This window comes from Achromobacter sp. SLBN-14 (assembly GCF_006715415.1).
Taxonomy (GTDB): Bacteria; Pseudomonadota; Gammaproteobacteria; order Burkholderiales; family Burkholderiaceae_B; genus Achromobacter; species Achromobacter mucicolens.
Map to the genome: position 1 here is coordinate 5,344,514 of NZ_VFNE01000001.1, position 451,487 is coordinate 5,796,000.

The 451,487-nt window shown below is 66.4% G+C and carries 422 protein-coding genes, 3 pseudogenes and 1 other annotated feature (2 of these 426 running past the window's edge); of the genes and pseudogenes, 216 read left to right on the top strand and 209 right to left on the bottom strand.

The genetic code is table 11. The annotated features are described in order from the left end of the window. The 3 genes from FBY20_RS24470 to FBY20_RS24480 all read right to left on the bottom strand — a co-directional run. Window positions 1-203: the 5' portion of a response regulator transcription factor gene (locus tag FBY20_RS24470; protein ID WP_056318537.1), read on the bottom strand. 181 nt of this gene lie to the left of the window's left edge; 203 of the gene's 384 nt are visible here — the first part of the coding sequence; it begins with the start codon at window positions 201-203; its stop codon lies off the left edge, out of view. A gap of 116 nt (window positions 204-319) precedes the next feature. Then, window positions 320-970, bottom strand: coding sequence for a response regulator transcription factor (locus FBY20_RS24475; RefSeq protein WP_056318538.1), 651 nt, complete (start codon window positions 968-970; stop codon window positions 320-322). Continuing rightward, complete coding sequence (locus FBY20_RS24480) at window positions 967-2,931, bottom strand: ATP-binding protein (RefSeq protein WP_217484607.1); 1,965 nt, start codon at window positions 2,929-2,931, stop codon at window positions 967-969. The genes FBY20_RS24475 and FBY20_RS24480 overlap by 4 nt, the downstream gene beginning before the upstream one ends. Before the next feature lie 225 nt (window positions 2,932-3,156). Between FBY20_RS24480 and FBY20_RS24485 the strand changes: the two genes are divergently transcribed. The 4 genes from FBY20_RS24485 (at window position 3,157) to FBY20_RS24500 (ending at window position 6,484) form a co-directional block, all read left to right on the top strand. Then, window positions 3,157-3,675, top strand: coding sequence for a Dps family protein (locus tag FBY20_RS24485; RefSeq protein ID WP_142055095.1), 519 nt, complete (start codon window positions 3,157-3,159; stop codon window positions 3,673-3,675). Between the two features lie 65 nt (window positions 3,676-3,740). After that, window positions 3,741-4,244 (top strand): redoxin domain-containing protein, encoded by a 504-nt coding sequence (locus FBY20_RS24490; protein WP_056318540.1) that lies wholly within the window; start codon window positions 3,741-3,743, stop codon window positions 4,242-4,244. Continuing rightward, the gene (locus FBY20_RS24495; RefSeq protein WP_142055097.1) at window positions 4,241-4,780 is read left to right on the top strand and encodes a thioredoxin domain-containing protein; all 540 of its coding nucleotides are present in this window, start codon (window positions 4,241-4,243) and stop codon (window positions 4,778-4,780) included. Before FBY20_RS24490 ends, FBY20_RS24495 begins: the two co-directional genes overlap by 4 nt. A 138-nt stretch (window positions 4,781-4,918) precedes the next feature. Continuing rightward, entirely contained in the window at window positions 4,919-6,484 is a 1,566-nt protein-coding gene (locus tag FBY20_RS24500; protein ID WP_142055099.1) for a hypothetical protein, read from the top strand. Between the two features lie 20 nt (window positions 6,485-6,504). Here FBY20_RS24500 and FBY20_RS24505 read toward each other — a convergent pair whose 3' ends face one another. The 5 genes from FBY20_RS24505 to FBY20_RS24525 all read right to left on the bottom strand — a co-directional run bounded on the left by FBY20_RS24505 (window position 6,505) and on the right by FBY20_RS24525 (window position 10,930). Continuing rightward, window positions 6,505-6,993 (bottom strand): heme-binding protein, encoded by a 489-nt coding sequence (locus tag FBY20_RS24505; protein WP_056318547.1) that lies wholly within the window; start codon window positions 6,991-6,993, stop codon window positions 6,505-6,507. A gap of 112 nt (window positions 6,994-7,105) precedes the next feature. Further along, window positions 7,106-7,720, bottom strand: a complete 615-nt coding sequence (locus FBY20_RS24510; protein WP_062840131.1) for a response regulator transcription factor — start codon at window positions 7,718-7,720, stop codon at window positions 7,106-7,108. Continuing rightward, window positions 7,717-9,156, bottom strand: coding sequence for a sensor histidine kinase (locus FBY20_RS24515; protein WP_142055101.1), 1,440 nt, complete (start codon window positions 9,154-9,156; stop codon window positions 7,717-7,719). Before FBY20_RS24515 ends, FBY20_RS24510 begins: the two co-directional genes overlap by 4 nt. Window positions 9,157-9,212: 56 nt before the next feature. Further along, the gene (locus tag FBY20_RS24520; RefSeq protein WP_142055103.1) at window positions 9,213-10,367 is read right to left on the bottom strand and encodes an HPP family protein; all 1,155 of its coding nucleotides are present in this window, start codon (window positions 10,365-10,367) and stop codon (window positions 9,213-9,215) included. 110 nt (window positions 10,368-10,477) lie between these two features. Further along, window positions 10,478-10,930, bottom strand: a complete 453-nt coding sequence (locus FBY20_RS24525) for a MarR family winged helix-turn-helix transcriptional regulator (protein WP_142055105.1) — start codon at window positions 10,928-10,930, stop codon at window positions 10,478-10,480. An 83-nt stretch (window positions 10,931-11,013) separates the two neighbouring features. Between FBY20_RS24525 and FBY20_RS24530 the strand changes: the two genes are divergently transcribed. Continuing rightward, window positions 11,014-12,819 (top strand): chloride channel protein, encoded by a 1,806-nt coding sequence (locus FBY20_RS24530; RefSeq protein ID WP_056318550.1) that lies wholly within the window; start codon window positions 11,014-11,016, stop codon window positions 12,817-12,819. A 10-nt stretch (window positions 12,820-12,829) separates the two neighbouring features. Here FBY20_RS24530 and FBY20_RS24535 read toward each other — a convergent pair whose 3' ends face one another. After that, complete coding sequence (locus FBY20_RS24535; RefSeq protein WP_142055107.1) at window positions 12,830-13,735, bottom strand: LysR family transcriptional regulator; 906 nt, start codon at window positions 13,733-13,735, stop codon at window positions 12,830-12,832. Between the two features lie 166 nt (window positions 13,736-13,901). On the opposite strand from FBY20_RS24535, the gene argC reads away from it, so the two are divergent. Further along, window positions 13,902-14,834 carry an N-acetyl-gamma-glutamyl-phosphate reductase gene (gene argC / locus FBY20_RS24540; protein WP_142055108.1) on the top strand — a complete coding sequence of 311 codons (933 nt, stop codon included), beginning with the start codon at window positions 13,902-13,904 and terminating at the stop codon, window positions 14,832-14,834. 49 nt (window positions 14,835-14,883) lie between these two features. Here the strand turns inward: argC and FBY20_RS24545 are convergent, their stop codons facing one another. The 3 genes from FBY20_RS24545 to FBY20_RS24555 form a co-directional block, all read right to left on the bottom strand. After that, window positions 14,884-15,873 carry a tripartite tricarboxylate transporter substrate binding protein gene (locus tag FBY20_RS24545; protein WP_142055110.1) on the bottom strand — a complete coding sequence of 330 codons (990 nt, stop codon included), beginning with the start codon at window positions 15,871-15,873 and terminating at the stop codon, window positions 14,884-14,886. Window positions 15,874-15,951: 78 nt separating this feature from the next. Continuing rightward, window positions 15,952-17,004 (bottom strand): hydroxyacid dehydrogenase, encoded by a 1,053-nt coding sequence (locus FBY20_RS24550; RefSeq protein ID WP_142055112.1) that lies wholly within the window; start codon window positions 17,002-17,004, stop codon window positions 15,952-15,954. A 129-nt stretch (window positions 17,005-17,133) separates the two neighbouring features. Beyond that, window positions 17,134-18,033 carry a LysR family transcriptional regulator gene (locus tag FBY20_RS24555; protein WP_056318559.1) on the bottom strand — a complete coding sequence of 300 codons (900 nt, stop codon included), beginning with the start codon at window positions 18,031-18,033 and terminating at the stop codon, window positions 17,134-17,136. 164 nt (window positions 18,034-18,197) lie between these two features. Here FBY20_RS24555 and FBY20_RS24560 point away from each other — a divergent pair, with 164 nt between their 5' ends. Beyond that, window positions 18,198-19,379 (top strand): alpha-hydroxy acid oxidase, encoded by a 1,182-nt coding sequence (locus tag FBY20_RS24560; RefSeq protein WP_142055114.1) that lies wholly within the window; start codon window positions 18,198-18,200, stop codon window positions 19,377-19,379. Here FBY20_RS24560 and FBY20_RS24565 read toward each other — a convergent pair. Continuing rightward, window positions 19,353-20,189: a TlpA disulfide reductase family protein gene (locus tag FBY20_RS24565; RefSeq protein WP_142055116.1), complete on the bottom strand. Its 837-nt coding sequence runs from the start codon at window positions 20,187-20,189 to the stop codon at window positions 19,353-19,355. The genes FBY20_RS24560 and FBY20_RS24565 overlap by 27 nt on opposite strands. A 181-nt stretch (window positions 20,190-20,370) precedes the next feature. Between FBY20_RS24565 and FBY20_RS24570 the strand changes: the two genes are divergently transcribed. The 9 genes from FBY20_RS24570 to fetB all read left to right on the top strand — a co-directional run bounded on the left by FBY20_RS24570 (window position 20,371) and on the right by fetB (window position 30,688). Beyond that, a complete protein-coding gene (locus tag FBY20_RS24570; RefSeq protein ID WP_142055119.1) occupies window positions 20,371-21,162 on the top strand; it encodes an amino acid ABC transporter substrate-binding protein in 792 nt (263 codons plus the stop codon). Window positions 21,163-21,293: 131 nt separating this feature from the next. Continuing rightward, entirely contained in the window at window positions 21,294-21,947 is a 654-nt protein-coding gene (locus tag FBY20_RS24575; protein WP_056318568.1) for an amino acid ABC transporter permease, read from the top strand. A 31-nt stretch (window positions 21,948-21,978) separates the two neighbouring features. Next, window positions 21,979-22,731, top strand: a complete 753-nt coding sequence (locus FBY20_RS24580; RefSeq protein ID WP_056318838.1) for an amino acid ABC transporter ATP-binding protein — start codon at window positions 21,979-21,981, stop codon at window positions 22,729-22,731. A gap of 375 nt (window positions 22,732-23,106) precedes the next feature. After that, the gene (locus FBY20_RS24585) at window positions 23,107-25,767 is read left to right on the top strand and encodes a T6SS effector BTH_I2691 family protein (RefSeq protein ID WP_142055121.1); all 2,661 of its coding nucleotides are present in this window, start codon (window positions 23,107-23,109) and stop codon (window positions 25,765-25,767) included. After that, entirely contained in the window at window positions 25,767-26,888 is a 1,122-nt protein-coding gene (locus FBY20_RS24590) for a hypothetical protein (RefSeq protein ID WP_142055123.1), read from the top strand. The genes FBY20_RS24585 and FBY20_RS24590 overlap by 1 nt, the downstream gene beginning before the upstream one ends. Window positions 26,889-26,973: 85 nt before the next feature. Continuing rightward, on the top strand, window positions 26,974-28,038 hold the full coding sequence (locus FBY20_RS24595; protein ID WP_142055125.1) for a hypothetical protein: 1,065 nt from the start codon (window positions 26,974-26,976) through the stop codon (window positions 28,036-28,038). 221 nt (window positions 28,039-28,259) lie between these two features. Continuing rightward, complete coding sequence (locus tag FBY20_RS24600; RefSeq protein WP_142055127.1) at window positions 28,260-29,153, top strand: hypothetical protein; 894 nt, start codon at window positions 28,260-28,262, stop codon at window positions 29,151-29,153. A 96-nt stretch (window positions 29,154-29,249) separates the two neighbouring features. Beyond that, entirely contained in the window at window positions 29,250-29,894 is a 645-nt protein-coding gene (locus FBY20_RS24605) for an ATP-binding cassette domain-containing protein (protein ID WP_369818497.1), read from the top strand. Beyond that, complete coding sequence (fetB, locus tag FBY20_RS24610) at window positions 29,885-30,688, top strand: iron export ABC transporter permease subunit FetB (protein ID WP_142055129.1); 804 nt, start codon at window positions 29,885-29,887, stop codon at window positions 30,686-30,688. The genes FBY20_RS24605 and fetB overlap by 10 nt, the downstream gene beginning before the upstream one ends. Before the next feature lie 14 nt (window positions 30,689-30,702). Here the strand turns inward: fetB and FBY20_RS24615 are convergent, their stop codons facing one another. Then, window positions 30,703-31,005 carry a DNA-binding transcriptional regulator gene (locus tag FBY20_RS24615; RefSeq protein WP_142055131.1) on the bottom strand — a complete coding sequence of 101 codons (303 nt, stop codon included), beginning with the start codon at window positions 31,003-31,005 and terminating at the stop codon, window positions 30,703-30,705. Between the two features lie 305 nt (window positions 31,006-31,310). After that, window positions 31,311-33,539, bottom strand: a complete 2,229-nt coding sequence (locus FBY20_RS24620; RefSeq protein ID WP_056318083.1) for an NADP-dependent isocitrate dehydrogenase — start codon at window positions 33,537-33,539, stop codon at window positions 31,311-31,313. Between the two features lie 555 nt (window positions 33,540-34,094). Between FBY20_RS24620 and ilvA the strand changes: the two genes are divergently transcribed. Next, on the top strand, window positions 34,095-35,666 hold the full coding sequence (gene ilvA, locus FBY20_RS24625; RefSeq protein WP_142055133.1) for a threonine ammonia-lyase, biosynthetic: 1,572 nt from the start codon (window positions 34,095-34,097) through the stop codon (window positions 35,664-35,666). Window positions 35,667-35,682: 16 nt separating this feature from the next. Here the strand turns inward: ilvA and FBY20_RS24630 are convergent, their stop codons facing one another. The 5 genes from FBY20_RS24630 to FBY20_RS24650 all read right to left on the bottom strand — a co-directional run bounded on the left by FBY20_RS24630 (window position 35,683) and on the right by FBY20_RS24650 (window position 40,165). Continuing rightward, on the bottom strand, window positions 35,683-36,615 hold the full coding sequence (locus tag FBY20_RS24630; RefSeq protein ID WP_142055135.1) for a hypothetical protein: 933 nt from the start codon (window positions 36,613-36,615) through the stop codon (window positions 35,683-35,685). A gap of 62 nt (window positions 36,616-36,677) precedes the next feature. Then, window positions 36,678-37,460 (bottom strand): ABC transporter ATP-binding protein, encoded by a 783-nt coding sequence (locus FBY20_RS24635; protein ID WP_142055137.1) that lies wholly within the window; start codon window positions 37,458-37,460, stop codon window positions 36,678-36,680. Between the two features lie 2 nt (window positions 37,461-37,462). Further along, on the bottom strand, window positions 37,463-37,918 hold the full coding sequence (gene azu, locus FBY20_RS24640) for an azurin (protein ID WP_142055139.1): 456 nt from the start codon (window positions 37,916-37,918) through the stop codon (window positions 37,463-37,465). Window positions 37,919-37,948: 30 nt separating this feature from the next. Beyond that, a complete protein-coding gene (locus tag FBY20_RS24645; RefSeq protein WP_142055141.1) occupies window positions 37,949-39,031 on the bottom strand; it encodes an iron ABC transporter permease in 1,083 nt (360 codons plus the stop codon). A gap of 6 nt (window positions 39,032-39,037) precedes the next feature. After that, window positions 39,038-40,165 (bottom strand): ABC transporter substrate-binding protein, encoded by a 1,128-nt coding sequence (locus FBY20_RS24650; protein WP_142055143.1) that lies wholly within the window; start codon window positions 40,163-40,165, stop codon window positions 39,038-39,040. Between the two features lie 209 nt (window positions 40,166-40,374). On the opposite strand from FBY20_RS24650, the gene FBY20_RS24655 reads away from it, so the two are divergent. The 4 genes from FBY20_RS24655 (at window position 40,375) to FBY20_RS24670 (ending at window position 44,756) form a co-directional block, all read left to right on the top strand. Continuing rightward, window positions 40,375-41,058, top strand: coding sequence for a response regulator transcription factor (locus FBY20_RS24655; RefSeq protein WP_142055145.1), 684 nt, complete (start codon window positions 40,375-40,377; stop codon window positions 41,056-41,058). Beyond that, complete coding sequence (locus FBY20_RS24660; RefSeq protein WP_142055148.1) at window positions 41,051-42,352, top strand: HAMP domain-containing sensor histidine kinase; 1,302 nt, start codon at window positions 41,051-41,053, stop codon at window positions 42,350-42,352. The genes FBY20_RS24655 and FBY20_RS24660 overlap by 8 nt, the downstream gene beginning before the upstream one ends. A 143-nt stretch (window positions 42,353-42,495) precedes the next feature. Next, the gene (locus tag FBY20_RS24665) at window positions 42,496-43,659 is read left to right on the top strand and encodes a DUF1624 domain-containing protein (RefSeq protein ID WP_142055150.1); all 1,164 of its coding nucleotides are present in this window, start codon (window positions 42,496-42,498) and stop codon (window positions 43,657-43,659) included. A gap of 8 nt (window positions 43,660-43,667) precedes the next feature. Continuing rightward, window positions 43,668-44,756, top strand: coding sequence for a porin (locus tag FBY20_RS24670; RefSeq protein ID WP_142055152.1), 1,089 nt, complete (start codon window positions 43,668-43,670; stop codon window positions 44,754-44,756). Between the two features lie 78 nt (window positions 44,757-44,834). On the opposite strand, the gene FBY20_RS24675 is transcribed toward FBY20_RS24670, so the two are convergent. The 7 genes from FBY20_RS24675 to kdgD (FBY20_RS24705) all read right to left on the bottom strand — a co-directional run bounded on the left by FBY20_RS24675 (window position 44,835) and on the right by kdgD (FBY20_RS24705) (window position 52,494). Continuing rightward, on the bottom strand, window positions 44,835-45,575 hold the full coding sequence (locus tag FBY20_RS24675; protein WP_056318048.1) for an amino acid ABC transporter ATP-binding protein: 741 nt from the start codon (window positions 45,573-45,575) through the stop codon (window positions 44,835-44,837). 18 nt (window positions 45,576-45,593) lie between these two features. Continuing rightward, window positions 45,594-46,694: an amino acid ABC transporter permease gene (locus FBY20_RS24680; protein ID WP_056318045.1), complete on the bottom strand. Its 1,101-nt coding sequence runs from the start codon at window positions 46,692-46,694 to the stop codon at window positions 45,594-45,596. A 1-nt stretch (window position 46,695) separates the two neighbouring features. Continuing rightward, the gene (locus FBY20_RS24685) at window positions 46,696-47,886 is read right to left on the bottom strand and encodes an amino acid ABC transporter permease (protein WP_142055154.1); all 1,191 of its coding nucleotides are present in this window, start codon (window positions 47,884-47,886) and stop codon (window positions 46,696-46,698) included. A gap of 3 nt (window positions 47,887-47,889) precedes the next feature. Further along, entirely contained in the window at window positions 47,890-49,098 is a 1,209-nt protein-coding gene (locus FBY20_RS24690) for an aminotransferase class I/II-fold pyridoxal phosphate-dependent enzyme (protein WP_142055156.1), read from the bottom strand. Window positions 49,099-49,196: 98 nt separating this feature from the next. Next, window positions 49,197-50,213: an amino acid ABC transporter substrate-binding protein gene (locus tag FBY20_RS24695; protein ID WP_056318040.1), complete on the bottom strand. Its 1,017-nt coding sequence runs from the start codon at window positions 50,211-50,213 to the stop codon at window positions 49,197-49,199. A gap of 393 nt (window positions 50,214-50,606) precedes the next feature. Continuing rightward, a complete protein-coding gene (locus tag FBY20_RS24700) occupies window positions 50,607-51,332 on the bottom strand; it encodes a FadR/GntR family transcriptional regulator (RefSeq protein WP_056318037.1) in 726 nt (241 codons plus the stop codon). Window positions 51,333-51,579: 247 nt separating this feature from the next. Beyond that, the gene (gene kdgD, locus FBY20_RS24705) at window positions 51,580-52,494 is read right to left on the bottom strand and encodes a 5-dehydro-4-deoxyglucarate dehydratase (RefSeq protein ID WP_062839416.1); all 915 of its coding nucleotides are present in this window, start codon (window positions 52,492-52,494) and stop codon (window positions 51,580-51,582) included. A gap of 275 nt (window positions 52,495-52,769) precedes the next feature. Here kdgD (FBY20_RS24705) and FBY20_RS24710 point away from each other — a divergent pair, with 275 nt between their 5' ends. Beyond that, window positions 52,770-53,756, top strand: a complete 987-nt coding sequence (locus FBY20_RS24710) for a tripartite tricarboxylate transporter substrate binding protein (protein ID WP_056322782.1) — start codon at window positions 52,770-52,772, stop codon at window positions 53,754-53,756. Window positions 53,757-53,862: 106 nt separating this feature from the next. Here FBY20_RS24710 and FBY20_RS24715 read toward each other — a convergent pair whose 3' ends face one another. Beyond that, window positions 53,863-54,480, bottom strand: a complete 618-nt coding sequence (locus FBY20_RS24715; protein WP_142055158.1) for a LysE family translocator — start codon at window positions 54,478-54,480, stop codon at window positions 53,863-53,865. A 65-nt stretch (window positions 54,481-54,545) separates the two neighbouring features. Here FBY20_RS24715 and FBY20_RS24720 point away from each other — a divergent pair, with 65 nt between their 5' ends. Continuing rightward, window positions 54,546-55,469, top strand: a complete 924-nt coding sequence (locus tag FBY20_RS24720; protein ID WP_142055160.1) for a LysR family transcriptional regulator — start codon at window positions 54,546-54,548, stop codon at window positions 55,467-55,469. 121 nt (window positions 55,470-55,590) lie between these two features. Here the strand turns inward: FBY20_RS24720 and FBY20_RS24725 are convergent, their stop codons facing one another. Together FBY20_RS24725 and kdgD (FBY20_RS24730) are read right to left on the bottom strand one after the other, a co-directional pair. Beyond that, entirely contained in the window at window positions 55,591-57,174 is a 1,584-nt protein-coding gene (locus tag FBY20_RS24725; protein ID WP_142055162.1) for an aldehyde dehydrogenase (NADP(+)), read from the bottom strand. A 118-nt stretch (window positions 57,175-57,292) separates the two neighbouring features. After that, window positions 57,293-58,207 carry a 5-dehydro-4-deoxyglucarate dehydratase gene (gene kdgD / locus FBY20_RS24730; protein ID WP_142055164.1) on the bottom strand — a complete coding sequence of 305 codons (915 nt, stop codon included), beginning with the start codon at window positions 58,205-58,207 and terminating at the stop codon, window positions 57,293-57,295. A 242-nt stretch (window positions 58,208-58,449) separates the two neighbouring features. On the opposite strand from kdgD (FBY20_RS24730), the gene garD reads away from it, so the two are divergent. The 4 genes from garD (at window position 58,450) to FBY20_RS24755 (ending at window position 63,338) form a co-directional block, all read left to right on the top strand. Continuing rightward, complete coding sequence (garD, locus tag FBY20_RS24735; RefSeq protein WP_142055167.1) at window positions 58,450-60,018, top strand: galactarate dehydratase; 1,569 nt, start codon at window positions 58,450-58,452, stop codon at window positions 60,016-60,018. A gap of 61 nt (window positions 60,019-60,079) precedes the next feature. Further along, the gene (locus FBY20_RS24740; RefSeq protein WP_056318032.1) at window positions 60,080-61,129 is read left to right on the top strand and encodes an SMP-30/gluconolactonase/LRE family protein; all 1,050 of its coding nucleotides are present in this window, start codon (window positions 60,080-60,082) and stop codon (window positions 61,127-61,129) included. A gap of 71 nt (window positions 61,130-61,200) precedes the next feature. Then, window positions 61,201-62,178, top strand: coding sequence for a tripartite tricarboxylate transporter substrate binding protein (locus FBY20_RS24745; protein ID WP_142055169.1), 978 nt, complete (start codon window positions 61,201-61,203; stop codon window positions 62,176-62,178). 563 nt (window positions 62,179-62,741) lie between these two features. Further along, a complete protein-coding gene (locus FBY20_RS24755) occupies window positions 62,742-63,338 on the top strand; it encodes a DUF4202 domain-containing protein (RefSeq protein ID WP_142055171.1) in 597 nt (198 codons plus the stop codon). An 87-nt stretch (window positions 63,339-63,425) separates the two neighbouring features. Here FBY20_RS24755 and FBY20_RS24760 read toward each other — a convergent pair whose 3' ends face one another. From FBY20_RS24760 to FBY20_RS24790, 7 genes are all read right to left on the bottom strand, one after another. Continuing rightward, a complete protein-coding gene (locus tag FBY20_RS24760; RefSeq protein ID WP_255452481.1) occupies window positions 63,426-64,187 on the bottom strand; it encodes a ProQ/FinO family protein in 762 nt (253 codons plus the stop codon). Window positions 64,188-64,243: 56 nt separating this feature from the next. After that, entirely contained in the window at window positions 64,244-65,740 is a 1,497-nt protein-coding gene (locus tag FBY20_RS24765) for a hypothetical protein (RefSeq protein ID WP_142055173.1), read from the bottom strand. A 196-nt stretch (window positions 65,741-65,936) separates the two neighbouring features. Next, window positions 65,937-66,158, bottom strand: a complete 222-nt coding sequence (locus FBY20_RS24770; RefSeq protein WP_056318016.1) for a hypothetical protein — start codon at window positions 66,156-66,158, stop codon at window positions 65,937-65,939. An 8-nt stretch (window positions 66,159-66,166) separates the two neighbouring features. After that, entirely contained in the window at window positions 66,167-66,556 is a 390-nt protein-coding gene (locus FBY20_RS24775; protein WP_056318013.1) for a hypothetical protein, read from the bottom strand. Window positions 66,557-66,717: 161 nt separating this feature from the next. After that, window positions 66,718-67,524 (bottom strand): 4-hydroxy-2-oxoheptanedioate aldolase, encoded by an 807-nt coding sequence (gene hpaI, locus FBY20_RS24780; RefSeq protein WP_142055175.1) that lies wholly within the window; start codon window positions 67,522-67,524, stop codon window positions 66,718-66,720. Window positions 67,525-67,551: 27 nt separating this feature from the next. Beyond that, the gene (locus FBY20_RS24785; protein WP_142055178.1) at window positions 67,552-69,075 is read right to left on the bottom strand and encodes a UxaA family hydrolase; all 1,524 of its coding nucleotides are present in this window, start codon (window positions 69,073-69,075) and stop codon (window positions 67,552-67,554) included. 6 nt (window positions 69,076-69,081) lie between these two features. Continuing rightward, the gene (locus FBY20_RS24790) at window positions 69,082-70,104 is read right to left on the bottom strand and encodes a tripartite tricarboxylate transporter substrate binding protein (RefSeq protein WP_142055180.1); all 1,023 of its coding nucleotides are present in this window, start codon (window positions 70,102-70,104) and stop codon (window positions 69,082-69,084) included. A 174-nt stretch (window positions 70,105-70,278) separates the two neighbouring features. Between FBY20_RS24790 and FBY20_RS24795 the strand changes: the two genes are divergently transcribed. Next, on the top strand, window positions 70,279-71,238 hold the full coding sequence (locus tag FBY20_RS24795) for a LysR substrate-binding domain-containing protein (RefSeq protein ID WP_142055182.1): 960 nt from the start codon (window positions 70,279-70,281) through the stop codon (window positions 71,236-71,238). Between the two features lie 37 nt (window positions 71,239-71,275). On the opposite strand, the gene FBY20_RS24800 is transcribed toward FBY20_RS24795, so the two are convergent. Genes FBY20_RS24800 through FBY20_RS24835 form a run of 8 tightly spaced genes read right to left on the bottom strand, consistent with a single transcriptional unit; the run spans window position 71,276 to window position 77,598 of the window. Next, complete coding sequence (locus FBY20_RS24800; protein WP_142055184.1) at window positions 71,276-72,277, bottom strand: metal ABC transporter solute-binding protein, Zn/Mn family; 1,002 nt, start codon at window positions 72,275-72,277, stop codon at window positions 71,276-71,278. Beyond that, window positions 72,274-73,179 (bottom strand): metal ABC transporter permease, encoded by a 906-nt coding sequence (locus FBY20_RS24805; protein ID WP_128829301.1) that lies wholly within the window; start codon window positions 73,177-73,179, stop codon window positions 72,274-72,276. Before FBY20_RS24805 ends, FBY20_RS24800 begins: the two co-directional genes overlap by 4 nt. Beyond that, window positions 73,176-73,946, bottom strand: coding sequence for a metal ABC transporter ATP-binding protein (locus FBY20_RS24810; RefSeq protein WP_200952134.1), 771 nt, complete (start codon window positions 73,944-73,946; stop codon window positions 73,176-73,178). The genes FBY20_RS24805 and FBY20_RS24810 overlap by 4 nt, the downstream gene beginning before the upstream one ends. Next, window positions 73,943-74,896 carry a metal ABC transporter solute-binding protein, Zn/Mn family gene (locus tag FBY20_RS24815; protein WP_142055186.1) on the bottom strand — a complete coding sequence of 318 codons (954 nt, stop codon included), beginning with the start codon at window positions 74,894-74,896 and terminating at the stop codon, window positions 73,943-73,945. Before FBY20_RS24815 ends, FBY20_RS24810 begins: the two co-directional genes overlap by 4 nt. A gap of 43 nt (window positions 74,897-74,939) precedes the next feature. Next, window positions 74,940-75,548 carry a DUF6162 family protein gene (locus FBY20_RS24820; RefSeq protein ID WP_142055188.1) on the bottom strand — a complete coding sequence of 203 codons (609 nt, stop codon included), beginning with the start codon at window positions 75,546-75,548 and terminating at the stop codon, window positions 74,940-74,942. Between the two features lie 18 nt (window positions 75,549-75,566). Beyond that, a complete protein-coding gene (locus tag FBY20_RS24825) occupies window positions 75,567-75,893 on the bottom strand; it encodes a hypothetical protein (RefSeq protein ID WP_056317990.1) in 327 nt (108 codons plus the stop codon). Beyond that, complete coding sequence (locus FBY20_RS24830) at window positions 75,890-76,426, bottom strand: thiamine pyrophosphate-binding protein (protein WP_142055190.1); 537 nt, start codon at window positions 76,424-76,426, stop codon at window positions 75,890-75,892. Before FBY20_RS24830 ends, FBY20_RS24825 begins: the two co-directional genes overlap by 4 nt. Continuing rightward, window positions 76,423-77,598: a PepSY domain-containing protein gene (locus FBY20_RS24835; protein ID WP_056317985.1), complete on the bottom strand. Its 1,176-nt coding sequence runs from the start codon at window positions 77,596-77,598 to the stop codon at window positions 76,423-76,425. The genes FBY20_RS24830 and FBY20_RS24835 overlap by 4 nt, the downstream gene beginning before the upstream one ends. A gap of 209 nt (window positions 77,599-77,807) precedes the next feature. On the opposite strand from FBY20_RS24835, the gene FBY20_RS24840 reads away from it, so the two are divergent. The 5 genes from FBY20_RS24840 to FBY20_RS24860 all read left to right on the top strand — a co-directional run bounded on the left by FBY20_RS24840 (window position 77,808) and on the right by FBY20_RS24860 (window position 82,876). Next, window positions 77,808-78,269: a DUF2946 family protein gene (locus tag FBY20_RS24840; RefSeq protein ID WP_142055192.1), complete on the top strand. Its 462-nt coding sequence runs from the start codon at window positions 77,808-77,810 to the stop codon at window positions 78,267-78,269. 73 nt (window positions 78,270-78,342) lie between these two features. Further along, entirely contained in the window at window positions 78,343-79,791 is a 1,449-nt protein-coding gene (locus FBY20_RS24845) for a PepSY domain-containing protein (RefSeq protein WP_142055194.1), read from the top strand. Window position 79,792: 1 nt separating this feature from the next. Next, window positions 79,793-80,338 carry a DUF2946 family protein gene (locus tag FBY20_RS24850; protein WP_255452484.1) on the top strand — a complete coding sequence of 182 codons (546 nt, stop codon included), beginning with the start codon at window positions 79,793-79,795 and terminating at the stop codon, window positions 80,336-80,338. 204 nt (window positions 80,339-80,542) lie between these two features. Continuing rightward, window positions 80,543-82,603 carry a TonB-dependent copper receptor gene (locus FBY20_RS24855; RefSeq protein WP_142055196.1) on the top strand — a complete coding sequence of 687 codons (2,061 nt, stop codon included), beginning with the start codon at window positions 80,543-80,545 and terminating at the stop codon, window positions 82,601-82,603. 75 nt (window positions 82,604-82,678) lie between these two features. Beyond that, a complete protein-coding gene (locus FBY20_RS24860) occupies window positions 82,679-82,876 on the top strand; it encodes a hypothetical protein (protein ID WP_142055198.1) in 198 nt (65 codons plus the stop codon). A 37-nt stretch (window positions 82,877-82,913) separates the two neighbouring features. Here FBY20_RS24860 and FBY20_RS24865 read toward each other — a convergent pair whose 3' ends face one another. Both FBY20_RS24865 and ppk2 read right to left on the bottom strand, forming a co-directional pair. Continuing rightward, window positions 82,914-83,168 (bottom strand): hypothetical protein, encoded by a 255-nt coding sequence (locus tag FBY20_RS24865; RefSeq protein WP_062839443.1) that lies wholly within the window; start codon window positions 83,166-83,168, stop codon window positions 82,914-82,916. 48 nt (window positions 83,169-83,216) lie between these two features. Further along, the gene (ppk2, locus tag FBY20_RS24870; protein WP_056317970.1) at window positions 83,217-84,038 is read right to left on the bottom strand and encodes a polyphosphate kinase 2; all 822 of its coding nucleotides are present in this window, start codon (window positions 84,036-84,038) and stop codon (window positions 83,217-83,219) included. A gap of 233 nt (window positions 84,039-84,271) precedes the next feature. On the opposite strand from ppk2, the gene FBY20_RS24875 reads away from it, so the two are divergent. From FBY20_RS24875 to FBY20_RS24910, 8 genes are all read left to right on the top strand, one after another. Further along, window positions 84,272-84,508 carry a hypothetical protein gene (locus FBY20_RS24875; protein WP_142055200.1) on the top strand — a complete coding sequence of 79 codons (237 nt, stop codon included), beginning with the start codon at window positions 84,272-84,274 and terminating at the stop codon, window positions 84,506-84,508. Between the two features lie 18 nt (window positions 84,509-84,526). After that, the gene (locus FBY20_RS24880; protein WP_056317965.1) at window positions 84,527-84,919 is read left to right on the top strand and encodes a PRC-barrel domain-containing protein; all 393 of its coding nucleotides are present in this window, start codon (window positions 84,527-84,529) and stop codon (window positions 84,917-84,919) included. A 57-nt stretch (window positions 84,920-84,976) separates the two neighbouring features. After that, a complete protein-coding gene (locus FBY20_RS24885; protein WP_062839446.1) occupies window positions 84,977-85,252 on the top strand; it encodes a hypothetical protein in 276 nt (91 codons plus the stop codon). A 21-nt stretch (window positions 85,253-85,273) separates the two neighbouring features. Next, complete coding sequence (locus FBY20_RS24890) at window positions 85,274-86,254, top strand: Ku protein (protein WP_142055202.1); 981 nt, start codon at window positions 85,274-85,276, stop codon at window positions 86,252-86,254. A gap of 2 nt (window positions 86,255-86,256) precedes the next feature. Then, window positions 86,257-88,779 (top strand): DNA ligase D, encoded by a 2,523-nt coding sequence (ligD, locus tag FBY20_RS24895; RefSeq protein ID WP_142055204.1) that lies wholly within the window; start codon window positions 86,257-86,259, stop codon window positions 88,777-88,779. Between the two features lie 45 nt (window positions 88,780-88,824). Then, complete coding sequence (locus FBY20_RS24900) at window positions 88,825-89,373, top strand: cytochrome b (protein ID WP_255452485.1); 549 nt, start codon at window positions 88,825-88,827, stop codon at window positions 89,371-89,373. Window positions 89,374-89,406: 33 nt separating this feature from the next. After that, entirely contained in the window at window positions 89,407-89,646 is a 240-nt protein-coding gene (locus tag FBY20_RS24905; protein ID WP_056317950.1) for a hypothetical protein, read from the top strand. Window positions 89,647-89,874: 228 nt separating this feature from the next. Further along, window positions 89,875-90,726, top strand: a complete 852-nt coding sequence (locus FBY20_RS24910) for a symmetrical bis(5'-nucleosyl)-tetraphosphatase (protein ID WP_254595285.1) — start codon at window positions 89,875-89,877, stop codon at window positions 90,724-90,726. A gap of 4 nt (window positions 90,727-90,730) precedes the next feature. Here the strand turns inward: FBY20_RS24910 and FBY20_RS24915 are convergent, their stop codons facing one another. Beyond that, entirely contained in the window at window positions 90,731-91,006 is a 276-nt protein-coding gene (locus FBY20_RS24915) for a hypothetical protein (RefSeq protein WP_142055208.1), read from the bottom strand. 225 nt (window positions 91,007-91,231) lie between these two features. Between FBY20_RS24915 and FBY20_RS24920 the strand changes: the two genes are divergently transcribed. Together FBY20_RS24920 and FBY20_RS24925 are read left to right on the top strand one after the other, a co-directional pair. Further along, a complete protein-coding gene (locus tag FBY20_RS24920; RefSeq protein ID WP_056317945.1) occupies window positions 91,232-92,671 on the top strand; it encodes an NAD-dependent succinate-semialdehyde dehydrogenase in 1,440 nt (479 codons plus the stop codon). Window positions 92,672-92,854: 183 nt separating this feature from the next. Next, on the top strand, window positions 92,855-93,484 hold the full coding sequence (locus FBY20_RS24925; RefSeq protein ID WP_056317943.1) for a class I SAM-dependent methyltransferase: 630 nt from the start codon (window positions 92,855-92,857) through the stop codon (window positions 93,482-93,484). Between the two features lie 71 nt (window positions 93,485-93,555). On the opposite strand, the gene FBY20_RS24930 is transcribed toward FBY20_RS24925, so the two are convergent. Then, window positions 93,556-94,287, bottom strand: coding sequence for a carbonic anhydrase family protein (locus FBY20_RS24930; RefSeq protein ID WP_235512601.1), 732 nt, complete (start codon window positions 94,285-94,287; stop codon window positions 93,556-93,558). A gap of 248 nt (window positions 94,288-94,535) precedes the next feature. Here FBY20_RS24930 and FBY20_RS24935 point away from each other — a divergent pair, with 248 nt between their 5' ends. From FBY20_RS24935 to ribA, 7 genes are all read left to right on the top strand, one after another. After that, window positions 94,536-94,772 (top strand): lipopolysaccharide assembly protein LapA domain-containing protein, encoded by a 237-nt coding sequence (locus tag FBY20_RS24935; RefSeq protein WP_056317937.1) that lies wholly within the window; start codon window positions 94,536-94,538, stop codon window positions 94,770-94,772. Window positions 94,773-94,849: 77 nt separating this feature from the next. Then, window positions 94,850-95,323: a hypothetical protein gene (locus FBY20_RS27850; protein ID WP_056317935.1), complete on the top strand. Its 474-nt coding sequence runs from the start codon at window positions 94,850-94,852 to the stop codon at window positions 95,321-95,323. 39 nt (window positions 95,324-95,362) lie between these two features. Beyond that, complete coding sequence (locus FBY20_RS24945) at window positions 95,363-95,860, top strand: glycine zipper 2TM domain-containing protein (protein WP_056317932.1); 498 nt, start codon at window positions 95,363-95,365, stop codon at window positions 95,858-95,860. Window positions 95,861-96,017: 157 nt separating this feature from the next. Next, window positions 96,018-96,674, top strand: coding sequence for a response regulator transcription factor (locus FBY20_RS24950; RefSeq protein ID WP_056317929.1), 657 nt, complete (start codon window positions 96,018-96,020; stop codon window positions 96,672-96,674). 1 nt (window position 96,675) lies between these two features. Further along, window positions 96,676-98,067 carry an ATP-binding protein gene (locus FBY20_RS24955; RefSeq protein ID WP_056317927.1) on the top strand — a complete coding sequence of 464 codons (1,392 nt, stop codon included), beginning with the start codon at window positions 96,676-96,678 and terminating at the stop codon, window positions 98,065-98,067. 106 nt (window positions 98,068-98,173) lie between these two features. Next, entirely contained in the window at window positions 98,174-98,593 is a 420-nt protein-coding gene (locus FBY20_RS24960; protein ID WP_056317924.1) for a YgiW/YdeI family stress tolerance OB fold protein, read from the top strand. Window positions 98,594-98,658: 65 nt separating this feature from the next. Beyond that, window positions 98,659-99,306, top strand: a complete 648-nt coding sequence (gene ribA, locus FBY20_RS24965) for a GTP cyclohydrolase II (RefSeq protein ID WP_142055210.1) — start codon at window positions 98,659-98,661, stop codon at window positions 99,304-99,306. 203 nt (window positions 99,307-99,509) lie between these two features. On the opposite strand, the gene FBY20_RS24970 is transcribed toward ribA, so the two are convergent. Further along, the gene (locus FBY20_RS24970; protein ID WP_142055212.1) at window positions 99,510-99,725 is read right to left on the bottom strand and encodes a hypothetical protein; all 216 of its coding nucleotides are present in this window, start codon (window positions 99,723-99,725) and stop codon (window positions 99,510-99,512) included. Between the two features lie 556 nt (window positions 99,726-100,281). Here FBY20_RS24970 and FBY20_RS24980 point away from each other — a divergent pair. The 6 genes from FBY20_RS24980 to arsH all read left to right on the top strand — a co-directional run bounded on the left by FBY20_RS24980 (window position 100,282) and on the right by arsH (window position 104,647). Continuing rightward, window positions 100,282-101,247, top strand: a complete 966-nt coding sequence (locus FBY20_RS24980) for a tripartite tricarboxylate transporter substrate binding protein (RefSeq protein WP_142055214.1) — start codon at window positions 100,282-100,284, stop codon at window positions 101,245-101,247. A gap of 189 nt (window positions 101,248-101,436) precedes the next feature. Beyond that, a complete protein-coding gene (locus FBY20_RS24985) occupies window positions 101,437-101,763 on the top strand; it encodes a helix-turn-helix transcriptional regulator (protein WP_081100912.1) in 327 nt (108 codons plus the stop codon). A gap of 122 nt (window positions 101,764-101,885) precedes the next feature. Next, window positions 101,886-102,386, top strand: a complete 501-nt coding sequence (locus FBY20_RS24990) for an arsenate reductase ArsC (protein WP_142055216.1) — start codon at window positions 101,886-101,888, stop codon at window positions 102,384-102,386. 4 nt (window positions 102,387-102,390) lie between these two features. Beyond that, window positions 102,391-103,473, top strand: coding sequence for an ACR3 family arsenite efflux transporter (gene arsB / locus FBY20_RS24995; RefSeq protein ID WP_062839464.1), 1,083 nt, complete (start codon window positions 102,391-102,393; stop codon window positions 103,471-103,473). Window positions 103,474-103,518: 45 nt separating this feature from the next. After that, window positions 103,519-103,941: an arsenate reductase (glutaredoxin) gene (arsC, locus tag FBY20_RS25000; protein WP_142055218.1), complete on the top strand. Its 423-nt coding sequence runs from the start codon at window positions 103,519-103,521 to the stop codon at window positions 103,939-103,941. Beyond that, entirely contained in the window at window positions 103,934-104,647 is a 714-nt protein-coding gene (gene arsH / locus FBY20_RS25005) for an arsenical resistance protein ArsH (RefSeq protein WP_142055220.1), read from the top strand. Before arsC ends, arsH begins: the two co-directional genes overlap by 8 nt. Window positions 104,648-104,663: 16 nt before the next feature. Here the strand turns inward: arsH and FBY20_RS25010 are convergent, their stop codons facing one another. Both FBY20_RS25010 and FBY20_RS25015 read right to left on the bottom strand, forming a co-directional pair. After that, window positions 104,664-105,368 carry a ribonuclease activity regulator RraA gene (locus tag FBY20_RS25010; protein ID WP_142055222.1) on the bottom strand — a complete coding sequence of 235 codons (705 nt, stop codon included), beginning with the start codon at window positions 105,366-105,368 and terminating at the stop codon, window positions 104,664-104,666. A gap of 84 nt (window positions 105,369-105,452) precedes the next feature. Beyond that, window positions 105,453-106,649, bottom strand: a complete 1,197-nt coding sequence (locus tag FBY20_RS25015; protein ID WP_142055224.1) for a pyridoxal phosphate-dependent aminotransferase — start codon at window positions 106,647-106,649, stop codon at window positions 105,453-105,455. Window positions 106,650-106,965: 316 nt separating this feature from the next. Here FBY20_RS25015 and FBY20_RS25020 point away from each other — a divergent pair, with 316 nt between their 5' ends. Both FBY20_RS25020 and FBY20_RS25025 read left to right on the top strand, forming a co-directional pair. Further along, window positions 106,966-107,424 carry a universal stress protein gene (locus tag FBY20_RS25020; protein ID WP_056317900.1) on the top strand — a complete coding sequence of 153 codons (459 nt, stop codon included), beginning with the start codon at window positions 106,966-106,968 and terminating at the stop codon, window positions 107,422-107,424. A 13-nt stretch (window positions 107,425-107,437) separates the two neighbouring features. Next, complete coding sequence (locus FBY20_RS25025; protein ID WP_142055226.1) at window positions 107,438-109,228, top strand: adenosylcobalamin-dependent ribonucleoside-diphosphate reductase; 1,791 nt, start codon at window positions 107,438-107,440, stop codon at window positions 109,226-109,228. A gap of 33 nt (window positions 109,229-109,261) precedes the next feature. On the opposite strand, the gene FBY20_RS25030 is transcribed toward FBY20_RS25025, so the two are convergent. Genes FBY20_RS25030 through FBY20_RS25040 form a run of 3 tightly spaced genes read right to left on the bottom strand, consistent with a single transcriptional unit; the run spans window position 109,262 to window position 111,562 of the window. Continuing rightward, complete coding sequence (locus FBY20_RS25030) at window positions 109,262-110,245, bottom strand: zinc-binding alcohol dehydrogenase family protein (RefSeq protein ID WP_142055228.1); 984 nt, start codon at window positions 110,243-110,245, stop codon at window positions 109,262-109,264. Beyond that, the gene (locus tag FBY20_RS25035) at window positions 110,242-110,691 is read right to left on the bottom strand and encodes a universal stress protein (RefSeq protein WP_056317892.1); all 450 of its coding nucleotides are present in this window, start codon (window positions 110,689-110,691) and stop codon (window positions 110,242-110,244) included. The genes FBY20_RS25030 and FBY20_RS25035 overlap by 4 nt, the downstream gene beginning before the upstream one ends. A gap of 31 nt (window positions 110,692-110,722) precedes the next feature. Beyond that, entirely contained in the window at window positions 110,723-111,562 is an 840-nt protein-coding gene (locus tag FBY20_RS25040) for a universal stress protein (RefSeq protein WP_056317890.1), read from the bottom strand. 283 nt (window positions 111,563-111,845) lie between these two features. On the opposite strand from FBY20_RS25040, the gene FBY20_RS25045 reads away from it, so the two are divergent. Beyond that, window positions 111,846-112,271 carry a universal stress protein gene (locus FBY20_RS25045; protein ID WP_082586192.1) on the top strand — a complete coding sequence of 142 codons (426 nt, stop codon included), beginning with the start codon at window positions 111,846-111,848 and terminating at the stop codon, window positions 112,269-112,271. Window positions 112,272-112,352: 81 nt separating this feature from the next. Here the strand turns inward: FBY20_RS25045 and FBY20_RS25050 are convergent, their stop codons facing one another. Then, entirely contained in the window at window positions 112,353-113,726 is a 1,374-nt protein-coding gene (locus FBY20_RS25050) for an MBL fold metallo-hydrolase RNA specificity domain-containing protein (protein WP_142055230.1), read from the bottom strand. A gap of 166 nt (window positions 113,727-113,892) precedes the next feature. Here FBY20_RS25050 and FBY20_RS25055 point away from each other — a divergent pair, with 166 nt between their 5' ends. The 7 genes from FBY20_RS25055 (at window position 113,893) to FBY20_RS25085 (ending at window position 120,084) form a co-directional block, all read left to right on the top strand. Then, window positions 113,893-114,348 carry a CBS domain-containing protein gene (locus tag FBY20_RS25055; RefSeq protein ID WP_056317885.1) on the top strand — a complete coding sequence of 152 codons (456 nt, stop codon included), beginning with the start codon at window positions 113,893-113,895 and terminating at the stop codon, window positions 114,346-114,348. 29 nt (window positions 114,349-114,377) lie between these two features. After that, window positions 114,378-114,893 (top strand): flavodoxin family protein, encoded by a 516-nt coding sequence (locus FBY20_RS25060; protein ID WP_142055232.1) that lies wholly within the window; start codon window positions 114,378-114,380, stop codon window positions 114,891-114,893. 161 nt (window positions 114,894-115,054) lie between these two features. Then, window positions 115,055-116,143, top strand: a complete 1,089-nt coding sequence (locus FBY20_RS25065) for a PAS domain-containing sensor histidine kinase (protein WP_142055234.1) — start codon at window positions 115,055-115,057, stop codon at window positions 116,141-116,143. Beyond that, window positions 116,140-116,793: a response regulator transcription factor gene (locus FBY20_RS25070; RefSeq protein WP_056318770.1), complete on the top strand. Its 654-nt coding sequence runs from the start codon at window positions 116,140-116,142 to the stop codon at window positions 116,791-116,793. The genes FBY20_RS25065 and FBY20_RS25070 overlap by 4 nt, the downstream gene beginning before the upstream one ends. A 198-nt stretch (window positions 116,794-116,991) precedes the next feature. Beyond that, a complete protein-coding gene (locus tag FBY20_RS25075) occupies window positions 116,992-117,726 on the top strand; it encodes a helix-turn-helix domain-containing protein (RefSeq protein WP_142055236.1) in 735 nt (244 codons plus the stop codon). A gap of 40 nt (window positions 117,727-117,766) precedes the next feature. Continuing rightward, entirely contained in the window at window positions 117,767-118,285 is a 519-nt protein-coding gene (locus tag FBY20_RS25080; RefSeq protein ID WP_142055238.1) for a hypothetical protein, read from the top strand. Continuing rightward, window positions 118,282-120,084, top strand: coding sequence for an alpha/beta hydrolase (locus FBY20_RS25085; RefSeq protein ID WP_142055240.1), 1,803 nt, complete (start codon window positions 118,282-118,284; stop codon window positions 120,082-120,084). Before FBY20_RS25080 ends, FBY20_RS25085 begins: the two co-directional genes overlap by 4 nt. A gap of 6 nt (window positions 120,085-120,090) precedes the next feature. Here the strand turns inward: FBY20_RS25085 and FBY20_RS25090 are convergent, their stop codons facing one another. The 4 genes from FBY20_RS25090 to FBY20_RS25105 all read right to left on the bottom strand — a co-directional run bounded on the left by FBY20_RS25090 (window position 120,091) and on the right by FBY20_RS25105 (window position 124,644). Then, window positions 120,091-121,116 (bottom strand): HAD family phosphatase, encoded by a 1,026-nt coding sequence (locus FBY20_RS25090; RefSeq protein WP_142055242.1) that lies wholly within the window; start codon window positions 121,114-121,116, stop codon window positions 120,091-120,093. A 90-nt stretch (window positions 121,117-121,206) separates the two neighbouring features. Then, window positions 121,207-122,349 (bottom strand): formylglycine-generating enzyme family protein, encoded by a 1,143-nt coding sequence (locus tag FBY20_RS25095; RefSeq protein ID WP_142055244.1) that lies wholly within the window; start codon window positions 122,347-122,349, stop codon window positions 121,207-121,209. A gap of 56 nt (window positions 122,350-122,405) precedes the next feature. Beyond that, window positions 122,406-123,728, bottom strand: coding sequence for a tetratricopeptide repeat protein (locus FBY20_RS25100; protein WP_056318767.1), 1,323 nt, complete (start codon window positions 123,726-123,728; stop codon window positions 122,406-122,408). Window positions 123,729-123,861: 133 nt separating this feature from the next. Next, a complete protein-coding gene (locus tag FBY20_RS25105) occupies window positions 123,862-124,644 on the bottom strand; it encodes a hypothetical protein (RefSeq protein ID WP_142055246.1) in 783 nt (260 codons plus the stop codon). Window positions 124,645-125,015: 371 nt separating this feature from the next. Here FBY20_RS25105 and FBY20_RS25110 point away from each other — a divergent pair, with 371 nt between their 5' ends. Continuing rightward, window positions 125,016-126,677: an arylsulfatase gene (locus FBY20_RS25110; protein ID WP_056317863.1), complete on the top strand. Its 1,662-nt coding sequence runs from the start codon at window positions 125,016-125,018 to the stop codon at window positions 126,675-126,677. A 119-nt stretch (window positions 126,678-126,796) separates the two neighbouring features. Further along, the gene (locus FBY20_RS25115) at window positions 126,797-127,732 is read left to right on the top strand and encodes an SMP-30/gluconolactonase/LRE family protein (protein ID WP_142055248.1); all 936 of its coding nucleotides are present in this window, start codon (window positions 126,797-126,799) and stop codon (window positions 127,730-127,732) included. A gap of 7 nt (window positions 127,733-127,739) precedes the next feature. Here FBY20_RS25115 and FBY20_RS25120 read toward each other — a convergent pair whose 3' ends face one another. Continuing rightward, entirely contained in the window at window positions 127,740-128,225 is a 486-nt protein-coding gene (locus FBY20_RS25120; protein ID WP_142055250.1) for a DUF6644 family protein, read from the bottom strand. 13 nt (window positions 128,226-128,238) lie between these two features. Further along, complete coding sequence (locus tag FBY20_RS25125) at window positions 128,239-128,625, bottom strand: DUF6152 family protein (RefSeq protein ID WP_128830281.1); 387 nt, start codon at window positions 128,623-128,625, stop codon at window positions 128,239-128,241. Window positions 128,626-129,162: 537 nt separating this feature from the next. Here FBY20_RS25125 and FBY20_RS25130 point away from each other — a divergent pair. The 3 genes from FBY20_RS25130 (at window position 129,163) to FBY20_RS25140 (ending at window position 131,975) form a co-directional block, all read left to right on the top strand. Continuing rightward, window positions 129,163-130,512, top strand: a complete 1,350-nt coding sequence (locus tag FBY20_RS25130; RefSeq protein ID WP_142055252.1) for an APC family permease — start codon at window positions 129,163-129,165, stop codon at window positions 130,510-130,512. A 108-nt stretch (window positions 130,513-130,620) separates the two neighbouring features. Beyond that, window positions 130,621-131,427: a methyltransferase domain-containing protein gene (locus tag FBY20_RS25135; RefSeq protein WP_056318766.1), complete on the top strand. Its 807-nt coding sequence runs from the start codon at window positions 130,621-130,623 to the stop codon at window positions 131,425-131,427. Window positions 131,428-131,510: 83 nt separating this feature from the next. After that, a complete protein-coding gene (locus tag FBY20_RS25140; protein ID WP_056317851.1) occupies window positions 131,511-131,975 on the top strand; it encodes an Rrf2 family transcriptional regulator in 465 nt (154 codons plus the stop codon). A 6-nt stretch (window positions 131,976-131,981) separates the two neighbouring features. Here FBY20_RS25140 and FBY20_RS25145 read toward each other — a convergent pair whose 3' ends face one another. From FBY20_RS25145 to FBY20_RS25175, 7 genes are all read right to left on the bottom strand, one after another. After that, window positions 131,982-133,289 (bottom strand): type II toxin-antitoxin system HipA family toxin, encoded by a 1,308-nt coding sequence (locus tag FBY20_RS25145; protein ID WP_254595288.1) that lies wholly within the window; start codon window positions 133,287-133,289, stop codon window positions 131,982-131,984. A 16-nt stretch (window positions 133,290-133,305) separates the two neighbouring features. Further along, window positions 133,306-133,650, bottom strand: a complete 345-nt coding sequence (locus FBY20_RS25150; RefSeq protein ID WP_062839481.1) for a helix-turn-helix transcriptional regulator — start codon at window positions 133,648-133,650, stop codon at window positions 133,306-133,308. A gap of 123 nt (window positions 133,651-133,773) precedes the next feature. Next, on the bottom strand, window positions 133,774-134,973 hold the full coding sequence (locus FBY20_RS25155; RefSeq protein WP_370458355.1) for an LD-carboxypeptidase: 1,200 nt from the start codon (window positions 134,971-134,973) through the stop codon (window positions 133,774-133,776). Continuing rightward, complete coding sequence (locus tag FBY20_RS25160) at window positions 134,973-135,680, bottom strand: RNA pseudouridine synthase (protein ID WP_142056222.1); 708 nt, start codon at window positions 135,678-135,680, stop codon at window positions 134,973-134,975. The genes FBY20_RS25155 and FBY20_RS25160 overlap by 1 nt, the downstream gene beginning before the upstream one ends. Window positions 135,681-136,390: 710 nt before the next feature. Further along, window positions 136,391-137,518, bottom strand: a complete 1,128-nt coding sequence (gene ydiK / locus FBY20_RS25165; RefSeq protein WP_255452490.1) for an AI-2E family transporter YdiK — start codon at window positions 137,516-137,518, stop codon at window positions 136,391-136,393. 132 nt (window positions 137,519-137,650) lie between these two features. Continuing rightward, window positions 137,651-138,007, bottom strand: a complete 357-nt coding sequence (locus tag FBY20_RS25170) for a hypothetical protein (RefSeq protein ID WP_142055254.1) — start codon at window positions 138,005-138,007, stop codon at window positions 137,651-137,653. A gap of 113 nt (window positions 138,008-138,120) precedes the next feature. Next, window positions 138,121-138,888 (bottom strand): hypothetical protein, encoded by a 768-nt coding sequence (locus FBY20_RS25175; protein ID WP_056317846.1) that lies wholly within the window; start codon window positions 138,886-138,888, stop codon window positions 138,121-138,123. 137 nt (window positions 138,889-139,025) lie between these two features. Here FBY20_RS25175 and FBY20_RS25180 point away from each other — a divergent pair, with 137 nt between their 5' ends. The 4 genes from FBY20_RS25180 (at window position 139,026) to FBY20_RS25195 (ending at window position 147,356) form a co-directional block, all read left to right on the top strand. Then, window positions 139,026-141,866, top strand: a complete 2,841-nt coding sequence (locus FBY20_RS25180; protein ID WP_222119280.1) for an ATP-binding protein — start codon at window positions 139,026-139,028, stop codon at window positions 141,864-141,866. Next, entirely contained in the window at window positions 141,863-143,080 is a 1,218-nt protein-coding gene (locus FBY20_RS25185) for an EAL domain-containing protein (RefSeq protein WP_142055256.1), read from the top strand. The genes FBY20_RS25180 and FBY20_RS25185 overlap by 4 nt, the downstream gene beginning before the upstream one ends. 8 nt (window positions 143,081-143,088) lie before the next feature. Then, window positions 143,089-146,364, top strand: coding sequence for a hybrid sensor histidine kinase/response regulator (locus tag FBY20_RS25190; RefSeq protein ID WP_142055258.1), 3,276 nt, complete (start codon window positions 143,089-143,091; stop codon window positions 146,362-146,364). Between the two features lie 323 nt (window positions 146,365-146,687). After that, window positions 146,688-147,356: a response regulator transcription factor gene (locus FBY20_RS25195; RefSeq protein ID WP_056317838.1), complete on the top strand. Its 669-nt coding sequence runs from the start codon at window positions 146,688-146,690 to the stop codon at window positions 147,354-147,356. Between the two features lie 29 nt (window positions 147,357-147,385). Here the strand turns inward: FBY20_RS25195 and FBY20_RS25200 are convergent, their stop codons facing one another. Further along, window positions 147,386-148,429: a DNA-binding protein gene (locus FBY20_RS25200; RefSeq protein WP_142055260.1), complete on the bottom strand. Its 1,044-nt coding sequence runs from the start codon at window positions 148,427-148,429 to the stop codon at window positions 147,386-147,388. Between the two features lie 139 nt (window positions 148,430-148,568). Further along, window positions 148,569-150,296: a ubiquinone-dependent pyruvate dehydrogenase gene (gene poxB / locus FBY20_RS25205; RefSeq protein ID WP_142055262.1), complete on the bottom strand. Its 1,728-nt coding sequence runs from the start codon at window positions 150,294-150,296 to the stop codon at window positions 148,569-148,571. Window positions 150,297-150,501: 205 nt separating this feature from the next. Here poxB and FBY20_RS25210 point away from each other — a divergent pair, with 205 nt between their 5' ends. The 3 genes from FBY20_RS25210 (at window position 150,502) to FBY20_RS25220 (ending at window position 155,276) form a co-directional block, all read left to right on the top strand. Beyond that, window positions 150,502-151,620 carry a site-specific integrase gene (locus tag FBY20_RS25210; protein ID WP_142055264.1) on the top strand — a complete coding sequence of 373 codons (1,119 nt, stop codon included), beginning with the start codon at window positions 150,502-150,504 and terminating at the stop codon, window positions 151,618-151,620. Between the two features lie 114 nt (window positions 151,621-151,734). Beyond that, window positions 151,735-153,285, top strand: coding sequence for a sensor domain-containing diguanylate cyclase (locus tag FBY20_RS25215; RefSeq protein WP_056317825.1), 1,551 nt, complete (start codon window positions 151,735-151,737; stop codon window positions 153,283-153,285). 236 nt (window positions 153,286-153,521) lie between these two features. Beyond that, window positions 153,522-155,276, top strand: coding sequence for a diguanylate cyclase (locus tag FBY20_RS25220; protein ID WP_142055266.1), 1,755 nt, complete (start codon window positions 153,522-153,524; stop codon window positions 155,274-155,276). Between the two features lie 23 nt (window positions 155,277-155,299). Here FBY20_RS25220 and FBY20_RS27815 read toward each other — a convergent pair whose 3' ends face one another. Further along, a complete protein-coding gene (locus FBY20_RS27815) occupies window positions 155,300-155,452 on the bottom strand; it encodes a hypothetical protein (RefSeq protein ID WP_174245449.1) in 153 nt (50 codons plus the stop codon). A 315-nt stretch (window positions 155,453-155,767) separates the two neighbouring features. Here FBY20_RS27815 and FBY20_RS25225 point away from each other — a divergent pair, with 315 nt between their 5' ends. The 4 genes from FBY20_RS25225 to FBY20_RS25240 all read left to right on the top strand — a co-directional run bounded on the left by FBY20_RS25225 (window position 155,768) and on the right by FBY20_RS25240 (window position 159,152). Further along, entirely contained in the window at window positions 155,768-156,358 is a 591-nt protein-coding gene (locus FBY20_RS25225) for a TetR/AcrR family transcriptional regulator (RefSeq protein ID WP_142055268.1), read from the top strand. A gap of 54 nt (window positions 156,359-156,412) precedes the next feature. Then, window positions 156,413-156,892 (top strand): nuclear transport factor 2 family protein, encoded by a 480-nt coding sequence (locus FBY20_RS25230; RefSeq protein ID WP_056317820.1) that lies wholly within the window; start codon window positions 156,413-156,415, stop codon window positions 156,890-156,892. Window positions 156,893-157,151: 259 nt separating this feature from the next. Then, complete coding sequence (locus FBY20_RS25235) at window positions 157,152-157,622, top strand: tripartite tricarboxylate transporter TctB family protein (protein ID WP_056317818.1); 471 nt, start codon at window positions 157,152-157,154, stop codon at window positions 157,620-157,622. Window positions 157,623-157,625: 3 nt separating this feature from the next. Continuing rightward, the gene (locus FBY20_RS25240; protein WP_056317816.1) at window positions 157,626-159,152 is read left to right on the top strand and encodes a tripartite tricarboxylate transporter permease; all 1,527 of its coding nucleotides are present in this window, start codon (window positions 157,626-157,628) and stop codon (window positions 159,150-159,152) included. A gap of 115 nt (window positions 159,153-159,267) precedes the next feature. Here the strand turns inward: FBY20_RS25240 and FBY20_RS25245 are convergent, their stop codons facing one another. Beyond that, entirely contained in the window at window positions 159,268-159,576 is a 309-nt protein-coding gene (locus FBY20_RS25245) for a SelT/SelW/SelH family protein (RefSeq protein ID WP_142055270.1), read from the bottom strand. A gap of 87 nt (window positions 159,577-159,663) precedes the next feature. Between FBY20_RS25245 and FBY20_RS25250 the strand changes: the two genes are divergently transcribed. Continuing rightward, window positions 159,664-160,866: a multidrug effflux MFS transporter gene (locus FBY20_RS25250; RefSeq protein WP_142055272.1), complete on the top strand. Its 1,203-nt coding sequence runs from the start codon at window positions 159,664-159,666 to the stop codon at window positions 160,864-160,866. Window positions 160,867-160,920: 54 nt separating this feature from the next. After that, the gene (locus FBY20_RS25255) at window positions 160,921-161,715 is read left to right on the top strand and encodes an enoyl-CoA hydratase (protein WP_142055274.1); all 795 of its coding nucleotides are present in this window, start codon (window positions 160,921-160,923) and stop codon (window positions 161,713-161,715) included. Window positions 161,716-161,743: 28 nt separating this feature from the next. On the opposite strand, the gene chrA is transcribed toward FBY20_RS25255, so the two are convergent. After that, on the bottom strand, window positions 161,744-163,000 hold the full coding sequence (gene chrA, locus FBY20_RS25260) for a chromate efflux transporter (protein ID WP_142055276.1): 1,257 nt from the start codon (window positions 162,998-163,000) through the stop codon (window positions 161,744-161,746). 242 nt (window positions 163,001-163,242) lie between these two features. Here chrA and FBY20_RS25265 point away from each other — a divergent pair, with 242 nt between their 5' ends. After that, entirely contained in the window at window positions 163,243-163,722 is a 480-nt protein-coding gene (locus FBY20_RS25265) for a carboxymuconolactone decarboxylase family protein (protein ID WP_142055278.1), read from the top strand. 21 nt (window positions 163,723-163,743) lie between these two features. Here the strand turns inward: FBY20_RS25265 and FBY20_RS25270 are convergent, their stop codons facing one another. Beyond that, on the bottom strand, window positions 163,744-165,168 hold the full coding sequence (locus FBY20_RS25270) for a PLP-dependent aminotransferase family protein (RefSeq protein WP_142055280.1): 1,425 nt from the start codon (window positions 165,166-165,168) through the stop codon (window positions 163,744-163,746). A 112-nt stretch (window positions 165,169-165,280) separates the two neighbouring features. Here FBY20_RS25270 and FBY20_RS25275 point away from each other — a divergent pair, with 112 nt between their 5' ends. The 3 genes from FBY20_RS25275 to FBY20_RS25285 all read left to right on the top strand — a co-directional run bounded on the left by FBY20_RS25275 (window position 165,281) and on the right by FBY20_RS25285 (window position 167,124). Next, a complete protein-coding gene (locus FBY20_RS25275) occupies window positions 165,281-165,736 on the top strand; it encodes a GNAT family N-acetyltransferase (RefSeq protein ID WP_142055282.1) in 456 nt (151 codons plus the stop codon). Then, the gene (locus FBY20_RS25280; RefSeq protein ID WP_142055284.1) at window positions 165,733-166,383 is read left to right on the top strand and encodes an FMN-dependent NADH-azoreductase; all 651 of its coding nucleotides are present in this window, start codon (window positions 165,733-165,735) and stop codon (window positions 166,381-166,383) included. Before FBY20_RS25275 ends, FBY20_RS25280 begins: the two co-directional genes overlap by 4 nt. Window positions 166,384-166,641: 258 nt before the next feature. Further along, entirely contained in the window at window positions 166,642-167,124 is a 483-nt protein-coding gene (locus FBY20_RS25285) for an AsnC family protein (protein ID WP_142055287.1), read from the top strand. 24 nt (window positions 167,125-167,148) lie between these two features. Here FBY20_RS25285 and FBY20_RS25290 read toward each other — a convergent pair whose 3' ends face one another. Both FBY20_RS25290 and FBY20_RS25295 read right to left on the bottom strand, forming a co-directional pair. Then, window positions 167,149-168,726: a TerC family protein gene (locus tag FBY20_RS25290; protein ID WP_056317786.1), complete on the bottom strand. Its 1,578-nt coding sequence runs from the start codon at window positions 168,724-168,726 to the stop codon at window positions 167,149-167,151. A gap of 395 nt (window positions 168,727-169,121) precedes the next feature. Beyond that, complete coding sequence (locus tag FBY20_RS25295; RefSeq protein WP_142055289.1) at window positions 169,122-169,544, bottom strand: hypothetical protein; 423 nt, start codon at window positions 169,542-169,544, stop codon at window positions 169,122-169,124. A gap of 114 nt (window positions 169,545-169,658) precedes the next feature. On the opposite strand from FBY20_RS25295, the gene FBY20_RS25300 reads away from it, so the two are divergent. From FBY20_RS25300 to FBY20_RS25340, 9 genes are all read left to right on the top strand, one after another. After that, a complete protein-coding gene (locus FBY20_RS25300; RefSeq protein WP_056317780.1) occupies window positions 169,659-170,417 on the top strand; it encodes a gluconate 2-dehydrogenase subunit 3 family protein in 759 nt (252 codons plus the stop codon). Beyond that, entirely contained in the window at window positions 170,410-172,182 is a 1,773-nt protein-coding gene (locus tag FBY20_RS25305) for a GMC family oxidoreductase (RefSeq protein WP_142055291.1), read from the top strand. The genes FBY20_RS25300 and FBY20_RS25305 overlap by 8 nt, the downstream gene beginning before the upstream one ends. Beyond that, window positions 172,179-173,159: a c-type cytochrome gene (locus FBY20_RS25310; RefSeq protein ID WP_142055293.1), complete on the top strand. Its 981-nt coding sequence runs from the start codon at window positions 172,179-172,181 to the stop codon at window positions 173,157-173,159. Before FBY20_RS25305 ends, FBY20_RS25310 begins: the two co-directional genes overlap by 4 nt. Before the next feature lie 74 nt (window positions 173,160-173,233). After that, window positions 173,234-173,286, top strand: a sequence feature (sul1 is cis-regulatory element that is thought to sense ions involved in sulfur or methionine metabolism; They are found in Alphaproteobacteria). 91 nt (window positions 173,287-173,377) lie between these two features. Continuing rightward, window positions 173,378-174,844: a SulP family inorganic anion transporter gene (locus tag FBY20_RS25315; RefSeq protein ID WP_142055295.1), complete on the top strand. Its 1,467-nt coding sequence runs from the start codon at window positions 173,378-173,380 to the stop codon at window positions 174,842-174,844. Between the two features lie 111 nt (window positions 174,845-174,955). Continuing rightward, complete coding sequence (locus FBY20_RS25320) at window positions 174,956-175,723, top strand: endonuclease/exonuclease/phosphatase family protein (protein ID WP_056317766.1); 768 nt, start codon at window positions 174,956-174,958, stop codon at window positions 175,721-175,723. Continuing rightward, the gene (gene clsB, locus FBY20_RS25325) at window positions 175,720-176,910 is read left to right on the top strand and encodes a cardiolipin synthase ClsB (protein ID WP_142055297.1); all 1,191 of its coding nucleotides are present in this window, start codon (window positions 175,720-175,722) and stop codon (window positions 176,908-176,910) included. The genes FBY20_RS25320 and clsB overlap by 4 nt, the downstream gene beginning before the upstream one ends. Next, the gene (locus FBY20_RS25330; RefSeq protein ID WP_142055299.1) at window positions 176,907-177,908 is read left to right on the top strand and encodes a lysylphosphatidylglycerol synthase domain-containing protein; all 1,002 of its coding nucleotides are present in this window, start codon (window positions 176,907-176,909) and stop codon (window positions 177,906-177,908) included. Before clsB ends, FBY20_RS25330 begins: the two co-directional genes overlap by 4 nt. Window positions 177,909-177,916: 8 nt before the next feature. Further along, window positions 177,917-179,047 carry a DUF3182 family protein gene (locus FBY20_RS25335; RefSeq protein ID WP_142055301.1) on the top strand — a complete coding sequence of 377 codons (1,131 nt, stop codon included), beginning with the start codon at window positions 177,917-177,919 and terminating at the stop codon, window positions 179,045-179,047. Beyond that, on the top strand, window positions 179,034-179,792 hold the full coding sequence (locus FBY20_RS25340) for a S9 family peptidase (RefSeq protein ID WP_056317755.1): 759 nt from the start codon (window positions 179,034-179,036) through the stop codon (window positions 179,790-179,792). Before FBY20_RS25335 ends, FBY20_RS25340 begins: the two co-directional genes overlap by 14 nt. A 19-nt stretch (window positions 179,793-179,811) precedes the next feature. Here the strand turns inward: FBY20_RS25340 and FBY20_RS25345 are convergent, their stop codons facing one another. The 6 genes from FBY20_RS25345 to FBY20_RS25370 form a co-directional block, all read right to left on the bottom strand. Then, on the bottom strand, window positions 179,812-180,921 hold the full coding sequence (locus FBY20_RS25345) for a DUF748 domain-containing protein (RefSeq protein ID WP_056317753.1): 1,110 nt from the start codon (window positions 180,919-180,921) through the stop codon (window positions 179,812-179,814). 168 nt (window positions 180,922-181,089) lie between these two features. After that, window positions 181,090-181,776, bottom strand: coding sequence for a hypothetical protein (locus FBY20_RS25350; protein ID WP_056317749.1), 687 nt, complete (start codon window positions 181,774-181,776; stop codon window positions 181,090-181,092). Window positions 181,777-181,797: 21 nt separating this feature from the next. After that, window positions 181,798-182,226 (bottom strand): PRC-barrel domain-containing protein, encoded by a 429-nt coding sequence (locus FBY20_RS25355; protein ID WP_056317745.1) that lies wholly within the window; start codon window positions 182,224-182,226, stop codon window positions 181,798-181,800. Between the two features lie 232 nt (window positions 182,227-182,458). Continuing rightward, window positions 182,459-182,800, bottom strand: coding sequence for a YqjD family protein (locus tag FBY20_RS25360; protein WP_056317742.1), 342 nt, complete (start codon window positions 182,798-182,800; stop codon window positions 182,459-182,461). 89 nt (window positions 182,801-182,889) lie between these two features. After that, window positions 182,890-183,090 (bottom strand): hypothetical protein, encoded by a 201-nt coding sequence (locus FBY20_RS25365; RefSeq protein ID WP_142055303.1) that lies wholly within the window; start codon window positions 183,088-183,090, stop codon window positions 182,890-182,892. A gap of 39 nt (window positions 183,091-183,129) precedes the next feature. Further along, window positions 183,130-184,902 (bottom strand): thiamine pyrophosphate-requiring protein, encoded by a 1,773-nt coding sequence (locus FBY20_RS25370; protein ID WP_056318750.1) that lies wholly within the window; start codon window positions 184,900-184,902, stop codon window positions 183,130-183,132. Window positions 184,903-185,153: 251 nt separating this feature from the next. Here FBY20_RS25370 and glgA point away from each other — a divergent pair, with 251 nt between their 5' ends. The 8 genes from glgA to treY are packed head-to-tail and all read left to right on the top strand — an operon-like array spanning window position 185,154 to window position 204,142. Beyond that, the gene (gene glgA, locus FBY20_RS25375) at window positions 185,154-186,722 is read left to right on the top strand and encodes a glycogen synthase GlgA (RefSeq protein WP_142055305.1); all 1,569 of its coding nucleotides are present in this window, start codon (window positions 185,154-185,156) and stop codon (window positions 186,720-186,722) included. A gap of 12 nt (window positions 186,723-186,734) precedes the next feature. Continuing rightward, complete coding sequence (locus FBY20_RS25380; protein ID WP_142055307.1) at window positions 186,735-189,932, top strand: alpha-1,4-glucan--maltose-1-phosphate maltosyltransferase; 3,198 nt, start codon at window positions 186,735-186,737, stop codon at window positions 189,930-189,932. Next, window positions 189,929-193,306, top strand: a complete 3,378-nt coding sequence (gene treS, locus FBY20_RS25385) for a maltose alpha-D-glucosyltransferase (protein ID WP_370458356.1) — start codon at window positions 189,929-189,931, stop codon at window positions 193,304-193,306. The genes FBY20_RS25380 and treS overlap by 4 nt, the downstream gene beginning before the upstream one ends. Further along, window positions 193,303-195,501, top strand: coding sequence for a 1,4-alpha-glucan branching protein GlgB (gene glgB, locus FBY20_RS25390; RefSeq protein WP_142055309.1), 2,199 nt, complete (start codon window positions 193,303-193,305; stop codon window positions 195,499-195,501). Before treS ends, glgB begins: the two co-directional genes overlap by 4 nt. Window positions 195,502-195,505: 4 nt before the next feature. Then, a complete protein-coding gene (gene glgX, locus FBY20_RS25395; protein WP_056317724.1) occupies window positions 195,506-197,617 on the top strand; it encodes a glycogen debranching protein GlgX in 2,112 nt (703 codons plus the stop codon). Continuing rightward, a complete protein-coding gene (gene treZ, locus FBY20_RS25400; RefSeq protein ID WP_056317721.1) occupies window positions 197,614-199,401 on the top strand; it encodes a malto-oligosyltrehalose trehalohydrolase in 1,788 nt (595 codons plus the stop codon). The genes glgX and treZ overlap by 4 nt, the downstream gene beginning before the upstream one ends. Next, entirely contained in the window at window positions 199,398-201,518 is a 2,121-nt protein-coding gene (malQ, locus tag FBY20_RS25405) for a 4-alpha-glucanotransferase (protein WP_142055311.1), read from the top strand. Before treZ ends, malQ begins: the two co-directional genes overlap by 4 nt. Continuing rightward, complete coding sequence (treY, locus tag FBY20_RS25410; RefSeq protein ID WP_142055313.1) at window positions 201,515-204,142, top strand: malto-oligosyltrehalose synthase; 2,628 nt, start codon at window positions 201,515-201,517, stop codon at window positions 204,140-204,142. The genes malQ and treY overlap by 4 nt, the downstream gene beginning before the upstream one ends. 123 nt (window positions 204,143-204,265) lie before the next feature. Here the strand turns inward: treY and FBY20_RS25415 are convergent, their stop codons facing one another. Continuing rightward, complete coding sequence (locus tag FBY20_RS25415) at window positions 204,266-204,445, bottom strand: hypothetical protein (protein WP_056317712.1); 180 nt, start codon at window positions 204,443-204,445, stop codon at window positions 204,266-204,268. A gap of 177 nt (window positions 204,446-204,622) precedes the next feature. After that, window positions 204,623-205,534, bottom strand: a complete 912-nt coding sequence (locus FBY20_RS25420; protein ID WP_142055315.1) for an EAL domain-containing protein — start codon at window positions 205,532-205,534, stop codon at window positions 204,623-204,625. A gap of 257 nt (window positions 205,535-205,791) precedes the next feature. On the opposite strand from FBY20_RS25420, the gene FBY20_RS25425 reads away from it, so the two are divergent. Both FBY20_RS25425 and FBY20_RS25430 read left to right on the top strand, forming a co-directional pair. Then, window positions 205,792-207,915: an FUSC family protein gene (locus FBY20_RS25425; protein ID WP_142055317.1), complete on the top strand. Its 2,124-nt coding sequence runs from the start codon at window positions 205,792-205,794 to the stop codon at window positions 207,913-207,915. Window positions 207,916-208,030: 115 nt separating this feature from the next. Then, on the top strand, window positions 208,031-208,867 hold the full coding sequence (locus tag FBY20_RS25430) for a universal stress protein (protein ID WP_142055319.1): 837 nt from the start codon (window positions 208,031-208,033) through the stop codon (window positions 208,865-208,867). Between the two features lie 78 nt (window positions 208,868-208,945). On the opposite strand, the gene FBY20_RS25435 is transcribed toward FBY20_RS25430, so the two are convergent. From FBY20_RS25435 to FBY20_RS27820, 3 genes are all read right to left on the bottom strand, one after another. After that, window positions 208,946-209,902 carry a 2-hydroxyacid dehydrogenase gene (locus FBY20_RS25435; RefSeq protein WP_142055321.1) on the bottom strand — a complete coding sequence of 319 codons (957 nt, stop codon included), beginning with the start codon at window positions 209,900-209,902 and terminating at the stop codon, window positions 208,946-208,948. 149 nt (window positions 209,903-210,051) lie between these two features. Further along, window positions 210,052-210,204 carry a DUF3309 family protein gene (locus FBY20_RS25440; protein ID WP_076520934.1) on the bottom strand — a complete coding sequence of 51 codons (153 nt, stop codon included), beginning with the start codon at window positions 210,202-210,204 and terminating at the stop codon, window positions 210,052-210,054. Between the two features lie 47 nt (window positions 210,205-210,251). Then, a complete protein-coding gene (locus tag FBY20_RS27820; protein WP_167427925.1) occupies window positions 210,252-210,416 on the bottom strand; it encodes a hypothetical protein in 165 nt (54 codons plus the stop codon). Window positions 210,417-210,598: 182 nt separating this feature from the next. Between FBY20_RS27820 and FBY20_RS25445 the strand changes: the two genes are divergently transcribed. Further along, window positions 210,599-211,651: a DNA topoisomerase IB gene (locus tag FBY20_RS25445; protein ID WP_142055326.1), complete on the top strand. Its 1,053-nt coding sequence runs from the start codon at window positions 210,599-210,601 to the stop codon at window positions 211,649-211,651. Here FBY20_RS25445 and FBY20_RS25450 read toward each other — a convergent pair whose 3' ends face one another. Then, window positions 211,652-211,933 (bottom strand): hypothetical protein, encoded by a 282-nt coding sequence (locus FBY20_RS25450; RefSeq protein ID WP_255452492.1) that lies wholly within the window; start codon window positions 211,931-211,933, stop codon window positions 211,652-211,654. It abuts the gene before it with no gap. 118 nt (window positions 211,934-212,051) lie between these two features. Here FBY20_RS25450 and FBY20_RS25455 point away from each other — a divergent pair, with 118 nt between their 5' ends. The 3 genes from FBY20_RS25455 to FBY20_RS25465 all read left to right on the top strand — a co-directional run bounded on the left by FBY20_RS25455 (window position 212,052) and on the right by FBY20_RS25465 (window position 213,771). Beyond that, window positions 212,052-212,381, top strand: a complete 330-nt coding sequence (locus tag FBY20_RS25455) for a four-helix bundle copper-binding protein (RefSeq protein WP_056317697.1) — start codon at window positions 212,052-212,054, stop codon at window positions 212,379-212,381. Window positions 212,382-212,455: 74 nt separating this feature from the next. Further along, entirely contained in the window at window positions 212,456-212,797 is a 342-nt protein-coding gene (locus FBY20_RS25460; protein ID WP_056317694.1) for a YqjD family protein, read from the top strand. Between the two features lie 83 nt (window positions 212,798-212,880). Next, window positions 212,881-213,771, top strand: a complete 891-nt coding sequence (locus FBY20_RS25465) for an SDR family oxidoreductase (RefSeq protein ID WP_142055327.1) — start codon at window positions 212,881-212,883, stop codon at window positions 213,769-213,771. Window positions 213,772-213,778: 7 nt separating this feature from the next. On the opposite strand, the gene FBY20_RS25470 is transcribed toward FBY20_RS25465, so the two are convergent. After that, complete coding sequence (locus FBY20_RS25470) at window positions 213,779-214,399, bottom strand: DUF4142 domain-containing protein (RefSeq protein ID WP_056317688.1); 621 nt, start codon at window positions 214,397-214,399, stop codon at window positions 213,779-213,781. 31 nt (window positions 214,400-214,430) lie between these two features. Then, window positions 214,431-215,021, bottom strand: a complete 591-nt coding sequence (locus FBY20_RS25475; RefSeq protein WP_142055329.1) for a phage holin family protein — start codon at window positions 215,019-215,021, stop codon at window positions 214,431-214,433. Window positions 215,022-215,191: 170 nt separating this feature from the next. On the opposite strand from FBY20_RS25475, the gene FBY20_RS25480 reads away from it, so the two are divergent. Further along, window positions 215,192-215,458 carry a hypothetical protein gene (locus tag FBY20_RS25480; RefSeq protein WP_062839533.1) on the top strand — a complete coding sequence of 89 codons (267 nt, stop codon included), beginning with the start codon at window positions 215,192-215,194 and terminating at the stop codon, window positions 215,456-215,458. A gap of 46 nt (window positions 215,459-215,504) precedes the next feature. Continuing rightward, window positions 215,505-215,813, top strand: a complete 309-nt coding sequence (locus FBY20_RS25485) for a DUF378 domain-containing protein (RefSeq protein WP_142055331.1) — start codon at window positions 215,505-215,507, stop codon at window positions 215,811-215,813. A 28-nt stretch (window positions 215,814-215,841) separates the two neighbouring features. On the opposite strand, the gene FBY20_RS25490 is transcribed toward FBY20_RS25485, so the two are convergent. After that, window positions 215,842-216,057 (bottom strand): hypothetical protein, encoded by a 216-nt coding sequence (locus FBY20_RS25490; protein ID WP_056317672.1) that lies wholly within the window; start codon window positions 216,055-216,057, stop codon window positions 215,842-215,844. Window positions 216,058-216,207: 150 nt separating this feature from the next. Here FBY20_RS25490 and FBY20_RS25495 point away from each other — a divergent pair, with 150 nt between their 5' ends. Next, window positions 216,208-216,582, top strand: coding sequence for a hypothetical protein (locus FBY20_RS25495; RefSeq protein WP_056317667.1), 375 nt, complete (start codon window positions 216,208-216,210; stop codon window positions 216,580-216,582). A 6-nt stretch (window positions 216,583-216,588) separates the two neighbouring features. On the opposite strand, the gene FBY20_RS25500 is transcribed toward FBY20_RS25495, so the two are convergent. Beyond that, on the bottom strand, window positions 216,589-217,974 hold the full coding sequence (locus tag FBY20_RS25500) for a sigma-54 dependent transcriptional regulator (protein ID WP_142055333.1): 1,386 nt from the start codon (window positions 217,972-217,974) through the stop codon (window positions 216,589-216,591). A 175-nt stretch (window positions 217,975-218,149) separates the two neighbouring features. Here FBY20_RS25500 and FBY20_RS25505 point away from each other — a divergent pair, with 175 nt between their 5' ends. Then, window positions 218,150-219,154 carry a sigma-54-dependent Fis family transcriptional regulator gene (locus FBY20_RS25505; RefSeq protein ID WP_082586186.1) on the top strand — a complete coding sequence of 335 codons (1,005 nt, stop codon included), beginning with the start codon at window positions 218,150-218,152 and terminating at the stop codon, window positions 219,152-219,154. Between the two features lie 157 nt (window positions 219,155-219,311). Next, entirely contained in the window at window positions 219,312-220,757 is a 1,446-nt protein-coding gene (locus FBY20_RS25510; protein ID WP_142055334.1) for an RNA polymerase factor sigma-54, read from the top strand. Window positions 220,758-220,812: 55 nt separating this feature from the next. Here FBY20_RS25510 and FBY20_RS25515 read toward each other — a convergent pair whose 3' ends face one another. The 3 genes from FBY20_RS25515 to FBY20_RS25525 form a co-directional block, all read right to left on the bottom strand. Then, entirely contained in the window at window positions 220,813-221,178 is a 366-nt protein-coding gene (locus FBY20_RS25515) for a hypothetical protein (protein WP_056317659.1), read from the bottom strand. Between the two features lie 133 nt (window positions 221,179-221,311). Then, window positions 221,312-224,308 carry a GAF domain-containing protein gene (locus FBY20_RS25520; protein ID WP_142055336.1) on the bottom strand — a complete coding sequence of 999 codons (2,997 nt, stop codon included), beginning with the start codon at window positions 224,306-224,308 and terminating at the stop codon, window positions 221,312-221,314. 97 nt (window positions 224,309-224,405) lie between these two features. After that, window positions 224,406-225,686, bottom strand: coding sequence for an MFS transporter (locus FBY20_RS25525; RefSeq protein WP_142055338.1), 1,281 nt, complete (start codon window positions 225,684-225,686; stop codon window positions 224,406-224,408). A gap of 106 nt (window positions 225,687-225,792) precedes the next feature. Here FBY20_RS25525 and FBY20_RS25530 point away from each other — a divergent pair. Next, window positions 225,793-226,691: pseudogene (locus FBY20_RS25530) on the top strand (LysR substrate-binding domain-containing protein). Window positions 226,692-226,879: 188 nt separating this feature from the next. Then, complete coding sequence (locus FBY20_RS25535; RefSeq protein ID WP_142056232.1) at window positions 226,880-228,499, top strand: mucoidy inhibitor MuiA family protein; 1,620 nt, start codon at window positions 226,880-226,882, stop codon at window positions 228,497-228,499. A gap of 4 nt (window positions 228,500-228,503) precedes the next feature. Here the strand turns inward: FBY20_RS25535 and FBY20_RS25540 are convergent, their stop codons facing one another. Then, window positions 228,504-229,814 carry a ferric reductase-like transmembrane domain-containing protein gene (locus FBY20_RS25540; RefSeq protein WP_142055340.1) on the bottom strand — a complete coding sequence of 437 codons (1,311 nt, stop codon included), beginning with the start codon at window positions 229,812-229,814 and terminating at the stop codon, window positions 228,504-228,506. Between the two features lie 153 nt (window positions 229,815-229,967). Continuing rightward, complete coding sequence (locus FBY20_RS25545; RefSeq protein WP_142055342.1) at window positions 229,968-231,194, bottom strand: EAL domain-containing protein; 1,227 nt, start codon at window positions 231,192-231,194, stop codon at window positions 229,968-229,970. Between the two features lie 313 nt (window positions 231,195-231,507). On the opposite strand from FBY20_RS25545, the gene FBY20_RS25550 reads away from it, so the two are divergent. The 8 genes from FBY20_RS25550 (at window position 231,508) to FBY20_RS25585 (ending at window position 240,723) form a co-directional block, all read left to right on the top strand. Further along, a complete protein-coding gene (locus FBY20_RS25550; RefSeq protein WP_056317640.1) occupies window positions 231,508-232,641 on the top strand; it encodes a 3-deoxy-7-phosphoheptulonate synthase in 1,134 nt (377 codons plus the stop codon). A gap of 113 nt (window positions 232,642-232,754) precedes the next feature. Then, window positions 232,755-233,246 (top strand): hypothetical protein, encoded by a 492-nt coding sequence (locus FBY20_RS25555; protein WP_056317637.1) that lies wholly within the window; start codon window positions 232,755-232,757, stop codon window positions 233,244-233,246. 321 nt (window positions 233,247-233,567) lie between these two features. Then, window positions 233,568-234,290 (top strand): response regulator transcription factor, encoded by a 723-nt coding sequence (locus FBY20_RS25560; protein ID WP_056317634.1) that lies wholly within the window; start codon window positions 233,568-233,570, stop codon window positions 234,288-234,290. Between the two features lie 7 nt (window positions 234,291-234,297). Continuing rightward, window positions 234,298-235,167 carry a CoA ester lyase gene (locus FBY20_RS25565; protein WP_142055344.1) on the top strand — a complete coding sequence of 290 codons (870 nt, stop codon included), beginning with the start codon at window positions 234,298-234,300 and terminating at the stop codon, window positions 235,165-235,167. Between the two features lie 321 nt (window positions 235,168-235,488). Next, window positions 235,489-237,120, top strand: a complete 1,632-nt coding sequence (locus tag FBY20_RS25570; RefSeq protein WP_142055346.1) for an ATP-binding cassette domain-containing protein — start codon at window positions 235,489-235,491, stop codon at window positions 237,118-237,120. 134 nt (window positions 237,121-237,254) lie between these two features. Next, the gene (asd, locus tag FBY20_RS25575; RefSeq protein ID WP_142055348.1) at window positions 237,255-238,124 is read left to right on the top strand and encodes an archaetidylserine decarboxylase; all 870 of its coding nucleotides are present in this window, start codon (window positions 237,255-237,257) and stop codon (window positions 238,122-238,124) included. Window positions 238,125-238,231: 107 nt separating this feature from the next. Next, on the top strand, window positions 238,232-239,452 hold the full coding sequence (locus FBY20_RS25580) for an alpha-hydroxy acid oxidase (protein ID WP_142055350.1): 1,221 nt from the start codon (window positions 238,232-238,234) through the stop codon (window positions 239,450-239,452). 101 nt (window positions 239,453-239,553) lie between these two features. Beyond that, window positions 239,554-240,723 carry a metallophosphoesterase gene (locus tag FBY20_RS25585; protein ID WP_142055352.1) on the top strand — a complete coding sequence of 390 codons (1,170 nt, stop codon included), beginning with the start codon at window positions 239,554-239,556 and terminating at the stop codon, window positions 240,721-240,723. Between the two features lie 15 nt (window positions 240,724-240,738). Here the strand turns inward: FBY20_RS25585 and FBY20_RS25590 are convergent, their stop codons facing one another. After that, the gene (locus FBY20_RS25590; RefSeq protein ID WP_056317626.1) at window positions 240,739-241,194 is read right to left on the bottom strand and encodes an Lrp/AsnC family transcriptional regulator; all 456 of its coding nucleotides are present in this window, start codon (window positions 241,192-241,194) and stop codon (window positions 240,739-240,741) included. A gap of 12 nt (window positions 241,195-241,206) precedes the next feature. Then, window positions 241,207-242,028 carry a MetQ/NlpA family ABC transporter substrate-binding protein gene (locus tag FBY20_RS25595; RefSeq protein ID WP_142056234.1) on the bottom strand — a complete coding sequence of 274 codons (822 nt, stop codon included), beginning with the start codon at window positions 242,026-242,028 and terminating at the stop codon, window positions 241,207-241,209. 163 nt (window positions 242,029-242,191) lie between these two features. Between FBY20_RS25595 and rocD the strand changes: the two genes are divergently transcribed. Beyond that, window positions 242,192-243,427, top strand: coding sequence for an ornithine--oxo-acid transaminase (gene rocD / locus FBY20_RS25600; protein WP_217472106.1), 1,236 nt, complete (start codon window positions 242,192-242,194; stop codon window positions 243,425-243,427). A 51-nt stretch (window positions 243,428-243,478) separates the two neighbouring features. Continuing rightward, window positions 243,479-244,417: an arginase gene (rocF, locus tag FBY20_RS25605; protein ID WP_142055354.1), complete on the top strand. Its 939-nt coding sequence runs from the start codon at window positions 243,479-243,481 to the stop codon at window positions 244,415-244,417. A 28-nt stretch (window positions 244,418-244,445) separates the two neighbouring features. On the opposite strand, the gene FBY20_RS25610 is transcribed toward rocF, so the two are convergent. Then, complete coding sequence (locus tag FBY20_RS25610; protein WP_062841114.1) at window positions 244,446-245,186, bottom strand: IclR family transcriptional regulator; 741 nt, start codon at window positions 245,184-245,186, stop codon at window positions 244,446-244,448. Window positions 245,187-245,408: 222 nt separating this feature from the next. Here FBY20_RS25610 and FBY20_RS25615 point away from each other — a divergent pair, with 222 nt between their 5' ends. Then, a complete protein-coding gene (locus tag FBY20_RS25615) occupies window positions 245,409-246,617 on the top strand; it encodes an ABC transporter substrate-binding protein (RefSeq protein WP_142055357.1) in 1,209 nt (402 codons plus the stop codon). Between the two features lie 13 nt (window positions 246,618-246,630). Continuing rightward, window positions 246,631-247,692: an alcohol dehydrogenase gene (locus FBY20_RS25620; RefSeq protein ID WP_062841116.1), complete on the top strand. Its 1,062-nt coding sequence runs from the start codon at window positions 246,631-246,633 to the stop codon at window positions 247,690-247,692. 59 nt (window positions 247,693-247,751) lie between these two features. Here the strand turns inward: FBY20_RS25620 and FBY20_RS25625 are convergent, their stop codons facing one another. Then, complete coding sequence (locus tag FBY20_RS25625; protein WP_142055359.1) at window positions 247,752-248,264, bottom strand: RES family NAD+ phosphorylase; 513 nt, start codon at window positions 248,262-248,264, stop codon at window positions 247,752-247,754. After that, complete coding sequence (locus FBY20_RS25630; RefSeq protein WP_056318733.1) at window positions 248,261-248,731, bottom strand: antitoxin Xre/MbcA/ParS toxin-binding domain-containing protein; 471 nt, start codon at window positions 248,729-248,731, stop codon at window positions 248,261-248,263. Before FBY20_RS25630 ends, FBY20_RS25625 begins: the two co-directional genes overlap by 4 nt. Window positions 248,732-248,998: 267 nt before the next feature. On the opposite strand from FBY20_RS25630, the gene FBY20_RS25635 reads away from it, so the two are divergent. After that, on the top strand, window positions 248,999-249,376 hold the full coding sequence (locus FBY20_RS25635; protein WP_062841117.1) for a DUF423 domain-containing protein: 378 nt from the start codon (window positions 248,999-249,001) through the stop codon (window positions 249,374-249,376). A gap of 59 nt (window positions 249,377-249,435) precedes the next feature. Further along, the gene (locus tag FBY20_RS25640; RefSeq protein WP_142055362.1) at window positions 249,436-250,344 is read left to right on the top strand and encodes a DMT family transporter; all 909 of its coding nucleotides are present in this window, start codon (window positions 249,436-249,438) and stop codon (window positions 250,342-250,344) included. 21 nt (window positions 250,345-250,365) lie between these two features. On the opposite strand, the gene FBY20_RS25645 is transcribed toward FBY20_RS25640, so the two are convergent. Beyond that, the gene (locus FBY20_RS25645; protein WP_056318730.1) at window positions 250,366-251,004 is read right to left on the bottom strand and encodes a glutathione S-transferase family protein; all 639 of its coding nucleotides are present in this window, start codon (window positions 251,002-251,004) and stop codon (window positions 250,366-250,368) included. Window positions 251,005-251,009: 5 nt separating this feature from the next. Next, the gene (locus tag FBY20_RS25650) at window positions 251,010-252,173 is read right to left on the bottom strand and encodes a PQQ-dependent sugar dehydrogenase (RefSeq protein WP_142055364.1); all 1,164 of its coding nucleotides are present in this window, start codon (window positions 252,171-252,173) and stop codon (window positions 251,010-251,012) included. 151 nt (window positions 252,174-252,324) lie between these two features. On the opposite strand from FBY20_RS25650, the gene FBY20_RS25655 reads away from it, so the two are divergent. Then, window positions 252,325-252,936 carry a glutathione S-transferase family protein gene (locus tag FBY20_RS25655; protein WP_142055366.1) on the top strand — a complete coding sequence of 204 codons (612 nt, stop codon included), beginning with the start codon at window positions 252,325-252,327 and terminating at the stop codon, window positions 252,934-252,936. 22 nt (window positions 252,937-252,958) lie between these two features. Here the strand turns inward: FBY20_RS25655 and FBY20_RS25660 are convergent, their stop codons facing one another. Next, window positions 252,959-253,915 carry a LysR family transcriptional regulator gene (locus tag FBY20_RS25660; RefSeq protein WP_142055368.1) on the bottom strand — a complete coding sequence of 319 codons (957 nt, stop codon included), beginning with the start codon at window positions 253,913-253,915 and terminating at the stop codon, window positions 252,959-252,961. A 118-nt stretch (window positions 253,916-254,033) separates the two neighbouring features. Here FBY20_RS25660 and FBY20_RS25665 point away from each other — a divergent pair, with 118 nt between their 5' ends. Genes FBY20_RS25665 through FBY20_RS25675 form a run of 3 tightly spaced genes read left to right on the top strand, consistent with a single transcriptional unit; the run spans window position 254,034 to window position 257,232 of the window. Beyond that, entirely contained in the window at window positions 254,034-255,011 is a 978-nt protein-coding gene (locus tag FBY20_RS25665) for a tripartite tricarboxylate transporter substrate binding protein (protein WP_056317597.1), read from the top strand. 9 nt (window positions 255,012-255,020) lie between these two features. Further along, window positions 255,021-256,472, top strand: a complete 1,452-nt coding sequence (locus FBY20_RS25670) for an amidohydrolase family protein (RefSeq protein WP_142055370.1) — start codon at window positions 255,021-255,023, stop codon at window positions 256,470-256,472. Window positions 256,473-256,488: 16 nt separating this feature from the next. Next, window positions 256,489-257,232, top strand: a complete 744-nt coding sequence (locus FBY20_RS25675) for an aspartate/glutamate racemase family protein (RefSeq protein WP_056317591.1) — start codon at window positions 256,489-256,491, stop codon at window positions 257,230-257,232. A 57-nt stretch (window positions 257,233-257,289) separates the two neighbouring features. On the opposite strand, the gene FBY20_RS25680 is transcribed toward FBY20_RS25675, so the two are convergent. The 6 genes from FBY20_RS25680 to FBY20_RS25705 form a co-directional block, all read right to left on the bottom strand. Next, window positions 257,290-257,991: an ABC transporter ATP-binding protein gene (locus FBY20_RS25680; protein WP_142056238.1), complete on the bottom strand. Its 702-nt coding sequence runs from the start codon at window positions 257,989-257,991 to the stop codon at window positions 257,290-257,292. Next, complete coding sequence (gene livG, locus FBY20_RS25685; protein WP_142055372.1) at window positions 257,991-258,758, bottom strand: high-affinity branched-chain amino acid ABC transporter ATP-binding protein LivG; 768 nt, start codon at window positions 258,756-258,758, stop codon at window positions 257,991-257,993. The genes FBY20_RS25680 and livG overlap by 1 nt, the downstream gene beginning before the upstream one ends. After that, entirely contained in the window at window positions 258,755-259,990 is a 1,236-nt protein-coding gene (locus FBY20_RS25690; protein ID WP_174245450.1) for a high-affinity branched-chain amino acid ABC transporter permease LivM, read from the bottom strand. The genes livG and FBY20_RS25690 overlap by 4 nt, the downstream gene beginning before the upstream one ends. Continuing rightward, window positions 259,990-260,916, bottom strand: coding sequence for a high-affinity branched-chain amino acid ABC transporter permease LivH (gene livH, locus FBY20_RS25695; protein WP_056317577.1), 927 nt, complete (start codon window positions 260,914-260,916; stop codon window positions 259,990-259,992). Before livH ends, FBY20_RS25690 begins: the two co-directional genes overlap by 1 nt. A 191-nt stretch (window positions 260,917-261,107) precedes the next feature. After that, the gene (locus FBY20_RS25700) at window positions 261,108-262,223 is read right to left on the bottom strand and encodes a high-affinity branched-chain amino acid ABC transporter substrate-binding protein (protein WP_056317574.1); all 1,116 of its coding nucleotides are present in this window, start codon (window positions 262,221-262,223) and stop codon (window positions 261,108-261,110) included. Between the two features lie 453 nt (window positions 262,224-262,676). Next, window positions 262,677-263,231, bottom strand: coding sequence for a queuosine precursor transporter (locus tag FBY20_RS25705; protein WP_056317572.1), 555 nt, complete (start codon window positions 263,229-263,231; stop codon window positions 262,677-262,679). Between the two features lie 520 nt (window positions 263,232-263,751). Between FBY20_RS25705 and ugpB the strand changes: the two genes are divergently transcribed. The 4 genes from ugpB (at window position 263,752) to FBY20_RS25725 (ending at window position 268,200) form a co-directional block, all read left to right on the top strand. Continuing rightward, window positions 263,752-265,065, top strand: coding sequence for a sn-glycerol-3-phosphate ABC transporter substrate-binding protein UgpB (ugpB, locus tag FBY20_RS25710; RefSeq protein ID WP_056317569.1), 1,314 nt, complete (start codon window positions 263,752-263,754; stop codon window positions 265,063-265,065). 241 nt (window positions 265,066-265,306) lie between these two features. Next, window positions 265,307-266,188 (top strand): sn-glycerol-3-phosphate ABC transporter permease UgpA, encoded by an 882-nt coding sequence (gene ugpA, locus FBY20_RS25715; protein ID WP_056317567.1) that lies wholly within the window; start codon window positions 265,307-265,309, stop codon window positions 266,186-266,188. Window positions 266,189-266,209: 21 nt separating this feature from the next. Continuing rightward, a complete protein-coding gene (gene ugpE / locus FBY20_RS25720; RefSeq protein WP_056317563.1) occupies window positions 266,210-267,061 on the top strand; it encodes a sn-glycerol-3-phosphate ABC transporter permease UgpE in 852 nt (283 codons plus the stop codon). 50 nt (window positions 267,062-267,111) lie between these two features. Further along, window positions 267,112-268,200 carry a sn-glycerol-3-phosphate import ATP-binding protein UgpC gene (locus FBY20_RS25725; protein ID WP_062841130.1) on the top strand — a complete coding sequence of 363 codons (1,089 nt, stop codon included), beginning with the start codon at window positions 267,112-267,114 and terminating at the stop codon, window positions 268,198-268,200. A 171-nt stretch (window positions 268,201-268,371) separates the two neighbouring features. Here FBY20_RS25725 and FBY20_RS25730 read toward each other — a convergent pair whose 3' ends face one another. Further along, window positions 268,372-269,499 carry a branched-chain amino acid ABC transporter substrate-binding protein gene (locus FBY20_RS25730; RefSeq protein ID WP_056317555.1) on the bottom strand — a complete coding sequence of 376 codons (1,128 nt, stop codon included), beginning with the start codon at window positions 269,497-269,499 and terminating at the stop codon, window positions 268,372-268,374. A gap of 269 nt (window positions 269,500-269,768) precedes the next feature. Here FBY20_RS25730 and FBY20_RS25735 point away from each other — a divergent pair, with 269 nt between their 5' ends. Next, window positions 269,769-270,362 carry an alpha/beta hydrolase gene (locus tag FBY20_RS25735; protein WP_056317550.1) on the top strand — a complete coding sequence of 198 codons (594 nt, stop codon included), beginning with the start codon at window positions 269,769-269,771 and terminating at the stop codon, window positions 270,360-270,362. A 103-nt stretch (window positions 270,363-270,465) separates the two neighbouring features. On the opposite strand, the gene FBY20_RS25740 is transcribed toward FBY20_RS25735, so the two are convergent. The 5 genes from FBY20_RS25740 to FBY20_RS25760 form a co-directional block, all read right to left on the bottom strand. Beyond that, window positions 270,466-270,966 carry a Dps family protein gene (locus FBY20_RS25740; RefSeq protein WP_056317547.1) on the bottom strand — a complete coding sequence of 167 codons (501 nt, stop codon included), beginning with the start codon at window positions 270,964-270,966 and terminating at the stop codon, window positions 270,466-270,468. Between the two features lie 144 nt (window positions 270,967-271,110). Then, window positions 271,111-272,061, bottom strand: a complete 951-nt coding sequence (locus FBY20_RS25745; RefSeq protein ID WP_056317544.1) for a LysR substrate-binding domain-containing protein — start codon at window positions 272,059-272,061, stop codon at window positions 271,111-271,113. Window positions 272,062-272,139: 78 nt separating this feature from the next. Next, window positions 272,140-274,230 (bottom strand): ATP-dependent DNA helicase RecG, encoded by a 2,091-nt coding sequence (gene recG / locus FBY20_RS25750; protein WP_056317541.1) that lies wholly within the window; start codon window positions 274,228-274,230, stop codon window positions 272,140-272,142. A 39-nt stretch (window positions 274,231-274,269) separates the two neighbouring features. Then, window positions 274,270-274,656 (bottom strand): Rid family detoxifying hydrolase, encoded by a 387-nt coding sequence (locus tag FBY20_RS25755; RefSeq protein WP_056317538.1) that lies wholly within the window; start codon window positions 274,654-274,656, stop codon window positions 274,270-274,272. A 96-nt stretch (window positions 274,657-274,752) separates the two neighbouring features. Beyond that, window positions 274,753-275,679, bottom strand: a complete 927-nt coding sequence (locus FBY20_RS25760) for a LysR family transcriptional regulator (protein ID WP_056317535.1) — start codon at window positions 275,677-275,679, stop codon at window positions 274,753-274,755. Window positions 275,680-275,773: 94 nt separating this feature from the next. On the opposite strand from FBY20_RS25760, the gene FBY20_RS25765 reads away from it, so the two are divergent. From FBY20_RS25765 to FBY20_RS25785, 5 genes and pseudogenes are all read left to right on the top strand, one after another. Further along, window positions 275,774-277,132 carry an acyclic terpene utilization AtuA family protein gene (locus FBY20_RS25765; protein WP_142055376.1) on the top strand — a complete coding sequence of 453 codons (1,359 nt, stop codon included), beginning with the start codon at window positions 275,774-275,776 and terminating at the stop codon, window positions 277,130-277,132. Beyond that, window positions 277,129-277,512: a hypothetical protein gene (locus FBY20_RS25770; RefSeq protein WP_056317531.1), complete on the top strand. Its 384-nt coding sequence runs from the start codon at window positions 277,129-277,131 to the stop codon at window positions 277,510-277,512. Before FBY20_RS25765 ends, FBY20_RS25770 begins: the two co-directional genes overlap by 4 nt. A gap of 37 nt (window positions 277,513-277,549) precedes the next feature. After that, window positions 277,550-278,512: a tripartite tricarboxylate transporter substrate binding protein gene (locus tag FBY20_RS25775; protein ID WP_142055378.1), complete on the top strand. Its 963-nt coding sequence runs from the start codon at window positions 277,550-277,552 to the stop codon at window positions 278,510-278,512. A gap of 106 nt (window positions 278,513-278,618) precedes the next feature. After that, window positions 278,619-279,907: pseudogene (locus tag FBY20_RS25780) on the top strand (IS3 family transposase); the annotation flags it as partial. 85 nt (window positions 279,908-279,992) lie between these two features. Beyond that, a protein-coding gene (locus FBY20_RS25785) for an IS3 family transposase (RefSeq protein WP_255452355.1) occupies window positions 279,993-281,110 on the top strand; the annotation gives its coding sequence in 2 pieces (ribosomal slippage) (window positions 279,993-280,254 and window positions 280,254-281,110; 1,119 coding nt in all). A gap of 166 nt (window positions 281,111-281,276) precedes the next feature. Here the strand turns inward: FBY20_RS25785 and FBY20_RS25790 are convergent. Then, window positions 281,277-282,053: a ferredoxin--NADP reductase gene (locus tag FBY20_RS25790; protein ID WP_056317527.1), complete on the bottom strand. Its 777-nt coding sequence runs from the start codon at window positions 282,051-282,053 to the stop codon at window positions 281,277-281,279. A 349-nt stretch (window positions 282,054-282,402) separates the two neighbouring features. Here FBY20_RS25790 and FBY20_RS25795 point away from each other — a divergent pair, with 349 nt between their 5' ends. The 3 genes from FBY20_RS25795 (at window position 282,403) to FBY20_RS25805 (ending at window position 286,043) form a co-directional block, all read left to right on the top strand. Then, the gene (locus FBY20_RS25795; RefSeq protein ID WP_062841138.1) at window positions 282,403-283,446 is read left to right on the top strand and encodes a Fe(3+) ABC transporter substrate-binding protein; all 1,044 of its coding nucleotides are present in this window, start codon (window positions 282,403-282,405) and stop codon (window positions 283,444-283,446) included. A 144-nt stretch (window positions 283,447-283,590) separates the two neighbouring features. After that, the gene (locus FBY20_RS25800; protein ID WP_142055380.1) at window positions 283,591-285,261 is read left to right on the top strand and encodes an iron ABC transporter permease; all 1,671 of its coding nucleotides are present in this window, start codon (window positions 283,591-283,593) and stop codon (window positions 285,259-285,261) included. A gap of 5 nt (window positions 285,262-285,266) precedes the next feature. Then, window positions 285,267-286,043 carry an ABC transporter ATP-binding protein gene (locus tag FBY20_RS25805; protein WP_056317520.1) on the top strand — a complete coding sequence of 259 codons (777 nt, stop codon included), beginning with the start codon at window positions 285,267-285,269 and terminating at the stop codon, window positions 286,041-286,043. A gap of 52 nt (window positions 286,044-286,095) precedes the next feature. On the opposite strand, the gene FBY20_RS25810 is transcribed toward FBY20_RS25805, so the two are convergent. Continuing rightward, window positions 286,096-287,073 (bottom strand): tripartite tricarboxylate transporter substrate binding protein, encoded by a 978-nt coding sequence (locus FBY20_RS25810; RefSeq protein WP_062841199.1) that lies wholly within the window; start codon window positions 287,071-287,073, stop codon window positions 286,096-286,098. Between the two features lie 207 nt (window positions 287,074-287,280). Between FBY20_RS25810 and FBY20_RS25815 the strand changes: the two genes are divergently transcribed. Together FBY20_RS25815 and FBY20_RS25820 are read left to right on the top strand one after the other, a co-directional pair. Then, window positions 287,281-288,027, top strand: a complete 747-nt coding sequence (locus FBY20_RS25815; protein WP_056317518.1) for an SDR family NAD(P)-dependent oxidoreductase — start codon at window positions 287,281-287,283, stop codon at window positions 288,025-288,027. A 55-nt stretch (window positions 288,028-288,082) separates the two neighbouring features. Then, a complete protein-coding gene (locus tag FBY20_RS25820; RefSeq protein WP_142055382.1) occupies window positions 288,083-288,547 on the top strand; it encodes a RidA family protein in 465 nt (154 codons plus the stop codon). 6 nt (window positions 288,548-288,553) lie between these two features. Here FBY20_RS25820 and FBY20_RS25825 read toward each other — a convergent pair whose 3' ends face one another. The 5 genes from FBY20_RS25825 to FBY20_RS25845 all read right to left on the bottom strand — a co-directional run bounded on the left by FBY20_RS25825 (window position 288,554) and on the right by FBY20_RS25845 (window position 292,968). After that, complete coding sequence (locus FBY20_RS25825; RefSeq protein WP_142055384.1) at window positions 288,554-289,459, bottom strand: LysR family transcriptional regulator; 906 nt, start codon at window positions 289,457-289,459, stop codon at window positions 288,554-288,556. 54 nt (window positions 289,460-289,513) lie between these two features. Further along, window positions 289,514-290,386 carry an alpha/beta fold hydrolase gene (locus tag FBY20_RS25830; protein WP_142055386.1) on the bottom strand — a complete coding sequence of 291 codons (873 nt, stop codon included), beginning with the start codon at window positions 290,384-290,386 and terminating at the stop codon, window positions 289,514-289,516. 171 nt (window positions 290,387-290,557) lie between these two features. Next, complete coding sequence (locus tag FBY20_RS25835; RefSeq protein ID WP_056317508.1) at window positions 290,558-291,148, bottom strand: ABATE domain-containing protein; 591 nt, start codon at window positions 291,146-291,148, stop codon at window positions 290,558-290,560. A gap of 102 nt (window positions 291,149-291,250) precedes the next feature. Beyond that, window positions 291,251-292,156 carry a pirin family protein gene (locus tag FBY20_RS25840; RefSeq protein WP_056317505.1) on the bottom strand — a complete coding sequence of 302 codons (906 nt, stop codon included), beginning with the start codon at window positions 292,154-292,156 and terminating at the stop codon, window positions 291,251-291,253. Window positions 292,157-292,269: 113 nt separating this feature from the next. Continuing rightward, entirely contained in the window at window positions 292,270-292,968 is a 699-nt protein-coding gene (locus FBY20_RS25845) for a pirin family protein (protein ID WP_142055388.1), read from the bottom strand. Between the two features lie 181 nt (window positions 292,969-293,149). Here FBY20_RS25845 and FBY20_RS25850 point away from each other — a divergent pair, with 181 nt between their 5' ends. After that, the gene (locus FBY20_RS25850) at window positions 293,150-294,061 is read left to right on the top strand and encodes a LysR family transcriptional regulator (RefSeq protein WP_056317499.1); all 912 of its coding nucleotides are present in this window, start codon (window positions 293,150-293,152) and stop codon (window positions 294,059-294,061) included. A gap of 30 nt (window positions 294,062-294,091) precedes the next feature. Here FBY20_RS25850 and ntrC read toward each other — a convergent pair whose 3' ends face one another. The 5 genes from ntrC to rdgB form a co-directional block, all read right to left on the bottom strand. After that, the gene (gene ntrC / locus FBY20_RS25855; RefSeq protein ID WP_142055390.1) at window positions 294,092-295,597 is read right to left on the bottom strand and encodes a nitrogen regulation protein NR(I); all 1,506 of its coding nucleotides are present in this window, start codon (window positions 295,595-295,597) and stop codon (window positions 294,092-294,094) included. After that, window positions 295,597-296,661 (bottom strand): nitrogen regulation protein NR(II), encoded by a 1,065-nt coding sequence (gene glnL, locus FBY20_RS25860; RefSeq protein ID WP_056317491.1) that lies wholly within the window; start codon window positions 296,659-296,661, stop codon window positions 295,597-295,599. The genes ntrC and glnL overlap by 1 nt, the downstream gene beginning before the upstream one ends. A gap of 187 nt (window positions 296,662-296,848) precedes the next feature. Further along, window positions 296,849-298,261 (bottom strand): type I glutamate--ammonia ligase, encoded by a 1,413-nt coding sequence (gene glnA, locus FBY20_RS25865; protein WP_056317488.1) that lies wholly within the window; start codon window positions 298,259-298,261, stop codon window positions 296,849-296,851. A gap of 183 nt (window positions 298,262-298,444) precedes the next feature. Then, window positions 298,445-299,665, bottom strand: a complete 1,221-nt coding sequence (gene hemW / locus FBY20_RS25870; RefSeq protein ID WP_142055392.1) for a radical SAM family heme chaperone HemW — start codon at window positions 299,663-299,665, stop codon at window positions 298,445-298,447. Between the two features lie 34 nt (window positions 299,666-299,699). Continuing rightward, window positions 299,700-300,323, bottom strand: a complete 624-nt coding sequence (gene rdgB, locus FBY20_RS25875) for an RdgB/HAM1 family non-canonical purine NTP pyrophosphatase (protein WP_174245451.1) — start codon at window positions 300,321-300,323, stop codon at window positions 299,700-299,702. 203 nt (window positions 300,324-300,526) lie between these two features. Between rdgB and FBY20_RS25880 the strand changes: the two genes are divergently transcribed. After that, complete coding sequence (locus FBY20_RS25880) at window positions 300,527-302,380, top strand: EAL domain-containing protein (protein WP_223575590.1); 1,854 nt, start codon at window positions 300,527-300,529, stop codon at window positions 302,378-302,380. A gap of 150 nt (window positions 302,381-302,530) precedes the next feature. Here the strand turns inward: FBY20_RS25880 and FBY20_RS25885 are convergent. Next, window positions 302,531-303,970 (bottom strand): annotated as a pseudogene (locus FBY20_RS25885) (methyl-accepting chemotaxis protein); the annotation flags it as partial. 225 nt (window positions 303,971-304,195) lie between these two features. On the opposite strand from FBY20_RS25885, the gene FBY20_RS25890 reads away from it, so the two are divergent. Next, window positions 304,196-305,356, top strand: coding sequence for an acyl-CoA dehydrogenase family protein (locus FBY20_RS25890; protein ID WP_056317477.1), 1,161 nt, complete (start codon window positions 304,196-304,198; stop codon window positions 305,354-305,356). A 16-nt stretch (window positions 305,357-305,372) separates the two neighbouring features. Further along, window positions 305,373-306,746, top strand: coding sequence for an MmgE/PrpD family protein (locus FBY20_RS25895; protein ID WP_142055394.1), 1,374 nt, complete (start codon window positions 305,373-305,375; stop codon window positions 306,744-306,746). A 183-nt stretch (window positions 306,747-306,929) separates the two neighbouring features. On the opposite strand, the gene rph is transcribed toward FBY20_RS25895, so the two are convergent. Beyond that, window positions 306,930-307,664, bottom strand: a complete 735-nt coding sequence (rph, locus tag FBY20_RS25900) for a ribonuclease PH (protein WP_142055396.1) — start codon at window positions 307,662-307,664, stop codon at window positions 306,930-306,932. Window positions 307,665-307,848: 184 nt separating this feature from the next. Between rph and FBY20_RS25905 the strand changes: the two genes are divergently transcribed. Then, window positions 307,849-308,781: a YicC/YloC family endoribonuclease gene (locus tag FBY20_RS25905; protein ID WP_056317471.1), complete on the top strand. Its 933-nt coding sequence runs from the start codon at window positions 307,849-307,851 to the stop codon at window positions 308,779-308,781. Window positions 308,782-308,802: 21 nt separating this feature from the next. Here the strand turns inward: FBY20_RS25905 and FBY20_RS25910 are convergent, their stop codons facing one another. Next, entirely contained in the window at window positions 308,803-310,362 is a 1,560-nt protein-coding gene (locus FBY20_RS25910; RefSeq protein ID WP_082586184.1) for an amino acid permease, read from the bottom strand. Between the two features lie 157 nt (window positions 310,363-310,519). After that, window positions 310,520-312,019, bottom strand: a complete 1,500-nt coding sequence (locus FBY20_RS25915) for an AMP nucleosidase (protein ID WP_369818494.1) — start codon at window positions 312,017-312,019, stop codon at window positions 310,520-310,522. On the opposite strand from FBY20_RS25915, the gene FBY20_RS27825 reads away from it, so the two are divergent. After that, window positions 311,988-312,191: a hypothetical protein gene (locus FBY20_RS27825; protein WP_056317467.1), complete on the top strand. Its 204-nt coding sequence runs from the start codon at window positions 311,988-311,990 to the stop codon at window positions 312,189-312,191. The two genes, FBY20_RS25915 and FBY20_RS27825, sit on opposite strands and share 32 nt — an antisense overlap. A 202-nt stretch (window positions 312,192-312,393) precedes the next feature. Further along, on the top strand, window positions 312,394-312,990 hold the full coding sequence (locus tag FBY20_RS25920) for a C40 family peptidase (RefSeq protein WP_056317465.1): 597 nt from the start codon (window positions 312,394-312,396) through the stop codon (window positions 312,988-312,990). Between the two features lie 118 nt (window positions 312,991-313,108). Here FBY20_RS25920 and FBY20_RS25925 read toward each other — a convergent pair whose 3' ends face one another. Then, complete coding sequence (locus FBY20_RS25925; RefSeq protein ID WP_056317463.1) at window positions 313,109-313,879, bottom strand: SDR family oxidoreductase; 771 nt, start codon at window positions 313,877-313,879, stop codon at window positions 313,109-313,111. Between the two features lie 166 nt (window positions 313,880-314,045). Between FBY20_RS25925 and gmk the strand changes: the two genes are divergently transcribed. The 3 genes from gmk to FBY20_RS25940 are packed head-to-tail and all read left to right on the top strand — an operon-like array spanning window position 314,046 to window position 317,243. Beyond that, window positions 314,046-314,678: a guanylate kinase gene (gmk, locus tag FBY20_RS25930; RefSeq protein ID WP_081101052.1), complete on the top strand. Its 633-nt coding sequence runs from the start codon at window positions 314,046-314,048 to the stop codon at window positions 314,676-314,678. A gap of 44 nt (window positions 314,679-314,722) precedes the next feature. After that, complete coding sequence (gene rpoZ, locus FBY20_RS25935; protein ID WP_006219679.1) at window positions 314,723-314,926, top strand: DNA-directed RNA polymerase subunit omega; 204 nt, start codon at window positions 314,723-314,725, stop codon at window positions 314,924-314,926. Between the two features lie 22 nt (window positions 314,927-314,948). Beyond that, window positions 314,949-317,243 (top strand): bifunctional (p)ppGpp synthetase/guanosine-3',5'-bis(diphosphate) 3'-pyrophosphohydrolase, encoded by a 2,295-nt coding sequence (locus FBY20_RS25940; protein ID WP_056317456.1) that lies wholly within the window; start codon window positions 314,949-314,951, stop codon window positions 317,241-317,243. Between the two features lie 54 nt (window positions 317,244-317,297). Here the strand turns inward: FBY20_RS25940 and glnQ are convergent, their stop codons facing one another. The 3 genes from glnQ to glnH form a co-directional block, all read right to left on the bottom strand. Beyond that, on the bottom strand, window positions 317,298-318,026 hold the full coding sequence (gene glnQ / locus FBY20_RS25945) for a glutamine ABC transporter ATP-binding protein GlnQ (protein WP_142055398.1): 729 nt from the start codon (window positions 318,024-318,026) through the stop codon (window positions 317,298-317,300). Next, on the bottom strand, window positions 318,023-318,679 hold the full coding sequence (gene glnP / locus FBY20_RS25950) for a glutamine ABC transporter permease GlnP (RefSeq protein ID WP_142055400.1): 657 nt from the start codon (window positions 318,677-318,679) through the stop codon (window positions 318,023-318,025). The genes glnQ and glnP overlap by 4 nt, the downstream gene beginning before the upstream one ends. Before the next feature lie 135 nt (window positions 318,680-318,814). Then, entirely contained in the window at window positions 318,815-319,567 is a 753-nt protein-coding gene (gene glnH, locus FBY20_RS25955) for a glutamine ABC transporter substrate-binding protein GlnH (RefSeq protein ID WP_056317448.1), read from the bottom strand. A gap of 168 nt (window positions 319,568-319,735) precedes the next feature. On the opposite strand from glnH, the gene FBY20_RS25960 reads away from it, so the two are divergent. Next, a complete protein-coding gene (locus FBY20_RS25960) occupies window positions 319,736-320,770 on the top strand; it encodes a C45 family peptidase (RefSeq protein ID WP_142055402.1) in 1,035 nt (344 codons plus the stop codon). A 25-nt stretch (window positions 320,771-320,795) separates the two neighbouring features. On the opposite strand, the gene FBY20_RS25965 is transcribed toward FBY20_RS25960, so the two are convergent. From FBY20_RS25965 to nudC, 3 genes are all read right to left on the bottom strand, one after another. Beyond that, on the bottom strand, window positions 320,796-324,419 hold the full coding sequence (locus tag FBY20_RS25965; RefSeq protein ID WP_142055404.1) for a hydantoinase B/oxoprolinase family protein: 3,624 nt from the start codon (window positions 324,417-324,419) through the stop codon (window positions 320,796-320,798). 88 nt (window positions 324,420-324,507) lie between these two features. Then, window positions 324,508-325,017 (bottom strand): winged helix DNA-binding protein, encoded by a 510-nt coding sequence (locus tag FBY20_RS25970; RefSeq protein WP_142055406.1) that lies wholly within the window; start codon window positions 325,015-325,017, stop codon window positions 324,508-324,510. A gap of 137 nt (window positions 325,018-325,154) precedes the next feature. Next, window positions 325,155-325,925: an NAD(+) diphosphatase gene (gene nudC / locus FBY20_RS25975; protein ID WP_142055408.1), complete on the bottom strand. Its 771-nt coding sequence runs from the start codon at window positions 325,923-325,925 to the stop codon at window positions 325,155-325,157. Window positions 325,926-326,218: 293 nt separating this feature from the next. Here nudC and FBY20_RS25980 point away from each other — a divergent pair, with 293 nt between their 5' ends. From FBY20_RS25980 to FBY20_RS26000, 5 genes are all read left to right on the top strand, one after another. After that, entirely contained in the window at window positions 326,219-327,193 is a 975-nt protein-coding gene (locus FBY20_RS25980) for a TRAP transporter substrate-binding protein (RefSeq protein WP_056317437.1), read from the top strand. Between the two features lie 7 nt (window positions 327,194-327,200). After that, complete coding sequence (locus tag FBY20_RS25985; RefSeq protein WP_056317434.1) at window positions 327,201-327,701, top strand: TRAP transporter small permease; 501 nt, start codon at window positions 327,201-327,203, stop codon at window positions 327,699-327,701. After that, on the top strand, window positions 327,694-328,995 hold the full coding sequence (locus tag FBY20_RS25990; RefSeq protein WP_142055410.1) for a TRAP transporter large permease: 1,302 nt from the start codon (window positions 327,694-327,696) through the stop codon (window positions 328,993-328,995). Before FBY20_RS25985 ends, FBY20_RS25990 begins: the two co-directional genes overlap by 8 nt. A 332-nt stretch (window positions 328,996-329,327) precedes the next feature. Further along, a complete protein-coding gene (locus tag FBY20_RS25995) occupies window positions 329,328-330,398 on the top strand; it encodes a porin (RefSeq protein WP_142055412.1) in 1,071 nt (356 codons plus the stop codon). A 204-nt stretch (window positions 330,399-330,602) separates the two neighbouring features. After that, on the top strand, window positions 330,603-331,904 hold the full coding sequence (locus FBY20_RS26000) for an alpha/beta hydrolase (protein ID WP_160144435.1): 1,302 nt from the start codon (window positions 330,603-330,605) through the stop codon (window positions 331,902-331,904). A gap of 54 nt (window positions 331,905-331,958) precedes the next feature. On the opposite strand, the gene FBY20_RS26005 is transcribed toward FBY20_RS26000, so the two are convergent. From FBY20_RS26005 to FBY20_RS26035, 7 genes are all read right to left on the bottom strand, one after another. Continuing rightward, entirely contained in the window at window positions 331,959-332,765 is an 807-nt protein-coding gene (locus FBY20_RS26005; protein WP_142055416.1) for a putative hydro-lyase, read from the bottom strand. 29 nt (window positions 332,766-332,794) lie between these two features. After that, window positions 332,795-334,144: an amidase gene (locus tag FBY20_RS26010; RefSeq protein ID WP_142056243.1), complete on the bottom strand. Its 1,350-nt coding sequence runs from the start codon at window positions 334,142-334,144 to the stop codon at window positions 332,795-332,797. 90 nt (window positions 334,145-334,234) lie between these two features. Then, window positions 334,235-334,918, bottom strand: coding sequence for a DUF2848 domain-containing protein (locus FBY20_RS26015; RefSeq protein WP_056317422.1), 684 nt, complete (start codon window positions 334,916-334,918; stop codon window positions 334,235-334,237). Window positions 334,919-334,985: 67 nt separating this feature from the next. Continuing rightward, on the bottom strand, window positions 334,986-336,269 hold the full coding sequence (locus FBY20_RS26020; RefSeq protein WP_142055419.1) for a TRAP transporter large permease: 1,284 nt from the start codon (window positions 336,267-336,269) through the stop codon (window positions 334,986-334,988). After that, window positions 336,266-336,886 carry a TRAP transporter small permease subunit gene (locus FBY20_RS26025; protein ID WP_056317417.1) on the bottom strand — a complete coding sequence of 207 codons (621 nt, stop codon included), beginning with the start codon at window positions 336,884-336,886 and terminating at the stop codon, window positions 336,266-336,268. The genes FBY20_RS26020 and FBY20_RS26025 overlap by 4 nt, the downstream gene beginning before the upstream one ends. 130 nt (window positions 336,887-337,016) lie before the next feature. Next, window positions 337,017-338,063, bottom strand: a complete 1,047-nt coding sequence (locus FBY20_RS26030) for a TRAP transporter substrate-binding protein (RefSeq protein ID WP_056317414.1) — start codon at window positions 338,061-338,063, stop codon at window positions 337,017-337,019. Between the two features lie 344 nt (window positions 338,064-338,407). Next, a complete protein-coding gene (locus tag FBY20_RS26035; RefSeq protein WP_056317412.1) occupies window positions 338,408-339,295 on the bottom strand; it encodes a LysR family transcriptional regulator in 888 nt (295 codons plus the stop codon). Between the two features lie 93 nt (window positions 339,296-339,388). On the opposite strand from FBY20_RS26035, the gene FBY20_RS26040 reads away from it, so the two are divergent. Further along, a complete protein-coding gene (locus tag FBY20_RS26040) occupies window positions 339,389-340,363 on the top strand; it encodes a DMT family transporter (RefSeq protein ID WP_056317409.1) in 975 nt (324 codons plus the stop codon). Window positions 340,364-340,470: 107 nt separating this feature from the next. Then, the gene (gene fabV, locus FBY20_RS26045) at window positions 340,471-341,661 is read left to right on the top strand and encodes an enoyl-ACP reductase FabV (RefSeq protein ID WP_142055421.1); all 1,191 of its coding nucleotides are present in this window, start codon (window positions 340,471-340,473) and stop codon (window positions 341,659-341,661) included. Window positions 341,662-341,665: 4 nt separating this feature from the next. Here fabV and FBY20_RS26050 read toward each other — a convergent pair whose 3' ends face one another. Next, entirely contained in the window at window positions 341,666-342,343 is a 678-nt protein-coding gene (locus FBY20_RS26050; RefSeq protein ID WP_142055423.1) for an ABC transporter ATP-binding protein, read from the bottom strand. On the opposite strand from FBY20_RS26050, the gene FBY20_RS26055 reads away from it, so the two are divergent. Beyond that, window positions 342,342-342,989: an arylesterase gene (locus FBY20_RS26055; protein WP_174245452.1), complete on the top strand. Its 648-nt coding sequence runs from the start codon at window positions 342,342-342,344 to the stop codon at window positions 342,987-342,989. The genes FBY20_RS26050 and FBY20_RS26055 overlap by 2 nt on opposite strands. Before the next feature lie 16 nt (window positions 342,990-343,005). Here the strand turns inward: FBY20_RS26055 and FBY20_RS26060 are convergent, their stop codons facing one another. Beyond that, the gene (locus FBY20_RS26060) at window positions 343,006-344,970 is read right to left on the bottom strand and encodes a SurA N-terminal domain-containing protein (RefSeq protein WP_056317398.1); all 1,965 of its coding nucleotides are present in this window, start codon (window positions 344,968-344,970) and stop codon (window positions 343,006-343,008) included. Window positions 344,971-345,320: 350 nt separating this feature from the next. Between FBY20_RS26060 and FBY20_RS26065 the strand changes: the two genes are divergently transcribed. From FBY20_RS26065 to FBY20_RS26075, 3 genes are all read left to right on the top strand, one after another. After that, window positions 345,321-346,613, top strand: a complete 1,293-nt coding sequence (locus tag FBY20_RS26065; protein WP_142055425.1) for a M20/M25/M40 family metallo-hydrolase — start codon at window positions 345,321-345,323, stop codon at window positions 346,611-346,613. Between the two features lie 62 nt (window positions 346,614-346,675). Next, window positions 346,676-347,425 carry a glycerophosphodiester phosphodiesterase gene (gene ugpQ, locus FBY20_RS26070; RefSeq protein ID WP_056317392.1) on the top strand — a complete coding sequence of 250 codons (750 nt, stop codon included), beginning with the start codon at window positions 346,676-346,678 and terminating at the stop codon, window positions 347,423-347,425. A gap of 13 nt (window positions 347,426-347,438) precedes the next feature. Further along, entirely contained in the window at window positions 347,439-348,329 is an 891-nt protein-coding gene (locus tag FBY20_RS26075; protein ID WP_063954896.1) for a 23S rRNA (adenine(2030)-N(6))-methyltransferase RlmJ, read from the top strand. Between the two features lie 93 nt (window positions 348,330-348,422). Here the strand turns inward: FBY20_RS26075 and FBY20_RS26080 are convergent, their stop codons facing one another. The 3 genes from FBY20_RS26080 to FBY20_RS26090 all read right to left on the bottom strand — a co-directional run bounded on the left by FBY20_RS26080 (window position 348,423) and on the right by FBY20_RS26090 (window position 351,074). Next, entirely contained in the window at window positions 348,423-349,853 is a 1,431-nt protein-coding gene (locus tag FBY20_RS26080; protein ID WP_142055427.1) for a dihydrolipoyl dehydrogenase, read from the bottom strand. A 116-nt stretch (window positions 349,854-349,969) separates the two neighbouring features. Continuing rightward, window positions 349,970-350,698 (bottom strand): glutathione peroxidase, encoded by a 729-nt coding sequence (locus tag FBY20_RS26085; RefSeq protein ID WP_056317387.1) that lies wholly within the window; start codon window positions 350,696-350,698, stop codon window positions 349,970-349,972. Between the two features lie 175 nt (window positions 350,699-350,873). After that, on the bottom strand, window positions 350,874-351,074 hold the full coding sequence (locus FBY20_RS26090; RefSeq protein ID WP_056317385.1) for a heavy-metal-associated domain-containing protein: 201 nt from the start codon (window positions 351,072-351,074) through the stop codon (window positions 350,874-350,876). A gap of 153 nt (window positions 351,075-351,227) precedes the next feature. On the opposite strand from FBY20_RS26090, the gene FBY20_RS26095 reads away from it, so the two are divergent. Both FBY20_RS26095 and cueR read left to right on the top strand, forming a co-directional pair. Beyond that, window positions 351,228-353,510, top strand: coding sequence for a heavy metal translocating P-type ATPase (locus FBY20_RS26095; protein WP_142055429.1), 2,283 nt, complete (start codon window positions 351,228-351,230; stop codon window positions 353,508-353,510). Continuing rightward, window positions 353,507-353,899 carry a Cu(I)-responsive transcriptional regulator gene (gene cueR, locus FBY20_RS26100; protein ID WP_056317380.1) on the top strand — a complete coding sequence of 131 codons (393 nt, stop codon included), beginning with the start codon at window positions 353,507-353,509 and terminating at the stop codon, window positions 353,897-353,899. Before FBY20_RS26095 ends, cueR begins: the two co-directional genes overlap by 4 nt. A gap of 34 nt (window positions 353,900-353,933) precedes the next feature. Here cueR and rlmD read toward each other — a convergent pair whose 3' ends face one another. The 7 genes from rlmD to surE all read right to left on the bottom strand — a co-directional run bounded on the left by rlmD (window position 353,934) and on the right by surE (window position 360,839). Continuing rightward, window positions 353,934-355,427 carry a 23S rRNA (uracil(1939)-C(5))-methyltransferase RlmD gene (gene rlmD, locus FBY20_RS26105; RefSeq protein ID WP_142055431.1) on the bottom strand — a complete coding sequence of 498 codons (1,494 nt, stop codon included), beginning with the start codon at window positions 355,425-355,427 and terminating at the stop codon, window positions 353,934-353,936. Between the two features lie 228 nt (window positions 355,428-355,655). Continuing rightward, window positions 355,656-356,408: a TorF family putative porin gene (locus tag FBY20_RS26110; RefSeq protein ID WP_056317376.1), complete on the bottom strand. Its 753-nt coding sequence runs from the start codon at window positions 356,406-356,408 to the stop codon at window positions 355,656-355,658. 352 nt (window positions 356,409-356,760) lie between these two features. Continuing rightward, on the bottom strand, window positions 356,761-357,429 hold the full coding sequence (locus tag FBY20_RS26115; RefSeq protein WP_142055433.1) for a hypothetical protein: 669 nt from the start codon (window positions 357,427-357,429) through the stop codon (window positions 356,761-356,763). Window positions 357,430-357,621: 192 nt separating this feature from the next. Then, on the bottom strand, window positions 357,622-358,401 hold the full coding sequence (locus FBY20_RS26120; RefSeq protein WP_056317371.1) for a 3'-5' exonuclease: 780 nt from the start codon (window positions 358,399-358,401) through the stop codon (window positions 357,622-357,624). Continuing rightward, window positions 358,398-359,255 carry a peptidoglycan DD-metalloendopeptidase family protein gene (locus FBY20_RS26125; RefSeq protein WP_142055435.1) on the bottom strand — a complete coding sequence of 286 codons (858 nt, stop codon included), beginning with the start codon at window positions 359,253-359,255 and terminating at the stop codon, window positions 358,398-358,400. Before FBY20_RS26125 ends, FBY20_RS26120 begins: the two co-directional genes overlap by 4 nt. A gap of 16 nt (window positions 359,256-359,271) precedes the next feature. After that, on the bottom strand, window positions 359,272-360,096 hold the full coding sequence (locus FBY20_RS26130) for a protein-L-isoaspartate(D-aspartate) O-methyltransferase (protein WP_174245453.1): 825 nt from the start codon (window positions 360,094-360,096) through the stop codon (window positions 359,272-359,274). Further along, on the bottom strand, window positions 360,081-360,839 hold the full coding sequence (gene surE / locus FBY20_RS26135) for a 5'/3'-nucleotidase SurE (protein WP_142055437.1): 759 nt from the start codon (window positions 360,837-360,839) through the stop codon (window positions 360,081-360,083). Before surE ends, FBY20_RS26130 begins: the two co-directional genes overlap by 16 nt. Before the next feature lie 94 nt (window positions 360,840-360,933). Here surE and plsY point away from each other — a divergent pair, with 94 nt between their 5' ends. Continuing rightward, complete coding sequence (gene plsY / locus FBY20_RS26140; RefSeq protein WP_142055439.1) at window positions 360,934-361,572, top strand: glycerol-3-phosphate 1-O-acyltransferase PlsY; 639 nt, start codon at window positions 360,934-360,936, stop codon at window positions 361,570-361,572. A gap of 51 nt (window positions 361,573-361,623) precedes the next feature. Here the strand turns inward: plsY and tsaD are convergent, their stop codons facing one another. Then, a complete protein-coding gene (tsaD, locus tag FBY20_RS26145) occupies window positions 361,624-362,655 on the bottom strand; it encodes a tRNA (adenosine(37)-N6)-threonylcarbamoyltransferase complex transferase subunit TsaD (RefSeq protein WP_056317357.1) in 1,032 nt (343 codons plus the stop codon). Window positions 362,656-362,765: 110 nt separating this feature from the next. On the opposite strand from tsaD, the gene FBY20_RS26150 reads away from it, so the two are divergent. Next, the gene (locus tag FBY20_RS26150; protein ID WP_056317354.1) at window positions 362,766-364,058 is read left to right on the top strand and encodes an NCS2 family permease; all 1,293 of its coding nucleotides are present in this window, start codon (window positions 362,766-362,768) and stop codon (window positions 364,056-364,058) included. Between the two features lie 155 nt (window positions 364,059-364,213). Here the strand turns inward: FBY20_RS26150 and FBY20_RS26155 are convergent, their stop codons facing one another. After that, window positions 364,214-364,567 carry a VOC family protein gene (locus tag FBY20_RS26155; protein ID WP_056317352.1) on the bottom strand — a complete coding sequence of 118 codons (354 nt, stop codon included), beginning with the start codon at window positions 364,565-364,567 and terminating at the stop codon, window positions 364,214-364,216. Window positions 364,568-364,804: 237 nt separating this feature from the next. On the opposite strand from FBY20_RS26155, the gene FBY20_RS26160 reads away from it, so the two are divergent. Further along, window positions 364,805-365,827 (top strand): LLM class flavin-dependent oxidoreductase, encoded by a 1,023-nt coding sequence (locus FBY20_RS26160; RefSeq protein ID WP_142055441.1) that lies wholly within the window; start codon window positions 364,805-364,807, stop codon window positions 365,825-365,827. A gap of 166 nt (window positions 365,828-365,993) precedes the next feature. Then, a complete protein-coding gene (locus tag FBY20_RS26165; protein ID WP_006388150.1) occupies window positions 365,994-366,368 on the top strand; it encodes a co-chaperone YbbN in 375 nt (124 codons plus the stop codon). Between the two features lie 108 nt (window positions 366,369-366,476). On the opposite strand, the gene FBY20_RS26170 is transcribed toward FBY20_RS26165, so the two are convergent. The 17 genes from FBY20_RS26170 to FBY20_RS26250 form a co-directional block, all read right to left on the bottom strand. Continuing rightward, window positions 366,477-367,064 (bottom strand): YigZ family protein, encoded by a 588-nt coding sequence (locus FBY20_RS26170; RefSeq protein WP_056318721.1) that lies wholly within the window; start codon window positions 367,062-367,064, stop codon window positions 366,477-366,479. A gap of 78 nt (window positions 367,065-367,142) precedes the next feature. Next, window positions 367,143-367,961, bottom strand: coding sequence for a transporter substrate-binding domain-containing protein (locus FBY20_RS26175; RefSeq protein ID WP_142055443.1), 819 nt, complete (start codon window positions 367,959-367,961; stop codon window positions 367,143-367,145). A gap of 16 nt (window positions 367,962-367,977) precedes the next feature. Continuing rightward, entirely contained in the window at window positions 367,978-368,751 is a 774-nt protein-coding gene (locus tag FBY20_RS26180; protein WP_056317341.1) for an ABC transporter permease, read from the bottom strand. Further along, the gene (locus FBY20_RS26185) at window positions 368,748-369,746 is read right to left on the bottom strand and encodes an ABC transporter substrate-binding protein (protein WP_056317339.1); all 999 of its coding nucleotides are present in this window, start codon (window positions 369,744-369,746) and stop codon (window positions 368,748-368,750) included. Before FBY20_RS26185 ends, FBY20_RS26180 begins: the two co-directional genes overlap by 4 nt. 67 nt (window positions 369,747-369,813) lie before the next feature. Further along, a complete protein-coding gene (locus tag FBY20_RS26190) occupies window positions 369,814-370,584 on the bottom strand; it encodes an ABC transporter ATP-binding protein (protein ID WP_062841186.1) in 771 nt (256 codons plus the stop codon). Window positions 370,585-370,689: 105 nt separating this feature from the next. Further along, on the bottom strand, window positions 370,690-371,916 hold the full coding sequence (locus FBY20_RS26195; RefSeq protein WP_056317333.1) for an MFS transporter: 1,227 nt from the start codon (window positions 371,914-371,916) through the stop codon (window positions 370,690-370,692). Between the two features lie 182 nt (window positions 371,917-372,098). Continuing rightward, window positions 372,099-373,703, bottom strand: a complete 1,605-nt coding sequence (locus FBY20_RS26200; RefSeq protein WP_056318719.1) for an ABC-F family ATPase — start codon at window positions 373,701-373,703, stop codon at window positions 372,099-372,101. A 151-nt stretch (window positions 373,704-373,854) separates the two neighbouring features. Further along, entirely contained in the window at window positions 373,855-374,916 is a 1,062-nt protein-coding gene (locus FBY20_RS26205; RefSeq protein ID WP_142055445.1) for an LD-carboxypeptidase, read from the bottom strand. After that, window positions 374,913-375,416 (bottom strand): tRNA adenosine(34) deaminase TadA, encoded by a 504-nt coding sequence (gene tadA, locus FBY20_RS26210; protein WP_128829497.1) that lies wholly within the window; start codon window positions 375,414-375,416, stop codon window positions 374,913-374,915. The genes FBY20_RS26205 and tadA overlap by 4 nt, the downstream gene beginning before the upstream one ends. 7 nt (window positions 375,417-375,423) lie before the next feature. Next, window positions 375,424-376,272, bottom strand: a complete 849-nt coding sequence (locus FBY20_RS26215) for an HAD family hydrolase (RefSeq protein ID WP_142055447.1) — start codon at window positions 376,270-376,272, stop codon at window positions 375,424-375,426. 91 nt (window positions 376,273-376,363) lie between these two features. Further along, window positions 376,364-376,897, bottom strand: a complete 534-nt coding sequence (locus tag FBY20_RS27740) for a hypothetical protein (protein ID WP_152384333.1) — start codon at window positions 376,895-376,897, stop codon at window positions 376,364-376,366. 157 nt (window positions 376,898-377,054) lie between these two features. Continuing rightward, entirely contained in the window at window positions 377,055-377,396 is a 342-nt protein-coding gene (gene mnhG / locus FBY20_RS26225) for a monovalent cation/H(+) antiporter subunit G (protein WP_056317327.1), read from the bottom strand. Further along, entirely contained in the window at window positions 377,393-377,674 is a 282-nt protein-coding gene (locus FBY20_RS26230) for a K+/H+ antiporter subunit F (protein WP_142055451.1), read from the bottom strand. The genes mnhG and FBY20_RS26230 overlap by 4 nt, the downstream gene beginning before the upstream one ends. Next, the gene (locus FBY20_RS26235; RefSeq protein ID WP_056317320.1) at window positions 377,671-378,153 is read right to left on the bottom strand and encodes a Na+/H+ antiporter subunit E; all 483 of its coding nucleotides are present in this window, start codon (window positions 378,151-378,153) and stop codon (window positions 377,671-377,673) included. The genes FBY20_RS26230 and FBY20_RS26235 overlap by 4 nt, the downstream gene beginning before the upstream one ends. Further along, complete coding sequence (locus FBY20_RS26240) at window positions 378,153-379,784, bottom strand: monovalent cation/H+ antiporter subunit D (protein WP_142055453.1); 1,632 nt, start codon at window positions 379,782-379,784, stop codon at window positions 378,153-378,155. Before FBY20_RS26240 ends, FBY20_RS26235 begins: the two co-directional genes overlap by 1 nt. Further along, entirely contained in the window at window positions 379,781-380,125 is a 345-nt protein-coding gene (locus FBY20_RS26245) for a Na+/H+ antiporter subunit C (RefSeq protein ID WP_056317316.1), read from the bottom strand. Before FBY20_RS26245 ends, FBY20_RS26240 begins: the two co-directional genes overlap by 4 nt. Then, entirely contained in the window at window positions 380,125-383,040 is a 2,916-nt protein-coding gene (locus FBY20_RS26250; protein ID WP_056317313.1) for a monovalent cation/H+ antiporter subunit A, read from the bottom strand. The genes FBY20_RS26245 and FBY20_RS26250 overlap by 1 nt, the downstream gene beginning before the upstream one ends. A 557-nt stretch (window positions 383,041-383,597) precedes the next feature. Here FBY20_RS26250 and FBY20_RS26255 point away from each other — a divergent pair. Then, a complete protein-coding gene (locus tag FBY20_RS26255; protein ID WP_056317310.1) occupies window positions 383,598-384,584 on the top strand; it encodes a tripartite tricarboxylate transporter substrate binding protein in 987 nt (328 codons plus the stop codon). Between the two features lie 413 nt (window positions 384,585-384,997). Continuing rightward, entirely contained in the window at window positions 384,998-385,966 is a 969-nt protein-coding gene (locus FBY20_RS26260) for a DUF342 domain-containing protein (protein WP_142055455.1), read from the top strand. A 27-nt stretch (window positions 385,967-385,993) separates the two neighbouring features. Here the strand turns inward: FBY20_RS26260 and FBY20_RS26265 are convergent, their stop codons facing one another. The 4 genes from FBY20_RS26265 to FBY20_RS26280 form a co-directional block, all read right to left on the bottom strand. Next, the gene (locus FBY20_RS26265; protein ID WP_142055457.1) at window positions 385,994-386,881 is read right to left on the bottom strand and encodes a DMT family transporter; all 888 of its coding nucleotides are present in this window, start codon (window positions 386,879-386,881) and stop codon (window positions 385,994-385,996) included. Between the two features lie 457 nt (window positions 386,882-387,338). Further along, window positions 387,339-389,996: an AAA family ATPase gene (locus tag FBY20_RS26270; protein ID WP_142055459.1), complete on the bottom strand. Its 2,658-nt coding sequence runs from the start codon at window positions 389,994-389,996 to the stop codon at window positions 387,339-387,341. Then, a complete protein-coding gene (locus FBY20_RS26275) occupies window positions 389,993-391,138 on the bottom strand; it encodes a DNA repair exonuclease (RefSeq protein ID WP_142055461.1) in 1,146 nt (381 codons plus the stop codon). Before FBY20_RS26275 ends, FBY20_RS26270 begins: the two co-directional genes overlap by 4 nt. 130 nt (window positions 391,139-391,268) lie before the next feature. After that, on the bottom strand, window positions 391,269-392,570 hold the full coding sequence (locus FBY20_RS26280) for a D-amino acid dehydrogenase (protein ID WP_142055463.1): 1,302 nt from the start codon (window positions 392,568-392,570) through the stop codon (window positions 391,269-391,271). Between the two features lie 135 nt (window positions 392,571-392,705). Between FBY20_RS26280 and FBY20_RS26285 the strand changes: the two genes are divergently transcribed. The 4 genes from FBY20_RS26285 (at window position 392,706) to FBY20_RS26300 (ending at window position 394,939) form a co-directional block, all read left to right on the top strand. Beyond that, complete coding sequence (locus tag FBY20_RS26285; RefSeq protein ID WP_056317296.1) at window positions 392,706-393,173, top strand: winged helix-turn-helix transcriptional regulator; 468 nt, start codon at window positions 392,706-392,708, stop codon at window positions 393,171-393,173. A 147-nt stretch (window positions 393,174-393,320) separates the two neighbouring features. Then, on the top strand, window positions 393,321-394,049 hold the full coding sequence (locus FBY20_RS26290) for a DUF502 domain-containing protein (RefSeq protein WP_142055465.1): 729 nt from the start codon (window positions 393,321-393,323) through the stop codon (window positions 394,047-394,049). Window positions 394,050-394,072: 23 nt separating this feature from the next. After that, window positions 394,073-394,330: an RNA-binding S4 domain-containing protein gene (locus FBY20_RS26295; protein ID WP_142055467.1), complete on the top strand. Its 258-nt coding sequence runs from the start codon at window positions 394,073-394,075 to the stop codon at window positions 394,328-394,330. A 33-nt stretch (window positions 394,331-394,363) separates the two neighbouring features. After that, complete coding sequence (locus FBY20_RS26300) at window positions 394,364-394,939, top strand: restriction endonuclease (RefSeq protein ID WP_056317289.1); 576 nt, start codon at window positions 394,364-394,366, stop codon at window positions 394,937-394,939. A 33-nt stretch (window positions 394,940-394,972) separates the two neighbouring features. Here the strand turns inward: FBY20_RS26300 and FBY20_RS26305 are convergent, their stop codons facing one another. Beyond that, on the bottom strand, window positions 394,973-395,353 hold the full coding sequence (locus FBY20_RS26305) for a nuclear transport factor 2 family protein (protein ID WP_056317286.1): 381 nt from the start codon (window positions 395,351-395,353) through the stop codon (window positions 394,973-394,975). A 161-nt stretch (window positions 395,354-395,514) separates the two neighbouring features. Between FBY20_RS26305 and FBY20_RS26310 the strand changes: the two genes are divergently transcribed. Further along, entirely contained in the window at window positions 395,515-395,907 is a 393-nt protein-coding gene (locus FBY20_RS26310) for a DUF2784 domain-containing protein (RefSeq protein WP_056318707.1), read from the top strand. A gap of 26 nt (window positions 395,908-395,933) precedes the next feature. On the opposite strand, the gene FBY20_RS26315 is transcribed toward FBY20_RS26310, so the two are convergent. The 3 genes from FBY20_RS26315 to FBY20_RS26325 all read right to left on the bottom strand — a co-directional run bounded on the left by FBY20_RS26315 (window position 395,934) and on the right by FBY20_RS26325 (window position 399,826). Continuing rightward, window positions 395,934-397,061 (bottom strand): acyl-CoA dehydrogenase family protein, encoded by a 1,128-nt coding sequence (locus FBY20_RS26315; protein WP_142055469.1) that lies wholly within the window; start codon window positions 397,059-397,061, stop codon window positions 395,934-395,936. A gap of 114 nt (window positions 397,062-397,175) precedes the next feature. After that, window positions 397,176-398,996, bottom strand: a complete 1,821-nt coding sequence (locus tag FBY20_RS26320) for a glycoside hydrolase family 15 protein (protein WP_142055471.1) — start codon at window positions 398,994-398,996, stop codon at window positions 397,176-397,178. Window positions 398,997-399,004: 8 nt separating this feature from the next. Further along, the gene (locus FBY20_RS26325) at window positions 399,005-399,826 is read right to left on the bottom strand and encodes a glucose 1-dehydrogenase (protein ID WP_142055473.1); all 822 of its coding nucleotides are present in this window, start codon (window positions 399,824-399,826) and stop codon (window positions 399,005-399,007) included. A 251-nt stretch (window positions 399,827-400,077) separates the two neighbouring features. Here FBY20_RS26325 and FBY20_RS26330 point away from each other — a divergent pair, with 251 nt between their 5' ends. Then, window positions 400,078-400,974 (top strand): NAD(P)/FAD-dependent oxidoreductase, encoded by an 897-nt coding sequence (locus FBY20_RS26330; protein ID WP_142055475.1) that lies wholly within the window; start codon window positions 400,078-400,080, stop codon window positions 400,972-400,974. Window positions 400,975-401,085: 111 nt separating this feature from the next. After that, window positions 401,086-402,141 (top strand): sensor domain-containing diguanylate cyclase, encoded by a 1,056-nt coding sequence (locus FBY20_RS26335; RefSeq protein WP_255452539.1) that lies wholly within the window; start codon window positions 401,086-401,088, stop codon window positions 402,139-402,141. A 68-nt stretch (window positions 402,142-402,209) separates the two neighbouring features. On the opposite strand, the gene FBY20_RS26340 is transcribed toward FBY20_RS26335, so the two are convergent. The 7 genes from FBY20_RS26340 to FBY20_RS26370 form a co-directional block, all read right to left on the bottom strand. After that, window positions 402,210-403,181 carry an alpha/beta fold hydrolase gene (locus tag FBY20_RS26340; protein WP_142055479.1) on the bottom strand — a complete coding sequence of 324 codons (972 nt, stop codon included), beginning with the start codon at window positions 403,179-403,181 and terminating at the stop codon, window positions 402,210-402,212. A 175-nt stretch (window positions 403,182-403,356) separates the two neighbouring features. Then, a complete protein-coding gene (locus FBY20_RS26345; RefSeq protein ID WP_142055481.1) occupies window positions 403,357-405,087 on the bottom strand; it encodes an ABC transporter substrate-binding protein in 1,731 nt (576 codons plus the stop codon). 119 nt (window positions 405,088-405,206) lie between these two features. Beyond that, a complete protein-coding gene (locus FBY20_RS26350; protein WP_056317261.1) occupies window positions 405,207-405,515 on the bottom strand; it encodes a DUF2160 domain-containing protein in 309 nt (102 codons plus the stop codon). A gap of 27 nt (window positions 405,516-405,542) precedes the next feature. Further along, window positions 405,543-406,355: a carbohydrate ABC transporter permease gene (locus FBY20_RS26355; RefSeq protein ID WP_056317259.1), complete on the bottom strand. Its 813-nt coding sequence runs from the start codon at window positions 406,353-406,355 to the stop codon at window positions 405,543-405,545. Then, window positions 406,348-407,238 carry a carbohydrate ABC transporter permease gene (locus tag FBY20_RS26360; protein ID WP_056317256.1) on the bottom strand — a complete coding sequence of 297 codons (891 nt, stop codon included), beginning with the start codon at window positions 407,236-407,238 and terminating at the stop codon, window positions 406,348-406,350. The genes FBY20_RS26355 and FBY20_RS26360 overlap by 8 nt, the downstream gene beginning before the upstream one ends. Continuing rightward, on the bottom strand, window positions 407,235-408,323 hold the full coding sequence (locus tag FBY20_RS26365) for an ABC transporter ATP-binding protein (protein ID WP_142055483.1): 1,089 nt from the start codon (window positions 408,321-408,323) through the stop codon (window positions 407,235-407,237). Before FBY20_RS26365 ends, FBY20_RS26360 begins: the two co-directional genes overlap by 4 nt. Then, window positions 408,323-409,408 (bottom strand): ABC transporter ATP-binding protein, encoded by a 1,086-nt coding sequence (locus FBY20_RS26370; protein WP_142055485.1) that lies wholly within the window; start codon window positions 409,406-409,408, stop codon window positions 408,323-408,325. Before FBY20_RS26370 ends, FBY20_RS26365 begins: the two co-directional genes overlap by 1 nt. Before the next feature lie 221 nt (window positions 409,409-409,629). Here FBY20_RS26370 and FBY20_RS26375 point away from each other — a divergent pair, with 221 nt between their 5' ends. Both FBY20_RS26375 and FBY20_RS26380 read left to right on the top strand, forming a co-directional pair. Further along, window positions 409,630-410,421: a DeoR/GlpR family DNA-binding transcription regulator gene (locus FBY20_RS26375; protein ID WP_056317250.1), complete on the top strand. Its 792-nt coding sequence runs from the start codon at window positions 409,630-409,632 to the stop codon at window positions 410,419-410,421. A 92-nt stretch (window positions 410,422-410,513) separates the two neighbouring features. After that, window positions 410,514-412,112, top strand: a complete 1,599-nt coding sequence (locus FBY20_RS26380; RefSeq protein WP_142055487.1) for a glycerol-3-phosphate dehydrogenase/oxidase — start codon at window positions 410,514-410,516, stop codon at window positions 412,110-412,112. A gap of 4 nt (window positions 412,113-412,116) precedes the next feature. Here the strand turns inward: FBY20_RS26380 and FBY20_RS26385 are convergent, their stop codons facing one another. From FBY20_RS26385 to FBY20_RS26395, 3 genes are all read right to left on the bottom strand, one after another. After that, a complete protein-coding gene (locus tag FBY20_RS26385; protein WP_142055489.1) occupies window positions 412,117-412,716 on the bottom strand; it encodes an HD-GYP domain-containing protein in 600 nt (199 codons plus the stop codon). A gap of 142 nt (window positions 412,717-412,858) precedes the next feature. Continuing rightward, window positions 412,859-413,539, bottom strand: coding sequence for a type 1 glutamine amidotransferase domain-containing protein (locus tag FBY20_RS26390; RefSeq protein ID WP_056317241.1), 681 nt, complete (start codon window positions 413,537-413,539; stop codon window positions 412,859-412,861). Beyond that, window positions 413,536-414,585: an NADP-dependent oxidoreductase gene (locus tag FBY20_RS26395; RefSeq protein WP_056317238.1), complete on the bottom strand. Its 1,050-nt coding sequence runs from the start codon at window positions 414,583-414,585 to the stop codon at window positions 413,536-413,538. The genes FBY20_RS26390 and FBY20_RS26395 overlap by 4 nt, the downstream gene beginning before the upstream one ends. A gap of 162 nt (window positions 414,586-414,747) precedes the next feature. Between FBY20_RS26395 and FBY20_RS26400 the strand changes: the two genes are divergently transcribed. The 10 genes from FBY20_RS26400 (at window position 414,748) to FBY20_RS26445 (ending at window position 424,822) form a co-directional block, all read left to right on the top strand. Beyond that, window positions 414,748-415,542 (top strand): TetR/AcrR family transcriptional regulator, encoded by a 795-nt coding sequence (locus tag FBY20_RS26400; RefSeq protein ID WP_142055491.1) that lies wholly within the window; start codon window positions 414,748-414,750, stop codon window positions 415,540-415,542. Between the two features lie 2 nt (window positions 415,543-415,544). Beyond that, window positions 415,545-416,498, top strand: coding sequence for an HlyD family secretion protein (locus tag FBY20_RS26405; RefSeq protein WP_142055493.1), 954 nt, complete (start codon window positions 415,545-415,547; stop codon window positions 416,496-416,498). Then, window positions 416,495-417,442 carry an ABC transporter ATP-binding protein gene (locus FBY20_RS26410; protein ID WP_142055495.1) on the top strand — a complete coding sequence of 316 codons (948 nt, stop codon included), beginning with the start codon at window positions 416,495-416,497 and terminating at the stop codon, window positions 417,440-417,442. Before FBY20_RS26405 ends, FBY20_RS26410 begins: the two co-directional genes overlap by 4 nt. Beyond that, window positions 417,439-418,584, top strand: a complete 1,146-nt coding sequence (locus FBY20_RS26415; protein ID WP_056317228.1) for an ABC transporter permease — start codon at window positions 417,439-417,441, stop codon at window positions 418,582-418,584. The genes FBY20_RS26410 and FBY20_RS26415 overlap by 4 nt, the downstream gene beginning before the upstream one ends. A gap of 4 nt (window positions 418,585-418,588) precedes the next feature. Next, entirely contained in the window at window positions 418,589-420,055 is a 1,467-nt protein-coding gene (locus tag FBY20_RS26420) for an efflux transporter outer membrane subunit (protein ID WP_142055497.1), read from the top strand. Window positions 420,056-420,186: 131 nt separating this feature from the next. Further along, window positions 420,187-420,912, top strand: coding sequence for a response regulator transcription factor (locus tag FBY20_RS26425; RefSeq protein ID WP_142055498.1), 726 nt, complete (start codon window positions 420,187-420,189; stop codon window positions 420,910-420,912). A 63-nt stretch (window positions 420,913-420,975) separates the two neighbouring features. After that, on the top strand, window positions 420,976-421,458 hold the full coding sequence (locus tag FBY20_RS26430) for a YbaK/prolyl-tRNA synthetase associated domain-containing protein (protein WP_056317222.1): 483 nt from the start codon (window positions 420,976-420,978) through the stop codon (window positions 421,456-421,458). Between the two features lie 20 nt (window positions 421,459-421,478). Beyond that, entirely contained in the window at window positions 421,479-423,458 is a 1,980-nt protein-coding gene (locus tag FBY20_RS26435) for an FUSC family protein (RefSeq protein ID WP_255452508.1), read from the top strand. A 3-nt stretch (window positions 423,459-423,461) separates the two neighbouring features. Continuing rightward, window positions 423,462-424,259, top strand: coding sequence for an NRDE family protein (locus tag FBY20_RS26440; RefSeq protein ID WP_142055500.1), 798 nt, complete (start codon window positions 423,462-423,464; stop codon window positions 424,257-424,259). Window positions 424,260-424,387: 128 nt separating this feature from the next. Further along, window positions 424,388-424,822 (top strand): carboxypeptidase-like regulatory domain-containing protein, encoded by a 435-nt coding sequence (locus FBY20_RS26445; RefSeq protein WP_142055502.1) that lies wholly within the window; start codon window positions 424,388-424,390, stop codon window positions 424,820-424,822. Window positions 424,823-424,882: 60 nt separating this feature from the next. Here the strand turns inward: FBY20_RS26445 and FBY20_RS26450 are convergent, their stop codons facing one another. Further along, a complete protein-coding gene (locus FBY20_RS26450; RefSeq protein ID WP_142055504.1) occupies window positions 424,883-425,257 on the bottom strand; it encodes an MAPEG family protein in 375 nt (124 codons plus the stop codon). A 162-nt stretch (window positions 425,258-425,419) separates the two neighbouring features. On the opposite strand from FBY20_RS26450, the gene FBY20_RS26455 reads away from it, so the two are divergent. Next, entirely contained in the window at window positions 425,420-426,256 is an 837-nt protein-coding gene (locus FBY20_RS26455; RefSeq protein ID WP_255452510.1) for a CPBP family intramembrane glutamic endopeptidase, read from the top strand. Window positions 426,257-426,259: 3 nt separating this feature from the next. Here FBY20_RS26455 and FBY20_RS26460 read toward each other — a convergent pair whose 3' ends face one another. From FBY20_RS26460 to arfB, 4 genes are all read right to left on the bottom strand, one after another. Beyond that, on the bottom strand, window positions 426,260-427,315 hold the full coding sequence (locus tag FBY20_RS26460; RefSeq protein ID WP_142055507.1) for an alkene reductase: 1,056 nt from the start codon (window positions 427,313-427,315) through the stop codon (window positions 426,260-426,262). A gap of 51 nt (window positions 427,316-427,366) precedes the next feature. After that, window positions 427,367-427,714, bottom strand: a complete 348-nt coding sequence (locus FBY20_RS26465; protein WP_142055509.1) for a helix-turn-helix transcriptional regulator — start codon at window positions 427,712-427,714, stop codon at window positions 427,367-427,369. Between the two features lie 69 nt (window positions 427,715-427,783). Continuing rightward, entirely contained in the window at window positions 427,784-428,476 is a 693-nt protein-coding gene (locus tag FBY20_RS26470) for a DUF2238 domain-containing protein (RefSeq protein ID WP_142055511.1), read from the bottom strand. 8 nt (window positions 428,477-428,484) lie between these two features. Beyond that, window positions 428,485-428,901 carry an alternative ribosome rescue aminoacyl-tRNA hydrolase ArfB gene (gene arfB / locus FBY20_RS26475; protein ID WP_056317197.1) on the bottom strand — a complete coding sequence of 139 codons (417 nt, stop codon included), beginning with the start codon at window positions 428,899-428,901 and terminating at the stop codon, window positions 428,485-428,487. 210 nt (window positions 428,902-429,111) lie between these two features. Here arfB and queE point away from each other — a divergent pair, with 210 nt between their 5' ends. The 11 genes from queE to FBY20_RS26530 all read left to right on the top strand — a co-directional run bounded on the left by queE (window position 429,112) and on the right by FBY20_RS26530 (window position 440,058). Then, on the top strand, window positions 429,112-429,744 hold the full coding sequence (gene queE, locus FBY20_RS26480; RefSeq protein WP_056317195.1) for a 7-carboxy-7-deazaguanine synthase: 633 nt from the start codon (window positions 429,112-429,114) through the stop codon (window positions 429,742-429,744). 28 nt (window positions 429,745-429,772) lie between these two features. Then, window positions 429,773-430,216 (top strand): 6-carboxytetrahydropterin synthase QueD, encoded by a 444-nt coding sequence (gene queD / locus FBY20_RS26485; RefSeq protein ID WP_056317193.1) that lies wholly within the window; start codon window positions 429,773-429,775, stop codon window positions 430,214-430,216. 142 nt (window positions 430,217-430,358) lie between these two features. Further along, window positions 430,359-430,832 (top strand): MarR family winged helix-turn-helix transcriptional regulator, encoded by a 474-nt coding sequence (locus FBY20_RS26490; RefSeq protein WP_056317190.1) that lies wholly within the window; start codon window positions 430,359-430,361, stop codon window positions 430,830-430,832. Next, a complete protein-coding gene (locus FBY20_RS26495; RefSeq protein ID WP_056317186.1) occupies window positions 430,829-432,880 on the top strand; it encodes an FUSC family protein in 2,052 nt (683 codons plus the stop codon). Before FBY20_RS26490 ends, FBY20_RS26495 begins: the two co-directional genes overlap by 4 nt. After that, window positions 432,877-433,089 (top strand): DUF1656 domain-containing protein, encoded by a 213-nt coding sequence (locus FBY20_RS26500; RefSeq protein WP_025140452.1) that lies wholly within the window; start codon window positions 432,877-432,879, stop codon window positions 433,087-433,089. Before FBY20_RS26495 ends, FBY20_RS26500 begins: the two co-directional genes overlap by 4 nt. Window positions 433,090-433,091: 2 nt before the next feature. Next, entirely contained in the window at window positions 433,092-434,006 is a 915-nt protein-coding gene (locus FBY20_RS26505) for an HlyD family secretion protein (RefSeq protein WP_062841517.1), read from the top strand. Window positions 434,007-434,072: 66 nt separating this feature from the next. After that, window positions 434,073-435,494 (top strand): efflux transporter outer membrane subunit, encoded by a 1,422-nt coding sequence (locus FBY20_RS26510; protein WP_142055513.1) that lies wholly within the window; start codon window positions 434,073-434,075, stop codon window positions 435,492-435,494. A 158-nt stretch (window positions 435,495-435,652) separates the two neighbouring features. Then, window positions 435,653-436,486, top strand: a complete 834-nt coding sequence (locus tag FBY20_RS26515) for a hypothetical protein (protein ID WP_056317177.1) — start codon at window positions 435,653-435,655, stop codon at window positions 436,484-436,486. A 13-nt stretch (window positions 436,487-436,499) separates the two neighbouring features. Continuing rightward, window positions 436,500-438,224, top strand: coding sequence for a thiamine pyrophosphate-binding protein (locus FBY20_RS26520; RefSeq protein ID WP_142055515.1), 1,725 nt, complete (start codon window positions 436,500-436,502; stop codon window positions 438,222-438,224). A 60-nt stretch (window positions 438,225-438,284) separates the two neighbouring features. Continuing rightward, on the top strand, window positions 438,285-439,262 hold the full coding sequence (locus FBY20_RS26525; protein ID WP_142055517.1) for a tripartite tricarboxylate transporter substrate binding protein: 978 nt from the start codon (window positions 438,285-438,287) through the stop codon (window positions 439,260-439,262). Window position 439,263: 1 nt separating this feature from the next. Further along, window positions 439,264-440,058 (top strand): SDR family NAD(P)-dependent oxidoreductase, encoded by a 795-nt coding sequence (locus tag FBY20_RS26530; protein WP_062841522.1) that lies wholly within the window; start codon window positions 439,264-439,266, stop codon window positions 440,056-440,058. Window positions 440,059-440,094: 36 nt separating this feature from the next. On the opposite strand, the gene FBY20_RS26535 is transcribed toward FBY20_RS26530, so the two are convergent. Then, a complete protein-coding gene (locus FBY20_RS26535; protein ID WP_056317168.1) occupies window positions 440,095-440,877 on the bottom strand; it encodes an IclR family transcriptional regulator in 783 nt (260 codons plus the stop codon). After that, complete coding sequence (gene ypfH / locus FBY20_RS26540; protein WP_062841523.1) at window positions 440,877-441,581, bottom strand: esterase; 705 nt, start codon at window positions 441,579-441,581, stop codon at window positions 440,877-440,879. Before ypfH ends, FBY20_RS26535 begins: the two co-directional genes overlap by 1 nt. 166 nt (window positions 441,582-441,747) lie before the next feature. Between ypfH and imuA the strand changes: the two genes are divergently transcribed. The 4 genes from imuA to FBY20_RS26560 all read left to right on the top strand — a co-directional run bounded on the left by imuA (window position 441,748) and on the right by FBY20_RS26560 (window position 447,597). Continuing rightward, window positions 441,748-442,452, top strand: coding sequence for a translesion DNA synthesis-associated protein ImuA (imuA, locus tag FBY20_RS26545; RefSeq protein ID WP_056317163.1), 705 nt, complete (start codon window positions 441,748-441,750; stop codon window positions 442,450-442,452). Next, on the top strand, window positions 442,382-443,851 hold the full coding sequence (locus FBY20_RS26550) for a DNA polymerase Y family protein (protein WP_142055519.1): 1,470 nt from the start codon (window positions 442,382-442,384) through the stop codon (window positions 443,849-443,851). Before imuA ends, FBY20_RS26550 begins: the two co-directional genes overlap by 71 nt. Before the next feature lies 1 nt (window position 443,852). Then, window positions 443,853-447,092 carry an error-prone DNA polymerase gene (locus FBY20_RS26555; protein ID WP_174245454.1) on the top strand — a complete coding sequence of 1,080 codons (3,240 nt, stop codon included), beginning with the start codon at window positions 443,853-443,855 and terminating at the stop codon, window positions 447,090-447,092. Between the two features lie 121 nt (window positions 447,093-447,213). After that, complete coding sequence (locus tag FBY20_RS26560) at window positions 447,214-447,597, top strand: I78 family peptidase inhibitor (protein ID WP_056317153.1); 384 nt, start codon at window positions 447,214-447,216, stop codon at window positions 447,595-447,597. A gap of 155 nt (window positions 447,598-447,752) precedes the next feature. Here FBY20_RS26560 and FBY20_RS26565 read toward each other — a convergent pair whose 3' ends face one another. The 5 genes from FBY20_RS26565 to FBY20_RS26585 form a co-directional block, all read right to left on the bottom strand. Further along, window positions 447,753-448,748: a LysR family transcriptional regulator gene (locus FBY20_RS26565; protein ID WP_142055523.1), complete on the bottom strand. Its 996-nt coding sequence runs from the start codon at window positions 448,746-448,748 to the stop codon at window positions 447,753-447,755. Window positions 448,749-448,773: 25 nt separating this feature from the next. Beyond that, window positions 448,774-449,508 carry an amino acid ABC transporter ATP-binding protein gene (locus FBY20_RS26570; RefSeq protein WP_142055525.1) on the bottom strand — a complete coding sequence of 245 codons (735 nt, stop codon included), beginning with the start codon at window positions 449,506-449,508 and terminating at the stop codon, window positions 448,774-448,776. Between the two features lie 11 nt (window positions 449,509-449,519). After that, window positions 449,520-450,209, bottom strand: a complete 690-nt coding sequence (locus tag FBY20_RS26575; RefSeq protein ID WP_056317143.1) for an amino acid ABC transporter permease — start codon at window positions 450,207-450,209, stop codon at window positions 449,520-449,522. Continuing rightward, window positions 450,202-450,891: an amino acid ABC transporter permease gene (locus FBY20_RS26580; RefSeq protein ID WP_056317142.1), complete on the bottom strand. Its 690-nt coding sequence runs from the start codon at window positions 450,889-450,891 to the stop codon at window positions 450,202-450,204. Before FBY20_RS26580 ends, FBY20_RS26575 begins: the two co-directional genes overlap by 8 nt. A 124-nt stretch (window positions 450,892-451,015) precedes the next feature. After that, a protein-coding gene (locus FBY20_RS26585) for an ABC transporter substrate-binding protein (protein ID WP_056317141.1) crosses the window boundary here: on the bottom strand, window positions 451,016-451,487 show its 3' portion. 350 nt of this gene lie beyond the right edge of the window; only the last 472 of its 822 coding nucleotides appear in the window; its start codon lies beyond the right edge, outside the window; it ends in the stop codon at window positions 451,016-451,018.

Below are 451,487 nucleotides of genomic sequence, written 5' to 3' on the forward strand. Positions count from 1 at the left end.
GCCTGGAGCTGATCGCCCGTCATGGGCGACATCTGGACATCGGTGATCATGCAATCCGGCTCTTGGGCATGCGCGTCGTTCAGGAATTCGGGGCCCGACCCGTAGGCCCGAACCTCGTAACCGAGCGAGCGCAGCAGGCTGGAGAGCGCGATCCTGACCCCATCGTCGTCGTCGACAACCGCGATAGTGGGAATGTGGTTCATATCAGAAAATCCTTCGGGCCGGTCGGGTCACGATACGCATCCGATGTCCGGCATGTTCCGTTATGAACCTTTGCGCCTGCCGCGGAAATCATACAGAGGTTTGTCCCAAGCGCGGGTCAGGGCGCGGAAATGCCCAGCGCCTCGGCGTGGCGGACCAGGTCGGCCAGCGACCGGACCCCCATTTTGCGCATGACGTGGCCACGGTGAATCTTGACCGTGATCTCGCTCAGGCCGATCAGGCCCGCCACCTGTTTGTTCATCAGCCCGGACACCACATGCGCCATCACCTCGCGTTCGCGCGGGGTCAGCGTCTCGTAGCGGGCGCGCAGGCCGTCCATGGCCGCATCGCGCGAACGGCGCTGCGTGTCGCGTTCGATGGCGGCGGAGACGGCGTCCAGCATGTCCTGTTCGCGAAAGGGCTTGGACAGAAAGTCCACCGCGCCCGCCTTCATGGCGCGCACGGTCATGGGGATGTCGCCGTGCCCGGTGATGAACACGATGGGCAGATCGATGCCTTGGCGCACCAGCTGATCCTGGAAATCCAGGCCGCTGATGCCCGGCAGGCGCACGTCCAGGACGATGCAGCCGGGCGCGTCGGGAATCTGGGTCTGCAGCAGTTCGGCGGGCGAGGCGCACAAGGTGGTGCGCAGGCCGATCGAGCGGAACAGGCTGTCGAGCGAGGCGCGGACGCTGGCCTCGTCGTCGACGACGATGACTTGCGACTGCGGGGCGGCGCTTGCGGCGCCGCTGGCGGTGCGGGTGTTCATGCGGAAGGTTCCCCCTGGGTGGCGGCGAGTGTCAGCGTGAATGCGGCGCCCGCGCCGGGCGTGTTGTCGACGGTAAGGCTGCCGCCATGGGCCTGCGCCGTGGTGCGGCAGATGGGCAGGCCCATGCCCATGCCTTGCGGTTTGGTGGTGAAAAATGGATCGAATAGGCGTTCCAGGTCGCCGGGCGCGATGCCGGGGCCGGTGTCGCGCACCGTGACCGCGACGCGCCCGTCCTCGTGGCGGCGCGCGCCGACGGATAGCTGGCGGGCCTGAAACTGGCCAGCCATGGCCTGGCTGGCGTTGACCATCAGATTGACCAGCACCTGCTGCAGCTGGATCCGGTCGCCCAGGACGGGCGGCAGGCCCGGTTCGATGTCGACGTTCAGCGCCACGCGCTCGCGGCTGAGCTCGTGCGCGACCAGGCGCGTGGCTTCCTCGATGACGGCGCCGATGTCCAGCGCGGCCTGCTGCACCGGCGCCTTGCTGAGGAACGCGCGGATGCGCTTGACGATTTCGCTGGCGCGCCGGCCTTCGGAGATGATGCGCTCCATCGCCAGCTCGACCTCGTGCAAGTCGGGCTGCGGACGGCGCAGCCATCGCATGCCCGCGTCGCCGCTGGTGACGACCGCCATGAGCGGCTGGTTGACCTCGTGCGCGATGGACGCGGTGAGCTCGCCCAGGGTGGCAACGCGCGCGGCGTGCGCGAGTTCGGTCTGCGCCAACAGCAGCGCGTCCTGCGCCTGCCGGCGTTCCGTGATGTCCACCACAAAAACCAGCACGGCGCCGTTCACGTCGTCGGCGGGCGGAAACGTGATGGTGAACAGCACCGGCACGCGCGCCCCGTCCGCATGCACGACTTCGGTTTCGCCTTCGTGAAAGGCGTCGCCCTGGGCAAACGCCGTCAGCGACCGCGCGAACATGCGGTCGTCCTCGCAGAGAATGTCGTCGACCGAGTACGGTCCGGGCTCATTGGCCGGGCGGCCCACCATCGCCAGGAAGGCGGGATTCATGTCGTCCACCTTGGTCAGCTTGCGGACCTGGCCGATGAATTCGGGATGGCGCGCCAGATGGGCGGTGAGGGCGGGTCCGTCCATGAGGCCCAAGGCGGTCAGTTCGGCGCGTACGGCGCGCCAGTCTTCCTGGATGACGCCAATGCGGCTGGCGTCGAACATGCGGCGGTAGCGCCGTTCGCTGCTGACCAGCGCGGTGTAGGCGGCCTTGCGGTCGGTGACGTCGCGGTGCGTTTCCATGACGCCCGTGACGCGCCCATGATGATCGCGCTGAAGGACCCAGCGGCTTTCCAGCACCAGCGTGGCGCCTGCCTGCGTCTTCTGTTCAAGCGTGCCGTCCCAGCTGCCGGTGGCAAGCAGTTCGGCCTCGATGGCTTCGCGCCGGTCCGGATAACGCGTCTGCAGCAGCTCATCGGCGACGCGGCCCAGGGCCATGCTGGCGGGCCAGCCGTAGGTGTCTTCGGCGGTGCGGTTCCAGAAGGTGATCACACCCTGGTGATCGCGCACGAAGATCATGTCGTGCGACAGGTTGAGCAGCCGCGCCTGCGAGGCAAGCCTGCGGGTGGCGCTTTGGTTCTGCAGCGCCAGCAGCGCGGTGATGCCGATGGCGGCCAGGCTGACCAGCGCGCGGGCGGTGGGCGAGCCCACGTGGTTCAGGCCGTGGGAATTCAGATAGGCCGCGATGGTGAGCAGGATGCCGCCCGCGCCCGCCACGATGATGTCCAGGCGCCGCGAGGTGCGCGCGGCAAGCAGCACGACCACCACATAAAGCACGGCCACGGCGCCGTCAAAGTCGGTGAAGGTGTCCACCAGCGCAATGGCCAGCGCCAGCAGCAGGGCGGCGGCACGGAACAGGAACTGCATGCGGCGCATGCCCGTGGTCTGCGGCGCGCCGGGACGCACCGGTTGCGGCGGCTGGCCTGACGCGCTGCCGAGTGTCGACGTGAGCAAGATCCACCTCTGGGTAGGGGCGCGCGGGTCGGGCGGAAATCCAGGGGCGCGCAATGAGACCCGCACATTATCAGCCATGTTTGAAAGAAAACACCCGTATTTCCTGGGTAAACCTTCGTATGACTGGAGAAAACGATGAGCCGATTTTGCCGGCGCGTCGCCGTGGCTATTCTGGTTTCCATCGGGAATCGATACCCGATTCGTGAAGCCAACCCGGAGAATTCCATGAACGATCTTTCGCTTCAAACCCGCATCACCGCTCCCCTGCGCACGCCCACCGATATGGGCGCCGAGGCCAGGGTCGACATCGCCGCCGCCCTGACGGGCCTGCTGGCAGACATGTTCGCGTTGTATCTGAAGACCAAGAACTTTCACTGGCATATGTCGGGCCCGCACTTTCGCGACTATCACCTGATGCTCGACGAGCAGGGCGACGAGATCTACGCCACGACGGACGTCATTGCCGAACGCGCCCGCAAGGTGGGCGGCACCACGCTGCGTTCGATCGGCCACATCCAGCGCCTGCAGCGCCTTGCCGACAACGACGCCGACTACGTGACCCCCGAGGACATGCTGGCAGAACTGGCCGACGACAACCGCCGCCTGACGGGCTTTCTGCGCGCGACGCACGCCGTGTGCGAGGCCCACAACGACGTCGCCTCGACCAGCCTGATCGAGAACTGGATCGACGAGGCCGAGCGCCGCACGTGGTTCCTGTACGAGTCGACGCGCGCTCAACGCTGATCCCCAGCCGGTCCGCTGCCGTCCAGATCCTTGCGCCGCGCGCGGCGCGTCCAGGAGACGTTTCCATGTCACACGACTACCCCGCGGCCGCCTTGCCAGCCGGCACGGCCGCCCCGTCCTTCGCCTTGCCGGCCACGCCGGACCAGACGGTTGCGCTGGAAGAACTGCGCGGCCGGCCGCTGATCCTGGCGTTCTACCCCGCGGACTGGAGCCCGGTCTGCGGCGACCAGATGGCGCTTTACAACCAGATCCTTCCCGAATTCCACAAGGCGGGCGCGCAGCTCGTCGGCATCTCGGTGGACGGCGTCTGGTGCCACGCTGCGTTCGCGGCCGATCGCAAGCTGCATTTCCCCCTGCTGGCCGATTTCGAACCGAAGGGCGAGGTCGCCCGGCGCTACGGGGTCTACCGCGAACCGGAGGGCATCGCCGAGCGCGCGCTCTTTGTGATCGATGCAGAGGGCGTCATCCGTTGGAGCTACGTGTCGCCGCTGGGCATCAACCCGGGCGCCGACGGGATCCTGGACGCGCTCGACAAACTCGCCCCCGCCTTGCAAGGAGTGCAATCATGAGCCGCTTGTTCATTCCCGTGAATGCGCAGGACCACATCCAGGGGCCGGATAGCGCGCCCGTGACGCTGGTGGAGTATGGCGATTACGAATGTCCGTATTGCGGCGAAGCCTATCCGGTCTTGAAGGCCGTGCAGCGCGCGCTGGGGGACCAGATGCGCTTCGTGTTCCGCAATTTCCCGATTTCGGAATTGCATCCGGACGCCGTCGCGGCCGCTGAGTTTGCCGAGGCGGCCGCGCAGGCGGGCAAGTTCTGGCAGGCGCACGACCTGCTGTACGAGCGCCAGAATGCCCTGACGCAAAACGACCTGTTCGCCTACGGTGAGGAAATAGGCCTGTCGGCCCAGGTGCTTTACCGCGCCTTCGGCGGCGCGTTCGATTCCAAGATCGAGGTGGACTTCAGCGGCGGCGTGCGCAGCGGCGTGAACGGCACGCCGACCCTGTTCATCAACGGCGTGCGCTATGACGGGGCAAGGGATGCCGGCACGCTGGTCGCCGCGCTCACCGCGGCGGCACGAGAGGCTGCGGTCCACGCGTGAGTGGGGCAAGGCCCCGCATCCGGCGGTCTCGTTGCCCGCCTGGGCTTAAGTCTGGCGTTTCCGTGCCGTTACATTTCTCAAGGAAACCCCGGCCGGGCGGGCAAACATGCCGCGCGGCCGCCAAGAGGAAGACACGCCATGACATCCGTTGCCTCCGTAGGCGCCGTGACCACGATCGGCCTGACGCCGCCTGCCACGGGCGTGACCCGCGCGGGCGATCCGCCCGAGATCGCCGCGGCGCCCGCCTCCACGACGGTGACGCTGGGGCAGGGCACGGCCCCCGCGCTGACCTACACGCCGCAGCCCGCTGCGACGGGCGTCGTCTGGGAGAACGAGGCGTCGGACAAGGTGTCCGCCGTCATGGCCGAAACACTCTCGGCCCGCACGCTGGCTGGCCGGCTTGAGGGCGTGGCCTCCGCGCTGCTGGAGCGGTTCACGACCGATGGCGGCAATTACCTGCAATCGGCGCGGATGCTGCCGGGCGCCGGACAGGTAGGCGCCCTGGGCGCCGTGCAGACCGGTTCGGCCGGCCAACCCGAAGACGCGTACACGCTGCGCATCACCACCGCCAGCGGCGTGAAGGTGGAGGTGGGACTGCGCAACAGTGCGGATGGTCTGGAAGTGCAGATCGACGTGGCCGAGGGCGAGCTTTCGGAAACCGAGCGCAAGGCGATTGCGGGCCTGTCCAAGGCGTTCCAGGACGCGGTGGATGGCCTGGCCTCGGTGCCGCCGCGCATGGCGTGGTCCAGCCTGGCCAAGTTCGACACTGCCGTGCTGTCGTCGGTGTCGCTGCAAGCCACGACCACGGCCAATGGGGTCATCTCGCAATCCGTCGAGTTTTCCGCCGACAGCAAGCAGCGCTCGCTGGCCATCAAGAGCGCCGACGGCGTGGTGAAGGTCGACGTCGACGTGAGCAAGTCCGCGCTCTTTGGCAACGCCCAGCAGCGCGACGCGGCCGTCAGCGACTACCTGCAGCAGTTCGACGCCGCGCGCGCCCGGGGCCGGGGCAACGAGGCAATGATGTCGCTGTTCAAGGACGCCTTCGCCGAACTGCACCAGAGCTACGAAGCGGGCGCGGCGCCGTCCAGCCAAGCGCCGCGCATCGCTGCGGCCGGCTACACGTACCGCAGCCTGCTGTCGGGCGTGGCGGACTTCTCGGCCTCGATCTCGCAGAATGGCGACGCGAGCAATCCGTACAAGACCAGCGAAGTCGACCAGTTCACGTATCAGGTCTCGCAAAGCAGCAGCGTGAGCGGCAGGCCGTTGTTCGATCTGGGCGTCAGCCAGGAGCAGCGCGCCAATCTGTCCGCCAGTTATCACACCGCGCTGGCGCCGCAGCAGACGCTGGACCTGACGCGCGACAAGGATTCGCAGAACTATCGTTTCTTCCAGATCCGGGACGAGGTCAGGAGCCAGACCAGCATCCGCTACGAAGCGGGCATGCTGGCCGAGGCGAACCTGACGCACACGCGCAATCTGTCGACCCGCATGCAGGCCTACGTTAAGGGCGAGCTGATCGAAGACACCCTGACGCCGGTGCTTGAGACCACCACGCGCGACCTGATGTCGCTGGTGCGCGCCGCGGAGCTGGAGCCGTCCGAAAGCGAGCGGCTGCAACGCCGCGATCCGGCCGCCGTGGACGCGTTGCTGCTGAGCAAGCACCTGGCGCTGGCGCGTGCCGTGGCCAGGGACCGGCAACCTTAATCCAGGGCGCAGCCGCGCGCTTACTTGAACAGCGCGGCGTTTTCTTCCAGCACGGCATCGGCGCATTGCGCGTCCAGATTGCCGCCCGGCGCCCCGGCCACGCCAATGGCGCCGATCACGCTGTTGCCGGCCTTGATCGGCACGCCGCCGCCCAGCAGCAGAAAGCCCGGAATGTCGGTCAGGTTGGCGGCGCCGGGATTCTTCTGCGCGTTTTCCATCATGGTGAGCGTGGGTGTCTTGGCCGAGACGGCCGTGAAGGCCTTGGCGCGGCTGGCTTCGATGGTGTGCGGGCCAGCGTTGTCGGCACGCGCGAACGCCTTGAGCAGGCCGGCGCGGTCCACGACGGCGGCGCTGACATTGTAGCCCTTGGCCTGGCAGGCGGCGACAGTGGCCGTCGCCAGCTTCTGTGCGTCGGCCATCGACAGGTTGCTCTCGCTCAGCACGGCGGCATGGGCGGCGCCGGCAAAAGCCAGCGTGGAAATCAGGGCGGCAAGCGAAAGCTTCTTCATGGTCTGCATCCTTTGTGAGGTGTTGCGGTAGGAGCAGACAGTGTGGCCAAAAGGCCGAAAACCCGGTATACGCCCGACTACGCGCACGCCTCCGTAGCGCTACGGAGGCGCATCAGTCGAGCAGGGTCGCGTACTGGCGGATCAGCTGCGCGAGCGATTCGGCTTCCAGCTTCGCAAAGACGTTGGCGCGGTAGGTTTCGACCGTGCGCGGCGACAGGTCGAACTCGCGCGCGATTTCCTTGTTGCTCATGCCGCGCACGATGCGCGCCAGGACCTCGTGTTCGCGCGCCGATAGACGCGCCAGGCGGTCCGCCGCCGCCTGCGTGACGGCCAGGCGTTCACGGCTGGCGATGTGCGTGCGCACGGCCGCCTGCACCGCATCCAGAAAGACATCGTCGTCGACCGGCTTTTGCAGGAATTCCATGGCGCCGCCCTTGAATGCACGGCGGCACAGGTCCACATTGGCGTGCCCGGTCAGCATGACGACGGGCAGGTCGGACCGGTCGGCAAGCTGGGCAAGCACGTCCAGGCCGCTGATGCCGGGCATGCGGATGTCCAGCACAACGCAACCGATCACGGGCTGCGCCAGGGCATCCAGAAACGCCATCGGGTCGGCGTAGCCCGCGCTGCGCAAGCCGACGCTGCGCAGCAGCAGTCCAAGGCCATCGCGAACCGCATCGTCGTCATCCACCAGGTACACGAGCGGGGAATGGTCGTTGGGATTCATGCGGCGGCTCCGGCCTGTGGCAGGCTGACGGTGAAGCAGGCGCCCGCGGGACTGAGGTTGCGCGCGGCGATGCGGCCGTCCATGGACCCGGCCAAGGTATCGCACAGGGCAAGACCCAGGCCCATGCCCTGGTCGCGGGTGGTGTAGAACGGCGTGAACAGGCGCGGAATCGCGTCCGCGGCGATGCCGGGGCCCGTGTCGCTGACGCTGAACTGGTAATGGCCGTCCACCACGCGGCCTTCCAGGGCGATCTTGCGCGCGCCGGTGGCGCCATCCAGCGCGTCCGCCGCGTTCTGCACCAGGTTGTGCAGGATCTGTTCGAGGGCCACGCGGTCACCCAGCGGGCGCGCGCCGGGGCTGGCGTTGGTCCAGGTCAGCCGGATGCCTTGTCTAGCCAGCTCCGGTTCGCGCAGGAAGCGCAGCGACGCGATCATCGCATCCGGATCGATGGCTTCGCGCCGGGCGGGGGAACTGGGCTGCACCAGCGCGCGCATGCGGCTGATGATGTCGGCGGCGCGCTTGGCTTGTTCGGCGCTGGCCAGCAGCGCATGGCGCACGGCGGGGCGCTCGTCTTCGTCATCGAGCAGGCGCTGGGCGGCTCGGGTTTGCGCCAGGATGGCGGTCAGCGGCTGATTGAGTTCATGGGCGATGCCGGCGGCCATTTCACCCAGCGTGCTCAGGCGCGCCATCGCCGAAAGCCGCACCTGCTCCTGCTGCCGGCGCGCTTCGGCGCGCGAGCGTTGCCACGCGGCTGCGCCGGCCACCAGCAGGCCGCTGGCCGCGGCCCACCCAAGCCAGACGGCCCAGGGCCAGGATGCGGGCGTCAGCGTGCGCGTGCTGCGCATCTGGAAGGGCTGGCTGGCCGCGCCCAGCGGCTTTTGCAGCGCCAGCGTCCAGCCGGCTAGCGACGCGTCGGGTTGCTTGTCCAGAAGGGAGAGCGGCTTGCGATCCACCGTGAGGGTCAGATTGACCAGGCCCGGGGGAAAGTCAGCGGCCGGCACGAGGTGGCGCGCGTCGATCAGCAGGCTCCACCCCGATGGGGACACCAGCCAGTAGCGCGCGTCGTCCACGGCGATGGTGACGGGCCGGTCCAGTTGGCGCGCGCGTTGCACCGCGGCGGTCAGGCCGGCGGGTTCGGGCAGGCTGCCCGACCACATGCCGCCTGGCAAATAGCCCAGGCCCAGAAGCTGGGGCATGGCGGGCTGCAGGCTGGGAAAAAGGCGCTCGGGAGCGGGCGGATGCGACAGCGCGGCCAGCGTGGCGAGGACGGCTTCGTGCTGCACCGTCTTCTGGCTCAGCATGCGCTGGGCGATGCTGGTGCTCTGGAAGAAGCGCTCGTACTGATCCGCGTACTCCTGGCGCGCGATCCAGATTGCGCCCAGACAGAAGAGGACCAGCCAGCAGAGAAAGGCGCGCGCGCGGGATAGGGGATTCACGCCGGCCATTATGCCTTGCGGCAAACCCGCGCCGGAATCCGTAGGGCTACGGAGGCTCAGGCAGCCAGCTTGTGCGTGCCGGCGGGCTGGGAGTTGGCCGAAACGGCCATCTGATACAGCGCGGCCACCAGGTCGGACTGCGTCACCAGCCCCTGCAGATGGCGGCCCTCGTCCAATACGGGCACGCAATGCAGGCTGTCCGACATCGGACGCGCCAGCTCGATCACGGGCAGGCCCGGCGTGGCGAAAGGCACTTCGCTGCGCATGCAGTCGGCAACCAGCAGATCTGGGGTGAAGGCGGCATCCGAGGCGACGGGCGCAGGGCGGCTCTTGCGCGCCAGCACATCGCCCTGGGCAATCATGCCCGCGTAGCGGCCCGCCGAATCCAGCACCGGCAGCGCCTGCAAACGGTGCTTGTCAAAGAGCCGCACCGCGTAGTCCAGCGGGTCCTTTTCCAAGACGGTCACCACGTCGCGCGACATGATGTCGGCGCATCGCACGTCGCCAAAGCGGCGCACGCTGGCGCGCAGTTCGGCGGCGAGCACGATGTCTTCCAGATCTTCCTTGCTGATGTCCAGCAGCTCGCCGCGCTGGCTCAGCGCTTCGTCAAGATCGGCGCGCGAAAAGCCCAGCCGCGCGCTGGGGATGGGGTCGCGCGTGTGGTGACCGGCGGCCGGTTCGGCGTGGCGGCGAGGGTAGTTGCGTTTGAGCGCGCCGTTGAAGACCACGGCGATGGCAAGAAGAATGACCGAATTCAGCGCCACGGGCCACAGCGCGAAACCGTAGCCGAGCTTGGCGACGGCCGGTCCTCCCAGCACGGCGGTCAGCGCGACCGCGCCGCTGGGCGGATGCAGGCAGCGCAGGGAAAACATGGCCCCGATGGCCAGGGCCACGGCAACGGCGGCGGCAACGCCGGGCAGGGGAATGAACTGCGCGCAGAACACCCCGATCAGGGCCGACACGAGGTTGCCGGCCATCAACGACCAGGGCTGGGCGAGCGGACTGGCAGGCGCGGCGAACAGCAGCACCGCCGATGCGCCCATCGGCGCGATGAACCACGGATTGTCCGCGCCCAGCGCGTGACGTCCCACCCACTCGGTGCAGAACAGGCCGAGCAGGGCGCCGACCGCGCCGTACAGTTTTTCGCGTCCGTTGACGCCCACGGGCGCTGGCGCGAACGAGCCCAGCCAGCGCTTGATTGCAACACCCAAGACAATCTCTCCTCGCGACGCATTGATATGTCGCGGGGCGACAATTTATCACGAGGCGCATTACCTGACGGCATGAGCTTATGCCAAACAGGTGTAAAGGAAAGGGGGGATCAGTCCTTGCCGTTGTCGGCGCCCATGCGCGCGAGCAATCGCGTCAGAAGCGGACGCATGGCGTGCAGTTCTTCGAGATGCGAGGCAGAGAGGTTTTCCAGCATGCGCTCGCCCTTGGCGGTCAGCACGACCTCGACGCGGCGTCCGTCTTCGGGGTCGGCTTCGCGGCTGACCAGGTCCAGCCGCGCCAGACGGCCCACCAGTTCGGCCGCCGTGTGCGGGCGGATCAGCAGGCGGTCGGCGATTTCGCCAACGTAGAGGCCCCGGCGTCCGGGAGCGCCTTTGCGCGTGCCCTTGATGGCCAGCAACGCCTGATGCTGCTGCGGCATCAGGTCCAGGCCCGCGGCCGCGCTTTCACTGAAGGCCGCGAATTTTCGCAACGCATAGCGAAAGTCCGCGAGCAGTTCGTAGTCTGCGGGAGACAGGCGAGAGGGTGTCTTGGAGGCGTTCACCGCGCGATTCTAATATATGTCGTGCTACGATATATATGACTTTTCTCAAACTCCGTGCGAATACTTCCCAAGTTGCTTTGACCATGCCTCCCATTTCCTCTTCCGCCCGGCCCGGACTTCGGCTCGGCGACTTCACCACGGACCGGCGCGTCGTTCTGCTGATGGGCCTTGCCATTCCCGTCGGCCTGGCCAGCGTCGCGGCCGCCTGGATCCTGTTGCGCCTGATCGCACTTTGCACGAACCTGGCCTATCACGGCCTGTTTTCCTTTGCCGACCTGCCCATCACCACCGGCCGTCTCGGGTGGGGATCGGTGGCCATCCCGGTGATCGGCTGCCTCATCATCGGCCTCATGGCGCGCTATGGCTCAGAAAAGATCCGCGGCCACGGCATCCCCGAAGCCATGGAAGCCATCCTGATCGGCAAGAGCCGCATCCAGCCGAAGGTGGCGGTACTAAAGCCCGTGTCGTCGGCGGTGTCCATCGGCACGGGCGGCCCGTTCGGCGCCGAAGGGCCCATCATCATGACGGGCGGCGCGATCGGGTCGCTGCTGGCGCAGACCATCCATCTGGACGACGGCGAACGCAAGACGCTCCTGGTCGCCGGCGCGGCGGCCGGCATGACGGCCATCTTTGGAACGCCCCTGGCCGCGGTGTTGCTGGCGGTTGAACTGCTGCTCTTCGAATGGAAGCCGCGCAGTTTCCTGCCCGTGGCCGTGGCCGCGCTGGTGGCGGCTGCAACACGCGCCTTCGTCATGGAGCCCGGCCCGATCTTTGCGTATGCCGGTACGTTTGCCTTCACGCCGTGGCATCTGGTGGCGTGCGCCGCGGTTGGCGTGCTGGCGGGCCTTGGGTCCGGTGTGCTCACGTCGCTGGTGTATGCGGCCGAAGACCTGTTCGAGAAACTGCCCATCCACTGGATGTGGTGGCCGGCCATCGGCGGGCTGGCCATCGGCATCGGCGGCCTGATCGAGCCCGCCGCGCTGGGCGTGGGCTACGACAACATCCGCCACATGCTGGCGGGCGATCTGGCGTTCCAGGCGGTGCTGGTGCTGCTGGTGGTCAAGGTTGCGATCTGGTCGATTGCGCTGGGGTCGGGCACGTCCGGCGGCGTGCTGGCCCCGCTGCTGATCTTTGGCGGCGCGCTGGGCGCGCTGGCGTCGCCCGCGCTGCCGCAGGCCGACCCGGGGTTCTGGGCCCTGGTGGGCATGGCGGCGATGATGGGCGGCACCATGCGCGCGCCGCTGACGGCAACGCTTTTTGCCGTGGAGCTGACCGGCAACCTGCAGGCGCTCTTGCCGGTGCTGTCGGCGTGCGTGTTTGCCTATGGCGTGACCGTGCTGCTGCTCAAGCGGTCGATCCTGACCGAGAAGATCGCACGCCGCGGCCACCATATCAGCCGCGAATATCGCGTGGATCCCTTTGACCTCTTGCGTGTAGCCGACGTGATGACAAGCCCGGTGCAGACGCTGCCCGACACGATGACGGTGGCGCAGGCCGTGACGCATTTCACCACCGCGCAGCCCGTCCACACGAGCTATCCGGTGGTGGACGCGCAAGGTGTCGTGGTGGGCGAGGTGACGCGCGCCGACACGCTGGCATGGGCATTGCAAGGCGAGCCGGACGACCGGACGCTGGCGCAGGCGCTGGACGGGCGCGAACTGGTGTTCGGCCATCCCGATGAACTGGCCAGCCAGATCGCCGACCGCATGGCGTTGTCCGGGGCGGGGCGCGTTCCGATCATCGACCGCGATTCCGGCCGGTTGCTGGGCATCGTGGGCCGTAAGGACCTGTTCCGCTCGCGCGCGCGCCGGTTGCGCGAGGAAAGCCAGCGGGCGGCGTTTTTCCGCCGGGCGGCGTCTGCGCCGGGCGCGCTGCGCAAGACGGGCTGAGGCGGTTCGATTACGCCGCCGCGGCCTTGCCGCCCGATGCGCGCAATTCCCACAACACGTCCAGCACGTGCTGCGTGGCCGCTTCCACTTGCCCGGCGCGATGCGCGATGCCCAGCGGCCGCCACAAGGCGGGCCGCACCGGCCGCATGATGACGCGCGGATCGGGTTGCGGCGCGGTCGCCTCATGCGGTAACAAGGTCGCGCCATAACCGGCAGCCACCAGGCTCTTGATGGCGTCGTTGTAGTTCAACTGGATGCGCGCGCGCGGGTTCAGGCCGGCGGCCATGAACCATTCGCCCGTCAGCCGCGACAGGCGCGTGCTGGCGTCGTTCAGGATCAGCGGCCGCTCGGCCAGCCACGTGGGCGTGAGGCGCGCGGGCGCTTTCCAGGACGCGGGCAGAAAGGCCATCACCGGATCGCGGCGCCACGGTCGCAGCACGAGTCCCGTCATGGGCGGTTGTGGCAGCGCGACAAGTCCCACGTCCAGTGTCCCTTCGGCCAGCCTCAGCAGCGTCTCCTGCGAGGTCAGCACCGCCACCTGCACGTCGATGCCGGGATGATCCCGGCCCAGCGTTTCCAGCGCTTGCGGCAGCAGATGCGCGATGGCCCCGGTCGAGGCCCCGAGCCTCACGCGGCCGGCCAGCCCTTGCACCTGCCGCTGCACGTCGTCCAGCGCCTGGTCCGCCTCGGCGAGCAGGCGGCGAGCCCGTTCCAGCAACGTTTCGCCGATGGGCGTGGGCCTGACCTGACCGCGTTTGCGCGTCAGCAGCGGCGCGCCGACACGGGCTTCCAGGTCTGACACGTGCAGGCTCACGGTGGGCGGCGCCAGATGCAGCGCACGCGCGGCGTCGGCAAACGACCCGAGGTCCGCGATGGCGACGAGGGTGCGCAGACGGTCCAGGCTGATTTCGCGCATGAGGGATTCCGGGATGGGTTTCGGTGGCGGCGCCGCCGCGCCTTCTTCATTCAGAGAAACTGAATCGAACGGTCATGATATTCGACTTTTCTTATCTGCTGGCGGGATTGAAGATGACGTGCATTCCTGAACAAATCAGGCAACGCCCAACCATCCGGACCGCATCATGACCCAACCTCTAGTTTTCATCGACGGCGACCAGGGCACGACAGGCCTGCAGATCCACGAGCGGCTGCACGGCCGCACCGACCTGCGGCTGCTGACGCTGCCCGAGACCGACCGCAAGAACCCGCAGCGCCGCGCCGAGGCGATCAACGCCAGCGACATCGCGATTCTCTGCCTGCCCGACGAACCGGCGCGGCAGGCCGCCGCCTCGGTCGTCAATCCCAAGGTCCGCATCATCGATGCGAGTTCCGCGCACCGCACGGACGCGGGTTGGGTCTATGGTTTTCCGGAAATGCGCGCGGGCCAGGCCGAGCGGATTGCGCACGCGCTGCGGGTCAGCAACCCGGGCTGCTATCCCACCGGCGCCATCGCGCTGCTGGGGCCGCTGGTGCAGGCCGGGCTGGTGCCCGCCGACTATCCGGCGGTCATCAACGCCGTGTCCGGCTATTCGGGTGGCGGGCGCGCCAGCGTCGATGCCTACGAAGGTGCGGAAGGCGCGCGCGGGCCCGCGTTCCAGGTCTACGGCCTGGGTCTGGCTCACAAGCACACGCCCGAGATCGAGCGGCATGCGGGCCTCACGCAGCGTCCGGTGTTCGTGCCGTCTTACGGCGCTTTCCGCCAGGGCATCGTCCTGACCGTGCCGCTGCACCTGCGCCTGCTGCCGGCCGGCGTGGACGCCGCGGCGCTGCACGATTGTCTGCAACAGCACTACGCGGGCGCCGCCCACGTTCAAGTCGTGCCGCGCGACGAGGCGGCCACGCACGCGAACCTGGATCCCCAGGCGCTGAACGGCACGAACGACCTGCGGCTGGGCGTGTATGGCAATGCCGCGCACGGTCAGGTGCTGCTGACCGCCGTGTTCGACAACCTGGGCAAGGGCGCATCGGGCGCGGCAGTGCAGAATCTGGATCTGATGCTGGCCGCGATGCGGTGATGGGGCTTGTGCAAGCCGGGCAAGGCCACGCGGCCTTTGCCCGGCCGGTTTACTTGTCGAGCCAGGGCGCTTCCTTCCAGAGCTGGCGGAATTGCGCCTCGCCGGCCGACAGTTCCTTGGCGTATTCCGCGGGCGGCAGGTAGCGCAGCGGCGCAAACATCTCCCGGGCCTTGGCCTGGAATTGCGGGTCTTGCACCGTGCGCTGGACGGCCGATACCAGCTTCGTGCGGACCTCGTCCGGCAAGCCCTTGGGCGCGGCCAGGCCGCGCAGCGAAGCCAGTTCGAAGTCGAACCCCTGTTCCTTGAAGGTGGGCACGTCGGGCAGCGCGGCAGACCGGGTATTGCCCATCTGTCCTAAAAAGCGCAGCGGCGTGCCGCCTTTCCGGTACTGAAGCGCCTCGCCCACGTTGATGGCGCCGATCGTGATTTCGCCGCTTGCCAATGCGCCGCGCACCTCGCCGGCGCCCTTGTACGGGATGTGGCTCAGTTTGGTGCCTGACGTGCGTTCGAAGCGGAGCATGGCCAGGTGGTCGTCCGAGCCGGTGCCCGTGGTGCCGACGGTGACCTTGCCGGGATTCTGCTTTGCATAGGCAGCCAATTCCGCCAGATTCTTGATCGGGTTGTCGTTCAGCACCGAGAACGCGCCCGGGTCATCGATCAGGTTGCCGAGCAGATCGTAGCTTTGCCAGGTGAAGTCCGTCTTGCGCTCGATGGGAATCGTCAGCAGATTCGGTGTGTTGATGAAGCCGATGGTGTAGCCGTCCGGCTGAGCGCGCGCCAGTTCCGCAAAGCCGATGGCGCCGCCCGCGCCCGGCCGGTTCAGCACCACGATGCGCGCGTCGCCGCCCAGGTACTTTTGCAGGAAGGGCGCCATCATCCGGGCGACCAGGTCGGTGCCGCCGCCCGGTCCGTAAGACACGAGCAGGTTGATCGGCCGTTCGGGATAGCCGGCCGCCTGCGCGGCGCCGGAAAACAGGGCGGCGCCTGCAAGCAGGGTAGCCAGGGTGCGCAGCGTGCGGCGCTTGGTCTGTTGTTGCATGGTTGTCTCCTTTGGATGTTTTGGCGGTCACGGCCTGTCGCGCGCCTTGCGGCGCGGGCAGGCTCGAATGCCGCGTTGTTATGTCAGGTGGGCAATGCGCTCGGCGGCCCGGGGCCAGACCTCCGGGTTGACGAGTTGCGGCGGCCGCTCGCCGCGCAGCATGGCGGCAAGCTGCGTTGCCGAGGAACGGGCGACGCTGCGGCGCGCTTCATGCGTGACGCCCGCGGTATGGAAGGTGGCCACGACGTTGTCCAATGCCAGCAGCGGGGCCGAACGGTCGGGCGGTTCCTGCTCCCACACGTCCAGCCCGGCGCCTCGCAGGTGTCCGCCCCGCAACGCGTCATGCAGCGCGCTTTCGTCATGGATGCCGCCGCGGGCCGTCGAGATGAACACCGCGCCGGGTTTCATCGCCGCAAAGGCGCGCGCACCGAACAGGCCGCGCGTGGTGGCGTCCAGCGGGCAATGCAGCGAGACGATGTCGGACTGCGACAGCAGTTCGTCCAGCCCGACCGGTTCAGCGCCTCGCGCGCGGATGGTCGCGGCGTCCAGCAGCGGATCGTGGGCGATGACGCGCAGGCCAAAGCCTTGGGCAATGCGGGCCACGCAGGTGCCGATCTTGCCAATGCCCACCAGGCCGATGACCGCGCCGTGGATCTCGTGGCCCATCAGGTCTTCGCGCGAAAAGCCGGTGTCATGGCGCAGGCGGTTATGGGATTCGACGATCCGGCGTCGCACGGCCAGCAGCAGCGCGTAAGTGTGTTCGGCCACGGACTCGGCGTTGCCGCCGGCCTGGTTCACGACAGCGATGCCGGCCGCCGTGCAGGCCGGCACATCGATGGTGTCGTAGCCCGCGCCGCCCGACGACACGCACACGAGGTCCGGGCACTGCGCGATCAATGATTCGCCGACAAACCACTGGCGCGGCAGCTCGTCCTTGGCCGCGGACACATGGTAGGCATGAGCGGATTTCAATCCGGCAAGCGTGCGGGCGTCGTCGCCCTTCGCGGGCAGCACCGACAACGCGATGCCGGGCGTGGCGCCGATGATTTCGTCAAATACGGGGTTCAGCCACAGGTCCAGGCGGACAAGCCGGGCGGGGCGGTCGTGCGGGGTGAATCCGGAATCCGGCATGGGGCCATATCTCCAAGTCAGTCCGACTGGACTCTACGCCCGCCAAAAGGGGAGATAAAGCGAATAATTTTCTGCTCAATAGAACGCTTTTGTGAAACTGTCGAGCCCTTCGCTCAGCGGCATTTGCGCTCACACCATTCCCGAGGGCGCATGAAAATCCAGGCAGGCCTCGGCGTGCGCGCGCAGCGTTTCCAACATGGGCCGCGTGTCGTCCCGGCGCCATTGGAAGGTGTAGGTAAGCGGGCGCAGGGGCGCGAATCCGGGCAGGGGGTGCAAGTCGCCCCGGTCGATCAGGATGCGTGCCCAGGCCGATGGCAGGAAGCCCAGCCCCAGGCCTTGGCGGAGCATGGCCGCGATGCCGCCCCAACCGTTGCAGCACTGGTTGCGGCCCGGCGACACGCGTTGCTCGGTCAGCCAGTCGTCCAGGATGCGGATGGCGCCCGAGCTTTGCGGCAGGGTGATGAGCGTCAGGCCGGGCAGGTCGGCGGGGGTGAGCGTCTGGGGATTGGGGACGGCGCCGGCGGCGGCCACCCATTCGAAGTGGGCGCTGCCGATGACGCGCGACGCGATCGACGGCCGGGAAGAGGGGCCCGCGATGACGGCAAAGTCGAGTTCGCCTTCTTCCAGGCCGCGCTCGACCAGTTCGCCAACGCCCACGAAGGGCTCGACCAGCAGATCGGGGTGGTCGAGTTGAATCACTTCAATCAGGCGGGCCATCCAGGTCAGTGACGTCAGCTCGCCCGCGCCAAACCGGCAGCGGCCCGAATAGCTGAGGTTGTTGCTGGCCTGCTGCATGAACTGGTCGGCGTTGCGCAGCAGATCCTTGGCGTGCGGCACCAGCTGTTCGCCCAGCGCGGTCAACGTGGCGCTGCGGGCGCTGCGGCTGAAGAGTTCGGCCCCGATGGACGATTCCAGTTCGCCAATCCGCTTGGACAACGACGAAACCGAAATATTCAGCCGGTTCGCGGCGATGGCGAAGTTCTTGCAGGTGGCGGCCCAGTAGAAGGCCTCGAGTTGCTTGAGCGTCATGAGAGGATGCAATCCGGCGGAGCAGGCTGGTGAGGGCGAATAAAAGTGTAGGGAACAAGATCGATAAAGTCACTTTATTCAAACTGCCGTCGCGCCTATAGTCCCCGCCAATACCGACAACGACCGGACGGGCGCTCGCCGCGCGAGCGCCCCGAGGAGCCCACATGCCCGATCCGCTGCGCCGCATGCTCAGTCTGCACGACTTCGAAGCCGCCGCCAGAAAGCGGCTGCCCAAGCCCATCTATGCGTACGTGTCAGGCGCGGTCGAGGACGGCCATTCGGAACGCGGCAACCGCGACGCGTTTGCCGAATATGGTTTTCTGCCCAAGGTGCTGGTGGACGTGTCCGCGCGAAGTACCCGGTGCACCGTGCTTGGCAAGGAGTTCGCCGCGCCCGTGGGTGTGGCGCCCATGGGCATTACGGCGATATCCGGTTACCGCGGCGATATCGTGCTGGCCAAGGCGGCCGCGGATGCCGGCGTGCCCTGCATCATGAGCGGTTCGTCCCTGATCCGCCTGGAGACCGTGATGGAGCAGGCGCCGGGCACCTGGTTTCAGGCCTATCTGCCCGGCGACGACGCCCAGATCGCCGCGCTCATCGATCGCGTGGCGGCGGCCGGCGTCGGCACGCTCGTCCTGACGGTCGACACGCCGGTGGCCGCGAATCGCGAGAACAACGTGCGCGCCGGGTTCTCGACGCCGCTGCGGCCAAGCCTGGGCCTGGCGTGGCAGGGGCTGACGCATCCCCGATGGCTCTTCGGCACATTCCTGCGCACGTTGTTGCGTCACGGCATGCCGCACTTCGAGAACAACTATGCGACCCGGGGCGCGCCCATCCTGTCGGCCAGCGTGCTGCGCGACTTCTCCGACCGCGGCCACCTGAACTGGGAACACGTGGCCGCCATCCGCCGGCGCTGGCGGGGGCAGATGGTGCTCAAGGGCGTTTTGCATCCCGACGACGCGCGGACGGCGCTCGCGCTGGGCATGGACGGCATCATCGTGTCCAACCACGGTGGCCGGCAGCTGGACGGCAGCGTGCCGCCGCTGCACGCCTTGCCCGCCATCGTGGACGCGGTGGGCGGCCGCATGGAAGTGATGCTGGACAGTGGCGTGCGCCGCGGAACGGACGTGATCAAGGCGTTGGCGCTGGGCGCGCGCTGCGTGTTCGTGGGGCGCCCGTTCAACTATGCGGCGACGGTCGCGGGGCAGCGCGGCGTGGCGCACGCAATCGCGCTGATCGCCGAGGAAGTCAAGCGCGACATGGGCCTGCTGGGCGTCGTGGATGTCAGGGAGTTGAACGCCGAATGCCTGCAACGCGCTTCACGGCTTGCTGGACGCGGCGCGTAAGGCATCCAGACGCTGGGCCAGCGTCGCGGCCGACAATTCGCCCACGCGCAGGTCCACCATCCGTCCACTGGCATCCAGGAATAACGTTGCCGGCAGGCCGCGGTTGCTAAGTTGGCGGGACGCGTCGCTGGCCGGGTCCATCAGCACGTCTTGAAGCGCTGGCGCGTGCTGGCGCAGGTATTGCGTGAGCTCGGGCGGGGCTTCACCCTGGTTCAAGAACACGAAATGCACGTCCGGGTGAGCAGCTTGCGCAGCTTCAAAGGCGGGCATCTCGCGCCGGCACGGCGGGCACCAGCTTGCCCACAGATTGACGACAGTGGGCTTGCCTTGATACGCGGATAGCGCCACGGGGACGGCGTTAAGGTCCTGCAGGCGAAGCTGCGCGAGCGCCGGCGGCGGTTGATCCGGCGGCGCCAGCAGGCGGCCCCCAGCAAGCCAGGTGGCCGTGGCCAACGCCAGGGCGCCGATGACGGCCGGCCTTGGCACGCCGCGGCGCAGCATGGCCGCCACGGCATAGATCCAGGCGGCCGCCAGACCCCACGTGCCGGCCCAGCCGCCGTCGCGCACGTCCAGCACGGCCAAGGGGTTCTGCAGGAACGGATCCCGGTACTGCCAGACAAAGCCCAGCCGGGCGGCCAGCAGACCCACGATCAGGGCGCCCCACAGCACGCCGGAGACGTCGGCGCGGCGGCCATCCCGGCCGGTGCGGTTCAGCAGGTGCGCCGCGAGCAGTCCAACAAGGGCGGCGGCGGCCAGCACGGCGAGTTCGGCGGGGAAAACAAGCGGGCCAAGACGGATGGCGGGCGGCATGCAGGTTCCTGATGGGAGAAGGCCGCCAGCCTAGCACGGCGCGGCCAGCCGGCAGGCTGACGCGCGATCCGGCTCCGAATCGCGCCGGCACATCCTGGCGGGGACGCTAAAATAGCGCCTCGCGGCTCAAAGCCAGCCAATCCGGCATTCTTCAATCCTGCGCCTGGCGCACCCCACAACGATGAAAAAACTGACTGCTGTACTTCTTGTGTCCGCAACCTCGCTGCTCACGGCCTGCGGTCCTGGCGACAACGCGCCCGCCGCGAGCACCCAGGCGCCGGCCGCGCCCAAGAAGGTTGTCGTGGGTCTGGACGACAATTTCCCGCCCATGGGATTTCGCGACGCCAGCAACCAGATCGTCGGTTTTGACATCGACATGGCCAAGGAAGCCAGCAAGCGCCTGGGCATCGAAGTGGAGTTCAAGCCCATCGACTGGAGCGCCAAGGAAGCCGAGCTGAACGGCAAGCGCGTCGACGTGCTGTGGAACGGCCTGACCATCACGGAAGAGCGCAAGAAGAACATCAGCTTCACCGCGCCCTACATGGCCAACCACCAGATCATCATCGTGGGCAACACGTCGCCCGTGAAGGTCAAGAATGACCTGGCCGGCAAGGTCGTCGGCGCGCAGGACGGCAGCAGCGCCACCGACGCCATTGCCAAGGATCCGGTTGCCGCCCAGATCAAGGAAGTGAAGAAGTTCGGCGACAACGTCACCGCGCTGATGGACCTGGCCGCGGGCCGTCTGGACGCCATCGTCGTCGACGAAGTCGTGGGCCGCTACCTCATCAGCAAGCGCGCGGGCGAATACCGCGTGCTGGAAGAGAACTTCGGCACGGAAGACTACGGCGTCGGCGTGCGCAAGGACGACACCGAACTCCTGGCCAAGCTGGACAAGACGCTGGATTCGATGAAGCAGGACGGCACCGCCGGCCGCATCGCCACGCAGTGGTTCGGCGCCAACATCATCAAGTAAACGAGAAAAGCGCCCGCGGCCCAACCGGCCGGGGCGCCTTTGCCGTTGCAGTTCGCAGCCCGCCGCAGCGCCGCAAGGCCAGGCGGGCTCGCCCATGATTCTCTCTTGCCCGCGCGGCGCGAACCCACTGCATGGACTACGTACTTTCCCTTCTGGGGCCGATGGCGCAAGGCGCGAAAGTGACCTTGACGCTGTTTTTCATCACGCTGGCGCTCGCCGTGCCGCTGGGCCTGGTGCTGGCCTTGGCGCGCATCTCGAAGTGGCCGCTGCTGAGCCGCGCCGTCAATGGCTATATCTGGCTGATGCGCGGCACGCCGCTGATGCTCCAGATGCTGTTCATCTATTTCGCGCTGCCGTTCGTGCCGGTGATCGGCATCCGGCTGCCCGACTTTCCGGCGGCCGTCGTGGCGTTTGCCCTGAACTACGCCGCGTATTTCGCCGAGATCTTCCGCGCCGGCATCCAGTCGGTGGACCGTGGCCAGTACGAAGGCAGCAAGGTGCTGGGCATGACCTACCTGCAGACGCTGCGCCGCATCGTCCTGCCGCAGATGGTGCAGCGCGTGTTGCCCCCCATGAGCAACGAGACCATCACGCTGGTCAAGGACACCTCGCTCATCTACGTGCTGGCCCTCAATGACATCCTGCGCACCGCGCGCGGGATCGTACAGCGCGACTTCACGACCACGCCGTTCCTGGTCGCCGCGGCTTTCTACCTGTTGATGACGCTGCTCCTGACGTGGTTCTTCCAGCACATGGAAAAGCGCTATGCCAAATATGACCAGTAATTCCCCGGCCGGGCTGATCACGCGCCCGGTCATGATCGAAGCCCGCCACATCGTCAAATCCTTCGGCGCGAACCGGGTGCTCGACGACGTTTCGTTGACCCTGGAGCAGGGCGAGGTGGTCGCGGTGATCGGCCCGTCGGGCTCGGGCAAGAGCACGTTCCTGCGCTGCCTGAATCACCTTGAGACCATCGACGAAGGCAGCATCGTGGTGGAAGGCGAAACCATGGCGGCCGCCGTCACCGGCGCGCGCAGCCAATACGCCAGCGACGCCGACGTGCGCCGCATCTGCCGCAAGATGGGCATGGTGTTCCAGTCGTTCAACCTGTTTCCGCACATGACGGTGCTGCAGAACATCATCGAGGCGCCCATCACAGTCAAGGGCATGACCCGCGCCCAGATCGTGCCCAAGGCAGAAGAACTGCTGCGCAAGGTCGGCCTTCTGAACAAGCGCGACAACTATCCCACCCGCCTGTCCGGCGGCCAGAAGCAGCGCGTCGCCATTGCCCGCGCGCTGGCCATGGAACCCGACATCATGCTGTTCGACGAGCCCACGTCGGCGCTGGACCCGGAACTGACCGGCGAAGTGCTGCGCACCATGAAGCAATTGGCCGACGAACGCATGACCATGCTGGTCGTGACCCACGAAATGGGCTTCGCGCGCGAAGTGGCGCATCGCGTCATCTTCATGGACGACGGCCGCATCGTCGAGGAAGCGCCTTCCGCCGCGTTCTTTGCCGCGCCCCGGCATGCGCGCAGCCGGGAGTTTCTGGCGCATATGCTTTGATTGATCGGCCTGGGTGTTGCGCTGCGCCACGGAAGCCGAGCATATCCGCGGTGTGCCACGCCCAAGTTCGGGATAACTGGCGTATTTAAGAAGCTTTTGATGTACACGTTTCAGATGCGCGAGCACGATCACGGCGATCGTCCTCGGGTGCATCAGGTGGGAAGCTAGGGCGCTTCCGGTCAGGGTACGCGGCGGACGCCCACCCCATAGCGGCCGCCTCAGCAATAACGTCTTTCGAGCCGGGCCGCAGCCACCGGAGCGCCGCGTGCCCGCCCAATCTCGTCCGATTTTTCTGTTTATCGTTGGCGCCAATGATGGGGAAGCCAGCGCACTTCAGCACGACATTTCACCATCACGGCGTTCTGGACCGCGGTCATGAACCAGGTGTCATTGGAAGAGCTGCTATCGCAGGCAGTCGATGTCGCGCGCAGTACTCGACGGGACGAGGCGCCCAGCCCGTGCGTCGACTGCAAGTCCGAAGTTGCCATTCTTCCGCTGCGCTATGCCGTGGTGACCAGCGAAGATCCGGAAGCGCTTGCCGCGCTGGCGCCGGATCTGCCTCGCAATCTCGGCCTGGGGTTGCCCGCGTTGCAAGCCAAAGGCGTCCGCTACGCCGTGCGCGCCATGCGCCAGGGTTACCTGTACGCGTTCATCAAGCGCTTCGGAAAATGGAATTGCGAAAGCGTGTGGCGAGCGACAGGGACAGGGGTGTTCTCTCCATTCTGGCCTTACTCGCCAGATTTGCAGTACGCGCCCGAACCGCGCCGCCTGCTCGGATATGGCGGCTGGACCATCCTGTTCAAGGCCCCGGAAGACATCCAGGAAGCGCGCCTGCTGTTCACTCCGGACGTGCTTACCGAGCGCATGCTCGACAAGTTGCGCGATACCGATTCGTTGCGCAACAAGCTGCAGGCATTCGACATCAAGGAAATCGCCAGCAGCTGCTCGTTTGCTCCCGACGTGCTCGACATGTCTTCCACGAACAATGGCATTGCCGAGAGCATCGCCGCGGCCCATACCCGCCTGGCGCCCACACTTGCCGATCAGCTCCATTCCGACCCGGATTATCACCACGCCCCGCAATTGGTCGCGTCGGATTTGAGGCCGACGGTCACCCGAGCCCGTGGCGCCGCTATCGTGCTGCGCGACCCCATCGGCATTACTCAGCAACTCAACGCCTGGCGAAACGAGGCCGTCGAGACGCTGAAGGACTACTTGAACAGGGGTGGGGCGAACAACGGCATCAGCAACGAACGCAAGATTCTGGTGGCGCAGGCGTTCGGCGATGTTCGGAATCAGTTTGAAGAAAGGTCTGCTGCCTTGGAGGCGCAGCATTACATCGAGATCGAACGGGACAAGGTGTTCAATGCCGAGATGGCGCGGGGGCGCAACTGGATCCTCGACGAGGCGCAGCAGAAACGCTGGGAAGCGGCAGCCCAAGAGCACGTGCGCAACTACGAAGCCACGATAAGGGCGCGGGTGCAAGCCAAACTGGACAGCGGCGAATACCGCGCCCGCTTCGAAAGCAAGTACGTAACTCCGCCGGACCCGAACGCGGCGTTGCAGATCTACGCCATGAAACAGGCGCTCGCGGGTTTCGAGATCCAGTGTCGAATTGCGGAACAGGAAGCGGCGCGTCGGGCACTGCCATACGAAGTCTGGTTGCAGAGCGAGCAATTGCTGGATGGGTTGGAAGTCTATGACGATGCCGATCTTGCCAGCGGCTGGCGGTTTGCGGGTCAGACAGGACTGTGCGTCTTTGGTGCGGAAGGATGCGAAAGCAGTGCCAACGTCATCCAAGAGTGGTGGCAGGGTGGGGCGCAAGACCGCAAGAACCTCGCGCTGCGAAGCTTTGGACTGAATCAGGATGCCATCCTGGCGGAAATGGACCGCATCCGCGAATCCGCGAAATCCGAGCCGGCGCTCGCTGCCGGCGAAACCATTTACCAGTACACGCGCACGGGCCTCGAAATGGCAAAGACGCTAGGGCAGCTCTTTGACAAGGCCAATAGCGTGTACGAAGCGATGGAAAAATCGAGCAATGCGGGACTGTCAGGCGGAGTCCTGGCCTGGTACGCCAGCCTGGGCCGCCAGACCTTGCGCCACGCCTCGCAAGGCAACGAATGGTTCGTCCACAGGGCCACCCGCAGCTGGCTCGCCGCCAGCATCGGCGAGCGCGCCGTCAACCTCAGGCTAGAGGACCTGCAGGCCATCGGCCACAGCGCGGACCGGACGGTCATGCGAGGCCAGATCAAGCAGAACGTCCAATTCGCCTTCGCGACGGAGCTGGTGGATGCGCGCTCCAGCGAGTTCTACAAGGTAAGGGCCAGCGGGTGGCTGCTCTTGCTTGAGGCCGGACTGCTCGGATTAAGAATGCACAGCCTGCCTCAGGACGACAGGCAGAGAGCCGAGCTGGCGGCCGCCGTGCTGACCGCCGGCGCGGCGGGGATCGAAATGCTGGCCTGCGGGACGGAGCTGGTGTTGAGGCACTTCAATCCCGGAAGCACGACCGGGGTGGGGGCCACGGTGTTCTTGGGGAGGTTGCGGCTGTGGGGTGGGGCGTTGGCGACGGCGGGGAGCGTCGTGCTCATGATCTACGAATGGCAGGATGGCACGGCCGCCATTGGGGAACGTCGAACAGTGCTTGGGAGTGCATATCGAATTCGATTCTGGGCGGCCGCTGCCATGACCGTCAGCCAAGCAGGTCTGGCGGTTGCGGCGGCGCGCCCAATGATCAAGATGCTAGCCGAGCGCGCGATAACGACGAAATACGCTGCCTGGTGGAATTTGTTTTCTCGCGTCTCCGCAGTTTTGGCTCGACAAGCGGTCATCCTTTTCTTGCGGCGCGTGTTGCTTCGTGGGACCTTAATTACAGTCGCCTTTACGGTGGTCATTACGATATTTGATGACGATGCCCTCGAAAAGTGGTGCAAGCGTTCCCTCTACCGTGGTCCGAAGTTCAAGTATGAGAAGACTTACAAGGATGCCGAAGAAGAGTTGGCCGCCTTGTATAGCGCGCTTTTGGAAATCATCTGATGTACATCGCTGAGTGGATCTCTTGGTTCGTATGTCTGAAACCGGACGCGTGGTTAAGGAAAAATCTCGAGGAATACCAGAATCAGGCGATCCCAATCATTCAGCCGGCCTATGAAGATTGCCTTGTGGAGGACCGCGCGCGCCAATCTGCGAAGCGGTTCGGCCAGGCTAGAACGAAGGGGCCGGTCTATGCATGCACCGACGCATACCTTGAAATGCGCTGCGGTGGTTTAGAAGACAAGAGAGGATTCATCTCTCTGCTCACGATCGTCTTCATGTACTTCATGGTGGGTTCATGGATAGACATAGACGGAAGATTGCTTTGGGCAGTCCTATCCGGCTCTGGAGTCGCCTTTGGCCGAGAGCTATATATCGGTGATCTGTTCACTTTTCTTTTGGGGACCACGGTGACGGCTGGAGCGCTCTGGCTGTATTTCAAGTATGCATTTCGCTTCACTCGCCTTGAAATGCTCACGTCACGCCACCTCCTGATTCGCTTCAACCGAATCACCCGTCAAGTCTTTCTTCACCGGCCGGCAAGCTGCGGGGGGATTCTGGTTCTGCCTTGGGAGGGTGTGCATACAGAGGAAATTCCCGGATTGAGGTTGGTGATGGGCTGGTACCCCGGTGACAACACGGATCTTCCCTTTCCAACCGCGGTGTTTATCGGAAGGCAAAGCAGCCGACTATCCGACCTGCAGTCCGAATGGGAATTCATCCGCCGGTACATGGACGAGGGCGGTCTGCAAGCTGTCGAGAGACCGCGCATCAGCTCGCAGCTGCCTTTGCCCTGGCCAGCCTTCACGGCGCAGTTCGAGGCGCTAGGTCCGTTTCTGCGCAACAGCGGCCCGTTGACGTGGTTGGGTTGCGTGCTGATCTCGCCTGCATTCGTTATCGTCGGGCTCTCGCATTGGGCTTCGTTGTTGCTGTGCTGGCGGCCACGTTGGCCGCGCGTCATTCGTGAGGCAGGCCAGCCGGGAAAGCCGGCGCCCGCTTTCACTACCGTCGCTGACTATCCGCCGGACGTTCAGTCACAGATGCTGGCCAATGCGCACCGCTGGAAATTGCGGCCCGGGCGGGCCCCTGCGAATTCGTCGCGCTCGGGAAAGCGCCATGGGTGAGGGCGACTCGCGGCTCCTAACCCGCTGTGATTCCCCGCCCCCTTGCAAAATGTTCCTCGAACACTCTCGAACACCCGACTTGGACATGGCAAAGACGCTAGGGCAGCTCTTTGACAAGGCCAATAGCGTGTACGAAGCGATGGACAAATCGAGCAATGCGGGACTGTCAGGCGGAGTCCTGGCCTGGTACGCCAGCCTGGGCCGCCAGACCTTGCGCCACGCCTCGCGAGGCAACGAATGGTTCGTCCACAGGGCCACCCGCAGCTGGCTCGCCGCCAGCATCGGCGAGCGCGCCGTCAACCTCAGGCTAGAGGACCTGCAGGCCATCGGCCACAGCGCGGACCGGACGGTCATGCGAGGCCAGATCAAGCAGAACGTCCAATTCGCCTTCGCGACGGAACTGGTGGATGCACGCTCAAGCGAGTTCTACAAGGTAAGGGCCAGCGGGTGGCTGCTGTTGCTTGAGGCTGGGCTGCTCGGATTAAGAATGCACAGCCTGCCTCAGGACGACAGGCAGAGAGCCGAGCTGGCGGCCGCCGTGCTGACCGCCGGCGCGGCGGGGATCGAAATGCTGGCCTGCGGGACGGAGCTGGTGTTGAGGCACTTCAATCCGGGAAGCACGACCGGGGTGGGGGCGACGGTGTTCTTGGGGAGGCTGCGGCTGTGGGGTGGGGCGTTGGCGATCATGGGAGGTGCGATCGCCGCTACGTATGATCTGATTGATATGCAGAACGCGGCGAAGGAGAAAAAAACATCGCTATCCCGAGCATTTCGGGTCCGGTTTGTCACGGCTCTCTTGATGGCGACTGGGCAAGCAAGCTTAACCTTGGGAGCAGCTGCACCGATGCTACGCATTGTTGCAGAGCGGGCTGTGCTCTCACGCTGGAGCGTCGCGTTGGGCATGATGGCAGACATTTCAGCCTTCTTTGCCAAGGAGGCAGTGGCGCTATTTTTTCGCCGCCTGCTACTCCGTGGGACGGGAATTTTGGTCGTAGCCAGTGTGGCAATCGCAATTTTCGATGATGACGCTCTGCAGAAATGGTGCAAGCGTACTTCGTATCGCGGACCAAAGTTTCAGAACGAGAAGCCGTTTGAAGACACAGCGCAAGAATTGGCGAGCGTCTATGGCGCCCTGAATGAGGTGGCTTGATGTACGCGACCGAGTGGATGATGTGGTGGGGCTGCTTGAAATCGGATGAGGAATTAGGGAGCCATTCCAGAGGCGCACGGCCCTCGCCACGAGCTGTGTCTTACGTAGAAGATGTCGCGCAAGAGCGAGCGGCCCAACAGGCAAAACGTTGCGATCGCGCTGTCAGTCGCGGCCCAGTGTACGCCGCTAACGATATATATATGGAGATGCGTTGCGGGGGAATGGAAGACAAGCGGGGGCTTATCACGCTCGCCACTGCAATTTTTGTGGGCATGATTTTATATGCGTGGGCCGTTAGTTCGGGACCAATTCTCTTTGCAGTGCTGCTCGGCTCGATGAAGTGGTATGACAGTTCAATCGGGTGGCAGCAGTACTTTGATTTGGCGTTCGACGTCATTATTTTTGGCGTGCCGCTTTGGCTCTACTTCAGGCACGCATTCCGCTTCAGTCGTCTAGAGGTGTTGACGTCCCGTCACTTGCTGGTTCGGTTTAATCGGATTACTCGTCAAGTCTATCTTCATCGACCTTCGCATTGTGGCGGTGTCCTTGTCTTGCCCTGGAACGGCACAACCTCGATGGAGATGGCGGGTCAGCGCCTTATGCTCGGATGGTTTCCAGACGATACGCCGTTGCCGTTTCCGAACTTTGCGTTGGTGGGAAAGCCAAGCAGTCGTCTGTACGACTTGCAAGCTGAGTGGGAATTCATCCGCCGGTACATGGACGAGGGCGGTCTGCAAGCTGTCGAGAGACCGCGCATCAGCTCGCAGGTGCCTTTGCCCTGGCCAGCCTTCACGGCGCAGTTCGAGGCGCTAGGTCCGTTTCTGCGCAACAGCGGCCCGTTGACGTGGTTGGGTTGCGTGCTGATCTCGCCTGCATTCGTTATCGTCGGGCTCTCGCATTGGGCTTCGTTGTTGCTGTGCTGGCGGCCACGTTGGCCGCGCGTCATTCGTGAGGCAGGCCAGCCGGGAAAGCTGGCGCCCGCTTTCACTACCGTCGCTGACTATCCGCCGGACGTTCAGTCACAGTTGCTGGCCAATGCGCACCGCTGGAAATTGCGGCCGGGGCGGGCCCCCGAGAGTTCGTCGCGCGTGGGTAAGAAGCGTGAACGGAACTGATGATACCTGCACGTTGAGATGATCAGTCGACTTGCGTATGCCGTTATAGGGCTTGGACGTTCGATGATCGCCGACTATTCGATATGATGCATACCCATGCCCCCCATGCCGGTTTCCACGCACTCCGATTCTGACGCTCCGCCGCTGCTCAGACTGCGCGGCCTGTACAGCGAGCGCCTGGCGCCCGTGAGCCTGGATCTGGCCGCGGGGGAGTGCTCGGCCGTGGTCGGCGCGTCGGGGTCGGGCAAATCGCTGCTGCTGCGCCAGATCGCCGACCTGGATCCCGGCCACGGCGAGGCCGAGCTGGATGGCCGCCGCCGGTCGGCCATGCGCGGTTTTGAATGGCGGCGCCAGGTGGTGTATTGCCAGGCCGAGGCCGGCTGGTGGGATGACCATGTGTCCGCGCATTACGCGGACCGCGCGGAGGCGGTCGGCGTCATGAGCCGGCTGGGGCTGGCCGAGGACAAGTTCGATGCGCTGGTCCACGAACTGTCCACGGGCGAGCGCCAACGCATGGGGCTCGTGCGCGCGCTGCTGCAAAAGCCGCGCGTGCTGCTGCTGGACGAGCCGACCGCGGCATTGGACGAGGTCGCGACGGCGCTGGTCGAGGCCGAACTGGCGCGGTTTCTGACTCGCGGTGGCGGCATCCTGATCGTCACGCACAGCGCCGAGCAGGCCGGCCGTCTGGCGCGCCGAAGCTGGCGGATGACGCAGGGCCGCATGGAGCCCCTATGGACGTAATCCAACTGCAGGCGCTGGATCTGGTGATCGCATCGCTGCTGGTGCTGCTGAGCGCCGGCATTTCCTTCGCGCTGCGCCTGGACCTGCAAAGGCAGGTGCTGTGGGCGGCGGTACGCACGGTGGTGCAGCTGCTCCTGATTGGCCAGATCCTGCGCATCGTTTTCGCCCACGCCGCCCCATGGCTGACGGCACTGGTGGTGGCCGTGATGATGGCGCTGGCCGCGCGCGAGGTGGCCGCCCGGCCCAAGGCGCGCCTGACCGGACACGGCAACGGCTGGGTCGGCACGCTGGCGGTGGCCAGCACCACGCTGATCACGGCGCTGTTCATCCTGAGCACGGCGTTGCGTCCAGACCCCTGGTACGACCCGCGCTACACGATTGCACTGGTGGGCATTGTGCTGGGCAGCGTGCTCAATGCCGCCAGTCTGGCGCTGGACGGCATGCTGTCAGGCGTGCGCCGCGAACGGCTGGGCATCGAGGCGCGCCTGGCGCTGGGCGCCACGGTCCACCAGGCGTTCGCATCGCTGCTGCGAGAATCCGTGCGGCGCGGCATCGTGCCGAGCATCAACCAGATGTCGGCGGCGGGCATCATCACCTTGCCCGGCATCATGACCGGCCAGATCATCGCGGGCATGGACCCGGTGGACGCGGCCAAATACCAGATCCTGCTGATGTTCCTGCTGTGCGGCGCAAGCGGCATGGCAGCGATGGGCGCAGCCTACGGCGCCATGCGCCGATTGACCGATGAGCGTGGAAGGCTGCGGCTGGACAGGTTGATGCCGGGGCGGGTGTGATGCGGTGGCGGCCGTCAAAGGATGGCGTGCAGCCCTTTGTCAGCCAGGAGATTGAGAAGCTTCAATGCAGGGCCGGTAGGGCGCGTGTCGCCTTGTTCCCATTTCTTGACGGTCGAAGTGCTGGTGTGCAGGTGCAGCGCGAATACAGGTTGGCTGAATCGTAAATCTTCACGTAGCCGTTTAATGTCGCCCGGACTGAAATTCCGGACGGGGGCAGGGCAGATAGCGTCAAAGTCCCGCATCGTGACTTTGTCTATCGACCCCGCATGGTAGAGCGCGGCGAGATCTTCGCGCAGAGATTCAATGAGTTTGGTCACAGTTCACCTCGAGCATTACGCCGGTCTGGGATGAACTTACTCGCGCATCCGCAGTAGGAGGTCGGGGCAGCCCCCGTAAGTCAGTCGGATTTTGGGTATCGGCGACATTGCGCTGCAAGGTGTCAGCCCCCCAGGAAGACAGTCGCCCGCCTGAAGCCGCGGGTGAATGGCTGTCGTGCACCGATCCGAGGTCGCCCACGAATGCAGGCATCCGGGGCGCTCAAAGAAAAAACCGGCAGTCCCAACGGGACTGCCGGTTTCTTGTCTGCCAGCCAGCTTGCGCCGGCTGGCAAAGCAGGGGACGCTTAGCCGATGGAGGCCAGCACCTTGTTCAGCGTGGCGCTGGGGCGCATGGCCTGGCTGGCCTTGGCTTCGTTCGGCTGGTAGTAGCCGCCGATGTCCACGGGCTTGCCTTGGGCTGCCTTGAGCTCGTCCAGGATCTTGTTCTCGCCTTCGGAGAACGCGGTCGCGGCGGGCGCGAACTGGGCGGCCAGGGCGCGGTCTTCGGTCTGGGCGGCCAGGGCTTGGGCCCAGTACATCGCCAGATAGAAGTGGCTGCCGCGGTTGTCCAGGCCGCCGACCTTGCGCTCGGGCGACTTGTTTTCGTCCAGGAACTTGGCCGTGGCCTGATCCAGCGTCTTGGCCAGGATCTGGGCGGTCGGGTTCTTGTACGTGCGGCCCAGGTGGTCCAGCGACTCGGCCAGCGCCATGAATTCGCCCAGCGAATCCCAGCGCAGGAAGCCTTCTTCCAGGAACTGCTGCACGTGCTTGGGCGCCGAACCGCCCGCGCCGGTTTCAAACAGGCCGCCGCCGGCGACCAGCGGCACGATCGACAGCATCTTGGCGCTGGTGCCCAGTTCCATGATGGGGAACAGGTCGGTCAGGTAGTCGCGCAGCACGTTGCCGGTGACCGAGATGGTGTCCAGGCCTTCGCGGATGCGCTTGACCGAGAACTTGGTGGCTTCGACGGGGTCGAGGATGCGCAGGTCCAGGCCGCTGGTGTCGTGGTCCTTCAGGTACTGCTTGACCTTGGCGATAACCTGGGCGTCGTGGGCGCGCTTTTCGTCCAGCCAGAAGACGGCGGGCGTCTTGGTGGCGCGGGCGCGCGTGACGGCCAGCTTGACCCAGTCCTGGATCGCGGCGTCCTTGGTCTGGCACATGCGCCAGAGGTCGCCGGCCTCGACGGCCTGCTCCAGCAGCACGGCGCCGGAGGCGTCGGTGACGCGCACGGTGCCGGCGGCCGGGACGACGAAGGTCTTGTTGTGCGAACCGTATTCTTCGGCAGCCTGGGCCATCAGGCCGACGTTGGGCACGCTGCCCATCGTGACCGGATTGAACGCGCCATTGCGCTTGCAGTCGTCGATGACGGCCTGGTAGACGCCAGCGTAGCTGCGGTCGGGGATTACGGCCTTGGTGTCCTGCAGCTTGCCTTCGGCGTTCCACATCTTGCCCGAGTCGCGGATCATGGCGGGCATGGACGCGTCGACGATGACGTCGCTGGGCACGTGCAGGTTGGTGATGCCCTTGTCGGAGTTCACCATGGCCAGTTGCGGCAGCGTCTTGTAGGCGGCGTCGATGTCGGCGGTGATGGCGGCCTGCTGGTCGGCGGGCAGCGACTGGATCTTGGCGTACAGGTCGCCAATGCCGTTGTTGGGGTCAAAGCCGGCCTGCTTGAGGACGTCGGCGTGCTTGGCCAGGACGTCCTTGTAGAACACGGAGACCACGTGGCCGAAGATGACGGGGTCCGAGACCTTCATCATGGTGGCCTTCAGGTGGACCGAGAACAGCACGCCGTTGGCGCGCGCGTCGTCGATCTGCGCCTGCAGGAAGGACTTCAGCTTGGCGGTCGACAGCACGGCGGCGTCGATGATCTCGCCGGCCTTGACCGGGGTCTTTTCCTTCAGGACGGTCTTGGTGCCGTCGGCAGCCGTCAATTCGATCTTGACGTCGCCGGCTTCGGCGATGAGGGCCGACTTCTCGGTGCCGTAGAAGTCGCCTTCGCTCATGTGTGCGACGTGCGACTTGGAGTCGGACGACCAGGCGCCCATCTTGTGCGGGTGCTTGCGTGCGTAGTTCTTGACCGACAGCGGGGCGCGGCGGTCGGAGTTGCCTTCGCGCAGGACCGGGTTGACGGCGCTGCCCTTGACCTTGTCGTAGCGGGCCTTGACGTCACGCTCGGTGTCGTTGGCGGGGGCATCCGGGTAATCCGGCAGCTTGTAGCCCTGGTCCTGCAATTCCTTGATGGCCGCCTTCAGTTGGGGCATCGAGGCGCTGATGTTGGGCAGCTTGATGATGTTGGCTTCGGGCTTGACCGCGAGGGCGCCCAGCTCAGCCAGGGCGTCGGACAGCTTCTGGCCGTCTTCGAGGTAATCCGGGAACAGGGCGATGATGCGGCCTGCCAGCGAAATGTCGCGGGTCTCGACCGTGATGCCTGCGGGTTTGGCGAATGCCTGGACGATGGGCAGCAACGAACGGGTTGCAAGTGCCGGAGCTTCGTCGGTGAGGGTATAGATAATCTTCGGAGTAAGAGACATGATCCTTGAATCTGTTCGGCTCAGGCGATTAACGCGCAAACCCGAACATGCTATGCGGCGTACGCCGGTAGATGTTGTCGAGAGTGGGTTCGTATGGAGGGACGCGCAGGCAAGCCGTCCGCCCAACATGACCGCCGCCCGTCCTATTGTTTGACTGGACCGGCCGGCCCGATTGAAAGGGCCGTATCCGGGTCCGCCTTGGAAGGTGCGACCGCCACGAACTTTCCATTGTAATACCGTGCTACGCATTGCGCCGGGAAATGGTTCCATTTCATGATGGCGACGCAATATGCATATGCCCAAGATTTCAGGGACGCATCGCGCGCGGCGGCCAATGCGATGCGGATCGAGCCCAACTTTCCTGTTTGACAAAGCTGCGCGATGAGAGGAAAGTAGCGCCCATGAATTTCCGCGCCGTCCGCATTTCGCTGATTATTACCATCATTCCTGGAATGGTGGGTTAGCGCGCGACCGCAACAGTCACAGCCACCCGCCCCACGAGGCGGGTTTTTTGTGGCCGCCTCTGCCGGGCAAGCCTACCCAAGCAGAGAAACCATGTCCGCTACCACCCCCAACGCAACCTCGGAATTCCAGGCCGGCTCCGCCACGCCCATGGAGTATCTGCGGCAGATCCTGACCGCCCGGGTCTATGACATTGCCCGGGAAACCGAATTGGACCTGGCGCGCGGCCTGTCCGCCCGGCTCGGCAACACGGTCCACTACAAGCGCGAAGACAACCAGCCGGTTTTTTCGTTCAAGGTGCGCGGCGCCTATAACAAGATGCGCAACACGCCGCGGGCGGCGCTGGAGCGCGGCGTGATCACCGCGTCGGCCGGCAACCATGCGCAGGGCGTCGCCATTTCGGCGGCCAAGCTGGGCGTGCGGGCCATCATCGTGGTGCCGCAGACCGCACCGCAAGTGAAGGTGGACGCCGTGCGCGCCCACGGCGGTCCGACCGTCACCGTGGTGCAGGCCGGCGATTCGTATAGCGACGCCTATGCCCATGCGCAGATGCTGGCGCAGGAACAGGGGCTGACGTTCGTCCCCGCGTTCGACGATCCGTATGTGATCGCCGGCCAGGGCACGGTGGGCATGGAGATCCTGCGCCAACACCCCGAACCGCTGCACGCCATCTTTGTGCCGATCGGCGGCGGCAGCCTGGCGGCGGGCGTATCGACCTACGTGAAGGCGGTGCATCCCGGCGTGAAGGTCATCGGCGTACAGACCGAGGACTCTTGCGCGATGGCCCAGTCGCTGCGCGTGGGCGAACGCGTCATCCTGGCCGACGTGGGCCTGTTTTCGGATGGCACGGCCGTCAAGCTGGTGGGCGAAGAGACGTTCCGCCTGTGCCGCGAGCATCTGGACGAAGTGATTCTGGTCGACACCGATTCGGTATGCGCGGCCATCAAGGACGTGTTCCTGGACACGCGCAGCGTGCTCGAACCAGCGGGCGCGTTGGCGGTGGCGGGGCTGAAGAAATACGTCGAGCGCGAAGGCGCTCACGGGCAATCGCTGGTGGCGATTACTTCGGGCGCCAACATGAACTTTGACCGCATGCGGTTCGTGGCGGACCGCGCCGAGGTGGGCGAGGCGCGCGAGGCGGTCTTCGCGGTGACCATCCCCGAGGAACGCGGCAGCTTCCGGCGCTTTTGCAAGGTGATCGGGCAACGTAGCGTGACCGAATTCAACTACCGCATCGCCGACGCGCGCACCGCGCACATTTTCGTCAGCGTGCAGATCGCGCGCCGCGGCGAGTCGGCCGACATTCTGGCGGCGTTGCAGGCCGAGGGCTTCTCGGCCACCGACCTGACGAACAACGAAGTCTCCAAGCAGCACATCCGCTACATGGTCGGCGGACGCTCGCCGCTGGCAGGCGGCGAACGGCTGTTCCGCTTTGAATTTCCCGAGCGCCCGGGCGCGCTGATGAAGTTCCTGTCGGCGATGGCGCCCAACTGGAACATCAGCCTGTTCCATTACCGCAATCAGGGCACGGACTTCAGCTCGGCGCTGGTGGGCATCCAGGCGCCGGTGGCCGACGATGCGGCGCTGGATGCGTTCCTGCGGCAACTGGGTTATGCGCATGCCGAGGAAACGGGGAACGAGGCCTACCGCCAGTTCCTGATCTGAGTGAGCAGCAGGGCGTTTAGCTAGCGCTGCAGCCGGCCTTGCGCGGCAATGCCACGCCCGGCTTCAAACGCAGCGTCGCGCGCCCCTGCGCCTGGGTCAGTTCCAGCGCATTTGCGCGCCACGCGGGCACCTCGTCAAAGGCGATGACCGGCGACGAGCCGGAAGCGGCCTTCGCGCCGGGCCGTTCGAATTGCAGCGCAGGCAGGCCCACGCACGTGTCCTTGAAATCCAGGCGGGCCAGCTCACGCGCGTCGCTCAGGCGCACCGCGCGAAACGCCAGGGGCGTATCCACGAATTTGCTGACTTCCGGCACGTACTGCAGGTAACCGTGGGCGTCCTTGACGTGCGTGGCCAGTTGCAGCACGACGACGTCGCGGCCCGGAGGGATAGCCAGGTAGGCCACATCGCCCGCCACATCCAGCAGCTTGCCCGGGCCGAAGTTCATGGCCTTGAGCGGCGCGTGCCGGATCATCACGGTTTCGTTCCAGGCGGAATTCACGCGCGTCCATCCGGGCAGGCGGGCGTCCTCGAACCGCGTGCCGTGGATCCGGTCGCGGTCTGGCTTGTCGGAGATGGGTAGACGCTGCACGCGCAGCGCGCCGTTGACCACTTGCACATGCGCGAGCACGGTGCTGGCGCTGGAACTGGTGAAGAAGGCCATCACCGCGTCGGTTTCCAGAATGGCGACGGGACCAGGGCAGAAGAACGCGCGGGCTTGCGGCGCATTGCTGCCCGGAAAGAGCAGGCCGCCGACGTCCGCGCCGCACAGGCTTTTGCCCTGGAACGTGATGGTGGTGGCGCGCGTCGTCTGGCGCTGGCCGGTATTCCAGTCGCTGCGGCTGCCGGCTGCCACGTCGACGACAAGGCCGTGATCGTCATAGACCACCGCGGCGCCCGAGGGCGTGACCAGCAGGCTGAGCAGAAACACGAGGGCGCGGCGGCTCGTCATGGGCGGACTCAGAGGATGGCGGGAGGGGTGAATATATACCGCTGAAGCCGCGCCGGTCCGGTTCAGCGTTCGGCCAGCCCGTCGACGTGGATCTGCGCCTGTCCCTGCGGACAATGCTCCACGCGTGCCCGCACCCGGTACACGCGGCGCAGCGTGTCGGGCGTCACGACATCGCCTGGCAGCCCTGCGGCCTCGATCGCGCCCGCGTGCAGCAGCAACGCATGGTCAGCGTGGCGCAGCGCGATGTTCAGGTCGTGCAGCACCACCAACGTGATGAGACGGTGCTGGCGGGTCTGGCGGCGCAGCACGTCCATCACGTGGAACTGATAATTCAGATCCAGCGCGGACAGCGGTTCGTCGAGCAGCAAGAGGCGCGGGCGCCGCACCAGCGCCTGGGCCAGCGATGCAAGCTGCTTCTGTCCGCCTGACAGTTCGTCCAGGTGGCGGCTGGCCAGGGGCGCAATGCCCAGCTCGGTGATGACCGCCATGGCGTGCTCCATCAGCGCGTGGCCGGGTTGCCCGTGCCTTCCGGAACGCGCCGCCACCAGCACCGATTCGAAGACGGTCATGTGCACCCCCTTGGGCAGGGCCTGCGGCATGTACATCGCGCATTCGGCGCGGCGGGCGGCGCTGGCCTGCGCCAGGTCTTCGCCGTCCAGCCAGAGGGCGCCGTCCATCACGGGGTGCAGGCCCGCCAACGTCTTGAGCAGCGTCGACTTGCCGCTGCCGTTGGGGCCCAGCAGCGCGGTGACGGCGCCTTCGGCCATGGGGCCGGCGCTGGCGTGGCGTAGCACCGGCCGCCCGCCGTAGCCCGCGGACAGCGCCTGGAGGCGTAGCTGCGTCATCGTCAGGGTTGCAGCACCAGCGTGCCGCGCATGTGCTGCGCGTGCGCCGGGAACGAGCAGTAGTAGGTGTATGACTGGCCGGCGCGCAGGCGGCTGACGGGGAAAGTGACGGTGGCCGTCTCGCCGCCGCCCAGCATCGGCGTCTTGGCCAGGATGCGGGCGTCTCCCGGCTTCAGGAAGTCGTTGTTCGCGCCCGCCTGGATGCCGTCCGTCATGACGGCGTCGATGTCCCCGGTCTTGGTCAGCACCCAGTTGTGGCCGGCCTTTTCCTTGCTGTTCTTGCCCGTGTGAATGAGCCGCACGGTGAATTCCTGGCAGCTTGCCGGCACGACGATGTGGTCAGGGCCGAATTGCTTGCCGGGGCGGCCTTCGACGTCGATGCTGCACTCGGCGGGCGCGGCGTGGGCCGTGCCGGCGATCATCAGGGCCGCGAGGGTCAGCGTCAGGCGGAATTTCATCAGGGTGTCTCCTTGTGCGATGGGATGCCGTCAGGCGCGCTTGAGCGCGCGCACGACGATGGTGAGAAAAAATGGAATGCCGACCAGCGACGTGACGATGCCCACCGGAATGAGCGCGCCGGGCAGCACGGTCTTGGAAGCCACGGACGCCAGCGACAGGATCAGTGCGCCGGCCAGGGCGCTGCCCGGCAGGTAATAGCGATGGTCTTCGCCCAGCAGCAGCCGCGCGATGTGGGGCGCCACCAGGCCGACGAAGCCGATCGTGCCTACGAACGACACGGCCAGCGCCGCCAGCGCGCTGACGCGCAGCAGGCTGACAAGGCGCAGACGCTTGACGTCGATGCCGAAGCTGGCCGCGCGTTCCTCGCCCAGGCGCACCGCGGTGAGCTTCCAGGCGTCGCGCATCGAAAACGGGATGGCCAGCGCCAGGGCCGCCGCCATGACGCCGACCGTTGTCCAGTTGGCGCGCGCAAGGCTGCCCATGGTCCAGAACACGATGCCCTGCAAGGCCTCTTCGCTGGCCACGAACTGCAGCAGCATCACCAGCGCCTGAAACGAATACACCAGCGCGATGCCAAAGAGCACCACGCCCAGCGTGGACCCGCCGCGCCAGCGCGCCACGCGCTCCAGCACCAGCACCGACAGCAGCGTGCAGGCGAAAGCCGACACGGACACGGTCATGCCGGCCGGCAGCGCCGGCAGATGCCAATCCAGCGTGATGGCAAGCGACGCGCCGAACGCTGCAGCGGCCGAGACGCCCAGGGTGTAGGGGCTGGCGAGCGGATTGTCCAGCATGGTCTGCATCTCGGCGCCGCCCAGGCCCAGCGCAACGCCGACCAGCAGCGCCATCAGCGCATAGGGCAACCGGAACTGCCAGACGATGACGCGCGTGCCGGTGTCCGACACGTCGGGGTGGAGCAGCGTGCGCAGCAGCTCGGGCAGGGACAGCGATGCCGGCCCGCTTGCGATGTCGGCCAGCAGGCTGGCCACGATGGCCACCCCCAGCGCGGCAGTCAGCAAGAGGCGCTTGCGCACCGCGCGCCGGTATGCGGCGATGGGGTCGCCGGGGACGGACGCCGCGCGTAGCGGCGTCGCGGTGACGATATCGGTCATGTCGGTCTACTTCGCAGGCGCGGCCGGGGTCGTCCAGAAGGCACCGTTGCTGTCCAGGTCCAGGAACTGTCTATACAGCGCGTCCAGCGTGCCTTGCGGATCCAGCGCCGCCGCGCGCTCGGGGTAGAGCCACTTGGCCATCGCCTCGATGGCGGCGATGTTGTAGGGCGAGTTGTAGAAGGCGTGCCAGATGCCGAAGGCGCGATGTTGCGTGACAGCATCCAGGTCGCGGATGCCGTCGCGGGCCAGCAGCGTGGACAGGCTGCCGGCAGAGACCTTGGGATCTGCGCCGGGCCCGGCCAAGAGGCCTGGACGGCCCGGCTCCGACCGGCTGCCCGTGGCGATGTAGACGTCGGGCTTGGCGTCGATGACAAATTCCAGGCTGACGTCGCCGATGGCGCCGGGCAGCACGGGCGCGGCCACATTGACGCCACCGGCTGCTTCCAGCAGGTCGCCAAAGCTGCCGTTGCCGGTGGTGTGGCAGCACGCGGGCCACACGCCCGCCAGCATTTCCACGAAGACGCGCGGCCGCTGCGCCTGCGGCACCGCGTCCACCACCTTGCGCACGCGGGCCAGGCGATCTTCGTAGAACGCGATGTAGGCCTCGGCCTGCGCTTGCCGGTCGAGGGCTTGGCCCAGGATGCGCAGGCTGGGCACCGTGTTGCGTACCGGGTGCTGGCGGAAATCGATGAACACGATCGGGATGCCGGCTTCCTGCAGCGCGGGAATCATGGGATTGTTGCGGCCCGGACCGTGGCCGCTGACGCTGAAGATCGCCACGTCGGGCCGCAGCGAAACGATTTTCTCCGGGCTGACGCTGGCTTCCGACGTCTTGCCGATCAAGGGAACCTGGGCCGCTTGCGGGAAGCGCTTGACGAGCTGGTTCCAGGAATAGGGATCCTGCTGCTTGAGCTCTCCTTGCCAGCCGACCACGCGCGCGACGGGATCGTGCCGGTCCAGCAGCGCCATCGCGAAGACAAAGCGGCCTTCACCCAGCAGAATGCGCCGCGGGTGGTCGGGCACCGTCACGACGCGGCCGGCCAGGTCGGTGACCTCGCGTGCATGGGAGGCGGGCAGGGCGCAGAACAGGGCGGCGGCGGTCACGGCCGCACGGAAGAGGGCAATCGGGCGCATGGCGAATCCTTATGGGGCATTGGCCGCGCGTTGCGGGTAACGCGAACCATTCTTATCGCCGGGCAGTGTCCGACAACCTGTCTCAAGAATTCGTTAAGACGCGCCGAGCCTGTGGTGCAGGCGCTGCACACCGGGCATCCGACACCCGGCATCCCACGCCTCGGCCTCTACAATGTGAGATTGATTGTTGTTCTCCGAGCTCTCTCGCCATGCGCGTTCTCGTCATCGAAGACGACCCCGACATTCTTGCCAATATCACGCATCACCTGACGCGCCGCGGCTACATCGTGGATTGCGCCGAGGATGGCCAGCGCGGCTATGCGATGGCGGCCACGGGCGAATTCGACCTGATCGTGCTGGACCTGATGCTGCCGCGGCTGGACGGTTACGCGCTTTGCCGCCGGTTGCGCACCGAGGCGGCGTGCAACACGCCCGTCATCATGGTCACCGCCCGCGACACGCTGGACAACCGCCTGACGGGATTCGACGCAGGCGCCGACGATTACCTGGTCAAGCCATTCGCGCTGGCCGAACTGGCGGCACGGGTCAAGGCGCTGCTGCATCGCGCCAGCGGGGCGGGCGCGTCCCGAGTCCTGCGCGTGGGCGACCTGACGCTGGATACCGGCACCCTGGCGCTGGCGCGCGCGGGTCAGGCACTGCGCCTGCCTCCGTCGCCGCTGCAATTGCTGACCTTGCTGATGCGCGCCAGTCCGGCGGTGGTCCACCGTACCCGGCTCGAAGAGGCGCTGTGGCGCGACTCCCCGCCCGACAGCGACAGCCTGCGCACCCACATCCACCAGATCCGCCACGTGGTCGACAAGCCCTACGACACGCCGCTGCTGCACACCGTGCATGGCATCGGCTACCAGTTGCGGCCCCCCAGCGATGGCTAGCCGCGGCGCACGCCCGGTGCGGCGCGGGCTGGCCCGCCACCTCGTGCTGACTTACCTTGCGCTGGCGCTGCTGGTGGCGGGGCTGCTGACCTGGCTGTCGGTCTGGAGCGTGGGCAAGCTGGAAGCCCACCTGCAACGCATCGACATGGGCATGGCGGTGGAACGGGTGCGGGGCGATTTTCTGGCAGGCATTGACCCGGGACGGCCGAACCGGTTCTTTCATGGCGATCCGGGCGGCGCGGCGTTTCCCGACTGGCTGCGGCCGCTGGCGCCGGGCTTTCACAAGATCGAGCGCAACGGCCGGGTGTGGCACGTGATGGTCGACGACCAGGACGGACAGCGCTATATGCTGCTGCGCGACTACACCGAGTACGAGCAGAATCAGTCGGCCTCCCACCTGACTGCGGTGACGGGGCTGGCGGCCAGTCTGGCGCTGGCGTTCGTGCTGGGCATCGTGGCCACCCGCCGCCTGCTGCGCCCGCTTGCGCGGCTGGCCGCGCAGGTCAACACACGCGGCGCGCAGCCGCCGCAGACCCGGCTGGCCGAAGACTATCCGCCTGACGAGATCGGCCAGCTCGCGGCCGCGTTCGACTCGACCTACAACCAGCTTGAGCAGGCGCTGCGGCGCGAGCAGCTTTTTACGGCCGATGTCGGGCACGAATTGCGCACACCGCTGATGGTGATCTCCAGTTCCTGCGAACTGCTGCGCGAAGAACATGGTCTGGACGCGGCGGGCCAGGCGCGGCTGGCGCGCATCGAAGCGGCCGCAGCCGACATGGGTGAACGGCTGGACACGTATCTGATGCTGGCGCGCGGGGGCGATGCCGCCGGCCTTTTTCCGCGCGAAAGCGCCGCGGACACCGCGCGCGGCCAACTGGCAGCCTGGTCGCCCGTGGCGCAGCGGCGCGGCATGCAGTTGACGCTGGAGACCGCCGGCGGCGACGAGCCCGCCTTGCTGTTTCCGGCGCCGCTCTTGCGCGCCGTGCTGTCCAACCTGATCCGCAATTCGCTGCAATATGCCGGGCCGCAGGCACGCGTCGCCATTACGGCGGGGCCTGATTTCGTGCAAGTCAAGGACGACGGTCCGGGGATTCCCGTGGAACGGCAGGCGTCGCTCTTCCAGCCATTCGTGCGCGGCGGACAGCCTGACGATGGCAACCTGGGGCTGGGGTTGTCGCTCGTCCAACGCATCTGCGAGCACCAGGGCTGGCGCGTGTCGCTGCATTCGCGGCCCGGGCAGGGTAGCCAGTTCCGCGTGGACCTGGCAGGACCCGCACCCACCCCGGCCGGGTAAATGGTGGCACCCGGCCGCGCGAGGGGGCGGGCAACACACCAGCGCGTCAAACAGGGACAAAATGTCTTGGAATAGTAATGTTATTACATTACTATTCTCGCTTTTTTCGCCCGGCGCGCGTCGCCGCGAGTTCCGCATTCCCCATGACTTCTTTCATTTCCCAACCCGCGGCCGCCCGGCTGCGCTCCATCGACGCGCTACGCGGCCTGGTCATCGTCATCATGCTGCTCGACCACGTGCGCGAGACGTTCTTCCTGCACCACCAGGTCGGCGACCCGATGGATGTGTCCGCCACGCCGCCGGACCTGTTTTTCTCGCGTCTGCTCGCGCATCTGTGCGCACCCGTGTTCGTATTCCTGACCGGTCTTTCGGCCTGGCTGTATGGCGCCAAGGCCGGCAACCGGGGCGCCACCGCGGCGTTTCTGGCCAAGCGGGGCGCGTTTCTCATTGCGCTTGAAGTCATCGTCGTGAACTTTGCGTGGACCTTTCAGTTTCCGCCCTCCGTTGTGTACCTGCAGGTGATCTGGGTGATCGGCCTGTCCATGTTGTCGCTGGCGGCCTTGCTATGGCTGCCGCGCTGGGCGCTGGTGTTGACCGGCGTGGCGCTGGTTGCCGGCCATAACGCGCTCGATGCCGTTCACTTCGCGGCAGGTCACGCCCTGCACGTGCCGTGGGCGGTGCTGCATGACCGCGGCTGGATCGAAGTAAGCGACACGCTGCGCCTGCGCACGTCGTACCCGTTGCTGCCGTGGATCGGCGTGATTGCGCTGGGTTATGCCGCGGGACCGTGGTTCCAGCCGGGGGCCGATGCGGCTGTGCGTCAGCGCCGTTTGTGGGCGGCGGGGCTGGCGGCTGTGGCGGGTTTCGTGGTGTTGCGGGCGATCAACGGGTATGGGCAGTCGCAGAAATGGGCGGTGCATGACGACGCGTTGCATACCGCCATGAGCTTTCTGAACATCACCAAGTACCCGCCGTCGCTGATGTTCCTGCTGCTGACGCTGGGCCTGGGACTGTGCCTGCTGGTGCTGATCGAGCGCGCGCAGTCGGCGGCGTGGGTTCGCGCGCTGTGCGTCTTTGGCGCGGCGCCCATGTTTTTCTATCTGCTGCACCTGTATGTGCTCAAGGCGCTGTATCTGGGCGGCGAAGCCATCTGGGGCCTGAACCAGGGCAAGTATTTCGGCGTGGATGGCATGGGCGCGGTGTGGCTGATCGCGATCCTGCTGGCGGTGGCGCTGTTCTGGCCCGTGCGCTGGTTCGGACGCCTGAAGGCGGCGCGCCGCGATATCGCCTGGCTCAAGTACCTGTGAGGCCGGCGATGGCGGTACGCAAGTGGGCTGCGGGCATCGTGGCATTGATGGCGCCGTGGGCTGCGCACGCCCAGCAGAACGCCGTGACGCTGTATGGCGTCGTGGACCTGAGCATCGCGGGCTTTTCCACGCAGGAGCGCGGCACGGCCATCAACATGCAGTCCGGCGTGCAGTCCGGATCGCGCTGGGGCCTGCGCGGCAGCGAAGACCTGGGCAATGGCCTGCGGGCCAACTTCCAGCTTGAAAGCGGCTTTCTTGCCAACAACGGCAACTCGGCGCAGGGCAGGCGCCTGTTCGGGCGTGCGGCGTGGATGGGCGTGTCCGGCGGTTTTGGCGATCTTCGGCTTGGCCGGCAGACCTCTGTGTCGTCGGCCACGCTGGCCGACTACGATGCGTTCCTGGCGTCGTATCTGATCACCGGCGCGCAGACCGCGCTGCTGCCGTACAACGCCAATCGCGCAGACAACATGGTGGCCTACTGGAGCCCCTCTGTCGGCGGGCTGCGCGCGGGCGTCGATGCCAGCCTGGACTACGACGGCGGGGGCGGGTTCCAGACCGCGTCCACCAACAAGCTATACAGCGCCGCCGTGGTGTTCGACCAGCCGGGCTATTCGATCGCCGCCACCTACGAAGGCGCAAGCTGGGCGGACGGCACGGCGCAATCGGCCGCCATGACCCGGGCAGGCGCCGACCGCCGGCCCTACGCCTACACGCTGGCCGGCCGCGCCACGGTGGATGCGTTCACGCTTTATGCAGGCTGGTCGGTGATGCGCAACGGCTCAACCATCCCGGCGGTACAGTCACCCGGTCAGCGGGTGTACTTCCCGGGCAGCACGGTGCACGGCGTGATGGCGGGCGCTGCCTGGCGCAATGGTGCGAGCACCGTGATGGCGTCGTGGCAGGGCAGCCTGCCGGGCGGCGGGGCGCTCGACCGCGATGGCGCCACGCATACCCAGCAGATCTATTCGGCGGGCTACGTCTACGACCTGTCCAAGCGTACGAACGTGTACGCCATCTACGGCTACATGCGCGGCGCCTGGGACGATCCGTCCTGGCATCAGTCCCAGTACGCGGTGGGCATGCGCCACCGCTTCTGACCGCGCCCGGCGCACGTCCACGAAAAAGCCGCCTGATGAAGGCGGCTTGACGATCTGACGGAGCGGCTATTCGTCGCCTCAGTGCAGGATCTGACTCAGGAACAGCTTGGTCCGTTCGCTCTGCGGATGATCGAAGAAGTCGTCGGGGTTGTTCTCTTCGATGATCTCGCCGCGGTCCATGAAGATGACGCGGTTGGCAACCTTGCGCGCAAAGCCCATTTCGTGCGTCACGCAGATCATCGTCATGCCGCTCTCCTGCGCCAGCGTCACCATCACGTCCAGCACTTCCTTGACCATTTCCGGGTCCAGCGCCGAGGTGGGCTCGTCAAACAGCATGACCTTCGGGTTCATGCACAGCGAGCGCGCGATCGCCACGCGCTGCTGCTGGCCGCCCGAGAGCTGGCCGGGGAACTTGGCGGCCTGATCCGGGATGCGCACGCGCTCCAGATACTTCATGGCGGTGGCCTCGGCCTGGGCGCGCGACTGCTTGAGCACCCACATAGGCCCCAGCGTCAGGTTTTCCAGCACGGTCAGGTGCGGGAACAGGTTGAAGTGCTGGAACACCATGCCGACCTCGCGGCGGATGGTCTCGATGTGCTTCAGATCGCTGGTCAGCTCGGTGCCGTCGACGATGATCTGGCCCTTCTGGTGCTCTTCCAGCCGGTTGATGCAGCGGATCATCGTGGACTTGCCCGAGCCCGACGGGCCGCACACCACGATGCGCTCGCCCTGGGCGACGTTCAGGTTGATGTTGCGCAGCACGTGGAACTGGCCGTACCACTTGTTCACGTCCTGCAGACGAATGATGGCATCGGACATGCCTGTTCTCCTTCGGGTTTACCGGGCGTGCCCGGTGGCCAGGCGCTGCTCGAGCGCGCGGCTGTATTTGGACATGGAATAGCAGAAGACGAAGTAGATGAGCGAGATGAAGAGATAGGCCTCCACCCCGAAACCTCGCCACGCCGCGTCGGACAGGGCCGCCTTGGCCGCCAGCGTCAGGTCGAAAATGCCAATGATGACGACCAGCGACGTGTCCTTGAACAGGCTGATGAAGATGCCCACCAGCGGCGGGATCACGATCTTGAGCGCCTGCGGCAGGATGATCTTGCGCATCTGCTGCCAGTAGTTCAGGCCCAGCGAATCCGCGCCTTCGTACTGGCCCTTCGGGATGGCCTGCAGGCCGCCGCGCACCGTTTCCGCGATGTAGGCCGCGGCGAACATGATGATCGCGATCTGTGCGCGCAACAGCTTGTCGATGGTGAAGCCTTCCGGCAGGAAGAGGGGCAGCATGACCGACGACATGAACAGCAGGCTGATGAGCGGCACGCCGCGGATCAGCTCGATGTACACGACGCACAGCGCCTTGATCGCCGGCATCTTGGACCGGCGGCCCAGGGCCAGCAGCACGCCGACCGGAAACGCGAAGGCGATGCCGAAGGTGGCCAGGATCAGGGTCAGCGGCAGGCCGCCCCAGCGGGCGTTTTCGACGTAGGTCAGGCCAAACACGCCACCCCACATCAGCACGGCCACCGCCGCCAGGCCCAGCGTCCAGATGAGCGCCAGCTTGCCGTTCCAGAAACGGCGCATGCCGCTTGCCACGATCACCGCGATCAGGATGCCGGTGGCGATCAGCGGACGCCATTGCTCGTCGAATGGATAGGTGCCGAACAGGATGAGCCGGTGCTTTTCGATGATGAACGCCCAGCACGCGCCGCCGGCCGCGCGGCATTCCTGCGCATTGGTGGCGTCAAAACTGGCCTTGATGAAGGCCCATTCCACCAGCGCCGGCAGCGCCATCAAGAGGCACCATGCCAGCAGCACGGTGATCAGGATGTTGAGCGGCGAGGAGAACAGGCGCGACCGCATCCAGGCCCAGGCGCCGCTTTGCGCGCCGGGCGGGGCGAGGTCGGCGCCCAGGGTTTGCGTAGTGCTGCTCATCTCAACGCTCCACCAGCGCGATGCGCTTGTTGTACCAATTCATGAATATCGAGATCGACAGGCTGACCGTGAGGTAGGCGGCCATGATGATGAGGATGCCTTCGATGGCCTGACCGGTCTGGTTCAGCGTGGTGTTCACGACAGACACGATGTCCGGATAGCCGATCGCCACTGCCAGCGAACTGTTCTTCAACAGGTTCAGGTACTGGCTCGTCATCGGGGGGATGATGACGCGCAGCGCCTGCGGCAGGATCACCAGGCGCAGCACCAGCCGGCGCGGCAGGCCCAACGATCCGGCGGCTTCCCACTGGCCGTTGTTGACGGCCTGGATGCCGGAACGCACGACTTCGGCGATGAAGGCGGACGTATAGACGGTCAGACCCAGGAAGAGGGCGACGAACTCCGGCGTCAGCGTCAGGCCGCCGACAAAGTTGAAGCCCTTGAGCGCCGGCATGTCCAGCGTCAGCGATGCGCCGCTGGCCAGCCACCCGATGACGGGAAACGCGATCAAGAGACCGATGGCCACGCGGCCCAGCCGGAAAGGCTGCCCCGTCGCTTCCTGGCGCTTCGTGGCCCAGTGGCTCACGGCGATGATTGCCACGATGGCCAGCGCCAGTCCGCCCAGCACCCAGTCCAGCGACGCGCCTTCCAGCCCCGGCACCTTCAGGCCGCGGTTGGAGATGAAGACGCCCGGCAGCGGGTTGTGCGCCTGGCGCGGCCCGGGCATGTTCTCGGTGATGAGCGCATACCAGAAGAAGAGCTGCAGCAAGAGCGGCACGTTGCGCATCACCTCGACGTAGACCGAGGTGATCTTGTTGACCAGCCAGTTCTTGGACAGGCGTCCGATGCCGATGAACACGCCCAGGATGGTCGCGGCCACCAGCGCCAGCAGCCCCACGCGCAGCGTGTTCAGGATGCCGGCGAAGATGGCTCGTCCGTAGGTATCGGCGGGCGAATAGGCGATGACGGTTTCGCCGATGGCAAAACCGGCCTCGCGGTTCAGGAAGCCGAAACCCGTCGCGATGTTGCGCAGCGACAGGTTGTGCAGCGTGTTGTGCACCAGGAACCAGACGGCGGCCCCGACCAGCGCAAGGGCCAGCGCCTGGTAGACCACCGCGCGGGTGGCCGGGTCATTCCACGAAACCCGGCGCGGCGGCCGTGGCGCCGGGCGTTGAGCAATATGCTGCGCCACGGCTCAGCCCGCCATCAACGCGCCGACGGCAGCGGCCAGGCGGTCCATGCCCTGTTCGATGACCTCGGTGGAGGTCGCGAACGAGAAGCGGACGTACGGCGACAGCCCATACGAACCGCCGTCGATCACGGCCACGCCGGCCTCGCGCAGGAAGAACAGGCTGACGTCCAGGTCGGTCTTCAGCTCGCCGTCTGGGCCTTGACGGCCGATCAGGCCCTGCACGTTGGCGTACACGTAGAACGCGCCGTCCGGCATGGCGCACGAGATGCCGGGGATGGCATTCAGCCGGCTCACGATGAGTTCCCGGCGCTTCTTGAAGATCTCGACCATTTCCGTGACGCTGGACTGATCGCCTTCCAATGCGGCCTGCGCGGCTGCCTGCGAAATCGCGCTGGGGCACGACGTGCTTTGCGACATGACGGTGCTCATGGCCTTGATCAGATCGGCCGGGCCGGCGCCGTAGCCGACGCGCCAGCCGGTCATGGCGTAGGACTTGGACATGCCGTTCACGATGAGCGTGCGGCCGATGAGTTGCGGTTCGACCTGCACGGGCGAAGCGTGCGCCTGGCCGCTGTAGGTGAAGGGCGCGTAGATCTCGTCGCTCAGGATCCACACTTGGGGATGGCGCACCAGCACGTCGGTCAGCGCGCGCAGTTCGTCCGCGCTGTAGACGGCGCCGCTGGGGTTGCTGGGCGAATTCAGGATCAGCCAGCGCGTGCGCGGCGTGATGGCCGCTTCCAGCGTGGCCGCGTCCAGCTTGAAGCCTTGCGATTCGGGGCCGGTCACCACGACCGGCTTGCCTTCGCCCAGCAGCACCATGTCGGGGTAGGACACCCAATACGGCGCGCAGACGATGACTTCGTCGCCCGGTTCCAGGCTGGCCGTCAGCGCGGCCGCGATGATCTGCTTGGCGCCCGCGCCCACGGTGATCTGGTCCATGCCGTAGCGCACGCCCAGGGTCTGTTCGAGGCTGTTGGCAATGGCGGTGCGCAGGCCCACGGTGCCGTTCGGGCTGGTGTAGCGGATGTCGCCGCCCGCGATGGCTTCCTGGCCGGCGCGCGCGATATGCGCGGGCGTGGGCATGTCGGGCTCGCCCAGCGTGAAGTCGGCGATCTCGCGGCCCTGGCGGCGGAGTTCGTCCACGACGATCTTGGCGGCCATGCTGGGCGAGGGTTTGATCTGTTTGAGTCGGGCGTTGACGATGCTGTTCATGGTGATGCTGTGTAAAAAGTGATCTGGCGCGGGGCGGGCCCGCGCGCCGGGGAAATGAAAGACGGCTCCGCGCAAGGCGGAGCCGTGTAGGCCGCGGGTTAGCGCACCGGCCAGCCGTACATCAGGCCGCCTTGCGTCCACAGCTTGTTCAGCCCGCGGTCCAGCTTGAGCGGGCTTTCCTTGCCCATCGCACGGTCATAGCTTTCGCCGTAGTTGCCGACCTGCTTGATGATGTTGTAGGCCCACTTGTCGTCCAGGCCCAGGTTCTTGCCCATGCCGGGCGTCACGCCCAGGATGCGTTGGACGTTGGGGTTGGTGCTCTTCAACATTTCATCGACGTTCTTGGACGTGATGCCGTATTCCTCGGCTTCCAGCATCGCGTTCAGCGACCAGCGCACGACGTTGAACCACTGCTCGTCGCCCTGGCGGACCATGGGGCCCAGCGGTTCCTTGGACAGGTTCTCGGTCAGGATTTCCCAGTCGTCGGGGTTGGCCAGGCGCGTGCGCATGTTGGCGGCGGTGTTGGACTTGTCGTTGGTGTAGGCGTCGCAGCGGCCCGATTCCAGCAGACGGAAGTTTTCGTCGTAGTTCTCGACCAGCACCGGCTTGAAGGTCAGGCCGCGGCTGCGGAAGTAGTCGGCCAGGTTCAGTTCGGTGGTGGTGCCAGGCTGCACGCAGATGGTCGCGCCGTCCAGTTCCTTCACGCTCTTGACGTTCATTGCCTTTTTCACGATCAGGCCCTGGGCGTCATAGAAATTCACGCCCACGCCGATCAGGCCCAGCGTGGTGTCGCGGGTCAGCGTCTGCGTGGTGTTGCGCGACAGCATGTCGATCTCGCCGGACTGCAGCGCCGTGAACTTCGCCTGGGCGGTCAGCACATTGCCCTTTACCTTGGAGGCGTCGCCGAACATGGCGGCGGCGACGGCGCGGCACATGTCCACGTCCAGGCCGGTCCATTCGCCCTTGCTGTCGAGCACCGAGAATCCGGGGATGCCGGCAAAGCCGCACTGCAGGAAGCCCTTTTTCTTGACGGCGTCAAAGGTCACGCCGGCTTGCGCGCCGGAAGCAACGCACAGCAGGGTCGCCGCAATGGCGGAGCTCAGAAACTTGCGCATGGAGATTTCTCCTGGAGATCGAAAAAAGTTAGGAAAAGCGGAAGGGACGGAAACGGCCAAGCGTGCGGGGGCCGCCCCGGCAGGCCGGGGAGGGCGCGTCGCGCATTCGGACGGGGTAAGGCAATAAGGAGGAAGGGTGGCCGACGGGGCCGGTCAGGCGGTGCGCCGGTGGATGCGCGTGGCGTAAGGGAGATACGTACTGCGGAGGGTAGGAATCGGGCTCATCGGCGGCACTGGTACGGCAGGTCTTACAGTCGCGGAAGACGCCGGCGGTCACGAGGCCAACGTCGTATTACGTTATGCAATAAGACGTATGATGACAGCCGTCATACAAGTAAACAAGTAAGGGGATTCCCGTAATTGGCGTTACGGGCAGGGGGGTAAACGTCGGGATTAAGCCGCCGGCGGATGCGACAGCAGCTTGCGGTAGCGCGCAATGCTGTCGCCCAGATGGCGGGCCATGGCGGCCCGTGCGGCGCCGGGATCGCGGCGCATGATGGCGGTCAGGATGGCTTCGTGCTCGCGCACGTTGCGGGTTTCGTACGTTTCAAGTTCTTCGGGCGTCTTGCCGCCGTGCTTGATGTTCAGATCCAGCATCACGTCGCGCACCGCGGCCTTCAGCAGCGCCGGAAAGTGCGGGTTGTTCGACGCGCGGGCGATCGACAGGTGAAATTCGTAGTCGGCCTTCACGGCCGCTTCCATGTCGCGCGTGGCGCGGTTGAAGGCATCGAAGGCTTCCACGATGCTGCTCAGGTCCGAGGCGCTGCGGCGCTCGGCCGCCAGGCCACAGGCTTCCACTTCGAGACCCGCGCGCAATTCCATGATGTGCAGCGCCCAGCGCGGATCCGTCGCGGGTTCGACGACGAAATCGATGGGTTTTTCGCGGTCTTCGGTGACGAAGACGCCGATGCCGGGTTTGCTGACCAGGCGCCCGCTCAGGCGCATGGAGGCCACGGCTTCACGAATGACGGTGCGGCTGACTTCGAATTCGTCGCAGAGCGCGTGCTCGGAAGGCAGCTTGTCGCCGGCGCGGTACTGGCGCGCATCAAGGCGCTTGGTCAGTTCCTCGATGACGAAATCGGTCAGGCGCGAGCGGGGAGGCCGGGCGGGAGTTTGCATTGTCTCTCTTATGGGAAATCGCTGCGGGCAAGGCGTGGCAGCCTTGGCGCAGCCGCAAGTTTACGCGTTCCTGGAATGCCTCGCGGGTGTCCGGCCCATCGGGATTGGCCACGCGCAAAGGACGCGGCCGCAGGAAGCGAGAGGGCCATATGACAACATACGGGGCGGATTCCGCCAACTTTTCTTTGCATCAATAAGCAAAACGCCCTCCATGGGAGGGCGTTTGGGCAATCAGGCTAGCATGGGCTTACTCGGCGCCGGACTTCTTGATCAGGGCGTCCAGCATTTCCATTTCTTCGCCGGTCAGGTCGGTCAGCGGCGCGCGCACGGGGCCCGCGTCGTGGCCCACCAGCTTGGCGCCGGCCTTGACGATGCTGACGGCGTAGCCGGCCTTGCGGTTACGGATTTCCAGGTACGGCAGGAAGAAATCGTCCAGCAGGCGGTTGGTGGTGTCGCTGTCGCCGGCGGCGATGGCGTTGTAGAACTCCATGGCCATCTTGGGCACGAAGTTGAAGACGGCCGACGAGTAGACCGGCACGCCCAGCGCGCGGTAGGCGGCGGCGTAGACTTCGGCGGTGGGCAGGCCGCCCAGGTACGAGAAGCGGTCGCCCATCTTGCGGCGGATGCGGACCATGGATTCGATGTCGCCGATGCCGTCCTTGAAGCCGACCAGGTTGGGGCAGCGGTCCGCCAGGCGGGCCAGGCTGTCGGCCGACAGGCGCGATTGGGCACGGTTGTAGACGATGACGCCGATGTTGACCGACTTGCAGACCTGTTCGACGTGGGCGGCAATGCCGTCCTGCGAGGCTTCGGTCAGGTAGTGGGGCAGCAGCAGCACGCCCTTGGCGCCTTGGCGCTCGGCTTCCTGGGCGTAGGCGATGGCGGTGCGGGTGGGGCCGCCGGCACCGGCCAGGATGGGGACCTTGCCCTTGCAGGTCTGGACGGCGGTGCGGATGACGTCCGAGTATTCCTCGGGGGCCAGCGAGAAGAACTCACCGGTGCCGCCGGCCGCGAACAGGGCGGTGGCGCCGTAGGGGGCCAGCCATTCCAGACGAGCCGCGTAGCTCTTGGCGTTGAAATCGCCGTTCTGGTCGAAGTCGGTCACGGGGAAGGAAAGCAATCCTTCCGAGACGATGGCTTTGAGTTCCTGGGGAGTCGTCATGGCTGTCTTCCAAATAAGAGAAAGGGGTATGAAAAGGCGGTGATGCCGTGGCCGCGGCGTTATCGAACCCGCGATGTATGTCATCGTACAACATACAAGGTCGTACTACAACGGCTTCGTGGAGAAGATGTTGTCGTACAACAAGTTCGCGGTTCGCACTGGATATAGGAATTTCCCTAGATTGATCGCGAAAAGCCGCCACGCTATCCTCGCGATTCATTGTCGTACGACAACGTACAAGAACGACGACAATTCCATATCTCTAGGAGACAAGTTTGAAGGCATTTCCCCTGTTGAGCCGCCTGTCGGCCGTCCTGGCCGTCGCCACCGCGTTTGCCGCACCCGTCCACGCCGCCGATGACTGGCCGTCCGCCAAGGCCATCACGCTGGTCGTTCCGTTTGCGGCCGGGGGCACGTCCGACATCCTGGGCCGCCTGATCGCGCAGGAACTGGGCACCACGCTCAAGCAGACCGTCGTCGTTGAAAACAAGGGTGGCGCCGGCGGCGTGCTGGGCGCCGACGCGGTTGCGCGGGCCAAGCCGGACGGCTACACGCTGCTGTTGGGCACGATCGCCACGCATGCAATCAACCCGTCGCTGCTGCCCAGCATCAACTACAACGCCGCCAAGGATTTCTCGCCGGTCATTCTGCTGGGCAGCATTTCCAATGTGCTGCTGGTGGGCGCCAACCAGCCGTATAAGTCCGTGCAGGACGTGGTTGCGGCCGCCAAGGCGAATCCCGACACGATCGCGTTCGGCTCGGCCGGGCAGGGCACGTCGCAGCATCTGTCGGGCGAAGTGTTCAAGCAGCTGACGGGCGCGCACCTGACGCACGTGCCGTACCGCGGCAGCGCGCCGGCCATTTCGGACCTGATCGGCGGCCAGATCCCCAGCTCGTTTGAAACCGCCCTGGTCGCGCTGCCTTACGTGCAAAGCGGCAAGGTGCGCGCGCTGGCCGTGACGTCGGCCAAGCGCACCGCCGTGCTGCCCGATGTGCCCACCATGCAGGAAGCCGGGGTGCCGGGCTTCGACGTGAGCAGCTGGCAGGCCATCTACGCACCGGCCAACACGCCGTCCGCCGTGGTCGAAAAACTGAACAAGACCATTGCCGAGATCGTGGCCAAGCCGGAAGTGGCTGCCAAGATGCAAGGCCTGGGCCTGGCCTACACGCCGAACACGCCCGCCGAGTTCACCGCGTTCCAGACGGCCGAGCAGGCCAAGTGGGCAAAGATCATCGCCGACGGAAAACTCAAGCCGCAGTGATCGCGTGGCATCATCTCCTTGCTCGGTGTCTGACACCCATTGAACGTCTGCCGCAAGCCGCAGGCGATCTCCACAGGGTGTCAGACACCGCCTTTGCGCTGCGCACTTACCGAGACCCGCTGGCCGCCGCCAGCAGCACGCCAAACGCGACCAGCAGCCCGCCAAAGATCCGGTCTATCCAATGGCGCACGGCCAGCAGCCGTTGGCGCACGCCGTCCGACGAAAAGCACATCGCCACCAGGCAGAACCACGTCACGTGCGCCAGCGAAATGAAGGCGCCATAGCCAACCTGCACCGCCGGCGGCGTATCGGGCCGCACGACTTGCATGAAGAGACTCACGATGAAAACTGTGGTCTTGGGATTCAGCGCGTTGGTCAGAAAGCCCGTGCGCAGCGCCGCCAAGTCCGACATTGCCGCCGCGGGACGGCGACTGTTGCCGCTGCCAGGCCGCGTGCGCAGCATTTTCATGCCCAGATACACCAGATAGGCCGCACCCGCCAGTTTGATGGCGTTGAACAACCACAGCGATTGCTGGATCAGCAGCCCCACGCCGACCAGCGTGTAGCCGACGTGTACCAGCACGCCCATGCCGATGCCCAGCGCCGTCAGCACGCCGGCGCGCCGCGACAGCATCAGGCTGTTGCGGGTGACCATCGCAAAGTCCGGCCCCGGACTGATGACGGCAAGCACCGTGATTGTGATGACAGCTATCAGTTCGGTCATGGCGTATCCTGTCGCGAAATATCAATGGCGTGCATCCTAGCAACGGGACTGAAGGACGTATAACGATGGTTTCTGACAGCAATGGTGAGCTGGAATCACCATCCTCGGACGCGCGCCTGCCGTCTCTGCTGGCGCTGCGTTGCTTTGAGGCCGCGGCGCGCCACGAAAACTTCAGCCGCGCGGCCGCGGAGCTGCATCTGACGCATGGCGCGGTCAGCCGGGCGGTGCGGTTGCTGGAGGACGACCTGGGCGTGGCGCTGTTCGAGCGGCGTAGCCGCCGCGTATTCCTGACGGATGCCGGGCGCACCCTGTCCGGCGCAGTGGGCAGCGGCCTGGACTTGATGCGGCAGGCGGTGAGCGAACTGCGCGCCCGCGCCCGCAGCGGGCGTCGTTGGGTGCTGTCATGCGAGCCGACCTTGCTGATGCGCTGGCTGATCCCGCGCTGGCCCGATTTTCAGGCCCGGCATCCGGACATGGAAGTGCACCTGGTCGCGGGTGGCGGGCCGTTCTCATTTGGAAGCGGTATCGACCTGGCTATCCGCCGCGACGACTTCACCTGGCCGGTCAGCCATCACGTCGAGCCCCTGTTTGCGGAAAAGGTCGGCCCGGTGTGCCATCCCGGCAAGCTGGCGGACTGGTTCGACGACAGCACAGCCGGCGGCTCGTTGAAGTCTGGCGCGCCGCTGCTGCACACGCGCACGCGGCCAGACGCATGGCGCGAATGGGCGGCCGCGGCCGGTAACCCGGCGCCAGATGCGCCCGGCCAGACATTCGATCATTTCTATTTCAGTCTGCAGGCAGCGGTCGCGGGCCTGGGCGTGGCCATCGGCCCGTGGCGGCTGGTGCGCGACGATCTGGAAAGCGGCGTGCTGGCCGCGCCCATGGGTTTCGTCGAGGATGGATCGCGCTATTGCCTGTTTGCCCCGCAGCCGCTGCCGCCGGGCAGTCCGCAGGCGGCGCTGCTGGACTGGCTGCGCAAGGCCGCGTAGTGCCGAAGGGGCAGGGAATGGCGAAAGGCCCGAGGGGGACGTCCGAAAGCCGGACGTCCCCCTCGGGCCGGTGTTGTCAGCCGGACCTCGCGGTCCGGCCCAGCGTTACGGCGTCACGCGATCAGGCGTTGGCCAGCTTGCCGTCGACCATGCGCGTCAGGCCCAGCGGGTTGGCGCGCTTGATGCCGTCGGGCAGCAGGGCGTCGGGCAGATCCTGATAGCAGACCGGACGCAGGAAGCGGCGGATGGCAGTGGCGCCCACCGAGGTCGAGGCCGGGTTCGAGGTGGCCGGGAACGGGCCGCCGTGAACCATTGCGTGGCTGACTTCCACGCCGGTCGGGTAGCCGTTGGCCAGGATGCGGCCGGCCTTGCGTTCCAGCACGGGCAGCAGCGCGCGGGCGGCGTCCACGTCGGCATCGTCCACGAACAGCGTCGCGGTAAGTTGGCCTTCCAGATGCTCGGCCACGGCGCGGACCTGCGCTGCGTCCTTGCACGCGACCACCAGCGAGGCGGGGCCGAACACTTCGGCTTCCAGTTCGTGCGAAGCCAGGAACTGGTCCGCGCTGGCGCCAAACACCACGGCGCCCGCGGCGTTGCAAGCCGGGTTGGACGGCTCGCCGCGGCCGACGGTCGACACGCTGGCGTGGCGCGCCAGCGCGTCCGCGCCTTGCTCGTAGGCCGAGAAGATGCCCGGCGTCAGCATGGTGGCGGCGCCCTTGGCTTTCACGGCTTCGGCGGCGGCCTGGCGGAAACGATCCAGTGCCGGGCCTTCGATGCCGATCACCAGACCCGGGTTGGTGCAGAACTGGCCCACGCCCATCGACAGCGAATCCACGAAGCCCTTGGCGATGGTCTCCGCACGGGCTTCCAGCGCGGCGGGCAACAGGAACACCGGGTTGATGCTGGACATTTCGGCGTAGACGGGAATCGGCACGGGGCGGGCGTTGGCGGCGGCCACGAGCGCCAGGCCGCCGCGGCGCGAGCCGGTGAAGCCGATGGCCGTGATGGCCGGATGCGTTGCCAGCGCGGTGCCGATTTCATTGCCGGCGCCGAACAGCAGCGAGAAGGTGCCTTCGGGCAAGCCGTGCTTGGCCACTGCCTGCTGGATGGCACGGCCGACCAGTTCGGACGTCCCGGGGTGCGCGTTATGCGCCTTGACGATTACCGGGCAACCGGCAGCCAGTGCCGAGGCGGTGTCGCCGCCCGCCACCGAGAAGGCCAGCGGGAAGTTGCTGGCGCCGAACACGGCTACCGGGCCGAGCGGAACGTTGGCCAGGCGCAGGTCGGCGCGCGGCAGGGGCTGGCGTTCGGGCTGGGCCGGATCGATGGTCGCGTCCAGGAAGTAGCCGTCGCGCACCACGCGGGCGAACAGGCGAAGCTGGCCGACGGTGCGGCCGCGCTCGCCCTGCAGGCGGGCGACGGGCAGGCCGGTTTCCAGGTGCGCGCGCTCGATCAGCGCGTCGCCCAGCGCCAGGATGCCTTCGGCGATGCTTTCGAGGAATTGGGCGCGCGTCTCCAGCGGCAGCGCGCGATACGGATCGAACGCGGCACGGGCCAATTCGGCCGCGCGGGACACGTCGTCGGCGGAGCCGGCGGGGTAGGCGGGGTCCAGGCGTTCGCCGGTGGCGGGGTTGATGGCGTGTTGGGCAGCGCCCGCGCCCAGGACGGCGGTCGAGCCGATCAACATCTGGCCGGTCAGGTTCATGGTCATCTCCAAAAATTCATAGGCGCCGATCCAGGGGATGGGCGGTTTCGCCCCGACGGGTCCGGGGAAAAAAATGCCCCCGGACCGGGGGCAGACAGAAGGCGTCGGTGCAGACCGATTATTCGGCGCCGGACTTCTTGATCAAGGCGGCGAGCATTTCCATTTCTTCGCCGGTCAGGTCGGTCAGCGGCGCGCGCACGGGGCCCGCGTCGTGGCCCACCAGCTTGGCGCCGGCCTTGACGATGCTGACGGCGTAGCCGGCCTTGCGGTTACGGATTTCCAGGTACGGCAGGAAGAAATCGTCGAGCAGGCGGTTGGTGGTCTCGCTGTCGCCGGCGGCGATGGCGTTGTAGAACTCCATGGCCATCTTGGGCACGAAGTTGAAGACGGCCGACGAGTAGACCGGCACGCCCAGCGCGCGGTAGGCGGCAGCGTAGACTTCGGCGGTGGGCAGGCCGCCCAGGTACGAGAAGCGGTCGCCCATTTTGCGGCGGATGCGGACCATCGATTCGATGTCGCCGATGCCGTCCTTGAAGCCGACCAGGTTGGGGCAGCGGTCCGCCAGGCGGGCCAGGCTGTCGGCCGACAGGCGCGACTGGGCGCGGTTGTAGACGATGACGCCGATGTTGACCGATTTGCAGACCTGCTCGACGTGGGCGGCAATGCCGTCCTGCGAGGCTTCGGTCAGGTAGTGGGGCAGCAGCAGCACGCCCTTGGCGCCTTGGCGCTCGGCTTCCTGGGCGTAGGCGATGGCGGTGCGGGTGGGGCCGCCGGCGCCAGCCAGGATGGGCACCTTGCCCTTGCAGGTTTGGACGGCGGTGCGGATGACGTCCGAGTATTCCTCGGGGGCCAGCGAGAAGAACTCACCGGTGCCGCCGGCCGCGAACAGGGCGGTGGCGCCGTAGGGGGCCAGCCATTCCAGACGAGCCGCGTAGCTCTTGGCGTTGAAATCGCCGTTCTGGTCGAAGTCGGTCACGGGGAAGGAAAGCAATCCTTCCGAAACAATGGCCTTGAGTTCCTGCGGAGTCGTCATGTTGCGCTCATCCCAAAATGGCCGTCGCAGGCGGAGAGGGTGCTTGCGAACGGGATGCGGTGGTAAAAGGTGAGTCATCGTACAACATGATTTTGCTGGATTCAAGGTGTCCACCCAGCTGAAGCGGCATCTACAAGGGGAAACCCGAAATTCCTTTCCGATGCCTTTCAGCGATATTCTCTTGGTTGTACGATAACGTACGGTGCCCGCAGCGGGGCATCCATCAGGCAAAAGGATTCAGCATGCAGGTTGCAGTCGAGCAGACGCCCGTTCTCATCAAGATTCATCCCGACGACAACGTCGCCATCGTGGCCAACGACGGCGGCTTACCGGCCGGAACCGTTCTGCCCGACGGGCTTCAGTTGGTGGACGCCGTGCCGCAAGGCCACAAGGTGGCCCTGACCGATCTGGCAGAGGGCGATGAGGTCAGACGCTACAACGTGGTGGTGGGCTACGCCGCCAAGTCCTTGCCGCGCGGCAGCTGGATCAACGAGCGCGTCACGACGATGCCGACCGCGCGCACGCTGGAAGACCTGCCGGTGTCCACGCGCGTGACGCCCCTGCCGCCGCTGGAGGGCTATACGTTCCAGGGCTACCGCAACGCGGACGGCACCGTGGGCACGCGCAACATCCTGGCCATCAGCACCACGGTGCAGTGCGTGCAGGGCGTGGTCGAACATGCGGTCGCGCGTATTCGCCGGGAACTGCTGCCGCTGTACCCGAACGTGGACGACGTGGTGGGCATCGAGCACACCTACGGCTGCGGCGTGGCCATCGACGCGCCTGGCGCCGCGATTCCGATCCGCACGCTGCACAACATCGCCCGCAACCCGAATTTCGGCGGCACGTCCATGGTGGTCAGCCTGGGCTGTGAAAAGCTGCAGCCTGAACGCCTCTTGGCGCCCACCGCCATTCCGATCCGCGCCGGCGAAGGCATGGACGGCAACGGCGTGGAGACGATCGTGCTGCAGGACGAAGAGAACATCGGCTTCGATTCGATGATCCAGCTCATCATGCGCACAGCCGAGCGCCACCTGCAAAAGCTCAACGCCCGCCAGCGCGAAACCTGCCCGGTATCCGACCTGACCGTCGGTGTGCAGTGCGGCGGAAGCGACGCGTTCTCCGGCGTGACCGCCAACCCGGCCGTGGGTTTTGCGACCGACCTGCTGGTGCGCGCCGGCGGCACCGTGATGTTCTCCGAAAACACCGAAGTGCGCGATGGCATCGACCAGCTCACCGCCCGCGCCGAAACGCCCGAAGTCGCCGACGCGCTGATCCGGGAGATGGCCTGGTATGACGCGTACCTGCAGCGCGGCATGGCCGACCGCAGCGCCAACACCAGTCCGGGCAACAAGAAGGGCGGTCTGTCCAACATCGTCGAAAAGGCGATGGGGTCGATCGTCAAGTCCGGTTCCTCGCCCATCCACGGTGTGTTGTCGCCCGGCGACCGCCTGACACGCAAAGGCCTGATCTTTGCGGCCACGCCTGCCAGCGACTTCATCTGCGGCACGCTGCAACTGGCCGCGGGCATGAACCTTCACATCTTCACCACCGGCCGCGGCACGCCTTATGGGCTGGCGCAGGTGCCGGTCATCAAGGTCGCCACGCGCTCCGCGCTGGCGCGCCGCTGGCACGACCTGATGGACGTGGATGCGGGCGTGATCGCCACCGGCCAGGCCTCGATCGAGGAAGTGGGCTGGCAGCTCTTTCAGATGATGCTGGACGTCGCCAGCGGCAAGAAGCAGACCTGTGCGGAAAAACTCAAGCTGCACAACGCCCTGGCGCTGTTCAATCCGGGCCCCGTGACCTGATCGCGGATCCGTCCCGTCCGTAGCGCCATCGCAAAAGAAAACCACCGAGAGGAGACAGCCGATGGAAATTGACCCGCAAGTCCAGGCCGGCCGGCGCCGGCTGCTGGGCGCCGCGCTCGCACTGGGGCCCGCCAGCCTCGTGCACGCACAGTCATTCAGTTTCACCCCGCAGCAGCGCTATCCGGATCCCTCGGTCCGGATCCTGGACCCGGAATTCTCCAAGTACCGCATCTACAGCAGCAGCGTGGAGCAGCTGGCAACCGGGTTCCGCTGGCTGGAAGGGCCGGTGTGGTTTGGGGACGGGCGTTATCTGCTGGTTTCGGACATTCCCAATAACCGCATCCTGCGCTGGGACGAGACCACGGGCGAGATCAGCGTGTTCCGCCAGCCGTCCAACTTCAGCAACGGGCTTGCCCGCGACCGCCAGGGCCGCCTGCTGGCCTGCGAGCATCTGACGCGCCGCGTCACGCGCACGGAGTACGACGGCAGCATCACGGTGCTGGCCGACCGCTTCGACGGCAAGCCGTTCAATTCGCCGAACGACATCGTTTGCCAGCGCAATGGCGCCATCTGGTTCACGGATCCGCCGTTTGGGATCGGCGGGCACTGGGAGGGCGACAAGGCCACGCCTGAGCTCCCGCATTCGGTCTATCGCATCGATCCGGCCAATGGCCGTGTGACGCTGGCGCTGGCGGATCTGGCCGGGCCCAATGGCCTGTGCTTCTCGCCCGACGAAAAGGTGCTCTACATCGTGGAGTCCCGCCACCAGCCCAACCGCGTGATCTGGGCTTTCGATGTGGGCACGGACGGCGCGCTGACGAACAAGCGCCTGCACGTCGATGCGCAGGGCCCCGGCGCCATCGACGGCATCAAGTGCGACGAGGCCGGCAACCTGTGGTGCGGCTGGGGCAGCAACGGCTCGGCCGACGCCAAGGCCGAGGAGCTGGACGGCGTGATGGTCTTTAACCCCGCCGGCAAACCCATTGGGCACATCCGGCTGCCCGAGCGGTGCGCCAACTTGTGTTTTGGCGGCGCCAAGCGCAACCGCCTTTTCATGGCGAGCAGCCATTCGCTCTATGCCCTGTACGTGGAGACCCGCGGCGCGGCGTAGGCATATCCCCACCGCGGCCTCACCTGGCCGCGGGACACTTCAACACACATACCAATCAGTGTGGAGACAGCATGAACCCGAGCAAAAGACAGTTCCTGGGCAGCGCCGCGGCGCTTTGCCTGACGCCGCTGGTGCCGGCGTGGGCCCAATCGGCGCAATGGCCGACGCGCCCCGTGCGCATCGTGGTGCCTTACCCGCCCGGCGGCTCGTCGGACATCATCGCGCGCATCCTGGCGCCCCGGCTGGCCGAAGTGCTCAAGCAGACCGTGGTCGTCGAGAACAAGCCCGGCGCCAACGGCAACCTGGGCGCCGGTCTCGTGGTGCAGTCGGCGCAGGAAGGCCATACCGTGCTGCTGTGCGACGTCGGCGCGCTGGCGATCAGCCCGTCCGTCTACACCAAGCTGACCTTTGATCCGTCCAAGGACCTTCGCGCGGTGGGCATGCTGGCGTATTCGCCGCACGTGCTGGCCGTGCATCCCGACGTGAAGGCCAACACCGTGCAGGATCTGGTCGAGCTGTCCAAGAAAGAACGCATCAACTTTGCCGTCACCGCAATCGGCAGCGCGCCGCACCTGGCGGCTGTCGCGGTTCAGCAGGCGACCGGCGCGCAGTGGGAATACGTGCCGTACAAGGGCGGTTCGCAGGCGGTCACCGACACCATCGGCGGCCAGACGCAGATCATCATGAACGGGCTTCTGGCCACGCTGCCGCACATCAAGTCCGGCAAGCTGCGCGCGATCGCGATTTCCAAGAGCGAGCGCATGAAGCTGGTGCCGGACATTCCCACCATTTCCGAGCAGGGCGTGAAGGGCTTCGAGTCGGGCACGTGGCAGGGCGTGATGGCCCCGTCCAACATGACCGACCCGGTGGCCGCGCAACTGCAGACGCTGATGGCGCAGATCGTCACCCAGCCGGACGTCACGGCGCAGTTGAACGAGCAGGGCGCCGAGATCGTCACCAAGAGCCCCGCAGAGCTTGCGCAGTTCTTCGGCAGCGAGCGCGCCCGCTGGGCCAAGGTCGTTGCCAGCACCTACATCCGCCTGGATTGATCGGCCCGGCCCGCGCCTTGCTAGGGGCGGGCGTTCGGGGGCACACTGGGATCGTGTCCGGGCTTCGGTCTGGACCGATTCCCGTGGAGCCTAACGATGAAATCCCTGTTCGCCGCGGCGGCCTTGGGGTCGCTGACGGCGCTGTCCGCCTTGGCAAGCGCGCCCGCAATCGCGCGCGATCCGCTGCCCACGGCGCCAAAGCCGCCCGCCTCGGCGCGCACCATACCAGACACGTGTCTGGGCACCGACTGCCCGCGCATCGTGGACCCGGGCAAACTCAATCGGGACTGCCTGGGCACGTCATGCCCGGGCTCTCGCTATCCTCCCGCGACGGAAACGCCGGTGCGGCCTCAGAATCAACCGGGGCTTAAACCTCCCACGCGGACATGGCTGCCGCCCATGCCGCCGCGGCCTGGCCAAGCCCCCGTGGGCCCGCTGACGCCCGCGCCGGCATTGCCTCGATAGATCCGAAAAGGCCACACGCCGCAGGTATGATGGCTTCCTTGCACCTGATCCACTTCGCCTTGGCCAACGCACGCCGGGCTTCCTGACAACGACATCCCATGAACGACCGCCTGCAGCAGACCCTGCGCCGCTTCGACGAGTACAACGCCGCCGATCCCAATGTGTTCACGTGGGAAGGCCAGTCCTGTCCGCAGGAGCTGTTTCTTGCGCAGAGGCTGCACGAATGGGTGATGAAGCTGGCGCCTGACGCGTCCGAGCCGCTGGTCCTGGCGTCCCGGTGCCAGCACATCGGCCGTTGGGAAATCGCGCGCGCCAGCTATCCTGAAGGGCGCATCGGTTACCTGACGTGGCGCAAGGCGTTGGCCAGGCACCACGCGGCAATCGCGCAACAGATCATGCAGGAAGCCGGCTATCCGCAAGAGGACTGCGACCGCGTGGCGGCGATCCTGATGAAGCAGGGAATCAAGCAGGACCCGGACGTGCAGGTGATGGAGAACGCGCTGTGCCTGGTGTTTTTGCAATACCAGTACGAGTCGTTTTATCCCGCTCACGAAGACAAGATCGTCGAGATCCTGCGCAAGTCGCTGCTGAAGATGGATGGCGCGGGGCATCAACAGGCCATGACGCTGACCTATTCGGACCAGGGCATGGGATACATCAAGCAGGCGCTCGCCGCGCTAGAAGCGGCGGCCTAGCAGCCTTTAGCCAGATGCAAACAGGCCTGCGGCAGGCCGGGAATGGATTTCCCGGCCTGCCGCAGGCCTGTATCGCTTTTGGCGGGCTTACTCGGACGCTTGGGGCGTGACGTCGGAGGACGCGACGTCCGCGGGCGTCGCGCCTGCGGCCTTCGTATCTGCGGCCTTCGTGTCCATAGAAGTCGCGTCGGCGGATTGCACGTCGGCAGGCTTCACGTCGGCAGGCTTCACGTCGGCAGGCGCGGCGTCAGCAGCGGGTGCTGGCGTCTGTTCGGCGGACGCCTGGGCCTTTTTCTCGGCGCGGGCGCGCGCGGCGTTGCGGGACGCGTTGCGCGATGCCATGCGCTTGGCGTGGCGCGCTTCGTTGGCCGTCACGGCGCCGGCGGGTTCGCCGTTCAGATCCACGCGCGGCGCGTCTTCGACCATGCTGGCCCAGTAGCGGCGGCCATCGCACCACGTCTTGACGGCTTCCTTGATCTGCGCCTCGTCGAGCTGCAATTGCTCGGCGTGTTGCACCAGGTCCGCCAGCACGCCCAGCTTGAGCGGCAGCTTGGGCGCGGGGTTCTTGGGAAAGGCCTTGGGAAAGTGCCGTTGCAGGCGCGAAATGGCGACGACCACGGGATCGACCGGCGTCTCGCGCTTTTCCGGACGCGGCGCACGCTGGCCCTTGTCACCGCCTTGCGCGCGCTTGGCCTTGTCGCCGGTCTGCGGACGCGGACCCTTGGCGGCGCCCTGCGGGCGGCGCGGCTTGTCGGTGCCTTGCGGACGCGATTCGTTTTTCGAGCCTGCCTTGTCAGGCGACTGCTTGATAAGCAATTCCCGGATCGCGGCTAATTGTTCTAGTCCCATGTGCTACACAAAAAAAAGGTTGAGGCGGCGAGCGTGTCCCTGCGCCGTGAAATCCGCTACCCGGAGACGACCACGAGCAGCGCCAGCGACAGCAGGATGCCGAACGCGGCCAGGGCAAACGGCAGTAGTAGAACATACACGCCGCGTTCCTGCCCCCGGCCATGCGCCAAACCGGCCGCAATCGACATCCGAACCGGCGAAAAAATCCCCATCGACGTGCCCGAAACGTGCAGCAGCGCGGCAGCTGCGGGCACGCTCAGGCCAGCCTGAAGCGCTAATGATAGCTGGGATGGCATGAACAGGCTGTTTGGCGCGTTGCCGCTGTTGGCCAGGATGCCGAAGGCGCCGGCCAGCAGCGGCGTGATCAGGATAGTCCAGTCGCGCAGGCTCGCAAAGAGGCCGTCGGCGTAGGCCCGCGATATGCCCGCGCCAGCCAGCACCTCGGCCATCATGGCAAACAGGAATACGGACATGACGGCGTGCCGTCCGGTCATCCAGGCGGCGCGCGCCTGCGTCCTCACCGCGCCCGGATGTCGCTGCCAGGCGGCCAGGACCAGGGCGCCGGCGATCAGCCAGCTTCCGGCGTGCAGAAACGGCATCCACGGCGGCAGGTCAGCATACGGGCGCAAAGCCGCCAGGCCTGCCAGGCCGCGATTCAGGCCGGGCACGAGCCGCGTGGCGACCAGCCAGGCGATAAGGGCGATGTAGGGCAACGCGCGGCGCGCTGACCGCAGCGCCTCGCTGCGGCCGGGCCGGCGATCCGCCAGGAAGCGCAGCACGATCAGCGGTCCGTATGCGGCGAGCAGTGCCGTTTCCGGTCCCAATAGCGCCGTCGCAGCGGCCAGCAAGGCCAGGCTCGCGGCCATCCAGCCAGCCTCGCGGACCCGCTCGGCGGCCGGCGCAGACAACCCCGCGCGGGTGGCGGTGCGCCAGTACAGCGCCAGCCACACGCCCATCAGCAGCGCGACGGGCACCATGCTGTAGAGCGCAAGTTGCGTGGGCGGCACGCGCGCATAGGCCGAAGCCAGCAGCGTGCCGCTGCCCATCGCGCCCCACGGAATCAGCGTCTGGCTGAGCAGCGCAAACACCATGACCTCGCGGGCTCTGAGGCCGAGCGGACGGATCAGCATCACGGTGCCCAGCATGCCCACGCCGAAACCCGTTGCCGATTCGGCGAAAGGGCCGATCAGGAAACAGGCAAAGAACAGCAGCCGGCGCTTCGCCAGCGCATCGCGGCGCCCCGCGTCCGGCGCGCCGCCAGCCGTGGCGCCGGGTGCCGCGCCCGGCACGTCAACGGATGCGTGCCCCTGCGCCGCCATCTGCCAGAACAGCAGGCCGCCCAGGATGTAGGGGGTGATGATCCATCCGATCCAGAGGCCGCGTTCCAGCGCAACGGCCAGTTGCGAAGGCGCAAAAGGGGCAGGCGCCGCAAACAGCGCGATGGGCAGGGCCCCCAACAGGCCCATCGCCGCCGCAATGGTGGTGTTGACGCGCCCGCTCGCGATCGCGGCGATCACGGTCAGCGCCGGCAGGGACCACAGCAGGTACATCATTGAGGGAACATCCGCATCGCCCGGGTGAAGTCGCGGCGCAAAGCGTAGCAGCCTCTGGCCGCCGCGGGTAGCCATGCGCGCGGCGGAAGGGGATGAGGATGGAAGAGGGCACGGCGCCCAGACGCAGGAACGCCGGCTGGCGCTTGCACGCGAGCCGGCGTTCGGGACCTGGAAGATCAGGCCGGTGACGCTCGGATTACTGGTTCGCGCCGCGGATATTGCCCGCGATACCGCCAGCCGCGCCGCCGATGGCGGCGCCGGTCCAGGCACTGCCGCCCGCGATGGCGGCAATGCCGGCGCCCGCCGCGGCGCCCATCAAGCCGCCCGTGACGGTGCCTTGCTGTTCCTTGGTCATATTGGTGCATGCGGCCAGCGATGCCATCGCAATGGCCAGACCTATCGTGCGGATCGTCTTCATGGCGGCTCCTAGGGGGTGCGTTTCGTCTTCGTGGCGGGCATGACGATCTCGAACCAGATCGTCTCCACGACAGGGCGATCCAATCGGCTCGGATTGGCGGCATACCAGCGGTCGACGGTATCGCGCACGGAGTCCAGCGTCTGGTTCTGAAGACCCATGGAGAACTTGGGCACCAGGGTCTGGGTATCCGGCACGGCACGGCGTTGCTGATAGGCCCTTTCGACCTCAAGGACGTTGGCCATGCCCAGCAGATAGGCCTTCTTGAGATTGGCGTCGGATTCGGTCCAGTGCTTGCCCGTGACGATCGGGGCAGGCTCCGCGGGTGCGGCCGTGACAGCCGACCCGAACAGCATCGAGAGGGCTACGGTCGCTGGGCCAAGCAGGTGTTTTACTCGCATCGCATCGCTCCTTTGGGGAACAAAAGATAGAAAACAACCTTCGCGCGCGATTCGGGCGGACGAACCGTGATGGCCGATCGAAAAGCGTACCGATCAATTTATGCCTGAATGCGTGGGCACGCAAGATCAGATTGGCGGGTGGACCGGACCGATTTGCGCCTTCAATAAGCGGCCGATGGCGCTGCGGCGGCAGCGCTGGGCGCGCCGCGGTCAAAGCTGGCCGCCAGCCGGCGGGCGCTGTTGGCATAGAGCAGGACATCCACGCCAACCGCCACGAACGTGCAGCCCAGCTCCAGGTAGCGGCGCGCCAGGGCGGGGTCCGAGGTCAAGGTGCCGGCGGCTTTGCCGCGCGCGACGATGACCTGCATGGCGCGTTCGATCGCGGCCTGCACATCCGGGTGGCCGGGCCGGCCGCGATAACCCATCGACGCAGCCAGATCCGCCGGCCCGATAAAGACCCCGTCCACGCCCGGCACCTCGCAGATTGCCTCCAGGTTCGACAGCGCTTGAACGGTTTCTGCCTGCACGAGCAGGCAGACTTCATCGTCGGCGACTTCCAGGTAGTCCTCGCGGGCGCTCCAGCGCGACGCGCGTCCCACGGCACTGCCGACCCCGCGGATGCCGTGCGGCGGATAGCGCGTGGCGGCGACCAAGGCGCGCGCCTGGTCGGCCGTGTCCACCATCGGCACCAGCAGGGTTTTCGCGCCGATGTCCAGCATCTGCTTGATGAGGGCCGTGTCAGCCGCCACCACGCGCACCACGGGATGCGAACGGTAGGGCGCCACGGTCTGCAACGCCGCAAGTGTTCCGCGCAAGTCGTTCGGGGCGTGCTCGCCGTCGATCAGCAGCCAGTCAAAGCCGGCGGTGGCGGAGACCTCGGCCAGATAGGGATCGGCCATGGAGAGCCATAGCCCGACCTGGGCCTGGCGCGCCGCGAGGGCGGCCTTGAAGGGGTTGTGTGCGGGCATGCGTAAAGACTCCAGAAAGGGGGCGGATCAGCTGACGATGCCCAGGTGCCAGGGCACGAATTCGTGGTTGCCCAGGCCCAGGGCTTCGCTCTTGGTGGGTGCGCCCGAGGCCGCACGCAGGATGTGGTCGAAGATGCGCTGGCCCATCTGCGCGATGTCCACCTCGCCGTCCAGCACCGCGCCGCAGTTGATATCCATGTCCTGCTCAAGCCGGGCGTACATGCTGCTGTTGCTGGCAAGCTTGAGGGTGGGCGCCGGCTTGGAACCGAACATCGACCCGCGCCCCGTCGTGAAGCAGATCAGGTTGGCCCCGCTGGCGATCTGTCCGGTAACCGCGACCGGGTCGTAGCCGGGCGAATCCATGAACACCAGGCCTGCGCGGTCGATGGGTTCGGCGTATTCGTACACGGCTTGCAGCGGCGTCGTGCCGCCCTTCATGGCGGAACCCAGCGATTTTTCGAAGATGTTGGCCAGACCGCCTTGCTGGTTGCCGTGGCCGACGACGCCATTGAACTGCGCGTTGTGCCCGGCCGTGTAGGTTTCCCACCAAGCCAGCCGGTCCAGCAGCTTCTGTCCTACTTCCGGCGTGACGGCGCGGCGCGTCAGCAGGTATTCCACGCCATGGATTTCGGGCGTTTCCGACAGGATGGCCGTGCCGCCGTGACGCACCAGAATGTCCATGGCCGCGCCCAGCGCCGGATTGGCCGTGATCGCCGAATAACCGTCGGACCCGCCGCATTCCAGGCCGATCTTCAGGTGGCTGGCCGGCACGCTGCTGCGGCGCGCGGCGTTCGCGTGCGGCAGCATTTCCTCCACGGCGCGGATGCCCGCGTCGATGGTGGCGCGCGTGCCGCCCGAGTCCTGCATCACCAGGGAGCGTACCCGCGGATCGCCGGCCAGGTTCTGCGAGTCGATCAAGGCGGACACCTGATTGCGCTCGCATCCGAGACCCACGATCAGCACTCCGGCCAGGTTCGGGTGCCGCGCATAGCCGGCCAGCGTGCGCCGCAGGACGTCGAAATGCTCGCTGGGCGAGGACATCCCGCAACCGCTGGTCTGTGCAAACGCGGCCACGCCATCCACGTTGGGATAGGCGGCAAGCCTCTCGGGCGTGAAATGCTGCGCAATGTGGTGGATGACCGTGGCGGAACAGTTCACCGACGCGATGATGCCTATGAAATTGCGCGTGCCCACCCGGCCGTCGGCGCGCACATAGCCCTGAAACGTGGCGCGTTGCGCCTCGGGCACCATCGCGACGGGGCGAACGTCGCGGCAGAACGCCGGGTCCCGCTCGAAGTCGGCCAACGCAAGGTTGTGGGCGTGCACGTGGTCGCCCGCTTCGATGTCCCGGGCGGCCACGCCAATGACGGCGTCGTACTTGCGCACCGGTGTGCCCGCGGCAATGCGGCGGGCGGCAATCTTGTGGCCGCCCGGCACCTGCGCGCGCACGCGCAGACCCAGGTCGGGCACGACCATGCCCAGGGCCAGGGCTTCCCGGGCGACGAGGACATTGTCGTTGGGGTGAAGCCGGATCAAGGGGTTGGAGTTCACCGTGAATCAGCCTTTCTGCAGCATTTCTTTCAATTTCAGGCGCGCGATCAATGCGGTCTCCCGCTGATAGACCGAGGCGACATACGCCTGGTAGTCCGGGCCGTCCAGGTACATCACCGGCGCGTCGATGCGGTCGGCAACCTGCTTGAAGGCGTCGCTCTTGACGGCGGTGCGGAACGCATCGCGCAGCTTGCGCTCGACGGCGGGGTCCAGGCCCTTGGGCGCGCCGATGCCATTGGGCGCCTCGACCACGACGTCGTAACCCAATTCCTTAAGGGTGGGGGCGTCCTTGAAGCGCGAGGCGCGCGATTCGCCCCAGGTCGCCAGCAGGCGCAGTTTGCCTGCCTCGACATGCGGCGCCCACGAGCTGGAATCGGCCAGGAGATCGACCTGGCCGCCCAGCACATCCTGCAGCGCGGCCGCGCCGCCCTTGTACGCGATGGCGTTGAACCGCACGCCGGCCGCCATGGCGAACTCTTCCATGCCCACGTGCGTCGCGCCGCCGATGCCGGCGTGCCCGTATGTCAATTTGCCCGGGTTGGCCTTGGCATACGCCACGACTTCCTTGAGCGTCTTGAATGGCGAGGAGGCCAGCACGGCAATGCCGAACGTCTGGCCCGACGTGCGCGCCAGGTAGGTCAGCTCGCTGCGCGGGTCCAGCTGCAACAGGCCAAGTTGCGAAAAGCGCGCGACCGAGATGGGAATCTGCCCGATGGTGTAGCCGTCCGGTTGCGCCTGCGACAGCGACTTCGTGCCGATCATTCCTGACGCGCCGGCGCGGTTCTCGACCACGATGGACTGGCCCAGCACGCCCGAGGCCACCTGGCAAAGCGCGCGCATGGATTGGTCCGCCGTGCCGCCCACGGGCCAGGGGCAGATGAAGGTGATGGGACGCTGGGGATACTCGGCGGCGCGGGCCGTGGCGGGCGCCAGCAGGCCGACCGCGCCAGCGCCGGCGGCCGCGCCCAGACAGGCGGCGCCGGCCAGGAACCTGCGCCTGTCCAGATCGGGGGTAGGGATGTGCCTCATGTTTTGTCTCCGGATGTCGTTCTTATGGGTCTCGCTTTTATATTCGGGCCCCGGCAAGGCTACGCGGGGGCCCGGACTTATTCTCGTGAGCTTAACCATAACTATCCAATAGAATTGGCGCATCGTTAGATAACGCCGGTGATATGTATCGGCGCCCTGGTATCGGAGTCCTCGATGGCGCATTTGGATCGCGTTTTCCGCTCAAACCTGAAGCTGCGTCACCTCCAACTGGTCGTGGCGCTGGATGAATTCCGGCATTTGGGACGCACGGCCGAGTTCATGGCCGTCAGCCAGCCGGCGGTGTCACGCATGCTGTCGGAGGTCGAATCGATGCTCGGTCTGGCGCTGTTTGCGCGGTCCGTGCGCGGCACGGAACCCACGGAGGCCGGCGCCTCGGTCGTGCGCTTTGCGCGCGGCGTGCTGGCGCAATACGCGCGCACCCGCGACGAGATCGACGCCGCCGCAAGCGGCGCGGCGGGCAAGACGCGCGTCGGCGCGATGGCCGTCGCGCTGCCGGTGCTGCTGGCGCGGGCAGTGCACGCCTTGAAGGCGCGGGCCGCGCGCGCGACCGTGCTGATCGAAGAGGGCGACCTGACGCACCTGCTGCCCAAGCTTCGGCTGGGCGAACTGGACCTTTTCGTGGGCAGGTTGGAGCCGGGCTATGCCGCGCCGGATCTGCAGACCGAAGCGTTGTTCGAGGAGCCGATGGTGGTGGTGGCCGCGCCGGGCAGCAAGGTCGCGGGACTGGCGGATCCCGGGTGGGAAGATCTGGCGGCATTGCCGTGCGTCATGCCGCCGCCGTGGGCGTCATTGCGCGTCAAGCTGGAGCAGCAGTTCCACCAGCACGGGCTGGAACCGTCGTCCGATCTGATGGAAACGTCGTCCTACCTGGCGACGTTGACTTTCATCCGCGAACGCCACGGCGTGGGGTTTCTAGCCCGCTCGGCGGCGAGAAGCTTCCAAGCGCAGGGGCTTTGCCGGATTCTTGCGGTGCCGCTCGCGTTGCCGCTGCCGCCGGTCGGCATCATTACGTTGCGCGAAGCCGGCCTGCCGGCCGCCAGCGCGCAACTGATCGATTGCTTGAAAGCGGCTGCAACGGCGCTGTCGACTGAAGCGGCAGACGGCGCCGGATGAGCCGGCGCGCGTCCGTGATGGCATTGCCGGTGGCGATTTACTTGGCCGCCGTGGCAGCGGCGGGCGCCAGCGCTTGCAGCAGGCGCTGCGCGTTGCCCTGCAGGTCCGCGACCGGGTCGGCGCCATCCGTGGCCAGCACGACGGCCTTGGCGCCGCCAGCTTCAATGGCCTGCGAAAGGGCTGGGGTCGGCTCGCGGTGCAATAGCGCGGCGGCCACGCCGTTGTCCTTCAGCGTGGCGGTCAGCGCAGCCAGCGCCTCGGGCGTCCAGTCCTTGTCGTCGCGTGCCATCGTGTCGACCAGATCCAGATTGAATTCCGCAATCAGGTAGGGCAGGCGTTCGGACAGGCTGACGACCGCGACGTTCTCGGCCTGCGCCAGCCCCGCCTGGCTTTTCGCATTCAGTTCGACCAGCGTGCGCTTGATGTACGCCAGGTTTTCGCCGATGCGCTTTTCGTCGGACGGGGACAGGCGGCCCAGGTCGGCGGCCACGATGTCAGCCATGCGGCCCAGGTTGACGATGCTGAGCCACGGATAGGCGGCGAACTGGCCGCCGGGGCGCGTGTCGCTTTGCAGCGCGATGCCGTTCAGCGCGCCGTCGAGCGGACGCGCCGCGTCGATCTCGACGATGCGGATGTTGGTGCGGCGCGCGTTGGCGAAGAGCGGATCGTCTGGCCAGATGGAACGCAGGCCCACGGCCGCGTCGGCGGAGGCGGCGGCCTTTTGCAGCGCCGCGCCGCCGCGGCCGCTGAAGTAGGACGTCAGCCGCGTGGCCGGCAGGTTGGCGGGCGCGGCACGTTCGACGCGGATGCTGCTGTCCTTGGCCAGGCTGTCGGTCAGGGCGAATACGACCGGGTGGGCCGCCAGCACGGTGACTGCTGCAGGGGCGGTGCTGGCGGTTTCGGATTGCGCGGCCCGGGCTGCGCGGCCGGACTTGGCGGCTTCCTGGGCATGCGCCGTGACGGCGGCGCCCAGGGCGGACGCCATCGCCACCGCCAGGGCGGCGCGGCGCAAGGTGACATAACCTGATTTCAGACTCATGCTGCATTTCCTTTCAGACCGGGGACCAGGCTGCGCGCCAGGGCCGCGATCGCAAACAAGATTCCCGCGACCAGAATGATGGCCGCGCCGGAAGGCACCGGCAGTTCCAGTTCGATGGGCAACATGATGCCGGCGAGCGTGGCGAACATCGCAAACAGCACCGACATCGTGAAAAACCCCTTGAGCGATTGCGCCAGCATCCGCGCCGCGGCGGCCGGGATCACCAGCAGCGCGCCGACCAGGATGGCGCCGATCACCTTGACCGAAGCCACGGTGACCAGCGTCACCAGGATCACGAACAGGTAGTCCATCGCCTTGACGGGTACACCGCGCACGGCGGCAAGCTGCGGATTGAAGCTGGCCAGCATCAGCCGGTTGTAGTTGGGCAGCGCCAGCGCCAACGCCAGCACCGCCACGCACGTCAGCACCGACAGGTCGTTGCTGTTGACGGTGAGCACCGAGCCGAACAGCACGTTCTCCAGGATGTGGATGTTGATGCGCCCGGCAAGCACCAGCAGCAGGCTTGCACCCAGCGCCAGCGACACCGACAGGAACACGCCGATCAAGGTGTCCGGCGTGAGACGCGTGCGGTTGCTCAGGAAATTGAGCAGGATGCCGAAGATGAGGCAATAGCTGAACAGGCTGCCATACGGGCCGGTGTAGGGCTCGCCCAGCAGAATGCCGATCGCCACGCCGGTCAGTGCGGCATGGCCCACCGCTTCCGAGAAGAACGCAAAGCGCTTGACCACGACCAGCGTGCCCAGGCCGCCCAACACCGGCCCGATGATCAGGCCGGCGAGCAGGGCGTTGATGACGAAGCCATAGGCCAGCGAATCGGGCAGCGCGCCGGATTCCGCCGCGCGCTGGATGAGTTGGCGCAGGTTATCGAAAAAGGCGTTCATGCGGCGCGCTCCTGCGGCTGGCCGCCCACGCGCGGACGGGTGGAAAAGAGCGTCAGCAGCCGGTCGGGCGTCAGCACTTGCTTAGGAGGACCGTCGCAAAGCACCTGGCGGTTCAGCCCAGTGACGCGGTCGGCCAGGCGGCCGACGGCCTCCAGGTCATGCTCGATCCAAAGCACGGTCACGCGCTGCGCGCGCCAGCTGTCCAGCAATTGTTCGAACACGCGCACGCCGGCTTCGTCCAGCGCCGACATGGGCTCGTCCAGCACCACCATCGATGGGCTGGGCACCAGGCCCTGGGCCAGCAGCACGCGCTGGCGCTCGCCACCCGACAGCGCGCCCATGCGGCGGTTGCGCTTGTCCTGCATGCCCACGCGTTCCAGCGCGGCGGAAATCTCTGCCGACTTTGCGCGCGACAAGCCCAGGAATGCCGGCTTGCGCTGGCACATCGCGGCCATGAAATCGTTGACGGTCATGGGCAGGCCGCGATCGAACTCCAACGCCTGCGGGATGTAGCCGATGACGCCCGGCCGATCGCCGGGCCACGTCACGCTGAGCTTGCCGCGATGCGGCATCTGGCCCAGCAGCGTCTTGACCAGGGAACTCTTGCCGCCGCCGTTGGGGCCCACCAGCGCGTGCACGCTGCCCGCCGTCACGCTGAAGGCGACATCGCTGAGGATCTCGGTGCGGCCCAGCGTCAGCGAGATCTGCTCGAAGGTCAGCGTGGGGCCGGGCGCGCCAGCCGGGTGCGGGCTCACCGGGCCGGTCACGCGCCGGCCTCTTCAATGGCGCGCACGACGGTAGCCAGGTTTTGCGTCATTTCCTTCTCGAACTGCTCGGCGCTGTATTCGCCGTACGAGATGTGCGACAGCGCGTACAGCTTCACACCGGTTTCACGCTGGATCGTTTCGACGTACGAGGACGGGAAGTTCAGTTCCGAAAAGATCACCTTGACGTCGGCCGCGCGCAATTGCTCGATGGTGCCCTTGAGCTGGGCCGGGCTGGGCTCGATGCCGTGCGCCGGCTCCACGACGGCCGTGACTTCCAGGCCGAATTCGCGCAGCAGGTAGTCGTACGCGCCGTGGATGGTGGCCACGCGCAGGTCGGCGTTGGGCGCGGAAGCCAACTTGCCCAGCGCGTCGGCGCGCAGCTTGCGCAGGCGCTGGCCATAGGCGCGCGCGTTGGCGGTGTACGCCTGCGCGTTCGCGGGATCGATACGGCCCAGTTCGCGGGCGATGGTGTTGATCTGCGCGATCGAGGCGGTGATCGACAGGAAGGTGTGCGGATTGACGACCTTGCCCGAATCGCCGCCCCCGCGCGCGGCCATGCCTACCGCGGCCAGCAGCGGCACCTGTGCGTTTGCCTCGATCACCGGGATCTTGGGCTTTTCGCTGGCGGCGATCATGCGGTCCGCGAAGTCATCGTGGCCGATCCCGTTGAGCACGACCACGTCCAACGTCCCGATGCGCTTGATGTCCTCGGCGCGAGGCTCGTAGGCATGCGGATTGAAGCCCACCGGAATCAGCGGCACGACCTCGGCCTTGTCTCCCACGATGTTGGCGACGTAGCTGTAATAGGGATGCAGCGTCACGCCGATCTTCAAACGCTTGGCGTCTTCGGCGTGAGCGGGCGCGGTGAACGCGCCGGCCAGCAGCGCCAGCGCGGCGAGCGGCGCGGCGCAGCGGCGCAGGATCTGGGAGAAAGACGAAATGGCAGACATAAATCCGTAGGCTCGTGTCGGAAGGCGAAGGGGGAGGGCCCGGTCAGGGCTTGTTCTGGCGGGTGACGCCGGCATCGAACTGGGCGGCGACCTGCAGCCAGCCCGCCGCCGCCAACGCGGCATCGTCGGCGCTTTCCGGGACGCGGGTTGCCGCATTCCGGGCCAGCCAGACATCGGCCTGGGCGGGCGCACTGCCGTCGTGGCCATGGCCGTCCTTGGCGTGGCCGTCTTCGGCGCGCATCAGGAACGATCCGGCCAGCTTGGCATCCGCCGTCTGCCCCACATACAGGGCTTTGCCCGCCTGACGCTCCAAGCGCCACACGTGGCCGCCGCGCGCGGCGGTGCTGTTGTCGGTGACGAAAGGCGGCAGTCCCTGCGCGGCCAGATCGGCGACCGAGGGCAGCGGCTCGCCGCCTTGCAGGGCAAATCCGATTTCCTCGTAGGCGACGCGCAGGTCGGCATAGATGCCCTGTTCGGCGGGCGTCAGGTCGCGTCGTGCGTCGATCTGGGTGGCGGCGAGCGGCGCGCTTTCGGGCGGCGCTTCGCGCAGGCCGATATACCCTGCGGCGGCCGCGACGATGACCACGCAGGCGCCCAGCACCGCTAGGGTTTCGTGGCCGGCGCCCGCGGGGCGGATGACTTGTGTGTGCATGCTGCGGTTGGCCGGGGCTTACTGGATGTCGACGTGGTCGATCTCGACCACGTGGCCGGGACCCGCGTCAAACAGGACGTAGAACTCGCCGTTCGGCCGCTTGAACGACATCTTGGAATCCGCGTCCAGCTTGCCCGGCACGAGGATCTGTTCGTCGTAGGAGATGACGTCCATGGTAACGCCGGCCGCGCCGCTGCCGTCGGAGAATCCGCCGGTGCACTGGATCTGTTCCTTGCCCTCGGCCTTGCATTCGGCCATCGGATTGTGCGCAAGCGCCGAAGCGCTGGCGGTCAACAGCGCGCCAAGCAGGGCGGCGCGAAAGCGGTTCGCAAAAACTGCGTTCATCGGGATGCTCCTTGTTTCTTCAGCCACTCGACGGTGGCGGGGGAGGCGGTGGCGATGGGCCACGCCGCCTGGTGCACCGAGCCGTCCCAGCCCTCCGCCGTGATCCAGAGATCGGCGTCCGGGGTGGTGCGCGGAGGAATCGGCACGGTGGCAAAGGCCCGGTGCGGGCTGCCAAAGAAGATCGAGCCCGCAGCGCGCAGGCTGCGCGGCTTGCCCACGCGCACGTAGACCGCACGGATCTGGTCCTTGCAGCCTTCGCATTGGGCCATGGTGAAGGTCTTGACCATGCCGGCCGGATCGGACTTGGGCGGTTCGACCTGCCATTCGGCAAGCTGCAGCTTCCATGGGCCGACCTGCAGGTCGCCGGCTGGGCGCTGGCCCAAGCCCATCGACCCGCGCGACAACGCCAGGTCGTCGAAGTACTTCGGGACGTAGATGATCGGCAGGATGAGCAGCAGCGCGCTCAGGTGGAAGCGCCAGCGGCGCCAGAGGCTGGGCTTGGACGCGGCGGCTAGGGTGGCGGTCTTGCTCATTCGGTCACCTCACGGGCGTCGGTGCGGGCTGCGCGGGCAGGGCGCAGCGCCTTGGCGGTGGCTTGCGCGGTGCGCTTGGTCCAGATCAGCAGGCCGCTCAGCGACATCATCGTCAGCAGCAGGCCAAACAGGAACCACACCAGCTTCAGCCAGAATCCGCCGAAGTCGCCGGTGTGCAGCGGCCGCATGGATTCGGTGAAAAATTCCAGGCCGCTGCGATCGGACAGGCGGCGCACTTCCTCGACGGCGCCGTTGTACGGATTGATCTTGGCGTATTGGTACATCAGCGGATAGGCGCCGCGGCCCGAGATGGTGATCGGGTCATAGGCATTGCCGGGGAAAAACACCTGCTGCGTCTCCAGGCCGGGCAGCTCGCGCTCGGCAATGCCGACGATCTGGTCGAGCGGCAGGCGTTTGACGGTGTCGCCGGGCGCGACGGTCGGCACCTGGTCGCGCGCCACGACGGCGGGGACGCCCTGCGTTGAAATCGTGGTGGCCGTATCGAACAGCACGGCCTGCACCAGGAACCAGATCGCGCTGACCGAGATCAGCAGGATGAACCAAACGGACCATAACCCCGACAGGCGGTGGAAGTCGCCCCAGAAAATCCGGGCGCCCTGGCCGACGCGCAGGCGCGGCTTCTGGAAATAGGCGCGCCAGAACCGTTTGTAGACGACGAGACCCGTGATGAGCGACAGCAGCATCGGCACGGACAACAGCGACACCAGGTACCAGCCCCAGCTATAGCCATTCGTGAACGGAATCAACAGCCAGCCGTGCAACGCGCGCATGAACTGGCGCAGGTCAAAGTTCAGGGCAGGGCCTTGAACATCGCCGGTATAGGGATTGACGTAAATGGAGGTGAATCGCGCGCCGGGATATCCGACCGAGGCCGTCAGGGCGAATTGGGATTCCTCGGGCCAGGACAGCCGCTGCACGGAAGCGTCGGGCTCTTGCTTGGCGATGGCGTCCATCAAATCCTGGTAGCCCATGCGCGGGGTATCGGCATCGGGCGCCTGGGCGCGAACGGCGGGATTGATGAGCCAGACGATTTCCTGGCTGATGACGGCGATGGTTCCGGTCGCACAGATGAAGAAAAGGAAAATCCAGATCGGCAAGGCCAGCCAACTGTGGACGAGAAACCATAATTTGGAGCGCGATGGCTTGGCCATTCGAGAACTGTCCGAAGAACGTGAGAAGTGGATCTGGTCCCATTTAAGGGAGGTGTCAGGCGGAATTCTAGCAATAATCGTTCTCAATTGTCTTAGCGACTGGCTTTGGATCCGTCCTGCACCCTCAGCCGCTCTCGCGGCGTAATGACGCCACCGGTGTTTAAAATGCCCCCTTGACACCGAAACCGGCCGCCGTCCGGAACCCCCGCATGCACGCCTTTCCGTCCTCGCCGTCCTTGCGTCCAGCCGCTGCATCCGCCCTTGCGCGGCTGTTGCTACTGGTGTTGCTGGCCGCGCGGGCGGTGGTGCCCACCGGCTACATGCCGGATGTGCAGGCGCTCAAGCAGGGCCGTTTCGCGCTGGGCTTCTGCGCGGCGGGGGGCGGCGTTTTTCCCGGGATGCCGGGTCTGGCCGACCCGCACGCGCATGCCGGCGACTCGCATGGCCATCACGGGCACCCGGATTCCTCCGGGCACGTCGGCGCCGGTCAGGAATGTCCGTTTGGGCTGAGCGCGCACCCGGCACTGCTGTCGCCGCCAGCCTTGGCGCTGATCCCCATGCTGCTCGGCTGGCGGGTGCAGCCAGCGCCGCAAGCCGACAGTCCGCGGCCCCCCATGCCGGCCGCCGGCCCGCCGCTGGGCCAGCGCGCGCCGCCTCGAATCACCGGATGACATTCGTCGCCGTGCGCCTTGCGCGCACGCTGGCCGCCCCTTGCGGGCGGCGTCCGTTGTTGTCGAGACCCTTATGACCACTGATACTCTGGTTAGCCCCGCCGCGTCCGCGCGGGCGCGGACCGCGAGCGGCAGCGCCTTTCTCGCGCTGCTCACCCGGCTGCATTTCTATATAGGCCTGTTCGTCGGCCCCTTCATCCTGGTGGCGGCAGTGACCGGCACCCTGTTCGTCCTGACGCCGCAACTGGAAAGCGTCATCTACGCCGATCAATTGCGTACGGACTCCACCGGCACCGCGCAGCCCTTGGCTGCGCAGGTCGAGGCGGCCCGGGCGCGCATCGGCCCGGGTCCGCGCCTCTTTGCCGTCCGGCCCGCACCCGGACCGGGCGAGACCACGCGCGTCATGTTCACGCAGCCCGGCATGGGCGACTCCGAATCCCGTGCGCTGTTCGTCGATCCCATCACCCTGGCCATCAAGGGCGACATGGTCGTCTACGGGACCAGCGGCACGCTGCCTTTCCGGACCAAACTGGACTACCTGCACCGCAATCTGATGCTGGGCGACCTGGGCCGCAACTACAGCGAGCTGGCGGCGTCGTGGTTGTGGGTGGCCACGCTTGGGGGCCTTGTGCTGTGGTTCGCACGCCGGAGCCGCGACAAGGCGGCGGCAGCGCGCAGTCCGCGCCTGCGCGCGCGGCGCTGGCACGCGCTGTTGGGGCTGTGGATCGGGATCGGCCTGGTGTTCTTCTCGGCCACGGGGCTGACCTGGTCGAACTGGGCGGGCGCGCGCGTGGACCAACTGCGGGCCCAATTGGGGTGGATTACTCCGGCGGTGTCGCTGAAACTGCCGGCCACCGGAGTGCCGGCCACCGGATCGCCGGCCGCCGGAATGCCGGCCACCGGTTCGCCTGCCGTGCCCGAGGGCGGCGAGCACGCCCATCATCATGGCGGCCAGCATGACCACGCCGCCATGATGATGGCGCCGGACAACGTGGCCTCCGGCTTTGACCGCGTGCTGCAGGCGGCCCGGCAGGGCGGCATCGACAGCAGCCAGCTGGAAATCCGCCCGCCGCGCGGTGAGGGCCAGGCCTGGATGGTGCGCGAGGTGGACCGCTCCTGGCCCACGCAGGTCGACACCATTGCGGTGGATCCGTCGACCTACACCATCACGAGCCGCGCCGACTTCGACACCTTTCCGCTCATCGCCAAGCTGATCCGGTGGGGCGTGGACATGCACATGGGCATCCTGTTCGGCTGGCCCAATCAGCTCTTGATGGCCGCGATGGGCATCGCGCTGACGGCGATGATCGTCCTGGGTTACCGGATGTGGTGGCTGCGCCGGCCGGCAGCCCCGGCAGGGCAGACGCTGACGCAGGCGTGGCGCGATCTGTCCTGGCCGGGCCGCATCGCGACGGCGGCTGTCGCGCTCGCGCTGGGCTGGTGCCTGCCGGTGATGGGCGTGAGCCTCGCCGTGTTCCTCGTGATCGACGTGTTGCGGTGGATGGTGGCCAAACGCGGTTGATATGCGTCAACGGGCGGTGCAGATCGCGGGAGACGGGCCGGATTCGGGGCCGGATCCGCGCTACCATCTGCGCCGTCAAGGGGATCCGATGTACCGATGCGCCACTGCTGCAAGACGATGGGTTTCGCTGTTGGCAGCGGCCCTGTTCGTCTTTCAGGCGCTGATTGCCTCGGCGGCGCTCGCCGGATCCGGTGGCGCCGGCGGGGCAGGGGGATCCCCAGTCTTCGGTGCCACCACCATCATCTGCACGGCCAGCGGGCCGCGCGTGGTCACCATTGGCCAGGAAGGCGCCATCCCAGGCGACATCCCAGGCGCGCATCAAGACGCCACCCCGGACGCCGCGCAACATAGCGGCGCCATGCCGCACTGCTGCGTCGCGGGGTGCGCCATGCTGGGGGGCGCCTCGCTGCCGGCCTTGTGGCTGCTTGCGTGGCTGCTGCCCACCTTGGCCCAGCCTGACGCGCCGCCCGCCACCCACGATCCTCTCTTCTCCAGTGCGCTCGCGCGGCTGCCGCAGCAGCCGCGTGCGCCGCCATCCGCCGCCTGACGGCTTTCCTCCCTGCATTTCCGGCTTGCATCGCGCCGCCCACCGCTAGCGGGCGCGGCGCCGACCGCTGACGCCTGTCCGCCTGTCCGCTCGCGGCCTGGCCCCCGATCCGTGGGGTCAGGCGCCGGGGCGTGCCTGCGCGCGGCCTTGGCGCACAAGACGGCAAGCCACGACCTCCCCATTCCGCGTTGGACCCGATTCGATATGTGCAAGCAACAGCAATTTCTACGCATGACCTGCATGGCAGCCGCCATGGCCGCCACGTTCTCCGCCGGGGCACAATCCGCTTCCGACGGCGTGACCACGCTCGACCCCGTGGTCATCACGGGCGTTGCGCCCAGCGCGCCCCTGACATTCACGACCGATCCCAAGCTGCCGCGCCAACCGCTGCCGGCCAGCGACGGCACCGACTATCTCAAGACCATTCCGGGGTTTTCGGCCATCCGCAACGGCGGCACCAACGGCGATCCGGTGCTGCGCGGCATGTTCGGTTCGCGCCTGAACATCCTGACCAACGGCACCGCCATGCCCGGCGCCTGCCCTTCGCGCATGGACGCGCCCAGTTCCTACATTTCCCCCGAGAACTTCGACCAGCTCACCGTCATCAAGGGACCGCAGACCGTGCTGTGGGGGCCGGGCGCGTCCGCCGGCACCGTCCGGTTCGACCGGGATACGCCCCCGTTCACCGAGCCGGGCGTGCGCTTTGAGGGCAGCCTGACGGGCGGCTCGTTTGGACGCAACGACCAGACGGCGGACCTGATCGCCGGCAATGAGAAGGTCTACACCCGATTCACCGCCAACCACTCGCATTCGCAGGACTACAAGGACGGCGACGGCAACACCGTGCCGTCGCGCTGGGACAAATGGAACGCGGATGTGGCGCTGGGATTCACGCCGGACGTGGACACCCTCTATGAATTGACCGCCGGCACCGGCGATGGCGAGGCCCGCTATGCCGGCCGCGGCATGGACGGTTCGCAGTTCAAACGGGAAAGCTTTGGACTGCGGTTTGAAAAACGTAACCTCGGCGAAGTGCTGAACCAGGTGCAGGCGCAGCTCTATTACAACTACGCCGACCACGTCATGGACAACTACACCCTGCGCGCGCCCGACCCCTCAAGCTCCATGGCGATGCCCATGGCGTCGGACGTGGACCGGGCCACCTGGGGCGGGCGCTTCGCCAGCACCTGGACCCTGTCGCCGGACGTCAATCTGGAGGCGGGCGTGGACTTCCAGCAGAGCCGCCACCGCGCCCGCAGCGGCACGGGCACGGTGTCGTACCGCAGCCAACCTTGGGTCAAGGATGCAGATTTTTCCAACGCGGGTGTTTTTGGCGAACTGACCTGGCGCGCCGCGCCGGACAGCCGCGTGATTGGCGGAGCCCGCGTGGATTGGGCGTCGGCCAAGGATTTCCGCCAAACCACGGGCGGCCAGATGATGCCCATGCCCAACCCGACGGCAGGCGAGCGCCGCGACGACACGCTGCCCAGCGGCTTCCTGCGCTATGAAAGGGATCTGGCGTCGCTGCCCGCCACGGTCTACATCGGCCTGGGCCACGTCGAGCGGTTTCCCGACTACTGGGAATTGTTCTCGCCTAAGCGCGGGCCCGCCGGTTCGGTCAACGCCTTCCAGGGCGTCAAGCCGGAAAAGACCACCCAGCTGGACTTCGGCGCGCAGTACAAGACCGAGACGCTCGATGCCTGGTTCTCCGGGTACGCGGGTTACGTGGACGACTTCATACTTTTCAACTACACGTCCGGCGGGATGATGGGCGCCACCTCACAGGCGACCAACGTGGATGCCCGCATCTTCGGCGGGGAGTTCGGCGCCACGTACGCCGTGTCGCCGCGCTGGAAACTGGGTGCGACGCTGGCCTACGCCTGGGGCCAGAACCGCAGCGACGGCCGGCCGCTGCCGCAGATCCCGCCGCTGGAAGCCAAGCTCAGCGCCGCCTATGACGACGGCACCTGGTCGGCCGGCGCCCTGTGGCGCATCGTCGCGCCGCAAAAGCGCTACGCGCTCAACGAGGGCAATGTCGTCGGCAAGGATTTCGGCCCCAGCGCCGGTTTTGGCGTCTTCTCCGTCAACGCGGGGTATGTCGTGAACCGGCAGGTCCGGCTGTCCCTGGGCGTGGACAACCTGTTCGACAAGACCTACAGCGAACACCTGAACCTGGCCGGAAACGCGGGTTTTGGGTATCCAGCTGGGAAAGCCGTGAACGAACCCGGACGCAGCGTCTGGGCCCGGGTCAGTATCCATTACTGACAACGGAAACGGGTTGGGCACGCTACTTGCTGAAAGAGGGGGTGAGGGTCATTCCTTGTCTTATGGAGAAGCATCATGGAAGCTTTCAAGTACACGCCCACCCTGTCCACCCCCCAGCCGATGACCAACGGCGAACGCTGCGCGCTGCGCACCCTGGCCGCCGCGCAGCAACTTTTGCACCCGGAACGTCCTCCCGCCGTCATGATGTCGACGGTCGAGGCCGAGCTGGCGAAATATGTAAAAGAGACTTACCGCCCGCGCACGGTGTGGTGAGCCGCGGGGGCAGGGCGCCGCTGCCCTCGGGCGCCCGTCACTCGATCGGCGCCCGCATGACCAGCGCCGAAACGGTATGGTTTTTCCAGAACACCTGATGGATCCGGGGCAGCAAGGCTTGCAGCTCCGGTTCCGTCGCGCCCGTAAAGGTCACCAGCACTGCGGGCCGGTCGCCTTCGCTGGGGACGCGTTTGACGTGATCCGGCGATGGAAACCCGTACTTCGTCAGGAAGGTGCGAATCTCGTCGTCGGTGGTGGTTTCCTCAACCTGATTGATGAGCAGCGCTGCCATGGCTGAACCTCCGGGGAAGGGGCGCTTCACGCGTCAGGACGTGTCGCGTCAGAACTTTTCGGGCACGAACCGGAACGGATGCTCCGGCTGTTCGTATCCCTTGGCCTTTTGCCGCTTGGGTAGCGCAATCTTTTCCCTCGGGCCGACCTTGTAGGGAATGTGTTCCAGCAGATGGCTGATGATATTGAGCCGCGCCCGCTTCTTGTCATCGGATCCGCACACATACCAAGGCGAGATGGCCGTATCCGAGGCCTTGAACATGTCGTCCCGCGCCCGTGAATAGTCGTACCAGCGGCTGTACGAATCCAGATCCATCTTGGTCAGCTTCCAGGTCTTGCGCGGGTCATTGATGCGCGACTGCAGCCGGCGCGTCTGTTCCGCCTCGCTCACTTCCAGCCAATACTTGAAGAGCAGGATGCCGGAGTCGATCATCACCCGCTCCACCAGCGGCACGGCCTTCAGAAAAGTGTCGACCTGCGCCTGAGAGCAGAACCCCATGACGCGTTCCACGCCCGCCCGGTTGTACCAACTGCGGTCGAAGATCACGACTTCGCCGGCGGCGGGCAGGTGGGGAAGATAACGCTGCATGTACATCTGGGACTTCTCGCGCTCGGTGGGCGCGGGCAAGGCCACGATGCGAAAAACGCGGGGGCTGACGCGCTCGGTCAGGGCCTTGATCGTGCCGCCTTTGCCTGCGCCGTCACGGCCTTCGAACACGATGCACACCTTGGCACCGGTCTCCTGCACCCATTGCTGCAGCTTGACCAGTTCGGCGTGCAATTGCGCCAATTCCTTTTCGTACTGCTTCTTGGACAATCCGGCCTCTTCGGCCGCCTCGGGGGTGTCCTTCTGCTTTTTTTTGCCGGCCATCGTCGCACTCCGAAAAGTTCAGCCACGAATCAAGGCGCATCGCGGCGCCGCCCGTGAAGTGAATATATTGCCGATTCGATGCCATTTGGGAACGCGTTACCAATGGTTTTATGGTGCCGCAACGCAGCCCGTCATGGGAGGCATGCGAAATCAGGCGCAGCCCGGGCACGGCATTTGCTGTTCGCATCCTTGGCCACGCTTCGCTGGCCGCCGCACATTCCAAGGTGACGAAAATGGAACCAAGACATTCCGTTGGGCAGGCATCTTCCCAGGACAACGCCGTGGAAGCGACGTCGACGGCAGACGATCTGCCCGTCAAGCCTTCTGACGGCAAGCCCGGCGGCCAGCCGGTCAAGCCTTCCGACGCTAGCGAGAACGCGCAGGGCAACGAAATCCGCAATGAGGACATGGAGCCGTCGGATACGTCCGAATCCAATTCCGACCCCGCCGGCTCGCAGCGCTCGTCCTGACCCCGAGGAGAATCGATCATGACCATAAAGACCACTGTGTTGGGTTTGGCCGTCCTCCTGGGCGCCGCGGGCGGCGCTTGCGTGGCGCAGGCGCAGGGCGCGCCGCAGTCCGTGACCGAAGTCCGGGTCGATGTCGCCAAGGTTGATGCAGGCTACCGCGCCTCGAAGATGATCGGGGCGACGGTCTACAACGGCAAGAAAGAAAAGCTCGGCACCGTGGACGATCTGATCCTCGGCCCGCCCGACTGGGCGCCTTATGCGGTGTTGTCGGTGGGTGGCCTGCTGGGCGTGGGCAACCACCTGGTGACGGTCCCGCTGTCACAGATGCAGGTCGCGGGCGATCAGTTCCAGTTGCCGGCGGCCACCAAAGATACGCTCAAGGCGCTGCCCGAATTCAAGTACGCGAAGTAGACGGCGCGGGGCTTGCCGTCCCGCACCGCATGACCATCCATGCCACGAGGAGGCTCCATGCAGATTGAACCCGTCCCCGACACCCGCCCCGCGACGCGCTCGCGGTCATTGGTCGCGCAACTCAAGGATATCGATGCCCGCCGGCCGGATTTTCCGGGCGAGCATCTGATCGTGCTGGGCGTGGGCGTTCTGCTCATGCTCTCTGGCATGCGCAGCCGCACCATCCTGCGGCGCACGCTGATCACGGCAGCCGGGACCGCTCTGATCGGTCGCGCGGCAAGCGGAACCGGGGGCGTTGCCCGCGTCGCCCGGATCGTCAAGCGCTTGGGCTGATCGCGGCGCAGGAGAACCGTCATGGCAGCAAGAACCATATGGAAAGGGGCCATTTCCTTCGGTCTGGTTCACATCCCCGTGGGCCTGCACACGGCCACCACCGAGTCGGGCGTGGATTTCGACTGGCTGGACAAGCGCTCGATGGACCCGGTGGGCTACAAGCGCATCAACAAGCGGACCGGCAAGGAAATCGACAAGGACAACATCGTGAAGGGCGTCGAGTACGAGGACGGCAAGTACGTCATCGTGTCGCCTGACGAAATCGCCGATGCGTATCCCCGGACCACGCAGACCATCGAGATCCAGCAGTTCGTGGACGCCACGGACGTGTCCTTTGTCTATCTGGAGCGGCCGTATTACGTTGCGCCCATCAACAAGGGGCACAAGGTGTATGCCTTGCTGCGCGACACCCTGGCCAAGACCGGCAAGATCGGTATTGCCAAGGTGGTGATCCAGACCAAACAGCACCTGGCCGCGCTGATCCCGTCGGGCGACGCGCTGGTACTGAACCTGATGCGTTGGGGCGATGAGGTCAAGTCTGTCGAAGGGCTGGATCTTCCGAAGGCTGGCGCCAAGAACATGACGCCAAGCGCCAGCGAGCTGAAGATGGCCAAGATGCTGGTGGAGGACATGTCCGGCCAATGGGACCCCGAACAGTACCAGGACGAATTCAAGGCCGCGGTGATGGAGCTGGTGGAGAAGAAGGCGCGCGCCGGCAAGACGGAGACAGTCATCGAGCCGCAGGAAGAGTCGCCCACCTACGCCGATAACGTCATCGACCTGACGGAGCTGCTGCAACGCAGCCTGAAGGGCGGCAAGGGCGGAGCCAAGGCCGCGTCGTCGGCGGGCAAGGCCGGCAATGGCGCCGCAAAAAAGGCGGCCAAATCTGCGGCCAAAAAGACGGCTGCAAAGAAGACAACGGCCAAAACCACGGGCAGCGCCGGCAAGGCGTCCGGTAAGACAGCCTCCAAGACGGCGAGCAAAGCGCGCAAGGCGGCTTGATCATGGCCGATTCGCTCAAGAAGTACCGCGAAAAGCGCAACTTTCAAGTTACCTCGGAACCGGCTGGCGGCGGCGAGGCGAACGAGGACGCGCGCGCCTTCGTCATCCAGAAGCACTGGGCGAGCCGGCTTCACTACGATTTCCGTCTGGAACTGGACGGCGCCATGAAGAGCTGGGCGGTGCCCAAGGGGCCTTGCTACGACCCGGCCGTCAAACGCATGGCGGTCCAGGTCGAGGACCATCCCATTGCCTACAACCAGTTCGAGGGGCAGATTCCCGAAGGCCAGTACGGCGCGGGCAAGGTCATCATCTGGGACGAAGGCAAATGGATGCCGGTGGGCGACCCGCGCAAGGGCTATCGGGACGGTCATCTGAAGTTCGACCTGCAGGGCGTCAAGATGCAGGGCAGGTGGGCGCTGATCCGTCTAAAGGGCAAGGAAAGCGACAAGCAGCCGCCCTGGTTGCTCATCAAGGATCGCGATGCATTCGCCCGGCCAGAGCGCGAGTTCAGTGTGGTGGACGAAATGCCCGACAGCGTGGTCCCGCTGCGCGCGGCCAAAGCGCCATCCCCAGATCGGTCCGAAGACCAACCTGAACCTTCGGCCGACGGCCAACTCGCCTTGCCCGGCGTGGCCGCCGATTTGCCGGCGCATCTGAAACCTCAGCTCGCCACGCTGGTGGACGGCGTGCCCCACCACGCCCCGGACTGGCTGTACGAAATGAAATTCGACGGCTACCGGCTGGTGGTGCGGATCGAAGGCGACGACGTGCGCCTTTTTACCCGCAACGGCCACGACTGGAGTGCCAAGCTGCCCCACCTGGTCGACGCGTTTCGAGCCCTACCTGCCAAATGGGCCTGGGTGGACGGCGAAATCGTGATGCTCGACCGCGAGGGCATTCCAAATTTCCAGGCGCTGCAGAACGCCTTCGACGGCGAGCGCACGCAAGATATCGTCTTCTACGCTTTTGATCTTCCTTTCATCGGGCAACGGGATCTGCGCCAGGAACCCCTGACGGTGCGCCGGGCTCTGCTGCAGCAACTGATGGACACCACCGAAGACGACCATCTGCGATTCAGCGAGGCCCTGGAGGCCGCGCCGTCGGATCTGGTGGCGACTGCCTGCAAGATGGGGCTGGAAGGCATCATGGCCAAGCGCCTGTCCTCCCCCTATGTGTCGCGCCGCACAAATACCTGGGTCAAGGTCAAATGCGCCCGGCGCCAGGAATTTGCCATCGTCGGCTACACGGCGCCGAAGGGCAGCCGCGCGGGGTTGGGCGCGCTGCTGCTTGCCGTGACCGAGCAGGATGGCAGCCTGCGCTATGCCGGCAAGGTGGGTACGGGGTTCGATGACGCCAGCCTGGTGTCGCTGCAAAAGCGTCTGGCGTCCATCGAGACCGAGAAGAAGCCTGTCGCGAACGCGCCCGCCGCGGGTGGCGTACGCTGGGTCAAGCCCGAACTGATTGCAGAGGTGTCGTTCGGCGAGTGGACGGGGGGCGGACACATCCGTCATTCTGTCTTTCGAGGACTGCGGCAGGACAAGCCGGTGCGGGCCATTTCCAGGGAGAAGGCAGTGCCAGTCAAAGACATCGAGGGCGATGCGGGCGCGACCAAACCGGCCAGCAAAGCTGCGCCCGCCACCAAGGCCAGCCGCGCCAAGGGCGGCAAGCTCACCAATCCGGATCGCGTCATCGATCCGTCCACCAAGCTCACGAAGCTGGACCTGGCACGCTATTACGCGCTAGTGGCGCCGCTGATGCTGGAACACCTGAAGGGGCGACCGGTGTCGTTTCTGCGCGCGCCGGCCGGCATCCAGGGCGAATTCTTCTTTCAGAAGCACCTGGAAGCCGCCATGCCGGGCGTCAAATCCCTGCCGGCCAAGCTCGACCCGGACCATCCGCCGCTGCTCGAAGTGCCCACGGCCGAGGCCATCCTGTCCGCGGTGCAGATGAACGTGGTCGAATTCCACACCTGGAACGCGGTCAAGACGTCCATCGGCAAGCCGGATCGGATGCTGTTCGATCTGGACCCGGGCGAGGGCGTGCAGTGGCCCGCGATGCAGCAGGCCGCGAACCTCGTGCGCGTGCTGCTGGAAGAAATCGGGCTGAAAGCGTGGCTCAAGACCAGCGGCGGCAAGGGCCTGCACGTGGTCGTGCCGCTGCGCAAACAGTACGACTGGGACACGGTGAAGCGCTTTTCCCAGGTGATCGTGCAGCATCTGGCGCGGACGCTGCCGCAACTGTTTGTGGCCAAGAGCGGGCCGAAGAACCGGGTCGGCAAGATTTTTGCGGACTACCTGCGCAATGGATTTGGCGCGACCACCGTTTGCGCCTGGTCGGCGCGGGCGCGTCCCGGTCTGGGCGTGTCGGTGCCCGTCAAGTGGGAAGAGCTGGACAAGCTGACGGGCGGGGCGCACTGGACGATCCAGGATATCCACGCCCGGCTGGACGCGGGCAACACCCCATGGGACGATTACGCGCCGCAGTCCCTGGCGTCCGCCATGTCCGCCATGGAGTTCGAACCATGAGCAGGATCTCCCTTGTGCTGTGTGGATCTCCCAAGGAGTCGCCCTATGCCACCCCCTGTCGCCCAATCCAGCGTGATGGACTGCCCGGACGGGTATGGAATCGTCAGCCGTGTCCTGCATTGGCTCATGGCGGTGCTGCTGGTGTGGCAGTTCATCAGCGCGGCTGCGCGTCAATTTTTTCCGGACACCCCCATCGAGGACTTTTTCTGGGCGTCGCACACGTCGCTGGGTCTGTTGCTGCTGATCCTGGTCGTCGTGCGCGGCGCGTGGGCCCTCGCCAACCTGGGACGCCGCCCGAACAGCGGCCTGATGGCGGGTTTCGGTCACTTGCTCCTGTACCTCATGATGATCGCCATTCCCACACTGGGACTGTTGCGGGCCTATGGCCGGGGCAGGGGCTATTCGGCTTTCGGCATCCCGGTCTTCAGCCCCCGCGACCAGGAAATCGAAGCGCTGGTCGAGTTGGCCAATGCCTGGCACGGACTGCTGGGCTGGACGCTTCTCGCGGCGGCGGCGGGCCACGTCCTGATGGCCTTCTTGCACCGCGGCAGGGACGGCCGGCGCGTATTGACGCGCATGACCCGAGGGCAATGACGGCCGGCGCGCCGGCCTGCACAGGAGGCAATCATGCAGCGCGATGAGCTCTTGGCACTGATGATCTCGGTGTCCGCGCCGGCGCCCCGGCTGGACGAATGGGACCGGGTGCTTTCCATCTACGCCGGGTACCTGGAAGGCGTCGCGCCCAAGCTGTCGGAGAAGGAGCTGGGCAATTTCATTGGCGCGGGCGCCATGTTCTACCGCACGCTGTGCCAGGCGGACGCCTATCGGCAGGAATCCGTGTGGGGGCGGCGCAAAAAAGAAGGATAGTCACGTCCGGGCACGCGGACCCGGGGCGCTTCGCTTGCGGCATCCGGCCGCCTCGAATGTAAACGTTTGCATGGGTACGGGGCTTGCTGGCCGTTCTGGCACGAAATTCATCCATTCGTGCCAGGAAATGGCCAGCGGCAAGGACAACACATGCGACGCAGACCGGTAAGACAACCATCAAGCCGACCCATCATCACGACACCCTCGACTGTTGGCGCGAACTCCACATTGGCGGATGACGCACCGCAAGGACGGCTCCCCGCCATCTGGGCGATCGGCGACGTGCATGGCTGCTGCCCGTCGCTGGACGCGCTGCTGGCCAGCCCCGAAATCGCGGGGGACCCAACCTGCCGGTTCTGGTTCGTGGGCGACCTGATCAATCGCGGTCCTGCCAATGCCGAGGTCTTGCGCCGGGTCATGGCCCTGGGCGACCGCGCGACCGTGGTGCTGGGTAATCACGACCTGCGCGCCCTGGGCGTGGCCGCAGGTTGCCTGCGCCCAGACCCCCGCGACACGTTGAATGATCTGTTCGACGCGCCGGATGCGTACGAACTGCTGGATTGGCTGCGCGCGCAACCACTGATTCACGTCCAGGACAGGCATGTCCTCGTGCATGCCGGGCTCTTTCCCGGATGGGACGTGGCCCAAGCGGTGGCGCTGGCCGGCGAGCTCCAGGACATGCTTCGCGACGATGATTGGCGCCGCCACATGCGCACGCTGACCGGCACCGCGCCGCTAGCGTGGAGCGCCAACCTGGATACGCAGCAACGCCTGCGCTTCATCGCCAGCGCATTTACGCGTATGCGGCTTTGCACCCGCAATGCGGCCCTGGCGCCCGGCGCCAAGTCCACCCCAGGGCGCTGGCCTCGCGGTACGTTGCCGTGGTACGACCTGCCACGGCGCGCGGACGCCGGCGACACCATCGTGTTCGGCCACTGGGCGACGCTGGGGCTGCTCGTGCGCACGGACGCCGTGTGCCTGGACACGGGCTGCGTGACGGGCGGGCCGCTGACTGCCTACCGGCTCTCCGACCGCAAATTGGTACAGGCCGCGCGCGAAGCGCTCGCCCAGGCGGCTTGAACGGTCACGCGAACAGCCGGTAGGCCACGCCCAGGCTGAACAGAAGCGCCGTGCCAATGGCATAAAACGCCAGCGACAGCCAAGCGCTCAGCGGCACGCGCGCCGGCGCTTCGGCCTGACCCGCCGATTGCGCCTCGGGCGGAATTTCATCATTGGCGGCCGTGGGGCAGGGGAGCCGGCCATCCGCGACGTGGGCGGGTTGGGCGGCGCGCGCAAGCCCCAGGGAAATCAAGGTGTTGCCGACCGGCGTCGGCGAGAGAACGGGTTCCGGTGAGCTCATGGGAGCCTCCGCAATCAGGGTTAAGTGACCAAAGGCGAAACGCCTGCAGCAAGCGGCGTGCCCATGCCGGGCCTTGCGCGCCGGACCGCCAGCCGGACGGTCCGAAGCCGGCCCACTTCCCGTCTCCCTCCCAAACACTTACGATACGGCAGGCGCCGGGCGTTTCCGCCCCGCTTGCCCGAATCGACTGACACGTGACGGCCGCATTTCAACCACGGAGCATTCATGAACGGTTACCCAGATACTCTTCTCCTGATCGACAACGAATGGCGCGAGGCCCGAGGCGGCGCGCGCATCGACGTCGTGAACCCCGCCACCGGCCAGAAGATCGGCCAGGTGGCCAGCGCCTCCCGCGAGGACCTGGACGCGGCGCTGGCGGCAGCGCAACGCGGTTTCGAGACGTGGCGCGACACGTCCGCGCACGAGCGTTGCGCGGTCATGCGCAAGGCGGCCGTCCTGCTGCGCGAGCGCGCGGACAACGTGGCGCGCCTGTTGACGCAAGAGCAGGGCAAGCCGCTGGCCGAGGCGCGCGGCGAAGTGCTGGCGGGCGCCGACATCATCGACTGGTTCGCCAACGAAGCCCTGCGCGTCTATGGCCGCATCGTGCCGTCGCGCAACCCGGCGGCCCAGCAATTGGTCATCAAGGAACCCGTCGGCCCCGTCGCCGCGTTCACGCCATGGAACTTCCCGGTCAACCAGATCGTGCGCAAGCTGGGCGCCGCGCTGGCCACGGGCTGCTCCTTCCTGGTGAAGGCGCCCGAGGAAACCCCGGCGTCGCCTGCCGCGCTGCTCAACTGCTTTGTCGACGCCGGCATCCCGAAGGGCGTGCTGGGCCTGGTGTTCGGCTCGCCGGCCGAGATCTCCAGCTACCTGATTCCGCACCCGATCATCCGCAAGGTCACCTTCACCGGCTCCACGCCGGTCGGCAAGGAACTGGCCGCGCTGGCTGGCCGCCACATGAAGCGCGTCACGATGGAACTGGGCGGTCACGCCCCGGTCATCGTGGCCGAGGACGCCGACGTCGAACTGGCCGTCAAGGCCTCGGGCGGCGCGAAATTCCGCAACGCCGGCCAGGTTTGCATTTCGCCGACCCGTTTCCTGGTGCACAAGAACGTCAAGGCGGCTTTCGAGCAGGCTTTCATCGCGCACGCCGAAAAGCTCAAGCTGGGCGACGGCCTGACCGAAGGCACGACGCTGGGCCCGCTGGCCAACGACCGCCGCCTGGCGGCGATGGACAAGATCGTCAAGAACGCGGCAGAGAAGGGCGCACGCGTGGCCACCGGTGGGCAGCGCGTGGGTGGCGCCGGTAATTTCTTCGCCCCGACGATCCTGACCGACGTGCCGCTCGAGGCCGATATTTTCAACGAAGAGCCGTTTGGTCCCATCGCGGCGATCCGCAGCTTCGAAACCCTGGACGAAGCCATCCGCGAAGCCAACCGCCTGCCGTTCGGCCTGGCGGCTTATGGCTTCACCCGGTCGATCAAGACGGTGCACGAGCTGTCGCGCCGCCTGGAAGTGGGCATGCTCTGGGTCAACCAGCCCGCAACGCCCTCGGCCGAGCTGCCCTTCGGCGGCGTGAAGGATTCCGGCTACGGTTCCGAAGGCGGTCCCGAAGCGCTTGAGGCGTATCTGGTCACCAAGGCCGTGTCGGTCGTGGGGGTCTAAGCCCGCCGTTTGACCTGGCTGGTTTGGCAACAGGCCGTATCCGAGAAATTGGATACGGCTTGTTCGTTTCCGGATTCGACGCTCTCCAAATGAAAGGCGTGCTTACGCACCGTTGCCGGTCCGGGCCGCCGACCGAAGGTAAGGTCTGTCTGACAATGACGTCCCCCGGAGATAGACGCATCGATGTTTTCCTTGCCGCCCATCAAGACCCTTGCCCGGCACAAGCCGGCCGGCTCGGCCATGAATTGGCTTTTGGAGCGCAAGCAGTTCGTCAAGGCACTGCTTTCCAACCCCTCGGCGGTCGGCGCGGTAGCGCCTTCCAGCGCCGCGCTGGCCGCGGCCATCACCGAATCGATCCCGCCACGCGCCGGCAAGGTCCTCGAACTGGGGTGCGGGACTGGCGTGTTCACCCGAGAAATGCTGCGCCGGGGCGTGGCGCCATCCAATCTGGTACTGGTGGAGCAGGACTCGGACATGAGCTCCAGCTTGCGCAGCCAGTTTCCAGAGGCGGCCGTGCTGCAGGTGCCTGCCCAGGACCTGTCGCGCGACAGCCATCCTGAACTGCACGGGATCGGCGCGGCGATTTGCGGCCTGCCGCTGCGCAACATGAGCGGCGCGCATCACCACAAGCTGCTTACCGCCGTCTTCGAGGCAATGCCGCCGGGCGCATCCATGCACTTCTTCACGTATGGCGTGAAATGCCCGATCTCGGCGCGCGTGCTCGATGACTGCGGGCTTCACGCCCGGCGCGTGCGATTCGTGCCGATGAACCTGCCGCCTGCCTCGGTTTACAGCCTGAGCCGCTCGCCCTGAGGGCACGGGCGGGACGGGCGCGGCCCATTGAGTGGCGCGCCCGCCCGCGGTACGGCGACGTCGGGGGAGGGCTATGCCATGAAGGTCAGCATGCCGTTGGTGAGGTCGTACATCGACCCGACGATCTTGATCTTTCCTTCCTTTTCCAGCCCCGCAAGAATGGGGCTGTTCTTGCGGATGGCCTCGACGGTGAGCTGAACATTGGTCCGCGCCACCGCGTCCACGAATTGCGCATTCTTGCCGCTGCGGTCGCCCGTGTACTTGGTGGCCTCGACCGCCGGCTTGATCACGTCGAGCAATCCGGTCAGATGGCCGAGCTGAACATTGTCGATCGCGCCGGCCACCGCGCCGCAAGCCGTATGTCCCATGACGAGTATCACCTTGGCGCCCGCCGCCGCGCAGGCAAACTCCATGCTGCCGAGCAGGTCGTTGTTGGAAATGTTGCCGGCGATCCGCCCGTTGAAGGTTTCGCCGATGCCCGTGTCCAGAATGATCTCGGCGGGCGCGCGCGAGTCGATGCAGCTCAGGATGACCGCCGCCGGGTATTGGCCCAGGGCGCTGGACCGCTTCTGCGCAAGGTAATCGTGCTTCTGGGGCTTGCCCGCGCGAAAGCGCGCATTGCCCCGTTTCATCATGTCAATCACCTGGTCCGGCGTCATTGCGTCGCGCTGTGCCTGCGATAACGACGCCGCCTGCGCATCGTTCGGGGCGACTGCCACGCCTGCCATCAGCGCAGCCGTTCCGGCGGCAACGCCCGCCTTCAACCAGCCGCGCCGGTCCAGGTTCAGAGGGTGCCCAGCCATGCAACAATCCTTGATCGCTTCCATGAGGTGTCCCCAAAAAGCAGCCCAAAACGTTAGACCGCGGGACGCGGCTATTCGATGATGGGCCGGCCACACTTGCCGTTTTCACGGCGACAGCCATTCTGTTCCTGTTTGCGGCGGTGAACAATGTTTCTTGTTTTCCCGCCCGATGAGTGGCATAGTTTTCCGCACGACAGGCCCCCGGGCGGGTTCGGGGCGGTTAAGACAGCGAATACGAAAGGTGCCCCATGAGATACCTGTACATCGTATTGATTGTGTTGCTCACGGCGATGGTTCTGTCGTTCAAGGTCCAGAATTTCGATTCCGTCACCCTGACGCTCTGGACATCCACCATCACTTTGCCGACGTCGGTTCTCGTCGTCGGCGTCTACATCCTGGGCATGCTGACGGGCGGCTTTCTGCTCAGCCTGTTGCGCACCGCCTTCCGGGGCGCGGCCAGCCGTCCCGCCGGTCCCACCCCCTGAAGATTCCCCAAGCGCTACCCGGCTAGCCGCCGTGCGTCCGCAGTCAGGGCGCGAACGCGTACTTAGGAGCAATCCCGATGAAAAGGCTATTCCTTGTCTTGTCCACGTGCGTGCTGGCCGGTTGCGCCGGCACGGTCGCGACGAAGAACGATCTGGCCAAGTACGGCACGCCGCCCAGCGATGAAGACCTGTACCAGTACATGTCGACGCTGCGCGATTCCATGCCGCCCACCCGGTATGTCAGCTATCGCGACAAGGGATATGCGGAATCCGTGAAGAAGACCACGTTTGCGGGCGAGGACGGCAAGCCCATGTCGGGTTGGGAGTACGACTTTGACGTGGCTGCCTACGACCAGCTTGGCCCCGACCAGCCGCAGTGGACCGCGCGCCGCGTCGTGTTCTTCAATGGCCGCGCCATAGGCGGCTTCGATGCGAATGGGAAGTTCATGCGCGCCAGCGCCCAGCCATCCGCGGCTGCGCCTGCGCCCGCACCGGCGCCCGCGCCCGCACCGGCGCCCGCGCCTGCGGCCTCGCCGGCGCGTCCGCGCTAGGCCTGGTTTTCCCATTTCCGCCGTTCCGGAGACCCCATCATGCAAAAGCCTCAGCAGGCCGCCCCGCGTAGCCGCCTGACCCTTCTCGCCGCAGGCGGCATCCTTGGCCTTGCCGCCTTCCTTGCCGGCTGCGCCAATCCCTCCGCGTCCTCACGCGTCTACACCTTCGACCAGGCGCAGCGCGCCCAGACCGTCACCCTCGGCTACGTCATTGGCGTGCGGCCCGTCACCATCCAGGCCAGCCAGACCTCGGGCATGGGCATGATCGCGGGTGGCGCGCTGGGCGCCGTCGCCGGCAACGCCGTGGGCGGCGGCTCCGGACGGCGCATCACCACCGTCGGCGGCGCAGTCGGCGGCGCCATGGCGGGCAACGCAGTCGAAAACGCCAGCATGCGCCGCGCGGGCCTGGAAATCACCGTGCGCCTGGATTCAGGCGACGTGCGCGTCATCACACAGGAAGCGGACGTGCCAATCTCGACCGGCCAGCGCGTCCAGGTGGTCACCCAGGGCGGCGTCAGCCGCGTCGGCAGCATCTGACACATCGGGATCTTCGCATCCGGCTCGCGATTCGGGCCGGATGCGGAGGATATGGCATCTAATCTCCGCGTGGCATGCGGAGATTAATTGCGCGTGCCGAGAAAGCGCGCCATGGGCGTCTTAAGATTCTCTTCATCCTGTCGCGTATAGTCGGCGCATGCGTATCCTACTGGCCGAAGACGATGTATCCCTGGGCGAGTCGATCGAATCCTGGCTGGAGCTCGACGGCTATGTGGTCGACCGTGTGACACGCGGCGATCTTGCCGAAACGGCGCTGGCCGCCCACGACTACCACTGCGTGTTGATCGACCGCGGGCTGCCCGGCGTCTCGGGGGACGACCTGCTGCGGCGGCTGCGCGCGCGTCGCGACAACGTGCCAGCCATCATGATCACCGCCCGCGACGCAGTGCCCGACCGTATCGAAGGCCTGGACCTCGGCGCGGACGACTACCTCGTCAAGCCTTTCGACCTGGACGAACTGTCGGCGCGCATCCGCGCTGCGCTGCGCCGCCGCGACGGCCACGCCACCCCTGCGCTCGAGCACGGTGGCGTGTTGCTGGACGTGGCGGCCAAGCAGGTGCGCTTCAATGGGGCGCCGGTCGAGCTGACGGCGCGCGAATTCGCCATCCTGCACGCGCTCATCCGGCGGCCGGGCCATATCGTGTCCCGCGCGCAACTGGAAGAGGCGCTCTATGGCTGGGGCGACGAAGTCGAAAGCAACACGATCGAAGTGCACATCTACAACCTGCGGCGCAAGCTGTCTTCGGACCTGATCAAGACGGTGCGCCGCCAGGGCTATCGGCTGGCGGACTGAGATGCGCTGGCGCAACAAGACTCCCCGGGCCGAGCGCGGCTATTCCCTGCGCCGGCGCCTGATCGGCACGACGCTCGGATCCAGCATCCTGGTGGGGCTGGTCAGCACGGTGATCGTGCTGGCCATCGCGCGCAAGGAGGTCAACGACGCCTATGACGACTGGCTGGAAGAGGGCGCGAGGCTCGTCCTGGCACTGGGCGAGGGCAGCATCGGCCGGACGGCGGGCCAGCACGCCGCTGGCGACACGCAGCCGGCGCTTCGGCTGGACTATCAACTGGTCTCGCGCACGGGAGACGTTCTGCTGCGGGGCGAAGACGCGCCCAAGCGGCCGTTCGTGCCGCCGGACCGGCGCGGCGACCGCTATTACGACGTACGTGCCGACGGCGAGGACTGGCGCGTCTATGTGCGCCATCATGACTCCCTGGGTTTCTCGGCGCAGGTCGGTCAGGAGATGGACGAACGCACCGATCTCATCTGGGACATGCTCGAGTCCTTGGCATGGCCGCTGGTTGGCCTGTGGGTCCTGCTTGGACTGATCAACTGGTTCCTGATCTGGCGTCTGCTCAAGCCGCTTGCGCGCATGGCGCGCGGCATCGAGACCAAATCGCCGTCCGACCTGTCGCCGGTGGCCGAAGAGAGCAGGGCGCATGAAGTGCAGTCCATCACGGCAGCCTTGAACCGTCTGCTTGGCCGGTTGGACCACGCGCTTGAAGCCGAAAGGCGCTTCACGGCGGATGCGGCGCATGAGCTGCGCACGCCGCTCGCGGCCCTGGCGTCGCGGATCCAGGTCCTGCAACGCAGCCATCCGGCCGACGAGGCGCCGGCGCTGGCCGCGCAATTGCAGCGCCTGCGCGCCGACATGATGCGCACGACGAGCCTGGTCGAAAACCTGCTGCAACTTGCCCGGCTGGATCCGCAATCGGCCGACGCCATGCCGCGCGAGCGCATCGACGTCCCCGGCCTGCTGCAGGATGCGGTGGACGCCTGCGCGCCCGCGGCGACGGCGCGCGGCGCTACGATCACGATTGCGGCGCGCGAAAAGGAGTTGGTCGGCAACCGGGACGCGCTCTTTACCGCCTTGCGCAACCTCATCCATAACGCGGTGTCGTACGGCCGCGAGGGCGGACAGGTGCGGGTCGCGGCCGAACGCGCCGGGCAGCACGTCGAGCTCAGCGTGAAGGACGACGGGGAGGGCGTGGCCCCGGCCGATCTGGAGCGGCTGACGCAGCGCTTTTACCGCGTCCTGGGCACAAACGTGCCGGGCAACGGCCTGGGTCTGTCCATTGTGGCGCGCGTGGCCACCATGCATCGCGCAGAACTACGCTTCGGCCCGGGTCTGGATGGCCGCGGGTTGGGCGTCACGCTGCTGCTGCCGCTAGACATGAACGGGTGACGCAAGAATCCGCGTCCCCGCGCAGGGATAAGGTCTGCTTCATCTTCGGGGCGTCAAATGGCGCCATGTTCAACAGCGAAGCGCAATCCGCGCAAGGAGCCGCAGCATGACCCAGATCTCTCGTCGTTCCTCATTCATCCGCACGTTCCTGGCCAGTGCCATCCTCGCTGGCGCCACCGTGGCGGGCGTGGCGCACGCCCAGGGCTACACGGGCCCCAGCACCGGCAAACCCGCTGCCCAAGGCTACAGCGGCCCCAGCACGGTTGCCGTCACGACGGTCAAGGAACTCCTGGTCAATGGCCGGGACGACCAGAACGCCATCCTGCGCGGCCGCATCGTGTCGCACGACGGTGACGATCACTACACCTTTGACGACGGCACGGGCCAGATTCGGGTCGAAATCGATCACGAGGACTTCCCGGCGGGCCAGAAGATCGACGACAAGACCCAGGTCGAGTTGCGTGGCGAACTGGACCGTGACCGCAACAACGTCGAGTTCGACGTCGACAGCGTCCGCGTGATGTAAAGCGCGCGCGGCGGGCGCATACGTTATCCTGTCGACCTCCGTTTCGATACCCGTGCCCGTTTGTCGTGAATCCCGTAACGTCCCCCGCCGCGGTCCAACTGCCCGAAGCCTCCATCCGCGCCACCGTCCGGTTGCCCATCCGCTTTGCCGATGGCACCGAGGCGCTGGCGCTGGCTTACAGCTTTCATGGCCTGGCCGACGCGCGCGATCATCTAGCCCTCAAATTCGGGCAGCCCGGCCCGCGGCCGCTGGTCCGGCTGCACTCCGAGTGCATGACCGGCGATGTCTTCGGATCGCTGCGCTGCGACTGCGGTCCCCAGCTTCAGGAAGCGTTGCGCCTCATGAGCCAGGAGGGCGGCTATCTGCTGTACCTGCGCCAGGAAGGGCGCGGCATCGGCCTGTATTCCAAGCTTGACGCCTACCGGCTGCAGGAACTGGGCTACGACACCTACACCGCCAACCTGGAACTGGGCCACGGCCTGGACGACCGCGACTACACGCCGGCCGCCCAGATGCTGCGGGCATTGGGCGTCGACAATCTTGAACTGCTGACAAACAATCCCGACAAGCGCACCCAGCTCGAACGCATGGGCATCCAGGTCAGCGGTTGCCGCCTGACGGGCGTATTTCCGAACGAGCACAACAAAGGCTATCTGCTGGCCAAGGCGCTGCGCACGCAGCACCGCATCGAACTCGGTCAGACCGAGGAGTGACGAAGCGATACGCCCGGCAGCCCCGCCCGGCATAAGGAGAAACCCTTATACTCTGGGCCGGTCGTTGGGCCGCACGCCGGCGGGGCGCGCAACTCGCCCGACCGTGGCGACTACGTGATCGCCTACGCATTGCCCGGCAAGGTGTAAGCCGCGCGGCAACGCAAGGATCTGGGCGCTCCGCGGAGCGCCCATTTTTTTGCAATCTAACCGCTGTGGCGATGCTTGCCGGTCTTGATGAACAAGTCGGAGAATGCCTCCCAGTCGTTCAGATAGACGAAAAGCTCTCCCTCATCGCCTTCACACATCGCCGACCCTCGGCTGCTTTCTTCCCAGAATGTGTAGAACGGGAGGCGACGGATGTCTTCGAGACGCACCAAACGGTCTTTCACGACAGGCAAGCCAAAATAGGTTGTGGTCATTTCCCGGGCCTTGGTGATGTGCGCATTGGCCGCGAAGTCCAGCCGGCGGTCGCGTGCGCAGTGGGCGGCTATTGGGTCAACCGATCCTGGGCAGACTGGATCGGCGACTGGCGAGGAAAAATCTTATCCGGGAAGCAAATCGCCAAGAAGAGCTAAAGGCGGTAGTTCGGCCGCACTGCTTCAGGGCGTTCATGGCGAAACCTGGAACCAAACGCCCATCGAACGCAATGGCCGGCATATGGCCACGCCGGTGCCGCCCGCTGCGCCGACTTGCGCGATGGGCAGCAGATCCTTGTCCGGATCGTAGGGCAGGGAAGGGAGCACCACGGGATTCAGCAGGATCGGGGACGAGGGCGCGACCAGCGCAATCGGATTGCCCTTAGCTGAACCCGCAGATCAAAACGGCATGAATCGCAGGCGTCGCCGGCATCGCCGTGGGCAATGGCGATGCCTTTTTGCTTCATTTCTTGCAGAAGAGTTCTGCGGAATATCGCGGAGATCGGCGGCTGGGCGATCGATACACTTTCAGGCAGAGACAACTTAAAAAGAGCAACACATGCCTATCGTCACCCGCCGCCGCATGCTGCTGGGCAGCGCAGTCCTCAGCGCATTGTTTTCGTTCGGGGCTGCCGCGCAAACCGCTTATCCGTCGAAACCTGTCCGCCTCGTCGTCCCGTATCCACCGGGGGCCGCCACCGACGCCATCTCGCGCGCGTTCGCCCAACAACTGGGCACGATCATGGGCCAACCGGTCGTCGTCGAAAACCGGCCAGGCGCTGGTTCTGCCATCGGCATCATGGCCGTCAGGAACAGGCCCGCGGACGGATACACCTTGCTGGTCCACGCCGAAGGCTTCTACAGCGCAAAGATCACGACACCCGCCGCGGATTATGAGTTCTCCGACTTTGAAATCCTGGCGCCGCTGGGCCAGAGCAGCTACGCCTTCATCGTGCCGTCCGACCGAGGCTGGAACCGTCTGGAAGACTTGAAGGGCATTAACCGGGAATTGGACATTGGCGTCGCCGACCTCGGCGTGGGCACATACTCCACGCTTGCGGCGAGGCTGGCTTCAGGGCTGCGGACGCAATACCGTCCGATTCCGTTCAAGGGCGGCGCGGAAGGGCTGACGGCGATTCTTGGCGGGCAGATCGACGGCTACTTCACCACAATTGGCACCACCCAAAGCGTCAAGGACAATCCGCACGTCAAGGTGCTGGCTTATACCGGACGCGCAGGAAGCGTCAGTCATTTGCCCGGGGTGAAGACGTTTGCCGAGCTTGGCGTGCCGAACATGGTGTTCCACAGCAGCTACAGCGTTGCAGTGCGCAGCGAAACGCCAGAACCCGTCAGGACGAAGCTGGCGGAGTTTGTGCGGCAGGCTGCCACGTCAGCGGCGATGGAAAAGGCGCGGCGGGATTTGTATTTGGAAGGATATGAGGGGTCGTTGGACGACTACAAGCAAGAGCTCAAGGGATTGGCCGATGAGTTCGCGGCAAGCGCCAAGGGGCTGAAAAAGGAGTAGCCGGTGGTTGTTCTGGATGGGTTGGCGACGATGATGGCTCCGATCTGCGGAGGTCCGTAACCGATATGGTGCTCGCTCCAGGCTAAGTTCGCATAATGTGTATTATGTAAAGTAATAGACCCGGGGGCATCACCTAGAACAAAGAATTCAAGTGACCTAATAATTCAACAATCGTTGTATGATCGAACAATGCATGAATCTCAAGCAGTTCTCGCCCTCGGCGCCCTGGCCCATCCCCAACGTCTGCGCGTATTTCGCGCCCTCGTGGTTGCCGGCCTCGGCGGTCTCATGCCCAGCGTCATGGCCGATCAACTCGGCGTCGCGCGCAACACGTTGTCCTTCCACTTGAAGGAGTTGTCGCATGCCGGCCTTGTCACCTTTGAGCAACAAGGTCGAAATCTGATCTATCGCGCGGACTTCTCGCAGATGAATGGCCTGCTGGGCTACCTCACCGAACACTGCTGCGAAGGTGCCACGTGCGAGGTCTCAAACTCCGGCGCCTGCACTCCCACCTGATCAGAAATCGCCTATGAGATGCCTTCACGTCCATCTCCATGTCGATGAGCGGAATCAGCCATGCAAGCCAACCGCTGTGTTCCGAATACCAAAACCTCCACACACTGCTGCTAGGAATTCCCATGTCGCACTCCCCTTTCAACGTGCTGTTTCTCTGTACGGGCAACTCTGCACGCTCCATCCTGGCTGAAGGTCTACTCCGAGGAATCGGTGGCGATCGCTTCCAGGCTTACTCCGCTGGCAGTACCCCAAAGGGTGAGGTCCACCCGTTGGCGCTCGACGCGCTAAGTTCATTTTCATTACCCACCGAGGGTTATCGGAGCAAGAGTTGGGACGAGTTCGCGGTGCCGGGGGCTCCAAAAATGGACTTCATCATTACCGTCTGCGATAACGCCGCGGGCGAAGTGTGCCCCGTCTGGCCTGGGCAGCCAATGACGGCTCACTGGGGCATTGCTGACCCGGCAGCCCATGAAGGAACCGAAGAAGAACGTCGCAAGGCATTTCAGGACGCCGCGCGAGTGCTCAAGCGCCGTATCGAGCTTTTCCTTTCTTTGCCCATCGACCGCCTGGATGCAATGTCGCTTCAGACTGAGTTGCGCGGGATTGGCAAAACGCAGGAGTAAGTCGATGTCATCCAGTACACAGGCCGCGGCGCCGATGCCGCAGACGCGCGGTGGGATGAGCGTTTTCGAGCGTTATCTGACGCTCTGGGTGTTTCTCTGCATCGTGATCGGCATCGTCCTGGGCCAACTCATGCCCGCCCTATTTCAAACAATCGGGCGCCTCGAAGTCGCGCAGGTCAACTTGCCGGTCGGCTTTTTGATCTGGGTGATGATCATTCCCATGCTGCTCAAGGTGGACTTCGGCGCGCTCGGCCAGGTCAAGCAGCACTGGCGCGGCATTGGCGTGACGCTGTTCATCAACTGGGCCGTCAAGCCGTTTTCGATGGCCTTTCTGGGCTGGCTCTTCATACGCCAGATTTTTTCGGCCTGGTTACCCGCCGACCAGCTGGATAGCTACATTGCCGGCTTGATCCTGCTGGCGGCGGCGCCGTGCACCGCCATGGTGTTCGTCTGGAGCCGCCTGACCGGAGGCGATCCGGTGTTCACGTTGTCCCAGGTCGCATTGAACGACACCATCATGGTGTTTGCCTTCGCGCCCATGGTGGGCTTGCTGCTCGGGCTGTCGGCCATCACCGTGCCGTGGGACACGCTGCTGGTGTCCGTCGGGCTGTACATCGTGATTCCGGTGGTGCTTGCCCAGCTCTGGCGCCGCGCCCTGCTTCGCCGCGGTCAGGCGGTATTCGACGCCGCCCTCGCGCGCATCGGGCCGTTCTCGATGGCGGCGCTGCTGCTGACGCTGGTTCTGCTGTTCGCTTTTCAGGGCGAAGCCATCATTGGCCAACCTTTGATCATTGCGATGCTGGCGGTGCCGATTCTCATCCAGGTGTTTTTCAATTCGGGCCTGGCGTACTGGCTTAACCGCCGCGCGGGAGAAAAGCACAGCATTGCCTGCCCTTCCGCGCTGATCGGCGCATCCAACTTCTTCGAACTGGCCGTGGCGGCCGCGATCAGCCTGTTCGGATTCCATTCTGGCGCGGCATTGGCCACCGTGGTGGGCGTGCTCATCGAGGTGCCCGTAATGCTGCTTGTCGTGCGGATCGTCAATCGGACCAAGGGTTGGTACGAGGCCGGCGCCATCCGGCGCTGAGCGGTGGCCGCCGGCCTGCCCGACATTCCTTAGACAGAGGTTTTCATGAGTTCCATCACGATTTATCACAACCCGGCCTGCGGCACGTCTCGCAACGTCCTCGGGTTGATTCGCAACAGCGGCGAAACGCCCACGATCATTGAATACCTGAAGACGCCGCCGGACGCCGCCACGCTGCGGTCGTTGATTGCCGATATGGGCATCCCCGTACGCGAACTGCTGCGCCAGAAAGGCACGCCTTACGACGAATTGGGGCTGTCCGATCCGAAGTGGACAGACGACCAACTGATCGGCTTCATGCTTGAGCACCCGATCCTGATAAATCGGCCGATCGTCGTGACCCCGCTGGGTACGCGGCTGTGCCGGCCGTCGGAGGCCGTGCTGGACATTCTGCCTCAGGCTCAACGCGGCGCCTTCAATAAAGAGGATGGAGAACCGCTGATCGATGCGGAGGGCAACCGTGTCTGACGTGTTTGCGGATCTGCCGAATATCGATCCCGCGCACTTCAAGGCGCCGGCTCCGGCCGCGCTGTTCCCGCCGGCGCGGGCCACGCATGCGCCGCGGTTCCTGCTCTTGTATGGATCGCTGCGCGAGCGCTCGTACAGCCGGTTGGTCGCTGAAGAAGCGGCGTGCTTGCTCGAAGCCCTGGGCGGCGAAACCCGGCTCTTCAATCCCACCGGGCTGCCGCTGGTCGATGACGCCACGGAGAATCATCCCAAGGTCCGAGAGCTTCACGAGCTTGTCCAGTGGGCCGAAGGCATGATCTGGAGCTCGCCCGAGCGTCACGGCGCGATGACGGGATTGATGAAGACGCAGATCGACTGGATCCCGTTGTCGGTGGGCGCCGTGCGGCCCACCCAGGGCAAGACGCTGGCGGTCATGCAGGTTTCGGGCGGATCGCAGTCGTTCAACGCGGTGAACCAGATGCGTATCCTGGGCCGTTGGATGCGGATGTTGACCATTCCCAATCAATCGTCCGTCGCCAAGGCCTACCAGGAGTTCGACGATCGCGGGCGCATGAAGCCCTCCCCTTACTACGATCGGATCGTCGATGTGGTCGAGGAGCTGATGAAGTTCACGTTGCTCACGCGGGATACAAGCCCTTATATGGTGGATCGCTACAGCGAACGCAAGGAAGCCGGCATGAAGAGCCGGCTTCCTTCCGTCGCTTAGACCGGAATTTCAGGCGTTACCCCTTCTTCGACGCGGCGTACTTCGCCTTGTTGGCTTCGTTCGGTGGATACAAGCCCGGCAGCACGGCGCCGTTGTTGACTTCGTCCATGATCCAGCCTTCAAAGCGCTCCTGCTCAACGGCCGCATCGACCACGTCGGCCAGCAGCGCGGCTGGGATGACGACGGCGCCGTCCTGGTCGGCGACGATCACGTCATCGGGAAAGACGGCCACGCCGCCGCAGGCGACGGGCTGCTGCCAGTCCACGAAGGTCAGGCCGGCCACCGAGGGCGGCGCTGCCGCCCCGCTCGCCCACACGGGCAGCTTGGTTCCCAGTACACCGGCCAGGTCGCGCACGACGCCGTCGGTTACCAGGCCAGCCACGCCGCGCTTTGCCATGCGGGCGCACAGGATGTCGCCCCAGATACCGGCGTCTTTCACGCCCATGGCGTCGACCACCGCGATGCAGCCGGAGGGCATCTGCTCGATGGCGCCGCGGCTGGATTTGGGCGAGGACCAGGACTCCGGCGTGGCCAGGTCTTCGCGGGCGGGCACGAAGCGCACGGTGAACGCGCGGCCGACGATGCGGTCCAGGCCCTGGGCCAGCGGGAACGCGCCGCGAATCCAGACGTTACGCAGCCCTTTCTTCAATAGGATGGTGGTCAACGTGGCCGTCGTGACGCCGGAAAGCGCCTTGAAATAAACCTCATCGGAAACCGTCATGTATTTCTCCAGGTGAAATTGGAACTGGCGCTCAGCTTGAGCGCGCGCTTTCCCGTGATGCCCAAATCCATTGTTCCAGCCTTTTTAGTCAAGGGTGTCGCAAGTATCGCGCAGACGTTTGCACGCCTGCGCCAGCCGCTCGTCCGACGTCGCGAATGAAATGCGGAAGTAGCCTTCAGCGCCAAATGCGCTGCCCGGCACGACGGCGACATGCGCCGCTTCGAGAAAGAACTGGCTGACATCCACGTCGCTTTTGAGCACCCTGCCCTGCGGCGTCGTGCGGCCAATCAGCCCTTCGCAGGACGGAAACAAGTAAAACGCGCCTTCTGGCGTGCGGCAGTGAATGCCCTCGATCGCATTGAGCGCATCCAGGCAGTCGTCGCGCCGGCGCTGGAACGCCTGATTGCGCGGTATCAGGAATTCCAGTGGGCCATCCAGCGCCGCGGTTGCCGCCGCCTGAGCGACCGAGCATGGGTTGCTTGTGCTCTGCGATTGAATCGTCGCCATGGCCTGGATCAGCGGCCGGGGTCCCGCGGCATATCCGATGCGCCAACCCGTCATGGCATAGGCCTTGGAGACGCCATTGACGGTCAGTGTGCGGGGGCGGAGTTCAGGGTCCACAGACGCGATGGTCGAGAACTGCCAGCCTTCATAGCGGTTGTGCTCGTACATGTCGTCCGTCATGATCCACACGTGCGGATGACGCGCCAGTTCAATGGCAAGCGCCGCCAGATCGGCGCGCGAGTAGCCGGCGCCCGTGGGATTGCTGGGCGAATTGAGAATGATCCATTTGGTCTTGGCCGTGATCGCGTGGCGCAGCTGTTCCGGCTTGATCTTGAAGTCCTGCGAGGCCGGGCAAGCGACCTCGACGGGCACGCCGCCCGCAAGCCGCACCATGTCCGGGTAGGACACCCAATAGGGAGCCGGGATGATGACCTCGTCTCCCGGATTGATGGTCGCCAGGAGCGCATTGAAGATGACCTGCTTTCCGCCCGTGCCCACGCTGATTTCCGCGGGATCGTAGGAAATGCTGTTGTCGCGCCAGAACTTGCGGGCGATCGCTTCCTTCAATTCGCGCGTTCCGTCGACGTCCGTGTAGCGGGTGGCGCCGGCGTCGATGGCCTCTTTCGCGGCGACGCGGATGTGCTCCGGGGTCGGGAAATCAGGCTCGCCCTGCGATAGGCCGATGACGTCGATGCCGCGCCGCCGCATGTCCCCCGCTATTTTGGTAATGACCAGTGTGGGGGAAGGCTTTACTGCGCCAAGGAGGTGGGAAAGCATCGTCGTCTCGCGGGTCTGGATCGATCAATGCAGGAAGTCTAGAACTGCGATTAGTCCATGAAAAGCGATATATTTCACATCTGAGCATCAATTATTTCGATTAGATGCGGGCTGCCAGAGACAAAATCGCAGGCACGATACGCGCTGTCGCTGCCCCCGTGTCTGTGTCACGGGCGAGATCGCACCGCGTGCGGCGTCCCAGAGTCAGTCTCGAGCCCTTCAGGTATCCGCTGGCGCTCACAACTTGACCGGAATCAATATTCTCGCCGCGCGTCCGCTGATACTGGTTTCGTGCCCAATTTTCACGGAGACCAGCATGTACGAGCGAATCCTTGTTCCCATCGACGGCAGCGCCACCTCGCAGATCGGCTTGAACGAGGCCATCCGGCTGGCCAAGCTGACCGGGGCGCGCATCCGTCTGATACACGTCATCGACGAGCTGTCCTTTGCCCTGACCACCGATGCCTATAGTTATCACGCGGGCGAACTCCTGGATCTGATGCGCCGCAACGGCGCGAAGATGCTGGAGACGGCGCAAGGCACCGTCCGCGATGCAGGCATCGAAGCGGATACCGCGCTCTACGAGAATCTGGACCGGACCGTCCAGCAGCGGGTGCTGGATGAGGCGGCAGCATGGAAAGCCGATCTGATCGTGATCGGCACGCACGGCCGCCGCGGCGCGCGGCGTCTGCTTCTGGGCAGCAGCGCCGAAGGCATCCTGCGCGGGGCGTCGGTGCCGGTCTTGCTGCTGCGGGCTCCCGAAGGCGTTTCCTGATCCGGGGCGTTTCATGCTCCTGCCGCAGCCGGCGTGCGTGAATGTGCTGCTTGACCGGTACGCGGCGTGCGCAGAGCACGATGCCGCGCAGGTGTACGCGCGCGTCGCCCTGGCGCTCGCCCAGGCGGAGACGCCGGCACGGCGGGCGTCCGCCGCCGCGGCGTTTCTTCAGAACATGCGGGACGGCGCGATCGGTGCGGGGCGGATCATGGCAAACGCCGGCACGCAGGCACACGCGACCATGGTCAATTGTTTCGTGCAGCCGGTGGGTGGCCCCGATGCCTCACTCTCCTTCCAGGCCGGTCTGCAGCAGGCGCTTGAGACATTGGCCATGGGCGGCGGGGTCGGGTACGATTTTTCGTCGCTGCCCCCGCTGGCGGCGGGATCCCCTGGGCGGGCAGACGCCCCGACGGTCCACGAAGCAATCGATCAGTACGACGCGGCGTGCGCCCGCCTGGCATTCGAGGGCAGCCGCCGCGGCGCCCAAATGGCGGTTCTATCCTGTGCGCATCCCGACATCCTCGATTTCGCCCGGGCCAAGCACGGCCGCCGGCGCTGGCGCACCTTCAATATTTCGGTCGCGGTCAGCGACGCGTTTCTTGCCGCGGTGCAGCGCGACGAGCCCTGGCCGCTGGTTCATCGCACCCCGCCCGGCCAAGCGGCGATCGACGCGGGCGCATTCCAGCGAACCGACGGCCTTTGGCAGTATCGCCAGGATTCGGCACGGCGCTTATGGGATGCCATCGCGCGCGAGGCCGTCCACAGCGCCGAACCGGGGTTGCTGTTCATCGACACCATCGCGCGCGCCAACAACCTGCACGCCCTCGAGACGATCCGGGCAACCAATCCGTGTGGCGAGCAGCCGCTGCCCGACTATGGATGCTGCGTGCTCGGCCCCATCAACCTGACACGCTTGGTCGAGCACCCATTTGGACTGGGCGGCCCCGCCAACGTGAACCTGGCAAAGCTGGCCAGCATGGTCCGCATACAGGTGCGCATGCTCGATAACGTGATCGCGTTGACGCATTGGCCCCTGCCCGCCCAACAGGCGCAGGCATTGTCCACGCGCAGGATAGGCGTGGGTGTGACCGGGCTGGCGGACATGCTAGCGATGCTGCAATTGCGGTACGACAGCGCCGCCGGCCGCCAGGCCGCAAGCGAAGTGGCCCGGTGCATCCGGGACAGCGCCTACGCGGCGTCGGCGGCACTGGCCCGGGAACGCGGGCCGTTTCCCCTTTACCGCGCAGCGGACTACCTGTCGGACGGCGCCATCGGCGATGCGCTTGCCGCCGAGGTACGCGTTGCCGTGCGCCGGCATGGGTTGCGAAACAGCCATCTGGTGTCGTATGCGCCCACCGGCAGCGTCAGCCATGCCTTTGCGGACAATTGCTCCAGCGGGATCGAACCGGCTTTCGGCTGGACTTACCGCCGCCGCGTGATGCTGGGCGCCGCTGCGGTTGACGTGCCGCTTGAGAACCATGCGTGGCGCCAATGGAACCTGCATTTTGCCCGCAAGCCTTTGCCCGACTATTTCCGCACCGCGCAGCAGGTAGCGCCTGAAGACCACGTGGCGATGGTGGGCGTCTTGCAACCTTTCGTGGACGCCTCCATTTCGAAGACGGTGCCCGTGCCGTCCGACTGCAGCGTCGAACGCGCGCAGGCGTTGTTCATGTCAGCATTCAAGCTCGGGCTCAAGGGGATTACTCTCTTTCGGCCAGACCCCGCGCTTGCGGCGGTGCTGGGCACGGCAACCTCGGGGGCTGACGCCCTGGCAACGCCAAGCGCCTGCGAAGGGTGCGCATGAGAGCCCCCCCCGGCACCCGGGATCCGCTGCGCCTCAGGGCAGCAGCACGGCCGTCGCCTGGATGCGCCCCGCCCGCAGGTCGTCCAACGCGCGATTTGCGTCCTCAAGCCGATACGTGCGGACATCGGCACCCAGATCCCACGCGTGCGCCTTGCCCAGAAATTCTCTTCCGTCCTCACGCGTCAGGTTGGCGACGGACGAGAGCGAACGTTCGCCCCAAAGCAGGCGGTAGGGAAATGCCGGGATGTCCGACATGTGGATGCCCGCGCACACCACGCATCCGCCCGGGCGCACCGCGCCCAGCGCTGACGGCACCAGCGCGCCGACCGGCGCGAACAAGATCGCCCCATCCAGGGGTACTGGCGCGGGTTCGCTGCTGTTGCCAGCCCAAGTCGCGCCCATCGCAAGCGCATGCGCTTGCGCTGCCACATCGCCGGTGCGGGTAAAGGCGTACACCTCGCGGTTCAGATGGCGGCAGGCCTGTGTCAGGAGCCGTGCCGCAGAACCGAAACCGTAAAGCCCCAGCCGCTGGGCATCGCCGGTTGCCCGCAATGCCCGCCAGCCAATCAGGCCGGCGCAGAGCCACGGCGCCATCCGCGCCGGGGCTCTGGCCGCTGGCAAGGGAAACAAATAGTCAGCATGCGCCAGCATGTGCGTGGCAAAGCCGCCGTCCTGTGTGTAGCCGGTAAACAGAGCCTCGCTGCAGAGATTTTCCAGGCCGGCGCGGCAGAACGTGCATTGTCCGCACGTGCGCGCCAGCCAGGCCGCACCCATGCGGCGCCCCAGCATCGCCGTGTCGACGCCAGCCCCGACCGATTCCACGACGCCTACGACTTCATGGCCCGGAATGATGGGATACCTGAGGTTGGGCAGCTCGCCGTCCAGGACATGCAGATCCGTGCGGCAGACCGCGCATGCCAATACGCGCAATCTGACCTGGCCGGGGCCGGGCTGCGGCGTCTCGCATGTTTCCAGCGTCAGGGGCAGCCCCGGCGCTTGCAGGACCATCGCCTTCATGGGGTGCGGACCAGCAAGACGGGGACAGGCGCCATCCGCACGACGCCTTCCGCGCTGCTGCCCAGCATCGCGCGGCGCAGGCCATGGTGGCCATGCGTGCCCAACACGATCAGGTCCGCGTTGAAGGCCTGCGCGGCCCGCAGGATGCGCGCGGGCGTCGGCATGGCGTCCTCATCCAGAAGCGTCGCCTCTGCGTTGACGCCGGCCGCCGCGGCGTCAGCCTTGGCGCGCTTCAGCAGGTTGGCGCCCGCTTCTTTCCGGCTGGCCTTCAGCGTGCGCAGGGCATCCTCGGCGTAGGGGTTGTCCTCCAGGACTGCCGGCGGATCCTCCAGCGCATGCACGACAAGGAGCGAGGCGCCGGCTTCCCGGCTGATCCGGATCGCCTCCTCCAATGCCCGGTCGGATGCGTGCGAGCCGTCGATGGCGGCAAGGATACGGCGGTACATGGGCTATCCAGATCGGCGGCGCAGCAATCGCCTAATGGGACAGAAGGACGGGAACCGTCATCGCGCTGAGCAGCGACCGCGTGGCTCCGCCCATCACAAGCTGCCGCATCCGGCTGTGCCCATATCCGCCCATCACGATGAGATCCGCACTGAAATCCGCGGCCGCCGTCAGAATCACGTCGCCGATGTCTCCGTGGCGGACGTCGCGCATCTGGTGGACGGGCTGGGGAAACCCGTGGCAGATGCAGTAGGCGACGAGGTCCTCGAAGGGAACGTCCGAAGGCTGCTGCAAGGGGAATCCCTCGTCCAGGGACAACACCTGCAAAGCCGCGGCATTGCGCAGCAGCGGCGCGGCGTCGGCGATGGCCCGCGCCGCCTCGCGGCCGCGGTCCCAGCAGTACAGCACCCGGCCGCCGATCGTGCTGAACGTCCCGGCGATGGGCAGCACGATGACGGGCCGGCCCGAGGTGAGGATCACCTGCTCGACGAAATCGTTGCCCGTGGCCGCTTCGAGATCCTTCAGGTTGTTCTGCCCCACCACGACGACATCCGAGGAACGCGCGTGCCGGGAAACGCACTCCGCGGGCGTGCCCCACTCGCCTTGCCGCCATGCCGCCGCAACGCCGGCGTGCTCGGCAGCCTCGCTGAACGCCTTCTGGACGGCAGTGCGCGCCTTTTCGTGGATCTGGACCGCCCGATCCATCCCCCTCACCCACAACCCGGCTTCGTCATAGAAATAGCCCGGCGCGACGTAGCTGGCGTATATCCCTGTCAGGTGGGCGTCATGGGCCTTGGCCAGACGCAGACAGAAATCGAGCCGGCGCGAACAATCGGCGCCCTGGTCCAGATGGACAGCGATTCGACGGAACATGGTGACCTCCGGTGGCAGTAAGTGGCTGAGGACTGCCTGCACGCGTCTCACACGCTGCGGCGCTCCCTTGACTGGCTGGCGGGGCAACGTCCTCTTGCATAGGCTTCATCTTGCGCGGGTGCGCCTGGCAAATATTGACCTTCGTCAACGCGCGAGCGGGGACGCCGCTGTCGGGGTGGGGCCGAAACCTTGATTCCAGTCAATGGCCGGGGCATCATTCGCGTCATGATGGTTGCAGGCAGCCGAGGCTGCGCCTTTCCTACCCCCAAATGTTGAGGCCACTGTGAAGAACGTACTCATTCCCATCGACGGCTCCGAAAACGCCTTGCGTGCCGTGAAGTACATGATCGATCACATCCGTGAGCATGGCGACTGCGCGATCCACCTGCTGAACGTGCAAATACCCATTGTGTCGGGCGCCGTCCGCGCGTTCGTCACGCCGGAAATGATCCGGGACTACTACGAGGATGAATCCAGCGCCGCGCTCGCCGAGGCGCGGTCGGTCCTGGATGCCGCCGGGGTCAGCTATCAAACGCAGATGCGCGTGGGGCCCGTGGCCGCAACGATCACCACCTATGCCGCCGAACAGCACTGCGACCACATCGTCATGGGTTCGCGGGGGCTAGGAGCCGCAGGCAGCCTGCTGCTCGGGTCGGTGGCGCTGAAAGTGCTGCACACCGCCCACATACCGGTCGTCATGATCAATTGACCAGGCGGGCCCGGCCTTGCCCGCCCGCTGTCCGGGCGGCCTGGGCCGGGCCCGCCCTTCCCTGCCGAGCGCCGCGCCGGATCAGTTCAACACGGCGGTTTCGGACGGCTCGACAGGATGGCAGCGCCAGCCAAGCTCGTCCTTGATGCGCAGGCGCAGCGCGTCGGCGGCCGCGGGTTCTCCGTGCACGATGTAGGTATGCCGGGGCGCGCTTGAGAATCCACGAAGCCAGCGCAGGATCTCGTCGGCGTCCGCATGCGCCGACAACATCGACAGGTTGTCCACCTCGGCGCGCACCGGCACATATTCTCCATGTATCTTGACTTGACGGGCGCCATCCAGCATGGCGGCCCCGCGCGTTCCCATCGCCTGGAAGCCGGCAAAGAGGATCGTGTTTCTAGGGTCTCTGGCGTAGTGCTTGAGATGGTGAATGACCCGTCCGCCCGTGGCCATGCCGCTGGCCGAAAGAATGATCTTGGGCATTGGCGAGCGGTCCAGCGCCTTGGATTGTTCGACGTCAGTGACGCAGGTGGCAACGCCGAACGCGGCCCTGGCATCCGCACGCGGCAATCGCTGATCGGCGGTATGCCGTAGATAGACGTCGACCGCGCTGCTGGCCATCGGACTATCCAGGTAGATGGGCAGATCGCGAGGGATGCTTCCGGCCAGCCTGAGCCGCCACAAATGAAACAACAGGAGCTGGGCTCGGCCGACGGCAAACGCCGGAATCACAAGGGAGCCCCCTCGCCGGATGGTGCGCTGGATGATGCCGGCCAGCGTGTCCGGCACGCTTTGCGTGCCGTGGCTGCGATTGCCGTAGGTCGATTCGACAATCAGATGATCCGCCTGCGTCACGGACGCGGGCGGCGGCATCAGCGGGTCGTCATAGCGGCCCAGGTCGCCGGAAAAAACCAGTCGTCCACCCGGGTAATCGAGTTCGACGATGGCGGCGCCCAGGACGTGGCCGGCGCGCGAGAACCGGACCTGCATTCCCCCCGGAAGCGGCGTCGGCGCATCGAACGGGACCGGGCGGAGCGCGGCGATCGCTCTGCGCGCGTCGGCTACCGTGTACAGCGGCAGCGCGGGACGATGGCGCGACAGGCCGTGGCGGTTCAGGTAATCGGCATCGGCTTCCTGCAAGTGGGCGCTATCCAGCAAAAGCAATTCGCACAGGTCGCGCGTCCCTTCGGAGCAATAGATCGGGCCGGCGAAACCCTCCCGCACGAGCCTGGGCAGATACCCCGAATGGTCCAGGTGCGCGTGCGACAGCAGCACGGCTTCGATTTTCGAGGGCGCCACGGGAAACGGCGCCCAGTTGAGCAGCCGTAGCGGCTTGAGTCCCTGGAACAACCCGCAATCCATCAGGATCAGCCGCCCGGACGCATCCAGCAGATGACGCGAGCCGGTCACGGTGCCGGCGGCCCCGCAAAAGTGTATGCGCAGCTTCTCTGTCATGGATCGACTCCTGACTGTCTGACCAAGTTTTCGCTAATAAGCAGCATTGATGTGGCAGGCCCATCCTTGCTTGACCAATATCAAGATAACCGCCGGGCGCGAGATCAACATAGGACCGACAAGCAAACCGGCGTGGGGCGTGCCCCCGCCACCCAGGAGAAATGCCATGAAAGCGCGCGACCTCATGACCGCGACCCCATACTGCGTATCCCCGCGTACCCCGGTTTCGCAGATTATGCGTGCCATGCTGGATCGAGACATCAGCGCCGTGATGGTGACGGGCGACGACGGCGCGTTGATCGGTGTGGTCAGCGAAGGCGATCTGGTGCGGCGCCAGGACAGCGCGCATCAGAGAAAGGTGAACCACTGGCTATCGCTCCTGGCAGAAGGCGAGGCACTGAATCTGGAATTTCTGCACAGCCTTCAACTGGGCGAGCAGACGGCATCGGCCGTGATGAGCAGCCCTGCCATCACGGTGGATGAGTCCGCCGACCTGTCCGAAATTGCAGATGTGCTGCTCAAGCGCGGGATCAAGCGGGTTCCCGTGGTCCGGCAGGGAAAACTGGTCGGCGTGGTCAGCCGCCGGGACATTCTTCAGGCGCTGCTGGCCCAGGAAGTCTGAGGCCGTCGTTGCGGCCAGGAGTGAACGCCATGCGGATCGGCATCGTCTTTTATTCACGCACCGGCACAGGACGCACCGTGGCCGAGCGGCTGGCATCGATCACGGGATGGGAGGTCCACGAAGTGCGGGACGCATCCTCACGCATCGGGTTGGCTGGCGACCTTCGCTGCGTCACCGATTGCCTCTTCAAGCGCCAACCCGAGATTCGCTATGCCGGCCCTGCCCTGGACCAGTTCGACCACGTGATCCTGATCGCGCCAGTCTGGCTTCGATCGCTCGCGGCCCCCATGCGCTCGTTCCTGATGACGCAGGGGCGGCTGATCAAGACCTACTCCGTCATTTGCGTGATGTCGGGCTATGGCGGATTCCGGGCTGTCGATGATATCGCCGCCGTCGTGGGCGCAAAGCCCCGCGGCATTCTCCTGCTCAAGCAGTACGACGTGTTGGCCGAAGAGTGCGACGCGTCCCTTTGCCGGTTCAAGGAAAGGACGCTCGCGGCCTGGGAATCGGGCGGGAGCGACTCGCTGCTGTCGGCCGTTGACTAAGCGGCGCTCGGGCACAAGTCCAAGCCCCGCTGACCAGATCCGCCGCCTGCACTAGTGCACGTGGCGGTAGCCCACGCGCGACGCTCGCCGCTTGCGGAATTGTGTGTTGCAATGGACAAGTTCCCCCTGGAAGGGCGATCCCGGCACCCACATATCCAGCAATGAAGCTCTCCTCTGGCGCGCCTCCGCTGCTCGATATCATCCAGTCCGCCACAGAACCGATCATCACGATCGACGCGTTGCAACACATCGTGATGTTCAACGCTGCGGCGGAACGCGTGTTCATGCTTTCCGCCGACCAGGCCATCGGCGCCAGCGTGGACATCCTGATCCCGCTGCGCTTTCGAGCCGTTCATGCCAAGCATGTCGGCCGCTTCATGACCACCGGAATTTCCGATCGCCAGATGGGCCTGGGCGCGCCGCTATGGGGCCTTCGGTCCAACGGCGAAGAGTTTCCGATGGAGGCTTCGATATCGCAAACCTGCACCAGCGCCGGCGTGTACCTGTCGATCTTTCTGCGCGACATCACGGAGCGCCAGCGTATCGACCAGGCCTTGAGAGCGTCCCGGGACGAGCTGACCCGCCTGTCCAATGCCCTGCTTCACGTGCGCGAGCAGGAAAAGAAGCACATTGCGCGCGAGCTCCATGACGACCTGGGCCAAAGCCTGACGGCGCTGACGATGGAGCTGTCCCAACTTGAAGCGATTCTGGCGTCCGACAACGTCGAGGCACGCGAGCGCGTGCGGTCCATGCGGCAGCTCATCAAGGCCACGTTCAAATCGCTGCGCCGCATCGCCTCTGACCTGCGGCCCGTCATGCTCGACGACCTTGGACTGGCAGCGGCGGTCGAATGGCTGGTGGCCAATTTCGTTTCGCGCTATGGCGTGGATACGGAATCGGACATCCGGATCGGCCCCGCCGAACCGGCAAAGCAGGTCGCCACCACCCTGTTCCGCGTCGTGCAGGAGGCGCTGACCAATATCGCCAAGCATGCGCAGGCCAGCGCCGTCCATGTGCGTCTTGTCTGTGACGACTCGCATTGCGCGCTGACCGTGTCCGACAACGGCGTTGGCGCCACACCGGAGAGTCTGGCCAAGAAGTTGCCCCTTTCGCTTGGCCTGCAGGGCATTCGCGAACGGGTCCGCCTGCTGGGCGGCGATGTTTCCGTTCATACCCGCAGGAAAGGCGGGTTTCGCCTGGAGGTGCGCATCCCGGTCCGCCCACCCGACTCGCAATGGGAGGCGACATGATCAACGTCATGCTTGCCGACGACCATACATTGCTGCGCGAAGGCCTGAGGCGGCTGCTCGAGCAGGCCGCAGATATCCGCGTCGGCGGCGAAGCCGGCAACGGCAACGAAGCGCTGAACCTTCTGGCCGAGGGGCAATGGGATCTTCTGGTGCTGGACATGTCGATGCCCGGGCGCGACGGCGTCGATCTGATCCGGCACATCAAAAACTCCCACCCGGACGTGCCCATCCTGGTGCTCACGATGCACGGCGAGCAGCAGTACGCCGTCCAGGCGATCAAGGCGGGTGCGGCGGGCTACCTGACCAAGGACAGCGCCAGCGAAGAGCTGGTGCAGGCGGTGCGCAAGGTGGCCGGTGGCGGGCGGTATCTGAGCCAGTCGCTGGCTGAAAGCATTGCATTTGACCGGTACGGGCATGCGGAATCGCTGCCCCACGCGCTCCTTTCCGATCGGGAATTGTCGGTTTTCCGCCATCTGGCGTCGGGCATGAACAATTCGGACATCGCGCAACTGCTGTTCGTGAGCGTCAAGACGGTCAGCACGTATAAAAGCCGGATACTGCTCAAGCTGCACTTGCGCAACCAGTCGGATCTGGTCCGTTACGCGATACGGCACCGGCTCGTCGACGATGACGACGCCCCTTCTCGCTGAGCACGCTGTAGGAATTTGCCTACATCTGTAGGCGTCGTCGGCCAAAACGTGGCGATCTGCGCTGATAGCGCACGGCAGCGCGGCATCCGATACTAGCCCCCATCGCGATACCAACAAAGCGATACGGACAAAGCGATACGGACAAGGCGATCGGCCTGCTGCCGCGTCACCGCCACATCCCCCCGAGGAGCCGCGGGCATGGACTCACCCATCGTTGTCACAAACTACACGGACAGTGCGCCAGGCGTGTCCGCCGATTGCGACCGTTGCGCCCTGGCCCGGATCTGCCGCGCAGGATCGGCCGCGGCCAGGCCCCCCCTGAGCGACACGGTTCGCTGCCGGCGGCTGATTCACCGCGGCGAATCTGTCTACCGCGCGGGAGACGCGTTGCAGAACCTATATGTGCTGCGGTCAGGGTCGGTAAAGCTGCGCGCGACCAACCGGGCCGGCCTCGAGCAGATCATGGGCTTTCCGTCGGCGGGCGCGTTGCTGGGCCTGGATGCCATCGAGAGCGGCACCCATCGCTGCGATGCCATCGCGCTGGAGGATTCGCTCGTCTGCGTACTGCCTTTCTCGGACATCATGGACAGATGCCGGGATGATTTCTCGTGCGCGCAGCAGTTCCACCGCTTGATCGCTCACGATATCGATCAGTACCGGCGGCTGTTGCTGACCCTGGGGTGCATGAAGACCGAGCAGCGGGTCGCCGATTTCCTGGTGGGAATGTCGGACCAGATGTCGGCCAATGGCTACTCTCCCCTCGCCTTCACCTTGAAGATGACGCGCGAGGACATCGCCAATCATCTGGGCATGAAAGTTGAGACGGTCTGCCGAGTGCTGGGCCGCCTGCAGGAGGCGTCGCTGGTCAACGTATCCCGGCGACAGCTCCAGATCCGCGACGTCGATGCGCTGCGGCAGATGAGCAGCGGGTAGGCGTGCCTGCGCCTTGCAGGATGTCGTTCGGAACTTGAGTTTGGTCAACATCCCGGTCGCGGGCAGGCCTATTCTGGCTGGAGCAAGCCGGTCGGCCGCCGAAGTGCCGCGTCGAGCGGTTACGCCTGACCTGGAGGATGACCTTATGCAACCCGACTATGAACCCTACGTGGCGCTATACAAATACGGAATTCATTCTGCGCTGGCCGCGGCCACCAGTTATTTCGAATTCGCGCGGCAACTGCGCTCGCTGCAGCTCAAGACCGACAAGGAAATGCTGGCATTCGCCCAGGAAGCCAATGCCCAGGTCAACGCTGCGACGTCTCTGACCGCCATGTGCGCCCTGCACCAAAAATTGATGACGGATCTGATGGGCCGCGAGTTCAGTTATCTGAAGGAAATGGAGAAGATCGCGCGCGAGACGTCCACCATGACCGCCGCAGCCCTGCGTGAGAGCAAGAATCCCTGGCAAGAAAGAATGTCGCAGATCGCGGAAAGCACGGCCAAATTCCTGGCCGACGGCAATGCCGTGGCCGCAATGACGCGCGCCAGCCAATGACGCATGTGAGGGTCGCGAAGGCGCATCCGGTCGCAGAATCCGTTACCGGCCCGTCGGCATCTGCGCCGCCTGACGCGGACAACGCGCTGGCGGCGCTGGACTACTTCAAGGCGGCGCTCATCGCGCAGCTGACGGGCGGCATTTCACCGAGTGCCCTTGCGCTCGCGATGGCCGACTGGCTGATCCACCTGGGGGCCGCACCTGGCAAGCAGATCGGACTGGCGCTGCAGGCGGGAAACGCCATCCAGGCGCTCAGCGCACATGCCGCGATGGCCCTGGCGGGCCGCCCTCACGTCTGTCCCGAGGCAGTCCTTGACCGCAGGTGCGCCGCGCCGGCCTGGCGGGCTGAACCCTTCCAATATTGGCAGCATTGTTTTTCCGAAGCGCGCAAGTGGTGGGCCGAGGCCACGACCCATGTGCCGGGAGTCTCCGCCCATCACGCCGACGTCGTTTCCTTCTGCGCAAGCCAATGGTGCGACGTCTTTGCGCCGGCCAACTTTCCCTGGTCCAACCCCGAAGTGATTGCGCGTACGGTGACCGACAAGGGCCTGAACCTGGTTCAAGGGATGGGACATCTGGCAGAGGACGTGCGGCACAGGTTGTTGGGCCTGCCGGAGCCCGGCCTGGAACGGTTCGAGGTGGGCGTCAACGTGGCGGTGACCCCCGGCACGGTGGTGTACCGCAATCACTTGATCGAACTGATCCAGTACGCGCCCTCCACGCCGCAGGTCCGTCCGGAGCCCATTTTGATCACGCCGGCGTGGATCATGAAGTACTACGTGCTGGATCTGTCGCCCGAAAATTCCCTGATCCGCTACCTGGTGGCGCAAGGGTTCACGGTGTTCTGCATCTCATGGCGCAATGTCGATGCGCGCGACCGCGACCTCTGCCTGGACGACTACCGCCGCCTGGGCTTCATGGCGGCAATGGCAGCGGTCAATCGATGCGTGCCCGGCCAGCGCGTGCATGCCGTGGGGTACTGCCTGGGCGGCACGCTGCTGGCCATTGCGGCCGCGACCATGGCAGGCGACGCGGACGACCGCCTTGCCACGATCTCCCTGCTGGCGGCGCAGACCGACTTTACGGAGCCCGGTGGCCTGGGCTTGTACATCGACGCGAGCGAGGTGCATATGCTGGAAAGCGTCATGTGGGCGCAAGGCTACCTGTCCGCCGGGCAAATGGCCGCGGCCTTCCAGTCCTTGCGGCCCATCGAGGATGTCGCCAGCCGCGCGGTGCAGACCTATTTTCTGGGTCAGCGCATCCTTCCGAACGACCTCGTCGCCTGGAATGCGGATTCGACGCGCATGCCGTACCGGATGCATGCGGAGTATCTGCGCAAACTGTTTCTGAACAACGAACTGGCGGCCGGGCGATTCGAGGTGAACGGACGTACGATTGCCTTGCGCAACATCCGCACGCCCATCTTTGCGCTGGGTGCGGTCAACGATCACATCGCGCCCTGGCGTTCCGTATTCAAGATCCATTACCTGACGGACGCGGACATACGCTACGTCTTGACCAGCGGCGGCCATAATGCCGGCGTCGTGAGCGAGCCGGGGCATCCGGGCCGCTGGCACCGGCTTTCCGCAGGGCCGAAGGATGATCTGCGCGCGGGTCCGGACGAATGGCTGGCCACGACCATGCAATGCGGGGGGTCGTGGTGGCCGACGTGGACCGAGTGGCTGGCGCATCGCTCAGGGCCCTTGCGGCCCGCACGGTCCGGCGTTGCCGGGCGGCGGCCCGACGACGATCCTGGCGCGCCGATGGCCGCGCCGGGCAGCTACGTCATGCAGAAATGACGCGTCTCAAGGCCACGGTTGCGCGTAGATCCGTTTCCACTCCTTCTCCATGTCCACGACCGTCCAGCCTCTGGCGGGCGCCTCGTCCAGCGCCTTGTCGAGCCGGCCCACGCTGGAGTGCCGGTCGTAGGCCCACTCGCGCTTGGCGTCGGTGTGGTGCACGATGCCTCCGAAGCGTCTGCCTGGCCCGGTCGTCGTCCACTGCAGCATCTGCAAGTCGCCGTCGGAATTGCCGAACGCCATGATCGGACGCTTGCCGATGTGGCGCTGGATCGCCACGGGCTTGCCCGGGCCGTCGTTGTTGAAGTCCAGCTTGGGCAGCCGCATGAGTTCGAATCCACTGCCGTTCGTCACGAATTCGCTGCCAAACAGGGTGCCAATCACCTGCTCGGGCGGGATGCCGTAGGCCTGCGCGGTCCAGGCGCGCATGAACTCCGTGTCCCCGCCCGACACAATGTAGGTCGTGAAACCGTTGGCGCGCAGGTAGTCCAGCAGTTCGCGCATCGGCACGTACGTCATGCTGTCGTAGGGCAGCTTGGTGCGCGGGTGGCGGGCGGTGTCCAGCCACTGGTCCACGCGCTGCGTGTACTGGCCCACCGGCATGCCGGTGTTGGTTGCCAGCAAGATCTCCATCATGCCGTGCACGCCCGATCGTGCCACTGCCTCGTGGTCGCCCTGCAGCACCGCCATGAAAGGCTGGCGGGTATACCAGTCCGGATGTGACGGCGCCAGCGCATGCACTTCATCCATCGAGAACATGACCTGGAAGTAGATGGGCTTCTCGCTCCACAGCGTGCCGTCGTTGTCGAACACCGCGATGCGGTCCTCGGCGGGCACGAATTCCGGGCTGGCCGGGTCGGTGACCGCCTTCACGAACGCCACGATCGCCGTGCGGGAGGGGCCATCGGTCCAGGACGGCAACCCGGCTTGGCTCTCGCGGCCGGATGACGCGCACCCGGCCAGCAGGAAAAGAACCCACAGCCATATCCACGCCAGCCGCCGCGCATATTGGTGTTCGAATGAGGCGTGCATGATCTTCCCCCTGGAATGCGCGCAACGCGCGCGGGCCCTGCCAGACCGGCGGCAACTGCCTGCCCTGCCCGCTTCCTGCCTGGCGCACAATCAACGGCTGGCGATGCTGCCCTGCGCTGCCTGCGCCATCTTCCATTGCTGCGGCGTCATGACGGTTCGGAACCCGATGTGGGACATGGGATTGAGCGGGTCCGTGCCGCGCCGTGCGCTGGCGCGGTAGCTGATGCAATAGGTATCGCTGCACAGGAAGGACCCGCCCCGGGTCACGCGCTTGGGCGCCGATGCCGGCATGCCGGGTTCGTCAGGGTCGAAGCTGTTCGCCGGCCCGGCGGGATCCTGCGGCGGCTGGCGATATTGCGCCTGAATTCTGAAAGCGTCCGCGCGGTACCAGTCCGACGTCCATTGCCAGACGTTCCCGGCCATGTCGTACAAGCCATAGCCATTGGGCGAAAAACTGCCCACGGGCGTGGTGCCGACCTGCACTTTTTCATCTTTCACGACCGGAAACGGTTGCGCCTGGCGCGTGTCCCAGATGTTTGCCATGGCCCGGCCTTGCGGCGACAGCTCGTTGCCCCACGTGTAGGTCGCCTGCGCGAGGCCGCCTCGCGCGGCGAACTCCCATTCGGCTTCGGTCGCAAGCCGCTTGCCCGCCCACTTGGCGTAGGCCTGCGCATCTTCATAAGACACCTGCACCACCGGATGGTCGTCCTTGCCGGCGATGGTGCTGTGCGGCCCCTCGGGATGCCGCCAATTCGCGCCGGGAACAAAACGCCACCAGCGCGAGTAGTCCCGCAGCGACACCTCGGTCTGCGTGCCGACGAACACCATGGCGCCCGCCTGCAACGCACTGTCGTCCGGGCGTGGCGTCCCCGCGGGAAGCTGGACGCGCAGGTCTTCCCAGCGCGGCTTTTTCTCGGCGGTCGTGACATAGCCGGTCGCCTCGACAAAGCGGCGGAATTGCGCGTTGGTGACATCATGAACGTCCATCCAGAACCCGCTCACGCGCACCTTGTGCGCCGGCCGCTCGTTCGGTTGCGACATCTGATGATCGTTGCCCATCAGGAACTCATGGCCGGGGATCCACGCCATTCCTGCCGGGCCTTGCTTGCCGTCTCCCAGCTTGACGACGGGAACGTCCTTCGCGGGCGCGGAGACCGCGACATAGGCGCCGATGACGCCTGCCGTGCAAAGGATGGCTGCCACTGCAATTCCAATACTGGCTCGTCTTTTCATGCGCTTTCTCCGTCAGGCGCGCATAGCCGGCACCAGGCCGCCGTGCGTGCCGCCACCTACAGCGCTGCGGCCCGCGCGGCAAGCGCGCGGTTGCCTGCGCTGCCGGGCTTGAGGGCCATGCGTTCGGCAGTCAGCACCTTGGCCAGAGAGCGCGCGCCGTCGCGCAACGCCGCTTCCACCAATGTCAGCGCCAGCACGTCGCGCTGCGCGTGGCTGCCGCCGAATCGATGCGCAACAAGACGCACGTCCCGCAGCAGGTTGACGGCAAGCGCGTAATCTTGCCGGGCGAACGCGGCCAGCGCGTGCGCCACGGGCAATCCCACATCCCGGGTCATCATCGCGTTCGTGCCCGTGCCGTCCGCCGCCGTTTCCATCGACTCGATGAGCGCCTGGGCGGCAGCGCCGTCACCCGCGCCCAGATACGCCATCAGCGCATGCACGTCATTGAAGGCGTAGAACCCGGCGCCGCCACGCGTCTGCCAGACATCGGCAAGTTGGCGCCATCGCGAGCCGGCATCCACGCCTCTCAAATGCAGACGCCACAGCATGGCGGAGGCGTCGATCAGATCCAGCACCTGGCCCGTGGAAGCTTCGCGCAGCCTACTGTCGTACAACGCCAGCACGTCGCCAATCTCGTCGCGATCCAGCTGAAACAGAGCCAGATGCCACCAGTTGTGGATGGCCAGCATGTTGTCCTCGGACCAGTCGCCCCGTCTTCCGTTCAGCCAGGCGATACCCTCGTCGATCCGGCCCTGCATTTCCAGGACGTGAGCGACGGCGTGCACGGCCCAGGGATCGCGCGGGTTGAGCTCCAGCGCACGGCGCCCTTGCGCCTCGGCTGGCCCGTACAGGTTCGTCTCTTCCAAGCCGAACGCGTGCATGCCCAAGACGTAGCCGTAGTCGGGCATCGAGCGGTCCCAGGCGGGCAGGATGCCGGCGACGCGGTCGCGCAGCATGGTCGAGCGGCCGAGCAGGAAATCGCCAATGTGGCCAACCTGCAGCGCCAGCGTGTCGTGCGGATAGTCAGCAAGGATGTCGGCATAGCGCCGCAAGGATCGGGAGAATTCCCCGTCGAGCCAGGCGCGGGCCGCGGCGGCGTGGCGGCGTTCGCGATCGTTGGCAATGTCGTAGAGCGCTTCGGCGGCTTGCACGCTTTCGCGCAGCAGCGGTTCGACGCATTTGTCGCTGGCGGTGATCATCATTCCCGCGCGCAGCAGATGGCCCATCACGAAAACGGGGTCATCGGCCAAGGCCTCGTCAATGACGCCCAGCGGATCGCCGTAGTAGCCATGAAACAGGCTTTGCGCCCGCTCGTAGGCGGCCATTGATGCCGGTTCATCGCTGGAAACCGGGTTGCCCCGTACATCGCTCAGCGCCATGGTGGTCTCCCAGAGGCCGGCCCGCGACGGGCTGGGAAAATCTTCAAAAATATAAGCATGGTTGCGGCGTTCCGGCAAAACGCAGTTGCGCTAGTGCGGTTGCACCGGACGCGCGGGTCCCCGCCACCCGATGTCAGTGACTGCCGTCCGGATTGCCCATGCTTGCGCGCTGCGCGACCAGCAAGGCGTCGCTCTGGTCGATGCGTATCGTGCCGATCCGCGGAAATTCGAAGTCGACGATGATGTAGAGCGCCGCGGTCATCACCACGGCATAGATGCACTGATGCAGCAACGTTTGCCGCTTGGCGGCCGCCAGGTTCACGCCCACCAGAAACGCGCCCGTCAACGCCAGAAAGCCCAGGAACACGTACGCCGCGAGAGGTGGGTGCACCTTCTGGGCGGCGGACAGCGAGGTCGCGGCGTCGAACATGTCGTTCACGGCGGCGACGTACGACGCGGCCAGCGGCGGCGGTACGCCGTTTTTCGTCGCGGCGATCGACGCGCGCCAGATATCCTGTTGCATCGCGGACGCCTTGGCCGCGATGCCCACACGCTCCGTCAGGTCCGCGACACGGCGCTCATACCGTATCCGCTGGTCGACGTACGCGCGGAATTGTTCGCGCACGCCGGGCTGGTCGGTGGGGGCCAGCAGATCGATCCGCAGCCATGCCGTGCCAATGGCGTTGACCTCCTGGATCACCAGATTGCGCCGCTCGGCCATGCGCTGCGCGGCGCCCGAAAAGGTAAACGCCACCAGCAGTCCCAGCAGCGCAAACACCGATGCCTCGATGGCGGCGACGCCTGCGCCACCCTGCTCTTGCAGCCTTCGGCCCAACCGCCTTCCGAAAGCGATGGCGCAAAACAGCGTCACGAAAAATGCCAAGGCCAGCCCCGCCAGCAGAAACGAGTAGTCCATATGATCCCCGCTTGTCCGGTCACCTAAATGGGCCCGCCGGCCGCACGCCCACGCGCGCCGGGACGCGACAACGATACGAGCTACCTGCCGTGCCTGGCAACGTTGTGGCGCTGGCCCAGAGTAAGCTCACTGCCCAGCTTTGGCCGCGTGGTGCGCGCGCTCCAGTCCGTGCGGATCATCGGAACGCCGCGATGCGCGCGCGGGCAAGAATTTCGTTGACACGCGCTGTTAGAGGATGAAAATTATTGCGGTTCAGCCCACCCGAAGTGCGTATCCGGGCATGAACGCTCCCCCAAGTACGTAGGCCAATGTGAACCGCACGGTTTGCAGCGTCGTGCGGTTGGTTTCACTCTCAAACAGCGGAGTTGAAAATGGCGACCAAACGAACTTTCACTTGTGGTGCCGCAGCGCTTTTCCTGGCCAGCGCGGTACTTTGCGCACCGGCTGTCGCGCAGGACCCGCGCAAACCCAACATCATCCTTCTCGTGTCGGACGACACCGGACTTGGCGATCTCGGTCCGTATGGCGGCGGCATCGGGCGCGGCATGCCGACGCCCAACATCGACCGGCTGTCGAGCGAAGGCATGACCTTCTTTTCGTTCTATGCGCAGCCCAGTTGCACCCCCGGCCGCGCGGCCATGCAGACTGGCCGCATTCCCAACCGCAGCGGCATGACGACCGTGGCGTTCCAAGGCCAGGGCGGCGGTTTGCCCGCAGCGGAGTGGACGCTGGGATCGGTGCTCAAGACCGCGGGCTACAAGACGTTCTTCACGGGCAAGTGGCACCTGGGCGAAGCCGACTATGCCCTGCCCAACGCGCAGGGCTATGACGAGATGAAGTACGCCGGCCTCTATCACTTGAATGCCTACACCTACGCCGATCCCACCTGGTTTCCTGACATGCCCGCCGACGTGCGGGAAATGTTCCAGCGGGTCACCAAGGGTGCGCTGTCCGGCAACGCGGGAGAGAAAGCGCGCGAGGAATTCAAGATCAACGGCCAATACGTCGACACGCCCATGGTGAACGGCCGTGAAGGCGTCGTCGGGATTCCGTTCTTCGACCGCTACGTGGAGAAGGCATCGCTCGACTACCTGGAGCGCAACGCCAAGTCCGAGCAGCCGTTCTTCATGAGCATCAACTTCATGAAGGTGCACCAGCCCAATATGCCGGATCCGGACTACATCCACAAGTCACTGTCCAAGAGCAAGTACGCGGACTCGGTCGTGGAGCTGGATTCGCGCATCGGCCGCATCATGGACAAGATCCGCGAGCTGGGCTTGGACAAGAACACGCTGGTGTTCTACACGACGGACAACGGCGCCTGGCAGGATGTCTATCCCGACGCGGGCTACACGCCGCTGCGCGGCACCAAGGGCACGGTGCGAGAAGGCGGCAACCGGGTGCCGGCCATCGCCTGGATGCCGGGCAAGATCGCGGCGGGCGTCAAGGATCACAGCCTGGTGGGCGGCCTGGACCTGATGGCAACCTTTGCCGCGGTGGCGGGCGTGAAGCTGCCCACGAATGACCGCGAGGACAAGCCGATCATCTTCGACAGCTACGACATGTCGCCCGTGCTCTTCGGCACCGGAAAGTGCGATCGCAAGGCGTGGTTCTATTTCACGGAAAACGAACTGTCGCCGGGCGCCGTGCGCGTGGCCAACTACAAGGCGGTCTTCAACCTGCGCGGCGACGACGGCGCGGTGACCGGCGGACTGGCCGTGGACACGAACCTGGGCTGGAAAGGCGCCGAGTCCTACGTCGCGACGGTGCCCCAGGTATTCGATTTGTGGGCCGATCCGCAGGAGCGCTACGACATTTTCATGAGCAACGTCACCGAACGGACGTGGACGATGGTCATGATCAACGACGCCGTTGCCCCGCTGATGAAGACCTACATAGACTATCCGCCCCGCAAGATGCAGAGCGAAGGCTATACCGGTCCACTGACGCTGTCGGCCTACGAGCGGTTCCAGTACATTCGCGAAAGCCTGGCCAAGGACGGTTTCACTTTGTCATTGCCCAGCGGTAACTGACGCCCGGCGCCGCCCGCGCCGGGACGATGGGCAGTCCAGGCAGGCGGCTTGCTGCTGACGATGGATGGGCACGGCGGCGCGACTCCGGCAAGCTGCCGCCTGCCTAAACAGGAGGCTTTATGTGGGAACCCACCGAGCGCTATCCCGACCCGGCCATTGAGGTCCTGGATCCCCGATTCCAGACGATCAGGCTCACCAACGCCGGCGTCGAACGATTGGCGACCGGCATCCGGTACGGCGAAGGCCCGGTGTGGTTCGGTGACGCGAGGTGCCTGGTCTGGAGTGACATTCCCAATAACTGCCTGATGCGCTGGGACGAGGAAACGGGCGCCGTATCGGTACACCGCAAGCCCTCCGGCTACATCAACGGCAACACGCGCGACCGTCAAGGCCGGCTGGTCAGCTGCGAACATGGCGGTCGACGCGTGGTCCGCACCGAATACGATGGCTCGCTGACCGTGCTGGCCGACCGTTTCGAGGGCAAGCGCTTGAACGCGCCGAACGACGTTGTCGTGCACAGCGATGGGTCGGTCTGGTTCTCCGACCCGCTATTCGGGATTCTCTCCAACTACGAGGGCTTTCAGGCGCAACCCGAGCTGCCGACGCATGTTTACCGCCTGGATCCGGACTCCGGCCGGCTGGACGTCGTGGTAAGCGGCATCCACAACCCCAACGGCTTGTGTTTTTCGCCGGACGAGCGACTGCTGTATGTCGTGGACAACGGTTCGACGCCGAATCGCATCCTGGTCTACGCGGTGGGACAGGACGGGTCGCTGGACGACGGCCGCACGTTTGTCGAGGCAAACACCGGCGCGATTCCCGACGGCATACGCTGCGACACCGACGGCAATGTCTGGGCGGGCTGGGGCCCGGGCCCGGCCTTGAGCGGGGTGATGGTATTTGCGCCCGACGCCACGGCCATCGGCCGCATCGCCCTGCCCGATCGGTGCGCCAACCTGTGTTTTGGCGGGGCGCGCCGCAACCGGCTGTTCATGGTCACCGGGCAATGTCTCTTCGCGCTGTATGTGAATGCGCAGGGGGTCGGGTACTGCTGATGCCGGCCTACAGAAAGCCGATCCAGCGCCCCGCCACCAGACAACCCAGCCACAGCACCAGAGAGGCCGTCGCCTGAATGCGCAGCGCGGGCGACGGCGGGCTCCCATTTGCCACGCTTGCCCAAGCCCTGCCCCGATTCACCAGCCAGGCGTTGACCGCGCCCGCCGCCAGCAAGCCCATCTTGGCCAGGAATGCCGGGTTGTACAGGTAGTCGAGCGGCCGCACCGAAAACAGCAGCGCCCCCGTCAACACCGCCAATGCCAAGCCCGTTGCGGCCGTGCGCGCCAAGACGGGCGCCAGGACGGCCAGCGCCCCCGGCTTGAGTACGCCGAGCAGGCGCAGATCCAGCGGAACGATCGAACCGATCACTAGACCAATGGCGCCGATATGGGCGGCGTTGACGAGCAGATAGAGAACGCCGGACCGGCGCAGCCACAGCGCTGGCGGCACGGATTGAAGCTGTTCGAGCGCAAGTCGTAGCAGGTCAGGCATCCACGGCCAGCGGTCAGGGCTTCTTGATGCGGCTGGGATAGATATCGTAGGTCTTGCCGCCAACGGTCACCTGGACGGCCTTCATGCGCTTGGCGGCCGCGTCTTGGTCTCGGTTGCCGACGGCGGTGATGGCATCTCCAGGTTTGGCGGAGCCTTCCACGAAACCGGCTTCCTTGGTCTGATTCGGATTGCCAAGCTCGACGGTCCAGACGCCATCCTTGGCCCGCACCTTGAGCGAGGGATGCGGTGGCGCGATCTGCACCTGCTCGACCGTGCCCTGCAGCGTCATCTGTTCGGATTCGGCCCACGACCAGCCGTGATGCGCCAAGGCCGACGGGGCAGCCCCGGTCATGGCGGACAGCGCCAAGGCGGCAAACAACGCGTGTCGGGAAAGCTTCATGTCGATGCTCCTGTGGTTGCGGTGGCATGCCATTCCCCGCGTCGCGACGCAGGGTTGAGCGCACGAAAAAGCAGGATAGCAGCGCGTTTCCAACGTGCGTGGGAATTTATTGAACGCACGTGGACAAAAAAACGTCGGTCGCACTTGAGAAATTACTTTAGATATTCAACTTTAATTTCGAATTTTTCATTGCATATGTTGTCGTTAAATATCAATGGCTTGAAGACTAAATATTAGACATTGCATGAATAGTGAAATCTGCTGATCTCTGTGTTTGGATGACGCGCGGACCCAGGAAAACCCTGCGGAACTTTCCGCTGCCGGTCACGGTCGCTTTATGTTCAGGCAATTGTCAGCATATGCCGACATTTGCCCTGAGCATCCGTCCGCGCGTCCACCCCGGGAGAATTGCATGTCATCGCTCCGCTCGCGTTTGCCCGCGAATGTGTCCATCACGCTCACCACGCGCCCCCCGGATTTCCCGCTTGTCCCCCGCCTGCCGCTACGCGCCAATCCATGTCTGCGGCGCGCACTCCCATGAGCGCCGTCCCTGATACGGTGAACAGCCGCGCGCCCACTGGCCTGTCGGTCATGGACGCGACCATGGTCCTTGTGGGCGTGGTCATCGGCATCGGCATCTTCGGTTTTCCCCCTCTGGTCGCGCAGCACGCGCATTCGGAAGCGGTCTATATCGGCCTCTGGTGCGCGGGCGGACTTGTGATGCTGGTCGGCGCGCTTTGCTACGCGGAACTCGGCTCGGCGTATCCCGGCGCGGGTGGCGAATACCTTTATCTGACCCGCGCTTGGGGACGGCGCGTCGGGCTGATGTTCGCCTGGGCGCGATGCTCCGTCATCCAGACCGGCGCAATCGCAGTCGTGGCATTCATCTACGGGGATTACGCGCAGCGGCTTCTGCCCCTGGGATCCCTGGGCCCCGCTGTGCACGCGGCCATCTCCGTCGTCGTTCTGACGGGCCTGAACATGATCGGCACGCGTTATTCAAAACGGCTGCAATGGGTTTTCACGGTGCTGACCCTGATTGCGCTGGCCGCGGTGCTGATCGCCAGCCTGACCGCGTCGGGCGGCGAGTCTGTCGCTGCCGCGTCACCGGCCCCGCTGTCGGGCAATACCGCCGGGCTGCTCGGCATGGGGATGGTCTTCGTGCTGCTGACCTATGGCGGCTGGAACGAGGCCGCGTATCTCAGCGGCGAACTGCGCGATCCCGGGCGCAACATGAGCCGGGTGCTGCTCATCGGCACGGCGGTTGTCACCGCCGCCTACGTGCTGACCAACATCGCGCTGCTTGAGATCTTCGGACTACAGGGACTGCGGGACACGCCCGCCCTGGGTGCCGAGGTCATGCAGCTGGCCGCAGGACCCTATGCGGCGGCGCTGCTCAGCCTGACCATCTGCGCCACGGCGCTCAGCACCATCAACGGCACCATTATTACCGGCGCGCGGGTGTACTACGCGCTGGGCCGCGACGTGCCCCGGCTGCAGGCGCTGGCGGGCTGGAGCGCGCGCAACGAGACGCCTGTCAGCGCGCTAGTCGTTCAGGGCGTGATCACCCTTGCGCTGGTGGCGCTGGGCGCGTTCAGCCAGAACAGCGTGCAGACCATGGTGGCCTACACGGCGCCGGTGTTCTGGCTTTTCATGATGCTGGTCGCCGCCTCGGTCTGGCGCCTGCGCCGCCTGGACCCCGACCGCCCTCGTCCTTTTCGCGTTCCGCTCTTTCCGCTGCCGCCCTTGCTGCTGGCGCTGACCTGCGCCGGACTGGTCGTGTCCAGCGCCATGTATGCCGGCGCGGGCGCCCTGATCGGGCTGGCGGTGCTGGCGGCCGGCGCGCCACTGATGCGCCTGCTCAAGCCCGCCCAGACCGCAAGCTGACTGGCTCTTCCCCTGTCCTCCACCGTCCAAGGAACCCTCACCATGCCACGCTCCCTCGACCATTCGAAAACCGCGTCCCAGGTATTCACCCCGCGCCTGCGCCTTGCGATGCTGGCCTCGGCGATGGCGTTCACGCTGCTGAGCGCGGGCGCCGCCATGGCGCAGACTGCCACTGCGCCCGCCAAGGCCGGCGCCCAGAAAGGCTACGTGCCCGACGTCGGCCAGGAAGGCAAGGACGTCATTTGGGTGCCTACCCCGCAGACCCTGGTGGACAAGATGCTGGACATGGCCAAGGTCACCCCCAAGGACCGGCTGATGGACCTGGGCTCGGGCGACGGCCGCACGGTCATCACGGCCGCACAGCGCGGACTAACCGCGCAAGGCATCGAATACAACCCCGACCTGGTCGAGCTGTCGCGCCAAAATGCCAAGCGCGCGGGCGTGGCCGACCGCGCCACGTTCGTGGCGCAAGACCTGTTCACCACCGATCTGTCCCAGGCGGACGTGATCACGATGTTCCTGCTCTCGACCATCAACGAGAAGCTGCGCCCCAAACTGCTGGAGCTGCCGGCCGGCACGCGCGTGGTGTCAAACACCTTCCGCATGGGCGATTGGGAGCCGGATGCCTCGGAAACCGTCACCGAGAACTGCCAGACTTATTGCACGGCGCTCCTGTGGATCGTGCCGGCCAAGGTGCAGGGCAAATGGGATCTGGGCGGGCAGACGCTGCAGCTTGACCAGCACTACCAGATGCTCTCGGGCAAGCTGGGGTCCGTGCCGATCTCCGACGCCCGGATGGACGGAAAGTCGATCACCTTCACCGCCAATGGCGTGCGCTACGCGGGCGAGGTGAACGGCCGCAGCATGAGCGGAAGCGCGGCCGGCAAGGGGGAATGGCAGGCCAAGCGGATCTGATCGATGCCCTTGCCGCGGGGCGCGGCTGTTCGGGTGCCGCGCCGCGTTGACCATGGCTGCCGTCATGCAATAGCATCTGTTGCATGAGAAGAGACAGCAAGCTTTCCGGCGTATTGCACGTTCTGCTGCATATGGCCGAGCGCCCCGGTCCCATGACCTCCGATGACCTGGGCCGCGTCATGCAGACCAATCCTGTCGTCATCCGCCGCATCATGGGCGGCCTGCGGCAACAGGGCCTGGTCCGGTCCGAAAAAGGTCATGGCGGCGGATGGACGATTTCGTGCGATTTCAAAGCGGTCACGCTGCGCGATATCTACGAAGCGCTGGGCGCGCCCGAGATCTTCGCCATGGGCAACCGCAGCGAATCGCCCGGATGCCTGGTCGAAGAGGCGGTCAATGCGTCGCTGGACGACGTGTTCGAACAGGCCCAGCAACTGCTTCTGGACCGGCTCGGCAAGGTCACGCTGGCCGAATTGAGCCGGGATTTTCACGCGCGCATGGTCGAGCGCGGTCAGGCGTACGACCCGCACGCCGTTCACGAGGTTTGAGCCGCCCTATTCCCACGGCTGGCGCCACGCCATCAATGAGGCCTCGACGTGTTCGATTTCGGCCTGTGACATGCCAGCTTCTTCGTAGAAACGCCTGCGCTCGCCCACCACGTCCCGCACGCGGTCGATGATCGACCTGGCGGCTCCTTCCGACCGGAGTCCGAAACGCCGGTACTCGGTCAGGCAATTGGCAAACGTGCTGTCGCGGCCGGCGGAGCCGATGTGAAGGTAGTGCCGCGCCGAACCTTCCTGGGTCACCACATCAAAAAGCGGCGACAGCCGGTAGGTGCGCGCATCTTCGTCTTTCAGAAATCCGACATTCTTCAGATGGTCGTCGGTGTTGTGGACCGCGACGTTCAGGATCATCCGCGCATACAGTTCGAGCAGATCCTGCACGGGATTGGACGAGATACGGCGCGCCACGTCGGCCAGGCGCGCGTAGGAATACGTGGCCTTGCCGCGCGGGCCGTCGAGCTCGCGTTTGCCGATATGCACGGACGGGCTGATGAGCGACGCGCCGCTAAGGAAGTGCCGCCGCGCGATGACCGGATCCGCGCCCTGCCTGACCGGCAGCAGCTCGCGATCGAACCGGTGCGTCAGCAGCACGGCGCCCAGATGCGTTTGCGCCAGACGGATCTGCGGCACGTTCAAGCCGATGGCCTTGGCCATCTGCAGGTTCGCGTATTCCACGCGCTGGCGGTCGTAGGATTCGCCCTTGCGCGGGAACTTGGCAATCCACATTTCGCCCGCCTCGTCCCGCACGATCGTCTTGGGCCGCGCCCCGCCGATATCCCATGAGCTGCCCAGGATGTCGCGATAGAGCCCCTTGGGCTTGATGCCCTGGTCGATGTCGGTCAGCAGGTCGGCCAACGAATCCAGCTGGCTGACTTCGGGCAGCCGATAGGTCTTGCGCATGTTGGGCGTCAATTGCCGGGCGCTGAAAAAAAGCGCCCCCACACCCATGCCCCGCCCCTTGAGCAGCACTTCGTTCTCCGTCACGCGGGCGCCCGCGTTGTCCACGCGCATCACGTTGCGGCCCCAGGCATCCGGCGCGGCGTCGAAAATCGCGCCCAGCGTCTGGTACCGGCTTTCGGTCCGGAAGGTGGTGGCGGAGTCGGTTAGCGGCAGATTGAGCGGATCCAGCGAAAACGCCCGCGGATCGTTCACGTAGGACTGCACATAGGTGAATTCGGCGAAGAAGTGATTCTCGTCGCTGTCATCCAGGGTCAGGACGCCAGCCAGCACGGCTTCGCCCCGGATGTCCACATAGACGAAAAGCTCGCTTTCGACGGTTTTGGTTTTCTTGGCAGGCACGATGTTGACCACCGCGTTACAGGCTGGACGGATCGGCGCGATGCGAATGCTGCGCCTTGCCGCTGCCCCGAGCGGGGCGGCGCATGGCGTCAAGCCGTTTGCCCACGCCATCGAGGTCCGGGTCGCCCAATGCGAACACCTGGTCTCCATAGCCGTACAGCAACAACGCTTCAACGGCGAGCGCCAGGGAAACGCCGCCATCGCCGCGTTCCAGCCGGTTGATGGTGGCGCGCGACACGCCCATGCGGCTGGCCAGCATGGCTTCGGTTTCATTGCGGCGAAGGCGCGCGGTGCGGATGTGCGCGCCCAGGCGAGCCAAAGCCTCGGCGGCCTCGAAACTGGGTTCGATTTTCTTTTTCATGCCGCAATAATAGCGCCATGATTGGATTTATGCATTATTAATGAGGCAAACCACTGCTGTTTTATGAGCAATTAATGGCGTATAAGTTTGACTTATGCGCTATTAATGAGGCATTTCATAACATCAACCGGTGGCTGCACGGATCACCGCCTGATCCAGCCGCAACCCTGCCCGTGCGGTGTCCAACGTGACGCGCGCCCCGAGCGGCAGGGTCAGGTTCGGATCTCCGTGTCCACTGGGCCAGCCAGCCAGCACCGGAATGCCTCGAGCGCCGAACTGTTCGAGTATCAGCGGATACAGCAGGCTCTGCGCCTGCGCGTCGTCCAGATTCGTCCCGATGATGCGGGTGAAATTGCCCACGATCACACCTTGGACGCCGTCGAACTTGCCTGCGGCCGCCAGTTGGCTCAAGAGCCGGTCCACGCGCGGCAGCGCCTCGTTGACGTCTTCGAAAAACAGAATCGAATCGCGCGTGTCGATCTCGTGCCGGGAACCGATCAGCGCGGCAATAAGCGCCAGGTTGCCGCCCACCAGCCGCCCGCTTGCGGTGCCAGCCACCAGTTCCATGGCCCGGCTGTCCGGCGGCGGCTGGATCCACGCGCCCTCCCCGATCTGGCCGCTCAGCATCGCCAGCAGATGCGACTCGGTGGGTTCGCCCTTGCCTGCCACCAGATCCTGCGCCAGCATCGGCCCATGGAACGTGACAAAACCGGCGTGGCGCTGCATGGCCAGATGCAAGGCCGTGATGTCGCTGTAACCGATGAAGGGCTTGGGGTGTTGGCGCAGCAGCCCGTAATCGAGCCTGTCCAGCAAGCGCCATGAGCCAAAACCGCCTTGCAGACACCACACCGCGCCGATGTCCGGCGCGGCGAACGCCGCGTGCAGGTCATCCAGGCGCTGTACGTCGGTGCCCGCCAGGTATTCATACGGAGCGTCGAGCCGTGTGCGCGACGCCGGCATGATCACCGGAAAATAACCCCGGTCTTCGAGCCATTGCGCGGCAAGGTCGCTGGCGTTGGGCGCGGCGGATGCGGGCGCCACGATGGCGACCTTCGCACCCGGCCGCAACGCCGGCACGGGTGCGGCCGAGGGTTTCGCGTGCGACGGCGGCGGCGCGGGGGGGCGGTTCAGAGCACCCGGCGAGGACGTTTTCCGGCCGCCGGCGCAGCCCGCCAGGCCAAGCCCCGACAGGCACAGGGCGCCAGCATTGAACAGCATCCGCCGGCGTCTGGCGTCCTGCAGACCGGCATCCTGGTGCGAGCCGGATTCCGGACTGGGCCGGTTCAGGAGATTGGCGAACGGGGGGCTGGTCGGTCCGCGCATCAGAATCGCTCGTACTCCAGCCGGTAGCGCCATTGCCCGGCCGCAAGGCCTGCCATCGGCAAGCGCCCGATCCGCAGCCGCCGCAGGGCCAGCAGGCGCAGGCCTGCCGCTTCGCACACCGCTTCAATAAACCCGGGCATCGGCGACTTCAGCGCAAAGCGCAGATGGGTTTCGTTTTGCCAGCTCACCTTCATCGGGGTGGCCGGGCGGCCCTCATAGGCCATGCCGCGCTGCATGCGGGCCAGATCGGCCTCGCTGAGCTGGCCTTCGACCTGGGCGACGTACTCCTGCTCGACGTGTCGGCCTTCGTCAACCAGCTTGCGCGCCACCGCGAACTCCTGCGTGTACACGACCAGACCGCTTGCCGCGCGCTCAAGCGGCGTCACCAGCTTGAGTCCATTGAACATGCGCTTCAAGTAGCGCTGGCCGGAACGGTCGCCGGGCATCAGGTTCTCGGGCAGGATCAGGTCGCGTGCCGAACCGGGCTGGTCGTCAGCGTACATGCCCGCTGGCTTGTGGATCAGGATGGTGACCGGACGGCCCTCTTCCAGCTTGGCGCCGGGCAGCAGGCTGACCGTCTGCGAGGCCGTGACCCGCAAACCGGGCTCTTCCTGCACCTTGCCGTTGACCGTGACCCAGCCTCCTTCGATGTAGCGCTCGGCATCTGCGCGTGAACACGGCAGCTCCGTGGCCAGCCGCTTGGCCAGCCGCTCGGAGTTCGCGGCAGCGGGGGCTTGGGCGGGACGCTGGCCACGCGATGGCCTCGCGCTGGCTTGAGGCGCGCGGTCTTTAGGTGCACGATTTTGAGGCGCACGATCTTGAGGTGCACGATCTTGAGGTGCACGATCCGGTCGGCTGCCGTGCCGGCTATCCGCGCCGCCAATGCCGGGCTTTGCGGCGCGGCGCTTCGTCCCTGGCTCGACCGGCAGTTGCGCTCTGCCGGTCCCGCCGCTTGGGGCAGAACGAGCCGGCTTGGCCGGCGGGCTGGCGCGGCCGGTTGTGCCGCTTTGGGCAGGACGGGCCGGTGCGTTGCTTGCGGAACGCGCTGGCCGCGTCGACGCCGCCGGACGGGCGGGCCGATCGGCGGCGCGTTTCACGCCGGATTTGGCCTCGCTGGGGCTTGTGGCGGAAGGCTCGCGGCGGGGTGTTCCCGCCGCGGGGGCTGACGGCCCGGACCTGGGCGGACGAGCACTGCGAGTTCCCGTGGCGCGCTTGGCGGGACGGGACGACAGGCTGAGCGTGCCGGGCTTGGTGGGACGCAAGGTGCTGCTCATCGTCCCTCCTCCTGGCACAGCGGATTGAAGCGGTAAAGGAATGGGTCAGAAGCGCCTTTGGGCGCCGCGATCAGAAGCTTGGTCATCGGTATTGCCGGGTATTGCGAAAAGCGGGCCACATGGCCCGCACCTTGAGACGGATGTTACGCCCTTTTCTGCCCAAGTCCCTCGGGCGGCTCCGGCTCCAAGTCTGCCGCCTGCTCGGCGGCCTGCACGGGCGGCGGCACCTCGTCGATCCAGGCCTTCAACAGCGTCGACGTCACCGCCAGGATGACCGGGCCAATGAACAACCCGACGATGCCGAAGGCGAACATGCCCCCCAGCACGCCGGACAGGATAAGCAGCATCGACAGATTCACGCCGCGCTTGATGAGCAGCGGCCGCAGCAGGTTGTCCAAGGTGCCCACCACGATGGCCCAGACCAGCAGCACGGCGGCAGCCAGCTTCATGTCGTTCTGGAACAGCCAGGCGACGCCGCCCAGCATGGGCAGGAAAGGTCCCAGTTGGGCCAGGCACAGCATCACCATGAGGGCAGTCAGAATGCCAGCCGCCGGCACCCCGGCAATCCACAGGCCAATGCCGCCCAGCGCCGATTGCACCACCGCCGTGACCACGATGCCCAGCGCCACCGCGCGGATCGCGGACGCGGCCAGCTTGATCGCCGCCACGCCACGCGGGCCGGCCAGCCGGTTGGAAAACCGCAGCGCAAAGTCCGCTGCGGCGTCGCCCTTGCTGTACAGAATGCCGGCGATGATCACTGTGATCAGCATGTGCATCACGAACACGCCGACAATCGCCGCGTGGCCCAGCAACCAGTGCGCCGCGGTGGTCAGGTAGGGTTCGATGCGCGCCAGCAAGCCGCCGGCGCCGGCGTCGGAAAGCGCCTGCCATTCCTGGGCGATCCGCGGGCCCGCCAGCGGAATGCCGCGCACCCACGACGGAGGCGCCAGCAACGCATAATCGGGCAGGCGCTTGACCGCCGCCATGATGGTGCCGCCGTGCAGCGCCAGCGTCGAAATCGCCTGGTACAACGGCAGCACGATCACGAACAGCAGGATGAGAAGCATCGCCACCGTTGCCAGCCAGCGCCGGCCGCCGCAATGCCGCTGGATCGAGAGCAGCACCGGCCAGGTGGCGACCACGATGGTCGTGGCCCAGATGAGGCCCGGCAGGAAAGGCCTAAGGACGTAAAGGCTGCCGATCATCAACGCCAGCAGCATGACGATGACGAGCAGGATGCGGGCTATGTCGACGGACTGGCGTGGTATCACCCGAACCTCCTGGCGAGGCTGCCGCCCCGGTTGCGGTGGATGAGGACCGGCGGCGCCCGTCCGTGCCAGCCAACGCGCTGAATCGAATGTATTCGAAAACGCGCAGAATCTGAATGGAAACGTGAGTAGACGCTACGAGGCGCCTAGCAACGCGCGAAACCGGCTGCGGATTGCGCCGGAGTATGCCCAGCACCAGACCGCGAGAGCCAGCATCGCCACCGTGAAGTAGGCGCGTGCGCCCTCGGGCACGGGATTCAGTTGCGACAGCGTGGGGAATGGCTCGAAGCCGATGAAGTCGGTGGCGGCCAGGGTGCTGAAGATCAGCGCCAGCACGGGTCCGGTAAACCGGGGGCGCTCTCCCCGTGTGTCGGGAGCGGCAAGAAAGCACCAATGAATCCAGCGCGCGAACTGGATGGCCACGGCAACCAGGGGAATGAGTAGCGCAAGCTGTAGCACCAGCAGCGCCAGAATGACTTGAGTGGGAAGCATGCGCGGATTTTATCGGATCCGCCGTGGGCTTGAGATTGGTTCCGCCGGGGGGCTTGAGCTCGAATCCGCGCGGGCTTGAGGCCCCTGCTCTACGGCGGAGCTATGGGGCGCGACTATGTCCCCAATTGAAATTCGCGCCAGTTGGAACCGGCGCTGGTCAGCCAATCCTGCACGTACTGCAGGCTTAGCGCGATGGATAGCGCCTCTCCCTGGAACAGCACGTCGGGCTGCGCGCGCAGCCAGTTGAAGTCTTCGATCCTGCGGATGTCCTGCGCCAGAACCTTCAGGCCTTGGCGGGACGCTTGCCCAAGCAGGCTGAAGAAGCGCTCTTGCAGGGGACGGCGGGTGCAGATGCCTTCGGGAATGCCGACGCGCAGCCCCGTGGCGCGAAGCGTGCCGAACGATGCTTGCGCCGAGGGCAGCAAACGCACCCGCAGCGCGGGCCGCAGTTCCTGGTAACCATGAAAAAGCGTCGCGCCGTGCGCCAGGCGGTCGCTAAGGGGAACGTTGTATGTGACTTTGCCGCAGGGGTAGATCGGCAGGCTGGGATGGGATTCTTGTGGGGTTTCGCGTAGTTGATCGCCCGCGACGGCGCCAATGCGCAGGTCTTCGCATAGCTGGCGGGGCAGCAGGATGTCCGAGTTGACGTTCAGCGGATGGTCGATGGACAGTGGCGCCATGCAGCCTGCAGCCCGGAAGACGCGACCTGCGCGGCGCAGGGCGTCGGCCGAGGCGGCGTTGGCAAGCAGCGCGGGACCGTGCCAGCTTTGGCCGCCGACCAGCGCCATTTCGCGTACGACGCCTTTGGCGTCCAGGACAGGTTGGATACGTAACGGCTCGCTGACGAGGGTGGCGGATTCGGCCAGGTTGATAGCGTTCATAAGTCGATGAGTCTATGGATGGCAAATTCATAAACCAATCGAAAAACTACGATTCAGGCGGCGATTGCGCCCCAGGGTTGGAGCATTTTCAAAATATTCTTATATCCGCCGTCTAGCGCGATGCCTACGATGGCCGCATGCCAATCAAGGATCCAAAGACCCCCGCGCCAGACGTCCAGCCAGTCCCCCGAGCCCCCACGCTGCTCTTGCATCTCTTCGCCGCCGCGCTGCTGGCCTGCATCGCAGCGGCAGCCGTATTTCTGCTGTACTGGTCCTTTACCAGCACCGCTTCCACCTACCGCCGGCAAATGAACGCCGCCGCGTACAACGCGCAGATCTTCTTCGACCAGCGCGAGGCGCTGCTCCGGTCGCTGGCTTCCAGCCTGGTGCGCAACACCGATGCCGCGCCCGCGTCCAACACCCCATCGCACTTCGGCAACACGGGTCAGATCAAGGTGTTTCCGCTACACGAAGCCCCAAACGTCTACGATTGGGCGCTGATCCTCACGCCCCGCGTCCTTGACGACATCGCCTTCGCACATACCCGTCTGCTGTTCACCTCCGGCCGCAACGGCCAGACCACGTACGTCGCGCCGCGCCCTGCACGGCCCCCGGCGCACGGGCCTGCCCGCATCCCCCAGCTGGGCGCCGACGAACAGACCTGGATCGCTCGGGCGCTGGCGGCGGCCGATCCCGGCGCGGCGCACGACCGGCGCACCGCCATCACCTGGTTGAAGCCGTCAACACACAACGCTAACCCGCTCTACCTGTACACCCCCATCGACCCCAACACGCCGCGCGCCGGATGGATCGGCCTGGAACTCGGCGACCTCGACGAGGCCATCGACCTGTCCTCGCTTCGCGGGGGCAACTACATCCTGCACGACCAGCACGACGCGCCTGTCCTGCACAGCCCCGCCGACCCGCAGGTGCTGGCGGGCCTTAGCCGTTACGGGGGCCGGGAAGACGCATTCGGCTGGGGGGGGCCGGGTCTGTTGCCCCGCTTCGTCGTCCTCAGCAAGTCCGTGGGTGAAGCGGGCTGGCGGCTTGTGTACTACACGCCCATCAGCCGCATCCTGGGCGACATGGCGTTCGCCATCCAGGCAATACTTGGCGGCGCCTGTCTGCTCTTTGCGGCCGTCATTTTCGGCATCCGGCACATCCGCAAGAAACTCGTCGCCCCGGCCCTGCGGCAATACGAAGCCCTTGCCGATAGCGTATCCCTGAATCGCAAGCTGGTCGAAGTCGCGCCCGTGGGACTGTGCCTGTTGCGCCGCGCCGATGGCAGCCCGCTGCTGGCGAACGAACTTGCCAAGGACTGGCTGCTGGGCGATGCCGGGCTGCTGTCCCGGCTGCTCTCAGAAAACGACTTCAGCGCCGACCGCGAATACGTCCTGAACGACGGACGATGCCTGTACCTGACGTTCGCGCCAATCACTTATCACGCCGAGGACGTCATCCTCTGCGGCATCAACGATGTCACCGCATTCAAGCGGGTCGAGCAATCCATCACCCAGGCCAAGCTGCACGCGGACGCCGCCAATCACGCCAAGACGGTGTTCCTGACCACCATGAGCCACGAGATCCGAACGCCCCTGTTCGGCATTCTCGGCACCCTCGAACTGCTGAGCCTGACCGCCATGGACAGACAGCAACAGCAATACCTGGAAACCATGCAGCAGTCCTCGGCAAGCCTGCTGAGCTCCATCAACGACACGCTCGACCTGTCGCGCATCGAGGCCGGCTACCTCACGCTCGAAACCGCGGAGTTCTCGCCCGTTCAGATGCTGGACAGCGTCATCGGCACCTACGGGGCGCGCGCCGAAGCCAAGGGTCTGCAGCTGTATGCCCTGGCCGACGTGACATCGCCGCCGCTGGTCCTGGGCGACGCGATGCGCGTACGCCAGATCCTGAACAACCTCGTTAACAACGCCATCAAGTACACCAGTTCGGGTCAGGTGGTGTTGCGCCTTCAGACGCTCAGCCAGGACGCGCATGGTGCGACGCTGAAGTTCCAGGTGGCCGATACCGGCATGGGCATCTCTGCAAAGCACCACGCGCGGCTCTTCGAACCCTACTTCCGCGCCGAAGGCGGACCCAACCAGAACGTACCCGGCACCGGCCTTGGACTTGCCATTTGCCGGCGGCTTTCAGAGATGATGAACGGCACGCTCACCGCCGTCAGCGAGCCAGGCCTGGGCACCAGCATGTCGCTCGTCCTGACGCTTCCGCGCGTCAGCGGCGCGCAACCGGAAATGGGCGTCCGGCTGGACCCCCGGCCCGTATTCGTGCGGGGTGCCAACAACGAGGTCGTCACCAATCTGTGCCAGTGGCTGCGGCATTGCGGCGCTCTGGCCATGCCGTTCAAGGACGCGCTGCATGGCCGGCGCGAAGGCAGCGTGCTGGTGGAAACATGGTCCCGGGACTTCATTCCAGCAGCCTGGCGCGGAGCCCGGGTCATTGCGCATCCGCCGGGCATCAAGCCGCAGCCGGCGATCAACAGCTGGACCGCCGACAGTCATAGTCTGGCCAGCATCGTCGGCGCGGTCCGCCTTGCACAGGACAGCGCCGCCACGAAGGCGCCCCCTGCCCCCCCGGCATCCTGCGATTCGCTCGACATGCACCTGCTGGTCGTCGAGGACAACCCGGTCAGCCGGCAGATCCTTCGAGAACAGCTGGAACATCTGGGCTGCACCGTCGTCCTGGCGGCAGACGGCAACGACGCATTGGCGCTGCCCGAACTTCCTGATTTCGACGCCATCCTGACGGACCTGCAGATGCCCGAACTGGACGGCTACGCGCTCACCCGCACACTGCGCAGCCAGGGTTACACCCGGCCGATCGTGGGCATCACCGCCAGCGCATTCACCGAAGACCTGCGGCGCAGCGCTGAAGCCGGCATGACGACCGTGCTGCTCAAGCCGCTGCCCATTTCGGCGCTGTGCAAGGCGTTGATGACCCTGAAGGAAGCCGCATGACCAAAACGCTGTCCGAGTACAGGGTCCTGATCGTGGACGACCATCCGCTGCAATGCGTCCACCTGGCAGATCAGCTGGCAGCGGCCGGATTCGGGCAGGCGGACGTGGCGTCGTGTGCCGAGACCGCCCTGGCCAAGACCGAGCTGCAGGCATATCACCTGGTCCTGATCGACCTGAACATGGCCGGCATGGATGGCGTGCAATTCATAGACCGGCTCGCCAGGCAGCGCCGCGCGCCCGCGCTGGCAATCGTATCGGCCTGCGTGCGGCGCCTCATCGAAAGCGTCGCCTTGATGGCACGGGAAAAGGGTCTGGACGTGCTGGGCACCTTTTGCAAGCCTTTCACCGTGCAAGACGCCAGCCAATTGGCCAGCCAACTGTGCCGGGACCGTCAGCAGTCAATGCCGGGCCGCCCCGGGACCGGGCCCGCCTCGGACCGCACTGCCCTGGAACACGCGCTGCACCACGGACAGTTGCAGGCCTGGTTTCAGCCCAAGCAGTCGCTGGCCACCGGGCGCTTCGTCGGGGCCGAGGCGCTGGCGCGATGGCTGCACCCCAAACTGGGTTGCCTGTCGCCCGGCGCCTTTCTTCCCGCCATCCGCCGCCTGGGCCTGGACAAGGCGCTGCTGCGGCAAATCCTGCAAGACGCGCTGCGCGGGCACTTGCAGTGGGGGCAGCAAGGCTTTCGCGTCCCGGTCTCGGTCAACCTGCCCACGCAGTTCCTGGACGACCCGGATCTACCCGACGAACTAGAGGAAATGGTGTTGACCCGCGGGGTAGCGCCGTCGGAAGTCACATTCGAATTGCTCGAGGACGAGACAACCACGGCACAAGCCCAATACTATATGGGCGCCAGCCGGTTACGCCTGAAAGGTTTCGGGTTGGCACAAGACGACTTTGGCCGAGGTTACAGCTCCATGTACAGCCTGATTTCGACGCCGTTCACCGAACTGAAGATCGATCGCGCCTTTGTCAGCGGCGCCGCCAGCGACGAAAACCAGGCGGCGGCCCTCAGGTCGTCCGTGCAGTTGGGCCGGCAATTGGGGCTTCAGGTCACGGCCGAGGGCGTCGAAACGGCCTGCGACCTCGAGTTCCTGCGCCAGATCGGTTGCCACTGCGCCCAAGGATTCCTCATTTCGGCCGCGGTGGACACCGACGGCTTCAGCCAGCTTCTCGCCCGAGAGCGGCGCGCCATGACTCCGCCCGCGCGGTAAGGCCGACCATGCGTAAGCCGGACACTCCGTTTGCCCGAATCACCCGCACCTCGCGCTGGTTGAACTTCGCGCTCTTCGGCATCCTTCCCTTTGCGCTGATCCTGATCGGCGCGCTCTATTGGGGTTTGAATCGCATCGTCGACCAGGAGCGTGACCGCCTGAAGCTCGATTTCTCCATACTGGTCGGGTACGTCCAGGCGCAGGAGCAATTCCTGGGCAGGCTGCGCGCGCATAACGCATCCCTTCCCGAAGAAAGCCTGTCGACGACCATCAATCTGCACGCGACCGAGGTGCCGGAACGCTTCGGCATGCAGATCTTCGAAGGCCAGCACACCTATGCGGAAATGGCGTTTTCGCTAGCGTGCGAGCAGGCCACGGACTGTCCCACGGCGGGCCGCCGGCTCGCCAACCTGGGCGAATTCCTGGCCGACTTCTACTCCAGCTTCTGGGCCGCATCCTACTACCCGGCTTCCACGGTATTTCTGGTCAACCAGGCGGACAGCATCAGCATGAGCGTGCCTGCCGTGGATGCCGTGTCGGGGTATGACCGGCTGAACGCCGCCGCATTCCTGGCGGTGACGGACGCGGTCAGGACGGAATTGCGCCGTCTTCAGACAGTGCGACAACGCCTTATCGACCAGGACCTACCCAGCCACCGCGAACTTCCAGGAACCGGCCGCGTGCATTGGTTCCGCCCGGACGCGCTGTCCGGCAGCATGCTAGGCATCATTTATGCCGACATGCCGCAGTCGGTCTGGTCCACGGCCCAAGGCAGGACGTCGGCCGTGTATGCCACCACGCAATTCAACCACCAGCGGATCAACATCTTTGAAAAGACGCTGCGCAAGCCGCTGCATGGCGGATTCTGGCTGACCCACCGCGATGAAGGCCTGCTGCTGGGCGAGGCGCCGGGCCCGGCGGCGTCCAGGGATGGCCTCGAATACACAGCGGACGGCATCGTGCTGCGCGTCACGGATCCTTCCGGCGTGTGGACGGGCACGTACCGCATCAGCTATGGCGCGTTTTTCCAGGACAACCTGTGGCTGCCGGCCATCGCGGGCCTGCTGCTCCTGCTCAGTCTTGGCGCCGGCATCGTGTCCTCGCGCTGGTACAGCCGTCATGTCATTGCGCCGGCGTCCAATGCGCAGCGCGACATCGTCGAAAAGGAAGAATTCAGCCGTACATTGATTGAAACCGCACCCGTGGCGCTGTGCGTGCTGGCGCGGCCGGTGGGACAAGTGGTGTTCGGCAATAGTCTCGCGCTTCAATGGCTGGGCGCCGAGCCCGGCCGCGAACTGGACAATTCACCCAAGACCAACCTCTTCCTGCGGCAAGTCCTGGGCGCGACGGGACCGGGCACCATCGCCAGTTTCGAGGCGACGGACGGACGTCCGCTGTACGTCGCCTACGCACCCACGCGCTACAACCACCAGGACGTCGTGCTGTGCGCCTTTTCCGACATCAGCGCCCGGGCCGTGATCGAGCAGGCCCTGACGGACGCCAAGCGCGAGGCGGACAAGGCCAACGAAGCCAAATCGACTTTCCTGGCCACGATGAGCCACGAGATCCGGACGCCGCTGTATGGCGTGCTGGGCACGCTGCAGCTCATGAGCCTTACCGCGCTGGACGAGGAACAGCGGCAGCACCTGGAGCGCATGCAAAGCTCGTCCGCGATCCTCTTGCAGCTCATCAGCGATGTCCTGGACATCACCAAGATCGAAGCCGGGCAGCTCGCGCTGGAGTATTCGGACTTCAACCCGCGCGAACTGGTCGAGGAATGCACCAACGCCTACGCGGCGATGGCCGAACAGAAGGGGCTGCTGCTGTTTTGCAGCGTGGATGTTGACGTGCCCGACTGGATGACCGGCGACCCCGTGCGCATCCGCCAGATCCTTAGCAACCTGCTCAGCAACGCCATCAAGTTCAGCGATTCCGGACACGTGATCGTCCGCCTGACGGTGGGTCAAGTGCTGGACGGCAAGACGCATCTGCGGCTGCAAGTGGTCGACACAGGCATCGGAATTCCCAAGGAGGGCCAGGCGCAGCTGTTCGTTCCCTTCTATCAGATCGACAGCGGCTCGCACACGGTGCGCGGCGCCGGCATCGGCCTGTCGATATGCGCGCGGCTGGCCGGTCTGATGGGCACCAGCATCCGCGTCACCAGCGAACTTGGCCTGGGCAGCAGCTTTTCGCTGGATTTGCCTTTGTCAGTGGCCGCCGGCCAGGCTGCCAGCCCGCCCGACCTGAGCGGCATGAACGTGTACGTTCGCAGCCCGCATCACGAACTGTCCGACAACGTCTGCCAATGGCTCAAGCGCTGGGGCGCCGCCGCGGCCCCCGCGAGCGCTCCCCTGCCCGCCGGCACGCCGGACGACATCCTGGTCGACGTGCTCTACACCGGGGGCGCCGACCTGGCGGACTGGCCCGGCCACCATGTGCTGGCCAGCGCAAGCGGCAAGTCACCCACCGCGCGGACAGTCAAGGTGATCGCCAGCGTCGAGCACATCGCCGCCGGCATGTTGGCGGCGGTTCGCGGTGAAGTCGCCTTGCCCGGGGACGCCGACAGCAGCGCGTATACCCCGCTGGGATTGTCCATCCTCGTCGCCGAAGACAACCCGATCAACCAGGCCACCCTGCAACATCAGCTGGAGCAACTGGGCTGCGAGGTCACGCTGGCGTCCGACGGCGCCGAGGCGCTGATGCTGTGGGGGCTTGCCCGCTACGACGTCGTGCTGACCGACGTGAACATGCCGCGCATGAATGGCTATGAGCTCGTCCAGGCGTTGCGGGCCCAGGGCGCCACCGTTCCCGTCATCGGCGTGACCGCCAATGCCATGCGCGAAGAAGAGGAACGGTGCCTCGCGGCCGGCATGACGTCGTGGCTCGTCAAGCCCATCAGCCTTTCCACGCTGCGGCGGCATCTGCAGGGAAGCGGCGCGCAGCCGGCCGACGCGGCCGAAGCCGCAGCGCAGCCGCGCGCCACGCGCCAACCGGAACCCGAACCCGAGCCTGCCGTGCCAGAAAAGTACCGCGCGTTGTTCATCAGCACGATGGAGGCGGACGTCACGCAGATGGTGCGGGCCCTTGAAATCAACGACCAGCGTCTGCTTGGCCGCACCTTGCACCGCATGCGAGGCGCGCTGAGCGTCATGCAGATGACGGCGATCACGCAACGGCTGGAGGCGCTGGAAGACTTGCTGCGCGGCACGGGTCTGGATGCCGTGGCACAGGCCGAGGGTCACGCGGTGGTGCAATTGCTGCGCAACACCTTGGCGGAAATCTAGCCTTCATTCCGTCCGCTTATTGGCCTTGGGCCGGCTTGCTTTCGAAGCTTATCGATGTATCGGTTGACGCTCCGAAGGTAGATTCAGCGGCTTTATCTCTTTCCCCGCCTGACTGCCTCACGCCCATTCAGCCTGCAGCCCAACCGCTTCTGCTCGCCTTTTCAGTGGAGTTTGAACATAAAATGGTCACCGACGGAAGTATCGAAAATCCTGGCGCCCTTAGCCTGGTGGGGCCAGCCAAGGAACGGCTTCCCCCTGCGGCATCGCAAGCCGGACACGAGGAATCACCAGGTGCATTCGAACATCAACGCGATGGCGGGTCCATGATGAAGCTTTCGTCTGACCAGGATGTGCGAATCATCGTCGCCGACGATCATCCCATCATTTCTCTTGCGCTTGCGGATTCCCTGAACGAGGTGCCCGGTTTCACGGTCGTCGCCACCGCGCGCTCGGGACTTGAACTGGTCACTGCGGTGCAGGACCATCCCTGCCATCTCATCGTCACCGACTTTTCAATGGCCGCCCGGTCCGGTGATGAAGATGGATTGCGGCTCATCGAACGTCTGCAACGCCTGTTTCCGGAAATTCCCATCGTCGTCTTCACGATGCTGTCCAACAGCGGCATCCTGAACCAGCTTCGCCAGGTGGGCGTAACGGGCATCGTCAGCAAGGAAGAGCCCATCGACGAGCTGGTGTCGATATGCATCCGGGCGCTGACTGAAAGCGGCCCCATCCTGTCCAACAGCATCGGCCAGCGGCTCAGCCAGAATGACGTGACGATGGGACGCGCCGGCAGAACAAAAGGGCTGTCACCCAAAGAGCTTGAAGTGGTCCGCATGTTTGCACAAGGCCTGTCCGTGACAGAGATCGCAAAGCGCCTTCACCGGTCGGTAGCCACCATCGGCACGCAAAAGCAATCGGCCATGCGCAAGTTGAACATCGAGACCAACGCCGAACTGCTCAGGTACGCGGACGAACAAGGGTTCTCTTGATGTAGTCGCGTCAAACGGTGCGCCATGAATTACTTGGGTTGAGCCGGCTCAGGTGTGTGCGCCGGCTGCGTGGGGTGTGAAGACGCTTGCATCGCCAGCAAACGCGTCGTCAGTTCGCCGAACTGGACGTCCCGGGATTTCAGCTGCGCCATCAGACTATCCACCTGCGCGGATGCGCCCGCCAGGCGTTGCGCCAAATCCGATTCCCGCGCCTGGCTGGCTTGAAGCGCTTGGGCCGCCGCCACGGTCTCGGCATGCCGTTCGCGCTGATCGGCCAGCGCCTGCGCCTGAAGAGAGGCAGCTCGCTGCTCGGCCGCACGCTGTTGCTCCTGGACGGCGGCAAGCGCGTCGCGTAGCTGGTCTGCCTGCTGTTGGGCGGCAACCAGGGATGCGTCCAGACGAGTCTGCAAGCGCTTAACCGCGCCCCGCTCCGCATCCAGCTCGTTCAGCCAGCGGCGCTCGTGGGCAGCGTGGCGCGCATCCAGGGCGGCAATTGCCTGCGCGTGCCGGTCGCGGTCCTGCTCGGCGTCGGCCAGCAAGGCCTTGTTGGCGGCGCGGACGTCCTCCAGACGGGTTTGCGTCGCGGCCAGCGCCGCGTCACGCTGGCGCAATTGCGCTTCGGCGGCTTGCAGACGGTTTTCGGTGGTGGCCAATTGCGCCCTGGCGACCTCCAGCGCTTCCTGCAGATGCTTTTCCCGCTCGATCAGCTGCGCCTCGCGCAGTTCAAGCTGTTCGGCCTGCGCGGCAAACCGCTCCCCTTCCCTGGCCAATTCCTCCCATCGTTCCTCATACGCCCGAGCCTGTTCAGCCCTGGCCGCCGCCAGCGCGGCTTCCCAGAAATGCGTGGCGGCCTGGGCGATGGGGTCCGGTACCGCGGTGGGTGCGGCAAACGCACGCGGATCCTGGATGCGTGCGCCCAGCGCGCGGAACCAGGTTTCCAGGTGCGGACTGACGGTATTGGGCGAGCCCCGGCCGATTTTCTGGCGAACTCGCTCGATGGTGGGTCGGGCACCCTCCAGCAACAGCGCATCCGCAGCGCTCCAGACGTCCGATTCCGTAATGCCAGTGGCCATGATGATTTGCGTCGCCGAGGTGGGTTGGATTAGTCACGATAATGGAACCTTATCGTGAATTAATTTTATATCGTGTTATATATCTTACAGCATATGTATTATTTAATACATCACTCGCAGTTTAAGGCCCGCCCTTCGCTCAACGTCCCAGATTCGTCCGGGCAAGTTCAACGACTTCATCGCCGCGGCCGTTCATGATGGCTTTGAGCATGTACAGGCCAAATCCCTTGGCTTGCTCGAGCTTGATCTTGGGTGGCACGATCAGCTCTTGCGCCGAAACCACGACGTCGACCAGCGCGGGACCGGGGTGCGCCAGCGCTTCCGTCAGCGCGGCGTCCAGCATTTCCGACGACTCGACCCGGATGCCCCGGACGCCGACGGCTTCTGCCATCGCCGCGAAATTGGGGTTCTTGAGGTCTGTGCCGGTATCCAGGAAGCCCTCCGCTTTCATTTCCATGGAAACAAAGCCGAGCGCGCCGTTGTTGAAGACGACGATCTTCACAGGCAGCTGCAACTGGGACAGGGACAGGAAATCTCCCATCATCATGGTGAATCCGCCGTCGCCCGATAGCGAGATGACCTGCCTGCCTGGCGCGGCCGCCTGGGCGCCGATGGCCTGCAGCATGGCGTTGGCCATCGAGCCGTGGTTGAACGAGCCCAGCAACCGGCGCTTGCCGTTCATGGAGAGATATCGCGCAGCCCACACGGTGGGCGTGCCGACATCCACCGCGAAGATCGCGTCCTCGTTTGCGAGCGCGTTGACGCGGTGCGCCAGGTATTGCGGATGGAGCGGCCTGCCAGCCGGCGCGGGCACGGCGAGGCTATCGAGGTCTTTGCGTGCATGCCGGTAATGATCGAGGGCAGCGTCAAGGAATGTCTGGTCCTGACGCTCGTCAAGCTGATCGAGCAGCGCGGCAATGGTTTCGCCGACGTCGGCGGCAATGCCCAACGACAGCGGTGCGCGCCGGCCGAGGGCAGCGGGGTCGCGATCGATCTGGACGATCTTTGCGTGCTTGGGATAGAAAGGCCGGTACGGAAAGTCCGTGCCCAGCATCAGCAGAAGCTCGGCGTTTTCCATGGCTTGGTAACCGGACGAAAAGCCGATGAATCCGGTCATGCCGACATCGAACGGGTTGTCCCACTCGACGTGCTCCTTGCCGCGCAATGCGTGAATGATGGGCGCTTTGAGGCGCTGTGCCAGCGCGATCACGGCGTCGCGGCTGCCGGCGCAGCCGCTGCCCGCCAGAATCGACACCTTTCGCGCCCCGTTGAGCAGACCGGCCAGTTGCTGCACGGCCGCCGCGTCTGGACGCAAGTGCGCCCGCGCGGGCGGCGCGGGCCAGAACGCGGGCGCATCCGAGGGCGCCGCAGCAAGCGCCACATCGCCCGGTATTACAAGGACCGCCACGCCCTGCCTGCCGACCGCCGTGTTGATAGCGCGTGCCAGCACCCCTGGCAATTGCGCAGGGTTCGATACCAGCTCGACGAAGTCGGCGCATTCCTTGAAGAGTTCCTGGGGATGCGTCTCCTGGAAATACCCCAACCCGATTTCAGAGGACGGAATGTGGGCTGCAATGGCCAGGACCGGAAGGCGGCTGCGTTGGCAGTCAAACAATCCGTTGATCAGATGCAGATTGCCCGGTCCGCAACTGCCTGCGCATACGGCCAGCGATCCGGTGACGGCTGCTTCCGCGCCAGCGGCGAATGCGGCGGTCTCTTCGTGCCGGGTGTGCATCCATTCGATTCCGCCAAGCCGCCGAAGACTGTCATTCAGTCCATTGAGACTGTCGCCAGTCACGCCCCAAATGCGACGTACCCCGACGTCGGCAAGCACTTTGACAAGAAAATCTGCGACGGTTGCGGCCATGGAAGGCTCCTTGAAGAACCGCCGCCGGGAACGCTACCGCTACTGACTGCCCTCAGCGCCGGAAGTTGACTTGCGTGCGGGAAATCGTAGCACCGCGCGCCACGCTTGGCCGATGGCGGCCGCAGGCGCCTCCACCGGCTAACATGACGGGATTGTTCAACTGATCCCTTACCCAGGAGACGGCATCTGCCGTGCGCGCGGAAACATGAATGACCTGCCAGGCGCGGCGCCGGCGCTGACACGCGCCCTGGCGCGGTTGGATCCGGATAGCCTTGACCGCCACGCGGACGCCGCGGTGCGCGACCTGTTGCGCGAAGGCAGTTCCCCCAACACGGCTGCCAGCTATCGCACGGCGATCCGTTACTGGTCGGCCTGGTTCGGGCTGCGTTATGGCCGGTCGTTCGCCTTGCCTGTGTCAGAGGCCGCGGTCATTCAATTTGTGGTGGACCACGCGCAGCGGTCTTCCGGGGACGGTCTTGAATGGGAGTTGCCGCTGGAGCTGGACCGGGAACTGGTGCGCCTGAAGGCAAAGGGACGGTTGGGCGCGCCCAGCCTGAACACGCTGCTGCAACGCCTGTCGGTGTTGTCCAAGGCGCATGAGTTGCTGGGCCACCCGAACCCCTGCCGCGCCGCCGCCGTGCGCGAGCTGGTGTCCAAGACGCGCCGCGCGTACGCCCGCCGCGGCGTCGCGCCCGCGCGCAAGGAAGCCCTGACGCGCGAGCCGCTTCAAGCCATGCTGGACACCTGCGACGACTCGTTGCGCGGCAAACGCGACCGCGCCCTGCTCCTTTTTGCCTGGGCAAGCGGCGGCCGGCGCCGGTCCGAAGTGGTGCAGGCCACCGTGGAGAACACGCGCCGCGCGGGCGATGGCTATCTGTATACGATGGCGCATTCCAAGACGAACCAGGCGGGCGCCCTTCGGGCGCAGGACCAGAAGCCGATATTGGGCAAGGCCGCGCAGGCGCTGGCGGACTGGCTGGCCGCAAGCGGCATCCGCCAAGGGCCGATCTTCCGGCGCGTGCGGCGCGGCGATGTGGTGGGCGAGCCGCTGGCCGCCGCGGCGGTGCGCGACATTGTTCTGGAACGCAGCCGGCTGGCCGGACTGGACGGCGCGTATTCGGCACACAGCCTGCGGTCCGGGTTTGTCACGGAGGCCGGGCGGCGCAACGTGCCGTTGGGCGACACGATGGCGATGACCGGCCACGCCAGCGTGGCGACGGTGATGGGATATTTCCGGGCTGGCGCCGCGGCGCAATCTCCGGCCGCACGCCTGCTGGACGACCCGCAGGGGCCAGACCTACAGGATCCCCCCGGCCTGCCGTAATGGTGGGAGTGACCGTACAATCACCGCGCCCCGGCCTTTACGCCGATCGATGCCCATCGGATCGGATGCAACCGCCCAAGGCACCGGCTTGTCCCCTGCCCGTCCCAGACCCCCATGCAAATCAATCTTCGCGGGCTTGTGCTTGCGCTTACCGTCTTCAGCGCCATCGCGGCCACGGCCAATGCCCTGTATGCAAGCTATCTGGTGCAGCGTGAGCAGTTGATCGAGAACACCCTCGAATCGAACCGCGTCTACGCCACGAAGCTGGCGGAAAGTGCGGCCAGCTTCCTGCGGTCCGCACAGCAGCAATTGGGCTACAGCGCCCGGCACATGCCCGAGCTGATGGGATCGCCGGATCGCCTTGCCGCCGAAGTGATGCGCGTGCAGCAACAGACCGATAGCTTCAACTCGGTAGGTGTCGTGGGGGTGGACGGCACTGTCCTGGCGACCACGCAGACCTTCCGGAGCTTTCTGGGCGTGCAGATCGACAGTCCGGGCAGCCGCGCCGCCCTGCGGGCCCGCCAGCCCATGATCAGCAAGCCCTATGTGTCGGTTGCGGGCAATCTGCTCGTCAATGTGTCGCATCCCATCTTTTCGAACGACGGCCAGTACCTGGGATACGTGGGGGGCACGATTTACCTGCGCAATGAAAGCGCCTTGCATGAGCTGCTGGGCAATCACCATTACCACGATGGATCGTATCTGTACGTGGTCGATGGCGACGGGCAGCTTATCTATCACACCGATGCCTCTCGCGTGGGCGAGACGGTGCTGTCCAATCCGGTGGTGGCATCGGTGGTCAAAGGCAACGCCGGGGCAATGCGCGTCATCAATACCAAGGGCGTGGACATGCTGGCCGGGTATGCGCCGGTGCCCATCAGCGGCTGGGGCGTGGTGGCGCAGCGCCCTGCGCAGGTCACATTGGAGCCGATCCACGATCTTATCTGGGCGCTGTTGGGCTATGCCGCGCCGCTAGCGGTGGCGTTCCTGCTGGCCATCTGGTGGTGCGCCCGCATGATTTCGCTACCGCTGTCGCAACTGGCGACGAACGTGGAGCATCAGGACGTCAGCGAGGCGATGCAGCGAGTGCATTCCGTCAAGGCGTGGTACTTCGAGGCCGAGCGCCTCAAGCGCGCCGTGATCGCCAGCTTCACCAGTCTGCAGGACAAGATTGGCAAGCTGAACCTGGCCAGCATCACCGATCCGTTGACCGGCCTGCGCAACCGCCGCGGCACCCAGGATGCGGTGGACCAGATGCAGGCCGGCGGCACGCCGTTTTCGGTGGTGGCGCTAGATATCGACCATTTCAAGCGAATCAACGATACCTACGGCCACAACGTGGGCGACGAGGTGATTCGAGACATGGCGCAGATCATGCGCGAATGCTCGCGTCCGTCCGACGTGCTGTGCCGCAACGGCGGCGAGGAGTTCCTGATCCTGTTGCCCGGCGTGGCCGCGCGGGAAGCGGTCCATGTCGCCGAACGGCTGCGCACGCATATCGCCGAGCGCCCCTTGCACGGCGACAATCGCGTCACCGTGTCGGCCGGCGTGGCGCAATGGCCATCGAGCGGGCCGGATGTGGACGAAGCGTTCCGTGCTGCCGATGCCGCGTTGTATGTGGCCAAACAGCAGGGCCGCAACCGGGTGGTGATGCACGAGGCGTGATGCCTGGGAATGCGAGGCGGCAGGTCGCCGGCACGCGTGCCCTGTCTGCGCGCGGCACGGCGCGACGAAAAGTCGATGGCGCAAGTTTTCGCAGATAAACGCAATTAACTGCGTTGGAACGAAATAATCTTGCCCCCATAAACTGAAATAAGCCATCTCCTGCCAAAACCCCGGTCTTCAAAGGGGCAATACAGTATCCTGCGCAGCTTCCACTTTGCCTGGACCTGCACGCCGAGATGTTGCGCCCTGCCGTCGCGCCAAAATCCCTGGAATGTCATTTCATCGCGCTGGCCGTCGGCGTGCTGCTGCTGGTGTCGGTGCTTGCCGGCATCCTGCTTTATCAGAATTGGCGATCGTATGGGGCGGCTGCGGACGCGCGGCAGGCATTCTCGTCGGTGCGCGCGACGATCCGCGTCATGGAGCATGCCTCGGCGGAGCGCGGCCCCATGAACGCAGCGCTGGGGTCCGCCCTGCCCGTGCCGCAGCACGTCATGGATTCCCTGTCAGCGGCCCGCGCGCGCACGGACGCCCTGATTGACGCGCTGCTGGCGCTGCATGCCGGCGCCGACGGCGCCGCAAAGCGCGGCGAGATTCAGCAAATTCGCCAGGCGCTGGCCACCGCGCGGCAGGACATCGACCAGCTCATCGCCACGCCGCGCGATCAGTTGTCGGGACAAATGTTGTGGGACGCGGTCAGCGGCATGGTTCGCATCATTCCGCAGTGGCAGGCCAGCCTGGCCGCCAACGCGGGATGCGTCATGCGCAGTGAAGCCAATGCACCCAGTTTGCTGACGCTGGCACTACTGGCCAGCGAGCTGCGCGAACAGGCAGGACTGCTGGGATCCACCTATACGCCCGCGCTGAGCCGCCACCGGAAGCTGACGGCCGAGGAGCAGTTCCGCATTGAACGCGTCCTGGGCCGGATCGACGAGCTGCGCGCGCTCATTGAAGCCCGCATGGCGACGCAGCCCGATGTGCGGGCCTCCGAGGTCTATGCCCGCATGCAGCAGCGCTACTTCGGCGACGGCCTGGCCTATCTGGCGCGTGTGCGCGGGCAGGCATCGCGCCAGTCCGACGAGCCGGCCGTGTCGACCGCCGCGCTGGCGGCAGCCTATGTGCCGCTGATGGGCGCCATCACGGAATTTCGCGACGTGCTGCTGGACGAGATGGGACGCCATATCGAGGCGCATCGCATGGCCGCTGCGCGGCTGCTTGCCGTGACGCTGGCGGCCACCGCGCTGCTGGTGGCCGCCCTTGCCGTGGCGCTGGTGCAATTTCGCACGCGCGTGATACAGCCCTTTGCGCAGGCCACGCGCATCATCGGATCCATTGCCAGCGGCTCGGCGCCCGCCAACATTGCGCACGGCAATCATCATGGCGAAGTGCAAGACATGTTCAATGCGCTGCGCGTGCTCAAGGAAAAGTCCGCCGCGCAGAAGCAGCTTGAAGCCGAGCGCGACCGGTTGATTGCGGATCTGGCGCACTCCGCCGAAACGGACTATCTGACCGGGCTGCTGAATCGGCGAGCCTTTGAAAAGCGCTTTGAGGCGGCGCGCGCGCATTGGGACGAGAGCCAGCCGATACTGGCTTTCATCCTGTTCGACATAGACCACTTCAAGACCATCAACGACACGCACGGGCATGCCAGCGGCGACCTGGCGCTCAAGGCCGTGGCGCAGCTGTGCCACACGACGTGGCGTCAGTCGGATGTCGTTGCGCGGGTGGGCGGGGAGGAATTCGCGGTGCTCTGCCGCACGCGTAGCGCACAGCAGGCGATGGAGATGGCGCGGCGGATGCGAGACCGCATCCGGACCTGCTCAGTCACGTCGGCGACCGGCGTCCCGTTCGGGCTGACGGCCAGTTTTGGGGTGGCGTGTATTTCGTGGAGCCATGCAGAAAGCGTCAGCGGCCTTTTTCGGGCCGCTGACGAACTGCTTTATCTGGCGAAATTGAACGGGCGCGATCAAGTCCAGCAACGCACCCTGGGGTGAAAGCAGGGTCCGGGCTTACAGGCTTAGTTCTTCACGCGCGAGACGTCGGCCTTTTTGGGCGTGTCGGCGTGGGACGGCGTGTCGTGCCGGTCGGACTGCTTGTTGGCCTCGGGGGCCTTCCAATTCAACGGGGGGATCTCGAAGCTTCCCTTCTTGGCAGTCAATTGATGAGACATAAGCATGCTCCTGGACAGGCGCATGGCTTCCCCCGCCGAGCATTGCGCACAGATTCAGGCGGGCCATGAATGCCGCGGGTGCGGGGGAGCATTCAGGAGCAGGCGTCGCCGGGATTCGAAACTACTGGCTTGTTCTTATAATTTTGCCGATAGATAAAAGATTTTAGCAGACTTTTGGCAGAAATAGCAAGCTAAATTGCGGGGCGTCGCCCTGCGAGCGCGTTCGGCTTTCGGAACCGGGACCGAAAAATCGCGTTGACGACGGAGAATGATCGTTCTACTATCTGCCCATTGCAGATAGAACGATCATTCTCCATGACTGAAGCTCATACCGATTCCCATACCGAATCCCGCGCCGACGTGCAGGAAAAGTTGTTGCGCGCCACCGAGTCCCTGATCTATGCCGGGGGCATCAACGCCACCGGCATGGACCTCATCGTCAAGACGTCCGGCGTGGCACGCAAGAGCATCTACAAGCACTACGGCACCAAGGAAGTCCTGGTGGCCGCGGCGCTGTCGGCCCGCGATGAGCGCTGGATGCAGTGGTTCATCGATGCGACGACGCGCGCGCCCTCGCCGCGCGATCGCGTGCTGTCGATCTTCGATGCGTTGCGCGAGTGGTTCGCCTCGGAAGGCTTTCACGGCTGCGCCTTCATCAATGCCGCCGGCGAAATCGGCGACCCCGACAGCCCCATCCGCGCGGTGGCGCGGCGCCACAAGGAGCGTCTGCTTGCGCATGTGCAATCGCTGGTGCAAGCGGCTGGCGTGGTGCAGCCTGAGGAGTGCGCGCGCCAGTTGCTGGTGCTGATCGACGGCGCGATTGCCGTGGCCATGGTCACGGGCGATGCATCGATCACGGACAGCGCCGAGCGCGCGGCCGCAGCGCTTCTTAAGGCCAACGCCTGACCCCATCCACGTTTCCTTCCTGATTCCCTCCCCCCCGACCATGAGGCTCACGCCATGACATCGTCCCCTGAAGTCCGTCCGCCCCTTCCTCCCTTTACGCTCGAAAGCGCCATCCTGAAAGTGCGCCTGGCCGAAGACGGCTGGAACACCCGCGACGCGGACAAAGTTGCCCAGGCCTACAGCCTGGACACCCGCTGGCGTAACCGCGCCGAGTTCGTGCATAGCCGCGAAGAAGCGCGCGAATTTCTTTCGCGCAAATGGGCGCGCGAACTTGAGTACCGGTTGATCAAGGAACTGTGGGCCTACACCGGCAATCGCATCGCAGTGCGCTATGCATACGAGTGGCGCGACGACTCGCGAAACTGGTTCCGCTCGTACGGCAACGAGAACTGGGAATTCGGCGAGGACGGCTTGATGATCCACCGCCATTCCAGCATCAACGACCTTCCCATCAAGGAAGCCGACCGCAAATTTCACTGGCCGCTGGGACGCCGTCCGGACGATCATCCCAGCCTGTCCGACCTGGGCATGTAAACGCCCTGCACGGCTCTCGCGCGGGCCTGCAGCGCCTGGGCGGCCCGCGTGCCGCGCAGGCGCTTGACGCGCGCATTTCCCTTCAAGAAAGCCTAGGGATTTCCCCCGTTTTCGTGGCTATCGCGACACCCGCGCGCAACTTTCGCACGCCTTGAAAGGTGAACGGAAGTTTGGATTTTTAGACTCCCGCATTCATTGCAGTGTCAGCTTTTGTTCAGACCTCAGTCAGGCAAAAGCACAACAACGGGAGGAAAAGACCATGCAATCAAAACGCAGCGCCGTGCGGCGCGAGGCGTGGGCTGCGGGCACGATGATCGTGCTGGGCCTGGGCGCCATCGCGCAGGCGTCAACCTACACATTGGGAACCCTGGACCGCATGGGCCCGGGCATGTTCCCGGCCATTCTGGGCGTGCTGCTGGTGCTTCTTGGCTTGGCCATCGCCAAGATGGCGGCTTCGCCCGTGGCCGCCGAGGAAGATGCCGAAGAAGTCGCGCCGCCCGAATGGCGCGGCTGGGGCTGCATCATCGGCGGCCTGCTTTCCTTCATCCTCATCGGCAAGTTCGGCGGCCTGGTGCCGGCGACGTTCGTGCTGGTCTTCATCTCTGCCATGGGCGACCGCCAGCATACCTGGCGCTCCGCAGCCATCCTTGCCGCCGGCGTCACGGTGCTTGGCGTGGCCGTGTTCTCCTGGGCGCTGCAACTGCAGTTTCCGTTGTTCCGCTGGGGTTGATCCATGGAAATCTTCAATAACCTGATGCACGGGTTTTCGGTCGCTTTCGCGCTGGACAACCTGATGTGGGCCATCTTTGGCGTGTTCATGGGCAACCTGATCGGCGTGCTGCCGGGCATGGGCGTGCTGGCCGCCATTTCGATTCTGCTGCCCCTGACCTACACGATGACGCCCACCGCGGCGCTGGTGATGCTGTCCGGCATCTACTACGGCTCGCAGTACGGCGGCGGCATCACGTCGATCATGTTGAACCTGCCCGGCACGGCGTCGCACGCGGTGGCCTGCCTGGACGGCAATCCGCTCGCGCGCAACGGCAAGGCGGGCTCGGCCCTTTTCATGCTGATGTTCTCGTCGTTCTGCGGCGCGTCTGTCGGCATCCTGGCAATGATCCTGTTCTCGCCGCTGCTGGTCGACGTCGCGTTCAAGTTCGGTCCCGCCGAGTACTTCTCTATGATGATGCTGGGCCTGCTGGCCGGCGCAACGCTGGCCAAGGGTTCGGCGATCAAGGGCGTGGCGATGGTGGTGGTCGGCCTGCTGCTGGGCGTGGTGGGCACGGACGTGAACACCGGCACAATGCGCTTTCACTTCGGCATCCTGGAACTGTCCGACGGGCTGCAGATCGTGGCGCTGGCCATGGGGCTGTTCGGCGTGGCGGATTTCCTGAAGAACATCAATCGCATCGGCGGCGACAGCAAGGTCACCTCGACGAAGGTGAGCATGAAGTCCATGCGTCCGGAAGCCGGCGACATCAAGCAGTCGCGCGGCGCGCTGGTGCGCGGTACGGCGATCGGTGCGGCGTTCGGCATCCTGCCGGGCACGGGTCCGACCATCGCGTCGTTCATCTCGTACGCCACGGAAAAGAAGGTTGCCCGTGAACCGCGCCGCTTTGGCCGCGGGGCCATCGAAGGCATCGCCGGTCCGGAAGCCGCAACCAGCGCTTCGACGCAGACCAGCTTCATTCCGACGATGAGCCTGGGCATCCCTGGCGATCCCGTCATGGCGCTGATGCTGGGCGCGCTGATCATTCACGGCATCCAGCCGGGTCCGCAGATGATGGTCGAGCACGCCGACATGTTCTGGGGGCTGATCGCCAGCTTCTGGGTCGGCAACGTGCTGCTGCTGCTCCTGAACCTGCCGCTCATCGGCATGTGGGTGCGTCTGTTGACGGTTCCCTTCCGCTATCTGTTCCCTGCCGCACTGTTCTTCGTCTGCGTGGGGGTGTACAGCACGAACAACAACCTCTTCGACGTGGGGATGGTGACCTTGTTCGGCGCCGCGGGCTACGCGTTGATCCGGCTGCGGTTCGAACCGGCGCCGCTGCTGCTTGGCTTCGTGCTCGGGCCCATGGTGGAAGAGAACTTCCGCCGCGCCCTGCTGCTGTCGCGCGGTGAGCTGTCGATCTTCGTGACGCGGCCCATCAGCCTGGGCTTCATCCTGGCCTGCGTGGGGCTGATCGCCCTGCTGGCCGTGTCGGCGCTGCGCCAGCGCAAGGCGCGCGAAGCGCTCAGGCACGCGGAGTCTGCCGCGTAGACGCAAATCAAGAATCGGGGTAGTGCTGCTTTGGCCGGTCTCAAAAGGACCGGCCTTTTTTTGCCTGGCTGCCCGGTCAGCGATGCGGCTCAGCGATGCGTGCACGCGTTTCGGGTCAGCTTTCCGGCGGGGCGGTGTGGCCGTCGATGTGGCCAAGCGGGCGGCCCGGATCCAGGCGGTCGCGCACGCGCTGCTTCAGCACCTTGGCGTCGGGGAAGCCGCCGTCGCGCTTGCGGTCCCAGATCAGATCGCCGTCGTAGGTGATCTGGAAAATTCCGCCGGTGCCGGGCTGCAGCGCCACCTCGCCCAGATCCGTCGAAAACGTGGAAAGCAATTCCTGCGCCATCCAGCCCGCGCGCAGCAGCCATTGGCACTGCGTGCAATACAGGATGACGATGCGAGGGCGCAAGGCAGACGGGTTCATGGGTACGGCATTCTACGCCTGCGCGGGCGGAGGCGATCATGGATAATGTCGGGTTTTCCCGGGTCTGCAATGGGCCCAGAGCCTCGTATGAAGTCTGCCTTGACGCCCCGAGGCCAGCGCTGGCTGATCGGTCTTTTGATGGGACTGGTCACGCTCACGCCGATGGCCATCGACATCTACCTGCCTTCCCTGCCCGCCATGGCATTGGCGTTTGGCGAGCCCATCGGCGCCTTGCAATCCAGCATCACCCTGTTCATTTTTGCGGTGGGCGTGGGCCAGGTGCTGATCGGCCCGCTGGCCGACCGCTATGGCCGCCGGCCCGTGGCCCTGTGCGGCGCCGTGGCATATCTGGCAGGCTCGGCGCTGGGCGCGTCGGCAACGTCCCTCGAGGTGTTTTACGCGGCGCGCGTCATCCAGGGACTAGGCGCGTGTTCGGCATCGCTGGTCGCGTTTGCCGCCGTGCGGGATTGCTTTACCCCGGCCGTCGGCGCGCGCGTCTACAGCTATCTGAACGGCGCGCTATGTTCCGTGCCCGCGCTGGCGCCGATGCTGGGCGGCGTGCTGGCCCTGCATGCAGGCTGGCGCAGCACGTTCGTCTTCATGACGGTGTTCGCGCTGGCATTGGCGGCGCTGCTGGCCGTGCGCTTCGAGGAAACCCGGGCCAAGCTGGCGCACCGGCCAGGCGCGCTGTACAGCCTGCCCCGCTATGCGTCCATCGTCACCAGCGGACGGTTCCTCTACTTTGCGTGCTTCGGCATGGCGGGCATGGCGATGATCCTGGTGTTCGTGTCGGCTGCGCCCGTCGTGCTGGTCGAGCAGCTTGGGTACAGCGAGCTGGGCTTTTCGGCATGGTTTGGGGCGAATGCAACCATCAACATCGCGGCGTTTTTCCTGGCGCCCGCCTTCATCGCGCGCCATGGCCGCTACACCATGGTGCGCGTCGGCATGGCCGCCCTCCTGCTGGCGTCGGTCCTGCAGGTCAGCGCGTGGCTGTGGATGCCCCTGTCGGCCTGGGTCTTCATGCTGCCGGTCACGGTGTTTACCGTCGGATTCTCGCTGGCGCTGGGATCGGGGCTGAGCCTGGCGCTCGAGCCTTTTGCCGACCGGGCGGGCACTGCCGCCGCCGTGTATGGCCTCTTCCAGATGAGCGGGTCGGCGGTGATCGCCACCCTGCTGCTGGACAGCGGCATGGCGCCTCAGGCGGCCATGGCGCTGGTCGGCGCGGTCATCGTGGCGCCGCTGCTGCTGCTCTCGCCGGCGTTGGGCCGGCGCCTTGCCGCTGGTTCCTGAGCCAGTGGGCGCGGGGCGTGCGCTAGTATCCAGGAACAACCACCTGGAGGCGACATGTCCATCGAAAAACCCGCGGACGAACCGGTGCTGCTGCGCAGCGCCGAAGGCGGCGTCGTCACGCTGCGCCTGAACCGCCCATCCCAGTTCAACGCCTTGTCCGAGGCGATGCTGGCCGCGTTGCAACAGGAAATCGACACACTGGCATGCGATGCCGACGTCCGCTGCGTGGTGCTGGAGTCGGCCGGCCGCGCGTTCTGCGCGGGCCATGACTTGCGCGAGATGCGCAGCCAGCCGGGCCTTGATTACTACCGGGCGCTCTTTGCCCGATGCGGCAGCGTCATGCAAGGCTTGCAGGCGCTGCCCGTCCCGGTGATTGCCAAGGTGCGCGGCATTGCAACCGCCGCGGGATGCCAACTGGTCGCGAGCTGCGATCTGGCGGTGGCCGCCGACACGGCGAAGTTCGCCGTGTCCGGCATCAATGTCGGTCTGTTCTGCGCCACGCCTGCAGTGGCCCTGACCCGCAACGTGTCTGCCAAGCGCGCCTTCGAGATGCTGATGACTGCGCGCTTTATCGATGCTTCCCAGGCTGTGGACTGGGGGCTGATCAACGCGGCGGCGCCCGAGAGCGAATTGGATGCGCGGGTGCGCACGCTGGTGGACGACATCCTGGCCAAGAGCCCGGCGGCCGTGCGTTATGGCAAGCGGATGTTCTACAAGCAGCGGCAGATGGCCCTGGCCGATGCCTATGATTACGCGGGCGACGTAATGGCCCGCAACATGATGGAGGCAGACGCGTGCGAAGGCATCGACGCCTTCCTGCAGAAACGCCCGCCGCGCTGGACGTCGTGACGACGCGCCGGCGGCTGGGGCCGGCGCGTTAGACCAGCCAGCCGAGCGACCAGCCGCTGACGGCCGCCAGCAGCACCACCCATAACGGCGACCAGCGGGCATAGACCAGCAACGCGAACAGCAACAGCGCGAGGCCAAAGTCGGCCTTGCCCAGGATTGCGCTGGTCCAGACGGGGTCATACAGCGCGCCGAGCAGGATGCCGACGACGCTGGCATTGACGCCGGCCACCATGTTGCGCACACCTGGCCGGCGCCGCAGCGTGTCCCAGAACGGCAGCGCCGCGGTAAGCAGCAAGGCGCCCGGCACGAAGATGACACAGAGAAGCAGCAAGCCGCCCGCCCATCCGGACAAGGGGCCGGACGACATCGCGCCCAGGAAGGCCGCGAAGGTGAACAAGGGCCCGGGCATGGCCTGGGCCGCACCGTAACCGGCCAGGAAATCCGCGCTGGACACCATGCCGGTGGAGACCGACGCCGTCTCCAGCAGCGGCAGCACCACGTGCCCGCCGCCAAAGACCAGCGCGCCGGCGCGATAGAAGCCGTCGATCTGGCCCGCCAGCGCGCCGCTGGAGATGAGCGCCCAGAGCGGCAGCCCCGCCATCAGCACGGCAAAGAGCACCAGCGAGGCCACGCCCGCCGCGCGCGATACGCCGGAAGGCGCGTGGGACAGGACGGGACGGGCCGGCAATTGCAGGAAGGCCGCACCGATCACCGCGCCCAGCACCACGGCGCCAATCTGCGCCAGCGCGGCCGGCAGCACCACCGTGAGTAATGCGGCGGCGACCGCCAGCGCGGCGCGGGATCGGTCCGGGCACAGCGAACGGCCCATTCCCCAAACCGCCTGCGCAACGATGGCCACGGCCGCCACTTTCAGCCCATGAATGGCCGCCGACCCGGAAAGCCAGCCGTAGTGGGCAAGCCCCATCGCAAATCCGATCAGGGCGAGCGCCGAAGGCAGCGTAAAGGCGACCCAAGCGGCCAGCATGCCGGCCCACCCGGCGCGGCGCAGGCCGATCGCCATGCCGACCTGACTGCTGGCCGGGCCCGGCAGAAACTGGCACAGCGCGACCAGGTCCGAAAAGGTGTAATCGTCGAGCCATCGGCGCCGGTCGACAAATTCGGTGCGGAAGTAACCCAGATGCGCGACCGGTCCGCCAAAGGACGTCAGGCCCAGGCGCAGGAACACCAGAAACACTTCAAGACAGGACCCTCGGTCCATCTGGGCGCGCGCGCCGGTGGCCGGCTTGCTGTCGACATGTTCGTCATGGGGGGATGGGTGCGGCATCGGCTCGGGCTTCGTGGGGAATCGGGGCGGCGATTTTATAAAAGGCCCCAGCACCAAGCTTATAGCCGGGCCACGGCCGGGATTCAATCGGATAAATGTCAGGAATTGGCGCTTGGCGGGCGCACCGCCCAACGCATCATGGCCCATATCAAAAATGGGTTCTTGGCACTTCAGCGGTAGGCCAATCGGCGCCATCATTTGCCGGTCATTCCCCCATCCCATTGCAATAGAAAGGTCTGAACATGAGCCAACGGTTGAATTATTTCCAGGTGTCCGAAGTCCTGTCGAAGAAGTATCTGGACTTCAGCATGGCGCTGAAGAAGACGCCTGTGGTCCAGGAGCTTGGCTCGCTGGTCGATATCCGTGCCTCGCAGATCAACGGCTGCGGATTCTGCCTGGACATGCACGTCAAGGAAGCCACGATCAAGGGCGAGCGAGGGCTGCGCCTGCATCACGTCGCCATCTGGCGCGAATCGCCCCTTTTCTCGCCGCGCGAACGCGCCGCGCTGGAATGGACCGAGGCGCTTACGACGCTGCCGCCGCACGGCGTGCCGGACGAGATCTACGATGCCGTGCGGGCGCAGTTCACGGAAACCGAACTGTCGGACCTGACCTTCCTGGTGGTCGGCATCAATGGCTGGAACCGGCTGAACGTCGCATTTCGCACCGAGCCCGGGTCCGCGGACAAGGCCTATGGCCTGGACAAGGCCGGCTTGAACTGACCGGCGCTCTCCTGCCGCGACTCACATGAGCTGCAGGATGCGGCGCGCCAGTTGCTCCGCCTGCTCGGCCGAGACGATATTGGTGAAGCTCATGAGCAGGCCGGCGCGTGCGTCCGGCGCCGCCGACCAGTGCGACAAGGCATGGGCGTACAGGCCCTGCCGCAGCATGCGCGCCGCAAGTTCGCGATCGGTCTGATGGCCGTCCAGCCGCGCCAACAGGTGCATGCCGCCCGGCTGCGGATCGATGCGCAACCGGTTGCCCAGCACGCTGGACAGCGCTGCGGCCGTGGCCTCGCGCCGTTCGCTGTACAGCCGGCGCATGCGCTGGATATGGCGCGCGAAGTGTCCTTCGTTGATAAACGAGGCCAGCACGGCCTGCGTCAACGCCGGCGCGCCGCCCGCCAGCAGCTTGCACAGACGCTCGAAGCGCGGCGCCTGCTCCTCGGGCACCACCAGGTAGGCGAGCCGCATGCCGGGAAACAGCACCTTGCTGAAGGTGCCCGAATACAGCACGCGACCCTGGCGGTCCAGGCTTTTCAGGGCCGGTAGCGGACGGCCGACGTAGCGGTATTCGCCGTCGTAATCGTCCTCCACGATCCACGCGCTGCTGCGTTCAGCCCAGTCCAGAAGCGCCTGGCGCCGGGGCAGCGACAGCGACAGGCATAGCGGACTTTGGTGTGCGGGCGTCACGACCGCCGCCCGCGCCCGCGGCTCCTGCGCAATGCCCGCCTCCACGACCAGCCCTTGCGCGTCCACCCGCACCGGCACGGCCTGCATCCCTGCCTGCGCCAGCAGCGCCCGCGTTGGCGGATAGCCGGGGTCTTCCACCCAGACCGAATCGCCGGGCTTGAACAGCGCCTGCATGATGAGCTGCAGGGTGTTGTTGTAGCCCGACGTGATGAACACCTGGCTGGGCGTGCACTGGATGCCGCGCGCCACCTGCAGGTAGGCGGCCGTCGCGGTCCTGAGCGCGAGCAAGCCCGAGGGATCGGGGTACGCAAGGTCCGGCGGCTGCATGCCGCGCAGGTGGCGCGCGCCCAGACGCGCCCAGATCTTGCGCGGAAAGGCGTCGAGCGCGGGCAGTCCCATCTGGAAGGGCAACGGGGCGGCCGGACGTTGCCAGCCGTCTTCCGTCGCCTCTGCGGGCCGGGCCTTTGCGGCGGGCGCGGGGCGCGCAATCGGTTGCAGGTTGGGAGCGACCACGGTGCCGGCCTGGCCGCGCGCCTGGATGTAGCCCTCGGACGCCAGCAGCGAATAGGCGACTTCGATGGTGCCGCGCGCCACGCCGATTTCCTTGGCAAGCGCGCGTGCTGACGGGATGCGGTCGCCGGGTTTGAGGGTGCCCTCGGCGATGGCGCCCCGGAACCGCTCATAGATCTGGCGGTAGAGCGGATGACCGGCGGCGTCAGAGACGGTTTGCAGACCGTCGGGGGTTGCGGAAATCATGGCATAGTCCGTAAGCGCATTTATGGCCCTTCAAATTATGGCATGTGGTTTTTAAGATTCGTACTCACGGTGGGCGTGCGCCTCGCGCCCTGAACTTCGAGCTACTGATCCCATGCACACATCCACGGAACCGTCCTTGCGCCATCTGGAGACCCCGGAAGAATGGCAGGCCTGCCTGCCGCTGATGCGCGAGCTGCGCCCCCATCTTGCCCACGACGACGCGTTTGCTGAACGCCTGGCCCGCATGCACCTGCAGAACTATCGCCTGCTCGCCGTCATGCGCGACGGCGAAGCGCTGGCGTTGGCGGGATACCGGTATCAGGAAAACCTGATCTACGGGCGGTTCCTGTACGTGGACGACCTGGTGGTGGCGCCGTCGGCGCGCGGCAGCCGCTGGGGCGCCCGGCTGATCGCCGAGCTGGATCACCTGGCGCGCGGCGCGGACTGCGACAAGCTGGTGCTGGACACCGGGCTGGGCAACGCGCTGGCGCAACGCTTCTACTTCCGGCAGGGCCTGTTGACCAGCGCCATCCGGTTCAGCAAATCCTTGAAAGGAAACACCCAATGAGCATTCTTCGTATCCGCTGCAGCCCGCGGGGGCTCGATTCCGAGAGCTATCGCCTGTCCCAGCGCATCGTCGACCGCCTCGTGCGGTCGGCGCCGGCCGGCGGCCTGGAGGTCGTGGAGTTCGACGCCACCACTCTCACCCATGCGGACAGCGACTATGCCGCGGCGCTGGCCGCGCCGGCGGATCCTGCCGCCGACGTGCTCGGGCGCGGTTCGCTGCACGCGTCGGGCGCGCTGATCCGGATGCTGGAAAACGCCAGCCACGTCGTGCTGGCCACGCCCATGCACAACTTCACCGTCCCCTCCGCGTTGAAGGCATGGCTGGACCTTGTCGTCCGGGTGCGCAATACGTTTCACATCACGCCGCAGGGCAAGGTCGGATTGCTGGCGGACCGCCCCGTGTTTGTCGCGATCTCGTCGGGCGGGACCTTCAGCGGCGAAGAGGCCCGTCAGCCGGACTTCCTGACGCCATACCTGCGGCATGTGCTGGCGACCATCGGGCTGAAACAGGTGACGTTTGTATCGGTGGAGGGAACGGCCCGTGGGCCGGCTTATCTGGCGGCTGCCCGAAAGCAGGCCGAACGCGCGGTCGATGCCATTTCTTTCGCGCGTGTAGTGGCTGGAGCGCCTTTCCCGGTGCCCGCGTGAACACCCAGTTCTGCGCGGATGCGCTGAAACGCCTGATCCGGCTCCAGCCGGATACCAGCCGGATGGCGCCTGTCCGGCCCGCTGGCGGCCGGTGACGCAATCCCTTCGGGCCATCCGATCGGGCCGCATTGACACGCTTGATTTAGCCGCTCTACGCTAGCCCGCACTTGTGGTCCAACTTGGGCGTGGTCCTGCCCCGGCGCACCAAGGTGCGGGAGGCGCAACATGACGCTATGCAGGCCTGGAGCAATCGCATGCGTGCTGCTGTGGCTGAGTGTCCTCGCGCCAGCCGGCGCGCAGGCCGCATGCAGCGACAAGACCTTGCGCGGGATGTCGGACGCGGGACGCAGCGTGGCGACGATTGCCAAACGCTGCGGGATGAGCGCGGCAGCGGTGAAGGAACGCCTGGGCGCGGGCGAAACCAAATCGAACCGCGGGCCGCCCGAGGCCGCTGCGCCCGCCGCCGCGGGGGCAGCCGACGCCGGATCCGCGGCATCCCCGGCCGCTCCAGCCGCGACCTCCGCTACCAACACCACAAAGACCGCCAAGCCGGCAAAGGCGCCCGCCGACCCGCCAAAACACCCGCCGGGCACCATCCTGGACTTGTGCGGATGCTACGGCAGCATGGAATACGGTTTCACCGAGCCGAACGCGCAATGCGTGAGCGGCAAGGCCGTGGCGACGCGGTGTCCGGGCTATTGCCCGGTGAACCGGTCGCCATGGCGCCGCATCTGCAGTTGAGGCGGTGGCGAGCCGCCCTGCCCGTCAGTCGGCCGCGCTGACTTCGGGCTGGTGCGGACGCGCATGCACCTGGTCGATTCGCAGGCCGTCCCGCCGCGTCACTTCGAACCCCCAGTCACGCAGCATCACGGTGTCGCCCGTCTCGGGGATCCGGCCGCCCGCGCGCAGCAGGCATCCGGCCAGCGTCGCATCGGGATAGTCGTCGGCAAGCGCCGGCGCTTCCAGGAGGCGTGCGGCTTCGTCGACGGACAAGCGGCCGCCCAGCAGCCACGAGCCATCGGAAAGCTGCAGGGCGTCCGGGTGGTCTTCCTGGTGTTCAGGCAAGTCGCCCGCCACCGCTTCCAGCACGTCCAGCGGCGTGACCAGGCCTTCGCAAACGCCGTGTTCATCGACGACGATCAGCATGTGATCGCGCGAGGCGCGCAGTTCATCCAGCACCTTCAGCACCGGCGTAGTTTCCATCACGTAGCGCGGTTCGCGCGCCAGCTCCACCAGGTCGATCGGGCCGGGGTTCTGCAGCAGCGGCAGGACCTCCTTGAAGTGAAGCACGCCCAGCACGTTGGCCGGATCCCCCGCGCACAGCGGCAAGCGCGAGTGACCGGTGGCGAACTTGCGGATGATCACGTCGGGCGTGTCGGACACATCCAGCCACGTCATGTCGCCGCGCGGGACCATGATGGAGCGGATGTCGCGCGTGCCGATGGACAGCACGCGCTCGATCATCGAGCTTTCCTCGGGCGCGAAGGCCGGCTCGTCCCCGGCGCCGTCCACCAGCGCGACCACTTCATCGGCTTGAGACACCGGCTGGCCGGCGCGGCCGCCGCGCAAGAGGCGCAGCACGGCCTGCGCCGTGCGCTGCCGGCGGCCAAGCGCATGCGTGCCTCGGGCGCGGTTGCGGCGGGCCAGCTGGTTGCACAGCTCGATCAGGATCGAGAAGCCGATGGCCGCATACAGGTAACCCTTGGGAACGTGGAAGCCCAGGCCTTCGGCGACCAGGCTGAAACCGATCATCAGCAACAGGCCCAGACACAGGATCACGACTGTCGGGTGACGGCCAACGAACGCCATCAGCGGGCGGCTGGCGATCATCATGACGGCCATTGCGAGCACCACGGCGATCATCATGATGCTCAGTTCCTGCACCATGCCCACGGCGGTGATGACGGAGTCCAGCGAGAACACGGCGTCCAGCACCACGATCTGCAGAATGACCTGCCAGAAGACGGCGTGCTGCGGCTTTTGCCCCTGGTCGTGGCTGGCGCTGCCTTCCACGCGTTCGTGCAGTTCCATCGTGCCTTTGAACAGCAGGAACAGGCCGCCCAGGATCAATATCAGGTCGCGTCCGGAGATTTCGGCGCCCAGCACGGTGAAAAGCGGCGCGGTCAGCGTGACCACCCAGGCAATACTGGCCAGCAGGCCCAAACGCATCACCAGCGCGAGCGTCAGGCCAATGAGGCGTGCGCGGTTGCGCTGTTCGGGCGGCAACTTGTCCGCCAGGATGGCAATGAACACCAGGTTGTCGATGCCCAGCACAATTTCAAGAATGACCAGCGTCGCCAGGCCAAGCCAGGCGGTGGGGTCGGACATCCAGTCGAAAATCATCAGGTTTCCACGGAAAGCGTAAGCGAGCGCGCGTTCGGGGCGCGCCGACGGGAAGGGAGTGCATCAAGAGCGCACCGCGATCGTTGCAGAGGTGCGCGATTGGACGTGACCCGGCGAGGCGGCGCGCGGCCGCCCAGACGCGGCGTTGCCGCGGTGGCGATCAGGGAGGCGGCGCGCGGGCAGACAAGCCTTGCCGCGGCAGTGTGAGGAGAAGATGTCGGGCGCCGGCAGAAGTGCGGCGCCCTGCTAGGAGGAGGGTCTTCGTTCATAGAAGGCGGATGGCTCCAGGCTGCCGGGGCAGCGACGCATCGGAATATCCGCCGGGCTCTCTTTCTTACAGGATCCTGAATCTTACCTGAAACACGGCATTGCGCGAATGGGGGCCGCTACTACCCTCATTGGCCGCGCAGGTCAGCCGTGCCGCCAGAGCCCGACGACGCGCCGGAGCCCGGCATGCCGCCGTGCCCTGTCGAGCCGGTGTTGCTGCCCGGCGTGCCCTTGGCGCCTCGCGTGTCCGCGCCGGCGTCGTCTTGCCGCGGACTCGATCCGGCCCGCGCGGGCTCGTCCCGGCTGGGGTCGCGCTGTTTCTGTTTTGCGTCCTTATGGTTTGCGCCCTTGTCTTGCGCGCCCTGCGTTTGCGCGGGCGGCTGTTGCGCGCCGGACGGCTTGTCCCGCTTGGACTGGCCGGTGGCGCTCATGCCGGGCGTCGTCATCTGCGCCTGCGCAACCAACGTTTTTTCAACGCGCTGCGCCGACGCGCCGGTGGCAAGCAAGCCGCTCATGACGGTAGCGCACAGATACAGAATCGGGTGTTTCATGGTTGCTCCTTGGTCGACAGCGGTGACACACTGAGCCCCAGGCCAATAAGCTGACGCGGGATCTCTGTTCATCCAGGGGCAAGTGGCGTGCCTGCCCCACCGAGGGAGCGATACATGCGTGATCAACCAGTACCCGGCCGGCGGGGGCTGCTCAAGGCCCTTGCCGTCGGCGTCCCCGGCGCCGCCTGGGCGCCCCGCGCAATCAGCGCACCGGACCATCCCCCTTCTGCCCCCCAGCCGGACGCTGCCGCGACCGGCGCCGCGCCCAACCGGACGCTCAAATTTTTCAATGCGCAGGAAGCCTTGACGATGGACGCCATCGCCGCGCGGCTGATTCCGGCCGACGATCTGGGTCCGGGCGCCAAGGAAGCGGGGGTGACACTGTTTCTTGACGGCCAGCTTGCCGGCGCCTGGGGCGCGGGCAGCCAACTCTACCGCCAGGGTCCTTTCGAACCGGGCACGCCGGAACAGGGCTACCAGCTTTCGTTCACACCGGCCGAGATGTTCCGGCGCGGTCTGGCCGCGCTGGACGCGGCGGCGCGCAAAGCGGACGGCAAGCCGTTCGCGGAATTGGATGCGGTCCGCCAGGACGCCTGGCTGCGCGACATGCAGGAAGGCAAACCCGACTTCTCGCCCCTGCCCTCTGGTGTGTTCTTCCAGGCGCTACTGGAAGGCACGATCGAAGGGTTCTTTTCGGACCCGCTCTATGGCGGCAATGCGGACATGGTGGGGTGGAAGCTCGTGGGGTTTCCGGGCGCGTTTGCCTCGTTTTCCAACGACATCGAGCGCCACGGCGTGATCTGGGCCGGCCAGCCGGTGTCCATTGCCAACGCCACGAGCCACAAGATGACGCCCGGAGGCAAGCATGGCTAAAACGCTACCGGCGGTCGACGTGGCAATCATTGGAGGCGGATGGACCGGTTCCATCATCGGCAAGGAGCTTGCCGCCGCCAAGCAACGGGTCGTGGTGCTGGAACGCGGCGAGGCACGGTGGCCGTCGCCTGACTTTCAGGGGCCCAACGTCCACGACGAACTCAAGTACACGCGCCGCCACGAACTGCACCAGGACGCCGCGACCGAAACCTACACGTTCCGCAACAACACGGACCAGAAGGCGCTGCCGATGCGCCGGTGGCAATTTGCCTACCCCGGCACGCATCTGGGCGGCGCGGGCAATCATTGGTCGGGCGCCTACTACCGCTTCGATCCCACCGACTTCGTCATGCGCAGCCATTACAACGAGCGCTATGGCAAGGACATCTTCGACAAGGAACTGACCTGTCAGGACTGGGGCATCACCTATGACGAGCTGGAGCCGTACTTTGATCGCTTCGATTACCTGATCGGCGCTTCCGGCCAGGCGGGCAACATCAAGGGCGAGAAACAGGAAGGCGGCAACCCGTTCGAGCCGTGGCGCTCGCGCCCCTACCCCAACCCGCCCATGAAGGTGCCCTACGCGCCGGCGCTCTTTGGCGAAGCCGCACGCAAGCTGGGCTATCACCCTTACGTGCAGCCGTCCGCGCTTTGTACGCGGCCCTATGTGAACACCGAAGGCCTGCACATGAGCGCGTGCGTGTACTGCGGATTCTGTTCCAACTTTGGTTGCGAGCACTTCGCCAAGGCCTCGCCGCAGGTGTGCATCCTGCCGGTGGCCATGAAGATGGAGAATTTCGAGATCCGCACCGGCGCGCATGTGCTGCGCGTGGAGCTGACGCCGGACAAGAAGCGCGCCCGGGGCGTGACGTACGTGGATGCCGGTGGCGAAGAAGTCTTCCAGCCGGCCGAAATCGTCGTGCTGTCCGCGTTCGGCATCAACAACGTGCGGCTGCTGTTGCTCTCGGGAATCGGCAAGCCCTTCGATCCGGCAACCAACACCGGCGTCGTGGGCCGCAACTACACGCACCAGACCACCTCGGGCGTGAACCTGTTTTTTGATGAGTCGGTCAACATCAACCCGTTCATGGGCGCCGGCGCGGTGGCGGTGACGATGGATGACTTCAGCGCCGACAACTTCGACCACGGGCCCGTGGGTTTCGTCGGAGGCGGCTATCTGCAGATTCAGGTGGTCAGCGGCGCGCCGATCGGCTTTCATCCCACGCCCAAGGGCACGCCATCGTGGGGCTCTGAATGGAAGAAGGCGGTCGCGCGCTACTACAACCATGCGGCCAACATCACCATCACCGGCTCGGCGCAGCCCTGGCGCGGCGGCTACCTGAGCCTGGATCCCACCTACAAGGATGCGTGGGGCCTGCCGCTGTTGCGGGTGACCTACGATTTTCCCGACAACGACATCCGCATGTCGGCCTTTCTGACGGAAAAAGGCGACGAGATCGCTCGCGCCATGAAGGGCATCGTCCGCACCGAACCGGGCCCGCGCAAGCGGCCGTTTTCGGCGACCGCGTATCAGTCGACCCACCTGACGGGCGGCGCGGCGATGGGCGACGACCCCAACACCAGCGTCGTCAACCGCTACGGTCAGTCGTGGGACGTGCCCAACGTGTTCGTCACGGGCGCCGCGCTCTTTCCGCAGAACTCGGGCTACAACCCGACAGGCACCGTGGGCGCCGCCGCCTACTGGATCGTAGAGAAAATCAAGGCGGACTATCTGCGTTCGCCGGGCCCGCTGGTGTCATCATGATCGAACATCGCAAAGGCATCATCTTCACTGTCGGGTTGATGGTCGCGGTGCCGGCCATCACGCTGGTCGCGACCGTGCACCAGATGATGGGCGCGGGCGGCGACGAGGCGATCCGGGCCTCCGCCGTGCCGCAACCGCCACCGCCCGCCGCGAGTCCGGCCCCGCAGACGGCCGCGCCGGCGGGGCAAGGGGCGGCTCCGGCGGCTTCGGGCGCCGCGCCGGCCGCGACGGGTCCCGCCGCTGGATCGGGCGCGACGGCGCCTGCCGCCGTATCGGGCGCAGCGGCGCCTGCCGCCCCATCGGGCGCCCAGCCGCCTGCCCCCCTGAAACCCGTGCCGGGACGCAGCGCCACCGATTTCACCGCGTCGCGCCCCGATTGGGAAAAGTGGCTACGCGAGGCCGATCCCGAAGCAGGCAAACAGCTGGCCGCGAACGGCAAGCCCGGCGCGGGGGTGCAGGCCTGTGTGGCCTGCCATGGGCCAGCAGGTATCACGCCCACGGGCGGCATCTTCCCCAACCTGGCGGGGCTGCGCAGCGAGTATCTGGCCAAGCAGTTGGCCGACTTCCGGTCCGGCACGCGGGTGCAACCGCTGATGAACACCATCGCGCGCGCGCTGACAGAGGAAGAAATCGGACAGGTGGCTGCCTACTACGGCACGTTGGCCGGCCCGCCGCTGCACGTGGGCGAGTTCGGCGGCGAGGCGGCGCGCAAGCTGGATGTTGAAGGCGACGGCGCGCGCGCCCTGCCCGCCTGCGCCAATTGCCATGGTCTGCGCGGCATGGGCGAAGGCCCGTTGCTGCCGCGGCTGGCCGGGCAGTCTCGGGAGTACTTCACCGACCAGATGAATGCGTTTCGCAATGGCTCACGCCAGAACGACGATGTCGGCGTGATGCGGGCGTTTTCGCGGCGCCTGACCGACGCGGAGATCCAGGCGCTGGCCCAATACTACGCCGGCCCGGCGCCAGCGCCGCGGTAGGCGCCGGTTAGGCAGTACAATCCCGTCCGCCGCACCCGCAACGGGTGCGCGGCCGCGACGCTGTCGCGATCCCAGATGGACCCGGCTTGCCGGGTGGCTCGGCCGGGCGCCTATCCCTCGGACAACCTGCAAGCCCAACGGGCGTTCGCCCTTGACCTGCCGCACACGCTGCGGCGCGACCCACGCCCGGCGCTTGCTCAAATCTGCTTAGCCAATCAATGTCAGTTCTTTCCAAGCTTCGCCGCGACTGGATGGCCAATCCGCGCGCGGACGTTCTGTCGGGGGTGCTCGTCGCCCTTGCCCTGATTCCAGAAGCCATCGGCTTTTCCATCATCGCCGGGGTCGACCCCAGCGTTGGCCTGTATGCCTCGTTTTCCATCGCGTTCATCATCGCGTTCATAGGCGGGCGGCCGGGCATGATCTCGGCCGCGACCGCCGCGGTCGCGGTCCTGGTCGCGCCGCTGGTGCGCGAGCACGGCGTCAGCTACCTGTTCGCCGCGACCGTGCTGATGGGCCTGCTGCAGATCGCCGCCGGATTCCTGCGGTTGGACCTGCTGATGCAGTATGTGTCGCGTTCGGTCGTGACTGGCTTCGTCAATGCGCTGGCCATCCTGATCTTCATGGCGCAGCTGCCGCAATTGATCGGGGTGACATGGGTCACGTATGCCATGGTGGCCGCCGCGCTTGCCATCATCTATCTGCTGCCCCGGCTCACCACGGTCATCCCATCGCCGCTGATCGCCATCATCGTCATGACGGCCGTCTCCATCCAGGCGGGGCTGGACGTCAACACGGTGGGCGACATGGGCGCGCTGCCCTCTGCCCTGCCGTCGTTCATGGTTCCCGATGTGCCCTTCACGCTGGAAACCCTGCGCATCATCCTGCCGTACTCGCTGACGATGGCCGCGGTGGGACTGCTGGAATCTATGATGACGGCGCAGATCGTGGACGACATGACCGACACCGCCAGCGACAAGCGTCGCGAATGCAAGGGCCAGGGCATTGCCAACCTGGTCACGGGCTTTCTGGGCGGCATGGGCGGCTGCGCCATGATCGGCCAGTCTGTCATCAACGTGCGCGCCGGCGGCCGCACGCGTCTGTCCACCTGCGTGGCGGGCGTCTTCCTCTTGTTCCTGATCGTGGCGCTGGGCCCCCTGGTGGCGCAGATTCCGATGCCGGCCCTGGTGGCCGTGATGATCATGGTGTCGATTGGCACCTTCAACTGGCGCTCCTTGCGCAACCTTGGCTCGCATCCCTGGCAGTCGTCGGTCGTCATGCTGGCGACGGTCGCCGTGGTGGTCTGGACGCACGACCTGGCACGCGGCGTGCTGGTGGGCGTGGTGCTGAGCGGTCTGTTTTTTGCCGGCAAGGTCAAGGGGCTGCTGCACGTGGCCACGTTGTTGTCCGAGGATGGGCGCACGCGAACCTACCACTATTCGGGGCAGATCTTTTTCGCCTCGGCGTCGCGGTTCTCGGCGGCGGTCGACTTTCATGAAGCCGTGGAGCGCGTGGTGATCGATCTGACGGGCGCCCACTTCTGGGACATTTCGGCCGTCGGCGAACTGGACAAGGTGACGCTCAAGCTGCGCCGCGCGGGCCGTGAGGTCGAGGTCGTGGGACTGAACGAGGCCAGCGCAACGCTGGTCGGGCGTTATGCCCAGCCCGGGGCGCAGTCGGGCCACTAGCGCGCCGTCGCGGCCGATGCCTTCACGGCCTCGGCTGCGGATCAACACGTTTGGTTACTTCCCGGGCACGCCGCTTGCTCACTCCGCCAGATCGCATCTGCCGGAGTTTTCATGCCCGCTTCGCATTCCCTCGACGCCACGACGCTGACGGTGTTGACGGTCAACACCCATAAGGGCTTTACCAGTTTCAACCGCCGCTTCATGCTGCACGACCTGCGTGAGGCGCTGCGCACCGCCTCCCCGGACGTGGTCTTTCTGCAGGAAGTCCTGGGCGAACACCAGACGCACGCCGGGCGCCACGATTCCTGGCCGGCGCAGTCGCAGTATGAATTTCTTGCCGACACGTTGTGGACGGACTTCGCCTATGGCCGCAACGCGGTCTACCCCGAGGGACATCATGGCAACGCGATCCTGTCGCGCTACCCGATCGAAAGCCACGAGAACCATGACGTGAGCGTCGATGGCCATGAAGGACGGGGCCTGTTGCACTGCGTCTTGCGGCCCCCTTCCCTTGCGTCGCCCGTGCACGCCATCTGCGTGCATCTGGGGCTGCTCGAGCGCCACCGGGGCGAGCAATTGCGCCGGCTGTGCGAGCTGGTGTCCCACGGCGTGCCCGCGGACGAGCCGCTGCTGATTGCAGGCGACTTCAACGACTGGCGGCTGCGCGCCGATACGCTGATGCGCGATTGCGGCACGCAGGAGGTTTTCACGTCGCGTCTGGGCCGGCCCGCGCGCACCTTCCCGGCGCGCTGGCCGCTGCTGCGGCTGGACCGCATCTATGTACGCAGTGTGCGCGACTGGAAGCCGGTGCCGCTGGCATCGCGCGTCTGGTCGCGCCTTTCCGATCATGTGCCGATTTGCGCGGAGATTGCGCTATGAACCTGGGCTGGCGCGAAAACAACCGATATACCCTGCTGGAAAACGGCACGGAATACTTTCCCGCCGTCGTCGAGGCCATCGACGCGGCCAAGAGCGAAGTGCTGGTGGAAACCTTCATCCTGTTCGACGACACCGTCGGCCGGGATATCCAGCAGGTTCTGATCCGCGCCGCCAAGCGCGGCGTCAGCGTGGACCTGCTGGTCGACGGCTACGGGTCCGACGAGCTGAGCGAAGAATTCATCGGCGCGATGACCGAGGCCGGCGTGCGCTTTCACGTATTCGATCCGCGCCCGCGCTTTCTGGGCGTGCGTACGAACGTGTTCCGGCGCATGCACCGCAAGATCGTGGGCATCGACCGCGAGCGCGCGTTCATCGGCGGCATCAATTTTTCCGCGGACCATTTGCCCGACTATGGGCCGGAAGCGAAGCAGGACTACGCCGTTCTGGTTGAAGGGCCGCTGGCGGCCGACATTGCCGACTACGCGCGCGCGCAGCTGGGCAACGGCAAGCGGCGGCTGCGGCGCCGCCCCGCCCGGATGGATCCCCTGCCCGCCGGCGACGGCGGCGGGCGGCTGGTGGTGCGCGACAACATCAGCCATCGCAGCGACATCGAACGCTACTACCGGGCGGGCGTGCGCTCGGCGCGCTCGGACGTGCTGATCGCCAATGCCTACTTCTTTCCGGGATACCACCTGCTGCGCGACCTGGTGAAGGCCGCCCGCCGCGGCGTGCGCGTGCGGCTGCTGCTGCAGGGCGAGCCGGATGTCCTGGTCGCCCGCCTGGCCGCGTCGATGCTGTACGACTACCTGATCGATTCGGGCGTGGAGATCCATGAGTACTGCAAGCAACCGCTGCACGGCAAGGTCGCGTGCGTGGACGATGACTGGTCGACGATTGGTTCGAGCAACCTGGATCCGCTGAGTCTGGCGCTGAACCTGGAGGCCAACGTCGTGGTGCGGGACGCGTCGCTGAACGCAGCCCTGCGCAAGAGCCTGGACCGGCTGATTGCCGAAGACTGCCGGCCGGTCGAGATGGCCAAGAACTCGCGGCGCCGGCTGCGCCGCCTGTGGCTGGGCGTGGTGGTGTTCCACTTTTTGCGGCGGTTCCCCGCCTGGGCGGGCAGCTTGCCGGCCCACAAGCCGCGCCTGCAATCCATGACGGCGGATACCGGAAGGGAGACCGCATGAAGATCCTGCATTCGTCACCCATGCGGGCGTTGAGGCGCCGCTGGCCCCGGATCAAACGCGTGCTGCCCGTGCTGGTGCTGATCGTGGTCGCCGGGCTGCTGTACTACTTCGGCCGCTCCGTGGACTGGCCCCAGGTGTGGGTCGCCATGCGCAAGATTCCCGGCCAGACCATCGCCATCGCGGCCGGACTGGTGGTTGCGGGCTACCTTGCGTACGGCAGCCTGGACCTCCTGGGCAAGAAATACACGCGCCACCACCTGCCCGCGCCCAAGGCGCTGGGCGTGGCGATGCTCAGCTACGCGCTGAACCTGAACCTGGGCGTGCTGGTGGGCGGCCTGGGAGCACGGCTGCGGCTTTACACGCGGCTGGGCTGCCGCAAGTCTGTCGCGACCCGCGTCGCCTTGTTTGCGGCGGCATCGAACTGGATCGGCTATGCGTGGCTGGCGGGCATCGTGTTCGCATTGGGCGTGGTGCCGGTGCCGGCGGGCTGGGAAATCGGCTCCGGCATGCTGCGCATCCTGGGACTTGCGCTGCTGGCGTTGGGCATTGCGTACGTCGTGACGTGCGCACGGGCCCGGCGCCGCAGCGTCACGTGGATGGGCCACCACATCACGCTGCCGCGCGCCCGCATGGCCGTGGCGCAATGCGCCCTGGCGGCGCTGTCCTGGTCCCTGATGGGCGCCATCTGCTACGTGCTGCTGCAGGGCAAGGCAAGCTACCCGGCGGTGCTGGGCATCCTGCTCTGCACGAGCTTCGCGTCGGTCATCACCCGCGTGCCCGGTGGACTGGGCACCACCGAGGCCATCTTCGTGGCCGCGCTGGGATCCCAGATTCCGCCCACTGAAGTGCTGGGCGCGGCCTTGGCCTACCGGGCCGTCTATGCGTTGGCGCCGCTGTGCCTGGCGCTGATCGCGTATCCCCTGATCGAGCTGAAATTGGGCATGCGTCGGCGCAAGGCGGACGCCGCTCCCCCAGGCCAAGCAAGCCGCGTGCAATGAGGACCGCCATGAGTAGACTCCGACCCGACTCCGCAGGAACCGTCGCCGCCTATCCGCGGCGCGCCGCTGCGTCCGAACACGATATCGCCTCGCAGGAGGCGCTGGCGTTGCGCGTCGCCGCCTTGCTGGGACGACGGTTCGCCCCGGACTTCCGGCCGACCCGCAATCGCGGCGAACCACCGCCCTACTACGTGCCGGATCGCAGCATCACCAGCCTGGCCCGCGCGGCAAAGTTGGGCATCACGCGCGCGGCCGACCTGTTCGGCGGCGTGACGCCGCATGCCTTCGTCGCCACCAAATCCATCACCCATGGCGTCGTCGACGCCCAGGCGCGGGTGCCGCAGGGGTGGGCGCGATCATTGGCCGGCGCGCTCGAGGAGGTCGTGCTTCGCGGCTTCACCGCCTTCACGCTGGAGGACGCCTACCGGGCCGGGGAACGGCTGCTGCAGGAAGGCGCATTCCGCGTCAAGCCAGCCGACGCCACTGCGGGCCGCGGGCAGATCGTCGTGCGCAACGCGCAGGAATTGCGAGCCGCGCTGAGCGAACAGGACGCCGCATCCGTGCGCCGCCTGGGCCTCGTGCTGGAGGAAGACCTGGCGCAGATCGAGACCTACAGCGTGGGCTGGGTGCGCGTGGGCAAGCTGGAAGCGTCGTACGTGGGCACGCAGTGCCTGACGCCCGACAACAATGGCGTCTCCGTGTACGGCGGCTCGAATCTCACCGTTGCCCGCGGGGGCTTCGACGAGTTGCGGGCGCTGAACCTGACCGACGAAGAACGGCAGGCGGTGGACTTGAGCTGCCGCTATGACACGGCGGTATCCACCGCCTATCCTGATTTCTTCGCGTCCCGGCGCAACTACGACGTGGGCGTGGGCCGCAATGCCCGAGGCGAACCGCGCGCCGGCGTGCTGGAGCAATCGTGGCGGGCGGGCGGCGCCAGCATTGCGGAACTGTCCGCGCTGCAGGCGTTCATGCTGTCGCCATCGCTTAAATCCGTGTCCGCCTTCACGCGCGAGCGCTATGGCGCGGACGAACCGCCGCCGACGTCAGAACAATACGTGTACCGGGGCGAAGACTCCGCCGTGGGTATGATCACCAAATCCGGGGGCATTCTGGAGGACGACGATGGCCGCCTTTAGCGACCCAATCGAAATCGACGTGGCGGACCAGCAGCTGGCCGGCACGTTTCTGACGCCCGAGAGCAAGGTGCCGGGCGTGCTGTTCATTCACGGCTGGGGCGGCGACCAGAAGTTCGACCTGGCCCGCGCCAAGGGCATCGCCGCGCTGGGATGCGTGTGCCTGACGTTCGACCTGCGCGGCCATGCCGCCACGCAGGCGCAGCAGATGCAGGTGTCGCGCGACGACAACCTGCGCGACGTCATGGCGGCCTACGACCGGCTTGCGGCGCACCCGTCGCTGGACAGCGGCTCGGTCGCGGTAGTGGGCAGCAGCTACGGCGGCTACCTGGCCGCCATCCTGAGCGGACTGCGCCGCGTGCGCTGGCTGGCCCTGCACGTGCCCGCGCTGTACCGCGACGACGAATGGATGCTGCCCAAGAACCAGCTCAACCGCGAAACCCTGCGGGCGTATCGCAACACCCATATCGAGCCCGAAAGCAACCGCGCGCTGGCCTCTTGCGCCACCTTCACCGGCGACGTGCTGATCGTGGAAGCCGAGCACGACGTGTACATTCCGCACTCGACGATCATGAACTACCGTTCGGCCTTCCGGCGGTCCCATTCGATGACGCACCGCATCCTGGATGGCGCGGATCACGCCCTCAGCGACAAGGCCTCGCAGCAGGCCTATACGTCGATCCTGGTGAATTGGGTGACCGAAATGGTCATGGGCGCGCGGGTCGGCCGGCCGCGCCCGCTGCCTTAGGCGGCTACCCGGCGACGGCTCAGGGCTTGGCGGGGCTGAGCAGGTCCGACAACGCGTTGCCCAATTCCTTGACGGCGCCCGCGACCCCTTCCGCGGCGCCTTCGGCGCCCACCCCAATGGCGTGTCCGAAGCCTTGCGCCACCTGCGCCGCAAAGCCGCGCGTGACCGAGAACTTCGGATTATCCAGGCTCCCCGCCAACGCGAAGTCGAACCGGACCGTGCCGCTCTTGTCCTTCATGGCCGCCAGCACTGCCTTGCGCGGCAACGAGAACAGGCTGCCGTCGCCGCTGAACTTCAGGTTGTGCAAGGCCACGGCACCCGAGGCCTTCAGCTCATGGCGGGCAATCGACGTCTTCATGTCCAGGTCCATCGAACCGCCCGACAGCGAGCCGGCGCCGTTCTCGGCCAGATAAGGCGCGGCATGGCGCACGTCCATGTTGCGCGCCGCGACCGTGATGTCGGCGTCCGTGCCGCCGATCACCACTTTGCCCCGCGCGCGCACCGTCGACTCGCCATTGCGGTTGTCCTCGACCTTGCCGGTAAATTCCATGTCGCTGGACGTGCCATCGCCAGGAATGACCACCGGCTGCAGCCGCGCCTGCACGTCCTTGAAGGGAATGCGATGCGGCGGCTTTGAGACAGCCCCGTCCAGGTATTCCAGCCGGCCATCGCGCAGGATCAGCTCGGCGACGCGGATCGGCCCGTTGCGCCGCGTCTTGCCATCCCCCACGCCGGCCCGCAGCGCCGCCTGCAGCGCGGGGGATATCTGCATGTCGCCGTCCGGACTGCGCACCACGGCGAAATCGAACCCGTCAATGATGATGCGCTTGAACACGGCTTCGCGGCGCAGAAAGGCGGTCCACTCCGGTTCAAGTTCAACGCGCTGGGCGCGCGCGCCGGGCTGGCCAGATGCGCCGGGTACGGTAACGTCGGTCAGCACTACCTGCCGCAGGCCGACCTGCACGTTGCCGACCTGGCTGCGGGGGCCCAGAATGCTGGCGATGCGCTGTTCGACCACGCGGGTGGCGGCCAGCGCCAGCACCGCAAGGACGGCTACGATCAGAAGCAGTATCGCCAGGGCGGTGCCCCAGCCTGACCGGCCACGCGCGTCGGCTGCGTTCGAACTCATCTTGGTTTCCGAAGTTGTACAAATCACCGGCGCCGCCGGCGCCACACCCCTTGCACCATAGCGAGGCGCGGCGGCCTGCGCAACCTAGAGCATCGTCCGGGATGCGGAATCATTCATCAATGCTCGAAAAGGATGAGACGGCGCCTGGCCTCACCGTCTCGATGCTGGTCAAACGAGCTCGCGCCGCCAGGACAGGCGCCAGTAGCGTTCGGGACGGGATGGCAAAGCGCCAAGCTGCCCCGCCTGCACGTCTGCCGCCAGGCTGTTGCGCGCAGCCAGGGCGCGCTGACGGGCACGCGTGACGTCGCCCTCGGCGCAAGCGTCGAACGGCGAAGCCAAGATCCGATGGCGAAGCAGACTGGCCAGCCGCTCCTGGACCGCGCCCGGCTCGGCGTCCGCGACCTCTTCATAGGCGATCCACTCCACGCGCAGAAACAGCGCGCGCGCGGTCAGGCATGCATCCGACACTTGCAGCTGCGCCGGCCCGCAAAGCCCCAGCGGCATCAGGATCACCCGCGGCCGCAGCGCGGACAGCGCCGATGCCAGGGCGCCCGTCAACCGCCCGGCCCTGCCGCTGTCCGGGTGCGGATCTTCCACCATATCCATCTGCACGCCGCGCACGCCCAGCAGCGACAGCGCCCGCGCGCTGCTGGCCTGGCGGGCAAGGACGGCGTCGCGGACGCTTGCAAGACGGTCGGCGCTATCCTTGCCTTTGGCGCAACCAGCGGGCAGCGGCAGGCCCGAATACACCGTGAGCACGGTGCTGTCCGCACGCGCCGCCAACAGGCCTGCGCAGCCGCAGACGGCGTCGTTAAAGCAGGGAGAAACCGCAATCAGTCTGCCTTCCCGGAGCATGGTTTCCTCTGGGACGACGGCTTACCAATACGGGGGCTGGTTGTAATACTGATGAATGCCTCTGGCCCAGGTTTCGTCCGCCATGCTTGGCCAATTGTCCTTGTCGAACCCGTCGGCGTTCTTGAGCACCTCCTTGTCCACGTTCAGCACGAAGCACTTGCGGTCGGTATCCAGCGTCAGCGCGCTCCACGGAATGGCGTACAGCTTGTCGCCAATGCCCAGGATGCCGCCACGCGAAAGGACGGCATACGCCACGCGCCCGTGCGGCACGTCCAGCATGATTTCCTGGATGCTGCCCAGCGATTCGCCGGCCGGGTTGTAGACGTCGTTCCCTTCAAGTGTGCTGGCCGCCATGATCTGCGGACCGGGGCCGCTGGGATCGTTTTTCGGACCGCCCACGATCTTGGTTTCGCTTTGCGCCTGGCCGGCGCCTGTCAACGGATGGTTCATGGTGAGTCTCCTTCAGTGAAGCGTCTTGCATGGCGAACGGTTCGGCATGCAGGTCACCCTCCAAGCAAGCCCTGTGCCACACCGCCGTGCGGCTTGGCGCCCCGGCCTTGCGCCGGTCCGGCCTGGACAAGATGGCAGTTCTTACATGCGGCCCCACAAAAATGCCGGGGCCGGCCCTGCGTGAGCAGGATCGGCCCCGGCCGGCGCGCGGGTCGAGCGGCGCGGGTTGGCGTCAGCGCCGGTTGCCGCGGTCCGACATCATGCAGATGCCGGCCAGCACGCCCAGCAGCACGGCGCCTGCGATGCTCTTCCAGGCGTTTTCATGCACGTATTCATCTGTGGCGTGCGACACCACGCGCGCCCGGTCCCAGGCCGCGCGCTCCCATCCGCGGGCCTGATCGCGTGCGGCGTCCAGCTGATGCTTGAGCTTGTCGCGGGCGGATTCGATCTCCGACCCGCTGTAGCTGGCGGTGCTTCGCAGCAAATCCTCGGTGCCTGATATCAGGTCGCGCATCGTCCGCGAAGACGAGTCCGAGGTGTGGAACATGTCGCGCAGCCTATCTCGTTTGTTCATGTGTACTCCTTTGAAAAGTGCGGATCGCTCCCCCCGCGGCACGGCGCACGCGAGGCGCGGCCCGCAAGCCGCAAGCCGTGCGAGACCGGTCACAGCCGGTCGATACCCGGCGTCTGCTGGGGGTCGACCCCCGGCATGGGATTGGGAATGCTGTCCGGAGGCCAGTGCCCCTTCTCATCCTTGCCCGCGCCGGGCGCGTCGGGCTGGGGTTGTTCGGCGGGCGCCTGTTCCGGGGTCTTCTGTCCGCCCTGTCCGGGCGGTGGGGAACGCGTCCCCTCGGTGTTTGCCATGATGTGCTCCTGAAATGAAAAGACTGATGCAATCGGCTGTCAACTTGCCCACCATTGCTTGATCGTCGCGCGCAGCGCCGCGCCGCCCGTGGCGGCGTCTTCCTGGCGCAGCGCCTTGAAATACGCGCCGATCTGCTTGGCCGGGATGTGAGGCGGCAACGGCGGCATCTCGGGATCGGTCACCATCTCCAGCACGACAGGACGTCCCGCCGCCAAGGCGCGGTCCCACGCCGGTCCGACGTCGTCGGGACTGTCCACCCGGATGCCCTCCAGGCCCAGCATCCGGCCGTATTCCGCGTAAGAAAACTTCGGCAACCACTGCGAGTCCGGAAAACGCGGGTCCCCGCCCATCACTCGCTGTTCCCACGTCACCAGGTTCAAATCGCCGTTGTTCAGCACCATGACGATCAGAGTGGGATTGCTCCAGTCCTGCCACCGGTGGGCAATGGTGATGAGCTCGTTGATGCCCAGCATCTGCATCGCGCCGTCGCCTACCAAGGCGATGACAGGGCGATCCGGGTAGGCAAGCTTTGCCGCCACCGCATAGGGCACGCCGCAACCCATCGTGGCCAGCCCGCCCGACACCGAACCCATCATGCCGGCCTGAATGTCGACGTTGCGCGCATACCAGTTGGCGGCCGAGCCCGAGTCGCAGGTCAGGATGGCCCGCGCAGGCAACCGCTTGGACAACTCCAGGAACGGGCGCTGAGGATTGATCGGCTTGGCATCGACCATCGCTCGGGCATGCACCGTTTCGCGCCAGGCGGAAACCTGCTTCTCGATACGCTCGCGCCAGCGCCGCGTTTTCTTGGGTTCCAGCAGCGGTATCAGCGCTTCCAGCGTCAACCGGCTGTCGCCCACCAGCCCGATCTCCACGGGATAGCGCAGGCTGAGCTTGCGGCCGTCGCGATCGATCTGCACGGCGCGCGCCTGGCCTTCCTGCGGCAGGAATTCCGCATACGGGAACGAGGTGCCCACCATCAGCAGCGTGTCGCACTCGTTCATCATGTCCCAGCTTGGCTGCGTGCCGAGCAGTCCGATGGCGCCCGTCACGTAAGGCAGGCAGTCCGGCAGCACCGCCTTGCCCAGCAGCGCCTTGGCCACGCCCGCGCCCAGCAGCTCGGCGACCTGGCCGACCTGTTCGCCCGCCTGCAGCGCGCCCGCGCCCACCAGGATTGCCACCTTCTCGCCGCGATTCAGGATGTCGGCGGCGTTGCGCAGCGCGTCCGGGCCGGGCACGGCGGCGTGGGAGGTCACGCCGATGCCTGTGTGCACCGTGCCATGCTCGCGGGGCGGCGCCGGCACGGCCGGCAAATCCTGCACGTCGTTGGGAAAGATGACGCAGGTCACGCTGCGGCGCTCCAGGGCAATGCGCATGGCGCGGTCCACCATATGGCGCGCTTGCTCGGCCGTCGTCGCCATCTGCACGTAATCGTGCGCGACGTCCTTGAACAGGCTGATCAGGTCCACTTCCTGCTGGTAGTCGCCGCCCAGCGCGCTGCGGGCCTGTTGGCCCACCAGCGCCACGACCGGCTGATGATCCAGCTTGGCGTCATACAGACCGTTGAGCAGATGGATGGCGCCGGGCCCCGAGGTCGCCAGGCATACACCGACCTGCCCCGTGAATTTGGCATGGGCGCACGCCATGAAAGCGGCGCTTTCTTCGTGGCGGGCCTGTACGAATTCCAGCGGCTCCTGCGTGCGGCCAAAGGCGCCGATGAGCCCGTTGATGCCGTCGCCGGGATACCCGTACACCGTGCGCACGCCCCACTGCGACAGCCGCTTCAACACGAAGTCCGACACTGTTTCCATACGTTTCTCCATGCGGTCGTCGTTGAAAGCGTCTCCATGCAGCAACCGCCGTTCCTGCCCCGGATTGGAATTTGGGCGCAGGGGCGCAGATAAAAATTACAAACCGGCCGTAGCGGGCGTCCGGCCGGCGTCGTCGTTCCATCGTTTGGATGACCCGCATTTGTGCTGCATTGCGCAATTTTTCTGGTGCCTGCGGGTTTGGGCACACGGCTTGCGTAAGGGAAGGCCTCGGCGTATCAACTGGAGCAAGCATGGCGAAGACAAGAACCCTGATTGTGGCGGGAGAAGCTTTTCCGCTGGCCAAAACGGGCGGACTGGGAGATGCCATTACCGGCATGGCCCGCGCGTTGATGGAGGCGCGAATGCCTCTGAGCGTGCTGCTGCCTGCCTATCGGGGCGTGCGCGCCAAGCTGAACCGCGTGCGCGAAGTGGCCACGCTTGATGATCTGCCTGGCGGTCCGGCCGTCCTGCTGGAAGGCAAATGCCCCCAATCCGGCATCGACTATCTGGTGCTTGAGAACGATGCCCTGTACGACCGTGGCGGCCTCTACGCCGACGAGAACGGGCGCGAGCACCCCGACAACGGCTTGCGCTATGCAGCGCTTGCGCACGCCGCCGTGCGCGTGGCGGCGGGCTTGCCGGGCGTTGCACGCCCCACGCTGGTGCACGCGCACGACTGGCATGCCGGCCTGGTGCCGCTGCTGCTGCGCGCGGCCGACCTGCGCGACGTGAAAAGCGTGATGACCATTCACAACCTGGCGTTCCAGGGGCTGTTCCCGATGGCATGCGCCGACGAGTTAGGCGTGCCCGAATGGGCCCGCACCGACGACGGCGCTCAGGCCTGGGGGCAGCTTAACTTCCTGAAGGCCGGCATCCGCTACGCGGACCGCGTCACCACGGTCAGCCACACCTACGCCCGCGAAATCATGACGCCGCAGTTCGGGTGCGGCCTGGAAGCGCTGCTGCGCAGCCGTGCAGACGATCTGCTGCCGATCCCGAACGGCATCGACGACGTGCTGTGGAACCCTGCCCACGATCCGTATCTGCGCAGCCATCGCTATTCGGTGCGAGACCTGACCAACAAGATTCATTGCAAGGCGGCGCTGCAACGGGAGTTTGGCTTGCGCCCGGATCTGGGCGCGACGGTGATGGGGATGGGCAACCGCCTGACGGAACAGAAGATGGCGGACGTGGCGGTGCATGCGCTTCCCGACGCGCTGGACCGTCACCCCAATCTGCAGATCGCCATCCTGGGTCAAGGCGATCACCGGCTGGAAGAAGCCTTGCAGGACATCGCGCGCCGCTATCCGGGACGCTGCGCCACGCATATCGGCTACGACGAGGGCATCGCCCACCGTCTGCACGCCGGCTCCGACATCCTGCTGCATGCCAGCCGCTTCGAGCCGTTCGGCCTGACCCCGCTCTATGCGATGCGCTACGGCACCCTGCCGATCGGCTCGCGGGTCGGCGGCATGGCCGATACGATCCAGGATCCCGGTCCGCGCGCCCCGCTGTCGGCCATGGCATCGGCCACCGGCGTGCTTTTTGAAGGCGACACGCCGCAGGCCATGAGCGCCGCGATCGACCGCGCCATCGACCTGCGCGGCCACGGCATTCTCTGGCGGCTGATGCAGCGCAACGCGATGAGCAGCGATTTCGGCTGGCGCGCCGCGGTCAGCCTGTACGCCAGCCTGTACCGGTCGCTGGTGGAACCCGAGTATCGCGATGCGGCGCCCGCCTCGGCCCTGCAACCCGCCGACGTTGCCGCCGTCAGCCGCCGCCAGCCGCGAGCGGGCGGCGCACTGCCAGCCGCCATCTAAGGAGCCAGCCCGGTGCCCCGTTCCACCGCCCTCGCGCCGTCCCGCGCCCCGCTACGTCTTTATCACGCCCGCTCTGGCCTGCCGGAGGGTTCATCCGACCGTCAGGCCCTGTGCGAGCGCCTCGCGCAACGCGGGTTCAATGCCGTGCTGGTGCCGGCGCCGTGGCTGACCGGGCCAGAACCGGGCTCGAATGCCGCGCGCGATGCGGACACAGCGCGCGTGGACGGCAAGGACACGCCAATTACTCAGTGGTACACCGAGGTCGCGGCGCAGTTGACGGCCCACGGGTTGTCGCTGTTCGTCGACGTGATCCTGGACCGCAGTGCGCGCCATGCCGTGGCGACCACCGCCGAACCCGGGTGGTACCGGTCACTGCATGAAGAACCCGCGCGCGATCCGCGACTGACGCCGCAGGAGCGCGGGGTGATGCACCTGCCTGAAGGCCCCCTGCCGCCCGGCTTTCTGCCGGCGTGGACGGCGCGTCTGCTCGACTGGACCCGCAGCGGGGTCAAGGGCCTCGTGTTCCAGGCGCCTCACCGGCTGCCGGCAGAGGCGTGGCGGGAACTGGGGGCCGCGTTGCGCGCGCAGAATCCGGATGTGCGCCTGTTGGCCTGGACACCCGGCCTGTCGCCCGCAGACCTGGCGGGCCTGCGGGACGCGGCGTTCGACGCCGCGTTTTCTTCCCTGCCCTGGTGGGACTTCAAGTCGTCGTGGCTGGCGGAAGAGGACGCGCGCCTGCGAGCCATTGGCGAAGTCATTGCGGCGCCGCCGCAATCCGGCGCACAGTCGCCGTCTGAGTACGGCCAAAGCGCGCTCTGGAGCGCGGCGGTGTCGGGCGATGGACTCATGCTGACGGACGAGGACGAACACCGCCTGCCGGACGTGCAAGCCGTGAACGCCTGGTTCGACGGCTCCCGGCTCAAGGGCCCGTTGTGCCTGCTGGGCGGCCGGGACGGCAACTGCACCGTGATGCTGCGCGATGCGGGCGACGGCGCGACACTGGCGCTTGCCATCAATCCGTCGCCCACGCAGCACGCGGGCGTGGATTGGGATGCCCTGGCGCCGATGTTGCCGCCGGCCGATCTCGTCCCCTTTACTCCACCGGCCGGTTTGCAGAGGCAGGCCGATTCCCTGTCCGCGGGCGACTGCGCGCTGCTGATGTTCCAACCCACCCAGCCGGTCCGCGACGCCGTGCGTCATCATCGGACGCGCGCCGACGACCTGGCCAACCAGCGCGTCGCGCTGGAGAACATCAGCCCTGCCGTCGATGGCGGCCTCTATCCGGTCAAGACCATCCCGCACGCGCGCATCGCCGTGCAGGCCGACATCTTCATGGACGGGCACGACCAACTCGCCGCCGAGGTGCGCTGGCGGGCCAAGGACGAGGCGCGCTGGCACACCGTCCCGATGACGCGCGGCCTGAACGACCGCTGGGAAGGCGCATTCCGCCCTCGCCGCATCGGGGCCCATGAATTCGTGGTGGCCGCCTGGTTCGACGCCTGGCATACGTTTACCCATGACATCGAGGTCAAGCACCAGGCGGGCCGCGATATCAGCCTGGAGATCCACGAAGGCCTCGCACTGCTGCGCGACGCCCTGGCGCGCGCCGACGCCGGCTCGCCCGCCGGCGCGGACGCCGAGCCCGTGCGCCGTGCGCTGGCGGCCTTCGCGGACGCCGACCTGGCCCATCCCGTCCCGCCGACGCAAGCGCAGGTCGACGTGCTGCTGGACCCGGCGTTGGCGCATGCCATGCACGCGCTTGACGACCACCCGTTCGAAGCGGTCACCGCCACGGCCTACCCGGTCTGGGTGGACCGCAGCCAGGCCGTCCATTCCAGCTGGTACGAGCTTTTCCCGCGGTCGCAGGCGGCCGAACCCGGCCGCCACGGCACCTTCGACGACGTGGTCGCGCGGCTGCCGGACATCCGCGAGATGGGCTTTGACGTGTTGTACATGCCGCCCATCCACCCGATCGGCCAGCGCAACCGCAAAGGCCGCAACAACAGCCTGCGCGCCGAGCCCGGCGACGTGGGCAGTCCCTACGCCATCGGGGCGCAGAGCGGCGGCCACGACGCCATCGAGCCCGCGCTGGGCACCCTGTCCGACTTCCTGAACCTGGTGGATGCTGCCGCTCAGCATGGCATGGAGATTGCGCTGGACTTTGCCATCCAGTGTTCGCCGGATCATCCGTGGCTGACGCAGCATCCGGACTGGTTCTCATGGAGGCCGGACGGGTCGATGCGCTACGCCGAGAATCCGCCGAAAAAGTACGAGGACATCGTCAACGTGTCCTTCTACGGCGGCCAGAACCGCCGCGGCCGCAAGCTGGGATTGTGGCGCGCGCTGCGCGATGTGGTGCTGTTCTGGGTGAACCACGGCGTGCGCATCTTTCGGGTCGACAATCCCCACACCAAGCCCCTGCCGTTCTGGCAGTGGCTGATCTGCGAAGTCCACGCGCAGCATCCGGACGTGATCTTCCTGTCCGAGGCCTTCACGCGCCCCAAGATGATGTACCGGCTGGCCAAGATCGGCTTCACGCAGTCGTACACGTACTTCACGTGGCGCAACGAGCGGGCCGAGCTGGAAGCCTACCTGCAAGAGATTTCGTCGCCGCCGGCGGCCGACTTCTTCCGTCCGCACTTCTTTGTGAACACCCCGGACATCAACCCGTTCTTCCTGCAGACCTCTGGACGCCCGGGCTTTCTGATCCGCTCGGCGCTGGCCGCGTTGGGCTCGGGACTGTGGGGCGTGTACAGCGGGTTTGAACTCTGCGAAGGCGCGCCGCTGCCGGGCAAGGAAGAGTACCTGGACTCCGAGAAGTACGAATTGCGCCAGCGCGACTGGCACGCCCCGGGCAACATCCGGGCCGAGATCACACGGCTGAACCAGATCCGGCGCGCCAACCCGGCATTGCAGACGCATCGCGGCCTGACGCTGGCCGCCAGCAGCAACAACCGGGTGCTGGCCTTCTACAAATCCACGCCCGGCCACGGCAACGTGGTGCTGGCCGTCATCAGCCTGGATCCGTTCCAGGCGCAGGAGACGCGCGTCGAGGCGCCATTCTGGCTGTTCGGCGAATCGGACGCCGGTCAGCTGTCCGCCGAAGACCTGCTGACCGAAACCCGCGAGACCTGGCATCAGAAGCACCGCAGCCTGACGCTGACCCCCGACCAACCCTATCGCGTGTGGCGGCTTTCGCTGCATGGATGAAGCCCGCGCCCAACGCCATGATGAGTAAAGCCCAACCCATTCAGGATGATCCCCTCTGGTACAAGGACGCCGTCATTTACCAGCTTCACGTCAAGTCGTTCTTCGACTCGAACGGCGACGGCGTTGGCGACCTGCCCGGCCTGATTTCCAAGCTGGACTACATCGCCAGCCTGGGCGTGAACACCATCTGGCTGCTGCCCTTCTATCCGTCGCCCCGCCGCGACGACGGCTACGACATCGCGGACTACCGCGGCGTGCACTCGGACTACGGCACCATCGCCGACGTGCGCAAGCTGATCCGGGCCGCGCATGCCCGGGGCCTGCGCATCATCACCGAACTGGTGGTCAACCACACGTCGGACCAGCACCCGTGGTTCCAGCGCGCCCGTGCGGCCAAGCCCGGATCGGCGGCGCGCAACTTCTATGTCTGGTCCGACAACGACAAGGCGTACGCCGGTACGCGCATCATCTTCTGCGATACCGAAAAGTCGAACTGGACCTGGGATCCAGTGGCCAACGCCTACTTCTGGCACCGCTTCTATTCGCACCAGCCCGACCTGAACTACGACAATCCGCAAGTGCTCAAGGAAGTGCTGTCCGTCATGCGCTATTGGCTGGACATGGGCGTGGACGGGCTGCGCCTGGACGCGGTGCCCTACCTGGTGGAGCGCGAAGGCACCAACAACGAGAACCTGCCCGAGACGCATGACGTGCTCAAGCAGATCCGGGCAGTGATCGAGGCCGAGTACCCCGGCCGCCTGCTGCTGGCCGAAGCCAACCAATGGCCCGAGGACGCGCAGGAGTATTTCGGCGCGGGCGACGAATGCCACATGTCCTTTCACTTCCCGCTGATGCCGCGAATGTACATGGCCATCGCGCAGGAAGACCGCTTTCCGATCACCGACATCATCCGCCAGACGCCCGATATTCCGCCCACTTGCCAGTGGGCCATCTTCCTGCGCAATCACGACGAGCTGACGCTGGAGATGGTGACGAGCCGCGAGCGCGACTACCTGTGGAACGTCTACGCGGCCGAGCCGCGCGCCCGCATCAACCTGGGCATCCGCCGCCGGCTGGCGCCGCTGCTCGAACGCGACCGGCGCCGTGTCGAGCTGATGAACAGCCTGCTGCTGTCGATGCCCGGCACGCCGGTGCTCTACTACGGCGACGAACTGGGCATGGGCGACAACGTCCACCTGGGCGACCGTGACGGGGTGCGCACGCCGATGCAATGGTCGCCCGACCGCAATGGCGGCTTTTCGCGCGCCGATCCCGAGCGGCTGCCGTTGCCCGTCCTGATGGGCCCGCTGTACGGCTACGAGGCCGTCAACGTCGAGGCGCAGCAGCGCGACCCGCATTCGCTGCTGAACTGGACGCGGCGGCTCCTGGCCCAGCGTGGGCAGAGCCACGCCTTCGGCCGCGGCACGTTGCGCTTCATCTATGCCGGCAACCGCAAGATCCTGGCCTACCTGCGTCAATGGGAAGACACCACGATCCTGTGCGTGGCGAACCTGTCGAACGCGGCCCAACCGGTCGAGCTGCACATGCAGGAGTTCTCGGGCCGGGTCCCCGTGGAAATGCTGGGCGGCACGCCCTTCCCCGCGATCGGCGAACTGCCGTATCTGCTGACGCTGCCGCCCTACGGCTTTTACTGGATGGACCTGAGCCAGGACGCCGCGCCGCCCGGATGGCACGCGACGGCGCCCGCCCAGATGCCCGAACTGATTACCCTGGTGCTCAAGAACCGGGGCGGCGCGGCGCTGACCGACGCGTCCCGCGCCACGCTGGAGCGCGAGATCCTGCCGCAGTACCTGGCGCGCCAGCGCTGGTATCCGGGGTCGGAGGCGCCGGCCCGCGCACGTCTGGCCTACGCCACGCCGTTCGCCTCGGCCGACGGGGAATTCTATTGGGCCGAGATCGAGCCGGAGGACGGCACGACGGGCATGCGCGCGCAAGCGCCCTTTGTCCTGGTCTGGGACGAGACCGCCGTCATCCAGTACGCCATTGCCCGCGTGCGCCGCGGCGCCGAAGTGGGCGTTCTGGCCGACGCCTTCCTGCAGCCGGGCTTCGTGCGCAGCACGCTCCGCGCGATGCAGGCGAGCGCGGAACTTGACGGACGCAGCGGCGGCAAGCCGGGTGACAAGCCGGGCGTGATCCGCTTTCTGCCCGAGGCGGGGCTGGCCGGCATGGATTTCAACGGCGACCTCGACATGCACTGGCTGTCGGGCGAACAGTCCAACAGCTCGGTCATCGTCGGCAATGCCGTCATCCTGAAGCTGATTCGCAGCGTGCAGCCGGGCCTGTCGCCCGAAGCCGAGATGACCCGCTACCTGACGCGGGCCGGCTACGGGAACATTCCGCCGCTGCTGGGCGAGGTGCAGCGCGTCGACGCCGAGGGCGTCGTGCACACGCTGGCGGTCGCGCACGGCTACGTCTCCAATGAGGGCGATGCCTGGAGCTGGACCCTGGACTACCTGAAGCGCACGCTGGCCAACGCCCTGCTGGTTGGCAGCTCGCCCGAGGAGTTCGAGGAAACCCTGGAAGGCTACGCCGTCATGGCCGGCACCATCGGCGAACGGCTGGGCCAGATGCACACGCTGCTGGCCGCGCCTACCGATGATGCGGACTTCCAGTCGCGAGCCGCCAGCCAGACGGATGCGGACAAGCGGGCCGAGCAGGTGCTCGCGCTGCTGGACCGCGCCGAAAAGAACCTGCGCGCGACGCTGGACAAGCTTGAAGAGCCGTCGCATGCCTGCGCGGAGTGGTTCTTCGAGCATCACGAGCGCCTGGCCAAGCGCGTCACCGAGATGGCGCAGGCCGAGGTGGGCGCGCCGTGGCTGCGCATACACGGCGACTTCCACCTGGGCCAGGTGCTGGTCGCGCAGACCGACGCCTACCTGATCGATTTCGAAGGTGAGCCGATCAGCAGCCTGGAAGTGCGGCGATCGCTCGCTTCTCCGTACAAGGACGTGGCCGGCATGTTGCGCTCGTTTGACTATGCGGCCGCGTCGATTGCGCGGACGGACCTGATCGGCGGCGCGCATCTGGACGCCAATGCGGGAGCGGACGACGTGCCCGCGCCGCCCGTCGCGCCGGCCGAACAGCGCGACGCCCTGCTGGCGCGTTTCCGCCAGCGTGCCTCGGACGCGTTTCTGCAGGGGTACACCGGCGTGCGCGGCGGCGACCTTGCCGCCACGGAGGATCGCGAGGATACGCTGCTGATCCTGGCGCAACTGGAGAAAGCCGCCTACGAGGTCAGCTACGAAGCGGCCCACCGGCCCGACTGGATTTCGATTCCCCTGTGCGCCCTGACCGAACTGGCGCGCGGCGTCCTGCTGTCGGCCGCCATCGATGCCGAAGGAAAAACGTCATGACCGCAGGCTTTGCCTCTCCCGCCGCTGCCACCAACGGCCACATCGACGCGCAGGAGCTGACCGCGCTGGCCCATGGGTTGCACGATAACCCTTTCGGGGTGCTGGGGCCGCACGACGGCTGGGTGCGCGTCTTCGTTCCTGGGGCTTCTGCCGTGGCAGTCCTCGATCAGGATGGCGATCGCACGCCCCTGGAGGAACAGGCGCAGGGCCTGTACGTCGGCCGCGTGACGCACGCGCAGGCCGGCGACGGGGCGTCCTACCGCCTGGCGATCCGCTGGCCCGCGGCCGAACAGGTCACCGCCGATCCCTATGCCTTCGGCGCCCTGCTGGATGACGCGACGCTGCAACGCCTGGCCCAAGGCGCGTGGCGCGAGGCCGGCGAGGCGCTGGGTGCGCACCTGGTCGAGGTGGACGGCGTCAGCGGCCTGCGCTGCGCAGTCTGGGCGCCCAACGCCCGGCGGGTTGCGGTGGCGGGCGATTTCAATGGCTGGGATGCGCGCCGCCACGGCATGCGTCTGCGCCACGCTGCCGGGGTGTGGGAAATCTTCATTCCCGGCGTACGCCCCGGCGACCGCTACAAGTTCGCCATCACCGACCGCAACGGCAATCAATTCTTGAAGGCCGATCCGATGGCGCGCCGCAGCGAGATGGCGCCCGCCACGGCCTCGATCGTGGACGACCCCGCGCCCTACGCCTGGTCCGACGACGACTGGATGCGGTCGCGCGGGGCGCGCCAGTCTCCCGGCGCGCCCGTGTCGATCTACGAGGTCCACGCCGGATCGTGGGCCAGTGTCGAAGCGGGCCCCTGCGCCTGGGATCAGATGGCGGACAAGCTGCCAGGCTATGCCCGCGCCATGGGCTTCACGCATCTGGAACTGATGCCCATCATGGAGCATCCGTTCGGCGGCTCGTGGGGCTACCAGCCGCTGGGCATGTTCGCGCCCACCGCGCGCTACGGGCCGCCCGAGGCCTTCGCCCGATTCGTCGACCGCTGCCACGCCGCCGGCATCGGCGTCATCCTGGATTGGGTGCCCGCGCACTTTCCCGATGACGCGCATGGCCTGGCCACCTTCGATGGGACCTCGCTGTACGAATACGAAGATCCGCGCGAGGGCTATCACCCCGACTGGCACACCATGGTCTACAACCTGGGACGCAACGAGGTGAAGGCGTTCATGATCGCCAGCGCCATGCACTGGCTGCGGCGCTTTCACATCGACGGGTTGCGTGTGGATGCGGTGGCGTCGATGCTCTACCGCGACTACAGCCGCCGGCCCGGTGAATGGATTCCCAACCGCTATGGCGGCCGCGAGAATCTGGAGGCGGTCCAGTTTCTGCAAGAGCTGAACGACACCGTGCGCCACGAGGTGCCGGACGCCATCATGGTTGCCGAAGAGTCCACCGCGTGGCCGGGCGTGACCGCGCCCGTGTCCGAAGGCGGTCTAGGATTCCACTACAAATGGAACATGGGCTGGATGCACGACACCCTGCGCTATCTGGCGCAGGATCCGATCCATCGCCGCTACCACCACCACGACATCACGTTCGGCATGGTGTACGCGTACAGCGAGCGCTTCATCCTGCCGCTGTCGCACGACGAGGTGGTGCACGGCAAGGGGTCGCTGCTGGGCAAGATGCCGGGCGACAAGCAGGCGCGGCTGGCCAATCTGCGCGCGTATTTCGGCTTCATGTGGGCGCATCCCGGCAAGAAGCTGCTGTTCATGGGCGGCGAGCTGGCCCAGCCCACCGAATGGAACCACGACGCCACGCTGGACTGGAACCTGCTGGACGACGCGGGCCATCTGGGCATGCAGCGCCTGGTAGCCGACCTGAACCGCCTGTATCGCGACCTCCCGGCGCTCCACGCGCGAGACGCGGACCCCTCGGGGTTCGCATGGACGATCATGGACGACCAGGACAACAGCGTCGTCGCCTTCATCCGCACCGACGGCCAGCAGCACGTGCTGGCCGTGTCGAATTTCACGCCGGTCACCCGGCACGATTACCGCATCGGGGTTCCTCGGGCCGGCCGCTGGGCTGAACTGCTGAACACCGATGCGTCCCAGTACGGCGGGTCCGGCCAGGGCAACCAGGGCGGGGCCAACACCGGCGACATGGCTGCCCACGGGCAGCCGCAGGCCCTGTCGCTCACCCTGCCGCCCCTCTCGACTCTCTTCCTGATGCACGAAGGCTGAATCCATGGATCCGTCCCAACTGACCCGAATCACCGGCGGCCAGCCCCAACCGCTGGGCGCCACCAGCGATGGCCTGGGCGTGAACTTCGCGGTGTTTTCCGCGCACGCCACCCGTATCGAGCTGTGCATCTTCGATCCGAAGGGGCGCAAGGAATTGCGCCGCTTCGACCTGCCGGAGTGCACGGACGAAATCTGGCACGGCTATCTGCCGGATGCCCAGCCCGGCCTGCTGTACGGCTACCGCGCCCACGGCCCGTACGATCCGCAGAATGGCCACCGCTTCAACCCGAACAAGCTTCTGCTGGACCCTTATGCGCGCCAGCTGAGCGGCCCGCTGCACTGGAGCAATGCGCTCTTTGGCTACCGCATGAATCACTCGCGGCAGGACCTGAGCTTCGACCGCCGCGACAGCGCCCCCGCCATGCCCAAGGCCATCGTGGCCGATGAGGTGCCGTTCAACTGGGGCAACAGCAAGGCCCCGGACACGCCCTGGAACGACACGACGATCTACGAAGTTCACTTGCGCGGCGTGTCGATGCAGCGCGAGGACCTGCGCCAGCCGCTGCGGGGCACCTGCGCGGCCCTGGCCGATCCGCATTTCATCGAGCATCTGCAGCGTCTGGGCGTGACGGCGGTGGAACTCTTGCCGGTGTATGCCTTCCTGCAGGACCACTTCCTGACCGAGCGCGGGCTGCGCAACTACTGGGGCTACAGCACCCTGTCCTACTTCGCGCCGGAACCGGCGTACCTGATGCAGCACCCCAACGAACTGCGGCTGGCGATCCGCCGTCTGCACGCGGCGGGCATCGAGGTGATCCTGGACGTGGTCTACAACCACACCTGCGAAGGCAACGAAATGGGCCCGACGCTCTCCTGGCGCGGCCTGGACAACGCCAGCTACTACCGCCTCATGCCGGGGCAAGAGCGCTACTACATCAACGACACGGGCTGCGGCAACACGGTCAACATGTCGCATCCGCGGGTGCTGCAGATGGTGACCGACTCGCTGCGGTACTGGGCCACCTCTTACGGGGTGGACGGCTTTCGCTTCGACCTGGGCGTGACGCTGGGCCGCGAGGGCAACGGCTACGACCCCGGCTCGGGATTCTTCGACGTGATCCTGCAGGATCCGGTGCTGTCCAGGCTCAAGCTCATCTCCGAACCGTGGGACATCGGCCCGGACGGCTACCAGCTGGGCAACCACCCGCCCGGGTTCGCGGAATGGAACGACAAGTTCCGCGACACCACGCGCCGCTTCTGGCGCGGGGATGAAGGCATGCGCGGCGAGATGGCGGCGCGGCTGTGCGGGTCGCGCGACATCTTCGACCGCCGCCATCGCCGCCCCTGGTCCAGCGTCAACTACGTGGCCTCGCACGACGGCTTCACGCTGGCCGACATCGTCAGCTACGACGGCCGCCACAATGAGGCCAATGGCGAGGACGGCAATGACGGCCACTCCGAGAACTTCAGCCACAACTGGGGCGCCGAAGGGCCCACCGACGATCCGCAGATCCTGGAGACGCGCGGCCGCGTCCAACGTGCGCTGCTGGGATCGGCCATGCTGTCCGACGGCACGCCGATGCTGCTGGCGGGAGATGAATTCGGCAACAGCCAGGAAGGCAACAACAACGCCTACTGCCAGGACAACGCCATTTCCTGGCTGGACTGGACGCAGGCGCAAAGCGATGCCGGCCGGGCGCTCAGCCGCTATGTGGGACGCCTGACGGCCCTGCGCCGCGCGCATCCCAGCGTGCGCAGCGCCCGCTATGGCGATGCGGGCCAGGAGGTCCTGCCGGGCGTCCCGGCCATTTCCTGGTTCGACGCATCGGGCGCGCCGCTTGAGGGCCCGGCGTGGGACGCCGAACAGGAGCGCGTCATGGGCTTGCGCCGTGCCGCGCTGCGCCCCGAGGGCGGCGCCGACGTGACGCTGTTGCTGATGAACCCCACGCACGAAGCCGTGACCTTCACGCTGCCAGAAGCCGGATTCGCCTGGTCGTTGGAACTAGACTCGGACAAGCCAGCCGAGCCCGCGCCATGGGACGAGCCAACGGTGACGGTGGCGCCCCATAGCCTTGTCTTGATGGGACAGCGGGCGGAATCTGGAGACGCGACATGACGCATCCGTACTCATTCGGCGCCTTGCCGCTGGAAAGCGGCGTCACCCGCTTTCGGCTGTGGGCGCCGAGCGCCCCGCCCGGTCTCTTGCTGGAGGTCGAGGGCCATCCCCCGATTCCGATGCGGCCCGGCCCGGACGGCTTTGCGCAAGCCGATGTGGACTGCCCGGCGGGCGCCCGCTACCACTATCGGCTGGACGACGGCACCGTCATGCCCGATCCCGCCTCGCGTCTGCAGGACGGCGACGTGCATGGCGACAGCATTGTCGTGGCGCCCGGCGCGTACCGCTGGCGCCACCCGCAATGGACCGGCCGCCCGTGGGAAGACACCGTCATCTACGAAGTCCACGCGGGACTGGCCGGCGGCTACGCGGGCCTGATCGCGCGGTTGCCCGAATTGGCCGACATGGGCATCACCATGCTGGAGCTCATGCCCATCGCCGATTTTCCGGGAGAGCGGAACTGGGGCTATGACGGCGTGCTGGCCTATGCGCCCGACACCGCGTACGGTTCGCCCGACGATCTGAAGAACCTGATCGACACCGCGCATGGATTGGGCATGGGCGTGATGCTGGACGTGGTCTACAACCACTTCGGCCCGGACGGCAATTACCTGTCGGCCTATGCCGCGCCCTTCTTTCGCACCGATATCGACACGCCGTGGGGGGCCGCCATCGACTTCCGGCAGGAGGCCGTCAGCGCCTTCTTCAAGGAAAACGCGCTGTACTGGCTGACCGAATACCGCTTTGACGGCCTGCGCCTGGACGCTGTCCATGCCATCGCCGGACACGAGTGGCTGCACGAGCTGGCCGGCTTCGTGCGCGACAACGTCTCGGCCGAGCGCCACGTGCATCTCGTCGTCGAAAACGACGACAACCGCGCCAGTCTGCTGCGCGGCGATTTCGAGGCGCAATGGAACGACGATGCGCACCATGTGCTGCACCATCTGCTGACCGGCGAATCGCGCGGTTACTATTCCGACTACGCCGAAGCGCCCGCGCAGGCGCTGGCGCGCTGCCTGGCTGAAGGCTGGGTGTATCAAGGCCAACCCTCCGCCTATCGGGGCAACCAGCCGCGTGGCGAGCGCAGCGCCGACCTGCCGCCCACCGCCTTCGTGCTGTTCCTGCAGAACCATGACCAGACCGGCAACCGCGCGCGCGGCGAACGCCTGACCGAGCTGGTGGACAACCCCCAGCGTCTGCGTGCGGCCGTCGCGCTGCAATTGCTGGCGCCGCAGATCCCGTTGATCTTCATGGGCGAGGAACGCGGATCGCGCGCGCCGTTCCTGTATTTCACGAGCCACACCGATCCCGAACTGGCGCAGGCGGTGCGCGACGGCCGGCAACGCGAATTTTCGGCCTTTCCCGAGTTCGCCGGCGATACTCCCGCCGCGCAGTTGCCCGATCCGAACGACGAGTCCACCTACCACGCCAGCTATCCCTGGCAGGACGAGCCAGATGCCGCCCAGTGGATGCGCGACTACACGGCGCTCTTGCAATTGCGCGCGCGCATGATCGCGCCGCGGCTGGCGGGCGCGGTCAGCCTGGGCGCCGCGGCGGTGGGCGACCGTAGCGTGTTTGCGCGCTGGGAATTGGCCGATGGCGCCCGCCTGACGGTCTACGCGAACCTGGGCCCCAATCCTCAGACCGTGCCCGATTCGCTCATGCCCGGTCCGGACGTGTTCGCGACCCTGCTGTTCGAATCGCCCGCGGGCGGTCGGGACCGGCTCGCGCAAGGCGAACTGTGCCCGGACAGCACCGTCTGGCTGCTGGAGGACGCGGCATGAAGCGCACCAGTGCCGAGCCGGATGGCCTGTCCGCGCTGGCCGCCGAGGCCGGCATCGCGGAGCATTGGACCGATGCGCGCCAGCGCCCGCAGCGCGTCGCGCCGGAAACCTTGCGCGCGCTGCTGGCTGCGATGGACCTGCCGGCAGAGACGTCCCGGGACATCGCCGACAGCCGCCAGCGCTTGGCGGAACAGGCGGCGGACGCGCTGCCGCCCATGCTGGTGACGCGGTGCAACGCCCGCACGCCGCTACCCAAGACTGCGCGCGGCCCCTATCGCATCCTGTGCGAATCCGGCCACATCCTGAACGGCCATATTCAGGCGGGCGCGGACGGTATCCCGTTCCTGGTCGCACCTGACGAGCCTGGCTACCACCGTCTGCTGTTGACGTCAGCGCAGGCCACGCTGGCAGTGGCGCCGCGCGAGGCGCCGAGCCTGGCCGATCTGACCGGCGCGGCCAGCCCGCGCTGTTGGGGTCTGGCCGCACAGGTCTACAGCCTGCGCCAGGACGCGCGCGCCGACATGCCGCGCACGCACGGTTTCGGCGATTTTGGGGCGCTGCGCGAACTGGCGGTGGCCGCTGGCGAGCAAGGCGCGGACATGCTTGCCATCAGCCCGGTTCACGCGATGTACGCCGCGCAACCCGAGCGGTCCAGCCCGTATTCGCCGTCCAACCGCCTGTTCCTGAACGTGCTGTTCGCCGATCCCGCCCCCGTGCTGGGCCAGGATGCGCTGCAGCGCGCGCTGGCCGGCGTCGCCCCCGCGGCGTTGACCGCGCTGGACGAATTGGCGCGCATCGACTGGCCGGCCGCTGCGGCGATCCGCTTGCAAGGGCTGCGGTCGCTGCATGCCGAATTCGCCACCCACGGCGGCGTCAGTGAGCGGGCGCGCTATGCGCAGTTTTGCGCCGAGCGCGGCCAGGCCCTGCGCGACCACGCGATCTTTGAAGCGCTGCATGCGGCGCAACGCGCGCCCGGCGGGACGATCCCCGCGTGGCAGCGCTGGCCTGCCGCCCTGCGCGATCCCGCCTCGTCGCAGGTTAAACGCTTTGCCGAGGACCATGCGCCGGACGTGGACTTTCACCAATTCGCGCAGTGGCTGGCGGCAGAGAGTCTGGCTGCGGCGCACGCCGCGGGCCGCGAGGCCGGCATGCGGCTCGGCCTGCTCGCCGATCTGGCCGTGGGCGCCAGTCCGGACGGCAGCCACGCCTGGAGCCGCCAGGCCGACCTCATGCGCGGCATGTCCGTGGGCGCGCCGCCCGACATCTACAACCCCCTCGGCCAGTACTGGGGCCTGACCGCCTTGTCGCCGCGCGCACTGCACACCCAGGGCTACGCCGCCTTCATCGACATGCTGCGCGCCGTGCTGGCGCATACCGGCGGCGTGCGCATCGACCACATCCTTGGAATGGCGCGTCTGTGGCTTGTACCGGAGGGCGCGTCGCCCGCCGATGGCGCCTACCTGCGCTACCCGCTGGACGACATGCTTGCGTTGATCTCGTTGGAGGCCTGGCGTCATCGCGCCTGCGCCATCGGCGAAAACCTGGGCACCGTGCCCGAGGGCTTTGACGACCGGCTCAAGGACAACGGCGTGCTCGGCATGAACGTGCTCTGGTTCATGCGTCAGGCGCCGGACGCCCAACCGGGTCCCGACGCCCCGGCCGGCTTCACGACGCCCGCCGAATGGCCGCGCAACGCGGTCGCCATGACGACGACGCATGACTTGCCCACCCTGCGCGGCTGGTGGGACGAGCGCGACATCGACTGGCGCGTCAAACTGGGTCTGCTGGGCGCCGACGACAGCGAGGAAAGTCTTCGCGCCGGACGGGCGCTGGACCGCGAGCTGCTTTTGCGGGCGCTGGATCCAAGCCTGGCAACGCCGCCCGCCGAGGCGCCGGTGCCCGCGCTTCTGCAGTTCGTGTCCTCCAGCCCGTGCCCGCTGATGTTGATTCCGATGGAAGACGTTGCCGGCGTGCTGGACCAGCCGAACCTGCCCGGCACCATCGACACCCACCCCAATTGGTGCCAACGGTTGCCGCTGAGCATCCGCGCGACCTTTGCCGATCCCGACACGCAGGCCCGCCTGGATGCCGCGCGCGCCGGAAGGAGACAATCTTGAGCACACCGCAAGCCACCGCCCGGCTGCAACTGCACGCAGGCTTCACGCTCGACGACGCGTGCGCCCAGGTGGATTACTACGCGGACCTGGGGGTCAGCCATCTGTATCTGTCGCCCATCACCCGCGCGCGAGCGGGCTCCACGCACGGCTACGATGTCATCGACCACGCCGTGGTCAGCCCGGAACTGGGCGGCGAACCCGCCCTGCTCCGGCTGGCCAGCGCCGCGCGGGCACGCGGCCTGGGCCTCATCGCGGATATCGTGCCCAACCACATGGCGGCCCATCCCACCAACGCGTGGTGGCGCGATGTGCTGGCCAACGGCGCGGCGAGCGCGTGGTCGGCCTACTTCGATATCGACTGGAATCGTCCCGCGCCGGCGCTGCGCAACAAGGTCCTGCTGCCCGTGCTGGGCGACCCGTACGGCGCGTCCCTGGAACGCGGCGCCATCACGCCGCAATGGGACCCGGATGCCGCCGCCCCCGAGCTGGACGTGCATGGCCAGCGCTATCCGCTGACCCCGTCGTCCGTGCCGCGCGGCGCCGCACGCGAAGCGTGGCTGCGCGAACACGACCCCGCCGAGGCGCCCGGCCGCCAGCGTCTGCATGAACTCCTGGAACGCCAGCACTACCGCCTTGCGTGGTGGCGCACCGCGCCCGACCAGATCAACTGGCGGCGCTTCTTCGAAATCAGCGAACTGGTCGGCGTGCGTGTCGAGGACGAGGCGGTCTTTGACGCCGTCCATGCGCTTGTCCTGCGCCTGTACGCCCAAGGCGTGCTGGACGGCCTGCGCATCGACCACATCGACGGGCTGGCGTCGCCCGGCGGCTACTTGCGGCGGCTGTCAGCGCGTCTGGCGCAAGCCAACGCCAGCCGGCCCGCTGCGCTGCGCCAGGACCAGCCGTATCTGGTCGTGGAGAAGATCCTGGCGCATGACGAGGCCCTGGATCCTCGCTGGGAGACCGACGGCACCACGGGCTACGACTTCATGGACCAGGTGAGCGCCGTGCTGCATGACCCGCAGGGCGAGGCGCCGCTGCGCACATTCTGGCAAGAATTGACCGGCGACCACCGCGACGCTGCCGAGCAGCTGCGCGCGGCGCGCGTGCGCATGCTGGTGCGGCACTTCCCCGCCGAACGGCAGGCGCTGGTCGGCTGCCTTGAACAGATCGCCAGCCAGGACGTGCGCACGCGCGACTGGACCGCAACAGCGATCGACCGCGCGCTGAGCGCCCTGCTGGCGGCCTTTCCCGTCTACCGCACTTACGCCGAGGACGAGGGCAGCAACCCCGCGGACGCGCATCGGCGCAACACCGCAGTTCAGGGCGCCGCGTTGGCGCTGGCGGCTCGCGAGGGTTCGGCGGACGCCACGCTGCTGGCGCAGATCGCCGAATGGTTCAATGGCCAGCCGGAGCACGCCACTGCACTACGACGCTTTCAGCAACTGACGCCGCCCCTGGCCGCGAAGGCGCTGGAGGACACCCTTTTCTACCGTTACGGGCCGCTGCTGTCTCGCAACGAGGTCGGCGCGTCGCCCGCGCGCTTCTGCCTGTCCGGCGACGAGTTCTTTCAGGCCTGTGCCGCCCGAGCCCGCACGCATCCCCGCGCCATGCTGGCCACCGCCACGCATGATCACAAGCGCGGCGAAGACACGCGGGCCCGTCTGGCCGTCCTGACGGAAATGCCGCAGCGCTGGCTGGAAGCGGCGCGTGGCTGGATCGACGCCATGCCTGCCGGCATGACGCGTGCGGACCGCTACATGCTCATCCAGACCCTGGTCGGCGCCTGGCCCTGCGACTGGCGCGCCGATCCGTCCGATTGGCCGGCCGACCGCCTGCAACCCTGGCTGGACCGTGTCGCCCAATGGCAGGAAAAGGCGCTGCGCGAAGCCAAGCTGCACACCAGCTGGACCGACCAGGACCCGGCGTACGAAGCGGCCGCAAAGGCGTGCCTGACCTGGCTGGGCCACGACGCCGACGGCCGCGCCGTGCTGGCCAGCATTGCGGCCTTTTCGCTGGAAATCGCACCCGCCGGCATGGTGAATAGCTTTACCCAGACGCTGCTGCGCTGCACGTTGCCGGGCGTGCCGGACCTCTATCAGGGTACGGAACTCTGGGATTTCAGCCTCGTCGACCCGGACAATCGCAGGCCGGTCGACTACGGCCTGCGCGCCCGGCTGCTGGCCGAAGGGTCGCGCGACGTGGCAATGGACCTGTCGGAATCGGCTTGGCGCATGGGCGCGGTCAAGCAGGCCCTGATTCACCGCCTGCTCCTTGCCCGCCAGCGTACCCCCGCGCCGTTTGCGGCAGGCGCCTTGCACGCCCTGCAAGCCGAAGGCAGCGAGGCGGACCATGTGCTGGCCTACGTGCGTCAACATGAGGGTCAGACGGCCCTTATCGTCGGGGCGCGCACCTGCGCGTTGCGGTTGAATGGCTATGTAAACGGCCAGCCGGGCGAGGCGCGAGCGTTCTGGGGCGATACGGCGCTGCGGTTGCCGGCGGCAAGCCCCATTCTGTCCTGGCACGACGCGCTAACCGGGCGCCGGGTGCGCGCGGGCGCCGATGGCCTGCTGCCGGTATCGGAAGTGTTGCGCGACGGCCCGGCGGCGTTGTGCCTGTCTGCGTGAGCGCGGAACGGCCTTTGAAACGCAATTCGGCCCCGGATACGCCACGGAGGAGGCGCGGCCGGGGCCGTCAGGCACTACGCAGACAACCACGCGCTGGTGACGCGGCTGGCGTAGCCAACGCGTTTAGCGCTGGGTCCTGTTCTGCTGGCCTGAAGTCTGACCTTGTTGATTCCGGTCTTTCTCCATTTGCTGACCCGATTGCCCAGGCTGTTGACCCGGCGACTGGTTGCGGTCCCGCGGATTTTCCTGGGACTGTTGCTTTTGCGGTTGCTTCTGCTGGTCGGGTTGGTTCTGGTTGGCCATTACAAGTCTCCTAGTAAGCGGAGATATTCCGCCCAGATACCAGAGCAACCGGCGTGCCCAACGCAGGCGCGGCGGGCAGGTCCAGGGCAGGCATTTTCAGGGGACGGGGCCCGGGCTGGGCAATTCCCGCGCCGGTCGGTAAAAACTACGCTCGCGCAGGGCCACGGCAGGCGGCAACTATGCCACCGTCCGCAAGATGACAGGGCGCGTGGGCTCAGTTTCCTGGCTGGGCCCGTCGAAGGCATCCAGCCACGACGACGCATAAGCGGCGGGCGCGGCCAGCGGCTCGCCGCCGTCGCGTTGCGTGCGCAGACGCAAGATCAGTTCGTCCAGCGGCATGGGCCGGCCCAGCGAAAAGCCCTGCCCGTACCGGCATCCCGCCGCACGCAGCGCGGGAATGTCAGCGACGTTTTCCACCCCTTCGGCAACCACGCGCCAGCCCAGCCGGGTAGCCAGCTCCGCGGCGGTGCGCAGCACTTCAAAAGCCACGGCGCTGCGGCGCATCCGCGTCACGAAATACTGGTCGATCTTCACCTCCGACAGCGGAAGCGCCGACAGCAGCTTGAGCGACGCATGGCCGGTACCGAAATCGTCCAGGCTGACTTCGCAACCCGCCTCTTCCAGCCGGAGCAGCGACGCGCGCAGCACGTCCAGATCATGGATGGGTTGGTCTTCGGTCAATTCCACGCGCACCAGCGACGGGGGCAATTCAGCGGACCGCACGCGATCCAGCAGGAAATCGATGCAGCGCGCCTCGGAAAGCGTGGTGGCCGGCGCATTGATCGCCAGCGGCACCGCCAACCCCAAACGGCGCAGTGTCTGGAGCGCATCGATAACCCGCACGCAGACGCGCTCGAACAGCGTGCAGTCCAGCCCTAGCCTGTTCACGGCCGGGATGAAGTCCGACGGCATCACGATGCCCAGTTGCGGATGCTGCCATCGGACCAATGCTTCGGCCGATACGATCCGGCCCGTCAGCAGGTCCACTTGCGGCTGCAGGAGCACGCGCAGCCCGTCCCGGCTGGTGATCATGGCGGTAATTTCCGCATCGCTGACCACGGAATTTTGGCAAGGCTCAGTGTTGATCATGGCTTGCTCCAGATGCGCTCCGACGTGATGCCTGCGCTGTCCGGGCGCAGATCGGGACACGATATTCGGGCATTCTGCGCTCACTCCGCCATAAAGTCACACACATGTAACCAGAGGTGTTAAGGTGCGGAAATTCATGTTTCACGCGGCTTGCGGGCCCCCCTGCAACACGCGCCTGACGGTGTCTTGTCGACATGGTAGGGTTGCCGTCTTCGGGCCCGGCCCACGTTCCATTTCCGCTGTATTTCCCTCTCCGCGTGACTAGTCTGCTTACCCGTTGGCGCGCCTCCCTGCGCAATGTGCTGTGGCTCGACGCCCTGCAAGCCGCCGCCATCAGCGCGGCCCCCGTCATCCTTGCCGTGCTGGTGCACGAACCCCGGTTGGGCTGGACCGCCATCGCGGCGTTCTGGGCCTGCTTCGGCGACCCCGGCGGCCCCTTGCGCAAGCGCGCCGGATCGATGCTGGCGCTGGGCTTGATCGGCGCCCTGTTCTGCCTGCTGGCCAGCGCCAGCGCGGCGCACCTCTGGCTGCTGTTGCCTCTTACGTTTGTCTGCTGCACGTTCGGCGGGCTGCTCCGCGTGCTGGGACCGGCCGCCGCCATCGTGGGCACCCTGCTGTCGGCCGGCTTCGTCGTTGCCGCCGAGCTGCCCGCGCCGACGCTGATGGAAAGCCTCTGGTACACGCTCTTCTTCCTGGCGGGCGCGGTCTGGGCCATCCTGATGACGGCGCTCGTCTGGCGCCGCCGTCCCTGGAAGGACGCGACCCATGCGGTCGCGCACTGCTACCGGGGGCTGGCCGATTTTTCCGACGCGCTGGCTCGCATGTATTCGGGCCTGGCGCCCGCCGCGGGGCAACAAGCCTGGACCGCCGTCGTCAAGCCCCAGCGCAGCGCCCAGCGCGCCGCGCTGGAAGCCGCCCGCGTCCGCATCCGCGAAGTGCTCGATGCCCGGCCGTCGCGCCGGGCCCGCGCGCATCAATTGATGTACCTGCTGGACAGCGCCGAGGACAGTTTCATCGCACTGGTCGCGGCCGCCGACCTGCTGGAATCGAACGCGCCGCGCTGGCTGGGCCGCAGCGCTGGCGCCCACCTGTCGCACGCCCTGCACCGCTACGCCAGCGTCTGCAACGCCATCGCCAGCACCTCCGATGTCAGCGATGCCAAGCAGGCCGATTGCCTGCGCGAGCGCCTGGCCCACTACAACGCCGGGCTGCGCGATCTGCGCGGCGGCGCCATGGCCTACGCGCCCGACCTGGCCACCGTGGTGCCGGTGCTGGACCGCCTGCTGCACACCGCTCAGGCGGTCTCCCACACCCTTTTCGACCAGGGCGCCGCGCCCGCCGCGCCCGCCCAACGCGCCCGCGACGCAAGCGGCGCGCGCCAGGCCTGGCAAACGTTGCGCCAGAACCTGCGGTTCGAATCCGATGCCTTCCGCCATGCGTTTCGCGTCGGCGTGGGCGCCACCATTGCCGTCGCCCTGTCCAAGACCTTTGCCGTCAACCACGGCTACTGGATGTCGCTGACGCTGGTCTTCATCCTGCAGCCGTATTTCGCGACGACCTGGCAACGCACCGTCGAGCGCGTGATCGGCAGCGTGGCGGGCGCCATCGGCGCCTCGTTGCTGGGACTGCTGCTCAGCACGCCGCTGTCGGTGGCGCTGGCGGTGCTGCCGATCGCGCTGGGCACGTTTGCCGCGCGCACCATCCATTACGCGCTGTTCACCTTTTTCCTCACCTCGCAGTTCGTGCTGGTCAGCCACATCCAGCAGCCCGAGATCTACGAGCCCATGCTGGCCGCGCTACGCGCGTTCAACAGCGTGCTGGGCGGCATCCTGGCGCTGCTGGTGGGCTTTCTGGTCTGGCCCGAGAAGGAACCGCGGCAGCTTGCCGGCGCCCTGGCGCGCGCGCTGCAGCGGCACGCGGACTACGCGCTGGCCCTGACGCAGGAAAAGAGCGGCGACGCGTCTTCGCAGGACATCGTCGGCCTGCGTAGGCTTGCCTGCCTGTCGGCCGACAATGCCGAGGCTTCCCTACAGCGGCTTCAGCAGAATCCGGTGCATCGCGAGCGCAACGTGGACACCGCCGTGAACCTGCTCAACGCCATGCGCCGCATCACGGCGGCGGGCACGGTGCTGGAAATCCAGCCAGCGCTGCCCCCGGCGTCAGCGGCGGCCGCCGCGCTGCGCGACTACGGCGCCGTGCTTGCGCACGTGCTGCACCCCGAAGGCCCCACCCCGCCCGGAGACGCACGCCGCATCGGCGTCCCGCCGGTCATCGCCGACGCCGAACCGGCGCTCGCCGCCCCGCTGGACCGCATCGCCCAGCAGGCGCGCCAGATCCGGCAACTGCGCGAACGCGTGCAGCGCGACGAAACGGCGCAATAACGGCCTCTCATTGCGCCGGCGAGGCCAAACTCAGACAGGTTTGACGCACATCAATGGAGCCTGCGGGCGAAACGGCAACCATACGGTGGCACGCTTTTAACCAAGGAGGCCCACCATGTACCGCCGCATTACCGTCCACCTGGACCACGGGTTTGACTGCGCCCGCCGCACCGCGCTGGCGCTGGGACTGGCCAAGCGCCACAAGGCCGAACTGGTAGGGGTCTACGCCAGCTCCGCGCCGCCGCAGTACTACTACGGCGAATCCGTCATGATGTCGCGCACGCTGAACATCATGAAGAACCTGCAGGCACAGAATCGGGGTGCGGTACAGAACGCCTTTCTGGAAGCGGCAGCGGCCGCCGACGTGCCGGCCGTCGTCCGGGCCGGCGAATCCTCGCCCAGCGCCACCGTTGCCCTGCACGGCCGGACCAGCGACCTCATCATCGTCAGCCAGCAAAACCGCGACGACGTCGAAGCCGCGCACGAAAACGAATTCGTTGAACAAACCTTGCTGACCGCCGGCCGCCCCGTCATGGTGCTGCCGTCCAGCGGTGATTTTCCGGTGGTCGGCGATCGCGTCCTCTTGTGCTGGGACGGCAGCCGCGAAGCTGCCCGCGCGCTGGCCGATGCGGCACCGCTGCTACAGGGCGCCTCGCATGTGGTCGTGCTGACCATGGACGAAGGGGCCGCCACGCGCAACGTCGAATCCATCCCCTTCGAAGACCTGGCCACCTATTGCGTCGCGCATGGCATCCCCGCGCCCGATCACGTGCGCCGCGACATCAAGGGCGTCGGCGTGGGCAGCACCATCCTGAATGCCGCCGCGGATTACAGCGCGGACCTGATCGTCATGGGCGCGTACGGCCACAGCAAGTTCCGGGAATGGGCCATGGGCGGCGCCACCGCTTCCATCCTCAAAAGCATGACCGTGCCCATCATGTTCTCGCACTAACGCGCATCCCCTGCCCGTCCACACGAAGCCGCGCCCCTCACCGGGCGCGGCTTCGGTGCATTCCGGAGCGGAGCAGTATCAGGCCGCCTCGGGCTGCGCGTCGCGAACCGGCGTCAACACCGGCTTGCCCGCAAAATGCGCCGTGGCGTTTTCCAGAAACAGCGCCACCGTGGCGGCCACGGCTTCGGGCGAGCGGCCCGCGCTGTGCGGCGTCAGCACCACGTTGTCCAGTTGCTTGAGCGCATCGGGTATGAACGGCTCGCCGTCCACCACGTCCAGGCCCGCGCCCGCGATGCGCCGCTCGGCCAGCGCCGCGATCAGCGCGTCGGTATCGACCACGCTGCCCCGCGCGATATTGATCAGATACCCATCCGGACCCAGCGCCTCCAGCACACTGGCGTCAACCAGATGATGCGTGCCGGCGCCGCCCGGCGTGGCCACCACCAGAAAGTCCGATTCCGCTGCCAGCGCGCGGGGGTTGTCGAAATAGGTGTAGCCCGACTCCGGCCGGGCGCGGCGGTTGTAATACCCGACGCTCATGCCGAACCCATTCGCGCCCCGGCGGGCGATTTCCAGGCCGATCGTGCCCAGGCCCAAAATGCCCAGACGCTTGCCGCTGACCTGCGGCCCCATGAAGCCGCTCCAGTGACCCTGCCGGACCCAGGCGTCCGCCTGCGGCAGCCGGCGCGCCGCGCCCAGCAGCAGCGCCATTGCGTGATCGGCGACAGAAACCGCATTGGCGCCCGGACCGTTCGTCACGACAATGCCGCGCGTATGCGCCGCCAAGAGATCGATGTTTTCATAGCCGACGCCCAGCGAACAAACGATGCTCAGGTTCGGCAGCGCGGCCATTTCGTCGGCCCGCAGGCCAGTGGCGCCACGCGTCAGGACGGCGCGGATGTGCCCGCCATGCGCCTGGATGGCCTGCGCGCGGGTCTGATCGGTGGTGGCGAGAATCGGGCGAAAGCCCTGGGATTCGATGACGGGAAGATAGTCCTGAACGCTGTCGATCAGGATGAGTAAGGGGATGCTCATGGGGCTGCGGGATCTAGGTGGGTTGCTGCTGAAACCCGCAGATCTTACGCCCGACGCGGCTCGCGCGCCAGGACGGCAGGGCCGCCCCGGGCCCTGCTGGCGGCCCGCCAGACGCGCTGGCGTCCGGCGGCCATCAGCGTGTCATGGCGCTATATGCGTCCCATCAACAGCAGCACGATGAGCACGATCACAACGATGCCCAGGAGGCCGCTCGGGTAGTAGCCCCAGCTACGGCTATGAGGCCAGGCGGGGACGGCGCCGATGAGCAGCAGGATCAGGATGATCAGCAGGATGGTCGACATAATGACTCCTTGGATTTATTGATTTGAGTTGTGGAAGGGGCGAAGGATCAGGCGTCTTTCGGCGGCACGATTTCCTTGACGGGCGGGGACAGCGGCGGCAAGTCCACGTCCGGCTCATCGGTATCCGGGTCTACCGGCAAGTCCCCGGGCGGCGAGCCGGGCGGGATCGGATCCGGCTTCGGCGGCACATGTAGTTGCAGGACGGTTTGCATTGCACTCTCCTCTGAAGATTCTCTCGCGGGCAGCGCGGCCGGTCGGCGGGCGTTTCCGGCGGCGCGATTGCCGACAAGGCATTCAGCAAGCGGCGTGCCCAAAGCCATCCACGCCCGCGATCGCCGCCGCCGGGAACGCGGCATGCTGTAGGCCAGCGCTACCGCGCGCACCCGGAGATTGAATGAGCACCCGCACGCAAAAGGACCCGGATCCGTTGCCCGTCGAAGAGGCATCGCTGACCTATGTGGACGACACGCAGCCCGGCTACACCCGCGTGCGCGTCAACGCCCATACGTTTCACTATCTGGACGAGAAAGGCGCGCGCATTACCGACGAGGCGCAGATCCAGCGCATCAACGCCCTGGCCATCCCGCCCGCGTACGAAAACGTATGGATCTGCCCGCTGGCGGACGGGCATCTTCAGGCCACGGCGCGCGATGCGCGCGGCCGCAAGCAATATCGCTATCACCCCGGCTGGACGGCGGTGCGCGACGCCACCAAATACAAGAATCTGCTGTCCTTCGGGCACGCGCTACCCCGAATCCGGCGCCAGGTCGAGCGCGACATGAAGATACCGGGCCTCACGCAGGACAAGGTGGTCGCGACCCTGGTCCGCCTGCTGGAGATCACCTTGATCCGCGTTGGCGGGCGCGAATACGCGCGTGCCAACAAGTCTTACGGCCTGACAACGCTCAAGCGCCGTCACACGACCGTGGCCGGCAGCCGTTTCCGGTTCAGATTCCAGGGCAAGAGCGGCGTGGCCCACGACGTCACGGTCACGGACCGGCGCGTGGCGCGCATCATCAAGCAATGCCTGGACATCCCGGGCCAGCAGCTGTTTCAGTATCTGGACGCCGACGGCGACAAGCGCCCTGTCGATTCGGGCGCGGTCAACGCCTACCTGCGTAACGCCGGCGGCGGCGAATACACCGCCAAGCACTATCGCACCTGGGCGGGCTCCGTGATGGCCTTTGCCGCGCTGCAGGCGCGCCCGTTCGAAGACGAGCGCCGCGCCAAGCAGGAGGCGGTGGACGTCATCAAGGCCGTGTCAAAACGGCTGGCGAATACGCCCGCCGTGTGCCGCGCGTGCTACGTGCACCCGGCCATCATGGAGGCCTACCTGACCGGCACGCTGCCCGCGCGCACGGCCGCCCCAGCAGGGCCCCGCGGGCTCAGCGCCGACGAGCGGCGCCTCCTCGCCTTTCTTCATGAGCAGGACGCCGGCGATGCGTAATCAGAGAATCGAGGAGCGCGCGTTCTTGGCGCGGGGCTGCGGGGCGGAGCCGTCGGCCCAATTGGATTCGGTCTTGTTGTCGACCACCTCGCGCTTGTCGCGCGCGGCCTCGTCGGGTGTATCGGCATCGGGTTTATCCGGTAGATTTGGCACGTCGACGGGACCGCTCGTCGGCAGTATCTTAGCGTTGTCCTGCGCGGATTTGCCGGCGCGCGCCGGCGAGGTGGTTTTGGATGTGGACGAAGGTTTCACGGTGTTCTCCCGCCAGTTGCGAACCTTCATCCTACGGCCCCTCGCCCGCAGGAAAAACTGTCAAGACCTTCAAATTGCAAGCGGATGTGCCGCCGCGCCAGCCGCGCCTGTGTGGCCGGGCGGCCGCGGCCGCTCACAAGGAGATGCAATGCGAGACCCAAACTTCGAACAATGTGTGCAAGCCTGCTATGAATGCGCGGTAGCGTGCGATCAATGCGCGGCCGCGTGCCTGCGGCAGAATCCGGCGCAGATGCGCGCAAGCATCGCCTTGTGCACCGATTGCGCCGAAGTCTGCCGTTTGTGCGCGGCCATGCTGGCCCGCGGCGGAGAATTCGCCCAGGCGCTCTGCACCTTGTGCGCGCTGGTCTGCGATGCCTGTGCGCGGCAATGTTCCACGCACGACGCCGAGCACTGCCAGATCTGCGCGGGCGCCTGCATCGCCTGCACGCTGGCATGCCGAGACATGGTCGAGGCGTAAGCCTCGCCCCGCCGCGCGGCCGCCCGGGCCGGCCGCAACGGCGCATTTTTCCGCCCGACAGTCAGGAGCTTTCGATGGCCACCACGAATACCCCCATGCCTTCCGACTTCCCCGAGAACGGCCCCGACAATCGTGGCGCCTACAGGCGCTCGCGGCATCCGGAAAGCTGGATCGACGAGCTGGAAGCCACGCTCAGCGACACTTCGGCAACGGACCTTGAAGCCCTGAAGGCGCGCTTGAACGACCAGCTGCAAGCCACGCGCCAGAGCCTGCGCGAGGCGTCCGACAACGCCCATGACCTCATGCGCGAGACCCTGGACTGCACCGAGGACTACATCCACGCGCGTCCCTGGCAGGCAGTCGGGCTGGTGGCGGGCGCGGCTTTTCTGCTCGGCGTCATCGTCGGCCGCCAGTAGGCCGTTCCCACGCGGTCGCCGGGCACGGCGTTTGCTCGACTTCCATTGCAAGGCGCATCCCGCGCCGCCCAATGGGAGAACACATGAGCACCCCCAAAAGCGCCCAGACCGGCGACCGCCCTCACCCCACCCCGCCCATGCCGGCGCAGCACCTGGACGAACAGCCAGGCGTTGAAGCCGACATGGTGCTCAAGCCCCAGTATCAGGCGCCCGGCTACAAAGGCAGCGGCAAGCTGCAAGACAAGGTTGCGATCATCACCGGCGCCGACTCCGGCATTGGCCGGGCCGTCGCCGTCCTGTTTGCCCGCGAAGGCGCGGACGTCGCGGTGATGTACCTCGATGAACACGAGGATGCCAGGGAGACCAGCCGCGCCGTTCAAGCCGAAGGCCGACAGTGCCTGCTGATCCCGGGCGACGTCCAGAATTCCGCCTTCTGCAACGAGGCCGTCGCGCAGGTGGTCAAGCACTTCGGCAAGCTCGACATCCTGGTCAACAACGCGGCCTATCAGCAACACACCGAGACGCTGCCGGAAATCAGCGACGAAAAATGGGACAAGACGCTGCGCACCAACATCAGCGCCTATTTCTACATGGCGCGCGCCGCGCTGGAACATTTGAAGCCCGGCAGCGCCATCATCAATACGGGTTCAGTCACGGGCCTGAATGGCAGTGGCCAGTTGCTGGACTACTCATCGACCAAAGGCGCCATCCACGCGTTCACCCGTTCGCTGGCCTCGAACCTGGCCGAAAAGGGTATTCGTGTGAACGCGGTCGCGCCCGGTCCCGTCTGGACGCCGCTCAATCCGGCCGACCGAAGCGCCGATGACATCAAGTCATTTGGTGAAAAGACCGATCTGGGACGCCCCGCTCAGCCGGAGGAAATCTCGCCCGCCTACGTCTTTCTGGCATCGCCCGAATGCTCGAGCTATATCACGGGCATCGTGCTGCCCATCACGGGCAGCGCGGGCGACTGAGCGATCCTCACTTCTCCGGCACCACCGACGCCGGCGCGGCGCGCGACGCCGGGGAAACCGGCGGCGCTTCGCCCTTCGGCGCCGGATGGATCTTGTCGCCATTGACGGCGGGCTCGCGACCCAACGCGCGGCTCATCGCGTAGTGATCGCTCAACATCGGCAAGGTGCGCGTCGCAAAGTCGCGCACCTGCGCATCTTCCGACTCCTTGGCGGCTGTTTCGAATAGGCGATTGGCTGTCGCGTGCGCGTCCACGGCAGCCTTCTTGATATACACCTGGTCGAACTCGGCGCCAGTCTTTTCCCGCAATTCATGCAGCGTGGCGCGATCGGGCTCGGCCGGCTGATCGGGCAGCGAGATGTTCTTGGCCGCTGCCAACGCGTGGATCTCCTTGTTCACCGCCGTGTGCTGTTCAAGCATCTTGGCCGCAAACGCGCGCACCTGCGCGTCCTTGGCGCGCTTGCCTGCCAGTTCGGCGGCCTGCACTTCGAAAATTCCCGAACCCGAGGCAGCCTGCAGGAAGCGCGCGTCCGAGGCGTCCAGTTCCGCGGCGTGCGATAGCGGGCCCGCGCCCGCAAGCACAACCGCCGCGGCAAGCGCGGCGAATGACGTTTTAGTGAATGGCTTCATGGTGCTGTCTCCGTGCGTGACTGGGCGGGGCTCAATTGGCGGTGGTCGGCGCTTCCACCCGGCGCGGCGGATCCAGCGGATCAAAATCCTGCCACTTGCCGTCCTGCCATCGGCCATTGGCCCGTTCGATGTCGGTGCCGCCCGCGGCGCGCAAGATCTGGCGGGCTTGCTGCTCGCGCCCAAGGTCCACGTGCAGCGCCAGCATGACGCCCGCCTGGCGCACGGGCGGATGCGATTTCTCGGGCTCGCCGGGCGCGGTGCGAACCCGCTTCTTGCGGCCGATCACCCACATGGCGCCCGCCAACGCCCCGATGTAAGCGCCCACCCCGGCGGCGGCAATCGTGATGAAGATCGAGGCGGCCAGTTGCGCGGCAATCAGCCCCGCCACCAACGCAAAAACCAGCCCCAGCAGCGACGCGCCGGCCACCGCGCCAAAATGCCCGCCTTTGGCATCGGGGTCCGCGATCCGGTCGCCCCCCAGCGGAAAGCGCCCATGCTCGCCGGCAATGCTGACGTAAAAAGTGTGGATGTCATCCTCGGTATAGCCCTCGGCGAACAACTTCTGGGCGGCCAGCGTGGCTTCGTCGAAGGTCTGGAACCGTGCAGCGACAATCAAGGACATGACAATCTCCCAGGGAAAAATTTTCAATCAAGGAGCAACTTCCATACCTGCGCTGCCGGAACCGCCCTGCCCATCGCGACGTCGGCATGGCGCTTGCTGCCTGCCCCGCACCCGCTGCTGCGCGCACCGCCTGTTCCGATCCCGCGCGCGCCCTTATCCGGAGAATGCCCATGCCCCGTATACCCGACACCGATATCAACCTTGACGAAAGCGGCCGTCCCGATCTGGGTCCCAGCGACTCTTCAGATTCGGCCAGCGACCTGCCACGCGACCTCAGGCATACCGATAGCGACTCCCAGGCCACGGGCGAACGCGAGAGCGTCGAACCGGACTTCCAGGACGACGACGGCGCGGACGTGGCGACCGACCGCGTCACCGACGCGGACGAAGCCGGCCTCTCGCACGACGCGCCCGATCCGGTCCGCAACGGTGGCTGACGCCATCCCGAACCGGCCCCGGCGCCGCACTCCCTGAGGAACGACGATGGAAATATCCCGTACTGAGGAATTGCTGCGCGGGTCCGACACCGACGAGGGCCTGCCGGCGCCCGAGCCTGCCCGCGGCGAAGCGCGGCGCTGCCTGTCAGTGCTGGATTGGATGGCGCTGATCGCCGTCGTGGCCGGCGGTTTGAACAGCGGTTTGATCGCCGCCGTCAATCTGGATGTAATCGAGAAAATTTTTCCGCACATGGCGGCGGCGCGCACCGTCTACGGCGTGATCGGCATCGCGGCGTTGTATTGCGTCGTGATGCTTTTTCGTCTGGCCGACGAATTGGGCGAACCGGCCCGCTGACAGCAAGCCGTTTCGTCCGCCAAGCGCATTAATTGCCGTCAGGCCGCTTGCCCGGATACTGCCCGCCCTCTTCAAATTCCGGCCCCTTGCGGTTCGGCGTTTTATCCGAATGCCGTTTATAAGGCTGATCGTTCTCGGTCGGCTTATCCGCGCCAAACTGACCGCTCTGGTTCGCCGCTTCCGTATCGTCCTTGGGGGTGTTGGCCTTGGACTTGGCGGGCTGCTGATCGTGTGGGGTCGTCATGAATCATCTCCTTGATACGCGCCATCCGTGAATCGCGCATGGCCTCGCCCCTCCTGCGCAAGTGCCATGCCCGGAAATCCTGGGCACGTTACTTGCTCTAGGGGTAGTCGGGTCCGCCAACTACCGGATCACTTACCCAAGGAGTCAGTCATGAATCTGTCCAAAACGATTTGCCCCGCTTTTGCCCTGTGCTTTTCCGTCCTGGCTTTCCAGGCCTCCGCGCAAACGGGCACGACCGGCGTTCGCACGAACGATCAGATCGACAACCAATACAAAATGGACAAAAAGCAATGCGACGGCATGAAGGGCAATGCCAAGGACGTCTGCCAGAAGCAGGCCGAAGCCACGCGCGACAAGGCCAAGGCCGACGCAAAGGCCGCGAAGGAGAAGGCCGAAGCCTCCCACGACGCGGCCAAGACGCGCAACGATGCCGACTACAAGGTCGGCAAGGAAAAGTGCGATGCCATGTCCGGCAACGCCAAGGACGCCTGCATGGCTGACCTGAAGACCCGCTTCAACAAGTAAGCGGCGTCAGGCGGATTCCCGGGACGGTCCGCCCGTCCGGGAATTCTCGCCAGGCAGCACGTAGCCTGCTGCCGCGTATTCCTCAAGACGGTTGTAGAGCGTCTTGGGGCTGATCCCCAACACGGCGGCCGCCTGTTTCTTGACCCCATTGCATCGCTCAAGGGTGGCCAGAATCAGACGACGATCGGCCTCGGCCAAGGTCTCGCCAACCGGCACGCTGACTTGCCCGCCGGCCGGCTCACCAGCCGGCGATACCTGAGGCACAAGCATATCCAGATCCAGCACATCCCCATCGGCCATGATGAACGCGCGGCGAACGAAGTTCTTCAGTTCGCGGACGTTGCCTGGCCATTCATACTGCGCGAGTGCGGCCGCCGCCTCGGGCGAGAAATCCTTGTTCTTGCCGGATTCCTCGTTGAGCGCATGCAGAAAGCGCTGCGCCAGAAATAGGATGTCGCTGCCGCGGTCGCGTAGCGCCGGCAGCTCGATGGGAAAAACGCTCAGCCGGTAGTACAGGTCCTCACGCAGCTTGCCCTCTTGCACGGCCTGCTCCGGATTCCGGTTGGTCGCCGCAATCACGCGAATGTCGCAGGCAATTTCCCGGTTGGTGCCCACGCGCATGAATTGGCCGGTTTCCAGCACGCGGAGCAGCTTGACCTGCAGGTCTAGCGGCATTTCGGTGACTTCGTCCAGGAACAACGTGCCGCCGTCGGCGCGCTCGAAGTACCCCTTGTGCTGACGGTCTGCGCCGGTGAAACTGCCGCGCTCGTGCCCGAACATTTCACTTTCGATCAGGTTGGGCGATATCGCGCCGCAATTGACCGCGATGAACGGACGCTGCCGACGTGGGCTGAGTTCGTGGATGGCGTGAGCAGCCAGCTCCTTGCCGGTGCCGCTTTCGCCGATCAGCAAGGTGGTGACCGTCGTGGGCGCCACGCGCCCGATCTGACGATACAGCGTCTGCATGCGTTCGGACTTGCCATACAGCTTGCCGAACCGGCCCGGCTCTTCAAACGGGGTGCCGGGCATTTCGCCGCCCGAATTGGTCATGATCCGCTTCAGGATCTCTTCGAGGCGCTCCATGCAGATGGGCTTGACCAGGTAGTCGGTCGCACCCAGGCGCAGGGCCTGCACGGCGTTGTCGACAGTACCGTGGCCGGTCATCACCACCACTTCTGCGCTGTGCACGGCAACGTTCTTGAAAATGTCCATGCCGCTGCCACCCGGCAGCCGGACGTCCGTCAACACCAGGTCGGGCGCTTGCCGTTCGAGCTGGATGAGGGCGTCCTTGACGCTGGCCGCCAGGGCCACCGAAAACCCGCTATCGCGGCCGATTTCGGCCAGTGTTTCCCGTATTGCATCGTCGTCATCGACGATAAGCAGGTGAGGCATGCTATCTCCGTATCCCTTCCATAACCGTCAGAATAGTCACTATGAGGTCGGCCGGCGCAAATATCTGCCAGTTTCCAACAACGTTTTCCAATACTTGCAACTCGTCGCAATCAGACAGCGGACCGCCCTCTACGATGCGATTATTGCAGGCCCGCTTTCGGGACTAGGAATCAGCATGGCCAGTCGAAATACCGCTACACGCGCCAACGCGCCTTCCCCCACTTCCGTTTTTGCGGACACCAGCGGCATGTCGCCGCAAATGCGCAAACTGGGAAACCAGATCGCACTTGCCGCGGCTACCGATGCAAGCGTGTTCATTATCGGCGAAAGTGGGGCCGGCAAGGAAATCGTTGCCCGCGCCATCCACGAGGCGAGCGAACGCCGCGACCAACCCTTCGTCGCCGTCAATTGCGGCGCGATCAGCGGATCGCTGGCGCATGCCGAGTTGTTCGGCCATGAGAAAGGCAGCTTCACGGGCGCCGTGTCGCAAAATGCCGGGTACTTCGAGTACGCAAGCGGCGGCACGCTGTTTCTGGATGAAGTGACGGAAATGCCGCCGGACATGCAGGTGCATTTCCTGCGGGTGCTTGAAGTGGGCACGTATCAGCGCGTGGGCGGCACGGACCTGCTGCGCGCCAATGTGCGCGTCATCTGCGCCAGCAACCGGGACCCGGCCGCCTCCGTTGCGGATGGCCGCCTACGCCAGGACTTCCTGCACCGTCTGCTGGTGATTCCGCTGCGCGTGCCGCCGCTGCGCGAGCGCGGCGACGACGCCCTGCTGCTGGCGCACCAATTCCTGGATACGCTCAATGCGCAGCACGGCACGCAAAAGACGTTTTCGCCGGCCATGCTAGAGGCGATCAAGGCGCACGACTGGCCGGGCAACGTGCGCGAACTGCGCAACGTGGTTCAGCGCGCGTACATCATGGCCGATGCCCAGTTGGACGCTGACTTGGCGACGCGCAACCGCGGGCCCAGCCAGGCACAGGTTCGCGACGGCTCGCTGAACTTTCCGGTGGGCATGCCGCTGGGCCGCGCCCAACGCGAATTCATCCTGGCCACGCTGGCCCACCATGCGGGCGACAAACGCCTGGCCGCCGAGACGCTCGGGGTCAGCCTGAAAACGCTCTACAACCGGCTGGACGTCTATGAAAAGGACGAGCCCGAAAAAGCTGCCTGAGCAGTTCTTACCACCGGCTTTGTAATACTGGCTCAGCATGCCGCGTTCCCGGGGCGCCTTCGCCCCTTGAACGAGGCTGGCACGATCTTTGCGTATAGAAGGTGAACGAGCCGCCTTCCGGCGGCTGCCCCTTCAGGAGACTCGATTGGGCCACCCCATGCAAGAACTTCGCCTGCGCCAGCAAATGACGCTCGCGCCGCGTCTGCAACAGTCCGTCAAGCTGCTTCAGATGTCGGCGCTTGAATTCACCACGGCCGTACAGCACGCACTGGCCTCAAACCCTTTTCTCGAAGATCCGGACGATTCGGAGCCCGAGTCGGCGGCCCCCGTTGCGCCCGGCGTCCGCGGCGAGACGGCGGACATGGAAGGGCAACCCGCCCCGGAGCCCGTCGCTGCCTCGGACAGCCCGGAGGGCGACGAGCCCCCGCCCGACGCGCCCGCCTATTCCGGCGACTACCCCACCCACACGTCCTCGGGCGGCGACAGCGATCTAGGCCAATGGGCCTGCGCCAACGTGTCGATGCGCGATCGCCTGTCCTTCGAACTGGGCAACTATCACCTGCAGCCGCGTGATCGCCTGCTGGCGGAGTTCATCATCGACGCGCTGGACGACGATGGCTACCTGCGCACCCCGCTCTCCGCGCTTTGCACCTCCGCGGATGCGGACATCAGCCCGCTTCCGGAGGAATCCGAATGGATGGCGGCGTTGCGCCTGGTGCAGCAGCTGGACGCCCCCGGCATTGCCGCGCGCGACTTGCGCGAGTGCCTGATCCTGCAACTTGCCGCGCTGCCGGACGAAGACGACGACACGCGCGCACTGGCCCAGAAAATCGTCCAGGAACATCTGGAGCGGCTGGGCAAGAACGATTACGTCGGTCTGCGCCGCGCGCTGGGATGTGGCGATGACGCCCTGCGCGACGCCTGCGCGCTGATCCGCCGGCTGGACCCCAAGCCCGGCGGCCGCTACAGCGGCGACACGCCGGTGTACGTGGTGCCGGATGTGTTCGTGGACAAATGGCAGGGACGCTGGCGCGTGCTGCCCAACCGCAGCGCCATGCCGCGCGCGCGGTTGCACAGCGCCTATGCGGATCTCTTTCGCCGCGCCCGCCTGGACGACCGCAGCCCCATGGCGCAGGAACTCCAGGAAGCGCGTTGGCTGGTGCGCAATGTGGAACAGCGCTACACCACGATCCAGCGCGTGGCCGAGGCCATCGTGAAGCGCCAGCAGATGTTCTTCGAATATGGCGAAGTGGCGCTGCGCCCGCTCATGCTGCGCGAAGTGGCGGACGACCTGAACATGCACGAGTCCACCGTCTCGCGCGCGACCGTGAGCAAGTACATGACCACGCCGCGCGGCGTTTTCGAATTCCGCCACTTCTTCTCGCGTGAATTGGCCACGGAGTCGGGCGGATCGTGTTCCGCAGCCGCAGTGCGTGCGCTCATCAAGGAAATGGTGGACGCCGAAGATCCGGCAATGCCCCTGTCCGACGTGGCACTGACGCAGCAACTGGCCTCCAATGGCATCCTGCTGGCCCGCCGCACCGTGTCGAAGTACCGCGGCCAATTGCGCGTGCCGCCCGCCGAGCTGCGCCGCCAGCACTGATCAGCCCTGCGGCCATAAAAAAGGCTTCCTTGCGGAAGCCTTTTTGTTGGGCTGCTTACTTGCTGCCGCCCGTGTTCGGATATCCCGGAGGAGGCGTAGCGCCAGCGGCCGGGGTCTTCGGCACGTTGTCATTGGCCTCGCGCTTGCGATTGGGCATTTCCGACCCATGCTTGTCCGACTTCATGTGACCGCTCTTGTCCAGGTTCGGCGGCGTCGTGCCCGTATTGGGCGCGGCGTTCGGAGCGGGGGGAATCTGTCCCGGGGGCACCTTGGTATTGGGCGGCACGGCAGCCCCGTCGTTCGGCGTCGTGGACGGCGAAGTCGGGGGGGTGCTGCGGCCCGTGGACTGGGCATAGGCACCGCCAGCGGTGGCAACGCCGGCAATCAAAGCAAACGCGCAGGTCATGGCACGGTATTTCATAGCGTAGCTCCTTCCTTGGTTGAAATGCACCGGCCTAGTCGCAAGCCCCGTGCCTGACCCCCTGCCCGCCTTCTCCCCTATTGGTAGTCCTCCATGCGGGGCATTTTTTACCTGCGTTTGCAACACTTGACCCTCAGCCTGCCCGTTGCGGCCCCGCGCTCTCCTCCAGCATGCGCTGCACGCGCTCGCCCAGCGCATCCAGCGAGAACGGCTTGACGATGAGTTCCATGCCTTCTTCCAGGAACCCGCCCGCGCTGGCCGCGCTTTCGGCGTAACCCGTCATGAGCAGAACCCGCAGGCCGGGATGCGCGACGCGCGCGGCGTCGGCCAGTTGGCGGCCGTTCAAATTGGGCAGGCCCACGTCGGTCACCAGCAGGCTCAGGTTGCGCGTGGCGGTCACCAGCTCAAGGCCGGCTTCGCCATCGCCGGCCGTCAACACATGCAGCCCCATGTCCACCAGCGACTCCCGCACCATTTCCCGCACGTTCATATCGTCTTCCACGACGATAACGAAGGCCTGGCCCGCCGACGCCGCCTTCGCGCCCGTCGCCCGCGGCGTTTCGGCCGCCATTTCCGGCACGCCCTGATGGCGCGGCAGATAGAGGCGAACCGACGTGCCGACGCCTTCGGCGCTTTCCAGCACGGCACTGCCGCCCGCCTGCTTGGCAAAACCGTAGGTCATCGACAGACCCAGACCCGTGCCCTCGCCGAGCGGCTTGGTCGTGAAGAACGGATCGAAGGCGTGCGCCAGCACGTCGGGCGACATGCCGCACCCCACGTCCGACACCGTGACCTCGACGAACGCGCCGGGATTGACGCCCGGGTTCTGGCGCAGTGACGCGGCGTCCAGGTGCGTATTCGCCGCGGCAATGGTCAATACGCCGCCGTTCGGCATCGAGTCGCAGGCATTGATCACCAGGTTGAGCATTGCGTTCTCGAACTGGTTCCGGTCGCAGTTCACAGGCCACAGACCCGGCTCCAGATCGAAGACCAGGTTCACACGCTCGCCGGTGTAGCGATGGAACAGGTCCGTCATGGAATGCAGCGTGGCTTCCACACTGAACGGCTTGGGGTCGATCGGCTGGCGCCGCGAGAACGTCAGCAGCCGCTGCGTCAGATGCGCGGCCCGGTTCGCGGAATCCATGGCCACGGTGATGAAACGCTGCGCCTGTTCCGGCACGCCGGCCGTCAGCTTGCGCTGCACCAGATACAGCGCGCCCGTGATCCCTTGGAGCATGTTGTTGAAATCGTGCGCGATACCGCCCGTCAAGCGACCCACCGCTTCCATCTTCTGCGCCTGGCGCAGCGCATTCTCGGTGTCGGCCAAGGCTTCCGCCTGCGCCTTCAGGTCCGAATCGTCGCGGCCGGCCACATACAGGCTGTCCTCGGACCACGACATGCTCCACGTGATCCAGCTGTAGCCCCCTTCGCGCCGCAACACCCGGTTTTCCACGTGCCGGGCAGGTTGCGCACCGTTCGCCTTGGCGTGCGGCGACCAGGCGGCGCGGGTCGCCTCCAGGTCATCGGGGTGGATCAGCTCTGACAGACCCATCGACAGGAACTGGTCGGGGTTCCAGCCCAGGATGGTTTGCACCGCGGGATTCACGCTGGCAAACCTGCCGCGGCCATCGATGACCGCAAGCAGCTCGGGCGACATCCGCCAGATGCGGTCCCGCTCCGCGATGGCGTGCTCGACCCGCTGCTCCAGCATGCGCGCATACTGCGACCGCTCGACGGCATCGCACATCCGTTCGGCCACTTCCTCGATGAAGGCCAGATCCGCGGGCTTGAGCCGGCTGCTGGACAAGGGGCGGACCACCAGCGCGCCGCCCTGCCGCGCCCAGCGGCGCATCGGCACCACGATGGCCGACGGCCGGACGTCGCCGCCCTCTTGCGCCACGAGCGGCTGCAGGTAGGTTGTGCGCCCGTTGCGCACCGCCTCGAAAAAGTCGTCGCCCAATTGCTCTGTCGCCAGCGGCTCCTGGCGCGCCACGTACACGTCGGACTGCCAGGACGTGGACACGACGGGCGCCGCGCCGTCGCCGGCCCAATCCAGGACTGCCACCAGGCCCAGCGACAGGTGCTGCCCCAGCCCCGCGCAGGCGGTCTCCTCGATCGCGGCCTGCAGGTGCAGTTCTCGCATGCGGTCGCCCAGCGCCAGCAGGAAATTCTTGCGATGCTGGCCTTCCCACAACTCGGTCTCGGCAGCCTTGCGCGCGGAGACGTCCAGGAAAAGCGCCATGATCCGGTCGGGCCCTTCCTTGCGCGCCCGCGCTTCGTACCATGCATCGTTGGGCGCGGGAACGGCAAATTCGAACTGGGTCGGCTCGCCTGTTTCCACTACCTGGGCGAACGTATCCAGGATCTGGCTGGGCACGCCCGGAATCATTTCACGCAGCGTATGACCCAGCGTGTCGCCTTCCCGCATACCGCTCTGGCGTTCGAAGGCCGGGTTCACTTCAAGAAAGCGGAAGTCGGCAATGCGGCCATCATCGCCGCGCAAGGCCTCGGCCAGGAAGAACGCCTCCTGCATGCCCTCGAACATGGCGCGCCAGCGGTCGCCGCTGCGGCGCAAGGCCACGTCGAGCAGATGCCGTTCGATCGCCAGGGCGGCGCTACGCGTGACGAGCGCTATGGCGTCGATGTCGTGCGCCGACGGCAGGCGGCTTTCGTCGTAATAGTTCGAGAACACGCCCAGCAGCCGCCCGTCCGGCGCCTTGATCGGGGTCGACCAACAGGCACGCAGGCCGTGCGCCGCCGCCACGTCGCGCCATGCGGCCCAGCGAGGATCCCGGGAAATGTCTTCCACGTAGACCGGCCTGCCCGAATGCGCCGCAGCGCCCCAGGGGCCGGCCTCCGTTCCGATCATCACCCCGCTTACCGCAGCGTTGAATTCATCCGGCAGGCTGGGCGCGGCGCCATGCACCAGCCTGCCCCCCTTGTCGTCCACCAGCGCGATGGACGCACGAAGTTTCACGCTCGATTGGGCCTCGATGGCGTGAAGCACATGTTCTAGCACCTGCTGGAGCGGCACGCCGGCAGCGATTCGCTCCAGCATGATGCGTTCGTCTTCAAGACGAGCTAGCGTGTCGGTCCATGGCAGGGACACGCGGTCTTGCTTGGTCAGCATGTTTCCCCCTATCGCAATACGGAATGTACGCGATAGGGACGCGCGTGGGGCAACCCAGCGTAACGCGACGCTACCCTTCCTGGAAAAAAAGAGGCGGTCAGGCGGGCCCCGCCACCCCTGCCGCCGGGTCACGGCGCCCCGTGCGCCAGGCAAGGCCCGCGCTGATCGTCAGTGCGGCCGCCAGCAGGCCGCCGGCCATCGCCGCCACGCCGTGCCAACCGCCAACCGTCCAAAATTGGCCGCCCAGCGCGCCCAGGACGCTGGACCCAACGTAATAGACCAGCAGATACAGCGAGGCGGCTAGCGCCTTGTAGCCTCGAGCCATCTGACCCACCCAGCCGCTCGCGACGGCATGGGCCGCAAAAAAGCCGAACGTGAAGACCACGATGCCCGCGACCAGCACAGGCAGCGAATCCGAGAGCGTCAGCACCAGGCCGGCCAGCGCAAGCCCCGACGCGGCGGACAGCATCGCGCCGCGCCCATGACGGTCGGCCAGGCGGCCGAACCACGTAGACGCGAAGATGCCTACCAGGTAGACGACGAAGATGAAGCCGATGAAGGTCTGGCTAAGCGAGAACGGCGGGAGCAACAGCCGGAAGCCGACATAGTTGTAGACGGCCACAAAGGCCCCCATCAGCAGCCCGCCCATGGCGAACAGTGCGCACAGCGGCCCATTCTTCAAGTGCGCGCCGGCGCCGGCCCGCACGTCCGACCAGACGCCTGCCCACCCTTGGCCGCGCCGCGGCGTGAAGCGGCGCGAGGCCGGCAGGAGCCACAGGAATAGCACGGCCGCGACGATGCCCAGCAGTCCCAGCGTTCCCATCGCCGCGCGCCACCCGAAGTGATCGGACACCAGGCCGGTGATCACCCGTCCCGACAGCCCGCCAAACGCGCTGCCGCTAATGTAAAGCCCCATCGCGAAGCCCAGCGTGCCCGGTTCGACCTCCTCGGCCAGATAGGCCATGGCGACAGCCGGCACCCCGCCCATCGCCACCCCTTGCAAGGCGCGCAGGGCCAGCAGGCTCTGCCAGTCCGGCGCGACCGCCGCGATGGTGCCAAGAATGGCGGACGCGAACAGCGACCACGCCATGACGCGCTTGCGCGGCAGCGCGGCCGAAAACAGGCCGACAAAGAAAATGGCGATCGCCAGCAAACCCGTGCACAGCGACAGCACCAGGCTGCTCTGCGCGGGCGAAACCTGGAAAGCCTGGGTGAACAGCGGCATCAGCGGCTGCACGCAATACAACAGCGAAAACGTGGAAAAGCCGGCGGCGAAGAGCGCCCATTGGGCGCGGCGCAGACCCGGCGTGCCGCGCGCCAGATACGCCGGCGCCGAAACGCCGGGGGCTGTTGCGTGACTTGCAGAAGGGGTAGACATCAGGATTCTCGAAAAACACCCGGGCAGGAGCCAGTGAAGAACAAGGTAGACATTTCCCCTGCATATGTCCAATATATGAAACCGCTCCTGTCTATATTTAAAACCAATGGAACTGCGCCACCTGCGGTATTTCACCGCCGTCGCCGAGGAACTGCATTTCACGCGCGCGGCCGCCCGCCTGGGCATCGGCCAGCCCCGCTCAGCCAGCAGATCCAGCAATTGGAGCGCGAGATCGGCACGCCGCTCTTTCTGCGCCTGCCCCGCGGCATCGCGCTGACCGAAGCCGGTGTGCAATTTTTGGACGACGCCCGCGCCATCCTGGCCAGCGCCGACCGCGCCGTCGATATGGCCAGGCGGCTGGGGCGCGGCGAACGCGGCGCCATCACGGTCGGCTTTACCGCGTCGGCCGTCTTTCATCCCTACCTGCCCCGGGCCATCCGCGCCTTTCGCGACCGCTATCCGGATGTGCGCATCACGCTCACCGAAAGCAATACCGTCACGCTGCTGCGGGGCCTGCGCGCGGGCGATGTGGACGTGGCCTTCGTCCGCCCGCCCTACGTGCTGGACGCCGAATTCGAATCGGAGCGGGTGCTCGATGAGCCCATGCTGATCGCTCTGCCGCCGGACCATGCGCTCAGCAGGAAGCGCGCGGTCCCGATCGCCGCGCTGGCCGAGGAGGACTTCGTGCTTTATCCGCGGCCCATCGGCGCGGGCCTGTACGACGCCATCCAGTCCGCCTGCCAGCGCGCCGGCTTTGCCCCGCGCGTCATCCAGGAAGCGCCGCAGATGGCGTCGATCGTGAGCCTGGTGGCGGCTGGCGTGGGTATCTCCATCGTGCCCGCCGCGATGCGGCACATGGGCGCCCAGGGCATCGAGTACCGTCCCATCAAGGGCGATGCGCCCCATGCGCTGCTGGACATGGCCTACCGGCGCCATGACCGCTCGGTAGCCGCCGAAAACGCCGTCGGCATGCTGCGCCGGCTGGCGCATCCCGAGCGGGAATGAACCCCGGCCCCGGGGGATTGCCGTATCGGCCTGTCGCGTTTGTCATTTTCTGTAAACCTGCGGCGCGGGGCTGCGACTAGACTCTCGCGCTTGCGGGCGATGCGTCCCCTGGAATCCGCGATGCCGGCCGCGCCCAACTTTTCAAAGGTGACCCCGTGAAACGTACCCTTCTGGCCCTGGCCTTTGCAATGATTCCCGGCTTCGCCGCTGCCGCCGCGCTGCCCTCCGCCATCGGCGCGGTCACCGTCTATCAGGACCGTGCGGTCGTCACCCGCGCCGCCAGCAGCGACCTGGCCGCCGGCGAACACGAACTGATCCTGGACAACCTGCCGGCCTCCCTGCAGGAAAACTCGCTGCAGGTGTCCGCCAAGAGCACCGGCCAGGCGACCCTGCTGGACGTCAAGGTCAGCGACGTCTACCAGACCGACACCGCCAACGAACGCGTGCGGTCGATCGAAGCGCAACTCGACAAATTAACTGCCCGGCAAGCCGCGCTCGACGACGAAGCCGCCGTGCTCGACAACCAGCGCGAACTCATCCTGATGATGCAGCGCGGCGCCACGGAACCTGCCAAGGACGGCGCCCGAATCACCGTGGATGAGCTCAAGGCGATCCAGACGCTCAGCGCCGAGTCGCTGGCCACGACGCTGGCTGGCCTGCGCCGCGTCACCGAACAGAAGACCGCGCTGGAGCGCGAAATGACGGCACTGCAAACCCAGCTTGGCCAGGTCCGCGGCGACGCCGGCCGGCGCACCAAGAAGGTGGCGTTGCGCGTCGGCATGGCACGCGCCGGCAAGCTGGACCTCGCGCTGTCGTATGCCGTGGCGGGCGCGCGCTGGACGCCCGCCTATGATGCGCGGCTGCGTCCGGCCGATCGTCAGGTGGACCTTGGCTACTTCGGTGTCATCCGCCAGAACACGGGCGAAGACTGGAACAACGTGAAGCTGACGCTGTCCACGGCCCGGCCGTCGCTGGGCGGCGGCGCGCCCACGCTGCGCCCGTGGATCATCGACGTGGCTGCCCCTCCCCCGCCCCCGCCGCCCCGGCCCGCCGCCGCGCCGGCCCCTGCTGCCGTCCAGGCCGAGATGCACGCCAAGCGCGCGCCGCGCGGCCGCGCGATGGAAGACAGCGCCATGTTGCCCGAGCCGCAACCCGAGGCCATCGAGCTGTCCACGGCCCAGGTCCAGAATGCGGCAACCAGCGCGTCGTTCCAGATCCAGAACCCGGCAACACTGCTGTCGGACAACACCACGCAGCGCGTTGCCATCGCCACGGCCAAGCTGCCAGCCACCTTGCAATACCAATCCACACCCGCGATGCGCGAGACCGTCTACCTGACCGCGCAGGCCAGCAACAACACCGACTTTCCGTTTCTGGCGGGTCCGCTCAATACCTTCCTGGACGATGCCTTTGTCGCCACGGGCGCCATGAAAGCGGTCATGCCCGGCGAAAAGCTGGAACTGGCGCTGGGCGCGGACGAGGGCATCTCCATCAAGCGCCAGCTGGTCAACCGCTACACCGAGAGCACCGGCTTTTCGGGCAGCGGCAAGCGTGTCACCTACGAGTACAAGATCACCGTCAAGAACAACAAGTCGACCAAGGAACAGGTGACCTTCACGGATCACCTGCCCATCTCGCGCAACGAGAAAATCGTGGTCAAGCTGCTGTCGCCCGCCGACCGCGACATCAAGCGCGAAGAGGACGGCAAGCTGGTATGGGACTGGGAGCTCGAGCCGGGCAAGTCGCGCGAGACGGTGTTGAAGTTCTCGGTGGACTACCCGGGTGATATCGACGTGTCCGGCCTCTGACGCGCTAGCGCATCTGGAAGGCTTCCTGGTGGAACAGTTGCCGCACCGGCATGCCCCGCCGGTGCAAGCCGTCTTTCAGCGCGTCGGCAAAGCCCGTGGGACCGCAGAACCAGACACTTGGCCAGGGCGTCCCTCCCTGTCTGGCCTGCGCCAGCTCGGCGGCCGTCAAGGGCCAGTGCTCGTCGCTGTAGCGCACGTCCAATTTCACGCTTGGAACGCGCGCGCACAACTGGCGCAACCGGTCGGCGAAAGGCGCATCGGCCGCATTGCGGGCGCAGTAATACAAGGTGGCGTCGGGCGCGTCCGCGGGCCGGGTCTGCAAGGCCTCGAGCCATGAAATGAAGGGCGTCACGCCGATGCCCGCGCCCACCCAGATCTGCCGGCGGCCCTCGTCCCGGCGAAAGTCGAAACAGCCGTATGGCCCTTCAATGGTCACCGCTTGCCCGGCCGCCAGGCTTTTCTGCAGGCGCCGCGTGTAATCGCCAAGCGCCTTGATCGAAAACTGCACCCTGCCCGAGCCATCGTCGGAGCCCGACACCGTGAAGGGGTGCGCGCCTTCCTTGCGATCCGCGGTCAGGAAGGCGAACTGGCCGGCGCGGTGATGCCAATCGCCCTCGACACGACAGGTCACGCGCAGGATGTCGTCCGACAGATGCTGCACCTCCAGCACGGTACCCTTGTAGCGGCGCGCCCGCCCGATGCGGCCCGTCAGCGCCATGACCGCGCAGACGGATCCGACCGCGGTCGCAAGGCCAACCAGCCACCCCGCCGGCTGCGACCACCACGCGGCGGGCGTGAGCACGACGCCATGAAACGCCGCCACCAGGAAGATCACGCCGGCAATGCGATGGACCTGGCGCCACACGTGGTACGGGAACCGGCGCCACAGCGTCAACAGCACCATCGCCACCAGGATCCAGACGGCGTATTCGCCCAGATCCTTGGCCGATCCCCGGAACATGTCCAGCATGGCCGCGGCGCGGGGCGTCTTGGGAACCGGATCGAAGATGGCCAGCAGCAGCGGCTTGGCGAGTTTGATGAGGTAGTGCGCCGCCGCCAGCGCGGTGGCCAGGATGCCGCACCACTTGTGCAGCCGGTACATCTTGTCCAGACCATCCAGCCGCTTTTCCAGCCAGACCGGCCTGACCGACAGCAGCATGATGAGCGCCATCAGCACATAAGCCGCCAGACCTGTCAGCAAAATCAGTTGGTCGCGCCACGTCCATACGTTGAAGGCGGCGGGCGGCTGCAGCCGCAAGGCAAGCGCCCAGGCCAGGACGCTGACGGCGAGGATCGTGAAAAGGATTCGGCGCATTGGCATCGCTCCCAGTAAATCGGCGGCCGTGCCGAACCGAGACAGGCCGCAGACATAATGGTAGTTTCGCCCAGCGCCGCTATTTCGCGTACCTGAGCCGTCCTTTGACGGGAATCAACCCCATCCCGGCAAAAAATGCCGCGCCGCCCGCGCTCAATGCGCGCGGCAATACTCGATGAATTCGTCCGCGGACAACGGCATCGAAATCCCATAGCCCTGCGCCAGGTCGCATCCCAGTTCGCGAAGCAACTGCACGTCGCGCTCCTGCTCCACCCCTTCGGCAACCACGCGCCGCCCCAGCACCCGCCCCATTTCGATCGCCGCCGCCACGACAGCACGCGAGGCAGGCTCGCGGTGCATGTGGACGATGAAGTCCCGGTCGATCTTCAGTTCGTTGAACGGCATGGCCGAGAACAGGCGCATGGAGGCGATGCCCGCGCCAAAGTCGTCCATCGCCAGCTCGAAGCCGCGCACGCGCAACAGGTTCAGCGTGGACGACAGCGCCAGCCAGTCGGTCACGGGCTCGTCTTCGGTAAGTTCGACCTTGATCAGACGGGCCGGCAGCCCCGCCTGCCCCACCTTCTGCTCCAGCAGGCCGGGCAGGTCGCGCGAGCACAGCGTCGAGGCCGACGCGTTGATCGCGATCGGCACCGCGACATCCGCGTCCTGCAGCCGGCGCAACACCTCCAGCACGCGGTCGGTAACGCGGCTGAACAACATGCGGTCCATGCCCAGCCGATGCGCCGCAGGCACGAAGTCCGCCGCCGAGATCGCGCCCAGCTTCGGATCCACCCAGCGCGACAACGCTTCGGCCGCCACCACACGCCCGGTCGACAGGCTGATCTGGGGTTGCAGCACCACGCTCATGTTGGTGCCCGAGAGCAGCGCCTGGCTCAGCGCCGCCTCCATCACCTCGCGCCGCACGGACTTGGGTTTGTCCGGCGACGCCGACTCGTCGTCGATGCTGCGCAGCGCGTTCTTGATAGCCTGCTGCATCGCCACGCGCGACACGGGCTTTGAAAGCGCCTGCGCGGAGGGGCAACCGGCCTGCAGCGCCAACCGCACATGCGACTGGAGCAATTCGTCGCTCAGGCTGCTGATCCAGATGATCGGCGGCATGCTCTTCAAGCGCCCGGCGTCCACCAGCCGCCGCAGGTCGTTGGGAAGGCGCGTGCCGTCGCCCTCGCCCATCACGATGTCGCTGATGAGCACGTCATGGTATTGGCGCGTGATCGCGCCCACCGCCTCGATGCTGCTTCCCAAGCCCGCCACGCGGCGGTAGCCCAATGCCAGCAACATGTTCTGCAGATAGGCGCGTTCGACGGGATGGTCTTCTACAAGAAGAATCCGTCGGGACGATCCGGCATCGGGTTTTGGCATTGCTGACCGTCCTGAACTGTGCCTACGGAAAGAAGCCATGCGCGGCCCCCGCCTGCGCCTGCCGCTGGCCGGCAGCGCCGGCCTGCTGAGAGCGTGCATCAATGCTAAAACATCCGCGCGAAAAGTGTCCTTATCGATAACGGGTTAATTCAGTTCGCCGCCGATAGACGTAGCCGCCGGATTATCCGCCGTCCGGCTCCATACATTGGGGCCTGTCCCCGCAAGCGGACATGGCGATGGCACCCATCCGCCTCCACCGTCCGCGGGTGCGATAATGGCGGACTTTCCCGCATCTACGGCACGGAGCTTTCCCTTGACCCGCATTGACGACCCCCTGCACGACCGCGAGGTCGGCGCCGCCGACGCCACCCAGGACAACACCCGCACCGACGACACCCGCATCAGCGCGGTGCGCCCGCTGATCTCGCCTGCGCTGCTGCAGGACGAACTGCCGGTGTCGCCCAGCATCCAGAACCTCGTCGAGCAAAGCCGCGCCGAGATCGCGGACGTGCTGCACGGCCGGGACGACCGCCTGGTGCTGGTCGTGGGCCCATGTTCCATCCACGATCACGCGCAGGCCATGGAGTACGCGCGCAAGCTGCGCGCCGCCGCCGACGAGCACAAGAAGGATTTGCTGATCGTCATGCGGGTGTATTTCGAAAAGCCCCGCACCACCGTCGGTTGGAAGGGCTACATCAACGACCCGCGCCTGGACGGCAGCTTCCGCATCAATGAAGGCCTGCGCCGCGCCCGCGAGCTGCTGCTGGACATCGGCGGCCTGGGTCTGCCGATTGCCACCGAATTTCTCGACCTGCTCAGCCCGCAGTACATCGCCGACCTGATCGCGTGGGGCGCCATCGGCGCGCGCACGACCGAAAGCCCCAGCCATCGCCAGCTCAGCTCCGGCCTGAGCTGCCCGCTGGGCTTCAAGAACGGCACCGACGGCGGCGTGCAGATCGCAGCCGACGCGATGGTCGCCGCCAGCGCCAAGCATGCGTTCATGGGCATGACCAAGATGGGCATGGCCGCCATCTTCGAAACCCGCGGCAATCAGGACACCCACGTGATCCTGCGCGGCGGCAAGCAAGGCCCCAACTACGATGCCGCCAGCGTGGACGCGTGTTGCGCCGCCCTGCGCAAGGCCGGCCAGCGCGAACAGGTCATGATCGACTGTTCGCACGCCAACTCCAACAAGTCGCACGTGCGCCAGATCGACGTGGCCAACGACATCGCCGCCCAGGTCGCCCAGGGCGACAGCCGCATCACCGGCGTCATGATCGAAAGCCACCTCGAGGAAGGCCGCCAGGACCTCAAGCCCGGCGAACCGCTGCGTCACGGGGTCTCCATTACCGACGCATGCCTGGGCTGGACCCAGACCGAGCCCGTGCTGGCGGCGCTGGCGCTGGCTGTGCGCCAACGCCGCGAAAAGCTGGCCGCCCGCGGCTGATCCTGTTGCCGGGCAGCGGCCGGCCGCTGCTGTTACAGCACATTCCTGAAACAATTGGTATCATGCGGGGCTTCGGGGTCTCTCGACCCCTCCCCGCTTCTCTTCGCTCAGGTATGGATCGTTCTCGCCTTGTCGCGGCCGCGCCGGCCGCATCGCCCCCCGTGCGCCACAGCATTTTCATCTACACCGAAGAACAACGCGGCAACCAGATGGTTGAGTCGCGCATCCTCGGCATGATGTCCGACGTTTCCGGATCGGAAAAACTCATCGTCGTGCAGGATCCGTTTCACGGCTTCAAGTACGTCTACCGGATTGACCACGAAAGCAACAATCTCGACGCGGCCGCCATCACCGAAATCGACGAATCGCTGTTCAACGGCAAATCCTCGATCGAGATCAACGCCATGTCCTACCGCCTGGGCACGGCCGAGAACGCGGTGAAGCTGTTGCGCGGCAAGACGCGATGGATCCAGGACAAGGGTTCGGTGCTGTCGGTGCTGCTGCAAAATGCTGCTGCGCGCAAGACGCGCTTTGCACCGGGCCGGATCGAACGCGATCGGATGCGCAAAGTGCCCGATGGCGTGCCGGTCGAATTACTCCCTTAGTCGGCCAGGACGGTATCCGCGCTGTTTTTCTTATCCACAGAATTTGTGGATAAGAAAAACGCAAACGCACGGCTGATGGCCTTTCGGGCGATGCGCACCGGGCTGCGCAATTTTTGATCAGCCCCTTTTTGCCCACGGACTGGATCGCATCCTTGATCCATGACGCGCCGCCGCAACGGCGGGGATGATATTCTGCGCGCAAGCACGCGGGATACGCACACCGTCATCCCCTGATTTCCGCGCGCACGCGGCCCCCTATCGAATTCAAAGCATGACGAGAACATCCCTGTTCGCCCGAGGAGCGCGCAAGCGCGCCGCGCCGTGACGATCATCGTCGTCGACGACCACGGAGATTGGCGCGATTCCATCGCCGAGTACATCCAGGACCTGGGCCTGGACAAAGCCATCCTCACCGCGGGCTCGCTGGCCGAGCTGGACAGCCTGTTGCTTACCGTCACCCCCGCCATCCTCGTGCTGGACGCCATGCTGCCGGACGGCGACGGGCTTGCGCGGGTATCGCACCTGCGCACCACGTATCCGTCGATGGGCATCATCATGCTCACCGGGCGCCTCTTGAGCGAAGACAAGGTATCGGGCCTGAGCCTGGGCGCCGACCACTACCTGACCAAGCCCGTGAATCTGGCCGAGCTGGGGGCCACCCTGGTGGCGCTGTCCCGGCGCCTGCGCGTCGTGCCGGCCGCCGACACCGAGGACGCGCAGTCGGACGCCTGGCGTTTTGACCCGGCGCGCCGCACGTTGACCACGCCCAGCCAGATCAGCGTCGACATCACCGACACCGAAAGCCGGCTGATCGGCGCGCTGATCCAGGCCGCGCCGCTGCCGCTGACGCGCGCGCGCCTCGTCGAAGCACTGGGCGCAAGCGTCGAGGCCTACGACACGCATCGGCTGGATGCCCACATGCACCGGCTGCGGCGCAAGCTGCGCGCGCTGGCCGGCGGCGACCTGGGCATACGCACCGTCTATGGCGTGGGCTATGTCTGCACCACGCCCGTTACCATCGTGGGCAGCCTGCCCAAATCCTGAGACCGCCATGACCGCCCCGCTCCGCCCCCGCCGTTCCGTTCTCTACATGCCCGGCGCCAACGCGCGCGCGCTCGACAAGGCGCGCACGCTCGATGCGGACGCGCTGATCCTGGACCTGGAAGACGCGGTGGCGCCCGATGCCAAGGAGCAGGCCCGGACACAGGTTGCCGCCGCGCTCCGGGAAGGCGGCTACGGCCGGCGCGAATGCATCGTGCGCGTCAACGCACTGGATACGCCCTGGGGCCTGGACGACGTGCGCGCCATCGCGCAGGCCGGCGCCCATGCCGTGCTGCTGCCCAAGGTCGAGAGTCCGGCCCAGTTGGCGGCGCTGGCGCAGGCGCTGGACGCGGCCGGCGCGCCCGCCGGCCTGCCGCTGTGGGCCATGGCCGAAACGCCGCTTGGCTTTCTGCGGCTGGACGCCATCGCGGGCGGCCACGCACGGCTGGCCGCCATCGTCGTCGGCACATCGGATCTGGTCAAGGACCTGCACGCGCGTCACACGCCTTCGCGCGACGAGACGCTGCTGGCGCGCTCGCTTGCCGTCATGGCCGCCCGCGCGCACGGCCTGGCCGTGCTGGACGGCGTGCACCTGGACCTGAACGACGACGCCGGGCTGCAAGACGCATGCCGGCAAGGCCGCGATCAAGGCTTTGACGGCAAGACGCTGATCCATCCGCGTCAAATCGCCGCCGCGAACGCCGCCTTCGCGCCGACGCCCGAGGAACTGGACACCGCACGCCGGCGCCTCGAGGCATGGACTGCGGCGCAGGCCGAGGGCAAGGGCGTCGCGGTCGTGAACGGCGCATTGGTCGAGAACCTGCACGCGCAAGAGGCCGAGCGCGTGCTGGCACTGGCGCAGGCGATCGGCGCGGCTTAAGGGCAAGACGCGGCGGGAGGCGCCCGTCCGAGGCTGCCCGCCCGGAGCTACCCGCCCAGAGCTACCCGCCCAGAGCTACCCGCCCAGAGCTTCCCGCCCGAAGCTTCCCGCCCGAAGCTTCCCGCCCGGAGCTCCCCGCCCAGAGCTGCCCGCCCGGGTACAATCCCCCCTCGCGTTCGGAGTTGGGTTGCTTCCATTCCGTTCATTCTTCGCGCCGGCGCGCATGTTGCGCGCGCCCGCCCGCCCCGCTTTCCGCCCTTTGCACCGCGCCGCTGGCCGGCGCCTTGCCGCGCGCCCGTCGCGCCATCCCGTTTCGTAGTCATGATCCGCTTCCAACAAGTTTCACTCATGCGCGGCGTCAAGCCGTTGCTCGACAAGGTCGACCTGCTTCTGAACCCCGGCGACAAAATCGGCCTCATCGGCGCCAACGGCGCGGGCAAGTCGAGCCTGTTCGGCCTGTTGCGCGGCACGCTGCACGCCGACCAGGGCGACCTGGACTATCCCGCGTCGTGGCGTGTGGCGCACGTCGCGCAGGAGACGCCCGCGCTGGATCGGCCCGCCATCGAATACGCCATTGACGGCGACACCACGCTGCGCAAGCTGGAAGCGGAACTGGCCGCGCTGGAAGCCGAGCCGGAAAGCGCGGAGAACGGTCTGCGCATGGGCGAGATCTATGCCGCGCTGGCCGACGCCGATGCCTACACGGTGCATTCGCGCGCCGAGCAGTTGCTGACCGGCCTGGGCTTCACGCAGGCGCAGATGCACCTGCCGCTCACGAGTTTTTCAGGCGGCTGGCGCATGCGCCTGAACCTCGCGCAGGCGCTGATGTGTCCGTCCGACCTGCTGCTGCTCGACGAGCCCACCAACCACTTGGATCTGGACGCGATCATCTGGCTGGAAGACTGGCTCAAGCGCTATCCGGGCACGCTCATCGTCATCTCGCACGACCGGGACTTCCTGGACGGCGTGGTGAACGTGATCGTCCACATCGACGAACGCAAGCTCAAGCGCTACTCCGGCCATTACTCGTCGTTCGAGCGCCAGCGCGCCGCGCAGCTTGAACTGGCGCAAGGCATGGTGGAAAAGCAGATGCGCCAGCGCGCGCACCTGCAATCGTTCATCGACCGCTTCAAGGCGCAGGCCAGCAAGGCGCGGCAGGCGCAGAGCCGGATCAAGGCCCTGGCGCGCATGGAAGAAGTGGCGCCGCTGCGCGCCGCCGCCGAATTCTCGTTCGAGTTCCGCGAGCCGCTGCGCGCCCCCAATCCGCTGCTGACGATGGACAAGGTCAGCGCGGGCTATCGCATTGAGGACGAAGCCACCGAAGCCGTGTCCGACAAGATCATCGTGTCGGGCATCAACTTTTCGTTGCAGGCGGGCCAGCGCATTGGTCTCTTGGGCATCAACGGCGCGGGCAAGTCGACGTTCATCAAGACCATTGCCGGCGAAATCGAGTCGCTCGCCGGCGAAACGCAGTTCAACAAGGGGCTGTCCATCGGCTACTTCGCCCAGCACCAGGTCGAGATGCTGCGCCACGATGAATCGCCGCTGTGGCACATGACCAAGATCGCACCCACCGTGCGCGAACAGGAACTGCGCAACTTCCTGGGCAGCTTCAACTTCAACGGCACGATGGCCACCAGTTCCATCGCCCCCTTCTCCGGCGGCGAAAAAGCGCGCCTGGCGCTCGCGCTCATCGTGTGGCAACGCCCCAACCTGCTGTTGCTGGACGAACCCACCAACCACCTGGACCTGGAAACCCGCGAGGCCCTGACCGACGCGCTGGCGCAGTTCGAAGGCACGCTGGTGCTCGTCTCGCACGACCGCCACCTGCTGCGCGCCACCACCGACCAGTTCATCATCGTGGCCGACGGCAAGGTCAACCCGTTCGATGGCGACCTGGACGACTACAAGGACTGGCTCTACAAGACCAAGCTGGCCGCCAAGGCCGCCTGAGCGCTTTTTGCGCGCCGCGCCCGGCCAACCGCGTTACAATCGCGCCGAATTGCCGGACTCCAGCTTCAACCTGGCCCGCGCGGCACCTTCAACCACGTCCCGCTGCATGCGGGACGCGTTTTTTAGCGCCCTAGATGCCTATCAAAGACCAACTTTTTCTTGCCAGCCAGTATCTCGCGCCGCACCACCTGGTGTCGCGCTTCTTCGGATACGCATCGGACTGCCGCGAACCCGCGGTGAAGAACTGGATGATCTCGCGTTTCGTCCGCAAGTACGGCGTGAACATGAGCGAGGCCTTGCAAGAAGACCCGTTGGCCTACGACTGCTTCAATGACTTCTTCACGCGTGCGCTGAAAGACGGCGCGCGGCCGCTGGACGAAGAGCCGGGCGCGGTGGTGTGCCCGGCCGACGGCGCCATCAGCCAGATGGGCGCCATCGAACAGGGCCGCATTTTCCAGGCCAAGGGCCACAGCTACGGGCTTGCCGACCTGCTGGGCGGCGACACCGAGCGCGCCGCGCCCTTTCAGGGCGGACAGTTCGCCACCATCTACCTGTCGCCCAAGGACTATCACCGCGTCCACATGCCCGTCGCCGGCACGCTGCGCGAAATGATCCATGTGCCGGGCCGTCTGTTTTCCGTCAATCCGCTGACCGCCCGCAACGTGCCGCGCCTGTTCGCGCGAAACGAGCGCGTGGTGTGCATCTTCGACACCGAACACGGTCCCATGGCGGTCGTGCTGGTGGGCGCGATGATCGTGGCGTCCATCGAAACCGTGTGGGCGGGTCTGGTCACCCCGCACAAGCGCCGCATCAAGTCCGTGCGCTACGACGCGGCCGCCCGCGCGCCCATCCATCTTGAGAAAGGCGCCGAGATGGGCCGCTTCAAGCTGGGCTCCACGGCCATCGTGCTGTTCGGGCCGGACAAGATCCGTTGGGCCGATACGCCCTCCGTGCTGGGTCCGGTACGCATGGGCGAACTGCTGGCGCTGCCCGTCCAGGTGTAAATCACCCCGATGCCGCTTTTTCGCCTAGAGCGAACAAGCTGCTTTTGTTTTATTCGCTTTCAGCCGCAAACGGGCGTTGTTAGATTACGGGCTTTTACCGGCCCGCCATGACCACAACCGCCCTGCCCGCCGCCGCGCCTCGCGCCACTGCCCGTCCGCTGTCCCGCGCACTGGGGCGAATGCTTTCCCTGGACGATTTCGAGACTGCGGCGCGCCGCCGCCTGCCGCGACCCATCTTCGGCTACATCGCTGGCGCGGCCGAAGACAACCAATCCCTCAAAGGCAACCGCGACGCGTTCGCCCAGTACGCGTTCACCCCGCGCGTCCTGGTCGATGTCTCGCGCCGCACGCAGCAGACCGAACTGTTCGGCCGCACCTACGCGTCGCCCTTTGGCATCGCGCCCATGGGCATCAGCGCGCTGTCGGCCTACCGGGGCGACATCGTGCTGGCCCGCGCGGCGCGCGAGCAGAACGTCCCCGCAATCCTGAGCGGCACGTCGCTGATCCCGCTTGAAGCCGTCATTGAAGAAGCGCCCGGCACCTGGTTCCAGGCCTATCTGCCCGGCGATCCCGCCAAGATCGATGCGCTGATCGAACGCGCGCGGCGCGCGGGCTTCGAGACGCTGGTGCTGACCGTCGACATCCCCGTGTCCGCCAACCGCGAGAACAACGTGCGCACGGGGTTTTCCACGCCGCTCAAGCCCAGCCTGCGCCTCGCGCTGGACGGCCTGGCGCGCCCGCGCTGGCTGGCCGGCACGTTCCTGCGCACGCTGCTGGCGCACGGCATGCCGCACTTTGAAAATTCCTTTGCCACGCGCGGCGCACCCATCGTCTCGGCGTCGGTGCTGCGCGACTTCACGGCGCGCGACCACCTCAGCTGGGAGCATGTCGCGCGCATCCGCAGGCAATGGCCGGGCACGCTCATCATCAAGGGCATCCTGCATCCACGCGATGCGGCGCTGGCCCGCCAGCACGGCGTGGACGGCATCATCGTGTCCAACCACGGCGCGCGCCAGCTTGATGGCGCGATCTCGCCGCTGCGCGCGCTGCCGGGCGTGGTGGCGCAAGCAGGCGCGATGACGGTGATGATGGACAGCGGCGTGCGGCGCGGCACGGATGTGCTCAAGGCGCTGGCGCTAGGCGCGCGCTGCGTGTTCGTCGGCCGCCCGTTCAACTACGCCGCGGCGGTGGGCGGACAGGCGGGCGTCGCGCACGCCATCGGATTGCTGCGCGCCGAGGTCGACCGCAACATGGCGATGCTGGGCATCAACCGGCTTGATGAGATGGACGCCAGCCTCATCTGCCGGGAAGGCGAGCTGCCGGCCTGACCAGACCGGCGCGCGGTGCAACGCGCCACGCGCCGGCGGGGCATAGAATGGCGGTTCCCTAGTTTTCTGCGCGTCCTTCCGCGGCGCGTCTGTCCGCCGCCGTGTCCCTGCGCCAATCCTCATTCTTCCTGCGGTTCCTGACCCTGGGCGCCCTCGCCCATGTGTACGTCGGCGCCCGCCTGATTCCCGATCTGCTGCTTGGCCGCGAAGGCGACGCCGCCGCCATTCTTTTCCTGGTGCTGTCGTGCGTGCTGATCCCGATGGGCATGCTGGCGCGTTCGTCCGTCAATCCGCCATGGGGGGACCGCATCGCCTGGGTCGGCCTTTTGGCAATGGGGCTGTTCTCGTCGCTGTTCGTGCTGGCGGTGTTGCGCGACGCGCTTCTACTGATCGTGTGGCTGGGCAACCTTGCGGCGGGCGCCAGCATGCCCTGGACCGAACTGCGGCGCGCCAGCGCTTGGACGGTCATCGTGCTTGCGCTGGCCGGCACGCTGACGGGCTTTTACAACGCGCGGCGGCGCGCACGCGTGGTCGATGTGGACGTGCCCATCGCCGGCCTGCCGCAGGACCTTGACGGCTTCACCATCGTGCAGATCAGCGACATCCACGTCGGTCCCACCATCAAGCGCCGCTATGTCCAGGCCATCGTCGACGCGGTCAACGAGCAGTTGCCCGACATGATCGCCATCACGGGCGACGTGGTCGACGGCAGCGTCGAACAGCTTGCCGACCAGTCCCGGCCCCTGGGCGAACTGCGCGCGCCTTTCGGCGTGTACCTGGTCACCGGCAACCATGAATACTATTCGGGCGCGACCCCGTGGATTGCGGAATTCCGCCGCCTCGGCCTGCGCGTCCTGCTGAACGAACACGCCGTGATCCATCCGTCGGGCCTGCCCGTGGTGGTGGCGGGCGTCACGGATTACAGCGCCGGGGCCTACGATCCGCATCAGCGCAGCAATCCAAGGGCGGCGCTGGCTGGCGCGCCCGCCGACGCTGCGGTCCGGATCCTGCTTGCGCACCAGCCGCGCAGCGCGCCCGCGGCCGAGCCGGCGGGCTACACGCTGCAGCTCTCCGGCCATACCCATGGCGGGCAGTTCTTTCCGTGGGGATTCTTCGTGCGGTTCCAGCAGCCCTTCACCGCCGGGCTGCACCGGCTGGGAAAGATGTGGGTCTACACGAGCCGCGGCACCGGTTACTGGGGGCCGCCAAAGCGCCTGTGGGCGCCGTCTGAGATCACGCGGCTGCGGCTGCGCACCGCTTCGTCGCGCTGACCGCAGGGCGGTGGCTCAGGCCGCCTCGGGCAGCGGCCCGCGTTCCAGATAACTGGTCAGCGCGATGTCGCTGGTGGTGTTGCTGATGCCTTCGATCTGATGGATGCGGGCCAGCAGCAGTTCCAGCGCCTGGGTGTCGCGCACCCTTACCTTCAGCAGCATGGCGCTCTTGCCCGTGATGGTGTGGATCTCTTCGACTTCGTTCAGTTCGGCCAGACCCAGCACCTGTTGGGTAATGGTCCAGTTGATCGTGTCCACATGCACGAAGGCCAGCAGCGGCCGGCCCATCTTCGCGCCATCGAGCTTGGCGGCAATGCCCTTGATGAGGCCATCGCGCTTGAGCCGCTTGACCCGCTCGTGCACGGCGGGCGCCGACAGGTTGAGCAGCTTGCCCAGCTCCGCATAGCTGGGCGTGGCGTCGTCGGCCAACAGCGTCAAGAGTTTCCGGTCGCGGTCATCGAGGTCAGACATGGGAATGCCCCCTTACCAGGGGAAGGAAATGAGGTCGCCGTAAAGACGCTTGAGCGTGGCCTTCACTTCGGGCGAGTTCTGATAAATGGCAATGAACTTCAAAAGGCGCGGATCCTGCGCTTTTTCGGGCTTGGCCACCCAGCGGATGGCGTAGCGCCGGATGCTGTCCGGGTCGGTATTGTCAAAGGCCAGGCCGTCCTTTTCGTTCAGGCCCGCCTGCTTGGCGAAGGTCGTGTAGGTGACCGACGCGGTCACATCGTCGAACGTGCGGGCCGACTGCGAACCTTCGATCTGCACGAACTTGAGCTTCTTCGGATTGGCCACCACGTCCTCCAGGCTGGCCTGATGCGCCACACCCGGCTTGAGCGTGATGAGCCCCATCGACTGCAGCAACAGCAAGGCGCGGCCGGTGTTGACCGGGTCGTTGGGCACTGCGATCGTGGCGCCCTCGGGCACCGGATCGCCCTTTTTCAGCTTCTTGGAAAAGAGCCCGATGGTCGTGGAATAGCCATACGCAATGGGTTGCAGGTTGGCGCCGCGCCGCTGGTTGAAGAGTTCAAGAAACGGCGCATGCTGAAAGAAGTTGGCGTCCACCGAACCATCGGCCACCGCGATGTTGGGCAGCACCCAGTCGTTGAACTCCACCAGCTTGACGTCCAGACCCTGCTGCTTTGCCTGGACAATGGCCAATTCGGTGGCTTCGTTGGCCACGCTGGCGATGACGCCGATGCGCAGAGGCTGTTCCTGCGCGGCTGCGGGCGCAATCACAGCAAATCCCAGCGCCGCCACCGCGCCCCCCCGCGTCAATTTCTTAAGCAATTGGTCCACAAGCATGTCAGCCATCCACAGATTCGGAACGCCGGACGACGGTCCGGCACAGGCGCTATTGTGCAGCACCTGGCGCCCCAGGCCCCGGAAAGGCCTTTGTCACGCAATGGCAATGCCAAGCCGCCCTGGCGGCGCTAAGATGGCCTGAGTACGCCCTTGGGAGACGTTCATGAGTGCCGTGATGACCCCCCAGCCCAGCGCGCAGTCAGCGGCCAGCCGCCGCGACCGCATCGAAGACCAGTTGGGCGCGCACAACTACCATCCGCTGGATGTCGTGCTGGCGCGCGGCAGCGGCGTCTGGGTCCATGACGTCGACGGCCGCCGATATATGGACTGCCTGGCCGCGTACTCCGCCGTCAACCAGGGCCACTGCCACCCGCGCATCCTGGCCGCCATGACCGAGCAGGCGCAAAAGCTCACGCTGACCTCGCGCGCGTTCCGCCATGACCAGATGGCGGGCTTTTACGAAGACCTGGCGCGCCTGACGGGCGCCCACAAGATCCTGCCGATGAACAGCGGCGCCGAGGCCGTCGAAACCGCCATCAAGGCGGTGCGCAAGTGGGGCTACGAGGTGCGAGGCGTGCCCGAGGGCCAGGCCGAGATCATCGTGTGCGCCAACAATTTCCATGGGCGCACGCTGGGCATCGTGGGGTTTTCAACCGATCCCGACGCCTACGGCCATTACGGTCCGTTCGCGCCCGGGTTCAAGGTCGTGCCGTTCGGCGATTTTGAGGCCTTTGACGCCGCCATCAGCGACCGCACCGTCGCTTTCCTGGTCGAGCCGATCCAGGGCGAAGCCGGCGTCGTCCTGCCGCCACCGGGTTATTTCAGCCGCGTGCGCCAGCGCTGCACGGAGCGCGGCATCACGTTGATCCTGGACGAGATCCAAACCGGTCTGGGGCGCACGGGCAAATTGCTGGCCGAGGAACACGAAGGCATCGAGGCCGACGTCACCCTCATCGGCAAGGCGCTGTCGGGCGGCTTCTATCCCGTATCCGCCGTGCTGTCCAACGCGGACGTGCTTGGCGTGTTCCAGCCCGGGCAGCACGGCAGCACCTTCGGCGGCAATCCGCTGGCGTGCGCCATCGCGCGCGCCGCGTTGCGGGTGCTGACCGAGGAAGGCATGATCGAGAACGCGGCCGTGGTTGGCGCCCACTTCCTGGAGCGCCTGCGCGCCCTGCCCGGTCCGGTGCGCGAGGTCCGCGGACGCGGCCTGATGCTGGCCGTCGAACTGGAGCCGGACGCGGGCGGCGCCCGACTGTGGTGCGAACGCTTGCAGGCGCGGGGCTTGCTGGTCAAGGACACCCACGGCCATACCCTGCGCCTGTCGCCGCCGCTCATCGTCACGCGCGACGAGGTGGACTGGGCGTGCGATCAACTGGCGGCGGTGCTGTCGGCCGCCTGACGTTCACGCCCGCGCACGGCAAGTCTTGAACCGCAACACGGAGCACGCGAATTGACGAACACCCCCACCCTGCCCACCGACGTCACCCTGATCGGCGCGCCGACCGACATCGGCGCCGGCGCCCGCGGCGCCTCGATGGGCCCGGAAGCGCTGCGCGTCGCGGACCTGGGCCCGGTCATCGAAGCGCTGGGTTTTCAGGTCCGCGACCGCGGCAACCTGTACGGACCCGCCAACCCCTGGCTGCCGCCCGTGGACGGATACCGGCATCTGGAGGAAGTGACGGCGTGGAACCGCGCCGTGCACGATGCGGTCCACGAGGAACTGGCGGCGGGCCGCCTGCCGGTGCTGCTGGGTGGCGACCACAGCCTGGGAATCGGTTCGGTCAGCGCCGTCGCGCGCCATTGCCGCGCCGCGGGCAAAAAACTGCGCGTGCTGTGGCTGGACGCCCACGCCGACTTCAACACCCATGCCCTCACGCCCACCGGCAACCTGCATGGCATGCCCGTGGCCTGCCTGTGCGGCAACGGGCCGGCGCCGCTGATCGGCATGTCCGGCGAATGCCCGGACATCGAGCCGTCCTGCGTGCGCCAGATCGGCATCCGCAGCGTCGACCCGGGCGAAAAGCGCCTGCTGCACGAGGCCGGCCTCGAGGTCTTCGACATGCGCTACCTGGACGAGATGGGCATGCGCGCCACCATGCAGGCCGCATTGGCCGGCCTGGACGCCGATACGCATCTGCACGTGAGCTTCGACGTCGACTTTCTGGACCCCGAGATCGCGCCGGGCGTGGGCACCACGGTAATGGGCGGCCCCACCTATCGCGAAGCGCAGCTTTGCATGGAGATGATTGCCGACACCGGTCTCATGCGTTCGCTGGACGTGGTGGAACTGAATCCCGCGCTCGACGTGCGCAACCGGACGGCCGAGCTGGCGGTGGACCTTATCGAAAGCCTGTTCGGCAAATCCACGCTGGTGCGCCGGGGGCCCTGAAGGGCCGCGAGCGCGCTGGACCGGCGCGCTACCCCTCGCGGTCGCGGCGGATGGCCTCTGCCGCCTCGCGCAGATGCAGCAGGTTTTCCTCGCGCTGCGCCCACACGCGCGGCGTGGGACCCGCCACGCATAGCGCATACCATTCGCCCCCAAGATCCAGCGCCACCGCCAGACCGGTCAGGTCGACGACGCTCTCGCCCACGTTCGACGCCCAGCCTTGCGCGGCCGCGCGCTCGACGTCGGCCAGCAGGGTTTCGCGCGTGGTCAGCGTGTGGTCCGTGTAGCGGGTGTATTGCGCCGCGGCCAGCACCTGCTCGCGCTCGGCGGCGGGCAAGCGCGCCAGAATGGCCTTGGCGACCGAGCTGGTGTGCAGCGGCCGCCGCTCGCCCGCACGCGCGGCATAGTGCACCGGCTGGGTGGATTCCACGACGTCGAGGAACACGACGGCGCCGTCCTGGATCTTGCCCAGCATCACGGTCTCGTTCGCGGCGTCGCGCAGCGCGGCAAGACGCGGACGCACCAGGTCCAGCCACGGATCGCCCGTGAGGATCTGCGCGGCCAGGCCGTGCAGCTTGGCCGTCGGGTAATACCCGGCGCGGCGCCGGACCTCGTACAGATAGCCACGGGCCACCAGCGTGCGCACAAGGGCCAGACAGCTGGACATCGGCGCGCCCAGGCCCTGCGCCAGTTCGGTGAGCGGCATGGGACGCCGGGTCTGCGCAAACAGCTCCAGCAGCTCCAGCGTGCGGGCAACCAGCTTGACTTCCACGGCGTCTCCCTCCTTCGCGGCAACGGATTCTGTCCACGCGGACTAGGGTGTTCCACCGTGTTGACTTTTCATGGACAGGTACCTAAATTCTTGCACAGGAATTTACATTCACCAATATGAAATAAATTTCAGCCGACTGGAGCACCGGCGCCGCCTTCCCGAGTTACCGCGTCATCCGACAGATCAATAAAACGGCCCATTCCAGGGTTGGGAGACAGACAGATGCGTATCAAACCCGTGTTGGCGGCCTTGGCCGCCACTTTGGCCGCCTGCGCGGCCCAGGCCCAGTCCGACGTCGTGCGGCTGGGCGTATCCAACGATCGTTCCGGCATCTATTCCGACCTGGGCGGGCTCGGGTCCGAGACAGCCGTGCGCATGGCCGTGGAAGACTTCGGCGGCAAGGTCGCCGGCAAGACCGTCGAGGTGGTCGGCGCGGACAACCAGAACAAGGCCGACGTGGCCTCCGCCCTGGTGCGCCGGTGGTTCGACACTCAGAACCTGGTCGCGGTGGTTGACGGCGGCGCCAGCTCGGCCGGGCTCGCGGCCCAGGGCGTCGCCCGGGAAAAAGGCGGCACCGCGCTCATCAGCGGCGGCTTTGCCGGCGATTTCAGCGGCAAGCAATGCAGCAACCTCAGCACGCAATGGGCGCCGGACACCTACGCGCTGGCCAACGCCGTGGTCAAGAGCGTGGTCGAGGGCGGCGGCAAGAGCTGGTATTTCATCACCACCGACTACGTGTTCGGCAAATCGCTGGAAAGCAATGCCTCGCGCTTTGTCGAGCGCGCCGGCGGCAAGGTCGTGGGCAGCACGCGCCACCCGCTGGGCGCCATGGACTTTGCCTCGTTCCTGGTCCAGGCCCAGTCGTCCAAGGCCGACGTCGTGGGCCTGGCCAGCGCCGGCGGCGACCTGGTCAACCTCATCAAGCAGGCGCAGGAGTTCGGGCTGGCGGGCGGCAAGCAGCGCATGCTGACGTTCCTGACGTTCATCAACGACGTCCAAGCGATGGGCCTGCCGGTCGCGCAGGGCCTCACCTTTCCCACCGGCTTCTACTGGGACGCGGACGAGGACACCCGCGCGTGGACGCAGCGCTGGCAGAAGAAGATGGGCGTCACCCGCGCGCCGTCCATCGTCCAAGCCCTGAGCTACGTGGCTACCACCCACTATCTGCAGGCCGCGCAGGCTGCGGGCAGCTTCGACGGCGCGGCGGTCAACCAGAAGATGCGGGAATTGCCCATCACGACCAAATTGATAAAGAATGCCCGGGTGCGCCCCGAAGACGGTCGCGTCATCATGGACCTGTATCTGGTCGAGGTGAAAAAGCCCGCCGAGTCCAAATACCCGAACGACTACTACCGCATCCTGTCCACGGTGCCCGGCGAAAAGGTCTTCGTGTCGCTCGCCGACAGCGAATGCCCCCTGGTCAAGAAATAGAAAGGAGACAACCATGAAGTGCTATTGCGTCGTCAATTTCCGCGAGCCCTTGCAGGAAATGGATCAGCCCACGCCCACCCCGCAGGGTACGCAGGTGCTGCTAAAGGTGCGCGCGGCCGGCGTATGCCACAGCGATATCCACCTGTGGGAAGGCGGCTACGACCTCGGCCAGGGACGCACCCTGTCGCTCAAGGACCGCGGCGTGTCGCTGCCGCTGACGATGGGCCACGAAACGGTCGGCGCCGTCGTGGCGGCCGGGCCCGACGCGCAAGGGCTTGCCACCGACCGCAACTACCTCGTCTATCCGTGGATCGGTTGCGGCAAGTGCGCCTCGTGCGCGGCCGGCATGGAAAACCACTGCACCGCGCCGGCCTGCCTGGGTGTGCATCGCGCCGGCGGATACGCCGACCACATCGTGGTGCCGCATCCCCGCTACCTCATCGACATCGGCGGCCTCGATCCCGCGCAGATCGCGCCGTACGCCTGCTCGGGCCTGACAACGTATTCCGCATTGAAAAAGATCGGCGCGGACGTCTACCGCGAACATCCCGTGGTGATTTTCGGCGCGGGCGGACTGGGCCTGATGAGCCTGACCCTCATCAAGGCACTGGGCGGCGCGGGCGCCATCGTCGTCGATATCGACCCGGCCAAGCGGCAGGCGGCGCTGGACGCGGGCGCGCTGGCGGCCATTGACGGCGCCGCGCCAGACGCCGCGCAGCAGATCATGAAGGCCGCGGGCGGCAAGCCGGTGCAGGCCGCGATCGACCTGGTCGGCGCACCCGCCACCACCTCGCTCGCGTTCGACTTCCTGACCAAGGGCGGCAAGCTCATCATCGTGGGCCTGTTCGGCGGCGGCTCGACGTGGCCGATCGCGCTGATTCCGATGAAGGCGCTGTCGATCATCGGCAGCTACGTGGGCAACCTGACCGAACTGAAGGAACTGATGGAACTGGTGCGGGCGGGCAAGGTGCCGCCCATGCCAGTCCACCGCCATGCGCTGGCCGAGGCGGACAGCGTGCTGGCCTCGCTGCGCGAAGGCAAGGTCGTGGGTCGCGCCGTGCTGACCGTCGATTGAAGCACCCGCAGTGATTCCCGCGCGGCGCGCCCGGTATCGGGCGCGTCGTCTGTTGAAAGCTATGCGGGCTTCAGGCGCGGATCGTAGATGAAGCGTTCGCGCCGCACCACCACGATGTGCTCGGCATCCGGATGCGCCGGGTTGACGAGAAAATTGCAGTCCGGCACGCCGCGATACGGGACGATGGCGCTGGGCAGTTCCAGCAGCGCCGACACGCCAGACGCCACCCAGTTATCGCCCACGGCCTGCGAGGCCTCCGCGAAAGGCACCGCATCCCAGAACGGATAGTCGTCCTGAAGCTGCGCCAGCGACAGCGACTGGCGCGCTTCGAAGACGGCAGCGGGCACGGCCAGTTCGATCAGGTAGCGGTTCGCCTGCTGGGACGCGCGCGCGGCAAAGTGCACCACCGTTTCCAGCACCGACAGCGCGACGCTGGCCGAGGCATACACGACGGGCGTGCCCGGGCTGTTGTAGCGTCCGCCCACGGCGGCTGCGCCCGCGCCGCTCAGGTCGTCCGCCCGGTATTTGCCCGCCGTGGTGCCGATGCGCCAGAGCGAAACGTAGTCCGTCATGCGTAGACGCCCGCTGCGGCACGGGCAAGCGTGTCTTCGACGATGCGGCTGCTGGCGTCCGAGGTCAGAAGCGACAGCGGCTTGACGTTGCCCAGCGCGGGCACGGGCGTGTTCAGCCACAGCACCGCTTCCTCGTCGCTGCCCAGCACCTGGCGCGCAACGCGCACCACGCGGGCGACGCGGGCAAGCCGGTCGGATTCGCCCAGCGGGAGCGCCTGGCCTTCACGCGTCCACCGCGACAGCGACGCCGCCTTGACCTCCGTGATGGCCATGATCTCGGACTTGGGGACCTGCAGATAATCAGCCGCATCGTCGACCATCTGCGCAGGCAGGCCGCGATGCACGTCGCGCGCGATGTCGGTCAGGGGGCTGTCGACCAGGCCGCGGAACAGCTGGCGGGCGCGCGGCGGACGCTTGGCGGTGGCGCCGCGCTTGGTCGGCGATTTATCGGCAAGGGCGATGGTCATGGTCTGCTCCGGGCGCCGCGCATGGGCGGCAAACCGGGGGACCGGCCACGCCATGAGCGGCTGAATTACCAAATTGAATTTATAATATCCCATTTGGAAATGCCCGCGCAAGGCGCTGCCGGCCGCCGCCACGAGACAAGCCCGGCATCGCAGTGCCAGGCGGCGGCGCTCCCGTTGGACGCGGCGCGCCGCCCGTCACGCCCCCTGTTTCGGCCTATCATAGGCGGCGGCAAATTTCCCCCCTCGCATTTCTCTCAAGGACAGGCAATGACGGACCGGCAGCTCACGATACTCGCGGCGCTCAATCTCATGGTGGCGGTGGGCGCCGGTGCCTTCGGCGCGCATGGCCTCAAACGCATCCTGACGCCAGAAATGCTGGCTGTCTGGCAGACCGGGGTGATGTACCACCTGGTCCACGCCCTCGGTCTTTTCGTCATCGCGCTGCTCGGCGCGCGTTTCGGCTCGCCCCTGCTGTCGGCGGCAGGCGTCGTGATGTTTGTCGGCATCGTGCTGTTTTCGGGCAGCCTGTATGTGCTGACGCTGACCGGCAAAGGCTGGCTGGGCGCCGTCACGCCGTTTGGCGGAACGGCATTCCTGGCCGCGTGGGCCATGGTCGCCTGGGCTGCCTACCGCGCGCAGCCCTGAACCGATACTTCCCGTGATTCATTCCCGGCGGCAGGAACCGCCGCTCTTGCAGATCTCTGATGTCAACAACCGCCGCATTACCCGCCGTCCGTGAACACTCCGCCGCCGCAGGCATCGCCTGCGTAGCGGGCGGCATCTTCTTTCTGACCCTCAGCGACGCCAGCGCCAAATGGCTGGGCGCAACGTACAACCCGCTGCAGATCCTCTTCATGCGCGCGCTGATCGCGCTGCCTTTCGTGACCGCCCTGGCGTTGTGGCTGGGCGGCCGCCGCGTGCTGCGCACGATGCATCCCGGACTGCACCTGACGCGCGGCGCCATCAACGTTATCTCGGCCAGTTGCTTCTACCTGGGATTGCAGGCGCTGCCGCTGGCCGAGACCACCGCCATCGCGTTCGCCGCGCCGTTGTTCGTCACGGCGCTCTCCGTGCTGATCCTGAAGGAACGCGTGGACGGCAAGCGCTGGCTGGCCGTGCTGGCGGGTTTTGCGGGCGTGCTGATCGTGGTGCGTCCCGGCACGCAGGCCTTTCAGGCGGCCACATTGCTGCCGCTGACCACCGCCCTGCTCTACGCGGTCATGATGATCACGGCGCGCGGCATCAACCGCGCCGAAGGCATGCTGACCATCACCTTCTACATCGTGCTGGGCCAACTGGTGTGGAGCTCGCTGGGGCTGGCGTGGGTCTGGCGCGCGCCGGCCGCCGAAGACCTGCCGTACTTCGGCGCGGTGGCCTTGTTCAGCACGTTGGGACTGACACTGATCACGCAGGGATTCCGTATCGGACCGGCGTCCGTCGTCGCCCCCTTTGACTACACGGGCCTCGTCTGGGCCACGATCCTCGGATGGATCTTCTGGCGTGAGGCGCCCGACGCCTACGCGTACCTGGGCGCCGTCTTCATTGCAGGCAGCGGCGTGTACATCGCCGTTCGCGAGGCGCGGGGCAAGTCGCGCCGCCGCGCCGCGCGCTGACGGCCGCCCTGCCCGCCAGCACTATTCGGTGGGCGGCGGAAAATGCCGCTGCAACACCTTTGCGACGTTCGGCTCTTGTTCGGCCTCGCGCGCCACCGCCGTCAGCGCCGGGCACATGGCGCCGAACCACGACGGTCCCGGACGCCAGTGCGTCATGACCGTCACGTACAAGTCCAATGCCGAAAAGCGCCGCCCCAGCATGTGCGGCGCGCCGGCCTGGCGTTCAAGCTCCTGCCACAGCTCGGCGCGGCGCGTGTGCACGCGCTCACGCAGCAGGTCGGCCCCCGCGCCCGGCGTCGTCCATTGCGCGGGTTCATCGCCGTAGGTGAAGGTGGGATACACCGCCGCCACCAGCCGCATCAGCAGGTTAAGAAATCGCGCCCGCTCCGGCTTGTCCGGCGCGGGCGCCAGCCCGGCCTGCGGCGCCACATCGTTCAGGTGCAGGATCATCGCCGCGCTTTCGGTCATCACCTCGCCGTCGGGCAGGATGAGCGTGGGCACCTGCCCCAGCGGATTCAGATGCAAAAGCCGGTCCCGCTCGGGACCCGGCTTCAGATAAGGCACATCCGTCAGCGTGTGCGGCACATTGGCCAGCACCAGCGCCATCTCGACAATGGCCGAGCCGCAACCCGCGGACCCAATGAGCTCGTAGGATTTCATGGCCGTCACCCTCCCGTTTCGGCCGGCGCCACCCGCAGCAATTCGCCAGGCGAGGCGTCCGTCAGCACATAAACATAACCGTCCGGCCCCTGCCGCACGTCCCGGATCCGCCGCTTGCGGTCGACCAGCAGCCGTTCCTTCTCGACCACGCGATTGCCGTCAACGGTCAGGCGGATGAGGTTCTGATTGCCCAGCGCGCCGATGAAGAGCGAATTGCGCCAGGCCGGAAACCGGTCCGCGTCATAGAACGCCATGCCGCTGATGGCGGGCGATTTCGGCCACCAATGGATCGGCGGCTCCATGCCCGGCAGGGTTTCGCCCTTGGCTTCCGGAATGGCGAAGCCCGAATAGTTGATGCCGTAGGTGGCCAGCGGCCAGCCGTAATTCTTGCCCGGCTTCACGACATTGATCTCGTCGCCGCCACGCGGCCCGTGTTCGTTTTCCCAGAGTTCGCCGGTCCAGGGATTGAGCGCCATGCCCTGCGGATTGCGATGACCGTACGACCAGATCTCGGGGCGCGCGCCCGGCTTACCCACAAAGGGGTTGTCCGCCGGCACGGAGCCATCCGTCTTGAGCCGCACGACCTTGCCTTGCAGCTTGTCCAGGTCTTGTGCCGTCGGGCGCTGATTGTTCTCGCCCAGCGCGATATACAGGTAGCCCTTGCCGTCGAACACCAGGCGCGATCCGAAATGCTGGCCGGACGACAGCTTGGGTTCCTGGCGGAACAGCACCTTGAATCCCTCAAGGCCGCTGGCGTCATCGGCCAGCCGCCCGCGGCCCACGGCCGTGCCGCTCTTGTCGCCATCCGACTCCGCATACGCCAGGTACACGTAGCGGTCGGTCGCAAAGTCAGGCGACAGCGCCACGTCGAGCAGTCCCCCTTGACCGCGCGCGGCAACCTGCGGCACGCCAGAGAGCGGCTTGGACAGCCCGCCGGGCGTGCGCAGCAGCCGCAGGTTCCCGGGCCGTTCGGTGATTAGTATGCCGCCATCGGGCAGGAACGCCATGGACCAGGGGTGATCCAGGCCGCCGACGACGGGAGTCACGCGGGCGGGCGCCGACGGCGGTTCCTGCGAGGCTTGTGCAACGGCGGGCGCGGCCGCAAAGGCCACGGCCAAGGACAGGATCAGGGGAATTGCGCGCGTGCTCGCGGCGGTGCGTGACTGCATGGACATCTCCGGCGGCGACAGATTGAAAAGCAGGCGCGCAAGGCATGACAGTGAGACGCGGGGGCCGCTCGCAATTGGCACACCCGGTTGGCGTACCATAGCGCCCACGGACGGGAGCTCTCCCGTTCTTGCTCTCAGGAGACTCGACCAGATGAAACTGTACTACATGCCCGGCGCGTGCTCGCTCGCTTCCCACATCGTCCTCGAGTGGATCGGCAAGCCGTACGAGACGCACAAACTCAGCCGTGAAGCGCTGAAGGAGCCGGAGTTTCTGCGGATCAATCCGCTGGGCGCCGTGCCCGCGCTGACCGATGGCGACTGGACCCTCACGCAGAATGTCGCCATCCTGGAACACCTGGCCGAACAGGCCCCGGAAATCCCTCTGCTGGGCGACGGCACCGCGCGTTCGCGCGCCGAAGTGCGCCGCTGGGTCGGCTTCATCAATTCCGACGTCCACAAGACCTTCTCGCTGCTGTTCGGCGCGCAGCGCTACCTGAAGGACGAAGGCGCGCAAAAGGAATTGGCGGCGTCCGCGTCGGCGCTTCTGACCAAGCTGTTCGGGCAGCTGGATGCGCAACTGGCGGGCAAGTCCTATCTGGCCGGCGCCGCGCCGTCTGTGGCGGACGCGTATCTGTTCGTCGTGCTGCGCTGGGCCCACGGAAAGGAAATCGACCTGTCCGGCCTGAACCATCTGCAAGCATTCTTTGAACGCATGCAGGCCGACGCGGGCGTGCAGGCCGCGCTGAAGGCCGAAGGCCTGTAAAGGCTGCCGCTGCCCGGCTCGCCTACACAGGCGCCGCGCCGGGCAGCGTCTCGCTTTCAAGGATCTTTTTCACGGCGGCCAGGAAGCGCCGCGCCAGCAAGGGCGGCGCGCTCAGGTTGGAATGCGTCGCCCAGATTTCCACGCTGGCCTCGGGCTCGATCGGGCGAAGCGCCATGTGGGCGGCCTGATCCGGCGTGACGCACCACGCGTCGACCAGCGCCGGCCCCAGCCCCTGCTGCACGAACGAACAGGCCGTCACGGGCGAATGCACCTCGACCGCCGCCGCGCAGCGCGGGCCGTCTCCAAAAAATGGCTGCAGCGCGCGACCCAACGGCGTGTCGCGCGGATAGCCGATCCACGCCGCCGACGAAAAGTCTTCCGGCTGCACCACCTCATGACTGGCCAGCGGATGCCCGGGCGGCAGCACGCAAACCACCGGCACGCGCGCCAGCCGCACGGACGTCAGGTTGGGATGATCCGGCGGCTGCATGGAAATGCCGATGTCGGCCTGACCCGACAGGAAATACGCCGCCAGTTCGTCGAAGGTCACGCTGCGGTAATCCACGCGCGCGCCAGCATTGCGGCCGCGAAACCGCTCCAGCGCCATCGGGATCAGACGCTGCCCGAAACTGGCGCTGGCCACGATCTTCAGCATCCCCGCGCCCGACTGGCCGAGGCTGGCGGCCAGGTCGTTCACCCGCTGAATGCCGCCATACACCTGCTCGACCTCGGCATACAGGCGCCGGGCTTCGGCGGTGGGCGACAGCCGGCTCTTGACGCGCTCGAACAGCCGGTAGCCCAGGCGGCTTTCCGTCAGCGCCAGCACCCGGCTCACCGCCGGCTGCGACACATGCAGCATGCGCCCCGCCCCGCTGATCGACCCGGCCATCATGATCGCCCGGAACACCTCGATCTGACGTAGGTTCAGTGGCCTTCCGGCGCTGGGGCCGACTTCGTCGGCATACGCATCCGCATCCATTTTTTCCCCTTTTCCGATAACGGGGGATTATAGGTTTGAGACATTTTTCGATGACGCAGTGCCGCATGCCCAGGTGTAATCTGCCCGCTCCACAAAACAAAACCAGGGGAAATCCATCATGCGCAGCACGCTCCTTCGCAGTCTTTCCATGGCGGCGCTCAGCGTCGCCTTCATCGGCGCCGCCTCGGCCGCCGGCTATCCCGACAAGCCCATCACCTTCGTGGTCCCGTCCGCCGCCGGCGGATCGCCTGACGTGCTGTCGCGCCTGATCACGACCCAGATGGCCCGCGACACCGGCGCCACGATGGTCGTCGAGAACCGCCCCGGCGCGGCCGGCAACATCGGCATCGCGCTCATCAAGCGCGCCGCCCCGGACGGCTATACCGTCGGCTACGGCAACATCAATACCCTGGCGGTCAACCGCTCGCTCTTCAAGCGCCTGCCGTACGACGTGGACAAGGACCTGACGCCCGTCGCGCACATGTTCGACCTCTACAACGCGCTGATCGTGCCGGCCGAATCGCCCATCAAGAGCGTGCAGGACCTGATCGACCGCGCCCGCAACGAGCCGGGCCGCCTGTCGTACGGCGCCTCGGGCGTGGGCACCACCGGCCACATGGGCGGCGAGCTGTTCAAGAGCATGGCCAAGCTGGACGTGATGTTCATCCCCTATAACGGCGGCCCCGCCGCCATCCAGGATCTGCTTGGCGGCCGCCTGGACTACCTGTTCGTCAACACCTCGGAAGCCGCACCGCTCGTCAAGAGCGGCAAAGTCCGCGCCATCGGCGTCAGCAGCCTGAAGCGCCTGTCGCTGATGCCCGACGTGCCGACGCTGGACGAATCCGGCCTGAAGGGTTACGAGACGGTCGCCTGGGGTGGCGTCGTGGCCCCCAAGGGCACGCCCGATGACGTGGTCGCGACACTGAACGCCGCCATCCAGAAGGCGCTGCAGGCGCCGGAAGTGCGCCAGGGCCTGGCCACGCTGGGCGCCGAGCCGGCATCCGGTTCGCCCGCCGAGTTCAAGCAGCTGATCGATCGCGAAACCGCCAAGTGGCAGCAGATCATCGACAACGCCGGCATCGAAAAACTCGACTGAGCATTCTTCATGACGGCAGACACCTTGCAGGCTGACTTCATCGTCGCGGGCGCCACGCTCATCGACGGATCGGGCGGGCCCGCCACCGCCGGCGACCTGGCCGTGCGCGGCGGGCGCATCGAGGCGGTGGGCAGCTTTGCTCATCCCGACGGCGCGCCGGTCATCGATGGCCGGGGCCTGGTCCTGGCGCCGGGCTTCATCGACTCGCACACCCACGACGACGGGTATCTGCTGGCGCATCCCGACATGCTGCCCAAGGTGTCGCAAGGCATCACGACAGTCGTCACCGGCAACTGCGGGATCAGCCTGGCGCCCCTGGCGCGCACGCAGATCCCGCAGCCGCTGGACCTGCTGGGCCCGCCGTCGCTCTTTCGCTTTGGCACCTTCCGGTCCTGGATGGACGCGCTGCGCGACACGCCCGCCGCGGTCAACGTGATTCCGCTGGTGGGCCACACCACCTTGCGCGTCGCCGTCATGGACGACACGTCGCGCGCGGCCAATGGCGCGGAACGCGCCGCCATGCGCGAACTCATGCAGGAGGCGCTGGACGCCGGCGCCTTCGGTGTGTCCACCGGCACCTTCTATCCGCCGGCCAGCGCCGCGCCCACGGACGAGATCGTCGACGTGTGCCAGCCGCTGCGCGGCCGCGCCGGCATCTATGCCACCCATCTGCGCGACGAGGCCGATCACATCGTGCCGGCCATCGAAGAGGCGCTGCACATCGGTCGCGAAATCGATTGCCGCGTCGTGTTTTCGCACCACAAGCTGGCCGGCGAACGCAACCACGGGCGCACCCGCGAAACGCTGGACCTCATCAGCCGCGCCGCGGCCTCGCAGCCCGTCTGCCTGGACTGCCACCCCTACCCCGCCACCTCCACCATGCTGCGGCTCGATCGCGCGCGGCTTGCCAGCCGGACGATGATCACCTGGTCCAAGGGGTACCCCGAAGCGACGGGCCGCGACTTCAGCGAAGTGATGGCCGAACTGGGCCTGGACGACGAGGGCACCGTGGCCCGCCTGGCCCCGGCCGGCGCCATCTACTTCCTGATGGATCCCGCCGACGTCAACCGCATCTTTGCCCATCCGCTGACCATGGTCGGCTCGGACGGGCTGCCCTTCGATCCCCATCCGCACCCCCGCCAATGGGGTACCTTCACCAACGTCCTGCGCACGATGGTGCGCGAGCAGAACCTGTTGTCCCTGGAATCGGCCATCCACAAGATGACGGGGTTGGCTGCCCACCAATACGGCGTGGCCGGGCGCGGCCTGCTGCGAGAGGGGTATCATGCTGACCTGGTGCTGTTCGATCCCGCCACCGTTACCGACGTGGCCACTTTTTCAGCGCCCATTCAGGCAAGCCGGGGCATCCACGCCGTGTGGGTCAACGGCAAGCAGGTCTGGGACGGGGAACGGACCGGCGCCGAACGCCCGGGCCAGGTGCTGTCGCCCGGTCAAGCATGAGCACGGAGTACATAAAGTGAAGACGTTTTCCCAGGGCTGCTACCTGGGTGTATTGGGCGGAATGGGGCCCATGGCCGGCGCGGCCTTTGCCCTCCGCCTGGCGGCGCTGACGCCCGCCACGGTTGACCAGCAACACATTCCCACCCTGCTGCGCAACGATCCGCGCATTCCCGACCGGTCCAGCGCCTACATGGCCGGCGGCGAAAATCCGCTGCCCCACATGGTCGACGGCGTGCGCTTCCTGGAACAGGCCGGCGCCCGGCTCATCGCCATCCCGTGCAACACCGCCCACCTGTGGTTCGACGAGATCGCCGCGTCCACCAGCGTGCCGGTGCTGCACATCATCGAGGCGGTCATCGAAGACCTGCGCCGTCTGGGCCTGCCCCGCGGCCGCATCGGCCTGATGGGCACCGCCGCCACGCTAAAGCTTGGCCTGTACCAGCGGCACCTCGAAGCCCAGGGGTACGAGTGCATCGTGCCTGACGACGACGAAGTCGAACGCTTCTGCATGGGCTCGATCCGCGCGGTCAAGGGCAACCAGCTCGAAGACGCCTTCGCCCCCGCCGCCGAATGCATCGCCCGTTTGAAGGCGCGCGGCGCCGACGCCGTCGTCCTGGGCTGCACGGAACTGCCCCTGGCCGTGCCGCACGCCCTGCGCCCCAGCCTGGGCGTGACCCTCACAGACTCCATCGACGCCCTGGCCCGCGCCGCCATCGCGCACTACCAGGCCGACCAGCCCGCGGAACGGATCGCGGCGTAAAGGCAGCAAAAAAAAGGCGCATCTTTCGATGCGCCCACTTCCTTCGCGGGGAAGAGGTCAACCGCCCAGGTAAGCCTTGCGGACCTGATCGTTGACCAGCAGATTGGCGCCGGTGTCTTGCAGGACCACGCGGCCGTTTTCCAGCACGTAGCCGCGGTCCGCCACGCCCAGCGCCTTGTTCGCGTTCTGCTCGACCAGGAACACGGTCACGCCCTGCTCCCGGATTTCGCGAATGATGTCGAAGATCTGGGCGATCACCAGCGGGGCCAGGCCCAGCGTCGGTTCGTCCAGCAACAGCAGGCGCGGCCGGGTCATCAGCGCGCGGCCGATGGCCAGCATCTGCTGCTCGCCGCCCGACATCAGGCCGGCGCGCTGGCTGGCGCGCTCTTTCAAGCGCGGGAACAAGCCGTAGACGTGGTCGATGCCCGCCTCGATCTCGTCGCGCTTGGAAAAGAAGCCGCCCATCATCAGGTTCTCGGCGACCGTCAGGTCCTTGAACACGCGACGGCCTTCAGGCGAAATGGCGATGCCACTGCGCATGATGTGGTGCGTGTCCTTGTTCGTGATGTCTTCGCCTTCGAACGTGATCTTGCCTTCGCGCGCACGCGGATTGCCGCAGACCGTCATCAGCAGCGTCGTCTTGCCCGCGCCATTGGCGCCGATCAGCGTGACGATCTCGCCCTTGTTCACTTCGACCGACACGCCGTTCAATGCCTGAATGGCGCCGTAGAAGGTGTGTATGTTTTCCAGCTTGAGCATCATTCCTCCCCCAGATACGCCTTGATGACGCGCTCGTCGTTGCGCACCTGATCCGGGGTGCCGGTCGTGATGGGCTTGCCGTGTTCCATGACCAGAATCCGGTCCGAAATGCCCATGATGAGGCTCATATCGTGCTCGATCAGCAGCACCGCGACGCCGAATTCGCGCCGCAGCTGGTCGATGAGCGATTGCAGGTCGCGCTTTTCCTGCGGATTCAGACCCGCCGCGGGTTCGTCCAGCATCAAAAGGCGCGGCTTGGTGATCATGCAACGCGCGATCTCCAGGCGCCGCTGGTGGCCGTAGGCCAGATTGCCGGCTTCGCGGTTGGCGAATTCCCGCAAGCCCATGAAGTCCAGCCACTGCGCCGCGCGCGCCAGCGCCTCGGATTCGGACTGGCGATAGCCCCGGGTCTTGAGCAGGCCCGGCAACAGGCGCGACTCAACCTGCGTGTGCTGCGCAACCAGCAGGTTTTCCAGCACCGTGAGCTGCTTGAACAGGCGTACGTTCTGGAACGTGCGCACCAGGCCGTGGCGCGCCACCTTGTGGCTGGCAAGACCCGTGATGGGCTTGCCGTCCATGATGATCTCGCCGGCGGTGGGTGCATAGAACCCGCCCACGCAGTTGAAGACGGTGGTCTTGCCGGCGCCGTTCGGGCCGATGATGGCAAAGACCTCGTCGGTCATGACCTCGAAACCCACGCTATCGACGGCCAGGAGGCCGCCGAACCGCATGGTCAGGCCGGATACTTTCAGCAATGCCTCGCTCATTTAGCCAGCTCCACGTGGGGACGCTTCATGGGCAACAACCCCTGCGGACGCCACATCATCATCAACACCATCACCAGACCGAACATCAGCATCCGGTATTCGGCGAACTCGCGCGCCAGTTCGGGCAGCACGGTCAGCAGGATGGCAGCGAGGATCACGCCTACCTGAGAACCCATGCCCCCCAGCACCACGATCGCCAGGATCAGCGCGGATTCGATGAACGTGAAGGACTCCGGATTCACCATGCCCTGGCGCGCCGCGAAGAACGCGCCGCCAAAGCCGGCAAACATGGCGCCCAGCGTGAACGCGGACAGCTTGATGCGCGTGGGGTTCAGGCCCAACGAACGGCAGGCGATCTCGTCCTCGCGCAGCGCCTCCCAGGCGCGGCCGACCGGCATGCGGATCAGGCGCGTGGACACGAACAGCGTCACCAGCGCCAGCAGCAGCGCCATCATGTACAGATAGATCACCATGTCCTGGTTCTGGAACGTCAGCCCGAAGAAGTCGTGGAATGTCGTCCCACCCTCGGTGCTGGGGCGGCGCGTCATTTCCAGGCCAAAGAACGTGGGCTTCGGGATACCGGAAATCCCGTCCGGACCGCCGGTCATCTTGTTCAGGTTGATCAGCAGCAGGCGGATGATTTCACCGAAACCCAGCGTAACGATGGCCAGGTAGTCGCCGCGCAGCCGCAATACTGGAAAGCCCAGCACAAAGCCGAACAGCGCGGACATGGCGCCCGCAAACGGCAGCGCTTCCCAGAAGCTCCAGCCGCCCCAGTGGTAGAGCAGCGCGTAGGTGTAGGCGCCCACCGCGTAAAAGCCCACGAAGCCCAGGTCCAGCAGCCCCGCAAAGCCCACCACGATGTTCAGGCCCAGGCCCAGCATCACGTAGATCAGCACCAGCGTGGCGATGTCGACGGAACTGCGTCCCGCGAAGAACGGCCAGATCACCGCGATGGCCAGCAGCAGGATCATCAGCGGCTTGTGGTTCCTGGCCGGCGCCGAAGACAGCGTCGGCAGGCTGGTCTTGAGCTTTTTGAACGGAATGGCCAGCCAGGGCCGCAGCAGCTGGAAGACGAACACCACGGCAGCGGCCAGCGCCACCAGCGACCAGTTCGACTCCATCGACGTGCGCGCACCCTGGCGGATGAGCTGCAGGCCAAAGACCGGGGTGACGATGACCGCCGTCAGCACGGCCGCCATCGTGGCGTTTTTGAGATTGTTGGTCGACATCAGACTTTTTCCACCTCAGGTTTGCCCAGCAGCCCGGTGGGACGGAACAGCAGAATCAGGACCAGCAGCGAGAACGCCACGATGTCCTTGTACTGCGACGAGATGTACGCGGCCGCGAAGGTCTCGGCCAGGCCCAGCAGCACGCCGCCCAGCATCGCGCCGGGAATGCTGCCGATACCGCCCAGCACCGCCGCCGTGAAGGCCTTGATGCCGGCAAGAAAGCCGATGAAGGGATTGAGCTTGCCGATGGTGATGGCGATCAGCACGCCGCCCACCGCCGCCAGGATCGCGCCCATCACGAACGTGAACGAGATCACGCGGTTGGTGTCGATGCCCAGCAGATTGGCCATGTGCATGTCCTGCGAGCAGGCGCGAGAGGCACGGCCCATGCGGGAGTATTTGATGAACAGCGTCAGCCCGATCATCAGCACCACGGTGACCACGATGATCATGATGCGCGAATACGGCACCGTCACGTCGAAGTCCGATCCCATGTGGAACTGCACGGCGCCGGACACCAGCGAAGGCACGGCCATGTCGCGCGCGCCCTGACCGAGGGCCACCCAGTTCTGCAGGAAGATCGACATCCCGATGGCGGAGATCAGCGCCACCAGCCGGGGGCTGCCGCGCACCGGACGATACGCCACGCGCTCGACCGAAAAGCCGTAGATGCCGGTGACCGTGATGGCCACAAGCAGCATGGCCGCAATGATGAAGGGGGTCGGCAATCCGCTATTGGTGCCGATGGCCGTCAAGGTGACCAGGCCCACATAGGCGCCGATCATATAGATTTCGCCGTGGGCGAAGTTGATCATACCGATGATGCCGTAGACCATTGTGTAGCCGATGGCGATCAACGCATAGATCGCTCCCAGGGACAATCCGTTAAAGAATTGCTGGGTCAGTTGGGGTATGAGATCAGACATGATTCTATTGCTCCAAATGGTTCCGGCCCCGGTAGAGAGACCCGGAGCCGGAAACCTGGGCGTATTTTATAAGGGCCTGTCGTCGCCGCCTTGCCGGCCGCACAGCGCTTTTGGCGCATCGCTACGCGGATTTCGGCAAGACGGAGACGGCAGGCCCTACACGCCGGCAACACGCCGGCGGGATCGCGAGTTTACAGCTGGGTCTTCTTTCCGTCCTTGTCCCATTTATAGACAGCGAACTCGAAGTCCTTCAGATCGCCCTTGGCATCGTATTCGACCTTGCCGATGCCGGTATTGAAGGTGGTCTTGTGCATGTAGTCGGCAACCTTGGCGGGATCTTCGCCCACGGCGTTGATGCTGTCGGCCAGGATCTGGACCGCGGCGTAGGCCGGCATCTGGAAGGCGCCGTCCGGATCGCGCTTGGCGTCCTTGAAGGCCTTGACGATGCTTTCGTTGCCCGGCAGCTTGGTGAAGTCGGCGGGCAGCGTCACGAGCAGGCCTTCGATGGCCGGGCCGGCGATTGCCACCAGGTCCTGGTTGGCCGTGCCTTCCGGACCCATGAACTGGACCTTCAGGCCCTGTTCGCGCGACTGGCGCAGCAACAGGCCGAGCTCGGGGTGGTAGCCGCCGAAATACACCAGATCGACGCCAGCCGACTTGAGCTTGGTGATGATGGCCGAGTAGTCGCTGTCGCCGACGTTGATGCCTTCGAACATCGCAACGTTGACGTTCTGCTTGGCCAGCGCGTCCTTGACCTGGGTGGCCACGCCCGAACCGTAGGTCTGCTTGTCGTGCAGCACGGCGACCTTCTGGGGCTTGAGCGTCTTGGCGATGTAGTTGGCGGCGTAAGGACCTTGCTGGTCGTCGCGGCCGATCGTGCGGAAGAAGAAATGCGGCTTGATGGTGTCGGTGACCAGGGGCGACGTGGCGCCCGGGGTGATGCCGACGATGCCCTCTTCCTCGTAGACCTTCACGGCGGCAACCGTGACGCCCGAGCATGCATGGGCCACGGCGAACTTGGCGCCGGAGTTGACCACGCGGTTGGCGGCAGGCACGGCCTGCTTGGGTTCGCAGCCGTCGTCGATCAGGATGGGTTCGAGCTTCTTGCCCTTGACTCCGCCCTTGGCATTGATGGTTTCGATGGCGGTCAGCGCGCCGGCCTGGATCTGGTCGCCGTATTGCGTGTTGGGACCGGTCATGGGCTGGGGAATGCCGATCTTGATCGTGTCGGCGGCGTGCGCGGCGCCAGCCAAGGCAAGTGCCCCAAGCGCCATGGCTACCGGGGTAAGGCGATTCAGAAACTTCATGCGGAGTTCTCCAGCGAGGTTTTGAGCGGCTCTGTCCAACACGGTTTATCGGGAGAGTACCCCTTTGTCCGCATTGCCCGTCGCCGGCTTCTTGGGCAAAAACACGGTGTGGGCGGTATTCTGAAAGCAAGCCGTCATACTGTCACTGCGTGTAATCCCCAATATTTCACGCGCGGCATTTAATCGTGACGCATAGCCCGCGTAAAGGCGTGAAATCAATGGAGAAATCGCAATTCCGACCGCAAAGTTGGCTGGCGTTTCGCTAGGATTTATGCTTGCCGGTTTTTATGAAAAATCATTAATACGGCGTTTAATCGCATATTTAAATACAGTCCTTACGCGGGACTTACTAAACCCGCTTCAATTAATACTCGCGGCCATTAATAAAAAGCCGCGCGTCCTGCGCTGCAGGCAGCCAGGAACGCGCGGCTTCAAGAACAAAAACGGGGGCAATCAGGCGTTCGCGGGCCTTGCCAGATTCCACATCAGTGCCCGGAACGGCGCCAGCATGCTGATATTGACGACCAGCTTGATGGCCAGGTCGCCCAGCATCCACGTCACCCAGGGCGCGCCGGTGGCAGCGAACGCCACGCTGAAGAATACCGCCGTATCCAGGATGGCGCCCAGCACGCCCGACGCCAGCGGCGCGCGCCACCAACGCTGGTCGCGCAGGCGGTCGAACACCTGAATGTCGACGAGCTGCGCACATATATAGGCCAATCCCGACGCCAGCGCGATGCGGGGCGACGCCACCCACACCGACACCGCGAGCGCGGCGGCAAAGCCGAACCACACCACACGCCGGGCCGCGGCCGGGCCAAAGCGGCGGTTCAGGACGTCGGTGACCAGGAACGCCACCGGGTAGGACAGCCCGCCCCACGTGAGCCAATCGTTAAGCGGCACCTGCACCAGGATATTGGAGCCGACCACCACGGCCAGCATGCACAGCACCGAGATGCCGAACTGCAGGCGGGTCATGGCGGGAAAACGCACGGCGGCCGTTGTCATCGCACGCACCCCGGCGCCCACCGCGGCTGACGGCGAGCGCCCGCCGAACGGCCGTTCACGTCCCCTTCTTGCCCACATTGACGTGTCCTGGCCACAACACCTGGCATGTTCCGAGTCACGGCCGCGAACACGCCACACGCGATGCGCGCGGACCGTTCGGCAAAGGCGCGCGCGAAGCCCGTCCCGCATGGCCGCGGCGCCCGCGCATCCTGGTTAATGTCAATGACATGAACGCCCCCGGCGGCGCATACTCTGCGGGCCTGCCGCGAGGCCCGCGCGGCCGTCCCGCTGCCATCGCCAATGAACGCAATCGAAAGTTCGTTTTCCATAGGCGGCGATTGTAAACGGTCGGCTCCCTGCACAAGGAATCGCAAAATGTTCGTTCGCGCCTAAAACGCGCAATTTGACAGGCGTTTGTAGGGATGTGAAAGTCACGGTTTTGTCACAAACAATTCATAAGGTGTCGTGTTTCATGCGGCCGGACAACCCGTTCGCAACACGCCCAACTGGAGAACCCTTTATGCGATCCCATCGTATTGCACTGACCTTTGCCGCCATCATGACGGCTTTCGCCGGCGCTTCCGCGCAAGCAGCCACCGAGATCCAGTTCTGGCATTCGATGGAAGGCGCTCTGGGCGACCGCGTCAATGGCCTGGTCGACGAATTCAACAAGAAGAACCCCGACTACCAGGTCAAGGCCATCTACAAGGGCAACTACGGTGAATCCATGAACGCCGGCATCGCCGCGTTCCGCGCCGGCAACGCCCCGGACATCCTGCAGGTCTTTGAAGTCGGCACCGCCACCATGATGTACGCCAAGGGCGCCATCAAGCCGGTGCAGCAGATGTCCGAAGAAGCCGGCAACCCGATCGATCCCAAGGAATTCATTGGCGCCGTGGCCGGCTATTACTCGTCGGCCGACGGCAAGCTGGTGTCGATGCCGTTCAACAGCTCGACCGTCGTCTTCTACTACAACAAGGACGCCTTCAAGAAGGCTGGCCTGGACGCCGACAATCCTCCCAAGACCTGGGAAGAACTGGCCGCCGCCGGCCAGAAGCTGAAGGCCGCTGGCCAGGAATGCGGCTACACCACGTCGTGGCCGTCCTGGACCCAGCTCGAGACCTTCTCGGCCTGGCATAACGTGCCGTACGCCACCAAGGACAACGGCTTCGGCGGCCTGGATGCGCGCATCGCCATCAACACCCCGCTGCACGTGCGCCACCTCGAGAACCTCGCCAAGCTCGGCAAGGAAGGCATCTTCATGTACGGCGGCCGCGGCGACGAGCCCAACTCGCTGTTCATCAGCGGCAAGTGCGCCATGATCACCGGTTCGTCCGGCCTGCGCGCCAACATCGCCAAGAACGCCAAGTTCGAGTTCGGCACCTCTACGCTGCCCTACTACGCCGACGTGCAAGGCGCCCCGCAGAACACCATCATCGGCGGCGCCTCGCTGTGGGTCTTCGCCAACAAGAAGCCCGAAACCTACAAGGGCGTGACCGCGTTCTTCAAGTTCCTGGCCAGCCCCGAAATCGCCGCCCGCTGGCACCAGCAGACCGGCTACGTGCCCGTCACCAAGGCCGCGTACGAGCTGACCAAGAAGGAAGGCTTCTACGACAAGAACCCGGGCACCGAAGTGGGCGTCAAGCAATTGAACGTCGAAACCACCGCCCAATCGCGCGGTCTGCGCCTGGGCTTCCTGCCCCAGATCCGCGAGATCGAGGACGCTGAAATCGAACGCATCGTCTCGGGCAAGGTTGCCCCCAAGGACGGCGCCGAGAACATCGTCAAGCGCGGCAACGAGCTGCTGGAAAAGTTCGAGAAGAGTGTAAAGTAACGCCCTTTCGCGCGGCTTGACCGCCGCCTTGTCAATCGGCATTTTCCATGCCGTGACAAGGACCCTGTTGCGACAAGGACAAACGAGGCTTAAAGCCCTGGTTTTTAAGGGGCTTTAAGCCTATCGTGTTTTTATGAGTGCCGGTGCTTTCGGGCTCCGGGCGCCACGCGCGGCATGCGTGCTGGCGGTTTCAGGCGGCGGTTATTTCAACCGCCGCTTTTCTGTACCTTGGGTTCCCCCTATGGAAAAACGCGTTGTATTCGGGCACAAGACCTTGCCCTATCTGCTGCTCCTGCCGCAGCTGATCATTACCGTGGTGTTCTTCTTCCTGCCCGCCGGACAAGCCATGTGGCAGTCCATGCGCCTTGAAGATCCCTTCGGTCTGTCCTCGCAATTCGTCGGCCTGGACAACTTCATGGACCTGTTCTCGCAACAGGCCTACCTGGATTCGTTCCGCGTCACCGCCGTGTTCTCGGTGCTGGTGGCCGGCGTGGGCCTTGGCGTGTCGCTGGTGCTGGCCGTGATGGCCGATCGCGTGATCCGCGGCGCCGGGCTCTACAAGACCCTGCTCATCTGGCCGTACGCCGTGGCGCCCGCCGTCGTCGGTGTGCTGTGGCTGTTCCTGTTTTCGCCTTCCGTCGGCATCCTGGCCGTGGCCCTGCGCAAGTCGGGCGTGGACTGGAACCCGCGCCTTGACGGCAACCAGGCCATGGTCCTGGTGATCGTCGCCGCGGTCTGGAAGCAGGTGTCGTACAACTTCCTGTTCTTCCTGGCCGGCCTGCAATCGATCCCGCGCTCGCTGATCGAAGCCGCCGCCATCGACGGCGCCAGCCCCGCCCGCCGCTTCTGGACCATCGTCTTCCCGCTGCTGTCGCCCACCACGTTCTTCCTGCTGGTGGTCAACATCATCTATGCATTCTTCGACACCTTCGCCGTGATCGACACGACGACGCAGGGCGGGCCCGGCACGTCGACCTCGATCCTGGTCTACAAGGTGTACAGCGACGGCTTCCGCGGCCTGGACCTCGGTTCGTCCGCCGCCCAGTCCGTCGTCCTGATGTTCATTGTGATTGCCTTGACGGTCGTGCAGTTCCGCTACGTCGACCGCAAAGTGCAGTATTGATTTTGTTCGAGGCTGATAACAATGGTTGAACGCCGTCCCTGGCTGGATATTCTGGCCCACGTCATTCTGCTCTGCGGCGTGGCGATGGTGGCATTTCCGCTCTACGTCACTTTCGTCGCGTCCACCCAGACCGCGCAGGAAGTCGCTCAAGCGCCGATGTCCCTGATTCCCGGTCCGCACTTCGTGGACAACTACATGAAGGCCCTCTTCGGCGGCTCGTCGGGCGGTTCGTCCGGCGCGCCCGTCGGCCGCATGATGTACGTGAGCCTGATCATGGCGCTGGCAATCTCGATCGGCAAGATCGCGATCTCGCTGCTGTCTGCATTCGCGGTCGTGTACTTCCGCTTCCCCGGCCGCATGTTCTTTTTCTGGATGATCTTCGTCACGCTCATGCTGCCGGTCGAAGTCCGCATCGCGCCCACCTACAAGGTCGTGGCCGATCTGGGCCTGCTCAACAGCTATGCGGGCCTGACCTTGCCGCTGATCGCGTCGGCCACGGCCACGTTCCTGTTCCGCCAGTTCTTCCTGACGGTGCCGGACGAGCTCATCGAGGCTGCCCGCATCGACGGCGCGGGGCCCGTGCGGTTCTTCCGCGACGTGCTGCTACCCCTGTCCAAGACCAGCATCGCCGCACTGTTCGTGATCCAGTTCATCTACGGCTGGAACCAATACCTGTGGCCGCTGCTGGTCACCACGCAGGAAGACATGTATCCCGTCGTCATCGGCATCAAGCGGATGATCAGCGGCGGCGACAGCGTGACCGAATGGAACATCACCATGGCCACCGCCATGCTCGCGATGATCCCGCCGGCGCTGGTCGTCATCCTGATGCAGAAATGGTTCGTCAAGGGTCTGGTCGACACTGAGAAGTAACGCCGCCCCATCCGCGCCCACCCGAACACGACTCTGAACACGAATAACTCATGGCTACTCTCAGCTTCCGCAACGTCAAGAAAACCTACGCCGGCAACGTGCCGGTCATCCATGGCATCGACATGGATGTCAAGGATGGCGAATTCATCGTCATCGTCGGCCCCTCGGGCTGCGGCAAGTCCACGCTGATGCGCATGGTCGCCGGCCTGGAAACCGTGACCAGCGGCGACATCGTCATTGACGACAAGGTCGTCAACACGCTGGAACCCGCCGAGCGCGACATCGCGATGGTGTTCCAGAACTACGCGCTCTACCCGCACATGACCGTGTTCGAGAACATGGCCTACGGCTTGAAGATCCGCAAGTTCTCCAAGGACGAAATCAAGAAGCGCGTCGACGCCGCCGCGCAGATCCTGGAGCTGGGACACCTCTTGGACCGCCGTCCGCGCGCCCTCTCGGGCGGCCAGCGCCAGCGCGTGGCCATGGGCCGCGCCATCGTGCGCGAACCCAAGGTGTTCCTGTTCGACGAGCCGCTGTCCAACCTGGACGCCAAGCTGCGCGTGGCGATGCGCCTTGAGATCATGAAGCTGCACCGCCGCCTGGGCACCACCAGCCTGTACGTGACGCACGATCAGGTCGAGGCCATGACGCTGGCGCACCGCATGATCGTCATGTACCAGGGCGTGCCCGAGCAGATCGGCACCCCGATGGAAGTCTTCGAAAAGCCCGCTTCGACGTTCGTGGCCGGCTTCATCGGCTCGCCGCCCATGAACCTCATGGAAGTCCAGGTGTCCGGCGACGGCACCGTGCAGACCGCCGACGGCAACCAGCTCGAGATCTCGCCGCTGCAGGTCCCTTCGCAGGTTCGCGGCCGCAAGGTCATCATGGGCATGCGCCCCGAGCACATGCTGCTGAACACGCAGGGCATCCCCGCCGAAGTCGAAATGGTCGAGACGCTGGGCTCGGAACAGCTCGTTCACTGCCGCTGCGGCAAGAGCACGCTGGTCGTGCGCTGCACGACGCGCCAGCTGTCCGAGTCGTCCGCCAAGGTCGGCATGCAGGTCAACGTGGGCCCCGACGGCCGCCATCCGCTGCACTGGTTCGAGGCCGACACCGGCCGCCGCGTCCAGGGCCTGTAAGCGGCGGGGCCTCTGCCCCTGCCCCTAAGGCGCAATAACAAACCGGGCCGCAAGCAGATCGCTTGCGGCCCGGTTTTTTTTGCGGCGTCTTTTGCGTGTGGCCTGATGCCCCACACACGGCACGTGCCGTTCGCGTGATAGCGGGCCGGTAGCGGCCCGCCGCACTGCGCTTTACTTGTAGACGGTCTTGGAGCCGTCCTTGTGCCACGTGAAGACGTCGAACTCGAAGTTCGTCAGGTCACCCTGCTTGTTCCACGACACCTTGCCGATCGGCGTATCGAAGGAATTGGCATGCAGGTACTTGGCGACCTTGGTCGGATCGTCGGAACCCGCGCCCTTGATGCCGTCGGCGATGACCTGCGTGGCGGCGTAGGCCGTCATCTGGAAAGCGCCGCTGGGATTGCGCTTTTTCGCCTGGAACGCCTTGACGATGTCGGCGTTGGCGGCGTTCTGCGTGAAGTCGGCCGGCAGCGTCAGCAGCATGCCTTCGACGGCGTCGCCCGCGATGGCGTTGATGTCCGGGTTGCCCGTGCCTTCCGGACCCATCCATTTGGCCTTCACGCCCTGCTCGGCCGCCTGGCGCAGCAGCAGGCCCATTTCGGGGTGGTAGCCGCCGTAGTAGACGAAGTCCACGCCCTGGCTCTTGAGCTTGGTGATGACCGCCGAGTAGTCGCTGTCGCCGGCGTTGATGCCTTCAAACACGGCGACGGTCACGCCGCCCTTTTCCAGGTCGTTCTTGACCGCGGTGGCGATGCCCTGGCCATACGACTGCTTGTCGTGCAGCACGGCGACCTTCTTGGGCTTGATCTTGTCCAGGATGAACTTGGCGGCGGCGGGGCCCTGCTGGTCGTCGCGGCCGATGGTGCGGAAGATGAACTCGTAGTTCTTGCCGTCGGTCAGGGCCGGCGACGTGGCCGACGGGGTGACCATGACCACGCCTTCGTTGTTGTAGATGTCGGCAGCGGCGATGGTGGCGCCCGAGCACACGTGGCCCACGACGAAACCGATCTTGCTGTTGACGACGCGGTTGGCGGCGTTGGGACCCTGCTTGGGTTCGCAACCGTCGTCGATCACCACGGTTTCCAGCTTCTTGCCGTTGACGCCGCCGGCGGCGTTGATGCGCTCGACCGCGGTATCGACCCCTTCACGGACCATATCGCCATACTGCGTGACCGCACCGGTGGTGGGGCCGACGACGCCGATCTTGATGGTCTGCGCGTGCGCGGCCGCGCCAAACGTCAAACCAGCGGCGACGCCCAGCGCTGCGATGACCGGGGTCAGACGGAATACTGGCTTCATGAGTGGACTCCTCGAATGACTTGTAATCGTTGATCCATCAACGGGCTGACGGCCGGATAACGTAGATGTCATGCCCGTTGGCGGGTGCATTTGCACGGCAAGCATACACTGAAATATCGCGGCTTTTGGCCGTGTTTGCGCAGGGTTTTCCGCGGTTTTGTGATGCACTGCGGCATGCTGCGGGGCACCTCGGCTTATTCCAAACGCCGTATATGCAAAAGACCATTAATTCGTTTGAGTTACTAACGCGCGGCGGCATCATGTGCCGCATGAGACTCCAACCGATAATCGTCCCGGGCTGGAAAAACTCCGGCCCCGATCACTGGCAATCCCGGTGGCAGGCCCTGTTGCCAAACGCCCGGCGGATCGAGCAGCACGACTGGGAAAACCCCTGCGCGGCCGATTGGATATCCCGTCTGACGGCCGAGGTGGACGAAGCCCGCAGTCCGGTCCTGCTCGTGGCCCACAGCCTTGGCTGCCTGATCAGCGCTTCGCTGCCGGTGCCGCTGCGCGCCAAGGTCGCCGGCGCGCTGCTGGTCGCGCCCGCCGACGTCGAACGCCCGGACACCCCGGCGTGCCTGCGCGGCTTCGCGCCCATCGCACGCCAGCCGCTCTCGTTTCAAAGCGTGGTCGTGGCCAGCGACAACGACCCCTATTGCACGCTGGAACGCGCGCATGCGTTCGCCGCGGACTGGGGCAGCCGCATCGTCGTGCTGGCTGGCGCGGGCCATATCAATGCCGAAAGCGGACTCGCCGACTGGCCGCAGGGCTTGAAGCTGCTCGGGGCGCTTCGACGCCGGGCATCCTGGCGGATTCCGCCGCCGCCCAAGCGCATTCCGCCCGTGCCGCTGTACGACTTCTGACGCAAACGGCGCAAGCAAAAAAATGGCCGCCCGATCAGGGCGGCCAATATATTGGCGCGTATCGCGCCGGCCGCCTTCCCGTGACGGGAAGACGACCATCGGATCACTGCAGCAGGCTGCGCAGCATCCACGCATTCTTTTCGTGCACGTCCAGACGCTGCGTCAGCAGGTCGGCCGTGGGCTGGTCGTTGGCGGCGTCCGCCTTTTCAAAGGCAGCGCGCGCGGTCTTGGCGACCGATTCGTTGCCGTCGACCAGCAGGCGCACCATTTCCAGCGCGTCCGGCACCGAGTCCGGCTCGGCGATCGAGGACAGCTTGGCGTATTCGCGGTACGTGCCCGGCGCGTAGTGGCCCAGCGCGCGGATACGCTCGGCGATGCTGTCCAGCGCGGTCCATTCTTCGGTGTACTGCGTCATGAACATCTGGTGCAGCGTGTTGAACATGGGCCCCGTGACGTTCCAGTGGAAGTTGTGCGTCATCAGGTACAGCGTGTACGAATCGGCCAGCAACTTGGACAGTTCACCGGCAACCGCGGCGCGGTCCTTGTCCGAAATACCGATGTTGATGCGCGGAACGCTCGAGGTCTTCTTGGTGGACTTGGCCATTGCTAGCTCCTATGGAAAAAGGCGGAAATAAGAATACCACTGCAAAGACGACAGAACGGTTGTTGCGGCAGAGCCGTTCTCAATGTGGACTGCGACCGATTGACGCGCGGCAAAGGCGCCTCGCGCAACGGCGGCCGCCGCCGCTCAATCCTGCACTGCGGCGGCTTCGCCGGCCAGCATCTTCACGCCCGGCAGATCGCATTCATAGACGGCCTGCGCCAGCGCCTCGATCGCCGCCAGACGCGGGAAGCTGCGCCGCCAGGCAAGCACCACGCGGCGTTCGGGCACATGACCTTCGAACGGCAGGTAGCGCAACAGGCTGTTGGAGGGCGGGTTCTCGGGCACGGCGGTGACGGGCAGCACTGTGACGCCGATCCCGGCCGCGACCATGTGGCGGATGGTTTCGAGCGAAGAGCCTTCGAAGGTACGCTGGATGCCGTCGCTGGCCGCCGAGAAGCGCGACAGTTCGGGACAGACTTCAAGCACCTGATCGCGAAAGCAATGGCCGCTGCCCAAAAGCAGCATGGTCTGCTGCTTCAGATCCTGGGCGTCGATGGCCTTGCGCTTGGCCAGTTCATGATCGTTGGGCACCGCCACGACGAAGGGCTCGTCGTAGAGCGGCTGCATGACCAGGCCGGCTTCGGGTAACGGCAAGGCCATGATGGCGCAATCGATTTCGCCCTGGCGCAGCAGTTCCACCAGCCGCACCGTGAAGTTCTCCTGCAGCAGCAGCGGCATCTGCGGCGTACGGCCGATCTGCACGGGCACCAGCTTGGGCAGCAGGTACGGACCGATGGTGTGGATGACGCCAACCCGCAGCGGGCCGGCCAGCGGGTCGTGGCCTTGCCGGGCGATCTCCTTGATGCTGGCGCTTTCTTCCAGCACCTTCTGCGCCTGCGCGACGATGCGCTGGCCGATGGGCGTCACCCCGACCTCGGAGCCGCCGCGCTCGAACAGGGTCACGCCCAGTTCGTCTTCCAGCTTGCGGATGGCCACGGACAGCGTCGGCTGGCTGACGAAACAGGCCTCGGCCGCGCGGCCAAAGTGCCGCTCGCGGGCGACGGCGACGATGTACTTCAGTTCGGTGAGAGTCATGGTGGACTACGCCCCCGGGGTTATGCGCCGGCTCCGAGGCCGGCGGTAGAGGATTCAAGGTGAATGTCGGGCCGCATGTCAGGTCCGCAGGAAGTCTTCGCGGCCGCGCATCCAGCGGGCCAGATGGGCCTGGACGGCGTCTGGATGCTCGGCGCGCAGCCACACGGCAGCATCGCGCGCGTCTTCGGCAATCGCGGCGTCGGTTTCCAGATCCGCAAAGCGCAGGAGCGCCATGCCGGACTGGCGCGTTCCCAGAAATTCGCCGGGACCGCGCTGTTCAAGGTCGCGCCGCGCGATCTCAAAGCCGTCGGAGGTCTCGAACATGGCGCGCAGGCGTTCTCGCGCAACCTGGGACAGCGGCGTCTGGTAGAGCAATACGCAAACGGACTCGGCCGTGCCGCGCCCCACCCGCCCGCGCAGCTGATGCAGCTGGGCAAGGCCGAATCGCTCGGCGTGCTCGATCACCATCAACGATGCATTGGGCACGTCGACCCCGACTTCGATGACGGTCGTGGCGACCAGCAGATCGATCTCGCCGTCGCGGAAAGCCTGCATCACCGACGCCTTCTCGGTTTGCGGCAGGCGCCCGTGTACCAGTCCGATCCGCAGGTCCGGCAGGTCGGCGCGCATGCCCTCGTAGGTGTCGACGGCGGTCTGCAGTTCAAGGGCCTCGCTTTCCTCGACCAGCGGACAGACCCAATAGGCCTGCTGGCCGCCGCGCGCCGCCTGCGCGATATGGGCAATGACCTCTTCCCGGCGCGCGTCGGAGACCAGCTTGGTCACCACGGGACTGCGTCCGGGCGGCAGCTCGTCGATCACGGACACGTCCAGATCCGCGAAGAACGTCATGGCCAGCGTGCGGGGAATGGGCGTGGCGCTCATGTTGAGCTGATGCGGCACGATGCGGCCGCGCACGGTTTCGCCCTTGCGCGTGAGGGCAAGGCGCTGGCCCACGCCGAAGCGATGCTGCTCGTCGACGATGGACAGGCCCAACCGGTGGAATTCGACATGGTCCTGGATCAGCGCCTGCGTGCCGACGACCAGCTGCACGCTGCCGTCAGCTGCCGCAGCGGCGGCTTCCCGGCGGGCCTTGGCCGAAAGGCTGCCGCTCAGCCACGCGACATTCACGCCCAGCGGCTGCAGCCAGGACACCAGTTTGCGAAAGTGCTGCTCGGCCAGGATTTCCGTGGGCGCCATCAGCGCCACCTGCGCGCCGCCCGCAATGGCCTGCGCGGCCGCGATGGCGGCCACGACGGTCTTGCCGCTGCCCACGTCGCCCTGCAACAGACGGTGCATGGGATACGGCTTGGCAAGGTCCGCCGAGATCTCCTGCACGACACGCTGCTGCGCGCCGGTCAGCTTGAACGGCAGCGTTTCGTACAACCGGGCGACCAGGCCCCCTGCCCCGTTCTGCGCCGGCAGCGACTCGGCTTCCTTGATGCGGCGCGCCGCGCGGGCGGCGGCAAGCGACAGCTGCTGCGCCAGCAGTTCGTCGAACTTGATCCGCCGCCACGCCGGGTGCACGCGATCCAGCAAGGCCTGTTCGGATTCGCCCTGCGCAGGCGTGTGCAGCGCACGGATGGCGGGCTCGAAGGGCGGAAGGTCGTAGCGGGCGCGCGCCTCGTCCGGAAGGGTGTCGGACAGGTCCGCGGTATTGAGCGCCTGCGCGATGGCGCGCCGCAACGCCGGCTGCGGCAATCCTTCAGTGGTGGGGTAGACGGGCGTCAGGGCGGTCGGAAGGGGCGAATCGGCGTTGGTCAGCCGAGGATGCACCATCTCGCGTCCGAACAACCCGCCGCGCACTTCGCCACGGGCGCGCAGCCGCTTGCCAACCGTGACTTGTTTCTGTTGGCTGGGGTAGAAGTTCAGCCAGCGCAATTGCAGTTCGCCGCTGTCGTCCGCCAAGGTGGCGGTCAGCTGGCGCCGCGGCCGGTACAGGACCTCGGATTTGGTGATCTCGCCTTCAACCTGGCCGGCAAAGCCCGGGCGCAGCGAACTGATCGGGATGACGCGCGTTTCGTCTTCGTAGCGCAGCGGCAGGTGCAGCACGAAATCCTCGGGCAGCACCAAGCCCAGGTTACGAAGCTTGCGCTCCGTATCCGTCATCGCTTTGCCGGCGCCGTTCTTGTCGGCGCCGGTACGTTTGGAGGCCACGGCTGCGGCCGGCATGTAGGAACGAACCCCTGGTATGAAACGTCCGGGCGCGCCTTACAGGACCATGATCGCTTCGACTTCGAACTGGGCGCCCTTGGGCAGGCTGGCCACGCCGATCGTCGAACGCGCCGGGAACGGCTGCGGGATGATCTCGGCCATGATGGCGTTGGCCGCCGTGAACTTGCCCAGGTCGGTCAGGAACAGCGTGAGCTTGACCACGTTGTCCAGCGTGCCGCCTGCAGCCTTGATGACTTCCTGCATGTTGGCAAACGCCTGACGCACCTGCGCGTCGAAGTTTTCAGAGACCAGGTCGCCGGTGCCGGGCTCCAGGCCGATCTGGCCCGAGAGGTAGACAGTCTTGGTGCCGCTGACGGCAACCGCTTGCGAGTAAGGGCCAACGGCGGCAGGCGCGCTGTCGGTATGGATGATTTGCTTGCTCATGGGCGGAATCCTTCTGGTGACGGATAGAAGCTACAACTATCGAAGTTTAATCAGCAATAGACGTTTGCGAAAGTGGCGGATTGCCGTAAAGATGGCCTAGGTCTGATCCAGCGCACCCGGCGGATGACCGGCGCCGCCGATATCGCCCCGATGCGCGATCAGCAGATCGGCCAGCGCCTGCGCCGCCACCGACAGGCTGCGGCCCTTGCGGCGCACTAGATAAAGTGGCCGCGTCAACGCGCGGCCCGCCAGCGGCACGATACGCAGATCGTCGCTGCGGAAATGAAAAAGCGTCATGGCGGGCACCACCGATACGCCAAGTCCTGCGCGCACCAACCCCGTGACGGTGGCCAGGTGTTCGACCTCGAAAACCGGCAACGGCGCCTCGGCGCCCAACGCTTCGTCCAGATGTTTGCGCACACTGCTGCCGCGCGCAAGCTGGATGATGGGATGACGCAGCACGTCGCGCAGCCGTACGCGCGGCTGGCCAGCCAAGGGATGGTCTGCGCGGCACACCAGAAAATAGCGGTCCGCGTGCAGGAATTCGCTGTCCAGATCCGTCATGTCCGGCCGCCGCGAGGCCACGGCAAAATCGGCCACGCCGCTTTGCACCATGTCCAGGCACGGATCGAGCAAGGCGTCGCGCAGATCCAGCACGATGCCCGGGTGATCCAGCTGAAACCGCGCCAACAGATCGGGCAGCCAACCCGCCGCCAGCGAAGGCAGCGCGGCCAGCGTCACCCTGCCCCGGCGCCGGTCCGCCAGGTCGCGCAGGTCGCCCATTGCCAGGTCCATGTCCGCCAGCAGCCGGCGCGCGGTCGCATCCAGCACACGGCCTTCGGCAGTCAGCTCCACGTGCCGCGTGTTGCGGTCAAAGAGCCGCACGCCGGCGGCGTCTTCCAGCGACCGGATCAGCGCGCTGAACGCGGGCTGCGTCAGGTGGCAGCGCTGCGCGGCACGCGTGAAGTGCCGTTCATCGGCCAGGGCCACGAAGGCGCGCAATTGGCGGGACGATAGATTCATGGGTTTCTTGTATTAATCGATCCGATTTTTCTATTTTACGGATGATCGCGCCTTGCCTATAGTCGTCCCAACCCTGAACGCGCCTGGACTGCTCATGTCTCAAACTCCCTTGCTCATCGGCTGCGCCTCCGGATTTTCCGGCGACCGCAGCGATGGCGCCGCGGCCGTGGTCCGCACCCTGGCCGCCCAAGGCGGCGGCACGCTGATCTTCGAGACGCTGGCCGAACGCACGCTGGCGCTGGCGCAGCTGGCTCGCAACGACGACCCGAACCGCGGCTATGAACCGCTGCTGGACGAGCTGGTGGGGCCGATCCTGGCCGATTGCCTGCGCCACGGCATCAACATCGTCAGCAATTTCGGCGCGGCCAATCCGCCCGCCGCGGCGCGGCGCATCGCCGAACTGGCGCGCGAACAGGGCCTGCCCGTGCCGCGTATCGCGGTGGTGCACGGCGACGCGCTCAATGGCGCCGAACACCGCGACCTGCTGGCGCAGCGCCTGGGTGCCGCGCTGGGCGGCCTGGACATCGTCAGCGCCACCGCTTACCTGGGCGCCACCGAGATCGCCGAGGCGCTGGCCGCCGGCGCGCAGATCGTGGTGGCCGGCCGCGTGGCGGACCCTTCGCTGACGCTCGGCCCGGCGCTGGCGCATTTCGGCTGGGATCCGGCCGACTGGCCGCGGCTGGGCCGCGCCACCATGGCGGGCCACATGCTGGAATGCGGGCTTCAGGTCACCGGCGGCTACTTTTGCGTCCCGGGCCTGAAAGAGGTTCCCGACGTGCACGCGGCCGGTTTCCCGATCGCGGAGATCCAGGCCGACGGCGAGTTCGTGATCGGCAAGGCCGACGGCACGGGCGGCGCGGTCGATGCGCGCACGGTCAAGGAACAACTGCTTTATGAAGTGCACGATCCGGCGCGCTACCTGACGCCCGACGTGGTGGCTGACCTGAGCCAGGCGCACGTGGTCGAGCTGGGCGGCAATCGGGTCGCGGTTCATGGCATTACCGGCCACGCGCGGCCGGCGGAACTGAAGGTAAACGTCTGCTATCGCGGCGGCTGGCTGGCCGAAGCGGAAATCTCGTACGCAGGCGTGCAGGCCGAGGCGCGCGCCCGGTTGGCGGCCGACATCGTCCAGAAGCGCCTGGGCGCGGATTTCAAGCTGCGGGCGGACCTGATCGGCGCCATCAGCATCCTGGGCGACGACGCCGGGGAAATGCGCCGCGCGCTTACCGATAGCCATTCCCGCGACGTGCGGCTGCGGCTGGCCACTGAAAACGCCGACCGCGCACAAGCCGAACGCGTGCTGCGCGAAGTGACCGCGCTTTATACCTGCGGACCGGCGGGCGGCGGCGGCGTGCGCACCGCCCTGCGCCCGCGCCTGAACATGATGTCCTGCACCATTCCCCGCGAGGCCGTAAAGAGCGGCTGGACCTTCCTGGAGGAGATCGCGCCATGAACCAGACCCTGCTCGCCGTGCCGCTGTACCGGCTGGCTCACAGCCGCTCCGGGGACAAGGGCGATATCTCGAACCTGAGCCTCATCGCCTGGGACCCCGAATGCTTTGACGTGCTGACCGCGCAAGTGACTGAATCGCGCGTGGCGCAATGGTTCGCCTACCGCCACCCGAAACGCGTGACGCGTTATGCGCTGCCGATGCTCAATGCCATGAACTTCGTGCTGGAGGGTGTGCTGGATGGCGGCGTCAACGACGCGCTGAACCTGGACACCCATGGCAAGAGCCTGTCTTTCAGATTGCTGGACATGACGGTGGAGGTCAGCCCCGAGCTGGCGAGCCGGCTGCCAGACATACCCGGCGACCGCCCCGCGGCCGCCTGATTTCAGTTCCGATAAAAAAACACCACAGGAGACATACATGCGCATCACTACCAAGGGCCGGCTGGCCCTGCTGCTGGCCGCCGCCCTGCCCTTCTCGGCCATGGCGCAATTTCCCGCCAAGCCCATCACTTTCATCGTGCCGTTCGCGGCGGGCAGCGCGACCGACCAGATCGGCCGGGCCATCGGCCAGGGCGTCACCGAGCAGACCGGCCAGGCGGTCGTGATCGAGAACAAGCCCGGCGCCAGCGCCATGATCGGCGCGGCCGCCGGCGCCCGTGCAACGCCCGATGGCTATACCGTGCTCATCACCACCAACACCACGCACGCGGCCAACGAGCACCTGTACAAGTCGCTGACCTACGATCCCGTCAAGGATTTCGCGCCCCTCACGCTGCTGGGCAAGGGCGGGCAGATCATGGTGGTCAATCCCAGTTCGCCCGCCAAGACCGTGGGCGACTTCCTGGCGCAGGCCAAGCAGTCGCCGGGCAAGCTGAGCTTTGGCAGCGGCAGTTCCAGCAGCCGCATCGCCGGCGAGCTATTGCAGCAGATGGCCAATGTGCAACTGCTGCACGTGCCGTACAAGAGCAACCCGCTCGCGGTTACCGACCTGCTGGGCGGCCAGATCGACATGATGATCACCGACACGGCCACGGGTCTGCCGCAGGTCAAGTCCGGCAAGCTTCGTGCGCTGGGCGTCACGGGCAAGGCCCGCTCGCCGCTGGCGCCCGACGTGCCCACCATCGCGGAAGCCGGCGTGCCCGGTTACGAAATGGGCTACTGGTTCGCTGCCTACGCGCCGGCCGGCACGCCGCCCGACGTGGTCAAGCGCCTGAACGAACTGCTGGTCAATGCCACCAAGGCCAAGGCCGCCCAACAGTTCTATGCGCAGACAGGCACGGACGCCGCCAGCTCGTCGCCCCAGGAACTGGCCACCTTCCAGCAAGCCGAGTCCAAGAAGTGGGGTGAGATCATCAAGAAGGCAGGCATTCAGCCCGAGTGATTCCCGCCAAGCGTGGCGTTGCCGCTTCACGCCAAAACAAAAAACCCATCGCGATTGAACTGACCCCCGAAAGTTGGACTTTGATCCAACCTTCGGGGGTTTTTGCATGGCGAAGTACGACGAGCAGTTCAAGCTGGACGTTGTCCGGCGGTATCTGTCTGAACAGCAAAGTTACGCGGAAGTGGCGCGGGAGGTCGGCGTGGACTATTCGTTGCTGCGGCGATGGGTGGCTGTCTACCAACTGCATGGACAGGGTGGTTTAGTTAGGCCGCGCAAGCGATATTCGGCGCAATTCAAGTTTGAGGTGTTGAAGCGCATCGAGCAGGACGGCTTGTCGGACAGGCAGGCGGTGGCGGTTTACAACTTGGGCGATTCCGGGATCATCGGCAAATGGCGTCGTGGGTATGATGAGGGCGGAATGGGCGCATTGGAGCCCAGACGTCGAGACAGCCCCGCCATGCCACACAAGTATCCACCCGAGCCAACACCCAAGGACATGACAGAGAAGCAGTTGCGCGAAGAGAACGCGTACCTGCGAGCGGAGCTCGATTACCTAAAAAAACTCGATGCCTTGATCCAAGCGGAACGGACCGAAGCGCTGGTGAAAAAGCGCAAATGGTCCAAGGGTTGAGGCATCGTCATCCGCTGGCGCTATTGCTCAGAGCAGCCAAGCTGTCGCGCAGCACGTTCTATTACCACCTGAAGGCGCTTGGCGCCGTGGACCCGTACGCCAAGCTCAAGCAGCACATCAACGCAGTCTATGCGCTGCACAAGGGCCGCTATGGCTACCGCCGGATCACGGCCGTGCTGCGCCAAGCGGGTGAGCTGGTGAATCACAAGACGGTGCAGAAGCTGATGCAGGCGCTGGGCTTGAAGTCGCTCGTGCGCGCCAAGAAGTACCGCTCCTACCGGGGCCAGTCACACCACGTGACGGCCAACGTGTTGGCGCGCGACTTCGAGGCAGCCCGTCCGAACGAGAAGTGGGTCACCGACGTGACCGAGTTCAACGTGCGCGGCGAGAAGCTGTACCTGTCGCCGGTGATGGACCTGTTCAACGGCGAGATCGTGGCTTACGAGACCAGCCGCCGGCCGGTGTTCAAGCTTGTGGGCAGCATGTTAAAGAAGGCGCTGGCGCGGCTGCGGCCGGCGGAGCGTCCCGTGCTGCACTCCGACCAGGGTTGGCAATACCAGCAGCCTATCTACCGGCAGATGCTTGCGGCCCGGTCAGTGACGCAGAGCATGTCACGCAAGGGCAACTGCCTGGACAACGCCGCCATGGAAAGCTTCTTCGGCACGCTCAAGGCAGAGTTCTTCCACCTGAACCGCTTCGAGAGCATCGAGCAGTTGCAGGCCGGCATCCGGCAGTACATCCGTTACTACAATCACGATCGCATCAATGACGTGCCCCCGGAATATCCGTACAGGTCAAAACTAGAGGTATGGTTGCTTCTCAGCGCCCCGAACGGGGCGAGGAGGAGCCATGAAACGGTCGAGATTTACCGAAGAGCAGATCACGTATGCGCTGCGACTGGCAGATAGCGGTACGCCGGTGGTCGACGTCTGTCGGCAGCTTGGTGTGTCCGAGGCGACCTTCTATACCTGGAAGAAGAAGTACGCCGACTTCGGTGTAAGCGAACTGCGTAAGCTCAAGCAGCTCGAGGATGAGAACGCACGGCTGCGGCGCATCGTCGCTGATCTGACACTGGACAAGCAGATCCTGCAGGAGGTGGTGCGAAAAAAAGTCTGAAGGCCGCCAAGCGGCGCGAGCTGGCGGCTTGGATGCACGAGCGCTTCCGGATCAGCGTGCAGCGCGCCTGCGCACTGGCGTTGCTGCAACGGTCGACCTGGTACGCCAAGAGCCATGCGCGGGACCAAAGCGCGCTGCGTCAGCGCATTCGCGACATTGCCCTGAGTCGTCCGAGGTTCGGCTACCGGCGCGTGTTAGTGATGCTGCAACGCGAAGGCTGGAACGTAGGCAAGAAGCGCGTGTATCGCCTTTACAGCCTGGAAGGCTTGCAACTGCGAATGAAGGTCAAACGTCGCAAGCGCATTGCGCTACTTCGGGGCAAGCCACCGGTGCCAACCGGGCCGAACCAGCACTGGAGCATGGATTTCGTTCATGATCAGATGCTCGATGGGCGCAGCGTTCGCATCTTGACCGTCATCGATCAATGGAGTCGCGAGAGTGTGTGTCTAGAGGCCAACTTTCGGCAAACGGGCCGGGGCGTCGGTCAGGCACTGGACCGGTCTGCGGTTCTGCGCGGCTGGCCCAAGGCGATCACCGTCGATAACGGAACGGAATTTACGTCTCGGGCGTTAGACGACTGGGCATACCGACACGGCATCAAACTCGATTACACACGCCCAGGCAAGCCGACGGATAATGGGCTCATCGAGTCGTTCAACGGTCGATTGCGTGATGAATTCCTGAATGTGCATGAATTCATCACGTTGCACGACCTGCAGCAAAAACTGCGAGCTTGGCAGGACGATTACAACCATCACCGTCCTCACGGTTCACTCGGCCATCTGACCCCGAGTGAGTACGTTCAAAAGTGGTCAGCGCAACCCAAAGAGGCAGCCACTTTCCAGTTTTGAACTGTCCAATTTGTGGGGGAAGGTCATCAAGCTCAAGCTAAAAGGCCTGAGCCCGGTGCAATACCGAGCTCAGGCCTTCGGGCTTTAGTCGACCGTCCAACTTCTGGGGGTCAGTTCAGATGTGCGATGGGTTTTTTGTTGAAGCCGTGAACGGAAGCCGTCTGGCTTATTTGTCCACGAAGGCGCGTTCGACGACGTAGTCGCCCGGCTGGCCCACGCCCGGCGACACGGTGAAGCCGCGGCTGTCGAGCATGGCGCTGATGTCGGCCAGCATGTGCGGGCTGCCGCAAATCATGGCGCGATCGGTTTCGGGGTTGATCTGCGGAATGCCGATGTCGGCGCAGAGCTTGCCGTTTTCAAGCAGTTCTGTGATGCGGCCTTGATTGCGGAAAGGCTCGCGCGTGACGGTGGGGTAGTACACCAGCTTGTCGCGCACGATATCGCCGAAGAATTCGTTGTTCGGCAGTTCGTTCTCGATGTAGTCGGCGTAGGCCAGCTCGCTGACCCAGCGCACGCCGTGCACCAGAATGACCTTGTCGAAGCGTTCGTAGACGTCCGGGTCCTTGATGATGCTCATGAAGGGCGCCAGGCCGGTACCGGTGCCGAACAGGAACAGATGCTTGCCGGGCTTGAGGTCGTCGACGACCAGCGTGCCGACGGGCTTGCGGCTGACGAGGATGGTGTCGCCCTCTTTCAGGTGCTGCAGGCGCGAAGTGAGCGGGCCGTTCTGCACCTTGATGCTGAGGAATTCGAGGTTTTCTTCGTAGTTGGCGCTGGCGATGCTGTAGGCCCGCAGCAGCGGCTTGCCTTCGACTTCGAGGCCGATCATCACGAAGTGGCCATTGTGGAACCGCAAGGCCGCGTCACGCGTCGTGGTGAAGGAAAACAGGGTGTCGTTCCAGTGGTGCACGCTAAGTACGCGCTCTGTGTTGAAAGCAGCCATGTCGTATTCAGTAAGGGCGGACGGTGGTCGGACGGGGCCCGGCTGCGCCGCGAAGGTCATTCCGAGCCGCAAAAAAAGGCCGCGGTCGGCATTAGGGTTGTCCCTATTCTACAAGGTCTCGTTGATAACTGCTCTCATTATTCCGTAATACCCTTATTCCAAGTTGACGGGGATCAACGTCTTGCAAGGACGGCTTACGAGCAGTTGAACGGCGCAATGCTTCCTGTTATTGTCGCTCTCTCTTTTGATAATCATTTTCGTTAGCAGACTGCTTTGCGTGGCGGCGCCTTCCTGCGCGCAGCAGGCGCGCGGCAAAAAATTCGTTTCGGCCCTAGCTGGAGTTCCCCTCATGATCAATCGTCCCCAATTGAATTCGCTGCTGCGCGCGCTCGCGCTGGCTGGCGCCGCCGCCTTCACCGTGTCGGCCAACGCCGCCGAGGAAGTCAGCCTGTACACCACCCGGGAACCCAAGCTGATCCAGCCGCTGCTGGATGCCTTCACCAAGGAAAGCGGCATCAAGGTGAACACCGTCTTCGTCAAGGACGGCCTGCTCGAGCGAGTGAAGGCCGAAGGCGCCAAGTCGCCCGCCGACGTGCTGATGACCGTGGACATCGGCAACCTGCTCGACCTGGTAGACGGCGGCGTGACGCAAGCCGTCAAGTCGGACACCCTCAATTCGGTCATTCCCGCCAACCTGCGCGGCGCCGATGGCAAATGGTATGCCCTGTCGTTGCGCGACCGCGTGTTGTACGTCGAAAAGGACCTGAAGCTCGAAGCGTTCCGCTACGAAGACCTGGCCGACCCCAAGTGGAAGGGCAAGGTCTGCATCCGCTCGGGCCAGCACCCCTACAACACCGCGCTGGTCGCCTCCATGATCGCGCATGACGGCGCCGAAGCCACCGAAAAGTGGCTGCGCGGCGTCAAGGCCAACCTGGCCCGCAAGGCCGCCGGCGGCGATCGCGACGTGGCGCGCGACATCCTGGGCGGCATTTGCGACATCGGCCTGGCCAACGCCTACTACGTGGGCCACATGAAGAACGCCGAGCCCGGCACCGACGCCCGCAAGTGGGGCGACGCCATCAAGGTCATCCGCCCGACGTTCGCCAACGCCAAGAGCGGCGGCACGCACGTGAACGTCAGCGGCGCGGCGGTCGCGGCGCACGCCCCCAACAAGGCCAACGCCGTCAAGCTGCTGGACTTCCTGGTGTCCGAACCCGCCCAGGCCATGTACGCCCAGGCCAATTACGAGTATCCCGTCCGCAAGGGCGTGAAGCTGGACCCGGTGATCGCAAGCTTCGGTGAACTGAAGGTCGATCCCCTGCCCCTGACCGAGATCGCCAAGCATCGCAAGCAAGCCAGCGAACTGGTGGACAAGGTCGGCTTCGATAACTGATAAGCTGCCGCACCGCGCTGCCGGCGTGCAGCGCGTGACCACGGCAACGACACGCGCGTGCCCCTGAACCGGGGCCGCGCGTAGGGCCTGTTCCCGCTTTTTGGGGGGAACAGGCCTTGCCTTTGATGCAACCGACTTTGAAGCATGTATACAGAATCCTTGCCCAGGCCGCTGCGGCTGCGCTGGTCTGAACGCGGAACCGGCTGGCTGGTTGGCGCCGGCCTGATCGCGTTGGCGGTGCTTGCGCCGGTCTTGACGCTGGGCTGGTGGGCGCTGGGCGGCAGCCTTGGGCACTGGCAGCACCTGGCCAGCTATGTGCTGCCGCAGGCGATGGCGAACACGGTGATGCTGCTGGCCGGCGTGGGTATCGTCGTGACGTTGCTGGGCACCGGGGCCGCCTGGCTGGTGACCGCCTACGAATTTCCGACGCGCCGGATGCTGACCTGGGCGCTGTTGCTGCCCCTGGCCGTGCCGACCTACATCATTGCGTTCGCCTACCTCGACCTGCTGCATCCCATCGGCCCCATCCAGTCGGCGATCCGCGCCCTGCTGGGCTACGACAGCCCGCGCGAGTTCCGACTGCCCGATTTGCGCTCCATCTACGGCGCCATCTTCGTGCTGGGCTTCGTGCTGTATCCCTACGTCTACCTGAGCACCCGCGTCATGTTCATGACGCAGGCGGCCGGCCTGCTTGAAGCGGCCCGGACGTTGGGCGCGGGCCGTGTGGCGGTGTTCTGCCGCGTCGCCCTGCCCCTTGCCCGTCCCGCGATCGTGGTGGGCGTGAGCCTGGCCCTGCTCGAAACGCTGAACGATATCGGGGCCTCCGAATTTCTCGGCGTGCAAACGCTGACCGTCTCCGTCTACACCACCTGGGTGACCCGTTCGGACCTCGCCGGCGCAGCGCAGATTGCGCTGACCATGCTGGCGATCGTCATCGGCCTGATCCTGCTGGAACGCCACGGCCGCAAGCGGCAGCGCTATGCCAACACGCAGCGCATGCGCCCGATGCAGCCGCGCCGGCTGCGGGGCGCCGCTGCCGCGGTGGCGGCCGTGCTGGGCTGGATTCCGGTGCTGGTGGGCTTCGTCGCGCCAGCGCTGTATCTGGTCGTGGAAACCTACAAGCGCCTGCATCTGGTGGGCGGCGTCTCGGACCAGTTGATCGGCGGCTTGACCAACACCCTCATCGTCGCGTCCAGCGCCACGGTCGTCACCCTGCTGTGCGGCCTGATCGTTGCGTGGGCGGGCCGCAGCCTGCGCGAAAGCGCCGGGTTCAACCCGGGCCGCGCGTGCGCCCGCGTCGCCAGCCTGGGCTACGCGGTGCCCGGCACCGTGCTGGCCATTGGCCTTCTCACCCCGTTCGTGTGGATCGACACCGCCGTCGCGCGCGTCTTCGGCGGCACGGGCCTGTTCCTGATGGGCTCGATGGGCGCGCTGGTCTGCGCCTATGCCATTCGCTTCCTGGCGATTTCGACCGGGGCGGTGGAAGCCGGGCTGGCGCGCATCCCGCCGTCGCTCGAGCAGGCCTCGCGCCTGCTGGGCGAGACGTCGGCCGGCACCCTGCGCCGCGTCCATTTGCCCCTGCTGCGTCCGGCGCTGGCGGCCAGCGCGCTGCTGGTGTTCGTGGACGCCATGAAGGAACTGCCCGCCACCCTGCTGCTGCGCCCCATGAATTTCGACACCCTTGCCACGTGGCTGTACGCGGAAGCCGCGCGCGGCACGTACGAAGAAGGCGCCGTGGCCGCGCTGGCCATTGTCCTGGCCGGCCTGCTGCCGGTCATCCTGCTGGCGCGCACCAATCTGAAAATGGGACATTGATCATCGTGCCCGATCTGTTAGAAATCGACCATATCTCCCTCGCCTACGAGACGCCCGCGGGCGTCAAGCCGATCGTGCAGGACTTGTCGCTGGGCCTGCCCGCCGGCCACATCGGCTGCCTGCTGGGCGAATCCGGCTGCGGCAAGACCACCGTGCTGCGCGCCATTGCCGGCTTCGAGCCGGTGCGAGCCGGCCGCATCCTGCTGGACGGCACGGTCATCTCATCGCCCACCGAACAGGTTGCGCCCGAGCTGCGCCGCGTGGGCATGATGTTCCAGGACTACGCGCTGTTTCCCCATCTGACCGTCGGCCTGAACGTGGCGTTCGGACTGCGCAAGCTGTCGCGGCAGGATCGCGCCCGCCGCGTCGAGGAAATGCTGGAACTCGTCGGCCTGGCGCATGCCGCCAGCAGCTATCCCCACGAGATCTCCGGCGGCCAGCAGCAACGCGTGGCATTGGCGCGCGCGCTGGCGCCGTCGCCCGACCTGCTGCTGCTGGACGAACCGTTCTCGAACCTGGACGTGGACACGCGCGAGCGCCTGGCCTTCGAGGTGCGCGAGATCCTGAAGACCACGGGCCACACCGCGATCCTGGTCACGCACAACCAGGCCGAAGCCTTCGCGATCGCCGACCGCATCGGGGTGATGGCGAAGGGCCGTATCGCGCAGTGGGACACGCCCTACAACCTGCACCATCACCCGGCCGACGCCTTCGTGCGCGACTTCATCCGCCGCGAGGCGCTTGAAGAGCAGCGCGAACAGGCGCTGGCGCGCGGCCGCTAGCCGCGGTCCCGGCGCCCCCGGCGCCAGCCGTGCCGGGACCGCGCCTGGCGGATCAGTCCGCCGACAGCTTCACCTTCTGCGACAAGGCCTTGAAGGCCTCATGCTGGCTTTGCGTCAGACGCTCGACTTCCTGCGGGGTCGAGCCATAGGGCATGAAGCCGGCCTTCTCAAGCTTGTCCTTGACGTCCGGCATGGCGAGCGCCGCCTGGAAGGCTTCGCTCAACGCGCGCGTCACCTCGGGCGACATGCCGGCCGGCCCATACACCGCAAACCACGGATCCACCACCGCCCCTGAATAGCCCAGTTCGGCCAGCGTCGGCACGTTTGGCAATGCCGGCGCACGCTTGCTGCCCGTCACCGCCAGGGCTCGGATCTTGCCCGCATTGATGTGCGGCAGCGATGCGGGCAGGTTGTCGAACATCACCGGCAGGTGCCCGCCCAGCAGATCGTTCAAGGCCTGGGCGCTGCCCTTGTACGGCACGTGCTGCATGCCAGCCCCGGTCACCTGGTCGAACATCACCCCCGCAAGGTGCATGGACGTGCCCGTGCCGGGCGTGCCGTACGAAGTGTTGGGATTTGCCTTGGCGTAGGCCACCAGATCCTTGACGCTGTCCACTTTTACGGACGGCCCCACCTCCAGCACCACGGACGAGGCGCCCAGCATGCTGATTCCCGTGAAATCCTTGGTCGGATCGAACGGCATCTTCGGGTACACGAAGGGATTGAGCGCATTCGTCGAGATCGCGCCAAAGCCGATGACGTAGCCGTCCGGCGCCGCCTTGGCCACGGCATCCATCCCGATGTTGCCGCCCGCCCCGGGACGGTTCTCGACGATGACAGGCTGCCCGAGTTTCTCGGCCACCTTCTGTCCCGCCGTGCGCGCGACCAGATCGGTGGTCCCGCCGGCGGTATACGGCACGATGAAGGTGATGGGCTTGGCCGGATAGCCGGCGGCGTGCGCCGGCATGGCGCATTGGATCAACGCCAGCGCGGCCAATCCGCGCAGCGCATGATGGGTATTGCAACGCATGATGTCTCCCTCCCGTTTGTTGTTGATGCACGGGTAGCGCATCTTATCGCCGGACGGCGCCGCCGCCCAGCGGCGACGCCCGCGCTTGTTCCGCCAAGTATCAATTCATGTTCCGCCACGGGCGTTTATTGCCTGGCCGCCCGCTCCTATAGTTCGTCTCACTGTCTGAGCGCGCAGGCATCCCAAAAGCCAAACCGGAGTATTGAAATGTCGAACAAGACTGTAGTGATCACGGGCGCGTCCAGCGGAATCGGATTTGCCCTCGCGCAGGCATACCTGCGCCGCGGCGACAACGTGGTGGGCAACGCCCGCAGCCAGCAGGGATTGGATGCGGCTGCCGAGCGCCTGGCGCACGAAGGACTGGGCCTGCCCGACCGCTTCCTGGCTGTCGCCGGCGACATCGCCCTTGCCAGCACCGCCCGCGCCATCGTGCGCCAGGCCACCGAGCGGTTCGGCCGCATCGACGTGCTGGTCAACAACGCCGGGATCTTCATTCCCAAGCCGCTGGGCGAGTACACCGACGATGACCTGGACCGCATCATCGACACCAACCTGAAGGGCTTCTTTCACATCACCCAGCAGGCGGCGGCGCATATGTCCGAAAACCGCGAGGGTCACATCGTCAACATCACGGCCAGCATCGCCATGCAGCCCAGCAGCCGGGTCCCCGCGCTGCTGCCCGTGCTGATCAAGGGCGGCCTGAATCACGCCACACGGGCCTTGGCGATCGAATTGTCGGACAGGAACATCCGCGTCAACGCGGTGGCGCCCGGCATCATCGAGACGCCGATGCACGATCCGGCCACGTTCGGCTTCCTGAATTCGTTGCAGCCGGCCGGCCGCATGGGCAAGGTGGAGGACATTGTCGGGGCGGTGACCTACCTGACCGATTCGGCCTACACCACCGGCGCGATCCTTCCGGTCGATGGCGGCGCCGCCGCCGGCCACTGGTAGCAAACCCCAGCGGACACCCGCCGCGCGGCGGGTGTCCCAATGCTAAGAGATCACCATGACCATTGAAGCCAGACTGGCTGACCTAGGCCTGACCCTTCCGCCCGCCCCCCAGCCACTGGGCCAATACACCGCCGTCAGCCAGGCGGGCGACCTGCTGTTCATCTCGGGCCAATTGCCGCTGCGCGACGGGCGCGTGGTGTGGCAGGGCCGGGTGGGCGCGGAGCTTACTGTCGATCAGGGCCGGCAGGCCGCCGAACTTGCCGCGCTGAACGTGCTGGCGCAGATTCGCCAGCACACCGGCAGCTTCGACCGGCTGGACCACCTTGTCCGTGTCGAAGGCTATGTGGCCAGCGCGCCGGGCTTTCTGGATCAGCCCACCGTGCTGGATGGCGCATCCGGCCTGTTCGCGCGAGTGCTCGGCGATAAGGCCGGCCACGCGCGCACCGCCAATTCGGTTGCGCAGCAGCCGGGCAACGCGGCAGTGATCCTGGTGGTGATCGCCCAGTTGAAAGGCCGCTGACCTCGCTCAGTCCGCCAGCTTGTCGACCAGAAAATCGACAAACGCCCGGACCCGGCGCGATACGTGCCGGGCATGCGGGTACAGCAACACGAACGGCCGGGTGCTGCCGCCATGTTGCTGCAGCACTTCGGTCAGCCTGCCCTTGCGCAGGTCATCCTCGACCACGAAGCGATACGTCTGGAATAGCCCGGCGCCCGCCCGGGCCAATGTCACGCCGCCCAGCACATCCTCGCCCGTGCCATAGGCGCCGTCGGTCACGATGTCGACCGCTTCGCCGTCCACCTGAAACGTCCACGGAATGCGGCGACCGCTGCTGGGCCGGTCGAACTGGATGCAATCGTGCGCGGCCAGATCCGCCAGCGCTTGCGGCGTGCCGCGCCGGCGAAGGTACTCGGGCGCGCCGACCACCACCAGCTCCGCATCCTCCAGCTTGCGCGCGATCAGCGCCGAGTCGTCGGGCGCGCGCCCGCGCACCGACAGGTCATAGCCGTCATCGGCAAAATCGACATTGCGGTTGCTGATGTGAACGTGCACGTCCACGTTGGGATACTTGTCGCGAAACGCGGGCAGCAGCGGCAGGACGCGGTAATGCGCATAGGGCGTGGGCAGGCTGATGCGAAGCCGCCCCGCCGCGCCCTGCCCGCCCACCTGGCGTTCCGCGTCGACCAGTTGCGCAATGGCCGGGCGCACCTGGTCGAAGTAGGCGCGACCTTCATCGCTCAGGCGGATATGCCGGGTGCTGCGCACGAACAGCCGGATGCCCAGCCGCGCCTCCAGCCGCGAGACGCTGCGGCTGACGGCCGCCGGCGTTACGCCCGCGGCGTTGGCGGCCGCGGTAAAACTGCTGAGTTCCGCCGCCAGGCAGAACATCTCGATGCTGCCCAGCTGCAGGTCGTCAAAGTGGCGCGTCATTCGGGCTCCTGCCGTGACATCCGGCCGGGGAAACCATAGTGCCGCCCTTGCCGGTCAGCGCCCCAACACATCGATGATGCGCTGGGCGATGTAATGGCCGTGAGTTTCCAGCGCGAAGTGGCCGGTGTCCAGCAGTTCAACCACGGCATCCGGATTGTCGCGACGATAGGCCTCGGCGCCCGGCGGAATGAAGAACGGATCGTTGCGCCCCCAGATTGCCAGCGTCGGCACCCGGGCCTGACGGAAGAACGCCTGGAACGCGGGGTATTGCGTCAGGTTGTTCGCATAGTCCAGAAACAGGTCGAGCTGGATTTCCTTGTTGCCCGGCCGTTCAAGCAGGGCCGCGTCCAGCGTATAGCCTTCGGGCGCGACGCTGTCCGGATCCGCCACGCCGTGCACGTACTGCCACTTGGTCCCTTCGAAGTTCAGGATGGCGTCGTGAATGGTCTGGCGGTTTGCGGGCGACGGGTCGTTCCAGTAGGCGCGGATGGGCGCCCACGCGTCGCCCAGGCCGTCGAGATACGCGTTCCCGTTCTGCGACACGAGGCCGGTCACGCGCTCGGGGTGCGCCACCGCAAGCCGCAAGCCAGTCGGCGCGCCGTAGTCGAAGAAATACATCGCGTAGCGGGTCAGCCCCAGTTCGTCCACGAACGCTTCCAGCGATTTGGCCAGGTTGTCGAAGGTGTAGCGGTAGCCGCGCTCGGCCGGGACTTCGGTGAAGCCAAAGCCGGGCAGATCGGGCGCGATGACGCGAAAGTGCGCGGCCAGTTGCGGAATGACATTGCGGAACTGATGCGACGACGTGGGAAAGCCATGCAGCAGCAGGAGTACGGGCGCTTGCGGGTCGCCGGCTTCGCGATAGAAAAAGCGCAGGCCGTCGGCTTGCGCATGGCGGTAATGGACGGTGTGGTCGGACTGGGCGTTCATGAGGATCTCCGGTATTCGGGCAAGGAATGACGATGGGGTTTCGAAGCTTCACGGCACAGTCTACGCATTTTGAGTAACCTGTCAACATCAGTTTTACTGGTTACGCAAGGATGATTTGGCGCGGCCATGAAAAAGCCCGGCATGAGCCGGGCTGGAAACCATCGATCATTGTCATTTCGCCTTGGCGCTGGCGTCCGCCGCCTCGCGCTGCCGGAATGCCGCCACCTTGTGGCGGTTGCCGCACAACGCCATGCTGCACCAGCGCCGTTTGTGCGAGCGCGTACGGTCGTAGAACCAGAGCGAGCACGCATCGCTTTCGCATTTGCGTACCAGGCCGAAGTCGCCATGCGCCAGCAGATCGGCGGCCGCCTCTGCCACCGGCAGCAGCCATTGCGCCGCCGTCTGCGAGGGATAGCGGCGCGACACCACCAGGCTGCCATCGTCTGCCGGCGCAAGCTCGAGGTGACTGCCGCCCGCCGCCAGTGCGCGATTCAGCGCGGAAAGCGCCAGCCGTGCGTGCGCCTTGCGCTGGGCGACCAGCTCTCGGACGGTTTCGCGCAGGCCGCGCGCGCTTTCCAGCAAACCGGACGGCGCGGCGCCCTGCGCGGCGGCGACACCCGCTAGCGACAGCCAGCCCGCCACGTCCGCATCCGACTGCCATCGGTCGACGGGGCCGGCGCTGCTCTGCTCGACGGTGTTGATCATGTCCAGGGCGACGTGGTCGCCCAGTTGTCGGAATTCGGGTGCGTGGCTGGTGTTCATGGTGATCTCCGGCGACAGTGTAACCTTCAAAATTAAATAATAAAAGTTACACGATCACGGACGGCATTGCGCCGCCCTTCACGCATTGTCATCCCGCCCCGCTCAGTTGCGCGGTTCCGGCAGCGGAATGTATTCGGTCTCGTCGCCGGGCACGATCTGATCGAAGCGCGTGCGTTGCCAATCCTGCTTGGCCTGTTCGATCCGATCCTTGCTGCTGGACACGAAGTTCCACCACACGAAGCGCGGACCGTCGAGCGGTTCGCCGCCCAGCAGCGCGAAGCGCGCGGCGGTCTTGGCGCGGATCTGCACCGGCTTGCCCGGGGCAAACACCACCAGGCGACCGCTCTCGTATTCCTGGCCGTCGATTTCCACCGTGCCACTGGCCAGATAGGCCGCGCGTTCTTCGTGCTCGGCCGGCAGCACCGTCGTGGCGCCCGGTTGCAGTTGCAGGTCGCCGTAGAACAGCGGCGACAGCGTCTTGACCGACGAGGTCTTGCCGAACATCGAACCGGCGACGACCTGGGCGCGCACGCCCTCGCCTTCGACCACCGGCTGCGCATCCAGGCCGTAATGCACGAAACCCGGATCGGTTTCTTCGTGCGCCTTGGGCAGGCCAACCCAGATCTGCAGACCCGAAAGCCGCTGCGGCGCGAGGCGGCTTTCCGGCGAGGAGCGTTCGGAGTGCACGATTCCCCGGCCGGCGGTCATCCAGTTCACTTCACCGGGCAGGATGGTTTGCGTGTTGCCTGCCCCGTCGCGGTGGACCATGGAGCCTTCGTACAGGTAGGTGACGGTGGACAGCCCGATATGCGGATGCGGCCGCACGTCGATGCCGGTGCCGATGTCGAAGTCCGCCGGACCCATCTGGTCCAGGAAGACGAACGGACCGACGCTGCGGCGCTGCATGGAAGGGATGGCGCGGCGGACGGAGAATCCGCCCAGGTCGCTGGTGCGCGGCACCACGACGGTTTCGATCTGGCTTTCGCCGGCTTGGGACAGGGTCGACATGGTGCAATGCTCCGCAATGGATTGGCCTGGGGCCATCTTAATGGCCTCGGTGCAGGTAATGGGGGGTAATTGGGTGAGCCGGGCGGATTCCAGGATCCGCCCGGCGGTTGGCGTCAGGCCAGGTCGAACACCAGCACTTCAGCGTCCTTGCCGCCCGACAGCTCGACGCTGCCGGCGTCGGTGATCGCCACGGCGTCACCGGCATTGAGCGCGGCGCCGGTGACGGTCACGCTGCCGCGGGCCACATGGACCCAGGCGCGGCGGCCGGCGGCCAGCGGCAGCGAGGCCGACTCGTCGCCATCGAACAGACCGGCGTACAGACGCGCGTCCTGATGGATCTTCATCGATCCGTCGATGCCGTCGCCCGACACCAGGGCTTGCAGACGGCCACGCTTTTGCGCATCGCTGAAGGCGCGCTCTTCGTATTCCGGCGCAATGCCAGTCACGTTCGGCTCGATCCAGATCTGCAGCATGTGCGTTTCGGCATCGGGGCGGGGGTTGAACTCCGAGTGCATCACGCCGCGGCCGGCGCTCATGCGCTGGACGTTGCCGGGCTGGATTTCCGAGCCGCTGCCCATGCTGTCCTTGTGAGCGATCGCGCCATCCAGGACATACGTGATGATCTCCATGTCCCGGTGACCGTGCGTGCCGAAGCCGCGGCCCGCGGCGATGCGGTCGTCGTTGATGACGCGCAGCGCGCCAAAGCCCATGTGAGCCGGATCGTAGTAGTTGGCAAACGAGAAGGTATGGAACGAATCGAGCCATCCGTGGTTGGCGTGACCCCGTTCAGCAGCGCGGCGGATCGTAAGCATGGTGAACTCCTGTTTCAATAATATGAATGGTTAGGGCTGCGTCTTGGCTGGGCTTTCCGCCTTGCCGTTTGTCTGCAACCCCGGCATGAGTGATATTCTGCGCGCCCTGACCGCCGGTTTTGGCGCTATATTTTGATGACTTCATTCAAATTTTTTGAATCCCCACTTTTGGCGCCCTTCCATGCAGCCCATCACGCCCGAACTCCTCGTCCTCGTCGACGCCATCGCGCGCCACGGCAGCTTCGCCAAGGCGGCGCGCGAACTGGGTAAGGTGCCCTCCGCCGTCACGTATTCCATCCGCAAGCTCGAAGACGGCCTGGACGTGCTGCTGTTTGACCGCTCGGGGCATCGGGCGCTCTTGACGCCAGCGGGCGAGGCGCTGCTCAAGGACGGCCGGCATCTGCTGCAGTCGCTGGACGAACTGGCCAGCCGGGTCAAGCGCATCGCAACGGGGTGGGAGGTGCAGCTGCGCATTGCGGTCAGCGCGGTGCTGCCGTGGCGGCCCATCTATGACCTGATCGATGAGTTCCATGCGGTGGGCAGCGCCACGACGCTCCGTTTCTCCACCGAAGTCCTGAGCGGCAACTGGGATGCGCTGACCTCGGGGCGCGCGGACCTGGTGATCGGTGCGGGCGCGGCGGGCGAGCCGACGGGTCCCTATCGCTCGCAGGCGATCGGCGTGATGCAATTCGGATTCTGCGTGGCGGCGAACCATCCGCTGGCCGCCCTGCCCCAGCCGCTTAGCCGCGCCGACATCACGCGCTACTGCGCGGTCGTTATTGCCGACACCTCACGCAACCTGCCCGTGCAGTCGCGCGGCATTCTGTCGGATCAGCCGACGCTGGTGATGCCGTCGATGCAGGCCAAGATCGAGGCGCAGGTGCGCGGCCTGGGCTGCGGCTATCTGCCGCTGACGCTGGCCGCGCCCTACCTGGCGCAGGGTCTGCTGGTGGTATGTGAGACGGATGAAGGCATGTCCCTGACGGAACACGTGGCTTACGCCTGGCGGGCGGAGCCGCCGGGCGAGGCCATGAAGTGGTGGCTGCAGAAGCTGAAATCCCCGCGTCTGTGCGAGAGCCTGCTCGGGCTATAGACCGGTCCACCGGACCGGCCCATTGCACGGCTATTCGTCTTCGATGCCCAGCTCGCGCAGCTTGCGCGTGATGGTATTGCGGCCGATCCCCAGACGGGAGGCGGCTTCCACCCGGCGCCCGCGGCTGGCGTCCAGCGCGCTTTGCAAGAGGATCTTCTCGAACTGGCGGGTCAGCGTCGCCATGACGGCCGGTTCGCCGCGCTCCAGCCGGTACTGTGCGTCGCGCAGCAGCGAATCCTGCCAATTGCGCGGCGCGGCGTCGCCTGCGGCTTGCTCGGCGTACGCGCCGGCTTGCACCACGGTGCCCACTCCCGCGACGGGCGGGGCGGCCCGCAAGGGCGCCGCGCCCGGCTGCGGCTGGTGTTCCATGGCCCGGATCTCGGGCGGCAGGTCCACGCGGTCCACCGTCTGGCCCGGCGCCATCACCGTCAGCCAATGGCAGAAGTTTTCAAGCTGGCGCACGTTGCCGGGAAAGTCGAACTTGGTCAGCACGGCCAGCGCCTCGGGCGTCAACCGCTTGACGGGCACGCCCAGCGTGCGCGCGCTGGCGGTCAGGAAGTGCTGGGCCAGCGCGGGAATGTCCTCGACGCGCTCTCGCAGCGGCGGCAGCCGCAGCCGGATCACGTTCAAGCGGTGAAACAGGTCTTCGCGAAACAACCCCTGCTCGACCCGCTGCTCCAGCGGCTGGTGCGTGGCGGCCACGATGCGCACGTCCACGCGCACGGGTTGCGCGCCGCCGACGCGGTAGAAGCTGCCCTCGGCCAGCACACGGAGCAGGCGCGTCTGCAGTTCGATCGGCATGTCGCCGATTTCGTCCAGGAACAAGGTGCCGCCGTGCGCCTCTTCGAAGCGGCCGCGGCGCAGATTGTTGGCGCCGGTGAAGGCGCCGCGCTCGTGGCCGAAGAGTTCGGCTTCCAGCAGATCGCGCGGGATGGCCGCGGCGTTCAGCGCCACGAACGGTCCGCTGGCACGCACGCCGTGGCCGTGCAGCGCGCGGGCCACCAGCTCTTTGCCGGTGCCGGATTCGCCGGTGATCAGGACGGTGACCTTGGATTGGGCCAGCCGGCCGATCGCGCGAAAGACTTCCTGCATGGCGGTGGACGACGATTGCGTCATCATCCAGCGCTCGTTGTTCTGGGACGCCTCGCCCTGCCCCTCCGGGCTTTCGGGCTGCGCCGATTCCTGCATGGCGCGCTGGATCAGCGCGACCGCCTCGTTCACGTCGAACGGCTTGGCCAAGTAATCGAACGCGCCGCCCTGGAACGCGGACACGGTGCTGTCCAGGTCGGCGAATGCCGTCATCACGATGACCGGCAGGCCGGGATGCCGCTCTTTCAGTTGGCGCAACAGCTCCAGGCCGTTGCCGCCGGGCATGCGGATGTCTGACACCAGCGCCACGGGCGTTTCACGCGAAAGCGCCTCCAGCACGTCGGCCGATTGGGAAAAACTGCGGGTGGGGACGCCAGCGCGGGCCAGGGCCTTTTCGAGGACCCAGCGGATGGCCTGGTCGTCGTCGACGATCCATACGGGTTTCATCAGTTTGCGGGCTCCATCGGGAGGACCAGGCGAAACTCGGTGCGCCCCGGTCGGGATTCAAATTCGATGATGCCGCCGTGCTGTTGCACGAAGTCCTGCGCCAGGCTCAGGCCCAGGCCGGTGCCGCCCGCCCTGGCCGTGACCAGCGGGTGGAAGATGCGGTCGCGGATGTGTTCCGGCACGCCAGGACCGTTGTCGATGATGGACAGCACCAGCGCCAGGCGGTGCTGACGGTGCGCCAGCATGACCTGCCGCGCGACACGCGTGCGCAGCGTCACCACGCCGGGTTCGGTCTGCGGACCTTGCGGACGCGCCACCAGCTCCTGCGCGGCATTGCGCGCAACGTTGAGCACGGCCTGCATCAGGCGGGCGGCGTCGCCCTTCAGGTCCGGCACCGAGGCGTCGTAGTCGCGCTGGATCGTGACGTCGTTGCGGAACTCGGCCTGGATCAGCGCGCAGACGCGCTCGCAGATTTCATGGATGTTCACCGGCCGCGCATTGAGCGGCACACGTTGCGGACCGCTCAGGCGGTCCACCAGCGCCTGCAGGCGGTCGGCTTCGGAAATGATGACCTGGGTGTACTCGGCCAGGGCCGCGCTGGGCAGCTCGGCCTCCAGCAACTGCGCGGCGCCGCGCAGTCCGCCCAGGGGATTCTTGACTTCATGCGCCAGATTGCGCAGCAGTTCGCGGTGGGCTTCGATCTCGTCCACCAGCCGGTGGTTGCGGTCGGCCAGCACGCGTTGCTCGATTTCACGCGTCTCGATCAGTACCGGCCAACGCTGGCCGGTCAGTCCCACGGTGGTCACCGAGACTTCCACGGATTCGGTGGCGCGGCGCAACGAGGCCAGTTGCCTCACGTCGGCGTACCTGCCGCCCGCGGCGCGGTCGATCGATGACTGGATATTCTCAGGGTTGTCGTACAGGGTGGCGGCTGAGTGCCCGCCAAGTTGCTTGCGCGAACGGCCGAAAAGGTCCTCGGCGGCTGCGTTGGCGTATTCGATGTGGCCGCGCTCGTTGACCAGGAAAACTGACGTGGCTAGCAGATCGAGAGCTTCAACATTCATTTTCAACGTACCCGAATGGACAGGGGAAAGCGGAACGCGTCCGCGACGGGCGAGCCGGCCCGACGCCCTGCCCGCCGGCGCGGCGCCGGGCGGGCAATTCATCGGGCGGCTACCTGGTGGTGCGCGTGGTGTGGGCCCTGGTTTCTGCCTACATCATCGCGCTCCCCCCAGCCACGGCCTCAAGACATCAGAGGCTGTAGTACATGTCGAATTCGACCGGGTGCGTCGTCATGCGCAGACGCGTCACATCGGCCATCTTCAGGTCGATGTAGGCGTTGAGCATGTCGTTGCTGAACACGCCGCCACGGGTCAGGAACTCGCGATCCTTGTCCAGGGCTTCCAGCGCTTCTTCCAGCGAGGCGCAGACGGTCGGGATCTTCGCGTCTTCTTCCGGCGGCAGGTCGTACAGGTTCTTGTCGGCCGGATCGCCCGGGTGGATCTTGTTCTGGACGCCGTCCAGGCCGGCCATCATCAGGGCCGAGAAAGCCAGGTACGGGTTGGCCAGGGGATCCGGGAAGCGCGTTTCGATGCGGCGGCCCTTCGGGTTGCCGACGTACGGAATGCGGATCGAGGCCGAGCGGTTGCGGGCCGAGTAAGCCAGCTTCACGGGCGCTTCGAAGTGCGGGACCAGACGCTTGTACGAGTTCGTGCCGGGGTTGGTGATGGCGTTCAGGGCACGGGCGTGCTTGATGATGCCGCCGATGTAGTACAAGGCGAATTCGGACAGGCCGGCGTAGCCGTTGCCCGCGAACAGGTTCTGGCCGTCCTTCCAGATGGACTGGTGGACGTGCATGCCGGAGCCGTTGTCGCCAACGATGGGCTTGGGCATGAACGTGGCGGTCTTGCCGTAGGCGTGGGCCACGTTGTGCACGATGTACTTGACGATCTGCGTCCAGTCGGCGCGCTGGACCAGCGTGCTGAACTTGGTGCCGATTTCGAGCTGGCCGGGCGCCGCCACTTCATGGTGGTGCACTTCGACCGGCACGCCCATCTGTTCCATCAGCAGGCACATTTCCGAACGCATGTCCTGGAACGAATCGACCGGCGGAACGGGGAAGTAGCCGCCCTTCACGCCAGGACGATGGCCGGTGTTGCCGCCTTCGAATTCCAGGCCGGTGGACCACGGCGCTTCTTCGGACTTGATCTTGACGAACGTGCCCGACATGTCGGTGTTCCAGGTCACGCCGTCGAACACGAAGAATTCGGGTTCCGGACCGAAGTAGGCGGTGTCGCCCAGGCCGGAGGACTTCAGGTAGGCTTCGGCGCGCTTGGCCAGCGAACGCGGGTCACGGTCATAGCCCTTCAGGTCCGACGGTTCGACCACGTCGCACGACAGGATCAGGGTCGGCTCTTCGCGGAACGGATCCAGGTTGGCGGTGGAGCAGTCGGGGATGAGGAGCATGTCGGAGGCTTCGATGCCCTTCCAGCCCGGAATCGACGAACCGTCGAAAGCCTGCCCGCTTTCCAGCTTGTCTTCATCGATAGCAGTGGTGGGCACGGAAACGTGGTGCTCACGGCCAACCGTATCGGTAAAGCGGAAATCCACGAATTTCACTTCGTTATCGGCGATCTGTTTCAGGACGTCTTTCGGGCTTGCCATGTCATCTCCATTAGATAAAAGGGTCGAGGGCTTTGCCCGTCGACTGGCATAAAAGAGGGAAGCAATAAGCGTGCCAGGTTTAACCCCGGTATTCCCGGGGGGAGGCAGGTCGGTCTTGGGGAAATGTAGCACCACTATGGTGCAAAAGGTGGGGCACGATCGCCCCATCTTGGTGCTTGCACCTTATAGGAACATTTCCTGAAGGTCATTGAGGAAGCGCCAGCCCAGCGGGGTTGCCCGCAGGCGGGTGGGATCGGCGTCCAGCAAGCCCCGTTTCGAGGCTGCCTCCAATTGGTGCGCAATGACGGCCAGCGACAAACCGGTGCGCTCGTTGAACGCCGTCGCCGCCACGCCGTCTTTCAGGCGTAAGGCATTCAGCATGAACTCGAACGGCAGCTCGTCCGGACCCACGTGGCGGCTTTCGGCCAGGTGCCTGCCATCCCGGGCCATCGCGGCCTGCATCCAGGAATCGGGGTTCTTCAGGCGGGCCTCGCGCACGATGCGGTCATGGAACGACAGCTTGCCGTGCGCGCCCGGACCGATGCCCAGGTAGTCGCCGAATTCCCAGTAATTCATGTTGTGGCGGCTCCGGGCGCCGGGCTTGGCGTAGGCCGAGACCTCGTAGCGCGCCAGCCCCGCCGCGGCCAGCTCGGCCTCCACCGCGTCCTGCATGGCGGCGCTGGTGTCATCGTCGGGCAGGTCCTCGGGTGGAAACTTTGCGAAGACCGTGTTCGGTTCCATCGTCAGGTGGTACAGCGACAGATGCTCGGTGCCGAACGAGATCGCCTCGCGCAGATCGGCCGTACAGGCCTCAAGCGTCTGGCCGGGCAAGGCAAACATCACGTCCAGATTGACGCGGGGCGCCGCCCGCTGCGCCATGTCGATCGCCGCGCGGGCCTGCGCGGCATCGTGGATGCGGCCCAGCTTTTTCAACTGGGCGTCGTCAAAGCTCTGAATGCCCAACGAAAAGCGCGTGACCCCGCTGGCCGCGTAGTCCCGGAACCGGCCGGCCTCGGCCGTGCCCGGATTGGCCTCCATCGTGATCTCGGCGTCGGGCCACAGGTTCAGGTACGCCCGCAACATCGCCAGCAGTTCGTCCAGGCCGGCGGCCGACAGAAGGCTGGGCGTGCCGCCGCCGATGAAGACGGAAATCACCTGCCGGCCCCAGATGGACGGCAGCGACTGTTCCAGGTCGCTGCGCAGCGCGTCCAGATAGGCGCGCTCGGGAATTTCACCTGGCGCGGCATGCGAGTTGAAATCGCAGTAAGGGCATTTGCGCACGCACCAGGGCACGTGGACGTAGACGGACAACGGCGGCAGGCTGGTCAGCGTGGCGCCAGCAGGCACGACGAGGCGCGACTTAGGCGCGCCCATGTCGTTGCGGATGGGAATGGTGATGGACATGCGGAAAATTCCTGGCGCCTTGCCGGCGCCGTGTTCAAGCGTTGCCCAGCTTGCTGAGCAGCTCGCGCAGCGCCCGGGCGCGGTGGCTGACCCGGTTCTTTTCGTCGGGATCCAGCGACGCGGCGGTCAGCGCCATGTCGGGCAGGTAGAAGTGCGGATCGTAGCCGAAACCGTTGGCGCCTTCGGGCACATCGATGATCTCGCCATGCCACAGGCCCTCGCCGATGAGCGGGCGGGGATCGTTCTCGGAACGCACCAGCGCCAGCACCGCCACGTACCAGGCGCTGCGGTCCTCGACCGACGCCAGGTTGCGCACCAGCAACGCATTGTTGGCCGCATCGGACTTTTCGCCGCCGTGCATCTTGGCATAGCGGGCCGAATAGACACCGGGTGCGCCATCCAGCGAGGCGACGCACAGGCCCGAGTCGTCCGCCAGCGCGGGCAGCCCGGTCAAGCGGCTGGCGTGGCGCGCCTTGGCCAGCGCGTTTTCGACGAAGGTGACGTGCGGCTCTTCGGCTTCCGGCACGCCCAGGTCGCCCTGGGGCACCAGCTCAATGCCCAGCGGCGCGAACAAGGCGGAGAACTCGCGCAGCTTGCCGGCATTGTTGGACGCCAGGACGACGCGGCGCAGGGAGTCGGGAATCTTGGGGGATGTCATAGGGCGGATTGTATAGGGGCGCGCCTGCGGCGGGCGTGCATTCCACGATGATGGCGCGGGTACCACCCCCGGGTGAATTGCTTGTTGACACTTTTGTAACAGCGCCCGAAGATTGCACGTCAACGATTCGGCGCAACAACGCAGACATATTTTGTTGTCAATATGACCCATCTTGTCACTGATCGTTTCTCAATGCCCCGGCGATGAACTCCATTCACGCTTTGCCACGGCCTGCGGCGGCCCGTGCTCCCCATCACCATCCCGGCGGAGCGCCCGCCCACGCCAGCCTGGCTGGCATCCTGCGCGAAAGATTGTTGCGTCCGCGCTTCCAGCCGGTGATCGACCTGTCCCACAGCCGGATCTATGGGCACGAAAGCCTGATCCGCGGTCCCGCCGACACGCCCCTGCACTATCCCGATGCCCTGTTCGCCGAGGCGCGCCGTCAGGGCTTGCACCCTCAGCTTGAACTAGCCAGTTTTCGCGCGGGCGCGCGGGGGTTCGAACAGAACGACGCCGCCGGCAAGCTGTTCCTGAACCTGTCCGGCTCTGCCCTGCTCCATTACTGGACCCTCTGGGGCTACGACATGCCCGCCCGGCTGCTCAAGGATTGCGCCCTGGAGCCCGCCAGCATCGTTGTCGAGCTTACCGAACAGGATCCCCTGTCTGACCGCATGGCCGACCTGCACAACGCGTTCGCGTGCCTGCGCGAAGCCGGCATGCGCATCGCGCTGGACGATTACGGGGTCGGCAATTCCAACCTGCAGCTCTGGGCGGAAACCCAGCCCGAGCTGGTCAAGATCGACCGTTACTTCTTTGACGGCATCGGCCACGACGAGCGCAAGCAGAACATGGTGCGGGCCATCCTGAAGGTGGCCCAGCACCTGGGCACGTCGGTCATCGCCGAAGGCATCGAAACCGCCGAAGACCTGGCCGTCGTGCGTGAGCTGGATATCCGCTACGCGCAGGGTTGGTTCCTGGGCATGCCCGAGGAAATCCTGCTGACCGAACTGACGCCGCCGCTGCGGGATTCGCTGCGTTCCCGCACGTCGGCGCCCGTGTCGCAACGCGCCGCCGGCGGCACCGCCGTCAGCCTGCGCGTCGAAGCGCCGGCTGCGCTGCTGACCAAGCACACCAACGATGACGTGCATCGTCTTTTCATCGAGCACAAGAATCTGCACGCCGTGGCAGTGATCGACGCCGACAACCGGCCGGTCGGCATCATCAACCGGCGCGACTTCTCGGAACACTACGCCCAGCGCTACACGCGCGAGCTCTTCGGCCGCGACGCCTGCTCGACCTTCATGAACGCCGAGCCGGTGCTGGTGGATGTCAACGTGTCCATCGACCAGCTGAGCCACGTGCTGATTTCCGAAGACCAGCGCTACCTGATGGACGGGCTGATCATCACGCGCGACGGCCGCTACGACGGACTGGCCACCGGCGAAACGCTGGTGCGCTCGGTGACCGAGATGCGGATCGAAGCGGCGCGCTACGCCAATCCGCTGACGTCCCTGCCCGGCAACATCCCTATCAGCCGGCACATCGCCACGCTCCTCGAAGACGCCGCCGACTTCACCATCTGCTACGGCGACCTGAACAACTTCAAGCCCTTCAACGACGTGTACGGCTATTGGCGCGGCGACGACATGATCATGCTGACCGCCGACGTCATCAAGCGGCACTGCGATCCGCAGCGCGATTTCGTGGGACACGTGGGCGGGGACGACTTCGTGGTGCTGCTGCGCAGCCCCGACTGGATGGCGCGCATCGAGCGCATCATTGCGGAATTCAACGAGGAAGCCGTGGCCCTGTATGACGAACAGGGCCGCCGCAACGGCGGCATCGAGGCCGAAGACCGTTACGGCGTGCCGCGATTCTTTCCGTTCGTGACGCTGGGCGTGGGCGCCCTGACCGTCACGCCCTCGTTATGCGAGCGCATCCGCCCTGAGGACATCGCCTCGGCGGCCGCCCATGTCAAGCACAAGGTCAAACACGGGAATCTGTCGCTCGTGGCCGAGCGCTACACCGGCGCCGCCCTGCCGCAACTCACCGGCTGAGGCCTCGCGCGCCGCGGCCTGCGCCCCCTGCGCGATCTGGAATTTGGCCACGGCCCGGCGCAGTCCTTGCGCCTGGGATTCCAGCGCCGCCGCGGCAGCCGCCGTCTGTTCGACCATTGCGGCCGTTTCCTGCGTGGCACGTTCGATATCGGCCACCGCATGGTTGACCGACGCAATGCCGGCGGCCTGCTCGGCGGTGGCATTGGAAATCTCGGTCACGATCTGCGTCACGCGATCGACCGAGGCCACCATGTCGCGCATGGTGTCGCCCGCCAGATTCACATGACGCACGCCGGCATCCACGCGCGCGGCCGAATCCTCGATCAGGCCCTTGATCTCGCGCGCGGCCTGGGCGCTGCGTTGCGCGAGCGACCGCACTTCGCCCGCCACCACGGCAAACCCCTTGCCCTGATCGCCCGCGCGGGCCGCTTCCACGGCTGCGTTGAGCGCAAGGATGTTCGTCTGGAACGCAATGCTGTCCACCACGCCCACGATCTCCCCGATGCGCCGCGCGCTATCGGCGATGCCCTGCATGCTGTGCACCACTTCATCGACGGCCTGGCCGCCGCGCTGCGCCAGCTGTGTGGCGCTCACCGCCTGGCGGCTCGCCAGGTCCGCGTTGCCGGCGGTCATCTGAACGGTATGGGCCAACTGCGTCATGTTCGCCGCCGCTTCCTGCAGCGAGCCAGCCTGGCGCGCCGCGCGGTCCGACATATCTGCGCCGCCCGCCGCAATCTCGCCCGAGCCGGTGTGGATCTCTTCCACCCCCAGGCGGACCGAGGCCACGGCGGCCGACAGCCCCGTCTGCATGCGGCGCATGGCCGAATACAGAACACCGATTTCGTTGTCGCCGCGTTGCGTGATCACGCCTGTCAGGTCGCCGTCCGCAATGCGGTCAAAGTGCGCCCCCGCCTCATTCAGCGGCCGCACGATGCTGCGGCGGAATCCCAGCCGGATCAGCACTGCCAGCACCAGGACGAAACCCAGCACGGCCGCCGCCACCACTATCACCCGTTCAAGCGTGCGGCTTGCGCCGGCCACCGCCTCCTGCCCCTGTTCGCGGGCGTAGGCCTGGTAGGCCTCGGCCTGCTTCACATACGCAGCTCCACTGGCCGGCAGCGCCTTGTCCGTCAGCCGGTTGACCTCGATGCCGTTCCACCCCTGGATCGCGGTGCGCATCGGCACGAGCGTCTGGTCGGCAAAGGCGGCATACGCCGTCAGGACCTGGGCAAACAGCGGCGCGCCCTGGGCGCTGTCGTCCGGGTTGGCGCGCAGGCGTGCCAGGCTGGCAGCGGCCTGTTTGAGCAGTCCATCGGCCTGGGCCAGCGACGCGTTGCGCGCGTCTTCCAGCCCGCCTTCCATCGCCGTCTTGGCATCCGTGAGCGCCGCGCGCGCCTGGAACAGACGGCTGGTCATGTCGGCCAGATCGCTCGCCCTTTCGATGCTGCCCCGCCCCAGGGCCTCGATATCCGCGCGATTGTCGCGCAGGACCGTGATGCCCGCTGCCGCGGCAAGCGCGAACAGCACAACGAACAAGGCAAGAATGGCCGACAGCGCCGTCGTTACCCTCAGATTTTTTCGCATATCCATCCGTGTGTTGCGTGGCCGCCCGTGCGGCAGTGCAACGGATTATGGACACCCAGTTTGGCAATTTCTTGACACAACCTCGGATGGGACGTGTCGCACTGCCGTCATGAACCGGCGCTTTTGCGATCAGGAACCCTGTATTAATGATTTGTGAATTGGCACATGCGCGGCCTTGCGGCACATTCGATCCTGTCCCGAACCATTCCTTCAATCAGAAAAGCCAGTCACATGCTCCAAGCCTCCCACGCCTACCAGGACATTCGCGAAGCCGTCCGCGACCTCTGCGCGCAGTTTCCCTCCGAGTATTTCCGCAAGGTCGACGAAGAACGCGGCTACCCCGAGGACTTCGTGCGCGCCCTCACCGAAGCCGGCTGGCTGGCCGCCCTGATCCCCCAGGAATACGGCGGCTCGGGCCTGGGCCTGACCGAAGCCTCGGTCATCATGGAAGAGATCAACCGAAGCGGCGGCAACTCCGGCGCGTGCCACGGCCAGATGTACAACATGGGCACGCTTCTGCGCCACGGATCCGAGGCCCAGAAGCGCGAATACCTGCCCCGCATCGCCGCCGGGGAACTGCGGCTGCAGTCGATGGGCGTCACCGAGCCCACCACCGGCACCGACACCACCAAGATCAAGACCACCGCCGTCAAGCGCGGCGACCGCTACGTCATCAATGGCCAAAAGGTGTGGATCTCGCGCGTGCAGCACTCGGACCTGATGATCCTCCTGGCGCGCACCACGCCGCTCGATCAGGTCACGCGCAAGTCCGAAGGCATGTCGATCTTCCTCGTTGACCTGCACCATGCGGTCAAGCACGGCATGTCGATCCGCCCGATCCCCAACATGGTCAACCACGAGACCAACGAGCTCTTCTTCGACAACCTGGAAATCCCGGAAGAAAACCTGATCGGCGAAGAAGGCAAGGGCTTCAAGTACATCCTGGACGGCCTGAACGCCGAACGCACCCTGATCGCCGCCGAATGCATCGGCGACGGCTACTGGTTCGTCGACAAGGTCACCGCGTACGCCAAGGAACGCATGGTCTTCGGCCGCCCGATCGGCCAGAACCAGGGCGTGCAGTTTCCCATCGCGCGCGCACACATCAACGTCGAGGCAGCCAGCCTGATGCGCTACGAAGCCTGCCGCCTGTTCGACGCCCACGAACCCTGCGGCGCCCAGGCCAACATGGCCAAGCTGCTGGCCGCCGACGCGTCCTGGGAAGCGGCCAACGCCTGCCTGCAATTCCACGGCGGCTTCGGCTTTGCCACCGAATACGACGTCGAGCGCAAGTTCCGCGAGACGCGCCTCTATCAGGTGGCCCCCATTTCCACCAACCTGATCCTGTCGTACGTCGCCGAACACATCCTGGGCCTGCCCCGCTCCTTCTGACATGCCAACTTCCGACATGACCGCAGACAAAGACACCCCGCACCTGAGCGCCGAACTCGCCGCCTTTGCCGCCAACCTGCGCTACGAAGACATCCCCGCCCCGGTGCTGCGCCGCGCCGAAGACCTGCTCCTCGATTGCCTGGCGTCCATCCTGGCCGGCGCATCGGCGCGCGCCGTCCAGGCGATCGACCGCTATGCCGCTGCGATGGGTCCGGCTGACGGCCCCAGCGAAGTCCTGATCACCCGCCGCCGCACCACGCCCCTTTTTGCCGCCATGGTCAACGCGGCCGCCGCGCACGTGGTCGAACAGGATGACGTGCACAATGGCTCGGTCTTTCACCCGGCCGCCGTGGTGTTCCCCCCTGCCCTGGCCGTTGCGCAGGCGCTGGGATCGTCGGGCCGCGATCTGCTGACCGCCGCCGTCGCCGGCTATGAGGTCGGCATTCGCGTGGGCGAGTTCCTCGGGCGCTCGCACTACAAGATCTTCCACACCACGGGCACGGCGGGCACCCTGGCTGCCGCCGTCACCACGGGGCGGCTGCTGGGCCTGTCCCCTGAACAGATGCTGCACGCGCTGGGCTCGGCGGGCACGCAAGCCGCAGGCCTGTGGGAATTCCTGCGCGACGCCGCCGACTCCAAGCAGTTGCACACCGCCAAGGCCGCCGCCGACGGCATTACCGCGGCCTACCTGGCGCGCGAAGGCTTCACGGGCGCCCGCCACATCCTGGAAGGCCCGCAAGGCATGGCCGCCGGCATGTCCACGGACGCCGATCCCAGCCGCCTGTGCGACCGTCTGGGACAGCGCTGGGCGCTGGCCGAGACCTCATTCAAGTTCCATGCCTCTTGCCGGCACACGCATCCGGCGGCGGACGCGCTGCAACAGGCGCTGCGCGACAACGACCTCACCGAGGCCGACGTCGAGCGCGTCGTGGCGCATGTCCACCAGGGCGCCATCGACGTCCTTGGCCCCGTCGTCAATCCGCAGACGGTGCACCAGTCCAAGTTTTCGATGGGCACGGTGCTGGCGCTGATCGCGCGCCAGGGCCGCGCCGGGCTCGCGGAGTTCGACGCGGGCCTCGACGACCCCGGCGTGGCTGCCTTCCGCGGCAAGGTCGAAATGGCCCTCGACCCGGAAGTCGACGGCGCCTATCCGCAACGTTGGATCGGCAAGGTCACGGTCTACACCCGCGACGGCCGCGTGCTGCATGGCCGCGTGGACGAACCCAAGGGCGATCCCGGCAACACGCTCAGCCGCCCCGAAATCGAGGACAAGACGCTCAGTCTGGGCCGCTACGCCGACGCGGCGACAGAGCAGGAACTGCACGGCCTGATCGCGACGATCTGGGGGCTGGAAAAGCTGGGCAAGGTTGAGACGCTGCTGCCCCGGTAATTCGCGATCGCCCGCGAACAAAAAAGCAAAAAGCCGCATCTGCGGCTTTTTGCATTGTGGGCGACGCTGCAAGGTGTCTGACACCCTGCGGGCACAACCGTCAGTTGCCGGTTATCTCACCAGGGTGTCAGACACCGTGTTCGCACGACACACCGTGTTCGCACGGCGCACAAGGCGCGTGGCTTACGCCAGCGCGTCGCGTTGCGCCTTCACCAGATTGGCGATGCCGTTTTCCGCCAGCACCAGCATCGTGTCCAGCTCCCCGCGCGTGAACGTGGCGCCTTCGCCGGTGCCCTGCACTTCCACGAAGGCGCCGCTGCCCGTCATGATGACATTCACATCAGCGTCGCAAGCCGAGTCTTCCAGGTAGTCCAGGTCCAGCACCACCTGCCCGCGCACCAGGCCCACGGACACCGCGGCCACCGCGTCGCGGATCGGGCTGGCGGCCAGGTCGCCGCGCTTCATCAGCAGCGCCACCGCGTCGGCTGCCGCCACCCAGGCCCCGGTAATGCTGGCGCAGCGCGTGCCGCCGTCGGCCTGCAGCACATCGCAGTCCAGGTGCAGGGTGCGTTCGCCCAGCGCCTTCATGTCGAACACGGCGCGCAGGCTGCGTCCGATGAGGCGCTGGATTTCCTGCGTGCGGCCGCTTTGCTTGCCGCGCGCGGCCTCGCGGTCGCCGCGCGTGTGCGTGGCCCGCGGCAACATGCCGTATTCAGCCGTTACCCAGCCTTCGCCCTTGCCCTTCAGAAAAGGCGGTACCTTGTCCAGGACGCTTGCCGTACACAGCACGTGGGTGTCGCCCGCCTTCACCAGCACGGAGCCTTCGGCGTAACGCGTGAACCCGCGCTCCAGGCTGAACGGACGCAGTTGGTCGGCGGCGCGGCCCGACGGCCGGGCAATGGTGGGGATGGTGGTCACAACGGGCTCCAGACTTGGCTTCGATTCGCGGCATTGTACGGGCAGGCGCGCCGGGACAATCGCGCTTGGAGTATCCTGCCGCGATGTATCCGGTTGAATACACAGACCCGCAGCCCAGACCCTGGGCGCCGCGGGCCCCGGCGCAACCGGCTCCCACCTCAGGAATTATCAGGACTCGCACACCATGATCCGCAGCATGACCGCCTTCGGCAACGCCCGAGCAGACTTAGAACAAGGCACTCTCGCCATAGAACTGCGCAGCGTCAACAGCCGTTTTCTCGACCTGTATTTCCGCCTGCCCGACGAGCTGCGCCACGTGGAAACGCCGCTGCGCGAACTGCTGACGGCCAATCTGGCGCGCGGCAAGGTCGAAATCCGCGTGTCCTTTACCCGTGCGGCCAATACCGATCTGTCCAAGCTGGATCCCGCCTGGCTCGACAGCTTGGCCGAACAGCTGCAGGCCGCGCGCCGCATCATCCCGGACATCGCCTCCCCGCGCCTTGCCGAACTCTTCAACTGGCCCGGCCAGCGCGGCAACGATGCGCTGGATCCGCAGATCTGGGGCGCCGCCTGCCTGCAGGCCGCCCAGCAAGCGCTGACCCAGCTTCAGGAAGGCCGCGAGCGCGAAGGCGAGCGCCTGGCCGGCATGATGCGCGAATGCGCCGACGGCGTCGCGCGCGTGGTGGACATCGTGCAGGCGCATCTGCCGCAACTGCTGGCCGACCACCGCGACCGGCAGGCCGCCAAGCTGCGTGAAAGCGTGGAATCCGCGTTCCCCGGCGGATTCACGCATATTTCCGGCGCCGAACTGTCCGAGCGCCTGTCCCAGGAGGCCAACCTCTTTGCCCTGCGCATCGACGTGGCCGAGGAACTCTCACGCCTGCGTTCGCACCTGGAAGAACTGCGTCATTTGCTCTCGGACGGCGGCGGCAAGGCGGCGGCCGGCAAGAAGAGCGCCGGCAGCGCGGGCAAGCGCCTGGACTTCTTGTTCCAGGAAATGAACCGCGAGGCCAATACGCTGGGCTCCAAGGCAGGCAGCATGGAAGTCACCCGCGCAGCCATGGACCTGAAGCTGCTGATCGAGCAGATGCGCGAGCAGGCGCAGAACATCGAGTAAGGGGCGCCACGCCCCCCCGCCTTACCGGCTCTCGCCGATCGCCGGTTCGCCCCGCAGCGCCGAATCCAGGTATTGGCTGCGGGCGCGAGCGTCCGGAAAGCGCATGTCGCGGTAATTGACGAACCGCGAACCGCGCGTCAGCCGGTAGCCGGCCCAGATCAGCAGGAAGAGCGGAATGCCGATGTAGGTGGCGACCACACCGCCCCAATCGATCTTGTCCTGCAGGAACGCCTGGTAGTTCTGGCCCAGCGTGATGATCAGGCACAGCACGAACGCGAAAATCGGTCCAAAGGGAAAGAACGGGGACACATAAGGCAGATCCGCGAGGCTGTTGCCCTGCTTCACGTAGCCGCGGCGGAAACGGTAGTGGCTGATGGCGATGCCCAGCCACGCGATGAATCCCGTCATCCCCGAGGTATTGAGCAGCCAGATATAGACGGCGTTGGGGCTGAAGATGAACGTGAAAAAGCACAGCGCCGCCACGACGGTGGTGGCCAGCAGGGCCCACAGCGGCACGCCGCCGCGCGAGATCCGGCCAAAGATGCGCGGCGCCTTGCCTTCCCGGGCCAGGCTGTAGAGCATGCGCGTGGCCGCGTACATGCCGGAATTGCCCGCGGACAGCACCGACGTCAGCACCACGGCGTTCATGACGGACGCGGCGCCCAACAGGCCGGCGCGCTCGAAGATCAGCGCGAACGGGCTGACGCTGATGTCCTCGACGTCGTTGCGCAGCAGGTGCGGATCGGTATAGGGAATCAAGAGGCCGATGACCAGGATGGCCGCCACGTAGAACAGCAGAATGCGCCAGAACACCTGGCGCACCGCGCGCGGCAGATTGCGCGCCGGATCCTTCGATTCGCCCGCGGCGATGCCGATCAGTTCGGTGCCCTGGAAGGAAAACCCCACCACCATGGCCACGCCGATCAGCGCGGCGAAGCCGCCGGCGAACGGCGCGTCACCCACCGTCCAATTGGCCAGGCCGCCCGTCTCGCCGCCCCGGATGATGCCAAGCAGCATCATCACGCCCATCGTGACAAAGGCCAGCACGGCGATCACCTTGATGAGCGCGAACCAGAATTCCGCTTCGCCAAAGCCGCGGGCGGACATGGCGTTCAGACCGAATGTGATCGCCAGGAACAACGCGCTCCAGTAAAAGCCGGGCACGTCGGGAAACCAGTACGCCATGACGAGCTGCGCCGCCACCAGGTCGACCGCGACGGTCACCGCCCAGTTGTACCAATAGTTCCACCCCAGCGCGAAGCCGAAACCATCCTCGACGTAGCGCGCGCCGTAGGTTGAAAACGAACCCGACACGGGCATGGCGGCCGCCAGTTCGCCCAGGCTGGTCATCAGGAAATACACCATGATGCCGATCAGCACGTAGCCCAGCAGCGCGCCGCCCGGCCCGGCCTTGGCGATGGTCGCGCCGGACGCCACGAAGAGGCCGGTGCCGATCGACCCGCCCACCGCGATCATGGTCAGGTGGCGCGCGGACAGCGTGCGCCGCAATTCGGACGGCCTGCCCGCCTGCGCGTTGCGCGTGCCGCCGGAGCGGCGGTCATCGTGTTCCGATGGAGCCAAAATGCGTTCCTTCACGTCTGGATGGCGCTCGCGCAACGCCGCGCGAACGCCCTGGGATTACCGAGCAACGCGCGAGAATAGCGCAATCGGCCCCGACATGAAAAATCGCGGGCTGCGGGGGACGGATCAGCCGTTCAGCCTTCCGGCAGCGGCCCGTTTATTGAAACGCTGTTTCCATGAACGTGCGCAGCTTGCGCGAATGCAGCCGCTCGGGCGGCATGTCGCGCAGGCGCTCCAGCGCCCGAATGCCAATCTCCAGATGCTGGTTGACCTGACGCCGGTAGAAGGCGCTGGCCATGCCCGGCAATTTCAGTTCGCCGTGCAAAGGCTTGTCGGACACGCACAGCAAGGTGCCGTAAGGCACCCGGAAACGAAAGCCGTTGGCCGCGATGGTGGCCGATTCCATGTCCAGCGCAATCGCGCGCGACTGTGCAAAGCGTTCCACCAGATCGACGTGGTCGCGCAACTCCCAGTTGCGGTTGTCGATCGTGGCGACGGTGCCCGTGCGCATGATGCGCTTCAGGTCCCACCCGGACAGCCCGGCCACTTCTTCGACCGCCTGCTCCAGCGCCACCTGCACCTCCGCCAGGGCCGGGACCGGCACCCAGGTGGGCAGATCGTCGTCCAGGACATGGTCTTCACGGACGTAGCCGTGCGCCAGGACATAGTCGCCCAGCCGCTGGGAATCCCGCAGGCCCGCGCAATGGCCCAGCATCAGCCAGGCGTGCGGGCGCAGCACGGCGATGTGGTCGGTGATTGTCTTGGCGTTGGACGGCCCCACGCCGATATTGACCAGCGTGATGCCGGAATGATCGCCGCGCACCAGGTGATAGGCGGGCATCTGCGGCAGGCGCACCGGCTGGACTTCATCGCCGGGACCGCTTTCGCCGCGCCGCGTGATGCGGTTGCCGGGCTCGACCAGCATTTCATAGTCTTCGTTGCCGCTGGCCATCAGGGCGCGGGCCCGGGCGCAGAACTCATCCACGTAGAACTGGTAATTGGTGAACAGCACGAAATTCTGGAAGTGCGTCGGCGCGGTCGAGGTGTAGTGCTGCAGCCGGTGCAGCGAATAGTCCACGCGCTGCGCGGTGAACGGCGCGAGCGGCTTGGGCTCGCCGTCCTTGCCGCGCCACGAGCCATTGACGATGGCATCGTCCGTGACCGCCAGGTCCGGCACGTCGAACAGGTCGCGCAGCGGGCGCTTGAGCGCCTCGAGGTGCTCGCCCTCCACGTAGGCGCCCTCTGGAAAGGCGAAATGCAGCGGAATCGGCGAATCGGACTCGCCCACTTCGACCGCGACCCGATGGTTCTGCAACAACTGGCCGACCTGCTCGATCAGGTAGTCGCGGAACAGCGCCGGCTGGGTGACAGTGGTTTGGTAGTAGCCCGGTTCGGCCACGTGGCCATACGAAAGCCGGGTGTCGATGGGGTCGTAGGTTTCCACCACGATGCGGATGGCCGGATAGTAGGCGCGGAATCGCGCGCTGCCGTTGCCGGTGCCCTTCAGGACCTCTCGGAACGCGGTACGCAGGAACGCGGTGTTGCGCGCATAGATTTCAACCAGCCGGTCGACGGCGGACACGGCGTCCTGGAAGGGTTCGAAGGGCAAGGCCTCGGGCCGGTTCATGGAGGACAAAGGGTGCACTGCGTTCATCATTGAGCTTTACTCCGCCTTCTTATTTGTCTTGCCTGCATCCTCGGCCGCGCGCGGCGGCAACGCCGCCGGGCCGATGCGGTCGATTATGCCCGAGGCGATGGGCATTGAAATGTCATGCGGCGTTATTGGCGGGCGCATCGTCGCCGCCCAGCCGCGCACGCGCCAGAACTGACGATGCTGTTACGTCGCGCGGTGGGCGTGCGGTAACAGCGGGCGGCGAATTATGCTGCATTGCACTACAAATGTAATGAAACATTATTACACTATAATCATGAGGCGTTTCTTGCGTTCCGCCTGTAAACCGCTCCCCTTTCCGCCGGCTTGCCTATCAAGGCAAAGCCATGCCGCCCACTCCGATTTTTTGAAGTGACGTAATGACGCCGCCCACGCGAAAGTTTCGCTTTACCCAATTCCGCACTCCCGCATTTCTGTCAGCGCCCCTTTTGGCCCTGACGCTGTCCTGGATTCCCGGCGCCGCCCACGCCTCGCTGGCCGCCGAACAAGCCCGTCCTACCCTCAGCGGCCTGCGCCTGGCGCAAGAGCCCACGGTCCTGACGCTGCGCGAACGCGTCGTACAGGCCGGCCTGGAGGCGATCGGCACGCCCTACAGCTGGGGCGGCGACGATGCCGACGGCTTCGATTGCAGCGGCCTCGTCCTGTATGTATTCCGTGAAATCGCCGGCCTGGAGCTGCCCCGCACCGCGCGCGCCCAGCGCAGCGAAGGCAAGACCGTCTCGGCCAAGAAGGAATTGCGCCCCGGCGACCTGGTGTTCTTTGCCACCCGCGGACGCGGCGTGACGTCCCACGTCGGCATCTATATTGGTCAGAACAAGTTCGTCCACGCACCGCGCCGCGGCACAAAAGTCCGGGTGGACGACATGAAGACCGCCTACTGGTCCAAGCGCTACCTGGGCGCCCGCGCCTACCTGGATACCCCGCCCAAGCAATTGCTGGCCCAGGCCTCGCGCTAAGCGCGCGGCCGTTGGACGGCGTCTGACCGGCGCCGGGGGACATCAAAAAAAACGCCGGCATGCGCATGCCGGCGTTCTCGTGCCTGGCCGTCCTGGCCAAGCGTGCCGCCCAGCCGGTTCAGCCCCGGCCCACGAACGGCATGTTGGTGGCCATGAGCGTCATGAACTGCACGTTGGCATCCAGCGGCAGACGGGCCATCGCGGCGACCGCCTGCGCCACGTGAGCGACGTCCATGCGGGGCTCGACCTTGGTGCTGCCGTCCGCCTGCAGGATGCCGGCGGCCATGCGCTCGGTCATTTCAGTGGCGGCGTTGCCGATGTCGATCTGGCCGCACGCGATGTTGTACGGGCGGCAATCCAGGGAAATCGACTTGGTCAGCCCCGTCACCGCATGCTTGGTGGCGGTATAGGCGATGGAGAACGGCCGGGGCGCATGCGACGAAATCGAGCCGTTATTGATGATGCGGCCGCCGCGCGGATGCTGCGCCTTCATGATGCGGATGGCCGCCTGCGCGCACAGGAACATGCCGGTCAGGTTGGTGTCCACGACCTCGCGCCACACGGCAACCGGCAATTCCTCGATCGGCACGGCCGGCGCGCCCCGCCCCGCGTTATTGAATAGCACATCCAGACGGCCGTATTCGCGCTGGGCGGTGTCGAAGAGATCGCGGACCGCCTGCTCGTCGGACACGTCCGTGGGCACGACCAGCGCCCGCAGCCCGTCCTCGCCCGCCGCCGTGCGGGTGGCTTCAAGCGGCTCGCGCCGGCGGCCAGCCAGCACGACCCGGTAACCCTGCGCCAGGAATTCCAGCGCGACTGCGCGGCCTATGCCGGTACCGGCGCCCGTGACCAAGGCGACGCGGGGCGGATCGATCTCGTTCGTGTTCATCGGATTCTCCGTCTTATGAATGCGCGAAATCCTACCCGAATCGCTTTACGGATGCTGCAAGCGAAGGTTCCAAGCGCAACACACTTTCAACATTCCGGCGCGCGCGGCCACCCGCGCGATTTGCTATTCTTCGAGTCTCAGCATCACACGCCGGTCACATTCATTCATGCACGCCACTCCCGGAAACGTCTTCATGGTCGTCGCGCCCAGCGGCGCCGGCAAGTCCAGCCTCGTGAAGGCCCTGCTTGCCCAAGACCCCTCCATCCTGCTTTCCATCTCCTGCACCACGCGCGCTCCCCGCCCCGGCGAGGAAGACGGCCGCGAATACCGGTTTGTGTCGCTGGACGATTTCAAGCGCATGCGTGAAGGCCAGAACCTGCTGGAATGGGCCGAGGTCCACGGCAATTTCTACGGCACCCCGCGCGACCGCATCGACGAGGCCACCGCCCAGGGACGCGACGTGCTCCTGGAAATCGACTGGCAAGGCGCGCGCCAGGTAAAGCAGCGTTTTCCCCGCGCGATCGGCATTTTCGTGCTGCCGCCGTCCATCGACGAGCTCGAAAGCCGCCTGAAGGCGCGCGGCCAGGATGAGCCGCACGTGATCGCCCGCCGGCTCATGGCGGCAGGCGGCGAAATCGCCCACGCGCCTGAATGCGAATATGTTATTATTAATCAAGAATTTAGCGTAGCCCTGTCGGAGCTGACCCAAATCGTCAGCGCCGCACGGCTACGCTTTTCGTCTCAGGCCGCCCGCCACGCCGAGTTGTTTGCGCAACTTGGCATCCCGGCCGAGCACTGAGCCGAACGCATTCTCTCCATCATCCATCAGCACCAGGTGTCCTAATGGCTCGCATCACTGTCGAAGACTGTCTGAATCAAATCCCCAATCGTTTCAAGCTCACGCTGGCCGCGACGTACCGCGCCCGTGAATTGGCGCAAGGCCACGCCCCGCGCCTGGACAGCAAAGACAAGCCCACGGTCACTGCCTTGCGCGAAATCGCTGGCGGCCTCACCGGCGTTGAAATGCTGCGTAAAGTTCCCACCTGATACGCGCCGGGAGGCTGCAAGCATGGCTTTTCCCGGGCTGAAGTACGCTTCATCTGGTCTGCTTGCCGCACTGCGTGCCGGCTCCCGTCTCGGGCGCCGCACGGGCAAGAAAGACAAGAATTCCCCCACGCCACCGTCCGTCGCCGCGCAAGAAGCGGCGGACGCGACCGGATCTCCGGTCGCCTCGCTGGCGCCGCTGACCGAAATCATCGGCAGCTATCTCGACAAGAACGATGTTGAGCGCGTGCGCGAAGCCTATCGCTTCGCGGACCAGGCGCATCTTGGGCAATTCCGCGCCAGCGGTTCGCCCTACATCTCTCATCCCATCGCCGTCACCGAAATCTGCGCAGGCTGGAAGCTAGACGTCAACGCGCTGTCTGCCGCCCTGCTGCACGACGTGATGGAAGACCAGGGCATCGCCAAGCACGAACTGGCCGAGAAATTCGGGCCGGAAGTCGCCGAGCTGGTCGATGGCCTGTCCAAGCTTGATCGCCTGGATTTCGCCACCAAGGCCGAGCAACAGGCCGAGAGCTTCCGGAAAATGCTGTTGGCGATGGCGCGCGACGTGCGCGTCATCCTCATCAAGCTGGCCGACCGCCTGCACAACATGCGCACGCTGGACGCGGTCAATCCCGAAAAGCGCCGCCGCATCGCGCGCGAAACGCTGGACATCTATGCGCCCATCGCGCATCGGCTTGGCCTGAACCTGCTATTCCGGGAGCTGCAGGACCTGTGCTTTGCCGCGATGTACCCGAATCGCTACCAGGTGCTGTACAAGGCGGTCCTGGCGGCGCGCGGCAACCGCCGCGAGGTCATCACCAAGATCGCCGATTCCGTGCGCGCCGCCCTGCCGGCCGCCGGGATCGAAGCCGAGGTCAGCGGCCGCGAGAAGACCCTGTTCGGCATCTACCGCAAGATGGTCGACCAGAAGAAGTCTTTCTCGGACGTGCTGGACATCTACGGGTTCCGCATCGTGGTCCATACGCTGCCCGAGTGCTATCTGGCGCTGGGCACGCTGCATCAGCTGTTCCGGCCGGTGCCCGGCAAGTTCAAGGACTACATCGCCATCCCCAAGGTGAACGGCTACCAGTCCCTGCACACGACGCTGGTCGGCCCCTACGGCACCCCGGTCGAATTCCAGTTCCGCACGCGCGACATGCACCATGTCGCCGAGGAAGGCGTGGCGTCGCACTGGCTGTACAAGGGCGCGGACCTGACGCTCAATGACCTGCAAAAGCGCACGCACCAGTGGCTGCAGTCGCTGCTGGACATCCAGAGCCAGACCGGCGATTCCGGCGAATTCCTCGAACACGTCAAGGTCGATCTGTTCCCTGACGCCGTGTACGTGTTCACGCCCCGCGGCAAGATCATTTCCCTGCCCCGCGGCGCCACGCCCGTCGACTTTGCCTACGCCATCCACACCGACATCGGCAACCAGGCGGTCGCGGCCAAGGTCAACGGCGAATTCGTGCCGCTGCGCACCGAACTGAGCAGCGGCGACACCGTCGAGATTGTCACGTCGCCAGCCTCGCGTCCCAATGCGCAATGGCTGAACTATGTGCGCACGGGTCGCGCGCGCTCGGAAATCCGTCACTACCTGCGCACGGTCAAGTACGAAGAGTCCGTGGCTTTCGGCGAGCGGTTGCTGGCCCAGGCCATGCAGGAACTGCACATGCCCCTGCCCGCCACCGACGACCCCGGCTGGCAAAAACTGGCGCGCAGCACCGGCGCCAGCTCGCGCGAGGAAATCCTGGCCGACATCGGCCTGGGCAAGCGGCTGGCCGCGGTGGTTGCCCGCCGCTTCGCGCCGGAACACCAGCTTGTCGCCACCACGGCTGCCGCGGTGGACGAACTGACCTCGGCACGCAGCGCCCCCATCCTGATCCAGGGCAACGAAGGCCAGGCGGTGCAACTTGCGCCTTGCTGCGGCCCGCTACCCGGCGACCCGATCGTGGCCGGGATGCGCATGGGTCATGGGCTGGTGGTGCACACGGCCGATTGCCCCGTCGCGTTGCGCCAGCGCCTGCGCGAACCCGAGCGCTGGATCAACGTGGGTTGGGATGCGCAAACGGCCAAGCACCTGGCCACGCGCCTGGACATCGTCACCCGCAACGAACGCGGCGTGCTGGGCCGGCTGGCGGCGGAAGTCACCGCGGCCGATGCCAACATCGTGCATGTCACGATGCACGACGACGCCGTCGCCACCGTGTCGCTGCACCTGACCATCCAGGTCGACAGCCGCAAGCATCTGGCGCAAGTCATCCGAGCCATCCGGCACGTGCCCCAAGTGCAGAAGATCGTCCGCGTGAAGGGTTGACGCGCTGCCCCAAGAAAAAAGGCGTCCGGCCACAAACCGGACGCCTTTTGCTTTTCAGGTCACGTGCTGCAGGAAATCCTTCAGACGCTGGCTGGGCGGATTGCTCAGCAATTCTTCCGGCGGTCCGTCGTGCGCGATCTTGCCCCCGTCGATGAAGATCAGCCGGCTGCCGACCTTGCGCGCAAATTCCATCTCGTGCGTGACGACCACCATCGTCATGCCCTCCTCGGCCAGATCCCGCATGACCTTGAGCACCTCGTGGCGCAGCTCGGGGTCCAGCGCGGACGTGGGCTCATCGAACAGCATCAGCTTGGGCATGATGGCCAGCGCGCGGGCGATGGCCACGCGCTGCTGCTGCCCGCCGGAGAGTTCGGCCGGATAGTGCTTCATGCGTTCGGCCAGGCCCACCTTGGCCAGCAGGCTCTCGGCCAGCTCGCGCGCCTCGGCGCGGCTCTGGCCGCGGGTATGGATGGGTCCGAACATGACGTTTTCCAGCGCCGTCATCTGCGGGAACAGATTGAACTGCTGGAACACCATGCCGGCTTCGCGCCGGATCTCGCGCACCGTCGCCGCATCGCCCTTCACACTGAGGCCGTCCACCAGCAGGTCGCCGTCGTTGATCGTCTCCAGCACGTTGATGCAGCGCAGGAAAGTGGACTTGCCCGACCCCGACGGCCCGACCACCACCACGACCTCTCCGGCATCGATGTTGAGCGAGATGCCGTTCAGCACCGTCGAGTCGCCAAAGCGCTTGGTGACGTTATGAAATTCAACCATGCTCATATGATGCGCATCCTCTTTTCGACCAGATGCAGGGTCAATGCCATCAAGCCCGTGAGGATCAGGTAGATGATCGCCACCGCGGACCAGATTTCGACCGCCCGGAAATTGCTGGCCATGATTTCCTGCCCTTGCCGGGTCAGCTCCGCCACGCCGATCACGATGAACAGCGAAGAATCCTTCAGGCTGATGATGCACTGGTTGCCCAGCGGCGGAATCATGCGCCGGAAGGCGACCGGCCCGATGATGTGCAGCAGGATCTTGTAAAAGGGCAGGCCCATCGCCTGCCCTGCTTCCTTCAGCCCTTTGTGGACCGACAGCAGCGATCCGCGCACGATTTCCGAGATGTACGCCCCCGAGTTGATGATGAGGGTGGCGATCGCCGCGAATTCGGCGTCCACCCGGATGTCCGCCAACAGCGGCAGCGCAAAGTAGATGAACATGACCTGCACCACGATGGGCGTGCCGCGGATGACCGCGACGTACACCTGCGTGATGCCCGAGAGCACCGCGTTTCCGTAGGCCCGCGTCACGCCCGAAAGCGCGCCGAGCAGGAAACCGCCCACCAGGCCCCAGAAGGTGATCTTGATGGTCATGAGCGTACCCGTCAGCAGATTGGGTAACGCGTCCTCGATGACAGCCCAGTCAAACTCCACGATCTTCCCCCAATGGCGCGCGCGGGCGCGCCCACATCATGGCGGACGCGCCCGCGGCAAGGGTGGCGGCTGTTGCCGCGCCCTTGACCGCGGTTCAGGCGGCGCGTCCGTAGAAAATGCCGCTTGCCGAGCCGGTCAGGGCTTCTTGCCGAACCACTTGGTGTAGATCTTGTCGTACTCGCCGTTGGCCTTCAGCGTGGCGAGCGCCTTGTTGACCTCGGGCACCAGTTCGCTGCCCTTGGGGAACGCAATGCCGTAGAAGTCGCCGCTCTTGACCGAGCCGACCACCTTCACGCGGCCCTTGCCCGCGGTATTGGCGTAATACTGGACGTTGGGCGTGTCGTGCACGGCGGCGTCCACGCGGCCGGTTGCCAGTTCGAGATAGGCGTTGTCGATGTTCGGGAACAGCTTGAGCTTGGCATCGGGCACCTGCGCCTTCAGGAAGTCCACCGTCGCCGTGCCGGTCTTGACCGCAACGGTCTTGCCGGACAGGGACTTGGCGTCCTTGATGTCGGTATTCTTTTCGCCGACCAGGATGGCCAGGCCGCTTTCGTAGTAGGGATCCGAGAAATCGATGACCTTCTTGCGATCGTCGCGTATCGTGATACCGGCCAGCGCGGCGTCGATGTTCTTCGTTTGCAGGCCGGGAATGATGCCGGCGAAGTCCATCGGCTGCAGCTTGTACTTGAGGTTGAGTTCCTTCGCGATGGCCGCCCACAGGTCCACGTCGAACCCGACGTAAGTGTTGCCCTGCTTGAATTCGAACGGCACGAAAGCGGTATCGGTGGCCACCACCAATTCCTTGCCCTGGGCCTGGACGGCGGAAGTGGCGCCGAACAAGGTCAGGGACAGGCCCACCATTGCGGCGGCGACTTTACGTTTGATCATGAAACTCTCCTCTTGGGGAGCGCAGGGCACCCCGGGCTTGTTGTAAGGGCATGATTCCTGGGTCGCGCCGGGATCGCCAGCGCAACTTACCGACGATCTTAACGCAACAATCCACGCCCCGGCGGGTGGCGGACCCCTTACAATCCGCGAGACATCCGGAGGTTTTCGATGGCCTACAAATATGTGCGCATCGCTGGAAACCGCCGCCAGGTCGGCCTGGCGCTGGGCAAGCTGGCCCGCCCCATCATGGGGACCTATCTGGACCAGAGCGGCACCTGGAGCGCCCTGCGCCCGTGGCGCGGCCACCCGTTCGTCGATGAACTGGCCCAACAGGCGCAGGCCGCCCTGCCGCAGATCTGGGAAGAACTCGAAGGTCTGGCCGAAGGCTTGCGCATGCCGGTCAACGACGTGCTGCTATGGCATTGCCGCGGAGATCTGCTGCACAGCACCACGGATGGCTGCACGTCGGTCGCCATGCGGGCGGCAGACGGATCTCGCTGGATCGGCCACAACGAGGACGGCGATCCCTTTCTGTATGGCCGCTGCCACCTGGTGGATGTCGCGCTGGACGATGCGCCCGGCTATCTGAGCTTTTATTACCCGGGCTCCCTGCCCGGCCACACGTTTGCCGCCAACCGCGCGGGCCTCGTGCAAACCATCAACAACCTGCGTACCCGGCAGCGGCATGCTGGCGTGCCCCGCATGTTCCTGGCACGGGCCGTGCTGGACTGCACGACGCTGGACGAGGCCGTGACGCTATTGCGCGAGCAGCCCCACGCGGGCGGATTTCATCATCTGTTGGGCGCGGCCGGAGATGCGCGCGTGCTCAGCGCCGAGGTGACGCCGGGGTCGGTGTCGATCCAGGAAGTCGGCCGGCGCTACGGCCATGCCAATCACATGGTGCACGCCGCCACGCGAGGCCAGGCGCAGCTCGTTACCGACTCGTCGCGGGCGCGGCAGAACCGGATCGAAGGCCTGGTGGATGGGTGGTTGCCGGAATCGAACCACGCCGACATGCTTGCCGCCCTGCTCGATACCCAGGGCACGCTGCCGATCCTGCGCACGGCGAAGGACGACCCCGACGACGAGAACACGCTGGCCACGGCGATGTTCGAAATCACCGATGAGGCCGTCGTCCTGCGTGTTTACGACCGCAAGGCGCGCGCGGATATCGCGCTGGACGTGATGTCCGATCCCGAATGAACGGGACCGGACATCGCGGCGGGCATTACTGCGCGCCGTAGCCGCCGCCTCCCGGCGTTTCCACGACGAACACATCGCCCGGCCGCAGCTGCGCGCTGTCCTGGGGACCGAGTTCCTCGATGGTGCCGTCCGCGCGTTCAACCGTATTGCGGCCCATGGCGCCCGGCTGGCCGCCGGCCAGGCCGAACGGCGCATAACGCCGGTTGTTCGACAGGATGGCCGCGGTCATGTCTTCCAGGAAGCGGATGCGGCGCACGCCGCCGTCGCCGCCCGGATACCGGCCCGCGCCGCCCGAGCCCTTGCGGATCTCGTACGACTCCAGACGCACCGGGAATCGGAACTCCAGCACTTCCGGATCGGTCAGGCGCGAGTTGGTCATGTGCGCCTGCACCACCGACGTGCCGGCAAAGCCCTCGTCGTGCGGACCGGCCGCGTCGATACGGACCGGACCGGCGCCAGTGCCGCCCGAAATGGTCTCGTAGTACTGATGACGCGCATTGCCGAACGTGAAGTTGTTCATCGTGCCCTGGCTGGCGGCCAGCACCCCCAACGCCCCGTATAGCGCGTTGACGATGCACATGGAGGTCTCCACATTGCCCGCGACCACCGAAGCGGGCGGGTTCGGGCGCAGCATCGACCCTTCGGGCAGGATGATGGTCAGCGGCACGAGGCAGCCGTCGTTCAGCGGGATGTCGTCATTGACCATCGTGCGGAACACATACAGCACCGCGGCCACGGCAATCGCACCGGGCGCGTTGAAGTTGTTGTCCAGCTGCGGCGACGTGCCCGTGAAATCCACCACGGCGCTGCGCGCCTCGGTATCCACACGCACCGCCACGCGGATGACCGCGCCGTTGTCCAGCGGATACTCGTAGCTGCCGTCCTTGAGCACCGAGATCACGCGACGCACCGCCTCTTCGGCGTTGTCCTGCACGTGGCCCATGTAGGCGCGCACAACCTCCAGGCCGAAGTGATCGCACATGCGCAACAGCTCTTGCACGCCCTTTTCGTTGGCGGCGATCTGCGCGTGCATGTCGGCGATGTTCTGGTCCGGATTGCGCGCCGGCCAGCGGCCCGACCCCAGGATCTGGCGCGCGGCTTCTTCGCGGAACTCGCCGTTCTTGACGAGCTGGAAGTTCGTGAACAGCACGCCTTCGTCTTCGACCGTCTTGGAGTCCGGCGGCATGGAGCCCGGTGTGGTCCCGCCGATATCGGCATGGTGGCCGCGCGATCCCACGTAGAACAGGATCTCGCGCCCCGCCTTGTCGAACACCGGCGTGATCACCGTGACATCAGGCAGGTGCGTGCCGCCGTGGTACGGGTCGTTCACCACGTACGCGTCGCCCGGCTGCATCTTGCCGGCGTTGGCGTTCATGACCGTGCGCACCGATTCGCCCATGGAACCCAGATGCACGGGCATGTGCGGCGCGTTGGCGATCAAGCGCGCCTGCGCGTCGAAGATGGCGCAGGAGAAGTCCAGACGCTCCTTGATGTTGACCGAGTACGCCGTGTTCTGCAGGCGGTAGCCCATCTGTTCGGCGATCGACATGAACAGGTTGTTGAACACTTCAAGCATGACGGGGTCGGCCTGCGTGCCGACCTTGCGTTGCTCGGGACGCGCCTCGACGCGGCGGATCACGAAGTGATCCTGCGACGTCAGCTCGGCCTGCCAGCCGGGTTCCACGATCGTGGTCTGGTTGGGCTCGGAAATGATGGCCGGTCCCGCGACCACGTCGCCGCCAGCCATGTCTTCACGCACGTACAGCGGCGTATCGCGCCAGGCGCCCGCGCTGTACATGCTGACCACCCGGCGGGCGGCCAGCGCGCCTTCGCGGGTGCGCGACGTGGCCGCTTCGCCCACGCGCTCGCCGCCACCCGTGGCCTCGACCGAAATGGTCTCGACCACCAGCTCGCGGTTGGGCATCAGGAACGAATAGCGCTGGCGATAGGCCGCCTCGAAATCGCTGCGCGCCTGCGCCAGATCCGAGAACGCCACTTCCAGCGCGGTGTCGGTGCCGCGATACTTCAGGTGCAGGCGGCGCTGCACGGAGATGTCCGCCTCGGCCACATGCTGGCGGCGCAGTTCGCCGACCGCCTGGTCTGCCAGTACATCCAGTTCCGCCTTCAGTTCGCCCATCAGGGACGCGTCCAGCACCTTTTCGACGGTCTTCTGGCGCATGTCCGTCTGATCCGCCAGGCCCATGCCATAGGCCGACAGCACGCCGCCCAGCGGGTGCGCAAAGACCGTCGTCATGCCCAGCGCGTCCGCCACCAGGCAGGCATGCTGCCCGCCCGCGCCGCCAAACACGGTCAGCGCGTATTCGGTCACGTCGTGGCCGCGCTGCACCGAGATACGCTTGATGGCTTCGGCCATGTTGCCCACCGCGATCTGCAGAAAGCCCTCGGCCAGCTGCTCCGGCGACATCTCGCGCCCGGTGGCCGCAAGCACTTCGGCGGCCATGGCGGAAAAGCGTTCGACCACGGCGTCGCGGTCCAGGGGCTCGTTTGCCTCGGGGCCAAACACGTTCGGGAAGAATTCGGGTTGAATCTTGCCCAGCAGCACGTTGCAGTCCGTGACGGCCAGCGGGCCGCCGCGGCGATAGCACGCCGGGCCCGGATTGGCACCCGCGGAATCGGGCCCGACGCGCAGCCGCGCGCCGTCAAAATGCAGGATGGAGCCGCCGCCGGCCGCGACAGTGTGAATGCTCATCATGGGCGCGCGCATGCGCACGCCGGCCACCTGGGTTTCGAATTCGCGTTCGAACTCGCCCGCGTAGTGCGACACATCGGTGGACGTGCCGCCCATGTCAAAGCCGATCACCTTCGGAAAGCCTGCGATTTCGCTGGTCCGAACCATGCCGACGATGCCGCCGGCCGGACCGGACAGGATCGCGTCCTTGCCGCGGAAACGGTGGGCATCGGTCAGGCCGCCGCTGGACTGCATGAACATGAGACGGATGCCGGGCAGTTCGCCGGCCACCTGGTCCACGTAGCGCTTCAGGATGGGCGACAGATACGCGTCCACCACGGTCGTGTCGCCGCGCGAGACGAACTTGATCAGCGGGCTGACCTCGTGCGACACGGACACCTGCGTGAATCCGATCTCGGCGGCGATGCGCGCGGCCTGCTGCTCGTGGCCGGTGGCGTGCCACGCGTGCATGAACACTATGGCCACCGCGCGGATGCCGCTGTCGAACGCAGCCTGCATGTCACGGCGAAGGCCGGCTTCGTCCAGCGGCCGAATCACTTCGCCGTCGGCCGCCACGCGCTCGTCCGCCTCGACCACGGCTTCGTACAGCATCTCGGGCAGCAGCACGTTGCGGTCAAAGAGCCGCGGGCGATTCTGGTAGGCGATGCGCAAGGCATCGCGGAATCCGCGCGTGGTGACCAGCAAGGTGCGCTCGCCCTTGCGCTCGAGCAGCGCATTGGTGGCCACCGTGGTGCCCATCTTCACGCACTCGACCTGATCGGCGGGCACGGGCTGTCCGGGTGCGATGCCCAGCAGCTTGCGGATGCCGGCAACGGCCGCGTCGCGGTATTGCTCGGGGTTTTCCGACAGCATCTTCGCCGTGGTGGTCGTGCCATCGGGGCGTCGCGCCACGATGTCGGTGAAGGTGCCCCCACGGTCAATCCAGAATTGCCACTTCATAGGTATCCTCGAAAACAAGAGACCGCCGCAGCGCGTTCGGCCGCGGTCGGGTTGCGGATGAATCGGGGCCCTGCCCCGGATGTTGGATTCAGAGAGAGGTCGCGGCCCTGGCCGCCTGGTCATACAGGCCGGAAAGCGCGCGCAGCGTGTGCGCCAGTTGCCGGCTGAATTCAAGACCGCCCCCGCCCGGGCCGTCCAGGCCGGCGGTCAGGCATTGCTCGCGGATTTCGCCATAGCGCTTCAGGATCGCCGCGCCTTCGGAGGTGATGCTGTAGAAGACTTCCTTGCTGCTGCGCTCGCCGCGCACCACGCCAAGACGTTCCAGCTTTTTGAGCGCATAGCTGACGATATGGGTGTCTTCGACGTTGAGCGTGAAGCAGATATCGGCCAGCTTCTTCGGACGCTCACGATGGTAGACATGGTGGAACACCATCACGTCGGTGGGCGTCAGGTCGGGCAGACCCGCCGCAGCCATGCATCGCACCGTCCAGCGGTTGAAGGCGTGGCTGGCAATCATGAGCCCGAATTCCACTTCGGACAGGTCGGGCGCGCTGCCGCCGGCAAGATGTGCCGACGACGCTATCAAGGTGGGGCTCATAAAGGGCGCAAACGAAGATTAAGTGGATGAAATACTAATAATTTATCTATATTTCATCAATAAAAAATGGCAGCGGACGGCAAAAAAACCCTCGTTTCGAGGGAATACCCCTACCGATTAGGGCCGCGGTGAAGCCGTCAGGGCGCGTTCCACCCCATGGGCAGATTGGCCCGGATCATCCAGCCGGCAATCGAAATGTGCGCCGCGATCTCGGGCATGGCGTCGCCCGGCCCGAACCAGCGCGCGTCCGCAATTTCGTCTTCCTGGACCCGGATGTCGCCGGAGACGTAGTCCGCGGTGAACGCGACCATCAGCGAATGCGGAAACGGCCACGGCTGGCTGCCGAAGTACTGCAGGTTGCCGACTTTCAGCCCGACCTCTTCGAAGACCTCGCGATGAACAGTCTGCTCGATGCTTTCCCCGGGCTCGACGAAGCCGGCCAGCGCGGTGTAGCGGGCAGTCGGCGCGTTGGCGTGACGCGCCAGCAGGATGCTGTCGCCTTTGCGGATCAGCACCATCATCGCCGGCGAGATGCGCGGGTATGCGGACAGGCCGCACGCGGGGCATCGCAGGCAGAATTCGTGCGCAACACGCTCGGCAGGCGTGCCGCAAGCGCCACAGAACCGGTGGGTTCGCGCCCATTCGGCGATTTGATAGGCGCGGCCGGCCAGCGCCATGCCTTCGTCATCGAACACGCCGAACAGCGAGCGCAGTTTCTTGAAGGCGTAACCCTCGGGCGCTTCGAGGCCGGGGTCGACACAGACCGTGCGATACGGCGACCCCGCCTGCATCCAGACCGGCTGCAAGGCCGAGGCGCCAAGCCCGATGCGTTCACACAACGCCGAATCCGGCAACACGCTGGACGACACCTCGACCAGCAACTCATCACGGCGGAAAACGAAATTCACACGACCCTCTTCGGCGCGTCATCGATCCCGCAATCTTAGAAGAAAAACGCGCTGACAGCCGGTCTGAGCGCCGCACCAGGCGCGGACCTGGCGGCGTCATTGAACCTTCAACCAATGAACAACATTCCCTTCCTAGGAATTACCCGTAAAACGCCGATTTCCCGCGCTTTGTTACCGCACAGCAACATAGAATGGCACGGCGCTCGGGCGGCGCGATGCCGCGCCGCGCATGCTTTTTTTCGCAATGCCTATCGGGTCGGACCCGACTTCACCATTCGCAAAGAAGGACCACCATGTACAAGAAAATCTCGCTGCTCACCGGCAGCATCGTCCTGGCATTCAGCGCGGGCGCACAGGCCCAGACCAAGTGGGACCTCCCCAGCGCCTACCCGGCGAGCAACTTCCACGTCGAGAACCTGACGACCTTCATCAAGGACGTCGACTCGCTGTCGCAAGGCAAGCTCAAGATCACGCTGCACAACAATGCCTCGCTGTACAAGGCGCCCGAAATCAAGCGCGCGGTGCAAGGCAACCAGGCTCAGATCGGCGAAATCCTGCTGACCAACTTCGCCAACGAAGACCCGATCTACGAACTGGACGGCCTGCCCTTCCTGGCCACCGGCTACGACGCATCGTTCAAGCTGTACCAGGCCCAGAAGCCGTTCCTGGAGAAGAAGCTGGCCTCGCAAGGCATGACCTTGCTGTACGCCGTGGCATGGCCGCCCCAAGGCATCTTCGCCAACAAGGACATCAAGCAGATCAGCGACATGAAGGGCCTGAAGTGGCGCGCCTATAGCCCGGTCACGGCCAAGATCGCCGAACTCGTCGGCGCCCAGCCCGTCACCGTGCAGCAGGCCGAACTGGCGCAGGCCTTGGCCACCGGCGTGATCGATTCGTACATGTCGTCGGCGTCCACCGGCTACGACACCAAGACGTACGAGTACATCAAGAAGTTCTACGACACGCAGGCCTGGTTGCCCAAGAACGCCATCATCGTCAACAAGAAGGCGTTTGACGCGCTGGACCCCGCCACGCAGGAAGCGCTCAAGAAGGCTGCCGCGCAAGCCGAAGAGCGCGGCTGGAAGCTGTCGCAAGAGAAGAACAAGTGGTATCAGGCCGAACTCGCCAAGAACGGCATGGAAACCATCCAGCCCACGGTTGAGCTCAAGGAAGGCCTGAGCGTGATCGGCAAGCGCATGCTGGACGACTGGCTCAAGAAGGCTGGCGCGGACGGCCAGGCCATGATCGACGCCTACAAGAAGCAGTGATATCGCCATGCGCCGTTTTCTGGATAACCTGTACGGCGCGGCCGGCCTTCTGGCCGGCCTGTGCACGATAGGTGTACTCGTCTCGGTGCTGGCGGCGATCATCGCCCGCCAGCTCAGCTTCAACATTCCCGGCACTGACGCCTACGCCGGCTACTTCATGGCCGCCGCGGGCTTTCTTGCGCTGGCCAGCACCTTCAAGCACGGCGAGCACATCCGTGTGACGCTGCTGCTCAATTCGCTGAATCCCGCTGGCAGCCGCCGGCTGGACATCTTCGCCCTGGCCGTGGGTTGCCTGCTGGCCGCTGCCTTCGCCTTCTTCAGCGTCAAGCTCACCTACGACTCCTGGCTGTTCAACGACATTTCCACGTCGAACGACGCTACGCCGCTCTGGATCCCGCAAACGACCATGGCCGTGGGCACGATCCTGTTCTTCATCGCACTCGTCGACGAACTGGTCCGCCGTTCGCGCGGCGTCGCCGCCGCAACCTCGCAGCAAACCCATGAATGAACTTCTCGTCATCACCTTATTGGTCGTTTCGATCTTCGTCCTGCTTGGGTGCGGGGTCTGGGTCGGCCTGACCCTGGCGGGCACCGCCTGGATCGGCATGGAGATCTTCTCCAGCCGCCCGGCCGGCGACGCCATGGCCGTCACGATCTGGGGCGCCTCGTCCAGCTGGACGTTGACCGCCCTGCCGCTCTTTCTGTGGATGGGCGAAATCCTGTTCCGCACGCGGCTTTCCGAAGACCTGTTCAAAGGCCTTGCCCCCTGGCTGAACCGGCTGCCCGGACGCCTCTTGCACACGAATGTGATCGGCTGCGCAATCTTCGCGGCCGTGTCGGGTTCGTCGGCCGCGACGTGCGCGACGGTGGGCAAGATGACCATCCCCGAGCTGACGCGCCGCGGCTACCCCGAGGAGAAGATTCTCGGCACGCTGTCAGGCGCCGGCACGCTCGGTCTGCTGATCCCGCCCTCGATCATCATGATCGTGTACGGCGTGGCGGCCGATGTGTCCATCGCCAAGCTGTTCATCGCCGGCATCATTCCAGGCATTCTGCTCGCGCTGCTGTTCAGCGGCTATATCGCCTGGTGGGCGATCCGCAATCCCGGCGAAGTGCCGGCGGCGGATCCGGGCCTGACGTTCATGCAGAAGCTGTCACGCTCGCGCCATCTGATTCCGGTGCTGCTGCTGATCGGCGCGGTATTGGGATCGATCTACACCGGCATCGCGACGGCCACGGAAGCGGCGGCAGTGGGTGTGGTCGGCGCGCTGATCCTGTCGGCGCTGCAGGGGTCGCTTAACGGCTCCACGTTCAAGCAGTCGCTGCTTGGCGCCACCCGCCTGTATTGCATGATCGCGCTGATCCTGGCGGGCGCCCAGTTCCTCACGCTGGCGATGGGCTACATCGGCCTGCCGCGCGCGCTGGCGGAATGGATTGGCGGACTTGGCCTGTCGCAGTTCGGCCTCGTCATGGCGCTGATGGTGTTCTTCGTCATCCTGGGCTGCTTCCTGGACGGCATCTCGATCGTGGTGCTGACCATGGGCGTGCTGCTGCCGACCGTGCAAGCCGCCGGCATCGACCTGATCTGGTTCGGCATTTTCATCGTGTTCGTGGTGGAAATGGCCCAGATCACGCCGCCGGTCGGGTTCAACCTGTTCGTGCTGTCCGGCATGAGCGGGCGTGAACTGCCCTACATCGCGCGGGCGTCATTGCCGATGTTCATCCTGATGATCGTGGCCGTGCTGCTGCTTTATGTGGCCCCTGGCATCGCCACCTGGTTGCCGCTGCACATGACGCTGTAACGTCGCGCCAACGCCACAAAAACCCCGTTCCGCGAACGGGGTTTTTCTTTTCCGTTCGTCCGCTATCCAAGCGGCGCACGCTTGCCGGCCTGTAAACCCGGGAAAACGCCGAATCTTTTCGATATTCCGCGCACGTCAACTTACTTAGAATCCCCAGGCGTTCCTGTGCGGCACCGGCAGGACGCACCACTGCAAAGCTGGCTGCTGCTCCGGACCCGCGCCCATTCACGGCGGCGGTGCAGCGGCCAGGCGTCCGGCAAATCGCCGGGCGCGGCAAGCCACGCCACAAGCGCGGCGCAACCATAAATCAGCTACACCTGGAGGAGTCCAACATGAAACGCATCACCCTCTCGCTGGCGGCAGCCGGCCTGGGCCTGGCCGCCGGCGCGGCCAACGCTGAAACCAGCGTCACCCTGTACGGCATCGCCGACGTCAGCATCCGCTACCTGAGCACCAGTTCCGGCGCCGTTGGGCAAGACGGAAGCCGCATCAGCATGGAAAACGGCGCCATCTCCAACAGCCGTTGGGGCCTGCGCGGCTCCGAAGACCTGGGCAATGGCAACCGCGCCTTCTTCCGCCTGGAAAACGGCATCAATCTGCAGAACGGCAATGGTTCCGATCCGTCCAAGGCGTTCAGCCGCCTGGCGTATGTTGGCCTTGACGGCGGCAGCATCGGCACGCTGACGCTGGGCCTGCAGAACACGCCCATGTTCGACCTGCTGGCCGACTACTTCGACCCGCTGACCGTCGGCAACTACGAGCAAAACGCCTGGCTGCCCGCCGCCATGTCGCGCGTGCGCACCAACAACATGACCAAGTACGCCAACACGTTCGGCAACCTGTCCGTCGTGGCGTCGTGGGCCAACGGCGAAGACTGGGACGACCGCAAGGCCGGCCAGCAGTACGGCGCCAGCCTGCGCTACACGATCGGCCAGCTCGGCCTGGGCGCGGCTTGGCAGCAAACCTACGCCGCCACCGATTCCGACGAGCGCCAGCGCGCCTGGAACCTGAACGCGTCCTACCAATTCGAATCGGCCAAGGTCTTCGCGGGCTACTTCAACGGCCGCGACGAAACCGGCTGGGTCAATGGCGTCTTGGGCGGCACCACCACCGCCAGCCTGGACCGCAAGGACAACGGCTACTTCGCCGGCGTGACCTGGCAAGCCACCCCGCGCTGGGCCATCACGGGCGCGGCCTACTACGACCGCAGCGAGAACGTGGTCGTGGAAGGCGACAAGGGCAAACGCTACGCGCTGGTCGCCGTGGCCGAATACTCGCTGTCCAAGCGGTCCCAACTGTACGGCACCGTCGACTGGAACAAGGTCAGCGACGCCGCCAGCGGCGAAATCGCAGGCAAGAGCAACCAGCTTGGCGCAGCGGTGGGGTTCAGGCACATCTTTTAACCTCCGACGTGTCTGACACCCATGTAACGCCGTCTTCCGTCCAAGATGGCGCCCAAGGGTGTCAGACACCCCCCTCCCCCTTGATCGCCGCCGGGACCACGGCGACAATCCCACGCGTGCCTTGCCGTTTTCCGTGGAATGTCCCGGGCCCCGCGCGTTCATCCCCCGCGGCGCCGCTTCCTCACCATGAACCGGGCCCGCCGTATGAGTCTTCTCGATGCCTGCGCGCTTGTCCCGCTTGACCGCCTGCGGCGGACGGCATGGACGGCCATGGCGGTGACGGTCAGCGTGCTGCTGGCGGCCTGTTCATCGCCGGTGCAACTGATGCCCACGCCGGTCAAGTTCACGACCGGTCAGGTCGATCCCTTCGCGCACAAGGCCGAGGCCGACACCACCGCCATCCCCCTGTTGTACGCCACCAACCGCGCCGTCTTTCTCGAATCGCGCCAACCCTTTTATTCGATCTTTCCCAGCGACACGCTGCGCCTGGGCGTGGCCAAGGTGCAGATCGGCGACGGCACATTGGACTGGGATCAGTTGCGGCAATTGTCCACGTCGGACAGCCAGCGCGGCCGGCCCGTGCTCAGCCTGGAGCGCATGGAAGAGCTGGTGGCCCTAGGCCCGCAAAGCGACGCGGAAAGCTCGCCCGAGGCGCAGGCTTATTTCGCGCTCATCAACGACGCGTTGGCGGTCAGCCGGCACCGCGACCTGATCATCTACGTGCATGGCTTCAATAACGCCGTATGGCGGGGCACCGCGCAGGCCGCGCAGTTCCATCACTTCACGGGACGGCAGGCCGTGGTGCTGGTGTTTCTGTGGCCTTCGGCGGCCAGCCTGCTTGCCTATGCCACGGACGTGCGCGCGGCGCGGCAGTCCGTGCCCGCGTTTGCCCGTCTGATCGAGCTGCTTGCGCGCAACACGAACGCCGAGCACATCAACGTGCTTGCCTTCAGCGCCGGTGCGCGCATTGCCAGTGAAGGACTCGCGACGCTGGCCCAGCCGAAGAACGGCGAAACCCGCGAGGCGCTGCGGGCACGCTTGCGGCTGGGGCAGATCTATTTCGCGGCCCCGGACGAAGACACGTACCGCTTCGTCACCGACCTGCGCCAATACATCGACCTGACCGAACGCGTCAGCCTGGGCGCCAACCTGGACGACCGCGCCCTGCGCTTTGCGGCGCGCCACCAGCGCGCGTCACGCGCGGGCCGGCCCAGCGCCGACGACCTGACCGATGAGCAGGTCCAGTTCATCAACGCCGCCTCGAAGCAGTTGAACTTCGACATGATCTGGGTGGATCCCCGGGCCATTCCGGACCTGAACCGGCGTGCGCACAGTTTCTGGTTCGGCAATGCCTGGGTCAGCAGCGACGTGCTGATGCAGTTCCTGTGGCACAAGGCCCCGGCCGAACGCGGCCTGCAAGAGGGCTATACGCAGCAAGGAATGCGGTTCTGGACGTTTCCGCCCGATTACGACCAGCGCGTCAAAGCCTTGATGCTCACGCGCTGAGGAGGGACGACTGGTGTCGGACGGCCGGTCGCAGACGCCTGCGACCGGCTCGGATCAGAACACCGCCATGCGGCTGTTGATCAGGTCGGTGACCAGCATGTGCCCGGGCGCATGCGTGATGCAGAACTCGGGGCGCACCGCCGCCACCACGGACTGCGGCGTCACGCCGCAGGCCCAGAAGACCGGCATCTCGCCCGGCCGGATCTCGACGGGATCGCCGTAATCGGGGCTGCCGATATCCGCGATGCCGATCAGCGCCGGGTCGCCGATGTGCACGGGCGCGCCATGCACCGACGGGAACCGCGACGTGACCTGAATGGCGCGGATGGCGTCGGCGGCTTTCAAGGGCCGCATCGACACCACCAGCGGACCGCCGAATACGCCCGCGGGCTGCGTCGCGATGTTGGTGCGGTACATGGGCACATTGCTGCCCTGTTCGATGTGGCGCACGGGCAAGCCGTTGTCCAGCATCGCCTCTTCGAACGAGAACGAGCAGCCGATGAGGAACGACACGAGATCGTCGCGCCACAGGTCGCGCACGTCCGTCGGCTCGGCCACCAGCTCGCCGTCTTTCCAGACCCGGTATCGCGGAATGTCGGTGCGGATGTCGATGTCCGCGCCCAGCTCCGGCAACGCCGGGTCGCCGGGCTCGGACATGGCCAGCAAGGGGCACGGCTTGGGGTTGCGCTGGCAAAAATGCAGGAAGTCCGCCGCCAGGGCGCGCGGCAGGATCGCCAGGTTGGCCTGCACGTGTCCCGGCGCCAGATTCGCCGTGGGGGCCGTCAGGCGTCCGCTGCGGGCATCCAGCCGCGCCTGGCGGGCAAGCGCCAGGCTGGTTCTAACGTTATCTACGTCAGGCATGCATTCTCTCGTTGCGAAAAGATTGCCGGTCAGCGGCCGGCGAACAGGTCTTCCACGGACAAGCCGATACCCAGCACACGGCGGTCCGCGCCATTGCTGGCCGCGATCATCAGGCCCACGGGCGCGGTGCCCGGTGCGTGGCACGGCAGGGACAGCGCGCAGCCATCCAGGAAGTTGATGAGGGTGGGATTACGCAGGATGAGGCCATTGGCGGCGTAGTAGGCCTCGTCGGAGGCCTGCAGGTCCGCCACCGGCGGCGCCACGATGGGCGTCGTGGGCATCATGAGCGCGTCGTAGCCGGCGATGCGGTGATCCACCGCCGCGACCCAGGCCTCGCGCGCATCAAGCAGCGCGATGTAATCGGCCGCGGACATGTCCTGCCCGCGCATGATCCGCGACACCACGCGCGGATCGTAACGCTTGCCCGCACGCGCGATCAGGTCCTGGTGCCAGGCCCAGGCCTCGGCGGCCGTGAAGCCGCCCTTGCTGTTAATGGAAGCCAGCGCGGCGAACTCCGGAATCTCGATCCGGTCGACCAAGGCCCCGGCCGCTTCCAGGCGTTGCACGGCCGCCGCAAAGGTGTCCGACACGTGCTTGTCCATGGCATCCAGCGCCAACGTCGTCGGGATGGCCAGGCGCAGGCCGCGCACCGGCAGCGCCTGCGGCAACGGCCCCGCATCGCCCGACAGAATGGCGTCCAGCTCAGCGCAGCAACGGACGCTGGCGGCGATGGGACCGATGGAGTCCAGGTTTGCCGACAACGGCAGCACGCCTTGCATGGAGACGCGCCACGCGCTGGGCTTGAAGCCGGTCAGGCCGCACAGCGCGGCGGGAATGCGCACGGAACCGCCCGTGTCCGATCCGATCCCGGCAACGGCCATGCCGTCGGCAACCGACACGGCCGCCCCGGACGACGAGCCGCCCGGAATGCGGCCGGTGGCGCGGTCATACGGATTGAGCGGCGTGCCGTAGTGCGGATTGATGCCCAGGCCCGAGTACGCGAACTCGGTCATGTTGGTGCGGCCGATGATGACGGCGCCAGCTGCGATCAGGCGCTGCACGACCTCGGCGCTCTCTTCGGCGGCGGGCTCGCCTTCGCGTGCCACGGAGCCGGCCATTGTCGTTTCGCCCTGGACGTCGAACAGGTCCTTGATGCTGACGGGCAGCCCCTCGATTGCGGACCGCACGATGCCGGCCGCGCGCAGCGTGTCGGACGCGCGCGCCTGCGCCAGCGCGGACTCGGCATAAAGCTTGGTGAACGCGCGGGCGCCCTCGCCCGCCGGATCCTGCGCGCGCGCCAGTGCGGCTTCGGTCAACGCGACGGAGGTACTGCGGCCCTCGCGCAGGGCCGTGGTCAGATCATTCAAGGTCGAAACCATCATTGTCCTAATGCCGCCTGGCGGCGTAAGTGTTCGGACGGGCGCCTTCGCAGGGAATGCGCCCGGGTTCAATGCCCGGCAAGCTGGCGATCAGGCCACCACGGGCAGCGACTCGACATGATAGCGGTGGCGCAGCGTGCGGTTCAGGCGCGGATCGTGCAGCTCCATCGTGAAGTCGGCGGCCGGGCGGATGCCGCCAATGGCGGCCACGGTGCCGCAGGTCATGCCCGCGCCTTCCGGCAGGACGGCGCCGCCGCCCGTGTAGCCGGCAATCAGATCCTGGGGCGTGCGCAGCGTGGACAGCGGGCCTTCCTGGTACAGCACCTGCTCGCCGTTTTCCACGATGTAGGCACGGATGATGAGTTCGTCCCAGTGCCCTGCCACGTCCGCCAGCCGCCACGCTTGCGCGCCCACAGGCTTGACGCAGACCTGCTTGGACATCGCCACGCTGACGGTCTCCAGCTTGCGGTCGGTGTGGTCGGACGCGATGCTGACGTACATCTCGCCATCGACGGCGAACACAAAGGTCTCGACTTCGCCCGACGATTCCTCGCCCAGCGCCTGCACGTTGGATGCCTGCGTGAGCTGGTTTTCCGCGATGCGGTAATACAGCGGGACGCTGCTGGGCCGCGGCACGCCGATGGCGGCCAGCTCTTCGATGTGATGCTCGATGGCGGCCATGTCGCGCCCGGCCCAACCGGCCACGATCACGCTGTTGAAGGTGACTTCCACCTGGCGGGGGTTTGCGTCGTCGATCTGGAATACGGCTTTCATGTCAGTCCTGCGAATAAGGGGATGGGGAGTGGCGCGGCCGCGGGGCCGCGCGGGTATCAAAGGGGCATCAACCGAAGGCGCGCGGCAGCCACAGGGCGATATCCGGCCAGAAGGCCAGCAACGCCAGCATCACGAACATCGCGCCCACGAACGGCAGGCTGCCGACGATGACCGCGCTCATGGCGCCGCTCTTGCGCAGGCTCTGCACCACGAACAGGTTCAACCCGACAGGCGGCGTAATAAGTGCGGCCTCGACCAGGATGATGATCACGATGCCAAGCCAGATCGGGTCATAGCCCAGCGCGATCATGATCGGCGCGACGATGGGGATGGTCGTGATCATCATGGAAAGCGTCTCCATGAAGCAGCCCAGCACCAGGTAGAAGATCACCACGATCAGCAGCATCCAGCCGGGCGACAGGCCTAGTCCGGTGATGGACTTGGTCAGTGCGTCGGTCAGGCCCGTGGCGGACATGATGAAGTTCAGGAAGCTGGCGGCGATGACGATCAGCATGATCATCGCGGTCGAACGCATCGTGCCCTCCAGCACCTCGCGCAGCATCGACCACGTCAGGCGGCGGAACCACGCGGCCAGGATGAAGGCGCCCAGCACGCCCAGCGCGGCGGCCTCGGTCGGCGTCGCCAGGCCGGCGTAGATCGATCCGACCACCAGGAAGAAGATGCCGAGCGGCGGGGCCAGGTGCACCAGGCTGGCGATGCGCTCGCCCCAGGTCGCGCGGATTTTCTTGCCGCCCCACGAGGGCTTGGCCACGCAGGCGATCACGACCGTCAGCATGAAGAGCGCCGCCATGGCGAAGCCCGGAATGATGCCGGCCAGGTACAGCTTGGGCACCGACGAATTGGTCAGCACGCCGTAGATGACCAAATTGATCGACGGCGGGATCAGGATGCCCAGCGTGCCGCCCGCGGCAAGGCTGCCCAGGAACAGCGGCTCGTTGTAGCCGTACTTGCGGATCTGCGGAATGGCGACGGTGCCCACGGTGGCGGCCGTTGCCACGCTGGAGCCGGAGGTCGCCGAGAACAAGGTCGATGCGCCGATGTTGGCGTGCATCAACCCGCCCGGCAGCCACGACAGCCACAGGCTCATCGCGCTGTACATGCGCTCGGCAAAGCCGGCGCGCAGCAGCACCTCGCCCAGCATGATGAAAAGCGGAATCGCGACCAGCAGGAACTCGTTGTTCGAACTCCACGAAATCTCGCCGATGGCCCGCGTCAGCGGCAGCATCGAGAACATCGGGTCCAGAATCAGGCCCAGCACCCCCAGGGCTGCGCCTACGGGAATCGACAGGCCGATCAGGACCAGCAGCAGTGTCAAGGCGGTGGCAATCATGCGGCTTCTCCCTTCACCATGCGCTCGCCAGCGGCGGCTTCTTCGTCAGCCTCTTCCTGCGCCGAACGCACGCCGCAGATCTGCTTGACCAGTTCGATGTCGCCCGTGACCAGCGCGGCCGACGCGCGCGCCAGCATCAGCGCGACCGTGATGCACATCCACCCCAGGCCCAGCAACCACAGGCCTTGCGGTATCCAAAGCGGCGTGGCGAGCGGCGTGTTGGCTGCCGACTTCTGGGTCCACGAGGTCACCACCACGTCGTAGGCGTAATAAGTGAGGAACACCATGAAGACGGCCAGCGCCACCATGGAGATCCAGTCCAGTACCGCCGACAGGCGCACCGGCAGGAATTGGTAAAGCACGTCGACGCGCACGTTCGCGCGTTGCAGCGTGGCAAAGGCCAGCGCCCACGATGTGCTGATGGCAAAGGCGTAGCTGGACAACTCGTCCGCGCCCCCGGTCGTGAAGCCCAGGAATTTGCGGGCCAGCACGTCGAAGGAGATCAGCAGCACGCTAGCCACCGTCAGGGCGCCGCCGGCCCAGACGGCCGCGCGGGAAAAGCTCTCGGCGCGCCGCAACAGGCCGCCGAGCAGGCGGAAGTGTTCGGTTTGTGTCATGAAAGGAACCTCTGGTGGCTCGACCCGGCGTCGCGGGCGGCCACCGCCGACCCGAATGCAGGGTCACGGTTGCCGCGCGCCGCACAGGCCGGAATTGGCGCCGGTCCCACAGGCCGGCGCCTTCTGGCGCTTACTTGCTGGCGGTCAGGTTCAGCGTCTTGCCGACGGTGGCGTTCCAGTCCTTGACGCACTGCGCCGAGCAGCGGGCGGCCCACTTGGGCAGGACGGCCTCTTGCGCCACCTTCTTGAGCAGCGCCTGATCGGCCTCGGACGGCTGAACCAGGACCATCTTGCCCTTGACCGGGAACGGGCATGCGGCCGCGCCGGTGTTGCAGTCATAGCCTTCCTGCGTCTGGCGGGCGGCGGCATCCCAGATGTTGTCGACCAGCGTCGTGATCTGGGCTTGCAGGAACGTGCGGACCTTCGGATCCAGCTTGTCCCAGGCCTTCTGGTTGACGGCGTGGATCTGCTGGTTCCAGTTGATCGGCAGCGCGACCAGGTGGGTGGACACTTCGTACCACTTGGCCGAATAACCCGACAGCGAACCCGTGATGGCGCAATCGACAACCTTGTTCTGCAGCGCGGGGACGACTTCGCCGAAGGCCATCGTCACGCTCGAGCCGCCCAGCGCCTCGACGAACTCGGCCGTGGTGCGGCTGCTGGTGCGGACCTTCTTGCCCTTGATGTCCGCCAGGCCCTTGATCTCGGCATTGCAGAACAGCACTTGCGCGGGATACGTGGAGATGCCCAGCAGCTTGACGTTGTTGCCTTCGCCGTAAAGCTTGGCGTAGACCGGTTCGAAAGCTTGGGTGACGGCGCGAGCGGTCTTGACGTCGGGCGCCAGGCCAGCCAGGTCGATGGCCTCGTTGATCGGATTGTCGCTGGCAAAGTAAGACAGCGTGGCGGTGCCGAATTCGATCACGCCCTGCGACATCAGGCGCAGCAGCTCGGGCCCCTTCAAGCCCATTTCATTGAAGCCCTTGATCTCCGCCGTGACCTGCCCCTTGGACTGCTCGGGAATGGTCTTGGTCCAGAACGGCTTTTCGTAGTCGTTGTAGGCGGTGAGGTTCGACAGGCCACCCACGATCTTCAGATGGGTCTTGGGCAGGTCCTGGGCCTGGACGGCGCCAGCCAGCAAGCTGGCGGCGACGGCGGCAAAAACAAGAGACTTCTTCATGGAAAAACTCCTGGCTGGCGGGATCGTCTGTCGCGCGCGGGATCCCGTTGTCCTGGTCGCGCGCCGGTAGGAATCGGTGGTCAAGGATGGGAATATCCAGGCCCTACGTCGTTATGAGCGCCATTGCATCGCCAGGGGCGGCAAGCGTCCAATCGTATGTTCCGATGTGGGGGTATAAATTTTTCTTGGGTCTCGCGGCGCCAAGCAACGCCATTCGCCGCAAACGACGTATTGGCGCGGCCTTGCGGCCATCGACGGGGTGCGGAACAGAGCCTGGCGGACACGTCCCGGGGCAGCCCGCAACGCCGCTGGCTCGGGAAAACACCTACGGCGGTTTTGCCCGCTCAGGCCTGCGCGGCGACCTTTTGCGCCATCTGCGCAATGACGCGCACGGCATGGCTGTCGGGGCCCTGCACCCATGTGGCGGTAAAGCTCAGCTCAGGCAGCGGGTCGGCCTGCACCTGCAGGATCCGCAACTCGCCGCGGGCCAGTTCCTTGCCCAGGAACACAGGCGCGATGACGCTGGTGCCGATCGCGTCCTGCGTCATGCGGACCACCATGGACATTGAAGCGCTGCCGTACATGCGCGGCGAGGTCACGCCGGCCCGGGTCAGCATGTCGCGCACCACGCGGTAAGGCGAACTGTTGGAGGGATACGTGATGATCGGCAGCTTGCCGATCGTGGCCAGCGTCAAGGGCTCCGGCCCCAGATCCAGCAGCGGGCTGGCCACCCACGCCAGCGGATACGTGCAGAGCGGCAGGTTCTCCACGCGCGCCTCCAGCACCGGCCCCATCAAGAAGGCCAGATCGATCTGGCGCGACATCAGGTGCGAACGCAGCACGTGCGTGGTGTCCACTTCGATCTCCAGCACCAGTGCCGGATAGGTCGCATGAATCAGTTCGATGAGCGCGGGCAGCCAGGTCTGCACAATGGTCTCGGCGACACCGATGCGCACGGTGCCGGACATGACGTTCTGCTCGCGCGCAGCCTCGAACATGTCGCGCCGCACCTGCAGCATGCGTTCGGCATGCGACAGGAGTTCGTGCCCCTTGGCGGTCAGCTTGACCCCGCGCGCGTCGCGCTCGAACAGCTTGACGCCCAGATCCGCCTCGAGCGAAGCAATGCGCTGCGAGACGGCGGGCTGCGTGGTGTTGAGCTTGTCCGATGCGGCCCGAAAGCTGCCCAGTGTGGCTACCCAAAAAAAAGTTTCGACGTTGCGTAGTTCTATCATTGGCCTTTTCCCCCGGCGGGATGAGCGTATCATGTCAGCCGCTCATCGCCCCAAAGGCGCCATGCCCTGTGTACGCTGAAAGGAGTACCCGCCATGTCCCCGGCCGATAACGGTCGCCCGCGCTCCGGCGCGTCAACCGCACGCGGCCCGATGATCGGCGTGCTGCTGCTCGTGCTGTCGATGTGGACCCTGTCGTGCCTGGACGCGAGCGGAAAATGGGTCATGAACGCGGGCGTGCCCTTGCTGGTGCTGTCGTGGGTCCGTTACGCCATCCATCTGGTGCTCGTCCTGGCGCTGGTGCTGCCCGCGCGCGGCGTGCGGGTGCTGCGCAGCACCAAGCCGCGCGAACAGCTCATTCGCGGCGGCTCGATGTTCCTGGCCACGCTGATGTTTTTCACGACCCTCAGCTACATCCCCCAGGCCGAAGCCACCTCGATCAATTTCCTGGCGCCGCTGCTCGTGCTGTCGCTGGCGCCCTGGATCCTGAAGGAACCGGCGCGCATGTCGCGCTTCGTCGCCGCAGGCATCGCCTTTGTCGGCGTCCTGATCGTCATCCGCCCCGGCGGCGGCCTGCACCCGGTGGGCACGATCTTCGGCCTGCTGACCGCCTGTTGCTTTACCGCGCAATTCATCGCCACGCGCCGCGTGGCCGGCGACGATCCGTTCACCTCGCTGATCTGGAGCGGCGCCGTGGGCACGATCTGCCTGACGCTCGCCCTGCCCTTCATCCTTCCGCCCGCCCTGCCCGTGCTCCAGGCCTTGTCGGCGTTCGACTGGATGGTGCTGATCTCGACCGGCATCACCGGCTGCGTGGGCCACCTGTTCCAGATTGCCGCCTACCGCCGCGCTCCGGCCTCCACGCTAGCGCCCTTCATCTACCTGCAGATCATCAGCGCCACGTCGGTCGGCTGGCTGGTCTGGGGGCATTTTCCCGATCCATTGACCTGGCTGGGCATTGCGATCATCTGCGCCAGCGGCGTGGGCATCGGCATGATCGAATGGCGGCGCAGCCGCGCGCAGGGCGCCGCGCTGGCCCAGGCGGCCGCGGGCACGACGGCCCGGCGCTGAACGGCGGCGGCGCCCCCAGCGAGGGGCCGCCCGCCTCCCGTACAATGCGCTTCGCCTGATGCCCGATCCGGCATCTGCCCCTGGCGTATCCCCAACAAGAGGCTCCCATGATCATCAAGCCCCGCGTGCGCGGTTTCATCTGCGTCACCACCCATCCTGCCGGCTGCGAAGCCAACGTTAAGCAACAGATCGACTACGTGAAGGCGCAAGGACCGGTGCCCGGGGGACCGAAGCGCGTGCTGGTCCTGGGCGCGTCGACGGGATACGGCCTGGCCGCGCGCATCAGCGCGGCATTCGCCTGTGGCGCGCAGACGCTGGGCGTATTTTTTGAGCGGCCGGGCGACGCCAGCAAGGCGGGCACGCCGGGCTGGTACAACAGCGCCGCGTTCCACAAGTTCGCCCAATCCGAGGGGCTGTACGCCAAGAGCATCAACGGCGACGCGTTTTCCGATGAGATCAAGCAGCGCACCATCGACGCCATCAAGGCGGACATGGGCCAGGTCGACCAGGTCATCTACAGCCTGGCCGCGCCGCGCCGCACGCACCCGAAGACGGGGCAGGTCCACACCTCCACGCTCAAGCCCATCGGCAAGTCCGTGACCTTGCGCGGCCTAGACACCGACAAGGAACTCATCAAGGACGGCGTGCTGGAGCCGGCCTCGCAAGACGAGATTGACGCCACCGTCGCCGTGATGGGCGGGGAAGACTGGCAGATGTGGATCGATGCGCTGCTGCAAGCCGGGGTGCTGGCCGAAGGCGCCACCACCACCGCCTTCACCTATCTGGGCGAAAAGATCACGCACGACGTCTATTGGAACGGGTCCATCGGCGCGGCCAAGAAAGACCTGGACCAGCGCGTGCTGGACATCCGCGCCAAGCTGTCCGCGCGCGGCGGCGATGCCCGCGTGTCGGTGCTCAAGGCCGTGGTGACGCAGGCCAGTTCGGCGATCCCGATGATGCCGCTGTACCTGTCGCTGCTCTTTAAGGTCATGAAGGAAGACGGCACGCACGAAGGCTGCATCGAACAGGTGTACGGACTGTATCGCGACAGCCTGTGCGGCCCTTCCCCCATCCTGGACGACGAGGGCCGGTTGCGCGCCGACTACAAGGAACTGGATCCCAAGGTGCAGGCGCGGGTGCAGGCGCTATGGGATCAGGTAGACACGGCCAGCCTGTATACGCTGACCGATTTTGCCGGCTACAAGCGCGACTTCCTGCGGCTGTTCGGCTTTGAAATCGACGGCGTCGATTACGACGCAGACGTCGATCCGGTGGTGCCGATCCGCGAACTGGCCTAGCGCCTCAATCAGCCGGCACCATCCGGCCGGCCGCCAGCACCAGTTGCCGCCCGCAGCGCGCCGCCAGTTGCGAATCATGCGTGACCAGCACGAGCGTCGTGCCTTGTTCGCGGTGCAGGTCGAACATCAGGTCGATGACCGTCACGCCAGTGGCGGCGTCCAGGCTGCCGGTGGGTTCGTCGGCGAACAGCAGGTCTGGCTGCACCACGAAGGCCCGGGCCAGCGACACGCGTTGCTGCTCCCCGCCCGACAGCGTGCGCGGATAGTGGTGCAGGCGCGCGCCCAGTCCGACGCGCTCCAGCATGGCCTGCGCGGCCTCGCGCGCCGATTGGCCCGCCAGTTCCAGCGGCAGCATCACGTTTTCCAGCGCGGTCAGATTGGGCAGCAGCTGGAACGACTGGAACACGAAGCCCACATGATTGGCCCGCAGGCGCGCGCGGCCGTCCTCGTCCAAGGCAAACAGGTCCTGCCCCGCAAGGTGTACGCTGCCCGCACTGGGAACATCCAGGCCGGCCAGCAGTCCCAGCAGAGTCGACTTGCCCGAACCGGAGCTGCCGGTGATGGCCACGGCACTGCCCGCGGCGACCGTAAAATCGATTCCTTCCAGGATAGAAAGCGACCCGCCGGCATCGGCCACCCGCTTGCCCAGCCCTTTCACCACGATTGAGTTATTGCTATCCATGCGCCTATTTTCCCGTCTGCTTCTCGTGACTGCCTTTGCGACCGCCGCGGCGGCGCCCGCCCACGCTCAGACCGCCGCCGCGGCCCAGGGTTCCTCGCCGCGCACCGTACTGGTGGTGGGCGACAGCCTGTCGGCCGAGTATGGCATCAAGCGCGGCACTGGCTGGGTGCCCCTGCTGTCTGAAAGGGTTTCCGAACAATACCCGAAGTTCAAGGTCGTCAATGCCAGCATCAGCGGCGACACGACCAGCGGCGGCGTGGCCCGCCTGCCCGCGCTGCTGCGCCAGCACGCCCCCGCCGTCGTCGTGCTGGAGCTGGGCGCCAATGACGCGCTGCGCGGCCTGCCCCTGAACATGACCGAGCAGAACCTGCGAACGATGGCTCAGGCGGCCCGCAAGGCCGATGCCGACGTGCTGATCATCGGGATGCAGATCCCGCCGAACTATGGCCGGGATTACGCGCAACGCTTTGCCGCGGTGTTCAGCAAGGTCGCCAAAGACGAAAACGCCCGGCTCGTGCCCTTCCTGATGGAAGGTATCGCAACGAACCGGGCGATGTTCCAGGCTGACGGCATCCATCCGAACGAGGATGCCCAGCCTCAATTGCTCGACAACGTGTGGCCGACGCTGCGGCCCCTGTTGAACTGAGCGTTGCCTGCGGCGATCAGCCCGCGGCCTGGGCCTGATCGCCGCGAATGACGTCGGCTGCGGCCGGCAGCACATTCACCTTGTACTGCTCGCGCAGCATGCGGATCATGGCTTCGTTTTCGGCCTGGCCCCAGGCGCCCGACAACTGCTGCGCCAGGCGCTCCTTGTCGGCGGCTTCGGTCTGGCCCGCTTCCACCTTTTCCAGACGCACCAGCGTGTAGTCCACGCCGGACTGCACGCCCGTGAAGGCCGGCAGCGCGGCCGACGGCAGGCGCATCACGGCATCCAGCACCGGGCGCGACAGATCCTGCGGATTCTGGCGCGACACCGTGACGGCGGGACCAAAGCCTTCAGGCGCCGCGGCAGGATTGGCCTTGTTGGCGGCCAGGGCAGCCTCGCCTGCCTTCTTGGCGGCTTCGGCCGAGCGCTCGTCCAGCAGCTTGGCGCGGATGACGTCGCTGACCTTGTCCAGCGGCGGCACGTGAGCAGGCTCGACAGCGGCGACGCGCACGGCCAGCATCGTGTCGGGGGCAAGTTCGATCACGCCGGAGTTCTGCTTTTCACGCAGCACGTCGGGCGAGAACAGCACCTGGCGCACGCGCGGGTTGTCCAGCAGCGCGGCGTCCGGGCTGTCGGCGGCGGAACCCGGGCCGGCCTTCGCGGCGGGCAGCAGACCTTCGCGGGTCACGCCGGAGGCGGTGCGCAGCTTAAGGCCCACGGCGTCGGCAGCCGGTTGCAGGCTGTCGCGCTGGTCGTAGACCTGCTTGTTCAGCTGGCTGGCCATCTCCGAGAAGCGTTGCGCGGCGATCTGCTTGCGGACTTCGGCGGTGATCTGGTCCTTGACCTCGGCCAGCGGCTTGATGGCAGCCGGGCTGATTTCCGTGACCTTCAAAATGTGCAGGCCAAACGGGCTTTCAACCACGCCGGACACCTGATTGGCGGCAAGGCCGAAGATGGCCTTGTCCAGCGGGCCCGCCTGCGAACCCGGCGCGATCCAGCCCAGGTCGCCACCCTTGGCGGCCGAGCCGGAATCCTGCGAATTCTTGGCGGCCAGTTCAGCGAACTTGCTGGGGTCGGCGGCGGCTTGCTTGGCAATGTCTTCGGCCTTGGCGCGCGCGGCCTTGCGGGCATCTTCGGAGCCGCCGGACGGCAGCTCGATGAAGATGTGGCTGGCGCGGCGGCGCTCGGGCTGGCCAAAGCGGTTCTTGTTCTGTTCGTAGTAAGCAGCCAGGTCTTCGTCCTTGACCTGCACACCCTGCGTGGCGGCCGCTTCGTCCAGCACCAGGTATTGGACCTGCACCTGTTCCGGCACCTGCAGCTGCTGCTTGTTGGCGTCGTACCAGGCCTGGATGTCGGCCGGGGTGACGGTGACCTGCGAACGGAAGTCGGCTGCCGAGAAATTGCGCAACTGCACCGTGCGCGTCTGCGTCAGCGCCGATTCCAGCGCGGCCACCACTTCGGCCGGCGCGCGGGCCGATTGGCCCACGGGCTCGAGCACCCGGGCGATGGCCAGGTCACGGCGCAGGCCGGCTTCGAACGAGGTCGGCGACATGCCCTGCGCGGCCAGCACCTGGCGATAGCGCTCGGGCGAGAAACGGCCGTTGTCCTGGACTTCCGGAATGGCGGCGATCGTGTTGCGCAGGGTCTCGTCGGACACCGAGAAACGGTTGTCGGCGGCCACATTGGCAAGCAGGCGCTGGTTGATGAGCTGGTTCAGCAGGCCTTCACGCAACGCGGGCGTGTCGATCACGGCCGGGTCGAACTGCGTGCCCAGGCGCTGGCGGAACTGGTCGAGCTGGTTGCGGTGCGCCTGGTCGAACTCGGCGCGGGAAATCGGCTGGCCAGCCACCGTCGCGAGCTCGGGCTCCCGGTTCATGAAGCTGTCATAGCCTTGAATCCCGACCAGGAAGAAGGAAGGCACGATCAAGATCAGCAGGATGAACTGCATCCAGCGCCGATGGCTGCGAATAAATTCGAACATGGAATCCCTGTTGCCGCGCTCCGGGATGGATGCCCGGGGCCGCACGAAAACGCATAAAAAAAGGCGAAGTGGATTCGCCCCTATTCCCATACCGGTTATTACCGGGATCAGCGGGCGGATTTTACCATTTCTCATTCATTACGGAGGCCCGCGGTTCTCCCGCCCCGCGACGGCCATGGCGGCGGCTGTTCCGTCCCCGCCCGTCGCGCGCCCGTCAACCCGGGAAACCCCCATTACCCGCCCCGCCCGGCGCTCGTATCGTGGGCTGGGGCTGCCCCGCCAATCGGGCCCCCACTGCCAGGCCGGCGCAAGGCCGGTCTCCCTCCCGCGCGCTAAAAGGGTCACTCACGATGCCGTTCATGCCTTCCCGCCTGCCTTTTCTGAAATCCTGCGTCGCCCTGGCGTTCCTGGGCTGCGCCCAGGCCGTGCAGGCCGCTCCGGTCGCCGAGGTGCTGGACGCGGCCAAGGGCCAGCAGCAGGCGGTGCTCGACACGATGCGCGACCTGGTGAACATCGAGTCGGGCAGCAAGGACGTCGAGGGCGTCGAACGCATCGCCGGACTGATCCGTGACCGGCTTCAAGCGCTGGGCGGCACCGTGGAGATCATCGCGCCGTCGGATGTCTTCCGGCTGGACGACACGCCTGACAAGGTCGGTCCGATGGTCCACGCCCAGTTCAAGGGCAGCGGCAGCAAGAAGATCATGCTGATCGCCCATATGGATACCGTGTACCGCAACGGCATGCTGAAGGATCAGCCCTTCCGGATCGATGGCGACAAGGCCTACGGCCTGGGCATCGCCGACGACAAGCACGGCGTGGCGGCCATCCTGCACACCATCGCCCTGCTCAAGACATTGAAATTTTCCGACTACGGCACCTTGACCGTGCTGATCAACGGGGACGAGGAGATCAGCTCGCCGGGGGCTCGAAGCACCATCACCCGTCTGGGCGCCGATCAGGATGCCGTCTTTTCGTTCGAGGGCGGCGGCATGGAGCCGCGCCTGACGCTGGCCACCAGCGGCATCGGGGCGGCCTACCTGACGGTGCAAGGCAAGACCTCGCACGCGGGCGCGCGGCCAGAGGGCGGCGTCAATGCGCTCTATGAGCTGTCCCATCAGCTGCTGCAGCTGGACGACCTGTCCAAGCCCGACGAGGGACTGAAACTGAACTGGACGGTCGCCCAGGCTGGCACCAACCGCAACGTCATTCCCGGCCTGGCAACCGCGCAGGGCGACGCCCGCGCCCTGCGCGTGTCGGACTTCGACGCGCTGGCGCGCACGCTGGAGGAACGGGTGCAGAAAAAGCTGCTGCCCGAATCCAAGGTCAGCGTTAAATTCGAAGTCCGCCGGCCGCCGCTGGAAGCGACGGCCGCATCGCGCGCGCTTGCCCAGCACGGCGTGAAGATCTACCAGGAACTGGACCTGCCCCTGAAAGTGGTGGACCGGGCCAGCGGCGGCGGCACGGACGCCGCCTTTGCGGCGCTCAAGGCGCGCGGCCCCGTCATCGAGGGGATGGGGCTGAGCGGCTTCGGCGCGCATTCGAATGACGCCGAGTATGTCCTGATCGGCAGCATCGTGCCGCGCCTGTATCTGGCCACGCGCATGATCATGGACGTCTCCGAGGACAAGGCGCCGCTGAAGTAGGTGCGGGCCAAGACAAGGTATCCTTGCAACCTGTCCCAAAAGAACCCCGAAGCAGCACCGAAATGACCGCAACCCTTCCCTCCTGGCCCTACTCCCGTTACATCGCGCACCGCGGCGGCGGCCGCCTGGCCCCGGAGAACACGCTGGCCGCCATGCGCGTGGGCGCCGAAAACGGCTTCACCATGTTCGAATACGACGTGAAGCTCAGCCGCGACAACGTGCCGGTGCTGATGCACGACGACGACGTCGACCGCACCTCCAACGGCACCGGCCCCGCGGCCACCAAGACGTTCGCCGAGCTGGCCCAGCTGGACTTCGGCAGCTGGCATTCGCCCGCCTACGCGGGCGAACCGCTGCCCACCTTTGCCGCCGTCGCGCGCTACACGCTGGCCAACGGCATTGCCAGCAACGTCGAGATCAAGCCCTGCCCGGGCCGCGAGGCCGAGACCGGCCGCGCCGTCGCCCTGGCGGCCCGCCAATGGTGGCAAGGCGCCGATACGGCGCCGCTGCTGTCCTCGTTTGCCGAGGAAGCCTTGCAAGCCGCCCTTGAGGCCGCGCCCGAACTGCCGCGCGCGCTGCTGGTGGAAAAGGTGCCGGCCGACTGGCGTGAACGGCTTGCCAAGTACCAGTGCGTCGCCCTGAACATCAACCAGAAGGACGCCACCCGCGAACTGATCGACGCCGTGCACGCCGCCGGCTACCGCATCGCGGCCTGGACCGTCAATGACCCCGAGCGCGCGCGCCTGCTGCTCGACTGGGGCATCGACGGCATTTTCACCGACGAGCTGGCCGCCATCCGGCCCGCCGCCTGAGGCAGACAGCCCCGTGTTCAGCTACCGCCACGCCTTTCACGCCGGCAACCACGCCGACGTGCTCAAGCACGCCATCCTGGTCCACACCCTGGACTATTTCAACAAGAAAGACGCTCCGTATTGGGTCGTCGACACCCACGCCGGCGCCGGCCTTTACAGCCTGGACAGCGACTGGGCCGCCAAGACGTCCGAGTTTGCGGACGGCATCGGCCGCCTGTGGGAAGCCAAGGACCTGCCGCCGCTGCTGGCCGATTACGTTGCGCGCATCCGCGACTACAACACCAACGGCCGGCTGCGCCGTTACCCGGGCTCGCCCTGGCTGGCGCTGGACGCGCTGCGTCCGTCCGACCGCCTGCGCCTGTTCGAGATGCACCCCACCGAAATCGACACGCTGGTCGGCAACCTGGAACACCAGGGCCGCGCCGCGCAGCGCCAGACCACCATCTATGGCGACGATGGCTTCGAAGGCGTCAAGGCGCTGCTGCCGCCGCCCACGCGGCGCGGGCTGGTGCTGATCGATCCCTCGTATGAAGACAAGCACGACTACCGCCGCACGCTCGTCACGGTCAAAGAGTGCATCAAGCGCTTTGCCACCGGCACGTATGCCATCTGGTATCCGCTGGTGCAACGGCGCGAAGCCAGCGAAATGGCGCGCCACTTCGAAAACCTGAAGGTCAAGAGCTGGTTGCACGCCACGCTGACGGTCAAGAAGGCAACCATCGACGGCTATGGCTTGCACGGCAGCGGCATGTTCCTCATCAATCCGCCCTGGACGCTGCACGACGCGCTGAAACAGGCCATGCCGTACCTGGCGCGCGAACTGGCGCAGGACGAGCGGGCTGGCTTCACGTTGCAATACCGCGAGAACCCGTTCCCCGTTCCCAAGAAGCAATCGGACGACTGACGGGCCGCCCGCTTGCGGCGGTGCGATCGCGCAGACGGCAAAAGGGCCGCGCCTTCATGGCGCGGCCCTTTTTACATGCGGGCTTACGGCGGTTCAGACCGTTTCGACGTCGGCATCGCGCAAGGCTTCCTGCGCCAGCGCCAGCTTCGAGGCCGCATCGCGCAGCGCGGTGCGAAGGCCTTCCTCGATCACGGGATGGTAGAACGGCATTTCCAGCATGCGCGCCACCGTGAGCTCTTGCTGCACGGCCCACGCCAGCAGGTGACCGATGTGTTCCGCGCTGGGGCCGATCATTTCGGCGCCCAGGAAGCGGCCCGTTTCGATGTCGGCATACACGTGCAGCATGCCGCGGTTCTTGAGCATTACGCGCGAACGGCCCTGGTCGCTGAAATCGACCGCGCCGATGACGAACGTGCCTGGCACCAGCTTCGCATGGCCCGCGCCAACCAGCGCGATCTGCGGATCCGAGAACAACACGCCCAGTGGCGCACGCCGCAGGCCCTGGCGCACATCGGGAAAGCGCGCCGCGTTTTCGCCGGCGATGCGGCCCTCGTCGGCGGCCTCGTGCAGCAACGGCGCGTCGGCGTTGGCGTCGCCCGCGATGAAGATCGGCGCGCTGCCGGCCTGCATCGTCAACTGGTCGAACTGCGGCACGCCCTGCGCATTCAGCGCCAGCGACGTGTTTTCAAGGCCCAAGCCATCGACGTTGGGGCGGCGGCCCGTGGCGACCAGCGCGTAATCGAAGCGCTCGGTGCGCTCGCTGTTGTCCAGCGCCACGTAACGCACTTCGACTTCGTCGCCGACGCGGGTCGTTTCCAGGACGCGGGCGTCCGTATCCAGGTAGAACTCGCGTTGGAAGATCTTGCGCGCGGTCTGGCGCACCTGCGGATCGCTGATGCCGCCCAGGCTGCCGCTCATGCCGAAGACCCGAACTTCCACCCCAAGACGGGCGAGCGCCTGCCCCAGTTCCAGCCCGATCACGCCGGGGCCGAAAACCGCGACGCGGTTCGGCAGATCGTCCCACGCAAACACGTCATCGTTGACGACGAGCCGGTCGCCCAGTGCGCGAAACGGCGGCGGCACCGACGGGCGCGAGCCGGTGGCGATCACCACGCGCGAGGCCTGGATTTCGGTATGGTCGTCCACATGCAGCACCGTGTCGGACACGAACTTTGCGTAGCCGCGTACCTTGTCCTCGGCGGGAATGTTCTCGACGCCATCGACCACGAAGCCCACGAAACGGTCACGTTCGCGCTTGACGCGGTCCATGACCTCGGCGCCGTGAACCGTGATCTCGCCGCCGACATGCACGCCGAAAGCTTCCGTGTGCGCCGCCGCATGCGCGGCCTCGGCGGCGGCGATCAAGAGCTTGGACGGCATGCAGCCCACGCGGGCGCAGGTCGTGCCGTAAGGGCCGCCTTCGATGAGCAGCGCGCGCTTGCCCGCTGCCTTGGCGGCGCGATAGGCAGCCAGGCCTGCGGTGCCGGCGCCGATGACGGCAATGTCGGTGTGCAGCGTCTTCATGATTGGGAACCCCCTGTGATGCAAGTTTTTCAGTGTCGAGCAAAGCGCGGCGACGTGCGCCGCGCTTCGTGGCGGGAAGGGGGCACCCCCCCCTGCCCGGCCCCATCGCCAGGAGATCAGGCGAAGTGCGCCTTCAGGTCTTCCAGGCCGCCGATGAGGGCGCCGTTGATGAACACCTGGGGTGCCGTGCCCTTGCCCGACACCGCGCCGATCACACGGCCGCGGACCTTGTTTTCGAGGGGGATCTCGATCGGCGCGTAGCCCTTGCTGTCCAGCAGCGCCTTGGCTTCGACGCAGAACGGGCAGCCCGGCTTGGAGAACACGACCACCTGGTCCGGCTTTTTGGCCGACGGCGCGACGTGAGCCAGCATGGTGTCGGCGTCCGAGACTTCAAACGGGTCGCCTTCCTTTTCCGGCTCGATGAACATCTTTTCGACGACACCGTCCTTGACCAGCATGGAATAGCGCCAGCTGCGCTTGCCAAAGCCCAGGTCGCTCTTGTCGACCAGCATGCCCATGCCTTCGGTGAAGGCGCCGTTGCCGTCGGGCAGCAGCGTGATGTTGGCCGATTCCTGATCCTTGGCCCATTCGTTCATGACGAAGGTGTCGTTGACCGACACGCAGACGATGCTGTCCACGCCCGAGGCAAAGAACGCGGGGGCCAGTTCGTTGTACCGCGGCAGGTGGGTGGACGAGCAGGTCGGCGTGAACGCGCCGGGAAGCGAGAAGACCACGACCGTCTTGTTCTTGAACAGGTCGTCGGTCGTGACCTTCTTCCACGTGTTGTCCTCACGAACGGGGAACGTCACATTGGGAACACGTTGGCCTTCGCGGTTTTGCAGCATTCGAATTTCTCCTTGGTAGCTAAATAAATTGGCGGTTTCGATCCGCCATGAGAAGAATCATAAATCTGGACTATCAAACAATCCAATTTAATTAATTCAATTGATTGATAGTTATAGACAATGATTGAATCTCTAAAGAAATACGAAAGCTATCACAAAGCCGCGACGGACCGCGTCAGACTCGCGCGGGCTCGTACCCGGCGTCGCGGATGGCCGCCTCGACCTTGTCGGCCTCGTCGGTTCCCGTGATCGTTACGCGATGCGCGGGCAGGTCGACGGCGACAACCGCGCCCGGGACGGCTTGGTTGACGGCGCTGGTGATTGTCTTGACGCAATGGCCGCAGGTCATGTCAGGCACTTGGAAAGCGATGGTCATGGTGTTTCTCCGGAAGGTTCAAAGGTGGCGCACGGCCACCATGACGGGCAGGTTAAACGTTCCCATTATGGCAAGGTCAAGCGTAGAATGGCGCTTGACCTTCCTATGATGGGAAGGATGAAACTGAGTGCTCCCATTCAGACAGAGACAGCCATGCGCGCAGCAAACCCACCCCCCATCTCCGAATTGGAACTTGCCATTGAAGGCATGACCTGCGCATCGTGCGTCAAGCGCGTGGAAAAAGCCCTGACGAATGTCCCCGGGGTTGCGCAGGCGCAAGTCAACCTCGCCACCGAGCGCGCGCGGGTCTCATTCGACCCTGCTGCTGCCCAGCCGCAGGCGCTGGTCGCCGCCGTGGAGAAGATGGGCTATGAAGCCCATCCCATCGCCGCCCAGGACGACCACGCCGAGCGGCAGTCGCAGGCCCGCGACGCCGAGGCGCACCGCCTGCAGCAGGCGTTCTTCGTGGCGCTCGCGCTGACGCTGCCGGTGTTCGCGCTGGAGATGGGATCGCACCTGATTCCCGCCATGCATCATTGGGTGCTCGGCACGATCGGCCAGCAGAACAGCTGGCTGCTTCAATTCGTGCTGACCACCGCCGTGCTGGTGTGGCCAGGCAGGCAGTTTTTCACCAAGGGGCTGGTCGCCCTGTGGCGCCGCGCGCCCGAAATGAATTCGCTGGTGGCGCTGGGCGCCGGCGCCGCGTGGGGCTATTCGGTCGTCGCCACGTTTGCGCCCGGCCTGCTGCCGCAGGCGGCCCGCAACGTGTACTTCGAGGCGGCCGCCGTCATTGTCACGCTCATCCTTCTGGGCCGCATGCTCGAAGCGCGCGCCAAGGGCAAGACCGGCGCGGCCATCAAGCGGCTGATTGGCCTGCAGCCGCGCACCGCACGCGTGCTGCGCGACGGCCAGGCGCAGGATATTGCGATCGAACGCGTGCGCACCGGCGACATCGTGATGGTGCGGCCCGGCGAGAAGATTCCGCTGGACGGCGACATCGTCGAAGGCAATTCCTACGTCGACGAGTCCATGTTGACGGGCGAGCCCGTGCCTGTCGAAAAGCACCCCGGGATGCAGGCAACGGGCGGCACGCTGAACACCTCGGGCAGTTTCACCTTGCGCGTCACGCACACGGGTGCGGATACCATGCTGGCCCGGATCATCCGCATGGTCGAAGCAGCCCAGGGCGCGCGCCTGCCGATCCAGGCGATGGTGGACCAGGTGACCGCCTGGTTCGTCCCCGCGGTCATGGCGGCCGCCCTGCTCACCTTCCTGGTCTGGTTCTTCCTGGGACCGGAGCCCGCGCTCTCGCACGCGCTGGTCAATGCGGTCGCCGTACTGATCATCGCCTGCCCGTGCGCCATGGGTCTGGCGACGCCCACTTCCATCATGGTCGGCACGGGGCGCGCGGCCGAGATGGGCGTCCTGTTCCGCCAGGGCGACGCCTTGCAGACGCTGCGCGACGTCGACGTGGTGGCCTTCGACAAGACCGGCACCCTCACGCTGGGCAAACCCACGCTGACCGAACAGGAACCCGCGCCCGGCCATGACGCCCAGCAGGTCTTGCAGTGGGTGGCATCGGTGCAGGCGCGCTCCGAGCATCCGATCGCGCTGGCCATCGTGGCGGCAGCCGCCGAACGCAAGCTGGAACTGCTTCCCGCCGAAGGCTTTGCGGCGATCACTGGCGCGGGCGTGGAGGCCACCGTGGCGGGCCGCAACGTGCTGGCGGGCGCGGCGCGCCTGATGGCCGAACGCGGCATCGATGTCAGCGCGTTCGGCGCACGCGCCACGGATTGGGGCAACGAAGGCAAGACGCCGATTTACGTCGCCATCGACGGTCAGGTCGCCGCCATGATGGCCGTGACGGATCCGGTCAAGCCATCGGCGGTGTCCGCGATTGCCGCGCTGCATGCGCAAGGCCTGAAGACCGCCATGATTACCGGCGACAACCGCCACACCGCACAGGCGGTCGCGCGCCAGCTTGGCATCGACGAAGTTCGCGCCGAGGTCCTGCCCGACGGCAAGGTGCAGGCGATTGCGGCGCTGCGCGAGGGTGGGCGCAAGGTGGCGTTCGTGGGCGATGGCATCAACGATGCGCCGGCGCTGGCCGCGGCCGATACCGGCATTGCGATCGGCACGGGCACGGATGTGGCGATCGAGGCGGCGTCCGTGGTGCTGATGGCCGATGACCTGCACGGCGTGCCGAACGCCATCGCGCTCAGCCGCGCGACGCTGGCCAACATCCGGCAGAACCTGTTCTGGGCATTTGCCTACAACGCGGCGCTGATCCCGCTGGCCGCGGGCGCCCTGTACCCGGCTTTCGGGCTGTCGCTCTCGCCCATCTTTGCGGCGGGCGCGATGGCGCTGTCCAGCGTATTCGTCCTGGGCAATGCGCTGCGTCTGAAGGCCTTCCGCCCCCGCTGGAGGCAAGCATGAACATCGGACAAGCCGCCAAGCAGTCCGGCATTTCGGCCAAGATGATCCGGTACTACGAGAGCATCGGCCTTATCGGGCCCGCGGTGCGCACGGACTCGGGCTATCGCGTCTACAGCGACCAGGACCTGCACACGCTGCGCTTCGTGCGCCGCGCGCGCGACCTGGGGTTTTCGGTGGAGCAGATGAACGAATTGCTGGCGCTCTGGAAGGATCGCAGCCGGGCAAGCGCGGATGTGAAGCGCATTGCGCTTGAGCACGTCGATGAGCTGGAGCGCAAGGCCGAGTCCCTGCGCGAGATGGCGGCCACGCTCAAGCATCTGGCGCAACACTGCCACGGGGACGAGCGGCCCGATTGCCCCATCCTGGAGAACCTGGGCTGCTCGCACTGAGGCGACGCGGCGGGGCGTTGCCCGCCGCCGCGTCTTACTGGTCCGGCTGCGCCTCGGCGGCGACGCGCGCCTCGTAGGCCTCGGTGGCGGCCTGCTTGGCCGCCGCCTTTTCGGCCGCCGCGGCTAGCCTGGCTTGCTCGGCCGCCGCCGCTTCGGCGGCCGCGTTGGCCGCACGCTCACGGGCGCGCGCTTTCGCTTCCAGCACGCCCTGCGCGTCAAGCGTCTCGAACACGGCGATGGATTCCACATGGCCGGTGTGCGGGAACATGTTGATCACGCCCGCGCTCTTGAGCACGTAGCCGCCTTCGTGAACCAGGATGGCCGCGTCGCGCGCCAGCGTGGCCGGGTTACAGGACACGTAGACAATCCGGCGCGGACGCTCTTCGTACGACAGGTCGGACAGCGCCTGCGACACCGCGTGCGCGCCTTCGCGCGGCGGGTCGATCAGCATGCGGTCGAAGTAGCCCAGGCTACGCAGCCAGGTGGCGTCGACTTCGAATAGGTTGAGGGTGGCGAAGCTGGTGCAATCGCCCAGGCCGTGGCGCGATGCCGCGTCGAACGCGCGATCGGTCAGCGCCTTGCTGCCTTCCACACCGACGGCTTCGCGGCCTTGCGTGGCCAACGGCAACGTGAAGTTGCCCAGGCCACAGAACAGGTCGGCCACGCGGTCGGTGGGCTGCACTTCCAGCAGCTTCAGCGCCCGCGACACCATCGCCCGGTTGATGGCGTGGTTCACCTGCGTGAAGTCGGTCGGACGGTAAGGCATGCGCAGGCCGAATTCCGGCATGGTGTAGGACAGCGTGTCGTTGTGCTCGCGCTCCAGCGGGTGCACCGTGTCCGGGCCCTTGGCCTGCAACCACCATTGCACGTCGTGCTTGGCCGCAAAGGCGCGCAGGATCGCGATGTCGCCGTCGGTCAGCGGCAGCAGATGCCGCAGCACCAGCGCCGTCACGCCCTCGCCGAGCGCCACTTCGATTTGCGGCATGCGGTCGGGCGCGGACATCGAGGCGATCATTTCGCGCAGCGGGATCAACAGATCGCTGACGTGGCGGGGCAGCACATGGCATTCGCGCATGTCGGCCACGTAGCTGCTCTTGCGTTCGTGAAAGCCCACGAGCACCCCGCCCTTCTTGGGCACCACGCGCACGGACAGACGCGCGCGGTAGCGGTAACCCCAGGTCGGGCCCTGCAGCGGCGCCAGGATGAGCGCCGGACGCAGCTTGCCGACATGCCAGAAGGTGTCTTCCAGCGCGCGCTGCTTGATGGCTACCTGCGTGGTGGGTTCCAGATGCTGCATGGCACAGCCGCCACAGACGCCGAAATGCGGGCAGCGGGGCACCACGCGTTGCGACGAGGGGTGCAGCACCTCGTCCACCCGAGCCGTCTCGTAGGAGGGCTTGCGGCGCAGCGTGACCGCGGTGACCCGTTCGCCCGGCAAGGCGCCTTCCACGAAAATGACCTTCCCGTCGCGGCGGGCGATCCCCCTGGCTTCCAGGTCCAGGGATTCGATATTCAAAACGTCAGACATCTCACGCAGTCCAGAATTGCACGCAACCCGTGATTGTAGAAGGACTTCGCGTATTCCCGGAAATCGGGTTTGACGGGGCCGGAGCGGCGGGTGCCACCCCGCCCTGCCCGGCGTTGCGCCGCACATCGCACGCGCAAAAAAAGGGGCTGTTCCGGAATGCCGCCAGGCCAGGCGGCGTTCCGGAGCAACCCCAAAAGGCCGGCGCTTTTGATGGCGCCGCCACGGATATCAGAATGCGCGCGCCACCGAGAAGACGGCGCCGATGCGGCCGGACGGATGGCCGTACTTGGTGGGCAGCCAGTTGTCCTTGGTGGCGCCGACGGCGGCCAGGCCGAGGATCCAGCCCTTCAGGTCCTTGGTCACGCCCAGCTTGTAGTCGACGTAATGGCCAATCGAGTCGCCGTCCATGTTGGTCTGGTTCTTGAGCTTCTGGTAGCCCAGGTGGCCCAGCAATCCCCAGCCGTCGCCCAGGTCGAACGTGGCCGTGCCGTCCAGGTACCAGGTTCCCTTGCTGTCCGGCGTGCTGAAAAAGTCGCTGGGCGTGTACGAATACTTGAGGCTGTAGTTGCCGTAGGACGCGCCCAGGTACAGGTCGGTGTTGTTGTAGTTGCCGCCCTTGGGCGAGCTGGAGCCGGGATAGTAGTAATGCAGCACGCCCGCATCCAGGGTGAACCCGCCGCCGACATCGCCCTTCCAGCCGCCGTAGAAATCCATTTCCAGGTTGCCGTCGGTGAACACGAAGTTGGAGACGTTGGAGTTCCAGTTGCCCAGGTAGAAGCCCGAGCTGTGGTTCAGGTCAAAGCCCAACTGCACGGCGGGACGGAAGTCGGTCTGCGAATAGCCGCGGAAGCGGTAATCGCTGACTATGGTGGCGTTACCGCTGAGCGAAAAGCCGCCACCCAAGTCGGTGGGTTCGGCTTGCGCCACACCTGCAAAACAAGCGGCAAGCGCGAGGGGCAAGGCTAGCAACGTCTTATTCATGGTGCGAAGGTCCTGATCAGATAGTCGGGAGAGCGGACGGCGCGCGGCGCATCCGGCCGGCCGGCCTGTGCAGGTAAAACCGGCTCAAATCCCTTCTAGCAATGTCCGTGCCAGGTTTCGGCTCCATTGCGCGACCCGCCGCAGCGTCCTTCGGGCGCTGGCGATGCACCATGCTGGTGCCCTGTTATGGGGCGCAGCCAGGGCCGATGCGTCAAAACGGGGAAATCCGGCCCGGCCTGGCCTGGCCCGTCTGGAAAAAAAGCACCCCGGCACGCGCGAAGCGTGCCGGGGTGCGTTCAAGTGGAGCGTTACCCCACTTTGCGGCCAATGTGATGGCCTAGGACTTGCCGGCTCAGTTGGCCTGGGGCGCGGCAGGCGGCGGGGGCGGCGGGACGTCACCGGCAGCCGGCGGGGGCGGCGGCGTGCCGGGGCGGCCGTCCGCGCCGCGCATGCCGGGATGGCCCTTGCCGTCCGCGCGGCCTTCCATCTTGGCGTGGCGTTCGGCCATGCGCGCCTCGCGCTCCTTGACGATCTTGGTCACCTGGGCGCGCTGCGTGTCGTTCAGGCTATCCCAGACGGCGAGCCATTGGTCGCGAACCTGCTTGGCCTGGGGCTCGAACGCGTCGCGGCGCTTCTCCGACTGGTCGATGAGGGCGCGAGGATCGAGCTTGCCGCTGTCCAGTTGCGCCTTGAGCAAGTCGTGGCGCTTGCCGCCGGCGGCGCGCATGGCTTCGTGCAGGCTGCGCTGGCTGTCCTGGGCGGTCTTGAAAAGGGCCTCCTGCTTCGCGTCGAGTTTCAGCTCGGCAACCTGTGCCTTGGACACGGGGCCGAGTCCGGGGATGAGCAGGCCGTCGCGCATGCCCTTGTGGAAACTACCGCCGCGATGACCTTCGTGCATGGCGGCCGGACCACCATCAGCAGGCGGAGGCGGCGCAGCCATGGCGGAGCCAGCCGCGAAACCGCTGGACGCGGCGACGATTGCAAGGACGGCCAGATTGGAGCGGATAGCGAATCGGGACATGTAGGTCTCCTGGAAGTGAAGAAAGCGAGGCCATTGTGCGATCCCGCTGGTTTCATCCAGGTTTCGTTTGCGGCCGTCTTGTTTCAGTCGATTGCTTGCCCGCAGACGCGAGAACGGGGCCCTAGGAGGCCCCGTCCGCATGCTGTCCCATCCACGCAATGGGTCCCCGGCATCAGTGAGCAATTGGTGCGGTCAGCCCGCGTCCCACGCCGCCATGTATTCCTTCCAGTGCGGGGCGTCGCTGGCGCCAAGCGTGTCGCGCACCAGCGCTATTTCGGCCTCGTAGGCCGTGCGGTCCAGTTCGCCGCGCAGGAAGCGGAAGCGGCAGTAGACCAGCCACGTATTGACGACGTCGGTCTCGCAATATGCCCGCACTTCGTCGGCGCGGCCCGTGCTCCAGGCCTCCCACACCTTGCTGCCATCCATGCCCAGCTTGCCGGGAAAGCCGCACAGCTTGGCCAGCTCGTCGAGCGGCGCGTTGGCGCGGCCGTTGTACTTGGCCAGCACGTCCATCAGGTCGACGTGCCGCGTGTGGTAGCGGGAGATGTAGTTGTTGAACTTGAAGTCGCGGTCTTCTTCGCCCATGTCCCAGTAGCGCGGCGCGGGCACACCCTGGATCAGGCTGCGGTAATGCAGCACGGGCAGGTCGAAGCCCGAGCCGTTCCAGCTGACCAGGCGAGGCGTGTAGCGTTCGATGGTCTTGAAAAAACCCGCCAGCAGCGCCGCCTCGGGATCGTCCGGCTGGCCCAGCGTCTTGACGCGAAACCCCTGGTCGTCGCGGAACACGCAGCCCACCACCGCCACCTTGTGCAGGTGCAAGGGCAGGAAGTCATGACCCACGGCCTCACGCCGGGCCGTCAGCGCGCGCTCGACCACTTCCTGGTCGGGCACGTCGGCGCCCCAGCCGTTGAGCTTGCGCAGCCCGTCGGCATCGGGGATGGTTTCGAGGTCGAATACCAGGGTGGGCGTCATTTGGGCGGCAGGTATTGCATCGGGTCCACCGGCGTACCCTGGCGGCGGATCTCGAAGTGCAGGCGCGGCGAGGTGGTGTCGCTTTGGCCCAGCTCGGCGATCTTGGCGCCGCGCTTGACCGTCTGGCCGGTCTTCACGAGCAGCGAGCGGTTGTGCGCGTACGCCGTGATGAAGCCGTTCTGGTGTTCGACGATGATGAGGTTGCCCAGGCCGCGCACGCCGTTGCCGCTGTACTTGACCAGCCCATCGGCCGCGGCAGTGATCGGGTCGCCCAGCGCGCCGGCGATATCGATGCCCTTGCTGCTGCTGTTAAAGCCCTGCACGATCTGGCCGTTGGCCGGCCAGGCCCAGTTGATGACGCCCGCATCGGCCGCGCGCGGCGCCGGCTTGGTGTCCACGGGCGCCGGAGGCGCGGTGGGGGTGGCGTCGGGCGCGGGCGTGGTGGCCGCGGGTGTTTCGGGCTGGTCCAGCGGACGCGGCTGCGGGCGGGCGCCGGAGATCGGCGCGGTTTGCGCGCCACCGGTGGCGCCGCCGGACATGCGCAGCACCTGCCCCACCGAAATCTGGTTGGGATCGCTGATGTTGTTCCAGCGCTTGATGTTTTCGATGTCGACGTTGTTGGCGCGGGCGATCTTGTAGAGCGTGTCGCCCGGCTTGACCACATAGCTGCCGGACGTCGCCGTCGGCGCGGGTTGCCCGCCGGTCATGTCGACCACGGGGGCACGAGTACCTTTGGATGCGCAGCCGGCCAGGATGGCGAGGCTGAGGACCCCCACTGCAAAGAGCGGGCGGCGCAGGCGCGTCATGGACGCGCCCAAATTCATATCGGTCAGTTGCAACTGCCCGTTGAGCATACGTTTCTCCTGTTGCTCAAGATTGTATTCCGGACCGTAGCGGCACAAAGCGCACGGCCTCTAGTTCGGTTCGTTTCCAGCTTGCCGCGCCCGTGCGTTCGATCAGAACCAGGCGCTGGTTCGAGCCCCCTTCGGGAGCGATGAGACGGCCTCCCGGAGCAAGCTGCGTCAGCAGCGCTTGCGGGATGGCCAGACCTGCGGCAGCCACAACGATAGCATCGAACGGCGCCACGCCGGGCAGCCCCAAGGTGCCGTCGCCATAGATGAGGCGGATCCTTGTGGTGAGCCGCAAGGCGCGTAAATGCTCGCGCGCCAGCTCGTACAAACCGCGGATGCGTTCGATGGTGTGGACGTCGCGCACGAACTGCGCGAGCACTGCGGCCTGATACCCGCAACCGGCTCCGACCTCGAGCACACGGGTGGGCGCGCGGTCTTCGCAAGCAGCCGCGATCATACGCGCGACGACCCACGGCTGGGAAATGGTTTGCGAGTGGCCGATGGGCAAGGCCGCGTCTTCGTAGGCGCGGCTGGCAAGCGCCTCGTCAACGAACAGGTGGCGCGGCACGGCGGCCATGGCGTTCAGGACGCGCTCGTCCGTGATGCCTTGGGTGCGCAGACGCTGGACCATGGCCTGGCGCAACCGTTCGGAGTTCAGACCCAGATTGCTGCCCGCCTGCGGCAGAGGCGCCTGCGCTTGCCGGGGCAGCGTGGCGGCGGAAATTCGCGTGTTGCTGTTGGCCGGCGTGTAGCCCGGACCGAGCCGGCCGGCGTCATGGCGGGCCGGGCTGACGCGGCTGGCCGCGCCAGGGGTGAGGTCCGACTGGCTTATCCGTTTGCGCATAGCGGCTCCGCCCAGGTGCGGATCTCGTCAAGCTGGCTGTGCTGCGTCAGGTCCAGGCGCAAGGGCGTGACCGACACGATGCCCTGCTCGACGGCATGAAAGTCCGTGCCGGGCGTGGCGTCCGCGGCCAGGCCGACCGGCCCGATCCAATAGACCGTGTCGCCGTAGGGCGTGGTCGTGCGCACGACGGGCTGCGACGGATGCCGCTTGCCCAGCCGCGTGACCGCAAAGCCGTGCATGTCTTCGAAGCGGCGGTTGGGGATGTTGACGTTGAGCAGCACCGGCGCCGCGAGGGGCTGGGCCAGATGGCGCTCGACCACCAGGCGGGCTGCGCGCGCGGCCGATTCGATGTGCTCCCAGCCTTTTTCCGCCAGCGAGAACGCGATGGCGGGAATGCCGAACAGATAGCCTTCGCTGGCCGCGGCGACGGTGCCCGAATAGAGGGTGTCGTCGCCCATGTTGGCGCCGTTGTTGATGCCCGACACGACGAGGTCGGGACGCGCGTCCATGAGACCCGTCAGCGCGACGTGGACGCAATCGGACGGCGTGCCGTTGACCGCGATGAAGCCGTTGGAGGTGGTGCGCACCGACAGCGGCCGGTTCAGCGTGAGCGAGTTGGAGGCGCCGCTGTGGTTGGTCTCGGGGGCGACGACGGTCAAATCGCCCAGCCCTTCCAGCGCCGCCACCAGCGCCTCTAGGCCGGGGGCCGAATAGCCATCATCGTTCGAAACCAGAATTCGCATTGTGCATCCGAAAGAAAATAAAACGCGGGTGACGCTGCGGATTGTACCCGCGGTAGAATCCGCAGCCATTACTACAACAACGGACTCCCTTTCCATGGCGATAACCGAACCTTCCCTGGCGTTTACCATTGCGCTCGTCGTGCTGGCCTACCTGATCGGCTCCGTGCCGTTCGCCGTGGTCGTCAGCAAGCTCATGGGCCTTCAGGATCCGCGCAGCTACGGGTCCAAGAACCCCGGCGCCACCAACGTGCTGCGCACCGGCAACAAGACCGCCGCCGCGCTGACGCTGCTGGGGGACGCCGCCAAGGGATGGTTTGCGATCTGGCTGGCTGAAAAGCTGGCGCCGGGCATCGGTCCCGTCGCCCTGGCCTGCGTGGCGCTGGCCGCCTTCGTCGGTCACCTGTATCCCGTGTTCCTGGGGTTCAAGGGCGGCAAGGGCGTGGCCACCGCGCTGGGCGTGCTGGTGGCGATCCAGCCCTGGCTGGCCGTGGCTACCGCCGCGACCTGGCTGATCGTCGCCATTTTCTTCCGGTATTCGTCGCTGGCGTCGCTGGTCGCCGCGTTTTTTGCCCCGGTGTACTACGTGTTCGGGTCGGGCCTGGCCTGGCAGGCGCAGCCCGCGCTGGGCGTGGCCCTGGCGGTTATCGGCATACTGCTGTTCTACCGCCATCGCGCCAACATCGCCCGCCTGATCCAGGGGACCGAAAGCCGCATTGGCAGCAAGAAGAAATAATTTCCCGAACGGGTATTGATAGAACGGGCGGCCTTGGCCGCCCGTTTCATTTCAGGCGATATCAGCCAGATCCCAGCGGGGCTTGACCGTGAAGCTGTGCGCGCTGGCGTCCAGCGTCGCCAATCCCGCCTTGACCCGCTCGGCCGCCGCGAAGGCGATCATCGCGCCGTTGTCGGTGCACAGTTCCAGGGGCGGAAAGTACGCGCGCGCCTTGAGCGGCTTGAGCGCGGCATCCAGTTTGGCGCGCAGGAGCTGGTTGGCCCCCACGCCGCCGGCCACCACCAGCCGCCGCAGGCCGGTCTGCTTCAAGGCGCGGATGGACTTGGCCGCCAGCACTTCCACGATGGCCGCCTGCGTGGCCGCGGCCAGGTCCGCGCGGGTCTGATCGTCCAGGCCGCCGTTCTGTTCGGCCGCCTTCACGCGGGTCAGAACGGCCGTTTTCAGACCGCTGAAACTGAAATCCAGGTCGCCGCTGTGCAGCATGGGCCGCGGCAGGTCAAAGCGCGACGCATCGCCGCTGGCGGCCAGCCGGGACAGCGCCGGTCCGCCCGGATAGCCCAGGCCCATCAGCTTGGCGGATTTGTCGAAGGCCTCGCCCGCGGCGTCGTCCAGCGTTTCGCCCAGGAGTTCGTAGCGCCCCACCCCGTCCACCCGCATGAGCTGGGTATGCCCGCCGGACACCAGCAAGGCGATGAAGGGGAATTCGGGCCGGGGATCGGCCAGCATCGGCGACAGCAGATGGCCTTCGAGGTGATGGATGCCGATGGCCGGCAGGCCGCGGGACCAGGCGAACGCCTGCGCCACGCTCGCGCCGACCAGCAAGGCGCCAGCCAGGCCGGGGCCGGCCGTATAGGCCACCGCCCCGACATCGGACATCTGAATGCCCGCCTCTTCCAGCACCTGGCGGGTCAACGGAATGACGCGCCGGATATGGTCGCGCGAGGCAAGTTCCGGCACCACGCCCCCGTATTCCTGGTGCATGGCGATCTGGGTGTGCAGCGCGTGCGCGAGCAGGCCGCGTTCCGTACAGACGGCTGCGACGCCGGTTTCGTCGCAGGAGCTTTCAAAGCCGAGAATGATCATGGCGGCAGAGTTTACAACTGATGCGAAAATACGCCTGTTCTTGAATGGGACGGGGCATGTGCCTCCGCCCGACACAACCCGAAAATCCTGCAAAAACCCTGGGGACTCGAATGCTGGAGAAGCTATTCAAGCTGCGTGAGCACGGCACGACCGCAAGAACGGAAGTCGTTGCCGGCCTGACGACATTCCTGACGATGTCGTACATCATCTTCGTCAATCCGGACATCCTGTCCTCGACCGGCATGGACCGCGACGCCGTGTTCGTCGCCACGTGCCTGGCCGCCGCGCTGGGGTCGCTGGTGATGGCGTTCATTGCCAACTGGCCGATCGGCATGGCGCCCGGCATGGGCCTGAACGCGTTTTTCGCCTTCACCGTGGTCAAGACCATGGGATACACCTGGGAGCAGGCGCTGGGCGCCGTGTTCATCTCGGGTGTCATCTTCCTTTTCCTGACGATATCCGGCATCCGGGTCTGGCTGGTCAAGGGCATCCCGCATTCGCTACGCAGCGCGATTGCCGCCGGCATCGGGTTGTTCCTGGCCATTATCGCGCTATCGAGCGCCGGGATCGTGGTCGCGCATCCGGCCACCAAGGTCACCCTGGGCAACCTCACGACGCACGGCCCGCTCTTTGCCATCCTGGGCTTTTTCGTGATCGCATCCCTGGACGCGCTGCGCGTGCGCGGCGCCATCCTGATTGGCATCATCGTCGTCACCGTGCTGTCGATGGTGCTGGGCTACAACGAGTTCAAGGGCATCTTCTCGGCGCCGCCCAGCCTGTCGCCCACGCTTTTCAAGCTGGACATCATGGGCGCCCTGCACTCCGGGTTCGTGCACGTGATCCTGGTGTTCGTGCTGGTCGAGGTGTTCGATGCGACCGGCACGCTGGTGGGCGTGGCCAAGCGCGCGGGACTGGTGCCCGAAGACCGGCCCAACCGCCTGGGCCGCGCGCTGTTCGCGGACAGCACGGCCATCGTTGCCGGCTCGATGCTGGGCACCAGCAGCACCACGGCGTATGTCGAGAGCGCGTCCGGCGTGCAGGCCGGCGGCCGCACCGGCATGACCGCGCTGATCGTGGGCCTGCTGTTCCTGGCCGCGCTGTTCATTTCGCCGCTGGCGGGCGCCGTGCCGGCTTACGCCACCGCCCCCGCCCTGCTTTACGTCGCCGGGCTGATGATGCGCGAGCTCATCGACATCGACTGGAACGACGTCTGCGAGGCCACGCCAGCCGCGCTGACCGCGCTGGTCATGCCGTTCACGTATTCCATCGCCAACGGCATCGCCTTCGGTTTCATCAGCTACGTGGTGCTCAAGACCGCCACGGGCAAAATGCGCGACGTGCACCCGGCCACGTGGCTCGTGGCCGTGCTGTTCGTGATCCGCTACGCGTTCTTCCCGGAATAAGCAAAGTGGCTTGGCAAGGTGCCAGACACCCTGGCGGCGCCTTGCCAACCTGGCGGTCACGTCTGGCAGGGTGTCAGACACCTTGGGCAGGTGTCTGACACCCCCTGAACCGCCGTCACGCGCTTACGGCCATCTCGCACGGGGTGTCTGACACCTCATTGTGCAGTCCACACCGCCAATTCGTAGCCGTCCAGGTCTGTGAAATGGAAGCGGCTGCCGCCCGGAAAAGTGAATTCGTCGCGGCTGATGCGCCCGCCCGCGGTCAGAATGCGCTGCTGGATCGCGGCCAGGTCGTCGCCGTACAGGATGACAAGCGGACCGCCGGGGCGCACCGCTTCGCCGGTCGTGAAGCCGCCCGTCAGACGGCCATCGGAAAACTCGGTGTAGGTGGGACCGTAATCCGTGAAGGTCCAGCCGAAGACGTCGCCATAAAAGCGCTTGCTCCGGGCAATGTCCGCGACGTTGAACTCGATGTTGTCGATCTGGTTGTTCTTGCCTCTTGCGCCCATCCGAGCCTCCTGTGTCCGTGTGGCATGCGACCCAAAACGCGGCCGAAAAGCCGCGTTTTTTCTTTGGCTATTGTAGGGATCGGAAAATTCAATCAACCCGGCCAAGGGCATGGTTGCTGGCAGGCGCCGTTGAATTCGCCGATACACTCCCCATGTAGATCAGCATATGGAGTTCATTTTGCGCCCTTCCCCCTTCCCCGCGCTGCACGCCTGTATTGACCTGGTAAAGGCGCCCGCATGAGCGCCCTGGCGAACGTCCCCTTTTCCGTGCTGGACCTGGCCCCGATTGTGCAGGGCCGCGATGCCGCGGACGCCTTCCGCAATACGGTTGCGCTGGCGCAGCATGTCGAGCAGTTGGGCTACAACCGCTTCTGGCTTGCCGAGCACCACAACATCAACGGCGTGGCCAGCAGCGCCACGGCCGTCCTGATCGGACACGTGGCCGGCCACACCCGCACGCTGCGCGTCGGTTCGGGCGGCGTCATGCTGCCCAACCACGCGCCGCTGATCATCGCCGAGCAATTCGGCACGCTTGAAACCCTGTACCCCGGCCGCATCGATCTGGGCCTGGGCCGCGCGCCGGGCAGCGATGGCGCCACGCAGCAGGCGCTGCGCCGCAGCCCGCGCAGCGGCCTGGAGTTTCCCGCGCTGGTCGAGGAACTGCGCGCATACCTTGCGCCGTCGCGGCCCGGCCAGCCCGTGCGTGCGATTCCCGGCGAAGGCCTGGACATCCCGATCTGGTTGCTTGGCTCTAGCGACTTCAGCGCGCGCATGGCGGCCGAGTTGGGCCTGCCCTTCTCGTTCGCGGGCCATTTCTCGCCGGAAGGCATGGCCGCGATGCGCTTGTACCGTCACTTGTTCAAGCCTTCCGAGACGCTGTCGCGCCCTTACGCCATGATCGGCGTGCCGGTCATTGCCGCGGAATCCGACGAAGCTGCCCGCTTCCAATCCACCACGCAGCAATTGAAGTTCCTGTCGCTGGTGCGCGGCCATCGTCTGCAGTTGCAGCCGCCCGTCGAAACCATGGACGGCTTGTGGAACGAATGGGAGCGTGAAGCGGTCAATCAAAGATTGGGCGCTGCGATCGTGGGCGGCCCGGACACCGTCAAGCGCAAACTCGAAGCGCTGGTCGCGGAAACGCAAGCCGACGAGGTCATGATCGTGTCCGACTTCTACGACATCGCAGACCGCCTGCGCTCTTTCGAGATCGTCGCGTCCTTGAAAAACGGCGCGGGCGTCTCGACTCAATCCGCGGCCTGAGGGCCGCAAACCGCGCTTTGCACAGCGCCAACCATTGCGACGCAGCCTTCACCGGTTCTACTATTGCCTAACAAGCACCTGGCAACTACGCGTCGCCGCAATACGCCGGGACGGAAACCGGCGTTTTCAGCCACTGCTTTTCGCCGCCCCGCGGCAAGGATTCCACATGAGTATTGTTGAACTCACCAAAGACAGCTTCCAGGAAGCCATCACGCCCGACGGCACCCTGATCGTCGATTTCTGGGCGCCCTGGTGCGGCCCGTGCCGCGGCTTTGCCCCGGTCTTCGAACAGGCTGCCACCGAGCATCCGGACGTCACGTTCGCCAAGGTGAACACCGATGTGGAGCAGGAACTGGCCGGCGCGCTGGGCATCCGCTCGATTCCCACGCTGATGGTTTTCCGCGAAAAGGTTCTGCTGTTCTCGCAACCGGGCGCCTTGTCCGGCGGCCAGCTCAATGAGCTGCTCGCCAAGATCAAGGAAGTGGACATGGAAAAGGTCCACCAAGAAATCGCCGCGGCGCAAGACAGCCAGGACGCGTAAACACCAAGGGGCCCTCACCGGGCCCCTTCCTTTTGCACTAGGTCAGTGCAGCCCCACCGTTGCGCAAGCCGTGGCGCATCCCGGCCTGCGCCCACGCGCGCGGCCGGGCTAGGACACCACTTCCCACCCGGACCGGCCGCGCGTGATGTTGGCCGCGGTGACTTCCAGGTCCGGCACGGCCGCGCGCGGCACCGTGAACGTGAGCACGACGCCATCGGCGTTGTAGTCTTCCTGCCCGATGGCGGCGCCTGCCTGCGCCAGCCGCGATTTCAGCAGCGCCATTTCCGCAAAGCCGCAGGCGCAGCGCACGGTCGCAAGATCGACGATTTCGGTGCGCTCTCCCAACCGCAGGCAATTGGCCGCGCATCCGCCGTATGCCCGCACCAGTCCACCCGCACCGAGCTTGATTCCGCCATACCAGCGGACCACCAGCACCGCGACGCGGTCCATGTCCTGGCCTTCGATGGCCTGCAGGATCGGCCGGCCGGCCGTGCCGCCGGGCTCGCCATCGTCATTGAAGCGGTATTCCTGTCCGATGCGGTACGCCCAGCAGTTGTGCGTGGCCTCGGGATCGCTATGCTCGGCAAAGAAGCGCATGGCGTCGTCGATCGTGGCGACCGGCGCGGCATACGCGGCAAAGCGGCTTTTCTTGATGTCTTCCTGGTAGGTGCAGGGAGCGGTCAACGTGTGCGTCATGCCCGGCATTGTAAGTGCGCGGATCGCGTGTCCGCATGCCCGGGCGGCGTGGCCGCGCGCAGTGGCCATGAGGCCGCATCAGCCGTGGCAGTCGGGGACTTCCTGATCCAGATAGACGTCGAAGGCGACGTCGCGCGCCCATTTCGTGGTCATGGCCTTCCACGCGCCGGCGCGGTCCCAGGCGCGCATCTCCTGGCCGAGCCAGGCGCGCGAGGCTTCGTCCCGCGCAGGCACAAGCCACACGCGCTCCTGGCGGGCGCCATCCGCGGCCAGTGTCGAGGAAAACTTCTTCCATTCCGGAAAACGCATGAGGGGCTCCCACACGGCGTCGTCGACCAGGCCGATGTCGCACTCGCCTTCGCGCACGGCAACGAGCGCGTCCGACGGCACGCGATAGGTCTTGACGGCCGCGCCCCAGCTTTGCGCCAGGGCTTTGGCCTGCGTGGCCGCCTCGGCCATGCACACGCTGCGGCCCTGCACGTCGGCGGGCTTGCGCAGCCGCGTGTCGCTGCGGATCACCGCCTTGGGCCGCGCAGCATAGCCGGTGGCTTGCACCGCGACGGCCTGCGGCTGTCCGTCGGCATTGTCGGCCAGCACCAGATCCACTTCGCCGGCGGCGAGCGCCCGGGCGGCGTCGCGCGCCGGCACCTGCACCAGACGCACGGGCAGTTTCAGGCTTGCGCCCAGCCTTTCGGTGATGGCCGCATCCAGCCCTTCCGGCGTGCGGATCTTGGCGCCCGCGACGGGCGGCGCAGCCAGGTACGGCACGCCCACGACCAGTTCGCCGCGCGTGCTGGCCGCCGCGAAGACATTGGACTGCACCGCGGGCTGAGCTTGCGCCAAGCCCGCGGCCAGAAGGCCGGCGGCAAGGACGAATGGGCGGATGCAGGACAACATGACGGGCTTTGCGACCTTAGACGTACTGGTAACGCAGCAGGCGATGCTTGAGGTTTTCAAGCACGAACTGGTCGATCAGGGCGGCCAGCACGGCGATGACGAGGATGTTGGTCATGACCCCGGTCATGTCGGCGATTTCGCCCGAATACGCCAGCGACCGGCCCAGCCCCTTGCCGAAGCCGATCAGCATTTCAGCCGAGATCAGCGCCCGCCAGGCATTGCCGAACGCCAGTTGCGCGCCGGTGATGAGCTCGGGCATGACCGCGGGCAGATACACCCGCTTGATCAGCCCCCAGCGGGTCGCGCCCATGACGCGCGCCGCCGAGACGTGCACGCGCTGAACGGATTCGGTCGCGTTCATCACGCTGAGCGCGGCCGGGAAAAACGCCGCCAGCGCCACGACCACGATGATGGGCGTATTGCCAAAGCCCATCACGATGAGAAACAGCGGCACCCACGCGATGGACGGAATCGACTGCAGGATGACGATGGCGCTGCGCAGCACTTCGCGAAAGAAGAACAGCACGGCTGCCACGAGGCCGAAGCCGACACCAGCGGCCAGGGCCAGCCCGTAACCTGCGCCCAGGCGTCCCAGCGTGCCCAGGAGGCTTTGGTGGAACGACTGCTTGCCCAGGTCTTCGAACAGACGTTCGACCACGGCGGGCACGCCGGGCATCAGGAAGTCAGGCAGCGCGAAGGCCGCCAATTGCCAGATGGCCAGAATGAACAGGACGCCCAAAACGCCCGCAAGATGCTTGCGGGCGCCGGTCACTCGGGTAGACGCGCTCAAAGCTTGCGAGCCTCTTGCCAGGACAGGTCGACGATGCTGGAGACGTCGTACGGCTTGCCGTCGCGCGTCTTGAGCGATCCCTGGGCTTGCAGGATGTCAGCGATTTCCTGCATGCGCGCCGTGTCTTTCTCGGTCAGCTTGGGCGTGAACACCTGCGTGCTGATGGCCTCGGAAATGACCGTTTCGCGCGGCAGCTCGCCACGGTTCAGCGTCTTGAGCGTGGGCTCGGCAATGAAGTAGGACGCGATCAGCTTGGAAGCCTGCGCGGGTTCCTTCTGCAGCAGCGTGATGGCCTGATTCTGCGCGTCCAGCGCCTTCCAGACGTCGTCCTTGCGCTTGGCCAGCGTTTCGCCCGACGTGATCACGACCATGCACGGGAACGGCCACGCCTCGCCCACTTCATAGATCTGCTTGACCGGCGCGATCAGCTGCGCGATGCGGTCGTAGGGTTCGAACAGGAAGGCGGCGTCCACGCGCTTGCCCACCAGCGACTGCACGGCCACGGCCGGGCTCACGCCCATGACGTTGACGTCGTCGGCCGTCAGGTTGCCTGACTTGAGCACGACGCCCTTGAGCACCACGTCAGCGGTGCTGCCTTCGGCCTGCGAGGCCAGCGTCTTGCCCTTCAGGCCGGCGATGTCCTTGATGCCCGAATCGTCGCGCACGATCAGCGAGTGATAGCCCTGCTGCGCGCCGCCCACCACCTTCAGGTCAGCTCCCTTGGAGGCCCAGGCGACCGCGTTGGTAAAGCCCAGCACGCCGATGTCGAGCTGGCCGCCAACGATGGCCTTGATGAGGTCGGTGCCCGATTTGAATTCGATGAGTTCGGAATCCAGGCCGGCCTTTTTGTAATAGCCGCCCTCTTGCGCGACGATGGCCTGCGCGTCATCCATCACGCGCAGGTAACCTACGCGGAACTTCTCGGCGGCCATCGCGGGGGCAGCCGCCAGCAGCGCCGCGGCCAGCGGCAGGGACAACCATTGCTTCAGTTTCATCAGGAGCTCCAGGAAATTCAGGAAGCGGCCGCGCCCGGGCGTGGCCGCAGGATATGGGTATGAAGGATCAAGCCGCCAGCGCGATGTCCGAGTGCGCGTCCGCGCCACCGACCCCGATGCCCAAGAGGCGCAGGATCTCGCGCTTTTCAGCGGCCAGGTCGGACAGGTCGTGCGTCTTGGCGCGATGCGCCAGGTTGAATTCGCGCAGCACCCGCGCCGGGCGCGGGCTGAAGACGACGATGCGGTCGGCCAGGAACAAGGCCTCGTCGACATCGTGGGTCACCAGCAGCACGGTGGGCTTTTCCTGCGCGATAAGCTGGCGCAGCACGTCCTGCAGAGCCAGGCGGGTGAGCGCGTCCAGCGCGCCGAAGGGTTCGTCCATCAGCATGGTCTGCGGTTGCGCGATGAACGCGCGGGCCAGCGCGGCGCGCTGGCGCATGCCGCCGGACACCTGATGGGGATAGTAGTGTTCGAAGCCCGCCAGGCTGACGCGCGCCAGCCATTCGCGCGCCGCCTCGCGGGCGCGCTTCTTGGGCGTGTTCTGGAATTCCAGCGCCAGCGCCACGTTGTCTTCCAGGGTCAGCCAGGGATACAGGGCGTGTTCCTGGAACACCAGCGTGCGGCTGGGATGGGGACCGGCGACCTTGGTGCCGTCGGCCAACACGCTGCCCTGCGTGGGCATTTCAAGCCCTGCCGCCAGATGCAGCAAGGTGGACTTGCCGCAACCGGACGGGCCAACCAGCGCGACCAGCTCGCCGGTCTTGAATTCACTGGTAAAGCCGTCGACGACGGGCAAGTCGCCGAACTGCTTGTGGACGTTGTCGAAAATAAGGTTCATGGACGAATCGTCAGGGCGCGAGAAAACGAGCCTCAAATCTAACAATTCGTTATATGAATCCAAACGATCAATATCGAATGTCTTAACTTCTTCCAGTAATAAAGATCACGCTGACGAGGCCGTCGCCTGTCCACGCGTGGCGGCCCGCTGCAATCCGAACGCAATCAGCAAGCCCATCGTGACCGACAGGGAGGCCGCCAGGAAGATCGCCGGATAGCCGAATCCGCTGGAGATGTAGCCGGCGATGGGACCGGTCACGCCCAAGGCAAGATCCAGGAAGGCCGAATAGGCGCCCAGCGCGGCGCCGCGGCTGCCGGCCGGGACGCGCGCCACGGCCTCGACGCCGATGGCCGGAAACACCAGCGCAAAGCCGCTACCGGTAAGCGCGGCGCCCAGCAGCGCCATGCCTGGGTTGGGCGCCAGCCACAGCAACAACAGTCCGGCGGCCTCCACCACGAATGACACCTGCGCGACCCGGAAGCCGCCAAAACGGGTGATCGTGCCGGCAAACAGCAGTCGCACGCCGATGAAGGCGCCGCCGAACGCGCTGAGCGCATTCGCGGCGCCCTCCCAGGAGGCGCTGGCGTAGTACAGCGCGACGAATGCCGCCAACGTGCCAAAGCCCACCGACCCCAGTCCCAGCGCCATGCCGTGCGGAAACACCCGCAGCACCACGCTCTTGAAGGCCATCCGGTGGCCGCCCACGATGGCGACGGCGGGCCGCAGCATCGCCAGGCCCAGACCCGCCAGCCCCAGCAGCAGCACGGCACCGCCCAGCGCGCCCATGCTCCAGTACTTTTCAAGCTGCACGCCTAGCGGCGCGCCGAGCGCCAGCGCGCCATAAGTGGCGATGCCATTCCACGAAATGACGCGTGCCGTGTGCAGCGGCCCTACCCGCGCAATGGCCCAGGTGGCCGAACCGGTGCCGACCCAGCTCTCGCCGAAGCCCAGCGCCAGACGGCTCAGGATGATGGCCGCCAGACTCAGCCAGGCGGTGCGCTCGAAGGCATAAGCCAGCAGCAGGAAGACGCCACTGATCGCGCAGGCAGCCATGCCGATGACGACGGTCTGCTTGGGGCCGACCATGTCGGCCATCCGGCCGGCGTGCGAGCGGCTGAGCAAGGTCGCCACGTACTGCACGCTGATCGCCAGGCCCGCCAGCACCGAGCCATAGCCCAGGTTGCCGTGCACGTAGCCCGGCAGCACGGCCAGCGGCAGGCCGATGGCCAGGTAGCAGATGAAGGTGAAGAAGGCGATGGCTACGATGCGGGCCGTCAGGGTGAACGTGCCGATCTGCGCGCCATCGGGCGCGGCATGCTGAGAGGGAGACATTTGGGGACAAAGGCAGGCCTGGCCGGACAGGCGCCAGGATCGGGGCGGATGATAGCGCAGCGCGGTTTGCGGCCGGCTGAATGCGCGCGCCGCGCGGCGGACCGCAGGCCAGAGGGCAGGCGGGCTCAAATGCAGAAGCGGCGCACGAGTCCGTGCGCCGCTTCAGGCGAACCGTCCGGGAATCAGGCCTCGATGCCGCGAGAGGACAGGTAGTCTTCGTAGCCGCCGCGGTAATCGACGATCTCGCCCGAAGGCAGGATTTCGATCACGCGCGTGGCCAGGCCCGACACGAATTCGCGGTCATGCGACACGAACACCAGCGTGCCTTCGTACTTTTCCAGCGCGAACTGCAGCGATTCGATCGATTCCATGTCCAGGTGGTTGGTCGGCTCGTCGAGCAGCATGACGTTGTGCCGGCCAAGCATCAGGCGGCCGAAGGTCATGCGGTTCTTTTCGCCGCCGGACAGCACCTTGGGCGCCTTGGGCAGGTCATCCGCCGAGAACAGCAGGCGGCCCAGCACCGAACGGATCGACTGGTCGTCGTCGCCCGGCTGGCGGTGGTCGCCCATCCAGTCCAGCAGGTTGATGTCGGTCTGCAGGAACTGGTCGGAAACGTCCTGGGCCATGTAGCCGAGGTCGGCATTGTCCGACCATTTGACCGTGCCCGAATCGGGCTGCAGGTCCTGCGCCAGCAGGCGCAGCAGCGTGGTCTTGCCCACGCCGTTGGCACCGATGATCGCGATCTTCTCGCCGGCGTCGACCATGGCCGAGAACTTGGTGATGACCGGCGCGTCGTAGGCCTTGGTCAGGTTTTCGACGGTGACGGCCAGGCGGTGCATGACCTTGTTCTGCTCGAAGCGGATGTACGGATTCTGGCGCGACGAGGGCTTGACCACGACCTGGTCGGCCTTGATGCGGTCGATCTGCTTCAGGCGCGACGTGGCCTGGCGCGACTTGGACTTGTTGGCCGCAAAGCGGCGCACGAAGTCCTGCAATTCAGCGACGCGTTCCTTGGCCTTGGCGTTGTTGGCGACCAGGCGTTCGCGGGCCTGGGTGGAAGCCAGCATGTAGTCGTCGTAGTTGCCGGCGTAGATGCGGATTTCACCGTAGTCCACGTCGGCCATGTGCGTGCACACCTGGTTCAGGAAGTGACGATCGTGGCTGATGATGATCATCGTGCTCTGGTAGCCGTTGAGCACGTTTTCCAGCCAGCGGATCGTGTTGATGTCCAGGTTGTTGGTGGGTTCGTCCAGCAGCAGGACGTCGGGGTTCGAGAACAGCGCCTGCGCCAGCAGCACGCGCAGCTTCCAGCCCGGCGCCACTTCGCGCATCGGCAGGTTGTGCTGGTCGACGGCGATTTCCAGGCCCAGCAGCAGTTCGCCTGCGCGGGCTTCGGCGGTGTAGCCGTCGTACTCGGCAAACTTGGCTTCCAGGTCGGCGGCGCGCATGTAGTCGTCTTCGGTCGCCTCCGGATTCGCGTAGATCGCGTCGCGCTCGGACATGGCCTGCCACATTTCGGTGTGGCCCATCATCACCACATCAAGCACGCGCACGTCTTCGAAGGCGAACTGGTCCTGGCGCAGCTTGCCCAGGCGCACGCCCGGCTCAAGCGCGACGTTGCCGCCGGAGGGTTCGAGATCGCCGCCGATGATCTTCATGAACGTAGACTTGCCGGACCCATTGGCCCCGATCAGCCCGTACCGGTTGCCTTCCCCGAACTTGACGCTGACGTTCTCGAAAAGGGGCTTGGGACCGAACTGGATGGTGAGATTGGCGGTGGATATCACGGTGTATGTACGTTTGAAGGCGCCCGAAGGCGCATGCGGGAAAACCTGCTAGTGTAGCAAACGTGGTGCGGCCCCTATTTGGGACCTCGATTGCGATCGACGCCGGCCGCCGGAGCGCCGGCCGCCGGATCGCCGGCCGCCGGATCGCGCTTTAGTGATGGTGTTCGTCCAGCACCAGGTGCGCCAGGCCCTTCTCGGTGGCGATCCCGACCTTCTGGCCGATCGGCAGGGTGGCTTTGGTATCGACATGGCCGTACGGCAGGCCGGTAATCACCGGCACCTTGACCGTCCTGCGCAGCCAGGCCACGACCTCGTGCAGATCGTACCCCTTGTCGTGCGGGGCCAGCTTGTATTCCGTAAAACGTCCCAGCACGATCGCCTTCTGGCGCGCCAGGATGCCGGCCTGCCACAGCTGGATCAGCATGCGTTCGACACGGTACGGATGCTCGGCAACGTCTTCAAGGAACAGGATGCCGCCCCGGATCTTCGGCATGTAGGGCGTGCCCAGCAGCGAGGTCAGCATGGCCAGGTTGCCGCCCCACAGGATGCCGCGCGCGTCCACCGGGTCGGCGTCCTGTGTTTCGAAGCTGAGGATCTCAAGTTCGCCGCGCATCACCTCGCCGAACAGCGCCTCGGTCAGGTCGTCAACCTTCTTGCCGCCAAAGTCCCGGACCGCGGTGGCGCCGGTATAGCTGACCGCGCCGGTCTGCGCCAGCAGGCCCAGGTTGAACGCCGTGAAATCGCTCATGCCGACAAAACGCTTGCCGCTGTCGGCCATCGCCTTCCAGTCGATGGCGTGCAGCAGCCGACCCAGGCCGTAGCCGCCGCGGGTCACCATGACGATCGGCAGCTTCTGCTTGGCCGCGCGCGTCAGGCTGGCCAGCCGCTGCGCGTCGGTGCCGGCAAACCGCTGATGTTCGGCCAGCGCCGTGCGGTCCAGCGCCGTCTTGAAGCCCTGCTGCGCCAGCCGTTCGCGCGCCAGCGTCACGGTGGCGGGATCGCGCACGGCGGACGACGGGGAAATCAGGTAGATGCCGCGGGCGTCCGGCTGCGGGCCGTGACGGTGGTCGTGGTCGTGATCATGGCCGCATGCGTCGCCGCAGTCCGGGCCGTGATCGTGCGGATGATCGTGGGCCGCGGGGACATCGGCCTTTGCGCGGCGCGCCTTGGTGGCGGGCTTGGCGGCAGGCTTGGCGGCTTTGGGGGTACTCATGCGATGGATTCCTTGGCGCGGCGTTCGCGGAAGAACCGGCGCAGCAGATCGCCGCAGGGTTCGGCCAGCACGCCGCCGGTGACTGAAGTGTGATGATTGAGCTTGGGCACGGACCCGACGTCCAGCACGCTGCCGCAGGCGCCGGTCTTGGGATCGTAGGCGCCGAACACGACACGGGCCAGGCGCGCGTGCAGCATGGCGCCGATGCACATGACGCAGGGCTCGAGCGTGACGTAGACGGTGATGCCGGGCAGCCGGTAGTTTTCAAGCTGCCGCGCGGCGCCGCGCAAGGCGACGATCTCGGCGTGCGCAGTCGGGTCGTGGTCGATGATGGTGCGGTTGTACCCGCGCCCCAGGATGTCGCCCTGGGCAGAGACGACCAGCGCGCCCACCGGCACCTCGCCGATGTCGTACGCCGCCTGGGCCTGTTCCAGGGCCAGGGTCATGAATCGGGCGTCCTGCTCGGTCCAGGGCGGGACCACGGCGGGCGCGGCCAGCACGGCCGGGTCAGCCACGGTACACCCGCGACTTCAGCGCAATGCGGCCGGCCAGGCTAGTGACAGCTTCCTCGAGCCACTGATAGAGCTCGGCCTGCTCGTCATAGCGGGCCTGATTGAGGTTGGACACGCGCCCTTCCTCGATGAAGCCCCAGGCGCGGCTGCGCTTGTCGCGGTGCTTGGGATCCCAGACCCCAAAAGCGAAGCCGCCGGCGCGGCGGATCAGCGAAAAGCACGGGATGTCCGTGTAGCCATCGCCCACGAAGACCATCTGGTCGAACGGGATGCGCAGCCTGTCCTCGGGAATCTTGCGGTTGACCTCGAACGGCTTGTTGCGGAAATCGCGGCCGATGATGCCCTTCTGGATATGGAAAAGGTAGCGGGTTTTGTCGGTGAAACTGACGATGCGCCGCGGGAACGCAATGCCGCCGTCGTCGCCATAGACGAATTCCGAGGCCCAGATCTCGGTGAACTCATGCGCGATGGGCGTGGCGCGCACCACGTCGCCGATGCCGCTGGAAATCAGGTAGAACTCAAGCTGCACCTGTGGGTGCTCGGCGCGCACCGCCGCGCGCAGCCGCTGAAACAGCGTGGATACGCCGTCGTGCAGATCGAGGCGCGCGCCCCAGTCGTTCAGGCGCTGCTGCGTGATGAGCCCGTGCCGTCCCTGGCGGGACAGTTCGATCATCTTGTAGAGATAGGCGGGGACGGGATCCCAGTCCTGCTGGAACAGCAAGGGATCGACCTCTTCGTTCCAGAACGAGGCCGTGTCCACGCCGATGCTGTCCAGAAAGCCGGACGTGCTGTCCGAAGCCAGCGTGTCGTCGAAGTCGAAAATCAGGGCGATGACGTCGGACATGAATATGCGTGAGAAAAGGCGACAGCCGCCATTTTGCCTGATTGCGGCAGCGGCTGCGCCCTCACGCCATGCCCGATTTGACGCCGGCGACTTACTGGCGGATCGGTGCGCTCATGGTTCCCGTGCCCGGCGCGGGGGCCATGCCGGGGGCCGGCGCCATGCCCGGGGCGGGAGCCATTCCGGGTGCGGGTGCCATGCCAGGGGCCGGGGCCATGCCCGGGGCGGTGCCGGCGGGCACTTGAATCACGGTTTCGCGCAGCACGCCGCCGCCCTGAACGCTACCGCGCACATTGCTGGGCGAGGTCATCTGGGTGACGCAACTCTGGCGCTGGGCTTCCGGCAAGCGGCTGCAGCGGGCCAGCATGTTCTGCTGAAGTTGTTCAGGGCTGTCGTCCCGCAGATTCTGGCGGTTGCGCTCCTGGCGCGCCGCGCCGGCTTCGCGCAGGCAGGTGTCCAGCGGTTGGCCGGTCGTGCCGCTCTTGCAAGCCGCGACGTCCTGCTGGTAGCGCGACTGCGACGAGTCGGCGTTGCCGGATTGCGCGTGCGCGGCGCCGGCGGCAAGCATCAGTCCGGTCGTGCACAGCATGGCGGCGAGGCGCTTCGTAGGCAGGGAAACAGAAGTCATGGTCAGCTCCTTTAGAAGAGATTGAACCCGGGCGGCCCGGTCTTGCGCCGTGCCGCCCACTGACATCACTATCCCATGACCTGGCGATGGGGGACATAACCAGCGACGTGAATTCGTAAGGTTACGTTTCAACGCCAATCGGGGTCGCGCCCCAAATTCAACGCGCGTCTTTGTCCGCTTCGGCCTTGGTGAGGCGGTTGCGATAGGTTGCGGCGCGCATCAGCAGCATGGCCGTGACGGGCGACGACACAATCAACAGCAACGTGATGATGACCTCGTGAAACACCGGCCGCGCCGACAGCGCCGAGAAGACGAGAATGGAAGACGCCAGCACGCAGGCGCAGCCCATCGTGTTGCCCAGCGTGGGCGCATGGATGCGCGACTGGAACGTGCGAAAGCGCAGCAGGCCGGCCGAACCGGTCACCGCCAGCAGGCCCCCCAGCACCAGCAGGATGCAGGCCGGAATGCCGGCCCACAGCGGGATATCGACGTCCATCATGGCTCGATGACCTCGCCGCGCAGGAGAAAGCGCGCCATTGCGGTGGAACCCACGAAACCGAACAGCGCGATCAGCAGCGCAATGTCGAAGTACACGGACGTGCCGGACCGGATGCCGAACACCAGCATCGTCAGCATGCCGTTGATGTACAGCGTGTCCAGGGCCAGGACGCGGTCCTGGGCGGTGGGGCCGCGCAACAGGCGGATGGTGGCAAACACCATGCCCAGCGCAAAGCAAAGCAAGGCAAAGGATGCCGCCCAAAACAGTACGGAATTCATTCGAACATCTCCATCAACGGGCGCTCATAGCGCTGCTGCACCAGCTCGATCCACTCGTCTTCGTTCTGCAGGTCGAGCACGTGCAGTTTCAGGCTGTGGTCTTCGGTCAGGTCCACCCAGACGGTGCCGGGCGTATAGGTGACGATGCAGGCCAGCATCGCCAGGCCATGCGGGTCGCGCATGGTGAGCGGGATCAGGATGAACCCAGGCGAGAATTCATTGCGGCGCGGATTCAGGATCAGCCGCGCCACCGCGATGTTGGACTTGATGATGTCCAGCGTCACGCGCAGGAAAAGCGGTATCACCTTCCAGAGGCGGCGCGGGCGCGCCCGCAGCGGTCGCAGGCGCGAGGCGGCCCACGTGAACCACAGCGCCAGCGCGATGCCCAGCGCGATCTGCCCCGCGGACAGGCTTTCGTTGAGCACCAGCCACAGGACAAACAGCAGCGTGGGCAGGATCAGGAAGTAAAGACGGCGCATCAGCTTCCTCCCTTGACGCCGCGCACGGTCTGCGCGGACATGACGGCGTCGATGTAGGACGCGGGCTGGTCAAGCGAACGGGCCGCGTCGTCCAGGTAGGCCGACACTGGACCGGCGCCCGCGGCCAGGGCCACGCAAAGCAACACCAGCGCCGCGACCGGGCCCGCCTCGATGACGCGAAGGCGCGGCGTGCTGCGGTCGTCGCTGGCCCAGAAAATACGGATGCCGGTGCGGCCCAGGCCGATCAGGCCAGCCAGACCCGACACCAGCACGGCCGCCACGAGAATCCAGGCGTCCATGGGCGGCGCCGATTCGGTGGCCGCCGAGACGGCCGCCGACAACAGCGAGAACTTCGCCACGAAGCCGGACAGCGGCGGCAAGCCGGTCACCAGCAAGGCGCACGAAATGAAGGCCAAGCCCAGGAACGCCATCGCGGCGGGGATCGCCACGCCGACCACGTCGTCGGATCGGTTCACAGAGGTCGGATCATCCAGATCGAAGGCGTCGAGCGTAACCGCGAGCACGTTCGCGCCGAAGCTGCGGGTGCGTTCGATCAGCTCGGCCAAGAGGAAGAACGCGCCCGTCGTCAGCACCGAACTGATCAGGTAGAACAGCGCGGGACCGGTGAGCGTGACGCCCGGCATGCCCAGCGCGGTCAGCAGCGTGCCGGCCGACACGATGACGCAGTAGCCGACCATTTTTTCCAGTTGCTGGGTGGCCAGCAGCCCCAGGGCGCCGAACAGCAGCGTGGCCAGTCCGGCAGCAAACATCCAGTCCAGGCTGAAGGCGGCAGGCGCGCCCGTGGGCAACAGCAGCGAGCCGATGCGCAGCAAGGCGTAGATGCCGACCTTGGTCATGATGGAGAACATGGCCGCGATGGGTGCGCCAGCCGACCCATAGCCTTTGACCAGCCAGAAGTTGAGCGGCCAGGCGCCCGCCTTCACGAGGAACGCCACGCCCAGGATGGCGGCGCCCGCTTCGAACAGCATGCGCTCGGCGCCCGTCAGATTGCCCGCGCGCAAGGCCAGGTCGGCCATGTTGAGCGTGCCCGTCACGCCGTAGATCAGCGCAATGCTGATGAGCAGCAGGAACGAAGCCACCAGATTCACGGCGATGTACTGCAGGCCGGCGCTGACGCGCGCCACGCCGGACCCATGCAGCAGCAAGCCGTACGACGCGGCCAGCAGCACCTCGAAGAACACGAACAGGTTGAACAGGTCGCCGGTCAGGAAGGCGCCATTCAGGCCCATCAGCAGGAACTGGAAGAGCGAGTGGAAATGCACGCCCGCGCGGTCCCACCGTGCCAGCGCGTAGACCAGCGTGGCCAGTCCCAGCACCGCCGTCAGCGTCAGCATGACTGCGGCCAGGCGGTCGACCACCAGCACGATGCCGAACGGCGCCGGCCAATCGCCCACCAGGTAGGCCCCTACCCCGTTTTCCCAGACGCCGGGCACGCCCCCGCCTGCGACGAACAACAGGGAAATCGCGGCCGCCAATTGGGCAAGCGTGGACACAAGCGCGATGCCGCCGCGCGCATAGCGGCTGGTGTCGGCGAGCAGCAGCATCGCCGCGCCCGCGACCAGCGGAATGATGATGGGCAGAACCGGAAGATGTTGAAGCCAGAAACTCAAGATTGGGACTCCCGTCCATCAACGTGGTCGGTACCCGTAAGGCCCCGTGAGGCGAGCAGCACAACCAGGAACAGCGCGGTGGTGGCAAAGCCGATGACGATGGCGGTCAGCACCAGCGCCTGCGGCAGCGGATCCGCATACCAGGAAGGATCATGCGCCATGGCGGGATCCACCACCGGCGGTTTGCCGGACGTGAGCCGGCCCATGCCGAAGATGAAAAGGTTGACCGCATAGGAGACCAGCGACAGGCCCATGATGAACTGGAACGTCCGGGGCCGCAGCAGCAGCCACACGCCCGAGCCCGCCAGCACGCCGATCGCGGCTGCGTATATCAATTCCATCAGGCTTCTCCTGTTTGAGCGGCGGCCGCCTGGAGTTCGGCGGCGGCCTTGCGTTGCGCGCGCAGCGATTGGTGGGCAAGCGCCACCAGCACCAGCACGGTGGATCCCACGACCAGCATGTAGACGCCCAGGTCGAACAGCAGCACGCTGGACACGTGGACATGGCCGATCAACGGCAGCGCGACGTCCCAGGCCAGCGCGGCGAGGAACGGCTTGTAGGCCAGCCACGCGCTCACGGCGGCGATGCCTGCGGACAGCAGCCCGATACCGATCCAGTTCTGGGGATTCAGGCGGCTGCGGGATTCGACCCAGTACACCCCGCCCACCATGTACTGCAGGATGACGGAGGTGGCGAAGATGAGGCCGCCGACGAAACCGCCGCCCGGCTGGTTGTGGCCGCGCAAGAGGAAGTACACGGAAATCAGCGCGGCAACCGGCAGCAGCAGGCGCACCAGCACGGCCGGCACCATCATCGAGCCGGCGGGCACCACCGACTTGATGTCGGGCGCGTCGGGGATGCCGCCGTCCTGGTCCATCTGCTGGCGCGGAATGTCCGCGCTCTCGGCGGCCGGGCGGAACCGGCGCAGCAGCGCGTAGACGGTCAGCGCCACGATGCCCAGCACCGTGATTTCGCCAAACGTATCGAAACCGCGGAAGTCCACGAGGATCACGTTGACCACATTGGTGCCGCCGCCGTCGGGCAGCGCCCGGTCCACGAAGTAGGACGAAATGGGATTGGTCTGGGGCCGCGCCAGCACCGAATAGGCCAGCGCCGACATGCCCGTGCCGGCCGCCACCGCCAGCAGCAGGTCGCGCAGGCGGCGCCCGCGCGCCATCAGGGTGGCCTTCAGGCTTTCTTCGTCGTCCTGCACGATGCGCCGCGGCAGCCAGCGCAGACCCAGGAGCAGCAGCACCAGCGTCACGACTTCGACGGACAACTGGGTCAGGGCCAGATCGGGCGCCGAGAACCAGACAAAGGTCAGGCAGGTGATCAGCCCTGCCCCGCCGGCCAGCGCCAGCGAGGCCAGGCGGTGGTACTTGGCCTGGAACGCGGCGGCCAGTGCGCACGTGCCGCCCACGATCCACAGCAATGCGAACACCGGGTCGACGGGCGTCAGGCGCACGGCGCCGTCCAGCCAGCCGCCCGCGCGCAACGGCAGCCACGCGACGAACAGCGTGCCGACCACGATCAGCACCATCTGCACCTGCAGGCGCGTGGACGACACCCAGCGCAACAGCCACGCGGCGGCAACGCTGGAACCGTCCAGCAGCGCCTCGAACGTGCGGCGGCCGTCCAGGCGGTAGATGAACGGCACGCGGCCGGGATTGGCGCGCTGATGGGCACGCAGGGCCAGGTACAGCAGCACGCCCGCCGTGGTGGCGACCAGGCTCATGGCGAGCGGCAGATTGAAGCCATGCCAGACGGCCAGGCTGTAGTCGGGCATGTTCTCGCCCAGGATGCTTTGCGCCGCAGTGGCCAGGAACGGACCCACGGTCAGGCTGGGGACGATGCCGACCAGCAGGCACATGAGGACCAGCAGCGCGCTGGGCAGCAGCATCCAGCGCGGCGGTTCGTGCGGTTCGCGCGGCAGGTCGGTGGCCGGCGGGCCGAAGAACACCTGCAGGATGAAGCGCAGCGAGTACGCCACGCTGAACGCGCCCGCAATCGTGGCCAAGAGCGGCAGGCCAAGCTGCACGTAGCGGTCGGCGCTGACGAAGGTGGTCTCGGCAAAGAACATTTCCTTGGACAGGAAGCCGTTCAGCAGCGGCACGCCCGCCATCGAGGCGGCGGCCACCATCGCCAGCGTGGCGGTGATGGGCATCGCCTTGTACAGGCCGGACAGCCTGCCCAGGTCGCGGGTGCCGGTTTCGTGGTCGACCACGCCCGCCGCCATGAAGAGCGACGCCTTGAATGTGGCGTGGTTGATCATGTGGAAGATGGCCGCCACCAGCGCCAGCGTGCTGTTCAGGCCCAGGAGCAGCGTGATGAGGCCCAGGTGGCTGATCGTGGAATAGGCCAGCACCCCTTTCATGTCCTGCTGGAAAATGGCTGCGTAAGCGCCCAGCACCAGGGTGATGAGCCCAAGGCCGCCGATGATCCAGAACCATTCGTCCGTGCCCGACAGCACGGGCCAGAAGCGCGCCAGCAGGAAGACGCCCGCCTTGACCATCGTTGCCGAATGCAGGTAGGCCGACACCGGCGTGGGCGCGGCCATGGCGTTGGGCAGCCAGAAATGGAACGGGAACTGCGCGCTTTTGGTCAGCGCGCCCAGCGCCACCAGCACCAGCACGGCCGGATACCAGGGGTCGGCCCGGACCAGGTCGCCCGACGCCAGGACGCGATCCATGTCGTAGCTGCCGACGATGTGGCCCAGGATCAACACCCCGGCCAGCAGACAGAGCCCGCCCGCCCCGGTGACCGTCAGCGCCATGCGGGCGCCCCGGCGCGCGTCCAGGCGGTGGTGCCAGTAGGCGATCAGCATGAAGGACGCCAGGCTGGTCATTTCCCAGAACAGCACGAGCTGGATCAGGTTGCCCGAGAGCACCACGCCCAGCATGGCGGCCATGAAGGCTTGAAAGAAGGAGAAGAAACGCGGCACCGGGTCTTCGGGCGACATGTAATAGCGCGCATACAGCACCACCAGCGCGCCCATGCCCGAGACGATCAGCGCGAACAGCCAGGCGTAGCCGTCCATGCGCAGGGTGAATTGCAGTCCGAGGGCGGGCGCCCAAGGAATGTCGGCCCTAATGACGCCGCCGTTGGCGACGTCGGGATACAGGGTCGCGATCAGAACCACGCAGACGAGGGCGATGAGGCCAGCCAGCCACGCCTCGGCGTTGCGGGCGTTGGAAGGCAGCAGCGCGGCGCACAGGCTGCCGGCGAACGGCAGAGCGAGGATCAGGATCAGCGACATGGCGTTCCGAAAATGTCCGGGCCCCCTCCCGCCAGCGCAAGGCAGCGAGAGACGAAACAGACCGGGGATTGAAAAACGGACGGAACCCTGGCCCGGTGCGTCGCTGCACTACACGTTGCCCCGTGGGGACATCAACCAACGCCAATTGAACGGCGCAGACAGAAACAAACGCAATAGCTTTCTTGCAAGACCGGGCAAGAATCTCATCCGAAAAATATCAGATTCTTGTAAGTTATGCAGAGATTTATGTGAGTAATCAGCTAATGACAGCATGATGACTGCGCAGCGTTTGCGCACTGAAAGCGTATCGAAAGGCGTTCAACTGGCTGTCAGACACACTTTTTCCTGTAACTTCCGTCATCTTCGCTGAAATGGAAAACGTCTGAAAATTTTTGCCTTTCAACATGACAGGGACAATCCCAAGTTGACCGTGGGGACATACCTGTGTGGAATTGCGGCCACGAGGCGTTGGCTTGCCGGCACCCCCGGCAATGCGCGCTTCACCGAAGCCGGTCCAAGAAGCCGGCCGGCTCGGAACAACAATATGGAGAAGACTCTTGAACGTGTTGTCACATGCCAAAGCCGCCCTGGCCCTTGCCATCGCTGGCGTCTGCTTGACCTCCGCCGCTCAGGCCGCCGATCCCTACCCCAATAAACCCATCCGGCTGATCGTTCCGTTCGCAGCGGGCGGCACGACCGATATCGTGGCCCGCGTGGTGGCTGAAGGCCTGGGCCGTGAGCTCGGCCAGCCCGTGGTCGTTGAAAACCGGGGCGGCGGTGGCGGCTCCATCGGCGCCGACGCCGTGGTGCGCGCCGCGCCCGACGGCTACACGCTGGGCGTGGCCACGGTGAGCACCATGGCCACCAATCCGGCCACCAATCCCAAGAACCCGTACAACCCGCTCAAGGACTTTGCGCCGATCACCAACATGGTGAACGTGCCCAACGTCATGACGGTCAACCCCAGCGTGCCCGCCAAGACGCTGGCTGAATTCATCACCCTCCTGAAGAACAACCCCGGCAAGTACAGCTATGCCTCGTCGGGCGCGGGCGGCATCAGCCACCTGGACGGCGAACTGTTCAAGTCGCTGACCAAGACCGACATGGTCCACGTGCCCTACCGCGGATCGGGCCCGGCGCTGAACGACGTCATCGCCGGCCAGGTCAATGTGCAGTTCGACAACCTGCCCTCCTCGATGCCGCACATCCAGGCGGGCAAGCTGCGCGCGCTGGCCGTGGCGGCGCCCAAGCGCCTGCCCGCCCTGCCCGACGTGCCGACGTTCGCCGAAGGCGGCCTGCCCGACATGGACAACATGGCGTGGTACGGCCTGGTGGCGCCCGCCGGCACGCCGCAAGCGGTGATCGATCGCGTCCACGCCGCGGCGGTCAAGGCGCTGAAGGATCCGAAGATCGCCCAGCGCCTGGCCGACGGCGGCTCGCTGGTGGACGGCAACACGCCGGCCGAATACGCCGCGCAGATCAAGCGCGAACTTGAACTGCGCCAGCGCATCGCCAAGGACCGCAACATCGTCCTGACGAACTGATACCCCAGTTCGACATGAAGGGCGCCAACGCCGGTTGGCGCCCTTTTTCGCCTCCTGCGCCGCTTGACGGCAATTGCCCGGGTGGTAGCATCTGCCCCGTGCAATCCGACATATCCTCCCTACCCTGCGTCACCTGCGCCCTCTGCGCCCTGCGCTCAACGCTGTTGAGTTCGCAGGAGGTCGCCGCGCGTTCCGCTTACGCGCGGTCCAAGCCCGGCTAATCGCCCGCCTTTCCCCTTTCTGATTTCCTTGCTCCGGCCCGTTGCCGGCTGCCTTCGCACATCCACGCGCGCCGCAGCCTGAAACCGGCCGGCGGGCGCACTGCCGCGTGGCAGGTGCCCGTCCCCATTTCGCCTGCGCACGCCTTCACGAAAGCTGGCGCGGCGGCCACGCACCGTCTTCGATTCAGCGCCATGCAACTCACCAAGAAATTCGTCAAAGCCAAGAACCCCTGCGCGGGCGGCTACAAATGGTTCCTTCGCGACCACAACGGCCAGGGGGACTACCAGGCCGTGCTCGACGCGCTCGTCGCCGACGGCCGCGTCGGCGATGCCTGCTGGCTGCTGGATCAGTTCGGCCCGACCGACGCCGTGCTGCGCCTGGACACGCTGGACGCGAACGCCATCGTGTTCGCGGGGACGCTGGAAGTGCGAATGGGCATCAACGTGGACACGGTGGTGCGCGCCGGACGCAACATTGTCACGGGCGGCGGGATCCGGGCGGGCGAATCGATCGTCGCGGGCGAGAACATCACGGCCGGCGGCAACATCGCCAGCGCCGGCAACCTGCGGGCGGGCGGCGACGTGGCGGCCGACTGGGGCATCGAGACGGCCACCCGCCTGGACTGCGGCGGCAACGTGCGCGCCAAGTGGGACATCTGCGCGGGCCAGGATCTGGCCGTGACCGGCCACCTGCATGCCGGCCAGGACATCAGCGCGCAAGGCGCCATCAAATGCGGGCAAGGCATCAAGGCGGGCGGCAGCGTCCGCGCGGAACAGGAAATCCATGCCGCCTGCGGAATACAGGCAGGCGGATCCATCCAGTGCGGCGATCACCTTGCCTGCGGGTGGGGCATGATCGCCGGCGAGGACATCCGCGCGGAAGGCGCCATCCGGGCGGGCGAAGGCGTGCACGCGGCGGGCATCATCGCGGCCGGGCCGGGACACGGCGTCTATGCCGGCCTGAGCGTGCGGCTGGACGCGTGGGACCTGTGCGCGCGGGTCGTGGCGCAGACGCGGCCTGCTCAACTCGTGAGCGGTCATTGGGCGGGGCCGGACGGCGCGCTTGACGCGCCCGCGACGGACGCCACACCGCCGTGGAGCGGCTGGATGGACGTCGGCGCAGCGAACAGCCAGGCCCCGGGCGGCGGCCCGCGCGCCTGAAAACCGTGCCAGCGTCTGCCGAGGACGCTATCGCTGCTGCTGCCCCTGATCGTTCCCCGACGCCGGATGGCGCAGGACGAGCATCAGCCCCGTCAGGATCGCGGCCATGCCCGCCAGGCTGAGCGCCGGCAGGCGATTGCCCAGGATTACGTAGTCCAGCGCGGCCGTGCCCACCGGCACCAGGTAGAACAAGCTGGTCACGTTGACGAGATTGCCCGCCTGGATCATGCGGTAAAAAAGCAGCGTGGCGCCCACCGAGATCACAAGGCCCATCCAGATCAGCGGCACGATAAAGCCGACGCTCCAGTCGGCATGCAGCGGCTGGAAAGGCGCAAACAGCAGGCACAGCACGAGGCTGACCGCGTACTGCAACGGCATCACCTCCATCGGCGCCTGCCGGACGCGCTTTTGCAGCAAGGCGCCGCCCGTCATGCTGGCCAGCGCGGCGCAGGCATAGGCGATGCCTGCCACGGACAAGCAGGTCAGCGCGATGCTTTGATATACCACCAGCACCAGGCCGGCCAGCGCCAGGCAAAGTCCTGCCAGACGCGCCCGGGCATAGCGGCGCTCGGTCAGCGCCAGCGTCAGGATGGGTTGCGCGCCAAGCAACGTGGCCAGCACGCCCGGCGTCACGCCATGATCCAGCGCGAGCAGATAGCAGATGGAGTAACTGCCGATCAGCAGCGCGCCCGTCGCGGCCACCTGAATGCGCGTGCCGGGCTGGGGCAGCCATCGTCGGCCGGGTGCGCAGATCAGGAGCAGCGCCGCCAACGCAAGCAGGAAGCGGCACAACAGAAATCCAAAGGCGGAGGCGTGCGACAGCCCCCATTTTGCGAAGATCGCGCCGCCGCTCCACAGCAGCACGAACAAGGTGGTGGACGCGCGGGCAGTCCACGCGCTTCGGTTGATGGACATGAGAAATCACCTGTCTGAATGGCAACAGACTCCAGCCCGGCGCGCGATGACGCGCGCTCTCGGGCGCGCGCTGCTCAGACGGCAGACGTCATGCGGCTTGCGGCGCGGCGCGAAGGGTCAGGCGGGAGAAGGGAAAGCGGCAGGTCAGCCGACGACGGCCGACACGGGGCGGCGCAAAGCCAACCCTGGCGGGCACACGCCCGACACGACACCGCTGGGCGGCGAGGCGGGCGGCGGCGGCGCCGCGTTCTTGACAGGAGAGACTGCCGGCGGAGAACCGGCAGAGAAGAAAGCCGGCACGCGCGCGCAGGCAAGACCGGCGCGGACGGCGCAGGCAAGCATGGCGAGAGGCGTGTGATCTGGCATCGGGGCAGACTACCGGCCGCGGGCCGAAGCGTCAAGCGTCAAGCGTTGGCGTTGGCGTTGGCGTCGGAATCAACGCCAACGCGCCCCGCCGCTATCCGATCCGGCGCTGCTCCACGCCCATATCCCGCCATGCCTCGCCGTGGCAGGTGAACATGAGGATCTGGTGCCGGGTGGCGGCGTCAAAGAGCGCCCGCTTCATGAAGTCGCGACGCGCGTCGTCGGTGTGCACCAGCGCATCGTCCAGCAGCAGCAACGTGGGCCGGCCGGCCTCGCGCAGCAGATCCGCGTAGGCAAAGCGCGCCAGGATGCCAAGTTGCTCGCGCGTGCCGAAGCTGAGCGCCTCCAGCAGATCCTCGCCGTCGCCGCGGCGCAGCGCCGTGGGCAGCAGCGCATCGTCCAGTCGCAGCGCGGCATCGGGAAAGAGCAGCGCCAGATAGTGGTTGAGCCGCCGGGCGAGCGGCGCCTGCAGGCGCTGCGTGGCCGCGGCGCGTTTGTCGGCCAGCAGCTTTTGCAGCAGGTCCAGCGCGGCGGCGCGCCGCGCGAACTCGTCGCGGCGCCGTTGCAGGCGCTCGCAGGCCGCCTGCATTTCGGACAGGCGTTCGCCCAGCCCCTGCGCCCCGGCCTGATCCAGCTTGCCCTGCAGCTGCAGGATGTCGCCGTGACGCTTGTGCTGCGCATCGCGCTCGATGGCGGCGGATTTCTCGAACCGCTGCACGTCCTGCTCGGCCAGTTCGGGCCGGTGTTCGGCCAGCGCGGCACGGGCCTCGCGAACACGGGCGTCGAGCTGGTCGTGGGCGCTGCGCACTTCAGCGAGCCGGCCTGCGCGTGCCTGCCGTTGGGCCACGCGTTCAGCGGACTGCAATTCGGCGCCCCGGGCAGCCGCCTGCCCTTCCAGCAACTGGGCGCGGGCCGTGTCGGCGTCCAGCGCGCGCTGCGCGTCGGTAACCGCCTTTTCCGCCTGGGCGGCCACCGCTTCGGCTTCGCGCAGGGCCTGGATGGCGTCCGGCAGGCCGTCGTCGTCTGCGTCCGCGACATCACCGGCCACATCGTCGCTCAGGTCCTGCGCGGGGGGCAGTTTGGACAGCCTTTCCTGCAACTGGGCAAGACGCGCCAGCGCTTCGTCGCGCTGCGTGCGCAGCGCATCCACGCCGCGCGGCGCGTGAATGCCCAGGGTTTTGCGCATGCCGTCCAGCTCGCGCTGCAACGCGGTGTAGCGGGCGTGGCGTTGCTCGGCGTCAGTAAGGGTATCGACGCCCGCCCGCTTGAGCAACGCGGCACATGCCGACTCCGCGCGCGCCAGGTCGCGCTGCAGGGCCGGCAGATCCTGCCCGCCGGGTTCGATCTGCAGGCGGCCCACGCCGGGCAGTTCGAGTTCGGCCGCGGCCGTCAGCAGGACCTCGCCCGAGCCGCTGACCGCCTTGCCATCGAGCAAGGCTTGCGCGCCGGCATCGAGCCGGTAGCGCAGGCGGGTGGCCACGGCCTGTTGCTGCAATTGCAGATTGCCCAGTTCGCGGCTGGCCTTGCGCAGGGCTTCGATTTCGGCGTCGGAGATCTCCAGGCGCACGGCCTCGGTCTTGAGCGCGGATCCTTGTTCGATGAGGTGGGTGACCGCGATCAGGGCGGTGTCCAGGCGCTCGATCTCGGGTGTGAGCTGCGCCAGCTGGCGGTCCAGATCCCGGCGGTCGGCTTGCGCCTGAAGCTGCGCCACGCGACGGCGCGCGGCCTCGAGGGCGGCCGCATGCGACTGCCGCTGCTGCTGGGCGCGCACCAGCGGTTCCTGCATTGCCTGCACATGCGCGTGCGCGGCGCGCGCATCGCGCAGCAGCAACTGGTAATCGGCTTCGTCCTGCTGATCGCGCCGGACCTGGTCCTGCAGCAGCGCAAGCGTCTGTGCTGCCTGCGCCTGCTCGCGTTGCAGCCCGTCGAAGGCTTCACGTTCCTTGGCCAGCGCGGCCAGCCGCGCGCGGGCCTGCACGGCCTTGGTCTCGAAATCCTTCCAGGGCTGCTCGGCCTGCGCGCGTTCATGATCCCGCCGCAACTCGGCCAGGCGGTCGACGTCGGCGTTCAGTTGCGCCATGGCCTGCGCGCACGCGTCGCGCTCGGACGTGGCGCGCGCAAGCGCGTCTTCGGCTTCCTTGTAGCTGCCCTTGGGCCGGCCGTTGCGCGCGTCCAGCAACGCGGCGCGCTCAGCCGAGACGCGCTCGAACAGGCGATCGCCGTCGCTGGACGCCAGCTCGCCGGAGAGCTGCGTCAAGGCATCGCGCAGATGCGAGCCCGCGTAGCCCGCGGCTTCGTGCAGGTTCTGGCCGTCGCCCTGGCGTATCCAGAGCAGGCCCGGCACGCCGGCCAGGTCGGGTTTGCTTTGGCCGCGTCCGGGGAGTTCAAAGCCCAGCAAGACCGCCAGCGCGTTTTCGGCCTCTTCGCCGTCCAGCCGCTGCGCGCCGTCGTCGACGACGAGTTCGCAGCGGGCCTTGGACAGGAACTGCTTTTTCAGGACATACGAGTGATCCGCGTGCGTGAAGACCAGCTCCACGCTGGGGCGCGCGCCCGATTCGCCGTGCGGCGCCAGGTCGGCGACCTTGCTGGTGCTGTAGCGTTCAAGGAACGCGGCACGGATGGCGGCGGCAATCGTGCTCTTACCGGCCTCGTTGGGACCGACAAAGAGGTTCAGGCCGTCTTGCAGATTGTCCAGCGACAACGGCTGGCGGAACTTGCGGAATTCTTCGAGGGCGATGCGGGAGATCTTCATTTGGCGGCTCCCGGCGCAGCGGTTTCACGCTGGAAGCGCAGGAGCAGGCGCAAGGCCTCGCTGGCCACGGCGGACTGGTCGTCTTCGGCATGCGTTGCCTGTGTTGCCTGCAGCGCTTGCAGTTGCGCGGCGACCTCGCCCACATAGCCGCTGGCGCGCAATTGCGCCAGGTCGGCCTCGTCGGGTTCGAGCCGCACACCCGACAGATCCGGCAGCAAGGCCCGCACCTGCGCGGCGGCTTCTCCCACCGCCTTTTGCAGCGCGTCCCAGGTTTCAAGGTTGACGTGGCCCTGCACATCCAGGCGCAACACATCATCGGGGCGCAGCGCTGCCATGCGCTCGGCCAGCGCCTGCGCGTCCGACGCGAGGCTGAGCGTCTCGGTCCAGGCCGACCAGCGGTACCGGCCCGTGGCGATGCGTTCAACCACGGGCGCCATGCCGGGCGCGCCGATCTGCACGTCAAGCACGTAGCCGGGCTCGTTGCCCCGGAAGCGGTCCTGTTCGGGCGTGCCGGCATACCAGGTGCGGGCGTCGATGGACAGGCAGCCGTGCCAATCACCCAGCGCCAGGTAATCCAGACTGGCGCGGTCCGCGCGATCGGGCGCGATGGGGTTGGTGGCGTCGATCGTGTCGGGCAGGCGGCCGGCAACGCTGCCGTGCGCCAGGCCCACGCGGATGCGCCCGGCTGGCGTTTCCAGCGTGTCGAAGGCCTGCGTGACGTCGTCGTAGGTATGGCGCTGCGTGAGCGGGGCCGCAAGCACGGCGAGGTTGGCTTGCGGCAGATCCACGACGCCGGTGACAAGCGGGACATGCACGTGGGCGGGAATGCAGCCCAGCTGCATGGCGCGGCTCCAGACGCTGTCGGCCAGCGCGGCATCGTGGTTGCCGGCGATCATGACCCAGGGCCCGGTGTAGGCAGACATGGCGGCAAAAAGCCGGCGGATGGTGCGATCCGACACCGCTTGCGTGTCGAAGACGTCTCCGGCGACCAGCACGGCGTCCACGCGGCGCTCGGCGGCCAGGGTGGCGATGCGGGCCACGACCTCGAAGCGGGCCTCGGCCAGCATGGCGGCATCGTCGGTTTCAAACTGGCCGTACTGACGGCCGATCTGCCAGTCGGCAGTGTGCAGGAAATGGGTCATGCGGCGATTTTGGCACAAAGCGGCGGGCCTTCCTGGGCGCCGCCGTGCTCAATTCAGCACGCGCAAAAAGACGCGGGCCGCATCGAAGCGGCCCGTCGGGGTGTGCGCCGCCAGCGGCGCGGTGGGCGGATCAGGCGCCCTTGCCGTTCAGCACCAGTTCCTGACGGGAAGCGGCGCGCCGGTCGTAGCGCGACATGCCAAGCCCGTCGGTGCTGATCGCGGGACGCTGGCCCATGACGAGGTCGGCGACCAGCTTGCCGGAACCGCAAGCCATGGTCCAACCCAGCGTGCCGTGGCCCGTGTTCAGATAGAGGTTGCCGTAGCGCGTGGCGCCGACAACCGGCGTGCTGTCCGGCGTCATGGGACGCAGGCCCGTCCAGAACTCGGCCTGGGCCACGTGACCGCTGCCCGGGAACAGGTCGTTGACGACCAGTTCCAGCGTCTTGCGGCGGGCGTCTTTCAGGCGCAGGTCAAAGCCTGACAGTTCCGCCATGCCGCCCACGCGGATCCGCTGGTCAAAGCGCGTGACGGCGACCTTGTAGGTTTCGTCCAGAACGGTCGACACCGGCGCGGCGGCCTCGTCCTTCATGGGGATGGTGAGCGAATAGCCCTTGACCGGATACACCGGCAGGTCCAGTCCCAGGGGTTCCAGGAAACCGCGGGTGTAGCTGCCGAAGGCCGCCACGTAGCGGTCGGCCGTCAGGACCTCGTTGCCCACGCGCACGCCGGTGATCTGGCCGCCGGCCGTGTTCAACCCCGTGACGCTTTGGCCAAAGCGGAAATCCACGCCCAGTTCGGCCGCCATGTCGGCCAGCCGGCGGGTAAAGAGCTGGCAGTCGCCGGTTTCGTCGTTGGGCAGGCGCAGACCGCCGGAAAGCTTGTGGGCGGAATTGGCCAGCGCGGGTTCGGCCGTCACGAGGCGGTGGCGGTCCAGGAGTTCGTAGGGGACGCCCACCTCTTCGAGCACCGCGATGTCGCGGCGCGCGGCCTCCATCTGGGCATCGGTGCGAAACAGCTGCAGCGTGCCCCGGGTGCGTTCTTCATAGTGGATGCCGGTGGAAGCGCGCAGTTCGCGCAGGCAGTCGCGGCTGTACTCGGCCAGGCGCAGCATGCGTTCCTTGTTGACCGCATAGCGGTCTGCCGAGCAATTGGCCAGCATGGCGGCCATCCATTTCAGCTGGTACAGGCTGCCGTCCAGGCGGATCGCCAAGGGCGCGTGCTTTTGAAACAGCCATTTGATCGCCTTGAGCGGAATGCCGGGCGCCGCCCACGGGGTGGAATAGCCAGGCGAGACCTGTCCGGCATTGGCGTAGCTGGTTTCCTGCGCAGCTGCGGGCTGGCGGTCCAGCACGGTCACTTTGGCGCCCTGCCGGGCCAGGTAGTAGGCAGTGGTGGTGCCGATGACGCCGCTGCCAAGGACGATCACATGCATGATTCTTTCCGATAGTTGGTTTTGTCTGGGAATTTCGGTAGTCTATGACCCCTTCGGCAGTGAAAAACACTGAAGATTTTGCTTTACCAGTGCTTTTTCTCGGGCCACCACCTTTTTTTGACCCGCAAAAGTGAAATGCGCGACCTCGACCGAATCGACCTCAAAATCCTTGATATCCTGCAGCGCGAAGGCCGGATTTCGGTCACCGAATTGGCCGAGCGCGTCAGCCTGTCGGCCACCCCCTGCTCCGACCGCGTCAAGCGCATGGAGCGCGAGGGCGTCATCACGGGTTACCATGCGCGCGTCAATCCGGCGGCGCTGGGCAAGAACCTGCTCGTCTTCCTGGAGATCAAGCTGTCGGCCAAATCGGGCGACGTCTTCGACAAGGTCAAGAAAGAGCTGCTGTACGTCCCGGAAGTCATGGAGTGCCACCTGGTGTCGGGGGACTTCGACTATCTGGTCAAGGCCCGCCTGACCGAAATGAATGAGTACCGCCGTCTCTTGGGCGAAATCCTCAAGCGCCTGCCCGCCTCCGCCGAATCGCACAGCTACATCGTGATGGAGGAAATCAAGGAGACGCTCTTTCTGCCGGTGGACCGCTAGGGCCTGTTCACACTAAAAGAAGGGATGCGCCCTACCCCGGCCACCTGCGGCCGCCGGGTTGTTACCGAAAAAACCGTTGGCGGCTGCTATGCTGCGGCCCTCCCGGCGAACCAATGCGTTCGTCCGACCCTATTTTTGCTCTTGCCTATGACCCGTCTTTATAAATACTTCTTTCGCGGCCTGATCACCGTCCTGCCGCTGGCGCTGACGATCTACCTGCTGTATCTCTTTCTGGCCTGGACGGAAGGCGTGGCGCTGACCTTCCTGCGTCCCTTCATCGGCGGCTTCTACGTGCCGGGCATGGGTCTGGCGCTGGGGATCCTGGGCATCCTGGCCATCGGCTATCTTGTGTCCAAGCAGCGCGTGCAGCGCTTTTTGACACTGGTCGAGATGCCGTTTACCAACCTGCCGGTCGTCAAGAGCATCTATTCGTCGCTCAAGAGCTTTGCCGACTACTTTTCGCCCAGTTCCAAGAACACCGCCCAGCAGGTCGTCGTGCTGCGCATCCCGGGCCAGCAACTGGAATTGGTGGGCCTGGTGACCCGCCGCGGCACGGACGGCCTGCCCGAAGGGTTCACCCAGGGCGACCGCGTCGCGGTCTACCTGCCGATGGGCTACATGATTGGCGGCTACACCGTCTTCGTGCCACAGGAATGGGTGCAGCCCATCCAGATGTCGGTCGAGGAAGCCATGCGATCGTCGCTGATCGCCTGGATGGCGCGCGCCGAAACCGGCAACAACCGCCCCGTGCCTCCCGCCAGCCCGCAGGCGCCCGCGGAGGACCCCGCCGCTGCCCCGGCCGCCTCGGCCGCGACTTCGCCAGCCAACCCCGCCGCCCCGGCCAACCCCGGCAACCCCGGCAACGGCCCGGCCTGACCCCGCCGCTTCGAAACCCCATCATGTCCATCATCGAATTCACGCTCGCCGAAGGCAGCCCCTATATCGAGATCAACCAGCTGCTGAAGGCGACCGGCCTGTGCGACAGCGGCGGCGCCGGCAAGATGCTGGTGGCGGACGGCCAGGTCAGCGTCGGCGGCGTGGTCGAAACACGCAAGACGGCCAAAATCCGCGATGGCCAGATCGTGACCTGCGGCGGCGTGCGCATCGTGGTCCGTGCCTTTTCCGGCCCGCATGACGACGCGGGCGAGAGCGCCTGATTTCCTGTTGATCCCCATTCGCCGCGAGCCGTCATGAAACTCAAGATGTCCCAGAACTCCATTTTTGCCGTGCTGCTGCGCTCGCCGTGGTGGATGAGCGCCGGCGTGGCCGTGCTGCTCAGCGCCGGCGGCTTTGCCGCGCTGCCGCTGGAGTATGCCGCGATGGGCGTCTTTGCCGCGGTGCCGTTCGCCGTGATTTCCCTGATGGCGGCCTACAAGCAAATGCGCGCCCCGTCCGGCGCGCGTGTGCAGGCGGTCACCGAAGCGGTTGCCGCGATGTCGTGGGCCGACTTTTCGCGGACCGTTGAAGCCGGGTTCCGGCGCGACGGCTGCGAGGTCGAGCGCCTGCAGGCGCCCGGCGCCGATTTCGCGCTGACCAAGGACGGCCACGTGGCGATCGTCAGCGCCAAACGCTGGAAGGCCGCCAGGAACGGCGTGGAACCGCTGCGCGAACTGCAGGCCGTGCGCGAAAAGCGCGGCGCCCGCGAAGCCATCTACATCGCGCTGGGCGACGTATCCGACAACGCGCTGCAATACGCGAAGGCGCAGGGCGTCTCCCTGATGACGGCGCCGGAACTGTCCAAGCTGCTGCGCGACCTGAAAGCCTGAAAGCCTGAAACCTCGAATGCCGCCCGGCGCGGCCTACACCACCATGACCGACGTGGCCGCCACGACGCGCCACGCGCCCGACGCAGAATCGGGCGTCCAGGTCCGCATGAAACGGAACGTGCCGTTGGCCGGCACGCCGTTGTAGCTGCCCGAGATGCGGGCCAGCACCGACACCACTGCGCAATCGGTCCGCGGCAGGATGCACTGCTCGGACAGATCCAACGCGTGAATCTTGAGCAATCCGCCGCGGTGGGCTTCCAGGTCATCTTCGCGCGTGACTGTCCAGCCCATGTGATTGACGAACAGCAGATCCGGATCCAGCAGCGCCTCCAGCGCGGCAATGTCCGAGGACAGCATGGCCTGGCGCAGCCGTTCCTCGGCGGCCTGGATTGCGGCGGTGATCGAAGCGTGCATGGCGTGGGTTCCGGGCTGATCTTGGGATGACAACACGCCCGCATTCTATTCGGTCATCAAGCGTCTTGCCTTGTTGCCATTGCCGTACGCGCGCCCCGCGCGCATGCGCTTTAATTCACCTGCCGCGTGTTTGCGGCGCAACCCCACCTGTGATTTCCAAGATGACTTATCGCCTCCTTGCCGACCTTGTGCTGGTCATCCACGGACTGTTCGTCGCGTTCGTGGTCTTTGGCGGCCTCTTGGCGTTGTGGAGACCGCGCATGGCGTTCTGGCATCTGCCGGCGCTGGCGTGGGGCGCGCTGGTGATCGGCATGGGCTGGATCTGCCCGCTGACGCCGCTGGAGGTGTCGCTGCGCGAACGGGCCGGCCAAGAGGGCTACGCGGGCGGCTTCATCGAACACTACATCCTGGGCATCATTTACCCCGAAGGCATCACCCGGACCACGCAGATGCTGCTGGCGGCGCTGCTCATCGTGGGCAACCTGGTCATCTACACCGTGTGGGCGCGGCGCCGGGCGGGCGCGCGCCGTGAGGCCGCGGCGGCTTGCAGATAAGGGGCGCCGCGGCGCTTGCCGTTGCGCTACAGGCTACGTGCGATCACCAGGCGCTGGATGTCGCTGGTGCCTTCGTAGATCTGGCAGACGCGCACGTCACGATAGATGCGCTCGACGGGAAAATCCTTCAGGTAGCCATAGCCGCCCAGCGTCTGGATCGCCGCCGAGCAGACCTTCTCGGCCATCTCGGACGCAAACAGCTTGGCCATGGAGGCCTCGGTCAGCGCCGGCCGGCCCGCTTCGCGCAAGGCCGCGGCGTGCAGCACCATCTGGCGCGCGGCGTGGATCTGGGTCGCCATGTCCGCCAGCCGGAACGACACGGCCTGGTGCTCGATGATCGGTTTGCCGAAGGTTTGGCGGTCGCGAGCGTAGTCGCGCGCGCATTCGAAGGCGGCGCGCGCCATGCCGACCGATTGCGCCGCGATGCCGATGCGGCCGCCCTCCAGGTTGGACAGAGCGATCTTGTAGCCCTCGCCTTCCTCGCCCAGCCGCCAGGCGGCCGGAATGCGCATGTCCTCAAAGGCAATCTGGCAGGTGTCGGACGCGTGCTGCCCGAGCTTGTCTTCCACCCGCAGCACTTTGTAGCCGGGCGTGCTGGTGGGCACGATGAACGCGGAGATGCCGCGCTTGCCCGCGTCCGGGTCGGTGACCGCGAACACGATGACGGTCTGCCCGTTGCGGCCCGACGTGATGAACTGCTTGGCGCCATTCAGAATGTAGTCGCCGCCGTCGCGCCGCGCGCGGGTATGCAGGCTGCTGGCGTCGGACCCGGCCTGCGGCTCGGTCAGCGCGAACGCGCCGATGTGTTCGCCGCGCGCCAGCGGACGCAGGAACTGCGCCTTCTGTTCGTCGTTGCCGAATTTCAGGATGGGCATGCAACCGACCGAGTTGTGCACGCTCATGATGGTGGAGCAGGCGCCGCTACCCGCGGCAATTTCCTCCAGCGCCACCGCGTAAGCGATGTAGCCGCTGTCGTTGCCATCCCACGCTTCCGGGACCAGCATGCCGAAAAAGCCCTGTTGCGCCATCTCGGCGATGGCATCGGCGGGATAGTGATGCTCGCGATCCCACCGCTCGGCGTTGGGCGCCAGGCGCTCCTGGGCAAACCGGCGCGCCATCTCCTGGACGCTTTGCTGTTCGTCGGTCAAAAGCATGCTTGTCTCTCCTGCGGCAGCCGGCGGGCAAGCCGCGGCGCGCGATTCTTGTGGTGTGCCAGCACGGCGCATGACGGAACGCGCCGCGTGATTGCGAGAATACACCGGCGCAGGCTAGGCCCGGGGTGCATCCTGTTCCGCGCGCTGCTGCGCCGGTCCCATCGCGCGGCTCAGGTTGTAGGCCGTGTTCACCAGCCCGATGTGCGAGAAGCCCTGCGGAAAATTGCCCACCAGCCGGCGCCGCACCACATCATATTCCTCGGACAGCAGCCCCAAATCGTTGCGCAGCGACAGCAGGCGGTCAAAAAGCCGCTGCGCATCGCCCAGCCGCCCTTGCATCACGTAGGCATCCGCCAGCCAGAAGCTGCAGGCCAGGAACACGCCCTCCTCGCCTTCCAGGCCATCGTCGGTATCCTGGACAGCGTATCGGCGCACCAGCCCGCCATGCATGAGCTCGCGCTCGATCGCGTGCACGGTGCCCGTCACGCGCGGGTCGTTGGGCGGCAGAAAGCCCACCTGCGGGATCAGCAGCAGGCTGGCATCCAGCGCTCGCGAGCCGTAGCTCTGCACGAAGCAGCCGCGGGTGCGGTCAAAACCGTTTTCGCAGATGTCCTTGTGGATGCGTTCGCGAATCCGGCGCCAGACTTCGACCGGCCCCTTCAATCCCCAGCGCTCGCAGGCCTTGACCGCCCGGTCGAACGCCACCCAGCACATCACCCGCGAATGCGTGAAGGCGCGGCGTTCGCCCCGCACCTCCCAGATGCCGTGGTCCAGTTCGCGCCAGCGCTGCTCCAGCGGCTTGAGCAGCACGTTCTGCAGGCGCCAGGCCTCGGCCAGCGGCGCCAGGTCGGCGACGCGGGCCGCATACAAGGTGTCAATGAGCTCGCCGTAGATGTCGAGCTGGCTCTGCCCGGCCGCACCGTTGCCCCGGCGCACGGGCCGGCTGCCCTCGTAGCCGGGCAGCCAGGGGATTTCCAGCTCCGGCAGCCAGCGGTCCCCGGCAATGCCGTACATGATCTGCAACTGGTCGGGGTGGCCGGCCACTGCACGCAGCAGCCATTGCCGCCATGCCTCGGCTTCTTCGCGATACCCGGCGTTGAGCAAGGCGTACAGCGTCAGCGCCGAGTCGCGCAGCCAGCAATGCCGGTAATCCCAATTGCGGCCGCCGCCCAGCTGTTCGGGCAGCGAGGTCGTTGGCGCGGCGATGATCCCGCCGGTGGGCTGGAATGTCAGCAGCTTCAGCGTGATCAGCGAGCGCACCACCGCGTCGCGGGTGCCGTCGCCCGGTCCGTCCCAATGGCAGCGCTTGGACCACTCCTGCCACCACGAGACGGTGCGGTCCATGCTTTCGACCCGGTCGGGCACGAACCGGGGCGTGCGGTGCGAACGGTGATACGACAGGGTGAACGGCACGACGCGCCCGGGATGCACCGCAAAGCGCGCCGTCGTCTTCATGTCGTGGCCTTCCAGCTCGATGGGCGTGTGCAGCTCGACCGCGTCCGGCCCGGCGATGGCGTTGAGCCCGTAGTCGCGCCGCCGCACCCACGGCACGCTCTGGCCGTAGTTAAAGCGCAGGATCAGCTCCATGTCCATCTGCACGTGGCCGGACTCGCCGCGCACGATGCGCACGACATCGACCCGCTCGTCGTCGTCGCTGAGCGGCATGAAGTCTTGCACCAGCACCGATCCCGTGCGGGTCTCGAAACGGGTTTCCAGCACCGCCGTGTCGGGCACGTAGCGGCGCGACGTCGCGCGGACCTTGCCGTGCGGCGCAATGAGCCAACGCCCATGCCTCTGGTCGCCCAGCAACGCGGCAAAGCACGCGGGCGAATCGAAGTGCGGCAGGCACAACCAGTCGATCGAACCGTCCCGCGCGACCAGCGCCGCGGACAGCATGTTGCCGATGAGGCCGTAATCCTCGAGCGGTTTGGACATGCCGGTCCTCAACCCGCGCCGCGGAATTCGGGATACAGCGTCATGCCGCCATCCACGAAGAGCGTGGTGCCGGTGACGTAATCCGACGCATCGCCCGCCAGCCAGACGGCGGCCTGCGCAATGTCCTCGGGCTCGCCGATCCGGCCGTAGGGGATGAGTTCGAGCAGCTTGGCCAGCGCCTGCGGCGTGTCCCACGCGGGCTGGTTGATCGCGGTGCGAATGGCGCCGGGCGCAATGGAGTTGACCCGGATCCGGTCCGGCGCCAGTTCCTGGGCCAGCGATTTCATCAGCAGCGAAATGCCGCCCTTGGAGGCCGCGTAGTTCACCTGAAACGCCCAAGGGATCACTTCGTGGACCGAACTGATGAACAGGATGTTGCCCACGGACAGCTTCTGGCGGGCGGGATCCGACGGCTGCGACTTGAAAGCCCGGGCCGCCGCGCGGGCGCAGAGGAAATGCCCGGTCAGATTGACGTCGATCACCCGCTGCCAGTCCGCGAGCGTCATGTCGGCGATGGGAGACGGGTGCTCGACGCCCGCATTGTTGACCAGGATGTCCACCCGGCCGAAATGCTGCATCGCCTGCTCGAACAGATGGTCGACGTCGGCTTCGCGGCTGATGTCGGCGGCCGCGGCCACCGCCGTGCCGCCGCTGCGCTGAATGGATTCCACCACCGCCGCGCCGCGGGCCTGCGAATCGCCACCGGCCCGGTGGTTCACCACCACGCGCGCACCCGCTTGCGCGAGGCCGATTGCCACGGCGCGCCCGATACCGGAAGACGCGCCCGTCACCACGGCCACGCGGCCGTCCAGGTCAGTCGTGTGCTGCATGCCAGTCTCCTTGGCGGTCGGCGTGGGCCGGCCGCCGGTGTAGAGGAATCCAGGGTAGTCCCGCGCAAGGGGCCGGCGCAACCCGGCCGCTTTGGAGCGGCGGACAGCAAGCGGCATTCCTCAAGCCGGCAACGCAATAATGCAACACCATAAGTTGCATAAGAAGCCGCCGGCTTCTATCATGCAACTTTCAAAGTATCGAAATCTCGAATCTCAGCCCCTTGAGTTCGGCCCGTTCCGGAGGATCCTTCATGCACTACGACGTCATCATCATCGGCGGCAGCTTTGCCGGCCTGTCCGCCGCCATGCAATTGGCGCGAGCCCGCCGGCAGGTGCTGCTTGTGGATGCCGCCCGGCCCCGCAACCGCTACGCCGCGCACGCACACGGATTTCTGGGCCAAGACGGCGTGCCGCCGCAGGAGATCGTGGCCAACGCCCGCGCGCAGCTTGCGCGCTATCCGACGGTGTCGTTCCTGGACGGCGAAGCAATCCAGGCGCTGGCGCAGGACGGCGGCTTTGCCGTCGTCATGGCGGGCGGCGAGCAGGTGCGCGGCGCGCGCCTGATCCTGGCGACCGGCATGCGCGACGAACTGCCGCCACTGCCCGGATTGCAGGCGCGCTGGGGCCAGACCGTGCTGCACTGCCCGTACTGCCACGGCTTTGAAGTGGCGGGCGAACCGCTGGGCGTGCTGGCCGCGCATCCGATGTCGGTTCATCAAGCGATGTTGCTGCCCGATTGGGGGCCGACCACCTACTTCACGCAGGGCCAGTTCGAACCATCGCCCGAGGATGCCCGCCATCTTGCCGCGCGCGGCGTCCTCGTGGAACGCACGCCCGTCGTGGCGCTGCTGGGCGACGCGCCAGCCCTGACCGGCGTGGTGCTGGCCGACGGCCGCGAGGTGCCGCTACGCGCGCTGTTTGTCGCCAGCCGCGTGCACATGGCCAGCCCGCTGGCCGGACAGCTGGGCTGCGCATTCGACGAGGGGCCGCTGGGGCCCGTCATTCGCGTGGACGACATGAAGCAGACCACCGTGCCCGGCGTGTTCGCGGCGGGCGACGCGTCGACGCCGATGTCCAACGCCACGCTGGCCAGCGCCTCCGGCGTCATGGCGGGCGTGTGCGCGCACCGTTCGCTGGTGATGTCATGACGTCATGCGGGCGGGGCCCTGGCCCGTGCATAATGGCGGAATTGCCGGCCCGCTCTCCGCCTGGAGCACGGGCCGCATGTTCATCCGACCATGCATCCAGGAGCAGCCGTGCTGGATCCCATCCTCGCCGAACTTTCCACCACCCTGCCCGCCGCCAAGTCGGTCGAGCAGTTGACCCGCCCGCTGCTGGACATGCTGGGCGCCGTAACCGGGCTTGAATCGACGTACCTCACCTCGGTCGACCTGAAGGCCGAGCTGCAACGCGTACGCTACGCGCGCAACGTGGGACACCTGCAGATCCCGGAAGGCCTGTCGGTGCCCTGGGACGACACGCTTTGCAAGCGCGCGCTGGACGAAGGCCGCATGAGCACCAGCAACGTCGCGCAGTGCTGGCCCGATTCGGACGCGGCCCGGCAACTGGGCATACAGACCTATGTCAGCACGCCGGTGCGCGCCGACGATGGCGCCTTGTACGGAACGCTGTGCGCCGCCAGCGCCCGCCGCCACGAAATCAGTCCCGAGGCCGAAGCGGTGCTGAAACTGTTTTCCAGCGTGATCGCCAGTTTCATAGAGCGCGAAATGCTGGTCGAGCAACTGCATGCCGCCAACGTGCAGCTCATGTCGTATGCGCTGACCGACACGCTGACGGGCCTGCCCAACCGGCGCGCGCTTTACGAAGCGCTGGACCGGCTGCTGGCGCGGGCCGTGCGCGAACACGGCAGCGTGCTGGTTGGCGTCATCGACCTGGACGGGTTCAAAAGCATCAACGACACGTACGGCCACCAGGCGGGCGACACCTTTCTGCAGGAAGTATCGCGGCGCATGGCCGCAGCGCTGCGCGGATCGGACATGCTGGGACGCGTGGGCGGTGACGAATTCGTTCTGATCGGGCCCGGCCCCGCGCTCATTCGCAAGCGGTCCGACTCGGGCGGCGTGGCGCAACAGGCCGAAGCCGAAGAAGCGGCGCGCGCCATGGAAGAGCGCATCCTGGCCGCCACGATGGGGCGCTATCCGCTGGGCGAAACCACGGTGGCGTATGAGGGCGCCAGCGCCGGTGTGGTGGCGCTGGACCCGGCCGGACTGGACGCCGAAGCGGCCGTCCGGCTGGCCGATGCGCGGATGTATGAAATCAAGCAAGCGCGCCGCGCGGCGCGCACCATTCACTGATCGGCCGCGCGGCGCATCGGCGTTCGATGCCCCGGCGCGCGATCACACGTCAACGCGCGGCCGCGCACCTACTGCAGCTGCGCCTTGAAGAACGCCGCCACGCGCGCGTTCAGGTCCTGGTGGAATGCGGTGCGGTCAAAGCCTGCCTCATCGCGGCAGATGCCGGGGGATGCCTCGGCCTGTTCGGCGCCGCACGGCGCCAGAAACGCGAAATGTCCGGCGCCGGCGGCCACGTGGTAGTCGGGCGTGGCGCCAAGGCCCTCGCGCACCGCTTGCACGCTGGCGGGGCTGACGCCATCGCCGCCCTGCGCTGAAGCCCAAAGCTGGATCGGCATCGACACGCGCTTGAGCGCCTCTTCCGGAAAGACATTGAGCGGATCCGCAATGACCGCCGCCTTGATGCGCGCGTCCTGCGGATACGGTTGCTGCGGCACCCGGCCAGCCGCGATGTCGCGGCACATGGGCAGCGATGCCTGGCTGGCGCAGATTGCCAACCCCGCCGCCAGGTCCGGCGCCGCACCCGCCAGCACCAGGCCCGTATAACCGCCCCGTGAAAAACCAAAGAAGCCGATCTTGTCGGGATCCAGCCTTGCCTTGTCGGGCCACGTGCCGGTCATGTAGTCGATCAGACGGCGCACTTCGCGCGGCCGGGTGGAAAAAATGGACAGATAGCCCTGGCGCGACTTGTCCTGCGCGTTGTCGCCCACGTGATTGATCGCCGCCACCACGAAGCCCGCATCGGCCAGCGCGGCGGCGGTGTCATGGTGACTGAGGTACGAACCCGCCGAGCCATGCGACATGACGATGAGCGGGTAGCGGCCTTCGGGCAGCTTGCAGCCCTGCACGCCCTGGATGGTGACGCGGCCTACCTTGATTTCACCGGCCGGTTCGGCGCAGGGCGTCCAGACCGCGCCTTGCAGGCCGGGACCGTACTGGTCCATGGGCAGGTTCAGGCGTTGAAAACCTGCGGCGTGCGCCATGCCGGCGGCCAAGGCCAGCGCAGAAGAAACCAGGGAGACGGCGAGCTTGGGAACGGGCATGCAGGACAGAATTCTGAGAGACGCGCGGCGCGCGGATGGCGAGATTGTGACATGCGCGAATCCCCGGCGGCGCGAGGCCTGGGGGTGAAAAAAAGAACGCCACAGGCAGCCTGTGGCGTTCATGCGTTGACGGCAAATGCGTTGACGGCAAATGCGTTGACGGAAAGACAGGCGCTTACCGCACCTTGCCGGCCTTCCACGCCGACAGCAGCTGGTCGTACGGGATCGTTTCGCCCTTGGGCTTTTCATTGGCCAGCTTCTTCCACGGCGCGTGCTGATCGGACAGCCACTTGCTGGGATCGCTCTTGGGATTGAGCTTGGGCGCGCATTGGGCCATCCCGGCCCGTTCAAGCCGCGCCATCACCTGATCCATTTCGTTCGCCAGATTGTCCATGGCCGCCTGCGGGGTCTTTTCGCCCGTGACCGCGGTGGCGACGTTCTTCCACCACAGCTGCGCCAGCTTCGGATAATCCGGAACGTTGGTGCCGGTCGGCGTCCAGGCCACGCGCGCCGGGCTGCGGTAGAACTCGATCAGGCCGCCGTAGTTGGCCGCGTTCTTGGTGAAGAACTCGCTGTTGATGTCGCTGTCGCGGATGAACGTCAGGCCCGTGATCGACTTTTTCAGCGACACCGACTTGGACGTGACGAACTGCGCATACAGCCAGGCGGCCGCCATCTTGTCGGGGTTGGTGGACTTGAAGAACGTCCACGACCCCACGTCCTGGTAGCCGTTCTGCATGCCGTCCTTCCAGTACGGACCGTAGGGCGACGGGGCCATGCGCCACTTCGGCGTGCCGTCGTCGTTCACGACCGGCAGGCCCTTCTTGGTCATGTCGGCGGTAAAGGCCGTGTACCAGAAGATCTGCTGCGCGATCTGGCCCTGCGCCGGCACGGGCCCCGCCTCCGAGAAGGTCATGCCCATGGCCTGCTGCGGCGCGAACTTCTTCATCCAGTCGATGTACTTGGTCAGCGCATACACGGCGGCCGGGCTGTTGGTGGCCCCGCCGCGCGAGACCGACGCGCCGACCGGCGTGCATTTGTCGTCGGCGACGCGGATGCCCCACTCGTCCACCGGCATGCCGTTGGGCAGCCCCTTGTCGGCCGCGCCCGCCATGGACAGCCACGCATCGGTGAAGCGCCAGCCCAGCGACGGATCCTTCTTGCCGTAGTCCATGTGGCCGTAGACGCGCTTGCCGTCGATCTCCTTGACGTCGTTGGAGAAGAACGTGGCGATGTCTTCGTACGCGGACCAGTTGGTGGGCACGCCCAGTTCATAGCCGTACTTGGCCTTGAATTTTTCTTTCAGATCCGGGCGGGCGAACCAGTCGGCGCGGAACCAGTACACGTTGGCGAATTGCTGGTCCGGCAGCTGATACAGCTTGCCGTCGGGCGCCGTCGTGAACTTGGTGCCGATGAAATCCTTCAGGTCCAATCCGGGATTGGTCCATTCCTTGCCCGGCCCGGCCATGTAGTCGGACAGCGGCAGGATGGCGCCATAGCGGTAGTGGGTGCCGATCAGGTCGGAATCGGAGATCCAGCCGTCGTAGATGGACTTGCCCGATTGCATGGACGTCTGCAGCTTTTCGACGACGTCGCCTTCCTGGATGAGGTCGTGGTTGACCTTGATGCCGGTGATCTCGGCAAAAGCCTTGGCCAGCACCTTGGATTCGTACTCGTGCGTGGTGATGGTTTCGGACACCACGCTGACCTCATTGATGCCCTTGGCCTTGAGCTTGGCCGCGGCATCGATGAACCATTCCATTTCGGCCATCTGCTGTTCCTTGGACAGCGACGACGGCTGGAACTCCGAATCGACCCACTTCTTCGCCTCCGGCTCGCCGGCCCAAGCCCCTGACGTTCCGATCAGGGCGATAGCGGCCGCCATGGCGTGCATGCGCAATTTCATGACCTGTCTCCTCGATAAGTCTTCCCCTATCGTGCTGCGGACCGCTGGCCGGGGAAGACGCTGGCCGATAGTCCTTTACCTGACTGCCCGAAACCAACGAAGGGTCTGGCGCCCTTCTCTCACCCTTTTTTCATGATGAAGGCCAGCAGCAGCATGGACAGCACGAAGCTGATCCACACCGACGGCGGCTGATCCAGCGAAAACCACTCGACCGCTTTCTGGCCGAATCCCAGGAACGCCAGGTTCAGCCACGCCGCGGCCATCAGGCCGATGAACAGCCGGTCGCCGCGCGTGGTGCGCAGGGGCAGAAAGCCCTTGCGCTCCTGCGTGGGCGACTTCAATTCCCAGATCGTCATGCCGACCAGCATCAGGACGATGCAGCTGAAGAACACGGCGACCGGGGTGGTCCACACCATCCAGCTGAACATGGCTGCGCCCTCCTGTTGTCCAGTTGCCTACACGCGGCCCATCGCGAAGCCCTTCGCGATGTAGTGCCGCACGAACCAGATGACGATGCCGCCCGGCACGATGGTCAGCACGCCCGCCGCGGCCAGCACGCCCCAATCCATGCCGGAGGCCGACACGGTGCGCGTCATGGTCGCGACAATGGGCTTGGCGTTGACTGAGGTCAGCGTGCGCGCCAGCAGCAGTTCCACCCAGCTGAACATGAAGCAGAAAAACGCCGCCACGCCCACGCCCGACTTGATGAGCGGCAGGAAAATCGTCAGGAAAAAGCGCGGGAACGAATAGCCGTCCACGTAGGCGGTCTCGTCGATCTCGCGCGGCACGCCCGACATGAAGCCTTCCAGGATCCACACCGCCAACGGCACGTTGAAGACCAGGTGCGCCAACGCCACGGCCAGGTGCGTGTCCATCAAACCGAACGAGCTGTAGAGCTGGAAGAACGGCAAGAGGAATACGGCGGGCGGCGTCATGCGGTTGGTGAGCAGCCAGAAGAACACGTGCTTGTCGCCGATGAAGCGATAGCGCGAGAACGCGTAGGCAGCCGGCAGCGCCACGCCCAGCGAGACGACCGTGTTGATGACGACGTAGATCAGCGAATTGATGTAGCCCGAATACCAGGCCGGGTCCGTGAAGATGGTGCGGTAGTGCTCGAAGGTGAAGTCACGCGGCCAGAGCGTCAGCGTGCTGACGATCTCGGTGTTGGACTTGAACGACATGTTCAGCATCCAGTACAGCGGCAGGATGGCGAACACCAGGTACAGCGTCAGGAAGGCGCCGCGCCACCAGGAGGATTTCTCACGCATTTGCCCGCTCCTCGTCGAAGCCGCCCGTGGTGCCCGCGCGTTGCATCCAGTTGTAGAGGATGAAGCACAGCAGCAGGATGATCAGGAAATAGATGATCGAGAACGCCGCCGCCGGGCCCAGGTCGAACTGGCCCACGGCCTTCTGCGTCAGGTATTGCGACAGGAAGGTGGTGGCGTTGCCCGGGCCGCCGCCGGTCAGCACGAAGGGCTCGGTGTAGATCATGAAGCTGTCCATGAAGCGCAGCAGCACCGCGATCATCAGCACGCCGCGCATCTTGGGCAGCTGGATATAGCGGAAGACGGCAAAGCGCGAGGCGCCGTCGATCCGCGCGGCCTGGTAGTACGCATCGGGGATGGCGCGCAGCCCCGCGTAGCACAGCAGCGCCACCAGCGGCGTCCAGTGCCACACGTCCATGACCAGCACGGTGACCCAGGCGTCGACGTCATTGCCCGTGTAGTTGTAGTCCACGCCCAGCCACGACAGCGTGGCGCCCAGCAGGCCGATGTCGGTGCGGCCGAACACCTGCCAGATCGTGCCGACGACATTCCACGGAATCAGCAGCGACAGCGCGATGATGACCAGCACGGCCGACGCGCGCCAGCCGCTGGCGGGCATCGACAGCGCCAGCAGGATGCCCAGCGGGATCTGGATCAGCAGCACCGCGAACGAGAACCCGATCTGCCGAAAGAGCGCGCCGTGCAGTTCCTCGTCCTGCAGCACCGCGGCGAACCACTCGGTGCCGACGAACACGCGGCGTTCCGGCGAGATGATGTCCTGCACCGAATAGTTGACGATGGTCATCAGCGGCAGAATGGCCGAGAACGCCACGCACAGCACGACCGGCATGACCAGGAACCAGGCCCGGTGATCGGTGGGTTTCATGGGATCAGCACCTCGTCGCGGTAGAAGCAGGTATGCGGGTTGAGCACGGACAGCCACACCGTGCCGCCCTTGCCTTCGGTGACGATGTTGCTGCCCAGCCGGGCGCGCACGGCCGTGCCCTCGAAGTCGGCGACCAGCAGCGTGTAGGTGCCCACGTCCTGCACGCGCTCCACGCGCATGGGCACCGCGCCGGGCGCCCCGGCCTCGGCCAGCCGCAGGTATTCGGGACGCACGCCCAGCTTGACCGGCCCCGCGTTCCGCAGCTTGGCGGCCACGGCCTCGGGCACGCCGTCCATGCGGCGCTGCCCCACCCTCAGCGCGCCATCGCGCCACTGCGCGGGCAGAAAGTTCATGCCGGGCGAGCCGATGAAATGGCCGACAAAGGTGTGCGCGGGCCGCTCAAAGAGGTCGTCCGCGCTGCCCACCTGCACCGCACGGCCCCGCGCCATCACCATCACCTGATCGGCAAAGGTCAGCGCCTCGGTCTGGTCGTGGGTCACGTAGATCAGCGTCAGCTTGAATTCGTGGTGAATTTCCTTGAGCTTGCGCCGCAGCTCCCACTTGAGCTGCGGGTCGATGACGGTAAGCGGTTCGTCGAACAGGATGGCCGACACGTCGCTGCGCACCAGCCCGCGGCCCAGCGAAATCTTTTGCTTGGCGTCCGCCGTCAGGCCGCTGGCCCGGCGGTCCAGGACGTTGGACATTTCCAGCATTTCGGCGATGCGGCCCACGCGCTCGCGGATGCGCTCGGGCGGCACGCCGCGGTTGCGCAGCGGAAAGGCCAGGTTCTCGGCGACCGTCATGGTGTCGTACACCACCGGAAACTGGAACACCTGGGCGATGTTGCGCGCCTGCGGGGTCTTGTCGGTGACGTCCTGGCCGTCAAACAGGATGCGCCCGTGCGACGGCCGCAGCAGGCCCGACACGCAATTGAGCAGCGTGGTCTTGCCGCAGCCGGAGGGCCCCAGCAACGCGTAGGCGCCGCCGTCGCGGAAAGTAAATTGCAGCGGCAGCAGCGCATAGTCGTCATCGGACTGGGGATGGGCGACATAGGAATGGGACAGGTCCAGCTCGATCTGCGCCATCAGGCCACCTCCCCCGCGCCGGCCGGCTGGCGCGGTGCGGCCAGCAGCGCGCCGTCCGCGCCGAAGGCATAGGTCTGGCCCGGATCGAAGTACAGCTGCACCCGCTCGTCCAGCTTGTAGCGGTGCACGCCGGGCAGCTGGGCCACGACGTCGCCCGCGGCCGTCTCGGCGTGCACGAAGGTGTCGGAACCTGAAATTTCAGCCAGCGTCACCCGGCCGGGCAACGCCACGTGGCCGGGCCGCGCCTCCACGTCCAGCGCCCCGGCCCGCAGGCCGGCCGTGATGCCGGCCTCGGCGCCCGGCGGCAGCGCGCGCGCCACCGCCACGTCGCCCTGGAGCACGAAGCCGCCGTTGTCGCGGCGGGCGGCGAACAGGTTCATCGGCGGATCGCTGAAAGCGCGCGCCACGCGGATCGAATTGGGCCGGTGAAAGACGTCGGCCGTTGGGCCGTACTGCAGCAGTTCGCCCGCGTCGAGCACGGCGGTGTGGCCGCCCAGCAACAGCGCCTCGCCGGGCTCGGTCGTGGCGTAGACCACGGTCGAACGCCCCTGCGCAAACAATTCCGACAGTTCGTCGCGCAATTCCTCGCGCAGCTTGTAATCCAGGTTGACCAGCGGCTCGTCCAGCAGGATCAGCGGGGCGTCCTTGGCCAGCGCCCGGGCCAGCGCCACGCGCTGCTGCTGGCCGCCAGACAGCTCGGACGGGTAGCGGTCAAGCAGATGATCGATGTGCAGGCGCGCCGCCATCGCGTGGACTTTGTCGCGCGTATTGGCCTCGCCGCGCAGCTTGAGCGGCGAGGCGATGTTGTCGTAGACCGACATGGACGGATAGTTGATGAACTGCTGGTAGACCATTGCCACGTTGCGCTGGCGGACCGGCACGCCGGTGACATCGGCGCCGTCAACCCGCACGCGGCCTTCGGTGGGCCGGTCCAGCCCGGCCATGATGCGCATCAGTGAGGTCTTGCCGGCCAGGGTGGCCCCCAGCAGGACGGTCATGGCGCCGGGAACCGGGGCCAGGCTCATGGGATACAGGTGCGTCTGCGAGCCGGCCCGCAAAGCTATCCCGTCCAAGGTCAGCTGCATCTAGTCTCCTCAACCTACTTATACGTCCCTGTTTTCTACGGACTTCGGTATTCGGCACAGCGTCCCGCCCTTTACGGCGGCGCAATCACGCGCCGACGCAACAGGATGAGCATACTCTTTCAGATGGCTTTCGTTTTTTGTGCGTTTTACCGAAGAAGCGAACAAAAAACAATCTTGCGGTGCGTCATTATTTTTCGCTTTTGTTGTTTTATCATTCGAACATGACACTGAATCCACGACAGAGCGCGCTGATCGAAATGGTGCGGGCCCAGGGCTCCGCCTCGATCGAAGAGCTCGCCAAACGCTTCGACGTGACGCTGCAGACCGTGCGGCGGGACGTCAACATTCTTTCCGAAGCCGGCCTCTTGTCGCGCTTTCATGGCGGCGTGCGCATCGAAGCGTCCACCATCGAGAACATCGCGTACCGCAAGCGCCAAGGCCTGCATGCCGCAGGCAAGCAGCGCATCGCCGAGGCCGTGGCCCGCGCGGTGCCGGATGGCTGTTCGCTGATCCTGAACATCGGCACCACCACCGAAGCCATTGCGCGCGCGCTGCTGCGCCATCGCGGGCTGCGCGTCATCACGAACAACCTGCACGTGGCCGACATCCTGTCCGACAACCCGGATTGCGAAGTCATCGTGGCCGGCGGCGTGGTGCGTTCGCGCGACCGCGGCATCGTGGGCGAAGCCACGATGGATTTCATCCGCCAGTTCAAGGTCGACATCGGACTGATCGGCATTTCCGGCATCGAGGCCGACGGCACACTTCGCGATTACGACTTTCGCGAAGTGCGCGTGGCCCGCACGATCATCGAGCAGTCGCGCGAAGTCTGGCTGGCCGCCGACAGCAGCAAGTTCAAGCGCCAGGCCATGGTGGAACTGGCGCATATCTCGCAGATCGACCGGTTCTTCACGGACGCGCATCCCCAGGAGCCGCTGGCACAAGTGTTGCTGGATTCGGGCGTGCGCTGTGACGTCGCCGCGGCGCCGAACCTGCCCAAACCGACACCCTGACCCGTGCGCCGCAGCGGCCCCAACCTCCGCTTGCGCGCTGCCGGCACGAATATCGCAGCATTTACCTCGCGGCCACGCCGTCCCCAAAGAACATGAACCAACCCCTCGCCTCCGTCACCCCGCCCGAACGCAGCCGCTTACTCAACACGCTGGACAACACGCACTCCTGGGACGTCATCGTCATCGGCGGTGGCGCGACCGGCCTGGGCACGGCGGTGGATGCCGCCGCGCGCGGCTACCGGACGCTGCTGATCGAAGGCGCCGACTTTGCCAAGGGCACGTCCAGTAAGGCCACCAAGCTCGTCCACGGCGGCGTGCGCTACCTGGCGCAAGGCAATGTCAGCCTGGTGCGCGAAGCCCTGCACGAGCGCGGCCTGCTCAACCGCAACGCCCCGCATCTGGTCTGGCCCCTGGGTTTCGTGGTGCCGGCCTACACGATGATGGACCAGCCCTTCTACGGCATCGGCCTGAAGATGTACGACATGCTGGCGGGCAAGCTGAACCTGGCGCCCAGCCGCTGGCTGTCACGCCGCGAGACGCTGGCCAACGCCCCCACCCTGGCCGAGACCGTCAACGGACGCAGCCTGAAAGGCGGCGTCCTGTACTACGACGGCCAGTTCGACGACGCGCGCCTGGCCATCAGCCTGATGCGCACTCTCTTTGACCTGGGCGGCACGGCGGTGAACTACGTGCGCGCCACCGGCCTGACCATGACGAATGGCAAGGTGGACGGCGTCACGGCCACGGATGTGGTCGGCGGATCGACCTTCACGTTGCGCGCGCGCTGCGTCGTCAACGCCACCGGCGTGTGGGTCGATGCAGTGCGCCGCATGGAGGACAAGAACGCGCAGACGATGGTGGCGCCCAGCCAGGGCGTGCACCTGACGCTCCCGCACGACTTCCTGCCCGGCAAGCGCGCCGTCCTCATCCCGAAGACCGACGACGGCCGCGTGCTGTTCGTGGTGCCCTGGAACGGCCACACCATCGTCGGCACCACCGACACGCCGCGCCAGGACCTGCCGCTGGATCCCGACGCGGGCGCGCAAGACGTGGATTTCATTCTGAACACCGCGGCGCGGTATCTGAGCCGCAAGCCGACGCGCGACGATGTGACCAGCGTCTGGGCCGGCCTGCGCCCGCTGGTCAAGGCGACCGGCGAAGCCTCCACCAAGAAGCTGTCGCGCGAGCACACGATCCTGGTGTCCAAGGCCGGCCTGGTGACGGTGACGGGCGGCAAATGGACGACATACCGGCGCATGGCGCAGGACGTGGTGGACACCGCGATCCAGCACCAGCTGCTGACGCAGGCCTCGTGCCGCACCGAGTCGCTGCCGCTGCACGGCGCCGGCGGCCTGGCGCCGTCGCAGGAACACGCCGGCACGCCTGACAGCTACTACGGCAACGATCTGGCGACGCTGAAAGCCCTGCCCGGCTCCGGGCGCATGCTGGTCAAGGCCAGCGGCCTGTCCGAGGCGCATGTGCGCTTTGCCGCGCGCTACGAACTGGCGCGCAGCGCGGAAGACGTGCTGGCGCGCCGCAACCGCGCGCTGTTCCTGGACGCCGAGGCCGCCATGCTGGCCGCGCCCGAAGTCGCGCGCATCCTGGCCGAGGAACTGGGCCACGACGCGGCCTGGCAGCAGCGCACGCTGCAGGACCTGGCCACCGTCGCCGCGAACTACCGCTTGAAGTAAACCGCTACGGCACGCGCAGCGGGCTGCCGAGGATCATCGATTCGAACACGCGCAGCAGGTCGGGGTCGCATTTCGATCCCGCCTCCTGGTTCAGGATCCGCATGATCTGCGTGTGGGTGCGCGCCGGATGGTATGGCCGCGCATCGCCCAGCGCGTCGTAGGAATCGGCCACCGAAATAATGCGCGCATGCAGCGGAATGGCATGGCCCGACAGGCCATCCGGATAACCGGAGCCGTCGAAGTGTTCGTGGTGGTGCCGCACCGCCAGCGCAATGGCTTCGCGCTGCGGCATCGCGGTCTGCAGGATGATGAAGGCGCCCGCCGCGGCGTGCGCCTTCATGATTTCCCAGTCTTCCTTTTCCAGCCGATGCGGGCTATGCAGCACGCGGTCTGGCGTGCCGATCTTGCCCACGTCGTGCAGCCGCGCCGCCACGGAGACGACATCCAGTTCATCCTGCGGCAGCCCGCAGGCCCGGGCCAGCGCAACGCTTAGCGCCACCACCCTTTTGCAATGCCGGCCGGTGGCCGGGTCGCGCGCCTGCATGGCGGCGAAAAGCGCCGCTTCATAAGTTCCTGCTGGAAGATCGGGGACGTCGGGGGGCATTGGAAAGCACGCGCGCCGCAACGGCATGATGGCGCGCTCAGTTCGGAAAGGCGGGATTCTGACACAATCCGCCACAATGCCGGGCCGCATCGCGCTTGGCGTGCGGCCCGGCCCGTGTCCTGCCCTGCGCGCCCGGCGGCGGTCAGTCCTTCAGGCGCTCCAGCAGCGCGCGCGCCACGCCCACAGACGACCCGGGATTCTGCCCCGTGATGAGCAGGCCATCGCTGACCACGTGCGGCTGCCAGTCCGGCCCGCTGCTGTACAGCCCGCCCAGCTTTTTCAATTCGTCCTCGACCAGAAACGGCACGACATCGGTCAACTGCACGGCCGCTTCTTCCGCGTTGGAAAAGCCCGTGACCTGCCTGCCCTGCACCAGCGGCTTGCCGTCGGCGGTCTTGGCGTGACGCAACACGCCGGGCGCATGGCACACGGCCGATACCGGCTTGCCGGCGGCCAGCATGGTTTCGATCAGCGCCACCGAATTGTTGTCTTCGGCCAGGTCCCACAGCGGGCCGTGGCCGCCGGGATAGAAGACCGCGTCGTAGTCCGAGGCCTGCACCTCGGACAGCCGGCGCGTGGATGCCAGCACGCGCTGCGCGTCGCTGTCCTGCTTGAAGCGGCGCGTGTCGTCTGTCTGCGCGTCGGGATCGTCGCTCTTGGGATCGAGCGGCGGCTGGCCGCCCAGCGGCGAGGCCAGCGTGAGCTTGGCGCCGGCGTCCAGAAACGCGTAATACGGCGCCGCAAACTCTTCAAGCCAGAAGCCCGTCTTGCGTCCCGTGTTGCCCAGCGTGTCGTGGGAAGTCAGCACGATCAGGATGTTCATGTAGCGCTCCATTCGTCAGGGCCGACCCGCACAATGCGTTTGCCGGCATTTTCGCCCTTGAGCAGCCCGATCAGCCCGCGCGGGGCGTTCTCCAGGCCGTCGACCACGTCTTCACGATACTTGATGCGGCCTTGCTTGATGAGGTCCAGCATGGCGTCGCGGAATTCACCGTAGCGGTGCGCGTACTCGTTGAAAATGATGAACCCCTGCATTTTCAGCCGCTTCGTCAGGATGGTGCGCATGAGCAGCGCAAGCCGGTCCGGGCCCTCGGGCTGGCTGGTCGCGTTATAGGCCGAGATCAGTCCGCAGACCGGCACGCGGGCGCGCGGATTCAGCAGCGGCAGCACGGCATCGAAGACGGCCCCGCCGACGTTTTCGAAATACACGTCGATGCCTTGCGGCACGGCCGCGGCAAGGCGGCCCGCCAAGTCCGGCTGCCGATGGTCCAGGCATTCGTCAAAGCCCAGTTCCTGGACCACGTAGCGGCACTTGTCCGGTCCGCCCGCAATACCCACGACCTTGCAACCGTGGATCTTGGCGATCTGGCCCACCACCGCGCCCACCGCCCCGCTGGCCGCGGCCACGACGACGGTTTCGCCCGCCTTGGGCTGGCCGATGTCCAGCAGTCCCATGTAGCCGGTAAAACCGGGCATGCCCAGCACGCCCAGCGACCAGGACGGGTTTTCGGGATTGGCGCCCAGGCGCAGCAGGCCCGCGCCGTCGGACACGGCGTAGTCCTGCCACCCGGTCTGCGCCAGCACCCATTCGCCGACCGGAAACTGCGGATTATTCGAGGCCTGGACGCGCGTGACGGTGCCGCCGACCATCGGTTCGCCAATCTGCACGGGCTCGGCGTAGGACGGGGCATCGCTCATGCGGCCGCGCATGTAGGGGTCGAGCGACAGGTAGACCGTGCGCAGCAGCACCTGGCCCGGGCCCGGTTGGGGGACTTCGCCCGTTTCCAGGCGGAAGTCGGTGTCGGCGGGCTCGCCGTGCGGCCGCGCGGCAAGCACGATACGGCGGTTGGTTGAAGCGGATTGGGGCATGGTGTGCGGCCTCCTTCATGGAGCCGGCCGGGCCTCGCTACACGCCCGGACGGCGTGGTGGGGAACCGGACCATTACACCATCGCCCACCGCCGGCAGCCGCTGAAACCCTGATGATCGAACCCCCTTTTAATTAATTAATTCTTTAATTAGAATCCGCCGCATGGCTTCCGCATCCCCTCCTTCGTCCCCTCGCCGTCCCGGGCGTCCGCCGCGTCCGGACAACGCCACCGCGCGCGCCAATCTGCTGGATCTGGCCACGCAGCTGTTCGCCGCGCAGGGCGTGGCCGCCACCACGATCGCCAACATCGCGCAACGCGCGGGCGTCACGCCGGCGATGCTGCATTACTACTTCAAGAGCCGCGACCAATTGATCGACGCCGTGGTGCTGGAGCGGATCGTGCCCGTCATCGGCTATGTCTGGGCGCCCGTGCCGCTTGAGCCGGGTGGAGCCGCCGGTGGCCCGGCTGCTGATGGGCCGGCTGCTGATGGGCCGGCTGCTGGCGGCACGCCCGCGGCCCCCCTGCCCGATCCGGCGTCGGCGGCGCGAGGCTTCATCACGGAAATCGTGGGCCGCGTGGTCCAGAGCGCGACGGATAAGCCCTGGCTGCCCTCGCTGTGGATGCACGAAGTCGTCAACGAAGGCGGCCAGCTGCGCGATCGCGTGCTGCGCCATCTGCCATCGGACCGGCTTCAGGCGTTTGCCGGCCTGATTGCCGAATGCCAGCGGCGCGGCGCCATCACGCCGGGGGTGGAACCGCGCCTGGTGTTCCTGTCCATTCTGGGCATGACGCTGCTGCCGCTGGCCACGTCGAATTTATGGCGCCGCATCTGGCAGAACGACCCGGTGGCGCAGACCATCGACAACGACGCGATCGCGCGCCACGCGATCGCCATGCTGACCGGCGGCCTCTTTGCGCCCACCACGCCGCCAACCTCCTCGTCTTCAGGACGCTGACCATGCGCACCCTCCGCCTTCTGCCCGCTTCCCTGGCCTTGCTGACGCTTTTCGGCTGCGGCAACAACGACCAGGCCTTCTATCAGGGCTACGTGGAGGGCGACTACGTCTATGTGGCCTCGTCCGAGCCGGGGCGCCTGGACACGCTGGCGGTGCGGCGCGGCCAGCAGGTCGACGCCAACCAGCCGCTGTACACGCTGGACGCCACACGCGAAGCCGCCGCGCGCGATCAGGCCCAGGCCGAGCTGTCAGCGGCGCGCGCCCAACTGGAGGACATCGCCACCGGGAAGCGCCCCCCCGAAGTCGATGTCAGCCTGGCGCAATTGGCACAGGCGCAAGCGGCCAGCCGCCGGTCCGCCGCGCAGCTTGCCCGCGACAACGCGCAGTTCCGCATCGGCGGCATCCCGCGCTCTCAGCTGGACGACAGCCGCGAACAGGCGCAGTCGGACGCGGCGCGCGTGCGCGAACTGCAGGCGCAGGTCGAGGTGAACCGGCTGCCGGGGCGCGACGACGCGCGGCGCGCGCAGGCCTCGCAGGTGCAAGCCGCCGACGCCGCGCTGGCGCAAGCCGAATGGACGCTGGCCCAGAAACAGCTGGCCGCGCCGTCCGCGGGCCGGGTGTTCGACACGATGTACCGGGTGGGCGAATGGGTGCCCGCCGGCAGCCCGGTCGTCAGCCTGCTGCCGCCCGGCAACATCAAGGTGCGCTTTTTTGTGCCGGAGACGGTCGTCGGGTCGCTGAAGATCGGGCAGCAGGCCACGCTGCGCTGCGATGGCTGCGGCGATCCGATACCCGTGCGCATCGATTACGTATCGGATCAGGCCGAATACACGCCGCCCGTGATCTACAGCCGCGAAAGCCGCAGCAAGCTCGTGTACATGGTTGAAGCGCGCCCGGCTGCCGATGTGGCGGCGCGGCTGCATCCGGGCCAGCCGGTGGAGGCCACCCTGCCATGAGCACCCCCGGCTCCGCCACCAACGTCATCGACGTTCACGGCCTGAACAAGCACTTCGGCAACAAGCACGTCGTGAACGACGTGTCGCTGCAGGTGCGCGAGGGCGAAATCTTCGGCTTCCTGGGCCCCAACGGCAGCGGCAAGACAACTTGCATCCGCCTCATGTGCGGACTGCTCACGCCGGATTCGGGCAGCGGCACCTGCCTGGGCTACGACATCCTGCGCGACAGCGCCCAGATCAAGCGCAACGTGGGCTACATGACGCAGAAGTTCTCGTACTGGGAGGACCTGACCATCCGCGAGAACCTGGATTTCGTGGCGCGCATGTACGGCATGGACCAGCGCAAGGAGGCCGTTGACCGCGCGCTGCAGGATCTGGGGCTGCAAAGCCGCGCGGGGCAATTGACGGGATCCTTGTCCGGCGGGTGGAAGCAGCGGCTGGCGCTGGCCGCCTGCCTGCTGCACCAGCCAAGGCTGCTGCTGCTGGACGAGCCCACCGCCGGCGTGGACCCGACGGCCCGGCGCGATTTCTGGGAGCAGCTGCATGAACTGGCGGCGCGCGGCATCTCGGTGCTGGTCAGCACCCACTACATGGACGAGGCCGAACGCTGCCACAAGCTGGCCTACATTTCGTACGGCAAGCTGCTCACGCAGGGCACCGCCGACGAGGTCATCGCGGAACAGGACCTGACCACCTGGGCGATCCACGGCGCCAACCTGGTCCCGCTCGGCCAGCAGTTGCGCGGCGCGCCCGGGGTCGACCAGACGGTCGCTTTCGGGTCGGCGCTGCATGTCAGCGGCAAGGACGCGGCGCAGCTGGAAAGCACGCTGCGCGCGGCCATCGCGGGCCAGGACCTGCGGCTGGAACGCGTGGACACCAGCCTGGAAGATGTCTTCATCTATCTGATGAACCGGTCCACCGACAACTTTGCGAGCCAGCCATGACCGTGCGCCTGAACGGCTTTTCGTGGTCGCGCTGGTGGAGCATGGTGCTCAAGGAATTCCTGCAGCTGCGCCGCGACCGCATCACCTTCGGCATGATCGTCGGCCTGCCCATCATGCAGCTGGCGCTCTTCGGGTACGCCATCAATACCGACCCGCGCCAGATGCCCACCGCCATCATCGCCTCTGACCACAGCCCGTTCACGCGCAGCTTCATCGCGGCGATGCGTTCGTCGGACTACTTTCACATCGTCGAGGAACTGGACACCGAGGAAGCAGGCCGCGCCGCCCTGGCGCAGGGCCGCGTGCTGTTCGTCGTAACCATTCCGCCCGACTTCACCCGCAGCCTGTTGCGCGGCGAACGCCCCGCCCTGCTGATCGAGGCGGACGCCACCGACCCCATGGCCACCGGCATGGCGCTGGGCGCGGCCACCCAGCTCACCCAGGCGGTCGCGCAGAAGGACCTGACCGGGCCGCTGGCAAGCCTGGCGGGCGGCCAGCCGCCCTTCGACGTGCGCATCCACCAGCTCTACAACGAAGAACAGATCTCGCAATACAACACGGTGCCGGGGCTGATGGGCGTGATCCTGACCATGACGCTGGTGATGATGACCGGCCTGGCGATGACCCGCGAGCGAGAACGCGGCACCATGGAAAACCTGCTGGCGATGCCGGTGCGGCCGATCGAGGTGATGACAGGCAAGATCGTGCCGTACATTGCCATCGGCCTCATCCAGGCCAGCATCATTCTCGCGGCGGCGCATTTCGTGTTTCACGTGCCCATCATGGGCAGCCTGCTGTCCGTCTACCTGGCCGCGCTGCTCTTCGTCGCGGCCAACCTGACGGTCGGGATCACGCTGTCGTCGCTGGCGCAGAACCAGCTTCAGGCCATGCAGCTGACCATGTTCTATTTCCTGCCGAACATGCTGCTGTCGGGCTTCATGTTTCCGTTCCAGGGCATGCCGATGTGGGCGCAGCACCTGGGCAACCTGCTGCCGCTGACGTATTTCAACCGGCTGATCCGCGGCATCCTGCTCAAGGGCAACGGCTGGTGGGACCTGTGGCCCAACATCTGGCCGCTGATGCTGTTCACCGTCATCGTGATGACCGCCGCCGTGAAGTTCTACCGCCGCACCCTGGATTGATCCCATGCTCCGCGCCCGCCACCTGCCCGCTTCCCGCCCCCTGGCCGTCTCGGCGCTCTGCGCCCTGCTGACCGCCTGCGCGGTCGGTCCCGACTTCGACAAGCCGGCCGCGCCCGCCGTGTCGTCCTATACGCCCGGACAGGACGCGCTGCCGCCGGGACAGCAACGCCTGCAGGCGGGCGCCGACATCCCCGGGCAGTGGTGGCGGTTGTTCCAGTCGGAGCCGCTGGACCGGCTGGTGCGCCAGGCGCTAGACGCCAGCCCCACGCTGGATGAGGCACGCGCGCGGTTGCGGCAGGCGCAGGAAGACCTGGCCGCCGACACCGGCGGGCGCATGCTGCCCGCAGTGGACGGCAACCTGTCGGCAGCCCGCAAGAAGGTGGATCCGGCGGCCTATGGCGTGCCGGTCGCCGAGCCGCCCCCGCCCTTCACGCTCTACAACGCCTCCATCGACGTGTCCTATTCCCTGGATGTGTTCGGCGCCAACCGCCGCGCGCTGGAAAGCCTGGCCGCGCAAATGGATTACCAGGCCCACGAACTGCAGGCGGCACGCATGTCGCTGGCGGCCAACGTCGTCACCGCCGCCATCCGCCAGGCGGACCTGGCCGAGCGGCTGGCGGCCACGCGCGATCTGCTGGCCGCGCAGGTGAACCAGCAGGACATCATGCAGAAACGGCTGGAGGCGGGCGGCATCGCCCTGGCCGACCTGCGCAACCAGGAGCTGCTGGTCGCGCAGACGCGCGCCACCCTGCCGCCGCTGGAATACCAGCTGGCGCAGGTGACCCATCAGCTTGCGACCTACCTGGGCATGCCGCCCGCCAGCCTGCAGTCGCCCCCGCTGCGCCTGGCGGACCTGACGCTGCCGCCGGATGTGCCCACGGGCGTGCCCTCGGCGCTGACGCGCCAGCGGCCAGACATCCTGGCCGCCGAAGCCCTGTGGCACAAGGCATCGGCCGACGTGGGCGTTGCCACGGCCAACCTGTATCCGCAGTTCACGCTGACCGCCAGCTTCGGTTCCCAGCGCACGGGCGCGAACGAACTGGCCAATGGCGTGAATGTCTGGAATCTTGGCCTGGGCCTTGTCCAGCCGCTCTTTCACGGCGGCGAGCTGCGCGCGCGCAAGCGCTCGGCCGAAGCCGCGTATGATGCGGCCGCTGCGGCCTACCGCCAGACCGTGCTGGATGGTTTGCGCCAGGTGGCCGATGCGCTGCGCGCGCTGCAGACGGACGGCGAGGCCTTCGCGGCCTATGACGACGCCTGGCGCCGCGCGGACGACGCCGGACGCATCGCCGCGGGCCGCTACCAGGCCGGCGGCATCAGCCACCTGAGCCTGCTGGACAGCCAGCGGCAGGTGTTACAGACGCGGATTTCGCGCATCGAGGCCGACGCGGCGCGCTACACCGACACGGCGGCCTTGTTACAAGCGCTGGGCGGCGGATGGTGGAATGAGGCGGTTGCCGCCGTGCCGTGAGCCGCCAAAAGGCGATTCCCGCGCCCATGTCCGAGAATTCGGGTAGGAAAGTGTCGTTGAGCGCTTTTTGGAAAGCGGTGTAACCGTTGCATCATGCCTGTGCTCAAGCTGCATGATGTTTACACCGATTCATGAATGACCTATTAGACCTGATCGTCTTCGCTCCCGACGCCGGCCAGCGCGTGCGCCGCAGCGACGAACTGGCCGAAATGGGGTTCTCGCCGCGTCCTTGCGAAGACTCCAACGGACTGTTCCGCCTGTTCCAGGCCCGCCGCACCCCGCTGCTCGTGATGCAAGCCGAATTTACCGATCTCTGCATGGCCGTCGCAGGTCTGCGCGCCATGGACACCACCGCCGGCATCGTCGCCATTTCCGCCTTCGACACCCCCGAGAACCGCATCCTGGGCCTGCACTGCGGCGCCGACGCCTGCTTTTCGCCCGACGTCGCCACGGGCGAGATCGCGGCCGCCCTGCAGGCGCTTGTGCGCCGCGTGCCCACCGCAGCCAGCCGCCGAGCCCCCGAGGCCGAACCGCGCCCGGCCGTGGCCGCGGCGCCCGCCGAACCGACCGGCAAGTGGCAATTCCTGGACGCGGCCTGGACGCTCGTCAGCCCCCACGGCACGCGCCTGGCACTGACCCAGGCCGAACGCGACTTCCTGCTCAAGCTGACCGGCTCGCCCGACAAGCGCATGCCGCGCGGCGACCCGCCGGGCATCGATCCGCATTCCGGCCGCGAATCCGTCCGCCGCACGGACGTCGTCGTCAGCCGCCTGCGGCGCAAGGCTCAGGACGTGGACGTGGAATTGCCCATCCGTACCGTGTGGGGCTGGGGCTACGCATTCACCGGGGAAATCTAGCGCGCCGCGGGCGTATGATTTCGCGTACAAGGCCGACCCCCGGCCGCTTCTGCCCCGAGTCCCATGGAAGTCTTCGAACGCCTGCAAGCCCTGCTCATCCAGAACCAGGCCCGTTACCGCCTGCTTGAACATGCCGCGGCCGGGCGTTCCGTCGAGGTCGCCGCCATTCGCGGTACCGAGGTCAGCCAGGGCGCCAAGGCGCTGGTCTGCCGCGTAAAGATCTCTTCCAACCTGCGCAAGAACGTGCTGGCCGTCTTTCCCGCGGACAAGCAGGCCGACCTGGACGCCATTGCGCGGGCGGCCGGCGGCAAGAAGGCTTCGCTCGCGTCTCAGGACCTGGCGCGCGAATTGACCGGCTGCGAGATCGGCGCGATTCCGCCCTTCAGTTTCAATCCGGACCTGACGCTGCTGGTGGACCCCAGCCTGCGCGAACGCCACGCCGAAATCGTGTTCAACGCGGGTCGCCTGGACGCGTCCATCCTGCTGAACACCGACGACTACTTCCGCCTGGCCGCGCCCGAAGAGGCGCCGCTCATCAAGGCCTGACAGCCGCCCATGAGGCCACCTTGTCCCGTCCATCCGTAAGCCGCCTCGCGCACGCCTCGAACATGCGCTGGCTGATGAGCCTGGCGCACATGGAGCCGTCGCCGGTGAATCCGTGGGTGATGCTGCGCGCCGCGCTGGCCATCGGCCTGCCGACGGCGGTGGGCATGGCGCTTGACCAGGGCGCGGCGGCCGCGCTGGTGGCGCTGGGCGCGCTGCCCGCCATCACGGGCGACAACGGCGGCCCCTACCGCAACCGTGCGCTTTCGATCGGGTCCACGGTGCTCGGCGGCGCCTTGGGCTACCTGCTGGGCAACCTGATCGCCGGGCACGGCCTGTGGACCTCCGCGGCCATGATGGTGCTGGTCCTGGCGGCCAGCCTGGTCGGCACCTTCAACAACATCGCCGCCGTCGCCACGCTGCAATTTGCCACCTACGTCATCGTCGGCTCCAGCTTGACGTCCACGCTGCCCGCGTGGATGCCGCCGGTGCTGGTCGGCGCGGGCGGGCTGTTCGGCCTGGCGCTGACGCTGTCCGGGTGGGTGGTGAACCCCATCGCGCCGGAGCGGGCCGCGGTGGCGCAGGCCTACCGCAAGCTGGCGACGATGTTCGCGGCGATCGGCACTTCCCGGGTCATGGCCGCGCGCCGCGACATGGAAGCGGCCATGACCGCCGCCTATGACACCGTGCTGGCCGCGCGTGGCCGGTCGGCCGGCCCGACGCCGCGGCTGGCGCGCCTGGCCGCGCAGTTGCAGGCCTGCACGCCTCTCACCAATGCCGCGTTGACGCTGGCGCGCGCCGGCCGGGTATTGCCGCCCGAGTGCGCCCGCGTCATGAACCACGTGGCCGATCGGGTCGAAAACGATGCCGAACCGGACGCGCGCGACGACATTGCCGCCCTGCGCCGGGCCGGCATGCCGCAGCTGGCCGAGGCGCTGGAGCAGGTGCAACTGTTGCTGAACGGCGCCCGCGCCGCGCAGCCCGACGCCTTCGCGACGCTGCAACCCGCGCCCGCGCGTACGCCTTGGCGCGTGCTGGTCCGCACGTACCGGCCCGGGCCGACGACGGTGCGGTATCTCGTGCGTCTGGGGCTGTGCCTGCTTGCCGCCGAGGCTGTCGCCCTGGCGGCCGCGCTGCCGCGGTCCTACTGGGTGCCGCTCGTCGTCGTGGTGGTGTTCAAGCCCAACTTCGGGTCGGTGTTCGCGCGCGCCCTGCAAAGCTGCGCGGGCAGCGTGGTGGGCGTCGGCATCAGCGCCACCGTCCTCGCGCTGGATCGGGGCGGCCTTGCCAGCCTGCTGACGGTTGCCGCGCTGGCCGCGCTGCTGCCGTGGTCGATTCGGCGCAACTATGGGTTGTTTTCGGCCATCATGCTGCCCATCCTCATGCTGCTGATCGGCGCGCTGCAACCGGGAAGCTGGGCCATTGCGCTGGCCCGGCTGGTGGACGTGGGCGTCGCGGCGGCCATCGTATTGCTGGTGGGCTATCTGCCCTGGATCCGGATCGAACGCAGCAATCTGGACCATGCCGTGTCCTCGGCCACGTTCACGCTGGCGGCGTACCTGAACACGGTCTTTCAGGCCGATCCCGACAAGCGGCACGACCTGCGCGCCCGCGCCTACTCGCGCCTGTCGGACCTGCGCATCGCCCTGCAGCGCGGGCTGTCCGAGCCCCGGCTGGTCAGCCGCCGCGCGCTGGCCTGGTGGCCGGTCGAAGTGGCGCTGGAACGCGTGGCCAACGCCATCTCGGACACGGCCTGGTCGCTGCCCGACGGCCAGGCCGCGCCGCCCGCCGCCGAGGTCGCCCAACTGGCCGCCGCCCTGGATCGCATTGCCGCCGCCGTCGAACAGGGTCTGCCCGTGCCTGGCGATGCGATCTCGACGCCCGCGCCCGCGCTGCGGGACGTCGCCGCGCAGATCGAAGCCTTGCGCGCCACGCTGGCCGGACCCGACTTCACCGCCGCGCCCGGCCGCCCTGCCAATCCCTCCCCTCTTCATCAGGTCTGAATCATGTGTCTTGCCGTACTGGCCCTGCACTCCTTGCCCGGCATCCCCGTCCTGATCGCCGCGAACCGCGACGAGTTCCACGCGCGTCCCACCCTGCCCGCCGCGCAATGGCCGGACGCCCCGAACCTCTACGCCGGGCGCGACGGCCAGGCGGGCGGCACGTGGATGGGCGCGACGACCGAGGGGCGCTACGCGCTGGTCACCAACTTTCGCGAGCCCGGCCGGCATCTGGACGACGCGCCGTCGCGCGGCGCGCTGGTCGAGGACTTTCTGCGCGGCGCCATGACGCCGCAGGCGTATTTGGAAACGGTGCATGGCGTGGACCAGGCATATAACGGCTTCAACCTGATCGTGGGCGACGCCCGCCAGGCGTGGTACCTGAGCAACCGCGACGGCGGGCCGCGCGCGTTGGCCCCCGGCGTCTATGCCCTGTCCAATCACCTGCTGGACACGCCTTGGCCCAAGCTGGCGCGAACCAAGGCCGCGTTCACCGCCGTGCTGCACCACCAGCCGCAGCCGGACCTGCCCGCGCTGTTCGCCGCGCTCGCCGACCGCAGCCCGGCAGACGAAGCAGACCTGCCCGCCACCGGCCTGCCGCCGGACCGCGAACGCCTGCTGAGCAGCCCGTTCATCGTCAGCCCGACGTACGGCACGCGCAGCTCCAGCGTGATGGCGCTGCATGGCGACGGCGCCGGGCAGCTGGAGGAACGGCGCTTCGCGCCGGATGGCTCGGTCAGCGGCGTGAGCCAGTTGACGTTTAGCTGGCGGCAGGCCGGCGGCGTCTCCGCACGCGGCGCCTGATACAAACGGTTGATTTCCGAGGCGGACGGACGCGAACTCGCCTTGCGCGGTCAAGTCGAATCGTTGCAAGCTACCGCCGGGGGCAGCCACAACGCGCGGCCCCGCCGGTTTTCCTGCAGGAGAATTCCATGAACAAACGTTTTGAACGCTGCACGATGGCCGCCGCCATGGCCCTGGGCAGCATGGCCATTGCAGGCGTCCTGTCCACCGCCCAGGCAGGCATGCCGCCCGTGCAGCACCAGGGCACGGTGGAGTACGTCAGCGGCGGCATCGGCATCGACGAATCGGAAGCCATGAAGGCCGCGTCCAGCAGCTATCCGCTGGCGCTGACCTTTGCCGCCCAACGCGGCGGCAAGGCCGATTACGTGGCCGACGTGACCGTCGCCATTCGGGACGCCCAAGGCAAGGCCGTGCTGCAGACCACGTCGCAAGGCCCCTACATGCTGGTGAAGCTGCCTGCGGGCAGCTACAAGATATCGGCCACGTACGACGGCCAGGCGCAGGACCGTGAGGTCACGGTGCAAGGCACGGGTACCGCGCGCGCCATGTTCGAGTGGAAGTGATGCCGGGCAGCCGCGGCGCGTAACGCCGCGGCCAGTCTCATTGGGTCGTGCGCCGCAGGCTCAGACGCCCGAGAACAGAATTGCGATCACGAACCCCACGCCCGCCGCCCAGACCAGCGAGCGCAGCGCGCCCCAGTTCGCCAGGTACATTGCCAGGTATCCCAGCCGCGTGCCCAGCCAGCACGCCATCAGCGTGGCAACGTGCGCGGGCGGGGCCTGGTTGTACAGCGCGAACAACACCGCGGCGTAGAAAAACGGCAGCGCTTCGAATGTGTTGACCTGCGCGGCATTGGCCCGCGCCCGCCACCCTTCCTGCCGCGCCAGCCACGCGCGCGGATCGTTGTTGTCGAACTTCTTGCCGCCTGCCTTGGCGATGATCGTGCACACGAACGGCAGCAGCGCCGCGGCCAGCATCAACCACGCGATTGTCTTCATTCCTGACTCCATTGCTGGCGGCGCCATGTCCGCCTGATATGCGGGGCATGTGCCGCCGCTGCCGCATGGTCGCCTGAAATCACCGGCAAGGCAAAGCCGGCGCGGGCCCGCGCGTACACTCAGGCCTTCGCGATAGCCTCCCACCCGCCGATGCCGCACGTCATGCCGTGGTTTGCCCTGTTCCTGGCCGCCGCCCTCTTGTGGCCGCCTGGCACGCGCCGCTGGGCGCTAGCCCCCCTGGCGGTGGCGTGGGCCTGGGCATTGGCCGACGGCGTCGTCGATCCCGTGGCGCTGGCGGGGCCGGCACTGCTGCTTGCAGCGGCCGCGCTGGTGCGCGCCAGCGCGGGGCCGGTATCGCGCGCGGCCGGTCATGCGCTCTTCGTGGTCGTGGCCGTGCTGCTCTTTGCCCATCTGTTGCCCGGTTTTCACAACCTGCGCGTCATTGCGCCCGCGCCGCTCACGCCAGACGCGGTGCCGTTCGGCATGTACCTGAATATGGACAAGCCGCTCGTGGGGTTCTGGGTGGTGCTGGTGTTGGCCCCGCCGATGGCCGCGGCGCATGCGCGGCTGACCTTGCAGGCGGCGTTGCTGGCGTGCGCGGGTGCAGTGACGGCCTGCCTGGGCTTGGCGCTGGCGTTGGGGGTGGCGGGATGGGCGCCCAAGTGGCCCGCGTCCGGCTGGATCTGGCTGCTGAACAACGCCCTGCTCGTCACGCTGGCCGAAGAGGCGTTGTTTCGAGGATATGTGCAGGAGCGTCTGACGCAATGGTGGCGCCATCATCCGTGGGGCGCCTGGGCGGCGCTGGCCGTGGCGGCCGCGCTGTTCGGGCTGGCGCACTACGCCGGCGGGTGGCAGTGGATGCTGCTGGCGGCGCTGGCGGGGGTGGGATACGGCGTGGCCTACCGCTACGGCGGCCTGGCCGCCGCCGTGCTGGCGCATCTGGGGCTGAACGCGGCGCACTTCGGATGGTTTACCTATCCGATGCGCGCCGCGCTTTGAACATCAGGCCGCCATTGCCGGGTAGTCGGTATAGCCTTCCGGGCCCGAGGCGTAGAACGTGGCCGGGTTCGGCGTGTTGAGCGGCGCATTTTGCTGCAGACGCTCGGCCAGATCAGGCGTGGCGATGTACGGCACGCCAAACGCCACGGCATCGGCACGGCCGGCTGCCACGGCGGCCTCGGCGGTTTCGCGCGTGTAGCCTTCGTTGGCGATGAATACGCCGCCGAACTCGGCTTTCATCATCGGCGCCAGGCTGTCCGGACCTTCGTGTTCACGGGCACACAGGAAGGCGATGCCGCGCTTGCCCAGTTCACGCGCCACATAGCCGAACAGGCCGGGCAGATCCGAATCGCCCATGTCGTGGGCGTCCGCGCGCGGCGACAGATGCACGCCGACGCGGCCCGCGCCCCAGACCGCCACGCAGGCGTCGACCACTTCAAGCAGCAGGCGCGCGCGGTTTTCAATGGAGCCGCCGTACTGGTCGGTGCGATGGTTGGTGCTGTCCTGCAGGAACTGGTCCAGCAGGTAGCCGTTGGCGGCATGCACTTCGACGCCGTCGAAACCGGCTTCCATCGCCATCTGCGCGCCGTGGCGGTAAGCCTCGACCACGCCGGGGATCTCAGCGGTTTCCAGGGCGCGCGGCGTCACGTAGGCGCGCTTGGGACGGACATGGCTGACATGGCCCTTGGCCGCAATGGCGCTGGGTGCGACCGGCAGTTCGCCGTCCAGGAACATCGGGTCGGAAATGCGCCCCACGTGCCAGAGCTGCGCGACGATCACGCTGCCCTTGTCGTGCACCGCGGACGTCACCTTGCGCCAGCCCTTGACCTGTTCGGGCGACCACAGCCCCGGCGTATCCGCGTAGCCGACGCCCTGCGGCGTGACCGCGGTGGCTTCCGTGAGGATCATGCCGGCCCCGGCGCGCTGGGTGTAGTACTCGACCATCAGGTCATTCGGCACGCGGCCGGCGCTGGCGCGCTGACGGGTCAGCGGCGCCATCACGATGCGGTTGCGCAGCGTCAGGTCGCCGACTTTCAGCGGTTCAAACAACGGGTTCATGAAACATCCTTTCGTCCCGGCAATGGGGCGCTTGCGGGTATGGCAGACGGGCTACATATCCTGGTTCAACTGCCGCAGAAACGCGGCAATCACGGGTTCATTGCGACGAAAAAAGACCCACTGCCCCACCTTGGTCGCCGAAATCAGGCCGGCGCGCTGCAGCACGGCCAGATGCGACGACACCGTCGACTGGGACAGTCCGCAGCGATCATCGATATGGCCCGCGCACACCCCATGTTCAAAGGTATGGCCCGGGCGCTCCTCGAAATGGGCGTGCGGCGTCTTCAGCCAGGTCAGGATGTCGCGGCGGACCGGATTGGCGAGCGCCTTGAGGATGGCATCTGCGTCAATCGCCGGTTGCGTGGCGTCCTGCTCAGTGTGTGCGGAAGTTGCGGTCATATTGGTATATCGCAATTTATCGAATCATATATCGGGTTTAACCGATATATCGTCATGCCCCTATGGACTTCAAGGATTTTCGGCTATCCGCCGTCGTTCGGGCTTCAGGCTGTCCGCCCAGTCGCGGGCGACATCGCGCCGCGCGCGCCAGTTGATCAGCGCCGTCACGGCCATGGCGATGACCGCGCCCAGCGCCGCCAGCGCCATGTCTTTCTGCGCGTCCCAGATATCGCCCTGCGTGCCCAGGTACGCCGCGCCCAGGTCGCCGCCAAAGAACTCGGCAGCGCCCCACTCGATCAGTTCGTAGAGCGCCGAGGTCGACAGCGTGACGTCCATCGGCAGGAAGTACGCCCAGAACCCGCGCACCTCGGCCACGCGCAGAAAGATCTCGCGGATCGGGTAGGCCAGCAGCAGGCCGTACGAGAAATGCACGACGCGGTCGAAGTTGTTGCGCTCCCAGCCCAAGAGGCTGTTGAGCGTACGCCCGGTCAAGGCACGCCACCACTCGTCATACGGGACCAGGGAATACGTATAGTGCGCCCCGATCGTATGCAGGCACAGGAACAGGAAGATCAGCGTGTACGACACGCGCGAGAACACGAACGCGTGCCGCGTGGCAAAAAGCACGATGCCCAGGCCCAGCACCAGCGCATTTTCCAGCGCCCAGGCCGAGCGGTCGTGCGGGTCGATGGCCAGCAACGTCCAGATGACGGCAAACACGCCAGCCAGGGAGACGAGGTAACGGCGGCGCGCGTCGATCATGGCGGCCTCTATTCGCCCTGCACCCGGCCGCGCATCCGCTTGACCTCGCCGTGCAGCACCTTGCGCTGCACGCGCCGGCGCTGCGAGGCGCGCGTCGGCTTGGTGGCGCGGCGCGGCTTGTCCACCCGGATGGCCGACCGCACCAAGCCCACCAGGCGCTCGATGGCCTCGGCGCGGTTCTTTTCCTGGCTGCGGAACGACTGCGATTTGATGACGATCACGCCTTCCTTGGAGATGCGGTGGTCGTTCAGCGCGCACACGGCATCCTGCACCTCGAGCGGCAGGCGGGAAGCGCGCACATCGAAGCGCAGGTGGACGGCGCTGGAGACCTTGTTGACGTTCTGCCCGCCGGCGCCCTGGGCGCGGATCATGGTGAAGGTCAGGTCGCGCTCGTCGATGAATAGCGAGTCTTGGACGTGAAACATAGGCGGCAAGTCTACAGGGCCGGCAGGCTTCGCGCAGCAGGCACGGAGAACGGCGCGCCTGCGGATCCCGCGATTTTCCGGGCGCGGCGCACCCGCCTGCCGCCGGCAGCGAACCCGCGTGGCGCAGGGTCTTTCGGCGGATATCGGCCGCGCCAAGTAAAATGATGCGCTTTTGCTCGAATTTGGGGCGGCCAGCCGCCCGCATCCCCCATGACTTACTCCGCCAAAGAAATCTTCAAGACCTTGCAAGGCGAAGGCGCCCATGCAGGCCGCGCGGCGGTATTCTGCCGGTTCGCGGGCTGTAATCTGTGGTCCGGCCGCGAAAGCGACCGCGCCAGCGCCGCCTGCACCTTCTGCGACACCGACTTCATCGGCACCGACGGCGACGGCGGCGGCAAGTTCGCCACGGCGGATCTGCTGGCCGACGCCATTGCCGCGGCCTGGGGCCCCGGCGCCGACAACCGCTACGTGGTCTTCACGGGCGGCGAACCGCTGCTTCAACTGGACACGCCGCTGCTGGACGCCATCCACGCCCGCGGGTTCACCGTCGCCATCGAAACCAACGGCACGATCAAGCCGCCGGCCGGCGTGGACTGGATCTGCGTCAGCCCCAAGGGCACGGCCCCGGTCGTGGTCGAACGCGGCAACGAGCTCAAGCTGGTCTACCCGCAACTGAACGCCCTGCCCGACGCTTTCGCGCACCTCGATTTCGAACACTTTTTCCTGCAACCCATGGACGGTCCGGCGCGCGCAGCCAACACCGAGCAGGCCGTCCAGTACTGTATGCAGCATCCGCAATGGCGGCTCAGCCTGCAAACCCACAAATACATAGGCATTCCATGATTTACCCCCACGCCTCGCGGAGCGCACGATGATTTCCGTGACCCGCAGGCTCGAGTTCGACGCCGGCCACCGCATTCCCGACCACCGCAGCCAGTGCCGCAACCTGCACGGCCACCGCTATGTGCTGGAAATCACCCTGACGGGCGACGTGGTGCAGGCGCCCGGCGAGTCCGACAACGGTATGGTCATGGACTTCTCCGAGATCAAGCACATCGCCAAGACCCACATCGTGGACGTCTGGGACCACGCGTTCCTGGTCTTCGAAGGCGACACCGCCGTGCGCGGCTTCCTGGACACGCTGCCCGGTCACAAGACCGTTGTGCTGGACCGCATCCCCACCGCCGAAAACCTGGCCACCATCGTGTTTGAAACGCTGGCGCCGCACTACCACGGCCACTACGGCGCCGAACTGCGCCTGACGCGCGTGCGTCTGTACGAAACGCCGAACTGCTGGGCCGACTGCAACGGTTGATCCCTGAGGGGGTGGACGGGTGCCACCCCCAGTTTTCCACCCACGGAAAACCGCCCGGCTATTTTCCCAATTGAGAAAATCTATCGAGATAGTCGCCATTTTCAATCATTAGTAAGCTAATAGATAGGATACAATCGATTTCATGCTTACTCCTTCCGACTCCCAGCTCATGGCCACCACCGCCAACCTGATGGTGCTGTCGCGCGCCTATCGCGGCGCTGCCGACAAGGCGCTTGCCGACTACGGACTCTCCCAGGCAACCGCGTGGCCCGTCATCCTGGCCGGCCGACTTGGCGACGGTGTTCGCCAAGGCGCGCTGGCCGAAGCTTTGGGCGTTGAAGGCCCCTCTCTCGTGCGCGTGCTGGACCAGCTGGTGGCCGCCGGCCTGATGGAACGCCGCGAAGATCCCCACGACCGCCGCGCACGCACCCTGCATCTGACCGACGCCGGCCATGCGCTGCGCGCGCAGGTCGAAGACGTGCTGGTCGAACTGCGCCGCCGCGTCTTCCACGGTGTCAGCGAATCGGATCTGGAAGCTTGCCTGCGCGTTTTCGACGCCCTGAAGGTGTCGCTGGGCCGCAGCGGCGCCGGCGCGCAAGAGGACGCGCGGCCATGAAACTGCCGAACGTCCGCGAAACCCTCTTCTCGCTCAAGAGCTACCTGAGCGCCATCATGGCGCTCTATCTGGCTTACAGCATTGGTTTGCCGCGTCCGTTCTGGGCGATGACCACCGCCTATGTCGTGGCCCAGCCGTGGTCCGGCGCGGTGCGTTCCAAGGCCCTGTACCGCCTGATCGGCACCTTCGCCGGGTCGGCGGCCACCGTCTACATGGTGCCGCGCCTGTCGAACTCGCCCGTCGTCATGACCGGCGCGATGGTGCTGTGGGTGGGCGCCTGCCTGTACATGTCGGTGCTGGACCGCACGCCGCGGTCCTATCTGTTCATGCTGGCCGGCTACACCGCCGCCATGATCGGCTTTCCCAGCGTCACCGACCCGTCCCTGGTCTTTGACACGGCGCTCGCCCGCGTCGAGGAAATCAGCCTGGGCATCGTGTGCGCCACGCTGATCCACAGCATCGTCCTGCCGCGCGGCCTGGCGCCCGCGCTGACGCTGCAACTGGACAAGGCCGTGCGCGATGCGCGCAACTGGATGCACGACACGCTGAGCGGCAAGACCGCCGAACAGCGCGACAAGGACCGCCGCGTGCTGGCCAACGACATCACGCAGTTGCGCCTCTTGTCCACCCACGTTCCCTTTGACACCAGCAACCTGCGCTGGACCGCGGGCGCCGTGCGCGCCATGCAGGACCAGATCGCGGCGTTGACGCCGGCCGTGTCCGCCGTCGAAGACCGCATGCGTGCCTTGCAGGCAAACGGCCAGACGCTGCCCGAACCGGTGCAGGCGCTGCTGGCCGATATTTCGGAATGGATCAATGCCGGCGCGCAGGCCTCGCACGAAACCGCCGTCCAGCTGCGCGCCGCCGTCACCCGGCTGACGCCCGGGATCGACAGCCGCTCGACCTGGCGCGACGCGCTGCTGGCCAGCCTGATGACCCGCCTGCGCGAGCTGATCGACACCTATGACGAATGCCTGGCCCTGCGCCGCGACATCCGCGCGGGCTTGCAGGGCGCGCCGGTGCGCACCCCGCGCACGGCCCGCGATCCCAATGCGGCGCTGCATCGCGACCACGGGATGGCCCTGCTGTCGGCGCTGGCCGCCGGCCTGGCCATTTCGGTGTGCTGCCTTTTCTGGATCGGCACGGCATGGAGCAACGGCGCCACCGCCGCGCTGATGGCCGCGATCTTCAGCTGCTTTTTCGCCTCGCAGGACAATCCCGTGCCCGGCATCATGCAGTTCCTGACCTACACGGTGTATTCGATTCCACTGTCGGCGCTGTATCTGCTGGGCATCATGCCGGCCATTCATTCCTTCGAGATGCTGGCGCTGTCCATGCTGCCGACCGCGTTCGTGCTGGGCGTCTTCATTGCCCGCCCGGCCAGCACCGGCAAGGCCATGGCCATGCTGTTCGGATTTCTGGGCACCATGGCGCTGCAAGACACCAACACGGCCGACGTCGTGTCCTTCATCGACACGCAGGTCGCGCAGTGCATCGGCGTGGCCACCGCCGCAATCATCGCCGCCATCTTCCGCACGGTCAGCGCCGACTGGAGCGCGCGCCGCATTCAGGCCGCCAACTGGAAAGAGCTGGCGACGCTGGCCAGCGCGCCCCGCGCGCCGTCGCGCCACACCTATGCCGCCCGCATGCTGGACCGCATCGGCCTGTTGCAGCCGCGCCTGGCGCTGGCCAAGCGGCCCGACGACCTGGTGGCCGCCGATGCGCTGAAAGACTTGCGCGTGGGCCGCGACATCACCGAACTGCAGCGGGCCCGCCGCCATCTGCCGATGGCCGAATCCACGATCCAGCCGGTGCTCGACAGCCTGGCGCAGTTCTTCCGGCTGCGTTCGTCGGGACGCACGCAGGACAAGACGACCGAGTTCCTGGCGCAGATCGACCGCGCGCTATGCAGCGTGGCTGCCACGCCGCAGGGGCCCCACGCGCGCGACCGTGCCGTGGTGGCGCTGGTCGGCATCCGTCGCGCCTTCTTTCCCGACGCGCCCGACTTTAAACCCGCCCATCCCACGCTGGAGGGCCACGCATCATGATCGGCGAATTCAATCTCTACGGCATTTACTTCCCCTGGCTGCTCGTGCTGGGCGTCGTCACCCTGGGCGTGGCCTGGGCGGTGCGGCGCGTGCTGGCCCGCGCCGGGCTGTATCGCCTGGTGTGGCACCCCGCGCTCTTTGACCTGGCGCTCTTCGTGGTGCTGCTGTACGGCGTCTCCCTCATTTCCCCTTATTTTCTTCAGAGATAGGTATGAAACTCCCCAATGCCCTTCGCCCTGCTGCTATCGGCAAGTTCGCAGTGACGGCTGTTGTCGTCGCCGCCGCCGCTTACGCCGGCTGGCAGCTTTGGGATCACTATGAAGTCGAGCCCTGGACGCGCGATGGCCGAGTCAAGGCCTACGTGGTGCAGGTGGCGCCCGACGTGTCCGGCCTGGTGACAAGCGTGCCCGTGCACGACAACCAGGACGTGAAGGCCGGCGACCTGCTGTTCGAGATCGACCGCGCCCGCTTCCAGTTGGCGTATGACCAAGCCCAGGCCTCCGTTCGTTCGCAGCAGGTTGCACACGATCAGGCGCTGCGCGATGCCAAGCGCAACCGCTCGCTGGGCCAGCTGGTTGCGGCCGAAGCCGTCGAACAAAGCCAGACCAAGGTGCAGCAGACCGAAGCCGCCCTCGCCCAGGCGCAGGTGCAACTGAACACTGCCCGCCTGAACCTCGCGCGCAGCCGCGTCGTGGCTGCCAGCGATGGCCGCATCACCAACCTGGACCTGCGCGCCGGTTCGTACGCCACGGCCGGCCACGGCGTGATGGCGCTGGTGGACGCCGGGTCGTTCTACGTCGAAGGCTACTTCGAGGAAACCAAGCTGCCCGGCATCCACGAAGGCGACCCCGTCACCGTGACGCTGATGGGCGAATCGCGCCACATTCGCGGCCATGTGGAAAGCATTGCCATGGGCATCGCGGACCGCGACCGCAGCACCGGCGCGAACCTGCTTCCCAACGTGAACCCGACCTTCAATTGGGTCCGCCTCGCGCAGCGCATTCCGGTGCGCGTGAAGATCGACGACGTGCCCGAGGGCGTGCGGCTGGTCGCCGGCCAGACCGCCACCGTGTCGGTCGATGACCGCCCGGCCCAGGCCGCAGCCGCCGCGCCTCACGCTTCCTGACGCGGCCCGCACCGACCCTCATTCCGGAACCCTTGAATCCCTTATCGACGCCAAGCCGTACGTGCCATGAAAACCAGACTCCTCCTTCCGCTGACGCTGGCCCTCGCGCTGGCCGGATGCGCCGCCGTGGGCCCCGACTACCAGGTGCCGCGCGAGGCCGTGTCCCAGCGGCCGAGCGCGCAATCGTCCTTCGTACAAGCGCAGGAAGACGTGTACCGGCAAGAGGCGGTCCCTGGCCACTGGTGGCGTCTGTACAACGACCCGGTGCTGGACGGCCTGGTGGAAAAAGCCCTGGCCGCAAACACCGACTTGCGCGTGGCCAGCGCCAACCTTGAACGCGCCCAGGCCGCGGTGCAGGAAACGAAGGCCCAGCAGCAGCCGACGATCGGCGTGAATGCCTCGCCCACCTTCGGCCACGTCTCCGGTTTGCAGGAGCTTCAGCCCGGCATCGATCCGCCCAACCGCTGGTCCTACTCCACCGGCGCCAGCGTGTCGTATCAACTGGACCTGTTCGGCCAGATCCGCCGCGCAGTCGAAGCCTCTACTGACGACGCGCAGGCCGCGCAGGCCGCGTACGACGCCACCCGCGTCACGGTCGCGGCAGAGACCGCGCGCGCCTACGCCAACCTGTGCGCGGCGGGCATGCAGCTGGCCTCGGCGCAGCATTCCGTGCAGGTGCAGCGCGAATCGGTCGACGCCGTCAGCCGCCTGCAGCGTGCCGGCCGGGGCACCACGCTGGACGTCACGCGGGCGCGCAGCCAGCTTGAACAATTGCAGGCCAACCTGCCGCCGTTCCAGGCCCAGCAGCGCACGGCCCTGTATCGCCTGGCGGCGCTGACCGGCCAGACGCCCGGCGAGATCTCGCCCACGCTGCTGCAATGCGCCAGCGCGCCCAAGCTGACCGAAACCATCCCGGTGGGCGATGGCGCGCAGCTGCTGCGCCGCCGTCGCGACATCCGCCAGGCGGAACGCACCCTGGCCGCCTCCACGGCCCGTATCGGGGTCGCCACGGCCGACCTTTATCCCAAGATCACGCTGGGCCTGTCCGCCGCGTCGGGCGGTCCGGCCGCCATGTTTGGCGACCGCGGCACCTTCAGCTGGAGCGTGGGTCCGCTGATCTCCTGGACGGTGCCCAACACGGGCGCCGCGCAAGCGCGCATCGCCGAGGCCCAAGCCAACACCAAGGCCGCCGCCGCCCGCTTTGACGCGACCGTGCTCAATGCCTTGCGCGAAACCGAAAGCGCGCTGGTCGTCTACGCCCGCCAACTGGACCGCGACACCGCCCTGCGCGCGGCCCGCGACCAGAGTGCGGAAGCGGCCTCGCAGGCGCGGCGCCTGTTCCAGTACGGCAAGACGGACTACCTGACCGTGCTGGACGCCGAGCGCACGCTGGCCAGCAATGAAAGCGCGCTGGCGGCCTCGCAGGCGGAACTCTCCAGCGACCAGATCGCGGTGTTTCTGGCGCTGGGCGGAGGCTGGGAGCAGTAAACCGGCCGCAAAATCAATTCCATATTATGGGGATCGCATTGATTCCATAAAACCCGCGCCCCTAGAATCGTCCCGAACGCGATAACAACATCAAACGATTCGACAGCGCAGCCCCGACCCGACGGAGCCAGCGCTGTAGGACGGGGACAATTCATAATATGGAACATCCGGAAAATATCCGGGATGCGCGGGTGCTGGACAGCATCACCAAGCTGACGCAGGAGGACGCCGGGCGCGTCGTGATCGCCGGGTCGCACGGCGGCAGCTATGCCGCCTATTGCGCGGCACGGGGCGAGGTGCGTGCCGTCGTGCTGAACGACGCCGGCGTGGGCTGGCAGCGCGCCGGCATTGCGGGCCTGGACGACCTGCAACGTTGGGGCGTGCCCGCCGCCACCGCCAGCTACCGCAGCTGCCGCATCGGCGATGGCGCAGACATGGCGCGCCACGGCGTCATCAGCTTTGTGAACGCGCTTGCCCAGGACCTGGGCTGCGAGCCAGGCATGACCGTCTCCGAAGCCGCTGCGCGGCTCGCGCACGCCCAGCCCAACGCCAGCCGCCCCACCGCCATCAAGGAATCCCGCATCGTCATCAAGGCCGGCCCGGACGGCGCCCCGCTGGTGGTGGGCGCCGATTCCGTGTCGCTTGTGGACGCGCAGGACGACGGCCTCATCGCCGTCACCGCCTCTCACGGAGAACGGCTGGCCGGCCTGCAGTCCGATGGCGTCCGGGCCTCCCCGCGCCTGGTCACCTTCAACGACGCGGGCATGGGCAAGGACAGCGCCGGCATAGGACGCCTGCCCCTGCTGCAGCAGCGCGGCATCGCCGCATTGACCGTCTCGGCGCACACCGCCTGCATCGGCGACGCCCGTTCCTGCTACGAGGAAGGGACCATCTCTTCGGCCAACGCCCGCGCCCGCGACCTGGGCTGCCGCGTCGGCACACCGCTCAAAACCTTTATCGACGCCCTGCTTGCCGGGCGCGACACCCACTAGGAGCCTTACCCGCATGTCGGAAAAACTGGAAATCACCGGAGGCGAAGCCCTCGCCCGCATGTTTGCCGCGCACGAGGTCGGCCTGATGTTCGGCATGGGCGGCTTCCAGCTCCTGCCGTTCTACGACGCCGCGCGCCGCCTGAACCTGAATCACAACCTGATCAACGACGAGCGCTGCGCGGTGTTCGCGGCCGACGCCTACACCAAGGTCAGCGGCCGTCCGGGCGTGTGCGACGCGACCCTGGGCCCCGGCGCGACCAACCTGGTGACCGGCCTGGCCGAAGCCTACAACGCGGGCACGGCGCTGGTCGCGCTGGTCGGCGACTCGCACCGGATGCACTCGTGGAAGAACATGACCCAGGAGGCCCGGCAGTTGGAGGTGCTGCGCCCGGTCGTGAAAGACGTGCTGCGCGTGGAGATGATCGAACGCATTCCCGAGCTGGTGCGGCGCGCGTTTGCCGTGGCCACCAGCGGCCGCCCGGGCCCCGTGGTGCTGGACGTACCCGAAGACATCGCGCACGCCGTCCATGCCTTCGACGCCGACGACTTTTATTCCAGCCCCAACTACCGGCGCTCGCCCGCGCTGCGCTGCCGTCCGTCGGCCGACGACGTGGCGCAAGCGGCAAGCATGCTCGCGGGCGCCTCCCGCCCGCTGATGCTGTGCGGCGGCGGCGTGCACATCAGCGATGCCGCCGATACCGTCCAGGCCTTCGCACGCAAATTCGGCATTCCCGTGGCCCACACCATGAGCGGCAAGGGCGCGATCGCCTGCAGCGATCCGCTGAACGCGGGGCTTTTCGGCCGCTACAGCCGCATTGCCAATGACCTGATCGCCAAATCCGACTGCCTCTTTGTCGTCGGCTGCAAACTGGGCGAAGTGGCAACCCGCCGCTACGACCTGCTGGCCGCGGGCGCGCCGATCATCCATCTGGATATCGTGGCCGAGGAATTCGACCGCACCACCACGCCCGCCCTACGCCTGTGGGGCGACGTGCGTGCCACGCTGGAAGACCTGGACGCGCGCCTGGCCGCCCACGGCGCGCATGCCCGCCAGGACTACGTGGACGAGGTGGGCCAGGCCATGCACGCGTGGCGCGAATCGGTCAACGCAAAGCTGACATCCAGCGACCGCCCCGTCGGCATGGCGCGGCTGATGCATGAGATCAATGCCTCGCTGCCCGAGGACGGCATCCTGGTGGCCGACGGCGGCTTCGCCGCGCATTGGGGCGGGTTGCTGTTCGACACCAAGCGCGCCGGCCGCGGCTTTGTGCCCGACCGCGGCTTTGCGTCCATCGGCTACGGCATCCCCGGCGCGATCGGCGCGGCCGCGGCGGCCCCCGGCCGCCAGGTGGTCAGCCTGACCGGCGACGGCGGCTGCAATATGTCGCTGGGCGAACTGGAAACCGCGGTGCGCATGAAGCTCGCCTTCACGCTCGTGGTGGTCAATAACGCCGCGTCGGGTTACATCAAGGCGTTGCAGCACCTGATGTACGGCGCGGGCAACTACCAGTCGTCGGATCTGGTGGACACGAACTACGCCAACGTGGCGCGTGCGCTGGGCTGCAATGGCATCCGCGTCGAGGATCCCGCGGAATTGCCCGCCGCGCTGGCGCAGGCCTACGCCTGCAAGGACCGTCCCACCATTCTTGACGTGGTGGTCACGCGCGACCCCGCGCACATGCTGCCGGGCGTGGACAGCCGGGCGGCCAAGATCAAGCCGGGCGACCGCATCGCCTGAGGGCGGTGCGCATCGCCCGGTTCGACACACAAAACAATATCAAGCAAGGAGACAAACCTCATGAAGCGCAGAACCTGGATCAAGCTGGCGGCCGCCGCTGCAACCCTGTCGGTGGCGGGCGCCGCCGCGGCACAGGCCACCTACCCCGACCGTCCCATCCGCCTGATCGTGCCCTTCCCGCCGGGCGGCACCTCGGACGTGGTCGGACGCATCTTTGCCGAAGCGCTGGCCAAGCAGATCGGCCAGCCGGTTGTGGTGGAGAACCGCGGCGGCGCGGGCGGCACCGTGGGCAGCCGCGCCGTGGCCTCGGCCGCCCCGGACGGCTACACGCTGCTGCTGGGCACGTCCAGCACCAACGGCACCAACCCTGCCGTGTACAAGAACCTGCCCTACGACGCGGTGAAGGACTTCACGCCGGTCACGCAGATCATCCGCGTGCCTGGCGTGATCGTCGTGAACAAGAACTTCCCGGCCAAGGACTATGCGTCGTTCACCGCCCTGATCAAGGGCGCCCCGGGCAAGTATTCGTACGCCTCGTCCGGCAACGGCGGCGCCACCCACATGGCGATGGAGTATTACAAGTCGCTGTCGGGCCTGGACATGATGCACGTGCCCTATCGCGGCACCGGTCCCGCGCTCAATGACGTCATCGCCGGCCAGGTGCCCATCCTGTGGGATACGGCCGCGTCATCGATGGCGCACATCCAGTCGGGCAACCTGCGCCCGATCGTGGTGGCCGCCAAATCCCGCCTGCCGCAGTTGCCGGACGTGCCCACGTTCGCGGAAGTGGGTCTGCCGGACTACGACGCGGAAATGTGGAATGGCCTGCTGGCGCCCGCGGGCCTGCCCAAGGACGTGCTGGCCAAGCTGAACGACGCATCCCGCAAGGCGCTGGCGGACAAGGACGTGCAGGCCAAGTACGCGGGCGTGGGCGCGTATGTGGTCGCCGACAAGCCCGAGGAATTTGCCGCGATGATCCAGGGCGACGTGGCCAAGTGGAAGAAGGTCGCCGACTTTGCGCACATCTCGGCGGAATGACATGGGTCAGCGGCTGAAAGACAAGGTGGCGCTGGTGTTTGGCGCGGGCTCGTCCGGGCCGGGATGGGGCAATGGCAAGGCCGCGGCGGCCCTATACGCACGCGAAGGCGCGTGGGTATTTGCCGTGGACCTGCGGCCGGAGGCCGCCCGCGAAACCTGCGGCATCATCGAAGCCGAAGGCGGCCGCTGCCAGGCATTGACCGCCGACGTGACCGATTCCGGGCAGATCCAGGCGGCGGTCGCCGCCGTGCTGGCGGCTGCCGGGCGCATCGACGTGCTGCACAACAACGTGGGCATCACGGAAATGGGCGACCCCATCGAGGCCACCGAAGAGAGCTGGCATCGCGTGCTGGACACCAACCTGACCGGCGTGTTCCTGACCTGCAAGCATGTGCTGCCCGCCATGCTGGCGCAGGGCGCGGGCAGCATCGTCAACATCTCGTCGCTGGCCTCGATCCAGGTGAATTCCTATCCGTACACCTCTTACTACGCCGCCAAGGCCGGGTTGAACCACCTGACGCGGTCATTGGCCGTGCGTTACGCGCCGGACAATATCCGCGTGAATGCGGTGCTGCCCGGCGTCATCGACACCCCGTTGATCTACAAACAGATCGCGGGCCAGTTCGATGACGTCGAGGAAATGCGGCGGCGGCGCAATGCCGCCAGCCCCATGGGGCGGATGGGCGACGCCTGGGACGTGGCCCATGCCGCGCTGTTTCTGGCAAGCGACGAGGCCAAGTACATCACCGGCGTGTGCCTGCCGGTCGATGGCGGCAAGGCCTGCGCGGGACGCTAGCGCAAAGCCGGCGGGACCGGACTGGCCGGGACGCGATCAGACGCGCGGGGCCAGGTCCGCCGACAATTCCGCCGCCGCGCGCTGCAGCGCGGCCACCACGTCGGCCAGGCGTGCGCCGGACAGGCGCGAACGGATGGCCGCCACGCTCAGCGCCGCCACCACGTGCTGTTCGCGGTCAAGCACCGGCACCCCCACGCCCAGCATGTCCGGAATGATGCGGCCCGGGTTCAACGCGTAGCCGTTCCGGCGCGCGGCGGCGATGTCCTCGCGCAGCATGTCGGTCGATGGCAGGTCGGGCGCCGCGCTGGCGTCGTAGCGCGCCAGCACGCGTTCGATATCGTCATTGGGCAGGAACGCCAGCAAGGCCAGGCTGCCCGCGCCAACGCCCAACGGGCGGCGGTGGCCGACTTCCAGCGTCAGGATCTTGATGGGAAAGTCGCCCGTCTTGCGGTCCACACAGACCGCTTCGTGCCCGGAGCGCACCGACAGGAAGCTGGTGTCGCCCGTGGATTGCGCCAGCCTCAGCACGGCCGATTCGGCGATGGCCTTGATGCCGTGCCGGCTTTCGGCCGCCAGCCCCAGGATGTAGGACTCGCGGCCAAGGCTGTAGGTCTTCAGGCGCGGATTGAGCGACAGGAAGCCTTCCTGCAGCAGCGCCGTGAGCATGCGGTGCGCGGTGGGCGGCGTCAGGCCGACATCGCGCACCACGTCCGTCAGGCCCACGCCACGCGCCGGGGCCGCCCCGACGTACTTGAGGATGCGCAGCACGCGGAAAATGCTTTGCGCGCCGCCGACGGCGTCGCTCGCGCGGGGCGCCATCAATGCACCGTCGTCCCGTCCGGCGGCGTCTGGTTCAGCCCCAGCGCCGCTTCCCAACTGCGCAGCGGCACGCAGGTCTGCAGGCGCACGATGGCGCGCTGGATCAGGGCGGGATGCAGTTCGTGGCCGACGTGGGTGGCGATGTCGATGGTGGAATCGCCGTGCAGTTCGGCCAGGCGGGCCTGGGCTGCCTGGGCCTGCGACACGCTCATGACCGGATCGTCGGCGCCGTGCAGCAGATGGATGGTGGTGTACTGCGGGGCGCTTTTGGGCAGTTGCGCGTAGCGGCCCGAAAACGCAATCACGCGTCCGGCCATGCCGTCGTGGGCCTGCACCAGCTCCAGCGCCATGATGGCGCCCTGCGAAAAGCCGGCCAGCGCGGTGTCGGACTGCAGCAGGCCGAAACGGGCCTGCGCATCGTGCACGTAGGCTTCCAGGCGCGGCAGGGCCTGGGCCACGCGGTCGACGCGGTTGTCGTCGGTAACGCCGCGCACCGAGAACCACTGCCGGCCGGCGCCCCCGCCATCGAAAGGCTCGAAGCCTTCGGGGATCAGCACCGCCGCGCTCGGAAAGGCCGCGCGTACCGCCTGGGCCAGGGGCTCCAGGTTGGCGGGCGATCCGCCCACGCCGTGCAGCAGGATGAAGAGCTGGCGCACGTCGACGCCCGGATCGGGAAGGAATTCGATAGAACTGGAAGACGCCATGAAACTGCTCCGTGCTGGGCTGGGACCGTGGAATGCGCCCCGATTGCGGGATTGTAAAATGCGCCGCGCCTGGCCGTCCCGGCCACTTTTCGATACGTCCTGCCGGCGCAAAGCCCTGTACAATACTGTATATTTATCCAGGTATTGAACCCCGGGCGCTTTTGCCATGCAGTCCCCCGAACGTATCCATCCCGCGTTGTGGCGCGCCACGCAGTTGGCCAAAGGCGCCGCACGCACCCTGCCAACCGGGCATGCGGCGCTATCGGCCGAACTGCCGGATAACGGCTGGCCGCTGGGATCGCTCGTCGAACTGCTCACGCCCCATCCCGGCATCGGAGAAATCCGCCTGCTGCGTCCCGCGCTGGCCCAACTGGAAACCCGGCGGCCCATTGCCCTGGTGCAGCCTCCCCATGTTCCGCACATCGCCAGCTGGATGAGCTGGCGGCTGGATCCCCGGCAACTGCTGTGGGTGGCGCCGGAAAAACCGGTGGATGCGCTGTGGGCCAGCGAACAGATCCTGAAGAACGCCAGTTGTGGCGCGCTGATCTGCTGGCTGCCCCACGTGCGCCCGGAATCCCTGCGCCGTCTGCACCTGGCCGCCCAGGCCAGCGACCTGCTGTTCATCGCCGTGCGCCCGTCCCGCGCCGCCCAAAGCGCCACGCCCGCCGCCTTGCGGCTGGCGCTCGCGCCCGCGCCGGGCGGCCTGTCCGTACACATACTGAAGCGCCGGGGGCCTGTCTGCGACACCCCGCTGTACGTGGGCCTGGAGCCCGGCGCCCTTACCCCCTCTTCTCCCCGCCATGCGCCTCTGGATCGCCGCATACCTGCGCTGCCTGCCGCTGGACGCCATACGCCCGCACTGGCCGCATGAACAGCAGGCGTTCGCCGTTCTGGACCAGGAACGTGTGGCCGCCCTGACGCCCGCCGCCCGCCAGGCCGGCGTGACGCCCGGCATGCGCCGCGCGGGCGCGGCGGCCATCGCGCCCGGCGTGGAACTGCTGCCCCGCCAGGCGCAGGCCGAAGCCGACGTCTTGCAGGGCGCGGCGCTGGCCCTCTTGCAGTACACCCCCGAAATCGCGCTGGCCGACGGCGACACCGTGCTGCTGAATGTGGGCGCCAGCCTGATGTTCTTTCGCGGACCGCGGGCGCTGAGCCGGCGGGTGGCCGCCACGCTGCGCGCGCTGGATCTGCGGGTGTCGCTGGGCATGGCGCCCACGGCCACGGGCGCCTGGCTGCTGGCGCGGCGCGCCGGCCGGGGCGTGCCCCGCCGCACGCTCAAGCTGCCCACCCTGGCGCGGCGGCTCGATGCCCTGCCCCTGTCGTTGCTGCCTCAGGCGCAAGGCCGCCGCAACTGGCTGGACGACATCGGCTGCCACACGCTGGCGCACCTGCGCGCCCTGCCCCGCGCGGGCCTGCAGCGGCGCAGCGCGCCCGATCTGCTGCAAGCGCTGGACGCCGCCTACGGCCAGACGCCCGAACTCTACCGCTGGCTCGAACCGCCCAACCAGTTTTCGCGGCGGATCGAGCTCATGGACTATGTGGAACACACCGACGCCGTGCTGGCGGTGGCGGGACGCCTGGCCGAGCAGCTGGGCGGCTGGCTGACCGCCCGGCAACTGGCCGTGCGGCGCGTGGTGCTCAGCATGGATCACGAACGCGGCCGCCACGCCCGCCCGCCGACCGAACTGGAGGTCGCGCTGGCCCAGCCCATCTGGCAGGCCTCGCAGCTTCTGCATCTGCTGCGCGAAAAACTGAACCACTTCACGCTGGAGGCCCCCGTCATCGCGGTGGCGCTGCACGCGCCCGACACCGTCGAGCAACCCGCCGCCAGCACCACCCTGTTCCCCGAGCCGGGCGGCACCGCCGCCGACCACGCGCGGCTCCTGGACCTGCTGGTGGCGCGGCTGGGCCGCGACCGGGTGCGCCATGCCCGGCCCACCCCCGATCACCGTCCCGAAGCCGCCAACGCATGGACCGACGCGCTGGCCGCGCCCGAACGTCCCGCCCCCCTGCCCCCGCTGCTCGACCGGCCGTTCTGGCTGCTGGAAACCCCGCAGCCCCTGAAGCTGTCCGGCCATCGCCCCCACTACGGCGGCCAGGCGCTGCGGCTGATGCGCGGCCCCGAACGCATCGAAAGCGGGTGGTGGGACCCGGCCCTGACCGTGCGCGATTACTTCGTCGCCGAAGACGCGGCCGGCGCGCGCTACTGGATCTACCGCGAGCGCGACGCCGAGGACGCGCGCTGGTTCCTGCACGGCCTGTACGCCTGACATGCGCATGGACGACGACGCCCCCGATCCGCTGGACCCGGCTGAGACCCTGGCCCAGTTGCCCGGCTATGCCGAGCTGCAATGCCAGTCCAATTTTTCCTTCCTGCAAGGCGCCTCGCACCCCGAGGAACTGACCGCCCGCGCGGCCGAACTGGGCTATGCCGCGCTCGCCCTGACCGACGAATGCTCGCTGGCCGGCGTGGTGCGCGCCCATACCGAAGCCAAGACCCTCAGGCTGCCGCTCATCATCGGCGCCACGTTCCAGCTGCGCGCCGCGCCCGACGCCGCACCGCTGGGCCTGACCCTGCTGGCGCAGACCCGCGAGGGCTACGGCAACCTGTCCGAATTCATCACGCTGGGCCGCACCCGGGCGCCCAAGGGCGAATACCGGCTGGCGCCGCAAGACATTGCCGATCCGCCCGCCGGGTACGCGCACCTGCGCAACCTGCCGGAATGCCTGGCCATCCTGACGCCCGCCTACGGCACCGACGCCGACCGCATGGCCGACCAGGCGCGCTGGCTGGCACGCGTCTTTCCGGGGCGGGCGTGGGTGGGGCTGACCTTGCTGCACCAGTCGCGCGACGACCTGCACCGCGCCGCCGTCGAGCACGCCGCCCAGGCCTCGCAACTGCCGATCGTGGCGGTCGGCCAGGTGCAGATGCATGTCCGCTCGCGCAAGCCGCTGCACGACACGCTGACCGGCATCCGCACCCGCCAGCAGGTGTCGCAATGCGGCTACGCGCTGTCCGGCAACGCCGAACAACACCTGCGCAGCCGCATGCGGCTGGCCAGTCTGTACCCGCCCGACGCGCTGGCGCAGACCCTGGCCGTGGCGCGCCGCTGCACGTTTTCACTGGACGAACTGCATTACGAATACCCCGACGAGATCGTGCCGCCCGGCCACACGCCGGCCAGCTACCTGCGCCAGGAAGCGCTGGCCGGCGCCGCCCGGCGATTTCCGCGGGGCGTTCCCGACGGCATCACGGCGCAGATCGACAAGGAACTGGAACTCATCTCGGACCTCAACTACGAGGCCTATTTCCTGACCGTCTACGACATCGTGCAGTTCGCCCGCAACGCCGGCATCCTGTGCCAGGGCCGGGGCTCGGCTGCCAACTCCGCCGTGTGCTATTGCCTGGGCATCACCGCCGTGGACCCGCAGCGCGGCAACAACCTGTTCGAACGCTTCATCAGCAAGGAACGCAACGAACCGCCCGACATCGACGTCGACTTCGAACACCAGCGCCGCGAAGAAGTCATCCAGTACATCTACGACAAATACGGCCGTGAACGGGCGGCCCTGACCGCGGTGGTCATCTCGTACCGGCCGCGCAGCGTGCTGCGCGACACGGGGCGTGCGCTGGGCGTGGACCCGGGCGTCATCGACGCCGTGGCCCGCGCCCACCAGTGGTGGGACGGCAAGAAGGAAATGCTGCGCACGCTGGGCGCCTGCGGCCTGGACCCCGAATCCCAGGTGGCCCGCCAGTGGGCGTCGCTGGCGCAGACCATGATGGGTTTTCCACGCCATCTGTCGCAGCATCCGGGCGGCTTCGTCATTTCACGCGGCAAGCTCTCGCGCCTGGTGCCCATTGAAAACGCCGCCATGCAAGACCGCAGCGTCGTGCAATGGGACAAGGACGACCTGGATGCCCTGAAGCTGCTGAAGGTGGACGTGCTGGCGCTGGGCATGCTGTCGGCATTGCGCCGCACGCTGGAACTGGCCAGCCAGCGCCGCGGCCAGCCGCTGGCGTTGCAGGACATCCCGGAAGGCGACGCGCCCACCTACGACATGATCTGCGATGCCGACACCATCGGCGTCTTCCAGATCGAATCGCGCGCGCAGATGACCATGCTGCCGCGCCTGCGGCCGCGCGAATACTACGACCTGGTGGTGCAGGTGGCCATCGTGCGCCCGGGCCCGATCCAGGGCGGCATGGTCCATCCCTACCTGCGCCGCCGCCAGGGCAAGGAAGACGAAACCTACCCCAGCGAAAAAGTGCGCGGCGTGCTCAGCCGCACCATGGGTGTGCCCATCTTCCAGGAACAGGTCATGCAGATCGCCGTCGTGGCCGCCGGTTTCTCGCCGGGCGAAGCCGACCAGTTGCGCCGGTCGATGGCGGCCTGGCGGCGCAAGGGCGGCGTGGACAAGTTCCGCGTCAAGCTGGTGGGCGGGCTGCTGGCGCACGGCTACACGCTGGACTTCGCCGAAGCCTTGTTCCGTCAGGTGGAAGGGTTTGGCGAATACGGTTTCCCGGAAAGCCATGCGGCCAGTTTCGCGTTGCTGGCATATGCCAGTTCCTGGCTCAAGCGCCACGAACCCGAGGCCTTCCTGGCCGCCCTGCTCAATTCCCAGCCCATGGGGTTCTATGCGCCCGCGCAGCTGGTGCAGGACGCGCGCCGCCACGGCGTGTGCGTGCTGCCCGCAGACGTCACCGTGAGCGGCTGGGATTCCGTGCTGGAAATACTGCCCGGCGGCCATCCCGGCGCCCGGCGGCGGGCGCATCACCACGCGCCGCCCGCCGCCGAGCCCCGTCCCGCCGTGCGGCTGGGCCTCAGCCTGCTGCAGGGCATGCGCGAGGACACTGCCCGCCGCATTGAAGCCGCGCGGGCCGACGCCCCCTTTGCCAACACCGCCGACCTGGCTCGCCGCGCCGGGCTCAACCGCCACGACCTGAATGCGCTGGCCGCGGGCGACGCGCTGCGCACCCTGGCCGGCCACCGGCGCCAGGCCAGCTGGGAGGCCGCCGCCAGCGTGCAAAGCCGCGACCTGCTGCGCGACGCCGAGATCGTGGACGCCCAAGCCCCGCAACTGTCCGCCCCATCCGAAAGCCAGACCGTGGCCGCCGACTACCGCAGCGTGGGCCTGACGCTGCACAGCCATCCCGTGTCGCTGCTGCGCCCGCAACTGGCCGCCCGCAATTTCCAGCCCGCCTCGGTGCTGAACGGCTATCCCAACAAACGCGTCGCCCGCGCCTGCGGCATCGTCACCGTGCGCCAGCGCCCCCAGACCTCCAAGGGCGTCATCTTCGTGACCCTCGAAGACGAGACCGGCCCGGTCAACGTGGTGGTCCGCCCCGACCTCATCGAACGCCAGCGCCGCGAACTGCTGGGCGCCACCCTGCTGGGGGTCTTTGGCGCCTGGCAAAGCGTGGACGGCGTGCGCCACCTGATCGCGCAGCGGCTGGTGGATATGTCCGACCTGCTTGGCGGACTGGCGGCGCAAAGCCGCGATTTCCACTAAAGCTGCGCGGCCAGCCGCTTGCCGCTGTTGCCCGGTTGCACAGGGGCCGCCGCGCCTTGACCACAGCGCATCGCCGCTGGTCTATCATGGGTTTTTGTCCGCTCGTTGTAAGGAGTCCTACATGATCCGCAAGCTGATCCCCTTCCTGCTGGTTGCCAGCCTGGCTGCGTGCGCCAATACTGGCGGTTCGCGCACATCCAGCGCGCCGGCATCCAGCTCCTCGAGCGCGTCCTCTTCCTCGAGCACCGGCGCTGGCGCTTCCTACGGTTCATCCTCGTCCATGCCCGGCAGCACCAGCGGCAAAAGCTGCGACGCGGGCGCGCTGCAATCGCTTATCGGCCAGAAAGCCACGCCCTCCGTCATGGAAGACATGCGCACGCGCAGCGGCAGCGCCACCGCGCGCATGCTGCGCCCGGGCCAGGTGGTCACCATGGAATACAACAACACCCGCCTGAACCTCATCGTGGACGACAAGGACGTGATGACGGCAATCCGCTGCGGTTGACGGCGCCAGCCGGCCCGCGTCCGGCCGCCTCAGCGGCAGGACCGGGCGCCGCAACAAGACAAGCGCAAGGCCAGCGGCCCCACCGGTCGCTGGCCTTGCCAATCAATATCCGGCCAGGTCCCGATCGGCCAACCCGCCCTTTCCACTCGCGCTTTTCACCCGCCCTTTTCACCCACCCCGAGCGGCCGCGCCGCCGGCGGCACATGCGGCAGGAACGCGCCCGCCACCTCGAAGGCGCATTCCTCGCGCGCAATGTCGATCACCCGGGACACAACCGGGTTGACGATGTTCTTTTTGTGCACCGCGTAGTAATTGATGGTCGGCAGGTCCGGCTGCACATTCAGCTGGCACAGCGCCCCGCGCGCCACCAGCGGCGCAAAGTAGGCGCCCGGCAGATAGCTGATCCCCAATCCCAGCATCGTCAGCTGGGCCATCATGCCCAGACTGTTGCACGTCAGCACCCGCTTGACCGGCATTCCCTGCTCGGCGAACCACGCGTCATACAGATGCGATAGCGCCGAATTGGTGGGCTGCGAAATGACCGGGTACGGCGCCAGGTCCTGCGGCGTCAGCGCGGCGGCGAAATCGATGTCCAGCGCCGGGCTGGCCATCCATACATTGGTGACCGCGCCCAGGTGCGTGCAATCGTACTGGTAGCCCCAGAACGGACCCGGCATGATCGCCAGGTCCAGTTCGTCCTGCTCCAGCCGCTCGTAAAGCGTAATGCCGCCGTCGATCTCGGGCATCAGTTGCACGCGCGGGTAGCGCTGGCTGATCTGCTTGATCAGCCCGGCCAGCCAGGTCATGCCGACCAGTTCCGTCACGCCCAGCCGCACCACGCCTTCAAAGCTGGCCGGATCGGCCATGTTCTGGACGATCCGGCTGTTCAGCTCCAGCATCTGGCTCGCCAGCTCAAAGAGCTTGCGGCCCTGCGGGGTCATCAGAAGTTTCTTGGCCCGCCGCTCGAACAGGGGCGCTCCCGCAAAGGCCTCGAGTTCGCCCACCCGCTTGGCCACGGCCGATTGGGTGGTGTGCAGCTTGCGCGACGACGCGCTGAAGCTGCCCAGTTCGGAACTCCAATAAAAGGCCTCCAGCTGTTTGAGGGTGTACATCGCCGCGGTCGAAGAAAAGCGCATGGAAACCCCCAACATTACCACCGAGGCCGCTCGGCCCGGATCATCCCCGCGGATGCAGGATGTCCGCCAGGAAGCGCTGCGCGCGCGGATGGGCCGGCGCGCTGAAAAAGCGCTCGGGCGTGTCCATCTCCAGGATCTCGCCCGCGTCCATGAACACCACGCGGTCGCAGACGTCGCGCGCAAAGCCCATTTCATGCGTCACGCACACCATCGTCATGCCGTCCTTGGCCAGCCCCTTCATCACCTGCAGCACCTCGCCCACCATCTCCGGGTCGAGCGCGCTGGTCGGCTCATCGAACAGCATGACCGGCGGCTGCAGCGCCAGCGCGCGGGCAATCGCCACCCGCTGCTGCTGGCCGCCCGACAGCGATCCGGGATAGGCGTCGATCTTGTGCGCCAGCCCCACGCGGTCGAGCAGGCTGCGCGCCAGCTCCACGGCCTGCTTGCGCGGCTGCTTGCGGATGTTCACCGGCGCGAAGATCACGTTCTCCAGCACGCTCATGTGCGGAAACAGGTTGAACTGCTGAAACACGAAGCCGATCTTCTGGCGCAGGGCGTTCAGGTTGGCGCCCTTCTGGTAGATGTCCTGGCCATCGATCAGGATGCGGCCCTTCTCGATGGGCTCCAGCCGGTTGATCGTGCGGATCATGGTGGACTTGCCCGACCCGGACGGGCCGCAAATCACCACCACCTCACCGCGCGCCACCGACAGGTCCACGTCCTTGAGCACATGATGCTCGCCGTACCACTTGTTCACTTTTTCGAGATTGATCATGTTTTGTTCCTTTAAGCCATGGCCCGCGAGCGGCGGATGCGCAGGTCCAGCCAACTCAAGCCGCGGCTCAGGCTGAAGCACACCAAGAAGTAGATGATGGCCAGAATGCCGAACACCTGCAGCGGCTGCGTCAGCACGAGGTTGTTGACCTGGTTGGCGGCAAAAGTCAGTTCATTGACGCTGATGACATAGCCCAGCGACGTTTCCTTGATGGTGGACACGAACTGGCTGGTCATGCTGGGCAGCACGTTGAACAGCGCCTGCGGCAGCACCACCTTGCGCATCGTCGTCCAGTAGCCCACGCCTAGCGAGCGCGAGGCTTCGATCTGCCCGCGCGGCACCGCCTCGATGCCCGACCGGATCACCTCGGACAGGTAGGCGCTTTCATAGACCACCAGCGCAAAGATCAGCGTCCAGAAGCCGCTGACCACCTGCCCGGTGATCTTGGGCACGACGAAGTAAGCCCAGAAGATCAGCATGAGCAGCGGCATGCCGCGCACCACATTGACCAGCGCCTTGCTGGCAGTGCGCAGCCAGCCATAGGGACTGACACGCGCCAGCGCGATCAACAGCGCCAGCGGCAGGGACATCGCCAGGCCCAGCGCGGCCAGGATCAGGGTGAGCGCCAGTCCGCCCAGCGGGCCGTTGGGGTATTGGCCCACGAGCAGCGTGGGCCAGTATTGCATCAGCAGATCAAGCACCGTGGCCTCCGCGGTTCAGACGATAACGGGCGTAGATGCGCGATCCGAAAGCCATGATCAGGAACGATCCCAGCAGGTACATGATCGTCGCCGCGCCGAAGGTGGCGAAGGTGCGGTAGGTCTCGTTTTCGATTTCCCGCGCCTGGTAGGTCAGCTCCATCACCCCGATCGCCATGGCCACGCTGGTGTTCTTGAACAGCAGCAGCGCGCGCCCGACCAGCGGCGGAATGGAGATGCGCAGCGCCTGCGGCACGATCACGAAGCGCATGCATTGCAGATAGCTGGCGCCCAGCGCGCGGGCGGCCTCGAACTGCGTGCCCGGAATGGCGCGCAGGCCGCTGCGGATGTCTTCGGCGATATAGGCGGCCGACCCCAGCGCCAGCGCGATCGCCGCCAGCGACATTTCGGCGTTGTGCGCGTACAGCCACATGCGGAATCCTTCGGGCAGCAATTCGGGCATGCCGAAGTACCAGAACAGCACCTGCACCAGCAGGGGCACGTTGCGGTGGTATTCCACATAGGCGTCGACCAGCCAGCGGCACGGCGCCAGATTGGTGGCGCGCACCACCACCAGCGTCACCGCGATGGTGAACGCCATGACCCATGCAACCAGGAACAGCTGCACGGTGACCGCCATGCCGCTGAGCAGCAGCTGGTATTGGGAAGCGTCTAGAAAGCTCATAAACCTGTCAATCTCCTGCGATCGGGCGCGCGGCGCCAAGCATCACGGCTTCGCGCGCGCCGCCTTGCGGGACGCGCCGAAGCCGTGACGGGAGTGGCGCGAGGGAAACGCCCGGGTCCGTGCCTCAGCCGGCGATCGGGCCGATCTTGAAGCTGCGTTCCAGCTTGTACGGCGTCTCGGGGCCAAACCACTTGTTGAACAGCTTGGCCGCCGCGCCGGAGGCTTCGGCCTCGTCCAGCGCCTGGTTCACCGTTTCCAGGAAACGCGGTTCGGACTTGCGCACGCCCAGGCCCCAGGGCTCATCGAACACCGCCTTCGGGATGACGCTGACCGGCGCGGTCGGCGGGCTTTGCAGCACCAGGCGCACCAGCACCAGCTCGGAGGCGAACTGCGCGTCGACCTTCTTCTGTTGCAGGGCGAGGTACGTGGCCGAGCTGTCGCCGTAGCCGATCACCTGCGACTTGTCCAGAATGCGCTTGATCTCGCGCTCGGAGCTGGACCCCTTGGTCGCGCCGATGCGGCGGCCGTTCAGGGCCTCGATCGAATCCAGGCCCGAATCCTTGCGCACCATCAGCTTTTGCGGGCTGACGTAGTAC

Excerpts from the sequence above, each read along its gene's own strand:
- FBY20_RS24475 (WP_056318538.1), bottom strand. The coding sequence starts at position 970 with ATGAACACCCGCACCGCCAGCGGCGCCGCAAGCGCCGCCCCGCAGTCG.
- FBY20_RS24485 (WP_142055095.1), top strand. The coding sequence starts at position 3,157 with ATGAACGATCTTTCGCTTCAAACCCGCATCACCGCTCCCCTGCGCACG.
- FBY20_RS24490 (WP_056318540.1), top strand. The coding sequence starts at position 3,741 with ATGTCACACGACTACCCCGCGGCCGCCTTGCCAGCCGGCACGGCCGCC.
- FBY20_RS24495 (WP_142055097.1), top strand. The coding sequence starts at position 4,241 with ATGAGCCGCTTGTTCATTCCCGTGAATGCGCAGGACCACATCCAGGGG.
- FBY20_RS24500 (WP_142055099.1), top strand. The coding sequence starts at position 4,919 with ATGACATCCGTTGCCTCCGTAGGCGCCGTGACCACGATCGGCCTGACG.
- FBY20_RS24505 (WP_056318547.1), bottom strand. The coding sequence starts at position 6,993 with ATGAAGAAGCTTTCGCTTGCCGCCCTGATTTCCACGCTGGCTTTTGCC.
- FBY20_RS24510 (WP_062840131.1), bottom strand. The coding sequence starts at position 7,720 with ATGAATCCCAACGACCATTCCCCGCTCGTGTACCTGGTGGATGACGAC.
- FBY20_RS24530 (WP_056318550.1), top strand. The coding sequence starts at position 11,014 with ATGCCTCCCATTTCCTCTTCCGCCCGGCCCGGACTTCGGCTCGGCGAC.
- FBY20_RS24535 (WP_142055107.1), bottom strand. The coding sequence starts at position 13,735 with ATGCGCGAAATCAGCCTGGACCGTCTGCGCACCCTCGTCGCCATCGCG.
- argC (WP_142055108.1), top strand. The coding sequence starts at position 13,902 with ATGACCCAACCTCTAGTTTTCATCGACGGCGACCAGGGCACGACAGGC.
- FBY20_RS24545 (WP_142055110.1), bottom strand. The coding sequence starts at position 15,873 with ATGCAACAACAGACCAAGCGCCGCACGCTGCGCACCCTGGCTACCCTG.
- FBY20_RS24550 (WP_142055112.1), bottom strand. The coding sequence starts at position 17,004 with ATGCCGGATTCCGGATTCACCCCGCACGACCGCCCCGCCCGGCTTGTC.
- FBY20_RS24555 (WP_056318559.1), bottom strand. The coding sequence starts at position 18,033 with ATGACGCTCAAGCAACTCGAGGCCTTCTACTGGGCCGCCACCTGCAAG.
- FBY20_RS24560 (WP_142055114.1), top strand. The coding sequence starts at position 18,198 with ATGCCCGATCCGCTGCGCCGCATGCTCAGTCTGCACGACTTCGAAGCC.
- FBY20_RS24565 (WP_142055116.1), bottom strand. The coding sequence starts at position 20,189 with ATGCCGCCCGCCATCCGTCTTGGCCCGCTTGTTTTCCCCGCCGAACTC.
- FBY20_RS24570 (WP_142055119.1), top strand. The coding sequence starts at position 20,371 with ATGAAAAAACTGACTGCTGTACTTCTTGTGTCCGCAACCTCGCTGCTC.
- FBY20_RS24575 (WP_056318568.1), top strand. The coding sequence starts at position 21,294 with ATGGACTACGTACTTTCCCTTCTGGGGCCGATGGCGCAAGGCGCGAAA.
- FBY20_RS24580 (WP_056318838.1), top strand. The coding sequence starts at position 21,979 with ATGATCGAAGCCCGCCACATCGTCAAATCCTTCGGCGCGAACCGGGTG.
- FBY20_RS24585 (WP_142055121.1), top strand. The coding sequence starts at position 23,107 with ATGAACCAGGTGTCATTGGAAGAGCTGCTATCGCAGGCAGTCGATGTC.
- FBY20_RS24590 (WP_142055123.1), top strand. The coding sequence starts at position 25,767 with ATGTACATCGCTGAGTGGATCTCTTGGTTCGTATGTCTGAAACCGGAC.
- FBY20_RS24595 (WP_142055125.1), top strand. The coding sequence starts at position 26,974 with ATGGCAAAGACGCTAGGGCAGCTCTTTGACAAGGCCAATAGCGTGTAC.
- FBY20_RS24600 (WP_142055127.1), top strand. The coding sequence starts at position 28,260 with ATGGAAGACAAGCGGGGGCTTATCACGCTCGCCACTGCAATTTTTGTG.
- FBY20_RS24605 (WP_369818497.1), top strand. The coding sequence starts at position 29,250 with ATGCCCCCCATGCCGGTTTCCACGCACTCCGATTCTGACGCTCCGCCG.
- fetB (WP_142055129.1), top strand. The coding sequence starts at position 29,885 with ATGGACGTAATCCAACTGCAGGCGCTGGATCTGGTGATCGCATCGCTG.
- FBY20_RS24620 (WP_056318083.1), bottom strand. The coding sequence starts at position 33,539 with ATGTCTCTTACTCCGAAGATTATCTATACCCTCACCGACGAAGCTCCG.
- ilvA (WP_142055133.1), top strand. The coding sequence starts at position 34,095 with ATGTCCGCTACCACCCCCAACGCAACCTCGGAATTCCAGGCCGGCTCC.
- FBY20_RS24630 (WP_142055135.1), bottom strand. The coding sequence starts at position 36,615 with ATGACGAGCCGCCGCGCCCTCGTGTTTCTGCTCAGCCTGCTGGTCACG.
- FBY20_RS24635 (WP_142055137.1), bottom strand. The coding sequence starts at position 37,460 with ATGACGCAGCTACGCCTCCAGGCGCTGTCCGCGGGCTACGGCGGGCGG.
- azu (WP_142055139.1), bottom strand. The coding sequence starts at position 37,918 with ATGAAATTCCGCCTGACGCTGACCCTCGCGGCCCTGATGATCGCCGGC.
- FBY20_RS24645 (WP_142055141.1), bottom strand. The coding sequence starts at position 39,031 with ATGACCGATATCGTCACCGCGACGCCGCTACGCGCGGCGTCCGTCCCC.
- FBY20_RS24650 (WP_142055143.1), bottom strand. The coding sequence starts at position 40,165 with ATGCGCCCGATTGCCCTCTTCCGTGCGGCCGTGACCGCCGCCGCCCTG.
- FBY20_RS24655 (WP_142055145.1), top strand. The coding sequence starts at position 40,375 with ATGCGCGTTCTCGTCATCGAAGACGACCCCGACATTCTTGCCAATATC.
- FBY20_RS24660 (WP_142055148.1), top strand. The coding sequence starts at position 41,051 with ATGGCTAGCCGCGGCGCACGCCCGGTGCGGCGCGGGCTGGCCCGCCAC.
- FBY20_RS24665 (WP_142055150.1), top strand. The coding sequence starts at position 42,496 with ATGACTTCTTTCATTTCCCAACCCGCGGCCGCCCGGCTGCGCTCCATC.
- FBY20_RS24670 (WP_142055152.1), top strand. The coding sequence starts at position 43,668 with ATGGCGGTACGCAAGTGGGCTGCGGGCATCGTGGCATTGATGGCGCCG.
- FBY20_RS24675 (WP_056318048.1), bottom strand. The coding sequence starts at position 45,575 with ATGTCCGATGCCATCATTCGTCTGCAGGACGTGAACAAGTGGTACGGC.
- FBY20_RS24680 (WP_056318045.1), bottom strand. The coding sequence starts at position 46,694 with ATGAGCAGCACTACGCAAACCCTGGGCGCCGACCTCGCCCCGCCCGGC.
- FBY20_RS24690 (WP_142055156.1), bottom strand. The coding sequence starts at position 49,098 with ATGAACAGCATCGTCAACGCCCGACTCAAACAGATCAAACCCTCGCCC.
- FBY20_RS24695 (WP_056318040.1), bottom strand. The coding sequence starts at position 50,213 with ATGCGCAAGTTTCTGAGCTCCGCCATTGCGGCGACCCTGCTGTGCGTT.
- FBY20_RS24700 (WP_056318037.1), bottom strand. The coding sequence starts at position 51,332 with ATGCAAACTCCCGCCCGGCCTCCCCGCTCGCGCCTGACCGATTTCGTC.
- kdgD (WP_062839416.1), bottom strand. The coding sequence starts at position 52,494 with ATGACGACTCCCCAGGAACTCAAAGCCATCGTCTCGGAAGGATTGCTT.
- FBY20_RS24715 (WP_142055158.1), bottom strand. The coding sequence starts at position 54,480 with ATGACCGAACTGATAGCTGTCATCACAATCACGGTGCTTGCCGTCATC.
- FBY20_RS24720 (WP_142055160.1), top strand. The coding sequence starts at position 54,546 with ATGGTTTCTGACAGCAATGGTGAGCTGGAATCACCATCCTCGGACGCG.
- FBY20_RS24725 (WP_142055162.1), bottom strand. The coding sequence starts at position 57,174 with ATGAACCTGACCGGCCAGATGTTGATCGGCTCGACCGCCGTCCTGGGC.
- kdgD (WP_142055164.1), bottom strand. The coding sequence starts at position 58,207 with ATGACGACTCCGCAGGAACTCAAGGCCATTGTTTCGGAAGGATTGCTT.
- garD (WP_142055167.1), top strand. The coding sequence starts at position 58,450 with ATGCAGGTTGCAGTCGAGCAGACGCCCGTTCTCATCAAGATTCATCCC.
- FBY20_RS24740 (WP_056318032.1), top strand. The coding sequence starts at position 60,080 with ATGGAAATTGACCCGCAAGTCCAGGCCGGCCGGCGCCGGCTGCTGGGC.
- FBY20_RS24745 (WP_142055169.1), top strand. The coding sequence starts at position 61,201 with ATGAACCCGAGCAAAAGACAGTTCCTGGGCAGCGCCGCGGCGCTTTGC.
- FBY20_RS24755 (WP_142055171.1), top strand. The coding sequence starts at position 62,742 with ATGAACGACCGCCTGCAGCAGACCCTGCGCCGCTTCGACGAGTACAAC.
- FBY20_RS24760 (WP_255452481.1), bottom strand. The coding sequence starts at position 64,187 with ATGGGACTAGAACAATTAGCCGCGATCCGGGAATTGCTTATCAAGCAG.
- FBY20_RS24765 (WP_142055173.1), bottom strand. The coding sequence starts at position 65,740 with ATGATGTACCTGCTGTGGTCCCTGCCGGCGCTGACCGTGATCGCCGCG.
- FBY20_RS24770 (WP_056318016.1), bottom strand. The coding sequence starts at position 66,158 with ATGAAGACGATCCGCACGATAGGTCTGGCCATTGCGATGGCATCGCTG.
- FBY20_RS24775 (WP_056318013.1), bottom strand. The coding sequence starts at position 66,556 with ATGCGAGTAAAACACCTGCTTGGCCCAGCGACCGTAGCCCTCTCGATG.
- hpaI (WP_142055175.1), bottom strand. The coding sequence starts at position 67,524 with ATGCCCGCACACAACCCCTTCAAGGCCGCCCTCGCGGCGCGCCAGGCC.
- FBY20_RS24790 (WP_142055180.1), bottom strand. The coding sequence starts at position 70,104 with ATGAGGCACATCCCTACCCCCGATCTGGACAGGCGCAGGTTCCTGGCC.
- FBY20_RS24795 (WP_142055182.1), top strand. The coding sequence starts at position 70,279 with ATGGCGCATTTGGATCGCGTTTTCCGCTCAAACCTGAAGCTGCGTCAC.
- FBY20_RS24800 (WP_142055184.1), bottom strand. The coding sequence starts at position 72,277 with ATGAGTCTGAAATCAGGTTATGTCACCTTGCGCCGCGCCGCCCTGGCG.
- FBY20_RS24805 (WP_128829301.1), bottom strand. The coding sequence starts at position 73,179 with ATGAACGCCTTTTTCGATAACCTGCGCCAACTCATCCAGCGCGCGGCG.
- FBY20_RS24815 (WP_142055186.1), bottom strand. The coding sequence starts at position 74,896 with ATGTCTGCCATTTCGTCTTTCTCCCAGATCCTGCGCCGCTGCGCCGCG.
- FBY20_RS24820 (WP_142055188.1), bottom strand. The coding sequence starts at position 75,548 with ATGCACACACAAGTCATCCGCCCCGCGGGCGCCGGCCACGAAACCCTA.
- FBY20_RS24825 (WP_056317990.1), bottom strand. The coding sequence starts at position 75,893 with ATGAACGCAGTTTTTGCGAACCGCTTTCGCGCCGCCCTGCTTGGCGCG.
- FBY20_RS24830 (WP_142055190.1), bottom strand. The coding sequence starts at position 76,426 with ATGAGCAAGACCGCCACCCTAGCCGCCGCGTCCAAGCCCAGCCTCTGG.
- FBY20_RS24835 (WP_056317985.1), bottom strand. The coding sequence starts at position 77,598 with ATGGCCAAGCCATCGCGCTCCAAATTATGGTTTCTCGTCCACAGTTGG.
- FBY20_RS24840 (WP_142055192.1), top strand. The coding sequence starts at position 77,808 with ATGCACGCCTTTCCGTCCTCGCCGTCCTTGCGTCCAGCCGCTGCATCC.
- FBY20_RS24845 (WP_142055194.1), top strand. The coding sequence starts at position 78,343 with ATGACCACTGATACTCTGGTTAGCCCCGCCGCGTCCGCGCGGGCGCGG.
- FBY20_RS24850 (WP_255452484.1), top strand. The coding sequence starts at position 79,793 with ATGCGTCAACGGGCGGTGCAGATCGCGGGAGACGGGCCGGATTCGGGG.
- FBY20_RS24855 (WP_142055196.1), top strand. The coding sequence starts at position 80,543 with ATGTGCAAGCAACAGCAATTTCTACGCATGACCTGCATGGCAGCCGCC.
- FBY20_RS24860 (WP_142055198.1), top strand. The coding sequence starts at position 82,679 with ATGGAAGCTTTCAAGTACACGCCCACCCTGTCCACCCCCCAGCCGATG.
- FBY20_RS24865 (WP_062839443.1), bottom strand. The coding sequence starts at position 83,168 with ATGGCAGCGCTGCTCATCAATCAGGTTGAGGAAACCACCACCGACGAC.
- ppk2 (WP_056317970.1), bottom strand. The coding sequence starts at position 84,038 with ATGGCCGGCAAAAAAAAGCAGAAGGACACCCCCGAGGCGGCCGAAGAG.
- FBY20_RS24875 (WP_142055200.1), top strand. The coding sequence starts at position 84,272 with ATGGAACCAAGACATTCCGTTGGGCAGGCATCTTCCCAGGACAACGCC.
- FBY20_RS24880 (WP_056317965.1), top strand. The coding sequence starts at position 84,527 with ATGACCATAAAGACCACTGTGTTGGGTTTGGCCGTCCTCCTGGGCGCC.
- FBY20_RS24885 (WP_062839446.1), top strand. The coding sequence starts at position 84,977 with ATGCAGATTGAACCCGTCCCCGACACCCGCCCCGCGACGCGCTCGCGG.
- FBY20_RS24890 (WP_142055202.1), top strand. The coding sequence starts at position 85,274 with ATGGCAGCAAGAACCATATGGAAAGGGGCCATTTCCTTCGGTCTGGTT.
- ligD (WP_142055204.1), top strand. The coding sequence starts at position 86,257 with ATGGCCGATTCGCTCAAGAAGTACCGCGAAAAGCGCAACTTTCAAGTT.
- FBY20_RS24900 (WP_255452485.1), top strand. The coding sequence starts at position 88,825 with ATGCCACCCCCTGTCGCCCAATCCAGCGTGATGGACTGCCCGGACGGG.
- FBY20_RS24905 (WP_056317950.1), top strand. The coding sequence starts at position 89,407 with ATGCAGCGCGATGAGCTCTTGGCACTGATGATCTCGGTGTCCGCGCCG.
- FBY20_RS24915 (WP_142055208.1), bottom strand. The coding sequence starts at position 91,006 with ATGAGCTCACCGGAACCCGTTCTCTCGCCGACGCCGGTCGGCAACACC.
- FBY20_RS24920 (WP_056317945.1), top strand. The coding sequence starts at position 91,232 with ATGAACGGTTACCCAGATACTCTTCTCCTGATCGACAACGAATGGCGC.
- FBY20_RS24925 (WP_056317943.1), top strand. The coding sequence starts at position 92,855 with ATGTTTTCCTTGCCGCCCATCAAGACCCTTGCCCGGCACAAGCCGGCC.
- FBY20_RS24930 (WP_235512601.1), bottom strand. The coding sequence starts at position 94,287 with ATGGCTGGGCACCCTCTGAACCTGGACCGGCGCGGCTGGTTGAAGGCG.
- FBY20_RS24935 (WP_056317937.1), top strand. The coding sequence starts at position 94,536 with ATGAGATACCTGTACATCGTATTGATTGTGTTGCTCACGGCGATGGTT.
- FBY20_RS27850 (WP_056317935.1), top strand. The coding sequence starts at position 94,850 with ATGAAAAGGCTATTCCTTGTCTTGTCCACGTGCGTGCTGGCCGGTTGC.
- FBY20_RS24945 (WP_056317932.1), top strand. The coding sequence starts at position 95,363 with ATGCAAAAGCCTCAGCAGGCCGCCCCGCGTAGCCGCCTGACCCTTCTC.
- FBY20_RS24950 (WP_056317929.1), top strand. The coding sequence starts at position 96,018 with ATGCGTATCCTACTGGCCGAAGACGATGTATCCCTGGGCGAGTCGATC.
- FBY20_RS24955 (WP_056317927.1), top strand. The coding sequence starts at position 96,676 with ATGCGCTGGCGCAACAAGACTCCCCGGGCCGAGCGCGGCTATTCCCTG.
- FBY20_RS24960 (WP_056317924.1), top strand. The coding sequence starts at position 98,174 with ATGACCCAGATCTCTCGTCGTTCCTCATTCATCCGCACGTTCCTGGCC.
- FBY20_RS24970 (WP_142055212.1), bottom strand. The coding sequence starts at position 99,725 with ATGACCACAACCTATTTTGGCTTGCCTGTCGTGAAAGACCGTTTGGTG.
- FBY20_RS24980 (WP_142055214.1), top strand. The coding sequence starts at position 100,282 with ATGCCTATCGTCACCCGCCGCCGCATGCTGCTGGGCAGCGCAGTCCTC.
- FBY20_RS24985 (WP_081100912.1), top strand. The coding sequence starts at position 101,437 with ATGCATGAATCTCAAGCAGTTCTCGCCCTCGGCGCCCTGGCCCATCCC.
- FBY20_RS24990 (WP_142055216.1), top strand. The coding sequence starts at position 101,886 with ATGTCGCACTCCCCTTTCAACGTGCTGTTTCTCTGTACGGGCAACTCT.
- arsB (WP_062839464.1), top strand. The coding sequence starts at position 102,391 with ATGTCATCCAGTACACAGGCCGCGGCGCCGATGCCGCAGACGCGCGGT.
- arsC (WP_142055218.1), top strand. The coding sequence starts at position 103,519 with ATGAGTTCCATCACGATTTATCACAACCCGGCCTGCGGCACGTCTCGC.
- FBY20_RS25010 (WP_142055222.1), bottom strand. The coding sequence starts at position 105,368 with ATGACGGTTTCCGATGAGGTTTATTTCAAGGCGCTTTCCGGCGTCACG.
- FBY20_RS25015 (WP_142055224.1), bottom strand. The coding sequence starts at position 106,649 with ATGCTTTCCCACCTCCTTGGCGCAGTAAAGCCTTCCCCCACACTGGTC.
- FBY20_RS25020 (WP_056317900.1), top strand. The coding sequence starts at position 106,966 with ATGTACGAGCGAATCCTTGTTCCCATCGACGGCAGCGCCACCTCGCAG.
- FBY20_RS25025 (WP_142055226.1), top strand. The coding sequence starts at position 107,438 with ATGCTCCTGCCGCAGCCGGCGTGCGTGAATGTGCTGCTTGACCGGTAC.
- FBY20_RS25030 (WP_142055228.1), bottom strand. The coding sequence starts at position 110,245 with ATGAAGGCGATGGTCCTGCAAGCGCCGGGGCTGCCCCTGACGCTGGAA.
- FBY20_RS25035 (WP_056317892.1), bottom strand. The coding sequence starts at position 110,691 with ATGTACCGCCGTATCCTTGCCGCCATCGACGGCTCGCACGCATCCGAC.
- FBY20_RS25040 (WP_056317890.1), bottom strand. The coding sequence starts at position 111,562 with ATGTTCCGTCGAATCGCTGTCCATCTGGACCAGGGCGCCGATTGTTCG.
- FBY20_RS25050 (WP_142055230.1), bottom strand. The coding sequence starts at position 113,726 with ATGACAGAGAAGCTGCGCATACACTTTTGCGGGGCCGCCGGCACCGTG.
- FBY20_RS25055 (WP_056317885.1), top strand. The coding sequence starts at position 113,893 with ATGAAAGCGCGCGACCTCATGACCGCGACCCCATACTGCGTATCCCCG.
- FBY20_RS25060 (WP_142055232.1), top strand. The coding sequence starts at position 114,378 with ATGCGGATCGGCATCGTCTTTTATTCACGCACCGGCACAGGACGCACC.
- FBY20_RS25065 (WP_142055234.1), top strand. The coding sequence starts at position 115,055 with ATGAAGCTCTCCTCTGGCGCGCCTCCGCTGCTCGATATCATCCAGTCC.
- FBY20_RS25070 (WP_056318770.1), top strand. The coding sequence starts at position 116,140 with ATGATCAACGTCATGCTTGCCGACGACCATACATTGCTGCGCGAAGGC.
- FBY20_RS25075 (WP_142055236.1), top strand. The coding sequence starts at position 116,992 with ATGGACTCACCCATCGTTGTCACAAACTACACGGACAGTGCGCCAGGC.
- FBY20_RS25085 (WP_142055240.1), top strand. The coding sequence starts at position 118,282 with ATGACGCATGTGAGGGTCGCGAAGGCGCATCCGGTCGCAGAATCCGTT.
- FBY20_RS25090 (WP_142055242.1), bottom strand. The coding sequence starts at position 121,116 with ATGCACGCCTCATTCGAACACCAATATGCGCGGCGGCTGGCGTGGATA.
- FBY20_RS25095 (WP_142055244.1), bottom strand. The coding sequence starts at position 122,349 with ATGAAAAGACGAGCCAGTATTGGAATTGCAGTGGCAGCCATCCTTTGC.
- FBY20_RS25100 (WP_056318767.1), bottom strand. The coding sequence starts at position 123,728 with ATGGCGCTGAGCGATGTACGGGGCAACCCGGTTTCCAGCGATGAACCG.
- FBY20_RS25105 (WP_142055246.1), bottom strand. The coding sequence starts at position 124,644 with ATGGACTACTCGTTTCTGCTGGCGGGGCTGGCCTTGGCATTTTTCGTG.
- FBY20_RS25110 (WP_056317863.1), top strand. The coding sequence starts at position 125,016 with ATGGCGACCAAACGAACTTTCACTTGTGGTGCCGCAGCGCTTTTCCTG.
- FBY20_RS25115 (WP_142055248.1), top strand. The coding sequence starts at position 126,797 with ATGTGGGAACCCACCGAGCGCTATCCCGACCCGGCCATTGAGGTCCTG.
- FBY20_RS25120 (WP_142055250.1), bottom strand. The coding sequence starts at position 128,225 with ATGCCTGACCTGCTACGACTTGCGCTCGAACAGCTTCAATCCGTGCCG.
- FBY20_RS25125 (WP_128830281.1), bottom strand. The coding sequence starts at position 128,625 with ATGAAGCTTTCCCGACACGCGTTGTTTGCCGCCTTGGCGCTGTCCGCC.
- FBY20_RS25130 (WP_142055252.1), top strand. The coding sequence starts at position 129,163 with ATGAGCGCCGTCCCTGATACGGTGAACAGCCGCGCGCCCACTGGCCTG.
- FBY20_RS25135 (WP_056318766.1), top strand. The coding sequence starts at position 130,621 with ATGCTGGCCTCGGCGATGGCGTTCACGCTGCTGAGCGCGGGCGCCGCC.
- FBY20_RS25140 (WP_056317851.1), top strand. The coding sequence starts at position 131,511 with ATGAGAAGAGACAGCAAGCTTTCCGGCGTATTGCACGTTCTGCTGCAT.
- FBY20_RS25150 (WP_062839481.1), bottom strand. The coding sequence starts at position 133,650 with ATGAAAAAGAAAATCGAACCCAGTTTCGAGGCCGCCGAGGCTTTGGCT.
- FBY20_RS25155 (WP_370458355.1), bottom strand. The coding sequence starts at position 134,973 with ATGCGCGGACCGACCAGCCCCCCGTTCGCCAATCTCCTGAACCGGCCC.
- FBY20_RS25170 (WP_142055254.1), bottom strand. The coding sequence starts at position 138,007 with ATGCTTCCCACTCAAGTCATTCTGGCGCTGCTGGTGCTACAGCTTGCG.
- FBY20_RS25175 (WP_056317846.1), bottom strand. The coding sequence starts at position 138,888 with ATGAACGCTATCAACCTGGCCGAATCCGCCACCCTCGTCAGCGAGCCG.
- FBY20_RS25180 (WP_222119280.1), top strand. The coding sequence starts at position 139,026 with ATGCCAATCAAGGATCCAAAGACCCCCGCGCCAGACGTCCAGCCAGTC.
- FBY20_RS25185 (WP_142055256.1), top strand. The coding sequence starts at position 141,863 with ATGACCAAAACGCTGTCCGAGTACAGGGTCCTGATCGTGGACGACCAT.
- FBY20_RS25190 (WP_142055258.1), top strand. The coding sequence starts at position 143,089 with ATGCGTAAGCCGGACACTCCGTTTGCCCGAATCACCCGCACCTCGCGC.
- FBY20_RS25195 (WP_056317838.1), top strand. The coding sequence starts at position 146,688 with ATGATGAAGCTTTCGTCTGACCAGGATGTGCGAATCATCGTCGCCGAC.
- FBY20_RS25200 (WP_142055260.1), bottom strand. The coding sequence starts at position 148,429 with ATGGCCACTGGCATTACGGAATCGGACGTCTGGAGCGCTGCGGATGCG.
- poxB (WP_142055262.1), bottom strand. The coding sequence starts at position 150,296 with ATGGCCGCAACCGTCGCAGATTTTCTTGTCAAAGTGCTTGCCGACGTC.
- FBY20_RS25210 (WP_142055264.1), top strand. The coding sequence starts at position 150,502 with ATGAATGACCTGCCAGGCGCGGCGCCGGCGCTGACACGCGCCCTGGCG.
- FBY20_RS25215 (WP_056317825.1), top strand. The coding sequence starts at position 151,735 with ATGCAAATCAATCTTCGCGGGCTTGTGCTTGCGCTTACCGTCTTCAGC.
- FBY20_RS25220 (WP_142055266.1), top strand. The coding sequence starts at position 153,522 with ATGTTGCGCCCTGCCGTCGCGCCAAAATCCCTGGAATGTCATTTCATC.
- FBY20_RS27815 (WP_174245449.1), bottom strand. The coding sequence starts at position 155,452 with ATGTCTCATCAATTGACTGCCAAGAAGGGAAGCTTCGAGATCCCCCCG.
- FBY20_RS25225 (WP_142055268.1), top strand. The coding sequence starts at position 155,768 with ATGACTGAAGCTCATACCGATTCCCATACCGAATCCCGCGCCGACGTG.
- FBY20_RS25230 (WP_056317820.1), top strand. The coding sequence starts at position 156,413 with ATGACATCGTCCCCTGAAGTCCGTCCGCCCCTTCCTCCCTTTACGCTC.
- FBY20_RS25235 (WP_056317818.1), top strand. The coding sequence starts at position 157,152 with ATGCAATCAAAACGCAGCGCCGTGCGGCGCGAGGCGTGGGCTGCGGGC.
- FBY20_RS25240 (WP_056317816.1), top strand. The coding sequence starts at position 157,626 with ATGGAAATCTTCAATAACCTGATGCACGGGTTTTCGGTCGCTTTCGCG.
- FBY20_RS25245 (WP_142055270.1), bottom strand. The coding sequence starts at position 159,576 with ATGAACCCGTCTGCCTTGCGCCCTCGCATCGTCATCCTGTATTGCACG.
- FBY20_RS25250 (WP_142055272.1), top strand. The coding sequence starts at position 159,664 with ATGAAGTCTGCCTTGACGCCCCGAGGCCAGCGCTGGCTGATCGGTCTT.
- FBY20_RS25255 (WP_142055274.1), top strand. The coding sequence starts at position 160,921 with ATGTCCATCGAAAAACCCGCGGACGAACCGGTGCTGCTGCGCAGCGCC.
- chrA (WP_142055276.1), bottom strand. The coding sequence starts at position 163,000 with ATGCCGCACCCATCCCCCCATGACGAACATGTCGACAGCAAGCCGGCC.
- FBY20_RS25265 (WP_142055278.1), top strand. The coding sequence starts at position 163,243 with ATGAGCCAACGGTTGAATTATTTCCAGGTGTCCGAAGTCCTGTCGAAG.
- FBY20_RS25270 (WP_142055280.1), bottom strand. The coding sequence starts at position 165,168 with ATGATTTCCGCAACCCCCGACGGTCTGCAAACCGTCTCTGACGCCGCC.
- FBY20_RS25275 (WP_142055282.1), top strand. The coding sequence starts at position 165,281 with ATGCACACATCCACGGAACCGTCCTTGCGCCATCTGGAGACCCCGGAA.
- FBY20_RS25280 (WP_142055284.1), top strand. The coding sequence starts at position 165,733 with ATGAGCATTCTTCGTATCCGCTGCAGCCCGCGGGGGCTCGATTCCGAG.
- FBY20_RS25290 (WP_056317786.1), bottom strand. The coding sequence starts at position 168,726 with ATGATTTTCGACTGGATGTCCGACCCCACCGCCTGGCTTGGCCTGGCG.
- FBY20_RS25295 (WP_142055289.1), bottom strand. The coding sequence starts at position 169,544 with ATGAAACACCCGATTCTGTATCTGTGCGCTACCGTCATGAGCGGCTTG.
- FBY20_RS25300 (WP_056317780.1), top strand. The coding sequence starts at position 169,659 with ATGCGTGATCAACCAGTACCCGGCCGGCGGGGGCTGCTCAAGGCCCTT.
- FBY20_RS25305 (WP_142055291.1), top strand. The coding sequence starts at position 170,410 with ATGGCTAAAACGCTACCGGCGGTCGACGTGGCAATCATTGGAGGCGGA.
- FBY20_RS25310 (WP_142055293.1), top strand. The coding sequence starts at position 172,179 with ATGATCGAACATCGCAAAGGCATCATCTTCACTGTCGGGTTGATGGTC.
- FBY20_RS25315 (WP_142055295.1), top strand. The coding sequence starts at position 173,378 with ATGTCAGTTCTTTCCAAGCTTCGCCGCGACTGGATGGCCAATCCGCGC.
- FBY20_RS25320 (WP_056317766.1), top strand. The coding sequence starts at position 174,956 with ATGCCCGCTTCGCATTCCCTCGACGCCACGACGCTGACGGTGTTGACG.
- clsB (WP_142055297.1), top strand. The coding sequence starts at position 175,720 with ATGAACCTGGGCTGGCGCGAAAACAACCGATATACCCTGCTGGAAAAC.
- FBY20_RS25330 (WP_142055299.1), top strand. The coding sequence starts at position 176,907 with ATGAAGATCCTGCATTCGTCACCCATGCGGGCGTTGAGGCGCCGCTGG.
- FBY20_RS25335 (WP_142055301.1), top strand. The coding sequence starts at position 177,917 with ATGAGTAGACTCCGACCCGACTCCGCAGGAACCGTCGCCGCCTATCCG.
- FBY20_RS25340 (WP_056317755.1), top strand. The coding sequence starts at position 179,034 with ATGGCCGCCTTTAGCGACCCAATCGAAATCGACGTGGCGGACCAGCAG.
- FBY20_RS25345 (WP_056317753.1), bottom strand. The coding sequence starts at position 180,921 with ATGAGTTCGAACGCAGCCGACGCGCGTGGCCGGTCAGGCTGGGGCACC.
- FBY20_RS25350 (WP_056317749.1), bottom strand. The coding sequence starts at position 181,776 with ATGCTCCGGGAAGGCAGACTGATTGCGGTTTCTCCCTGCTTTAACGAC.
- FBY20_RS25355 (WP_056317745.1), bottom strand. The coding sequence starts at position 182,226 with ATGAACCATCCGTTGACAGGCGCCGGCCAGGCGCAAAGCGAAACCAAG.
- FBY20_RS25360 (WP_056317742.1), bottom strand. The coding sequence starts at position 182,800 with ATGAACAAACGAGATAGGCTGCGCGACATGTTCCACACCTCGGACTCG.
- FBY20_RS25365 (WP_142055303.1), bottom strand. The coding sequence starts at position 183,090 with ATGGCAAACACCGAGGGGACGCGTTCCCCACCGCCCGGACAGGGCGGA.
- FBY20_RS25370 (WP_056318750.1), bottom strand. The coding sequence starts at position 184,902 with ATGGAAACAGTGTCGGACTTCGTGTTGAAGCGGCTGTCGCAGTGGGGC.
- glgA (WP_142055305.1), top strand. The coding sequence starts at position 185,154 with ATGGCGAAGACAAGAACCCTGATTGTGGCGGGAGAAGCTTTTCCGCTG.
- treS (WP_370458356.1), top strand. The coding sequence starts at position 189,929 with ATGAAGCCCGCGCCCAACGCCATGATGAGTAAAGCCCAACCCATTCAG.
- glgB (WP_142055309.1), top strand. The coding sequence starts at position 193,303 with ATGACCGCAGGCTTTGCCTCTCCCGCCGCTGCCACCAACGGCCACATC.
- glgX (WP_056317724.1), top strand. The coding sequence starts at position 195,506 with ATGGATCCGTCCCAACTGACCCGAATCACCGGCGGCCAGCCCCAACCG.
- treZ (WP_056317721.1), top strand. The coding sequence starts at position 197,614 with ATGACGCATCCGTACTCATTCGGCGCCTTGCCGCTGGAAAGCGGCGTC.
- malQ (WP_142055311.1), top strand. The coding sequence starts at position 199,398 with ATGAAGCGCACCAGTGCCGAGCCGGATGGCCTGTCCGCGCTGGCCGCC.
- FBY20_RS25415 (WP_056317712.1), bottom strand. The coding sequence starts at position 204,445 with ATGGCCAACCAGAACCAACCCGACCAGCAGAAGCAACCGCAAAAGCAA.
- FBY20_RS25420 (WP_142055315.1), bottom strand. The coding sequence starts at position 205,534 with ATGATCAACACTGAGCCTTGCCAAAATTCCGTGGTCAGCGATGCGGAA.
- FBY20_RS25430 (WP_142055319.1), top strand. The coding sequence starts at position 208,031 with ATGTACCGCCGCATTACCGTCCACCTGGACCACGGGTTTGACTGCGCC.
- FBY20_RS25435 (WP_142055321.1), bottom strand. The coding sequence starts at position 209,902 with ATGAGCATCCCCTTACTCATCCTGATCGACAGCGTTCAGGACTATCTT.
- FBY20_RS25440 (WP_076520934.1), bottom strand. The coding sequence starts at position 210,204 with ATGTCGACCATCCTGCTGATCATCCTGATCCTGCTGCTCATCGGCGCC.
- FBY20_RS27820 (WP_167427925.1), bottom strand. The coding sequence starts at position 210,416 with ATGCAAACCGTCCTGCAACTACATGTGCCGCCGAAGCCGGATCCGATC.
- FBY20_RS25445 (WP_142055326.1), top strand. The coding sequence starts at position 210,599 with ATGAGCACCCGCACGCAAAAGGACCCGGATCCGTTGCCCGTCGAAGAG.
- FBY20_RS25450 (WP_255452492.1), bottom strand. The coding sequence starts at position 211,933 with ATGAAGGTTCGCAACTGGCGGGAGAACACCGTGAAACCTTCGTCCACA.
- FBY20_RS25455 (WP_056317697.1), top strand. The coding sequence starts at position 212,052 with ATGCGAGACCCAAACTTCGAACAATGTGTGCAAGCCTGCTATGAATGC.
- FBY20_RS25460 (WP_056317694.1), top strand. The coding sequence starts at position 212,456 with ATGGCCACCACGAATACCCCCATGCCTTCCGACTTCCCCGAGAACGGC.
- FBY20_RS25465 (WP_142055327.1), top strand. The coding sequence starts at position 212,881 with ATGAGCACCCCCAAAAGCGCCCAGACCGGCGACCGCCCTCACCCCACC.
- FBY20_RS25470 (WP_056317688.1), bottom strand. The coding sequence starts at position 214,399 with ATGAAGCCATTCACTAAAACGTCATTCGCCGCGCTTGCCGCGGCGGTT.
- FBY20_RS25475 (WP_142055329.1), bottom strand. The coding sequence starts at position 215,021 with ATGTCCTTGATTGTCGCTGCACGGTTCCAGACCTTCGACGAAGCCACG.
- FBY20_RS25480 (WP_062839533.1), top strand. The coding sequence starts at position 215,192 with ATGCCCCGTATACCCGACACCGATATCAACCTTGACGAAAGCGGCCGT.
- FBY20_RS25485 (WP_142055331.1), top strand. The coding sequence starts at position 215,505 with ATGGAAATATCCCGTACTGAGGAATTGCTGCGCGGGTCCGACACCGAC.
- FBY20_RS25490 (WP_056317672.1), bottom strand. The coding sequence starts at position 216,057 with ATGACGACCCCACACGATCAGCAGCCCGCCAAGTCCAAGGCCAACACC.
- FBY20_RS25495 (WP_056317667.1), top strand. The coding sequence starts at position 216,208 with ATGAATCTGTCCAAAACGATTTGCCCCGCTTTTGCCCTGTGCTTTTCC.
- FBY20_RS25500 (WP_142055333.1), bottom strand. The coding sequence starts at position 217,974 with ATGCCTCACCTGCTTATCGTCGATGACGACGATGCAATACGGGAAACA.
- FBY20_RS25505 (WP_082586186.1), top strand. The coding sequence starts at position 218,150 with ATGGCCAGTCGAAATACCGCTACACGCGCCAACGCGCCTTCCCCCACT.
- FBY20_RS25510 (WP_142055334.1), top strand. The coding sequence starts at position 219,312 with ATGCAAGAACTTCGCCTGCGCCAGCAAATGACGCTCGCGCCGCGTCTG.
- FBY20_RS25515 (WP_056317659.1), bottom strand. The coding sequence starts at position 221,178 with ATGAAATACCGTGCCATGACCTGCGCGTTTGCTTTGATTGCCGGCGTT.
- FBY20_RS25520 (WP_142055336.1), bottom strand. The coding sequence starts at position 224,308 with ATGCTGACCAAGCAAGACCGCGTGTCCCTGCCATGGACCGACACGCTA.
- FBY20_RS25525 (WP_142055338.1), bottom strand. The coding sequence starts at position 225,686 with ATGTCTACCCCTTCTGCAAGTCACGCAACAGCCCCCGGCGTTTCGGCG.
- FBY20_RS25535 (WP_142056232.1), top strand. The coding sequence starts at position 226,880 with ATGATTCCCGGCTTCGCCGCTGCCGCCGCGCTGCCCTCCGCCATCGGC.
- FBY20_RS25540 (WP_142055340.1), bottom strand. The coding sequence starts at position 229,814 with ATGCGCCGAATCCTTTTCACGATCCTCGCCGTCAGCGTCCTGGCCTGG.
- FBY20_RS25545 (WP_142055342.1), bottom strand. The coding sequence starts at position 231,194 with ATGCCAAAACCCGATGCCGGATCGTCCCGACGGATTCTTCTTGTAGAA.
- FBY20_RS25555 (WP_056317637.1), top strand. The coding sequence starts at position 232,755 with ATGGATCGTTCTCGCCTTGTCGCGGCCGCGCCGGCCGCATCGCCCCCC.
- FBY20_RS25565 (WP_142055344.1), top strand. The coding sequence starts at position 234,298 with ATGACCGCCCCGCTCCGCCCCCGCCGTTCCGTTCTCTACATGCCCGGC.
- FBY20_RS25570 (WP_142055346.1), top strand. The coding sequence starts at position 235,489 with ATGATCCGCTTCCAACAAGTTTCACTCATGCGCGGCGTCAAGCCGTTG.
- asd (WP_142055348.1), top strand. The coding sequence starts at position 237,255 with ATGCCTATCAAAGACCAACTTTTTCTTGCCAGCCAGTATCTCGCGCCG.
- FBY20_RS25580 (WP_142055350.1), top strand. The coding sequence starts at position 238,232 with ATGACCACAACCGCCCTGCCCGCCGCCGCGCCTCGCGCCACTGCCCGT.
- FBY20_RS25590 (WP_056317626.1), bottom strand. The coding sequence starts at position 241,194 with ATGTCTGACCTCGATGACCGCGACCGGAAACTCTTGACGCTGTTGGCC.
- FBY20_RS25595 (WP_142056234.1), bottom strand. The coding sequence starts at position 242,028 with ATGCTTGTGGACCAATTGCTTAAGAAATTGACGCGGGGGGGCGCGGTG.
- rocD (WP_217472106.1), top strand. The coding sequence starts at position 242,192 with ATGAGTGCCGTGATGACCCCCCAGCCCAGCGCGCAGTCAGCGGCCAGC.
- FBY20_RS25615 (WP_142055357.1), top strand. The coding sequence starts at position 245,409 with ATGCGTATCAAACCCGTGTTGGCGGCCTTGGCCGCCACTTTGGCCGCC.
- FBY20_RS25620 (WP_062841116.1), top strand. The coding sequence starts at position 246,631 with ATGAAGTGCTATTGCGTCGTCAATTTCCGCGAGCCCTTGCAGGAAATG.
- FBY20_RS25625 (WP_142055359.1), bottom strand. The coding sequence starts at position 248,264 with ATGACGGACTACGTTTCGCTCTGGCGCATCGGCACCACGGCGGGCAAA.
- FBY20_RS25630 (WP_056318733.1), bottom strand. The coding sequence starts at position 248,731 with ATGACCATCGCCCTTGCCGATAAATCGCCGACCAAGCGCGGCGCCACC.
- FBY20_RS25635 (WP_062841117.1), top strand. The coding sequence starts at position 248,999 with ATGACGGACCGGCAGCTCACGATACTCGCGGCGCTCAATCTCATGGTG.
- FBY20_RS25640 (WP_142055362.1), top strand. The coding sequence starts at position 249,436 with ATGTCAACAACCGCCGCATTACCCGCCGTCCGTGAACACTCCGCCGCC.
- FBY20_RS25645 (WP_056318730.1), bottom strand. The coding sequence starts at position 251,004 with ATGAAATCCTACGAGCTCATTGGGTCCGCGGGTTGCGGCTCGGCCATT.
- FBY20_RS25650 (WP_142055364.1), bottom strand. The coding sequence starts at position 252,173 with ATGCAGTCACGCACCGCCGCGAGCACGCGCGCAATTCCCCTGATCCTG.
- FBY20_RS25655 (WP_142055366.1), top strand. The coding sequence starts at position 252,325 with ATGAAACTGTACTACATGCCCGGCGCGTGCTCGCTCGCTTCCCACATC.
- FBY20_RS25660 (WP_142055368.1), bottom strand. The coding sequence starts at position 253,915 with ATGGATGCGGATGCGTATGCCGACGAAGTCGGCCCCAGCGCCGGAAGG.
- FBY20_RS25665 (WP_056317597.1), top strand. The coding sequence starts at position 254,034 with ATGCGCAGCACGCTCCTTCGCAGTCTTTCCATGGCGGCGCTCAGCGTC.
- FBY20_RS25670 (WP_142055370.1), top strand. The coding sequence starts at position 255,021 with ATGACGGCAGACACCTTGCAGGCTGACTTCATCGTCGCGGGCGCCACG.
- FBY20_RS25680 (WP_142056238.1), bottom strand. The coding sequence starts at position 257,991 with ATGCTCAAGCTGGAAAACATACACACCTTCTACGGCGCCATTCAGGCA.
- livG (WP_142055372.1), bottom strand. The coding sequence starts at position 258,758 with ATGAGCGAGGCATTGCTGAAAGTATCCGGCCTGACCATGCGGTTCGGC.
- FBY20_RS25690 (WP_174245450.1), bottom strand. The coding sequence starts at position 259,990 with ATGTCGACCAACAATCTCAAAAACGCCACGATGGCGGCCGTGCTGACG.
- livH (WP_056317577.1), bottom strand. The coding sequence starts at position 260,916 with ATGTCTGATCTCATACCCCAACTGACCCAGCAATTCTTTAACGGATTG.
- FBY20_RS25700 (WP_056317574.1), bottom strand. The coding sequence starts at position 262,223 with ATGAAGTTTCTGAATCGCCTTACCCCGGTAGCCATGGCGCTTGGGGCA.
- FBY20_RS25705 (WP_056317572.1), bottom strand. The coding sequence starts at position 263,231 with ATGACAACGGCCGCCGTGCGTTTTCCCGCCATGACCCGCCTGCAGTTC.
- ugpB (WP_056317569.1), top strand. The coding sequence starts at position 263,752 with ATGCGATCCCATCGTATTGCACTGACCTTTGCCGCCATCATGACGGCT.
- ugpA (WP_056317567.1), top strand. The coding sequence starts at position 265,307 with ATGGAAAAACGCGTTGTATTCGGGCACAAGACCTTGCCCTATCTGCTG.
- ugpE (WP_056317563.1), top strand. The coding sequence starts at position 266,210 with ATGGTTGAACGCCGTCCCTGGCTGGATATTCTGGCCCACGTCATTCTG.
- FBY20_RS25725 (WP_062841130.1), top strand. The coding sequence starts at position 267,112 with ATGGCTACTCTCAGCTTCCGCAACGTCAAGAAAACCTACGCCGGCAAC.
- FBY20_RS25730 (WP_056317555.1), bottom strand. The coding sequence starts at position 269,499 with ATGAAGCCAGTATTCCGTCTGACCCCGGTCATCGCAGCGCTGGGCGTC.
- FBY20_RS25735 (WP_056317550.1), top strand. The coding sequence starts at position 269,769 with ATGAGACTCCAACCGATAATCGTCCCGGGCTGGAAAAACTCCGGCCCC.
- FBY20_RS25740 (WP_056317547.1), bottom strand. The coding sequence starts at position 270,966 with ATGGCCAAGTCCACCAAGAAGACCTCGAGCGTTCCGCGCATCAACATC.
- FBY20_RS25745 (WP_056317544.1), bottom strand. The coding sequence starts at position 272,061 with ATGACTCTCACCGAACTGAAGTACATCGTCGCCGTCGCCCGCGAGCGG.
- recG (WP_056317541.1), bottom strand. The coding sequence starts at position 274,230 with ATGCCGGCCGCAGCCGTGGCCTCCAAACGTACCGGCGCCGACAAGAAC.
- FBY20_RS25755 (WP_056317538.1), bottom strand. The coding sequence starts at position 274,656 with ATGAGCAAGCAAATCATCCATACCGACAGCGCGCCTGCCGCCGTTGGC.
- FBY20_RS25760 (WP_056317535.1), bottom strand. The coding sequence starts at position 275,679 with ATGAATCTATCGTCCCGCCAATTGCGCGCCTTCGTGGCCCTGGCCGAT.
- FBY20_RS25765 (WP_142055376.1), top strand. The coding sequence starts at position 275,774 with ATGTCTCAAACTCCCTTGCTCATCGGCTGCGCCTCCGGATTTTCCGGC.
- FBY20_RS25770 (WP_056317531.1), top strand. The coding sequence starts at position 277,129 with ATGAACCAGACCCTGCTCGCCGTGCCGCTGTACCGGCTGGCTCACAGC.
- FBY20_RS25775 (WP_142055378.1), top strand. The coding sequence starts at position 277,550 with ATGCGCATCACTACCAAGGGCCGGCTGGCCCTGCTGCTGGCCGCCGCC.
- FBY20_RS25790 (WP_056317527.1), bottom strand. The coding sequence starts at position 282,053 with ATGGCTGCTTTCAACACAGAGCGCGTACTTAGCGTGCACCACTGGAAC.
- FBY20_RS25795 (WP_062841138.1), top strand. The coding sequence starts at position 282,403 with ATGATCAATCGTCCCCAATTGAATTCGCTGCTGCGCGCGCTCGCGCTG.
- FBY20_RS25800 (WP_142055380.1), top strand. The coding sequence starts at position 283,591 with ATGTATACAGAATCCTTGCCCAGGCCGCTGCGGCTGCGCTGGTCTGAA.
- FBY20_RS25810 (WP_062841199.1), bottom strand. The coding sequence starts at position 287,073 with ATGCGTTGCAATACCCATCATGCGCTGCGCGGATTGGCCGCGCTGGCG.
- FBY20_RS25815 (WP_056317518.1), top strand. The coding sequence starts at position 287,281 with ATGTCGAACAAGACTGTAGTGATCACGGGCGCGTCCAGCGGAATCGGA.
- FBY20_RS25820 (WP_142055382.1), top strand. The coding sequence starts at position 288,083 with ATGACCATTGAAGCCAGACTGGCTGACCTAGGCCTGACCCTTCCGCCC.
- FBY20_RS25825 (WP_142055384.1), bottom strand. The coding sequence starts at position 289,459 with ATGACGCGCCACTTTGACGACCTGCAGCTGGGCAGCATCGAGATGTTC.
- FBY20_RS25830 (WP_142055386.1), bottom strand. The coding sequence starts at position 290,386 with ATGAACGCCCAGTCCGACCACACCGTCCATTACCGCCATGCGCAAGCC.
- FBY20_RS25835 (WP_056317508.1), bottom strand. The coding sequence starts at position 291,148 with ATGAACACCAGCCACGCACCCGAATTCCGACAACTGGGCGACCACGTC.
- FBY20_RS25840 (WP_056317505.1), bottom strand. The coding sequence starts at position 292,156 with ATGTCGACCCTGTCCCAAGCCGGCGAAAGCCAGATCGAAACCGTCGTG.
- FBY20_RS25845 (WP_142055388.1), bottom strand. The coding sequence starts at position 292,968 with ATGCTTACGATCCGCCGCGCTGCTGAACGGGGTCACGCCAACCACGGA.
- FBY20_RS25850 (WP_056317499.1), top strand. The coding sequence starts at position 293,150 with ATGCAGCCCATCACGCCCGAACTCCTCGTCCTCGTCGACGCCATCGCG.
- ntrC (WP_142055390.1), bottom strand. The coding sequence starts at position 295,597 with ATGAAACCCGTATGGATCGTCGACGACGACCAGGCCATCCGCTGGGTC.
- glnL (WP_056317491.1), bottom strand. The coding sequence starts at position 296,661 with ATGAATGTTGAAGCTCTCGATCTGCTAGCCACGTCAGTTTTCCTGGTC.
- glnA (WP_056317488.1), bottom strand. The coding sequence starts at position 298,261 with ATGGCAAGCCCGAAAGACGTCCTGAAACAGATCGCCGATAACGAAGTG.
- hemW (WP_142055392.1), bottom strand. The coding sequence starts at position 299,665 with ATGTCCATCACCATTCCCATCCGCAACGACATGGGCGCGCCTAAGTCG.
- rdgB (WP_174245451.1), bottom strand. The coding sequence starts at position 300,323 with ATGACATCCCCCAAGATTCCCGACTCCCTGCGCCGCGTCGTCCTGGCG.
- FBY20_RS25880 (WP_223575590.1), top strand. The coding sequence starts at position 300,527 with ATGAACTCCATTCACGCTTTGCCACGGCCTGCGGCGGCCCGTGCTCCC.
- FBY20_RS25890 (WP_056317477.1), top strand. The coding sequence starts at position 304,196 with ATGCTCCAAGCCTCCCACGCCTACCAGGACATTCGCGAAGCCGTCCGC.
- FBY20_RS25895 (WP_142055394.1), top strand. The coding sequence starts at position 305,373 with ATGACCGCAGACAAAGACACCCCGCACCTGAGCGCCGAACTCGCCGCC.
- FBY20_RS25905 (WP_056317471.1), top strand. The coding sequence starts at position 307,849 with ATGATCCGCAGCATGACCGCCTTCGGCAACGCCCGAGCAGACTTAGAA.
- FBY20_RS27825 (WP_056317467.1), top strand. The coding sequence starts at position 311,988 with ATGGAGGACAAAGGGTGCACTGCGTTCATCATTGAGCTTTACTCCGCC.
- FBY20_RS25915 (WP_369818494.1), bottom strand. The coding sequence starts at position 312,019 with ATGATGAACGCAGTGCACCCTTTGTCCTCCATGAACCGGCCCGAGGCC.
- FBY20_RS25920 (WP_056317465.1), top strand. The coding sequence starts at position 312,394 with ATGACGCCGCCCACGCGAAAGTTTCGCTTTACCCAATTCCGCACTCCC.
- FBY20_RS25925 (WP_056317463.1), bottom strand. The coding sequence starts at position 313,879 with ATGAACACGAACGAGATCGATCCGCCCCGCGTCGCCTTGGTCACGGGC.
- gmk (WP_081101052.1), top strand. The coding sequence starts at position 314,046 with ATGCACGCCACTCCCGGAAACGTCTTCATGGTCGTCGCGCCCAGCGGC.
- rpoZ (WP_006219679.1), top strand. The coding sequence starts at position 314,723 with ATGGCTCGCATCACTGTCGAAGACTGTCTGAATCAAATCCCCAATCGT.
- FBY20_RS25940 (WP_056317456.1), top strand. The coding sequence starts at position 314,949 with ATGGCTTTTCCCGGGCTGAAGTACGCTTCATCTGGTCTGCTTGCCGCA.
- glnQ (WP_142055398.1), bottom strand. The coding sequence starts at position 318,026 with ATGAGCATGGTTGAATTTCATAACGTCACCAAGCGCTTTGGCGACTCG.
- glnH (WP_056317448.1), bottom strand. The coding sequence starts at position 319,567 with ATGATCAAACGTAAAGTCGCCGCCGCAATGGTGGGCCTGTCCCTGACC.
- FBY20_RS25960 (WP_142055402.1), top strand. The coding sequence starts at position 319,736 with ATGGCCTACAAATATGTGCGCATCGCTGGAAACCGCCGCCAGGTCGGC.
- FBY20_RS25965 (WP_142055404.1), bottom strand. The coding sequence starts at position 324,419 with ATGAAGTGGCAATTCTGGATTGACCGTGGGGGCACCTTCACCGACATC.
- FBY20_RS25970 (WP_142055406.1), bottom strand. The coding sequence starts at position 325,017 with ATGAGCCCCACCTTGATAGCGTCGTCGGCACATCTTGCCGGCGGCAGC.
- FBY20_RS25980 (WP_056317437.1), top strand. The coding sequence starts at position 326,219 with ATGTACAAGAAAATCTCGCTGCTCACCGGCAGCATCGTCCTGGCATTC.
- FBY20_RS25985 (WP_056317434.1), top strand. The coding sequence starts at position 327,201 with ATGCGCCGTTTTCTGGATAACCTGTACGGCGCGGCCGGCCTTCTGGCC.
- FBY20_RS25990 (WP_142055410.1), top strand. The coding sequence starts at position 327,694 with ATGAATGAACTTCTCGTCATCACCTTATTGGTCGTTTCGATCTTCGTC.
- FBY20_RS25995 (WP_142055412.1), top strand. The coding sequence starts at position 329,328 with ATGAAACGCATCACCCTCTCGCTGGCGGCAGCCGGCCTGGGCCTGGCC.
- FBY20_RS26000 (WP_160144435.1), top strand. The coding sequence starts at position 330,603 with ATGAGTCTTCTCGATGCCTGCGCGCTTGTCCCGCTTGACCGCCTGCGG.
- FBY20_RS26005 (WP_142055416.1), bottom strand. The coding sequence starts at position 332,765 with ATGCCTGACGTAGATAACGTTAGAACCAGCCTGGCGCTTGCCCGCCAG.
- FBY20_RS26010 (WP_142056243.1), bottom strand. The coding sequence starts at position 334,144 with ATGGTTTCGACCTTGAATGATCTGACCACGGCCCTGCGCGAGGGCCGC.
- FBY20_RS26015 (WP_056317422.1), bottom strand. The coding sequence starts at position 334,918 with ATGAAAGCCGTATTCCAGATCGACGACGCAAACCCCCGCCAGGTGGAA.
- FBY20_RS26020 (WP_142055419.1), bottom strand. The coding sequence starts at position 336,269 with ATGATTGCCACCGCCTTGACACTGCTGCTGGTCCTGATCGGCCTGTCG.
- FBY20_RS26025 (WP_056317417.1), bottom strand. The coding sequence starts at position 336,886 with ATGACACAAACCGAACACTTCCGCCTGCTCGGCGGCCTGTTGCGGCGC.
- FBY20_RS26030 (WP_056317414.1), bottom strand. The coding sequence starts at position 338,063 with ATGAAGAAGTCTCTTGTTTTTGCCGCCGTCGCCGCCAGCTTGCTGGCT.
- FBY20_RS26035 (WP_056317412.1), bottom strand. The coding sequence starts at position 339,295 with ATGATAGAACTACGCAACGTCGAAACTTTTTTTTGGGTAGCCACACTG.
- FBY20_RS26040 (WP_056317409.1), top strand. The coding sequence starts at position 339,389 with ATGTCCCCGGCCGATAACGGTCGCCCGCGCTCCGGCGCGTCAACCGCA.
- fabV (WP_142055421.1), top strand. The coding sequence starts at position 340,471 with ATGATCATCAAGCCCCGCGTGCGCGGTTTCATCTGCGTCACCACCCAT.
- FBY20_RS26055 (WP_174245452.1), top strand. The coding sequence starts at position 342,342 with ATGCGCCTATTTTCCCGTCTGCTTCTCGTGACTGCCTTTGCGACCGCC.
- FBY20_RS26050 (WP_142055423.1), bottom strand. The coding sequence starts at position 342,343 with ATGGATAGCAATAACTCAATCGTGGTGAAAGGGCTGGGCAAGCGGGTG.
- FBY20_RS26060 (WP_056317398.1), bottom strand. The coding sequence starts at position 344,970 with ATGTTCGAATTTATTCGCAGCCATCGGCGCTGGATGCAGTTCATCCTG.
- FBY20_RS26065 (WP_142055425.1), top strand. The coding sequence starts at position 345,321 with ATGCCGTTCATGCCTTCCCGCCTGCCTTTTCTGAAATCCTGCGTCGCC.
- ugpQ (WP_056317392.1), top strand. The coding sequence starts at position 346,676 with ATGACCGCAACCCTTCCCTCCTGGCCCTACTCCCGTTACATCGCGCAC.
- FBY20_RS26080 (WP_142055427.1), bottom strand. The coding sequence starts at position 349,853 with ATGAAGACGCTGCACACCGACATTGCCGTCATCGGCGCCGGCACCGCA.
- FBY20_RS26085 (WP_056317387.1), bottom strand. The coding sequence starts at position 350,698 with ATGCTGCAAAACCGCGAAGGCCAACGTGTTCCCAATGTGACGTTCCCC.
- FBY20_RS26090 (WP_056317385.1), bottom strand. The coding sequence starts at position 351,074 with ATGACCATCGCTTTCCAAGTGCCTGACATGACCTGCGGCCATTGCGTC.
- FBY20_RS26095 (WP_142055429.1), top strand. The coding sequence starts at position 351,228 with ATGCGCGCAGCAAACCCACCCCCCATCTCCGAATTGGAACTTGCCATT.
- cueR (WP_056317380.1), top strand. The coding sequence starts at position 353,507 with ATGAACATCGGACAAGCCGCCAAGCAGTCCGGCATTTCGGCCAAGATG.
- rlmD (WP_142055431.1), bottom strand. The coding sequence starts at position 355,427 with ATGTCTGACGTTTTGAATATCGAATCCCTGGACCTGGAAGCCAGGGGG.
- FBY20_RS26110 (WP_056317376.1), bottom strand. The coding sequence starts at position 356,408 with ATGAATAAGACGTTGCTAGCCTTGCCCCTCGCGCTTGCCGCTTGTTTT.
- FBY20_RS26115 (WP_142055433.1), bottom strand. The coding sequence starts at position 357,429 with ATGTCCCGATTCGCTATCCGCTCCAATCTGGCCGTCCTTGCAATCGTC.
- FBY20_RS26120 (WP_056317371.1), bottom strand. The coding sequence starts at position 358,401 with ATGACGCCCACCCTGGTATTCGACCTCGAAACCATCCCCGATGCCGAC.
- FBY20_RS26125 (WP_142055435.1), bottom strand. The coding sequence starts at position 359,255 with ATGCTCAACGGGCAGTTGCAACTGACCGATATGAATTTGGGCGCGTCC.
- FBY20_RS26130 (WP_174245453.1), bottom strand. The coding sequence starts at position 360,096 with ATGCGCAAACGGATAAGCCAGTCGGACCTCACCCCTGGCGCGGCCAGC.
- surE (WP_142055437.1), bottom strand. The coding sequence starts at position 360,839 with ATGCGAATTCTGGTTTCGAACGATGATGGCTATTCGGCCCCCGGCCTA.
- plsY (WP_142055439.1), top strand. The coding sequence starts at position 360,934 with ATGGCGATAACCGAACCTTCCCTGGCGTTTACCATTGCGCTCGTCGTG.
- tsaD (WP_056317357.1), bottom strand. The coding sequence starts at position 362,655 with ATGATCATTCTCGGCTTTGAAAGCTCCTGCGACGAAACCGGCGTCGCA.
- FBY20_RS26150 (WP_056317354.1), top strand. The coding sequence starts at position 362,766 with ATGCTGGAGAAGCTATTCAAGCTGCGTGAGCACGGCACGACCGCAAGA.
- FBY20_RS26155 (WP_056317352.1), bottom strand. The coding sequence starts at position 364,567 with ATGGGCGCAAGAGGCAAGAACAACCAGATCGACAACATCGAGTTCAAC.
- FBY20_RS26160 (WP_142055441.1), top strand. The coding sequence starts at position 364,805 with ATGAGCGCCCTGGCGAACGTCCCCTTTTCCGTGCTGGACCTGGCCCCG.
- FBY20_RS26165 (WP_006388150.1), top strand. The coding sequence starts at position 365,994 with ATGAGTATTGTTGAACTCACCAAAGACAGCTTCCAGGAAGCCATCACG.
- FBY20_RS26170 (WP_056318721.1), bottom strand. The coding sequence starts at position 367,064 with ATGACGCACACGTTGACCGCTCCCTGCACCTACCAGGAAGACATCAAG.
- FBY20_RS26175 (WP_142055443.1), bottom strand. The coding sequence starts at position 367,961 with ATGTTGTCCTGCATCCGCCCATTCGTCCTTGCCGCCGGCCTTCTGGCC.
- FBY20_RS26185 (WP_056317339.1), bottom strand. The coding sequence starts at position 369,746 with ATGAAACTGAAGCAATGGTTGTCCCTGCCGCTGGCCGCGGCGCTGCTG.
- FBY20_RS26190 (WP_062841186.1), bottom strand. The coding sequence starts at position 370,584 with ATGAACCTTATTTTCGACAACGTCCACAAGCAGTTCGGCGACTTGCCC.
- FBY20_RS26195 (WP_056317333.1), bottom strand. The coding sequence starts at position 371,916 with ATGTCTCCCTCTCAGCATGCCGCGCCCGATGGCGCGCAGATCGGCACG.
- FBY20_RS26205 (WP_142055445.1), bottom strand. The coding sequence starts at position 374,916 with ATGAGTACCCCCAAAGCCGCCAAGCCTGCCGCCAAGCCCGCCACCAAG.
- FBY20_RS26215 (WP_142055447.1), bottom strand. The coding sequence starts at position 376,272 with ATGTCCGACGTCATCGCCCTGATTTTCGACTTCGACGACACGCTGGCT.
- FBY20_RS27740 (WP_152384333.1), bottom strand. The coding sequence starts at position 376,897 with ATGACTTCTGTTTCCCTGCCTACGAAGCGCCTCGCCGCCATGCTGTGC.
- mnhG (WP_056317327.1), bottom strand. The coding sequence starts at position 377,396 with ATGATGGACGTCGATATCCCGCTGTGGGCCGGCATTCCGGCCTGCATC.
- FBY20_RS26230 (WP_142055451.1), bottom strand. The coding sequence starts at position 377,674 with ATGAATTCCGTACTGTTTTGGGCGGCATCCTTTGCCTTGCTTTGCTTT.
- FBY20_RS26235 (WP_056317320.1), bottom strand. The coding sequence starts at position 378,153 with ATGCGCCGTCTTTACTTCCTGATCCTGCCCACGCTGCTGTTTGTCCTG.
- FBY20_RS26245 (WP_056317316.1), bottom strand. The coding sequence starts at position 380,125 with ATGGAATTGATATACGCAGCCGCGATCGGCGTGCTGGCGGGCTCGGGC.
- FBY20_RS26250 (WP_056317313.1), bottom strand. The coding sequence starts at position 383,040 with ATGTCGCTGATCCTGATCCTCGCTCTGCCGTTCGCCGGCAGCCTGTGC.
- FBY20_RS26260 (WP_142055455.1), top strand. The coding sequence starts at position 384,998 with ATGCAACTCACCAAGAAATTCGTCAAAGCCAAGAACCCCTGCGCGGGC.
- FBY20_RS26265 (WP_142055457.1), bottom strand. The coding sequence starts at position 386,881 with ATGTCCATCAACCGAAGCGCGTGGACTGCCCGCGCGTCCACCACCTTG.
- FBY20_RS26270 (WP_142055459.1), bottom strand. The coding sequence starts at position 389,996 with ATGAAGATCTCCCGCATCGCCCTCGAAGAATTCCGCAAGTTCCGCCAG.
- FBY20_RS26275 (WP_142055461.1), bottom strand. The coding sequence starts at position 391,138 with ATGACCCATTTCCTGCACACTGCCGACTGGCAGATCGGCCGTCAGTAC.
- FBY20_RS26280 (WP_142055463.1), bottom strand. The coding sequence starts at position 392,570 with ATGCATGTGATCGTCCTTGGCAGCGGCGTCATCGGCACCACCACTGCC.
- FBY20_RS26285 (WP_056317296.1), top strand. The coding sequence starts at position 392,706 with ATGCGCGACCTCGACCGAATCGACCTCAAAATCCTTGATATCCTGCAG.
- FBY20_RS26290 (WP_142055465.1), top strand. The coding sequence starts at position 393,321 with ATGACCCGTCTTTATAAATACTTCTTTCGCGGCCTGATCACCGTCCTG.
- FBY20_RS26295 (WP_142055467.1), top strand. The coding sequence starts at position 394,073 with ATGTCCATCATCGAATTCACGCTCGCCGAAGGCAGCCCCTATATCGAG.
- FBY20_RS26300 (WP_056317289.1), top strand. The coding sequence starts at position 394,364 with ATGAAACTCAAGATGTCCCAGAACTCCATTTTTGCCGTGCTGCTGCGC.
- FBY20_RS26305 (WP_056317286.1), bottom strand. The coding sequence starts at position 395,353 with ATGCACGCTTCGATCACCGCCGCAATCCAGGCCGCCGAGGAACGGCTG.
- FBY20_RS26310 (WP_056318707.1), top strand. The coding sequence starts at position 395,515 with ATGACTTATCGCCTCCTTGCCGACCTTGTGCTGGTCATCCACGGACTG.
- FBY20_RS26315 (WP_142055469.1), bottom strand. The coding sequence starts at position 397,061 with ATGCTTTTGACCGACGAACAGCAAAGCGTCCAGGAGATGGCGCGCCGG.
- FBY20_RS26320 (WP_142055471.1), bottom strand. The coding sequence starts at position 398,996 with ATGTCCAAACCGCTCGAGGATTACGGCCTCATCGGCAACATGCTGTCC.
- FBY20_RS26325 (WP_142055473.1), bottom strand. The coding sequence starts at position 399,826 with ATGCAGCACACGACTGACCTGGACGGCCGCGTGGCCGTGGTGACGGGC.
- FBY20_RS26330 (WP_142055475.1), top strand. The coding sequence starts at position 400,078 with ATGCACTACGACGTCATCATCATCGGCGGCAGCTTTGCCGGCCTGTCC.
- FBY20_RS26340 (WP_142055479.1), bottom strand. The coding sequence starts at position 403,181 with ATGCCCGTTCCCAAGCTCGCCGTCTCCCTGGTTTCTTCTGCGCTGGCC.
- FBY20_RS26345 (WP_142055481.1), bottom strand. The coding sequence starts at position 405,087 with ATGAAATTGCGCATGCACGCCATGGCGGCCGCTATCGCCCTGATCGGA.
- FBY20_RS26350 (WP_056317261.1), bottom strand. The coding sequence starts at position 405,515 with ATGTTCAGCTGGATGGTGTGGACCACCCCGGTCGCCGTGTTCTTCAGC.
- FBY20_RS26355 (WP_056317259.1), bottom strand. The coding sequence starts at position 406,355 with ATGCGTGAGAAATCCTCCTGGTGGCGCGGCGCCTTCCTGACGCTGTAC.
- FBY20_RS26360 (WP_056317256.1), bottom strand. The coding sequence starts at position 407,238 with ATGAAACCCACCGATCACCGGGCCTGGTTCCTGGTCATGCCGGTCGTG.
- FBY20_RS26365 (WP_142055483.1), bottom strand. The coding sequence starts at position 408,323 with ATGGCGCAGATCGAGCTGGACCTGTCCCATTCCTATGTCGCCCATCCC.
- FBY20_RS26370 (WP_142055485.1), bottom strand. The coding sequence starts at position 409,408 with ATGCAGCTGACCTTGGACGGGATAGCTTTGCGGGCCGGCTCGCAGACG.
- FBY20_RS26375 (WP_056317250.1), top strand. The coding sequence starts at position 409,630 with ATGACACTGAATCCACGACAGAGCGCGCTGATCGAAATGGTGCGGGCC.
- FBY20_RS26380 (WP_142055487.1), top strand. The coding sequence starts at position 410,514 with ATGAACCAACCCCTCGCCTCCGTCACCCCGCCCGAACGCAGCCGCTTA.
- FBY20_RS26385 (WP_142055489.1), bottom strand. The coding sequence starts at position 412,716 with ATGCCCCCCGACGTCCCCGATCTTCCAGCAGGAACTTATGAAGCGGCG.
- FBY20_RS26390 (WP_056317241.1), bottom strand. The coding sequence starts at position 413,539 with ATGAACATCCTGATCGTGCTGACTTCCCACGACACGCTGGGCAACACG.
- FBY20_RS26395 (WP_056317238.1), bottom strand. The coding sequence starts at position 414,585 with ATGCCCCAATCCGCTTCAACCAACCGCCGTATCGTGCTTGCCGCGCGG.
- FBY20_RS26400 (WP_142055491.1), top strand. The coding sequence starts at position 414,748 with ATGGCTTCCGCATCCCCTCCTTCGTCCCCTCGCCGTCCCGGGCGTCCG.
- FBY20_RS26405 (WP_142055493.1), top strand. The coding sequence starts at position 415,545 with ATGCGCACCCTCCGCCTTCTGCCCGCTTCCCTGGCCTTGCTGACGCTT.
- FBY20_RS26410 (WP_142055495.1), top strand. The coding sequence starts at position 416,495 with ATGAGCACCCCCGGCTCCGCCACCAACGTCATCGACGTTCACGGCCTG.
- FBY20_RS26415 (WP_056317228.1), top strand. The coding sequence starts at position 417,439 with ATGACCGTGCGCCTGAACGGCTTTTCGTGGTCGCGCTGGTGGAGCATG.
- FBY20_RS26420 (WP_142055497.1), top strand. The coding sequence starts at position 418,589 with ATGCTCCGCGCCCGCCACCTGCCCGCTTCCCGCCCCCTGGCCGTCTCG.
- FBY20_RS26425 (WP_142055498.1), top strand. The coding sequence starts at position 420,187 with ATGAATGACCTATTAGACCTGATCGTCTTCGCTCCCGACGCCGGCCAG.
- FBY20_RS26430 (WP_056317222.1), top strand. The coding sequence starts at position 420,976 with ATGGAAGTCTTCGAACGCCTGCAAGCCCTGCTCATCCAGAACCAGGCC.
- FBY20_RS26440 (WP_142055500.1), top strand. The coding sequence starts at position 423,462 with ATGTGTCTTGCCGTACTGGCCCTGCACTCCTTGCCCGGCATCCCCGTC.
- FBY20_RS26445 (WP_142055502.1), top strand. The coding sequence starts at position 424,388 with ATGAACAAACGTTTTGAACGCTGCACGATGGCCGCCGCCATGGCCCTG.
- FBY20_RS26450 (WP_142055504.1), bottom strand. The coding sequence starts at position 425,257 with ATGAAGACAATCGCGTGGTTGATGCTGGCCGCGGCGCTGCTGCCGTTC.
- FBY20_RS26455 (WP_255452510.1), top strand. The coding sequence starts at position 425,420 with ATGCCGTGGTTTGCCCTGTTCCTGGCCGCCGCCCTCTTGTGGCCGCCT.
- FBY20_RS26460 (WP_142055507.1), bottom strand. The coding sequence starts at position 427,315 with ATGAACCCGTTGTTTGAACCGCTGAAAGTCGGCGACCTGACGCTGCGC.
- FBY20_RS26465 (WP_142055509.1), bottom strand. The coding sequence starts at position 427,714 with ATGACCGCAACTTCCGCACACACTGAGCAGGACGCCACGCAACCGGCG.
- FBY20_RS26470 (WP_142055511.1), bottom strand. The coding sequence starts at position 428,476 with ATGATCGACGCGCGCCGCCGTTACCTCGTCTCCCTGGCTGGCGTGTTT.
- arfB (WP_056317197.1), bottom strand. The coding sequence starts at position 428,901 with ATGTTTCACGTCCAAGACTCGCTATTCATCGACGAGCGCGACCTGACC.
- queE (WP_056317195.1), top strand. The coding sequence starts at position 429,112 with ATGACTTACTCCGCCAAAGAAATCTTCAAGACCTTGCAAGGCGAAGGC.
- queD (WP_056317193.1), top strand. The coding sequence starts at position 429,773 with ATGATTTCCGTGACCCGCAGGCTCGAGTTCGACGCCGGCCACCGCATT.
- FBY20_RS26490 (WP_056317190.1), top strand. The coding sequence starts at position 430,359 with ATGCTTACTCCTTCCGACTCCCAGCTCATGGCCACCACCGCCAACCTG.
- FBY20_RS26495 (WP_056317186.1), top strand. The coding sequence starts at position 430,829 with ATGAAACTGCCGAACGTCCGCGAAACCCTCTTCTCGCTCAAGAGCTAC.
- FBY20_RS26500 (WP_025140452.1), top strand. The coding sequence starts at position 432,877 with ATGATCGGCGAATTCAATCTCTACGGCATTTACTTCCCCTGGCTGCTC.
- FBY20_RS26505 (WP_062841517.1), top strand. The coding sequence starts at position 433,092 with ATGAAACTCCCCAATGCCCTTCGCCCTGCTGCTATCGGCAAGTTCGCA.
- FBY20_RS26510 (WP_142055513.1), top strand. The coding sequence starts at position 434,073 with ATGAAAACCAGACTCCTCCTTCCGCTGACGCTGGCCCTCGCGCTGGCC.
- FBY20_RS26515 (WP_056317177.1), top strand. The coding sequence starts at position 435,653 with ATGGAACATCCGGAAAATATCCGGGATGCGCGGGTGCTGGACAGCATC.
- FBY20_RS26520 (WP_142055515.1), top strand. The coding sequence starts at position 436,500 with ATGTCGGAAAAACTGGAAATCACCGGAGGCGAAGCCCTCGCCCGCATG.
- FBY20_RS26525 (WP_142055517.1), top strand. The coding sequence starts at position 438,285 with ATGAAGCGCAGAACCTGGATCAAGCTGGCGGCCGCCGCTGCAACCCTG.
- FBY20_RS26530 (WP_062841522.1), top strand. The coding sequence starts at position 439,264 with ATGGGTCAGCGGCTGAAAGACAAGGTGGCGCTGGTGTTTGGCGCGGGC.
- FBY20_RS26535 (WP_056317168.1), bottom strand. The coding sequence starts at position 440,877 with ATGGCGCCCCGCGCGAGCGACGCCGTCGGCGGCGCGCAAAGCATTTTC.
- ypfH (WP_062841523.1), bottom strand. The coding sequence starts at position 441,581 with ATGGCGTCTTCCAGTTCTATCGAATTCCTTCCCGATCCGGGCGTCGAC.
- imuA (WP_056317163.1), top strand. The coding sequence starts at position 441,748 with ATGCAGTCCCCCGAACGTATCCATCCCGCGTTGTGGCGCGCCACGCAG.
- FBY20_RS26550 (WP_142055519.1), top strand. The coding sequence starts at position 442,382 with ATGCGCCTCTGGATCGCCGCATACCTGCGCTGCCTGCCGCTGGACGCC.
- FBY20_RS26555 (WP_174245454.1), top strand. The coding sequence starts at position 443,853 with ATGCGCATGGACGACGACGCCCCCGATCCGCTGGACCCGGCTGAGACC.
- FBY20_RS26560 (WP_056317153.1), top strand. The coding sequence starts at position 447,214 with ATGATCCGCAAGCTGATCCCCTTCCTGCTGGTTGCCAGCCTGGCTGCG.
- FBY20_RS26565 (WP_142055523.1), bottom strand. The coding sequence starts at position 448,748 with ATGTTGGGGGTTTCCATGCGCTTTTCTTCGACCGCGGCGATGTACACC.
- FBY20_RS26570 (WP_142055525.1), bottom strand. The coding sequence starts at position 449,508 with ATGATCAATCTCGAAAAAGTGAACAAGTGGTACGGCGAGCATCATGTG.
- FBY20_RS26580 (WP_056317142.1), bottom strand. The coding sequence starts at position 450,891 with ATGAGCTTTCTAGACGCTTCCCAATACCAGCTGCTGCTCAGCGGCATG.